The organism is Thiobacillus sp., from assembly GCF_030696885.1.
In the GTDB taxonomy this organism is placed as follows: Bacteria; Pseudomonadota; Gammaproteobacteria; order Burkholderiales; family Thiobacillaceae; genus Thiobacillus.
Genome location: NZ_JAUYRI010000017.1, coordinates 112,381 through 438,866, shown reverse-complemented (window position 1 = coordinate 438,866; position 326,486 = coordinate 112,381). Strand labels below are relative to the sequence as shown.

Here is a 326,486-nt window from a genome sequence, read left to right as displayed (position 1 = left end):
ACTTCTTGGCAGCACCGCCAAACTTCTTCGCCAGAATGGTGGTGATCGCCGCGGTCAAGGTGGTCTTGCCGTGGTCAACGTGTCCAATGGTGCCAACGTTTACGTGCGGTTTGGTCCGCTCGAATTTTTCCTTAGCCATTTCAAGTACCCCTCAATTTTGCACAAGTAACGATGCGACGACTTTGACAACTACTTAATCAAACCGGTGCGCCACCTTAATAAATAAACGGCGACACCTAAAACGGGTGCGCCAACCTTAATCGGCGGGCACCTAAAATCTGGTGCCCATGGGCAGGATTGAACTGCCGACCTCTCCCTTACCAAGGGAGTGCTCTGCCACTGAGCTACATGGGCCTTGGACTTACAACAACCAAATAAGCCCATTACAAAAACTGGAGCGGGTGAAGGGAATCGAACCCTCGTCTTAAGCTTGGAAGGCTTCAGCTCTACCATTGAGCTACACCCGCTTCGCCCTGCTCGACCTGCAAAATCTGGTGGTGGGGGAAGGATTCGAACCTTCGAAGGCAGAGCCGTCAGATTTACAGTCTGATCCCTTTGACCGCTCGGGAACCCCACCCAAACGAAGCGCGAGATTATAGGGGGCTTAGCGAGGTGGTGTCAAACACTGCCGGCGTAAATCCGCCGTTATACGTTGAACAGGAAATTCAGCACGTCACCGTCCTTGACGACGTATTCCTTGCCCTCGGCACGCATCTTGCCTGCCTCCTTGGCCCCCTGCTCGCCCTTGCAGGCAATGAAATCGTCAAATGCGATGGTCTGGGCGCGGATGAAACCGCGCTCGAAATCGGTGTGGATGACGCCGGCCGCCTGCGGCGCGGTGTCGCCCTTGTGGATGGTCCAGGCCCGTACTTCCTTGACCCCGGCGGTGAAATAGGTCTGCAGGCCGAGCAAATCATAGGCGGCGCGGATCAGGCGGTTGAGGCCGGGCTCGTCCCAGCCCAGCTCCTTCAGGTATTCCAGGCGGTCTTCCGGCGACAATTCCTGCAATTCGGCCTCCAGCGCCGCACATACCGGCACCACCGGCGCACCTTCCTTGTCCGCAAAGGCTTTCAGCGCATCCAGCATGGGGTTGTCGTGAAAACCGTCTTCGCTGACGTTGGCGACATACAGCGTGGGCTTGACCGTCATCAGGCACAGCGACCTGATCGCCTCCATGCCCTCGGCGTCGAGCCCGGCGGCGCGTGCAGGGCGGCCCTCGTTCAGCGCAGTCAGCACCGGCTTCAGGGCTTCGACGATGACTTTCGCCTCCTTGTCGCCGCCGCGCGCCGCTTTTTCGTAGCGGATCAGGGCTTTCTCGGCACTTGCCAGGTCGGCGAGCGCCAGCTCGGTAGCGATGGTTTCCACATCCGACAGCGGATCGACCTTGCCGGCAACGTGAATCACGTTTTCGTCATGAAAACAGCGCACAACGTGGCAGATCGCGTCCGTTTCGCGGATATTTGCCAGAAACTGGTTGCCCAGGCCCTCACCTTTGGAGGCACCCGCGACCAGGCCGGCAATGTCGACGAATTCGACGATCGCCGGCACGACGCGCTGGGGCGTGATGATCTCGGCCAGCTGCGCCAGGCGCGGATCCGGCACTTCGACCACGCCGGTATTCGGCTCGATGGTGCAGAAGGGATAATTCTCCGCCGCAATGCCCGCCTGGGTCAGCGCGTTGAACAGGGTGGATTTTCCGACGTTGGGCAGGCCAACGATGCCGCACTTGAGACTCATGGTTTTTCCTGGGATGGGGTGGGTTTGGTGTTGGCGCGCTGGGTGGCGGCGTTCCACTCGCCTTGTTCGATCAGCGGCATCAGGTCCACCGCGCGTTCGATCGCCGCATCGATGTCGGCCTGCTCCTCACGGCGCGGCGGCTTCAGCACATAGTTGACGACTTCGTTGCGGTCGCCCGGATGGCCGATGCCGATTCGCAACCGCCAGTAGTCCTGCGTGCCCAGATGCGCGGTGATGTCCTTGAGACCATTGTGTCCGCCCATGCCGCCGCCGAACTTGAGGCGCAACTGGCCTGGCGGAATGTCGAGCTCGTCGTGCACCACCAAGATTTCCGCCGGCTCGATGCGATGGAAGCGCGCGAGCGCGCCGACCGCCTGACCGGAGCGGTTCATGAAGGTCTGCGGCAGCAGCATCCAGAGCGGTCCGCGGCGGCCGACGATGCCGTGAAAGCGCGACTCGTGCGCCAGCGGCAGGCCCCACCCGTGCGCGAGGCGCGCGCAAAACCAAAACCCGGCATTGTGCCGGGTTTCTTCGTAGTCGCGCCCCGGGTTACCGAGGCCGACAATCAGGCGGGGAGCCGTCATGACGGCTCACCACGCAACCGTGGGCGGGTTGCGTTCAGACTCACGCTGCGGGTTCAGCAGGCGTCTCGGGTGCAATCTCGTCCGACTTCATGCCCTTGGGCAGCGTGATCGTCACCACCGCGGGGTTCTCATGCTGAATGTGCGCAACGAATTCCACGTCATCGGGCAACTTGAGATCGTTCGCATGGATGGAATGACCCAGTTCCAGCGCGCCGATGTCGACTTCGATGTACTCGGGCAGGTTGCCCGGCAGACAGGTCACGTCGAGCTCGGTCACCACGTGGCTGACCTTGCCGCCGCCGGTCTTGACGCCAGGCGCGGTCTCTTCGTTCAGGAAGTGCAGCGGGACCTTGACGTGGATCTTGTGCGTCTTGTCGACACGCTGGAAGTCGACGTGCAGCACCTGCTGCCTGTAGGGATGCCACTGGGTGTCGCGCAACAGCACGCTTTGTTTGTTGCCGTCCACGGTCAGCGACAGCACGGAGGCGTGGAACGCTTCCTTGCGCAGCGCGTGGTAGAGCGCATTGTGATCCAGTTCGATCTGCATCGGGGCGTCGGTGCCGCCGTAAACGATGCCGGGGACCTTGCCGGTGCTGCGCAGGCGGCGGCTCGCACTCGACCCTTGCGCTTCGCGTTTGAAGGCGATGACTTCGATTTCCATGAGACTTCTCCTAAATAACTGCTAATAAATGCATCACCCGAAATGGGCAACGCATGGTGCAGCCCCCGCGACCAGGGGCATTCCCGGTTCGCTATTCAATGCTGCTTACTCTATGAATAGCGAACTGACAGAATCCTCATTGCTGATGCGGCGGATGGTTTCCGCCAGCAGTTCAGCCACCGACAATTGCCGGATTTTTGCGCAGCCGCGCGCATCGTCGCGCAACGGAATGGTGTCGGTCACCACCAGCTCGTCGATCGCGGAATGCGTCACGCGCTCGACCGCACTGCCGGACAGCACCGCATGGGTACAGTAGGCCATGACCTTTTTCGCGCCATGCTCTTTCAGCGCATTGGCCGCCTCGCACAGCGTATTCGCGGTGTCGACCATGTCGTCCATGATGATGCAGGTGCGGTCCTTCACATCGCCGATGATGTGCATCACCTTCGCCACGTTCGGCTTCGGGCGGCGCTTGTCGATGATCGCCAGATCGCACTCCAGCCGCTTGGCAATCGCCCGCGCCCGCACCACGCCGCCGACGTCGGGCGACACCACCATCAGGTTCGGGTGGTTGCGCTTCCAGATGTCGCCCAGCAGGATCGGGCTGGAATAGATGTTGTCGACCGGTATGTCGAAAAAGCCCTGAATCTGGTCGGAGTGCAGGTCCATCGTCAGTACCCGGTCCAGGCCGGCGCCCTGCAGCATGTTGGCCACCACCTTGGCGGTGATTGCCACCCGTGCCGAGCGGGTGCGGCGGTCCTGGCGCGCGTAGCCGTAATACGGAATGGCGGCGGTGATGCGGCCGGCCGAGGCGCGCTTCAGCGCATCGACCATCACCATCACTTCCATCAGCGTGTCGTTGGTCGGCTGACAGGTCGACTGCAGGATGAACACGTCCTTGCCGCGCACGTTCTCGAGAATCTCGACCATCACCTCGCCATCGGAAAAGCGCGACACCGTGGCCCGTCCGAGATGGATGTTGAGATGGCGCGCCACATCGCCGGCGAGACGCGGGTTGGCATTCCCGGTAAACACCATCAGGTTGTCTATGGACACGCGAGCCTCCGAGGGCTAGGCAACATCACAACAAAAACAGCCGCCACCGGCGGCTGCTCGCTCAATCTGGCTGGGGAGGTAGGGATCGAACCTACGAATGTCGGAATCAAAATCCGATGCCTTACCACTTGGCGACTCCCCAATAAATGGGTCCTGCTCAGGCGCAAAAACCGAACAGCGGATGCCTGTCGAGCCCCTGCGCCACAAATCCCCGCATCGTTTCAGGCAGCTGACGCAGTACGTCCCGCGCTGCGTCTTCCGTCTCGAAGGATGCGAACACGCAGGCGCCTGAACCGGTCATGCGGGCCTCGCCAAACCGTCCCAGCCATTCGAGATGACGAGCCACTTCGGGGTAACGCCGAACGACCACCGGCTGCAGATCATTCCGGCCCGCGCCTGCGGAAAAGGGCGCTATTTTGAGGGCTGGCGTGTCGCGTGTCAATTCCGGCGCAGCAAATATCGCGGCAGTCGGCACCTGCACCGGCGGCGTCAAAACCACATACCAGGCCGGCGACACTGCGATCGGCTGCAGGATGTCCCCCACCCCCTCGGCAAACGCCGTCTGCCCAAACACGAACACCGGCACGTCGGCGCCCAGCTCGAGGGCCAGCGTTTGCAGGGTTTCGCGCGATAAATTGACCTGCCACAGATGGTTAAGCGCCAGCAGCACCGTCGCGGCATCTGAACTGCCGCCGCCCAGCCCGCCGCCCAGCGGCAGAATCTTGTCGAGCCGGATGTTCACGCCGGCGCCGGCCGGGGCATGTGCCTGCAGCAGGCGCGCCGCGCGCACGGTCAGGTCGCTGTCTTCCGGCACCCCCGGGAGGTCGCCCTCGCGCACCACGCGGCCGTCGTCGCGCAGTTCGAGGTGCACGGTGTCGGCACGGTCAATCAGGCGGAACACGCTTTGCAGCAGGTGATAGCCGTCGGCGCGACGGCCGATGACGTGCAGAAACAGGTTGAGCTTGGCGGGCGCGGGGTAGGCGTGGCTCATTGAATCAGCCAACTGTCCGCCACCAGGCGGATTTGCAGGCCCTCGCGCGCGACCACCATGCGGCGCGGACGCGCATCGGCGGCGTATTCCAGGTAATCGATCACCCAGCCATCCTGCTTCAACTGGGCAACCCGCCCGCTGGCGTCGGGGGTCGACTCGAACGGGCCGGTGGGGGCGGGCCGGCCCTGCACCCACCAGGCCAGCCCGGCTACCGGCAGCACATAGCCCAGCGCCTCGCGCGTCAGCGTCTCGGCATCGGCGGCGCGGCGCGCGGGCTGGTTCGGCACTTCGAGCATAACGCCGTCGGCATCGCGCACGATGCGGGCCACGCCCTGTCCCAGCGGCGAGGTCATCAGCACGTCATCGGAGTCCGCACGGTGCTGCCACTGGATCCGGCCCGACAGACTCTGCTCGCCGCTCTGCACGCCGATGCGGCCCTGCAGGGTCCAGTTGGGCGACAGGGCAGGAAGCGGTGTGTCGACGCGCGCAACCGGCGCCACCGAGGCACAGCCGCCCAGTACCAGCGCGCACAGCGCAATCGCGGCAAGGCGACGCATCAGTGCGCGTGGCGCCGCAGGGTTTCCAGCAGCAATTCGTTCTGCGGATGGACATGCAGGCTGGACTGCCACAGCTTGCCGGCCTCGTCGCGCTGGCCGCGCGCCCACAGCACTTCGCCCAGGTGCGCGGCGATTTCCGGATCGGGGCGCACCTTGTAGGCGCGCTCGAGGTACTCCTGCGCACGCGCCAGGTTGCCCGAGCGGTATTGCGCCCAGCCCACGCTGTCGAGTATGAACGGATCCTCCGGCGCCAGCGCCAGCGCCTTGTCCAGCAGGACGATCGCTTCGGCCAGCCGATCGGTGCGGTCGGCCAGGGTATAGCCCAGCGCGTTGTAGGCCTGGGCGTCATCGGGGCGCAGCACGATCACGCGGCGCAGGTCGGCCTCGAGCACGTCAAGCTTGTCCAGTTTTTCCGCTGCCATGGCGCGGTCGTAGAGCAGTTCCGCCGAATCGGGGTAGCGCTTCAGGCCTTCCGACAGCATTTCGTAGACCGCCTCGGATGCCTTGCTCTCGCGCAGCAATTCGGCCTGTGCCTGGATCAAACGCACGTTCTGCGCATCGTTTTCGCCACGCGTGGCCGCCAGCAGGGCGCGCGCCTCATCCGACCTGCCGACACGCGCCAAGAGCGCAGCCTGGCGCGCACGTGCCGGCACCAGATAATTGCCGGACTGGACTTCATCGTAGTGGGCGAGCGCCGCCTCGGGCTGCTTCATCTGCTCGGCCACCTGGCCCAGGTAGTACTGCACGATGTCGGCGTCGCGCGGGCTGAATTCCAGCGTCCGGGTCAGCAAATCGCGCGCCGCGGCGTGGTCGCCCATCTGGAACGACAACAGGCCAGCCGCCAGGCTGATCTCGGCATTCTGCGGAAAATCAGTGGTCAGACGGGTGAATTCGGTACGAGCATCGGCGAACTGGTTGGCATTGACCAGCGCGCGCGCATAGCCCAGCCGCACATCGCGGGCGTCCGGATGGCGCACCAGAAAATCGCGCATGAAATGGATGGCGTCGGCGTTCGAGGTTTTGCCGATCAGTTGCGCGCGGCGCAGCGCGGCAGGTTCCCAGCCGGGGCGCAACGCGTCGGCCCGCTCCAGCGCGGCAAGGGCGGTGTCGAAGCGCCCGGCCGCCGCCGCGGCCTGGGCAATCGCAAACTGCGCCTCCGGTAAGGTCGGATGGTCGGCCGCCAGGCGCTCAACCAGCGCCAGCGCGGCCTGGGTGTCGCGCAATTTGCCCATCAGGGCCGACAGATGCAAAAACCCGTTGGCCGTATTGCTCTGCAGCAGGGTCCGCAGGATTGGCTCGACTTCCTCCATCTGGCCTTCGCTCAGCAGCAAGGCCGCCAGGGTCTGGCGTGCGCGTTCGGAATCTGCATCGGATGCAGCCCAGAGTCGGGCGGCTTCCAGCGCGCCGGGCTGGTTGCGCGCAAACATCGACACCTCGACCGCCCGCCGCGCCACGCGCGGGTCCTGCGTCTGCCGCGCAAGATCGAGATAGGTCGACTGGGCGACGCCGATGGCGCCACGCTGGCCGGCGACTTCGGCCACCAGGAACTTGAACAGCAGATCCGGCGTGAGCGGCTGTTTGGGCAGCGCGGCCTGCGCCTTGGCCAGCGCCATCGCCTCATGTTGGGCCGCAAGTTCGGCCGCTGCTTCGGCGCTGCGTTCCGCCTGTGCGTCCACTGCCGCCTGTGTTTGCACGTCAGCCGGCTGCGACGCCCTGATTCCAGGCTGGCTGCACGCACTTGCAGTCAGCAAGGCTGCGCACAAGGAAAGGATTTTAAATTGAGCCATGTTGAAGCCTTAAAGAGGGAGTGCCTGGCACGATTCTAAGCGTTCGATGCCCGCCTGCAAGCAAGGTTCACTCGGCCGGCCCTGTCATTGTGTGCGCAGCGCCTCGATCGGATCGAGGCTGGCGGCGCGCCGCGCCGGATAAAAGCCGAAAAACACGCCAATCAGGAAGGACACTCCCACCGCCATCAGCACCGAGGCCGCGGTCACCTCGACCGGCAGGCCGGCGAACTGGGCGACCAGCCAGGCACCGCCGACGCCCAGCGCCAGTCCGATGGCACAGCCGAACAGCGACAGCGTCAGCGCTTCGATCAGGAACTGCCACAGCACGTCGCGGCGGCGCGCGCCGATCGCCATCCGGATGCCGATTTCGCGGGTGCGCTCGGTCACCGACACCAGCATGATGTTCATGATGCCGATGCCGCCCACGATTAGCGAAATCGCGGCGATCGCACCGAGCAGCAGGCTCATGATGCGGGTGGTCGACGCGGCCGCCTCGGCGATCGCGGTCAGGTTGCGCACGGTGAAGTCGTCCTCCTGCCCGACGCCGATGCGGTGGCGGTTGCGCAGCAGTTCGTTGATCGCCGACTCAGCGGCGTCCATGGTTTTTTCCGAGGTCGCCTGCGCCATGATGAAGCGGGCACGGTTGCGCAGGCTGCCGCTGAAGATCTTCTGCTGCGCGCTGGTGATCGGCACGATCACCAGGTCATCCTGGTCGCGCCCGTCCAGGCTCTGGCCCTTGGCAGCGAGTACGCCGATCACCTCGAACGGCGCCTGGCGGATGCGGATGACCTTGCCGATCGGGTCCTCGTCGCCGAACAGTTCGCGCGCCACCACCTGGCCGATCACCGTCACCCGCGCGCCGCTGCGCACGTCGGACTCGCTGAAGAAACCGCCCGAGTCCATCGGCCAGTCGCGCACCACGGCGTAGTCCGGCGAGGTGCCGAACACCGAGGAACTCCAGTTGACGCCGCCATAGATCAGTTGTGCGCTGCCGGGCGTCACCGGCGACGCTGCCAGCACGTCCGGCAGGTCGCGGATGGCGTCGGCGTCGTCGAAGGTGAGCGTGGGCGCGCTGCCCATCGCCACCCGCGCGCCGCCGGTGGTGGAGGCGCCAGACATGATGATCAGGAGATTACTGCCCATCGATTCGATCGCGCCGCGCACCATCGCCTGCGCACCCTGTCCGATCGCCAGCATCAGGATCACCGCCGCCACCCCGATCATCATGCCGAGCATGGTGAGGAAGCTGCGCATGCGGTGGGTGGTGAGCGCGTGCCATGCGGTCTCGAACAAGCTGGTGAAAATCATGCGGCCGCCGTGGCCGTGGCCACGTCCTCGATCACGCGGCCGTCCTGGAAGCGGATGCGGCGCCGCGCGTACGCAGCGATGTCGGCCTCATGGGTCACCAGCACCAGCGTGATGCCCTCCTCGCGGTTAAGCTGGCTGAAAAAGCCCATCACCTGGTGGCTGGTTTCGCTGTCGAGGTTGCCGGTCGGCTCGTCGGCAAAAATGATGCGCGGACGGCTCGCCAACGCGCGCGCGATCGCCACCCGTTGCTGTTGGCCGCCCGACAGCTGCAGCGGCGTGTGGTGCGAGCGATCGCCCAGGCCGACCCGCTCGAGCACCGCCTGCGCCTGCTGCCGTCGCGCCTGGCGGCCCATGCCGGCGTACATCAGCGGCAGGGCGACGTTGTCGAGTGAAGTCAGCTTGGGCAGCAGGTTGAAGCCCTGGAACACGAAGCCGATTTCGCGGTTGCGCAGCGCCGCCAACTGGTCCGACGACATGCTGCTGACGTCGATGCCGTCGAGGTGATAGCTGCCGCGGGTCGGGCGATCAAGGCAGCCGAGCAGGTTCATGAAGGTGCTCTTGCCCGAGCCCGACGCGCCCATGATGGCGACGAACTCGCCCGCGGCGATCTCCAGGCTCACCCCGCGCAGCGCCTGGAACACGCCGGCGCCGGTGGGGTAGTCCTTTTCTAGGTTCTCCACTTGAATCAGCGGCTTGCCCGGTACGGCCAATGAATCCGGTGCGGCCATTAAAAGAGGCGCCCGCGCGGCATGCTGCTGTTGGCGTCCTTTTGGGCTTTGAGATCAGCCACGATCACCGCATCACCCGGCTTCAGCTCGCCGGAGACGATCTCGGTCCAGGCCTTGTCGCTGATGCCGGTCTTGACCGCCACCCGCACCGGCTTGCCGTCTGCACCCAGCACGTGCACCGCCGCGCCGCGCGGCGTGCTGCCGCGCTCAGCGTTCGGGTCGGTCGGCGGGCGGAAACGCAGCGACGCGGTCGGCACCCGCAGCACATCGGGACGGGTTTCGACTTCCACGCGCAGGTTGGCGGTCATGCCCGGCATCAGCGCAAGGTCGGGGTTGGCGACGTTGACCACCACGTTGTAGGTGACGACGTTCTGCTCGGTGGTCGCGTTCAGCCGCACCTGCCGCACCGCGCCGCTGTATTCGGCATCGGGAAACGCATCGACGCGGAATTTCACCGGCTGTCCCACCTTGATCTGGCCGATATCGGCTTCCGACACGGTGGAATCGATCTGCATCTGCGTCAGATCCTTGCCGATCTGGTACAACGTCGGCGTCTGGAAGCTCGCCGCGACGGTCTGACCGACGTCGACCTGGCGGTTGATCACGGTGCCGTCGACCGGCGAACGGATCACCGTGAAGCCCAGATTGGTCTGGTCGCGCGTCACCTGCGCGCGCGCCACCCGCACCAGCGCCATCGCCTGCTCGCGCGCCGCCCGTGTCTGGTCGAGTTCCTGGCGCGACACGTATTCCTGCTCAAACAGCGTCTGCATGCGCGTGGCATTGGCCTCGGCCAGTCTCAATTGCGCCTGCGCGTTGGCCAGGTTGGCGCTGCTTTGCGCCAGCGCCGCCTGGAACAGCGCGGGATCGAGCTCGGCGAGAATCTGCCCGGCCTTCACCTGCTGGTTGAAATCCGCCTCGATGCGCCGCACCGTGCCCGACACCTGGGTGCCGACGTTGACCAGTGTCACCGGGTTGAGCGTGCCGTTGGCCGACACCTCGGCGCGGATGTCGCCGCGGTCCACGATCTCGGTGCGGTATTGCGGCTCGGCCGTCTTGTCGCGCGTGCTCCACCACCAACCGCCTGCCGCCACCGCAGCGACCAGCACGACCACCATCCCTGTTTTCTTCATTGCATGCCTTCCTGTGGAACCGGTTCCATCCAGTCCCAGCTCAATTCACCCATCGCCTGTGCCAGTTCGGCGCGCACCACCCGCAGCCCCAGCCGGGTCAGTAACTGGGACTGGCGTGCCTGCGCCAGATTCGCCTGCGCGCTCAGCACGTCGAGCAGGATGCCCAGCCCCGCCTTGTAGCGCCCGAGTGCCAGCCGTTCCGCCGCCGCCGCGCTTTCCACCAGATCGGCGCTGCGACGGTCCGCCTCGGTTTCGCTCTGCAGTCGGTAGTACGCACGCCACACCTCGAGCGCCACCTGGTTGACCACGCGGTCGCGCTCGACCCGCGCCAGCTCGGCCTGGGTTTGTGCGGCGGCAATCTCGTAGGTGTTGCGGTAGCCGGTAAACAGCGGAATCGTCAGGTTGACGCCCACGCTGGAACTGTTGGCGACCTGGATGCCGCCGTCCTGCCGGCCGCTGGAAAAGAACGTGGACAGCCGCGGCTTGCCGGCTGCCTCGGCGTTGCGCACCCCGGCTTCGCGCGCCAGCAGCGTGGCTTCGGCGGCACGGAATTCCGGGCGGCGGGCGCGCGCGGCGTCGATCAGCGCGTCGACCGCGCCGCCGGGTTCGAGCGCCTGGCCGAACGCGGCCTCGTCGTCGGCCAGCTGCCAGGCCGTCTGACCGACGTCGCCCATCAGCGCCGCCAGCTCGCCTCTAAGCCGCGCGGCTTCGCCTTCGGCACGTATCCGCTCGATTTCGCGCTGGGTGTAGACCGTTTTCGCCTGCAGGCGGTCGACCGGAATGCCGGTGCCCGCTTCCACCCGCGCTGTTGCGGCTTTCAGCGCTTCGAGCGCGGACGCCTCGGCCTCGCGCGCCGCCGCCACCGCACCCTGCGCGGTGGCCAAGCTGAAATAGGCGGTGACGGTTTGCAGGTAGAGTACGCGCACGCTGGCGTCGTGGCTGGCATGCGCGGCAGCCAGCAAGGCTTCGGCCGCGTCGCGGCGCGCGGCCCGGCCGCCAAAGTCGTACAGCAGATACTGCGCATCCAGCCCGAGCTGCCAGGCGCTGCGGTCGTTCGGCAGCAGATCGTCGCCCCCGCGTGCCAGCCGGGCACTCAGGGAAACCTCCGGCAGGTAGGCGCTTTGCGCCTGCCCCAGCTCGGCGGCCCGCAGCCGCGCCGTCAGCCAGGCGCTGCGGGTGGCGGGGTTGGCGCACAGCGCGCGCTCGACCGCGCGCGCCAGCGTGAGCGTGCCCACCACGGCGGTCGCCTCGCAGGCTTCCGCCGGACGCAGTTCGGCCGCCGGCGACGGCAGCGTGCGCGCCATGACGAGGAAGGGATCCGCAGCCGAGGCCGCACTGCTGACCAGCATCACCAGCAGCAAGGAGAGTCGAGTATTCAAATTGGAGACAACATGTCAGGAGCGAAATGCCCACGGTGAGAATGGCAGTGTATCGGTTCGGTTCCCCTGCGGGGCAAACCCGCATGCGGAACGCGTATCATCGACAGCCCGGTTCCTCAGTTGCCCCCCATGCCCGAACTGCCCGAAGTCGAAACCACCCGCCTCGGCCTGCTGCCCCGGCTGCAGGGCCGCACGCTCAAGCGCATCGTGGTGCGCAACCCGCGCCTGCGCTGGCCGGTGCCGGATGACCTCGAAGCCCGGCTGGCCGGTTTGCCGCTGCAGGCGCTCGACCGGCGCGGCAAATACCTGTTGTTCGGCTTCGGCACCGCCACGCAGATCGTGCACCTGGGCATGTCGGGCAGCCTGCGCTTTGCCGCGCCGGACGAGCCCGCCGCGCTGCACGACCACATCGACTGGCTGTTCGACGACGGCACCACGCTCAGGCTGCGCGACCCGCGCCGTTTCGGCGCGGTGCTGTGGACCGACGACGCCACACAACACCCGCTGCTGGCGCATCTGGGGCCGGAGCCGCTCACCGCCGCGTTCGACGCGGCCTATCTGCATGCACAGTGCCAACGCCGCAGCGCCGCCATCAAGCAGGTCATCATGGACGCGCAGGTGGTGGTCGGCGTCGGCAATATTTATGCGTCGGAATCGCTGTTTCATGCCGGCATCCGACCCGCCACCGCCGCCCGCCGGCTCAGCCGTCCGGCCTGCGAACGGCTGGCGGCGGCGATCAAGCGGGTGCTGGCCGCGGCGATTGCCGCGGGTGGCAGCTCCTTGCGCGACTATGTCGCCAGCGACGGCGAACTGGGGTATTTTCAGCTGCAGACACGGGTGTACGATCGTGAAAGCCAGCCTTGCAAGGTATGCAACACCCCGATTCGCCGCATCGTGCAGGGCCAGCGCGCAAGCTTCTACTGCCCGGCCTGCCAGCGCTGAGCCCCTTTCCTGGATCAAGTTTGTGATGAAATTTCCGTTAAATAATCGTTTCTTATCAGGCGGTTTGCCCGCATGAAGCTCATGACGCTGGTTGACGAGTTCGAGCACTACAGCGCCTGGCGCGACGCCGTGTACGTCCGCGTCGAGGCGCTGCGCGACTGGCTCAACGCGCAGGAACTGGGCGATGCGGAATCCGAACGCCAGTTGAACCAGTTGCTCGAACGCCTGCAGACGGACACGCTGAACGTGGCCTTCGTCGCCGAATTCTCGCGCGGCAAATCCGAGCTAATCAACGCGATTTTCTTTTCCGACTATCGGCAGCGGGTCCTGCCGTCGTCCGCCGGGCGCACCACGATGTGCCCCACCGAGCTGTATTACACGCCGACCCGACGCCCTGTACTGCGGCTGCTGCCGATCGAAACCAAGACCCGGGCGGGCAGCATTGCGGAATTTAAGCGCGACGACGACGCCTGGACCGAATTCCCGCTCAACCTCGACTCTGCCGATGAGATGAGCGCGACCCTGATGCGCCTGTCCGACACGATGTCGGTCGACGCCGCCACCGCCGAGGCCTATGGCCTGATCAACCAGGACGACGAGGAAACGGCGCGCAACCTGGCACGCGACGGCAGCATCGCGATACCGCGCTGGCGCCACGCGATGATCAATTTTCCGCATCCGCTGCTGAAACAGGGCCTGGTCATCCTCGACACGCCGGGACTCAACGCCATCGGCACCGAACCGGAACTGACGCTCAACATGCTGCCCAGTGCGCATGCGGTGCTGTTTTTGCTGTCGGCCGACACCGGCGTGACCAAATCCGACATCGAGATCTGGCGCCGCTATATCGCGCCGGTGCAGGGTGCCAGTCGCGCGCGGCTGGTGGTGCTGAACAAGATCGACGGTTTGTGGGACGACCTCCGGAGCGAAGACGAGATCAATGCCGAAATCGCCAAGCAGGTGACGGGCAGCGCGACGCTGCTCGACTTGCCGGCCGCCCAGGTCTACCCGGTGTCGGCGCAGAAGGCGCTGGTGGCCAAGGTGAAGAACGACCCCGCGCTGCTGGCGAGAAGCCGCCTGCCGCTGCTGGAGTCGGCGCTGTCGCAGGAACTGATCCCCTGCAAGCAGGCACTGGTCGGTGAATCGACCCAGGGCGGTGTGGAAGACGTGGTGGTGAAGACCACCGAACTGCTGGAAACCCGGATCGCCACGCTGCAGGACCAGATCGACGAACTGGAAGGGCTGCGCGGCAAGAACCGCGATGTCATCCAGCACATGATGGTCAAGGCCAATGCAGACCAGCAGCAGTTCGAACGCGGCCTGCTGCAGTTCAATGCGCTGCGCAGTGTGTTCGCCAAACAGGTCGAGGTGCTGCGCAGCCATCTCAGCATGCGGGTGGTGCGCGAGAACGTGCGCGAGACCCGTCTGGTCATGGAAAAAAGCCGCTTCAGCACCGGCCTGCGCGAGGCGATGGGCCATTTCTTTCGCCAGATGGATGCCGACCTGAAGACCTCGTCGGAATCGGTCCGGGAAATCCGCAACATGATGACGGCGATGTACCGGAAATTCAGCGACGAGCACGGTCTGGCTGCGGTGAGCCCGCCGAATTTCAGCCTGCGCAAGTACCGCAAGGAAATGGCGCGGCTGGAGGGCGTGTTCGACGAACGCTTCAACTCGATGTTCAGGATGCTGACCGTAGGACAGCAGCAGCTGACCGCGCGCTTCTTCGAAACGCTGGCGAGCGAAGTGGTGCGGGTGTTCGAACTGGCCAACCGCGAGACCGAGGCCTGGCTGAAGGCCCTGATCGCGCCGATGGAAACCCAGGTGCGCGAGCACAAGGTTCAGCTCAAGCGCCGGATCGAAAGCGTCAGCCGCATTCATGCCGCGACCGAAACGCTGGACGAGCGCATTGCCGAGCTTGAAGCCAATATGGCAATGGTGAGCGATCAGATGGACCAGCTGGCGCGCATCAACACCCACATCAGCCACGCCCTGTCCGATCAGCCGGGCGAGAGCCGCCTCTTCAAAATCGCCTGAGCAGCGACGTGCCTGGACTTACTTGGCGGCGGTCAGGCGCAGGAATTTCTCCTGAAGCGTCTCGCGGGTTTCCGGGTAATCCGGATTCAAAGGGATGCAGTCGACCGGGCACACTTCCACACATTGCGGCGTATCAAAGTGGCCGACGCATTCGGTGCACTTGTTGGGATCGATGATGTAGATTTCATCGCCCTGGGAAATGGCGTCGTTGGGGCATTCGGGCAGGCAGACGTCGCAATTGATGCATTCGTCCGTGATCATCATTGACATGGGGTTCTCCGAGTCATATCAGCTTTTGCTTATTTTCTCACTTAATCGCCGGGCCACCAATGGGTGGACGAAGGGCGTCACGTCGCCGCCCAGTTGCGCGATCTCGCGGATCATGCTGGCCGAAATGAACATGTACTGGTCCGACGGCGTCAGGAACAGGGTTTCGATGTCGGGCTTGAGGTTGCGGTTCATGCCCGCCAGCTGGAATTCGTATTCGAAGTCGGACGCCGCGCGCAGCCCCCGCAGCACGGCGACCGCGCCCTGCTCGGCGACAAAATCGATCAGCAGGCCGGAAAAGCCCTCGACCCGCACCTGCGTCACGTCGGCCAGCACCTCGCGTGTCATCGCCACGCGTTCATCCATGCTGAAGTAGGGCCGCTTGTTGCGCGCCTCGGCCACCGCGACAACGACATGATCGAACAGGCGGACCGCGCGCCGCACCAGGTCCTCGTGGCCGCGCGTGATGGGGTCGAAGGTGCCGGGATAGACGGCTGTCAGCATCGTGGACTCATTCCTTTATCAGCAGGGCGAAATGCGAGCGCCCCGCGCGCCCGCTGCGATGCATGATAAACCCCGGCGGCGCGATCACCGCCGTTCCCTGTTCGACATAGGCCTGGCCGCCGGATTTCAGATGACGGGCCAGGTCGGCCAGCACCGGTCCGGCAAGGTCGCTGTCGAACGGCGGATCGACGAAGATCAGGTCGAAGGCCTCGCGGCTGTTTGCCAGCCAGGCCAGCGCATCGGCGCGTAGGATGTCGACCTGCTTCGCACCCAGCACGACGCGGTTTTTTTCCAGCGCGTCGAGGGCGGCGCGATCGCGTTCGATCATGACCACGCGCCCCGCGCCGCGCGAGGCCGCCTCAAAGCCGAGCGCCCCGCTGCCGGCAAACAGGTCGAGGCAGGTCCAGCCCGGCAGGTCCTGTCCCAGCCAGTTGAACAGTGTTTCGCGCACGCGGTCGGGCGTGGGGCGCAGGCCGGCGCTGTCGGGAAAATCGAGCAGGCGACGGCGGTACTGGCCGCCGATGATGCGCACCCGGTTGGGCGCTCCGTGCGCCCGTTGCGGCGGCGCGCGCTTAGCGAGCACGCCCCGCCCCCACCACCACGGTCACCAGCGCGTCAGGGTTGATGGTGCGAGCGAACGCCTGTTTCACCGCGGCCACGTCGACCGCATTGACCTGGTCGACCCAGGTGTCCAGATAATCCAGCGGCAGGTTGTAAAAGCCGATCATCGCCAGGTAGTCGAGGATTTTCCGGTTGCTGTCGATGCGCAGCGGAAACCCGCCGCTGAGGTTGGATTTGGCCTGCGTGAGCTCGGCCTCGGTCGGGCCCTCGGCGATGAACTGCCGCAGCGTGTCCCGTGCCACGTTCAGCGCGTCATCGGTCTGCTCCAGCTTGGTCTGCAGGCCCAGCTGGAACGGACCGGCTTCCCGCATCGGCATGAAATAGCTGTAGGCGCTGTAGGCATAACCGCGCTTGTCGCGCACCTCGCGCATCAGCCGCGAATCGAAGCCGCCGCCGCCCAGTACGTAGTTGCCGACGAAGAGCGGAAAGAAATCGGGATCGTTGCGCGCGACGCCGACGACGCCGAACCGCACGTGGCTTTGCGTGGACGGATGGGCGATGCGCGCATCGGACACGGCGGCGGGCACCGGCTTCGGCAAGGCCGGCACCGGTGCGGCGCGCGGCAAGCCGGACGCCAGCCGGGTGGCGATGGCTTCGGCCTCGGCGCGGCTGATGTCGCCCATCAGCGAAATCACCGCATTGGACGCGCTGTAATGCCTGCGGTAAAACGCCTGCAGGTCGCCGCGCGCCAGCCGCGCCAGCGCAGCGGGATCGCCGGATTCGTCGTTTGCATAGGGATGGCTGCCATACAGCGCGCGATAAAACGCCTTGCCGGCCACCGCACCGGGATCGGCCTCGTCCTCGCGGATCGAGGCGATGAGACGCTGCGTCTCACGCTTCACCACCGCCTGCGGAAAATCGGGGCGCTGCAACACCAGGGCGAGCAAATCGAGCGCCTTGTCCTTTTCGGCCGCGGACGACAGCGTGCGCAAGGTCACGCCGGCGCGGTCGCGGTCCAGGCGCCCCGACAGCACGGCGCCCACATCGGCCAGCCGATGCGCGATGGCGGTGTCGGACAGGCCGCCCGCCCCCTGGTCGAGCAGGCCATGGGTCAGCCGGGCCAGCCCCGACTTGCCCGCCGGGTCACGCGCGCTGCCGGCGCGAAAATCCACGGCGACATCGAGCATCGGCAGCTCATGGCTTTCGACAAAATACACCCGCGCACCCTGCGGCGTCTGCCAGTGCTGGATCGCGAGTGCGGCCTGTGCCGCCAGCGGCAGGCCCAGCAGCAGGCATGCAAAAACCATCCGGATCATCATTCCGCGCATTTCCTTCGCCTCAATTCGCATGGCGCACTCCCGGCACGGCAGCGGCGCGCAGCTTCGCCTGCAGCGGCTGCGGGTCGAGTTCGGCCACACTCAGGCGTTCGTCCTGCAGCCATTTTTTGGCGGCAGCCTGCACTTCCGCCACGGTCACCGCGCGCAGCTTCTCGACCCGTCGCTCCAGCGCCTCGGGGGGCAGGCCGGCAATCACGTAATCGCCCAGCTGCATGGCCTGATAAAACAGCGAATCGCGCTGGTACACATCGGCGGCGATGACCTGCGCTTTGACCCGTGTGAGCTCCGCCTCGCTGATGCCTTCGCGCTGCACACGCGCGATTTCCGTGCGGATCGCCTTTTCAAGCTCAGCCACCGACTTGCCCTGCGCGGGCGTCGCGTCGATCATGAACATGCCGGGCCCGCGCGTGACGGCGTCATACCCCGCGCTCGCGTTGACCGCGATCTGCTGCGTCTTGACCAGCCGCTTTTGCAGGCGCGCCGAATCGTTGCCGGACAGCACGCCGGCCAGAATCTGCAGCGCATAGGGCTCGCTGTCGCGCGCCCAGTCGCGCAGCGTGGGCGCATGCCAGGCCATCAGCAGGTAGGGCAGCTGCGCCGGCGCTTTCACCACGATGCGCTTGGTGCCGATCTGCTCGGGCTCTGCCTGCGGCTTGCGCTCCGGCAAGGCTCGCGCGGGCAGCGCGCCAAAATACTGCTTCGCCAGCGCGACCACGGCGTCGGCCTGCACGTCGCCCGCCACCACCAGGGTGGCGTTGTTGGGCCCATACCAGCGCGCATACCAGTCGCGCGCGTCCTGCGCGGTCATGTTCTGCAAATCGTCCATCCAGCCGATGATGGGGCGGCGATAGGGGTGCGTCTGGTAGGCGGTCGCCATCAGGCGTTCGTACACCACCGATTGCGCCTGATCGTCGGTACGCAACCGACGCTCTTCCATCACCACCTGGATTTCCTTGGCGAACAGTTCATCGCTGATGACAAGATGGGCCATGCGATCCGCCTCCAGCTGCATCGACAGTTCGAGCCGGTCCTTCTGCATCTGCTGGAAATATGCCGTGTAGTCGCGGCTGGTGAAGGCGTTTTCGCGCCCACCCGCCGCGGCGATGCGCTTGGAGAACTCGCCCGGCGGCACCGCCTTGGTGCCCTTGAACATCATGTGCTCGAGCACGTGCGCAACGCCTGTGGTGCCGTTGAATTCGTCGATCGATCCGGCGCGGTACCACACCTGCGACACCATCACCGGCGCGCGCCGGTCTTCCTTCACGATGACCCGCATGCCGTTTTCCAGCGTCACGTCGGTCAAGGTCGCCTGCGCGCCACCTGTCAGCAGCACCGCCAGGCCGATTGCCCAAAGACTGCGCATGTTCGTCCCTCTGATTGATTAAGCCTGATTGATTAAGCCTGATTGATTGAGCCTGAATGATAAGCCGCATCCGAATGATAAGATTGGGCGTCCGTCGAACAGCTGTGCTGACCGCCCACCTCCGTGTTTAGTTTCTTCAAGCCCAAACCCACCGATCCCGCGCCCGCCGCCGACGCGCCGGCCGACGTCCCTGCCGTCGAATCGACCGCGCCCCGCCCGGGGTGGGCGCAGCGGCTGAAAGCCGGCCTCGCCAAGACCCGCGACCGTCTGGGCGGCCAGCTGTCCGGCCTGTTTGGCGTCGGACGCAAGATCGACGCCGCGCTGTTCGAGGAACTGGAAACCATCCTCATCACCGCCGACATCGGCGTCGACGCCACCCAGACGCTGCTCGACACGCTGCAGAAAAAAGTGCGGCGCGAAAACCTCACCGAAGCGTCCGACCTGCAGGCCGCGCTGAAAGACGCGCTGGTCGACTTGCTGACACCGCTGCAGGCGCCGCTCGACGTCACCACGCACAAGCCCTTCATCCTGATGCTGGCCGGTGTCAACGGCGCCGGCAAAACCACCACCATCGGCAAGCTTGCCAAGCTGTACCAGGCGCAGGGGCTGTCGGTGCTGCTGGCGGCGGGTGACACCTTCCGTGCCGCGGCGCGCGAGCAACTGCAGGTCTGGGGCGAGCGCAACAATGTCACCGTGGTGAGCCAGGAAAAAGGCGATTCCGCCGCGGTGATCTTCGACGCCATTCAGGCCGCGCAGGCGCGCAAGATTGATGTGGTGCTGGCCGACACCGCCGGTCGCCTGCCGACCCAGCTGCATTTGATGGAAGAGATCAAGAAGGTCAAGCGGGTGATCGAAAAGGCCGCGCTCGGCGCCCCGCACGAAGTGCTGCTGGTGCTCGACGCCAACACCGGGCAGAACGCGGTCACCCAGGTCAAGGCCTTCGACGACGCGCTCGGCGTGACCGGCCTGGTGCTGACCAAGCTCGACGGCACCGCCAAGGGCGGCGCGATCGCGGCCATCGCGAAAGCGAGACCGATCCCGGTGCGCTACATCGGCGTGGGCGAAACCGTCGACGACCTGCGGCCTTTCGTTGCACGCGAATTCGTCGAGGCAATTTTCACTCTATGAAGCGGCGCACGGCATGATCAATTTCAGTCAGGTCACCAAGCGCTACCCCGGCGGGCATGAGGCACTGTCGGGCGTCAACTTCACCGTCGAACAAGGCGAACTGGTGTTCCTGACCGGGCATTCCGGCGCCGGCAAAAGCACGCTGCTGAAGCTCATCGCCGCGATCGAACGGCCGACCAGCGGGGTGGTGTCGGTCAGCGGCCAGAACGTCGGACGTCTGCCGCGCCGTGCCATTCCCTACCTGCGCCGCAACATCGGCCTGGTGTTCCAGGACCACAAGCTCCTGTTCGACCGCAACGTGATCGAGAACGTGCTGCTGCCGCTCGACATCGCCGGACTCGAGCGGCGCGAGGCGCTGAAGCGCGCCCGCGCGGTCATCGACAAGGTCGGCCTGCTCGCGCGCGAAAAAGCCAACCCGGTCAGCCTGTCGGGCGGCGAGCAGCAGCGCCTGTGCATCGCCCGCGCGCTGGTCGGCCGCCCCGCACTGCTGCTGGCCGATGAGCCCACCGGCAACCTCGACGCCGGCTATGCCGCCGACATCATGTCGATGTTCCGCGACTTTCATCAAGTCGGCACTACACTGCTGATTGCCACCCACGACGACCGCGCCATCACCGCGCTGGGCGGTCGCATGCTCAGGCTCGATCACGGCCGGGTGGCGGAGACGACGTCATGGTAGGCTGGCTGCGCCACCAGAAGCACGCGCTCGGCTCGGCGCTGCGGCGCCTGCGCGCGCAGCCGGTCACCACGCTGCTCACCGCGCTGGCGATGGGGGTGGCGATCAGCCTGCCGAGCGGCCTTTATCTCGGTCTGGTCAACCTCAGCCGGCTGGCGGGCGACCTGCCGGCGCAGCCGGAAATCAGCGTGTTTCTCGACGCCCGCGTCGCGGCGGCCCAGCAATCTGCTATCGCCACCCGGCTCAAGCAGCCCGACATCGCCGCGGCCCGCTTCGTGTCGCGCGACGAGGCGCTGTCCGATCTGATCGCGGCGCAGGACCTCGGCGACGTCACTACCGGCCTGGCCAGCAATCCCCTGCCCGACGCCTGGGTGGTGCGCCCGCGCGACACCACGCGTGAGGCCATGATGCGGATTGCCACCGAACTGAGCGCCTTGCCCGGGGTGGCGGAAACCCACCTCGACAGCCAGTGGGCCGACCGCCTGCAGGCGGCGCTTGCGCTCGGCCGCGCCGGCGTCGCGCTGCTGGCGGCCCTGTTCGCGATTGCGCTGGTCGCCATTTCAGGCAATGCCATCCGCGCGTTGGTGCTGGCCCGGCGCGACGAAATCCAGGTCAGCCGGCTGATCGGCGCCACCGACCGCTACATCCGGCGCCCTTTCCTCTATCTGGGCGCGCTGCAGGGCCTGCTCGGCGGGCTCGCGGCCGGCACCGTACTGGCCGGCGCCGGCCTCTGGCTGCGCACGCCGGTCGAACACCTGTCCGGCCTGTACGGCTCGAGCTTCCACCTGCTGCCCCCCTCTGCGACCGAAATCGCCGTCGTGCTCGGACTCACCACGCTGTTCGGCTGGCTCGGCGCCTGGCTCTCGGTCACTCGGTCGCTGCGCCAGGTCGAAGCCGCGCCCTGATACTGGCCGGGGAACCCGGGCCGATTTTGGCACTCTTAATATCCGAGTGCTAAAATGAAATTTGAAGGGGGTATATCCGCATGACAGACACGATGACGTTACCGATCCCGGCGGCTTACAGCCTGGAAAGCTACATCCAGACCGTCAACCGCTACCCCATGCTGACGCTGGAAGACGAGCAGCGGCTGTCGCGCGCGTGGCATGACAAGCAGGACGTCGAGGCCGCCCGCCAGTTGGTGGTTTCGCACCTGCGCGTGGTGGTGAGCGTGGCGCGCCATTACTTGGGCTACGGCCTGCCGCACGCCGACCTCATCCAGGAAGGCAATGTCGGGCTGATGAAGGCCGTGAAGCGCTTCGACCCGGACCGCGGCGTGCGCCTGGTCTCGTTCGCGCTGCACTGGATTCGCGCCGAGATCCACGAATACGTGCTACGCAACTGGCGGCTGGTCAAGGTCGCCACCACCAAGGCGCAGCGCAAGCTGTTCTTCAACCTGCGCAGCCTGAAGCAGTCGCTCAACGCACTGACGCTGAAGGAAGCCGACGCCATGGCGAAGGAGCTCAACGTCAGCCGCAAGGACGTGCTGGAAATGGAGACCCGCATGTCGGGGCACGACATGTCGATCGACCCGATGCTCGACGACAGCGAGGACAGCTATTGCCCGCTGGCCTATCTGGCCAGCCCGGACGAGAACCCGGCCCAGCTGCTGGAGCGCGAGCAGACCGAACAGCTGCGCCATACGGGCCTCGCCACTGCGCTGGAGAACCTGGACGCGCGCAGCCGCCGCATCATCCAGGCCCGCTGGCTGGCCGAGGGCCAAGCGTCGACGCTGCACGAACTGGCGGCGGAGTACGGCGTCTCCGCCGAACGCATCCGACAGATCGAGGCACGCGCGCTGCAGAAAATGCGGGCAGCGATCCCGGCCTGACGGTCAGCCCTGACCCCTAAAAGCAGCCCCCATGCGGGGCTGCTTTTTTATTCGCAGCAAGCCCGCGCAGCTGCGTGACTGCGCAGATTTGCTAGCATTCAGATTCCGTGATGACAGGTTCGACATGCGCACGCCTCACCGCATCCTCCTCGGTTTTGCCTGCAGCATGTTCTGCGTCGCGCTGGCGATTGCCGACATTCCCGCAGCTGACACGCCCGCCGAATGGTCCGGCATGGCCGGGCACATGCCCACACCTCTAGCAGCGTCATTCAGCCACAGCCCTGACCCCAGTATCGCGCAGCGCGACGAGCCTGGCGGGAAATCGAATGGATATTCCTGGCGGGGGACATCGACCGAAACGCCGGATTGGCAGGGTGTTGGCCGCGATGTCGGCTATTTCCTCGGCTACCAGTTTGCGGCCATCGCCGTGCTGTATGTTGCACCCGAGAGCATCTCCGGATGGGACCGCGAGCAGAAGCGGAACTACAGCTTCGACAAGTGGCGCAACAATGTGAGCAAGCCGGTGTGGGACGAAGACCGCTGGTGGATCAACTACGTCCTGCATCCCTACTGGGGCGCAGCATATTACATTCAGGCACGGGAACGCGGCCTCGACCGGATGCAGGCTTTCTGGTATTCGGCCCTGTTGTCCACGCTCTTCGAATATGGCGCGGAAGCGCTGGCGGAGCCCGTCTCCGCGCAGGATCTGGTGATCACGCCCGTGGTGGGCGCGCTGGTCGGAGAATACCTGTTCGCGCCATTACGGAAACGCATCCGCGCCAAACCCGGCCCCTTCGACTGGTCAGACAAGACCCTGCTGTTCATCACCGACCCGCTGGGCGTGATGAGCGCGGAAACCGACCGTTTGCTGGGGGTCAAGACGTCGCTGCAGTGGCAACCGGTTGGCCTGCACACAAGCGGCAGGGACGGCCTGGCCGGCGCGATGACGCATGGGCGCACGCTTGCGCCAGTCTGGGGACTGCAGTTTCGCGCAGACTGGTAATGCGGCGGCGTCCAAGCCGGGCGTTCTTCCGTCAACAAACGACACCCCAAACAATTCAGCCCCGCATTGCGGGGCTGAATTGTTTGGGGTGCAGCGCGCTCAGAAGAACGAGGCGACCAGGACCGACAGAACGCTGATCCAGGCCCAGATGATCATGCCGACCACCACCACCATGGGGAAACTTTGGAAAGTCAAAAGCTGTTTCATCGTACAGGCTCCATTCAGATATAAACGAATTCTAATTTATTCATCCTTGTCGCTCAAGCGGCGATTCGGCAGCAGGGGGTCGTCGTCGTCCATCAGGATGCGCTCGGCCGGCCCTTCCAGGTCGTCGAACTGGCCGCTCTTGATCGACCAGAACACCCCGGCGATGATCAGCAACACGAAAATGCCGGACAACAGGAAGAGGAAACCCATGATGCCGCTCATGGCGCAGCCAGCTCCTGCGTCTGCTGGTACTGCAGCGCGCGGTCGCGCAGCAGGCGCACCTCGACCAGCCAGCGGCCGCCGGCCGGCAATGCCAGCATGCCGCCGTAGACGCCGGCGCCCAGCGTATCGAGGGCGACGGTGTGTGAGGCTTGCGTAGCACCTGGGCGCAGCAGGCGCACTTCGGCATCGAGGCGCTCGACCGGCAGGCCGGTGCGGTCGCGCACGCGCACCTCGATTGCGCGCGAGCTGTCGCTGCCGTGCAAGCCGCCGACCTCGACCTGCCAGCCGAGTTCGGACTCGCGATGGGTCTGGCTGAGTTCGGACGACACCGCCTTGGCCGCGCTCTGGCCATGTTCGACCACGCCGGAAAATCCGCTGTGGACCGCGCCGCCGTCGCTGCCCAGCCACCAGCGCCCCAGTTCCCCGGGCAGGCCGTTGCTGGCGATATACAACAGGCTGCCGTTGATCACGACCAGCCCCATGAAAAAAGCAATCAGCAGCTTGGGCGCCCAGTGCATGCGCCCTGCGCTGCGGCGCCGGAACTGGGTCACCGCAAACAGCACCAGGCCCGCGGCGAGAAAGACCGAAATATGCATGGCCACCACATCGAGCCCCGGCCAGCGCCCGACGATCAGCAGGAAATACGCGAGCAGCGGCAACAGTCCGGCCAGCAGCGCGCGCAGAATGGGCGGCAGCGTCGGGAAGCGTCCGCCGATCTGGTAGAGGACAAGGACAGCCAGCAGGCCGCCGGATAGCGTGGTCATCGTGTTCATGGTCGTTTCCCCGGGTGGTCGAAGCGGACGCGCTCCTTGCGCGCGTCCTCGGGCTTGCCCTTAGGCGTCAGGACCAAGTCGAAGCCCGGCGTTCTGGCCGCCACTGTGGGCGGCAGCCTGACGCTGGCCTGCACCAGCCCGCTGTGGCCCGACTTGATGGTGATTTCGCGGAAGTGGCCGACATCGAGCGCATCCGCCGGGATGCCCTGAGCAGAGATGACGTAGGTCTGCGCCTGCGCCGCCTTGTTGGTGATGCGGATCTGGTAACGGTTGCGGATATCGCCGTTGGACAGCACCACATACAGCGGCTGGCGGATCTGGGTAATCGCACGGTCGAAGCTGCCACGGCTGGCGATACTGTAGACCAGATAGGCACTCATCAGCACCAGCGCCACGCCGTAGCCGATGATTTTCAGCCGCTTCCAGTGCAGTTTAGGGGGAGCGGGCGCGGGGGACGCCAGGTTCTGTTCCGAATCGTAGCGGATCAGGCCGCGCGGAAAATTGAACGAATCCATGATGGTGTTGCAGGCGTCGATGCACAGGCCGCAGGAAATGCACTTGTACTGCAGGCCATCGCGGATATCGATGCCGGCGGGACAGACCTGCACGCACAGGCCGCAGTCGACGCAGTCGCCGAGGCCTTTTTCGTGACGCTCGGACAGCGTGCGCTGGCCGGCGCGCGCGGCGGCGCGACCGTGCGCCGCTTCGCCACGGCGGTCATCATAGTGGACGGCCAGCGTTTCCGGTTCGTACATCACGCTCTGGAAACGGCCGTAAGGACAGACGTAGGTGCAGATCTGCTCGCGCATCAGGCCGGCCGCGGCATAGGTCGACAGCGTCAGGATACTGGTCGTGATGTAGGCGGCTGAAGCGGCCTGGCCGGTGAAAAAGTCCACCACCAGTTGTGGCGCATAGGTGAAATAGGCGACGAAGGTGAGCCCGGTCCAGAACGACACCACCCCCCACAGCGCGTGGGTGCCGCCGATCTTGAAGATTTTCTCGCGGTCCCAAGGCTGGCGATAGAGGCGGACCCGGGCCGGCCGCTCGCCCTGGATCTTGTGCTCGATCCAGATGAAGAAGTCGGTCCATAGCGTCTGGAAGCAGAAGTAGCCGCAGAATGCGCGGCCGACCAGACCTGTCACGAAAAACAGCAGGATAGCGGCGATGAACAGGAGCAGCGCCAGCCAGATGACGTCCTGCGGATAGACCGTCAGGCCGAAAATCAGGAACCGGCGTCCCGGCAAATCGAACAGCACCGCCTGTGCCGGCGCATCCAGACGCGACCAGGGCAGCCAGGGCAGCAGGAAATAGATCGCATAGGCCAGCGCCAGCACCGTGGTTTTGAAACGGCGAAAGCGTCCCGTCACCGAGCGGGTGACGATGGGAATGCGTTTCTGATAAAGACCGAGCTGGTCTTCTAAGCCTGTCTGCATGACGCAACCGGTTGGATGGATGTGAAGCAAAAGCCCCCGAAAACGGGGGCTTTGCTCATCGCGTCACCGGCGGCCTTACTGCCCACCGCCCAGTTCATGTACGTAGACTGTCAACACCTTGATTTGTTCTGGCGTCAAGCGGCCTGCCCACGCCGGCATCACGCCCTTGTTGAGGCCGCCGGCGATGACGCTGCGGATCGCCGCAACCTTGCCCTCGCCCGTTTCCGCGCCCGGCACGTCGGCCCACAGCCAGACGTTGTCGGTGAGGTTGGGCGCGCCCATGTCCTGGCGCCCGGTGGCTTCGCTGGTATGGCAGTAAAAACAGGCGGCGGTTTCGCTGCGGAACAGCACGTCGCCCGCGGCAGCCTTGCCCGCATCGTGTCCGATGCCGGCGCGGCTGGCGACGTAATGGGCGAGCTGGTCGATCTGCTGGCCGTTGAGCACTTCGTTGAAGGCCGGCATGTAGCCGCGTCGTCCGTCCATCAGGGTTTCATGGACTTTCTCGAACGAACCGCCATACAGCCAGTCGTCGTCGGTCAGGTTGGGAAAGAAGCCGATCACGCCCTGTCCACCGGCCTGGTGGCAGGCGGCGCAGTTGTCGGCGAACAGCACCTTGCCTGCAGACAGGATGAAGCCGTTCATCTCGGGATCACGAGCGATCTGCTCGTACGACATGGCCTCGATCTTGTCGAAGTAGGGCTTTTGCGCGAGCGCAGCCTTGTTCATGTCGGCCATCAGCAACGCACGGGTATTCCAGCTGTGCGTCTTTGTTTCGCCTTCGCTGTTGACATAGGTGATTTCCGACACGCCGCCGATCCAGCCCTTGCCCAGCGGCCAGGACGGGTAGATGGTCCAGTACACCAGCGCGAACACCACCGTGGCATAGAAGGTGTATACCCACCACACCGGCAACGGGTTGTTGTATTCCTGCAGGTCGCCGTCCCACGCGTGGCCGGTGGTTTGAACCGTTTGAGATTGTAGTTTTTGCTCGCTCATTGCTTGTCCTTCGTGCCGTCTTGTTCGCCTGGCTGGTCGTCGAGAAAGGGAATATTGCGGTACGACTCGAGTTGCTTGCTCCGCTTCTTGCTACCGTAGACGTAGATCACGATGCCCATAAAGGTGACGAAAAAAATGATCAGGGCCAGCGGCTTGGTGTTCTCGGGTTTGGAAAACCACATCAGCCATTCCATGCCGTGCTCCCCGCTGCGATCAGCGGTCGCCGACGAAAGCGTCGTCGGCGTACTTGCTGAAATCGACCATGGTGCCGAGCACCTGCAGATAGGCCACCAGCGCGTCCATTTCGGAAATGCCGGAGCGGTCGCCGTCGTAGTTTCCGAAGTTGGCCTGTTCAACCAGATTCTTCTGCGCATCGGGGATGTGCAGCTGCTTGGCCACGGTCTCGCCGAACTTGGTGACGTTGGCGTCGTATTCAGCCTGCGACAGCGAATACGGCACGCCCACCTTGCGCAGCGCCTTCATGCGGCCGGCGACATCGGAAATATCCAGCGGCGTCGACAGCAGCCAAGGGTAGTTCGGCATCACCGACTCGGGCACCATCGAGCGCGGCGCCACCATGTGCTGCACGTGCCATTCGTTGGAATACTTTCCGCCGACGCGCGCGAGGTCCGGACCGGTGCGCTTGGAGCCCCACTGGAATGGGTGGTCGTACTGCGACTCCGCCGCCAGTGAGTAATGGCCGTAGCGCAGCTTCTCGTCGCGGAACGGACGAATCATCTGCGAGTGGCAGGTGTAGCAGCCTTCGCGGATGTAGATGTCGCGACCGCGCTGCTCCAGCGGCGTGTAGGGGCGCACGCCCTCGACCTTTTCGATGGTCTCGTCGATCAGGAACAGCGGCGCGATTTCCACCAGTCCGCCGACGCTGATCGCCAGCATGGTCAACACGGACATCAGGCCGATGTTGGTTTCAATCCATTCGTGTTTGAAGTTGAAGTTCATCTCTTATCGTCCCTGAATCATGCGTGCGCCATCTTGGCGGCCAGCTTGGCTTCCAGCGCAGCGCTCTCGCGCTTGCCCTGGCGGATGGTCATGAACATGTTGTACGTCATCAGCACGGTGCCGGTGAGGAAGAACATGCCGCCGATGGCGCGCATGGCGTAGAAGGGCATCATGGCCGCGACGGATTCGGCGAACGAGTACTGCAGGTTGCCGAACTCGTCGAAGGCGCGCCACATCAGGCCCTGGGTGATGCCGGAAATCCACATCGCGACGATGTACAGCACGATGCCGATGGTGGCGAGCCAGAAGTGCCACTCGATCAGTTTCGCGCTATAGATCTTGGTGTCCCACAGCTTGGGCATCATGTGATACAGCGAGCCGAACGAGATCATTGCCACCCAGCCCAGCGCGCCGGAGTGCACGTGGCCCACGGTCCAGTCGGTGTAGTGGCTCAAGGCGTTGACTTCCTTCAGCGACATCATCGGGCCTTCGAAGGTCGACATGCCGTAGAACGACAGCGCGACGATCATGAAACGCATCACCGGGTCGGTACGCAGTTTGTCCCAGGCACCTGACAGGGTCATGATGCCGTTGATCATGCCGCCCCACGAGGGCATCAGGAGCAGGATCGAGAATGCCGCGGCCAGCGACGAGGTCCAGTCGGGCAGCGCGGTCCAGTGCAGGTGGTGCGCGCCCACCCACATGTACATGAAGCTCAGCGCCCAGAAGTGGACGATGGACAGGCGATAGGAATAGATCGGACGGCCGGCCTGCTTCGGCACGAAGTAATACATCATGCCGAGGAAAGCGGCGGTCAGGAAGAAGCCCACCGCGTTGTGGCCGTACCACCACTGCGTCATCGCGTCCTGGGTGCCGGCGAACAGGCTGTAGGATTTCATCGAGAACAGGTCAACCGGCATCGCCAGGTTGTTGAAGGTGTGCAGCAGCGCGGTGGCCAGGATGAAGGCGAGATAGAACCAGTTGGCGACGTAGATGTGCGGCTGCTTGCGGCGCATGATGGTGCCGACGAACAGGATCAGGTAGGTGACCCACACCACCAGGATCAGCAGGTCGATCGGCCATTCCATCTCGGCGTACTCGCGGCCCTGCGAATAGCCCATCACGTACGACAGCGCAGCCAGCACGATCACGGTCTGCCAGCCCCAGAAAGTGAAGCTGGCCATGCCGTCTGAAATCAGGCGGGTCTGGCAGGTGCGCTGCACCACATAGTAAGAGGTGGCAAACAGCGCCGAGCCGCCGAAGCCGAAGATCACCGCGCTGGTATGAACCGGGCGGAAACGGCCGAAGGAGAAATAGGGGCTGTCGAAGTTGAGAAACGGCCAGGCCAGCTCGGACGCGATATAGACGCCGACAAACATGCCGACCACCGCCCACACCAGCGACATGACGGAAAATTTCTTAACGATATCAAAGTTGTATTGTTCCGCACCGGAATATGTGGTTACCGCCATCGACCGCTCCTGTTGTCCGCGAAAGGGCGCTGGGCCGCGCCTTATTACAGCATATGCTTATATTAAAAAACTGCGGGATTATAAGTCAGTCCGGTCGGCCTCTGCAACCCACCCCGCCCACCCGGGCAAGGTTCAGGATGTCGCCAGCAGGACTTTCAGATCATGGGCAATGGCGTCCGGGCTGCTGCCGTAAGACATCAATAGCCGCAGGTTCCCCTGTTTATCAAATACATAGGTGCCTGCGCTGTGGTCGATCAGGTAATCGTCCACGCCTTTTACCGATGTCTTTTGATAGACCACTTTGAATTCCTTCGCCAATTCGCGCAGCGCGGTTTCTTCGGCGTACATGCCGAGAAATCCGGGATTGAAGGCGGGCACGAAGGTTTTCAGCACCTCCGGGGTGTCGCGCTCGGGGTCGACCGTGACGAAAATGACCTGTACCTGCTCGGCTCCGACGCCCAGCTGCTCGAGTGCGCGCGCAAAGTCCGACAGCGTGGTGGGGCAGACATCCGGGCAATGCACGTAGCCGAAGAACACGGCCACAACCTTGCCTCTGAAATCCGCCAGTTCACGGACGCGACCGGTGTGGTCGGTGAGCTTGAAATCTCGCGCAAAAGCCGCGCCCGTGATGTCGGTCGCCTGGAACGCGGGAGCCTGCGGCGTGGGCTGGCAGGCCGCCAGCGTGAGCGCGGCCAGTGCGCCAAGCGCGGCAAGTCGCATCCTCATGGTCGGACCTGCTCAAACATCTGCCCCGGCATGTCGGCCAGGCGGTATTTGCCGGACTCGACCGCTTTCGCCAGCTTGTCGAGCGTGGTGTCTTGCAGCAGGTCGATGATTTTCTTCTTCACCGGCAGCCAGCGGAAATGCAGCGGGCAGGCGGTTTCATCGCTGCATTTCTTCAGGCCCAGCAGGCAACTCTGGGTAAACGCCGGCCCTTCGGTCAGCAGCAGGATCTGCATCAGCGTGATCTTGTCGCCCGTTTCGCGCAGGCAGAACCCGCCCAGGCGGCCACGGAACGAGAACAGCAGGTTGCCCTTGGCCAGGCCCTGCAGGATCTTAGCGAGGTAGGGCGCGGGCACGCCGAGCTGGGCTGCGATGTCCTTGTTGAGCACCGGCGTGGCGTTCGGCTGGGTGGCCATGTAAATCAGGGCTTGCACGGCATACTGACTGGTTCGGGAGAGGATCATTGCGCGCCTCTGGAGGATAAGTAGGCACAATATAAAACAATCTTGTCCGAATATCCAGATAGGGGCTTATTTCCCCATATAAATCAAATGGGTATTTTGAAATAATGGTCGACCAGCATCACCGCGAACAGCAGACTCAGATACCAGATGGAAAAGCGGAAGGTTTCCTTCGCCAGTTCGTCGCTGTAGGTGCGGTGCAGGCGCCAGCCATAGTGGATGAACCGACCGCCCAGCAGCACCGCGCCGGCCAGGTAGATCCAGCCGCTCATGCCGGTGGCGATCGGCAGCATGGTCACGGCAAACAGCAGCAGCGTATAGAGCAGCACATGCAACCGGGTATAGGCCTCGCCGTGGGTGACGGGCAGCATCGGCAGCCCGGCTTTGGCGTACTCCTCACGGCGATAAAGTGCCAGCGCCCAGAAATGCGGCGGCGTCCAGGCAAAGATGATGAGGAATAGCAGCAGCGCGTCGTGATGCAGTTCACCGGTGGCCGCGGCCCAGCCCAGCACCGGCGGCATCGCGCCGGAGGCGCCGCCGATGACGATGTTCTGCGGCGTGGCCGGCTTCAGGATGGCGGTGTAAATAATGGCGTAGCCGACAAAGGTGGCCAGCGTCAGCCACATGGTGAGCGGATTGACGAAGACGTGCAGCAGATACAAGCCGATGCCGCCGACCACGCCGGAAAACACCAGCGTCTGCGTATTGGTCAGTTCGCCGCGCGGCAGCGGACGCGCGCGGGTGCGCGCCATCATCGCATCGATTTTCTGCTCGACCAGGCAATTGAAAGCGGCCGCCGCAGAGGCCACCAGCGCGATGCCCAGCGTGCCGGCCCACAGCACGTTCCACGCTGGCCAGGCCGGCACGGCGAGAAACATGCCGATCACTGCGGTAAAGACGATCAGGCTGACCACCCTCAACTTGCACAAGGCCAGAAATTGCTGGCAGCGGCAGGCCGCGCCCTGCATCATCGCGGACTCCATCCTCATCTCCTGCTTACCCGGTAGTTCAGCCAGACCAGACTGGCCAGCAACAGCGCCGCCCCGGTGTTATGCGCCACCGCCAGACCCAGCGGCAGGCTCAGCAGCACATTGCTAATGCCCAGCGACACTTGCAGCACCAACAGCGCGCCCACGGCCACAGCCTGGCCGGCATAGGCCGGGGTACGCAGCAAGCGCACCACTAGCCAGCCGAGGTAGAGGGTCACGATCAGTGCCATCACCCGGTGCACCCAATGGATCGCCGTCAGAGACTGCATCGACAGCAACTCGCCACTTGCGGTTTCGCCCAGTTCACGGTGCAGGGTGAAGGCGTGCTCGAAATCCATCGGCGGCAGCCACATGTCCTGGCACATCGGGAAATCGGAACAGGCCAGCGCTGCGTAGTTGGTACTGACCCAGCCGCCCAGGGCGATCTGCACCCCCACCAGCACCAGCCCAAGCAGGGCGCCGGTGCGCAGATGTGTAGCGCGTGCGTAATAGGCTTGGGTCGAACGCCCTTTTTCACGCAGCCACAGCCACACCAGCAGCGACAGCGTCGCCATGCCGCCCAGCAGGTGCGCGGTGACGACCAGGGGTTTCAGCAGCTTGGTCACGGTCCACATGCCCAGCATCGACTGGAAGATGATCAGCGCCAGCAACAGCAGCGGCAGCCCGGCACCGCCCGCGCCATCGTTGCGCCGGCGCCAGCCTATCACCGCGATCGCCAGCACTATCAGCCCCAGCGCACCGGCGAAATAGCGGTGCACCATTTCCTTCCAGGCCTTGGCGTGCGACACCGGGCCGCCGGGGCGCTCTACGAGTTCGGCGTTGATGTGCTCGGCCGCATGCAGCGGGGTGATCTTGCCATAGCAGCCGGGCCAGTCCGGGCAACCCAGGCCGGCATCCGATAGGCGCACGTATGCGCCGAGGCTCACCACACCCAGCGTCAGGATCAGCGCGGCCAGAATGAGATTGCGATAGGAAATCATGACGGATACCGGTTAGCCGATCTGGGAGGCTTTGAGCAGCAGCTTGAGGTCTTTCATGATGCGCTTGGGCTCCGGCTCGGCGGGAAAGCGCAACATCAGGTTGCCCAGCGGATCGACCAGATAAATATGATGTGCGCGTTCAACCGTGGCCGGGAACTGCTCGATGAATGCCGCATCGGTCGGGCGCCACACATGCAGGCCGGGGTGGTCTGCCAACAGCGCCGGATCGGCCGCGCCGTCGCCGGTCAACACCCACAGCCGCTCGATACGGGACTGCGCCTTGCCCTGCGCGATGCGCGTCTGTCGCATCAGATACAGTTGCTGCGCGCAGTCTGCGTCGCAGGCGGCCGGGCCGACGTGCACCATCACCCACTTGCCTTGCAGCGCGTTCAGGTCGAACGGCGTGCTGTCATGCAGTGCGCCCGCTGTCTGCTGCAGCGGGGTCACCGTGATCAGCTCGCCGTAATTGGTGTGGCCGGCCGGACGCCAGCCGAAAAAGGCGAGATAGGCGGCGATCACCGGCACCACAAACACGGCGACCAACAACAGGAATTTGCTACGCGGGGTTAATTGCATGGGTCTATTCTATGTATTCAAGTCTTAGTGTTCGTCTCGCCGTCGCGGCGCCGCCCGACGTTCATTATCAGCCACAACACCGTCAGTGTCGCCGCCAAACTGTACCATTGGAAGGCATAACTGACATGCGTATCGACCCCGGTATCGGGCCGCGGCCAGCTTCGCTGCAGGCCATCCGGCAGCGCGCTGGTCTGCTGCAGCAGCACCGGTTGCAGGCTCAGGCCGGTGGTCGCGGCATAGCGCTCGAAATCGAGGTTCTGCCAGACCCGCCCCACCGGTTCGGTCGACCCCAGCTCAACGTAGCGCGTGTTCGGGTCGACCGCCATGCCTTCCAGCTTGACACGGCCCGCCGGCGTCGGCGGCTGCGGCACCTCCGCACGCGACCGCCCGGTCGCCACCCAGCCGCGGTTGACCAGCAGGGCGTGCGCGCCGCCGTTCACCCGCAGCGGCGTCAGCACGTGGTATCCCGCCACCCCGTCCAGCACCCGGTTGTCGATCAGGATGGTGTGGGCGTCGTCAAACACGCCTTCAACCTCGAGTTTGCGGTACAGCACGCTGTCCCGATCCAGCCGTTCGCTGCCGACATGGATCGGCGGCTCGGTCGCCGCCACATCGTAGCGCGCCTGCAGCGCACGCTTCTCGTCGGCGCGGCCGCTCTGCCAGTTGCCAAGCGAATACGTCAGCACAAAAAAGAACAGTGCCGCCAGCGTCGGCCACAGTGTCGGCGCGAACTGCCACCGGCCGAAGCGTATTTTCAGCAAGTGCATGGCGCGCTCAATCCGGTTAGACTGGAATTTTGCCGGGAGAGCCGTTTCATGCGCATTGTTGCCCTGCTGTTCATCGTCGTCATCCTGGCCAGCCTCGCCAGCGCACTCTACTATCTCATCAAGGACAAGGGGCAGTCCGACCGCGCCGTCAGGATGCTTACCGTGCGGGTCGGATTTTCCCTCGCGCTGTTCCTGCTGCTGATGGGCGGATATTACTTCGGCTTCATCCCGCAAACCGGTCTGCGCTGATCCCAGCGCGATTCCCCGACAGCAAAAAGCCGCGCTGAACGCGGCTTTTTGCTGTCGGCCGCGGCACTGCCGCGCGCCGATTTCTGACCTGGCTTTAGATCAGCCAGTAGACCACGATGAACAGAAGCACCCAGACCACGTCGACAAAGTGCCAGTACCACGACACCGCTTCGAACGCGAAGTGGTGGTCGGCAGTAAAATGGCCTGCGATCGAGCGCAACAACATCACGATCAGCATCGTCGTGCCGACCAGCACGTGGAAGCCGTGGAAACCCGTCAGCATGAAGAAGGTGGCGCCGTAGACGCCCGCACCCAGCGTCAGGCCCAGGTCTTGATACGCATGGATGTATTCATAGACCTGCAGTCCCATGAACACCAGACCCAGCGCCACCGTCATCGCCAGACCCAGGATCAGTTGCGTGCGGTTGTCTTTCTTGAGCCCCCAGTGCGCCCAGGTAATGGTCACACCCGAAGACAGCAGCAGCAGGGTGTTGATCGCCGGGATGCCCCATGCGCCCATCGGCGTGAAGTCGAATCCGTCCGCGGTCAGCCCGGGGCCCGCCGTCGGCCAGGTCGCCTGGTAGCCTTCCCACAGCAGGCTGCCGGTGTCGGCGTCCGCAAGCCAGGGCACCGACAGCACCCGGGTGTAGAACAGCGCACCGAAGAAAGCGGCAAAGAACATCACTTCGGAGAAAATGAACCAGCTCATCGACCAGCGGAACGAGGAATCGACCTGCCGGTTGTAGCGTCCGGCCTCGCTGTCGCGGATCACCTCAGCAAACCAGCCGAACATCATGTAGAACAGCACCGCCGTGCCGGCAAGCAGAATCCAGCCGCCGTTATCGATCTCCCTCATGGTCATGGTGCCGCCAATCGCCATCAGCAGCAGCGCCACCGAGCCGATGATCGGCCAAAGCGAAGGTTGCGGCAGATAGTATTTATCAGTTTGTGCCAGACTCATCTCATCCCCTCTTTCTTGTTTCGTAGATCGCTCAGTTCAAGAATTGCATTGCCAGATACACCAGCAGCAACATCGTCAACACAAAAACAGCCCCACCGATCAGCCCGGCAATGATGACCTGGGCCGGCGTCAGACTTTGCGCATCGGCGTCGTAGTCACGCCGCTTGCGCACGCCAAAAAAGCTCCAGAAAACCGCGAGCACAACCTGAAGATTGTTTTTCTTCTCAGCCATTCGGTACCGTTTTCCGCCCGTCTGACGCCTGCTTCTTCGCTTCAAGATCGAAGAAGGTGTAGGACAACGTCACGGTATGCACATCCCGATCCATGTCCGGATCCAGCACGAACATGACCGGCATGCGCCGGGACTCGCCTGCGGCGAGGGTTTGCGGCGTAAAGCAGAAGCACTCGATTTTCTTGAAAAACCCCGCCGCGCGCGCCGGCCCATAGCTCGGAACTGCCTGACCGACGATGGGATGGTCGCTGATGTTGCTGACTTCGTACTCCACCTGCACCAGCTGCCCCGGATGCACCTTGAGGCTGCGCTGCATGGGCTTGAACCGCCACGGCAGGGCTTCATTGGTATTGGCGTCGAATTCCAGCGTCACCAGCCGGCTTTCGTCGACCTGGGTATTTTTCGCCAGGCTCTGCTCGGCGCCGGAATTGATCCCGGTCACCTCGCAGATCTTGTAATAAAACGGCACCAGGGCAAACCCGAAGCCGAACATGCCCAGCGTCACGACGATGAGCTTGGTCAGCGTTTTGGCGTTGCCCAGGGCCATGGTCTAGTTCAGCCCGGTGTACAGCGTGAAGAGGAACAGGCCGAGCGCCAGCATCGCCAAAATGATGGCAGTGCGGTATTTCCCATTGCGCTTGTCGGCCATGTGCTCCGCCCCGCTCACTTGACCACCGGTGCGGTTTCAAAGGTGTGGTATGGCGCGGGCGATGGCAGCGTCCACTCCAGGCCCTCGGCGCCTTCCCACACACGGTCGGTTGCCTTTACGCCACCCTTGATCGTCTTCAGAATCACGGCCAGGAAGAGCAGCTGGCTGAAGCCGAAGATGAATGCACCGACGGTGGCGATCTGGTTGAACTCGGTGAACTGCAGCGCGTAGTCCGGAATCCGGCGCGGCATGCCGGCCAGACCCAGGAAGTGCATCGGGAAGAACACGATGTTCATGCCGATCACCGACAGCCAGAAATGCCACTTGCCCAGCGTCTCGCTGTACATGTGGCCGGTCCACTTCGGCAACCAGTAGTAGATGCCGGCGAAGATCGCAAACAGCGCGCCGGAAACCAGCACATAGTGGAAGTGTGCCACCACGTAGTAGGTGTCATGCAGCTGGATGTCGACCGGCGCGATCGCCAGCACCAGGCCGGAGAAGCCGCCGATGGTGAACAGGCAGACGAAAGCGATGGCGAACAGCATCGGCGTTTCGAAGGTCATCGAACCCTTCCACATCGTGGCCACCCAGTTGAACACCTTCACCCCGGTGGGCACCGCGATCAGCATGGTCGAGAACATGAAGAACAGCTGCGCGGCGGCGGGCATGCCGACCGTGAACATGTGGTGCGCCCACACGATAAACGACAGGATCGCGATTGAAGCCGTGGCATACACCATCGAGGCATAACCGAACAGCGGCTTGCGTGCAAAGGTCGGGATGATCTGCGACACGATTCCGAAGGCTGGCAGGATCAGGATGTAGACCTCGGGGTGGGCAAAGAACCAGAAGATGTGCTGGAACATCACCGGGTCGCCGCCGCCGGCCGCGTTGAAGAAGTGCGTGCCGAAGTTGCGATCGGTCAGCAGCATGGTCACCGCACCGGCCAGCACCGGCATGGTGGCGATCAGCAGGTAGGCGGTGATCAGCCAGGTCCATACGAACAGCGGCATCTTCATCAACGTGATCCCGGGGGCGCGCATGTTGAGGATGGTGGTGATGATGTTGATCGATCCCATGATCGACGACAGGCCCATGATGTGGACGGCCAGAATCGTCAGGTCGTAGGAAATGCCGCCCTGGATGAACAGGGGCGGATACATCGTCCAGCCGCCGGCAACCGCGCCGCCCGGCAGGAAGAAGGACGCCATCAGCATCAGGCCTGCCATCGGCAGCAGCCAGAATGCCCAGTTGTTCATGCGCGGGAACGCCATGTCGGGCGCGCCCAGCATCAGCGGCACCTGCCAGTTCGCGAAGCCCGAGAAGGCCGGCATGATCACGCCAAAGATCATGATCAGCCCGTGCATCGTGGTGAGCTGGTTAAAGAAATCCGGGTTGGTCAGTTGCAGGCCGGGCTGGAACAGTTCGGCGCGGATCAGCAGCGCCATCGAACCTGCCGCGAACAGCATGATGAGTGCGAACCACAGATACAGCGAACCGATATCCTTGTGGTTGGTGGTGGTCAACCAGCGCATGATCCCGGTCGGGTGACCGTGGCCATGATCGTCGTGGGCGTGTGCAGCATCAGACATCGTGTGCTCTCCTCTTGATTTTGTTTACTGCGCTGCGGGTGCGGCGGCTTCGCTGGCCCCACCCCGTGCTGCGGCGATATCGGCAGGCTGCACCTGATCACCCGTCTTGTTGTCCCACGCGTTGCGCTGGTAGGTCACCACCGCCGCGATGTCGGCATCGGACAGCTGGCCGGCGAACGCCGCCATCGTCGTGCCCGGCTTGCCGTTCATCACCACATCGATGTGCGCGGCGATCGGGCCGGTGGCAACCGGCGAACCGCTGATCGCCGGGAACACACCCGCCATCCCCATGCCGTTAGCCTGGTGGCAGGCGGCGCAGTTGGCTTGATAGACCTGCTCGCCGCGCGTCACCAGTTCCGACATCTCGAAGGTTCGGGTGTTGTCCGCCGCCGCGACTGCCGCTGTGCCCTTCTTCTTTGCCACCCAGGCAGCGTAGTCTTCTTCCGAGACCACTTCCACCACGATCGGCATGAAGCCATGGTCCTTGCCGCACAACTCGACGCACTGACCGCGGTAAGTGCCGATCCTGTCTGCGGTGAACCAGCTGTCGCGGATGAATCCCGGAATCGCGTCCTGCTTGGCGCCAAGCGCGGGCACCCACCAGGCATGCAGCACGTCGTTGGCGGTGATCAACAGGCGCACGCGCTTGCCGACCGGCACCACCATCGGCTCGTCGACTTCGAGCAGGTAGTGCTCACCCTTCTCGGCCTTGCCTTCGATCTGCTCGCGCGGCGTTGACAGGGTGCTGTAGAAGCTGACGCCATCGTTCAGGTAGTCGTAGCCCCACTTCCACTGGTAGCCGGTGATCTTGATCGTCATGTCAGGATTACTGGTGTCCTTCATGTCGATCACCACCTTGGCGGCGGGATAGGCCATGCCCATCAGGATCGCAAACGGGATCACCGTCCAGATCACTTCGACAGTGGTGTTCTCATGGAAATGTGCGGCCTTGTGGCCTACTGATTTGCGGTGTTTCAGCAGCGAATAGAACATTGCGCCGAACACCACGACGAAGATACCCAGACACACCAGCATGATCAGGTTGTGCAGATCGAACACATCCTGCGCCACCTTGCTTGCCGGCGTGGGCAGGTTGTATGCGTACTCTGCAAGTGCCGACTGGCTGAATGCCAGCGCTGCCCCGATCATCCCTACACGTTGCCACTTCTGTTTCATCGCGTCCCCCGTCCTCTCGTCCCCAAATTATTGGTGTCGTTGCGGCGTGTGTTGCGTTCCGGCCGGCAACCTGCGCGCTTCGTTATCCTTGCAACCTGCTGCGCAACGTGACGGCCAGCTGCAGCCGCGCCTCGTCACTCAGATACTGTCCCACTTCCGTCGCCCGGCCATGCGAACTCAGGCTGAGTCGGCAATTCCTGCCTGGCGACCTGCAATCACACACCACGCGTGCCCACTGCCGGTTCATTTCACGACGGCCGTCACGCGTGCCGCAATGCCATTCCAGCACCACCGCGTCGCCGTCGATCATCAGGGTTTCGTAGTCCCCCGCCCGCCTGCGCAACGCCTCGAAAGCCCAGGCCAGCAAGCCAATCTCCAGTCCGGCAAACGGCAGAATCAGCCAGTAACCCAGATACGCGAAGCTGATCGCCGTTGCAAAGCACACTACCGCCAGGCTCCAGAAAACGAGCCGTTCCTGAGTCCGGGTCAGCGAATGATTGGGGCGGGATTGAAAGACAAACGCGCCGGCAGACCCGCCCTCACAGTCGTCCAACTTCACCTGTTGCATGTCAGGAATCGCGGAAACCACGTGCGGCAATATGTCGCGGACAGTAACACGCCGCTCTACCCATGAACAAGCAGTACGATCGTATTAAGTTATTGATTTATTTATAAAATATCGTTATTACAGACTATTCTAATTATCTAACTCTCTAGGCAGCGTCAGCCATTGCGGCGTGCGCTCGGCAGAGAACCCCGCAGCCTGAAACCCCTGCACACCCAGGCATGGCGCCGGCAATCGCGCCTGCAGCGCCGCCACATTTTCGGCCTGGCATGTCATCGCCGGATCGATCTGATTGCTGACCCAGCCGGCCCACGGCAGCAATCGCTGCGCAATCGATTCGGCGGTCAGCAGCGCGTGATTGAGGCAGCCGAGACGCAGGCCCACCACCAGCACGACAGGCAGTCCGAGACGCTGCGCCAGGTCGGCCATGTCCGCCTCTTCGTTCAGCGGCACGCGCCAGCCGCCGGCGCCTTCGACCACCACGACATCGGCCGCAGCGGCCAGGCGTGCAAACGCCCCGGCGATGACGTCAAGCTCGATACGCACCTCTGCCTGCCGCGCCGCGATATGCGGCGCAATCGCCGGTTCGAAGGCATAGGGATTCACATCGCGGATAGCGGCGGTCACGTTGGCGGCCTGCAGCAGTGCCGTCACGTCCTCATTGAGTTCACCCGGCGCGTGGCCGGCCGCCACCGGCTTCATTGCCACCACGCGCAAGCCGCGCGCGCGCAGCGCGTGGATCAGCGCCACCGCCACCCGCGTTTTACCGACGCCGGTATCGGTACCGGTGACGAACAGGCCTTTCACGCGCGCCCCCGTTTTCTTTTGCGTTCGCCGATCGCGAACTGGATGACCTGGCGCCCGTCCTCCCGCTGCAGTTTGTCGCCGACCCACGCGTGGCCGTAGATCACCTCGAAGGTGGCCGGCAGGCGTCCTTCATACCGGTTTGATTCGTATGCCTGCTCCAGCCGCGCCCACGCCGATTTGCCAAGCAGGCCACGTCGCCGCGCCGCCGCCGCGTTGTGCGCGCCGATGCCCTTGAGGTCCCGCATCAGGGTTTTGAGATCGGCATAGGTCAGCGTCAGCATTTCCATTTCCATCACCGGGCTGGAAAATCCGGCGTGGATCAGCATGTCGCCGATGTCGTGCAGGTCGATGAAACGGTTGACGTGCGGTGCATCGTCGACGGCCGAAAAGGCGGCGCGCAATTCCTTCAGCGTATCGGGCCCGAAGGTGGCGAACATCACGAGCCCGCCCGGCGCCAGCACCTGGTGGACGCCCCTGAACGCGGCTTCCAGATCGTGCGCCCACTGCAATGCGAGACTCGACCAAACCAGGTTCACGCTGTTGGGTGCGAGCGGCAGCCGGTCCATGTCGGCACACACCAGGTGGGTGAAGGCTGAAGGGTATCCACAAGGGATACCGTCCCTGGCACGGGTAGTGCCAAGGACATAATGGGTGAGGCGTTGCAGGGCGCGCTGCGCCCAGGTCGGCTGCGGCAGGCGCGCACGTGTCGCTGCCAGCATGGCCGGCGCGATATCGAGCGCGCAGAGTTCGGCTTCCGCATAGCGCGAGCGCAGATGGGCCAGGCCGTAGCCGGTGCCGCAGCCAACATCGAGCACGCGGCCGGGCTGCAGACTCACGAAGTCGAGCCGTTCGAGCAGACGATCGCACACCTCGCGCTGCAGCACCGCATGCGCGTCGTAGCTGGCGGCGGCGTAATCGAACGCGCGTCGCACTTCGGCGAAATCGAGTTCGGATTCAGTCATGGGCAAAACGTCCGATCGCTGCGGCCACGTCTTCGCCATGTGACAGATGCGGCGCGTGCGCAGCGCGGGCCAACGCGCTGTACTGGACATTCGACAAGGTCTCGGCCAGCCAGGCGCCGGCCGCCAGCGGCGTCAGCGTATCGAGCGCGCCATGCAGCACCAGCGTCGGCTGCGTCAGCCGCGGCAATTCTGCACGCAGGTCGGTGTCGCGCAGGATCGCCAGACCAGCCGCCAGCGCCTCGCTGCGCGCGACGGGTGCGGCCAGCAGTGTCTGTCGCAATTGCTGCAGCAGGGCTTTCTGCCCGGACATGCCACGCGTCTGCAGGCTCAGGAAGCGCAACAGCGTCGCCTGCGGATCGGCCTTCAGCGCAGCGCCGAATTCCTCCAGGTCGGCAAGCGCCATGCCGCGCCCCCAGTCTTCGGTCGCCACGAATTTCGGCGTCGCCGCCAGCAGCACCAGGCGCGTGATCCGGTGCGGATAATCGAGCGCCGCGCGCATCGCTACCTGGCTGCCGAGCGACCAGCCAAGCAGCGTGGTGTTGTCCGGCAACTGCGCGGCGAGATCGTCGGCCCAGGCCTGCAGGCTATTGTCCGCCAGCGCGGCGCGCACGCCATGGCCCGGCAGGTCGAACGCGCGTACATCGAAATCGTTTGCCAGTCGATCCGCCAGCGCATCGAACACGCGGGCGTTCATGCCCCAGCCGTGCACTAGCGCGAGGACGGGTTTAGGCGAGCGCATGCAGGGCCTCGATCAGTCGCGCGACATCGTCGGTGCTGTGCGCGGCCGACAGGGTGATGCGCAGCCGCGCCGTACCGGCCGGAACCGTCGGCGTGCGGATCGCGGGCACCAGTAGACCACGCTCGAGCAGGGCCTGCGACAGCCTCACGGCTTCTTCATTGGCACCGATCAGCAGCGGCTGGATCGGTGTGTAGGACGGCATCAGCGTGCCCAGCTTCAGGTCAGACAAACCTGCGCGCATCTGCGTGATGTGGCTGCGCAGCCGCTCGCGCCGGACATCGCCCGCTTCGATCTGGCGCAGGCTTTCCAGCAGGCACGCGGCAAGCAATGGCGGCGAGGCGGTGGTGTAGATGTAGGGGCGCGCCTTCTGCATCAGCCAGTCGATCACGCTTTGATGCGCCACCACAGCCGCGCCGGACACGCCGGCCGCCTTGCCCAGCGTGGCGAGATAGATCACGCGGTCGCTCGCGCGGGCACGTTCGGTCATGCCGCCGCGGCCATCGCCCAGCACGCCGAAGCCGTGCGCGTCGTCGAGGTAGAGCCAGGCGTCGTAGCGCTCGGCCAGATCGAGCAGCGCATCCACCGGCGCGATGTCGCCGTCCATGCTGAACACCAGATCCGACACGATCAGCTTGTCCTGCGCCGTGCTGGCCACCAGTTGGCCTTCGAGTTGCGCGAGGTCGTTGTGGCGATAGCGGGTGAAGCTCGCGCCCGACAGCTGCGCGGCGTCCACCAGCGACGCATGGTTGAGCTTGTCGGCGAATACTTCGCCCTTTTTGCCTGCGAGCGCAGTCAGCACGCCGAGATTGGCCATGTAGCCGGTGGAAAACAGCAGCGCGGCCGGCTTGCCGACGAAGCGCGCGAAGGCCGCTTCGAAGTCGTCGTGGAAACGATGGTGGCCGGTGATGAGGTGCGCTGCCCCCGCGCCGACGCCGCATTGGTCGACGGCCGTGTGCGCGGCGGCTACCAGCGCAGGGTCGGCGGCCAGCCCGAGATAGTCGTTGCTGCAGAAGGAAATGACGCGCTGACCGTCGATCGTCGCGTGCGCGCCCTGCGCACCATCGAGGATGCGGCGGTGGCGCTCGAGATGATCGTCCTTCAGCGCCGCCAGCCCCTGCTGCAGGCGGGTCAGCGCAGCAAAGCTCACAGTGCAGTCAGGCCCAGGCTGTCGAACAGGCGCTGGTCGCGCTCCCATTCCGGGTTGCCGGTGGTCAAGAGCTTTTCGCCGTAGAAAATCGAGTTGGCGCCGGCAAGGAAACACAAGGCCTGCACCGCGTCGCTCATCTGCTGGCGGCCGGCCGACAGGCGCACGAAGCTCTTCGGCATGCAGATGCGCGCGACCGCGATGGTGCGCACGAACTCCAGCGGTTCGAGCGCCTCGGTACCGGCGAGCGGCGTGCCCTCGACCTGCACCAAGAGGTTGATCGGCACCGATTCGGGCTGCGGATCGAGGCTCGCCAGCTGCGCGATCAGGCCGGCGCGCTGGGTGCGCGACTCGCCCATGCCGACGATGCCGCCGCAGCACACGTGGAGGTCGGCGTGGCGGACTCTTTCAAGGGTATCGAGGCGGTCCTGGTATTCGCGGGTGGTGATGATGTCACCGTAGAACTCGGGTGCGGTGTCGAGGTTGTGATTGTAGTAGTCGAGCCCGGCGTCCTTCAGCTGTTCGGCCTGACCGTCCTTCAGCATGCCCAGCGTGGCGCAGGTTTCCAGTCCCAGCGCCTTGACCTCGCGCACCATGTCGAGCACCGGCTCGAGGTCGCGCTGTTTCGGTCCGCGCCATGCGGCGCCCATGCAGAAACGCGATGCGCCGGCGGCCTTGGCGGCCTTGGCGGCGGTCAGCACGTCATCCAGATTCAGCAGGCCCTGGTTTTCCACCCCGGCATCGTAGCGCGCTGACTGCGGGCAGTAGCCGCAGTCTTCCGAACAGCCACCGGTCTTGATCGACAGCAGGGTCGAAAGCTGCACCTTGTTGGGGTCGAACTGTGCGCGATGCACGGTCTGCGCCTGGAACATCAGGTCGGCAAACGGCAGCCCGAACAGCGCGTCGATGTCGTGAATCGTTTTGGGCGGGCGCTGCCCACGTTCGCCCCCTCTCCCCTCGAGGGAGAGGGTTGGGGAGAGGGGAGCATCCCCAATATTCGTTGTCAGGTCATTCATTGATTGCCACCTCGATGGTCATGTCGGCCCACGGCTCGCGCGCGGCCTTGAAAATGTCGTAAATCGCCCACGGCACGATGATCACTACCGCCGTCCCCAGCACCAACATCAAGCCCTGCCAGCCGTCGAGAAGGCCGTAGATCGCCGGTCCGATCACCATCAGGCTGCCCATCACGCCATAAAAGCGGTAGCCTGCCCACTTGTTGTAATGCGTGGTGCGCGGGTTGGGATGGTGGGCGATACCGGCGTAGACGAAGATCGACGCGCCCAGCCACAGCATCACCGGCGGCAACGACAGCACGAAGGGCAGAAAGCCGATCTTGTGACTGGCCAGCAGCTTGCCCAGCAGCAGCGCCGTCAACGAAATCAACAAGGCCACGACGGTGATGATGTTGAACAGTTGGGCGGCGAAGCGGGAGGACGAAGCGGAGATGACGCGTTTGGCTTTCATGGCCCGGATTTTCAGGGTCGACGACCCGGCTGTCAAATTCGGGGCGAGCCAGAATTGAACATCAGCTCGTTTTTTAATCGATTTTTTCCGCCCTCCTGCCTGCTATGCGGGGCCAGAGCGGCGCGAACGCTGTGCGCGGGCTGCCTGGCCGACCTGCCCTGGCACCGCCAGCCGCAGTGTCCGCAGTGCGCCACGCCGACGCCGGACGGCCAAGTGTGCGGCGCCTGTCTCAAGCACCCGCCCGCGTTTGACCACACCCATGCCGCGCTGGCCTATGCATTCCCGCTCGACCGGATGATTCCGCGCCTGAAATACCACGGCCAGCTTTCGATTGCGCCGGTGTTGGGCGCCTGCCTGGCCCAGGCCACCGCGCGGGCGACCCGTCCCGACCGCCTGATGCCCATGCCGCTGCATCCCACCCGCATCCGCGAACGCGGCTTCAATCACGCCACCGAAATCGCGCAGACGGTGGCCTCGCAGCTCGAGCTGCCGCTCGACCTCGACAGTTGTCGGCGTACCCGCGACACACCGCCGCAAATGGGGCTGAAGCACGACGCACGGCGACGCAACGTGCGCGGCGCGTTCACGTGTTCGGGCGAGGTTCAGGGACAACGCATCGCGCTGATCGACGACGTGATGACCACCGGCACCAGCCTCGACGAACTGGCTGCCACACTCAAGCGCGCCGGCGCCGCCGAGGTGAGCTGCTGGGTGGTGGCGCGCGCGCTGCCGCCGGGCGGGTGAATCAGCCGGGGAACGGGTGAAATGGCTCCGGCAGCCTCAGGGCTCGATGGCCGCCCGGCGTTCCGCACACCCCCGGCGGCTCAGGCTCAGCCGTAGATTTCTTCCACCGCAAAAATCCGCCGGTGTTCGCGCATGGCGTAGCGGTCGGTCATGCCGGCGATGTAGTCGGCCACCGCACGCGCGCCTTCGAGCGATTCGCGTTCCTGATGCTCGGGCGGCAAGAGCCGCGCGTCGCCGGTGAAGGCGGTGTAGAGGTCGCTGATGATGCGGCCGGCCTTGGAGCTCATGCGTGCCACCTTGTAATGGCGATACAGGTGACGATGCAGGAAACGCTTGAGCTCGCGGTGCTCGTCGAGCAGCGCGGGGCTGAAGGCCACCAGCGGCGGCGCAGCGCGCACCTCGCTCAGGGTCTGCACGCCGCTGTTTTCGACATTGATCCGCGTCGTGTCGACCAGGTCGATGATCAGCGTGTTGATCATGCGGCGCACGGTTTCGGTCACTTCGCGGCGGCCCTGCAGCGCGGGATATTTCGCACGCACCTCGGCGAGATGGCGCGCAAACAGCTGCACCTCCATCAGTTGCTCCAGCGTGATGAGCCCCGAGCGCAGACCGTCGTCGACGTCGTGGTTGTTGTAGGCGATCTCGTCGGCCAGGTTGGCGATCTGCGCCTCCAGAGAAGGCTGCTGCTTGTTGATGAAGCGCGCACCAATGTCGCCGAGCTTTTCGGCATTGCCGAGCGAGCAGTGCTTGAGGATGCCCTCGCGCGCCTCGAAGGTAAGGTTGAGGCCGTCGAATGCGGCGTAGCGTTCTTCCAGCAGATCCACCACGCGCAACGACTGCAGGTTGTGTTCGAAGCCGCCATGCTCGCGCATGCAGGCGTTCAACGCATCCTGCCCGGCGTGGCCGAAGGGCGTATGGCCGAGGTCGTGCGCCAGCGCCACCGCTTCCACCAGGTCCTCGTTCAGGCTCAACACTCGGGCGATGGTGCGGCCGATCTGCGCCACTTCCAGGCTGTGGGTGAGCCGGGTGCGGAACAGGTCGCCTTCGTGGTTGACGAACACCTGGGTCTTGTATTCCAGCCGGCGGAACGCGGTGGAATGGATGATGCGGTCGCGGTCGCGCTGGAATTCGGAGCGCGGCGCGGCGGACGGTTCGGCGTGTCGGCGCCCGCGGGTTTGACTGGAATGCGCGGCGTAGGAGACGAGCGTTTCCATAATTTTTCCTTTACTGCGGCGCGGTCAGCACGCCATTCAGCACATCGGCCGGCACGTCGCCGGTGATCACCGCCTCGCCCAGCTTCTTCAGCAGCACGAAGCGCATCTTGCCACCCTCGACCTTCTTGTCGTGGCCCATGTATTCCAGATACGTTTCGACGCCCAGGTCCGGCGCCACGTCCGGCAGCCCGGCGGCGCGAATCAAGGCACGGGTGCGCGCCACGTCGGCTTCGGAGATCCAGCCCAGCCGCTGCGAAGTCTGCGCCGCCATCACCATGCCGGCCGCCACCGCTTCGCCGTGCAGCCAGGTGCCGTAGCCCATGCCGGTTTCGATCGCGTGGCCGAAGGTGTGGCCCAGATTGAGAATCGCGCGGATGCCGCCTTCACGCTCGTCCTCGCCCACCACTTGTGCCTTGATTTCGCACGAGCGGTAAATCGCGTGCGTGATCGCCGTCGGGTCCAGCGCGCGCAATTTGTCCATGTTGACTTCGAGCCAGGCAAGGAATTCTGCGTCCCAGATCAAGCCGTACTTGATCACCTCGGCCAGCCCCGCCGACAGTTCGCGGGCGGGCAGCGTCTTCAGCGTGTCGGTATCGGCCAGCACCAGCTTCGGCTGATAGAACGCGCCGATCATGTTCTTGCCGAGCGGATGGTTGATGCCAGTCTTGCCGCCGACCGACGAGTCGACCTGTGACAACAGCGTGGTGGGAATCTGGATGAAGGGTATGCCGCGCTGGTAGCACGCCGCAGCAAAACCGGTCATGTCGCCGATCACGCCGCCGCCCAGCGCGATCAGCGTGGTCTTGCGCTCGGCGCGGTCGGTCAGGAGCGCATCGAAAATCAGGTTCAGCGTTTCCCAGTTCTTGTAAGCCTCGCCGTCCGGCAGCACCACCTGCGCCACCGTCACCCCGCCAGCCTGCAATGTCGTTGTCAGCTGCGCCAGGTACAGCGGTGCCACCGTGGTATTGGTCGCGATCATCACGCGCTTCTGCGCCAGATGCGACAGGATCAGGTCCGTTTGGCCCAGCAGGCCGGAACCGATGTGGATGGGGTAGGAGCGGTCGCCGAGGTCGACGGTGAGGGTTTGCATGAGGCCAATATTTCAATAAGTGCGATGTTTGATTGTAACCAATGGCGTAACCCACGGCGGTGGCGCCTTGCGATCGGCGCCACTTTGCATCCCGGCCGGCTCCGACCATAATCCGGTCATGACGCCCTTGGCCACCCAACCCGCAACGCACACTCAGGCACGTCCTGCCCGAGTGCCGCCCTGCACAGCGCTGGGACTTCTCACGCTTCGCGGTCGCCACGGTCATTTCATGGACACGCATCCAGGCACGCCGGAATAAGCCATGGACCACTTCGACCCCGCGCTGATCTCGGTCATCATGCCGTGTCACAACGCCGCGTCCTTCGTCGAGGAGGCAGTCAACAGTGTGCTGGGGCAAAGCTATCCGCGGGTGGAACTGGTCATCGTCGACGACGGCTCGACCGACGGCTCGTCGGAAATTCTGCAGCGGCTCGCCGCCGAGCGGCCCGACACCATCGTGCTGATCTACCAGACCCGCACCGGCCCCTGGGCTGCGCGCAACCGCGCGCTCGCACATGCCAGCGGCAATTTCATCGCCTTTCTCGATGCTGACGACGCCTGGCACCCCGATGCACTGACCCGGCTGCATGCCGCGCTTGAAAACGATCTGGCCGAAGTCGCCTGGTGCGGCTGGCAGGCCATCGGCGTTGCCGCGCTCGACCCGGAACCCAAGCTGCCGCCCGCGCTCGACGCCGACGCCGCCATCGCCCACAGTTTCGAGCACGGCGCTTGGCCGCTCAACGGCATGCTCACCCGCCGCCATCTCATCGATGCACTGCGCGGATTCTCGGAGCGCGCGCCCACCGCCATGGACTACGATCTGTGGCTGCGGCTGCTGGCGCGTCAGCCGCGCCTGGCGAACCTGCCCGAAGTGCTGGCCTACCGCCGCTACTACCCGCGCCGCGACGCCCGAATCCCGCACTGGCAGCAGGTGTTCGACGCCGTCGCCGTGCGCCGCGACTTCGCCCGCCACCACCCGGTCCTGGTCGCCCACTACACGCCCGGCCACCGCCACGAACTCATCTACGGCGCCCTGCTGCGCGAAGCCTATCGCTGCCACTGGCGCAACGACACCGAATCCGCCCGCCGCCTGTTTCGTCGCGCCTTCCGCAAAGCCGACTGGAAAGCCGCCGACCTCAAGCACCTCGTCGCCAGCCTGCTGCCTGCGCCGCTGTATCGCAACCTGGTGAATTTCGTCACACGCCGGCGCAGCAATCAAACAAGCTTCTAAGGAGACCCGGAACAAGCCGACGTCGTTGCGGCGCATGCCGGAATCCAGTCAAATCAACTATACCGACCCCGGCTGTCCTCGCTCCACCGCAGCTGGATCAATTCCGCCACATGGCGACCAAGCCCGCGGGATACCTCCAATACCCTGCAACAAACAATCGGCCATTCCCACTGACATACCCTGCGTCACTTTTGGCACATGGAATTATTCGCCATGCGCCCCAATGCTTTCTCCAGCCGCAAAGCACCACCTACCCACCACGGCTGGGCTGTGGCTCTCTGCCCGGGCAGTCCGGCAACCAGAGCCGGGGTATACAATCCCGTCACACTCGACAATTATTCGACAGCCCTGTGCACCGAAGCCGGCCGATGCTTGCCCCATGTTCACCGTCGCCCCAAAACCTCTACGACCAACGCGAACGCGCGGCCACGCTCGCGTGGAAGAACATCGAAATGGAACATTGGTGTCGAAGACCATCCCGCCGACCCCATTGCCCTGCCATTCCCCTTATGATCCTCCAGGGTATATGCCATGACTTTCTTTACGAGCCCCATCCCTAAAATGACAAAGTTTATTAATCGGGCATTGAACAAATATGGGGATGCATTCTTATTCGGCGCCGTGGGCAGAACACCCACGATAACAACCAACCCGGATGCTGAAACGGGCATACACACCGCCGTACCTCATCGTTACCTCAACGCCTACCTGACCGCCATCAAGTCTTTCCTTAGTTACCACGCCGATATCGCCGTGTATGTACACGATGACGGGTCATTGCGGGAAGAAGACAAAGTCCTGATTCGCAAACATTTATCTGGTGTCCGAATCATTGATCGCGCCACAGCGGACCGGACATTTGCCGAGAAAGTGAGTGACGAATTCCTCTCAAAGGTCAGGAAGAGCTACACAAGCTATCTGAAGCTATTTGACCCCACACTGGCCAGCACTAACAAACGCATTATCATCGTTGACACGGACGTCTTATTTCTCAATCGCCCCGAAACAATCATCGAATGGGCACAAAACGGCGGCTCGCCCTGGTTTCACAGATCCGAACCGTGGCGACAAGCGCAACCCAACCAGGCTCCCACCAGCAGCACCCAACCCACCGCCACACAGCCGAAACACATCCAGCAGATGGTCCTTGAGCGCCTCCCCGACATTAACCAGACGCTTGGTACGAAATATGCTTTTGAACAGGGCTTTAATTCCGGCTTTGTGGGCTACGACCATGGCACAGTGAATTACAGCGAACTCAAGGAACTCCTGGCACACCTTTACACGATGTTGGGAGACCGAATTTTTCGGTGGGGTTCCGAGCAAACGATGCACGGTCTGCTGCTAGGTGGAAAGGGAGCCATGCCGCTACCTACGGACGAATACATGGTTTACACAGACCTCAACAGTGATCGTGCAGCCCATGCAAAATTCGTCCACTTCATCGGCGAGTACCGTTATCACCGCATGCTCTATCCGCGGTTGGCCGCGCAGGTCATTCGCAGGTTGGGACACTGAACAATACTAATTGGCAAGTTGAGACATGAACCCACTATCGGCAACTCGAAAAATCCTGTGCATGACGGGCGAACTGGTGCAGCACCCCCGAGAATTGCCCTATGCGCCACGCTGGTTCCGTTCTCTGCTCCCGGGTCACAGTCCCTTGCAAGATGAGACGCCCTGGATCACTTTCCGTGCCATCGATTGGCTCGACGCCTTCCTCAAGCCCGACATGAACGTATTCGAGTACGGTGCCGGGGGCTCGACGCTCTATCTGGCAAAACGCGCACGCCGAGTCGTCTCGGTCGAGCATGACGAAGGTTTCCACGAATTGGTGAGTACCCTTCTCGCCAATCGCTCGGTCGCCAACTGCGAGTTGATGCTACATAAGGCGGAGCCCTGTAACGATTTGAATCGCCACTTCGCATCCCACCAAAAGAAATATCAAGGGCTTTGCTTCGAATCCTACGTAAAGGCCATCGACGCCTACCCGGACCAGAGCTTCGATCTTGTCCTTGTAGACGGCCGCGCGAGAATGGCTTGCGTGGAACGCGCCCGCAGCAAGCTCAAGCCCGGTGGTGCACTCGTGCTCGACAACTCGGATCGGCCAGGTTATGCGCACGCGAGAGAACTCATGAATGACATTGCGCCGCTGGACCTCGCCGGATTCACACCGTGGAATATTGAGCCATCGCAGACAACCGTATGGCGGATCCCTGCGTGACAACGCCCCCGCGGCTGATGCCTCTCAACAATGGGCCATCCTGCAAGACGCGCTTTCGTTTACCGCTTTCTATCGCGAGCCTCTCCCCTCGCCCTGCCTCCGCAGGTAATTCGGATTTTTGTCATTGACACGACTGATAATGAGAAACACCCCATACGTGACGCGTCAGCTGCCAGGCAGATCTGTTCGCAAAAAACACTCGACACACCAACTTTGATCCAAAAATAAAAATGAGTCTCGGACAGACAATCCGAAATGGTGCCGCGTGGGTTTTTGTTGGCAACACCGGGCGACAAATCATCACCTTCCTGACCGGCGTTGTCTTGGCACGCCTGTTGGTTCCGGATGACTTCGGCATGCTGCTAACCATTCAGGTCTTCACCGGCGTCGCAGGCTTTGTCGCAGGCGGCGGCATGGGTCAGGCGCTAATCCGGGCGAAAACAGCATCGGAAGACGACTACAACATTGTCTTTACCCTGCAACTCATCATCGGCACTGTGATTTACCTGGTTTTCTTCCTGCTCGCGCCGTGGTTCGCAAAATGGTACGACAATGAACTCTATTCAACGCTGATGCGCGTGTCTGCGCTCACCTTTGTCTTTCGTCCATTCGTCAACCTCCCGGGCAACATTCTTCACAGGCAGATGCGTTTCAAGGCGACGACAGGCGTGGCCATCACCTCGCTCCTCCTATCAAGTGCACTGAGCATGGGCCTGGCTTACTCGGGCTTCGGTGTATGGAGTCTGATCTGGGGAGGCATCGTGGGCTCGCTCATAAATGCGCTGCTATTAGGTCCCCTAGCAAAATGGCGCCCCAAGCTTTCGACCAATTTTCGAAGAGGGCGTGAAATCGCGCGTTACGGTATGTTCGTAACCATGAATGACATTGTTTACTATCTGCGCAGCCAGACAAGTATCTTCATTCTTTCGCGCACGCTCGGCCCCGCGAGTGTCGGTCTGTACAACAAGGGTGAAACGTTGGCCCGAATGCCGCACGGATTCGTCACGGGCTCGGTCTATCCTGCGCTATTCCGTGCCCTGGCCTCGGAGCAGGACAATACCGACAAGTCGCGCTACCTCTACTTCAGGAGTATCGCGCTCATCGCGATCTATGCGACGCCGTTTTATGTTGGCATGCTCTGGCTCGCCGAGCCGTTTATCAATGTGATCTATGGGCCCAAGTGGATCGAGGCGGCTGGCCCGCTCGCGATCCTGGCACTCGCGTGGCCCTTCTGGCTCATGGGCAATCTATCCGGGAACGTCCTGAACGCACGCAACTGGCTGAACCGTGAGCTACTGGTGCAAGTCACGACCTTGATCTTCACGATCGCAGCGGTCCTGGTGGGACTCAACTACGGCATCAATGGCGTTGCCTGGGCGATAGTCAGTTCGGCAGCCTTCAGCGGCCTCTGGCAGTATTGGCTGGCTGTGCGTTGCCTCGGTGCAAAGCTTTCCGGATACCCGCTCGCGCTCGTGCCCGCAGTGGTCTTAAATATTATCCTGGCCATCACGCTGTACATTCTTGAGAGTGCCCTGCCGCAATCAGTCAAGGCGAATGACCTGGCCTACCTGGCGTCAATGGGAATGTCAGGTGGATTTGTATACTTGTCCTGCTTCCTGTTCATGCCCTTTGCTTCGCTGCAGACTGAACAACAAAGATGGAAGATCAAACTACGAATAGCGGTAGGTAGCACATCGTAGAAAGCATGATCAGTGGCGCGGCACCAGGCTGCACGGGCATCAACAAACGTGGTGAATCAACAAGGGAAAAGCAAAATGCGATGCAATCGAGTCCCCCCCGAAAGGCGCGGTCATCCCATCCGCAACGCCATCCTTACATTTGGGGCGTTGCTGATGGCTGCGACGGCTTTTACCGGTTGTTCCAAACCCGAAATCTCCCTAACGGTATTCGAGGATGTAACCGCCGAATCCGGGATGAGTGACTATGTCGGGATGACCTACGGCGCCGCTTGGGGAGATTTCGACGGCGACGGGTTGCCCGATCTCTATGTCTCGAATCACTTGAGCGAAGCCCGGCTGTATCGCAACCTCGGGGGCGGACGGTTCGAAAATGTCACGAGCAGCTATTTCGCGCCCGAAGACATTGTCGCCGACAAACATGGCTTTGCCTGGGCCGATTACGACAATGACGGCAGACTCGATCTAGTGCAACTGACGGGGGCGATAAGAGGGGTTGGGGCAGAACCCAAAATCCTGTTCCACAACCAGGGCGATCGACTGGTTAATGTCGCTAAAGCCGCAGGCGTGCTGAACCCGGATGGTCGTACCCGCATGCCACTGTGGGTAGATATGGACGGCGACGGCCGACTTGATTTGTTCCATGGCGCCGAAGCCAGGCTGGACGACAAGAATCCGCCTTTCGTCTACGTTCAGGGCGAGAGCACATTTGCCGCCGCGGACATCCTGAAATTTGCATCGCGGTCGGTGCCCTTCTGCGCACTCGCGGAACTGACTGGCGACAATCGTCCTGACCTGCTCTGCCGTGTCATGGGTCCGAAGCGTGCAGCACAGGTCTTCGATCTTTCCGCTCGGCCGCCGCGCGCACTCGATCTGTTGCCGGCAACTGCATTCGAAGATATTGCCACTGCAGACTTCGACAATGACGGCCACCTGGACCTTTTCCTCGCACGCAAAAACCCGATAGGCCCTCTCGCGCTTGGACAGGAATCGCCCACAGGTATCGTGGCCGACCTTTCAATCGACCAAAGCAATGTCGGCATCCCCATAGGGTTTACGTTTCGTTCAGATAGCACATTGAAGGTCCAGGTAACCGCGGCCAACGCGAACGATGCGATCTCGGCGAACCACATTCACCTTGGCCAACAAGGCACCCACCCCGGAGCAACGACCTTTGAACTTACGCCGACCACCCCCGGCATCGTCGGCATGCCACCGCATGAAGCTGGCAGGGAACGGGGGATTTACGTGGGGTTTACTGCGCCGGACAAATGGGAAGTGCGAGTCACCGCCCCGCGCGCCGCACTGGAAGCCGGCAACCCGAAAACCCAACAGGTCCAGCTTCGCCTGGACTCCACCGCAGCCATTACTGAGTTGCAGGCAACGGGCACGGACATCATGCCGGAGGAGGCTCCCGCAAGACTATTCATGAATCGCGCCGGAAAACTGATCGAAGAAAGTGACAAGCGTAACGTCAATCGCCGGCTGGTGTCCGGGATGAATGTGGTAGCCGGTGATTTCGACAACGACATGGATGTTGATGTCTACATCCTCGCTTCCGGCAACATCGGTCAGCAAGAAAATCTACTGCTGCTGAACGATGGCACGGGCCATTTCCAGGTCGTCAAGGATGCTGGCGGTGCGGCAGGTAGCCTCGCAGGCGTAGGCGATTCGGTCACGACCGTCGATTTTGATGGGGACGGTTTTCTCGATCTCCTGGTTGCCAACGGCGAAAGCATGGGCCGCAGCCTGGGGCTGCCCTCCGACCGCGGTGGCTATCAACACTTCCGAAACGTCGGCAATGGCAACCACTGGATCATGATCGACCTAGAAGGCACCCAATCCAACCGCGACGGTATCGGCGCCATCGTGCGTGTAACCGCGGGAGGTGTGACTCAAACACGTCTGCAGGACGGCGGCGTACATCATCGCGGCCAAAATCACAGCCGCTTACACTTCGGGCTGGCAAAGCACACAAAAATCGACAAAATCACCGTACAGTGGCCAAGCGGGATAGCACAGGAAATGCAAGGGATCAAGGCCAACCAGGTTTTACGGATTACGGAACCCCAACGTGGCGCAGGAGTTGGGGACACACCATGATGAAGAAAGTCGCCCAGCAAGCCTCTCGTGATCAGATTGGATTTGTATATGTGGTGCTTGCTCACAGCAGACATAGGCAGTTACTCCGCCTACTGCAGACAATACGGGCAAGCAGTCCAAGCGCTGCAATTCTGTTGCATTACGATGCGAAGGCTACTTTGCCCGACAGGGCACTGTTGGATGCGGTAAATGTGAGATTGATAGAACCCCGTATTTCAGTCCAGTGGGGCGACGCCTCTCAGGTGGATGTATTGCTCGCATGCATCGCCTATGCGGTAAGCAATTTTGACTTTGAATGGCTCACAATTATTTCCGGCCAGGACTACCCAGTTCGCCCACTATCGATTGCTGAAGCAGAGCTTCGTAGCAGTCGTTTTGACGCATTCGTCAAGGCGGCACCAGCCGCACAATACCGGTCACGGTATTACTTGCGCTATTGGCCCCTGCCGCACTTTCCCTATACGTATCGCCTTCCTGGCTGGATGCGTTCTTCACTGCGTTGGATGCGGTTCCAATTGAATCAGCGACAGCCGCTTCTCCAAATAGAAGGCGGCCCCCGGGGCACCCCTCTACGGCTTGGAATATTTTCACCAAAGCACCCATTTGATCAGGATTTTATCTGCCACAAGGGCAGTGATTGGTTGACGCTGTCACACCGCGCCGCGACACGCTTGCTGGACTTCGGCCTGACAAACCCGGCCGTACTCAGGCACTACCGGCATACCTTCGTCCCCTCCGAGTCTTATTTCCAGACTGTGCTGTGGAACGCCAAAGATCTGAAAGTATGTGACGACCACCGACGGTTCATCCTGTGGGATGAAGCCAAACTCTCACATCCCATGACACTGATGATGAAGCACTTCGATGCGATGATCAGTTCAGGTAAAGACTTTGGTCGGAAATTTGATATGGACGTCGATGCCGTGGTGTTGGATCGCTTGGACAAAGTCGTGATCGGGTCACAACAAGCCACAATAAATTAGGGAGCAAATAATGTTCTTCCGGCTCAAGCCTAAAAAGCCCAGCTACGAGCGGGCCATGGACTGGTTCAAGGCCAACATGGTGTCCGGCCAGGGCATCATCGTGCACACCAAGCAACCGGTGCCCTATCCCGAGGTCACGGGCTATTTCATCCCCACACTTTATAACTGGAACGAGCCGGAACTGGCGCGCACCTGCACCCGCTGGCTGATGTCGATCCAGCTGCCGGACGGTGCCTTCCCAGCACCCGACGGCGTGCCCTACACCTTCGACACTGCGCAGATCATGCGCGGGCTATGCGCCGCGGTCGGGGACGTGGAGGGTGCCGAGGGTTCGCTGCGCCGGGCGAGCGACTGGATGCTGACGCAGGTGGATCCCAGCGGTCGTCTGCTCACCCCCTCGACCGAGTTGTGGACCGGCATCGCCAGCGATCTGATCCATACCTATGCGCTGCCGCCGCTGGCCCAGGCCGGGAAGCTGCTCGGGGTGAAGGAATACGAGGACGCGGCGAAGTTTGTGCTCGATCATTACAAGCAGCGGGACGATCTGGTGCCGTTCAACCGCCTCTCGCACTTCCATGCCTACGCGATGGAGGCGCTGTGCGAAATGGGCGAGCTGGACTTGGCACGCCATGGCATGGCGGACGTGGCGCGGGTGCAGCGCCGCGACGGCAGCATCCCTGCGTATCCGGACGTGGAATGGGTATGCTCGACCGGTATGGCGCAGTACGCGATCGTCTGGTACACGCTCGGCGACAAGGTACGCTCCAACCGCGCCATGGCCTACCTGGAAACGATCCAGAACAAATCCGGCGGCTTTTTCGGCAGCTACGGCAAAGGTGCCAAGTACATTTCGGGTGGTGAGATCAGCTGGGGCGTGAAGTACTTCCTCGATGCCTGGCTGTTGAAACAGCGCGCGGAGGGCCAGCATGCTTAGCCCGGAACGCACGACGCACGCCTGCCACATGCTCGATCGTCTGCCGACGTTGTCAATGCCTACGCGCTGCCATACCGGCGTTCGCCGGAATGGGAGGAACAGGGCGTGCCTACGTGAATTATCACCGTACACTCATGGCAGCATCGAGGGCTCGGAGGATACCTGCCATGCCGATTAAGGTACTGACTGTGTTCGGCACTCGCCCGGAAGCCATCAAGATGGCGCCACTGATCGCCGAGCTGGAGTGCCATACGGGCGTGATCGACAACCACAACTGCCTCACCGGCCAGCACAAGGACATGGTCGCGCCACTGATCGAGCTGTTCGGCATTCGTGCCGATTATGAGCTGAACCTGATGCGAGAGAACCAGACGCTGGAGCACATCACTGTCAGCGTACTGCAGGAAGTTGGGAAGATTTTGCGCGAAGAAAAGTTCGATCTGCTGCTGGTGCAGGGCGACACCACTACGTCGATGGCGGCCGCGCTGGCCGCCTTCTATGCCGGGGTGAAGATCGGCCACGTCGAGGCGGGCCTGCGCACCTTTGACAAAAACCACCCCTACCCCGAAGAATCCAACCGGAAAATGATCGACGCGGTGGCCGATCTGTTCTTTGCGCATAGCGGCAAGGCCAGGCAACATCTGCTGAACGAGGGCATTGCCGAATCGGCGATCGCGGTCACCGGTAACACTGTGATCGACGCGTTGCTCGACGTTTCTTCGCGGCCCTTTGACATGGCCGGCTCCCCGCTCGAAGCCATCCCCTTCGACACCCGGCGCATCGTGCTCGTTACCGCACACCGTCGCGAAAGCTTCGGCGGGCCGTTCGAGTCGATCTGCAAGGGGCTAGCCGAACTCGCCCGGAAATATGCCGACGATATCGAGCTGGTCTACCCGGTGCACCGCAACCCCAACGTGCGCGCAGTCGTCGGCAAATACCTCGCCGACATTCCCAATGTGCGCCTGCTCGACCCGCTCGACTATCTGCCGCTAGTGCAGCTGATGAAGCGCGCGTACCTGGTGCTGACCGATTCGGGCGGCCTGCAGGAAGAAGCGCCCAGCCTCGGCAAACCGGTGCTGGTGATGCGCAAGGTCACCGAACGCCAGGAAGGCGTTGAGGCTGGCACGCTCAAGCTCGTCGGCATGGACGCGGATGACATCGTGCGCGAGGCGAGCCGCCTGCTCGACGACCCCGCCGAGTACCAGGCGATGGCGACGCGCGCCAATCCCTATGGCGATGGTACGGCGAGCGTGAAGATCGTGCAGAAAATCCTGGCCGACCTGAGGCCCGCAGGGTGAGACAACCGCTCGTCAGTATCGTCCTGCCCACCTACAAGCGGGCGCATCTGCTCGCTCAGGCGATCCGCAGTGTGCTGGCGCAGACCTACAACAACCTGGAATTGATCATCGTCGACGACAACTCGCCCGACGATACCGCAGCCGTGGTACAGACCTTCGACGATTCGCGTATTCGTTACCTGAAGAACGACCCGAACTTGAAGCTGCCGCGTGCGCTCAACCGTGGGTTCGCGGAAACTAGTGGCGACTACCTGACCTGGACCTCAGACGACAACCTGCTTGCCCAGACCGCTATCGAAAAGATGGTCGTCCGGCTACAGGCAGGCGGCTGCGACTTCGTCTATGCCGATTACTGGATGTTCTCCGAGACTGACGCCGCAGGTCAGCCACTGGATATCCATCACGACAAGCTGCCCGGCAAACTCCAGCTTGAGCAGGGCAACCATATCGGCGCCTGCTTCATGTATACCCGTACGCTGTATGAGAAGATCGGCGAGTATGACCCCGATTTGTTTCTGGTCGAGGACTACGATTATTTTTTACGGGCTGCACAGCACTTTAGCTTTTGCCATATTGCCGAGCCGCTCTACTATTTTCGACGCGACGACGACACCCTCTACCTGTCGCGCTTTCCCGAGGTGAAGACCTCAGATGTGCTGGTGCGATACAAGAATGGGGTCATCGACGCCGGCACCGCGACCCACATCCTCGCGGGGCTGCTGCTGCAGCATCCGGCCAAGCTCAAGACTGCCGGTTTGCGCAATGCGTTCGCAGTTCGAGACCGGCTGTCCTACCGACTTGGCACCTGGCTCATACAGCGCGGAGAAGCGCGATTGAAGCAGGAGCTTGCCCAGGATATCCAGCCGCTGTTCGGACGCTACCATGAAAGCACGGCCAGTTTCGGCGACACACGTGCCGCCCTGCTCGACCGGGTACGGCAGTACGGCGAGCTCGCCTACGTCCCCCCCAGAAAAAACCGCTCATGATCCGTTCGATCCAGACTGCACTCAAAGGCCCGGCCCAGGCCCTCGCCCAGCACCGCCACCTAACGAAAGGCTACACGGGCATCGCCAGCGGATTGGCTGCTCTGGAGCGCGTTTATAAGCCGCCGACGGACGACACGGTTGCACCGATCTTTCTGCTCTCGGCCGGCTGGCGTTCCGGCTCGACGCTGTTACAGCGGCTGGTGATGTCGGACAAGCGCGTGCTGATCTGGGGCGAACCCTATGACGAATGCGGCCCGATCCAGGCAATGGCCGGCACGCTCAAGGCCTTTCGCCCCGATTGGCCACCGGCCGACTACTACTACGACGGCACCCCACCGGAACAGCTGACCGGCAGCTGGGTCGCCAATCTCTTCCCCGCGCCGGATGCGCTGTGGCGCGCGCATCGCGCCTACCACGATGCGCTGTTCGACGCCCCCGCGATCCAGGCCGGCGCCAGCCGCTGGGGAGTCAAGGAAGTGCGCCTAGGCATCGAGCATGCGCGCTACCTGCGCTGGCTCTATCCCAAGGCGCGCTTCGTGCTGCTGTACCGGAATCCGCTCGACGCTTATAGCTCGTATTGCCGCTACGGCCGCAGCTGGTACGACGTCTTTCCCGATCGCCCGGTGTTTACGCCGACTGCGTTTGGCGCGCACTGGCGCAAGCTGATGGAGGGCTACCTGGCAGGCGCGAAATCGATCGGCGCATTGCTGGTGCGCTACGAGGATCTGGTCGGCCCCAACCCGCCGCTTGCGGCGCTCGATACCTACCTCGGCATCCAGACCGACCACGGTGTGCTCACCAAGAAGGTCGGCAGTTCGGAGCGCGGCGGGGAGAAAGTCCAGGTCAACGCGCTGGAGCGCTGGCTGCTACGGCGCGCGGTCGGGCCGGTTGCCGCCCAACTGGGATATGCGTGGTAATCGCGATGGACGCCAGTATCATCGTTTGCACATACAATCGCGCCGAATCGCTGAAGGGCACGCTCGCCGCGCTGGCCCGCCTGGAATCGCCACCAACGCGGACATGGGAGGTGGTGGTGGTCGACAACAATTCGCGCGACCATACGCGCCAGGTGGTGGAAGCCGTGCAGAAAATCTGGCCACACCTGCGCTATGAGTTCGAGCCGGCACAGGGGCTCTCGCACGCGCGCAACCGCGGTATTGCCCAAGCGGCTGGCGAGGTCATCCTGTTTACCGACGACGACGTGCTACCCGAGCCGGACTGGCTAGAGACCACGCTGGCCGGACTCAAAAAATACGGTGCCGATGCCAGCGGCGGCTATATCGCCCCAATCTGGGATACGCCTCCGCCCAACTGGCTGACTGAGCGGTTCTACGGATTTCTGGCAGTGCGCACGGATCGTACCGACGATTACTTCATCACCGACACCGGCCAGACGCCATTCGGTGCCAACATGGCATTCCAGAAAAATATCTTCGACCAGGTTGGCATGTTTGACACCAGTCGTGGCCGCAAAGGTAAGGTGCTGGCCAGCGGCGAGGACAGTGAAATGTTCGAGCGAATTCTGGCTGCCGGACTCAAAGTTGCGTTCCTCGGCAGCTCACGCGTGCATCACAAGGTCGAAAATTTCCGCCTGACCAAACGCTATTTTCGCCGCTGGCGGATGCAGACGAGCAGAAACCTTGCGATAAGCCGAGGTGTTCCAGGCACCCGCCGTGTCTACAACATCCCCTTATTTTTGCTTCCGCAATTTTTGCGCGCCCTCGCTAGGGCGATTGCCGGAAGGGCTACCCAGCCACCGGATGAGGCATTTAACCGAGAGATGGTCGTTTGCCATTTCTTGGGGACGTTTGCTGGACTTTGGCAAGCCAGACGAACTCAAGGGAGGCCATAGAGCATGCATCTCCGGGTGCTTGTTGTCGCGCCGTTCACCCATCAGAACGGACACTTCGTGACGTTTCCCCGCGATCTTTGTTGCGGGCTGGCGGCAACGGGCGCTAACGTAACCTTGCTTCATACCCGACCGTTTCGAGCCGAGCTTGACTGGTTCGGCACCCAGGTCATGCGCGTGTGCCTTCGTGATCAGCTGGACGCTGCCCCCTGGCTATGGAAAGAGATTTGGGCACGGCTCGCAAACCAACCATCTAGCCTGTGCTTGTTGTGGATGATCTGGAAGCTTCGTAGCCGTGATTTCGATCTGGTGCTTTGGACGGACTTCCAATCTCAGGATAACGTATGGGCCTTGGCGATAGCGAAACGGCTGGGTTTATACCGATTCAGATCAGCCTTCTTCGAACATCACGCTCCTGAAGCAACGGGCCGCTTCGCGAGATGGCTCCCCGCTTCACTCACGCCCCCCCGCGTGCGCCTTCAGGGCCTCCCCATGCTCGTGTTATCAAGAGCGCTCCAGGAACAGTGGCGATCATTGCTCGGCAAGAATGCCGACGTGGAGTACCTCGCATACGGCCTATGGCCCCGCCCTCTGCCCCAGGAGCGGCGCACCGGGGCGCGGCGACGGCTCGGGATTCCAGAAGACGCGCGGGTTCTGCTGGTGTTTGGCGTACAAGCAGCACACCGAAAGCACCTGGATACGCTGCGTCAGTCAGTCATAGGATATGTTCCAAACAAGCCCCTTTGGCTTGTCTTCGTGGGTGCAACCCTGGGCAACGCCCCGCACCCGTTTGCCAACTGGTCCGACCCCGCTATCCAGGTTCGCTTAGTGAATGGCTTCGTGCCCGAAGCCGAGGTTGAAGACTATTTTGCCGCGGCGGACGCCGCATGGGCCAACTACAGGGCCTTTCCGGGGGCGTCGGGGGTACTGCTGCATGCGATGGGGTTCGGACGCCTGTCGCTCGCCTCGAGCGAGGGTGAAATCGGCGCCTTGTGCAGCGAACATAACCTGGGGTTGATAGTTTCCGCACCAAACATATCCGCCCTGCGCGAGGCGCTCGATGCGTTTGTCAAGCTTCCAAGCGTAGAGCAAGCGCAGTGGGAGCAGAAGGTTGTTTCGATTGCCGGACAGTATGCTTGGCCTAAGGCCGCGGAACGACTATTGGCGCAGTGCGGGCTCACTGCATTAACCCCACCGAGGATATGAACGCCATGCATAATGCGGACTCGACTTCGCCGCCTGCGACCAGCTTCACCGTCAACGTCTGCAACTCTGATGCCCCGTTTCTTGAGGCGACCTTGCGGCACATGATCCCTGCGCTGAATTACCCGTTCAGCGAGCGATTGGTGGCTTACGATCCCGGCAGGCAGGAAGGCAAATATGCCCAGCGCATCCAGGGCGACCAGGACACGATCGAGGCGATTCTGCAGCGGCTGCTCAATGACAAGGTCATCGATCGGGTCGATGTGATCCCATGGACTGACGACGAGCAGCAACACATTCTGCGCACCTATTTTGGCAGCGACGAGATCGACCTGAAGGACTTCTCCGGTGCGCCTATCTATCAGTATCTCTACGCGCTCGACCGCTGCCAGGGCGACTACGTATTCCATGCTGATTCGGACATGCTGTTCCATAGGTCGGGCACGGACGCATGGATTGCCGAGGGCATTGCGCTCATGCAGCATGAGCCTCGCGTCATCGTCACCTGCCCCCGCGCCGGGCCGCCGCAAGCGAGGAACTGGCTGGAAAAGTTGACGGGGCGATCGTTCGAGCCGACGCCAAGGGAGAAATGGCGACTTGTTGACTTCACCTCGACCCGCTATTTCCTGATGGACATGGCCAAGTTTCGGTCCTGCCTGCCGCTTGCCCAGGTAAAGGCTGGCGAACCGCTGGAAAACAGCCTCACGCACACGTTCAAGCTGAGAGGCTTCGAACAATGGAACCTGACCACGCTCGATCACTGGACGATCCACCCCTGGCGTCATGACGAAAACTATGTTGGCTATCTCGATGATCTGATCTGGGCAGTGGAAAACGGCGTCTACCCATTCAAACGCAGCGGCCACAGATGGGACATGCGTACCGAAGGGGAGCACATCAACGAATGGCTGGCCGTGCTGCGCAAGCATGGGCGCACGTTGGGATGAATTAAACCCATGCCAATAAGCAATCGACTCGCAGTCGTCATCTGCACCTACAATCGCAGCGCCTCGTTGATCGAGACGCTGACGTCACAATACACGTGCGGGTACAACGGCGAGGAATGCATCGATATCGTGGTGGTGGCCAACAACTGTAGCGACGATACGCTCGATCGCCTAGCCGACTTTTTCGCCAGTCATCCACGCGACAACCTCAGACTCACGTGGATCGAGGAACCGAAAGCTGGAAAGTCATATGCGCTGAATGCCGCGATCGCACATACGACCCACGACGTGCTGTGTTTCATCGACGACGACCAAACCGTCGAAGCCGGGTTTTTGCGCAATCTTATCGACGGCATGGATGCCTACCCTGATGAAGCAATCTACTGCGGCCGCATCTGGCCGGCCTGGGACGGGAGCGAACCATCCTGGGTACACGCGAGGGGCGACTATGCGATCCCGATCCGCCCCTTCCCGGAGTTCGATCTGGGCAGCGAGTCGATCGTAATCACGCCTAAGGATCGTTACCCGAGCGGGGGCAACATCGTGGTGCGGAGGCGCGTCTTCGACGCCGCAGGCCTGTTTTCGGTCGATCTCGGTCCAACAGGTCACAATCTTGCCGGAGGGGAGGATCACGATTTTCTGGTACGGGCGGTGAACAAGGGTTTCGCCATTCGCTATCTGCCCTGCGTTCGTCAACTGCATGCGATCGATGCCGAGCGCATGAGCACGACTTACACCCTGCGCAAAAGTTTTCTGCGCACGCGTGCCAATTTTCTGGTGCGGCAGGATGGGGCGCGGCCGCACCTCTATATGTTCAGAAAGATTCTCGAACACCTTGGGAGCGCGGTATTTACACTGAAGCCCGATCGCCGCTTTTTCTACCTCGTCCGGTTCGCCGCCAGCCTCGGCGAGCTCACCGGAGCTTTCGAGCGGTTGCGACACCGCGCACAGTTGCCGCAACACCCTCTCCCCCCCGACCCGGGCATGGTCGCCGTCAAGCTGCTGTCGCTGGTTACGGTCGCATGCGGCCTGATCGCCTGGTTCGCCAGCGGCGATGCCAAATGGGCCGGCCTGCTGCCCGCTGCCGGCGTGGCCTCGCTGGGCGCGGCCGCACTGCTCGCCAAATCGCTCGCCAATTTCTCGCAGACCGGCCCGCGCATCCGCGAGGAGGTGCTCACTCACTATCGCCGCTACACCCTGTATGCGCTGTCTCGGCTGACGGCCTGGGCCTTCGCTCTGATGCTCTTTACCGGCGGCATCGGTGTGCTGATCTACTTCATGCTCGCCACGGCACTGCAGGCGCAATGGTCTGGATGGCTGGCGGCGCTCGCCGCCGTTCTCGGCGTCGTCGGTGCCTTCGCCCTGCAGTTCGTCGCCAAGCTGCGTTTCAATCCCGGCCTGCTGGTGGCGTCAATGCACTACCGCGTGAGCCGGCTGTATGGGCTGTGGCAATGGATGACGCCAGCGCGCATCGCCGGCTTGCAGGTCCTGTGGCTCGGGCCGAGTGCGTTGCTGTTTGTGGCAGCCTCGTGGCAGCTGGCGGAGGAAGGCCGGGCGGGCGCACTAATCGCGCTGTGGGCGACAGTGCTGTTCGTCGCCGGCACCGTGGCTTGGACAACCTGGCAGCCGGAGGCGCGTTTGCCGCGCGCGCGGCCTATAAAGCGGGCCACCGCGCCACCCAATATCCTGATGATCGGCTCGGACACGCTGCGGGCCGACCGCCTTGGCGCGATGGGCTACCGGCGCGCGCTCACCCCGCACATCGACAAGTTGGCCGAACAGGGAGCACTGTTCGCCAACTGCTACGTGCCGTGCGCGCGGACCGCACCCAGTCTGATCTCGCTGCTCACCGGCACCTGGCCGCATACCCACGGCATCCGTGACAACTTCGTTCCCGACAAGGAAACGCGGCTGAAGGTCGATGCCCTGCCACAGCTCTTGAAGGCGCGCAGCTACCGCACCGCGGCGCTGTCGGACTGGTGCGGGGCAGACATGGGCAAGTTCAGTTTCGGCTTCGAGCACACCGACCTGCCGGAAGATCAGTGGAACCTGAAATACCTGATCCGCCAGGGCCCAAAGGACCTGCGGCTCTACCTCTCGCTGTTCCTGCACAACCGACTCGGCCGCCTGCTGCTGCCGGAGCTGTATTACCTTGGTGGCGTGCCGCTCACAGAGCCGCTCGGCAAGCGTGCGCGGCGCCTGGTATCGCGATTGGCATCGGGCGCAGAACCCTTCTTTCTCAACGTGTTCTACTCGACGACCCACCCGCCGTTTGCCTCCGAATGGCCGTACTACACCCGCTTTTCGGATCCAAACTACCGCGGCGAGTCGAAGTTCGCCATGGCACGGCTCACCGACCCCTTCGATATCCTGCGCCGCCAAGGGGCGCCCAAGGAAGAGTTCGACCTGGACCAGATCATCGATCTGTACGACGGCTGCGTGGCCAAGTTCGACGACGAAGTCGGCAAAATGCTGGCCCATCTGGAGGCCTGCGGGCTTGCTGAAAACACGATCGTCGTCGTCTATTCCGACCACGGCATGGAGTTTTTCGAGCACGACAGCTGGGGCCAGGGCAATTCGGCGGTCGGCGAGGCCAGTCCGCGCATTCCGTTGGTGATCCGCGACCCACGCAAGCCTAAGCGCGGCAAAATTGACAACGTGGTGCGGTCGATCGATCTTGCACCCACCTTGCTCGAACTGGTGGACGCCCCGCCCGCCGATGGTATGGACGGAGTGTCGCTCGTGGGATGCCTGACCGAAGGCGACGACTGCCCCGAGCGCGACGCCTTCAACGAAACCGGCATCTGGATTACCGATATCCCGGGCCTGCCCGAGCACCATTTGCGCTACCCCGATCTGCTGGAGTTGATCGACGTGCCCGACCGCGAGCGTGGCACCCTAGGCATCAAGCCCGAGTATTGCGAACGGATCATGGCCGCCAAGGACCGCATGATCCGGCGCGGCCGCTGGAAACTGGTGTACCAACCGCTGGAAGGTGGCTACGCGTTGAGGCTGTTCGATCTGGACAGCGACCCGACTTGCCAGCATGACGTGTCGGCAACGCACCCCGATATACGCGACGATTTGTGGCGCAGATCAAAGGCTTTCATGCCCGATCTGCAAGTGTGAAACCAAAGTCGGGGTTCAGTCGGGACAGAAGCGGCAATAGGGGTTTGTCGGCGATCCTATCTTGGGTTCGCTGGCTTGTTCAGTTCCCGTGGGCGCGTCTGCCCCGCTGGTCGGAGCACCTACGCTGGCTGGCGCAGGGTTTTCTGCATCCTTCGCCTGGGTGAGCTCAGGCTTCTCCGAATCAAGCGAAGCGGCTGGCGGCACATCGACTTTCGGGGTTTCTGGTATCGCAGCAAGATCCCCGCCCATTTCCTGATACGTTCTTCGCAGCCCCTTGTGCGATGGATTTTTATCCAGTGCCGCCCTGAGAACATCAAGGGCCAGATTTTTCTTGCCCAGCTTTTTGTGCAGCGTAGCAAGTTCAATACTGGCAAGCGGCATGCCCGGGCTCAGTTCCAGGGCTTTCACGAAATCAGACAAAGCTTCGCCGTTCCGCCCTGCGAGGTGCAAGGCCTTCCCGCGGTAGTAATGCATATCCGCGCGCAGATAGAAGTCTGGCTTCGAGTTAGCCAGCATGTAATTCATTTCCCAAATTACCTTGCGCAGGCTGTTGCTCCGACCTTTCGCATCCTGCCGATAGTATCGGGTCATTTCGTTGAGACCGCCGCAATAGTGATGCATGTGTATCCAATTATCGTGACCAAGCTGCGCCCGCCAATACTTGATGGCCTCTGGCGATTTCCCATTCATCTTGGCATCACAATACGGCGGAAGCATCGCGAATTCGGCTGGTGTCACATCCCATGCGTGACTGGATGAACCCAAGGTCATCAAAGACGGAAAAACCACGACACTCAAAAACCGGATAAGCCTTCTAGATTTCAACATTTTATAACTCCTCACCCACTACGCGGGTCTTCTCCACCACACGTTCCCAGGCAAACTCTCGTTCAACGCGTTGTAAGGCAAACCTCTCTAACCGTTTGCGATATACGGAATCAAGCAGCAGTCGTCGCATCCCATCGATCACACTTGATACCGCCTCACCATCCACCCTGATGCCGCTCTCATCATGCAAAACAGCCGAACCCGTACCGCCCGCCATCCCCGCCAAACTGGATTTACCGCAAGCCGCTGCCTCTATGAACACCATCCCGAAGCCCTCGTTGTCGCCGTTGATCTCTCGGTTGGGCATGGCAAAGACGTCGCAGGCATTCATCCAGCGCGGCAGGTCAGCTTCGCTCACCGCACCTATCCGATGGACGACACCCTGCACATTATGTTCCGTGATCAGGCTATCCAGGTAATCGGCGTCTTCGCCGATGCCGGCGATGACATAGCGCACCGGGATGCCCTCGGCATGCAGTTGCGCCACGGCGCGGATCATCTGGTCGAAGCCCTTGCGGCGAGACAGGCGGCCTACCGAAAACACCAGCTTTTCATCTGCGCGAATGCCGAGCCCTTCACGCAGGCCACTGACATCCAGCCCGGGCATGAACACCGATACGTCGACGCCTGGATAAATCACCGTGATGCGCATTGCATCGACGCCCATTTCGAGCAGCGTATCGCGCGTATGTTCGCTATTGGCGATCACGTGGTCGGCATGGCACAGGGCAAAGCGCATCGTCTTGTATTTGCCGCCGCGGCCCCAGGTGGTCAGTTCTTCGCCATGCGCGTAGATCACGACCGGGCGAAACGTCAGGCGCGCCACCGCCCATGCCACCAGTCCTTCGGGCAGGGCGCGAAAGGCATGTACCGCATCGAAACGGTGGATGAGCGCCAGCGCCAGCGACTTGAAGAAAAAACGCGCGTACATCGCCAGCGATTCGGGGCGCAGCCAGGGCACGCGCTTGAGGTTCAGGCGATGGATGGTGTTGGGATGCGCCACGTCGACCCCTTCCGCGCCCGGAACGTCGGACGTGACGATGTGGATTTCCTTGCCGCCCAGACGTTTGTACACCTCGGCCGCCCATACTGCGGTGCCGCCCTTGGTGGGCAGGAAGAGTTCGGTGAGAACAAGCAGGCGGTTCATGGGGTCGGGCTATTTTATTTGACTGGATTCCGGCCTTTGCCGGAATGACGGGCGGGGAAATGGCTTCATCGATTCAACCATACATCAACCCCTCAACATCGACAGCGCTTCGCGCACGCTTCGCCAGTCGGGGCGCTCGGTGAGGTTCGGCAGTACGGCGTTGAGTGCGGCAAAGCGCTGGCCACTTTTACTCAGCGCGCAACCTAGGTTGTAGCGTGCGCTGGCCATACGCTCGGCCACACCCTGCCGCACCGGCGCGGGGAAGTTGTTCGCCAGCCGTGCCAGATCGGTTAGCGTGCGCACGTTTTCGCGCTGCGCCGCCACCGGATCGCGCCGCGTCGCGCTGCCGCCATGGATGACATAGACGCCGAGGCTCTGGCACACCACGCCGATGCGGCGGCTGCCCGCCACCAGCCGGGTCAGGAAATGCACGTCCTCGCACACCTTGTAGCCGGTGGGATAGCCGCCCAATTCGACGAAGCGTGCGCGCGGCACCGACAGCGTATGGGTGTCGCCGAAATGGTCGGCGACGAAGGCGGCAATTTCGGCGGGGGTTTCGATCACCACCCGTGCCGCACCCGATGCTTTCGCACGCATCATGCGGCCCGATTCGTGCTGCGCCATCGAGGTGCCGAGCAATGTTCCGGCATCGTCGCGGTATTCGTAGTCGCCGGTCAGGCAGTCCAGCGGCGCGCCCTCGGCGATCCATTCGGCATGCAGCCGGATGCGGTCGGGCGCGTACCAGTCGTCGGCATCCAGAAACACCAGCCAGTCGCCGCTGGCCGCGGCCGCGCCGGCATTGCGCGCCACCGAGACGCCGCTGTTCTTTTGCTGGATCAGCCGCACCGTTTCGCCAAACTGGCGAGCGACGTTGGCGGTGGCATCAGTCGAGCCGTCGTCGACGACGAGGATTTCGTGCGCCGGCCAGCTTTGCACGCGCACCGACTCGATCGCACGCGCCAGCGTGGCGGCGGCGTTGAAGGCGGGAATGACAACCGAGAAGCGTGGCTTCATGCGCGCGCCCCCAGCAGCGCCAGCGGCAGCGCAAGGCCACTGAGCTGTGCGATCCGGCGAAAGCGCGGGATCTCGTCCAGCCGGGCGCGCCAGGCGGAAAGCCGCAGTTTGAGCCGGGTTTCGATCCAGTCCGGGTCGCCCTGCCGCATCGCGTGCGCAAGTTCGAGCGGCGTGACAAAGCGCAGGTCGGGACGGCTGGCGAGCGCATCGCGCAGGCCGGTTTCGAGCGTGGCCAGGCTGGCGTCCGCCGCCTGCAGGAAATTGAAGCGGTGGGTTTCGGCCAGACAGGCGCGGCCCTGCCGGGTGCGGGTGCTCAGCCCGTTGAGCAGGCGCTGCGGCACATGGCCCAGCGCCGGTTCGAAATAGACATCGCGCACCAGATAGGTTTGGCCGGCGAGTGAACGCTCACCCGCCAGCAGGGTGGCATCGACGCAGCCGGGTTGGCCGGCGGCCGTGCGGCAGGTGGCGCGGCGGCCGGGGGTGATGACGGTCTCGATCCCAACCTGCGCCCAGGCGGCTTCGACCGCATCGTTCCAGACGAAGGTGGTGGCGACGGCCACCTGCGGCGCGCTGCCGAACAGGGTTTGATAAGTCTGTGCTTCGGCGGCGACAGCCTGCCGGATCGCATCCGCCGGCAGCGTGCGCGACGGCAGGACGGACGCATCGACCCAGCGGCTTTGCAGCGGCGAGGGCAGGCCCTCGGTCGTGGCGGGTGTGGGCGCGGTGAGCCAGTCGCGCACGGCGCTGTCGCGCTGCGCCGCGCACATCAGCGCCGGCGGCCAGTAGTGGCATTGGCCATGCAACTGCGGCACAAACACGCCGGCGGCGATGCCCGACTGCATGGCGGCGCGCACATCGTCGAAGCGAGCATCGGTCAGCGGCAACGCATGGTATTCGCTGCAGCCGGAGGCGGCGATGCGTGGACCGTCGGGGACTTCCAGGATCACGCCCAGGGTCATGACCGCCGACCGCCCGCTGCGGTCGCGGATACCTTGCAGCACGGCAGACAGGCGGGGCAATGCCTCGGCCTGCGCCAAGGGACCTGCGCCCCAGTCGTCGCTTTCGATGACCAGCACCGGATGGCGCAGCACCGGCTCGCGCCAGCGGGCCGCGAGCGGAGCGAAGAAGGAGAGCAGAATAGTCGCCCATAGCAGAAGAATGGTGGCCACGGCGAAAACTAGCATCGTCACCGCGCAGCCTCCTTCATAACGTCATCCCGGCAGACGCCGGGAGCCCGTTCAATCAAGGCGCTGGATTCCGGCGAACGCCGGAATGACGAGATAGGGGGCTGTAATACACCCATCAATACCCCATCCGGGCGGCGACGTCCGCCACCTGCGGCAGCACGCGCTCGATCTTCTCGCGGTTACGGCCGTCCTTCCATTTGTCGAGGCGGATTTCGGAGAAGGCGTTGTAGGGAATGTCGAGCACGTCGGCGCAATGCGCCTGCAGGCGGGCGTCGAAGTCGAGCCCGCAGCCTTCGAATACCCGGCGGAAGGTGGCAACCGGGTCGCGCAGAAAATCCTCGTAGAACACCTCGACCCATTGCCCGGCGGGCATATACGCCTTTGCATCGAGGATGGCCTGGTTGATCGCCTTGTACTGGAAGGCAGCGACGTTTTCCACCGGCGCATTCAGATAATCGCGCCAGCCGTCGGCTAGGAAAAAGCACCACTGGGTCAGCGTGCCGTTTTCCACCGCCACCTGGGCCGGCAGGTCGTTCGACCAGGTGGCGAATTCATCAGGCTTACGCCAGCCCTCGATCAGCGAATTGAGGTTGTCGCCGGGACTGCGCTTGACGAAGACGAACACAGCGTCGGGAAACAGCGCCTGCAGGTAGGGCACGCACAGCCCGTTCTGGTTGTTCTTGTCGACCCAGCGATGCCGGCCGGTCCCGCTGTAGAAATACCGGCTGACCGTGTCACGGTCGGTCGGGCTGGCATCGCCCGCATCCAGCGCATGCGTGTCCCAATGCTTGTCGGACGGAGGATGCAACGTCGTCCAGTAATCGTGGGTTTCGCGCTGCAGGGTACCGAGTTCGCGCGACTCGGACAGGGTTTTGTAGACCAGCGTGGTGCCGGCGCGGGAGCAGCCGACGACGATGACGGGACGCTGCGCGGGCGGCCGCGAAAGCGACCAGCGCACGCTGCGCGCGCCGCGCTGCACGCGGCGTGCATGCCAGGCAAGGGTCTTGCCGACTTTGGTGAGGAATGCGTTCAACGGGCTGGGCTTTCTGACTTTATGTCGGTCCTGGCGAACATACAGGATTCGTGCCAAGGGGCTGGCTCGTTTATATTGGCGGACATTATCCCGCATCACACCGACACAACACACCATGGATGGCATTTTTGGCTGGCTGGGCGACCACGGCGCGCATCAGGATCTGATCCGGCATATGGGCGACGCAGCCCGGCTCTCGCAGGAAAGCACCCCGCACACGCACAGCACCCCGCAGCTGGGCATGGCGGCCGCTTCACGCTTCGGCAAGGCGGCCATTCATGTGGAAAACGGGCTGGCCGTCGCGCTGAACGGGCGCCCGCGCTTCCTGGACGAGGACCTGTCCGCACTCGCGCAGCAGCAGAATCCGGCCGCGGCGGCGGCGCAGGGCTGGCTGCGTCATGGCGAAAAGCTGCCGGCGCGGATGCACGGCACCTTCGCCCTCGTCGTGCTGGAGCCGCAGAAAAAAGCCGCTTTCCTGGCGCTCGACCGCGTCGGCGCCGAGCGCCTGTGCTTCGCCCGGCACGGCGGCCACCTGGCATTCGGCAGCAGCGCGCAAAGCGTGGCGTCCCACCCCGCCGTGGGCCATGTCATCGACCCGCAGGCGATTTACGACTACCTCTATTTCCACACCATTCCGGCGCCGCGCAGTCTCTATCAGGGCGTGAAGAAGCTGCTGCCGGGCCAGTATGCCGTGTTGCGCAACGGCCGCCTCGACACTGGCTTTTACTGGCAGGCCGACTACAGTCCGGTGGACGCCAGCTTCGCACGCCACCGCGCCGACTTCCGCGACACGCTGACCCAGGCGGTGCGCGACGCGGATGCGCCGGCCACCGCGGCGTTTCTTTCCGGCGGCACCGACAGCTCGACCGTGGTCGGCGCCCTCACCGCTGCGCGCGGCGCCCCGGTCGACACCTTTTCGATCGGCTTCGACGCCGCCGGCTTCGACGAGATGGAATACGCACGCTGCGCCGTCGAGCGCTACGGCTGCAACAGCCATGAGTACTACTTGAAGCCGGCCGACATCGTGACGGCGATCCCCCTCATCGCGCGCGAATACGACGAGCCGTTCGGCAATGCTTCGGCGGTACCGACCTATTTCTGCGCCAAAACCGCACGTGAAGCCGGATTCGAAAACATGTTTGCCGGTGACGGCGGCGACGAGATCTTCGGCGGCAACGTGCGTTACGCCAAGCAGGGCCTGTTCGAGATGTACGGCCGCCTGCCCGCCCCGCTGCGCCGCGGTCTGATCGAGCCGATCGCAAACATGCCAGGCCTTTCGGACAGGTTTCCGCTGTCCAAGCTGAAAAGCTATGTCGCCCAGGCCCGCGTCGGGCTGCCGCTGCGGCTGGAAAGCTACAACTTCCTGCACCGCACGCCGCTTGACCAGATTTTTTCTGCGGATTTCATCGGGGCCGTCGAGCCCGCGACGACCGATGCCGCGTTGACCGAGGTGTATCAGCGCACTGCGTCGGACCACTACATCAACCGCATGATGCACCTGGACCTGAAGTTCACACTGGCCGACAACGACCTGCGCAAGGTGGGCACCATGACCGAGGCAGCCGGCATTGAGGTGCATTACCCGCTGCTCGACGACCGCATGGTGGCCTTCGCCAACCGTCTGCCGGTTGACTACAAGGTGCGCGGCCAGAAGCTGCGCTGGTTCTTCAAGGAAGCGCTCACCGACCTGCTACCGGAAAAGATCATCAACAAGAGCAAGCACGGCTTCGGTTTGCCGTTCGGGGTGTGGAGCAACGAATATGCCCCGCTCGGCGACCTCGTCGGCGACAGCCTCTCGGACGTCAAAAAGCGCGGCTGGATCCAGCCCGCCTACCTCGACCACATGCTCGCCATGCAGCGCGGGCCGCACGCCAGCTACTATGGCGTGATGATCTGGGTGATGGTGATGCTGGAGCAATGGATGGCGGCAAACGAGCACTGAATTGAGGGCACGCGCACCCGGTGCTAGAAATCGAAGTAGATGAATTTCTGGCTGCTGCCGCCAAAGAAAATGATTGTGAGCACCAGTCCGGCGTACGCTGTTCCGCGCACAGTGAAGTGCAGTTGCCCCCAGCGCTGGATACCTGCTTTAAGTCCCTGCTCGATTCGAGGTTCCAGCAAGGTGAGCAACAGGCTTCCCCACACCAACAGCTGAACATAGCGCCGCACGACGACCGTTCCGGTTGCATCGCCCATTCCTAGCATCGCGGCGGTGATGATCCATGCATCTTGGAAGGTGGGTGCGCGAAAGAACACCCAGGTAACCCATACCAGCGCCAGCGTAACGGGCCATCCCAGCCAGGAGAGTATGCGCGCGGTCAATGATCCTGCGATCACGCCCAGCCAGGAATAGAGATCAAGCAGCAGCCGGTGCAGCACCAGATAGGCGCCATGCAAAAAGCCCCAAAACACAAAGGTCCATGCGGCACCGTGCCACAGCCCGCCAAGCAGCATCGTGATCATCAGGTTCGCCAGGTTTCGCGGCATGCCCCTTCGGTTGCCGCCCAGCGAAATATAGAGATAGTCGCGCAGCCAGCGTGACAGGGTGATATGCCAGCGCTGCCAGAATTCCCGTACGCTGCGACTGGTATAGGGATAGAGGAAGTTGCGCGGCAACACGACGCCGAACATCAGCGCCAGACCGATTGCCATTTCGCTGTAGCCTGAAAAATCAAAGTAGATTTGCAGGGCAAAGGCGGTGGCCGCAAGCCAGGCGGCATAGAAATCAAGCGCCTCGGGACGGCTGAAGAGTTCGTCAGCCAGTGGCGCCAGATTGTCCGCGAACAGCACTTTCTTGATGAGTCCCGCCGTGAAAATGAGCGCGCCCAGCTTGATGTCTTCCGCTTTGAGCGGTTTCAGATTCTCCAGTTGTTCAACTAGCTCGGATGCGCGGAGGATGGGGCCCGCAATCATGTGTGGGAAGAACGTTACATACAGCCACCAGGCGCGGAACGATATGCGGTGCGTCCACTCCCCGCGGTAGACATCGATCGTCACCGACAGCATGTGGAAAGTATAGAAGCTGATGCCGAGCGGGAGCGCCCAGTCCGCCCAATTGGGCGGCGCCGAAATCAAGGGCATGTCCAGCCACAGCCCAATGCCAAGAAGGCTCTCCAGAGCCATCCCCAAGTATTTGACCACCCCCAGAAATCCCAGATTCAGAACCAGGCCTGCCACCAGCAAGCCTCTGCTGCGCGTGGCGGCCAAGCCGGAATAAATCAGATAGTTGATGCTGACCGAGGCAACCAGCAGTATGAGATAAACCGGCTTCCACGATGCATAGAAAATCAGGCTGCCGACCAGAATGACGGCGGCACGCTCACGGTAATTGCGCGCCCCTGCGTAAAACAGCATCAGCACAGCAAAAAAAAGCAGGAAAGTCGGGGAACTGAATACCATGGCTATCGGCCACCACCGGAAGCAAGCTGGCGCCCCAGTTCGGCGCTGTATCGCTGCGCACCCCGGTCGTTCAGATGGCCTGCGTTGACAAAGTCGGACGGCACGAAAACCTCAGCCGTGGGCAGCACGATCACGCCTCGTCGTTCAAGGCGTGCAAGCAGCGCCCGATAAGGTGCGGCGGATGGACTTGCATCAACAAAAGCGGATGGACGGTCACGCAAAGGTGGAATCGTGACGAAGACGCGCACGTCCTGCGCCTGCAGGACATCGATCGAACGCCACAAAAACGCCACGACATCCGGCGATGGCGGTTGCTGAGCGGCGTTTTCCTGACGCATCACCTGTCCTTCATTTTGCGCGGCACCAAAGCCGGCCCGATAACCCAGATGAGCCGATGCCGCGCCGCCCACAGGATCAAGCTCGCGTACGCTTGCTTTCATGAAGCGGAGCAGTTTATCCGGCTCGCGCAGTTGACGAAGGTTTGCGCTATATGACCAGAGCCGCAAGTAACTCCCCAGCCAGTCCATGTAGCGGCCGGATTCCCACAGCGCTGCGCGGTCTGCCAGGAAACCGACATACCCAAGCGAGTTGTCTTCCTGCAAGGCGCTTTCATCGATACCAATTACCACCGTATGAATTGCCTCCCTGCCCAGCAAGCCGCGTTCATTCAAACGCATGATTTCGCCGTGATAGACAATCGCATTGGCCCCTGGCAAGCCCAGGTTGAAACTACGCACTGGCTGATCCGGCCAGGACTGGCTCACCGTTCCAGGATCGATCCCGTTGTCGGTTCGACTGTTTCCCACAAACAGGATTTGCGGCGGGTTTCGCTCGACGGAATGGAGCTTGTCGTAAGCGCGCCCCAATGCAAACACTGCACGATATTTGTGAACGACCGCCTCGCTGTGCAACGCAAGCTCGACCAGACCGATCAGCAGAAGTGCCAGCCAGAATGCACCCCCCAAGCCTGGTGGAAAACGAAGGCGAGGCCAATGCACGATCAGAAGCCTTGGTTGGCGCTTTCGTGGCCGAACTTACTGGACGGGTGGGGTATTGACCCAAGCTTTGCAGGACTCGACACAGGCACCCTGTTGTCCAGCACACCCGAAAACTTGGCGGTCAAGACGAGAATAATCATCAGGTGATAGGGCAGGTCAAAGTAGGCCATTCCAAGGAACGAACCGCCTGCGGCGTAGCCAATCAGGCTCACTTGGATCATCGACGCCAAATCGGATGCCCATTTTTTTTCAGGATCCTTTTTACATCGATTGATGACCTGCTGGGCGCGAATCCACGCCAGCAGACCGAGCAACATGAACAGGCCGAAGCCGATAAATCCCTGCTCGCCCATGATCTCGAAGTAAATACTGTGCACGTCACGCGTATTAAACGGGTCGGGCGCATATTGGCGGAAAACGGGTGGCCGCCACATCTCAAAGCCGCCCCCGGTAACGCGGTCCTTGGCCACATTGAACGCCGTATGCCAGGCGTTGATCCGGCCTTGTGCCGACTCGTCTTCCTCATAGGTTTGAATGGTATTCATGCGGTCGTACCACTCCTGGGGCATGACCGAGGCGATGATGCCGACCGCCATTGCCATATAGATGGCGGTAACGATTTTGTGGCGGCTTTTGAGCCACAGGAAGAGCCCCATCGCCACAATGGCCACGAGCCCCCCGCGCGACTGGCTGCCGACGATGGCGACGCCGGTCAACACCATGGCACCTGCAAGTCCGATCTTGACCCACTTTTTAACTTCCTGAAGGTGCAGATAGCGGATGAGCGGGATCGCCATCACCATCGCCAGTGCCAGTTCATTGTTGCCGCCAATAAAGGTTCCAGCCGGACCCTGCACCCGGTAGACCCCGCCATTGACGATGGTGAAAATTCCGCCCTTGACGCCATAAAACGCGAATGACACGGCAATCACCCAGATCAGCCAATGCAGCTTGTGACGGTCGTTGATTATCAGCGCGGTGAGGAAAATCATCAGCTGGATTTTCCATACCTTGTCCCACTGGAACCAGGCATCGGTGGGATAAAAGGCAAAGAACGTGGTGAACAGCATCCAGCCTATGAAGATCAGCAGCAGGACCGTCTCGCGCGACCAGACCATTTCCTTTTTCTCTCTCGAGAACATGAAAGCCGTGATGGTGACGAGGCCGACAACCATGGCGAAGGGGAAATCGTAGGCAAAGCCCCATGCCAGCCGGTGCGGATTCATGTAGCCCAGCCACGACCACAACAAAATGCCCAGCCAGGGACGTTTGAATACAAACGGCAGCAGGCTGAAAATGACGCCGGTGACGAAAAGATCTCTCATGGCTTCCGCTCCCCCGCCGTTTCAGGACTGAACCAGTGGACGCGTCGAGGCAAGGCCACGCCAGCCAGCATCCCGGATGCCAGGCGCGTAGCAAGCGCCTGTTCATGGCGCAAGCCACGGTCCCTGACCTGATACAACCGGCCCTTGCCAGGCTGCACCATGCCGAGTTGTTCGCCCTCAGCCAGCCGCGTGACGGCTTCTGCATAGACCTCCGAGCTATCCTGCACCGCACGCCAGAACAGCACCAGTTCACTGTCGCCCTCTCGCACTTCCGGGCTGACATGCGCGATGAGGCGGCCGGTGTCGATGCCCGCGTCGATGTAATGCAGGGTGCAGCCGATTTTTTCCGGCTCCCCATTGTAAAGCGCCCAGAAGGTACAGTCGGCACCGCGGTATTCGGGCGACAGGCCGCCGTGCAGATTGACGATGCCGAGACGGCCTTCGTTCAGCAACTCGCCACGGATCAGTGAGGTGCCGAACACGCAGATCAGATCGGGTTTCAAATCACGCGCCAGCTTGACCACGTCAGGATGGTTGATGTGCGGGACTTCGCGCACCAGTTCGGGATGGTCAAGCCGGGGTTCGCCATGCGGAAAGAAGAATTTCGCCTCGGGATTGCCGGTGTAGCGGCGGCGGTCGCGCAGCCAGCGCCAGACCTTGCGGAACAGGTTGTCGGGGCGCAGCTTCTTAAGGGTTTTTTTCAGCTTCCACTCGCCGCCGGTTTCCTGCACGATGGCGAGTGCTTCGCCAGCGCGGCACAGGGCATTGGCCACATGCAGGTGGCGGGCGCTGCGCCCGCACAGGATCATGATCCGCAACCTGCTCATCGCACCAGCCCCCGGGCCGCAGCCGGAATGGTGGGCACGGCGATATTGGCCATATCCATGATCAGCGCGTCTGCGAAGAACTTGGCTGCCCAGTTGGGGAATTCGAAGCGTGAATACGCGCCCCAGATCGGCGCCGACCCGGGAATCGCCCCGCGCACGATGGCGTCGTCCTCTTCCAGCCGCTGGGTGCGCTTGACGTAGGCAATCGCGCGCCCGGCCGCGTCGCGGTAACTTTTATCCCCGGTGATTTGCGCCAGGCGCAGCCAGCACAGCGCCATTTGCACGACACCGGTGACGCAGGCGTAGCTTGCCGTGGGCGACCAGCCGTTGCCGTAGGTTCCTGCAAGCCAGCCATCGCTGCGCTGTTTTTCCATCAGACCGCGGGCGGCAATTTCTGCCGCGTCGAGATAACGTGCCTCGCCCAGCAGCACCGCCACTTCGATGAAGCCGCGAATGGCGTAGGCGATGGTGTGGGTGAAGGGGTCCCTGTCCGGCACGAAGGCATTGGTGGCGAACCAGCCGCTCGGCGTCTGCTGAGTCAGGGCCCAATCGAGGTTGCGACGGGTCGCCGCAATGAATTCAGGTTCATTCGCCTCCAGACCCATGGCCGCTAGCGCCCAGATGGCGCGTGTGTTGTAGACGTGCGGTACGCCATTGTGTTCGAACTTGCGGTAGCAGCCGTCATCGTCCTGCTGCGCCACCAGCCAGTGGCCGGCGCGCACGCCGGCTTCCAGGCAATCCTGACGCTGGAGCGATGTGTAGCCAGCAACCAGACCGTGCATGATCTGGCCCTGGTTGAAAATGACCGGGTGGCTGCCGGCCTCGCCGAAATGCCCGGGAAATGCACCTTCTGCCGTTTGCAGCGAAAGCTCCCAGTCGATCATCTTGTGGGCGCGATCGATCAGTTCCGGGCGGTCGAGCGGTTCCGCTGCGGCGAGGAAGGTCTCGATGATGTAGCCCGTGGTTTCAGGATAACTGGGCAGCCAGCCATCTTCGAAGCTCCAGCCGGCAGCGACGCCGCCCTGGTCGGGTTTATTTATTCGCACATCCTGCGCGCGGCACAGCCAGTCGATGGCGCCGCGCAAATGGGTGCGGTGATCGTGCTCGGGCTGCCGGGCTGTCCCGGCGAAGTCCTGCATCACCAAGCGCAGGTGGCGCGCTTGCCAAGGCTTGTAGCGCAGGGGAAGTTGCAGGAGCGATAACGGTTTCATATTACGGTTCGAGTCATTTCAGTTAAGCCACAGCCTGCTTCAGGGCACCGGCCAGCGGCACGTGGCTCACCACATAGCGATGCTTGCCGGAGGCCTCGGGTGGGATTTCGTCCAGCATACGCACCTCCACTTGCAGCGCATCGCCGAGGCGGGCACGCAGTCCAGCCACCACGGCCGCGTGGGCGGCTTCGTTCCATCCTGAATTCGGCACGATCTGCACCTCCATGCGGTCGAGCGCATGCTGGGTGCATTTGAATTGTGCAATTCCCGGCACCGCACGCAGCACATAGATCACCGCCAACGCATGCATCACCCGGCCATCGGCGGCGACAACGAAGTCGGTCTGCCGCCCCGTCACCTCGGCGATCACGTGCAGTCCCTGTCCGCCCGCAGGCGGCTCTGCGGACACGCGTAGCACATCGCCTGTCCGATAACGGATGAAGGGCTGGGCCGCTGAAGTCAGGCCGGTGATCACGGCCTCGCCCGCCTCGCCCGGTGCCACCGGCTGGCCGGCCGCGTCAAGCACCTCGACGATATGGCTCTCGCTCATCAGCAGCATCTGCCCGCCCGGCGCCTCGTGGGCGGTGAAACCGATGTCGCGGCTGCCAAATTCGTTCGCCACGGGCGCGCCAAAGACGCGTCCAATGAGCTCACGCTGGTGCGGATACAGCGGCTCACCGGTGGTACATACCACACGCAACCCCGGCATGCGCAGCGTGCGCTGTCTGGCCTCAGCATGCGCCGCCAGCAGCGCCACACTCGATGCATAGCCGTACACACACCTGGGCTGCCAGGCCTGCAACGCGTCGAGATAAACATCCATGCGCTCGGGGGACATGGCGAAGGCGTTCAGCACCATCTGATTGACCAGCTGGTCACGCAGGGTCTTGATGCGGTCGGTCTTGTTCAGTTCGACCGGCGCGCCCCACAGATAGGCCTCGCGCTCGCCCGGCTGCACGCCCCACCAGCGGCGGGCACGCATGCGCCCGGCGGCATCCGAAGCTTGGCGCGTGCGGCCGAAGTAGAAAATCAGCGGCTCGCCGCTGGAGCCGCCCGTGGTGTACTTGAATACGCCACCCGGCGCTTCGCGCCAAACCAGTTGGTCGACGTTCTCGCGGGCGTCGCGCTTGTTCATCGTCGGCAAACGGGCCAAATCGCTCAGCGTCACCCCGCCAGCCTTGACGGCTTCATTCAGCCCGGCCGCACGCAGGCGATCGGCATGCCAGGGGCTGTGGGAGAGCGCACTGTGCAGCAAGTCGTTGAGGCGACGGGTTTGATAATCCTGCATCGCATCACGCGACAGCCATTGGGTGCGCTCGAGCTCGGCCAGCATCGCGAAGGTGGGGCGGCGCACCGCGGCTTCCTGCGCGCGATAAACACTGCGGGCGAACCAGGCCGGGACGCTCATTTGACTGCCAGCTCCGGTTGACGCGTGGAGGGCTGCATGATGCCGTCGAACGCCCGCAGCAGCTGCGCCACGCGCTTGTCCCACTGATTGTCGCGGGCGTAATCGAGGATTGCGGCGCGATCCCATTCCTTGTCGAGCGCGGCATCCAGCGCCTGTTGCAGCGCGGCGCCGTCGCCAAACGGCACGATGCTGCCGAATTCGTCACGGCAAACCACTTCGGCGTTGCCGCCGACATCGGTGCTCACAACCGGCAGACCGCAGGCCATGGCTTCGAGAAAGACGTTGGCCCAGCCTTCGTTGCGGGTGGCGAGCACGAAGACATCGGCTGCCGACAGCGGCCATTTGAGTTCGTCCGGCGGCAAGGCGCCGAGAAAATGCACGCGATCAGCCAGCCCGAGCCGCGCGACCTGGGCGGTGAGTTCGGTACGATTATCCCCTTCCGGGCTGGCACCGCCGACGATGAGGTAGTGCAACCCGGGATGGCGCTCAAGCAACGCCGGCATGAGATCGATGACGCGGTGCATGCCCTTGCGCTCGACCAGCGCCCCGACCGAGACCAGCACCACGGCATCCCGCGGCAGGCCGTATTTCTGCCGCGCGGCGTTACGGTCAACCGGCTGGAAGCGTGCGATGTCGATGCCATTGCCGACGACTTCGGTGTTGGCCTCGGGCGCGCCCAATTCGATCGCCAGCCGGCGCAGCGAATCGGACACGGAGAACACCCGGGCGGCCGCTTTCAGCGTGCGTGCCAAGCGCGGGCGCAGCACGGGATTGCGGCTGTGCGGCACTTCGGTGCCGCGCAGGGTGATCGTCACCGGCAGCTTGAACCAGCGCCCCAGTCGGGTGGCAGCCTCGCCGTCAGGGTAGGCAAAATGGGCGTCGATCAGGCGCGCGCCCTGCCGCTTGAGCGTGCGCATCAGGCCGACGCTTGCCAGCGCCATCGACCAGCCGTCGAGCCGGCGCAACAGGCCGGGCAGCGAAAGATAGCGCGGATGGTAGACGCGAATGCCCTGCTGGATTTCCAGCGCGGGCGCCTGCGGGCGGTAACCGGGGCGCAACAGGCGGATCAGTCCCTGGCCGAGAAACCACGGCTGCGGCGAAATCACCGCAAGCGGGCGATGGCGGGCGACGCGAAACATGCGCTCGCGGATGAACAGGCCGGCACCGGGGCGCACCGCGCTGGGAAACAGCGCGCTGAACACGACCAGGTCAATGCGGTCCGGATCGACCTGCACCTCAGCCAAGCGCGACCTCCCCGACCGGTTTCAGCAGGCCGCCGTACACGCCGCGGTAGCGCGCGACGCTGGCAGCCCAGTTGCGTTCTGTTTCGACGAACTGACGGCCGTTTTTCTTCATGCTGTCCCAGCCCTGCTCGTACTTCAGCAGCCCCACCACCTTGCTGGCGAGATCGCCCGCATTGCCTGCATGGAACAGCACACCGGTCTTGCCGTCCTGGATCAGCTCCTTGTGGCCGCCGACGTCGGACGCCACCATCAATCGGCCCTGCGCCATCGCCTCCAGCGGCTTCAGCGGAGTAACCAGCTCGGTCAGCCGCATCGGGTGGCGCGGATAGACCAGCACATCGACCAGGTCGTAATAGCGATTGACCTCGGCGTGCGGCACACGCCCGGTGAACACCACGCGGTCCATCAGGTCGAGCGTCATCACTTGCCGCTTCAGCGCGGCATCCTGCGGCCCGCCGCCGACCAACAGCAGCTTCACATCGGGCATCTGCTTGAGGATGGTCGGCAAGGCGGCGATCAAGAGATCGAGTCCTTCGTAGGCATAGAACGAGCCGATGAAGCCGAGCACGCGGCTGTTGCCCAAGCCGAGCTTCATTTTCAGTTCGGGGTCGGGCTTGCCGCCCATCTCGAATTTTTCGACATCGACGGCGTTGGGGATGACGGTGATCTTGTTTGCCGGGATGCCGCGCTCGGCGAGGTCGCGGCGCAGCCCTTCACAGATGACGGTGACGGCGTCGGCATTTTTCACCGCCCAGGTTTCCAGCGCACGCGTAAGTCGGTAGCGCAGGCTACCTTCCTTGGTGCTGCCGTGATCGACCGCGGCGTCTTCCCAGAAGGCGCGAATTTCATAGACCACCGGGATGCCGAGCGTGCGGCCGACGCGTATCGCCGGCACCGCGTCGAGCACCGGCGAATGGGCATGGATGACGTCCGGTTTGAGTTCTTTGGCCAGGCCCAACAGGCGCTTTTCGATTGCGCCCATCACTGCGAACGGGTCCCCACCGGGCAGCCTGGCGAGCAAGCCGGTCGGCGTGGGCGTGCGGTAGAAATGCAGGCCGTCGGCGTCCTCTTCCGCCACCGTGCAGTTGATCTGCTTGGGGCCGGACAGGTGATAGGTATCCCAGCCCATTTTCCTTTGATTGCGCAGGATCGCCGCGCTGCGGAAGGTGTAGCCGGAATGCAGCGGCAGGGTGTGGTCGAAGACGTGGAGGATTTTCATGCGGCCTGCTGTTCCGATTCGTCCATCCCCAGCACCTGCCCCAGGAAGGCGTCGAACATCAGCACCGTCCACAGGATCACCGAATAGTCGCGACGGCCGGACTGGTGCGCCTCGACCACGTCACGCAGGAAGGCCTGGTTGAACATGCCGGTGGACGCCAACCGCTCACCGAGCACGACGCTGCGGATGATGGCGGCGAGCGGCCCGCGGAACCACGCGGCAAGCGGCACCGAGAAGCCCATTTTCTTGCGGTACAGCACGTCGTTTGGCAGATAGGGTTCCATCGCTTTTTTCAGCAGGTACTTGCCTTCGCTGCCGCGCAGCTTGAAATCGACCGGCAGGCCGGACACCCAGCCCATCAGTTCGTGGTCGAGCAGCGGCTCGCGCACTTCGAGCGCGTGCGCCATGCTGGCGCGGTCGACCTTGGTGAGGATGTCACCGACCAGATAGGTTTTCATGTCCAGATACTGCACCAGCGACAGCGGGTCGTCGGTGGGCGCGACGGCGGCGTGGCGGCGCAGCACTTCCACCGCCTGGTAGCCCTGCAGTTCGCGCTTGAACGCCGGTGAAAACAGCAGCTTTCTCTGCGCGTCGGACAACAGCGAGACGCCATGGAAATAGCCCTCGACGGTGTCGCGCGCCAGCGCCTCGAAGGTGGTCTTGGCGCGGAATACTTTCGGCGCCCAGTCGGCCTTGGGGTAGAGCTTGCCGAGCACGCCGAACAGCGGACGGCGCAGCGCCAGCGGCATCACCGCTCGCATGCGCTCCTCGTAGCGGAACCAGCGGTAGCGCCGGTAGCCGGCAAAGTGCTCGTCGCCACCGTCGCCGGACAGCGCGACTTTGACATGCTTTCTCGCCAGTTCGCAGACGCGGTAGGTCGGCAGCGCCGACGAATCGGCATAGGGCTCGTCATACACCTGGGCGAGCTGGCCGACCAGGCTGAAGTCGTTGGCGGCGACGGTCTCGACGTGATGATCGGTCTTGTAACGGTCGGCCACCTGCTGCGCAAACTGGATTTCGTTAAAGGCGGGATCGTCGAAGCCGATCGAACAGGTATTGACCGGCGTGGCCGACTGCGTGGCCATCATCGCCACCACCGCACTGGAATCGACGCCGCCGGACAGGAAAGCGCCCAGCGGCACGTCGGCGATCATGCGCAGGCGCACCGATTCCTTCATGCGCTCGACCAGTTCGTCCAGCGCGGCCGCCTCGTCCGTCACCTTGACCGGGGTGAACGGCATGTCCCAGTACTGCTTGGGCAACGCGCGTGCGGCGCCACGCTTCAGCGTGAGGGTAAAGCCGGGCGGCAGCTTGCAGGCGTTCCTGAAAATGGTGCGCGGCTCAGGCACGTAGCCGTAGGCGAAGTATTCCTCGACCGCGAGCGGATCGATGTCGCGCGTCATGCAGGGATGCACCATCAGCGATTTCAGTTCGGAACCGAAAATGAACTCGCCGGTGTCGAGATACGCGTAATACAGCGGCTTGACGCCGAAGCGGTCGCGCGCGACGAAGAGCGTGCCCTGCGTGCGGTCCCACAGCGCGAAGGCAAACATGCCGCGAAAGCGCTGCACGCAGGCCTCGCCCCAGGCCTCCCAGGCATGCACGATGACTTCGGTGTCGGAATGGGTGCGGAAGGTGTGGCCGAGCGCCACCAGTTCGGGCACCAGTTCCTGAAAATTGTAGATTTCGCCGTTGAACACGACGACGACCGAGCCGTCCTCGTTGAACAGCGGTTGCTGGCCGGTGGACAGGTCGATGATGGACAGCCGCCGGTGGCCGAGGCCCACGCCCGGCTCCAGATGCAGGCCGCCTTCGTCGGGGCCGCGATGGAACTGGGTTTCGTTCATGCGATGCAGCAGTTCGCGCGAGATTTCGTTGTCGCCGCTGGTATCGAAAATGCCGGTGATGCCACACATGGTGTTGTCCTGTTCCCTGTCGATTTTTCGGGCAACCTGGCGGCGCCTCAGCGCCAGCGCTCCAGCGTCAGGTCGTACACCGTGGCATAGGCCTCGGCCATGGCCGGGATGCTGAAGCGCTGCTCGGCCCACTGGCGCGCATTCGCCCCGTGCTCGGCGATACGCGCCGGCGCATCCAGATAACCCAGCAAGGCCTGTGCCATGCCGGCCACGTCGCCCGGCGTCACCAGCATGCCGTTGACGCCGTCCTCCACCAGTTCGACGTTGCCGCCCACTGCGGTGGCAATCACCGGCAGGCCGCTGGCCAGCGCTTCCAGAATGGTATTGGAAATGCCCTCGTTTCTGGAGGGCAGTACGAAGACGTCGAGCGCCTGCATGATATCCGGGATGTCGTGGCGTTCGCCCGGCAGCCAGGCCAGGTGCGCCAGCCCCGCGCCCTGCAGCAGCGCCAGACAGGTGTCGCGTGCGGGGCCGTCGCCGACGATGGCGAGCCGGGCGCGCTCGGCCCGCTCGGGCTGCTGGCGGATGAGCTGGATGAAGGCGGCGGTGAGCGTGGGGTAGTCCTTGACCTCGACCATGCGCCCGACCGACCCGAACACGATGCTGTCGGGGTGCGCAAAGTCGGGGCGTGGTCCGGTGCGCGGATGGAACTTGACGCTGTCGACGCCGTTGTAGATCTGGTGGAGCTTGCGCGGCGGCACATGGATCACCAGGCGCAGCCAGGTTTCGAGGTCGCGGCTCACGCTGATGTAGTTCGACACGAACGGCCGCGCGGCGCGGCGCAGCAGGTTGTATTTCCAGTTGCGGCCGTAGAGGTCGAACACGTCGCGGCCGTGCTCGCCGTGGACGGTGTCGCGTATGCCGGCGGCGGCAGCAACGAACTGCGCCTCCAGCGCGGCGAGGTTGCGAGTGTGCACCAGATCGGGCTTGAGCCGGCGCAGCAGCTTCCACAGGCGCACCGCCCAGCCGAGGCCGTGTCCCGGCGCGCGCTGCAGCGCATGGAAATCGACCCGTTGCGCGGTGATGCGGTGACGGAAATCGCTAAAGTCCGTCAGCGCCACCACGGTATGCCGGTAACGCTCCGGCGGCAGGGTATTGAACAAGTTGACCATGCCGTTTTCCATGCCGCCGGTATCAAAACGGTGCACGACATGCACAATGTGTGCAGCAGTCACGGTCCATCCACCCGATCGAGCGCGCCCGCAATCGCGGGTTCCATGTCGGCGGCAAAGCGCGCCAATGCTGCGGCTGCAGCCTCGAGTTCGGTTTCTTCGTAGGGGGTGGCAATCAGCACCGAGAGGCCATCGTCGCGCTTCAATTGCACGCGATCGACCGCGAGGATCAGCTTGGCGACCGGGTCGTTGACGGTGGCACGCGGGCCAATCAGGTTCCACTGCCACACCAGCAGGCGCTGGCCGTTGCTGCCGCGCATTATGGCCTGCCGTACCTGTCGCGTGAGGCCGCCGATTTCAACGGTGGCGATGTGCTCGCCGACGTTCGACCAGTCGGGGTCCTTCTGCCGGATCAAGAAGTTCTGCGAATTGACGAGCTCGGCGCCTTGCCGCTGGGTGGCGTAGTAATTCAGTTCCAGCATCACGACGCGGCCGGCCTGGCTATAGGTCTGGCGCAGCTGGCGGTCGGCACCGACCCAGTGTGGCACCCAGCCAGTGAAGGCATCGGCGGGCTGCCAGCCACCCTGCGCCTCGACCTGCAGCTCGGGCATCGCCGGCAACGGCCGCGCAGTGAGCCAGGCCGAATAAGCTGGCCACAGGCCGGCGACCACCAGCACACCGAGCGCCACCGGCAGCAGCGGCCGTGCGGGGCCCGCCGGCGCTGCGGTCCGCGGGGCGGCCACGGGTTCGGGCTGGTCGTCCTCGCGCCAGAAGCTGCCGATCCAGAACAGCAGCAGCATGACCAGGCCGAAGAAGGCCCAGCCGTAAATGTAGTGATCGACGCCGAGCGCGAGCTTCATGTCGGACAGGTGGGCGATCATCACGATCATGTAAGCGCGTCCGCTGTTGGCGAAGATCGGCACGATGATGGCGGCGATCGAAAACAGCAGGCGGCGCTTCCACGAGCGGTAGGTCAGGTAGGCATACAGCACACCGAGGGTGACCGAGGCGATCAGGTAGCGCAGTCCGGAGCAACCCTCGACCACTGACCAGTCGCCGCTGGGGATGCTGAAGAAGAGACCCTCGCGGTAGACCGGGATGCCGGTGAACTGCAGCATCGTCACGGTGAAGTCGGCGGTCACCCGCATCAGCGGCTGGATCAGGAATTCGCCCACCGGCACCGCGAAGAACAGGAACATCAGCGGAAAAAATGCCGCCCAGACAAAGGCTCGGCCGAGCAGCGTCCACACCGCCGCGATCAGCATGACAATGAAGGCGTATTGCGCGACAACGTTGACGCTGCCGGCGTCGGCCAGCAGCCAGCCGGCGCCGGCGGCCGCCAGCAGGATCAGGCCGGCGAGGTCGGGGCGCGGCGCGATGCGCGCCAGTTCATGACGCTGGCGCCAGATCAGCCAGGCGCTGATGGGGAAGATCAGGTAGCCGTGGGTGAAGGTTTCCGAACGCTCCCAGATTTCGACCATCGAAAAAAAAGTCGGCCAGAACAGGGCGAACAAGGCCAGCAGCAATCCGGCCGTCAGCAGGCCCGGCACACGCCACGAGGGGTGGAGCGGCGTCGGCGTATCGGACAGGGTGCTCATGCGGGACAGGTCTCCAGGACGGGTTGGACGGCGGATGCCGCGTCGAACAGGGAATCGATTGCAGCCAGATTGCGAGCCCAGTCGTAATTCGCCAGGATGCAGTCGCGCGCCGGGGCGGCGCTGACCGGGACCTGCAGGCAGTTCACCACCGCGCGGGCGAAATCGGCTTCGCCCTGCGCCAGCAGATAGTCACGTCCGGCCTCGGCGCGGATGCCTTCGGCGGCTTGCGCGCTGGCGACAACCGGGCGCGCCATCGCCATCGCTTCGAGCACCTTGTTCTGCACCCCGCGCGCAATGCGCAGCGGCGCCACGGCACAGACGGCGTGGGCGATCCAGGGTCGAACGTCGGGCACGCCGCCAGTGACGACGACGCCGGGCTGGCGCGCCAGCGCGCTCACCGCCTCGCCGGGACGGCTGCCGACGATGGTGAACTGCGCCGCCGGCACCGCTTCGCGTATGGCCGGGAAAATGCGCTCGGCAAACCAGGTGACCGCGTCGATATTGGGCCAGTAGTCCATGGCGCCGGTGAACACCACGCCGCGGACATCCTCCGCATACGGGCTCGGATAATCGCGCGCCGGCGAGAAATAGTCGGCGTCGACGCCGTTTTCGAACGCGCTGATCTTGTGGCGCGCCTGCGGTGCGCGCTGCTGCAGCAGCGCCGCCTCGTCGTTCGACACCAGCAGAGTGGCGTCGAGATCCTGCGCCATCCGGGCTTCCCACGCGGCCAGCTTGCGGCCTTCGCGCGCATACACCCACGACAGTGGCCAGCGCTGGGTCGGCGCGTACTGCATCCATTTGTCGGAATCGACGTCGACCATGTCGAGCACGCGACGGTCGAGCGTGGCCGGCATGAACTGCGCCATCGCCGAGGAAAAAGCCAGTCCGCGCGTCACCGTGCCGGCGGCGGCCAGCCCAGCGGCCCAGCGCGCGAGTTCGCGGTTGCGGTAATACGGCAGCGTCAGCGCCTCGCCGGTCAAGAGGCCCACAAGACTCGCCAGCCGGGCGCGGCGCGGATGCAGCGGCAGCAGCGTGATCGACTTGCACCAGGGTTTCAGCGCGTCGCGGAACTGCCAGTCGTCAGTATCGTCGACGAAGGCGCCCAGGTGGATGTCATAACGCGCGGCGAGGTGCCGCAGCAGGTGAAATGAGCGAATCTTGTCGCCCTTATTGGGCGGAAACGGGATGCGGTGCGCGAGAAACAGCAGGCCTTCTTTCACGCCTTACCCCAGGTTCTTCACGATATGCGGCCCGATGACATTGGCGATCGCCAGCGGCATTTTCTTCCAGGCCTGAATGAACAGACGGTATTTGGGGTTGAGCGGATTGATGTCGGGCACCTCGCTGTCCGCCACCAGAAAATATTCGTAATACAGCGGCGTCGGCTCGAAGCCCCAGTTTTTCTTGAAATCGAACGAGCCGGTGCCGCGCTTGCTGCGGCCGAAGTCGAACACCTTGAGGCCACGCTCGCAGGCGCGCCGCATCAGGTCCCAGTACATGAAGTCGTTGCCGGCCACCGCGCGCGCGGCATCAACGCCGCCGCCGTAATACGGCAGCACTTCCTCGCGGAAATAGAAGGACATCACACTGGCGATCACCTTGCCGTCGAGCGTGATGGTCAGCACTTCGCAATCGTCGCCGAATTCATCCTTCAGCAGGCGGAAGAATTTGCGCGAGAACACCGGCGTGCCGAGCCGGTGCACGCTCGCCGAATAGGCCGCGAAGAAACGTGTGGTGTCGGCATCGATCTCGCCGGTGAGGCCGGCCTTGATGCCCTTGCGCACCATCGCGCGCTGCTTGCGCGGGATGGCATTCATGTTGGCTTCGACCTCGGGTTCGATGGCCTTCCTGAACGTGACGTAGAGGTCCTTGGTCGGCCAGTGCGCGTTTTGTGCGATCTGGTTGCGGTATTCGAGCGCGCCGACGCCCAGTTGGGTGGCGAGCGCCTGCGCCGCCGCGTCGAGCGCGCGATACGCGGCGTCGTGGTCGGCCAGAATGCCGCCGTAGGCGCAGAACGGCAGCGAACCCAGACTGTGGCCGAACAGGCGGCTTTTGATTTCGGCCAGCGGCAGCACGCCCACCACGTCGCCGCCGCGCTCGGCCAGCAGAAAATGCGTGCGGTGGCCGAACGCATCCTCGATCACCCGCTTCCAGCCGGCGCGGTGAAAGAAGCTGGCGTCCGGGTGCGCATTCACATAGACATCCCAGCGCGCGAGATCGGCTGCATCAAGAAGGCGGACCGTGACTTCAGCCGCGACGGCATCGGGCACGGCAAGAGATTCGGCCTGCATGTTCAATGTTCGGGAAGGAATACGCGGTCGACACGATCCCATTCAAAATCGTTCAGCAATTGCCGCATTCTGCCGGGCATGCGTTGCAGATTGACGTAATGGCGGAAGCGCGTCCTGGCGGAAATGCCGTGCTGGCGAGGCTGCTCCGCATCGAGCTCCCAGGGGTGGAAGTAGAACATGCACGGCGCCTGATCCTGCGCGTTGACACGCCGCAGCATCCAGCGCGACATCTGGTAGGGCAGCAGACGGAACCAGCCACCGCCCGCCGCAGGCAGATTACGGCCGAACAGCGGCAGCGTGGTCGGCGGCAGTTCAAGAATGCCGGCCTCGCCATTGGGGCGATGCGGGAAGCGCGGCGCGTCGGGCATGCCGTAGTGGTCGTGCTTGACCGGATAGATGCTGGAGCTGTACACGTAGCCCGCATTCTGCAGTTCTTCGACCGCCCACCAGTTGTCGCGGTTGATGGAGAAGCTCGGTGCGCGATAACCACGCACCGCGACGCCGCCAAGGTCTTCGAGCAGGGTCTTGGCACGGGTGATGTCGTCACGGAATTCGGCCGGCGTGAGGTCGCTCGCGCGCTGGTGGCCGTAGCCGTGGCTGGCAAGCTCATGGCCGTTGTCGACGATGCGGCGCACCACCTGCGGATAGCGCTCGGCGATCCAACCCAGCGTGAAGAACGTGGCCTTGGCATCGGCCTCGTCGAGCAGGTCCAGGATCACCTCGACGTTGCGCTCGACCCGGCACGGCAGGCTGTCCCAGTCCTCGCGCCGGATGTGCGGGGCAAACGCCGAGACCTGGAAGTAGTCCTCGACGTCGATCGACATCGCATTCTTCATCCGCGGCTTTTTCAGTGGGGCGTTTTCCATCACGCGGCACGCCTCCCCTTGTGTCCAGGCAACCAGCCCTTCAGCGTGTGCGCAATGCGCATGGCCGCGCGACCATCCCAGAATTCTGGAATACGCCCGGCCTTGCCGCCGCCCGCTATCACTTCGTTGAACGCCGCCCGGATGGCATCGGGGTCGGGGCCGACCAGGGTGTTGGTGCCTTCGGCGATGGTAATCGGACGTTCGGTGTTTTCGCGCAGCGTCAGGCAGGGCACGCCAAGCGCGGTGGTCTCTTCCTGGATGCCGCCCGAATCGGTGAGCACCAGCCTGGCGTCGCGCATCAGGCCGAGCATTTCCAGATAGCCGACCGGCGGCAGGATGTGCAGGCCGTCGAGCTTGGCGGTGAAGCCGAATTTTTCGATATTGCCGCGCGTGCGCGGATGCAACGGCATCGCCACCGGCAGGCGACGGTTGATTTCTGCGACCACGTCGAGCAACGCGGCCAGCGTCTCGCGGTCGTCGACGTTGGACGGCCGGTGCAGCGTCAGCACCGCGTACTGCGGCAGCGCGACGCCGAGGGTACGGCTCGCCGGCACCGCGCGCTCGAGGTTGCGGTACAGGGTGTCGATCATCACGTTGCCGACGAACTCGACACGCGCGGGATCGATGCCTTCGCGCACCAGGTTGGCGAGTGCGCTCTTTTCGGTGATGAACAGCAGATCGGAAATCTGGTCGGTCAGCACGCGGTTGATTTCCTCCGGCATGCCGCGGTCGTAGCTGCGCAACCCGGCTTCGACATGAATCACGCGCACGCCGCGCTTGGCCGCCACCAGTGCGCAGGCAATGGTGGAGTTGACGTCACCCACCACCAGCACGGCCTGCGGCTGCGCGCTTTCGAGCACCGGCTCGAAGCGCTTCATCACCTCGGCAGTCTGCACCGCATGGCTGCCGGAACCGACTTCAAGATGGTGGTCCGGCGGCGGGATGCCCAGGTCGGCAAAGAAGCTGTCGCTCATCGCTGCGTCGTAATGCTGGCCGGTATGCAGCAGCTGTGCAGCAATGCCGGTCTCGGCGAAGGCCGCCATCACCGGCGCGATTTTCATGAAATTGGGGCGGGCACCCGCCACGCACAGAACCTGGGTCATGACCTAGCGCGCTGCGTCCTGATTTTCCGGCGGCACGCCCTCGTCCGCGGACTGGCGCTCGCTGACCGTATACAGAATCTTGCGCACGATGGGCAGGATGCGGTTGACCGAGCGCTCCAGCTGATCGATGCGCTGCACCACGCGGATGCTGTCCTCGCTGTTCAGCGCGCCGCCTTCCGATGAACCGTTGGCGAGGCCCGCGGTAACGTGAAACTCCTGATGCGCCACCTCGTTCTTCAGGTCGGCGATCACCTCCTCGACTTCCGCCTCGCCGAAATGCGTCTTCTCCTCGAGAAAACCAAACAGCAGCAGGCGGTCGCAGGTGGTGTTGAGGCGACGCGGAATGCCGCCGGTAAAGCGATGCAGCGCATCGAACGCGGCCTCGTCAAAACCGGGCATGCCCTGCCAGCCAACGGTGCGCAGGCGGTGTTCGATGTAGCCGCGCGTCTCGTCCGCATCAAGCGGCCCCAGGTGATACGAAGCCACCACGCGCTGGCGCAGCTGCTGCATGTCGGGGCTTTGCAGGATGCCGCGGAATTCCGGCTGGCCGAGCAGAAAGGTCTGGATCAGCGAGCGCTCGTTATTCTGGTAGTTGGACAGCATGCGCAGCTCCTCGACCGCGCGCGACGTCAGGTTCTGCGCCTCGTCGACCACCAGCAGCACGCGCTTGCCCTGGCGGGTGGCGGCAATCAGGAACTCTTCCAGATTTTTCAGCAGCGCCGACTTGGTGAGGCCCTCGTGCTCCAGCCCGAACGACGCGGCCACGCTGCGCAGCGTGTCCTCGGCGTCGAGTTGGGTGGAGACCAGCTGCGCGGCGAGCAGGTTGTGCGACTCGAGCTGGCGGAACAGGTTGCGCACCAGCGTGGTCTTGCCCGCACCGACTTCGCCGGTGATGACAATAAAACCTTCGCCGAGCGACAGCCCGTAATCCAGATACGCCATCGCCCGCTTGTGGCCCTTGGAGCCGAAGAAAAATCGCGGGTCGGGGTTAAGCTGAAAAGGCTTGGCGCTAAAGCGGTAATAGTCTTCGTACATGAACGATCCGTTGTCTGAAGGGGCGTTGCGCGTGCACGCGAGATACGTAGCAACGGCTGTGCCATGCCGGGAAAACGATCAGAAGCCCATGTTGACCGTCGCCGTGATGCTGTTGACGTCGTAGTCCGAATTGGGCGCGTTCGAATCCCGTTGGGTGTGGCGTAATGTCAGCGCACCGTTGAGCTTATCGGCAAAGCGGTGGTGGAGACCGAGGCTCAGGGTGAACTGGTCCTCCTCACGCGCCACGCCGCCCTGTGTGAGCTGGCTATCAGTGCTGGTGCGCGTAAGGGACAGGCCGCCGCTGGCCGTGGTCTGGGGCGTCATGCGGTAGCTGACCGAACCCGTGATCCCCTGGATATGGTCCTCTGCGTCACTGAGCACCTGATAGAGTCGCCGGGTGTCCTGCGCCGACAGCCCAAATGCCAGGCGGCCGATGTCCCATGACACGCCTGCGGTCAGGCTCTTGATGATGTAAACGCCATTGGCGCTTGCGATGTTCAGCAAGCCTGCTGCAACCAGATCGGCAGTCGAGACGCCGTAGCTGGCGAAATAAAGTGCCATCTGGCCGGCTGTGTACGGACCGTCACAGCCGCCCGGGTTGGCCTGGGCTTCTTGGAGCGTTCCGTTGCACACCCAGAAAATACGGCTGGCTTGCTCCAGGAACTGCTGCGTGATATCGCTGACGTCTTCGTAATAGCGCACCGTCCAGCGCGTCATGCGGGTGCGATGGCTGCCGGACACGCTGAAGGTGTCGCCGAAATAACGTTTGCCCGCGGAAGCCTCGACGCTGGTTCGGCGCGTGGGCGACCAGCCGAAGCCCGCACTGTAGAACGAACCATCGGTTTCGGTCGTGCTCAGGTAGTCGTTCCAGTCCTGACCGACCGTGCCAAACACCCGAAACTGGCGCGTCAGCGCATAGCCGACGGTTGCGCTGGCGCTCTCGAAGGTGGTGTCCGAATTGGCCGCCGTGGTGGAGGCATTGCGGTTTTCCGCCTTGCGGATGGAGTAATTGAGCGCCCAGCTTAGGTCGTTGAACCGGGTACCGCTGCTCAGCCCGGCCGCGAGCGAATTGACGCTGGAATCGGCGGAGGTGTTGTTCTCGAAAATCGCGCCGCTGGCGGTGTAGCGCACCAGCGCGTTGGCAAAAGTGCCTAAACGCTGCTGGATGTAGGGGCTGATCGAATACGTACCGACGGTGGAACGGTTGCTGTCGTTGGTCTCGGCGTCGGCAGTCGGGCCGAGCAGTGAAATCAGTTCCTGCGAAATGTTGGCGCTGCCGTCGATGAACAGGAAATCCTCGACCAGTTCGGCGTTACCCACGGCACTGAGACGATGGTAGAGATCGTTGCTGCTGTCCTCGCCAAAACGCGAGACGGCGGTCAAGCCATATTGCAGGCTGGCCTGCACCCGACGCGAGCCCTCTGAACGCAGGCCGAAGCCCGGCGTTACGGTCAGGATCAGCGCATCTTCCGGATTGGTGGCGCTGCTGTTTGCATTGTCGGTGTAGGTGGCTGACGCTGCGACATTGGGCTCAAAGCGCCAGTCGAGCGCCTGCGCGGCCGGCGCAAACGCCAGCACCAGGAAAGGAAGCGCATGCGCCGTGCGGACGCCGCGCGGGCGATGCTTATTTGCCGTAACTGCCATAGTAGCCATAGTAATAATCTGCGCCCGGGGTTGGCGTGGTCTTGTTCAGCAGCATGCCCACCACCTCGCAGGACTGGATGTGGCTGAGCGCTTCGCGCACGGCATCCTGCGAGGTCTTTTCGGCTTCCACCACCATGACGATCTGCCCCATGTGGGTGGCCAGCACGCTCGATTCGCTGGTCGCCAGGAGCGGCGGGGAATCGAACAGGATGATGCGGTCCGGGTAGCGGTTGCCGATGTCCTCGACCAGACGCGTCATCGCGGCGCTCGCCAGCAGCTCGGTGGCACGCTTGTAGGTGCGGCCGGCGGGCAGCACGGTCAGCTTGGCGATATCGGTGCGGATCAGCACGTCGGACAGCTTGAGATCCTTGTCCTGCAGCACGTCGAGCAGGCCCTTGTCGGCATGGATGCCCAGGTATTCTGGCACGCGCGGCTTGGCGACGTCGGCGTCGATCAACAGGACGGTGCGGTCCATTTCCATCGCCATCGAAATGGCAAGGTTGATCGCACAGAAGCTCTTGCCTTCGCCCGGCAGTGAGCTGGTGACCATGATGAGGTTGCCGTTCTTCACCCGCGCGGTGCCCTGACCGAAGGCATTGGCGATCAGCGGGCGCTTGATGATACGGAATTCCTCGGCGATCTGGCTCTTCTCGGCGTCCGGCGACACCACGCCCATACGATGCAGACGCGCCAGGTTGATCGACTGGATCTGGCTATTGCCGTCCAGCACACCCTCGGCATCCTGTGGGCTGAACATCGGCTCGACCGGGGTGGCGACAAAAGGCGCGGCGTGGCCGGTATGGCGCTGTTTGTTGAGCGCGTTCTCGATCAGGCTGGCATCGTCGCGGCCGCTTTGGTTGTCGCGAGGCGCGCCCGGCGAGGCCGGCGACCCGGAGCCGATCTTGCCTGCTGCTTTTTCAATAATGCTCATGCTTCCTCCTAGCCTGCGCGCGAAACGACCATTTGCAGGATCATCACCGCGCCGTAGGCGGCAATCAGGCTGCCCAGCGTGGCCAGATAGGTCAACAGCCCCTTGCGCTTGCGCCGACGGGTTTCGTCAGTCTCAACCCGCGACACGGCGCCCAGCAGCGGCAGGCCGGTCAGTTCGCGCAGCACGCGGCGATCGGTGACGGTACGCCGCAGCTGGCTCAGCAGGAAGGCGACAGCGATGCCGGCGGCCAGCCCCCCCAATGCCACCAGCGACAGCAGCAGCGGACGGTTGGGGAACGCCGGCTCGCTCGGCACGAAGGGCGGATCGATCACGCGGAAGTCGACGGTGTCGGTCTTGCTTTCCACCTCGCCGGACATGGTGACCGACTCGCGCCGTTTCAGCAGGGCGTCGTAGTTCTGACGATAGACCTCGTAGTCGCGCATCAGCTGGGTGTATTCCTGCTCCACCTGGGGAATCATGTTGGACGCAGCGCGCAGTTCGCCAAAACGGCGCTGATACTCGGCCACCCGCGCGCCCAGCGAGGACACGGTGGCATCCGCCTCGGCAATGGCGATGGTGAGCTGCTGATAGACCGGATTCTGGATTTTAGAGCCGGCCGGATCGGCCTTGCTCTCGGCGAGATCGACCTTCTTCTGCGCCTCCAGCTTTTCGATCAGGCGTTTGGTCGACTGGATATCGGGGTGCCTGTCGGTGTATTGCAGGCGCAGCTGGTCCATCTGCTTTTCCAGCGCCTGGATGCGGCCGTCGATTTCGCTGTGGGTCGATACCGCTGCCGCAGCGGCATTGAGCTCGGGCTCCTCGTCGGCCAGCTGGCGCTTGAGCTGGTTGCGGCGGTTGACCGCTTCCTGCTGGTCGAGCTGGGCCTGGCGTAGCTGTGCTGTCGTCTCGGCCAGCTTGGCGTAATAGTCGCCGCCCTGCCCCGGCATCATGCCAATGTGCTTGCGCTTGAATTCGGTCAGCGCATTTTCGCCATCCACCAGTTTTTGCTGGTACTGCTGCAGCTGCTCCTCGATGAAGCGCGCCGAACTGGAAATGTCCTGGCGCGTCTTGCCCAGGCTGGTCTCGACAAAAATGGTCAGCAGCGACTGCACGACCTTCTTCGCCAGATCGGGGTTGGCGTCCTGGTAGCTGATGGTATAGAGGTTTTCGCGGCCGGCGTCGGCGATGGAGATCTTGCCGGCCAGACCGTTCAGCATGGCCTCGGTCTGCTCAGGCGTTTTGGCCTTGACGTCGAGATCGGTCATGCGCGCCACTTTTTCCAGCGTAGGCCGGCTGACCAGCTGTCGCGTCATCAGCTTGATCTGCTGGTCGACGTTGGGTGCGACCGTCAGGCCCGTCAGCAAGGGCTTCAGCAGGCTTTGCGTATCCACATAGACGCGCGCCGACGCCTCATAGCGATCGGGAATCGTCATCACCCAGGTCCAGCCGACGATGCAGACCAGCCAGGCCACGACCACGCCCCACCAGCGGCGTCGCCAGGAGGCCTTGGCATACCCCAGAAGTTGTTGAAGTACTTGATCCATGCGGACGGTCCATCAAAAAGCGCCGCGTTCCGCGGCGCACATACAGTTAGAACAGGCTTTCGGGTACCACCAGCACATCGCCCGGGCGCATGTCGACGTTGGCCGAGGTGTCGCCACCTCGCAACAGGTCTTCCAGGCGGACGCCGAGACGTTCCTGCTTGCCGTCGACGGTGCGCAGGATGTAGGCCTTGTTGCCGGCCGCGAAATCGGTGAGGCCGCCGACCGCAATCATCAGGTCGATCAGGCTCATTTTTTCGCGATAGTTCAGCGCCTGCGGCTTGGCCGCTTCGCCCACGACCCGGATCTGCTGGTCGAACGGACCGATACCGCCGGCGACGATGACGGTGACGATGGGTTCCTGAATGTATTTGGAGAGCGCTTTCTCGATGTCGCGCGCCAGCTGGGAGGGGGTCTTGCCGGATGCCTGCAGGTCTTCGACCAGATTCATGGTCATCTTGCCGTCGGGACGCACCGGGAAACTGCCCGATACTTCGGGATTGCGCCACACGAACACCTGGACCGAGTCGCCCGGGCCGACCAGATAGTTCCAGTCATAACTGCCCGTCTGCGCGGGCGCGGGTGGATACGTCGGCGTACCGGAACAGCCGGCCATTGCAGCCACGGCCAATACCAGACCGACGCGCGCGAGTTGTTTCTGGATCGTAAACATGTCCACCCTCCCTTAATATGCAGTTAATCCGTCCGCATTATGCCAGAGCGAATCGGAAACTGGCGCCAACAGACAAGCCTATAAGCAATCCCCGGACCAGGCGCTACGCGGCGATGCAGCCCCGGGCCGGCGTGAATGGAACCGGTCCGGCCAGGGCCCAAGCGTTGGCCGTCCGTCATGCCTGTCGTAAGCCCGCCGCCCGGCGCGGTATCATGCGCCCCATGAACCCGCACGCAATCGACAGTCTCGACACCCTGCGCCAGCATATTCGGGCATTCGCCGAAGCGCGCGCCTGGGAACGCTATCACACGCCGAAGAATCTGGTGATGGCGCTCTCGGTGGAGGCGGCAGAATTGCTGGAGCCCTTCCAATGGCTGACCCCTGAGCAGAGCCAGCAGTTGAGCGCCGAGCAGCACGAGGCAGTGCGCCAGGAAATCGCCGACGTGCTGATCTACCTGACCCGGCTGGCCGACCTGCTGGACATCGACCTGCTAGAAGCCGCCGCCGACAAGCTGGCGATCAATGCGCGCAAATACCCTGTCGACAAGGCACGCGGCAACGCCCTCAAATACACGGACCTTTCGCAATGACCGACCCCTATTACAAGCACCACGTCTTTTTCTGCACCAACCAGCGCGAGGATGGCGCCAAGTGCTGCGGCGCCTCGGGCGGCCAGCAGATGCGCGACTACCTGAAGAAGAAAGCCAAGACCGCCCACCTCAACGGCGAGGGAAAATGCCGCATCAACAGCGCCGGCTGCATGGACCGCTGCGACGAGGGCCCGCTGCTGGTGGTCTACCCCGAAGGCGTCTGGTACACCTATGTGGACGAGTCCGACATCGACGAGATTTTCGAATCCCACCTTAAAAAGGGGCAGATCGTCGAACGCCTTCAACTGAAGTGAAGCGGGCACAATGAAACGCTTCAAGCTGCGCATCCCGGTTTCCGTCGGCAAGCTGGAAACCGTGATCGACGACCCCGAGACCGAACGCCGCGGCCTGCTGCTGGTTGCCCACCCGCATCCGCTGCACGGCGGCAGCCTCGACAACAAGGTGGTAACTACACTGGCCAAGGCCGCCAACGAGGCCGGCTGGGTGAGTGTGCGGCCGAATTTTCGCGGCGTCGGCATGAGCGACGGCGCATTCGATGCCGGGGTGGGCGAGACCGACGACCTGCTCGCGGTTGCCCGTTTCGTCGAGGCGAGCTACCCCGGCCTGCCATGGGCGCTGGCCGGCTTTTCCTTCGGTGCCTTCGTGCAGCACCGTCTGCGGCAGGAGCTTCATGCCAAGCGCCTGATCCTGGTTGCGCCGGCCGTCACGATGTACGAATTCGACCCGGTGCCCGAGGACACGGTGGTGATCTACGGCGATGCCGACGAGCTGATTCCGCCCGCCGCGATCCGCCTGTGGGCCGAGCAGCAGCAACTGGCGGTGAAGGAAATTCCCGATGCCGGGCACTTTTTCCACGGCAAGCTGAAAGAGCTCAGGCAAGCCTTCCTGGAGGCCTGCCCGTGCTGAAGGTGCACGGTCTCATCAAGAAATACGGCGACACCGAAGTGGTGCGCGGCATCGACCTGCATGTGCGGCGCGGCGAATGTTTCGGCCTCCTGGGACCCAACGGTGCCGGCAAGACCACCACCTTGAGACTGCTGCTGGGGCTGATCGAGCCCGACGCCGGCACGATCGAGCTGGCCGGCATCGCAGTGCCGCAGCATGCGCGCGAGGCCCGGATGAAAGTCGGCGTGGTGCCGCAGATGGACAACCTCGACCCGGATTTTTCAGTGCGCGAGAACCTGCTCGCCTACGGCCGCTATTTCGGCATGGACAAGGCGGCAGTCGCCGCGCGCGTGCCCGCGCTGCTGGAATTCGCCGGGCTCGCCAGCAAGGCCGACGCGCAGATCGCACAGTTGTCGGGCGGCATGAAACGGCGGCTGACGCTGGCGCGCGCGCTGGTGCACGATCCCGACATCCTGTTTCTCGACGAACCCACCACCGGTCTCGACCCGCAAGCGCGCCACCTGATCTGGCAGGGCCTCAGGCGCTTGATCAATGCCGGCAAGACCATCGTGCTGACCACGCATTTCATGGATGAGGCCGAGCGACTGGTCGACCGGCTGGCCATTCTTGACCATGGCCGCGTGATGACCGAAGGCGCGCCGCGCGCGCTGATCGAATCGCACATTGAGCCGGCGGTGGTCGAAGTCTACGGCGAGGGGCTGGAGGACTGGACGCGCCTGCACGCCAGCCAGGTCTGCCAGCGCTTCGAGTCGGTCGGCGAGACGCTGTTCTGCTACACCGACGACGCCGATCGCGTGATCGACGCGCTGAAGCAGGCCCCCGCGCTGCGCTACGTGCACCGACCCTCCAGCCTCGAGGACGTGTTCCTCAAGCTCACCGGGAGGGATCTGCGTGATTAGGCATCTGCGTTTACCCCAGCTGTCCTGGCGTTTCATCCCGGTGTGGCAGCGCAACTACTTGGTGTGGAAGAAGCTCGCGATTCCGTCCATCCTCGGCAACCTGGCCGACCCGATGCTGTACATGCTGGGCCTGGGCTACGGCCTCGGCAGCCTCCTGCCCGATGTCGGCGGCATGCCCTATCTCACCTTCCTCGCCGCCGGCACTGTGGCCTACAGCACGATGAACGCAGCCACTTTCGAGGTGCTGTACTCGAGTTTTTCGCGCATGCACGTGCAGCGCACCTGGGATGCCATTCTCAACGCGCCGATGACGCTCGACGACGTGATGCTGGGCGAACTGACCTGGGCGGTGGCAAAGAGCCTGCTTTCGGGCGTGGCGATCTTGGCGGTGATCTGGGGGCTGGGGCTGTACGGAAACTTCTGGATGACGCTGTGGATCATCCCGGTGGTGGCGCTGGTCGGCTTCTGCTTTGGTGGCCTGGGGCTGGTGATGAACGCGGTGTCGCCCAGCTACGATTTCTTCCTCTATTACTTCACGCTGGTGATCACGCCGATGGTGCTCTTGTGCGGCGTGTTCTTCCCGGTGTCGCAGCTGCCGCTGCCGGTGCAGGCCGTGTCGGCCTGGCTGCCGCTCACCCACGCCATCGACCTGGCGCGCCCGCTGGTGGTCGGCAGCGTGCCCGACAACATCGCGCTGCATGTCGCCGGCCTGCTGATCTATGGCAGTGCGGGTTATGTCATCGCGCTGGCGCTGACGCGCAAGCGGCTGCTCAAATAAACCGGCGTTGAAGTGTCGCCGAAGGCGTCGGCCGCTGGACGCAGCGCACACCACAAATTGGGCGGCATGCAAGGCGGGGCGCGGCCTCCGTCTGCACAGCGGGGTGGAACGGGAATTGCGGCATTGCCTGCATTCCCCGCATCCGGACCGCTGCCATGCCACGCACCTCCTCCGCTTCACGCGCACGCCGCATCCGTCGCATCGGCCTGCTGGGCCTGCTGCTCACCACGCTGCTCACGCCTGCCGGCATCATCATCAGCACGGTCACCGCGGCTGCCCTGATCGGCGGCGCGTTCCACCTGAGCCGCGCCGAACCCGAGACCACCGTTACGCCTGTGTATCCCGTTACGGTTAAAACCGGCAACCCGCAACACCTCAACATCGGGCGCGATGGAAAAACCGTCGCGCTGGTCATCGCCGAGGAAACGCCCGGACAGGGCAGCGGCGCCGGCAGCTTCGATCCGGCCAATCCTCTGTTCGCCGGCCTTGCCGGAAATGGTCCGACCCAGCCCGGCACGCCCGCAGGCATGCCCTCCGGCAGATCGCCCGGCAAGTCCATGCCGGCCGGCGGCTTCGGTCCCGGCAGCGGCAGCCCGGCGAATCCGCCGTCCCTTGGTGGCCCGCCTGGCGACGGAGCGCCTAGCGGCTTGCCGCCGGGGGCCAAGCCTCCCGCGACCCCGTCGGTTCCGCCCGTCGCCGGCGGGCCTCACCCGCCCACGGGCAAGGACGACCCCGACGAAACATCCAACGAGGAAGGCGCACCGGATAAGCCGGATGAAACGCACTTTTTGCCGCCGCCCGAAATAAATTCCCAGCCGAATCCGGGCAATCAGCCGCCAGGAAACGGCCCGACGCAGGACACACTGCCCGGGCCCGATACGCTGCCCGGCCTACCGATCCCGCCGCTGGCCGACACGCAGACACAGCCGCCCGGCAAGGAGCTGGCGACGCAACCGAACGCCGTGCCGGAGCCGTCGATGCTGGGATTGATGCTACTGGGCGTGGCCGCGTTGGTGTGGAGCGGACGCCGCCGGCCGGATTTGCTCAGCCCGGCCTGAAGACTGTCAGGCTTCGACGCCCGCCGCCTGCTGGTCGGCGTGGTAGCTCGAGCGCACCATCGGCCCGCAGGCTGCGTGCTTGAACCCCATCGCCAGCGCTTCCTGCTCGAACTGCGCAAAACGTTCGGGGGTGACGAAGCGCAGCACCGGCAGGTGGTGCTGCGAGGGTTGCAGATACTGGCCGAGCGTCAGCATGTCGACGTCGTGCGCGCGCAAATCGCGCATCACCTGCAGGATTTCGTCGTCTTCCTCGCCCAGGCCCAACATCAGGCCGGACTTGGTCGGGATGTCGGGATGGCGCGCCTTGAAGTCCTTCAGCAGCTTCAGCGAATGCGCGTAGTCGGCGCCGGGACGCGCCGCCTTGTACAAGCGCGGCACGGTTTCCAGGTTGTGGTTCATTACATCGGGCGGCGCGGTGTCGAGTTTATCCAGCGCCTTGTCGAGGCGGCCGCGAAAGTCCGGGGTGAGGATTTCGATCCGGGTCGCGGGCGATTTTTCGCGTACCGCCGCGATGCACTGCGCGAAATGGTCAGCGCCGCCGTCGCGCAGGTCGTCGCGGTCGACACTGGTGATCACCACGTACTTCAGCGCCATCAGTGCGATCGTCTCGGCCAGGTGGCGCGGCTCGTCGACGTCCGGCGGCAACGGCGTGCCGTGGCCGACGTCGCAGAACGGGCAGCGCCGCGTGCACAGGTCGCCCAGGATCATGAAGGTGGCGGTGCCGTGGCCGAAGCATTCGCCGAGGTTGGGGCACGAGGCTTCCTCGCACACAGTGTGCAGCTTCGCTTCGCGCAGGATGCCTTTCAGCCGCGCGACGTTCGGCACGTTGGGCGATTTGGCGCGAATCCACGACGGCAGGCGCATGCGCGGCTGCGGCACGATCTTGATCGGGATGCGCGCAGTTTTCGCGGCGCCTTTGTGCTGAACGGGGTCTGCCATAATCATGCTCGGAACAACATTGAAAACGAATTTTAGCCTATGCGACGGATCACCCTGACCCTGCTGGCGGCATGGCCGCTGGCCGCCCTGTCCAGCGCTCCCAGCATCGACGCGGAAACCGGCCTCGCCACCTGGGAGACCCAAACCCAGGGCATCGAGGTGCGGCTGACCCAGATCAGCCCGGACCAGATCCGCGGCTTCTATCTGGCGCGCGGCTTTTCGCCCGAAGCGACGGAACGCTTCGCGCGCGAATGCGTCTTCATGACCGTGGTACGCAACGTCGGCGACGTCACGTTGCTGCATCGCCTGGCCAACTGGCGCTACGTGACGGTTGGCGAGCCGCCGCGCACGCTGCGCGGCAAGGCGGCGTGGGCCTACCAGTGGAAGCGCATGGGCGTGCCCGAATCCGCGCGCATCGCCTTCGAATGGGCGCAGCTGCCGACGGCGCAGACCTACGCGCCGGGCGACTGGAACCAGGGCATGACGAGCTACAGCGTGCCGCGCGGCGAAACCTTCGACCTGCATTTCGTCTGGCAGGCGGGTGGCAGGACTTTTTCCGGAAAACTCGAACAGGTGAGATGTGCCGATGACAATGCGTAAACCCCTCCTGGCCCTGATGCTCGCGGCCTGTTGTTCCCTGGGCACTGCCCATGCGGCCGATCTGCCGCCGCTCGCGCACAAGCTGACGATGCAGGCGCCAAAGCCCGCACCCGCCTTGAAGCTGAAGGACATCGAGGGCAAGTCCCACGACCTCGCAAAGCTCAAGGGCAAGGTCGTGCTGATCAACTTCTGGGCGACCTGGTGTCCGCCATGCCGCCGCGAAATGCCGTCGATGGAACGTCTGTCGCAGCGATTCAAGGGCCAGCCCTTCGTCGTGCTCGCGGTCGACGTCGGCGAAGACGTAGACACCATCGAGACCTTCACCAGCCAGCTCGACACCACGCTGACCTTCCCCATCCTGCTCGACACCCGCAGCCACGCCATGCGGGCATGGCGGGTGGCCGGCCTGCCAACGACCTTCCTGGTCGACAAACAGGGACGCATCGTCGCCAGCGCCATCGGCGGGCGCGAGTTCGATCATCCGGAGATTGTGAAGACGGTGGGAGACCTGGTGAGGAAATAGGATCTAGGATCTAGGGGATGAGCGGCCACAGGCCGCGCCTTCATGAATTGATGGAACGCGGCGCAGCCGCTCAAGGCACCCTAATCCCTAAATCCTAGCCCCTAGACCTTCACCCACACCTGCCCATCCTCGACCTTCACCGGATAGGTCCGGATCGGTTCGTCGGCGGGGTCGCAGGTCGGCTGGCCGGTGACGAGGTCGAAGTAGCTGCCGTGCAGCGAGCACTTGATCTTGCCGTCCTTGATGCAGCCGAGATACAGCGAATAGTCTTCGTGGCTACACATTTCGTCGACGACGTAGTGGGTGCCGCTCGAATTGCACAGCAGCAGCTTCCTGCCGTCGACGACGACGCGCTTCATCTGCGCCGGCTTGAGTTCGTCGGCGGCGGCGATGGCGATGTATTCGCTCATCACTGCACCCTTGCGACGGCCTTGCCGGAATCGAGCACGGCGCGGATTTGCGCAGCGGCGTCGGCGACGCTCGCGGCACGGCCGACGTGGTGCAGGATGATCGAGCCGGCCAGCACCAGCGAATCATAGGTGGCGCCCTTGTCGCCTTTGAGTGCCAGGATGCCGGCTTCTGCCGCGGCGTGCGCGGTGGCCTTGATGTCGATGGCGGCGACGATTTCGTCGGCGCCTTCCTCGGTCGCCACGCTACCCGGAAGCGGCACCGCGCGCACCGGCTGGTCGATGCCCAGGGCCACCGGATCGATGTTGGCTTCGACTTCGTTGCCGCGGTCGTGATAATGGAAGTACTTGCCGGTCTGGCGCAGCGAGGGGATCACGCCGCCCTCGACGCCGCGCACGATGCAGGCGGTGTCGAAGCCCGCCACGCGGGCAAGTTCAGCATAGATCGGCGGATACGGCTTGTGCACATAGCCGGTGACGAAGTGAGTCAGTTTCTTGCCGGCGATGGGCTTGGACAGCACTTCCACCGTGGTCAGCACCTGGCGTTTGATCATCTGCGTGCGTAGCGGGATCAGGTTGTGCATGCCGGGGTTGGAGTTCGCCTGGTCGACGTAGGTCCAGCCGATCGCCGGGTCGGCGAGGCGCGCGGCGGCCTCTGTGGGACTCAGGTTGACCGGGACGCCGGCGGCTTGCAGCACGTGGCGCACGGTGACGCCGTATTTGGGGCCGACCTTGTCGAGACCGTGGCTCACCACGTGCACCCCGAGTTCCGCCAGTAGCGGGCCGAGAAAGGGCGCGGCCGGCAGGCAGCGCGTGTAGCCATCGTAGGGATCGCCGATGTCGACCACTTCGTCGACGTCGGCGGTGACACGCCGGGTGGTTTCCAGCACCGCGTCGAGCACCCCGCGGTTTTCATCCATCGTCTCGCGCTTCATCCGCAACGCAATGAAGTAGATGCCCACCTGCACCGGGTCGATCAGGTTATCGATAATGGCCTTGGTGCCCAGGTGCGCCTCGGTGCGGCTGATGTCCTTGGACAGATCGGGCCCGGTGGCGATGCGCTGGATGATCGAGCGCATCAGGAGTTTGGGATCGGACGGCAGGGTGTCGGTGCTCATGGTTTACTCCATTAGAAGTCCGAAGAATACTAATACTCGACTAAATCAGTCAAGAATAGATCGCGGCCAGCAAGGCCTGAGTAAGCGCCTGCTCCGTCTGCGGCAGCGTCAGCTGCACGCCGTGGTCACGGCATTGGGTGACCGCCATGCCGGCGTAGCCGCAAGGGTTGATCGCGGCAAACGGCGCCAGATCCATGTCGACGTTAAGCGCCAGGCCATGATAGGTGCAACCGTGCTTCACCCGCAGGCCAAGCGCGGCGATTTTCGCCCCGCCGACATAGACGCCCGGCGCGCCGGGTTGGCGTGCGGCGACCACACCATGGTCCGTCAGTAGATCGATCACCGCCTGTTCCATGCGCGTCACCAGTTCGCGGATGCCATAGCCACGCCGCCGCAGGTCGACCAGCACATAGGCCACGAGTTGTCCCGGCCCGTGATAGGTGATCTGGCCGCCGCGATCGATCGGCACCACCGGAATGTCGGTGGCGGCGATCAGGTGCTCAGGCTTGCCGGCCTGCCCCTGGGTGTAGACCGGCGGATGCTCCAGCAACCAGATCTCGTCCGGCGTGTCGGTCGTGCGCTGCGCGGTGAAATCCTGCATCGCCCGCCAGGTCGGCACGTACGCGACCCGACCCAGGCCGCGCACGATCGCCTCGCCCCCCTGACCCCTGATCCCTGGCCCCTGACCCCTCACAACGCCATCTTCACCCACGGATGCGCGGTGATCTCGCGATACAGCGCATCGAGCTGGGCTTTCGAGGTGGCGCGCACCACACAGGTCACCGACAGGTAGTTGCCGCTGGAAGACGCCCGCATCTCGACCGTTTCGGCATTGAAGTCGGGCGCATGACGCTGCACCAGTTCGACCATGGCCTGCGCGAAATCGTCGCGTCGCTCGCCCATGATCTTGATCGGAAAATCGGTGGGGAATACGAGCAGCGTGTCTTCTTCGCTCATGCGCGCGCCCTCCGTTCGGTTCCCGGGTATACAAACCTATCGCGTCGGGCGTGGCGCGCATTCGCGAGCGCTCGCACGTGCCGAGGCTCGCTGCTCATGCGCGCATGACCGCCTGCTTGAAGGCCTGGTAGAGCGCGTCCATCTGCTGCGCCAGCGGGCCCGGCACGCCGGCGCCGACCTGCGCGCCATCCAGCCGGACAATCGGCATGATTTCCTTGGTCGACGAGGTCATCCACAGTTCGTCGGCAGCCCGCAGCTCGGATTCGGAGATCGCCCGCACCGCGTGCGGCATGCCGTTCGCCACCGCAAGCTCCCGCACCACGTCGTAGGTGATGCCGGTGAGCATCAGGTTGGACGGCGGCGGCGCCAGCAACACACCGTCCTTCACCACGAAGATGTTGCTCGCCGCACCCTCGGTCAGAAAGCCGTCGCGCAGCATCAGGGTCTCCGCGCAGTCGGCGTCCACCGCCTGCTGGCGCAGCAGGATGTTGGCCAGAAGCGAAATCGCCTTGATGTTGCAGCGCAACCAGCGGTTATCGATGGCGGTGACGGCGCACACGCCGGCCGCTTTCTGCGCGGGCGTCGCGGTCACCAGCGGCTGCGCGAACATGAAGACGGTCGGCGAGACCGTTTGGGGAAACGCATGGTCGCGCGGGGCGACCCCACGGGTCACCTGGATGTAGAGCGACTGGTCGGCGACGTCCTGCAGATCGATCAATTTCAGGATGCGCTCGCGCCATCCAGCCGCGTCATGCGGGTTGGCCAGACGGATGCCGTCGAGGCTGCCCTGCAGGCGGCGCAGGTGCTCGTCGAGCCGGAACGGCTTGTGTGAATACACCGGCACCAGCTCGTAGACGCCGTCGCCGAAGATGAAACCACGGTCGAGCACCGAGACTTTCGCGTCGGCCAGTGGCAGATAATCGCCGTTCAGGTAGGCGTTCATTGTGCGAAGAACAGCCGGATCGAATCCCAGCCGCGACCGAAGATGCCGGCCACGGCGACATCGTGCAGCGCGACCAGGGCATAGTCGCCGAGCGGCTTGCCGTCGAGCGTCAGCCGCAGCGTGCCCATGCGCTGGCCCTTGCGCACCGGCGCCACGATCGGCTGCTGGGTGATGATTTCGGCCTTGACGCGCGACGCACTGCCGCGCGGCACCAGCAGGTGAAAGTCCTGCGCAAATCCCATGCTGACCGACGCGCGCGCGCCGCGGTAGAGGGGAGCGATCTTGACCGGCTGCTGCGCGCGGTACAGCCGCATGCTGTCGAAATTCTCGAAGCCGTAGTTGAGCAGACGCAGCGCGTCCTGGGTGCGCTGGGCGTCGGAGCGCGCGCCCAGCACCACGGCAATGCGGCTCTGCTCGCCGCGTTGCGCCGAGGCGGCCATGCAGTAGCCGGCCTGCACGGTGCGCCCGACCTTGAGTCCATTCACGGTGTTGTCACGCCACAGCAGGCGGTTGGCGTTGTAGTAGGTGATGCCCTTCAGCGGCAGCTCCTTCTGCGCGAAATAGGCGCTGCGCTCGGGAAAGTCGCGCGCCAGCGCGCGCCCCAGCAGCGCGAGATCGCGCGCGCTCGACACGTGGCCCGGCTCGGTCAGCCCGGTGGCATTCATGAAACGCGTCTTGTTCATGCCGAGCCGCTTGGCTTCGCGGTTCATCCGCTCGACGAATACCGCTTCGTTGCCGTCGACCGCCGTCACCAGCGCCAGAATCGCATCGCCTGCCGACTGCACCAGCATCGCCTGGATCAGCGTATCGACGCTGATCTGGTCGCCCGCCTTGAGGAAAGCACGCGCGCCGTCGATCTCTGTGGCGACTTCCGGCACCGTCAGGGTCTCGCCCAAGTTGAGCCGGTTCTTGCGGATGTCGCCGAACAGCACATAGGCCGTCATCAACTGCGTCAGCGACGCCGGCGCCAGCGGCAGATCGGCCTGGTGCGCGGCCAGTTCGCGGCCACTGGCCTGATCGATCACCACCCAGGCGCGCCCGGAAATGCCGGCCGGTGCGGCCCATGCGTGTGCTGAAAACAGGAGCGCCAGCCCCAGCCAGAAAATCTTCATCTGCAATACCTTTTAATCGCCCTAATCGCGTCTGAGCAGGACCGCGTTCAAATCGAGACGTTCCCGCACCCGATCGCGGTCCGCGTGCGCGTCGACGTCGCTGGGATAGGGACCGAGCTGCACGCGATGCAGCTTGTCGTTGAGGACCACGCGGGTGCGGCCGGCGTGGAGCGCCAGTTCGCGCGTCAGCCGTTCGCGCAGCCGTTGCGCATTGTCGGCGCTGGAGAACGCGCCCACCTGCAGGAAAAGCCCTTCGCCGAGCGCTTCGCCCTGCGTGTCGTGGCTGGCGGGATCGATGCTTTCCACGCGCACCCGGGTACTGCCCTGCCGGATGTAGCCGAGCTTGTGGGCGGCGGTATACGACAGGTCGATGACGCGCTTGCTGTGGAACGGGCCACGGTCGTTGATGCGCACCACCACCGATTTGCCGCTGTTGAGCGCCGTCACCCGGACATAGCTCGGGATCGGGAGCGTGGGGTGGGCGGCCGTCATCGCATACATGTCGTAGACCTCGCCCGATGCGGTTTTCCTGCCGTGGAAACGACGTCCGTACCACGACGCCAGCCCCTCCTCGCTGAAGCCGCGGCGCGTCGTCCGCGGTGTGTAGGTGTTGCCCAGCGCCGTATAGGTGCGGTTGGCAAAGCGGTGCAGCGGCTCGTCGCGCGGCACCGCATCGGGCACAGTATCGAGATTCGCTGGCGGCGTCGCCTCGGGGCCATCGTCGAGGTAATAGCCGCCGCCCTGCGGTGCGTTGGGGGCGGGTGTGGGGGTCTTGGCCTGCCGGGTCGGGGTGCTGCCGCAGCCGGCCAGCGCCAGTGCCAGCACGGCCGCCATCAGTATCGGAATCACAGTCATGTTCGCATTTTAGCCTGTCAGGTTTTATTGAGCTGGCGATGCGTCGCCACGCTCATCAGAATCCCCATGCCCAGCAGCAGCGTGACGAGTGCGGTGCCGCCATAGCTCATCAGCGGCAGCGGCACGCCCACCACCGGCAGGATGCCCGACACCATGCCCATGTTGACGAAGGCATAGGTGAACAGATTGAGACTCAAGGTAGCCGCCATCAGCCGCCCGAACAGCGTCGGTGCGCGTGCCGCGATCACCAGCCCGCGCGCGACAATGGCCAGGTACAGCCCCACCAGCAGGATGGCGCCGAGGTAGCCGAATTCCTCGCCGAATACGGCAAACACGAAATCGGTTGTGCGCTCGGGAATGAAGTCGAGCTGGGTTTGCGTACCCTGCATCCAGCCTTTGCCGAAGAGGCCGCCCGAACCGATCGCGATTGTCGACTGGATGATGTGGTAGCCGGCGCCGAGCGGGTCGGAGCTGGGGTCGAGCAGGGTCAGCACGCGGCGCTGCTGGTAGTCGTGCATGAAATTCCACAGTACCGGCAGGCTCGCCCCGCCCAGTACGGCACCGCCGACCATCACTTTCCACGGCAGGCCGGCAAAAAACAGCAGGTAAAAGCCCGAGGCGCCGATCATCAGCGCGGTGCCCAGATCGGGCTGGCGCAGGATGAGGAAAAACGGCACCAGCAGCATGGCGCCGCCGACCAGGAAATGCTTGGCCCGCAGAACACCCTCGTTGCGCTGGAAATACCACGCCATCATCAGCGGCAACGCCAGTTTCAGCAGTTCCGACGGCTGGAATGCCACCACGCCCAGATCGAGCCAGCGCCGCGAACCGTTGCGGACCTCGCCGAACAGCGCCACTGCGATCAGCAGCACCACCCCCGCCACATACAAAGGCGGGCCCACCTTGGACAGGATATGCGGTGGCACGTTGGCCATCACCAGCATCACCGCTAGCGCCAGTCCCATGTTGATCAGGTGGCCGCTGATACGCGCCGGGCTCTGTCCCGACGCGCTGGCCACCACCGCCAGGCTGATGCCAAGCAGGACGAGCACCAGCACCAGCAGGATGCCGTCGAGGTGGCTCAGCCTGCGCACGATCCAGTGGCTACTCCGTGCCATTGCCTGCCTCCAGCTTGGGTACGACAGGACGCTTTCCCGTCAGGTAGTAATCGAATACGGCACGCGCGACCGGCGCCGCCGTGCCGCTGCCGGAACCGCCGTTTTCCACCATCACCGCCACCGCGATGGTGGGATTCTCGGCCGGCGCATAGGCGATGAACAGCGCATGGTCGCGATGCTCGCGCGCCAGTTTGCTGGCATCGTAGCGCGCGCCCTGGCGGATGCCGACCACCTGCGCGGTGCCGGTCTTGCCGGCAATCGTGTAGGGCGCCCCGGCCGCGGAGCGGGCAGCGGTGCCGCCCGGACTCATGACGTCGAGCATGCCCGCACGCACCACGTCGAGATGCGCGGGCGTGATCGCCACCTGGCCACGTGACATGCCCGGCAACTGCTGCCAGTCACGGTCGTGCGAATCGCGTACCGCATCGACCAGACGCGGCTCGACCTGTTTGCCGCCGTTGGCGAGCATCGCAGTCATCACGGCCAGTTGCAGCGGCGTGGTCAGGTGATAGCCCTGGCCAATGCCGGCGATCACGGTTTCACCGGGGTACCAGGGCTGTTTCCAGCGGCGCTGCTTCCAGTCCCGCGAAGGCAGCAGTCCGGACGATTCGCCCTCGAGGTCGATGCCGGTGCGCGCACCGAGACCAAATTTCGCCAGGTAGTCGTGCATGCGGTCGATGCCCATGTCGACGGCCAGCCGGTAGTAATAGGTATCGCAGGATTGCGAAATCGATCTGCGCAGATCGACCACGCCATGTCCCTCCACTTTCCAGTCGCGAAAGCGGTGCCGGCTGTTGGGCAGCGAATAGTAGCCGGGGTCGTTGATGCTGTCGGACGGCTTGCGCAGGCCCAGCTCCAGCCCGGCCAGCGCCATCAGCGGCTTGATCGTCGAACCAGGCGGGTAGATGCCGCGCAGCACGCGGTTGACCATCGGCCGCTCGGGCGATTCGTTGAGCGATTTCCAGGTTTCCGGATCGATGCCGTCGACGAACAGGTTGGGATCGAATCCCGGTTTCGATACCAGCGCCAGCACCCCGCCGGTGTTGGGATCGATCGCCACCAAGCCGCCCAGAAAATCGCCAAATGCCTGTTCGGCCACCGCCTGCAGTTCGACATCGAGATGCAGGCGCAGATCCTTGCCCGGCACCGGCGCAATGCGCGACAGCATGCGCACCGCGCGGCCGCTGGAATCGGTCTCCATCTGGTCAAAGCCGGTGCGTCCGTGCAGCAGGGTTTCGTAACTCTGCTCGAGCCCGGTCTTGCCGATGTGGGCGCTGCCCCGGTAGTTCTGCTCGCGGCCCTCTTCCCGCAGACGCTCGAGGTCGCGGTCGTTGATGCGGCCGATGAAGCCCAGCACATGCGCCATGCCCGGGCCGGCCCGGTAGTTTCGGAACAGCCGCGCCTTGATCTCCACCCCCGGCAGGCGATAGCGGTTGGCCGCCAGGATCGCCACCTCTTCATCGGTCAGCTTGCTTTTCAGCGGCACCGTTTCGAATTCGTGCGATTCAGAGAGCAGCCGGCGAAAACGCCGCAGTTGCCCCGGTGTGATGTCGACCAGTTCACCCACCTGGGCCAGCGTGGCGTCCAGGTCATCAATCCGCGTGCGCGTCAGCTCCAGCGTATAGGCCGAATAGTTTTCCGCCAGGATGCGGCCCTGGCGATCGAGAATCAGTCCGCGGTGGGGCGCCGCGGGCACCAGCGAAATGCGATTGCTTTCGGCGCGCTGCAGATAATGCTCCTGCTGCACAATCTGCAGGTAGTACGCGCGTCCCAGCAGCGCGGCCGCCAGCAGCACGACAAACGCGCCGCCGACCTTGAGCCGGCCCACGAAACGGGCCAGCTCCAGGTCGAGATTTTTCAGCGTTGTGGCCGGGTACATCCGAGATCAGGTCCGATCCTGCAGGCTTTTTCCGTGCCACAGACGCAGAAAGCCCGTCAGCAGATACCACAGCAGCGTGCTGCCCAGCACCGGCAACAGGATGGCCAGATTGTCCGGCGGGTTGATTGCCAGCCAGCCCGCCAGCAACACCACGAGCTGCACCGCGAGAAAAACCGGGAACATCTGCGCGGCCATGCGCAAGGGATCAAACTGCAGCAGCCGCAAGCGCAGGAACAGCACGATATAGACACCGAGCGCATAGGCGATGGCGTGCTGGCCGAACACCACGCCATCCTGAAAATCGGCCAGCAGCCCGAGAAAAAACGCCACCCCGAAACCGATGCGCGCCGGCTGGTAGAGCACCCAGAACAGAACGCCGACCAACACGAAATCAGGACGCAGCGCCAGCGCCCAGCCGGTCCAGGGAAACTGTTCCAGCAATACGGCCAATATCAGGCTGCCGAAGATATGGCGCCAGCTGCCGAAGGCCTGGGCGGGCGCGTTCATGGCTGCACCGCCTGCGCTTCTGGCGCCAGTGCTTCTGTCACCAGCACCAGGACCGCCTGCGAACGGTCGAGCCCGGCCAATGGCTGGCTCTCGATCCGCAGGTAGGGGCTCGATTGCGAGCGCGTCACCCGGGTGACGCGCGCCACCGGTATGCCGGCCGGATACACCCGGTCGATGCCCGAGGTCAGCAGGCGATCGCCCCGGCGGATGTCCGTCTGTGCCGGCATGTAGCGCAATTCCATCTGGTTGCGTCCGCTGCCGGCGGCCAGTCCGCGCTGGCCGGTGCGTTCGATGAAGACCGGCGTCAGCTGGTTGGCATCGCTCACCAGCGTGACCTCGCTCGATCCGGGATAGACCCGGCTCACCTGGCCCACCAGCCCGTTGGCATCGACCACCGGCAGGCCGCCGCGCAGCCCGGCCGCCGCGCCCTGATCGAGCGTGATGCGCTGGGCAAACCAGTTGTGTCCCTGATACAGCAGCGCGGCGCGCACCACCTGCTGGCCAGGACGGGCCGGCAATTGCAGCAGGCCGCGCAGCTCGGCGTTTTCGCGCGCCAGCGATTGGGTGTCATTGAGTTGGTTCTGCCAATGCGCGCGCTCGGCCAGCAGCGCGTCGCGTTCGTTCTGCAACAGTCGGTGGCGGGTGAAAAAGCCCTGCAGTTCGAGGGCGACGGCGGAGGGGGCACGCAACACTTCGCGCACCGGTTGCAGCGCCAGCGAGAATCCGCTGCGCAGGCCATCGAGCGTCTGATAGCGGGTGTCGAGCACCATGCTGCTCACGCCTACCAGCAGCCAGATCAGCAGGCGTGCGTTCGGCCCCAGCTGGCGGACGAACATGAGCTGGCCGGGCATTGCCATCAGCAGCCCCTAGCGACGAAACAGGGGACGAAACCGGGGTGGGCTGCGCTCACTCGTTGGTGAACACCGACGCCAGCTTGTCCATTTCTTCCAGTGCGCGCCCCGATCCGCGCACCACGCAGGTCAGGGGGTCGTCGGCGACGATGACCGGCAGGCCGGTTTCTTCCATCAGCAGGCGGTCGAGGTCACGCAACAACGCGCCACCGCCGGTCAGCACCATGCCCTTTTCGGCGATGTCGGCGCCGAGTTCGGGCGGCGTCTGTTCCAGCGCCTGCTTGACTGCACTGACAATGGCATTGAGCGGTTCGGTCAGGGCCTCGAGGATTTCGTTGGACGAAACGTTGAAGCTGCGCGGCACGCCTTCGGCCAGGCTGCGGCCCTTGACTTCCATTTCGCGCACCTCGGCACCGGGGAAGGCCGAGCCCATCTGTTTCTTGATCTGCTCGGCGGTGGCCTCGCCGATCAGCATGCCGTAGTTGCGGCGGATGTAGTTGATGATGGCCTCGTCCATGCGGTCGCCACCGACGCGCACCGAGTTGGCGTACACCACACCGCCGAGCGAGATCACGCCGACTTCGGTGGTGCCGCCGCCGATGTCGACCACCATCGAGCCGGTCGCTTCCGCCACCGGCAGGCCGGCGCCAATCGCCGCCGCCATCGGCTCCTCGATCAGATACACCTGGCGCGCGCCGGCGCCGATCGCCGATTCGCGGATCGCGCGGCGCTCGACCTGGGTCGAGCCGCAGGGCACGCAGATGATGATGCGCGGGCTGGGGCGGAACATCCGCGTGTCGTGCACTTTCTTGATGAAATACTTGAGCATCTGCTCGGTGACGGTGAAGTCGGCGATCACGCCATCCTTCATCGGCCGGATCGCCTGCAGGTTGCCGGGGGTGCGGCCCAGCATCTGCTTGGCCTCCACGCCCACCGCCTGCACGGTGCGCTTGCCGCCCGCCGCCATATCGGTGCGGATCGACACCACCGAGGGCTCGTCCAGCACGATGCCCCGATCGCGCACGTAAATCAGGGTGTTGGCGGTACCGAGGTCGATGGCGAGATCGGTCGAGAAATAGCTGGTCAGAAACTTGAACATGGTGGCCGCGGCGGCTGCGTAAAAGCAGCAAAATAGGGGAAAAAATAAGGGGCCATGATACCCTAACGCGCTTCATTCAAGTACCTCAGCAGGTGGTTTCATGTCCCTCAGCACGGACGACATCAAACGCATCGCCCGCCTCGCACGCATCGAGACCAGCGATGCCGAGGCCGCGGCCACGCAAGCCCAGCTCAACAACATTTTCGGTCTGATCGCCACCATGCAGGCGGTGGACACGGCCGGCATCGCGCCGATGGCGCATGCGCAGGAGGTCTATCAGCGCCTGCGCGACGACGCCGTGACCGAGTCCGACCGCCACACGACCTTCCAGGCGGTTGCCCCGGCGGTCGAGAACGGGCTCTACCTCGTGCCCAAAGTCATCGAGTAAGCATCATGTCTGACGCAAGCCTTTCCACACTGGCCGCCCAACTGGCCGCCAAGCAGGTGTCCAGCCGCGAACTGGCGCAGGTTTATCTCGACCGCATCGCTGCGCTCAACCCGGCGATCAATGCCTTCATCACGGTCGATCCCGACAAGACCCTGCTCGAGGCCGCCGGCGCCGACGTGCGCATCGCCGCAGGCAATGCCGGGCCGCTGACCGGGATTCCGGTGGCGCACAAGGACATCTTCTGCACCGATGGCTGGCTCACCACCTGCGGCTCGAAAATGCTGTCCAATTTCGTCGCGCCCTATGACGCCACGGTGATCGAGCGCTTCAAGGCCGCCGGCATGCCCTCGCTCGGCAAGACCAACATGGACGAGTTCGCGATGGGGTCGTCCAACGAAACCAGTTATTTCGGCGCGGTGAAAAATCCCTGGAACCTGGCCTATGTGCCGGGCGGCTCCTCGGGCGGCGCTGCGGCCTGCGTGGCGGCGCGGATGGCGCCCGCCGCCACCGGCACCGACACCGGCGGCTCGATCCGCCAGCCGGCCGCGCTTACCGGCATCACCGGCCTCAAGCCCACCTACGGGCTGGTGTCGCGCTACGGCATGATCGCGTTTGCCTCCAGCCTCGACCAGGCCGGGCCAATGGCGCTTTCGGCCGAGGACTGCGCGCTGCTGCTGAATGCGATGACCGGCTTCGACCCCCGGGACTCGACCAGCCTGGAACGCGAGAAAGAGGATTACACGCGCGATCTGGAGAAGCCGCTCGCCGGCCTGCGCGTCGGGCTGCCCAGGGAGTTCTTCGCCGAGGGGCTCAACAACGAAGTCGCCGCCGCCGTGGACGCCGCGGTCGCCGAACTGAAGAAGCTCGGCGCCACCCCGGTCGAGATCTCGCTCGCCAATTCGAAGCTCGCGATCCCGGTCTACTACGTGCTGGCCCCCGCCGAAGCCTCGTCCAACCTGTCGCGCTTCGACGGCGTGCGCTACGGCTACCGCGCGCCGGATTACGCCAATCTCGACGACATGTACTGCAAGACGCGTGCGCAGGGTTTCGGCGCGGAAGTGAAGCGGCGCATCCTGATCGGCGCCTATGTGCTCTCCCACGGTTACTACGACGCCTACTACCTGCAGGCGCAGAAAATCCGCCGCTTGATCGCCGACGATTTTTCCGAGGCGTTCAAGACCTGCGACGTCATCCTCGGCCCCACCGCGCCGGGCACCGCGTTCAAACTGGGCGAGAAATCCGACGATCCGGTCGAGATGTATCTGAACGACCTCTACACCATTCCCGCCAACCTCGCGGGCCTGCCCGGCATGAGCCTGCCGTGCGGCTTCGACACCAAGGGGCTGCCGATCGGTCTGCAGCTGGTCGGCAATTATTTCAGCGAAGCGAAAATGCTCAACGTCGCCCATCAATACCAGCGCGCCACCGACTGGCATGCGCACGCGCCGGAGGGCCTGAAATGAAGTGGGAGACCGTCATCGGGCTGGAAGTCCACACCCAGCTCGCCACGAAATCGAAAATCTTTTCGGGCAGCAGCACCGCGTTCGGTGCCGCGCCCAACACCCAGGCGAGCGCGGTCGACATCGCGCTGCCCGGCGTGCTGCCGGTGCTGAACCGCGGCGCGGTGGAATGCGCGATCAAGTTCGGCCTCGCAATCGGGGCGAACCTCAACCGTGTCAACGTGTTCGACCGCAAGAACTATTTCTACCCCGATCTTCCCAAGGGCTATCAGATCAGCCAGCTGGCGAAGCCCATCGTCGAGGGCGGCGCGCTGAAAATCGTGGTGGAGGGCGAAGAAAAGACGGTCAATCTGACCCGCGCACACATGGAAGAGGACGCCGGCAAGTCGCTGCACGAAGATTTCCACGGCATGACCGGGATCGATCTGAACCGCGCCGGCACGCCGCTGCTGGAAATCGTCTCCGAGCCGGAGATGCGTTCCAGCGCCGAGGCCGTCGCCTATGCGCGCGCGCTGCACACGCTGGTGACCTGGATCGGCATCTGCGACGGCAACATGCAGGAAGGCAGCTTCCGCGTCGACGCCAACGTTTCGGTGCGCCCGGTGGGGCAGGCTGAATTCGGCACCCGCCGCGAGATCAAGAACCTCAACTCCTTCAAGTTTCTGCAGCAGGCGATCGACTACGAGGTGCGCTGGCAGATCGAGACGCTGGAAGACGGCGGACGCATCGAGCAGGCCACGGTGCTGTTCGACCCCGACACTGGCGAGACGCGGATGATGCGCAGCAAGGAAGACGCGCACGACTACCGCTACTTCCCCGACCCCGACCTGCTGCCGGTGAAGCTCGACGAGGACTGGATCGAACGCGTGCGCGCCGCGCTTCCCGAACTGCCCGCTGCGATGCAGGCACGCTTCCAGGCCGAGTATGGCGTGTCGGCCTACGATGCGGCCGTGCTGACCGGATCGCGCGCGCTCGCCGATTATTTCGAAACCGCCGCACGCGCCTGCGGCCAGGGAAAACTCGCCGCCAACTGGGTGATGGGTGAACTCTCGGCCGCACTGAACAAGGCCGAGCTCGGCATCGCGGCGAGCCCCGTGTCCGCCGCGCAACTCGGTGCGCTGATCGCGCGTATCCAGGACGGCACGCTGTCCGGCAAGCTGGCCAAACAGGTGTTCGAAGGCCTGTGGGAAGGTGCCGGCGAAGTCGATGCGATCATCGAGGCGCGCGGCCTGAAGCAGATGTCCGATTCCGGCGAACTGGAAAAAATCGTCGACGAGGTGCTGGCCGCGAATCAAAAATCCGTCGAGGAATTCCGCGCGGGCAAGGACAAGGCCTTCAACGCGCTGGTCGGCCAGGTGATGAAAGCCAGCCGCGGCAAAGCCAACCCGGCGCAGGTCAACGACCTGTTGAAAGCCCGCTTGCAGTAAGCGAGAAAAAGGCCGCATGCTTGCGGCCTTTTGTGTGGCGGATATCCGCCCCGCGCTACTGCGGGTTGCCGGACAGCTGCCTGAAACGCGCCTTGTCGGCCGCATACTTCGCGCGCACCTTTTCCATCGCCTCCTGGTTGTTCTGAATCACGCGTTTCAGGTCCTGGTGTTCACGATTGGCCTGTTCCAGTTGATCGGTCAGACCGGCACCCACCGGGCGGCCCGCCTTTTCGATGTTGGCAATGCGCTGCTTCAGGTCGACCAGCGTGGCGTTCACCGCCGTACCGCGAATTTCCGCCCCCTTGATCGCCAGCTTGTGGTGTTCCAGCGCGCGGTCGCGCGCCAGGTCGATTTCTGCCTCGGTGGTGTAGGTGGCCATCAGCGCACGGTCGACCTGCGCCTGCCGGTTCTGTTCTTCCTGGATCCGCGCCTGTTCCGCCTGGCGCTCCACCTCCGCGCGGCGTTCCGCCTCGGACTGCGTGCGCTTGATCACCACGCCCTGCTTGCTCATCTCGGCGCCACCGCTCCTCTGGTAGGTCGTCGGCGGCGTGTCGCTGTAGTGCACGCGGCCGTTGCCGTCCACCCAGCGATACATCGCCGCCTGCGCCGTCCCCGCGCTCAGCAGCAATACCGCTGCCAGCAGGCTAAACGCCATACCGTGCACGGTAGTCAGCCACGGCCTGCAATTCAGTTTGTCGGTTCGCATCACGTTCCAGAAATTCCACCAGATTGTCCAGCGTGACCACAGCCACCACCGGAATGCCAAATTGCTCGCGTACTTCCTGCACCGCGGACTTCTCCCCGGTGCCGCGCTCCATACGGTCCAGCGCGATCACCACGCCGGCCGGTTCGGCGCCCGCGCCGCGGATCAGGTCCACCGACTCGCGCACCGAGGTGCCCGCCGAAATCACGTCGTCGACGATCAGCACGCGGCCTTTCAGGGCCGCGCCGACCACCGTGCCGCCCTCGCCATGGTCTTTGGCCTCCTTGCGGTTGAACGCAAACGGCACATTGCGGCCCATGCCCGACAGCGCGATCGCGATGCTCGCCGCCAGCGGGATGCCCTTGTACGCCGGGCCAAACAGCACGTCGAATGCGATCCCCGAGTCGACAATGGCTTTCGCGTAAAATTCGCCCAGCCGTTTCAACTTGTCGCCGTCGTTGAACAGCCCCGCATTAAAAAAGTAGGGGCTCAAGCGCCCCGCCTTGGTCTTGAACTCGCCAAAACACAGTACGTTTGAATCAATGGCGAATTCCACAAACTCGGCTTTGTAATCGGACATTTCTGGACTTTTCTTGAGTAATTAAAGCGTAATGCGAATTATATCGGCCAACCTCAATGGCATCCGTTCCGCCGCCAGCAAGGGCTTCTTCGACTGGCTGCCCGCCCAGGGCGCCGACGTCGTCTGCGTGCAGGAGCTGAAAGCGCAGGCTACCGACCTCAAACCCGAATTCATTCAATGCGATGGGCTCAGCGGCGCCTTCCATTACGCCGAGAAAAAAGGCTACAGCGGCGTCGGCGTCTACACCCGCACGCCTCCGCAGCAGATTATCGAAGGCCTCGGCGTACCCGAATTCGACCTGGAAGGCCGCTATATCGAGGCCGATTACGGAAACCTCGCCGTCATTTCGCTCTATCAGCCGTCTGGTTCCAGCAGCGACGAGCGCCAGCAAGCCAAATTCCGCTTTCTCGACGCCTTCTTCCCGCATCTGGAAAGACTGGTCAAATGCGGCCGCGAAATCGTCATCTGCGGCGACTGGAACATCGCCCACCAGGAAATCGACCTCAAAAACTGGAAATCCAACCAGAAGAACTCCGGCTTCCTGCCCGAGGAGCGCGCCTGGATGACGCGGCTCTTCGACGAGCTCGGCTGGGTCGACGTCTACCGCAGCCTGTATCCCGAACACACCGGCGAGGCCTACACCTGGTGGAGCAACCGCGGCCAGGCGTATGCCAAGAACGTCGGCTGGCGCATCGACTACCAGATCGCGACGCCCGGCATTGCGAAAACGGCAAAGTTCGCCAGCGTCTATAAGGACCAGCGCTTTTCTGACCATGCGCCGCTGATCGTCGATTACGATTACACCCCATGACCGTACGCAACCACCCTTGGCTTGCCGCCCTTGCGGTCTACACGCACCCGCGCGTGGTCGGCATGCTGTTTCTCGGCTTTTCCGCCGGCTTGCCACTGCTGCTGGTGCTGGGCACGTTGTCGTTCTGGCTGTCGGAAGCGGGCATCGCGCGGGCGACGATCGGGCATTTGAGCTGGGTGGGGCTGGCGTATGGCTTCAAGTTTTTGTGGTCGCCGCTGGTGGACCGCTTGCCGCTGCCTTTCCTGACCGCGCGGCTGGGCAAGCGGCGGGCGTGGCTGCTGCTGTCGCAGGTGTGCATCGCCGCGGCGCTGCTGGGGATGGCGAACACCGACCCGGCACAGAACCTGACCCATATGGTCTACCTCGCGCTGGCCGTCGCGTTTGCCTCGGCGACGCAGGACATCGCGCTCGACGCCTATCGTATCGAAGCGGTGGAAATCGAGAAGCAGGGGGCGATGGCGGCGACCTATCAGGCGGGCTATCGCATCGCGATGATCACCGCCGGCGCGGGCGCGCTGTGGATTGCGGCGGCGTTCGACCCCAGTGAGGCGACCTACGACTTCCGGCCCTGGCAGGTGGCGTACACGGTGATGGCAGCGTTGATGGCGGTGGGCATCCTCACCACGCTGACCATTCGCGAGCCGGAAAAGAAAATCTCCCGCACCACCACCGAGCGCGAAGCGCACACGCGGGAGCGCTTTGCTGCAGCGGGTCTCACGGGCTGGCTGCTGACCGCGACGGCGTGGTTCCACAGCGCGGTGCTGGCGCCTTTCATCGATTTCATCCAGCGCTACAAGTGGCAGGCGGTGCTGATGCTGGCGTTGATCGCGGTCTACCGCATCTCCGACGTGGTGATGGGGGTGATGAGCAACCCCTTCTATCAGGAAATGGGCTTCACCAAGGACGAGGTCGCCACCGTCTCCAAGGTCTACGGCGTGATCATGACCATCCTCGGCGCGGGACTTGGCGGCCTGCTGGTGATGCGCATGGGCGTGATGCGCACGCTGTTTCTCGGCGCGGTGCTGTCGGCTGCGACCAACCTGCTGTTCGTCTGGCTGGCCGGGCGCGGCCACGATGTGGGCGCGCTGGTGTTCACGATTTCGGCCGACAACCTTTCGGCCGGCATTGCATCCAGCGCCTTCGTCGCTTACCTCTCAAGCCTCGTCAACCAGGCGTATTCGGCCACGCAGTATGCGCTGTTCACCTCGGTGATGCTGCTGTTGCCCAAATTCATCGCGGGGTTTTCCGGCCAGTTCGTCGATGCCTGGGGCTGGGCGAATTTTTTCACTGGTACCGCGCTGATCGGGGTGCCGGTGCTGGTGCTGGTGTGGCTGGTGGGGCGACAGGCCGACCAGCTTGTTTCCAGCCAATCCGAGGACAAGCCGGTTTAGGGTGTGTTCCGCACACCTGCCCTCGCGTACCCATCCATGATCGAATTTTCCCTGCTCGCTGCCCTCCTCGCCGGTCTGCTCGGCGGCGTGCATTGCGTCGGCATGTGCGGCGGCATCGTCGCGGCGTTTTCCTTCCGCGCCGACGGCAGTGCGCCGCCGTTTCGCCTGCACCTGGCCTACAACCTGGGCCGCATCGCCTCCTACACACTGTTCGGCGCGCTTGCCGGTGCGCTCGGCGCTTCGCTCAAACTCACCGGTTTCATGCCGCTGCAGACACTGCTCTATGTGCTGGCGCAGGTCGTGATGATCCTGCTCGGCCTGTATCTGGCCGGCTTCAATCAATGGGTGCTGGTGTTCGAGCGTGCCGGCGGCGCGCTGTGGCGCCGGGTGAAGCCGCTGTTCCAGAAACTGCTGCCGGTGAAGACCCTGCCGCAGGCGTTGCTGGCCGGCCTGGCCTGGGGCTGGCTGCCCTGCGGCCTGGTGTATTCAGTGCTGGTTTCAGCCGTGGCGGCGGGCAGCGCCCCCTCGGGCGCGGCGCTGATGCTGGCGTTCGGCCTCGGCACGCTGCCGAACCTGCTCGGCATGGGCATGTTCGCGCGCCAGATCCAGCCTTTCATGCAGCTGGTGTGGGTGCGCCGCGCGGCCGGACTGACGGTGGCGGGTTTCGGCGTGTGGGGCCTGCTGGCGCTGGCCTACTCACACTTCGCACCAGCCTGACGCGCACCCGAAAAAAAGCCCCGGGACCAGGGCGGGTGTCTATTTATAGAACTTCTGATTGAAGACGATCTCACGCTTGGGCTCGCCTTCCATTTCCACCGTAGCAGTGAATTTCAGCGTATCAGGCGGCGCGACGCGGAATTCGCCCAGGTAATAGATTGCGGTGCCCTCCCGGACTTCGCGCATCGTCACATTGGCCAACTGCTGGTTGAGATTGGTGACGTAGACGGTGAGCTTTGCCGGCATCGGTGACAGCGCGCCGACGGTGTTCTGCTTCAGGATCGACATGGTGACCAGACCGCGCGTCTTGCTGCGCTCGATCTTGTAGGCGCGCGCGACTTCCGGCATCAGTTCATCAGTGGTCAGCGCGTTGTAGTGAATCTCGATCGGGCCGAATTTCTGGGCGATTTCGGCGTGTGCAAGGGTTGCGGCGGAACACAGGCAGAGGGCGGCTAGCAGGCGCTTCATGGATCTCTCCTCTTGATTGTTGTGGGGAATGCCTTACTGCTTGATTGTAGGCGCTAATTCAAGCGTGGCGAGCCAGGCCGTCAGCGCGTCGAGCACCCGGCCGGTCGCGAGATTCGACGCCTGTGCGGCGCCGGCGGCGTCGAAGCTCGTCAATGCCACCTGCTGTTCGAATACGCGGCGCCCAAGGAGCTTGCGCTGCTTGAGATCGACCAGATCGGCGCGCAGCACCAACCGCACCCGGCCCGGTTCGCTGGAGGCGTCGTGATAGAACTCCATCAGCCCGGTATCCAGCAACAGGTCGCCCCGCACGTAACCGCCAGGCGTGGCCACGTGGTATGCGCCCACGCGATCGAGCCGTGCGCGCATCAGATCGGCGAAGCGCTTGCCGGGCCGCTCGGTCCAGCGCGCGAACTGGTATTGGCCGCGGGTTTCTGCGCTGCGGCCGAACACAAGGTGATCGGCGTTGTAAAAACCGCTGGTGGTGGTGTCGAGCACCACCAGCGTCGGCACATACGATTTCTCACGGGCTTCAGCCCGTAGAGAATCGGAGTCCCCTTGTGGGACAGACGATTCTTCACGCGCATTAGCATTTTCAGCGTGCGGCGAGCTGGATTCGGCGGTAAGCGTGGAGTCGGTCAACACGTAATACACCACTGGCGGCGTATTGGATTTTTGGCCCAGGTTCAAACAGCCGGTCAGCAACAGACTCAGCGCGGCGAGGACAAGGGCGCGGTTCATGGCAATTTTTCTCCGGGGCCGAGCTGCGTCTGGCCGGGACCGAACAGAATGGCGCGCGGATTGGACAGACGCTGCCCGGCTGTGGTGAGGGCATCGGTGCTGGTGCGCACGTCGCGGCTGACGTTGGTGAGCTCCAGCGTGCTGGTTTCGGTGAGCTGCTGGATTTGTCCCGAAATCAGGCTGGCGTCGCGCTGCAGCGCCTCCAGCGCGACCGAGGCCTCCTTCAGCACGGCCTCGGCATCGTTGCCGACCCCGACGATGCTGCCTTCGGCCCGGGTGGCGGCCTGGCTGATGCTGGCGCCGGCAAAGCGGAATTCGTCGGAGGCGTCGCGTATGCCCTGTACCACTGCGTCGAGACTTTGCTTGTTGGCGGCGAGGTGAGTGGACAACTCATTGAGGTTGGCAAGCGTCTGGCTGATGGCGCGCTGGTTTTCATCGGACAGCAGCGTGTTCACGCGCTCCACCACCTGCGCGCCGTTTTCCGCCAGCCGCGACACCGCGGTGGCGACCTTGTCGATGTCGGAGCTGCCCTCGGCAATGACCGGATAGCGCTCACCCTTGGGCGCCTTGCCGAGCAGCGGGCTGTTGCTCAGGCCGTTGTTGATTTCGACCGAGGCGATACCGGTGACCAGATTGCGCTTGATGTAGGCCTCGGCGCCCGCATGCACCGGCACGCCTTCGTCAATGCGCGCGGTGACGCTGACGGCTTCGTCGCCGCCCTTGGCGAAACGATAACTCTCGACCACACCGACCTTGATGCCGCGCATTTTCACCGGGCTGCCGACCGCCAGCCCGTCGAGCGACTGCTGCTTGAAATAAATGGTGTAGGTCTGGTACGCGATGGTGTCTGCCACGCCCGCCAGCCACAGGATGGCAGCCGTCATCAGCGCGATCGCCGCCAGCACCAGGGTGCCCACGAGGGTATAGCGGCCTTCAGTTTCCATGCGGCATTGTCTCCTCCGATGACCGCGCGGCAAAGTAGTCCTTGAGCCACGGGTCGTCGATGTGTTTCAGTTCGGCCACGGTGCCGCTGCCGAGCACGCGGCCGTTCGACAGTACGATGACGCGGTCGATAATGGAAAACAGTGTATCCAAGTCGTGGGTGACGAGGAATATGGTGAGGCCGAGACTGTCGGCCAGCAGCCGGATCAACGAATCGAATGCGCGCGCCGAAATCGGGTCGAGGCCGGACGTCGGCTCGTCGAGAAACAGCAGTTCGGGGTCGAGCGCCAGCGCGCGCGCCAGCGCCACCCGCTTGCGCATGCCGCCGGAAAGCTCGCTGGGACGCTTGCCGGCGGCATCCGGCGGCAGCCCCGCCAGTGCGAGTTTCAGCCGCGCCAGCTGGCGGCAGGTGCCGTGCGGCAGGGCGGTATGCTCGAACAGCGGGGTGGCGACGTTGTCTTCCACGGACAGCGAAGAGAACAGCGCGCCGTCCTGGAACAGGACACCGAAGCGGCGGCGCAGCACGTTCATCTGTTCCGGCGTGCTGTCCAGCACCGATTGCCCGAACAGCTCGATATGGCCCGCCTGCGGCCTCAGCAAGCCGATGATCTCGCGCAGCAGCACCGACTTGCCGGTACCGCTGCCGCCGATCAGCGCAATCACTTCGCCGCGCGCCACGGTCAGGCTGAGGTCGCGATGGATGCTGTGCCCGCCGAGGGTGGTGGACACGTTGCGGACGTCGATGATGTATTCGGTCATCAGATTCCCAGCTTCACGAAGGTGACCGCAAAGATCGCGTTGAGGACGATGATGGCCACCAGGCTCTGCACCACGGTGGACGTCGTGTTGACGCCCACGCTGCGTGCGTCGCGGGTGACCGAAAGGCCCATCCTGCAGGCGATCAGCGCGATGAAGACGGCAAACACGGGCGCCTTGCCCAGTCCGACCAGCAGGGTTTTCAGCTCCAGCACGGCGACCATGCGATCCTTGAAGATGTAGTACGAGATATCCAGCTGCTCCTGCGCCACCAGCATGCCGCCAATGACCCCGGCGATATCACCGATGAATACCAGCAGCGGCATCGCGATCAGCAGCGCCAGCATGCGCGGAACCACCAGCACCGCCATCGGCGACAGGCCGAGTGTGGTGATGGCGTCGATCTCGTCGGTGACCTTCATGGTGCCGAGCTGCGCGGTGATTGCGGCGCCGGTGCGTCCCGCCACCAGCACCGCGACGATGACCGGCGAGACCTCGCGCATCACCGCCAGCAGGATGCCGTCGACGACGAAGATGTTGGCACCGAACTGCCGCGCCTGATCCCCGAGCAGGTAGGCGAACACCACGCCGAGCAGGAACAGCATGCCGGCCACGATCGGAATCGCGCCGACAAAGATTGCGCCGAGCTGGGCGCCGAATTCGCGCCAGCGCCAGTGGTGCGGGTGGCCCGCGAGTGAAACGAGTTCCAGCGTCAGCCGGCCGGTGAAGTTGAGCAGACCGGTCACGTGCCCGGCCATCACCATGGTGCCACGCCCGATCTCTTCGAGTACGCCTGGGTGGCGCGGCCCGCTCTGCGCAGCAGTGCTGGCCGCATGTTCCGCAACCAGCTGCAGCAGCGCCAGATGGTGCGGATCGAAGGCACGCAGTTCCGGCATCGGATCGCTGGCGTTCGGGCGGGCGGCATTGAGCAGCAGCCACGCGCCATTGGTGTCGAGCTGGGTGACGCCGGCGCCGTCGAGCACGCGTACGGTCTTGCCGGCGAGGTCCGGCAACGCGGCTGCGGCCTCGGCCTGCCAGACGCCGCTGGCGATCAGTGCGCCCTGCTCCTCGTCGTAGCGCGCGCGCGTATCAGCCATCAAAGGCCCAGCGGGTTGCCGGGGTCGATGCCGGGCATGAAAGGCAGGCCGCGCTCACGGTGGGTGACTTGATAGACACAGCCGATCCAGTTGCCGATCACCGCCTCGGCGGTGTCGTGCCAGGTGTTGTCGAGCTGCGGCAGCAGGTGCGCCTCGGGAAAAGTGAGTGTCTCGCCCGCCTGCATGCGGCTGCCGAATTCGGCCAGTAGCGCCTGTGCCTGGCGGTTGAAATAGCGCACCGGAAAAGGCGGAAATTCAGCCAGCTTGCCGGCGGCGGCCAGCATCAGGTCGCGCTTGTATTCCTTCAACAGTGACACCGTGTCGTATTCGGGATGGCCCTGGAAAAACACCGTGCGCAGGCCGTCGTGGCTCACCCCCAGGTGCACGCCGGCTTCCGCGCTTTCGACCAGTACCTTGAGGCCGGCCGCCTCGAACTGCGCTCGCGACACGTCGTTCCAGCGCGAATGCGGCACGTCGAAGCGCGTGTTGACGTCGGCCACCAGCGGGTGGCGCGCATCGGTGACGCGGTGCTCGAACACGCCCCAGATTTTGTGCGGCTGCTTCACCCGCGTCTGGCCGTGGCGGAACTGCAGCACCGCATGGGTAGCCAGGCACGAGCACAGGGTCGATGTCACGTTGTCCCAGGCCCAGTCGATCACCTCGATCAGCGGCTGCCAGAACGCCTCGTCGGCGAGATTGGGGTGGCTGACGTTGGCGCCGGTGATGATCAGCGCATCGAGACCTTGTTCGCGAATGGTGTCGAAGGATTCGTAGAACTGCGCAATATGCGCCTGCGCCGCCTCGCCGCGCGGCAACGTCGGCAGCGTGAAGGGATGCATGTAGAACTGCGCGATCGGGTTGGATTCGCCGACCAGACGGTAGAACTGGCGCTCGGTGGCTTCCAGTGCCGCGTCCGGCATCATGTTCAAGAGGCCGACATGCAGCTCGCGGATTTCCTGCTTGGCCGCGCGTTCAGTCGACAGCACCGTGATGCCGTCACCGCGCAGGCGGTCGAAGGTGGGCAGCGCGTTATGCGCGACCAGCGGCATGCTTGCCCCCTGAATCCTGGCCCCTGAATCCTGACCCCTTCCTGGCAATCGCGCTTTCCAGCAGCGCCAGGAAATCGCGCTCGTCGCGCACCTGCGCGATTTCCTGCGACGTCACCGTGTAGCCGTGCGGCTGCGCGATCGCCTCGTAGCGCGGAATGCGCGAATGGAACAGGCGCGGGAACACCCAGCGCGCAAAGTCGTCCGGCTCGATCTGGGCGACGAATTCGAGGCCCTTTTCCCGGAGATAGACCGGCAGTTGCTCGGTAAGAAACGCCGGGCGGAAATACAGCGGCTTGGGATCGGATTGGGCGCGCCGGATCAGCGTGTCCTCCTCCTCGCGCGTGGTGGTCTGGATATAGAGGATCAGCGTGTGCTCGGCCAGCAGTTCAACCACACCGGGCGCGTCGAGCTCGCACAGGCTGCCGCCCACGTCGTTGACGAAATGCGGGTAGCCATAGACGTCCTGCCCCTTGCGGATGAACGCCGGCACATCCTTCATGGCGGCAATTTCGGCGTCGCGGTAGGCGGCCTGGCGGCGCGAGAACTCGTCCAGCGGCAATCCACCCCACTCCGGTCCGCCGAGTTTGCCGACGAAGGTGAGCACCGGCCCGAGGTCGTGGATCTTGATATTGTTCTTGATGTCGATCCAGTCGCGCCGCAGCAGGTCGCGCAGGAACGGCACCTGCATCGCCTGATGCTTGATCAGGTCCAGGATCGGCTCGTCGAGATAACGCGTGCCGATGCGGTAGTCGCCGGAAAAATGAAACCAGTCGTGACCACGCAGCATGGACGAGATATGCGTCTTGCCGACACCGGACATGCCAAGTAGGGTAATCCGCTTGGTTGGCCAGGCGCGGAAGCTTTCAGGTGTGAAGTGCATGGGGTCGATTTTCGTATGATTAGCGCGAAGCCTACCGAAAAGCCATCCAATTAAAAAGGGCGCACCCCGCTTTGGTGCACGGCGGCACGCGCCCCGCACCAATTGTGCCCATCCGCCGCCGGTCTCCCCTTCTGCCCATACCGGAATCATGCGCCCTTCCCCCAGCACTGGCGCGCGGTGCCGGGATGCCGCCCCGCCGGCACGCGGCTGGCACAACGGTTGCTATCTCTCCTCTACCGGGAACAGCGGCGCAGCGCGTCCGCCAATACCGCGAAGGAGGGCTAGGGTTCCGGTCCCGCAAGGGATGCTGGTCTGAGAGCCGCCGGTTCCGCCGACAGGCGGGACTCCACGAAGGGACAAAAGCTCGGGGGCCACATGTCACTGTTCGTCGAACTGCCGAAGGGGCCGCCGCTGATCCTGTGCGGCGACGCCGCCGACCTCGCGGAAAATCTCGAGCAGGAAATCGCCCCCGGCCTGTGCTGGCAGGACGGCGAGGACGAGGCGCTGGCAAGCATCCGCAAACTCAAGACCCTGGCACGGCAGGCGCGCGCCGAGCTGTGGCCCAACCACGATATCGCCTTCTGGCGCACCCTGCGGCGCTTCCCCGACTTCCATGAATAGGTGGACGCCTCCCCCGCCTTTCGGAACGGTCGCGACGGACACCGCCGCGCCGCTCGACATCACTCGCCTGCTCACCACTATTACCGACAACCTCGTCGGCATGATCTACCGCTGCCGCATCGACGCGATCTGGACCATGGAATACGTCAGCGAGGGCTGCCACAAGCTCACCGGCTACCGCCCCGACGAACTGGTGTTCAACAATCGCGTGTCCTACGGCCAGATGACGCTGCCGGAAGACCGCGAGCGCGTCAGCCGTACCATCCACGACGCGCTCGAAGCCAACCAGACCTTCGACGTGGAATACCGCATCCTGCGTGCCGACGGCCGCGTGCGCTGGGTGCTGGAGCGCGGCGTCGGCCTGCGCAACGCGCACGGCCAGCTGGCCTGGATCGAGGGCTTCATCCAGGACATCTCCGAACGCATGGCCGCCAATGAGACGCTGCACGAAGCGGTGCGGCGCTACCGCAGCCTGTTCGAACATGCCACCGAAGGCATCTACCAGACCACGCCGGAAGGCCGTTACCTCAACGCCAACCCGGCGCTTGCGCGCATTTACGGCCATGCCTCGCCGAATGCGCTGATCGCGCATCTGCACGACATCCCGCGCCAGCTCTACGTGCTGCCGGAACGGCGCGTCGAATTCGTGCGCCTGATGCAGGAACAGGGCGTGGTGCGAAATTTCGAATCGCAGGTGTATCGGCACGACGGCCGCATCATCTGGATTACCGAGAACGCGCGCGCGGTGAAAAATGCCGACGGCAGCGTGCAGTTTTTCGAAGGCACCGTGGTCGACATCACCGAGCGCAAGCAGCACGATGCCGAACTCGAATACCAGGCCAGCCACGACAGTCTGACCGGCCTGCCCAACCGCTCGCTGCTGCGCGACCGCATCGAGCAGGCCATCGGCAAGGCGCGGCGTGACAATCATCTGGTCGCAGTGGCGTTCGTCGATCTCGACCACTTCAAGCTGATCAACGACAGCCTGGGCCACCACGTCGGCGACCGGCTGCTGCTGGAGGTTGCCGACCGGCTGATGGCCTGCGTCCGCGGCCACGACAGCGTGGCGCGCCAGGGCGGCGACGAGTTCGTCATCGTGCTCACCGAACAGCACGACAAGAACGAAATCATTTCCATCGTCGGCCGCCTGCTCGAGGCGATCTCACAGCCCTGGGTGGACGAAGGCCAGGAATACGGACTCAGCTGCAGCGTCGGCATCAGCTGCTTCCCGCAGGATGGTGACGACCCCGACGCCCTGCTGCGTTGCGCCGACGCCGCCATGTACAAGGCCAAGGCCTCCGGACGCAGCACCTACCATTTCTTCACGCCCGAACTGAACCAGGCGATCAGCGAACGCCTCGAACTCGAGAACAGCCTCCGCCACGCGCTTGAGCGCGATGAATTCATCGTCTACTACCAGCCGCGCATCGAGGTCGCCAGCGGCCGCATCGTCGGTACCGAAGCCCTGATCCGCTGGAACTGCCCGGGCAAGGGTCTGATCCCGCCGGACAGCTTCATCCCGATCGCCGAGGAAACCGGCCTCATCATTCCGATCGGACAATGGATCCTGCAGGAAGCCTGCCGCCAGAACAGTGCCTGGCAATCCGCCGGCCTGCTGCCGATCAGCATCTCGGTGAACCTGTCGCCGATCCAGTTCCGCCATGCAGGCCTGGTGGACTCGGTAGCGGAGGCACTCGCACAGGCCGGTCTCGATCCGGCCTATCTGGAGCTGGAACTGACCGAATCCTTCGTCATGCAGGACGCCGAACGCATCAATGTCGCCATGCAGGCCCTGAAAAAACTCGGCGTCGACATCGCCGTGGACGACTTCGGCACCGGCTATTCGAGCCTGAGCTATCTCAAGCGTTTTCCGGTCGATCGCCTCAAGATCGACAAGAGCTTCGTGCGCGACATCGACACCGACCCCGACGACGCCGCCATCGTGCGCGCCATCATCACCCTCGGCCACGCGCTCGGGCTCAAGGTGGTGGCCGAGGGCGTGGAAACGCCTGCTCACCTCGAATTTCTGCAGCGGCACGGCTGCGACGAACTGCAGGGCTATTACTTCAGCCGACCGGTTCCGGCCGCCGGGATGGAGGCCCTGATGCGAGGCCCGGAAAACGCCTGCTGCCATTGCCTGGCCACCCTCGACACGCACACCGCCAGCGCATGCGGCTGCGAAGAGCAGATTTTCGAATGACCGCACGCATCCCCGTGCCGCCCGCGGACATGATCGAGCCGCCCGCCCCGGTTCCCGCGCACTACCTCGGCGTCTGGCAGCGCAGCCTGCTGGAGACGCCCGCCGCGCGCGACATGACGAGCCGCGTGCTGTGGCTGCAGACGCCGCGCTGGCACGCCGACCTGCGCATTCCTGCCGACCGGCCGGATTTCGCCGGCGTGACGAGCCTCGCCGAATGCGACGACGCCCAACTCGCCTGGCTCGCCACCCAGCAGGGCTTCTGCGGCGTCACCCAGGTCGACGGCGAGCGCTGCACCTGGCATCGGCAAATGGACATTCAGCCCACCAACGGCGGACGCGACACCGGCCGCATGATCGTCGACGGCGAGCGCATGACCGAAACCGGCATCGAAGCGGACTATCTGGAAATCTGGGAACGCCTGCCGCACAGCCGTGGCGGCGTGGCGGCGCTCGAACTAGCGGCAGAATTAGGCCGCCAGCCAGCCCGCCCTACCCGGCTGCTGGTTGCCGGCGACTGCTTCATGTTCGTGCGCGGCCGCGCCGCACGCCTGCCGCGCGCGGCCGATCTGAACACGCTCATCGCCCATGCCCGCCCCGACCGCGAACAGCTGCTTGCATGGCTCGATATCGAAATCAGCTTCGGCCGCCGCTCCGGCCCCACGCCCTGGCGCATCGAACATTCCACCCTGCCTTTCCGCGAGGGGCATTGCGTCACGTCTCCCGGCGCGCTCCAGCGCCGCGGCCACCAGCGGGTCGTTGAAGGCCGGGGCGAACGCCGCTGGATGATTCTGGACTGGGCAGTGACAACGCTGTAACCCGCAGTGGGCGCCGGCAAACTTCCGGCAGGCAGGCAGTGCCCTAGAATGCGGGTTCCGTATTCCCCTGCCGAGGACGTTCATGAGTCTTGAGCAGATGCTCATCGTCGGCATCCTCTTCGCCACCGTCGGCATGTTTCTGTGGGGACGCTGGCGCCACGACATGGTGGCGGTGGGTGCGTTGCTGGCCTGCGTGTTTGCCGGCCTGGTGTCGTATGCCGACGCCTTTGCCGGCTTTGCCCATCCGGCCGTGATCACCGTGGCCTGCGTCCTGGTATTGAGCCACGGCCTGCAGACCTCGGGCGCGGTGGACGCCCTGACCCGCCGCGTGCTGCCCGCCAGGGCCGGGCCGACACTGGCCATTCTTTCGCTGACCACGCTGGGGGCGCTGCTGTCCGCCTTCATGAACAATGTCGGCGCACTGGCGCTGCTGATTCCGGTGGCGATGCAGCTGGCCACCCGCCTCGACCTGCCGCCCGGCAAGGTGCTGATGCCGCTTGCCTTCGGCTCGATTCTCGGCGGCACCACCACGCTGATCGGCACGCCGCCCAACCTGATCGTATCCGGCCTGCGCGAAGAAGCCGGCCTCGGCAGCTTCGGCATGTTCGACTTCAGCCCGGTGGGAGTCGTACTCACGCTGCTGGGCGTGGCTTTCATCGGTCTCGTCGGCTGGCGCCTGGTGCCGGCTCGCACCCGGACGGACGCCGAGGGCTTCGATACCGGCACCTACCTGACCGAAGCGCGGGTGACCGAGAACAGCAAGGCGGCCGGCATGAAGCTGCGCGAGATCGAGACGGCACTGGAGGACGCGGAAGCACAGATCATCGGCCTGGTGCGCAACGACGTGCGGGTGTCGGCCCCGAATGCCGGCCGTCACATCCTGGCCGGCGACATTCTGATCATCGAAGCCGAAGCGGAAACGCTGGCCAATGCCCTGTCCAGTCTCGGGCTGGTGCTGGAGGAATCCCAGTCCAACATGGACAAGGACGACACCGGCGATGCCGCTCCGCCGGACGAAAGCAAGAAGGCGCCGCCGTCGGATGAAATCGCGCTGGTGGAACTGGCGATCCTGCCGTCATCCGGCCTGCTTGAACGCACGCCGAGCGACATCCAGTTGCGCAGCCGTTACGGCATCAACCTGCTCGCGGTCTCAAGCCAGGGCAAGCGCAGCCGGGCCCGGCTGCGCACTTATCGTTTCAAGGCGGGCGACGTGCTGCTGATGCAGGGCACGCCGGAAGCCATCGCTGAATTCGCATCCGCCACCAATTGCGTGCCGCTGGCCGAACGCGCGCTCTACATTCCGGACAAGCGCAAGGCGATCACCGCGAGCCTCATCCTGGGTCTGGCGGTCGTCGTCGCGGCGCTGGGAGTGCTGCCGATCGCGGTCGCCTTCACCGCCGGCGTGCTCGCTTCGATGGTGCTGCGCACGGTGCCGCCGCGCGCAGTCTACGAGGCCATCGACTGGCCTGTCGTCATCCTGCTCGGGGCGCTGATCCCGGTGGCAACCGCCATGCAGAGCACCGGCACCGCCGACCTGATCGCCCGCTTCCTGCTGGACCACATTGCTCAAGGCGACGCCGTCATCGCGCTGGCGACGCTCCTCATCGTCACCATGATGCTGACCGACCTGATGAACAACGCGGCCACTGCGGCAGTGATGTGCCCGATCGCGCTGGGCGCCGCCAGCCAGCTGGGCGCAAATCCGGACACCTTCCTGATGGCGGTGGCGGTCGGCGCCTCGTGCGCGTTCCTGACGCCGATCGGCCATCAGAACAACACCCTGATTCTCGGGCCGGGCGGTTTCCGTTTCGGCGATTACTGGCGCATGGGCCTGCCGCTGGACGTGATCGTCATTGGCGTCAGCCTGCCGATGCTGATGTGGGTGTGGCCCTTGTGACCGTTGCCTGTTCAGGCCAGGGACGACTTACTGATGCAAGACCTGGCGGGGTTTTACTTGGAATGAAGCCGGTTTTTGGTAGGCCGACCGCCCCTTTAATTAATGTGCTTATTACATAATTTTTGCTATATTGTGCGTATATAACATTTTTACCCAGCAAGGAGCGGCCATGAATCTCGCACTCGCCCAGGATGCAGACAGGGTCAGCGTGCTGTCCGAGGCATTCGGCAATGCCGGCAAATTCCTCGGCATGAGTCAGGCCGACCTTGGGGAAATCATCGGCAAGGACCGCACGGTGGTCAGCCGGGGACGGATCGATCCCGACAGCAAGGCCGGCGAACTCGCGCTGCTGTTCATACGCTGCTACCGCGCGCTCTATGTATTGGTCGGCGGCGGCCAGAAGGAAATGCGTCACTGGATGAACACGGAAAACCGCCACACCGGCGGCGTTCCCGCAGAGCAGGTCAAGACCGTGCAAGGTCTTGTCAGCGTGCTCGAATATCTGGACGCCATGCGGGGCAAGCTGTAAGTGGTCGACTGGGATGCCTGCCTTGCAAAGGCAACCGCAGGCCTGATTTCCGGCCGTTTGCTCCGCCTGGTCGAGAGTCAGGAAGAAGTCGCCACCACTCAGCTGGTCAGCTCGCTAGAGCGCCAGGCCGTGCTGGAAGAACTGCTGGAAGCCACCAAGCCGCCCCGTCGTGTGGGGACGGAAAGGCTACATTACCTGCTCGCCACGCCCTTCCGCTACCCGCCCCTGAAACATGGCTCACGCTTCGGGTCGCGTATCGAGCCGAGCCTGTTCTACGGCTCGCTGGGCTTGAATACCGTGCTGGCCGAGGCGGCCTATTACCGCTTCGTCTTCTGGCAGGGCATGACGGTGCCGCCCGAGGACAAACTGGTCACCCAGCACACGATGCTGGAGGCAGAATACCGAACCGAGCGAGGCCTGCAGCTCCATGCGCCGCCCTTTGCAACACACAAGAAACAGCTCACCCACCCTTCCAACTATGCCGCCACTCAGGAACTGGGTTCGAAGATGCGACAGGCCGGCATCGAGGCATTCGAGTATCTCTCCGCGCGCGATTCCGAGGGCGGCGTGAATGTTGCCTTGTTCACCCCTGATGCCCTGCCGGACAACGAGCCGGTATCAAAAGAGTCATGGCTGTGCGAACTGACTGGCAGCCACGCCAAGTTCAGCGCCGGGCACAACCGGACGATCCATGGCTTCGAGGCGGATCTGTTTCTGGTCGGCGGCGAGCTTCCTCAACCTGCGTGAGTAGAGAAGAGTTCTGATCACGAACCGTCAATCGGGTGTTGAAACACGACACCACGCCCGCCATCCCCCGAACGCCGTGATGTCCTTCGCATCGGCCACGCCGATGCCTTCGCAGATAAACCCGCTCACCACCGATCCATCGGCGAGTTCCAGCTTGCCGATGCCGAGCGGCGCGGGAATGCCTGCGACGAAGGAACCGAACTGGCTGCTGGGCATTTCCCAGACTTCGCAGGCGATCGATGCGCCGCCCGCTTCCACCTTGATGAGGCCGGGGCGCTTGCCGTCCGGCAGGGCATAGAAGCGGTATGTTGGCGCGGTCTGTGCCGCACCCACCAAACGCGCGTTGCGCTCGGTGAGCTGGTGATTGAGCGGCAGGCCGGAGAGGTGGGCGCCGACGACGGCGACCCGGACCTGGCCGTCCGGCAACAGATTCAGTTTCTCGGCAAGCGGCAGCGCGTGATCGGCGGCGCCGAGCTTGCCGCCCAACGCCTGCTGCATTCTGGAGGCCAAATGCAGCAACGGACCGTCCTGGTGCGGCGGCGCGACGAGGGTAACGCCGAACGGCAGGCCGTCGTTCTGGAACCCGGCCGGCACGGCGGTGGCGGCCAGATCGAGCAGGTTCATGAAATTGGTGTAATAGCCCAGGTTGGCGTTGAGGCGGATGGGGTCGGCCTGCATTTCGTCCACACGATAGATCGTGCCGGCAGTGGGGGTGAGCATGACGTCGATGTCGTTCCACACCGCATCGCAAATCCGTTTGAGTGAACGCAGCGTGTAGAGGTGTGCGAAGGTGTCGGCGGCGCTGATATCGCGGCCGCCGGCGATGATCTCGCGCACCGGCGGGAAGACGTTCTCGGGTTGCGCGTCGAAGAAATCCCGGATGGCGAGATAGCGCTCGGCGACCCAGGGGCCGCCGTAGAGCAGGTGCGCGGTGTCGAGGAAGGGGGCGAGGTCGACTTCCACCGGCGTGCCGCCGAGCGATGTCATCCTGGCCACCGCTTCGCCGAACAGCTGCTCCGCCTCGGCATTGCCGAAGAATTCCAGATCTTTCTGCATCGGCACGCCGAAACGGAAGCCGGGCGCGCGGCCGAAGTCGAATCCGTGCGGCGCCAGCGGGCGCGAATATTCGTCCTCGGCGTCGAAGCCGGCAGCGACCGCCAGCACGCGCTCGGCGTCCTCGGCGGTGAGCGCGAAGATCGACACCGCATCGAGCGAGCGGCACGCGGGCACCACGCCGCGGGTGGAGAGCGCGCCGCAGCTCGGCTTGTGGCCGACCAGTTGGTTGAACGCGGCGGGCACGCGGCCGGAGCCGGCGGTATCGGTGCCGAGGCTGAAGCTGACGAGTCCCAGCGCCACGGCGACGGCCGAGCCGGAACTGGAACCGCCGGAAATGAAATCGGGATTGAAGGCGTTGCGGCAGGCGCCGTAGGGCGAACGGGTGCCGTTCAATCCGGTGGCGAACTGATCGAGATTGGTCTTGCCCAGCGGAATCGCGCCGGCATCGATCAGGCGCGCAACGACGGTCGCGTGTCGCTCAGGCGTATACGCATACTCCGGGCAGCCGGCGGTGGTGGGCAGGCCGGCGAGATCGATGTTGTCCTTGATGGCGAAGGGGATGCCGTAGAGCGGCAGGATCGCGATGTCCTGGCCTTCGAGCTTCCTTGCATAGGCCCGCAGGGTGTCGGCGTCGAGACGGCTGATCCAGATGGCGTGGCTGTCTTCGCTGCCCAGCCGGCCGAGCAGATCGTCCACCAGTGCAAGCGGCGTGAGTTCGCCCGACTGATAGCGCTGGCGCAGGGTGGCGATGTCGAGCGATGGTTTCATTGTCTATTCCTCACTCGCTCACCAGCACCAGCAGGTCCTGCCCGGCGGACACCTGCCCGCCCTCGCGGCAGAACACCTTGTGGATGCGGCCGTCGCACGGCGCCATCACGGCGAATTCCATCTTCATCGATTCGACGATGACGAGCGGGTCGCCCTGCTTCACCTTGGTGCCCTCCTCCACTTCCACCTTCCACACGTTGCCGGCGACATGGCTGGCGATGGCGCGGCCATTTTCCGGCAGGTCGAGTTCGCTGTCGGGCGCGGCTTCGGCCACCGTCAGGTCGCTGGCGTACTCGGCCTGGCCGCTTTCCCGCCAGCGCTCGCGCTCGGCGTCGAACGAGGCCTGTTGCTGCGTCTTGAAGGCGGTGATGGACGTGCTGTTGTCGGCGAGGAACTGGTTGTATTCGCGCAGGCTGAAGGTGGTTTCCTCGATCTTCAGCTGGTAGCGGCCGAGCGGGAAATCCTCGCGGATTTTCAGCAGCTCTTCTTCGCTCACCGGGAAGAAGCGCACCTGGTCGAAAAAGCGCAGCAACCACGGCTTGCCGTCGGTGAAGTCGGCGGTCTGCCGCCAGCGGTTCCACATCTGCAGCGTGCGGCCGACGAACTGGTAGCCGCCGGGGCCTTCCATGCCGTACACGCACATATAGGCGCCGCCGATGCCGACGGCGTTTTCCGGGGTCCAGGTGCGGGCGGGATTGTACTTGGTGGTGACCAGGCGATGGCGCGGGTCGACCGGGGTGGCCACCGGCGCACCGAGGTAGACGTCACCCAGGCCCATCACCAGGTAGCTGGCGTCGAAGACGATCCGCTTCACTTCTTCGATGGAGTCGAGGCCGTTGATGCGGCGGATGAACTCGATGTTGGAGGGGCACCAGGGCGCATCCTTGCGCACCGACTGCATGTACTTCTCGATGGCCAATTTGGTCGCAGCGTCGTCCCACGACAGCGGGATGTGAACGATGCGGGTCGGCACCTGCATGTCCTCGATCGCGGGCAGTGCCTTTTCCGCGGTCAGCAGCAGGTCCATCAATTTGCTCAGCGGCAGCACGCGCGAATCGTAGTGCACCTGCAGCGAGCGGATACCGGGGGTGAGGTCGAGGCTGCCCGGCACGGCCATCGCCTGGAGATGCGTCATCAGCGCATGCACGCGGAAGCGCAGGTTGAGGTCGAGCACCAGCGGGCCGTATTCGATGAGCAGGTACTTGTCGCCGGCGCGGCGGTAGACGACGGCGACGGGGTTATCGGTTTCGGGCGTGCGGTGCAGCACCGGCTCGGCGAGCGGCCCGTTATCTGCGATCAATACAGGCGCGGCCGGGGCAGCGAGGCTGGCGATGGCGGCATCCTGCGTCGCTTCCATCTGTTCGGCCTGCGTCTGCGAGAGGCGCTTGAAGCGCACCGTATCGCCGGGACGCAGCTGGCCCATCTTCCACAGCTCGGCCTGCACGATGGTCGCCGGGCAGACGAAGCCGCCGAGGCTGGGGCCGTCAGGCCCGAGGATCACCGGCATGTCGCCGGTGAAGTCGACCGCACCGATAGCGTAGGCGTTGTCGTGGATGTTGGACGGATGCAGACCGGCTTCACCGCCGTCCTTGCGCGCCCATTCTGGACGCGGACCGATCAGTCGAACGCCAGTGCGACTAGAGTTGTAATGGACCTCCCAGTCGGTGGCGAAGAACATCCCGATGTCGGCGTCGGTAAAAAAATCCGGCGCGCCGTGCGGGCCGTAGAGCACGCCGATTTCCCACGCGTGGGTGTAGGCGGGGATCAGCGCGGCGGGCAGCGTATTCTCGCTGACCGCGGATTCCGATGCTGAAACATGCAGCACATCGCCGACCCGCAGCGTGCGCCCGGCGTGGCCGCCGAACTGGCCGAGCGTGAAGGTCGATTTGCTGCCGAGATAATCCGGCACGTCAAAACCGCCGCGCACCGCGAGGTAGGCGCGGCAGCCGGTGTCCTTGATCGCGCCGAGTTTGAGGATCGAACCGGCCTTCACCGCATGCGCAGCCCAGTTGGCCAACGGCACCCCGTCGAGTTCGGCGCCCATCTCGGCGCCGGCGAGCGCGATCACTGCGTCGCAGTTGAAGCGAAGCGTGGGGCCGGCGACGGTCAACTCGAGCGCAGCCATTCCTTCGGCGTTGCCGGCCAGGCGATTGGCGAGCCGCAGCGCCAGCGCATCCATCGGCCCCGACGGCGGCACGCCGACGTCCCAGTAGCCGGTGCGGCCCGGCCAGTCCTGGATACTCGACTGCACCCCAGGTTCGATGACGTCGACAGTCGCGGGATGGTAGCGGAAGGCATTCAGATAACGCGTGGTCTGGCGCCCTTCCACGTACACCGCATCGCGCACGATCTGGCCAAGGTAACCGAGGTTGGTCTCGATTCCGGCGATGCGGGTATTCGCCAGCGCCTGCTGCATTTTTTCCAGCGCCTCGGTGCGGTCACGACCCTTGACGATGAGCTTCGCCACCATCGGGTCGTAGAACGGCGGCACCTCGGCGCCGCGCTCGACCCAGGTCTCGATCCGCGCACCCTGCGGGAACACCAGTTCGGTCAATACGCCGGCGGCGGGCTGGAAGTCCTTGCCCGGGTCTTCGGCGTAGAGTCGCACCTGCATCGACGCGCCTTGGGGTTCGGCCTTGAATCCAGATAGATTCAGTTCGCCGGCGGCCTCTTTCACCATCCACTCGACCAGATCGACGCCGGTGACTTCCTCGGTGACGCCGTGCTCGACCTGCAGCCGCGTGTTCACTTCCAGGAAGTAGAACTGACCGCTCAAGGTGTCGTAGACGAACTCGACCGTGCCGGCGGACCGATAGCCGACCACCTCGCCGAGGCGCACGGCGGTGGCGAGCAATTGTTTGCGTTGCAGATCGGTGAGGCCCGGCGCGGGGGTTTCCTCGATGACCTTCTGGTTGCGCCGCTGCACCGAACAGTCGCGCTCGCCCAGCGCGACCACGTGCCCCTTGCCGTCGCCGAAGATCTGCACTTCGATGTGGCGTGCGTGCTCAACGTATTTTTCCAGGAAGATGCCCGCCTCCTTGAAGTTGGCACGCGCCAGCCGCTCGACCGACTGGAAGGCTTCCACCAGCTCGTCGGCACTCCAGATCAGCCGCATGCCGATGCCGCCGCCGCCGGCGGTACTCTTCAGCATCACCGGGTAGCCGATGCGCGCGGCTTCGGCCTGGGCGTGGCCGGTGTCACTCAATAATCCCGAGCCCGGCAGCAGCGGCACCTGGTTGTGCTCGGCCAGATCGCGCGCAGTGTGCTTGAGTCCGAAGGCGCGCATCTGGTCTGGGCTGGGGCCGATGAAGGCGATGCCGGCCGCTGCACAGTCCTCGGCGAAGCCAGGGTTCTCGGAGAGGAAGCCGTAGCCGGGGTGAATCGCCTGGGCGCCGGTGGCCTGCGCAGCTTCGAGGATTTTCTCGGCGCGCAGGTAGCTCTGCGCCGCCGGGGCCGGGCCGATTTCCACTGCTTCGTCGGCGAGGCGTACGTGCAGGCTGTGGCGATCGGCCTCGGAATAGACAGCGACCGACTTCACCCCCAAGCGGCGCAGGGTGCGGATGATGCGGCAGGCGATGGCGCCGCGGTTGGCGATCAGGACTTTCTTGAACATCGTTTACCTGGTGCGGGGCGTCCCGCATCTATACACGGCCGGCCCGGGTCGTCCCGGGCCGGATTTATTGCGGGTTCCAGAGGAGGAACCGGGCCGGTGTCGGATTGTAGGCGTTGCAGGGATTGTTGAGCTGGGGACAGTTGGAGACCAGCATCCACAGGTTCATTTCGGCGCGCAGTTCGACGTACTTTCCGGGCGCCGAGACACCGTCTGCGAAGCTCAGGTCACCCGCTTCGGTCACCGGCACGTTCATGAAGAAGTTGATGTTGGGCACCAGGTCACGCTTGCCCAGGCCGATGTCGGCATGCTGCAGCGCCGTCAGGTAATTGTCGCGGCAGCTGTGCATGAACTTTTTCTGCAAGGCGTAGCGCACCGTGTTGCTCTCGGCCGCGCAGGCGCCGCCGAGGGTGTCGTGGCGACCGCAGGTGTCGGCGACGATGGTCAGCATGGGGTTGCCGTCGTCGCTGTACAGCACTGAGCCGGTGGTCAGGTAGATGCCGCCTTGGCGCAGGATGGTTTCGGTGGCGCTGTAGTGCTCGGCGCCGTCGTCGCGGTTGTAGAAGATGACGTCGACGGCCTGATTGCCTTCGAGGTCGACGATGCGCAGCGTCTGGCCCTTGTCGATCGCCAGCAGGTAGGGTTCACCGGCGGGCAGGGTGTGGTCGAGCACGGCAGCCTCGGGGGCGAGCGTGCTTTCCTGGATGCGAATGGCGGCAGTAGTCATGGCAGGTGCCTCAGGTCAGGTAGAGCATATCGGTGTTGTGCAGGGCGCGCGCGTTCTCTGGGCGAAAGCCGCGGCAGTAGTCGTCCCTGGGCGCAGGGCCGGAGCGCCACACGGCCAGACCGACCTTGCAGGCCGGATAAACCGGCGCCGGGTTGAGCGGATGCGGCGCGGCGGAAAACGCGACCAGCACGTCCATGTCCATGCGCAGGTCGACAAAGTCGCCGGCCTGGGCATGGTCGGGCACGAAGCGGAAGCGCCCTTCGTCGTCGACCGTGATCTTGCTGAAGACATTGACCGGCGCCACCAGATCGCGCTTGGCCAGGCCGTATTTTCCGATCTCGATCAGCAGGCCGTCGCGGCCGGAACGCGTCATGCCGTTGCGGTTGGCCTGGTAGGAATGCTCGCCGTATTTTTCATGCATCAGGCGGTTGTCGAGCAGCATGCCGAGCGGGTCGTGCCAGCCCAGGCTGTCGGCCGTGAACGAGGCCATGGCCCGGCCCATGTCGCTCATCAGCACGTGGCCGCGCGTGTAGTGCGCGGTGTGCTGGGCCTTGAGCGAATCGGGCATGTTGTAACGCTCGAGTTTTTCCTGCGCCGAATACAGCACCAGCGACAGGTTGGCCCCGGCGTCGAGCGCAGTGATCCGCAGCGTAGTGCCGCGCGGCAGGCGATAGGACCAATGGCCGCCGCCGGGCACCAGTTCGGAGAACAGCACCTTGTCCTCGGGCAGGTCGGGGGCGAAGCGGCGCCAATGCTCGGGCACGTCGACCGGTGCCGAAACAGGCGGGTTGTCGATGAGAAGTTCGGGATGATCCATGGCTATTCTTTCGTATCGCTTGCAGGGGCATGCAGGGGCGGGATGACCGCCGCCAGCAGTTTCAGGTGGCCGGTGATGACGCCGCGCAGGGCAATCATCTCATCGGCGATGGCCTGGAGCTGGGTGGCTGGGCCCTGAACCAGAAGCACCTCCAGCATCTGGTCTTCGGAGAGGTGCACGTGCAGCGAGCTGATGACTTCGGCGATGTGCTGGTACTGAATGTCCGCCAGCTTGCCCTGCAGGCCACGCGTGTCGCGATTGTAGAGCAGCGTCAGCGTACCGGCCATGACCTCGCTTCCGAGCGACCGCTTGTGCTCGGCGAGCTGGTAGTTGACCATCTCACCGATCGCCTGCGAGCGGCTGCCGTAGCCGCGGCTCTCGACCATATGGTCGAGTTCCGCAAGCAGGTCGGGCGGCAGCGAGACGCTGATCCGGCTGACCAGGGTGGCGGGCTTTTCCAGGCTCATCTTCATGATCGGCTCAGAACATGTAGCTGTAGCGTTCCACTTCCCACTTGGAGACGGAGAGGTGGTAGGCCTCCCACTCCTCGGTCTTGTAACGGATGAATTCGTCGCGCAGTTCGCGGCCCAGGGTGGCCTCGACCAGCGGGTCGGCAGCAAAAGCGGCGACCGCCTCCTGCAGGGTCTGCGGCAGAAACTCGATGCCGCGCGCGTTGCGTTCTTCCTCGCTGATCGCGTACAGATTGTCCTCGTTCGGGTTGCCCGGATTCAGCCCTTCGCGAACACCTTCCAGTCCGGCGGCCAGCACCAGGGTCGCGGCCAGATAGGGATTGACCGCACCGTCGGCGTTGCGCGATTCGCAGCGCCCGCCGCCGGCCGGGATCCGGACCGAGTTGGTGCGGTTGTTGGAGCCCCAGGAGTTGAACACCGGGGCCCAGGAAAAGTAGCTCATGGCGCCGCGCCGGACCAGGCGCTTGTAGCTGTTCACGGTCGGCGCGAACACGGCGCACAGGGCGCGGCCGTGCTTGAGGATGCCGGCGACAAAACTGTAGCCGAGCGGAGTCAGACCAATGCCGTGGGGGTCGTCCTCGGGGGCGCAGGCGAACAGGTTCTGGCCGCTCGCGAGATCATAGAGCGACATGTTGAAGTGGGCGCCGTTGCCGGTCTTGTCGGCGAAGGGCTTGGGCATCATGGTGGCGAGGAGCCCCTCTTCCTTGGCGTAGTGCTTGGCCATGAAGCGGAAGAAAGTCAGCCGGTCGCAGGTGGTCAGCGCATCGGCGTAGTTGAAGTCGAACTCGAACTGGCCGTTGGCGTCCTCGTGGTCGAAGGAATACAGGTCCCAGCCAAGATCGTTGATCGAGGTGGCCATCTTGTCGAGCCAGGAGAAGTTGTCGACGAAGCCGCGCACGTCGTAACAGGGCTTGGTCAGCTTGTCATCGGCGACCGGCACCGACAGGCTGCCGTCGGCATCCTGCCTGAGCAGAAACACCTCGCACTCGATGCCGAGGTTCATGCCGTAGCCCAGCTCGGCCGCCTCGGCGAGCTGGTTCTTCAGCGCGACCCGGGTGTTGAGCGCATAGGGCTTGCCCTGGAAATGGTTGTCGGCCGGAATCCAGGCGATCTTCGGCTCCCACGGCAACTGGATGGCGCGGTCGAGGTCCGGCACCGAGGTCAGTTCGTCGTCGTTCGGCGCCTGGCCGAGGCCGTCCAGCGCATAGCCGGTGTAGCGCTCGGAGCCCTTGGCCATCTGGCCGAGGTGGGCGATCGGCACGACCTTGGCCTTGGGCACACCGTGTATGTCGACGTAGGCGCCGATGCAGTATTTCACGCCCTTGTCGGTCAGCTCGCGCTGCAGTTGCGCGGTTGCCTCGGCCGGATGATGGGTACCGGTGTCCGGTTTTTCCAGCACGGCGGTGTCGTCGATCGTATTCATGATGCGTCCTTGTCTATCGGTTTGTAGCGGAGACAATGTCCCCGAAATAGGAATGGTCGAGCGGCGGCGTCTCCACACTGCCTGTGCGAACCAGTGCGGCGAGGTCTTCCACCAGCCAGTCGAACCACTGCTGACCTTTCTCCGCGCTGGCAAGGCTGGGCGTGCCGGTGACCCCGTTGAGGCTGGTGCGATTCACGGGATGCGCGAAGACGCAGCCGCAGGTGCGGTCCGGATCGTCGGCCTCAGCCAGCTTGTCCGGGCGCACGCCCGCCGGGGCGATGGACAGCATGATCGAGGCCTCGGCGTCGTTGGCGTGCCAGTCGGCGGCGTCGGCCGAGTGGAACTGGCGCACCCGCTCGCTAAGCGTCGCGGTATTGATCACCGCGACCATCAGGTCGTCGTGCTCGGCGCGCAGCATCTCCAGCGCGCAGCGCAGCGGCGCGGCATTGGTGACGTGCGCGTTGACGATGAACAGGCGACGGATGCCGCTGTGATAGGCCCAGTCGCCAGCCTGCTTGACGACTTCAATGAGGGTGATCGGCTGCAGCGCGATTGTGCCAGGCCAGCGCCGGCTGTGGCCGAGCGAACAGCCGTACGGCAGCGTCGGCAGCATGGGCACGCCGGTCTGTGCGGCGACGGCGGCGCACAGCTGCTCGGCGATCACGAAGTCGACGCCGCAGCCGAGATGCGGGCCGTGCTGCTCGGTGGCGCCCACCGGCAGGATGGCGGCCTGCCCGCAACGGGCCAGCACGTCTGGGATTTCGGACCAGGTGAGATCGGACCAGCGCATAGTGAGCCTCTTACTCGACGTTGTCGTGCACGTCGGTGAAGCGAATCATGTGCGGTTTCACCGCCTGCTCGTCTTCCGGCAGCGGTTCCGGTGCCGGATGGATCAGCTCCTCCAGGCGCGCCTTGGTGGCACGAAATTCCGACGAGTTGAACTGGCCCGGCGAGCGGGGCCGCGGCACCGACACCTCGATCACTTCCTGCACCTCGCCGGGATGGGCCTTCAGCACCAGGATGCGGTCGGCCAGGTAGATCGCCTCATCGAGATCGTGGGTGATGAACAGCACCGTGACGTCGATGTTTTTCCAGATGTCGATCAGGTGCGACTGCATCTTCGAGCGGGTCTGGGCGTCGAGCGCGCCGAAAGGCTCATCCATCAGCAGGATGCGAGGCTGGTTGACCAGCGCTCGGGCGATGGCGACGCGCTGGCGCATACCGCCGGACAGCTGATGCGGATAGGCGTCGGCGAACTTGTCCAGGCCAACCAGTTCCAGCCAGGTTCGGGCATCCCGCTCCGCCTCGTCGTGGCTGCGGCCATTCATCTGCGGCCCGAACATCACATTCTTTTTTACCGTCAGCCAGGGAAACAGCGAATAGCCCTGGAACACCATGCCTCGGTCCTGCCCCGGTCCGGTGACCGGCTTGCCGTCGAGCAGCACATCGCCGGAGGTGTGATCTTCCAGCCCGGCGAGAATGCGGATCAGGGTCGACTTGCCGCAGCCGGAGGGGCCGATGACGCAGACGAATTCGCGCCGGCGGACGCTGAAGTCAATCCCGCGCAGCGCCTCGGTCTCGCCTTGGGGCGAGCGGTAGCGCTTGCCGAGGCCGCGCACTTCGAGAATGGTCTCACGCTGGTTGATCCGGTCGAAGCGCGCCCTCACGGCCTCCGACTGATCCAGGTAGCTGGGCAGGTTCTGATCGTTCATGGCTTGCCCTCTCAGCGGCGATCCTGGCTGCGATCCCAGGGGAACAGGCGGCGACCGAAGCGGGCCAGGATCAGGTCGGTGCCGAAACCGATGATGCCGATGATCATGATCGCGGCGTAGACGTTGTCGAAGTTCTGGTAGCGCGCCTGCTGGGTGATGTAGAAGGTGATGCCCGAGCTGGTGCCGATGAGTTCGGCGACGATCAGGTAGGTCCACGCCCAGCCCAGCAAAATACGCTGATCGCGATAGAGGTCCGGGAGGATGCCGGGAACCACCACCTTGGTAAGCAGCTTGACGCCGCGGGTGCCCAGGGTGCGCGCCGCCTCGACGATGGTGACTTCGAGCTTGCGCGTGGTGTTGGCGACGATGAGCACCTGCTGGAACAGGGTGCCGATGACGATGATCGCGATCTTGGGACCGTCGTAGATGCCCAGCACGGCCACCGCCAGCGCGCCGAAAGCGGGTGCGGGCAGATAGCGGAAGAATTCGATGAAGGGCTCAGTCAGGCGTCCAAAACTGGCGTAGGTCCCGGCGAGGATGCCGAGCGGCACGCCAATGATGGACGAGATCAGAAAGCCCCAGAAAATGATCTGGATGCTGTGCCACAGGCTTTCGTGCAGCCACGGTGCATCTTTTTGCACAGGCATCTTGGTGAAGCCGGTGTAGAAAGCCTGCGCCACTTCGTGCGGCGCAGGCAGGTAAATGGGGTTGGCCGGCTTGCCGGCCGGAAGCGCCAGGTTCTGTTCGCGCGCGTAGGCCACCTCGTCGTCGAACTGCGGCTTGTCGACCAGCATGCCGACCTGAAAATAGTCGATGCCACCGGGAACGGTGACCTCGACCTTGGGGTGCCAGATGAACGGGACATAGCTCACCAAACACCAGACGAACAGGGGCAGCAGAAACGAACCGACCGCCAGCAGCACGCGCTTGCGCTCGTCGGTTCCGGTCAGCATGGCGATCAGGCTCATTTCCGCTTCGCGCCCCGGCTTACTTGGCGAAGGTAAAGGACGCGTCGAGATAGCTGTTCACGTCCTCGGCCTTCTTGTACACCTCGTTGGCGACGTTGAACTCATCCGCGATCTTGGTCGAGCCGTACAGCGTCTTGAAGCCATCGCCCTTGACGTAGATTTTCTTCGCCTCGTCGAGGGTCAGGAGCTTGGTGCCCTTGAGCAGCGGCAGATAGGCTTCGGGCGACACGCCGACACGGGCGGCCATGATCTTCACCGCATCGGGCTGGGTCTTGGGATCGTTGATGTATTTCACCACGCGGTCCCACACCTTCACGACCTTGACCCAGTCGGCGCGGCGTTGCTTGGCGCTCGCCGGATTGACAGCCAGCACGTCGTAGATCAGGCCGGGTTCGTCGGCAGACGTATAGATCGGACGCGCGCCCGGAACCGACTTGATCGCCTGGCCGGAAATCGGCTGCCAAGCACCCACGGCAGCGACGGCGCCGGATGCCAGCATTTGCGGCATCTCATTGGTCTTCGCGTTCACCAGCGTGACGTCGGACTCCTTCATGCCGGCTTTCTTCAGACCGTTGAGCAGCAGCAGGTGCTCGACGAATCCCATCTCCACCGCGACCTTCTTGCCCTTCAGGTCCTTGAGGGTACGGACACCCGGCTTGCCGATGATCATGTCGTTGCCGTTGGAGTAGTCGTTGATCAGGATCATGACGCTCTTGCCGCCTGCCGCACCCGTGACGAGCGCATCGCCGTTGGTCATGGTCACAGCGTCGATCTTGCCGGCAGCGAAGGCATCCATGGACGCCGTGTAGTCGAACCACTCGAACGTCACCGGCACGCCGGCTTCCTTGAACCAGCCCTTGTCGATGGCGACTTGCCAGGCAACCCAGCCGGGCCAGTCGCTGTAGCCGATTTTGAGGGGTTGGGCGGCGTGGGCCGTGAGGGTCATCACGGCAGCGAGCGGAATCAGCAGCCGGGTGAAAAGCGTCTTGAGGGTGCTTCGGATGTGCTTCAGGTTCATGGTGGGCTCCTAGGTGATGGGTATTACCAGAGTGAATATTCGTAATACTCAACAGCCAATAAGCAACCGCCGTGCCATAGCAGCACTCTCCGTTTATCTGCATGAATGTAAAGAAATAATTGAGCGCTCTTGCGTATCCGCGAGGTCTGATCCGAGCATTCTTTTGGTGCATGGCCGCACCGATTTGGCGTCAACGAATAAGAAAAGCCGTGCGGAAAGATTCACCAGGGGGCTCGCAATCCGAACGCGTGAAGGCACCCGATACATGCGGAAAGCATTGGCGAAAACCCCAATGCTTTTTTTCGGGCCATTGAGAAATAACGACAAGCGCGCCACGCTGCCGTCCGCAGGGTTCTAGGAAATCATCAGCACCCGGTTACGCCGGGAATCCACGCTGTCCCGGCCAGAGGCACACGCGCCATCGCGGCAGCCTCGATGGTCAGCGCGACCAGGTCCTCCGGCTCGAGGTGGTGGACATTCTGCTTGCCGCAGGCGCGCGCGATGGTCGTCAACTCCATGTTCAGCGTCTTCAGGTAGTTCTTCAGATGCCGCGCGCCGACCTCGGGGGTCAGCCGCTGCTCGAGCACCGCATCCTGGGTGGTGATGCCGACCGGGCACTTGCCGGTGTGGCAGTGGTGGCAGTAGCCGGGGGCGGTGCCGAGGGCAGCGTAATCCGTTGTGGCGTCATGATGTGCGCCGTCCTGCCAGTAGCTGTCATGGTTGCAGCCCAAGGCGATCAGCACGCCCTGGCCGATCGACACGGCGTCGGCACCCATCGCCAGTGCCTTGGCGACGTCGGGGCCGCTGCGGATGCCGCCGGAGACGATGAGCTGCACCTTGCCCTTCATGTTCAGGTCTTCCAGCGCATCCACCGCCTGGCGCAGCGCCGCCAGGGTGGGGATGCCGACGTGCTCGATGAAGCAGGTCTGGGTGGCGGCGGTGCCGCCCTGCATGCCGTCGACCACGACGACGTCGGCGCCGGAATGCACCGCAAGCTTGACGTCGTTGAAGGTGCGCGTGGCACCGACCTTGACGTAAATCGGCTTCTCCCAGTCGGTCAGTTCACGCATCTCGTGGATCTTGATCGCCAGATCGTCGGGGCCGGTCCAGTCGGGATGGCGGCAGGCCGAGCGCTGGTCGATGCCGGCCGGCAGCGTGCGCATGGCGGCGACGCGCGGCGACACTTTCTGCCCCAGCAGCATGCCGCCGCCGCCGGGCTTGGCACCCTGGCCGATCACCATCTCGATGGCGTCGGCGCGGCGCACGTCGTCCGGGTTGAAGCCATAGCGCGAAGGCAGGCACTGGTAGACCAGGGTCTTCGACGACTGTCGCTCTTCCTGCGTCATGCCGCCGTCGCCGGTCGTGGTCGAGGTGCCGACTTCGCTCGCGGCACGCCCCAGCGCTTCCTTCACGTTGGCCGACAGCGAGCCGAAGCTCATGCCGGCGATGGTGATGGGAATCTCGAGCTCGATCGGCTTGGTCGCAAAGCGGGTGCCGAGCACGGTTTTGGTCGAGCACTTCTCGCGATAGCCCTCGAGCGGGTAGCGCGACAGCGAGGCGCCGAGGAAGACCAGGTCGTCGAAATTCGGCAGTGCGCGCTTGGCACCCATGCCGCGGATTTCATACAGGCCGTGCGCCGCCGCGTTGCGGATGTAGTCGATGGTCTTGCGGTCGTAGCCGAAGGATTCTTCCTTGACGACAGGTTTGGCGGGGTGTTCGTTGCTGCTCATGTCAGTACTCCTGATCCGCGTCGGCGTTCCAGTGATAAAGGCTGCGGGCCGAGGCCACGCGCTTGAAGTCGTGCGGGTCGTGCTGCATGCCCGCCGCGTCGAGCAGTTCCTTGACGGTGGCGTAGTCGGCTTCGGTCATCGGCTCGATCTGCGCGTCGGCGCCAAGCGACTTGATGCTGCCACGCACGTAGAGCACGGCTTCATACAGCGAATCGCCGAGCGCATCACCGGCGTTGCCGCAGACCACCATGCGCCCGGCCTGCGCCATGAAGGCGGAAAAGCTGCCGACTGAGCCGCCGACGACGATGTCGCCGCCCTTCAAGGAGATGCCACAGCGCAGGCCGGCGTCGCCGTCGATCACCAGCAGGCCGCCGTGCATCGAGGCGCCGGCGCCGTTGGAGGCGAAGCCCTTGACGTGCACGCGCCCCGACATCATGTTCTCGGCCACGCCGGTACCGGCGCTTCCGAAGATCGTGACCGTGCCGGTCTTGTTCATGCCGCCGGCGTAGTAGCCGGCATGCCCGTGCACTTCAACGTCGACCGGACAGTCGAGGCCAACGGCGATGTTGTGCGCGCCGTCAGGGTTCGCCACCACGACCTGGTGCACACCTTTGGCCGGAGCTTCCTTATGCAGGAAGGAATTCAGCTCGCGCAGCGTCACCTGCGCAAGGTCGAAGCTCATGCGTTCCATACGTACATCTCCTCGGGTGCCGGCTCGAATACCGTGGCGTGCTTGATGTCGGGCAGATGCGCCAGCGAACGGAATTCGGAGGCGATCGCCACGTAGTCGTCGGTTTCCGCCACCACCGCCGGCTTGCAGGCGAAGGGGTCACGGATCAGCGCCAGCTTGTCGGCGGTGCCCATGAGGAAGGTGTAGAAACCGTCCAGTTCCTCGAAGCCTTTCTGCAACGCGGTTTCCAGGTCATCGCCTTCGCGCAGTCGCCATTCGAGGAAGCGGCAGGCGGCCTCGGTATCGTTGTCGGTTTCGAATCGGATACCGTGTGGCTCCAGCATGCGGCGCACGCCGTAGGGATTCGACAGCGAGCCGTTGTGCACCAGGCAGAAATCCTCGCCGGCGGTAAACGGGTGGGCGCGGTCCGGCGTTACCGCCGATTCGGTCGCCATCCGCGTGTGACCAACCAGATGGCTGCCAGCCAGGCCGCTGAAGGCATAGCGCGCAGCCACCTCGCCCGGCGTGCCAATGTCCTTGTAGAGGTCGATCGAGCGCCCGGTGGAGAGGATGTGCAGCTTCGGGTAACGCTCCCTGATCCAGCGCTTGACCGGTTCCGGCGCGATGGCGGCGGTTAGGATGGCGTGGTTACCCTGCGCCGCGATCGTCGCCTCAATTCCAAGATGCGCCTTCAGTTCATGGCCAAGGCCGAGCCAGTTGAAGTCCGCGCCTTCCTCGCTCATTCCGGAGTACAGGCTGATCTTGCGCATGGTTTCCGCCAGCGGTTCAGTGAACACGGCGAGCCCGGCCGAATCGGGGCCGCGCTCGGTCATGCCGATCAGCATCGGCACCATCAACTCGCCGAGGCGGGGTCTCAGTGCCGGCTTCTTCACCAGCAGTCCAACGATTCCACACATGGCTCAAGTCCTTTCAGAAAAATTCCAGATAACTTTCGATTTCCCACTCGGAGACGTGGCGCATGTACTCGACCCATTCCATGTGCTTGAGCCGGAGAAACTCGTCGGCAACCGGGCTCAGCGCGTCGCGGATCACCTTGTCCTTCTCCAGGGCGGTCAGTGCCTCGTGCAGGTTCTGCGGCAGGATGGAAATCTTTTCCTTTTTCAGTTCGGCGGCCGACAGTTCGTAGAGGTTGACGTTGTGCGGCTCGCCCGGATCGAGCTTGTGCTCGATGCCGTCGAGGCCGGCGGCGATCACCGCGGCGGTGGCGAGGTAGGGGTTGCAGGCGCCGTCGGGCAGGCGCAGTTCCAGCCGGCCGCCGGGGATGCGCACCATCGACGAGCGGTTGTTGTCGCCGTAGCTGATGTAGGCCGGCGCCCAGGTCGCGCCGGTCAGCGAGCGGCCGACGACCAGGCGCTTGTAGGAGTTCACCGTCGGCGCGCAAATTGCAGCCAGCGCCGGGCCGTGCTTGAGCAGGCCGGCGGCGAACTGGTAGGCCAGCGGCGAGAGGTCGAGGCCGCGCTTGTCCTTCTTGTCGAGGAACAGGTTCTGCTTGCCGTCCGACAGGCTCATGTGCATGTGCATGCCGTTGCCCGGGCGGTTCGCGAAGGGCTTGGGCATGAACGAGCAGATCAGGCCCATCTCGCTGGCGATCTCGGCGGCTGCCATCTTGAAGAAGATGTAGTGGTCGCACGAGGTCAGGCAATCCTCGTAGGTGTAGTTGATCTCGAACTGGCCGTTGGCGTCCTCGTGGTCGACCTGGTAGACGTCGATGCCGACCGCGACCAGGCTCTCCACCAATTTGTCGAGAAAGCCGCGCGAGCGCGACAGGCCCTTGTAGTCGTAGCAGGGCTTGGCGAGCGTGTCGCTGTCCTCGCACGGCACGATCTTGCCCGTCACGCTGCGTTTGAGCAGCGAGAACTCGGGTTCGAGGCCGGTCATCAGGCTCATGCCCAGTTTGTCCAGCCGGGCGATCTGCTTCTTCAGCGTGACGCGCGCATCAAAATCCCAGGGCTTGCCATGCACGTGGCCGTCGCAAACGATGCGCGCATAGCCGGGCTGCCAGGGCACCAGCGACAGCGTGGAAAGATCGCCGACCGCCATGTAGTCGGGGCCGTGCGGCTCGATGCCCAGCCCCCACACCGCAAAGCCGGCAAAACCGGCGCCGGCGTTGAGGATGTCCTCGAAGTGCGAGGCCGGCACCGACTTGGCCTTGGCCGTGCCGTGAATATCCACGAACTGGGCCAGCACGGATTTGACGTTGTTCTTGGCGAGGAATTTTTTGGCTTCTGCAAGATTCATGATGTGGCCCCCTGATGGCGTGGTTGGCTGGATTGCGTGAGTTCGCCGGCGACGTCGGTCAGCGTTTCGAAAAACCATTCGCCGTAGGTGCTGTCGCACCAGATGTGGCAACACGGCATGCCGCCTTCCTCACCCGGAATGACGGTGGCGCCGACGCCGACCATCGAGGTCAGCACCACCGGACGGGTGGACAGATCGAGCGCGCGGAAATCGACGCTACAGGTTTCCAGCAGCAGCTCGTTGAGGCGCGCGCCGTGCAGAACCAGCGCCGTGTCCTGACGCAGCACCGGATAAACACCGGGCGCGAGCGGTGCGGCGAGCTTCGCAGCCTCCGATCCCTCGACGAGGAATTCGGTGAGGCCGAGGCGGGCGATCAGCCCGCCGGGCAGCGGCAGCCAGCTGTTGGGCGCCCGCGGCACCGGGAGGTCGAGGGCAGCGAGCCAGGCGGCGGCGCCCGGGCCCTTCACGCCGGCACGCGGTGTGTGCGAGACGTTTTCAAAAGTGATCGCGCTCATGTCGTTTCTTTCTGGCGCAGATTGTCGGGGTCGTAGAAGGGCGTCTTCACCACCCCGGCGGTGACCAGCGATTTGTCCGACAGACGGATCGTGAAACTGCTGTCCACCGCATCCATTCCGGGACGGACGTAGGCCAGGCCGATGTGGCGGGCAAGGCTCGGCGACCAGGCGACACTGGTGACGCGGCCGGCGATCTCGCCGCCTTCGATCACCAGGTGGCATTCCTTCGGCGCGTCACCCTGATGACCGGCGGGCAGCATGAAGCCGACCAGCTGCTGGCGGCGCGGTTTACCGGCAATGGCCATGAGGCTGCGCTGGCCGACGAAGAAGGCTTTGTCCAGCTTCACCGCCCAGTCGAGCCCCGCCTCGCCCGGCGTGGTGAGACCGTCGGTGTCCTGGCCGATGATGATGTGGCCTTTTTCCAGCCGCAGCAGGCGCTGCGCCTCGACGCCGAAGGGGCGGATGCCGTGCGCTTTTCCTGCCTCCATCAGCGCATCCCATACCGCGGCGCCGTGCTCGGCGGGGACGTGGATTTCGACGCCCCACTCGCCGACGAAGCCGACCCGCATCAGCCGTGCCGGCACGCCGCACACCATTCCCTCGCGCACCGCGAGGAAGGGCAGCGACAGGTCGACATTGGTCAGGCCTTCGAGCACCGCCTTCGCCCTTGGCCCGGCGAGGTTCATCGCCGCCATCGCGCCGGTCAGGTTGACGATGCCGCAGTCCAGTTTCCACAGCGTATTCCAGCGCGACAGCTCGCGGTAGATCGCAGCCGCGCCCGATGTTGTGGTGGTGAAATAGAAATGCTCGTCGGCCAGGCGTGCCACCACGCCGTCGTCGAGTACCACGCCGGACTCGTCGCACATCACTGCGTAGCGCGTCATGCCGACCTTGAGACCGGCGTACTTCGAGATGTAGACGCGCTCGAGGAATTCGGCCGCCTGCGGGCCGCGAATTTCCAGCTTGCCGAGCGTGCCGACGTCGATCAGGCCGACGCCGTTGCGCACCGCCAACGCCTCGCCCTCGATGCAGGCCGCGCGCGACTGCCCCGCAACCGCGTAGTACTCGGGGCGCTGCCACACGCCGGCCGGCATCCACACCGCGCCAGCCGCGGCGTGCCGATGATGCATCGGGGTGCGGCGCTCGGGCGTAAAGCCGCGGCCGGCCAGATGCGACATCGGCACCGGATGGAAAAAGGGACGCGCGGTGGTGGTGCCGACCGCACCCGGTGTCGAACCGGTGGCACGCGCCAGCACGCGAAGCGCATTCATGTTCGAGTGCTTGCCCTGACTCGGCCCCATGCCGACGGTCGAGAAGCGCTTCATTAATTCGATATTGTCGAAGCCCTCTTGAATGGCGTTCTCGAGGTCAGCGAGCTGCAGGTCCTCGTCGAAGTCGATGAAGTTCTTGCCTTTGGCGTGGGATACGATGGGCCAGGGATGGGTCGGGGACTCCATCTCTGCCTTCACCGCGATGTCGCGCACCTCGCCAAAGCCGCAATAGGCCGCCGCCGCACTGCCCGCGCGTTCGCCGTCGAGAAGCCGGGATTCGGGGGTGTGAATGCCGTTGACGCGACCGCAGGCGAAGACGCCGTCGGGTAGCTGGCCAGGGACGAACTGATGGACGCCGTCGTCGTAGCGCATCTTCGTCCCGGCCTGGTACAGCAGCGCCGCCGCAGGCGCCCAGCCGACGCTCATGAAGACCCCGTCGCAGGCAAGCTCGGCAACGACTGCGGCTTCACCCAGCGCCGCCACGCGAACCTTGGCCACCCGCTTGTCATCGGCGGCAGGGAGCGCCTCGACGATGCAGTGCCCGCTGTAGAGCGGGATGCCCTGCGCCGCGACCCGCGCGGCCTGCTCGCCCGGCACCTTGTCGCGCAGGTCGATCACCGCGGTCACAGCGATACCGGCATCGGCAAAGTCCTGCAGCGCGCGATAGGCGTCGGCGTTGGCTGCGAGCACTACCACGCGCTGCGCCGGGCGGACCGCGTAGCGCCGGATCAGGCGCTGCGCAGCGGAGGCGAGCATGATGCCCGGCAGGTCGTTGCAGCGGAACACCGCCGGCTGCTCGAAAGCGCCGGCAGCGACGACGACCGCATGGGCGCGCATCTTGGTGATGCGGCCGCGCTCGACCAGCGGCACCCAGTGATCGGCGTAGTAGCCGGCAGCATAGGCGTCGGTGAAGACGCGGATGCGCGGATGGGCGATGACCTTGTCGACCAGTTCCGAGGCACCGTGGGTGCTGCCGCCCAACCGCGCGTTTTCGTCGACCAGCGCCACCTGCGCGCCCTGTTCCGCCGCCGCCAGCGCGGCGCTCAATCCCGAAGTCCCGCCGCCGACCACCAGCACGTCGCAGAAGCCGTAGCGCTTGGGGGTGTGCAGCCGCTTCGTGGCGAAATCGACCCGTCCGAGCCCGGTCATGGCGCGGAACATGCGTTCCCACAGCGGGAACAGGCGCTTGTTGTGGAAGGCCTTGTAGTAGAAGCCGACCGGTAGCAGGCGCGAGAACCAGCCGAGGGCGCTGCCGGGGTCGCGCGCCAGCGTGCCGAACGTGTTCACCGCCTTGAGATCCATGCCGGCGATCAATGGCGTCGCGTCGGCACGGACGTTGGGGGTGCCGCCCCACTGCATCAAGGCGTTGACGTCGTGGTTGGCGGCGGACAGCAGACCGCGCGGGCGGTGGTACTTGAACGAGCGGCCGAGCACGCTGGCACCGCTGGCGACGAGCGCGCTGGCGACCGTATCGCCGGCAAAGCCGCTGTAGTCGCGGCCCTCGAATCGAAAGCCCAGCGGCTGGCTGCGGTCTACCCATTCACAGGACTGGGGAGGCAGGCGCATTTCAGCTTTCCTCCGCATACAAATAGGTGCGCAGCACCACGTCGCGCGCAGTGTCGCGCTCGGCGACGAACCAGGTGTTGGACGGCGTATGGCACCACCACTCGCGCTTCACCCCCGGCGAGCCGTTGCGATTGAAGATGTAGTCGGCCCAGGCGTCGTCGCTGCAGGTCGTTGGATCAGGCATGGGCCGGATCTCGCCGCCGTAGGCGAATTCGGAAATGGCGCGCGGGCCGTTGACGGGGCAGGTCATGATCTTCATCTCAGTGGCCCACCGAGGCGGCGCCCTTCTCGCCGGTCAATTCGAAATTGCGGAAGCGGTCGAGCGTGAAGCCGGTGATGAGGTCGTGGTTGCGGTCGTTGGCCACCGTGTACGACATCGTTTTGCCGCAGACGGGGGTGGCCTTGAAGCCCCAGGTGCCCCAGCCGCCGTCGAGGTAGAAGCCTTCGACCGGCGTCCGGCCCATGATGGGCGCGAAATCCGGCGTCATGTCCGCCATGCCGGCCCACTGGCGCATCACCTTGACGTTCGACAGGAAGGGGAACATGTCGAGCATGTGCGCCGACAGGCCTTCGGGAAAATCGAAGGTCGAACGCGTACTTTGCACTTCATACGGATCGAGTGAGGCACCCATGATCAATTCGCCGCGCGCCGACTGACTGATGTAGACGTGCAGGCTGCCGGACACCAGGATGGGATCGAGCCATGGCTTGACCGGCTCGCTGACCATGGCCTGCAGCGGATGAACATAGATCGGTGAGCGGATGCCGACCATGTCGAGGACGCGCGGCGTCGAGCCGGCGACCGCGCATAGCACCTTGCCGGTGGAAATGTTGCCGCGATTGGTGCGCACCCCGGTGACCTTGCCTCCGACCACATCGATGCCGAGCACTTCGGTGCGCTGGTGGATTTCCACCCCGCGCATGTCGGCGCCGCGGCCGTAGCCCCAGGCCACGGCATCGTGGCGCGCGACCGCGCCGGGCGCGTGATACAGCGCACCGAGGATGGGCGCGTGGCCGCCGCACGAGAGGTCGATCATCGGCGCTGCCTTCTTCACCGCCTCGGGACCGACCACTTCGGATTCGATGCCGAAATGCTTGTTCACCTCGGCGCGCCAGCGGCTGGTGCGCAGCGCCGCGTCGGTGTGCGCCAGCGTGAAGTGGCCGCGGTTGGAATAGAACAGGTTGAGGTCGAAATCCTGCGCCAGGTCCTGCCACAGGCGCACCGATTCGTCGTAGAACTTCACGCCCTCGGGCGTCAGGTAGTTGGAACGGATGATGGTGGTGTTGCGGCCGGTGTTGCCGCCGCCGAGGTAGCCCTTTTCGAGCACGCAGACATTGGTGATGCCGTGGTCCCGCGCGAGGTAGTAGGCCGCCGCGAGGCCGTGGCCGCCGCCACCGATGATGACGACGTCGTACGCCGGCTTGAGCGAGTCGTGGCGCGTGAACATCCGCGGTTCAGGATGCTTGTTCGAGAGCGCGAAGCGGAGCAGTCTCCAGGGCATGCGATTCTCCTAGCGGAACACCACGGTCTTGTTGCCGTGGGTCAGCACGCGGTCTTCGAGGTGGTATCTGAGGCCGCGCGCAAGCACCGTCTTCTCGATGTCCTTGCCGTATCGCACCATGTCCTCGGGCGAATCCGAGTGGTCGATGCGAATCACGTCCTGCTCGATGATCGGACCCTGGTCGAGGTCCTCGGTGACATAGTGGCAGGTCGCGCCGATCAGTTTCACGCCGCGCGCATAGGCCTGGTGATAGGGCTTGGCGCCGACGAAACTGGGCAAAAAGCTGTGGTGGATGTTGATGATCCGCCCCGGATAGGCGCGGCACAGTTCGGGCGACAGGATCTGCATGTAGCGCGCCAGCACCATGGTATCGCCGCGCGCGTCCTCGAACAGGCGCTGCACCTCGGCGTAGGCGGCATCCTTGTTGTCGGGCATCACCGGCACATGATGGAAGGGAATACCGTGCCACTCGACGAGGCCGCGAAAGCTTGCGTGGTTGGAGATCACGCAGGGGATGTCGACATCCAGTTCCTTTGACTGCCAGCGCGCCAGCAGGTCATACAGGCAGTGCTCCTGCTTCGACACCAGCACCACCATCCGTTTCTTCTCCGCCGAATCGCTGATGCGCCAGTCCATTCCGTACTGATCTGCGATGGGCGCGAATTTTTCCTTCAGCGCGGCGAGGTCGAAAGGCAGCGAGTCGGCGCGGATTTCCTGGCGCATGAAAAAGCGCTGGGCCGGCTCGTCGGCGTGATGGCTGGCCTCGACGATCCAGCCCTGATGCTGCGCGATCAGCCCGCTGACGGCCGCAACGATGCCGACCCGGTCGGGGCAGGTCAGCGTCAGGGTGTAGCGGCGGGAGGCAGCCATCAGGTTTTCTCACAATGAAACATTTGTTCATATCATGCATCATGTGATTAACTTGGGTCAACTATTATTCTTTATATGAATCATTTTGCCGTGCCATAATTCGCCCATGGACACCCCACCCGATCTCCTCGACCCCGATGCACCGGACGCAGCAAGCGGCACACTGGAGCGCTACCTCGGCAATGCCATCCGCGACTTGCGCCAGCGCCACGGCCTCACCATTGCCGAAGTCGCCGACCGCGCCGGCATCAGCCGCGGCATGCTGTCGAAAATCGAAAACGCGCAGACCGCCACCAGCCTCGATGCCCTGCACCGCCTGGCGCAGGCGCTCGGCGTCTCGCTCTCCACCCTGTTCCGCAACTACGACGTTCCGGAAGGCAGCGCCCAGCTGGTGAAAAACGGCGAGGGCATGGAGGTTGTGCGGCGCGGAACCAAGCGTGGTCATACCTATCACCTGCTGGCACACGAGCAGGGGCCGACCAAGCTGTTCGAACCCTTCCTCATCACCATCGATTCGCCCGACGCGATCTTCCCGGTGTTCGAACACCCCGGCACCGAGTTTCTCTACATGCTCGAAGGCCGCATGGAATACCGCCACGGTCAGCACACCTATCTGCTGACGCCCGGCGACGCGCTGAGCTTCCGCGGCGAAGTGCCGCACGGCCCGGAAAATCTGATCAACCTGCCGATCCGCTTCCTCGCCACCATCGTCTATCCCACGCCGGTCGAGACATGAAATCGTTCGCGATTACCCCGGCCAGCGAAGCCGACATTCCCGAACTGATCGATTTGCTTGGCGTGCTGTTTTCCATCGAGCAGGATTTCACGCCCGACACCGACAAGCAGCGCCGCGGTCTCGCCGCCCTGGTCGCCTCGTCCGCCGGCCACATCGCGATCGCCCGTGACGAAGACGCACGGGCCGTCGGCATGGCCACGGCGCAATTGGTGATCTCCACTGCCGAAGGCGCGCCCTCAGCCTGGATCGAGGACGTGGTGGTGCGGGAAGACTGGCGCGGGCACGGACTCGGACGCGCCCTGCTCGATGCCGTGCTGGACTGGGCACGCAACCGGGGGGCCGTCCGCGCGCAACTGCTCGCCGACCTCGATAACGCGCCCGCGCTTGCCTTCTACGACAGGCTGGACTGGCAGACCACGCGGCTGGGTGCGCGGCGGCTCATGCTCGACAGGTAAAACCCGGCCAGCGGTTCCAAGCCCTCGAAGGATGCACTGCTGGGTGATGACACAAAGACAAAGAACTGCGCGTGGTGTCGCGCGAAAACCCTGCGCCGACCTTCCGCAGCATTCTGCATACCCTGCGCATCAGTCACGCATAAGGCGAGCGAAGCCCCTCCTCTGCACGACCTAGCACTGAAGGCGCAATCCCTGCGGGACAAGCCTATCGAGGGTTGACCCAAAGCCTTGCCCGGCAGAAGGAAAGGTCTTGCCGAAGGAAGCAAAAAAAGGGGCGCTCTGCAGAGCGCCCCCAGCTTCCTTCGGAGAAAGGATGATGACTTAAGCGTTATAGGCCCGCTCGCCGTGACTTGCGGTATCGAGACCTTCGCGTTCCTGCTCTTCGCTGACGCGCAGACCCATGGTCATGTCGATCAGCTTGAAGGCCACGAAGCTCACCACACCCGACCACAAGATGGTGATCAGCACGCCCTTGGCCTGGATGATGACCTGGCCAACCATCGCATAGTCATCCACACCGACGCCGCCGAGAGCCGGCGAGACGAAGATGCCGGTGCCGATGGCGCCGATAATGCCGCCGATGCCGTGGATGCCGAACACGTCGAGCGAGTCGTCATAACCCAGCGCCTTCTTCAGGCCGGTAACACCCCACAGGCAGACCACGCCGGCAATCGCGCCGAGGACGATCGCACCCATCGGACCGACCAGACCGGCCGCCGGGGTGACCGCCACCAGACCCGCCACCGCACCAGACGCCACGCCCAGCATGGAAGGCTTGCCGCGCAACATCCACTCGGTGAACATCCAGGCCAGACCCGCTGCGGCAGGCGCCATGATGGTGTTGATGAAGGCCAGCGTCGTGCCACCGTTGGCTTCCAGGTTGGAGCCGGCGTTGAAGCCGAACCAGCCCACCCACAGCAGCGAAGCACCGATCAGCGTCATCGGCAGGCTGTGCGGCGGCATCGCGTCGCGGCCGTAGCCGATGCGCTTGCCCAGCACCAGGGCGCCCACCAGTGCGGCGATACCGGAGTTGATGTGCACCACCGTGCCGCCCGCGAAGTCGAGATCGCCCGCTTCGAACAGGTAGCCACCGGTTGCCCACACCATGTGCGTGATCGGCAGGTAGGAGAAGGTGAACCACAGCACACCGAACACCAGCAGGGCGGAGAACTTCACCCGTTCGGCAAGGGCACCGGTGATCAGCGCCACGGTGATGGCGGCAAAGGTCAGCTGGAAGGCCACGAAGATGTATTCCGGAATCACCACGCCATCGGTAAAGGTCGCTGCCGTGCTGTCTGCGGTGATGCCCGCCAGGAACATCTTGGACAGGTCGCCGATCATCCAGTTGAGGCCACCGCCATCGCCGAATGCCAGCGAATAGCCGTACACCACCCACAGGATCGAGATCAGGCAGAAAATCGCCATGACCTGCGTCAATACCGACAGCATATTCTTGGCGCGTACCAAGCCGCCATAGAACAGTGCCAGACCGGGGATCGTCATCATGATGACGATAATGGTGGAAACCATCATCCAGGTGGTGTCGCCCTTGTCCGGAACGGGTGCAGCCGTTTCTTCCGCAGGCGCGGCTTCAGCCGGCGCAGCTTCCTCAGCCACGACCGGGGCTTCCACCGCAACAGCGTCCATCGTTTCGACCACGGCGGCTTCTTCCACCGGAGCGGTCGCGTCCTGCGCCATCGTCAAACCGGGAGACAACAGGGCAAGCATCAGCCCCAATGAAGCAAATAGCTTTTTCATGTTCATGCTCCTTAGAGGGCGTCGGGGCCGGATTCGCCCGTGCGGATACGCACGACCTGCTCCAGGCTGGTGACAAAAATCTTGCCGTCGCCGATCTTGCCGGTGTTAGCTGCCTTCTCGATGGCCTCGATCACGCGTTCCAGCAACTCGGCCTTGATGGCCACTTCAATTTTCACTTTGGGCAAAAAGTCGACCACGTATTCCGCGCCGCGATACAGCTCGGTATGGCCCTTCTGGCGCCCAAACCCCTTCACTTCCGTGACCGTCAGGCCGGTGACGCCGATGGCCGACAAGGCCTCGCGCACTTCATCCAGCTTGAACGGCTTGATGATTGCCGTTACGAATTTCATGTCGTCTCCCAAATTAAGACAGGGGAAAAACGGAGCGGGTACATGCACCGCTCCGGTCAGTCAACCGATTAGAACGCCTTGGAAATCCACACGGTGGTCGTGCTGTCGCCCAGGAATTCAGAGTTGGGGGCCGATTCAGTCCAGTTGGCAGGGTTGGCGTCGGTATCGGTGTACGCCACGCCAATCGTCACGCCATCCATCACAGGGGTCAGTTTGCCCATGTCATAGGCTGCGCTGATTTTCCAGTCGTCATAGTCCTGCGCACTGTTGTTGTCGAAGCTGAACGTACCCCAGCTCGCGCCCAGGGTCAGGCCGGTTTCGCCGACCGGGACACTGGCCGAAATGGCCAGGTAGTCGGAACCATCGGCGTTGGCGAAGCCAAATACTTCGTCGCTGATGTAGTAGGAATACTTGACCGTGAACCACTTCCAGCCCAGTGCGGCATAAAGCTCGCTGGTATCGGCGTCAGTAATATTTGCCGGGCGGTCACCGGGGTACATGTACTGGATCGCACCCAGGTCGAAGGTCAGGCCGGTACCGCCGATGTCGCCGCGGAAGCCGCCATAGACATCGATTTCCACGTTGCCTTTGTCGTAGCCCTGGAAGTCCTCGAGCCAGCCCACGTTGGATGCCCAGGTACCGAGGTAGAAACCGCTGCTGTGCGAATAATCCAGGCCACCCTGAATGGCGGGTTCGCCGCCGGTTTGCGAAATGCCACGGAAAACGTAGTCGCTATACAAGCCAACGTTGGCGCTCAGGCTGTGCGGGCTTTCTTCCGCGGCCATCGCAGCAGTGGGCATGCCTACCAAACCAGTCAGAACCAAAGCGTGTACAAGTTTTTTCATGAAAGTCTCCAGAAGAATGAAGGCGCGCAAAATTGCGATGGATAACCAGCACAAGCTGTGCCAGATTTTTTCTCCTTTTAATTCAATAACTTGTTGTTTATGCTCCGCAAAACCCAGCATAGACTGCACTTTCTTGGTGCGCTACCAAAACCGGATGCACCCAATTCGGGCTGGGCGCTGGGGCGGGGGGTCGGTTACGCGGCATGCGCGGCGCTTGCTACACTGGCTGCTAGACAGGAGGCCGCATGAGTCCAAATCCGAAATTCCCCAACCCGGCGTTCATCAATGATCTGGCTGCCAAGCTGGGTGAAATGCTGAAGCAGTCGCCGGCGAAAGACATCGAGCAGAATCTCAAGGCCGGCGTGACGTCGATGCTGGGCAAGCTCGACATGGTCACGCGCGAGGAATTCGACGTGCAGACCGAAGTGCTGGCGCGCACGCGCGAAAAGCTGGCGCAACTGGAAGCACGGCTGGCCGAACTGGAAAAGCAGCAGCGCGAAACAAAAGACTGAACACGTGGCCGTCGCCGTCGTCAAAAGCCGGGCCTTGAACGGCATGGAGGCGCCCGAGGTGGTGGTGGAGGCGCATCTGGCCAACGGCCTGCCCGCGTTCACGCTGGTGGGGCTGCCGGAAACCGAAGTGAAGGAAGCGCGCGACCGCGTGCGCGCGGCGATCCAGAACGCGCGCTTTGAATTTCCTGCGCGGCGCATCACGGTCAACCTCGCACCGGCCGATCTGCCCAAGGAATCCGGGCGCTTCGATCTGCCGATCGCGCTGGCGATCCTGGCTGCGTCCGGGCAGATTCCCGCCGACAAGTTCCAGCACACCGAATTCGCCGGCGAACTCGCGCTGACCGGCGAATTGCGGCCGGTGCGCGGCGCGCTGGCGATGGCGCTGGCCACCCGCAGCGCAGGGCGGCGGCTGGTGCTGCCCGTCGCGTCGGCCGGCGAAGCGGCGCTGGCGAGCGGCGTCGAGACGCTCGGCGCGACCAGTCTGCTGGAGGTGTGCGCCTGGCTCGCCGGCCAGGGCACGTTGCCCGAACCCGAATCCCGCCTCGCGGCGGCGGCGCCGGACTATCCCGACTTCAGTGACGTCAAGGGCCAGGCTTCCGCCCGGCGCGCGCTCGAAGTTGCCGCTGCCGGCAGCCACTCGGTGTTGATGGCGGGTCCGCCCGGCACCGGAAAATCGATGCTCGCCGCGCGCTTCCCCGGCATCCTGCCGGCGATGGACGAAATCGAATCGCTCGAGGCCGCTGCGGTGCAATCGCTCAACGGCGGCTTTCGCCTTGAACACTGGCAGCGCCGGCCCTTTCGCGCGCCGCACCACACCGCCTCGGCGGTGGCGCTGGTGGGCGGCGGCGGCAACCCGCGCCCCGGCGAAATTTCGCTGGCGCACCATGGCGTGCTGTTTCTCGACGAGCTGCCGGAGTTCTCGCGACAGGTGCTGGAAGTGCTGCGCGAGCCGCTGGAGTCGGGCCGCATCACGATTTCGCGCGCCGCACGACAGGCGGATTTCCCGGCGCGCTTCCAGCTCGTCGCCGCGATGAACCCCTGCCCCTGCGGTTATCTCGGCCACCCCACCCAGGCCTGCCGTGACACGCCAGACCAGATTGCGCGCTACCGCGGGCGCATTTCGGGGCCGCTGCTCGACCGCATCGATATCCAGATCAGCGTGCCGGCATTGAGCCAGGACGAGCTGATGCAGGCGGGCAGCGGCGAGCCCAGCGCGCAGATCCGCGCCCGGGTAGAGGCGGCGCGCGCACGGCAATTGACGCGCCAGGGCAAACCCAACAACGCGCTCGGCAACGCGGAAATCGATCTGCACTGCGTGCTCGACAGCGCCGGTGAAGCCTTGCTAAAGCAGGCCATCGCGCGCCTCAACCTGTCCGCGCGCGCCTATCACCGCGTGCTCAAGCTCGCCCGCACGGTGGCCGATCTCGCCGCCAGCCCCGCCATCGGCACCGCGCACCTCGCAGAAGCGATCCAGTACCGGAGACCCGCCGCATGAACACGACCGCCAACGCGCTCGAATCCTGGCGCGAGGAGCAGCGCTCCGCGTGGCTTTATCGCGTGGTGGCCGAATGCGAGGCCGGTACGCCGCGCGCGGCGCTGTTCAATGAACTGGCCGAAGCCGCCGAGGAGCAATCGCAAATTTGGCTCGATACACTGAAAGCCGAAGGCGGCGCCGCGCCCGCCCCCTTCCGCCCCGACCTGCGCACGCGCATGGTGGCACGGCTCACGCGCAGCCTGAAGCCGCGCGCCATGCGCGGCGTGCTGGCGGCGATGAAAGTGCGCGGCATGGTGCTCTACGATGCGGCCCTGCCCTCGCACGGCGTTCCCACCCGGCGCGAGGATGTCGGCCGGCGGCATCGCGGCGCCACCTCGGGCAACGCGCTGCGCGCCGGCGTGTTCGGCGTCAATGACGGCCTGGTCTCCAACGCCGCGCTGATCTACGGCGTGGCGGGCGCGGCGCAGGACCCGGCGATCATCGCGCTGACCGGCGTGGCCGGGCTGCTGGCAGGGGCATTCTCGATGGCGGCGGGCGAATACGTGTCGGTGCGTTCGCAGCGCGAAATGTTCGAATACCAGATCGGGCTGGAACGTGACGAACTGGAAAAATATCCGCAGGAAGAAGCCGCCGAACTGGCGCTGATCTACGCAGCCAAGGGCATGACGCCGGAGGAGGCGCGACGCGTGGCCGACACACTGATGCAGGATCCCGAGCGCGCACTGGACACGCTGGCACGCGAGGAACTCGGCCTCAACCCCGACGAGCTCGGCTCGCCCTGGGTCGCTGCACTCTCATCGTTCGCCGCCTTCACCGTCGGCGCGGCGCTGCCGCTCTTGCCGTTTCTGTTTGCGAGCGGCCGCGTCGCACTGCTGGAATCGATTGCGTTGACCGCCTTGGGCCTGTTCGCCGTCGGTGCCAGCATGAGTCTCTTCACCGGCCGCCACGCCATCCTCAGTGGCCTGCGCATGCTTGGCATCGGCGGCGCAGCGGGACTGGCGACCTATTTCATCGGTGCGTGGCTGGGCGTGGCACTGGGTTAGTTCCGCGAATCAGAAATAGGGTTTCGTCACCGCGCATCACGCATCACGCATCACTCTGGCCGCAATGGTCGGAAATCGTGGCGGCCCGAATCGCTGACCGCCTTATGTACGCTAGCGCACCGAGAAGCAGCGGAAAATCCGTGATGATCCAGACTCGATGAAGATCGACACTATTTTATGGCCAGGCGCATCGTCGGATGGCTGGCGCCACGTCAACCTCTCATATCTGGAGCAGACTCAATGTTACAAACCCTTGCAATTATCCTGATCGTTCTGTGGCTGCTTGGCCTGGTCACCTCATACACCATGGGCGGACTCATTCACATCCTGCTGGTTATCGCGGTCGTGGTGATCCTGCTACGTGTCATACAAGGCCGTCGCCTTTAATGCTTGAGTTCGACATGCCAGGCAAGGTCGCTCCCGGTGCGCTGCACTCGGCCTCCCTGTCATCCATGGCATGAATCACCTGTACCGCCTACCGGAGAAGATGAAATGAATGGAATGAAAATGTTGGGGATCGCACTGATCGTGGCCGGCGCCCTGGGCTTGATCTATGGCGGGTTTACCTACACCCAGAACACGCACGAAGCCAAGCTGGGGCCGATCGAATTGACGGTGAAGGACCAGAAGACCGTCAACATTCCCCTCTGGGCCGGACTGGGCGCAATTGCGGCCGGCGCATTTCTGCTGATTGCGCGCAAGTAGCCACGCAGCCGCCCGATCCGACGCATGCCGGGATCACCCAGTCAAAGCGGGGAGCATGACGCTTCACCCCGCTCACCCCCCATCTCAGGAAAACCAACATGAACATGACGCTAAGCCTTGCCCCCCTGATTTCGCTGATTGCAGGCATTCTGATCCTGGTGATGCCACGTCTGCTGAATTACATCGTCGCCATCTATCTGATTGTGATCGGTCTCATTGGGCTGTTCGGCGGTCGCTGAGTTTGCTTTCAGCAAGTGCGCGCCGGATTCCGGCCCACGGGGGGGTCTGATGGCACGCGCAGCGTATTCCCTCTCCAGCCCCGCTTCCCCAGGCTTCTGGCGCATGCATTGAAAACATCACCGACCCCCTTGTGCGTTTCAATGGCGCTCACGAAGCATGACTAACGCACAATGGTTTTTGCTCGTGGGCGGACTGTTGCTTGCCCGGGGACTGACGGCCCCGTTGCTGCAGCGCCTGCCGGTCACCCCGGCCATTGTCTATCTGGCCGTGGGGCTGCTGTTCGGGCCGACGGTACTCAATCTGTTTCACTTCAACCCGCTCCAGCAGTCGGCACTGCTGGAAGTGTTGACCGAAGTGGTGGTGCTGATTTCGCTGTTTTCCGCCGGTGTCAAAATGCCGGTGCCGTTCAGCTTCGTCCGCTGGCGAACGCCGATTCTGCTGGCATCGGTCTCCATGGCGATCAGCGTCGGGCTGGTCGCGGCCTTTGCGTATTATGTGCTCGGCCTGCCACTGGGGGCGGGCGTCTTGCTGGGCGCCATCCTGGCGCCGACCGATCCGGTGCTGGCGACCGATGTCCAGACCCGTCACCCCGCCGATCGCGATCAACTCCGCTTTACCCTGACCTGCGAAGCAGGCATGAACGACGGCAGCGCTTTTCCGTTTGTGATGCTGGGAATGGGACTCTTGGGCCTGCACGGGCTGGGTGATTTTGGCCTGCGCTGGGTACTGGTCGATGTGCTGTGGGCCACGACGGCGGCACTCGCCATCGGAGTGATGTCGGGCGCCGCACTGGCCTATCTGGCGCGCAAACTGCGCGGCCACCCGCCCCGTCACAAGCTGATGGACGACTTCCTCGGACTCGGCCTGATCGGCGTGGCGTACGGCCTGAGTGTCTGGGTCGATGCGTGGGGATTCCTGGCCGTGTTTTTCGCTGCCGTCGCCCTGCGCCAGACCGAACTCAAACTCGCCCGCACCGATCAGGACAGCGTCGACAGGGACAGCACGGATGAGGAAAACGCGGCTCCGCCGCAAGCCCACCGCATCGGGCCGGACGCGGAACTGGCCAGCCCGGAGGACGCGCCGGCGCCCACCGTCAGCGAGGGCGCGCTGGTGTTCAAGGAACATCTGGAGCGCCTCTCGGAATTGGTGCTCATCCTGTTGATCGGCGGAACGCTGTTTCTCGATTCCTGGAGCTGGCGCGCGGTGGGACTTGCCTTGTTTCTGTTCATGGTGGCGCGCCCGGTCAGCGTCCTCGCTGGGCTGGTGGGCACGCGCACGTCGTGGCCGATTCGCGGCATGGTGGGCTGGTTCGGGGTGCGCGGCATCGGTTCGCTGTACTACCTGATGTACGCCATCCAGCATGGTCTCCCCGAAGACCTGGCGCTGGACCTGACCCAGCTGACGCTCATCGCGGTCACGCTGTCGATTCTTGTCCACGGCACCAGCGTCAAGCCCCTGATGCGCCGCTTTATGCGTTATCGCAGGCATCTGCCCGCACCCTGAGTGTCCGCGGGCGGAAGCGTGTCCTGTGCACGCATCGTTCCAGACCAAAGCCCCTTCCTATACTTCGGCAAGTACCTCCTTCATAAACGAAAAGGAAACATCATGAATCTACTCAGCGCAATTATTCTGGCCGTACTGTTGCTGCTGGCCGTGTTCACCCTGGCCAACTGGGCGGTTCTCACTGCGCCGACCGTACTGTCATTCGTGGCGTTCAATGTCGAGGGGCCGCTGGGCGTGATCCTGCTTGGCGTCACACTGGCGCTGGTGGCGCTTTTTGTCCTCTATGCCCTGACACTGCGCACCAACATGTTGATGGAGTCGCACCGTCACAATCAGGAACTGCAGGCGCAACGAAAACTTGCAGAGAGCGCTGAATCCTCACGCATCGATGCACTGCGCACGCAGATCGAGCAGGAGTTTGCGCAATTGCGCGGTGTGATCGACGCGCGCATGGATACGGTGGCGCTGTCGACGAAACAATCCCTGGACGAAGCCACCAATAGCCTGGCCGCCCTGGTCGGCGAGATGGACGACAAGATCGACCGTGCGCTTGCGCGGAACGGCCCAATGGATTCGGTACGGTGAAAAATCTGGAGGGGGTGTAGATCGATACGCCACGCCCCATTGCGGAGCGCGTCAGGGCTACAGACGGACAATCCGGCATGAAGCATGCCGGGTTGTCCGAACAAGCCCTCCTCAGACTGCGGGTTCTGCCACGTAAATCTCGACGCGGCGGTTTTTTGCACGGCCATCATAGGTGTTGTTATCCGCGATCGGTTCGCGCGAACCGCGTCCATCAATGGCGATACGGCTCGGCGAGACGCCACGGGCAACCAGGTAATCGCGCGTCGCAGCGGCGCGATTGACCGAAAGCGGATTATTGATCGCATCCGTGCCGGTGCTGTCTGTGTGGCCGATGATCGTCACCTTCGTCACCGGATTCTGGTTCAGGGTGGTGGCGAAGCGGTCGAGGATGGGCCGCAGGTTCGATTTGATGTCATAACGGTTCGTGTCAAACGACACGTCGCTCGGGATGTCCAGCTTGAGCTGGTTGTCGGCGGTCTGGCTCACGCTGACGCCGGTTCCCGCGGTGGCCTGCTCCATCTCCGCTTTCTGTTTTTCCATGTGCTTCGACCACATATAACCGCCACCCGCGCCCACTGCTGCGCCGATCGCCGCGCCGGTCGCGGCGGTTTTGCGGTCGCCGGTCGCGGCGCCAATGACGCCACCTGCAACGGCGCCGATCGCCGCGCCCGTACCAGTGGTTTTTTGCGTTTCGGACATGTTGGCGCAACCGGCAAGGCCGCTGAGACCGATTGCGATGACGCTAAGAGAAACGATGGTTTTTTTCATGGGACAACTCCAATTCTATTCAGTGTGTTTCAAATATAGGCAAAAATGCAGTGTGCATCGCCCGCTTTACCAGGCCACAGTCAGCGTCTGCAACAGACGGACTGCGGGCCCCTTACTCACACAATCGAGTAATGCGGTTCCGACCAGAATCCGGCCGTCCGCACCTCTCCTGTTCGTTTCCGTTCGCGTCATTTCTGGCCGATCGTACCCGTTCATTTCCTTATCCATCAAGTCCACGCCCGCGCACGGAGCGCAGGGTTTTTTCATAGCCAGTACTCCCAGACCCGGGCGAACCATTCACTGAAGCGCTGATCGAGCGGGCGGCGGCGCCATTGCTCGAGCGTGATCGTGTCGGACATCGCCAGATCGCGGTCGAACATCGCCTGCACCTGCTCGCCAAAATCCGGCCCCAGCACCACGGCATTCAGTTCGTAGTTATGCAGAAAACTGCGCCAGTCGAGGTTGGTCGAGCCGACCGTGGCCCAGACGCCGTCGATCAGCGCCGTCTTGGAGTGCAGGATCACGCCGCGCCGCTCGTGGATTTTCACGCCCGCCTGCAGCAGCCGGTCGTAGTAATTGCGTCCGGCGTGGAACACCAGCCAGGAGTCGGTCTGACTCGGCAGAATCAGGTTCACATCGACGCCGCGCCCGGCGGCCGCTTCGAGCGCGTCGAGCAACTGCGGATCGGGGGCGAAGTACGCGTTGGTGATGTTCACGCTGGCTTCCGAGCTGGAAATGGCCGAGAGCAGGGTGACATAGATCAGGCTGAAGGCATCGTCGGGCGAACTGCCGATCGCACGCACCCGATGCGGACCCACGTTCTCGGGGGGCGGAAAGTAGTTTTTCCCGGTCAGCGGCTCGCCCTTCTGCTTTTCCCAGGCCGCGAGGAACAGTTTCTGAAACTCGGCCACCACCGGTCCCTGCAGTTGCAGGTCGGTGTCGCGCCAGGCCAGCGCCGGGTCCGACCCGGTGTTGGACTTCGCCCGCGAAGCCTTCCTGAACGAGCCACTGGAGTAGACACTGCTGATGTTGATGCCACCGAGAAATGCGGTGTGTCCGTCGATGATCAGCAGCTTGCGGTGGTCGCGCTGGTTCAGCGTCCATTCCTTGCGCGACATCAGGGGGTTGATGGGGTTGAATTCGAGCACCTGGATGCCGCTGTCGATCAGCTTCTGGAAGAATTCCGTCGGGGTGCCGAGGGTGCCCACGCTGTCACGGATCAGGTTGACCTGAACGCCCTCCGCCTGCCTGGCGATCAGGGCCTCGGCAAAGCGCTGGCCGACTTCGTCATCGTCCAGGATGTAGGTTTCCATGTTGATGTGATCGCGCGCCGCCATGATGGCGGCGTACATCGCCTGGTAGGTGGCCGGGCCGTCCTGCAGCAGGTGCACCCGGTTGCCCGCCGTCAGCGGGCTTCCAACGATGGCTTCTTCGCGCGCCAGATGGTGCTCGAAGATACCGGTGTCCTGGCTGCGGTATTGCAGCCCTTCGAGGATCGCCTCGCTGCGCACGGCCGGCAACTCGCCGTGCGCCACGTCCAGTTGCACCGGCGGGCCGGAGCGACGCTCCAGGTCCGGCACGATGGTCGGCAGACTGCTGCAACCGGCGACGAAAAAAAGGGCCACGATGGACCCATAGGGCAGGTGACGTCGCACCTGCCAGCTACCTAATATTCTCAGGATATTTGCAGCCATCCATCCTCCACCCGCCGGGCGGCGCGGGCTTGCATCAGCGCGCGCGCCAGGCGATGACTCTTTACAAGCGCCCCATCAGCAGCAGCACGATGACGATGATCAGCAGCAGGCCGATGCCGCCGCTGGGACCATAGCCCCAGTTTTTGCTGTGCGACCAGTTCGGAATAGCACCGAGCAACATCAGGATCAAGACGATCAGTAAAATGGTTCCCAACATGGGGGACTCCTTAGAATGGGTGAGTGGGCTCAGTTCGTCGGCGCAGCAGCCTCGGGGGGGACAACAATCACCGTTGTGCCATCACCGGTCTTGCCGGTTTCACCCTGGACGCCTTCGTTGCCCTGATAACCGGTCGCGCCCTGGCTGCCCGTCTCGCCCTGATAGCCGGTTGCGCCCTGGCTGCCGGTTTCGCCCTGCGGACCTGCAGGACCGGGAACCGCGACCGGCGTAGCGGGAACGTTGACCACGGTCGGCTGGTCACAGGCGGCCAGTGCCAGGGTAGCGAGCACGGCGGAAATCAAAAGTGTTTTGTTCATGGTCAATCCTTGGAAAGCGATACATAGTGGGGCGGAGGGTATCGAGCCTTCCGCGAGCAAGCCGGATCGACCTGAGAAGTCGTAACCGGAAGACTATCAGCGTAGGCGAAAAGCACGCACTGTTCAGTGCGCTAGCGAACATTGGCGGTGATCTTTCCTCGAAGAATGGCTGTGTGTGTTCCCGAACAGACGCGCGGCGCGCCGCGCCCCATATTGATCGCTCGGTGCATCGAGCGCAGGGCCGGATCTGCGGTTCTGCAAGGCTTTCGATGCACATCCTTTCGTCACAGGTCATCAATATGAAACGCGTGTTCTTTGCAGCGGCGCTGGCTGTCGCTGCCCTTCCTGCACTCTCGGCCGACGTCGGGGTGTCCATCAGCATCGGGCAACCCGGCTTCTACGGCCAGATCAACATCGGCGGCTATCCGCCCCCGCAATTGGTCTACAGTGCGCCGCGCGTCATGTATCGGTCCGCGCTGCAGCGCCCGCCGATCTACATGAACGTGCCGCCGGGCCATGCCAAAAACTGGCGCAAACACTGCCGCCATTACAACGCCTGCGGCGAACGGGTCTATTTCGTACAAAACAACTGGTATGAGCGCGAGTATGTTCCGCACTATCAGAAACGACAGGGCGATCGCCGGGACGACGATCGGGACGATCATCGCGACAAGCAGAAGGGCAACCCGGGCAAGGACCAAGGCAAAGGCCGTGGTCACTAGGGGAAATCCGTCGCCATGACTGCCACCCTGGATACGGCAATGGCGAGCGAAGACACGCCCGCGGACGATCAAGCCACGAACCCGAGTCCGACCACGGTTCTGCTGATCGAGGACGAGCCCGCCGATGCCAAACTGATTCAGGAGGCGCTGGCGGGTTCGGGCGGCAGCCTGTTTCATGTCGAATGGGTGACGCGACTCTCCGAGGCGGTGGAACGACTGGGCAAAGACACGTTCGAGGTGGTCCTGCTTGACCTGACGCTGCCCGACAGCCAAGGCCTCGAAGCATTCGACCAGGTGTTGCAGGCAGCGCCCGACGCCCTGATCCTGGTCCTCAGTGGATTGACCGATGAAGAAAACGTGCGCCAGGCCATGGCGCGCGGCGCACAAGATTATTTCTCCAAGGGCCACGTCGACGCCCACTGGTTGCCGCGCGCGTTACGCTACGTCATCGAGCGCAAGACGGATCGGGGCTCGCTGCAGAACAGCGAGGAACGCTTCCGCGCAATGAGCGACACCTCCCCGCTGGGCATTTTTGTTTCCGATATCGAAGGCAGCTGCGTCTATACCAACAAGGCGTATCAGACCTTATCCGGGCTGAGCCTGGAGCAGACGCTGGGCACGAACTGGTACGCGGCGATCCACCCCGAGGATCGCGAACGCGTCCTGGCCGAGTGGCACAACGCCGCAGTGGGCGAGGCGCCATTCCAGACGGAGTTCCGGTTTCTGCGGGGCGATAATGGCATTGTCTGGACGCGCGTCAGCAGCGCCGCCATGCTGAATGGGAAAAAATCTCTGGGGCTGGTGCAAATCGTCGAGGACATCACTGAACGCAAATCGGCTGAACTCGTTTTAACGGCAACGAAAGAATCCCTGTTTGCGGAGAAGGAACGCGCCCAGGTGACGCTCAATTCCATTGGCGACGGCGTGCTGACCACCGATCTGCTTGGCAAGGTGACGTATCTGAACCAGGTGGCGGAGAAGATGACTGGCTGGTCTCAGGAGGAGGCATTAGGCCGGCTGATTGCCGAGGTGTTCAATATCCTCGATGTCGAAACCCGCCTGCCCGCGGCGAATCCGATGCTGCGTGCCATCGAGGAGAACAGGGCGATCGTATTGGACACCGATAGTGTGCTGATCCACCGCGACGGATCCGAGTTCGCGGTCGAGGACTCCGCCGCGCCCATCCACGACCGGGAGGGGCAGGTCACCGGCGCGGTGATCGTGTTTCGCGACGTCACGAAATCGCGGGCCATGGCGCTGGAAATGGCGCATCTGGCCCAGCATGATTTTCTCACCAGTCTGCCCAACCGGCTTCTGCTGACCGAACGCTTTACCCACGCGATCAGCCTGGCCCAGCGACACGACAAGAAGATCGGCTTGCTGTTTCTCGACCTGGACAACTTCAAGCACATCAACGATTCGCTGGGGCATGCGATCGGCGACCGGCTGCTGCAATCGGTCGCAAACCGCCTGATGGAGTGTGTGCGCGCCACCGATACGGTCTGCCGCCAGGGCGGCGACGAATTCGTCATCCTGCTTGCCGAGATCGGCCAGCCGCGGGATGCGGCCCACGTTGCGGAAACCCTGCGCGCTGCACTCGCCCTGCCGCACATGATCGACGGGCACGAACTCCATGTCAGCCTGAGCATCGGCATCAGTGTATTTCCGGATGACGGCACCGACGTGGACGTCCTGATGCAGAACGCGGACGCCGCGATGTATCACGCCAAGGCAAGCGGGCGCAACAATTACCAGTTTTTCAAGCCCGACATGAACGTCCGCGCGGTACGCCGGCAGTTTGTCGAAAACAGTCTGCGCCGCGCCCTGAAACAGGACGAATTCCTGCTGCATTACCAGCCGAAGATCGACCTTGCTTCAGGCGCGATCACCGGTGTCGAGGCGCTGATCCGCTGGCAGGATCCGGCTCTCGGGCTCGTCTACCCGGCCCAGTTTGTGCCGATCGCGGAAGAGAACGGCCTCATCATTCCGGTCGGCCGCTGGGTGCTGCGCGAAGCCTGCAGGCAGGTTCAGGCCTGGCTCGATGCCGGCCTGCCCGCCGTGCCCGTTTCGGTCAACATTTCCGCGGTTGAGTTCAGGCACAAAAATTTTCTCGAAGGGCTTGCACAGATCCTGAAGGAGACCGGCATGGCGCCCCACTATCTCGAGCTGGAAATGACCGAAAGCATCCTCATGCACGACACCGAATCGTCGGCGACCTTGCTTCAGGCGCTCAAAGCCATGGGCGTGCAGCTTGCCATCGATGATTTCGGTACCGGCTATTCGAGCCTGAGCTATCTGAAGCGATTCCCGATCGACACCCTGAAGATCGACCAGTCCTTCGTGCGCGACATCGCCACCGATGCGGACGACGCGACCATCGTGGCCGCAGTCATCGGCATGGGAAGAAACCTCAAGCAGCGTGTCATTGCCGAAGGCGTGGAAACGCAGGCGCAGCTTGAATTCCTGCAGGCCCGGCATTGCGACGAGGGACAGGGCTTCCATTTCAGCCACCCCGTGTCCGCCGAGGACTTTGCCCACCTGCTCGACACCAACCATTAAGGTTTCGGGAGGGGGGTGGCTATCTGCATCCGAGCAGCGACGGGACACTACCGCTGGTCGCAATACCGCCAGCAAGGCGGGGGCCCGCCGATGCCCCCGGCAGAGAGTGTGCGACCTCAACGGATTCGCACCCCCTGGCGCGGTGTGCCGATAGCCTTCCAGCAGTATCTTCCATAACGAAAAAGCCACTCATCCGAGCGGCTTCTCCTTGCAATACCTTTTTCGCTAAGGTCTAGCGGGGAACGATATTGCCGTTGTCGTCGGAGAGGATGATTTCCACGCGCCGATTCAATTGACGACCGGCGGCCGTGTTGTTGCTGGCAACCGGATAGGTCTCGGCGTAACCGCGTGTTTCAATGCGGTCTCCGCTGATTCCCATGCCGGCCAAAGCCGACCGCACGGCATCGGCGCGTCGTTCTGAGAGCGGCTGATTGATACTGCGGCTGCCCGTGCTGTCCGTGTGGCCTTCAATCAACACCTTGCGCTGCGGGTATTGAGTGAGGAAATCGGCCAGCTTTTGCACGTTGCGCATGCCGCCCGCTGACAACTCCGCCCTGTTGACCGCGAACAGCACGTCGCCCAGCGTGATCACCATGCCGCGCTCCGTTTTCTTGGCGTCCAACTCCTTCAGTTTCTGTTCCTGCTCCGCGATGCGTGCCTGGTATGCGGCAGCTTGCTGCTCGGCAGATTGCCGTGCGAGCTCCGCCTGCCGTCTGGCCTCTTCGGCCTCTGCCTGTCGCGCCGCAATCAGTGCTTCGTCGCGTTGAGCCTGGGCATTGGCGGCCGCCAATGCGGCAGCTTGTCGATCGGCATTTTCCTGCGCGATCGCCGCCTGTCGTCTGGCTTCATCGACCTCAGCCTGCGTCTTCGCCACCTGCCGTTTGGCCGCATCGGCTTCGGCCGTTCTCGCCGCAAGGCGAACCTGGTCGCGTTGCGCGCTGGCGTTGACGACCGCCTGCTCAGCGGCTTTGCGCTTGGCGGTTTCCTGTGCAATGGCCACCTGCTGCTTGGTGAGATAGGCCAGTTGATTGACCGTGACATCACTGTCACCCTTGCTCAGTGCCGCATCCGCCTTGTTCAGCGACTCGCCGGCTTTCTGCAGCTCAAGCGGTGCCAGGCTGGTGACCTGGGGATTGGTGCGTGCGCTGCTGTAAACGCTGCGCGCCTCTTCGAGTGCTGTGTTTTGCGACGGCATGGTGCTGCAGCCCGCGAGCATCGCGGCAGCGATCAGGCTCAGGGGAAGATATCGATTTGTTTTCATGATGAGCTCCGTTGATGATTATTTGGACTGACGGTCGATTTCCTGGCGCAGCACGCGAATATCGTCCTGCAGGGCGTCCGCAGCGCGTTGGGCCTTGGTTGAGCGCGCCATCTCTGCGGCCAGCTTGGCGTCAACCTCCGCCTGTTCGGCCAGTCGCAAGGCAAGCTCATAGTCCTTGTCGGCCATGGCCCGCTCGGCAGCAGCCAGCTTGTCCGAAGCGGACTTGAACTGTACCGGTGCAAACTGATTGCCCCCGGCGGCCAATGCACTGCTCACCGCAGCCCTGGATACGGCCATCTGTTCTGTCGGCGCCGGATTGCTTGCGCAACCCGCCATCAGTACGACCGCCGACACCGCCATGCCGATCCTGAGCATCACTTGATTCGATTTGGGGGGGTATGTGTTTTTCATCATCGTTCCATCCATTGAGTTGAACATCGAACACAATCGTTGCAATAAAAAAGCCTGGTGCAATTGCAGCCCTTTTGTTTGTCGTCGAATAACGGCGCGGTGACTTTGCGCAATTCTGCATATGCGACATCGCACACAGACTTCGATGTTCTAACCGTAGGACGAAAACAGGGCGGCGTCTGTACGGCATCGTACATAGCCCTTCTTTGCGGCCCGCCAACATCCTGCCCGGCCAGTTCCGTTCTCCGTATGTGCGCCACCGTACAGACCCGTTCTGCTTTTCTGACTACATTGATGCCATGGTTTCAATACGGCCTGCAGATACGGCCCGTGCGGCGCGATTGCATTGCGTTGCGCGGCTTGTGTCGGCAAGAAGCCGGGGCCAGGCAATTTCTTAACTCACATCGGGAGAATCAAACATGAACAAATTCAACAAAGTGCTTTCAGCCGCCTTTCTGGCCGTCACACTGGTTTCTGTCGTCGGGTGCGCATCGACTTCGCAGAAGCAGGGCACCGGCGAGTATGTCGACGACGCCGTCATCACCACCAAGGTGAAAGCCGCGATTTTCAATGAACCCAGCCTGAAATCGCTCGAGATCAAGGTCGATACCTTCAAAGGTGCGGTTCAGCTGAGCGGCTTCGTCAACTCGCAGGCCGACATCAATAAGGCGGTCGAAGTTGCGCGCAGCGTCAAGGGCGTGACAACCGTCAAGAACGACATGCGTCTGAAGTAAGTCATCGCTTATCGCTAGTCGCTGCCGGAGGTTGAATCCGGCAGCGACTGTGCCGGTCTGTCGCCCCGCTCGAATCCGTGCGGGATTTTTTTCGTCCGGACCGAAGGAGCAGACTCTGACTACAGGGCGTAGCCGAACGCAGCGTCCCGGGACAATCCCCGCGACGGGGGCTACGTCGTGTGAACAAACAAGCTCAGGTCTGCTCCCATGGCAAGCCGTCAAACCGCCAGCCGTTCTTCGTACTGCGGTGATGCGACGCGTCCATATCACCCTCGAACCCGTGCTGAATGTTGTACACCTCGGGAAAGCCGTATTTTTCGAGGTAGCGGCCGGCGTCCGCCGAGCGCCGCCCGGAACGGCAGATCAGCACCACTGGGCGGTTGACCGAGGCCGCCTTGCGCGCGTGGCCGAGAAAGTCCGGATTGACATCCCAGTCCGGGCTGTCCTGCCAGGCAATATGGATCGCGCCGACGGGATGGCCGACGAACAGATATTCGATCTCGGAACGGCAATCAATGAATACGGCCTCGGGATGAGACTGCAGAAAAGCGTGCGCCTCGCGCGGGTTGAACTGCTTCATGCAGGCTCCTGGATCAGTAAGGCTTCAACATAGCAGCTCCGCAGCGCGTCGATATGCTGCCGGCGGCAGGCCGTGCCGAAAAAAAACCCCGCAAAAGCGGGGTTGGACTGCGCGCGCTGGATTCAAGCCGCCGTCTGGCGGCGCTTCATGCGCGTGAGGCCCAGCATGCCGATGCCGACCAGCAATAGCGTGCCGGGCTCCGGAATGCTGCCTCCGGGCGGCGGTGTGCGGCCGCATCCCTTGCCCCCTGGCGTGTCGGCGCACGTGGCGCCGGTCACGGACTTCAGCTTGAAGTAGTCCTTCTTGGTATCCATGCCCGATCCGGTGCCGTTGTAGGCGCCGATCAGCCAGTAGCTGGAGAAGATGTCGCTGTTGATCGACTTGCTGCCTGCGCTGCTGTTGCTGTTGTAGTGGCCGACCAGACTCCAGCCGTTGCTGGTGAGGTCCGCATAGGTCAGGCCTGCGACGCCGCCTGTGCCCGCACCGGTGTAGGCGTAGACGGAATAGTCGGAATCGTTGTCGACCCAGCCGAAATAGGTGGCGCTCAGATTGACCTTGTCGCCGGCAAAGCTGAACAGCACGGATTCGATGCGGCCGTCGTTGTCGATCGCATGCTGCGGCGAACTGGTGGACTCGCTGTCAGCATGCCGCGCACCCACACCGCTGGTGCCCTGCGGGGTGAGGTAGGCACTTGCCAGCACCGTGTTGGTGCCGCTGGGGCCGTTGGCCGTGTTCGCCCACGCCGTGGCGGTGGCCGTCACGCCGCCGGCCGTATCCGTCGCCGCGCCATACCCTGCGGGCTGTTCCAATGCACCGGTGAAGGTCCAGGTGGCAGCAAACGCGCTGCCTGCACCGCACAGTGCCGCAGCCGCAACCAGGCCGGCCAGATGGGTGGAAGTCCGCATGATTATCATTGTGTGCTCCAGAAGCTGAGGGGTTATGGTGTTGCCTGACTTAAAGCAAGTTCAATACCAAAAAATTAATTTACTTAACTATCAATTAGTTGGTTGATTTCTGCCTGTTGATCTCATCAAAAGTGTAAAAAAGGGCGACAAGGATACGGGCCGGGTCAATTCCGCCCCAGCCGCTTCAGTGTTGCATTCAGATGAGCCCGGATCTCGGGATTGTCGGGCGCGCGCAATGCCGCATCGCGGAGATAGCGCAGGCCTTTTTCGGCCTGCCCCTGTTGCACCAGCACCCAACCCAGGGTGTCGTTGACCTCGGGCACATTGGGCGCCAGTGCGTAGGCTTTTTCCGCATGGACGAGCGCGGCGGCGAGTTCGCGCTGCTGCAGCAGCACATGGGCAAGGTTGTTGTGGGCGCGCGCATCGCGATCGTCGCTGCGGACCAGTTCGTCGAATACGGCGCGCGCGCGCGGCCAATCCTTGAGCGCAAGCCAGGCCTCACCAAGGGCATGGCGCGCGCCGCGATCGCCCGGCTGACGCCGGCTCCAGTCCTGCATCAGCGCAGCGGCTTCGCGCGCCTGCTTCGACGCCAGCAACGCGCGGTACAGACCAAACAGGCTATCGCGGGAGTTGAGTCCGGTATGGGCAAGGCGGAAGGCCTGCAGTGCATCGGCCGGGCGTTGCTGCCGCATGCGCAGTTCGCCCAGCAGGCTTTGGGCTTCGGCGCGCGCATGGGGCTGCTCCAGCAGCGCGGTGATGCGGCGTTCGGCATCAGCAAGCTTGCCGGTTTGCAGGTCGAGTTGAATGTGCTGCATCAGGGCGGGCAGGTGGTTCGGTTCGGCCAGCAGGACCTTGCCAAGCGTGTAGCGGGCGCCTTCGGGATCGCCCGCGCGCATCTGCTGTGCCGCAACACGGACCAACCAGCCCGGATCGAACGAGGCCAGCTGGCTGATGCGCTTGAGCGAGACACGCGCAAGCTCGACGTTGCCGACAGCGATTTGCGCCAGCGCCAGCGCCATCAGCGTGTCGGGCTGTTCGGGCGCGATGGCCTGCGCGTCCTTGGCGATGTCGAGCGCCTTCTGGGCATTGCCCTGCCGCAGGTACAGGCTGCTCAGCGCCAGAATCGGACGCAGGTCGCGCGCCTGCAGGCTGCGGGCTTTTTCGAGCCAGCGCACCGCCTCGGCGGAACGGCCTGCGGCCTCTTCCAGTCGCGCCAGCTCGAGCATGGCGCTGACATGTTTGGGATCGGCCTTGAGCACGCCGAGGTAACGCTGGCGCGCGCGCGGCGCATGCCCTTCGGCCTCGTCGAGTCGTCCGAGATTCAACTGGGCTGCGTGAAATGACGGGCTGGCCTTGATGACGGCCTCGTAGGCCGCGCGTGCGCCCGCACGGTCGCCGGCCGCCAGCCGGGCGACGCCCAGCAGGTTGCGCGCCGACAGATTGCGCGGCTCGCGCTTGAGTACGGCCTCCATCACGGCCACCGCCTTGCCCGGCTCGCCGCGCTTGAGATGCGTAATCGCCAGCGGCGCTCCGGTCTGGGCCTGTCCCGGGTCCTGTCGGTAGGCGCGCTGCAGCGCAGCGAATCCGTCATCCTGCTGGCCGCGGCCGATCAGGCTGAGGCCGAGCCCCAACTGCACGTCCGGACTGTCCTTTGCCTGCGCCGCTTCCTGAAACAAGGACGAGGCCCTGACGTGATTGCCCTTGCCCATGTGCGCCGAGCCGAGCATGGAGAGGATGCGCGCATCATCCGGCTGCGCCTTCAACGCGGGTTCCAGCATGGCGAGGGCGCGGTCGTACTGTTTTTCCGACAGGTAGATCGCCCCCAGCACCTTGCGCGCGCCGACTTCGCGCGGACGCACATTGAGATACTGGGTCAGGTAGCCCTTGGCGCGTTCGAACTCGTTCAGCGCGAAATGCGCCAGTCCACCCAGCAACTGCAGCTGGTCGCGGCTCGCCACGAATTCGGCAGGCAGTTGCGACAGCGTGCGGGTGGCCTCGATCAGCGCCTCACGTGCCGGGGCTTCGTCGCCGCGGCGGCTGTGATAGAGGGCACGCAGGTATGCGCTACGCGGATCGGACGCGAATTTCTTCTGCAGGTGTTCGAGATCGGCCCAGGCCTCACGGTCGCGGTTCAGATCGAGCAGCAGGCCGGCGCGCGCAAGCCGCGCATCGAGGTGGTCTGGCTGGCTGGCGAGCGCGCGGCCATAGCTTTGCAGCGCCTGATCCAGATTGCCCGCGGCATGCGCGATCGAGGCCTGCATGTTCCATGCGTCGGCATCCTGTGGCGCCCGTTGCAGGGCACGCGCAACGCTGGCCTGCGCGTCCTGCGGCCGGCCCGCATTGAGATGAATGCGCGCCTGCAGCGCCAGCGCGCGCGCCGCCCCGCCCGCAACCGCTTCGGCTGCCTGGGCGGACCCCAGCGCCGAATCGAGCTGATTAAGCGCCATCTGCGACTGCGCGCGCAGCAGCAGAATTTCCAGGCGCGGCGCCGCGGGCAGGCCATCGACACCGAATTTTTCCAGCAAGGCCCTGTACTTCGCCTGGCCGAAGTAGGCCTCCGCCTGATGCACCACGATCTGGGCGCGCGCCACGCCCAGACGTTCCGCATCGGCCAGCACCCGTTCGGCGGCCGCGTATTCGCCACGCCGGCCATGCGCCTGGCCCAGCAGCACCAGCGCCGGCAACATGCGGCTGTCTTCCCTCAGCGCATTTTTCAGCTGGATGATCGCGCCGGCGTCATCGCGCCGTTCGTAGCGCACCAGCGCATCCTCGTAGTAACGCGAGGCGGCGGCGGCACGGTCGGCCTGCGCCGGCGACGCCGTGATCCCTCCGACCAGCAGGCAGGCCAGCAGGACATACGGGGCCACGCGCGTTTTGACACGTGGGGAATCGGTGTCCTTCAGTGAAGCGTTCGGCATTGGGTTACTCATCTCGTCCTTGTTGGTATCCGGTTGCGGCGCGGCATGTCCGCAGCATCCGACAGTCCCAACAGGGCAAATTTCGTACCCGGCATGATCGGGCGCGCAAGGCGCCAGCGCGCAAGCACGGCCACCTGCGCCCTACGTGCGCGCTGTCGAAAGCCGGACGGCAGCGACAGGAACTCGTTATCCGGGCAGGCCGGCCGGAGGGGCAGGCTGACCTTATATAATGCGACGTTCCCCTGCCCCAGTTGACCGCCATGTCCCGCACCGCCCTGCTGCATTCCCTGCTCGCCCAGCGCATCCTGGTTCTCGATGGCGCGATGGGGACGATGATCCAGTCGTACAAGCTTTCCGAGGCCGACTATCGCGGCGAGCGCTTCGCCGACTTCGCGCATGACCTCAAGGGCAACAACGACCTGCTGACGCTGACACAGCCGCAGATCATCAAGGAAATCCACGCCAAGTACCTGGCCGCCGGCGCCGATATCCTCGAGACCAACAGCTTCAACGCCACCGCGATTTCCATGGCGGACTACCACATGGAACATCTGGTGCCGGAGCTCAACTTCGCTGCCGCCAAACTGGCGCGTGAGGCCGCCGACGAGGCGACTGCGGCCAATCCTGCCAAGCCGCGCTTCGTCGCCGGCGTGCTGGGGCCGACCTCGCGCACCGCGACCATCTCGCCGGACGTCAACGACCCGGGCTTCCGCAACGTCACGTTCGACCAGTTGCGCGTGGCCTACCTGGAAGCAATCGACGGCCTGGTCAAGGGCGGCGTCGACATCCTGATCGTCGAGACGATTTTCGACACACTCAACGCCAAGGCGGCGCTGTTCGCGATCGAGGAATACTTCGACATCCACGACATGCGGCTACCGGTGATGATCTCCGGCACCATCACCGACGCCTCCGGCCGCACACTCTCCGGCCAGACCGGCGAGGCGTTCTGGAATTCGGTGCGCCACGCCCGGCCGTTGTCGATCGGCCTCAACTGCGCGCTCGGCCCCGATCTCTTGCGCCAGTACGTCGAGGAGCTCTCCAACAAGGCCGACGTGCTGATTTCGGCCCACCCCAACGCCGGCCTGCCCAACGCCTTCGGCGAATACGACATGGACGGCGCCGAAATGGCGGTGCACATCGGCGAATGGGCGCGCTCGGGCCTGTTGAACATCGTCGGCGGCTGCTGCGGCACCTCGCCGGCACACATCGCCGCGATTGCCAAGGCGGTCGAAGGCGTCGCGCCGCGCACCCCGCCGGTACTGGAACCGGCGATGCGCCTGTCGGGGCTGGAGCCGTTCAACGTCAGCAAGGACAGCCTCTTCGTCAACGTCGGCGAGCGCACCAACGTCACCGGCTCGAAAGCCTTCGCCCGGATGATCCTCGAAGGCCGCTACGACGACGCGCTGTCGGTCGCGCGCCAGCAGGTGGAAAACGGCGCCCAGATCATCGACATCAACATGGACGAGGGCATGCTCGACGCCGAGGCGGCGATGGTGCGCTTCCTGCTCCTGATCGCCTCGGAGCCCGACATCGCGCGGGTGCCGATCATGATCGACTCGTCGAAATGGAGCGTGATTGAAGCCGGCCTCAAGTGCATCCAAGGCAAGGGCATCGTCAACTCGATTTCCATGAAGGAAGGCGAAACCGAGTTCATCGAGCGCGCGACGCTGTGCCGGCGCTACGGCGCGGCGGTGATCGTGATGGCCTTCGACGAAACCGGCCAAGCCGACACTTACGCGCGCAAGACCGAGATCTGCGCGCGGGCGTACAAATTGCTGACCGAAACCGTCGGTTTCCCGCCCGAGGACATCATCTTCGACCCCAACATCTTCGCGGTCGCCACCGGCATCGAGGAACACGCCAACTACGCGGTCGACTTCATCGAGGCCACCCGCTGGATCCGCCAGAATCTCCCGCACGCGCACATCTCGGGTGGCGTCTCGAACGTGAGCTTCTCGTTCCGCGGCAACGACGCGGTGCGCGAGGCGATCCACACAGCCTTCCTGTATCACGCGATTCAGGCCGGGATGGACATGGGCATCGTCAACGCCGGCCAGCTCGGCGTGTATGCCAACCTCGACCCCGAGCTGAAGGAACGCGTCGAGGACGTGCTGCTGAACCGCCGAGACGATTCGACCGAGCGGCTGGTGAGCTTTGCCGAAAACGTGAAAGGCGGCGCCAAGGAACGCGTCGAGGACCTGTCGTGGCGCCAGCTTCCGGTGAACGAGCGGCTCAGTCATGCATTGGTCCAGGGCATCACGCAATACATCGTGGAGGACACCGAAGCCGCGCGTCTCAAATGCGAGCGGCCGCTGCACGTGATCGAAGGCCCGCTGATGGCCGGCATGAACGTGGTCGGCGACCTGTTCGGCGCCGGCAAGATGTTCCTGCCGCAGGTGGTGAAATCCGCCCGCGTGATGAAGCAGGCGGTGGCCCATTTGCTGCCCTACATCGAGGCCGACAAACAGGCCGGCGACGCGCAAAGCGCGGGCAAGATCATCATGGCCACGGTCAAGGGCGACGTCCACGACATTGGCAAGAATATCGTCGGCGTGGTGCTCGGCTGCAACGGCTATGACATCGTGGATTTAGGCGTCATGGTGCCGGCGCAGAAGATTCTCGATGCCGCGCGCGAGCACAAGGCCGACATCATCGGCCTGTCGGGCCTGATCACGCCTTCGCTGGAGGAAATGGCGCATGTGGCGAAGGAAATGCAGCGCCAGGGCTTCACCATTCCGCTCTTGATCGGTGGCGCCACCACCTCGATGGCGCACACCGCGGTGAAGATCGAGCCGAACTACGAACACCCGGTGGTGTACGTGAAGGACGCCTCGCGCGCGGTCGGCGTCTGCACCCAGCTGCTGTCGAAGGACATGCGCGACGCCTTCGCCGCCGAAATCAAGGCGGACTATGCGATTACGCGCGAACGGCATTTGAAGCACAAGTCCGACACCGTGCGGCTGAAGCTTGCCGAGGCACGCGCCAACAAGTTCAAGATTGACTGGGCTCGCTACACGCCGCCGGTGCCGAAACAGCCCGGCGTCCATGTGCTGAAGACCTACGATCTGGCCAAGCTGGTCGAGGTGATCGACTGGACGCCGTTCTTCGCCTCGTGGGAACTGCACGGCAAATACCCCAAGATCCTCAAGGACGAAGTGGTCGGCACCGAGGCGACCAAGCTCTACAACGACGCCCAGGCGATGCTGAAGCAAATGATCGCGGAAAACTGGATCGAGGCGCGCGCGGTGTTCGGCCTGTTCCCGGCCAACACGGTCAACGACGACGACATCGAGGTGTACACCGACGAGTCGCGCGAGAAGGTGCTGATGACCTGGCACAACCTGCGCCAGCAGATGAAGAAACCGGAAGGCCGCGCCAACCTGTGCATCGCCGACTTCGTCGCGCCGAAAGCCAGCGGCTTGAAGGACTATCTCGGCGCCTTCGTGGTGACCGCCGGCATCGGAGAAGACGAGCGCGCCAAGGCGTTCGAAGCCGCGCACGACGACTACTCGGCCATCCTGTTCAAGTCATTGTGCGACCGCCTCGCCGAAGCCTTTGCGGAGCATCTGCATTTGCGTGTGCGTAAGGAATACTGGGGCTACGCCGGCGAGGAAGCGCTCGCCAACGACGAGCTGATCGCGGAAAAATACCGGGGTATCCGACCCGCACCGGGCTACCCCGCCTGCCCCGAGCACAGCGAAAAAGCACCGCTGTTCAAGGTGCTCGACGCGACCGAGCAGATCGGCGTGGTACTGACTGAAAACTTCGCCATGTGGCCGGGCGCCGCGGTATCGGGCTTCTACCTGTCGCACCCCGACAGCCAGTACTTTGCCGTGGCGAAGATCGAACGCGACCAGGTCGAGGACTATGCCCGCCGCAAGGGCTGGACGCTGGCGGAAACTGAACGCTGGCTGGCGCCGAATCTGGCCTACACGCCAGGATGACACCGGATAACGGGGCTACCAACCCTGCTGCAGCATTTTTTCGAGCCAGAACAGCCCGATCACGGTCTTGGTCTCGCAGATGCGGCCGTCCTTGACCCACTGCATCGCCTCGGCGAACGGCAGGCGGAAAATTTCCAGGAATTCGTCGTGGTCGCGGCCGTGGGTGCCTTCGGTGAGCCCCTTCGCCAGGTAGAAGGCCAGCCGCTCGTCAGAATAGCCGATGCAGGGATAGATGGTGGTGACTTCGCGCCACTCGGCGGCGGTGTAGCCGGTTTCCTCTTCCAGTTCGCGTTTCGCGCAAGTCAGGTCGTCTTCGCCAGGGTCGATCTTGCCGGCCGGCAGTTCGATGAAGTCGCGGTGCAGCGGGTAGCGATGCTGGCGCTCCAGCAGCAGATCGCCGTTGTCGAACACCGGGATGACGACGACGGCGCCGGGGTGAACGATGTATTCGCGCGTCGATTCGCGGCCGTCGGGCAAGCGCACGCGGTCGCGCTTGACGTGCATCAGCCGCCCATGGAAGACGGTTTCGCTCTCAAGCTCGGTTTCGGTGAGGTCGGGAATGGCGTTTTTCATGTCCGCGATGATACCCAGTGCGGACAAAAAAATGCCGGGTTCTTGCGAACCCGGCGGAATAGAGAGGACAACCCCTCGTTGCGGAGAACTTCCAGCTTGCGGCCGAAACCACAAGCAAATTCATCGTACGGAGGGCTGCAGAATTTGGCTATACAACTTTAGTTGTAGGGACGACCCAAGTATTTGTTTATATTTGCTTTATTTTTTCGCGCAGGGTCGAATACTGACGCCGGCTGACCGGCAAACGCTCGTCGAGTCCGTGCAGGCGCAAAAAATGGCCGTCGTCGTCACCGGGCATTTTGCCCACTTCGCGGATGCGCGCCGTGGCGACCAGACAGTTGCGGTGGATGCGCAGGAAGGCCTCGTCGAACTCGCTTTCGAGCCGTGTCAGCGACTCCTCGATCAGGAATTCGCGCGCGGGGGTGCGCACGGTGACGTATTTGAGTTCGGCCTTGAGGAAGAGGATGTCGGCCACCGGAATCAGCACGATGCGGCCTTTTTCGTTGAGCGACAGGTGGCTGCGGGCCTTGGGATGGGCCTCGCGCAGGTGGTCGAGCGCGGTGGCGCTGAGCCGGTGCGCCCGCGACAGCGCGCGTACCAGGCGGTCGGCGCGCACCGGCTTCAGCAGGTAATCGACGGCATTGAGGTCGAAGGCCTGGCAGGCATAGATATCGTAGGCCGTGCTGAAGATAATCGCGGGCGGCGCGGCCAGCCGGTTGAGGTGGGCGGCGCATTCGAGCCCGTCCATGTCCGGCATGCGGATGTCGAGCAGCACCGCGTCGACCGGCTGGCGCTGTACCTGCTCCATCGCCTCCACGCCGCTGCCGGCTTCGCCGACGATATCGACCGCCAGCTGTTCGGCGCAGTCGGCCAGCACGTCGCGCAAACGCCGGCGCGCCGGCGCCTCGTCATCGACGATGAGGACGCGCAGGGGCAGGTTGGGTGCGTTCACGGGTATAGGGAATGACAATGTGCACCTGATAAACGGCCCCCAGCGGCTCCAACTTGAGCTGGGCGTCGAGATCGAAGTGCAGCAGCAGGCGCTCGCGGATGTTGGCCAGCGCGATGCGGTTGCCCTTGTGATGGCCAGCTTCGGCAGCGATCGGGTTGCGCACCACGATATGCACCTTGTCGGCGCTGCGATAAATATTGAGGCTGATCTCGCCGCCCTCCGACTGCGGCTCGATGCCGTGATAGACCGCGTTTTCGACCAGCGGCTGGATCACCAGCGGCGGAATCAGCGCATCGCCCGGCATTTTGTTGATATGCCAGACCACCTGCAGGCGGTCGCCCAGCCGCAGTTGCTCCAGTTCCAGGTAGGCACGGGTGAGCGCGACTTCGTCTTCCAGCGGGGCCAGCTGGCGGGCATCGCTCATCAACGCGCGGAACAGGTCGGCCATGTTTTCCAGCGCATGCTCGGCGCGGCGCGGGTCGCTGCGCACCAGCGATAGCACCGCGTTGAGGCTGTTGAACAGGAAGTGCGGGCGGATGCGCGCCTGCAGGGCCTGCAGCCGCGCCTCGGTGATCGCGGGCGACAGCGCACGGGCGCGCAGGTTGAAATAGGCCAGCAGGCCCGCGCCAATCACCAGCGCAAACAGCGCGACGCCTGCCGGCGGGACGGGATGCGGTCCGGCCAGCAGCGGATTCAGCCACAGCGTGGTGAGCACCGGGACCGCCACACCCAGGGCCAGCGTGCAGGCGACGCCCAGCCGGTAGGGGCGACTGCGCAGCCAGTTTCCGGCCGCGCACAGCGCCAACAGGGTCAGCAGCAGCGCCGGCTGCGCCAGCGCCGACAGCGCGATGAAGTCGGCCCAGAAGGCCGGCGCGTCGGGCACGCGTGCAATCACGCCGGCGACCAGCGCGGCTTCCACCGTCAGCGCGATGCGCAGGTTGACACCCATGTGACAGAAGTTCGGCAATTCAACCTGCCGGTTGTTATGATTCTTTCTTTTCATCCCCATACCTGCCCCATGAGCACGTCATCGACGCCGCCGACCGGCGCCTGGTCCGGTCGTTTTTCCGAGCCGGTTTCCGAAATCGTCAAACGCTATACCGCGTCGATACCCTTCGATTATCGGCTGGCCGAGTTCGATATTCAGGGTTCGCTGGCGCACGCCGCCATGTTGCACCACGTCGGCGTGCTGTCCAAGGACGATCTGGAGGCCATCCGGGGCGGTATGGCCGAACTGCTGGCCGAGATTCGCGCGGGGGGATTCAGCTGGTCACTCGACCGGGAGGACGTCCACCTCAACATCGAGGCCGCATTGACCGCCAAGATCGGCGATGCCGGCAAGCGCCTGCACACCGGCCGCAGCCGCAATGACCAGGTGGCGACCGATATCCGCCTCTACCTGCGCGACGCGATCGACCGCATTGTGGCCGGGCTCAAGGCTTGCCAGACTTCACTGGTCGACCTGGCCGAACAGCATGCCGACACGGTGATGCCGGGCTTCACCCACCTGCAGGTGGCGCAGCCGGTCACTTTCGGCCACCACTTGCTCGCCTATTTCGAGATGCTGGCGCGCGACGCCGAGCGCATGACCGACTGCCGCCGCCGGGTGAACCGGCTGCCGCTCGGTGCCGCCGCGCTGGCCGGCACCAGCTACCCGATCGACCGCCAGTTCGTCGCCGACCAGCTCGGCTTCGAGGCAGTGTGCGAGAACTCGCTCGACGCGGTGTCCGATCGCGACTTCGCGATCGAATTCGCCGCCGCAGCCGCCTTGGTGATGACCCACCTGTCACGGCTGTCGGAAGAGCTGATCCTGTGGATGAGCCCGCGCTTCGGCTTTATCGACCTGGCCGACCGCTTCTGCACGGGCTCATCCATCATGCCGCAGAAGAAAAACCCGGATGTGCCCGAGCTGGTGCGCGGCAAGACCGGGCGGGTCAATGGCAACCTGGTCGCCCTGCTGACGCTGATGAAAGGCCAGCCGCTGGCCTACAACAAGGACAACCAGGAAGACAAGGAACCGCTGTTCGACAGCGTCGACACGCTGACCGACACGCTGGCGATCTATGCCGACATGCTGCGCGGGGTGACGGTCAAGCCGGACGCGATGCGCGCCGCGGTGATGCAGGGCTTTGCCACGGCCACCGATCTGGCAGACTACCTGGTGAAGAAAGGGGTGCCGTTCCGCGATGCGCACGAAGTGGTGGCACGCGCGGTGCGCGCGGCGGAAGCGTCCGGGCGCGATCTGGCCGACCTGCCGCTGGCCGACCTGCAGGCCTTCAGCCCCCTGATCGCAGACGATATCTACGCCGTGTTGACGCTGGAAGGCTCGCTCGCCGCCCGCGATCACCTGGGCGGCACCGCGCCGACGCAGGTGCGCGCCGCCATCGCACGCGCCCGCCAGCGCATCTAGATCAGCAACCGGGCGTCAGCTTGCCGGTTCGGCTTGCTGCACCGGCGGCACGTGTTCGCGGCAGATCCGCCGCACCTCGGGGCTGGACAGCTTTTCCTGCATCAAGCCGCAAAAATAGCTGCGCGGCCCGATCCGCTGGTTGTAATGGCAGGTCGCGCACACGCCAAAGGTGCGCTTGCCGCTTTGCGCCTGCACCTGAGCCAGTACCTGGCGCAGCACCACCACCGCCGACGTCACCCGCGCCGCGCTGGCGGTCTGCACGATGTCCCGCCAGGCGGCGCCCGCGGAGAGCGTCTTCAACAGATTGGTGCCCCCCTCGGCCAGAATCAGCCGCACCACCCGACCGTCGCGGGGGTCGGCATAGCGCGAAATCAAGCGGCGGCGCGCCAGCACCAGCACGGTCTGCGACACCGTGCCCTTGGTCAGGCCGAGGTATTCGGTCAGCGCCTGCGGCGTGTTGCTGAAGCGATTGGCCTGGTTCAGATAAAACAGCACCTGCAGGTGCACCGGCTGCAGGTGCTGCTCGGTGCCCGCCTGTCTGAGGTCGGCCCGGGTCAGCAGCGACAGCCGCTCGACCAGGTCGAACAGGGTGAGCGCCTGGCTTTTCTTCAAGAGTTCAGAAGCGGACCATGACGCCGCCTTGCGCGGCGATCAGTGCAGCCAGCTTGTCGTAGAGCGGCTCGCCGCTCTTGGTGTCGACCCAGCTGGCGTCCTGCGGCTTGAAGTGGAAGCCGCCCGAACGCGCGGCGACCCAGAGCTCGCGCGCGACGCCGTGGCGGTTGATGATGATCTTGCTGCCGTCGTCGAATTCGACCTCGATGATGCCGTCGGCCGGCGTCTCGAAATCCAGGTCTGCGTCTTCCAGCACCTGCTCGATACGGGCAAGGGTGGTGGCGGCAGCCTGGTTGAACGCGGCCTCGCTGGATTCGATTTCTGTCATGGTGCCCCGTGCTAACATCTCGCGCATGAAACTGCGCACGTTATATATAGTGTCCCTGTTGCTGTGCGGGCTGGGTCTCGCGGCCTGCGGCTCCAAGGGTGACCTGTATCTTCCCGAAAATCCTCCTGCACCGCAACGGACTTCAAATTGAATACCCTGCATCGACTCGACGGCCGTCTTCATCTCGAGGACGTGGCGCTGGACACGCTTGCCGAACGCTATGGCACACCGCTGTATGTCTACTCCCGGCAGGCGCTCGAAAATGCCTACCAGGCCTACGCCGACGCCTTCGCCCAGACGCCTCACCTGATCTGTTATGCCGTCAAGGCCAACTCCAGCCTGGCGATCCTCAACCTGTTCGCCCGGCTCGGCGCCGGCTTCGACATTGTCTCCGGCGGCGAACTGGCCCGCGTGCTGGCTGCCGGCGGCGACCCCGGCAAGGTGGTGTTCTCCGGCGTCGGCAAGACCGCAGACGAGATGCGCGCCGCGCTGGACGCCGGCATTCTCTGCTTTAACGTCGAATCCGCCAGCGAACTGAAGCGCCTCGACCGCGTGGCCGGCGAACTCGGCAAGGTGGCGCCGGTGTCATTCCGCGTCAATCCGGACGTCGACCCGAAGACGCACCCCTACATTTCCACCGGGCTCAAGGAAAACAAGTTCGGCGTACCGATCGCCGACGCGCCCGCGCTCTACCGCCTGGCCGCCAGCCTGCCCAACCTGGGGGTCACCGGCATCGACTGCCACATCGGCTCGCAGCTGACCGACCTGTCGCCACTGGCCGATGCCGCCGACCGCGTGCTGGCACTGGTCGATGCGCTCGCGGCCGAGGGCATTGCGCTGCATCACATCGACCTTGGCGGGGGTGTCGGCATCCGCTACCGCGATGAAACACCGCCCGATCTGGCGGCTTACGGCCGCGTGCTGGCGGCCCGCTTTGCCGGTCGCCGCGAGAAGCTGCTGCTGGAGCCGGGGCGTTCGCTGGTCGGCAACGCCGGCCTGCTGCTGACCCGCGTCGAGTACCTGAAGCCGGGCGAAGACAGAAATTTCGCCATCGTCGACGCGGCGATGAACGACCTGATGCGACCCGCGCTGTACGAGGCGTATCACGAGATCGTCGCCGTCAACGAACGCAGCGACCCGCCGAAGCGCTACGACATCGTCGGCCCGATCTGCGAAACCGGCGATTTCCTTGGCTTTGCGCGCGATCTCGCGGTCGAGGAAGGCGACCTGCTGGCCCTGCTTTCGGCCGGTGCCTACGGCATGAGCATGGCTTCGAACTACAATTCGCGTCCTCGGGCAGCGGAAATTCTGGTCGACAAGAATGAAATTCACCTAATACGTGAACGCGAAAATCAAACCGACATGATGTCCGGAGAGCGGCGTATTTATTGACGATCTTTGACATGGCCCGGTATTGAATTTCCCGGGTTTTTAGTGTCGCATCGATACATTTTGCTTCACTGCGACATTCTCCCCATGGTCGATTCCACTGAATCTTGACTATTCATTGAACACCGTTCAAAAGCCACTAGAATGAAGCTCACCAAGCGGAGCCTCGGTATCGCCCGTTTCTAGCGGGTTCCGGGCAGAACGGTTGCCTGTTGATACCACGCTTTGGAAGTGCAAACTCTGACTGCACGTGGCTTCAAGCTGTAGTGATATGTGAATGTGTTCAACTTCTAAGGAGTGTTATATGGCAACAGTGAAAAAACCCGCCGCTAAACCGGCAGCCAAAAAGGCAGCACCCGCCAAAAAACCGGCGGCCAAGAAACCCGTAGCCAAGAAAGCGGCTCCGGCCAAAAAGCCCGCAGCTAAAAAGCCCGTCGCCAAGAAAGCGGCCCCGGCCAAAAAGCCCGCAGCTAAAAAGCCCGTCGCCAAGAAGGCAGCCCCGGCCAAAAAGCCCGCAGTTAAAAAAGCGGTCGCCAAGAAGCCTGTAGCTAAAAAGGCCGTCGCCAAAAAGCCTGTAGCTAAAAAAGCGGTCGCGAAGAAGCCTGTAGCCAAAAAGGCCGTCGCTAAGAAGCCCGTAGCTAAAAAAGCGGTCGCGAAGAAGCCTGTAGCCAAGAAGGCGGCCCCGGCCAGAAAGCCCGCAGCTAAAAAGCCCGTAGCCAAGAAGGCAGCTCCGGCCAAAAAGCCTGCAGCCAGAAAGCCCGCAGTCAAGGCAGCTCCGGCCAAAAAGCCTGCAGCTAAAAAGCCTGCAGCCAAGAAGGCAGCTCCGGCGAAGAAGCCTGTCGCGAAGAAGGCGGCTCCCGCCAAACCCGCGCCGGCACCTTCCGTCGCACCTGCACCCGCACCGGCGGTACCGGTCATCAAGCCGTTCGGGCTTTAAACAGGTCGGGCATTGCCCAATCTGAAACGGGGGCTTGTCCCCCGTTTTTTTATGGGCGCGGCCGGGGGCTTGTCCCCCTTTTTTTATCCGTAACAAGGGCTTGCCCGCCGGTTTTCTTATGATCGGCGGGGGCGTTGCCCCTCGTTTTTCATGAACGACCGGGCAGCCTCTTTGCTAGCCGGCCGGCTTCACCCCGTCCGGCTTGCGACCTGCGGCTTGCCGTCCCCACCGCGTGCTGGCTGCATTCAATGCCGCCACGCCCCACGGCAGACGCAGGACCAGCAGCAGCGCCAGTGCGCCGCCATAGAGCAGGGGCTCGGTCAGGTCTTTCTTCACCAGCCACAGGTAATGGATCACGCCCAGCAGCGCAATGGCATAGACCAGGCGATGCAGATGCTGCCAGCGCCGGCCCAGCCGGCGCATCATGGCGTGCGTCGAGGTCACGGCCAGTGGAATGAGCAGCACGAAGGCGCTGAAACCGACCGTGATGAAGGGGCGCTTGACGATGTCGCGGGCAATGGCCGCCGGGTCGAAGAACTGGTCCAGCCAGATGTAGGTGACGAAATGCAGGCTGGCGTAGAAGAAGGTGAACAGCCCCAGCATGCGCCGGTAACGAATGAGGTCAGCACGTCCGGTCAGCCGCCGCAGCGGGGTGACGGACAGCGTGACCAGCAGTCCGACCAGGGTCCAGGTGCCGGTCGAGCGCGTGATGAACTCGATGGGGTTTGCCCCCAGACCGCCGCCCAGCCCGAGCGCGATCAGCCGCCCCAGCGGCAGCAGGCACAGCAGCGCAATCCAGAGCTTCGGGTTGCGCAGGACTGCGCTCATCAAAAGAGCTTTTTCAGGTCCATGCCACGGTACAGCGACGCCACTTGGTCGCCGTAGCCGTTGAACATCAGCGTGTCGCGCTTGCGGAATTCACCGATGCGGCGCTCCTTCGCCTGGCTCCAGCGCGGGTGGTCGACCTGCGGATTGACGTTGGAATAGAAGCCATACTCGGCGGGCGCAGCCGCCGTCCAGGACGAGACTGGCTGCTTCTCGACGAAGCGGATTTTGACGATGGACTTGGCGCTCTTGAAGCCATATTTCCATGGCACCACCAGGCGGATCGGCGCGCCGTTCTGGTTCGGCAGCACTTCGCCATAGAGTCCGACCGCCAGCAGGGTCAGCGGATGCATCGCCTCGTCTAGCCGCAGGCCTTCGGTATACGGCCAGTCGAGCACACGCGAGCGCAGGCCCGGCATCTGCCTCGGATCGTTCAGCGTGACGAACTCGACGTATTTCGCATTTCCGGTGGGTTCGGCGCGGCGGATGAGTTCATTGAGGGGATAGCCGACCCAGGGGATCACCATCGACCAGCCTTCGACGCAGCGCATCCGATAGACACGCTCTTCGAGCGGGGCGAGCTTCAGCAGCGCATCGATGTCCCAGGCCTGCGGGCGGCGCACCTCGCCTTCGACCGCCACCGTCCACGGACGGGTTTTCAGGCTGCCCGCCTGTCTGGCCGGGTCGCTCTTGCCGGTGCCGAACTCATAGAAGTTGTTGTAGGTGGTCACGTCCTTGTACGGGGTGCTGGCCTCGGTCAGCCTGTAGGCGCTGTCGCGCACGCCGGCCAGCTTGGCCCCGGCGGCGCGTGCATCCGGCCCGATGCCGAACGCGGCACCGGCCGCCAGCGCGCCCATGCCCTGCATGAAGCGGCGACGGTCACGGTAGATTTCGGGCGGGGTGATTTCAGACGGGGCGATGTCGGTGGGCAGGCGGATCAGCATGGCGGTGTCCTGGTTGGGCGTACGTTGCAATCAGTCGGATCACGCACGCAATCCTTACATAGTCTGTCTCGGGTTGACTCCGACGCGCGGTTTTTGTTTCGGTGCGGAACTGCTAAGGTGCGCTCCTATCGTACGTCTTTGTTCTTTTTGCGGAATTCTCCATGCGCGCACTGCTCCTGCTGTTATTCGTTCCCTCCTTCGCCTTCGCCCAGGCAGGTGGCCCGCCCTTCATTCCGGTCAACATGATGAAAGCCACCGCCACGCCGATGACGAACACCGTCAACGCGGTGGGCGCGCTGATTGCCGAGGACAGCGTGGTGCTGCGGCCGGAAATCGACGGCCGCATCGACAGGCTGCAGTTCAAGGAAGGCCAGCCGGTGAAAAAGGGTGCAGTGCTGGTGGTGCTCGATTCCGCCGAGCAGCGTTCCCGCGTGGCCGCCGCCGAGGCCGAACTGAAGCTGGCACAAAGCCGCTACACCCGCAGCGAGGAACTGGTCGCGCAGAATTTCATTTCGCGCCAGGCGCTCGACGAGGCGCGCGCCAACCTCGACATCCTGCGCGCACGCCTGCGCCAGGAACAGGTGGCGCTCAGCAAGACCTCGATCCGCGCGCCCTTCGCCGGCGTGGCCGGTCTGCGTCAGGTCAGCCCCGGCGCCTATGTCGGCAAGGGCGACGACCTGGTGCGGCTGGACGCGCTCGGCACTCTGAAACTGGAAGTGCCGGTGCCCGAAACGGCGCTGCCGCTGGTGCGCATCGGCCAGCCGATCAAGCTGACCGTCGATGCGCTACCGGGACAAACCTTCAGCGGTACCGTGCACGCCATCGATCCGGTGGTCGACCCGGTCAGTCGTAACGTTCGCGTCCGCGCGCGCATCGCCAACCCCAAAGGCCAGCTCAAGCCCGGCATGTTTGCCCGCGCCACCGCCGACCTCGGCGGCAGGACCCACGCCATCCTGCTGCCCGAACAGGTCATCGTGCCGCGTGCGGATGGCAGCTATGTGTTCCTCGCGGTCGACGGCAAGGCCGAGCTGCGCAAGGTCGAGCTGGGCAAGCGCGATCCGGGCCGGGTCGAAATCGTTTCCGGCGTGGCCGAGGGCGACACCGTCATCCTCGACGGTCAGATCAAGCTGCGCCCAGGCGTGCCCGTGATCACGCTCGAGCAGGCGGCGCAGCGGATGAAACTCCAGTCGGGCAAACCGCCGGCACGCTGAGCACGCCCGCTACCCCATCGCTCTCGCTCAACGCTTTCACCCTGGATAAGCCATGATTCTGTCCGACCTCTCGATCCGCCGACCGGTGCTGGCCACCGTGATGAGCCTGATGATCATCCTGATCGGCCTCATCGCCTTCGACCGCCTGCCGGTGCGCGAATACCCCAACATCGACGCGCCGGTGGTGTCGGTGCGCACGGTCTACCCAGGCGCCTCGGCGGCGGTGATGGAAAGCCAGATCACCAAGCCGCTGGAGGATTCGCTGTCGGGTATCGAAGGCATCCGAACGATCAAGTCGGTCAGCCGCGAAGCGGTCAGCCAGATCACGGTGGAGTTCGTGCAGTCGCGCGACCCCGAAGCCGCCGCCAACGACACGCGCGACCGCGTGGCGCGCGTGCGCGGCCTGCTGCCCGGCGAAGCGGAAGACCCGGTGGTCGCCAAGATCGAAGCCGACGCCCAGGCCATCATCTGGCTGGCGTTTTCCAGCGACCGCCAGTCGCCACTGGAAATCACCGACTACGCCGACCGCGTGGTGGCCGATCAGCTGAAGACCCTGCCGGGCGTCGCCTCGGTGATCATCGGCGGGCAGCGCCGCTACGCCATGCGTCTGTGGCTCGACCCCAGCCGCATGGCCGCGCTGGGCGTGACGGTGCAGGACGTTGAAACCGCGCTCAGGAGCCAGAACACCGAGCTGCCCTCGGGCCGGATCGAAGGCCCGATGCGCGAATTCACCGTGCTGGCCGAAACCGACCTCAAGACACCGGAGGAATTCGAGCGCGTCATCATCCGCGAAAGCGACGGCGCGCTGGTGCGCCTGGGCGACCTGGGACGCGCCGAAATCGGCGCCGCGGACGAGCGCAACATCGTGCGCGTCAACGGCCGCGCTGCGGTGGGCCTGGGCATCGTCAAGCAGTCCACCGCCAATACGCTGGCGGTGGCGCAGGCGGTCAAGGCCGAACTGCCGCGGCTCGAAGCAGAACTGCCCGAGGGCATGCAGCTGCGGGTCGGCTTCGACAGCTCGATTTTCATCGAAAAATCGATCGACGCCGTCTACACCACCATGATCGAGGCGATGGTGCTGGTGGTCGCGGTGATCTTCCTGTTCCTGCGTAACTGGCGCGCCACGCTGATTCCCTTTGTCACCATCCCGGTGTCGCTGATCGGCGCCTTCATCTTTCTCTATGCGATGGGCTTCACCATCAACGTGCTGACCCTCTTGGGGCTGGTGCTGGCGATCGGCCTGGTGGTCGACGACGCCATCGTCATGCTGGAAAACATCTACCGCCACATCGAGGAAGGTATGCCGCCGTATGAGGCGGCGGTCAAGGGCGCCAAGGAGATCGGCTTTGCGGTCGTGGCGATGACGCTGACGCTGGTCGCCGTGTTCGCGCCGCTGGCCTTTGCCGAGGGCAATACCGGCAAGCTGTTCACCGAATTTGCGATGACGGTGGCGGCGGCGGTTCTGGTCTCGGGCTTTGTCGCGCTGACGCTGACGCCGATGATGGCGAGCAAGATGCTGCGCCACGAAACCCGCCACGGTGCCTTCTTCAACTTTGGCGAACGCATGCTGAACGGGCTCAACAGCGGCTATACCCGTGGCCTGACCCGGGTCATGCGCCACCCCGTGATCGTCGCGGTGGTGTTCGTGCTCGTCGCGGTCGCCGCCTTCGGCCTGCTGAAGTCGCTGAAATCGGAGCTGGCCCCGACCGAGGATCGCGGCTTCTTCATCGGCTTCATGCTGGCGCCCGAAGGTTCCACGCTGCAATACACCGACCAGTACGCGCGCCAGCTCGAGGGCATCTATCAGAACGTGCCGGAAGTCCGCACCGCCTTCGTCGTCGTCGCGCCCGGCCTGGAGCGCCCCAACCCGGTCAACACCGCGCTGTCGTTCGTGATGCTCGACCCGTGGGAGGAACGCAGCCGCAGCCAGATGGACATCACCGCCAGCCTCGGCCCGCAGATGTTCATGGGCATGCCGGGCGTGCTCGCCTTCCCGATCAACCCGCCCTCGCTCGGCCAGAGCTTCCGCAATCCGCCGCTGCAGTTCGTGGTGCAGGCGCCCAGCTACGACGAGCTGAACACGGCGGTCGAGGCGTTGATGGCCAAGGTGCGCGAATACCCGGGGCTGTCCAACCCCGACACCGACCTCAAGCTGACCAAGCCCCAGCTCAAGGTCGACATCAACCGCGACAAGGCCGCCCAGATGGGGGTCGGCATCGACACCATCGGCCGCACCCTGGAAACCCTGCTCGGCGGCCGCGAAGTCACACGTTTCAAGCGCGACAGCGAGCAATACGATGTCATCGTCCAGCTCGATCCCGCCGCCCGTGCCGTGCCGCAGGACCTGACCGCGCTCTATGTGCGCGGCCGCGACGGCGGGCTCACCCCGCTGTCCAACCTGGTCGCGCTGACCGAGACCGTGGCGCCCAAGGAGCTCAACCACTTCAACCGCCAGCGCGCCGCGATCATCTCGGCCAACATCGCGCCCGGCTACACCCTTGGCGAAGCGCTCGCCTTCATGGACCAGGCCGCGGCCGAAACGCTGCCGCCGAGCGCCCGCACCACGCTGGATGGACAGTCGCGCGAATTCCGCGAATCGGGACAAACGCTGCTGATCACCTTCGCGCTGGCGCTGGTCATCATCTATCTGGTGCTGGCGGCGCAGTTCGAAAGCTTCGTCTCGCCCTTCATCATCATGCTGACGGTGCCGCTCGCCGCCACCGGCGCGCTCTTGGCGCTGAAGCTCAGCGGCGGCACCCTCAACGTCTACAGCCAGATCGGTCTGGTGATGCTGGTCGGCCTGATCACCAAGCATGGCATTCTGATCGTCGAGTTCGCCAACCAGCTGCGTGCGCGCGGCAAGCGCAAGGTCGAGGCGGTGATCGAGGCGGCCAGCCTGCGCCTGCGCCCGATCCTGATGACCACCGCCGCAATGGTGCTGGGCGCGGTGCCGCTGGCGCTCGCCAGCGGCGCCGGCGCAGAATCGCGCTCGCCGATCGGCTGGGTCATCGTCGGCGGCCTGCTGCTCGGCACCCTCTTGACGCTGTTCGTCATCCCGGTGGCCTATACCCTGCTGACGCGCGAGCGCGCAGAGGCAGTCGACACCGTCCCGCCACAGGCCGAACCCGCTCCCAACTGACGAACTCGCCCGCGGTCCTGACGAAGCTTCGTCGGGACCGCGGGCGGCCCTCTCTTCATCAAGCCGTCAAACCCGCCTGATTTAATGCGGTTTTCCACGCCATGCGGCGCCCCCGGAGACTGGCATGAACCCTGCTCATATCCTTGCAAAGACAACGCAAGGAGAGACCGAAATGATCGAACTTGAACCCGGTAGCACCCTGGACATCAGCCTGAAGGAAGACAGCCAGGGCCGCGACCGTGTCGAAGTGTCGCTGGTTGCCCACGACTGCCGCCTGACCCTGACACCGCATCAAGCCCGGGTACTGGCAACCGAGCTGATCATGGCGGTCAACCGGGCCGAAGTGCGCAGCAACCTTAAGCACAGCCAGAACGTGGTGCGCAGTCCGCAGCCGGCCGATCAAAAGAAGCGCGGCCTGTTTCACCAGGCGTTCGCCAAATAGATTCCAGGCCAGTCGGCTTCGACTGGACCCCGGGGTCGCGGGCAGCCTTGCTGAAAACGACCCTATAAGAAGCCTCCGGTTTGTCGGAGGTCCGCCATCCATGATAGGGTGGCACGTAGGCGCGATGGATTCGTCCTCGCGCCTTTTTATTTCCTCATTTTTCCATTCCGGCCTTCTAGGCCATTCCACTTTTACGCAGGAACCCGTATGGCCGTCATCGAACTCACCCAGGAAAACTTCGAATCCACCATCAACGGCAACGACGTCGTCGTCGTCGACTTCTGGGCGCCCTGGTGCGGCCCCTGCCGCGGCTTTGCCCCGATTTTCGAGGCCGCCGCCGAGAAGCACGCCAATATCGTGTTCGCCAAGGTCAATACCGAAGTCGAGCAGGATCTGGCCGGCTACTTCCAGATCCGCTCGATTCCCACGCTGATGGTGTTCCGCGAACAGGTCATCCTCTACTCGGAGGCCGGCTCGCTGCCCGCCAATGCGCTGGACTCGCTGATCGAACAGGTCATGGGACTGGACATGGCGCAGGTCCACAAGGACATCGCCGACCAGCAGGGGCAGCAGGGCGCCGGGCCGGCCTGATTCAGGGCCGGTTGACGCTCAGCAGCTGCCGCAGCAACGGCAGCGTGATCGGGCGCCGCGTTTCCAGACTGAACCGGTCCAGCGCCTCCAGCACCCGCAGCAGGTTCTGCATGTCGCGCGCGGTGTGGTTCAGCAGATAGTCCGCCACCTGGGGATCCAGCCGGAAACCCAGGGTGTCGGCATGCTGGCTCAAGGCAGCACGTTTTTCGGCGTCGTCCAGCGCCTGCAGCTGGAACACCAGTCCCCAGCCCAGCCGGGTCCTGAGCTCCGGCATCAGCGGCAGCTCGGCCGGCGCCACGCTGCCCGCTGCCAGCCACAATCCGCCCGCCTCGCGCACCCGGTTGAACGCGGCAAACCCGGCGTGCTGCTGCTGCGCGTCCCAGTGTTCCACCTGTACCGCAATCACCGCCTGCGCCGCCTGCTGGCCGCTAAAATCAACCGTCATGCCGCGTGCCTCGCAGGCATGGGCCCAGGCCGTCAGCAAATAACGCTTGCCGCTTCCCGGCGCGCCCCAGACATAGACCATGCGCTCGGCTGCGCTGCCGTCGAGCATGGCCTGCAACTGCGCCATCAGCTCGACATTGCGCCCCGCCACAAAACGGGCGAGTTCGGGCCGGGCCGGCGGACGGACATCGAGTAGGAGCTGCTGCATGGGGCGCAAGGATAAGGCATAAGCCGCGCTGTGCTCCACAAAAACCCATCCGCCGCCGCGTGAAAGCGCCTGCTGCGCAGCGCTATACTTGAGTGCTTTCCACCCTGTGTCGAACGTCCCGATGAAGCTCGCTTTTCCCATTCCGGTCCGCCCCGTGATCCAGCCGCCCCCGATGGTGGAGGAAGTGCTGGCCGACGATGAGCGCGCCGAGCTGAAGGCGCGCATCAAGCGCCTGATGAAGGAACAGGATGCGGTGCTGGTCGCGCACTACTACACCTCAGCCGACCTGCAGGACCTGGCCGAGGAAACCGGCGGCTGCGTGTCGGATTCGCTGGAGATGGCGCGCTTCGGCCACGCGCATCCGGCCAGGACGCTGATCGTCGCCGGGGTCAAGTTCATGGGCGAAACGTCCAAGATTCTCAACCCCGAAAAGCGCGTGATCATGCCCGACCTCGCGGCCGACTGCTCGCTCGACCTCGCCTGTCCGGCCGATGAATTCGCCGCCTTTTGCGACGCGCACCCGGACCGGCTCTCGGTCGTCTACGCCAACACCAGCGCCGCGGTGAAGGCACGCGCCGACTGGGTCGTCACCTCCGGAATCGCGGTCAAGATCGTCACCTACCTGCACCGGCAGGGCCACGCGCTGCTGTGGGCGCCGGACCGTCATCTGGGCGACTACGTGCAGCGCATCAGCGGCGCCGACATGCTGCTGTGGCAGGGGTCGTGCGTGGTGCACGAGGCATTCAAGGCCGAGGCGCTCGCGAAACTGCGCGCCGAACACCCGGACGCCGCGGTGCTGGTGCACCCCGAGTCGCCCGCACCGGTAATCGCACTGGCCGACGTGGTCGGCTCGACCACGCAGCTGATCGAGGCGGTGCGAACCCTGCCGAATCCGGAATTCATAGTCGCCACCGACAACGGCATCTTCCACAAGATGCGCGCCGCGGCACCCGGCAAGCTGTTGCTGGAAGCGCCGACCGCAGGCGAAGGCGCGACCTGTCAATCGTGCGCGCACTGCCCGTGGATGGCGATGAACGGTTTGCGCAAGCTCGCCGCCGTACTGGAGCAGGGGGGCAACGAAATCCATATCGAGGAATCCATTCGCGCCAGGGCGGCGGTCTCGATCCAGCGCATGCTGGACTTCGCGGCGGCCGACAAGGCCGGCCGCATCCAGCTGGGCGACTGAGGGACGCACGCCATGGCGGGGAGCAGCCTGCTCGCGCTGATCGACGACATCGCCACCATCCTCGACGACGTGTCGGTGATGACCAAGGTCGCGGCGAAGAAAACCGCCGGCGTACTGGGCGATGACCTTGCACTGAACGCCCAGCAGGTCTCGGGGGTGAAGGCCGAGCGTGAACTGCCGGTGGTGTGGGCCGTTGCCAAAGGCTCGCTGATCAACAAGGCGATTCTGGTGCCGGCGGCGCTCGCGATCAGCGCATTCGCATCCTGGGCGATCACCCCGCTGCTGATGCTGGGCGGCGCCTTTCTCAGCTACGAAGGTTTCGAAAAGCTGGCGCACAAATTCCTTCATCGCGAGGAAGCCGCAGCCCATCGCAGCGAACTCGCCCAGGCGGCGGCCGACCCTGCTATCGATCTGGTTGCGCTGGAAAAAGACAAGATCAAGGGCGCGGTCCGCACCGACTTCATCCTGTCGGCCGAAATCATCGTCATCACCCTCGGCACCGTCGCGGCCGCGTCGTTCGGCAAGCAGGTCGCCGTGCTCACCGGCATTGCGCTGGTGATGACCGTGGGTGTCTACGGCCTGGTCGCCGGCATCGTCAAGCTCGACGACGCCGGGCTCTACCTCAGCCAGCGCCCGTCCCGCTGGACGCGCGCGCTGGGGCACCGCATCCTCGCCGCCGCGCCGGTTCTGATGAAAAGCCTGGCCGTCATCGGGACTGCAGCGATGTTCCTGGTCGGCGGCGGCATCCTGGTGCACGGCCTGCCCGGCACCCATGAGCTGGTCCAGGCCGTCGCCCATGCCGCTGAAACGCTGCCGGTGATTGGTGGCGCGCTGGCCATGCTCGTTCCGTTTCTAATTGATGCGCTGGCCGGCATCGTTGCGGGCGCCGTGGTTCTGGGCGGCGTGACAGCCGCACGGCGGGTGATTCGATAATCCGGCGGCCGGTTTATTTCTGGAACGGCTGGATCAGCTTGCGCACCGTGTCGTAGGCCGCGTCATCGACCACCACAAAACCGTCGTAGCCCTTGTCGAAGGCTTCCAGCGTGGCCGCCCGCTCGGGCGTGCTTTTGTTCAGGGCCAGCAGGGCATCGCGCAGCTTGGTGCGCACCGCTTCCGGCATGCCGGGGTGAACGGCGATGATGTAGGACGGCAGCGACGGCGTGCTGCCGATGACGACGATGCCTTTGCTCTTGAATTCCTCGGCGAGCGAGTCTTTCAGGATGCCGCCGTCAAAATCGCCCGCGATCACGGCCTTGGCAATGTTGTCGTAATGCTTGAGGTAGGCGAACGACGAAAAGTCGCCCGATTTCAGGCCCATCGACTCGACCGCGGCACGCTGCAGCAGGGCTTTTTCGTCGCCGAAGGCAAAGCGCTTGCCTTTGAGGTCGGTTGGGGTTTTGATCCCGGAGCCCGCCTTCACCCCGATCACCAGCGAAAAGTGCGGGCGTCCGTCGGCGGTGGGTGCGACCAGCGGAATCACGCCGTATTTCTTGTGCGCATCGATGTAGGCAACGGGCGTCAGGTAGGCGATCTGCGTCTGCCCCTTGCCGAGGTCGTCCACCGCCGAACCGAGATTGGGCGACGGCCGGAAGCGCACGTTGAGGTTGGTGGTGAGCGCCAGGTAATTGGTCAGCGCGCTCAGGCGCTTGATCATCTCGACCGGGATATCCATCGCTACCGACCCCATCGTGACTTCGGCGGCTGGCGCCGCCTGCGCCTGCGCCGCCGACGCGGCAGCAAGCGAAGCTCCGGCGAACAGCGCAGCCAGTACGGTGTTCAAGGTCCGAATCGGTTTCATGAAGTTATCCTTTCCTGCAATTGGGGGATGGCGTCGGCATACACCCTGTAACAGTTGCGGCCCGCGTTCTTGGCCTGGTAAAGCGCCTTGTCCGCCGCGTAATACAGTTCCTGCGGAGTCTTCATCGCTTCGGTGTACTGGGCGATGCCCACGCTGAGGCTGATGTTCATGCGGAATCCGTCGTAGTTGAACGGATGCGCGCGCACACTTTCGGTCAGGATGTCGACGAACATCGTCGCCTGTTCGATATTCGTGTGATACAGCACGATGCCGAACTCGTCGCCGCCCAACCGGGCCGGCAGGTCGGACTTGCGCACATGCAGGCGCAGCAGGGTGCCGATATCGCGCAGCACCTCGTCGCCGGCGCCGTGGCCATGGGTGTCGTTCACCTGCTTGAACAGGTCGATGTCGAACAGCACCAGCGTGATGTCCTCGGCAAAGCGCTCGGACTGATGGAACATGCGCGACAGGGTTTCATCGAACTTGCGGCGGTTCGGCAGTTCGGTCAGCCAGTCGGTCGTCGCCATCGCGCCGAGCAGGTCGAGCGCGTGTTCGAGTTCGCGCGTGCGCCCGCCGAGCTGGATATTCTTTTCGCGCAGCTCCTCGTTGGCAAAATCGATCTTGCCCTGCAACTGGCGGTGGTAATCGGCAAGCGACTTGTTGAGCGTGTTGAACACCGATACCAGCCGCCCGATCTCGTCCCGGCTCTTGACCTCGAGATCACGGACAATGAAGGAATCCCCCTGCTTGACCGCTTCTTCCATCGCAGTCGTCAGGTTGTGGATGGGCGACACGATGCCGAACGAGGTAAACAGGTAGACGATCAGGCCCAGCACGGTGCCGAAGGCAATCTGCTCGACCAGCACGCGCCAGTACAGCGCATTGAGCGCGCTTTCCATCGCGTCGGTCGAAATATCAACGGAAGTGGCGCCGATGGCCTGGCCGTCGAACAGGATGGGCGAATTGAAGCGTTTGTAATTTTTGTCGCTGCCCGCGTCCGTCTGGCCGGACTGTGCCATCGCCCGGCCACTCTGGTTGCGGATGACGACACGAATCACGTTATTTTGCTTCGCCACGTTCTGGGCGAGGATTTCCAGGTTGCCGTAGTCGTAGCCGGCCACCAGCGAAGCGGCGCCGGACGCCGTGGCATTGGCCACGCTCTGGCCGGCCTTGTCGATCATCTCGCCGAGCGGACCGCGCTCGTTCTGCACCCGGACCACACCGATCGCGGCCGACGTGATGAGCACGCCAGCCATGACATAACCGATGAGTTTGGTACTCAGGCCAAACTGCAAACTGATCTCCTGACAGGAAGCGGGCAGGCTGAATAGCCCGCCGTTTAGCAGTTATCGGCCGAATCGATCGGAACTGAAGATGGTCATCCCGTACCAGACCGGGCCAAGCCCTCCTGGCAGCGGGGCCCGAAACGAAGCCATTTCCCGTAAAATACCGGCTTTGAAGCAGATCGCACCGGTGCCGCGCCAGCGGCCGCCGGCGCCCACCCCGCATGACCGCACGCCTGCGCGAAATCCCCTACAACTACACCTCGTTTTCCGACCGCGAAATCGTCATCCGCCTGCTCGGCGCCGACGCCTGGCGCGTGCTCGACACGCTGCGTGGCGAACGCAAGACCGGACGCTCGGCGCGCATGCTGTTCGAAGTGCTGGGCGACATCTGGGTGGTGCGGCGCAACCCTTATCTGGAAGACGACCTGCTCGACAACCCCAAGCGCCGCCAGATGCTGATCGACGCGTTGCGGCATCGCCTGCACGAGATCGAAGTGCGGCGTCAGGGCAACGAACTGGTGGGCCAGTTGCTGGAGGCGGCCGGCCGTGCAGTCCGCGAATTCGAGGCCTGGTTCGACGACACCGCCAGCCTGCGCGCGCGCATCCTGCGCCGTCTGGCGGGCGTAACCCGCAAGGACAACATCGCGTTCGACGGCCTGGCGCGTGTCTCGCACGTCACTGACGCCACCGACTGGCGCGTCGAATACCCCTTCGTGGTGCTGACCCCGGATACCGAAGCCGAGATGGCCGCGCTGGTGGCCGGGCTGATCGAGCTGGGGCTGACGATCATCCCGCGCGGCGGCGGCACCGGCTATACCGGCGGCGCGGTGCCGCTCACCGACAAGGCCGCGGTCATCAACACCGAAAAGCTCGAATTCCTGAGCGCGGTCGAAATGCGCCACCTGCCGGGCGTCGAATTCGAAGTCCCCACCATTCACTGCGGCGCGGGCGTCGTCACCAAGCGGGTAATGGAGGCGGCCGATGCGGCCGGCCTGGTGTTCGCTGTCGATCCCACCTCGGCCGACGCCTCGACCATCGGCGGCAACGTGTCGATGAACGCCGGCGGCAAGAAAGCGGTGCTGTGGGGCACCGCGCTCGACAACCTGGTGTCGTGGCGCATGGTCACGCCGGATGCCGACTGGATCGAGGTCACCCGGCTCAACCACAACCGCGGCAAGATCCACGACACCACCGCCGCCAGTTTCGAAATCCGCCGCTTCGGCCCGGACGGCAAAACGGCCAAGGGTTCGCCGGACATTCTCACCATCCCCGGCAGCCGCTTCCGCAAGACGGGGCTCGGCAAGGACGTCACCGACAAGTTCCTCGCCGGTCTGCCCGGCATCCAGAAGGAAGGCTGCGACGGCCTGATCACCTCGGCGCGCTTCATCCTGCACCGGCTGCCGGCCCATGCCCGTACCGTCTGCCTGGAATTTTTTGGCAGCGCGCGCGAGGCCACGCCGGCCATCGTCGAAGTGAAGGATTACTGCGACGCCCACCCCGACATCCTGCTGGCTGGCCTGGAACACCTCGACACGCGCTACCTGAAGGCGGTCGGCTATGCCACCAAGGCACCGCGGGCGGCGCGCCCGAACATGGTGCTGTTGATCGACGTGGTGTCGGACAACGACGTTGCAGTGGGCGAAGCGGCCTCGAAAATCGTCCAGATCGCCAACGCGCGCGGCGGCGAAGGCTTCATCGCCGTGTCGGCGGAAACCCGCCGCATATTCTGGCTCGACCGCGCCCGCACCGCGGCCATCGCAGCGCACACCAATGCGTTCAAGATCAACGAAGACGTGGTGATTCCGCTGCCGCGCCTGGGCGACTACACCGACGGCATCGAGCGCATCAATATCGAGCTGTCGATCAGCAACAAGCTCAGGCTGCTCGATGCGCTGGGCGAATTTTTCGCCGGCAAACTGCCGCTGCTGGAAGACGAGGACACCGTCGCCGACCCCGCGCAGGTCGAGGAAAAGCGCCAGCATGCGAACGCCCTGATCGAATCGGTGCGCGCGCGCTGGGCCGGTTACCTGGCCAAGCTCGACGCGCCACTTGCCGCGGATGTAAGCGAAGCCCCCACCCCGCCCCCCTCGCCCCTGACCGCCTTCTCCGCGCTGCGCGACAAGCACATCCGCGTGTCGTGGAAGCGCGAGGTGCGACACGAGCTGCACCAGTTCTTCATCGGCCGCGAATTCGCCCCGGTGCTCGAAGCCTGCGACCGCATCCATAAAGAGGTGCTGAAGAGCCGTGTGTTCGTGGCGCTGCACATGCACGCCGGCGACGGCAACGTACACACCAACATCCCGGTCAACTCCGACGACTACGCCATGCTGCAGGCCGCCAACGCGGCGGTGGCGCGCATCATGGCGCTGGCAACCGAACTCGGCGGCGTGATTTCGGGCGAGCACGGCATCGGCCTGACCAAGCTGGAGTTCCTCGACGACGCCAGCATTGCGACCTTCGCCAGCTACAAGCAGAAGGTGGATCCGGGCGGCCGCTTCAACAAGGGCAAGCTTTTGCCCGGCGCCGATCTGCGCAATGCCTACACGCCGTCGTTCGGTCTACTGGAAGCCGAGTCGATCATTCTCGAAGCCTCCGAAACCGGCGCGATTGCCGATTCGATCAAGGACTGCCTGCGCTGCGGTAAGTGCAAGCCGGTGTGCAACACCCACATCCCGCGCGCCAACTTACTGTACAGCCCGCGCAACAAGATCCTCGCGACCTCGCTGCTGATCGAGGCTTTTTTGTACGAGGAACAGACGCGCCGCGGCGTGTCGCTCAAGCACTTCGAGGAATTCGGCGACGTCGCCGACCACTGCACCATCTGCCACAAGTGCAAGAACCCGTGCCCGGTCGATATCGATTTCGGCGACGTCTCGATCGCCATGCGCAACCTGCTGCGCAAGCAGGGCAAGAAGGCCTTCAACCCCGGCACCTGGGCGTCGATGGCCTTCCTGAACGCGACCGATCCCGCCACCATCAAAGCACTCAGGAAGCCGCTGATCGAGTGGGGCTACGCTGCGCAACGCATGGGTCATACCCTGTTCAAGCGCATGGGCCTGATCCAGGCGCAGACAAAAAACCCGCCCGCCTCGCTGGGGCGCCCCAAGGTCGTCGCGCAAGTCATCCATCTGGTCAACAAGCCGATGCCGGGCGGCCTGCCGAAGAAAACCTCGCGCGCACTGCTGGGGCTGGAAGATGCCTCCATCGTGCCGATCCTGCGCAACCCGGCCAAGCTGTCTGATGACGCCGACGCTGTGTTCTACTTCCCCGGTTGCGGCTCGGAGCGGCTGTTCTCCCAGGTGGGGCTCGCAACGCAGGCAATGTTGTTCGAGCTGGGCGTGCAAACCGTGCTGCCGCCCGGCTACCTGTGCTGCGGCTACCCACAGACCGCGGGCGGCCAGGCCGACAAGGGCGAGGCGATCACCGCGCAGAACCGCGTGCTGTTCCACCGCGTCGCCAATACGCTGAACTACCTCGACATCAAGACCGTGATCGTGTCGTGCGGCACCTGCATGGACCAGCTGCTAAAATACGAATTCGAGAAGATCTTCCCCGGCTGCCGCCTGCTCGACATCCACGAATACCTGATGGAAAAAGGCGTCAAGCTGGAAGATGTCAGCGGCGAGCGCTACCTCTACCACGACCCCTGCCACACGCCGATGAAGACCCACGCGCCGATGAAGGTCGCGAATGCCCTGCTGGGCGGCTCGCCTGAAAATAGCGTGGTGAAACTCTCCGACCGCTGCTGTGGCGAATCCGGCACGCTTGCGGTGAGCCGCCCCGACATCTCGACCCAGATCCGCTTCCGCAAGGAAGAGGAAATCCGCGCCGGCGTCGCCGCGCTCGGCCAGGAAGGCAAGGGGCCGGTCAAGCTGCTGACCAGCTGCCCGTCGTGCCTGCAGGGCCTGGCACGCTACAGCGACGACGCCGGCACCGAGCCGGACTACATCGTGATCGAGCTGGCAAAGAAACTGCTGGGGGAAAACTGGATGGCGAACTACCTCACCCGTGTAGGCAACGGGGGCATTGAGCGAGTGCTGCTGTAAACCACGCCCCAGGGTTTCAGGTACACACTAAAGATGTTTGCAGCCTAATCGCATCCTGCGCCGGGTCGGATGCTGATGCGGGGGGAAGTTTCGCCGGGATTCCAGGTTTTATATTGGATTAAGGGAAGCGTCCCGTTTGTTCTGTTCATATATTCTGTTCGGGTTTTCACTAGGGGATTCAGATGCACACTAAGTGGCGGTCCCCTTTTTATTTCGGCCCGTCAAGGAGTGTTCATCTTGCAATAAAACTATTGGGTGGATTCAAGACATTTTTCTGGAAGCGGTTGTTTCCATCCGCTGTAGCTAACCATTGCCCCACTTTGCGAAATAATGCAAACCTCACTGATGATCGGGTGAAAACGGACAACGGCAAGATAATGTTCCCCTGAAATGTTTTCAAGAAATGAAAACTTATACACTTTTTTTTGGGCATCAGAAAACAAAAGTTTAGGATCCGTCAAATTGAAATGTACAGGTGTGCGATAAGTTCCATCCAGCATTTTATGGGTTTGGGGGGCTGAGCTCTTACCCTTGTTATCAGAATCATTTAACTCATACATTTTCATTCTGTTTTGTAGTGCTGAATAGTTGTCTGCTTCAGCTTCTGCCATAATTTTGGCCGACTCCGGCCCAGCCGCTAAATATGAAGAAAACCAATAAACAACACCCACCAGAACAGCCAACAACAACAGAGAAACAATAACACCACCCGCAGCAAGAATCAGCTTTGCTTTATCAACAACAAATCCAAGAACCCGCCTAAAAAAACTAGCATTCACCTCAAATCCAACATGTTTCATGGAAGTGGTGTCGGTCCAACAAAATTAATTTTGAAGTCTGTTCCAATTTGACGCCCTAATGGGCTCAATACTTTAGAAGCGTTAGAAAAACCGACAAAAGTTTGTATATTACGTACGATAGTCGCCGGCCCATAGCCAGTATGGGGTAGAAAGTCATAACTATCTGGCAACAGCTGCACTTGGTTTCCACTAAAAGAACCGGCTGTTAGCCCCCCATACAAACGCCCGTCTCCAACACCCATCGCAACATTTAATTGGCTCATTAAGTCACTACCAATCCCACTTCCAGCTTTCATTCCAGGATCAAAACTCGCGTAACTTAAATCCACATAGGCACCATTCACATTAACCGTACGGCCACCGCCATTCCGCCAATGCTCATTCAGTTCTTCACGGGTTGGTTTATCCGCCCAACATTTTATTTTGTCGCATTGCAAATCATTAAACAACCGTGAAAACGCCCCCGTCATCGCCCCATTAGCGAACTTACCGCCGCCGATGACACTCGCCGTGCCCCCCACAATCGCAGCCCCAATCGCATTCGCCGCCCTGCCGTTCCAGGTTGACGGGTCGCCCAGCTTATTGAACAGTCCAAGCTGACTCGCTCCCTGCGTAAACCCCGCCGCCAGAAAGCCGCTCTTGAAACTGCCGCCCTGCATCTCGCTCATCATGCCACCGACCACACCGTGCGCAGCGATCTTGCCAATGCCGGGATTCATGCCGTGCAGCTGACTGAACATGCCGGCGCTGACTGCGCCCGCGAGCGCGCCTCGTCCGCCACCTGAGATCGCTCCCGAGACCGCTCCTGCCGCAATGATGCCGCTGGTGCCGGTTAACCCCATGCTGGTAAACAGACTGCTACCAGGCAGATAAATGCTCGCTGCGATGCTCAATACGGGTTTGAGGAAGCCATCCCGAAAATCCGTCCACGCGCTGAACCCCGTGGGGTCAGTGTAGTAGAGCGGGTTGTTCATGACGTAGCTGTAGCGGTTCAGGCTTTGCAAGTCATAAGGAGCCTGAACGATGGGGTCTGCGCTGACGAATCTGGCCAACACCGGGTCGTACAGCCGCCCGTTCATATGGGTCAGCCCACCATCGAGCATTTCATGACCGGTATGGCCTTGGCGAGTGGCGTCGATACCGGTGTTAGATCCGGAGACAAGAGTCTGTTTGCCCCAGGGGTCGTATTTGTAACGGGTAATGACTTGCCCATTCTGGTCAGTAACGGCAGTGATGCTGCCTTGGACGTCGCTGTGGAAGTAGCGCGTCTGGGCGGCCGGGGCGGTTCCGCCAGGTACGGTGAAGGTAAGGACTTCGCCGATGGGCTTGCCGCCGCCGTAGAGCGTGATGCGATGCTCGTAGGTGCCGTTGGCGTATAGCGTCTGTTCGTAGTGCCCGCCCTGATGAACGCTGGGGTTGAGGTACCAGGTGGTCCTGCCCGGGGTAGTCAGTTTATAGCGGTCACGCTCAGGGCCATAGAGCCAGCTGGTGGTGTTGCCACCTTGTGTAACGCTGGCAGGCATGTTCCAGGATGTCCAGGTAACGGAGCGACCACCGCCACCAGTAAGGTTGCCGTTGAGATCGTAAGTATAGGTGTTGGTACCGGCCTTGCAGACGGCGTGGGTGCCAGCATTGCTACCTGTTGCGCAGTTGGCATTGCCGCCATAGTAGTAGGCGCCGACGCCGGTTTTGTTCACGATATTTCCACGCGGGCCGTAGCCAATGGTTTGGCTATTGACTGCACCCATGACGCTGTCGATCTGGGTCAGACGATTGAGTGCGTCGTAGCTCATGACTTCACCAGCCTGGCTGCCGAGTACGTATCGGGTCTCGAGGTTGCCGAGGGTGTCGTGCTGATAGTAGTAGTACTCGATCCATGTCCCGTTGCGGTTGTCGATCCGGTAATTGGGTCGCCCGTTTTGCGGAAGGTAGGTCTGATAGGCAACGGTATTGTTGCCGTAGGTTTCCTGGGTGCTGTGGCCTTCGGCATCCACGGCGTTCTGCTGCCAGTAGAGGGTGTTGTCCTGGGCTTTGCGTACCTCAGACAGATACCCCGTGGCGTTGTAGACATTCTTGATGCCGAGTCCGCTGGGGTAATAGGTCTGTTGGACGCGGCCGGCGGCATCGTAGGCGACGCTGCTGAACAGCAAGGGATTACCCGCGCCCAGGTTGGACAAGGTCAACTGCGGCCGGCCCTTGTCGTCATAGTAGTGGGTGCGGATGTAGCCCGCATTGGTCTTGGCCTGATGCAGCTTGCCCTTGCCATAGCCGGCAGTATCGTAGATCCAGTCACTGGTGAGCCCGGGTTCGACACGTTGAGTCATGCGGCCCAGCTTGTCGTAGACCATGGTTGTCACCTGGCTCTTGGCATCGGTCTGTTTGACGAGCTCGCCCAGTGCGTTGTGCTCGTAAGCCCAGTTGCGCATGTCAGGCGTATAGCCATATATTTTGCGACCCCGGATATCGTAGGCGTTGATTGCCTCGAGCGCGCCGTTGCTTTGCACAAACTGCAGGTTGCCAAAGGGGTCGTGGCCGTAGGTGGTCACGCTGCCCAGGGCATCCGTAACACTGATTTTTTGTCCCTGGCTGTTGCTGACCTCAGCGGTGATGTGCCCTTTGCGATTTGTGCGGGAGACGCTGAGGCCGTTGTAATCGACAATCAAAGCGGCGTTATCGGGCTCGTCGGGCTCGTAGACGCGGACGACGCGACCGAGATCGTCATATTCACTTCGCGACCAATAAATGGCTTCACCCGCGAAGTAGGGACGCGAGACCTGAACTACTCGTCCCTGGCTATCGTATTGGGTGTCCTTGTAAATCCAGCGCGCGTCAAAGCCTTGGGTGGCAGAGCGGACCTCACGATTGATCCGGTCAAAGTAGGACACGCTAACCGGTGCACTCTGTACACCGCCGCCAAACACTTGGGTGACGATACGGTAAATGCCGTTAGCAGGACAGGCGGCATCGCAGCCCGCATACGTCCACTGGGTGAAAGTGCCGTCAGCGCGAGACTCACGCGTCTTGCGGCCGAAGCCGTCGTACTGCCAGCCGGTGGAGAGGGCATTGGGCCCGATGAGGCTGACAACAATGCCGAAACGAGGATCAAACACTTTCGATTCAGTATGGCCCAGCGCATTGGTAGTGGTGACTGGGAACTGGCCACGGGTACCGTAGGAGAAACTGCTGCTCCGCGGAACGATAGCGGCCACGCCGGTAGCGGGGGAACTGACGGTTACGCTCTGACGATTGCCGAAGGCGTCGTGCGCGTAGACGGTGTCGAGCCTGTACTGCGGTTGGTCGGGTTCAATGATTTCCTTGGTCAGCAGACCGGTCGTGGCGTGGTATTCAAAAGCGGATACACGGGTTTGCGACCAGCCGCCGTTATTAATGGTGCTGGTGACACTAGCTCTGGTGAGCCGCCCGAGGTGCCATTTTGCTACGTCGTTGCTGTAGATATTGTCGGTCTGCTTCTTGAAGCCGTCCGAGGTCTGGCTGATCGTTTTGGTAAGGTTGCCCCAGTCGTCGCCATAGGTGTTCCAGGTTTCGGTGCTGGGCAATAGTGCGCCATTCAGGTCTTTTCCCTGCTCCTTGCTGTAGGTGATATAGGGGAAAAATGTTTTCCCCGCATTGAGGGTTTTGCTGGCGGGAGTATTCTCTACACGCCTGAGTTCTACGCCGCCGGAGCTGCTTTTAGTCACGAGCAGCGGTGTGCCGATGTTGGGGAAGCTCTGACTGAATTCAGTGCGCGTTGTGATACCACTTTGCAGGTCAGTTTGCTTAAGCACTTTAAAGCCGAGGAAGCCACGCCCGCCGAGATGGGTGCGCGCGCCTTCGTAACGATAGGCATTGCGGAATTGCCCGCCGATACCGTTGTCTGCGGCGGTTTCGGAAACAACATAGGTTGCATCCTGAACATCGGTCAGCGGGAATACCGCGCCCGATCCTTTCGTGTAGACGGTGTTATCCGAAAGCGGTTTATAGCTGATTGCGCGCGTAGCGCCCAGGCCATCGGTAATTGAAACCAGTTGATCAGGCTGTGGGCCATTATGCAAGTGCAATTTCCATGAACCGCCATAAGCCAGCATCAAATCGAGCAATCCATCGCCGTTGAAGTCGCCGACGAGAGGGTTGGCGTTATAACCTTGTTGGGATATTCCACTGGCTAGCTGGGTCATGCCCATGCCATTGCTATTGGTTTGATAAACAGACCAGTTGCCTGCACCACCATTGGTCGCAACCAGCATGTCAGGCTTGCCGTCGCTGTTCCAGTCTGTCTGGATCATGACCTGCCCAACAGACGGCGCACCAAATGTGGTGTTCGAGCAATGCGCAAGATCGCCGCCCCAGTTTTGGCATAACCACCACGAAGCGCCACCCGCTCCATTAGGGCCCATACTCAGCAAGTCGGTATTGCCATCTCTGTTGATGTCAATGGCTTGCTGACTTTTTTGGACGTAAATCACGCCTGTACCCGCGATTCCGGAATACAAATTGGCAGTGATGTTAGTGGGTAGGCTGGTAAGCGGCCCGGTGCCCGGACGCGAAAGTACATCCCAGCGGATATCTTCGCAAATAGCAAACCCCCCACAGAGATAACGCTGATAAAGGCGCGGGATCAGCACATCAGCCAACCCATCCCCCTGAAAGTCAACGGGTCTCCCCCAATCAAAGGCGTAAAAACCGTAGCCATTCTGCACGTAAGGCATATTGCTTTTCGTGTCGGCACCAAAACCTACGCCATTGCCCAACGCGGAGTACCAGTAAGAATCATGGGCATGAACGATGTCCGGGTAGCCGTCTCCATTGATATCCAGTAACTGAGGATTCGCCGCCTTACCGCCATCCACGATCCCGGTATCGACAGGAACGTCAAATGGTGCCGCAGGATTGTCCGTTGCGCGCATGAGGTACCAGCGCCCATTAGCGTAGGGAACCAGCATATCGATGCGGCCATCGGCATTAAAGTCGACGGGGCGCGCGTATTGATAACCCGTGCTAGCGATTCCGGTATCGATTTCCGATGAGAAGGCGACCCCCTCGCTCAAGCGCACCTTCCATGTAGCCCCCGCGGGATACACGAGATCTGTCATGCCATCACCATTAACGTCAATCGCACGTGTATACAATGCATTGGCATCAGGGATCCCCGTGTTCTCCGCCGTTGCACTCAACCCCGCTTCACCCTCTTGCCAGGCAAAGGTCGTAGGATTCAGGCAATCGCCATTCCCCGCGCATTCTGTCACGCTGACCAAGCGTGATCTGCCAGTAGTGACTCCGGTTTCATAGTTCAAGCTGTAATCCTTGACTAGATTTTCGGCCTCATAGGTCAAAATTTTTGCCAGTCGCTGCCCTGTCTGAGACTTCGAGCCCCTCACATATCCAACCTCGACGTCTGGCCGCGTCTCATACTGAAACGTCACTGCGTTGTAGGGGGCAAGACTGCCTGCCGAATTCCCGGTGTAGTCAATACGAGCGATACGGTGTTCACCGTTGACATTGTCTTCAGTATAAGAAAACGCCATGTAGTTGCCGACGGTGTCGCTGATTTTGTTAATAGCCCAGGCGGCGGCGAGGCTCTTCCCCTGCGCCTCGGCGCGAGAATCAGCTGTGTTGCCAAACTCGATGACTTGACCGGCCTTGGTTTTGACAAGAAAAGATTGCGGGTCGCCCGCCCCGCCGCCGATTGAAACGACTTTCGAGAAGGATTCGATTTCGGTGCGATATTCAGCGCCAACTGCGCCATAACTTGCGCCCGCAGTCAGTATCAAACGCTGGCCATCGAGGCAGAAACGATCTCCGGCATCAAGCTGAACGCCGCGCGTTGCGCCATCATGGATGATAGTTTGGGGGCAGCGGGTGATAGCGGACTGCCCGCCAACCGACCAGCCAACACCTGCGATGCCGTTTCCGCTCTGGCTTGAATAGTTTAGCGAAAGCTTGGGTTCCAATCCGGCGGTGCCCGGCGGCACGACGACGAGAACGCTGTAAGTGGCGGCGCCGGATTCGCTGACGCCGAAGTTGCCGGGGGTGGCACCAGGGACTGTGGCGGAATGGGCTGGGAGCGCCGCAGCGAAGGCCAGCGGCAGGACAAGGAGCGGGGCTAGTTTATGCATGGTGTGCTCCCATGCATGCTGTAGGCGCGATTTCAATACCGGCCGACGGCCGACGGAAAAATGGTAGCTCATGCTTCTCCTCCCAGAGTGCATTTGTGTGTGACTACTTTATTTTTCCGCAACGTCGGCCTGCGTACTTTGCGCGGACCATATGTGGGCCGAACTCTACGGGAACTATTTTTGGTTTGTCAATATCTTCATCTTCATTTTTTATTTACGGTTTTGTTGCTTGTCAGACATGCTCACGCCCCGCAAGATGCTGGGCTTTCGTTTATTTGGGGCCGAAGATGTCATGTCCGTTGTGCGATTCGCCGAGCGGCGCCGTGTTGTGGCAGGACGATTTATGCCGCGTGGTGCTCGCTGACGAGCCGGATTACCCCGGCTTTCTGCGGGTGATTCTGAACGCCCATGTGAAGGAAATGACGGATTTGTCGGCGGCCGACCAGGCGGCGTTGATGCGGGCGGTGTTCGCCGCCGAAGCGGCGCTGCGCGAGGTGCTGGCGCCGGACAAGGTCAACCTCGCCTCGCTCGGCAATCTGGTGCCGCATCTGCACTGGCATGTGATCCCGCGCTTTGCGGACGATCCGCATTTTCCCAATCCGGTGTGGGGCGATCGGCTACGGGATACGCCGCACGGCGCACCTGCCGCGCTGGAATCGCAGCTTGCAGCGGCGCTTACCCTGCGGCTTGGCGTTCCGGAAACGGAATGACGGTCGCGCCTTCCGGCGCGGACTGCAGCCGGGTGGTGGGAAAGCAGGCGGAGAACGTGCTGCCCTTGCCGGGGATGGACTGGATGTCCAGCCGCGCATCGTGGCGCGTCAGCACATGCTTGACGATGGCGAGCCCCAGCCCGGTGCCGCCGGTTTCGCGCGAGCGGCTGCGATCGACGCGGTAGAAGCGCTCGGTCAGGCGCGGGATGTGTTCGGCGGCGATGCCTTCGCCGGTATCGGTCACGGAAAAGACACCCTCCCCGTTGCGCGCGCGCCAGGCCAGCGTGATTTCGCCGCCTTCTGGCGTGTAGCGCACCGCGTTCGATACCAGGTTGCCGAGCGCACTACGGATTTCCTGCAGGTTGCCCTTCAGCCAGGCGTCGCTGTCGATGTCCAGACGGATCCGGTGACGTCCGCGGCTCAGCGATTCGGCTTCGGCTTTCAGCGCCAGGGCCAGTTCGGGCACATTGATGGTTTCGTCCTTCAGCGCGTGCTCGGCGCTTTCCAGGCGTGACAGGGTCAGCAGATCGTCGAGCAGGCGCTGCATGCGCCGGGTATGGTCGAGCATCAGGTCGAAATACCGGCGGCTTTCGGCAGCCGGCAGCTCGGGCGCATCCGCCAGGGTTTCGACGAAACCGCCGACCACGGTCAGCGGCGTGCGCAGTTCGTGCGAGACGTTGGCAATGAAGTCGCGCCGCATCGCATCGACCCGCTCGAGGTCGGTGATGTCGCGCGCGACCAGCAGTTTCTTGCTTTCGCCAAACGGCACCAGCTGCATCGACAGCGTGATTTCGCGGTTGACCGGAGACTTGCAGACCAGCCGGCGCGAATAATCGGCGGCATCGAGAAACTCCAGGAAATGCGCCTGTCGCAGCAAATAGCGGACGAACTGGCCGCGGTCGCGGTCGCAGTCCATCCCCATGTATATGCGCGAGGCCGGATTGCACCACTCGATCTGATCGTTGCTGTTGAGGATGATCATGCCGTCGGGCACCGCCATCGCGGCGTGCTCGAACTGTTCGAGCGCATTGGTGAGTTCGCTGCGGCTGGCTTTCTGGCGGCGCTGCAGTTTTTGCAGCCGGTAGAAGATGTCGCCCCAGGTGCCATTGGCGTCGGGCGGTTCCACTTCGTCGGGGTTTTCCAGCCAGCGCGCGAGGCGGAATTCCTGCCACAGGCGGCGCACCATCACGAAGGCCTGGATGCCCGCCAGAAAGCCGAGAGCGGCGACCCAGCCCCAGCCTGCCCACAAGAACAGCGCCACCAGCATGACGCTGGCCAGCACACCGAGCGGACGCCACCAGAAACCCATATTGACCTGTCCGATGAAACCTGAGGTGCCCTGATTATCCCACTTCGGCCGAAAAGCGATAGCCCGACCCGCGCACCGTCTGGATCAGCCCGGCGTGGGCGGACGGCTCGAGCGCCAGCCGCAGACGGCGGATGTGGACATCCACGGTGCGCTCCTCGACGAACACGTCGTCGCCCCACACCTGGTCGAGCAGTTGGGTGCGCGAATACACGCGTTCGGGGTGGGTCATGAAGAAGTGCAGCAGGCGGAATTCGGTCGGCCCCAGTTCCAGCGCCTGGCCTTTGCCCTGCACCCGGTGACTGCTGGGGTCGAGCCTCAGGCCATTGATTTCCACCGGCTCGTCGGTCATCTGCGGCGCACGGCGGCGCAATACAGCCTTGATGCGCGACACCAGCTCGCGCGGGGAAAACGGCTTGGTGATGTAGTCGTCGGCGCCGGTGTCCAGCCCAAGCACCTTGTCGCGTTCCTCGCCACGCGCGGTCAGCATGATGATCGGGATCGGCTGGTAGCGCTCGTCGCTGCGCAGGCGCTTGCACAAATCGATGCCGGACATGCCGGGCAGCATCCAGTCGAGCAGGATGACGTCGGGCAGGGTGTTCTTGAGGAATTTCAGCGCATGCTCGGCGTCGCCGGCGGTGGTGACCTGATGGCCGGCCTGCGCCAGATTGAATTTCAGCAGTTCCTGGATCCCGGGTTCGTCTTCGACCAGCAGAATATTGGCAGCCATGGGGGTTCCGCGCGTATTGGGTGGGAGGCCATCCTATGACAGCAGTATGACTGATTTATGACACCGAGTTGGCTGCTGAAGCGCGCTCCGGGGTCGCGACGCGGCTATCCGGAAAGTGTTTCAGCAGACTGCTTGTCCGCGCGCGCCCCCGCCAGCCTGTGCGCTGATAGAATTCCCGGCTGATCCGCTCATCCCCACTGCCATGGATAAAACCACCCATTTCGGCTACAAGCAGGTCGCCGAGTCCGAAAAAGCCGCCAAGGTGGCCGAGGTCTTCCATTCGGTCGCGGCCCAGTACGACCTCATGAACGACCTCATGTCGGCCGGCCTGCACCGGCTGTGGAAGCGTTTTGCGGTGGCGCAGGCGGGGCTGCGGCCTGGGATGCGCGTGCTCGACGTCGCCGGCGGCACCGCCGACCTGACCCGTCTGTTTTTGAAAGAAGTCGGCGAAACCGGCACCGTGCTGCTCACCGACATCAACTTTTCCATGCTGCGCGAAGGCCGCGACCGCATGCTGAACGAGGGAAAAATGCCCCCCACGGTGCAGTGCGACGGCGAACGGCTGCCCTTCCCCGACAATTATTTCGACTGCGTGTCGGTCGCCTTCGGCCTCAGGAACATGACCCACAAGGATCAGGCGCTCGCCGAGATGAATCGCGTCCTGAAGCCCGGTGGCCGCTTGCTGGTGCTGGAGTTCTCCAAGGTCTGGAAGCCGCTGGAACCCGCCTACGACCTGTATTCCTTCAAATTATTGCCGCTGATGGGCAAGCTGGTCGCCCAGGACGCCGACAGTTACCAGTACCTGGCCGAGTCGATCCGCATGCACCCCGGCCAAGAGGAACTGAAAACCCTGATGGAAGCCGCCGGCTTCGCCAAGGTCAGCTACCACAACCTGACGGCCGGCGTGGTGGCCCTGCATAAGGGCTTCAAGGTTTGATTCCTGAAGCCCTCATCGAGCGCAGCCTGAATCATCTGCTGCAGCAAACGCCCGGTGCGGCCGAGATGCTCGTCCGCCATGCCGGCGCGAGCGTGCGCTTTGATCTCACGCTCGCACAGTTCGATTTCTGCATCGCCGACGACGGCTGCTTTTCCGAGGCGGTGGTCGATGTGCCTGACGCCATCATCCGTCCCACCCCGGCGCTCGTCGCCCGACTGCCGTTTTTCGGCCGCGAAGCATTGCGCCACGCCGACTACAGCGGCGACCCGGCACTGCTCGCCACGCTCGATCGCGTATTCAAACAGCTCGACTGGGGTGTCGAGGCCGACCTCGCGCCCGTCGTGGGCGATGTCGCTGCGCATCGTCTGCATGCGTTCGGCCGCGATGTCCTGGCGGGGCTCGCCCACGCCGCCGCCGCGCTCGGGCACAACGCCAGCGAATATGTGGTCGAGGAAGCCGAAATGATGGCGCGTGGTGTCGACGTGGCGCGCTTCAACCGCGAGGTCGATACGCTGGCCGACGATGCTGCACGACTCGACGCGCGGCTGCGTGTGCTGGAAGCCCGCCCCCCCGAACAGGACGCGCAACCGCGGCCCGCATGAAACTGCTGCGCCTCGCCCGTATCCTCACGGTCGGCCTGCGCTTCGGGCTGGAGGAATTCTTCCTCGGCCACGAGCGGGTACGTCCACTGCGTTGGCTGGTGCGCGCGACGCTCTTCTGGCGGCCGCTGACCGAACCACGCGGGGTGCGGCTGCGCCGCGCGCTGGAGGCGCTGGGACCGATCTTCGTCAAGTTCGGCCAGATGCTCTCGACCCGGCGCGACCTGGTGCCGCTCGACATCGCCGACGAACTCGCCCAGCTACAGGACCGGGTGCCGCCCTTCCCCTCGATCCAGGCCATCGCCACGCTGGAAACCGCCTACAAAAGGCCGCTCGCCGAGGTTTTCGCCGAATTCGACGCCACCCCGGTCGCCTCCGCCTCGGTGGCGCAGGTGCACTTCGCGCGCCTTCATGACGGCACCGCCGCCGCGGTGAAAGTGCTGCGCCCCGGCATCGCGCCGGTGATCGCGCACGACGTGTCGCTGCTGTATGCCGCCGCCGGGCTGCTTGAGAAGCTCTTCGCCGACGGCAAACGGCTGCGCCCGCGTGAAGTGGTGGCGGAATTCGAAAAGCATCTGGAAGACGAGCTCGACCTGATTCGCGAGGCTGCCAATTGCTCGCAGTTGCGGCGCAACTTCAAGGATTCGCCACTGCTGCTGGTGCCCGAGGTGTACTGGGACTACTGCGATCACGACGTCATGGTGATGGACCGCATGGACGGTATCCCGGTCAGCCAGATCGAGCGGCTGCGTGGATCCGGCGTCGACATTCCGAAACTGGCCGCCACCGGGGTGGAAATCTTCTTCACCCAGGTGTTCCGCGACGGCTTTTTCCACGCCGACATGCACCCCGGCAACATTCTGGTTCGCCCCGGTTCCGAGCAATACATTGCCCTGGACTTCGGCATCATGGGCACGCTCACCGAGGTCGACAAGCAGTACCTCGCGCGCAACTTCCTTGCCTTCTTCCGCCGCGACTACAAGGCGGTGGCGCTGGCGCACCTGGAGTCCGGCTGGGTGCCGGCGGACACCCGCATCGACGAACTCGAGGCGGCGGTGCGCGCGGTGTGCGAGCCGGTGTTCGACCGCCCGCTGAAGGAGATATCCTTCGGCCGCGTGCTGCTGCAGCTGTTCCAGGCCTCGCGCCGCTTCAACGTGGAAATCCAGCCGCAACTGGTGTTGTTGCAAAAAACCCTGCTCAACATCGAAGGCCTCGGTCGCCAGCTTGACCCGGAGCTCGACCTGTGGAAGACCGCCAAGCCCTTCCTCGAGCGCTGGATGAACGAGCAGATGGGCTGGCGCGCACTGGTTAAGAACATCCAGAACGAAGCGCCCAAGTGGGCGGCGCTGCTGCCGCAACTGCCGCGGCTGGCACACCAGGCGCTGAACGAAAACCGCCTGGGCCAGCTGGAAGCCGGCCTCACCCTGATGCTGCAACAACAGCACGCGCGCAACAAATGGCTCGGCGCGATCGCCGGCCTGCTCGCCGTGCTGGTGATCATGACTCTCTACTTCAACCTGCGATAAGGACTCGCCATGCTGATCGGTTTCGTCGTGCTCTACCTCGTCCTCTCCATCGGCATCGGCCTCTACGCCGCCACCAAGGTCCACAACGCCAGCGACTACATCACCGCCGGCCGTTCGCTGCCGATGATCGTCGTCGTCGCGATGGTGTTCGCCACCTGGTTCGGGGCGGAGACCGTGCTCGGCATCCCCGCCACCTTCCTCGACGAAAACCTCGGCGGCACGATTTCCGACCCCTTTGGCGCGGCGCTCGCGCTGATCCTGTTCGGCCTCTTGTTCGCGCGCCCGCTGTACCGCATGAAGCTTCTGACGCTGGGCGACTTCTTCCGCAAGCGCTACAACCGTCCGGTGGAAATCGTCATGTCGCTGGCGATCGCCGCGTCCTACCTGGGCTGGGTATCGGCGCAGGTGGTGGCGCTGGGGCTGGTGTTCAACGTGCTGTCGGACGGCACGATCACGACCTCGCAGGGCGTCATGATCGGCGCCGCCGTGGTCACGCTATACACCCTGTTCGGCGGCATGTGGTCGGTGGCGTTGACCACGCTGGTGCAAATGACCGTGATCGTTGCCGGCCTGCTGTGGATTTCCTGGCTGGTGGGCGGCATGGCCGAAGTGGGCGGCGTGGCACCGGTGGTCGAGCACGCCGCGGCCGCCGGCAAGTTCGAATTCTGGCCGGCGATGGAATGGGCGGCGATCATCACCTTCGTCGCGGGCCTCCTTACCATGGGCTTCGGATCGATCCCGCAGCAGGACGTGTTCCAACGCGCCAACGCATCGAAAACCGAGCGCATCGCCGTGTGGGGCACCGTCATCGGCGGCACGCTCTATCTGCTGTTTGCCGCGGTGCCGATCTACCTCACCTATTCGGCGACGCTGGTCGACCCCGTCATGACCACCGCGCTGCTCGCCGAAGACGCCCAGCTGGTGCTGCCCACCTTCGTCAAGACGCATCTGCCGCTGGCGGCGCAGATCATCTTCTACGGCGCGCTGCTGTCGGTCATCATGTCGACCGCGTCGGGCACCCTGCTGGCGCCGTCGGTCACGCTGTCCGAAAACGTCATCAAGGAATTTTTGCCGCATCACCGCATGAGCCAGCAGACGCTGCTGCGGGTCACCCGCGCCGTGGTCGTCGTGTTTGCGCTGCTGGTGGTGGCGTATTCGCTGTGGTCGCTGGAATCCGCAACCAGCATCCATTCGATGGTCGAGAACGCCTACAAGGTCACGCTCGCCACCGCCTTCGTCCCGCTGGTCGCCGGCATCTACTGGAAACGCGCCAGCAATCTGGGGGCCGGGTTGTCGATCGGGCTCGGCTTCGTCTGCTGGGTTGCGATGGAATTCATCGCGCCCGATGCCGCGCTGCCGCCACAATTTGTCGGGCTCATCGCCAGCCTGACCGGCATGCTGGCGGGCTCGCTGTACTCGCCTCCCAGGCCTGCGCACGCCTGAAGCCGCCCCGGGTTGCTTTTGATGACCCTTGCCTAACAAGGCGCCCTATTCTATGGCTTCCTATGGCTTCACCCCGCATGACGCAGATCAGCGTCGGAAAATTTTACGACCTGCCTGAAAATTAAAGCCAGGCATCCAAGAGCAGAATATAGCTTATTGATAATAAATAGGATTTTACATCGGCCGCATGCTGGTACAGATCATGCTTTAGGGTCTATCAGCACATGTGGGTTTGTCTTCGGGGAAGTTTGAAGTCACGGCTAACCCCTTATTGCGTTTATCCCTTTGCGGATTCGATAACTTCATAAGGAATCAACCATCATGAATAAAACCATACTGGCCAGCGCGCTTGCCGCCTCGGCCCTGTTTACAGCGGGAAGCGCGGTCGCCGCACCCTTCATCATCAACACGGCACTCAACGGCATTACCACCGGCTTTGACAACCTGATCACCGCTGCGGGGTCCACCGTCGTCACCGCTCAGGTCGTTCGCAATCAAAGCGTTTACAACTATATCGACAAGGATGGCAACCCGGCCACGGTTTCTGTGACCCGTCCCATCAGCGGCGCCGCCGCCAACCCGACCGTTTCGGGTTACGGTTCGGGTATCGGTGCCGTGTCGGGCGCGCTCTGGGACATCGGACCGTCGTCTGCCGCGCTGGGCGGAACCCCGGCCATCCCGGGTTTCAACAACTCCGGCCTGACGTTCACATTTTCCTCGCCGGTCAACGCGTTCGGCTTCGAAGTCGGCGACTGGGCGACCTGCTGCTACAGCGGCACCCGGCCTGCTGCCGTTCAGTCCGCCTACAGCGTGCCCGCAACTGGCTCTGGCCTGTGGATCGCATTCGACGGCGGCGCCGCCACCTTGCCCGCCAATGCGCTGAACCAAAATGACAACCCAGGGGTTGCTGCCTATGGTCAGTTCACCAACTTTATCGGTGCGATCGATTCGTCAAGCTTCTTCTCCAGCGTGACCTTCTTTGGCGACGGTTTTGGTGAAGTGCTTTATGCCGGCGGCACCCTGCGCTTCGCCTCGGTTCCGCAAGGTTCGATTGATGATGGCGGCGTCGCCGGTGTTCCCGAGCCTGCCTCGCTGGCGCTGCTCGGTATCGGCCTGATGGGCCTGGGCGCGATGCGCCGTCGTAAGTCGGCCTGATTCGGCTTAGCCTGAAACAAACAAAACGGCGACCTGTTGGTCGCCGTTTTGTTTTGGCCACCCCTCCGGGAATCAGCGCTGAAGCATGCTCCGTGCCCGGCCCTGAAAGCGCACGGCCAGGAGGCAGCCATAGCGCGCTCGGCAGGATAAGTGTCGGAAAATTTTACAGCAAGCCTCAAGCCCGCCGACCATAAAAAATCAACTTATTGTTTTTAATGGTTTTTTAATAACTGGCACATGTGTTGCTCACTTAACTTACGCGATCTGGCATCCAGCCGTGGTCAAGACTTCTTAAGGAGATAGCAATGTTCAACAAACATGTTCTCGCCACCGTCGCGGGTACTGCGCTGAGCCTCGGCATGCTGGCGTCCGCATCGGCCGCACCGGTCGTTTACAACCTTGCCCTCGGCAACATTTCCACGTTCGATGCCGTCATCACCGGCACCGGATCCACCGTGGGCACGGCACAAGTCGTGAATGGCGTAAACGCTTACAACTACTCGTACCTAGACAGCAACGGCGACCCCGCTAACGGCACCGTGACGGTCACCCGTCCCAACGGCTCGACCGCCACCCCCAGCGGCGGCTACAGTTCGGGCGGCCAATCGCTTTCGGGTTCGGTCTGGGGCATCAGCCCGAGCACGTCTAGCGGAGAAATTATTCCCGGCTTCAACTCCGGCCTGACATTCACCTTCTCCAACCCTGTGAACGCTTTCGGCTTCGAAATTGGCGATTGGGCGACCTGCTGTATGACCGGCACGCGTCCTGCGGCGATTCAGTCCACCTATGGCGTCCCGGCCACCGGTTCCGGCCTGTGGATCGCCTTCGACGGCGGCGCAGCGACCCTGCCGGCCAATGCCTTGAGTGCCAACGACAACCCTGGCTACGCTGCGGCAAACAGCTACACCAACTTCATCGGCGCGATCGACTCGTCGGGCTTTTTCAGCAGCGTGACCTTCTTCGGTGACGGCTTCGGCGAGTTCCTGGTTGCTGGCGGCACCCTGCGCTTTGCCTCCGTGCCGCAGGGGTCCGTGGGCGGCGTGCCCGAACCGGCCTCGCTGGCGCTGATGGGTCTGGGTCTGCTCGGCTTGGCGGCCGCGCGTCGCCGCAAGGCTGCCTGATAGCAAGGCAACGACCCCGTAAAAAAGCCGGCTTCACGCCGGCTTTTTTACGTTCACCAAACGCAATCAGCGCAGGTAACCCTCGTGCTCGAGTTTGAGCAGAAGTTGCTGCACGGCCTCGTCGATGCCCAGGTCGGTGGTGTCAATCGCAAGCTCCGGCTTTTCGGGTATTTCATAAGGATCGGATACGCCGGTGAATTCCGGGATCAGGCCGGCGCGCGCCTTGGCGTAGAGTCCCTTGCGATCGCGCGACTCACAGGTTTCGATCGGCGTGGCGACATGAATTTCGACAAAGCCGCCCACGGCTTCGATCATCGCGCGTACGTCACGACGCGTCTGCCGATACGGCGCGATCGGCGCGCAGATGGCAATGCCGCGATTCTTGGTGATTTCGGACGCGACAAAACCGATGCGCCGCACGTTGATGTCGCGATGCGCCTTGGAGAAGCCGAGCTCGGATGACAGGTGGCGGCGCACGATGTCACCGTCGAGCAGGGTGACGGAGCGACCGCCCATTTCCATCAAGCGCGCAGTCAGCGCGCGCGCCAGCGTCGACTTGCCCGAGCCCGACAGGCCGGTAAAAAACACGGTGAAGCCCTGGCGTTCGCGCGGCGGACTCTGCCGATGCAGCTCGGCGAGCACTTCGGGGAAACTGTACCAGTCGGGGATTTTCAGGCCGGCACGCATGCGGCGATGGAATTCCTCGCCGCTGAGTGTCAGCAGACGCGCGCCGGCAGGCGCATCGAATTCAGGCAGATGTTCGGCGCGATCCTCCACATACACCATGCGCGGGTAGGCAATCAGCTGCACGCCAATCCTGTCGGCCCACTCGGCAATGGGCAGCTCGGCATGGGTCTGGGTGAGATCTTCACCGCGGCGGCAGGTGCCGTCCGACAGATGTTCACCGCCCGCAATCAGCAGGCTGCAGCCATAATTGCGCGCGACGATGGCGCGCAGCAGCAGGGCAAGTGCGCTGGCTTCGCGCGGCGGCGACGGCAGCAGCGACAACTGGGTGCTGGCAGACGGAAAGCGGTCGCGGACTGCGAGGAAGCTGCGCACCAGCCCGAAATACGCAGGCGCATCGGTGATATCCCCGCCCACCTGCGGATGCAGCAGCAGGTTGGCCTCATTTTCGATCGCGCTTTTCAGGCAAAACTCGAACTGCGCGCGATGCATTGGCTGGCGGGCCTGCCAGGCCACCACGCGGCCCCAGCCACGGCGGGCGAACAGCGCGCGCAACTCGGCCGGCGTGGCGCGCAGGCTGGCGAAATCGGGATGGGGCGGCAGCGCGGCGCCTTCGATCGCGCCGCCGAGGTGCCAGCGCGCGCCGTCCTGCCAGACATCGCTGACGCTGAGCACGGCCAGCATGAAGCCCTCGCCGTCACGCAATGCAACGCGGTCACCGGGCTTCAGTTCGGCAGCGTTTTTTTGCGGGCTGGAAAGCGTAATCGGCAGGGGCCAGAACGTGCCGTCGTCGAGTTGCCGCTCGGCGTCAACGCGCGCGCACTGGGCTTGTGTCATGAAGCCGGTCAGCGGCGAATAGGCGCCGGACATCAGCATCTCGAGTTCGCACTGCTGCTGCCAGTCGAGGTCGAGCGAGGGCAAACTCAGGGCTTCCTGTCTGAGCGCATCACCGCGCGCGGGATCGATCAGGCTGACCAGGGTGCCGCCGTAGGGCGCGATGGGTTGATTCACATTCAGCTCCGGGAAAGACCGCAAGACTATTTATAAATGTCGTAGAAACTAGCAATAAATCGGCCAAGCCCGGATTCGGGCAGGTGATTGATGCCGGCGGCGGCCTTGCGCCCGCCGCCGGTGTCGAACTGGCTGCACAGCTCATCGGCGCCGGACTTGGCATTCAGCGGCGCACGCACGCTGACAACATAGCCGCCCTCCGGCTTTGCGGTGAGCACCGCATGGGCCTGTGCGGGCGATTCGACAGCCAGCTGATTGCCGAACACGCCGGAAATCCGCCGCGCCCACTTCTCGGCCGGGAGCATGAAGACGCGCCCGGAAGCACGCGCGTCCATCGCGCTGACGGCCTCCGCACGCGCCATGTCCGCCTGGTAGCCGGCATTCAGCGTTTGATAGGCCGGCGACTCGGCGATGAAGGCGAAGGGATCGGCAAATGGGCGCATCAGGCGATAGAGCTCGGCCGGATCGAAAAACAGATCATCGAGCGTGTCACCATAGCCATTGTAGTTGAGGCATTCGCCGAGCGATTGCAATTGCGCCAGCTGGTCAGCGGACAAATCAAGAGGCACCGCTGCGGCGCGCGCAGCATTGGCCAGGTTGTCGCCGAACGCGGCAGTGACCGCCCACGCCAGATGCCGGTCCTGTAGATGCCGGTTCACCAGCAGGCTGGTGCAGACGTTGGCATCGGTATCGATATGCGCTTCGAAATTCGGATGCGCCGGAATGTCGCCCGGCTGGTGATGGTCGAAGTAACGCACCTTCACGCCGGCAGCGAGCAGCCGGTCGAGCGCGTCGCGATTCTTTGACAGCGCGATATCCAGCACGGTGACACGGTCGCCCGGCTGGGCTTTGACCCGTTTCAGCAGGCTAATGTCGCGCTTGGGTCCGGTGACCAGTTCGGACTCGGCGGGGTCGGCCAGACGCAGCTGGTGCAGCGCGCAGAGACCGTCGGCGTCGCCGTTGAAAACATCAATGAGAGGCATGGGCAGAATGTCGTTGAGCGGCGCGGAAGTGCGGCCATTGTAGGGAGGCAAGTGCTGCAATGACAAGCCCATGCAGCACGGCGTAACGCAGCCAGATGGCGGGCAGCGATGCGTAATGCTGGCGATCGCTGCTCAGCAGGAACTGCAGGGCCGAAAACTGCTGGCCGTACTTGTCGATTTCGCCGGCCAGACCGAAGTGGAAACACACGGCCGTGAGCGGCAGCGACAGCGCCACGCCGGCCCATCGTGCAAGGCGCTGCGCCGTGCCGGCAGGCGAAGCCAGCAATGCGGCCGCAACGAATACCGCATACAAGCCGGCACACAGCAGCGCAAACGCCAGTGGTTGCGGCGTGGCGATGAGCTCGGTCAGGTTGTCGGTTGCAGCCTGCGCCACCACCCCCCAATACGCCAGCGCCAGCGGCGGCAGCACAGCCCAGAAATGCAAGGCACCGAGTCGCCGCCCGCGCCAGCGACGGACGGTTTGCGTGGCGAGGTACAGCAGCGTGCCGGGGATGGCAGCCAGCGCGATCCAGCGCAGCCCGAGTTCCAGCCAGCGCGGCCAGTCGAGGACCGGGCTGCCCACCAGATCGAACAGGCTTTCCTCCGGCACGGCGGCGCGCAGCAGCAGAAAAGCCAGCGCACCGTAGGCCAACAACCCCACCGGCAACTGAAGCAGCCGGATACGGCCGGAGACCCGGCGGCGCGCCAGCCACACTGGCCACACGGCCAGCCAGATGCACGCCAGCGCAAGCAGCAGCGCCGACAGCCAGGCCGCCTCCGGCCGGAACAGTTCACGCACGTTGTACGGCACGAACGCAGCCTGCGACGCCATCCAGAACAGCAGACTCAGGCCGCCCAGCATCAGCGGCAGGTGCCAGCGTGAAAGGGGTGCGGCGGATACAACGTCGGCTACCGGATTCTCATGCTTCTCCACTTTGGCCACGGAGCGTACCGGTGCATGGCGCGGTGCGCGCAGCAGATGCCGCGCCACCGCATAGCCCGCCAGGCCACCCAGCCAGGCCAGCAGCCAGTCGGTGAGGTCGACGATCTTGTGCGGCAGCATCAACTGCCCGCCTTCGATCACGGCGGGCAGTCCCGCCAGCACCAGCATCGCCAGCGCGAACAACGGGCCGCGCCAGCGCCACGGCTGGCGCGCCACGCCCCACGCCAGCAACCCGCCCAGTGGCGCGAAGAAGAGGGTTTTGCGAAGTACTTCGGTGATGGCACGAAATTCCGTGCCGAAGTAATACACCTCGAACGGCACACGCTGCACGAAGTCGAGCCGGCTTTTGATGAAGGCACCGTCCGTCTGAAAATCAAAAGGGAACCAGAACACCACGCCCAGCAGCAGCACCCAGGCTGCTGCCAGCGCAAACGGCAGCCAGGCCGACCACGCCGGCATCGTGCTGGTCGGGGCCACGCGCGCGGCCAGGCGGCCCCCCACCCACGTGCCCAGCGCTGCGCCGGCGGCGGCGGTGATCAGGTCGGTGACGTCGCTGACCCGCGAATAGACGAACAACTGCAGGAACTCCAGCAAGGCGGCCGCAGCGAATGTCATGCCCCACACGCGCCAGGCGCTGTGCGTTCCGTCGAGTCGCCACATCAAGGCCAGCGGCACCCAGATCAGCGCGTCGGTGGCGATTTCGTACAGCGCCTCGGCGGCATCGTCCGGCAGGCTGCCGAAAGGAATCAAATTGACCTTGCCGTCGCGCCACTGATGAAAAATCTCGACCAGGCTGATGGTGAGGTCGAGCGGTAGCACGTTGTAGACCAGCACGCCGGCGAGATATACCCAGGCCAGCCGCTCGGCAAGGGCGGCGCGGGCATGTGACTGCTGCCAGGAATGCAGCCATTCGAGAAACCGTCTGCCGGCCCCCCACCAGACCAGCACCCCGAGGATGCCGCCCAGGGTTTCGGCAAAGATGTCGTTTTGCGACACCGTGCGCTGCGGAAAGAACAGCTGGGTGAACTCGATGCCGACACTCAGTGCAGCGGCCGCGGGAATCAGCAGCAGGGTGATCAGCACGGTGCCCACACGGCCGGCACCGGCGCTCAGGACGCCCATCCACAGGAAGGTCAGCGGGATGAACAGCAGCAGGTTGGCCACCCAGTCGGCGCGCGAACCGATGCCCAGTCGCAGAAAGGGAATCGCACTGAAACGCGCCACCGCTTCATCCCAGGGGATGAAGCGGTATTCCAGCGGCACCAGGCTGCCGTACACGACGAACGCGGTATAAACCAGCGCAGCCGACCATAGCAGCCGGCGGGAGGCGGTATCGCTGGCACTCATCAGGGCGTTGCCGCGTTAGGCGCGGGCAGCAAGGCGGAAGTCATGTGTGCGCCGGGACGCGAGCTGCGTTGCCAATCGGGATAGGCTGCCAGTTCGTGCATCAGCGGCGCCGGGGCGTGCGGCCCTGCCTGGCCGCGCGCCAACAGGCGCTGCGTCAGCCTGGCCGGGGCGACAGGCAACAGATCGTGCTGATAAGCCAGGGAAAGGTTGTGGGCCGCCTCACCGCCCAGGATAGGCGTGGCCGCGGCAATCAGATTCATGACCACACGCTGTCGATACGCCGTGCCCTCGCGCTGCCGCACCTGGATGCCGGTGCCCGATGCCAGCACCGTATTGGAGAAAATCATCATCTCGCGCGGCACGTCGTTGTGCGGCTGGATGCGAATCGCATCGCCGCCGCCGTTGATGAACACATTGTCGTACACCGCCACTCGCCCCTCTGCCTGCAGCAGCGCTTCGCTCGGATTGTGCAGAAACAGGTTGCCGTAGACCAGATAGCGATCCTCGCTGCCCGGGCCCGAAACTGGGACATGGCCGAGCAGGACGTTGGGACGCGCGAGCGGGCCGGGCGTGGTGTCCTGCTTGGAAAATACGTTGTGGCGAATCAGCGTGTCGTGGCGGCCCGCGTATTCCGGTGTACGTCCGGTCTGGTGCTTGATCTGCAGGTTGTAGCCCAGCGTCGCGCTGACGTGATTGCCCTCGATGAGGCCGCCGACGAAGGGATCGCTGCCGTCCGAATCGCCGAAATACATGCCAGTGCCGACACGCTCGATGCGGTTGTTGCGGACCACCCAGCCGTACGCCGGGCATTTGGTGGAAATGCCCACATTCTGCTGCGACGCGGCATGGTCATGGATATGCAGATGTTCCAGCGTGATGAAGTCGGCATAGCGGCTGTGGCCTTCGGCCTTGACCGCATCGACCGGCAGGTTGCGGCCATCGAGCACCAGATGACGCACCACCAGATGACGCACATTGATCAGGCTGACGGTATTGGCGCGCGGCCGCGCGATGAAGCGGGGCGGCGCGGCAGGGTCAGCCGCTTCGATGACGATCGGCTCGCCGGCCTGCCCGGAAAGATGGTGCAGCGGCAAGCCCTGCAGATAATCGCCCGGCGCCAGCAGCAACCGATCTCCCGGCTGCAGGCGACGCAGGTGCTCACGATAATCGTCCGCCCCCGCCCGATATTCCGCCGCCGCGACGCCGTCGGCCAGCATGCACAGCATCCCTGCGCAGGCCAGACGCAGCATGCTCACTCCGTGCCAGTCACGGGCAGCCCGCTGCGCAACAGATCCAGCTTGCCGCACAGCACGCGCGTCATGCCGGACACGCTCTGCCGCCCGGTGTCGACCACAATGTCGGCAATCTCGCGATACAGCGGATCGCGCTGGCGATACAGCTCGCGCAAGGTGTCGAGCGGGTTGTCCGTTTGCAGCAAGGGACGGTTGCGGTCATGCCGCGTGCGCTCGTACAGGTGTTCGGGCGTACCGCGCAAATAAATGACCACGCCGCTTTGCTTCAGGCGTTCGCGGTTGGCCGCCGACAACACCACGCCCCCGCCGGTGGCCAGCACGATTCCGGACAACGCCGTCAACTCGGCAATCGCCGTCTCCTCGCGGCGGCGGAATCCCGCTTCACCCTCGATTTCGAAGATGACCGGAATCTTGACCCCGGTGCGTGCCTCGATCTCATGGTCCGAATCATGGAACGTGCACCCATAGTGCCGGGCCAGAAGCCGGCCCACCGTGGTCTTGCCGGCTCCCATCAGGCCGACGAGGTAAAGATTGTCGCGCTTGCTCATGGCGCCATTCTAATGGAGGGAAGCCGGCTGGGCGCGGCAAGCGGCAGACGAAAAAAAGCGCGGGACACGCCCGCGCTTTTTACGATCTGCCGCGATCAGCGCAGCGTCAGGCGCTCGTCGAGGATGCGCGGCGTAATGAACACGATCAGTTCAGTCTTCTGGTCCTGCTTCGATGTTTGCTTGAACAGGTTGCCGAGGAATGGCACATCGCCGAGGAATGGCACCTTATTGACGTTATTCAATTCGGTCTGGTCGAAGATGCCGCCCAACACCAGGGTTTCACCGTTGTTCACCCGAACCTGGGTTTTGATGCGGCGGGTCGCAATTGCGGGAACCGTGAAGCCGCCTGTCGTCACACTCCCGCCTGCATCCTGTGCGTCCTTCTGCACTTCCACAGTCATGATCAGCGAATCGTTATTCAGGATTTGCGGATCAACCAGCAGGCAAAGGAACACATCCTTGAAAGACACGGTAGCAGGTGCGTTGGCAGATCCGGGCGTCACAAAGGGGATCTGCGTACCGTTCAGTATCACTGCCGGCTTCTGATTCGTCGTCATCACACGCGGGTTCGACAAAATCTTGCCGCGGTTATCAGCCTCCATCGCAGTCAGTTCCAGGCTTAGCAAGTTGCCGTTATTGGGGTTCAGCAATGACAAGGCAATCTGTCCCACCGCATTTGCAACGCCCAGATTGACTTGAGGCGTGACCGTCGGTGACCCTCCCGCAGCAATACTGGCGGATTCGTTCAGTGTGCCGCCAACCCCAACTCTTTCCCGACCTATATCCTTGAACAGTCGGGTGCCAAGACGAACGCCCAGATCCCGACTCCAGTTGCTGTCTGCAATCACAACCCGTGCCTCGATCATGACTTGACGTGCAGGCACATCGAGACGCGCGAGGAGTTCACGAACGTCCTGAATCTTGCGTGCGGTATCGGTAACGATCAGCGTATTCGTTTTGAGTTCAAACGTCGCCCGCCCCCGTTTGGTCAGGACTTTCTGGTCTGCATCCCCTCCCGTCTGCTGCGAGGCCTGGGCTGCCGTCCCACTTAAACCCTGCGCCTGAGCCGAACAGTTCACTGCATCACCCGCAGCGTTCTGGGCCGTCCCGGCGGCGCCATACAACATGGATTTTGCTTCATCCGCCCGCATGTAATTGAGCTGAATATAGTCCGTCGTCAAAGGCTCCAGATCCGCCACGGCCGACCTGGCCTCGAACTCGAGTTTCTCTTTAGTCAGCAATTCGTCCTTGGGCGCAATCCAGACCACATTGCCGTTCTGGCGCTTGTCGAGCCCACGGGTTTGCATGATGAGATCGAGTGCCTGATCCCATGGCACGTCTTTCAGGCGCAGAGTCAGATTGCCGGTCACCGTGTCGCTTGCAACAATATTGAGGCCGGTGAAATCGGCGATGACCTGAAGCACCGAGCGCACCTCGACGTTCTGGAAATTGAGCGAGAGTTTCTCGCCCACATATTTCACCCGGCCGTCTGCGGTTTTCTTCTGCGCGTCATCGCTCTGCTTCACTTCGACAATAAAGCTGTTGTCCGCCTGATAGGCCGCGTATTCCCAGCCGCCCTTGGGCTGGATCACCATCCGGGTGTTGTTGCCGAGCGTGTAGGTCTCGATAAACTGCACCGGCGTACCGAAGTCAGCCACGTCGAGGCGACGCTGCAAGGCTCTGGGCAACTCGGTGCCGATGAAATCGACGACCACGCCATTGGCCTGCTGGCGAATATTGATGCCCGCCTGCGCGTCGGAAAGCGTCGTCACGATGCGACCCTCGCCGGTCGCGCCGCGCCGGAAGTCGACATCGCGAATGCTGTGGCGTGCGGCGCCGGGCGTTGCCTCGGCAAAGCGCGGGCTGGCATTGACTGGCGCGGTGCCTGCGCCGACATCGCCCAGTGCGATCAGCAATTGTTTGCCGTCAAGGGTGGTGTCGTACTCGACCGACTTGTTCAGGTTCAGCACCAGACGCGTGCGTGTGCCCGCCTGCACCACGTTGACGCTCGACAGCGGGCCCAGGTTGGATTCGACCGTATTGCGCCCCAGTGCATTGCCGGTGTTCGGCAGGTCCAGCGCGATGCGCGGCGGGTTGCCGACGCTGAAGCCGGCAGGGGTGGCGGTCAGCGCATTCTTGAGCGTGACGCGGACGACCACCTTGCCGCCCGGTAACGTCGTGGTCTCGACCTGCTGCACCGTGTTTGCGGTCGGCGGCAGGTCGGCGGCGCGCACTGAATAAGACAGCATCAGCCCGGTCAGGAGCGTGGCTCCAAACAGGTAACGGGTCATGTCCCGGGCAATGCTACGAACTGTGATTTTGGGCAATGCGTTCATGTCAGCCTCTTTAAAATTCAGTGCTACGAATCATTCCTGCAGAATCAGGGCGCTGGTGCGCTCGGACCAGTCCCCGGCGCTATCCTGGACAATCTCACGCAGACTCACCTCGCTGTCGGTGATCTGTGTGATGAGGCCAAAGTTCTGGCCTGCATAGTTGCCCTTTTTAACGTGGTAGATCGCGTTGTCCGGCGTTTTGATCACGGCATGAATCACGCCTTGTTTGGACAGCATGCCGACCATTTTCAAGGTCTCAAGGGAGAAAGACTCCAGCGGCTCCTTCGGACGATTGAAGTCGGGCTGCATACCGCCGCCGCCTCCGGTCGAGAGTTTTCTCGGCTTGAACGGGTCGGGCAGGTCAAAGGCGTTATAGCTGAATGGTTCGTACACCTTGACTTCCGGCAGCGGCTCGATCTTGCCTTGCATGTCCTTGCCGGTTTCGGCGACGAAGGTTTGCAGGTCCTGCATGTTGCCGCCGCCGCAACCTGCCAGCCCCAGCACGAGAACTAAAGTGGGCAGTCGCTTCATTTTGGCTGCTCCTTGGTTTGCTGCTTGCGGGCGATGACTTCTTCGTCGTCCAGGTAACGGTAGGTTTTGACGACCGCATCCATATTGAGCACACCCTCCTTGGCCGGTGCCAGGGAGATATTCTGCAAAGTCACGATACGCGACAGCTTGGAGACGTCGCTGACGAAGGCGGCGATGTCGTGATAACCGCCGGTAACCTTAACGGTGATGGGCGTCTCGGCATAGAACTCGGTCACGGCTTCGGCATCCGGCCTGAACAGGTCAAACTGCAGGCCGCGTCCCAGACCGGCCTGGTTGACATCGGTGATCAGCGCATCCATTTCCTGCTTGTTGGGCAGTTGCTTCAACAGCGCGCCGAAGGCCTGCTCGATGTCGGCCAGCTGCTTGGTATACGCTTCCAGATTGACGGCCTGATTCTTCTTGGTCGCAAATACGCTGCGCAACTCGGTTTCCTTCTGCTTGGATGCGTCCAGGGTCTCCATGCCGCCGCGCCAGTCAAACCACCAGCCTGCCGCCACGATCGCCACGAAAAGCACCACCAGCGCCACCAGCTTGGTCGGCAACGGCCAGTCGGCCAGCGTTTTCAGATCCAGCTTGTTGAGTTCGTCAAGGGTCATGCCTTGCCCCCTTCCTTGTTCGCGTCATCGGTTTGCTGCTGGATCTGCCTGACCGTCAGCACGAATTCGTTGGCACGCAGATTGTTCACCGTGACCGCCTTGATTTCGACCAATCCGGCCGATTCAAACCAGGGCGAACTCTCCAGATTGCGCATCAGTGTGGAGACGCGCGCGCTTGACTGGGTGTAGCCAGTGAGGGTGATCACCCGGCCGTCCTGCTTGAACGATTTGAGATACAGACCCTCGGGCAGCAGGCGGATCATCTGGTCGAACAGATGAACGACTTCGGTCCGGTTGGATTGCAGCGTCTCGACGACCTGCTTGCGTTCCAGCAGCGCCTGGGTCTGCTCGCGTATTTTCTTGATTTCGCCGATCTGGCTGTCGAGGCGGGCAATTTCCTGTTCGAGGAAGGCATTGCGTGCCTCCTGCGTGGACTGACGCGCCGCGATCAGGCTGTGCCCGATCACGACAGCAACCACGCCGGCGACGACAGCAATGCCGAGCAGAATATTGAACTGACGCCGGCGCGCGGCGCGTGCCAGTTCACGGTGGGGGAGCAGGTTAATGCGGATCATTGGGGGTCAAACCTCCGCATGGCAAGGCCGCAGGCGACAAACAGGGAAGGCGCGTCGGCGGTCAACGCCTGCGGCCGGATCTTGGAACCGACTGCCATGCTGGCAAACGGGTTGACGACCATGGCCGGCGTGCCGGTGCGCTGGGCGACGACCTCATCGATACCCGGAATCATGGCGCCCCCACCGGCCAGCAGGATCTGATCGACCTTGCGGTACTGGGTGGATGTGGTGAACAGTTGCAGGGCGCGGCCGATTTCCATCGCCAGCGTCTCGCTGTAGGGCTGCAGCACCTCGACGTCATAGCTTTCCGGCAGCGTGCCGCGGCGCTTGGCATTTTCGGCTTCTTCGCTGGTCATGCCGTAGCGGCGCGAAATTTCATTGTTGAGCTGGTTGCCGCCGAAGCCGTGTTCGCGCAGATACACCGACTCGTTGTTGTTGAGGATGTTGATGTGCATGTTTTGCGCGCCCACATCGATGATCGCCACGGTCTGGCCGTCGCCGCTGTTGGGCAATTGATGCGCGATCTGCTCGTAGGCGGTCTGGGTCGCAAAGGATTCGACATCCATCACCAGCGCCTTGAGACCGGCAGCCTCCACGGCGGCGACGCGGTCCTCGACCTTTTCCTTGCGTGCGGCGGCGAGCAGGATCTGCACATCGTCCGGGCTGGCAGGCGATTCGCCGAGCACCTGAAAATCCAGATTCACCTCGTCGAGCGAGAAGGGAATAACCTGATTGGCCTCGGCCTCCACCTGGTTTTCCAGGTCGAGACCGCTGAGGCTGGCCGGCGCCAGAATCTTTTTGGTGATGACCGCGGAGGACGGCAGCGCCAGCGCCACGTTCCGGGTCCGCGTGTTCATGTTCTTCCATGCGGTGCGCAAGGTGTCGGCGACCTGATCGAGATTGGCGATGTTGCCGTCCGTCACCGCATCCTTGGGCAAGGGCTCAATCACATAGCGCTCCACCCTCAGCATGCCCTTGCCGGCATCGGACAGCTCCACCAACTTGACCGCGGTCGTGCTGATATCGAGCCCCAGGATGGGCAGGCCTTTGGCAGAGAGCCAGTCCAGATTAATATTCAGGTGCAAGAGTTTTCCTTTACGCTTCTGTGAGTTGGCGCTTTTTGTTGTTATCTTTTTTAGATGCTAGCAACAACACACGGTTTTTAACAGTTTTTTTCTCACCACACCGCAAGAGTTGAACACATGTGTCCAATTTCCAACACCACTAACGCCTATAATCGTCGGAAACTTTAGGCACACTTTTGAATTAAGGAACGGGATGTTTTCAAAATGGTGGCACTACGCGCTGGCGCTGATCGTCAGCCTCGGCGTGGTCAGCACGGCGCTGGCCGGGCTGGCAGCCGCACTGATTTACCCCAACCTGCCGCCGCTTGAGTCACTCACCGATTACAAGCCCAAGCTGCCGTTGCGTGTTTACACCGCCGATGGGGCGCTGATTGGCGAGTTCGGCGAGGAGCGCCGCGCCTTCATCGCCATCGAGCAGGTGCCGGACTACATGAAACAGGCCATCATCGCCGCCGAGGACGAGCGCTTCTACACCCACGGCGGCGTCGATACCCTCGGCGTGCTGCGCGCGGCAGGCTCCAACCTGCTGTCCGGCGGCGCCAAGGAAGGCGCCTCCACCATCACCATGCAGGTGGCGCGCAATTTCTTCCTGTCGAACGAAAAGACCTTCACCCGCAAGCTGTCCGAAGCCATGCTGGCGATGAAAATCGAACACAACCTGTCGAAGGACAAAATCCTCGAACTCTATATCAACCAGATTTATCTCGGCCAGCGTGCCTACGGCTTCGAGGCGGCAGCGCGCACTTACTTCGGCAAGCCGATGAAAGCCTTGTCGCTGGCCGAGTTCGCCATGCTGGCGGGGCTGCCCAAGGCGCCCTCGCGCTACAACCCGGTGGTCAACTTCCCGCGCGCCAAGGCGCGGCAGGAATATGTGCTGGGCCGCATGCGCACGCTCAGATTCATCGACCAGCCGACCTGGTCCGCAGCGGTCAAACAGAAGCTCGTGATCCGCCAGACGCGCCCGCAAGCCGAGGTCGCAGCCGACCATGCCGCCGAAATGGTGCGCCAGACGCTGTTCGAGAAATATGGCGAAGCCATCTACAGCTCCGGCTTCAAGGCCGTCACCACGCTGCAGCGCAGCGCGCAGCTCGCCGCCAACCGCGCGGTCTGGCAGGGTATCGCCGACTACGACCGGCGCTATGGCTACCGCGGACCGGAAGCACAGATCACCCTGCCCGCGGACAAGACCCAGCGCGAGACGGCGATCGCCAGCGCGCTGGAAGACCTGCGCCCGGTCAGCGGCATGGAGCCAGCCGTCGTGACCAGCGTGTCACCCAAGCTGATCCAGGCCCGGCTGCAGGACGGCAAAACCGTGGACATTGCCGACGCCTCGCTGCGCTGGGTGGCGGGCTGGACCACCGGCAAGAAGGGGCGACAACTCGGGCCCGGCGCCGTGGTGCGCGTGCAGGCGGTGGGGGCCGCATGGCGCTTGACGCAGCTGCCCGAGGTGGAGGCCGCGCTGGTCGCGCTGAATTCAAAAGACGGCGCCATTACCGCGCTGGTCGGCGGATTTGACTTCAATCGCAACAAATTCAATCGGGTGACGCAGGCCTGGCGGCAGCCGGGATCGAGTTTCAAGCCCTTCATCTATTCCGCCGCGCTGGAAAAAGGCTATACCCCGGCCACATTGATCAACGACGCGCCGCTGTCGATCAGTGCGGAGGAAACCGGCGGCACCCTCTGGGAGCCCAAGAACTACGACGGCAGCACCAGCGGCCCGGTGCGCCTGCGCAGTGCGCTGACCAAATCGCTCAACCTGGTGTCGGTGCGCATCCTGCAGGGTATCGGCCCGTACTACGCACGCGACTATATCCGCCGCTTCGGCTTCGACCCGGCGCGCCATCCGCCCTACCTCACGATGGCGCTGGGCGCCGGCAGCGTCACCCCGCTCCAGATGGCTGCAGCCTACGGCGTGTTTTCCAATGGCGGCTACAGCGTCAACCCCTATCTGATCGACAAGGTCTACGACAAGGATGGCCGTCTGCTGATGCAGGCCAGCCCGCAGCAGGTGGGCAGCAACGCGCCGCGCGTGATCGACCCGCGCAACGCCTGGTTGATGACCAACATGATGCAGGACGTGACGCGCAGCGGTACCGCTGCCCAGGCTGGCCAGCTCGGCCGCAAGGACATCGCCGGCAAGACCGGCACCACCAACGACGCGCGCGACACCTGGTTTGCCGGCTACAACCCCGATCTGGTGGCGATCGCCTGGATGGGCTTCGACCAGCCGCGCTCGATGGGACGTCGCGAGACCGGATCGCAGTCGGCCCTGCCGATCTGGATGAATTTCATGGGCACCGCCCTCAAGGGCGCGCCGCAACGCGGTTGGGACATGCCGGCCGGCATTATTTCGGTCAAGATCGACCCGGCCACCGGCACCCGCAAGCCCGAGGGGGTGTTGGACACCTTCCTGAACAGCGTGCTGGGCGAAGGCGCGCCCGCCATGACGGAATACTTCTATCAGGAATTTCCGCCACCCGACGCCCCTGTCAACGACTGGGGAGAGCCGGACGCACCCGCCGCACCGGTCGAGCCCGCCGCCTCCGCATGGGACACCCAGCCATGAAGCACCAGGACATGCGCCGCCGCATTGCGCATGCGGCGGCGCGCATCCTGGCCGAGGACGGCAGCCTCGACTATGGCAGCGCCAAGCGCAAGGCGGCGCGCCAACTCGGCGCACCCGACAGCGGCAACCTGCCCGACAACCAGCAGATCGAAGAGGCGCTGCGCAGCTACCAGGCGCTTTACCAGGCCGACGAGACCCGCACGCAGCTGGCGCTGTTGCGACAGGTCGCGATCGAATACATGGAACGGCTGGCCGACTTCGACCCGCACCTGACCGGCTCGGTGCTCAACGGCACCGCCGGACGCCACACCGGCATCAGCCTGCAGCTTTTCACCGACCAGCAAAAAGAGGTCGATTTTCTGCTGATGCGGCTTGGCACCCCCTATCAGGCTGCCGAATACCGCGCCGCTGACGCGCCGGGCCGCGTCTATCCCCGTTTTCTCCTCGACGATCCGCGCGCGGCAGTCGAAATCATCGTTTACCCCGCCGCCGAACTGCGCAGCATGAAACGCCAGCAGCCCGACGGCCTGCCGCGGCGTGCGCGGCTGGCGCAGGTGAGGACGCTGGTTTGACCGCATCCCTGGCATGGAAGATGCAGGTCGGACTGACTGTGGTTCATAACGGTAGACGACCATGATCCGTTTTTTCCGGCACTACGTGCCCCTGAATCTGCTGCTGCTGGTGCTGATCGAGGCGCTGATCCTCGGTGGCGCCATCTACGCAGGCGTCAGCGCGCGCTTTCTCGAAAGCGGCGTGGTGCCGGAACTCCTCTCGCCACTGTTCCCCAAGGCGCTGACCTTCACCGTCGTCATGCTGAGCCTGATGACCGCGAGCGGCCTCTACGACCTCGAATGGCAGGGCGGCGTGCGCGCCCTGCTGCAGCGGCTCGGCCTGAGCTTCGGCCTCGGCCTGGTATCCATGAGCCTGCTGTTCTATTTCTTTCCCGATCTGCTGGTCGGTCGCGGCGCCTTCCTGCTGTCATTCGGCCTGGCCCTGCTCGGCATCCTGCTGAGCCGCGCCCTGTTCATCCGCTGGGTGCGGGCGGGCGCACTGAAAACACGCGCCCTGGTCGTCGGCACCGGCAGCCGCGCCGCCCACATCGAGGCGCTGCTGGCCAAGCGCGGCAACGCCACCAACGTCCAGGTCGTCGGCTACCTGCCGATGGGCGGCAGTCATCATTTCGTCGATCATGCCCGGATTCTCGACAGCGACGAGGCCCTGCCCGAGCTGGCGGCACGCCTGCAAATCAGCGAAATCGTGCTGGCCGTACGCGACCGCCGCAGCGGCGGCCTGCCGGTGCAGGACCTGCTCCGCTGCAAGCTGCGCGGCATCCGCGTGCTCGAACTGTCCAACTTTTTCGAGCGCGAAAACGGCCATCTTCAGATCGACTCGATGAACGCCAGCTGGATGATCCTGGCCGAGGGCTTCCATCAGGGCATCGTGCGCGACACCATCAAGCGCCTGTTCGACCTGCTGGTCAGTGCGGCCATGCTGCTCGTCACCCTGCCGATCATGGCGCTCGCCGCGCTGCTGATCAAGCTGGAAAGCCCTGGTCCCGTGCTCTACCGTCAGGAGCGCGTGGGGCAGGGCGGCAACAACTTCACCATTCTCAAGTTCCGCAGCATGGGCGTCGACGCCGAAAAAGACGGCAAGCCGCGCTGGGCCGGGCAGAACGACAGCCGGGTCACGCTCACCGGACGCTTCATCCGGCGCACCCGCATCGACGAACTGCCGCAGATTTTCAACGTGTTTTTCGGCGACATGAGCTTCGTCGGCCCGCGCCCCGAACGCCCCTATTTCGTGCAGGACCTGACCCAGAAAATCCCCTATTACGGCGTGCGCCACACCGTCAAACCCGGCATCACCGGCTGGGCACAGGTGCGCTATGCCTACGGCGCTACCGACGAGGACGCCATGCACAAGCTGCAGTACGACCTCTATTACGTCAAGAATCACAGCCTGTTCCTCGACCTGATGATCCTGTTCCAAACCGCGCAAGTCGTGTTGTGGGGGAAAGGCGTGCGCTGAGCGCGCCTGTTCGCAACCGACCATGACCGACACCCTGCTTCTCCTCGCTGCGATCGGTTATGGCCTGGCCATGCTGGCTTACCTCGGCTTGTCCGGACTCATCGTCGCCAGTTGGCAGCAGCGTCCGCAGGGCCGGCTGCTGGTGCTCGCCGCCGGACTGAGCGCCCTCTGGGGCGCGTTGGCGGCCGCAGCCACTTGGGGCATCTTGCCCGTTCGCCTGGAACTCGCTGCCGAAGTGGCGCGCAACGGCGCCTGGCTCGCGCTGCTGCTGTACATCCTGCGGCTGCGGCTGCCGCCCGGCAGCGCTCTGCCGGCGCCGTTGCGCCTGATCCGTGCGCTCGCCATCGTGCTCGTCGGCGGCCTGCTGCTCGCCGGCGTGGCGCCGCTCATCGCACCCGACCTGCCGGTGCTCGCGCAGTGGGCAAACCACTTGGGGCGGGTCCTGCTTACCGTGCTGGGGCTGGTGCTGATTGAACAGGTGTACCGCAGCACCCGCCTGGAAGACCGCTGGGCGATCAAGTTCCTATGCCTCGGGCTGGGGGGACTGTTCGTTTACGACTTTTATCTTTATGCCAACGCCGCGCTGTTCAATGCGCTCGACGCCCAGGTATGGGCGGCGCGTGGCTATGTCGCGGCGCTGGTGACACCGCTGATTGCGGTGTCCGCCGCGCGCAATCCGGAGTGGTCGGCGCCGGTCGGGCTGTCGCGCAGCATGGTCTTCCACACCGCCAGCCTGCTGGGCGCGGGCATCTACCTGCTGCTGATGGCGGGCGCCGGCTACTACCTGCGCCTGTTCGGCGGCGAGTGGGGCGACGTGGTGCAGACCGTGTTCATCTTTGCTGCAGCCATGCTGCTGGTGCTGCTGATGTTCTCCGGCACCCTGCGTGCACGGTTGCGGGTGTTTTTATCGAAGCATTTTTTCAGCTACCGCTACGACTACCGCGAAGAGTGGCTCAAGTTCACCCGCACCCTCACTGAAGGCCAGCCCGGCGAGCAACTGTGCGAACGCACGGTCGAGGCGCTCGCCCGACTGGTGGAAAGCCCCGGCGGCGCGCTGTGGATGCGCGAAGGCAACGCCGGCTTCCTGCGCGCCAGCCACTGGAACTGGGCCGACCTCAACGGCGCCGAGCCGGCCGATTCGCCTTTCGCCCGCTGGCTGGCGGACAAGCAGTGGGTGGTCGACCTCGACGAAATGAAGACCCGCCGCGACCTCTATGGTGACCTCGATACCCCGGCGTGGATCCAGCAGGCCGGCGACGCCTGGCTGGTGGTGCCGCTGATGCTGCACGACGAACTGCTCGGCTTCGTGGTGCTCAAGCATTCACTCGGCAAGGTCAGCTTCAACTGGGAAGTCAGCGACCTGCTCAAGGTCGCATCGCGTCAGGCCGCCGCCAACCTGGCGCAGATGCGCGCCGCCAACCAGCTCATCGTGGCGCGCCAGTTCGAGTCGTTCAACCGCACCACCACCTTCATCATCCACGACCTAAAAAACCTGGTCGCCCAGCTGTCCCTGCTGCTGGCCAACGCCGAAAAGCACAAGGACAACCCCGAGTTCCAGGCCGATATGCTGGGCACGGTGGAAAACGCCGTGGCCCGAATGAACAAGGTGCTCGCCCAGCTGCGGCGCGGCAGTGGTGAAGCGCAGGCACAATCGGTGGCGCTGGCGGACATCCTGGCCGACGCCGTCGCCAGCAAGCAGGCATTCAAGCTGCGCCCGATCGTGGAACTGCCGCCCGCCAGCCTGCGCGTGCGCGCCGAACGTGAACGGCTCACCCGCGCCATCGGTCATTTGCTGCAAAATGCGCTGGAGGCCACGCCGCCGAGCGGTCAGGTCACACTGCGCGGCTTCGAGGATAGCGCGCAGGCAATCATTGAAATCACTGACACCGGCAGCGGCATGGAGGATGAATTCATCCGCACCCGCCTGTTTCAGCCCTTCGATTCGACCAAGGGTGCCGGCATGGGCATCGGTGCCTATGAATGCCGCGAAACCGTCCGCGCGCTAGGCGGGCAGCTCGACGTCGACAGCGCGCCGGGGCGTGGCACCCGCTTCCGTATCAGCCTGCCGCTGGAAAATAATTTAGACGTTGGAGGAGACGCCGCATGAGCGACGCCAAACAAAAAATCCTGCTGGTGGAAGACGATCCCGGCCTGCAAAAGCAACTGAAATGGAGCCTCGGCGACTACGAGCTGGTGCTGGCCGCCGACCGCGACAGCGCGATCGCCCAGCTGCGCCGCCACGAACCCGCGGTGGTATTGCTCGACCTCGGCCTGCCGCCCGACGCCGACGGCGCCAGCGAAGGGCTGGCCGCACTGCAGCAGATCCTGTCGCTGGCGCCCGTCACCAAGGTCATCGTCGTCACCGGCAACCTCGATCGCAGCAATGCGGTCAAGGCCATTCAGCTCGGCGCCTACGATTTTTTCCAGAAACCCTTCGACCCCGATGTGCTCGCGCTGATGATCGCCCGCGCGCTGCACGTGCACACGCTCGAAGTTGAGAACCGCCTACTGCTCAACCAGAAGGGCGGTTCCGCCCTGTCCGGTCTGATCACCAGCAGCGAATCGATGCTGAAAGTCTGCCGCACCGTTGAAAAAGTCGCGCCCGCCAACGCCACCGTGCTGCTGCTCGGCGAGTCCGGCACCGGCAAGGAAGTACTGGCGCGCGGCGTGCACGAACTGTCGCCGCGCGTCGGCAAGCGATTTGTCGCCATCAACTGCGCGGCGATTCCCGACACCCTGCTGGAATCCGAACTGTTCGGTTACGAAAAGGGCGCCTTCACCGGCGCGGCCAAGCAAACCATCGGCAAGATCGAGTATGCCAACGAAGGCACGCTCTTCCTCGATGAAATCGGCGACCTGCCGATGCCGTTGCAGGCCAAGCTGCTGCGCTTTTTGCAGGAGCGCGTGATCGAGCGCCTCGGCGGCCGCGGCGAAATCCCGGTCGACGTGCGCGTAGTCTGCGCCACCCACCGCGACCTTGCCGGCATGATCCGCGAAGGCGGATTCCGCGAAGACCTGTACTACCGGCTGTCCGAAATCGCCATTCAGATTCCGCCGCTGCGCGAGCGTGCCGGCGACGCCGTGCTGCTGGCGCAGGCCTTTCTGGAACGCAACGCGCGCGAGATGGGGCGTGGAATCAAGGGTTTCACCGCCGACGCATTGGCAGCGCTCGAAGGCCATGGCTGGCCCGGCAACGTGCGCGAAATGGAAAACATGATCAAGCGCGCCACCATCATGGCGGACGGTACCCAGATCACCGCCGCCGACCTCGGACTCGATGACGGCCCGACCGAACTGCAGCCGTTCAACCTGCGCCAGGCACGCGAACACGCCGAACGTCTGGCCGTGAGCCGGGCGCTCGCCCACAGCGAGGGCAACATCGCCCAGGCCGCCGAATTGCTCGGGGTCACCCGGCCCACCCTGTACGACCTGATGGCAAAAATCGGAATGAAATAATTCAGGGCGCCCTGCGTTCTACACTCAGATCATCTTTCGGAGGCTTCATGATCCACCCCGTTTCCACGTCACGACTGCTGGTGTTTCTGTTCCTCGGCGCCGGGCTGCTGAGCGCCTGCGACCGCCAGGACAGTACCGCCCTGGTGAACGAAGCCCGGACGCTGGTGGCGTCGGGCGACCACAAGGCGGCGATCATCCAGCTCAAGAATGCCCTCGCGCAGGATGAAAACAATGCCGAGGCGCGTTTCGAGCTGGGCACGCTGTATTTCGAGCAGCTTGAGCTCGCCAGCGCCGAAAAGGAATTCCGCCGTGCCCGCCAGGCCGGCTACGCGGAAAATGCCGCCAACGCGATGATCGCCCGCACCCTGCTGGGGCAACGCGACTTCCAGCGCGTGCTCGACGAAGTGCCCGCATCCGCCGGCAGCGATGCCGATGCCGCCACCCTGAACGCGCTGCGCGCCACCGCCGAGCTCGGTCTGAACCGCAAGGACGACGCACGCAAGACCCTGCAGCACGCGCTCGACACCGCGCCCGGCAACGCCGATGTCCATCTGGCACTGGCGCACCTGGCGCTGGCCGACAATGACGTCGCCAAGGCACAGCAGGCCCTCGACGAGGCCTTGCGCATCGACGCCGGCCACCGCGACAGCCTGCATCTGAAAGGCTCGCTGCTGCGCGCCACCCAGCAGCCCAACGAGGCCGCTGCGGTCTATCAGGAAATCCTTCGCATCGATCCGCGCAATGTTGCCGCCCGCCTCGCGCTGGCAGACCTTGCCATCGCAGACGGCCGGCTCGAAGACGCCCGCAAGGAAGTCGACGCCGCACTCAAGACGCGGCCCGGCAACCTGCAGGCGCGCTATACCGAGGCCGTGATCGACTTTCAGGAAAAGAAAATTCCGCGCGCGCGCGACCACCTCGCGGCCGTGCTCAAGGCCGCACCTGACTACGGCCCCGCGCTGCTGCTGGCGGGCGCAGTCGAGTACGCGCTCGGCAACCTGCAAACCGCCGAAACCCACCTCAACAAGGTGTTGAAAGCCGCGCCGAACAACCTCTATGCCGTGCGCCTGCTGGCGGCCACGCAATTGCGCCTCGGCCGCACCGACGATGCGGCACGCACGCTGGCGCCCGCACTCAAGGGGGCCGGCGAAGACGTCGGCGTGCTCACCGTGGCCGGCGAAATCGCACTCGCGCGCAAGGACTATGCGCAGGCCGCGGCCTACTTCGAGGATGCCGCCCAGCGCAATCCGGACAGCGCCGCGCTGCGCACCGAACTTGCCATTTCCCGGCTCGCACAGGGCGACAGCCGCGCCATGGACGACCTCCAGGCGGCCGCCGCGATGGAAAACGAGGGCACTGGCAACCGCGCCGAGACGCTGCTCATTCTGAACCAGCTGAAGCAGAAGCAGTTTGACGCCGCGCTGACCAGCATCGCCGCACTGGAAAAAAAGCAGGGCGCCAACCCGCTCACCTGGAACTATCGCGGCGGCGCCTATATCGGCAAGCAGGATCCCGCCCGCGCCCGCGACAGCTTCGGTCAGGCGCTCAAGCTCGACCCGGCGTTTTACCCGGCCGCTGCCAATCTGGCCCAGCTTGATCTCAAGGACAATCGCCCGGATGCGGCCCGCCAGCGCTTCGAGGGCATACTCAAGGCCGATCCCAAGCATCTGAACGCCATGCTCGCGATGGCCGATTCCGCGATGCGCGAGCGGGACGAAAAAGCCTATGTCGGCTGGCTCGAAAAAGCCGCCGCCGCCCATCCGCAGGCGCTGCCGCCCCGGCTGGCGCTGGCGCGCCATTTGCTCGGCCAGGGCGAGCGCAACAAGGCTCTCGCGCTGGCGCGCGAAGCGCTCAACGCCAATCCCGATCATCCGGCTGCACTCGATCTGCTCGGCAGCGTCCAGCTGGCGCTGGGCGATACGGCCAATGCGCAGGGCAGCTATCGCTCCCTGGTCGAGCGTCTGCCCGGCCAGGCCATGCCGCTGATCAAGCTCGCCGCCGTGCAGGTCGCCGCCAAGGACCTGCCCGGCGCGCGCAAATCGCTGCTGGACGCCTTGCGCGTCCAGCCCGACTCACTCGACGCGCAGATGATGCTCGGCCATGTCGAAATCCAGTCCGGCCGTCACGACGAGGCCCAACGGATCGCGCGCCAGGTGCAGAAACAGCAGCCCGACGGCGCAGCCGGCTACATACTTGAGGGCGATGCAGCGCTGGCCCGCAAGGATCATCCCGCCGCGCTCGCCGCCTTCGAGCGCGCCCACAAACTAGCACCCTCCGGCGCGCTGTTGCTGCGCCAGATGCAGCCCCTGAACGCGCTTCAGCGCGCCGAAGAAGGCGAAAAGCGTCTCGCCGACTGGCTGCAGCGCAACCCGCAGGATGCCGGCACCCGCATCGCGCTGGCCGAACAATTGATCCTGCGCAAGCAGTATCCGGCCGCTGCCGCGCATTACCTCATTCTCGACCAGAGCAACCCGGGCAACCTGCTGGTGCTCAACAACCTGGCCTGGGCGCTCGCCGAGTCCGGCGACAAGCGCGCGCTGGGCTACGCCGAGAAGGCACTCAAGCTCCAGCCCGACAGCGCTGCCGTGCTCGACACCCTCGGCTGGATTCTGGTGCGACAGGGCCAGCACGAACGCGGCATCAAGTTGCTGCAGCAAGCCCTGAGCAAGACGCCCGATGCGGCCGATATCCAGTGGCATCTCGCCTCGGCCTACGCGCAGAGCGGCGACCGCGCCCGCGCACAACGCGAGCTCGAACGTTTGCTGGCGAGTGGCGTAGCATTCCCCCAGGAGCCAGAAGCGCGCGCCCTGCTCAAGCAGCTGCAGAGCAAAGCGCGGTAAGCTTGAAAAATCGCACAGGGCAAAATGGTAAATACGCGCGCGTATTGCGGGCACCGCACGGCAATCCGGACGCCCTGATCGCCGCCAGGCCGCTTGAGTCGCCCTGTTCAACGTCGAAGGCCGGCTGAAAACCGCCTCAATGAGTGGAGTATGTATAGATGACCCAACACCCCGTCGCCCTGGCCATCGCCCTGGCCTTCGCCGCATCCGTGACGCTTTCCGGATGCGACCGCACCGCCAGCCTCACCGAACAGGAGCACATCGAGCGGGCCAAGGACTTCGAGGACAAGGGCAATCCCCGGGGCAGCGTTCTCGAGCTGAAAAACGCCATCCAGAAAAACCCCGACAGCGCGCAGGCCAGACTGTTGCTGGGGCAGATTTATCTGAAGCTGGACATGGGCGCCGAAGCCGAAAAGGAGCTCACCCAGGCCGTCAAGCTCGGGGTCAACCGCGAATCCATCAAGCCCCATCTCGGCGAAGCCTTGCTGTTGATGGGCGAGTACGCACGCGTGCTGGATGAAATCCAGGCCGGAGACCAGACGTCCCAGCTCAATCTCGCACGCATTCTGCAGATTCGGGCCGATGCCATGCGCAGGCAGGGCAGCCTGAAAGATGCCTGCAACCTCTACCAGCAATCGCTCGGCATCAGCGCCGACAACCCGGCGACCTACTGGGGGCTGGCGCAATGCGCACTGGCCGAGCGCGATACGGCCAAAGCCCAGGAATGGCTCGATGCCGCGCTCAAGATCCAGGACAGGCAAGCCAGGACCTGGGTTTATGTGGGCGATCTCGCACAGATCAGGCAGGACGACGCAGGTGCCGTGGCCGCCTATTCCAGCGCACTGAAGCTCGAACCCCAGAATCTGGAAGCTCTGCAAAACCGGGCGACCACCCACATCAAAATGGACCGAATGGAACTCGCCGAGGCCGACATCCAGACCCTCCGCAAGCATTTCCCCCAATCGCTTGCCGTCCACTACCTGCAGGCCATGTACCACTACAAGGAGAAAAAATATCCCGAGGCCCGCAATGCCCTCCAGGAAGCCCTGAAAATCGCCCCCAACGCCCTGCCCGCCCTGTTGCTGGGCGGGCATATCGAATTTGCCCTGGGCAACTTGCAGACCGCCGAGCTGCACCTCAACAAGGTGGCCCGTGCAGCGCCGGAAAACAGCGCCGCGCTCAAAATGCTGGCGGCCACCCAATTGCGCCTGGGGCGGCCGGAGGATGCCGAGAAAACCCTGGCACCGATCGATTTCGCGAAGACCGCGGATGCCGGCTTCTACACTATCGCCGGAGAAATCGCCCTGGCGAGACAGGACTATGCCGGGGCCGCCCGTCTTTTTGAAACCGCCGTCAACCTCAACCCCGACAGTGCAGCGATACGCACGGAACTGGGCCTGGCCCGACTGGCCCAGGGCGACCAGCGCGCCATGGCCGACTTGCAGTCAGCCGCCGACATGGAAGACGCGGGCAGCCGGGCAGACACCCTGATCATCCTCAACCAGCTCAGCAAGCGACAATTTGACGCCGCGCTGTCCAGCATCGCCGCCCTGGAGAAGAAACAGCCGAAAAACCCGCTGGTGTGGAGTTATCGTGGCACCGCCTATCTCGGCAAGAACGACCATGCCAAGGCACGCGACAGCTTTGAACAGGCCCTGAAAATCGACCCGAAATTCTTCCCCGCCGCGGACAGTCTCGCCCGGCTGGACCTGGCGGCGGGACGGACGGCCAGCGCGCGCAAACGCTACGAAGGCATCCTCAAAGCCGAGCCCAATCACATGCAGGCCATGCTCTCCCTAGCGGACATCAGCCTGGGGGAAAAGGATGAAACAGCGCATGTGAGCTGGCTTGAAAAAGCCGCGAAAGCCCATCCGCAAGCCCTGCAGCCGTACGCCGGCCTGGCCCGCCATCGGCTCGCCAAGGGGGACGTCAACGGCGCGCTCGCCACGGCGCGCGAGGCCGTCAACGCCAATCCGGACAACCCCGAAGCGCTCAACCTGCTGGCAAGCACCCAACTGACGACCGGCGACATCGCCAACGCGATCACCACATACACCCTGTCAACCAAAAAGGCCAGCCGGTCCCCCGATGCGTTCATGCGTCTTGCCATGGCGCAGGTCGCAAACAGAGATCTGGCCGCCGCCCGCGTCTCGCTGCAGAAAGCCCTGCAACTCAAACCCGACCATCTGCAAAGCCAAGATGCCCTGCTGAGTCTTGAGCTGTCCGACAAAAACCCTGAAGTCGCCCTGAGAATCGCCCGCCAGATCCAGACACAATTCCCCGCCTTGCCGCTGGGCTACGATCGCGAAGGCGACGTTCATCTTGACCAGAAGCGCCTGCCGCAGGCCATTCAGTCCTATGAGACCTCGCTGGATAAAGGCGCCGGATCGGCGGGCCTGACCAAACTGCACCGCGCCCATATTCTGGCCGGCAACACCCAGGCCGCCGGGCAACGCCTGAACGACTGGCTCAAACAGCATCCCGACGACATGGCCGTGCGCAACCACGCCGCCGAGTACTACATGTTTGCGGGCCGGATCCAGGACGCCATTGCCCAATATGAGGCCATCCAGCGGCAACATCCTGACAACGCTCTGGTCCTCAACAACTTGGCCAGCCTCTATCAACGGCAGAAAGACCCCCGCGCCCTGGGCACCGCCGAACAGGCCCTGAAACTCGCGCCGGACAATCCGGCGATCCAGGACACCGTGGGCTGGCTGCTGGTTGAACAGGGGAAATCAGCGCGTGGCCTCGAGCTCCTGGGCAAGGCCGCCGCCGCCGCGCCCAAGGCGGGCATGATTCGCTACCACCATGCCGTCGCCCTGGCCCGCAGCGGCAATCGGGCCCAGGCACGCCAGGAGCTCGAATTCGTGCTCAGGGAATTCCCCCAACTCCCTGCAGCCGAGGCCGACGCCGCCAGGCAACTGCTCAAGCGGCTTTGACCCGGTCGCGCCCGCTCGCTAAAGCCCGGCTGGATGAAGCATGTGTAAAGAAATCCGACCCCTTCTGGCGGGCCTGTCAGAATCCGCCCGCCCGTGTCGGCAAGCCCCCATCGGTAATTGCAGCGCCCACGCCCCTTGCCAGAACGGGCACGCAGGGAGCTCGACCCGTGCATCGCAATGCAGAGTTTGATTCGTGTCGAAAAACTTTACACATGATGGATTGAAGGGCCTGCATAGCGCATGCCCGGACGGCAAAACAACGAAACAAGTCATTGAATTAATGGTTTTTTTATAGACACACCCTCGGTCTGGCACAGCTGTTGCTTAGTGTTAGGCAAGCCGGAAAGCCAAGGCTTTTGGAAATTTACTAACGAGGGCTCATACCATGAACAAAATCATCACCGCTGCAGTTGCCGCACTTGGAATCGCAGCTTCCGCACCCGCCGCCGCCGTCGTCGTTGGCGGCATCAACTTCGGCGCACTGGGCAGTACCGTCCACATTGAAACGGCAACGCTCGCCGAAACCTTCGTCAACGGTGTCGGCCAGTCGCTGCAGGGTTACGGCGTCATCTCCACCATCAACGGCTCGAACAATTACTGCGCAGTCGGCAGCTGCTCGCTGTATTACCACTTTTCCAATTACACCGTCTCCGCCTTCAACGGCGCAGGGGTTCAGTTCACCGGCGGCGTAATTGACATCTATTACAACGCGGGCCCCCAGTTGAACATGTTCGACCAGAACTCGCCGACCAACGTTGCGACCATCCAGGGCATGACGCCTTGGGTTCGCCTGCTCGGCCATACCTTTGCCGATCCGATCTTCAACGTGGTGAACCCGGTGGGCTTCAATGCCACCCAGACGCTGAACGGCAACGGCACCCTGACGGGCGCCACGCTGACCCAGAACGGCCAGGGCATGGTTGATGTCGACATTAGCGCTGTGTTCGGTCTGGCTTCGGTCGCAGCCTACCTGGATGGCAACTCCATCGCTGACAACCTCGGCGGTTTCGCCGACATCGTGCTGACCTCGTCGAGCAACAACTTCGTCCTGAACCCCGAAGACGTCGCCGACGGCTTCGCCGCAGGTTGCGCAACGGGTCAGGCTGCTCCCGGCGCATGGTGTCTGCAGGGCACGCTGAACACCCGCGGCGCGACGGTCGTCCCGGAACCCGCAGCCCTCGCCCTTCTGGGTATCGGCCTGCTCGGTCTGGGCATCGCTCGCCGCAACAAGAAGCGCGCTTAAGACTCGGCTACCCGACAGCCCCCGGGCTGATCGCACGCCAAGCCCCTCCAGTTGGAGGGGCTTTTTTATGGGCGCAACAGGGCACCCTGCGCAAGCCCTTACACCGCCGTGGCCCACGGGCTAGAATGGGCCAACTCGCCTGACCCGGACCCATACATGACCGCCACACCGCTCCCTGCAGGCCTGCTCGAAAAGCTCCAGGCGCACCTGGGGCCTGACAATGTGCTGAGCGAGCCCGGCCAGCTGGAGGTGGCCTCGCGCACCTGCATCCCCTACCGCGAGTTGCCCGCCGTCGTGGTGTATCCGGCCAATGCCGGGCAGGTGCAGGCGGTGATGCAGCTTGCCCGCGAATTCGACGTGCCTGTCTGGCCGGTGAGCACCGGCAAGAACTGGGGGTATGGAGAAAGAACGGCCTGCTACCCGGGTGGAATCACCCTGATCCTTTCACGCATGAACCGCATCCTGCAGGTGGATGAAGAACTGGGCTATGCGGTGATCGAGCCGGGGGTCACCTACAAGCAGTTGAACGATTACCTGAAAGAACACGGATCGGGCTTCTGGGCCGACACGGCGGGCACCACGCAATATGCCAGCGTGCTGGGCAATGCACTCGACAAGGGCCGGGGGCTCACGCCCTATGCCGACCACTTTGGCTGCCTGTGCGGCATGGACGTGGTGCTGCCGGACGGACAACTTCTGGAAACCGGCGGCGGCCCCGCCGGCAACAACCAGATCCGCCATACTTATAAATGGGGGGTGGGACCTTATCTGGATGGGCTGTTCGCCCAATCCAACCTCGGCATCGTGGTGCAGTCGGGCATCTGGCTGATGCCGGCGCCCGAGCGCTTCGACTTCGCCGCCTTCGAATACACCGCCACGGAAGCGCAGTTCGGACCGTTCATCGACGACCTGCGCAAGCTGGTATTCCAGGGCGCGCTACGTGCGCGGCCGCACTTGGCCAACGACTTTGCCATGATGTGCATTTTTTCCCAGTACCCGCATGACCTGCTGGAAGGCGCGCGCAATTTAAGCGAGGACGCTGCCGCCGCTTGGCGAAAAAAATATGGGGTGGCGCGCTGGACCTTCGGCTGCGGCCTGTACGGCAGTCCGGAGGAAATCCGCTTCCAGAAGCGCGCCATCAAGCAGACGCTGGGACGCTACGGCTTGATACGCTTCGTCGGCGCCTCGGTCCAGGACAAGTGGAAGGGCCGGGTTTTTCGTCTGGCAGCACGCTGGGGCAACCGGCTGCTGGGCAAGGCCGATTCGTTCTACGAGGCGATGGTTCCGGCGATCAATCTGTTTCGCGGCATCCCCACCGACCACTTCGTCCGCCAGGCGTATTTCAAGTCGCACCAGGAGAAGCCGTCCACCGATATCGACCCGGCGCGCGACCAGTGCGGGTTTGTCTGGATCGGCCCGGTGGTGCCGTTCACCTCCACCCACGTGACGCAAGCGCTTGAGCTGGCCAAGCCCATCTTCGCCCGCCACGAGTTCGATTTCTTCGTCGAGGTGATCGTCGAAAGCGCCCGCTCGGTGATCGTGCTGGCGGGGGTGTTCTACGAGCGCAAGGACGAAGCCGAAGCCGAACGCGCGCGGGCCTGGTACCAGGAAATGCACGATGCCTTCCTCGCGCAGGGCTATCCGACCTACCGCACGACGACCATGAGCATGACCGGGGCGCTGGACTCAAATCCAGTCGCAAAGGACATGCTGGCGACACTGAAGCAGGCGCTCGACCCGCAGAACCTGATCGCCCCCGGACGCTACGGCACGCCGCCGCGCGACTGAGCGTGCCGACACACCCCCTCCCGCCCTGGCGCGGAACGCTTTACGCCTCGGTGTCGGGCGGGTAGCGCTTGTCCAGGTAATAACCCAGCACCCGCGGCAAGTAGTCTGCGGCCAGCGGAAGACGCAGGCCGCGGCTGGCCAGCCAGCCGGTATACGCCGCGTTGTCGAAGCCCTGCCGGTCGGCCAGGTAATCGAGATAGATGGGCAGGGTGGACAAAGCCTTGCGCTGGGAAGGCGGCGCCAGACGGGCGGCCACCCGGGCAAGCGCGGCAAATACGCCGCGCGGCATGCGAATGCCGAGGGGTACGCGCATGCCGTGGGTGGTGAAGGCGGTGCGCACCAACGCCTTGAGTTCTTCCAGCCGCGGCGCCTGCTCCGGGCCGCTGCACAAATGAAAGATGCGCCCCGCTGTCTGCGGATCGCGGCTGGCGGCGACGATGGCTTCGGCCACCCAGTTGGCGGGAATGACGTCGAGCCTGACCTCGCCGAAATCCGGATACAGGCCCCGCGTCTTGCAGCCGGACAGGAATTCGCAGATGAAATAGAAAATCTGGAAATGGATGATGCGACCGTCGCGCGCATCACCGATCACCATGCTCGGGCGGTGCACGGTGACCGGCAGCCCTTCGTCGACGATGGCGCGGCGGATAATTTCCTCGGCTTCGGCCTTGGCCTGCTCATAGGTGTTGTGAAACGCGCGCGGCTCGTCCATCCAGATCTCGGGCAGGGCGCCGGGGCGTTTGCCGGCGACGCCGACAGTGCTGACATAGTCGAACTTGCGCAGTCGCCCTGCGGCAGCCAGCCGGCGGGCGAAATCAACGGTTGCCTGGGCGGACCCGACCGCGGAGCGACGCGCATCCTCGATCGACAAATTCATGCGGACCGTCCCGGCGCTGTGGATGAGATGCGTGCACGCCCCGACCAGCTCCGCGTACTGGTCATCCGGCAAATTGAAATTCGCTACGGCAGCATCGCCCCGGTAGGCCTTGACCCGTGCGCGCTGCTCAGACGATTCGGCCCAGCCCCAATAGCCGGCCAGAGATTGCATGCGCTCCGCCAGGGCAGCATCCGACTCGGCGCGCAATAACAACCTGACTTCGGTGTCGGGATCGGCCAGCAGCAGCGGCACGATCGAGCTGCCCACCGCACCGGTGCCGCCGGTTAGAAAATAAACGCTCATGCAATCTCCTGGATCAGGCAGCGGGAATGATCGGTTGAATCGGCGAGCTGTGCATACAGCGCGTCGATTTCGCGCTCGTTGAGGGTCTCGATGGCATTGCGCCTGAGCTTCAGATTGCTGGTCAGTTCGCCGGCGGCGATGCTGAAACCGCGCGGGCTCACCAGCGCGCCCGCAGGCCTTTGATAAGCAGGGAACGGGGCGCAGGCAGCGGCGATGTCATCACCGATGCGGCGCAGTGTCTCGCTGGACAAGGGTGCGGTGAAGCCGACCGGTTGCGGGGTCACGCTGAGCAGGACGACCGCAACCGGCCGGTTGCGCCCGAACACCACGGCATGTTCCACATAGGGCAATTGCCTCAGCGCCGACTCGATCGGCACCGGCGCGATGCGCCGCCCGGTCGAGGTCTTAAATACTTCGGACTTGCGCCCGGTGAGCCACAAAAACCCGTCTGCATCGAGGCGCGCAAGATCCCCGGTATGCAGGTAACCATCGGCGTCGAGCGGGGTGTCGGCGTCCGCCTGGCCGTAGTAGCCCGTGAAAACGCCCGGCCCGCGCACCAGCACTTCTCCGTCATCGGCCAGCTTGAGTACGTTGTCCGGCAGCGGCCGGCCGACGCTGCCGAAACGGTAGGCTTCGAGCGTGTTGTTGGCGATCGGCACGACGCACTCGCTGATGCCATAGGCTTCCAGCACCAGCCAGCCCAAACCATGCAATTTGTCCAGCAGCCAGGGCGGCATCGGCGCCGAGCCGCTGACCATGAACTTCAGGTCCGGTCCCATCAGGTGGCGCAGCTTCTGCAAGACAAGCCGGTCGGCGAGCGCATGCGCCGCAACGCTCCACCAGACGGGCGACCCGCCCGCTCGCCGCGTCCGCTGAAAACGCTCGCCGATGCGCCAGGCTACGCGAACTGCCTGCCTGGCCAGCCAGGATTGGCGCGCGATTTCGGCCTCGATGCCCGCATGCAGCTTTTCGTAAAAACGCGGCACGCCGATGAACAGTGCAGGACGGATTTCCGGCAGCCGCTTGACGATGTCGGCCGGCGAATCGACGAAGTAGCACTGGGTGCCGCGTTTGAGTGCACACAGGTTGATGATGCGCTGGAACAGGTTGGACAGCGGCAGCCAGCACGCCAGCCGGGCGTCGGCCTGAATGGACGGGAAACGGCTGAGGATGGCCTCAGCCGCCAGGCAGAGCTGTCCATGAGTATAGGCGATGCCTTTGGGCTGGCCGGTGCTGCCCGAAGTGAAAACGAGGGTCGCCGTCTGGTCTGGACTCACCTCCGGCAGAGGCTGCACCGGATCGCAGGCGGCCGTGAGCAGGCAGGGGAGCGATGTGATGCCGGGCGCGTTGTCCGCATCCAGCGTCACCACGATGTCCGGCGGCTCGGGCATCAGCGCTTTCAGCGATTCGAGCTGTTCGCCTGCTGCCAGGCAGAGCGCGCGCGGCCGAACGGTGTGCAGGATGTGGCGGGTATTTTCGGGCGCATCGTGGGCGTCGATGCCGACCACCACGCCGCCTGCAGCCAGCACGGCCAAGTGGCAGTATTCCCACTCGGGCACCGTCGGCATCATGATGGCGACGCGGTCGCCGGCACGCAGGCCCAAGCGCAGCAGGTGCGCGGCCAGCGTCTGGACGCGGTCCTGCACCTCGCCCCAGTTGACGCTTGTCCAGTCGCCTGCGGACGTGCGCTGCCAGTAGGCCGGTTGCTGCGGCGACTGTGCGGCGCGTGCCGCAAGCCAGTTGGGGACGCTGTCAGGCCCGGCCGGCATCGCGTGCCTGCCGGCGCAGGAGGGGCGGGTCATACGCCCCTTCGGGCAGGTTGATGCGCAGGTCGTCGTCGGTCAGGTCGAGCCATTGCTGGCTGCGGCTGACGTCGCGGCCAAGCAGGACCTTGCGCCGGATCATGAAGTCGACCAATGGCGCCATGATCCGCCAGTGGTTCAGGCTGGCCTTGCCTTCGCGTATCAGCGCGGCAAACTCCGGGGCATACGGGTTGTAGCCGAAATGCTTGAGGTCGGAATACATCATCAGCCAGTTGATCGGATAGTTGCTGACGATCGGGCTGGCATGGCGGCCGCGCTTGACGAGGCCGAGTTCGGCGACCTTGCGCATGACCTCGTCCTGGTCGTAATCCCACGCGTGGAATGGCGCAAGATAGCGTGGAAAGCGCGTATCTGCGGGCATTTCAAGCGGATTGTAGAAGCGCCTCAACTCATCGTCGGTGAACGCGCCGCAGGTCTTGAGTTGGGGTGGCGTCCAGTCTTCCGCGCGGATGAGCTCGGGAGAAAACTCGTACAGCATGCGCTCTGGTTCGGGCTGACCGGGCGAATAGCCGGCAAGAATCAGCGGAATGTCTTTCTCGATCGCCAGGCGAATGGCATCGCCCTCGAACAGCGGCGCATAGACATAGGACACCGTGTAGACGGCACCGCGCGCTTCCTGGTTTTGCAGCAGGTAGCGGAACAGTTTTCTGATGAACGCAGGCGCCGGGTTGAAGACTTCGTGGTCGATGTCGAGGCGGGCCAGCGCGGTGCGGATATTGCTCCAGGCCACCTCCGGCAGATCGATGTTGGTGGTGTACGCCAGCACGCGCAGGCCATACTCGACCTTCAGCTTGTGCAGCAGATAGATGCTGTCCTTGCCACCGCTGAGCGGAACCAGGCAATCATACTGGCCACGACCCGTCCCCCCGTGGGCGGCGCGCAGGGTCTGCTCCAGATCGTCACGATGGGCCGGGTTGGGCTGGACCGATGCCCGTTCGGCAGCGGGCGCGCGACAAAAACCGCACACGCCATCGGGACCGATCTGCGAGCCGGGCACGGCCGCCGGCAACAGGCATTGCTTACATTTTTTCATTGCATCCTGCTCTCAGGGGGCTGCGCCAACGTATGGATCGGCGCATGCGGACAAGGGCTTGCATTGTTTGCAGTCAAACTGGCCGCGCGTTGCACCAAGCCTCGGTGAAGCCAATTCCTAGCCGCCTTGAAGGCGTTGCGCGATACCCAGTTCATCCTCTTTTGAAAATCCGTAGGGATAGAGCGACTTTTCTCCGGGTGGCGGCGGCAACGCGCCCCCCAGCGTGGCGATTTTCTGCTCGATATAACTCAGGTCCAGATGCAGCAGGACGGCCGGTGCGTTGACCCGGGGGCACATCCGCTCATGCCCGAGCAGTTCGAATCCCAGCATCCGCTTGTAGAAGAACACATGGCGCGGGTTCACCTCGATCACAAAGTCTGTGTACTTGTGGATGTGGAAAGCATAGATGAAGGCAATATGAAACAGCGCAGCCAGGACCGATTTGGAGGCTGCACTTTCATCCACGGCCAGCTTGGTCAACTCGGCAATTCTTCGGCCTTGAGCCCGAAGCGTGTCGACCTCCTCCTTGTACAACTCGTCCACCACCAGCCCTTTATGGCTGTCCAGTCCCAGTGTCACCGTCCCGGCCACGATGTTCTCCTGGTAAGCCACCAGGGTGATCCGGTTGGGGTCGTGATTCAGGCTATCGCTTTCATACCCGCGCCAGCTGTACATCTTTTCAATCAGCAGGCTGGCGGACTTGCGCCGGTCGTCCGTCGTCGCCAGACGCACCTTGAATTCCTGACGGCTGACGCGGGTCATCTCCTCGTCCTGCGCCTTGCTCTGGTCGAGGCACAGGTCCTTCAGCCGGTAGGGCGACTGAAAGGCAACAATCGTCTTGTCCCATTCGTCTGGGTCCTGGCGACGGTTTTTGATGCCGAATGGAAGTTTTGGAATGGTGGGCATAGTCCTGCGGGGTGAGCACGGTCTGATCGCGCGGGGTCCGTTTACCTGCTGGAGATTGGCTGCTAACAATCAATATTTCGGCAGCCACCGTGCAAAACTTGACGCATGATGCAATTTACTTCTTTTACATTTTCATTTCAGGAAACGCGCCGCATCCCTAGCGAAATACGTCAGCACACCATCCGCGCCAGCACGCTTGAAAGCCAACAACGCTTCCATCACACACGCCTTCTCATCCAGCCAGCCGTTCTGCGCTGCAGCTTTCAACATAGCGTATTCCCCACTCACCTGATAGGCATAGGTGGGCGCACCGTAGGCATCCTTGACGCGGCGAATGACATCCAGATAGGGCATGCCCGGCTTGATCATGACCATGTCGGCGCCTTCCTGCAGGTCCATGCCAACCTCCCACAGGGCTTCATCGCTGTTGGCAGGGTCCATTTGATAGGTATATTTATTGCCCTTGCCGAGGTTGGCGGCGGAGCCGACCGCGTCGCGAAACGGGCCATAGAAACTGGAGGCGTACTTGGCCGCATAGGCCAGGATGCGGGTGTGAATGTGACCGCTGCCTTCCAGCGCAGCGCGCAGCGCGGCAACACGGCCATCCATCATGTCGGATGGGGCGACGATGTCGGCGCCAGCCTGGGCGTGCACCACCGCCTGCTGCGCCAGCACGGCGACGGTCTCGTCGTTCAGCACGTAGCCGGTGTCGTCGATCAGGCCATCCTGGCCGTGGCTGGTGTAGGGATCGAGCGCAATGTCGGTGATGATACCCAGCCCAGGAAAATGGTTTTTCAGCGCCGCCACGGTGCGCGGGACCAGGCCGTCCGGATTGAGTGCCTCTTCGGCGCCCAGGGTCTTCAGTGCCGTGTCGATCACCGGAAACAGCGCCAGCGCCGGAATCCCCAGTTGCACGCACTCCTCGGCCACCGGCAGCAGGAGGTCGATCGACAGCCGCTCGACCCCGGGCATTGATGCCACCGCCTCACGACGCTTCGATCCATCCAGCACAAACACCGGATAGATCAAATCATTTGACGTAAGTGTGTGCTCACGCATCAGGCGACGCGAAAAGTCGTCGCGGCGCATGCGGCGCATACGGGATGCGGGGAATGAAGCGAATGGCAGACTCACGAACTTCTCCAATTGAAAGCGTATGGAACTTTACCCAAGGGGGTCTACTCTACTAAGCAGACGATCTTTGCATCGTCTCCCGCTTCTCCTCCCTGAGCGGGATGCCTTAATCCCCTTAAGGCATTTTTAGCCCCGATCCCTCCCTTGGTCGGGGCTTTTTTATTCTGGCGGCCGGATTGTTCATCCGGCGCTCTGGGTATCGGGCTGCCGCGACTGCGCAAACCAGCCCTCGATCAGTGCAGCCGCCTCGTCGGCACCCTGGCGCGACAGGCTGGAAAACAGCTGCACGCTGACGCCGTCGCGCGCGGCGATTTCCTGCTTGACCTTGCGCAAGGTCAACGCTTTTTCGCTGTTGGAAAGCTTGTCGGCCTTCGACAGCAAAATGTGCACCGGCTTGCCGGTAGGGGTAAACCAGTCCAGCATCTGCCGGTCCAGCGGGGTGAGCGGGTGGCGCGCATCCATGATCAGCACCAGACCCCGCAACGCGTCACGCTCCTGCAGATAGCGCGACAGCAGGGTTTCCCACTTTGCTTTCACTGCGGGCGGCACTTTGGCATAACCGTAGCCCGGCAGATCAACCAGATAAATATCGGGGTCCAGCGCGAAAAAGTTGATAAGCTGCGTGCGTCCCGGCGTTTTGGACGTGTAGGCGAGGCGATTGATTCGCGTCAACAGATTGATTGCGCTCGACTTTCCGGCATTGGACCGGCCGGCGAACGCGATTTCCGCCTGGCTGTAGGGCAAATCGCGCAGCTGGGCGACCGATGTATGGAATTGGGCGCGATTAAGCACGGGCTTGGCAGTCATATTAGTTACCGCTAAACTACCCGTTTTCCCAAGTTTTGCAAGCTTCAGGAGCTTTTGATGAAACTCGTCGTCTCTCTGGTTGCACTCCTCGCAACCACCTCCGCCTACGCCAACCCCACTGCGGTCAAAGGCGACCCCAAGGCGGCCGAAAGCATCGTCACTCAAGTATGTGCGGCCTGCCACGCGGCAGACGGCAACAGCGCCGCGGCGGCCAATCCCAAGCTGGCCGGGCTCAATGCGGAATACATTCACAAGCAGCTCACCGATTACAAGTCTGGCGCGCGCAAGAACCCGGTGATGAGCGGCATTGTCAGCACCCTCAGCCCACAGGATATGCAGAATCTGGCCGCCTACTTTAGCGCCCAGCAGCCCAAGCCGGCGACCGCCAAGGACCAGGAGCTGGCGCTGATCGGCCAGAAAATCTACCGCGGCGGCGTGCAAGGCACCGGCGTGCCGGCTTGCGCTTCGTGCCACGGCGCTCAGGGCAAGGGCATCCCCGTCCAGTTCCCGCGCCTGGCCGGTCAGCATGCGGAATACACCTACACGCAGCTGAACGCCTTCCGCGTCGAGGCCCGTGCCAACGACGGCGCCCGGATGATGCGCAGCATCGCCGCCAAGATGACCGATGCTGAGATGAAGGCCGTGGCCGCCTATATCCAGGGCCTGCGCTGAACGGGGTGACCGCTCACGCTTTCTAGCCGGGCGCGCGCCCGTTGGGGAAGCAGGGTTCATTCGGACTAGCCGGCTTTGCAGTCACGATCGGCACCTTCGGGTAAACTTGTTGGCCATCCCTGAGTCGATAGAAGGGTGACAGGTGTCACCCTTTTTTATTGTTGCCCTCCATGACCACTGCTTCCCACTCCTTTGGCAAGTCCCTGTTCGAGCTGTTGAGCTCGATGCGCTTTGCGATCAGCCTGCTGTCCATCCTTGCGATCGCGTCCATCATCGGCACCGTGCTGAAGCAGTCCGAGCCCTACGCCAACTACCTCATCCAGCTCGGGCCGTTCTGGTTCCAGGTATTCGAGAAACTGGGGCTGTACGACGTCTACCATGCGCTGTGGTTTCTGGTCATCCTGACCTTCCTCGTCGCATCCGTCAGCGTCTGCATCTGGCGCAACGCGCCGAACTTCGCGCGCGAAATGAAAAGCTTCCGCGAGCACGTCAGCGACCAGTCGCTGAATGCGTTCAAGCACAAGCACGAAGCGCCCACCGAACAAACCCCAGAAGCACTTGCCGCCAGCGCGCAGCGCTACCTGGAAGGCCAGGGCTACAAGGTGAAAAACGTGCCGCGCGAGGGCGGCGTGCTGCTCGCCGCCAAGGCCGGGAGCTGGAACCGCCTCGGCTATTTCCTGGCGCACGCGGCCATCGTGATCATCTGCATCGGCGGTCTGATGGACGGCAACCTAATTTTCAAGGCGCAGCAGGTGCTGGGCTACAAGAAGATCGAAACGCGCGACATTCCGCAAAGCCAGGTGCCGGCGATTTCGCGCCTGACCCCGTCCAATCCGTCGTTCCGCGGCAGCGTGCAGATTCCCGAAGGCTCCAGCGCCGACGTGGCTTTCCTCAACGTGGCCGACGGCTATCTGGTGCAGGAACTGCCGTTCGTGGTGGCGCTGAAGGAATTCCGCATCGAGCACTACAGCACCGGACAACCGAAAAGCTTCGAGAGCGACGTCGAACTGTTCGACCACGCCGGCAACAAGATCCGCGAAGCGACGATCGAGGTCAATCACCCGCTGATCCACGACGGCGTCGCCATCTATCAGGCGAGCTTCGCCGACGGCGGTACCCGCCTGACGCTGCGCGGCTGGAACCTGTTCGCCCCGACGGCCTCAGAATTCCCCCTCGAAGGCACGGTTCACCAGAACAGCACCTTGACCAGCACGGCCGGCGATTACACGCTCGAGTTCAACGATTTCCGCCCTTTCAACATCGAAAACATGGGCGGCGAAATCGAGACGCCTCGCGACAGCATGAGCGTGCTCGGCGGCAGCCCGGTCAGCGACAACCGGCACCTGCGCAACGTCGGTCCGAGCTTTCAGTACAAGCTGCGCGATGCGCGTGGACAGGCACGCGAGTTTTCCAACTACATGCTGCCGCTCGAGCTGGAGGGCCGCTGGTTCCTGATGTCGGGCGTGCGCGAAACACCCACGGACGACTTCCGCTACCTGCGCATGCCGCTCGATGCCGACGGCAGCATCGACAGCTACATGCGCCTGCGCGGCGTGTTGCTGAACAAGGAACAGCACCCCGAGATCGCCGCCCGCTTCGCGCGCCAGGCGCTGCCACAGGAGGCCTGGGGCACCGAAATCGAGGACAAGCTGAAGTTCAGCGCGGCGCAGGTGCTGGCCATGTTCGCCGAGGGCGGCTTCCAGTCGCTGGGCCGCTTCATCGAGGAGCGGGTGCCCGAATCCGATGGTGAACGGGCTGCCGGCACCTATCTGCGCATTCTCGAGCTGGCCGCCTTCGAAGCGCTGCAGATTGCCAACCGCGAAGCCGGGTTGCCGCCGCGTGCGCCCGACGACGCCACCGGCTGGCTGGTGCGCGACACGCTCAACAGCGTGAGCGACCTGTTCGTCTATGGCGCACCGATCTATCTGCAACTAATGCAGTTCGACGAGGTCAAGGCCAGCGGCCTGCAGCTGACCCGCTCGCCCGGTCAGAACATCGTCTACCTGGGTTCGCTTTTGCTGACGCTCGGCGTATTCTTCATGCTTTATGTGCGCGAACGCCGGATCTGGCTGCGCATCAAGCCGGGCCACGCGCTGCTGGCGATGTCGTCGGCCAAACATACCATCGATTTCGAAAAAGAATTCGTCCAGCATTCGCAAGCGCTCGACACGCTTGTCAAGTAATCCGGAGGCTCTACAGACATGGAACTTGCACTCAATCAACCCGCCCCGCTGTTCAAACGCCTGTCCTGGTTCGACTGGCTGTTCGCCGCCATCGTCGTGGCCGGCGGCATCGCAGCCTTCGCCCGCTACGGCGACTTCATGGATGGCTACGAGAAGAGCATTCTGCTCGCCACCATCCCGTCGCTGGTGATGGGCGGCTGGTTCTGGAAACCGTTCCGGCCGCTCTTCCTGGTCGTCGGCGCGCTGAGCCTGTTCGCGCTCAGCCTCTACGACGGCAACCTCGCACGGATGGAAGAAACCTTCTTCCTCAAATACCTGATCTCCAGCCAGGCCGCGATCATGTGGATGTGTGCACTGTTCGCGTTCGCCACTGTCGCCTACTGGGCCGGGCTGCTGGCCCGCTCGGACTTTATGCTGAAGACCGGCACCGCGCTGACCTGGGCGGCCGTCACCTTCGGCTGGACCGGCCTGATGGTGCGCTGGTACGAGTCGCACCAGATCGGCCCGGACATCGGCCACATCCCGGTGTCGAACCTGTACGAGGTGTTCGTGCTGTTCTGCCTTGTCACCGCGATGATGTACCTCTATTACGAGGCGCGCTCGCAGGCACGCCAGATGGGCGCCTTCGTGCTGCTCGTCATCTCGGCCGCAGTTGCCTTCATTCTCTGGTACACCTTCGACCGCGGCGCGCATGAAATCCAGCCGCTGGTGCCGGCCTTGCAGTCGTGGTGGATGAAGATCCACGTGCCCGCCAACTTTGTTGGCTACGGCGGCTTCTCGATCGCCGCCATGCTGGGCGGCGCCTACCTGCTGGCCTCGCGCGGCATTCTCGCCAGTCGCCTGCCCAAGCTCGAGGTGCTCGACGACGTGATGTACAAGTCGATCGCGATCGGCTTCGCCTTCTTCACCATCGCCACCATCCTCGGCGCGATGTGGGCGGCCGAAGCCTGGGGTGGCTACTGGTCGTGGGACCCGAAGGAAACCTGGGCGCTGATCGTGTGGCTGAACTACGCCGCCTGGTTGCACATCCGTCTGGTCAAGGGCCTGCGCGGCCCGCTGCTGGCCTGGTGGGCGGTGGTCGGCCTGTTCATCACCACCTTCGCCTTCATCGGCGTCAACATGTTCCTGTCGGGCCTGCATTCCTACGGCGAACTGTAAGCCGTAGCCCGTCACGTTCGTGTCCAGAAACGCCTGAATTCGCCGCCCGCAGGGGCGGCGAATGCTTCCCGGCGAGAGCGCATGCTGAAAAAATGGTTTTACCTCTTCCCCCTCGCGCTGCTTGCGCTCGCTGCCGGTGCCTGGCTGGCACAGTCGCGCTACGCCCCGCAGCCAGCCGAGGCCAGCGCGGTCAGCGGGATGTGGCAACTCGCGTATCCGGATCTGCAGGGCCGCACCCAGCCGCTCTCGCAATGGCGCGGCCAGCCGCTGGTGCTGAATTTCTGGGCCAGCTGGTGCGCGCCGTGCCGGGAGGAAATGCCGGATTTTGACGCCTTGCGCACCGAACATCGCGCCAACGGCGTCGAATTTGTCGGCATCGCGATCGACAATGCGGCCAGCGTCGCGCAGTTTCTGCAGCAGATGCCGGTCAGTTACCCGATCCTGATCGGTGAGGGCGCCGCCCACAGCCTCGCACGCGCGCTGGGCAACCCGAGTGGGGCCCTGCCCTTCACGATCGTGCTCGATCGCGACGGCCAGGTCGTTCTGGCCCACCTTGGACGGCTGCCGCGCGCCACGCTCGACGCCACTTTGCGGAAATTCGGCGCATAGTTGTGATTTAGCGTCAATATCTAGACAATTAACCCCCATTTACGGCAAACTCGCCGCCATGACGACCAAGCGAACCGGCCGCTCCGCGACCAAATCGGTATCCAGTCTGCGCCCGCACGTGCTGGTGCTGCACGGCCCCAACCTCAATCTGCTGGGCAGCCGCGAACCCAAACACTACGGACTCGCCACGCTCGACGACGTCAACCGGGCGCTGAGTGCCCGCGGCGACGCGGCCGGCGTGCAGATCGACGTCTTCCAGAACAACCACGAAGGCGCACTGATCGACCGCATTCATCAGGCGGCACACGATCACGTCGACTTCATCCTCGTCAATCCGGCGGGTTACACCCACACCAGCGTCGCCCTGCGCGATGCGCTGGCCGCGGTGGCCATCCCGTTCATCGAAGTGCATCTTTCCAACATCCACGCGCGCGAAACCTTCCGCCATCATTCGTATTTTTCAGATCTCGCGGTCGGCGTGATCTCCGGGCTCGGCGCCCAGGGCTACGAACTGGCACTGGAATACGCGCTGCGACATCTCCACGACAGGACCCCCCATGGATCTCAGAAAACTGAAAAAGCTCATTGACCTGGTCGAAGCCTCCGGCATCGCCGAGCTGGAAATCACCGAAGGCGAAGAAAAGGTCCGCATCGCCAAGAGCATTGCCGGTGCGCAGATGATGATGCACCACGCCCCGCAGATGATGCATGCGCCCGCCCCGGCAGCTGCAGCACCGGTGGCTGCCCTTCCGGCGGAAGACGCCATGCCCGAAGGCCACGTCGTGCGTTCGCCGATGGTCGGCACCTTCTACCGCGCGCCGGCGCCAGGCTCGAAGAACTTTGCCGAAGTCGGCCAGAGCGTGAATGCCGGCGACACGATATGCATCATCGAAGCGATGAAGCTGCTGAACGAAATCGAATCGGATCAGGGCGGCGTCATCAAGGCCATCCTGGTTGAAAACGGCCAGCCGGTTGAGTACGGCGAGCCCTTGTTTGTGATTGCCTGAGGAAGGAGTCAGGGATCAGGGGCCAGGGATCAGGGGAGGTGCTTTGCGCCTTATTCAAATGACGTGGCAAAGCCGCTCATCCCCTGAATCCTGAATCCTGACCCCTGACCCCTCAAAAACCATGTTTGAAAAAATCCTGATCGCCAACCGCGGCGAAATCGCCTTGAGGATCCAGCGCGCCTGCCGCGAAATGGGCATCAAGACCGTCGCCGTCTATTCCGAGGCCGACCGCGACGCCAAGTACGTCAAGCTGGCCGACGAATCGGTGTGCATCGGCCCGGCGCCGTCGGCGCAAAGCTATCTGCATGTGCCGTCGATCATCGCCGCCGCCGAAGTCACCGACGCCGAAGCCATCCACCCCGGCTACGGCTTCCTGTCGGAAAACGCCGACTTTGCCGAGCGCGTGGAGTCGTCCGGCTTCACCTTCATCGGCCCGCGCCCCGACAACATCCGCCTGATGGGCGACAAGGTTGCCGCCAAGCACGCGATGCTCGAAGCCCGCGTGCCGTGCGTGCCCGGCTCCGAGGGTGCACTGTCGGACGACCCCGCGGAAATCATCAAAACCGCCAACCACGTCGGCTACCCGGTCATCATCAAGGCCGCCGGCGGCGGCGGCGGACGCGGCATGCGCGTGGTGCACACCGAGGCCGCACTGCTGAACGCGGTGACCATGACCAAGACCGAAGCCGGGGCAGCCTTCGGCAACCCGATGGTCTACATGGAAAAATTCCTGCAGACGCCCCGCCACATCGAAATCCAGATCCTCGCCGACGAGCACGGCAACGCGGTGCACCTGGGCGAGCGCGACTGCTCGATGCAACGCCGCCACCAGAAAGTGCTGGAAGAAGCGCCCGCACCCGGACTTGACCCCAAGCTGCGCGACAAGATCGGCGAACGCTGTGCCGAAGCCTGCCGCAAGATCGGCTACCGCGGCGCCGGCACCTTCGAGTTCCTGTATGAGAACGGCGAGTTCTATTTCATCGAGATGAACACCCGCGTGCAGGTCGAGCACCCGGTGACCGAACTCATCACCGGCATCGACATTGTGCAGACGCAAATCCGCGTTGCTGCCGGCGAAAAACTACCCTGGAAGCAAAAGGACATCCGCTTCCGCGGCCATGCCATCGAGTGCCGCATCAACGCAGAGCATCCGTCCACCTTCGTGCCCAGCCCCGGCAAGCTCACCAACTACCACGCTGCGGGCGGCCCCGGCATCCGCGTCGATTCGCACGTCTACCACGGCTATTACGTGCCACCCCATTACGATTCGATGATCGGCAAGGTGATCGCCTACGGCGACACCCGCGACCAGGCCATCGCCCGCATGCGCGGTGCACTGATGGAAATGGTGGTCGAAGGCATCCACAGCAACATCCCGCTGCACCAGGACCTGATGCACGACGCCGCTTTCATCGCCGGCGGCACCAGCATTCACTATCTGGAACACAAGCTGGCGGGGGAGAAGGTTGGCTAGGATTCAGGGGCCAGGATTCAGGAGTCAGGGAAAAACCATGACACACCTTGTCTTGTTCAAAGAAGCCGCGGCGCAGCCGCACAAAACCCCCTGACCCCTAGCCCCTGAATCCTGACCCCTGACATGCCCTGGCAATCCGTCCGCATCCTCGTCGATTCCAAGCAGGCTGAGCCGCTGTCCGACGCGCTGGTGGAAGCCGGTGCGCTGTCGGTGTCGCTGGAAGATGCCGACGCCGGTACGGCCGATGAAACGCCGTTGTTCGGCGAGCCCGACCACCCGACGGCCGAATTGTGGCCGCACAGCATCGCGATCGCGCTGCTCAGCGCAGAAGCCGACGTGGCAGCAACGCTGGCTGCCGCGGCAAACCTCGCCGGCATCCCCGTGCCCACCGACTACACGGTCGAAACCGTCGAAGAGCAGGACTGGGTGCGCCTGACCCAGTCGCAGTTCGACCCCATTCCGATCTCGCCGCGGTTGTGGATCGTGCCGACCTGGCACAACGCGCCCGACCCGCACGCAATCAACCTCAAGCTCGACCCCGGCCTCGCCTTCGGTACCGGCAGCCATCCCACCACGCGGCTGTGCCTGCGATGGCTCGACGCCCATCTGCAGGGCGGCGAAACCCTGCTCGACTACGGCTGCGGCTCCGGCATTCTCGCCATTGCCGCCGCCAAGCTCGGCGCAGCGCGGGTCGACGGCGTCGACATCGACAACCAAGCCGTGACCGCCTCGCACGACAACGCCACGCTGAATGAAGTGCCGGCGCACTTCTGCCTGCCGGGCGAACTGGCGCCCGGCCAGTACGACCTGGTCGTCGCCAACATCCTCACCAATCCGCTCAAGGGCATGGCGCCGTTGCTGACCGGCCGGGTACGGTGCGGCGGCCAGCTGGTGCTGTCCGGCATTCTGGCCGAGCAGGCCGACGATGTGATGGCGGTCTACCGTGACAGCATTGACTTCGACCCGCCCGAACTCGACGAGGGCTGGGTGCGCCTGGCGGGCGTCAAGCGATGAACTACCGCACCACCTGTCCACACTGCGTCAGCGTGTTCCGCCTCGGCGCGGACCAGCTCGACGCCGCGCAGGGCTGGGTGCAGTGCAGCGTGTGCGGCGCGGCGTTCGACGCCCGCCCCAGCCTATTGTATGCAGATGGCTCGCCGCTGCCGCCGCCCGAGCCCAGCCTGCCTGCACCGGTCGAGGCCGAAGCGGCCCTGCCCGAGCCGGTCGTCGACACCCCGCTCGCGCCCGTTGCCGAGGAAACAGCTGATGCCCTGCCCGCCGACGCGGTGCCGGAAACAGACACCGAAGCGGCGACGCCCGTCGGCATCACCCAGCGCGAGGCTGCGCCCGACCTGTCGTCGATCATCCTGATCGACCCCGACCAGCCACCGGCCGACGACGATCCCGGTCCGCTGCCGCAGATCCCGGGCCAATCCACGATGCCGCCGGTGTACCCGCCGCACCAGTGGTCGGGGCCGCTGGCCGAAACCACGCCGCCGGCCCGGCCGGTGATGGCGCAGGTCGAATACGCGCAACCGCAGATGCGCCCCGCCGTGCCGGGCAGCGCGTTCATTCCGACTACGTCGCGGCGGGCCCGCACCGGGCTGTGGGTCGCGGCCAGTCTGGTGCTCCTGCTGATGCTGGCCGCGCAGGCCACCTATTTCCTGCGCGACACCCTGGTCAGCCAGTGGCCACAGACCCGGCCCGCGCTGGAGCAGGCCTGCGCCGCACTGGGCTGCACGCTCTCGCTGCCGAAAAAGCTGGCGCAGCTGCAGATCATCGGTTCCGACCTGCAAATCGAGCCGAACGGCAACCTGGTGCTCTCGCTGACCCTCGGCAACCGCGCCGGCCAGGCCCAGGCCTGGCCGGTGCTGGTGCTCACGCTTACCGACCAGCGCAGCCGCGCGCTGGCACGCCGCAGCTTCGCCCCCAGCGAATACCTGGGCGATACGCCGCGCATCGCCGCCGGCATCCCTCCGCGCAGCGAGCAGCCCTTGAGCCTGCCGCTGACCGTGCAGGATCTGACGCCGATGGGCTTCGATTTGCAGCTGGTGTATTGAGTCCCCGCGGCCGGATGAACGGGGCTGGCTGGGCGCTCGCTTCTTCGGTATAGTTCCGGCTCCCGTTGCGGGAGAGCGCGTGCCAGACACGCCGCCGAAGGCGCAATTCACCCGGAATCGCTCAGGCAAAAGGACCGCAACCCCCAGGCAATCCCTGGAAAAAACTCTGGAGAGCGCGGTCTTCTCGATCGCCACCGAAGGGGCAGCGGCCCGCTGGTCAAACAGCCGGCTGTAATCTCTCAGGTACCAAGGACAGAGGGGTGAAGCGAATCCGCGCTTCACCCTTTTTTATTTTTGGTGCCCCATGTCCGACCTCAAGCACACTCCGCTCAATGCCACCCACCGCGAACTCGGCGCCAAGATGGTCGATTTCGGCGGCTGGGACATGCCGGTCAACTACGGCTCGCAGATCGAAGAGCACCACACGGTGCGTTCGGGCTGCGGCCTGTTCGACGTCTCCCACATGCTGCCGCTGGACATCAAGGGCGCCAACGTGCGGGCATTTTTGCGCCGCCTGGTGGCCAACAACGTCGACAAGCTGCAGGTGTCCGGCAAGGCGCTGTATTCCTGCATGCTGAACGAAGGCGGCGGCGTCATCGACGACCTCATCATCTATTTCATGGACGAGAACTGGTTCCGCCTGGTGGTCAACGCCGGCACCGCGGAAAAGGACCTGGCGTGGATGGAAAAAATGAACGCCGACTGGGGCATGGGCCTGACGCTCACCCCGCGCCGCGACCTCGCGATGATCGCGATCCAGGGCCCGAATGCCACGCAGGCACTGAACGAGGCGCTACCCGGCGTCGACAGCATCACCGTCAGTCTCAAGCCTTTCAACGCCGCGGCCATGGGCGAGATGTTCATTGCCCGCACCGGCTACACCGGCGAAGACGGCTACGAAGTGATGGTGCTGGCAAAGTCCGCGCCCTTCTTCTGGAAAGCGCTGATGGAAGCCGGCGGCAAGCCGATCGGCCTCGGCGCGCGCGACACCCTGCGCCTTGAAGCCGGTATGAACCTCTACGGCCAGGACATGGACGAAACGACCAGCCCGCTGGAATCCGGCCTCGCCTGGACGGTGGATATGAAGACCGAACGCGACTTCGTCGGCCGCGCCGCGCTGGAAAAAAGTGAAGTGACGAAACAGCTCGCCGGCCTGATCCTGCTGGACAAGGGCGTGCTGCGCAGTCACCAGACGGTCCACACCAAAAACGGCGACGGCGAAATCACCTCCGGCACGTTTTCGCCTACGATGCAGCAATCGATCGCGCTCGCCCGCATCCCGCTCGGCATCGCGCCGGGCGCGGAGGTTGAGGTCGAGATTCGCGACAAGAAACTGCGCGCGAAGGTAGTGAAGTATCCGTTTGTGCGTAACGGTAAAGTTTTGATTTAATTTTGGGGGGCTAGGATCTAGGGGCTAGGATCTAGGGAACGTGCGGCTTCGCCGCGCTCCTGATTCGGCACCCCTTCCCTAGCCTCTAGATCCTAATTCCTAGATCCTGGAGAAAGCATGAACATCCCCGCAGACCTCAAATACACCCCCAGCCACGAATGGGTGCGCGTCGAAGCAGACGGCACGTTGACCATCGGCATCACCCACCACGCGCAGGACCTGCTCGGCGACATGGTGTTCATCGAGAACCCCGCCGCCGGTCGCGCGCTCGCCAAGGGCGAGGAATGCGCGGTGGTCGAGTCGGTGAAAGCCGCGTCCGACGTCTACGCCCCCGTCGCCGGTGAAGTCGTCGCCGCCAACAACGACGTCGAAGCCAGCCCCGAATCGGTGAACAAGGACGCCTACAGCGCGTGGATGTTCAAGCTGAAGCCGGCCAACCCCGGCGACGTCGCCGGTCTGCTGGACGCGGCTGCGTACCAGAAGCTGGTCGAGTCGGAAGCACATTAAGGGGCCAGGATTCAGGGGCCAGGGATCAGGGACTGTGCGGCTGCGCCGCGCCATACCTGAAACCGGGCACTGAATCCTCCCCCTGAATCCTGATCCCTGAATCCTGACCCCTGCCCAAATGCCTTTCATTCCCCACACTGAAGCAGACGTCTCCGCCATGCTCGGCGCCATCGGCGCCGCCAGCATCGAGACGCTGTTCGACGAAATCCCGCCCGCGCTGAAGACGGGCAAACTCAAGGACGTGCCCGCTGGGCTTCCGGAAATGGCGGTCACGCGGCTGATGCAGGAACGCGCGTCGGCCGACGGCTTCTGGTCCAACTTCATCGGCGCCGGCGTCTACGAGCACCACATCCCGGCGGCGATCTGGCAGATCACCACGCGCGGCGAGTTCTATTCCGCCTACACGCCGTATCAGGCCGAGGCCTCGCAAGGCACGCTGCAGCTGATCTACGAATACCAGACCATGATGACGCGGCTGACCGGGCTCGACGTGTCGAATGCGTCGCTCTACGACGGCGCCTCCGCGCTGGCCGAGGCGGTGCTGATGGCGGTGCGTTCGCACAAGACCTCGCGCCGCGTGCTGGTGCCGAAGAGCGTGCACCCGATCTACCGCCGCGTGGTCAACACGACCGTGAAGAACCAGGGCATCGAACTGGTCGAGCTCGACTATGACGCTGCGACGGGTCAAACGGTGCTGCCGGCCGACCCCGGCAGCTTCGCCGGCCTGGTGATTCCGCAGCCCAACTTCTTCGGCGTGCTGGAAGACGTGCATGGGATGACCGACTGGGCGCATGACAAAGGCGCGCTGGCGATCGCACTGGTGAACCCGACCACGCTCGCGGTGCTGGAAGCGCCCGGCAAGTGGGGGCAGACCGGTGCCGACATCGCGGTGGGCGAAGGCCAGCCGCTCGGTGCGCCGATGGCCTCCGGTGGTCCCTATTTCGGCTTCATGTGCTGCCGCCAGGACTTCGTGCGGCAGATGCCGGGCCGCATCGTCGGGCGGACGGTTGATCTGGATGGCAAGCCCGGCTTCGCGTTGACGCTGCAGGCGCGCGAGCAGCACATCCGCCGCTCCAAGGCCACCTCGAACATCTGCACCAACCAGGGCCTGGTCGTCACCGCGGCGACGCAATACATGGCGCTGCTGGGTCCGCAGGGTTTGGCGAAGGTGGCCTCCGCCAGCCATGGCGGCACCGTGGCCCTGGCTGACAAGCTGGCCGCGATTCCGGGCGTGACGCGCGCGTTTGCCAGCCCCTTCTTCCACGAAGTCGTGCTGAAACTCAACGACAACGCGAAAGACGTGCTGCGCGCGCTGCGTGCGCAAGGCATCCTCGGCGGGCTGGACATTTCCGGCTGGTATCCCGAGCTCGGCCAGGCCATCCTCGTCTGCGTCACCGAAACCAAAACCGCGGCGGACCTTGACCTCTACGCGCAACAATTGGAACGTATCCTGTCCAAACGCCGTGAAGCGCCGCCGTGCGCGTACAAGAGTTAAGGAACCCAAATGAGCGACGTACAGCGCGACAAACCGTTCTATGACATGGCCGATGCGTATATCGCACTGGCCAACACCCAGCTGAACGCGGAGAAACCCAGTCGGGTGAGTGCAGCTGCGCTGTTTGCGGCAGCGCGTTTCAACGCCTTCGTGATCGCGGCGGCCGCTGAGAACAAGGCGCAGCTGATTGTGGAGAAGGAAGCCGCAATCACCTATTTCATGGACCAGTACGAAAAAATGTTGCGCGAGAATATCGACGAGCACCTGACTCGCTATGATCAGCAAGACAGTTAGCAGGTATGCAATGCAGCGGGCGCGATCGTTCGCGTCCGGCATTTGACCGATTCATTCAAGGAGAGCAAACATGGCAGTGACTCTGGCAGGCAACCCGATCGACGTGTCCGGCACCTTCCCCAAGGTCGGCGACACCGCCCCCGACTTCAAGCTGGTCAACAAGGACCTGGCCGACGTCTCGCTGGCCGATTTCGCCGGCAAGAAGAAAATCCTCAACATCGTGCCCAGCCTGGATACCCCGGTGTGCGCGACCTCGACCAAGAAATTCAACGACGCCGCAGTCGGCAACACGGTGGTGCTGATCATCGCCGCCGACCTGCCGTTCGCGATGAGCCGCTTCTGCGGCGCCGAAGGCACCAACAACGTGGTGACACTGTCGACCATGCGCGGCGGCGCCGAGTTCATGAAGAACTACGGCGTCGCCATCACCAGCGGCCCGCTCGCCGGCATCACCGCGCGCGCCGTGGTCGTGCTCGATGAGAACAACAAGGTGCTGCACGCGGAACTCGTTCCCGAGATCAAGCAGGAGCCGAATTACGACGCCGCGCTGGCAGCGCTTTGAGGAGCTAGGAATTAGGGGCTAGGAGCTAGGGGATGAGCGGCTACGCCGCGCCCCCCGATCTCCTCCGCCCCCACAACCCTAGTCCCTAGATCCTAACTCCTAGCCCCTACGAACCATGCTGATATTCGACCATTCCCGTCCCGGCCGCACCGCTGCCGCCCAGTTGCCCGCTGCCGGCGGCAACCTCGATGACTTGCCTGCCGCGCTGTGCCGCAAGGACGCACCAGGCTTGCCGGAAGTTTCCGAGCTCGATGTGGTGCGCCACTACACGCGATTGAGCCAAAAGAACTTCTCGATCGACACGCAGTTCTACCCGCTCGGTTCGTGCACGATGAAGTACAACCCGCGCGCATGCAATTCGCTGGCGATGTTGCCGCAGTTTCTGGCGCGCCATCCGGCGAGCCCGGACGAGACCGGACAGGGTTTCCTCGCCAGCATGTTCGAGCTGCAGGAAATGCTGAAGGACGTGACCGGCATGGCCGGCGTGTCGATGGCGCCGATGGCGGGCGCGCACGGCGAGTTTGCCGGGGTGGCGATGATCCGTGCCTATCACGACGCGCGCGGCGACACCGCGCGGCGCGAGATCATCGTGCCGGACGCGGCGCACGGCACCAACCCGGCGACCGCGACCATGTGCGGCTACACGGTCAAGGAAATCCCGACCGACGCCACCGGCGCGGTCAACCTCGACGCGCTGAAGGCCGCAGTCGGTCCGCAGACTGCCGGGTTGATGCTGACCAACCCGTCGACGCTCGGCGTGTTCGAGAAGACGATTTCCGAAATCCAGAAGATCGTCCACGACGCCGGCGGCCTGTCGTATTACGACGGCGCCAACCTCAACGCCATTCTCGGCAAGGTGCGCCCCGGCGACATGGGGTTCGACGTCATCCACATGAACCTGCACAAGACCTTTTCCACCCCGCACGGCGGCGGCGGACCGGGCGCGGGTCCGGTGGGGGTGTCGACGCGGCTGCTGCCTTTCATGCCAATTCCGCTGGTGCTGAATGAAAACGGCGCCTACCGGCTGGCGACCGAGACCGACCTGCCGCAGTCGATCGGCCGCATGAGCGCCAACATGGGCAACGCCGGCGTGCTGATGCGCGCCTACATCTACGCCCGCCTGCTGGGTGGCGAGGGCATGCTGCGCGTCGCCGAATACGCCACGCTCAACGCCAACTACCTGATGGCAAAACTGCGCGACGCCGGCTTCGACCTCGCCTACCCGACGCGCCGCGCCAGCCACGAATTCATCGTCACGCTGAAGAAGCTGAAGGACGCCACCGGCGTCTCCGCGATGGACTTCGCCAAGCGCCTCCTCGACTACGGCTACCACGCGCCGACCACCTATTTTCCGTTGCTGGTGCCGGAGTGCCTGCTGATCGAGCCGACCGAAACCGAGAGCCGCGAGACGCTCGACGGCTTCATCGACGCGATGATCAGAATCAAGCACGAAGCCGAAACCAATCCCGAGCTGGTCAAGGGCGCACCTTACAGCCTGCCGGTGCGGCGCCTCGACGACGTCAAGGCCGCGCGCGAACTCGACCTCGCGTACAAGCCCGCCGCATGACTGATCCCAAGGCTGCGCTCCCTCTCCCCAATTCGCCTGATGCGCCAGCGGGGCAGGGGGCAAACGCCGCGCCCACCCCGACTGAAAGCCCGTACAAGGGCAAAACCGGTCTGCAGCGTGTGCTGAATGCCGCCGGCTATTCATGGGCCGGGCTGACCGCGGCGTTCCGTTTTGAGGATGCCTTCCGCCAGGAAGTCTTCCTCGCGCTGTTGCTGATTCCACTCGCGCTGTTTCTCGGCGAAACCGGTATCGAGCGGGCGCTGATGATCGGTGCGGTGCTGGGGGTATTGATCGTCGAACTGCTGAATTCCGCGGTCGAGGCGGCAGTCGATCGCATTTCGCTTGAGCACCATCTGCTCATTAAGCGCGCCAAGGACATGGGCAGCGCAGCGGTGATGATCGCGCTCGTCAACGTCGTGGTGATATGGGGATTGGTGGTGCTGGGCTGACACAGCCCGGGAACCGTGCCAATATGGTGCGATTCTTCAACACTGATATTAAAGTTCCGGCGCAAATAGCCGGAACACAAGATATTTCCTCTGATTCATGATCGCGTGAACGTCAAAACCGTCTGCCTCCTGCTGGGTCTTTGCCATGCCGGTGCTGCCGCAGCCCTCGGGCTGGGCGAGCTGAACGTGCGTTCCTTCCTCGGGCAGCCGCTGCACGCCACCGTGGTGGTGCTCGATGCTGGCGCCGATCTCCCCGCAGACTGCTTCAAGCTCGAGGCCGGCACCGGCGCCATCGCGCCGCCGCCGCGCACGGAACTGAGCCTGCAGCGCAGCGGCGATCAGGCCGTGCTGCATATCCGCACCCGCCAGTCCATCCACGACCCCATCGCGCAGTTCGTGCTGGTGGCCGACTGCGAAACGCGCCTGCAACGCGAATACGTGATCCTGCTCGACCCGCCGGACCCGGCCCGCCTCGCGCAGACCGGCGCGGCAGCGCCGGCCCCCGCGCCGGTGCAAGCCACCGCGCCGCCCGCCCCACGCGCCGCCCCGGCCATGCAGGCACCCGCGCGACCGGCTCCGCCTGCACGCGCCAGCACCCCGCGCCCGCCGCCCGCGCCGCGCGCGCAGCAGGCCCCACGCGACGAACCCGCACCGCGCCTGGTGCTGTCGGGCCGGCGCAGCCCGCAGTCCACCGCCGAACGGCCCTTTGCCCTGCGTTTGGACAGCAACCTGCCAGATCCCGCGCGCCCGATTGCCGAGCGGCCGCTGACCGAGACCGAGCTTTCCGACGAAACCACCGCACTTTCGCGCCGGCTCGCGCATCTGGAATCGCAGTTGCTCGCCCTGCAGCGACGCAATGCCGAGCTCGAGGCTCGTAGTACCCCCGCAGCAGTGGCCGCACCGCCGCCCGCCACCGGGCCCGCGCGCTGGCCGCTGGCGCTGCTGCTCGTCGGCCTGCTCGTCGGCAGCCTCTTCCTGGTCGCCTGGTTGCGTCGTCGCAGCCGCACGCCCGCCCGCGACACCCAGCTGGACCTCAATCCCTGGACGCAGCCTGATGACACGCCGCCGCCGACCCTGTCGGACATGAACACGCTGCCGGAAAACGACGCCCATGCGCCCGCGCGCATGGCGGAGATTGCGGCACCGCCGCGGGTCGAGGATACCGAGGTCAAGGAAGACATCCTCGACCAGGCCGAGGTGTACATGGCGCACGGCCACAGCGACCTCGCCATCCACCTGCTGCAGGAACACCTGCGCGAGGCGCCGACCGAATCCCCGGTGCCCTGGCTGCTGCTGCTCGACCTGCTGCACCGCAACGGCAATGCCGAGGCCTACACGGCCGCGAGCGCGGAATGCCGTCGCTACTTCAACGTCAATTTGTCCGCGCATCCGGCGTCGCAGGACGGCGAATCGAGCCAGGGACTGGAAGCCTATCCGCATCTGCTGGAAAAGCTGGTGGAGGTGTGGAACACCCCCGAGCTCGACGCCTTCCTGCACGACCTGATCTACGACGATCGCGGCGGCACCCGGATCGGTTTCGAGCCGCATGCCTACCGCGACATCCTGATGCTGCGCGCCGTCGCACACGACGCCCTGCCGTTCGCCGCCTGATCGGCGGCTTTCACCAAAGCGTCACCCCGGCTTCATTTTTCTGTCGCATGGCGGGCGCATGCTGCGCCCATGGATGCAGCCGTGCTCACTTGCCAGACCCTGCCCTCGATCCGCCCGCAGCTGCGCATTGCGGTGGTGACCGAGACCTACCCGCCCGAAGTCAACGGCGTGGCGATGACGCTCGGCCGCCTGGTCAACGGCCTGCAGGTGCGCAACCACCAGGTGCAGCTGATCCGCCCGCGCCAGAACGCCGGCGACCAGCCGCAACCCACCGCCACCCTCAGCGAACACCTGCAGCAGGGCATTGCGCTGCCGCGCTACGAAGGGCTGAAAATGGGCCTGCCGGCCAAGGCCGCGCTAACCCGGCTGTGGACCCGCCAGCGGCCCGACGTGGTACAGATCGCCACCGAAGGCCCGCTCGGCTGGTCGGCGCTGGCCGCGGCCAACAAGCTGCGGCTGCCGGTGGCGAGCGATTTCCACACCAATTTTCACAGCTACAGCAGCCACTACGGCTTTGGCCTGCTGCGCCGTGCCATCGTTGCCTACCTGCGCAAGTTTCACAACAAAGCCGCCGTCACGCTGGTGCCGACCGAAGGCATCCGCCGCGAACTGCTCGGTTATGGCTACGACAACATCGAGATCATCGGGCGCGGGGTCGACACCCAGCTGTTTAATCCCGGCCGCCGCGACGCCGCCCTGCGTGCACAGTGGGGCGTGCGCGAAGACGAAACCGTGGTGCTGTACGTGGGCCGCCTGGCCGCCGAAAAAAATCTGGCGCTGGTGTTTCGCGCCTTCGACGCCATGCGCGAAGCAAATCCCGCCTGCCGCATGGTGCTGGTGGGCGACGGCCCCGAGCGCGCCAGCTGGCAGGCCAAACGCCAAGACGCAATCTTCTGCGGCACCCGCATCGGCGAGTCGCTGGCCGCGCATTACGCATCCGGTGATGTCTTCCTGTTTCCCAGCCTGACCGAAACCTGGGGCAACGTAACCATCGAGGCCATGGCCTCGGGCCTCGCGGTCGTGGCCTACGACTGCGCCGCCGCCGAGGAGGTCATCCGCCACGGCGAAAACGGCCTCAAGGCGCCGCCCGAGGACGAATCCGGCTTCATCGTCCAGGCCGTCTCGCTGGCCCCGCACCCCGACCTGCAGCGCCGCCTCGGCACCGCGGCGGCGGCGCGCGCGGCACACTTGTCGTGGGACGCCATTATCGACAGCTTCGAGCGGGTGCTGCTGCGGCTCGCCCAGACCCAGTCGGCAACCGACGATGCGGCTGACTGGCCCACCGTCGCCCGCACCGGATAACGGCTGTCCAGCATGCAACGCGACCGCCTCAGTCTTGCTGCCCACCACGGCCTCAATCGGCTGGCCGCATGCGAACACGCGTGGCTGGCGCGCATGAACGGCGTGCGCCTGCCCGACTGGGAGGTCGGCCTGCTGCGGCTTGCCAGCCGGCTCGGCGACGGTGTGTTCTGGTATGCATTGATGGGCGCACTGATCGCCTGGCACGGCCTGGACGCGCTGCCGGCGGTGCTGCACATGATCGTGGCGGGACTCACCGGCACGCTGATCTACAAGTGGCTGAAAGGCGCCACCGAACGGCCGCGGCCCTATCAAGTGTGCCCCACCATCTGCTGCCTGAGCGCACCGCTCGACCGCTTCAGCTTCCCCTCCGGCCACACCCTGCACGCCGTGGTGTTCAGCCTCGTCGTCACCGCCTACTACCCCCCGCTCGGCTGGCTGGTGTGGCCGTTCACCGCGCTGGTCGCGGCCTCGCGCCTGGTGCTGGGGCTGCACTATGTCAGCGATGTCGCCGTGGGCGCGTTGCTGGGCGGAACGATCGCTGCGCTGACGCTGGCACTTCTGTAGAAACCCGATTTCTCTGTTGGTGCGGTTTTGGCATTTAGTGGCAGCAACCGGCCAGAAGCGGAAGTTCACTTCCAAGCCGTAAAGCTGCCGTGGCACCTCTCGGCTATGCTGCGATATTGTCAGTGTGAGCCCATTTCAGGACGAAGCATGAATTTCAGGATTCTCGATAACAACAGCAAGGAAGAACTGACAAGCCTGTTCACTGCAGTATTTTCGTCATCTGAAGGGGATCAAGAAGGGAGACTGATTGGCAGCCTTGCCTCTGCGCTGGCTGCACGCATCGACAATCAGGAAATTATCTGTATTGGTGCCTTTGCAGACGGGGCAATGATTGGGGCAATCTTCTTTACTCGACTTCGATTCGATGAGCCCATCGAAGCCTTCATGCTCGCTCCAGTTGCAGTCAGCACCGCCCATCAGGGAAGGGGTATTGGGCAGGCATTGATCAGATTTGGACTGGACGAGTTGAAAAATCGCTCCACAACGCTGGTTGTCACGTATGGCGATCCTGCCTTCTACTCCAAGGTTGGGTTTCGGGCATTATCGGAGGATGTGATCCGGGCTCCGCTGCCACTATCAACGCCAGAAGGTTGGCTTGGCCAGCCCTTATCGGGAGAGACTATCCCAATCCTGAAAAGCCGTCCTGCGTGCGTACAGGAATTCGACGATCCTGCTTACTGGTAATGCCAACGCATCACACCGACGCGGACTATCTCGATCGCTGACCGTCTGCTTTCGCCTTCTTGCTATATCCGCTTTGGGTCGAGAGCGTCCATCAATATCCGTGTTCAGATTCCCTCAGGGCTGAACCCTTTCAACCGCTCACCCCGCGGTCTCGCAAGCAGGCATCAAGCCGCCCGCCGCAAAATCGGCGGCACTTCACTCTCAAACAAATCCCCCGGCAGCGGCAAGCGGCACGCCACCAGCTCCGGGGCATGCGCGGCGATGCGGTCGCGGGCCACGGCCACCGGCGGGCAATCCGGCAGCCAGGCCGGGGCTTCGCCGGCGAGCACGCGGTTGATCTGCGGCAGGCGTGCCGTCACTTCCTGCAGGTAGTAATCGAAGCGCGAGGCCAGCCTGCGGTCGAACAGGCGCCCCATGCCGTGCAGCATGTTGGGCAGGCGGCTGTGCCGCAGCAGGGCCTCGGCGCCGGCCAACTGGCGCATGGCGCGGCGGCTGGCTGCAGGCGTGCAGCCGAAGTTGCGCGACACATAGTCGACTAGCCAGTCGTCGGCCTGCAGCAACCGGGCGGGCGGGCGGAACAGGTGCTGCGCGATATGGCGGTCCATTGCCCATTCCGATGCGGCGTGCGTCAGCAGCGGGATGTTCCACCACAGGTGTTCGTGGGCGGGAACGAAATGGTTGTGCGCGATGATGTCGACCCACAGGTGGCTGATTGCGCCGACGGCGCAGGCGCGCGATTCGTCGTCGTGCGCCGCGTCGAGCAGCGTATGGGCGGTGATCCAGCGATGGCTGTCGTCGAACGCGTGGGTGCGCGCGGTGGCGCCGACCAGCGCCAGGTCGGGCAGGCAGGCGCCCGCCATCAGGCGGTGCGGAAAGCGCCGCACCGCGCGGTGCAGGGCGGGGTCCAGCAGCGGCACCGCCCACACCAGGAGCTGGGCGAAATACACATGGGTGTAGAGCCCCCATGCCAGCGCGTCGCCGGCAAACAGGACCGCAGGAACCGCCCAGTAATATGCAGTGCGTCCAGCTTTCATGCGCGCAGCATGGCCGCGCAGCATGACCGGATGCGGTCAAACGCGTGAATCTTGCGTGAATCGCGGACAGGGCGGCCTGCGTATAATTCGCGCTGTCGTTTTCAATCCACACTGTCACCCAGGCCTACGCTCATGCGCACCCTTATCTGCGGTTCCCTCGCCTTCGACTCCATCATGGTGTTCCAGGATCATTTCAAGCATCACATCCTGCCGGACAAGATCCACATGCTGAACGTGTCCTTCCTGGTGCCGGAGATGCGGCGCGAGTACGGCGGCTGCGCCGGCAACATCGCGTACAACCTCAAGCTGCTGGGCGGCGAGCCGCTGATCATGGCAACGGTCGGCGACGACTTCGGCGCCTACGCCGAACGCCTCGACGCCCATGCGATTTCGCGCGACTACATCCGCCATGTCGCCGGCACCTACACCGCGCAGGCGTTCATCACCACGGATCTTGCCGACAACCAGATCACCGCCTTTCACCCCGGCGCAATGAACTTCTCGCACGAGAACGACGTGCGCCAGGTGCCCGACGTCCAGCTGGGCATCGTCGCACCGGACGGCCGCGACGGCATGCTGCGCCACGTGCGCGGCTTTCACGACGCCGGCGTGCCGTGCGTGTTCGACCCCGGCCAGGGCATGCCGCTGTTCTCCGGCGAGGAGTTGCTGGAATGCGTGCACAAGTCGCGCTATGTGATCCTCAATGACTACGAGGCCGAGCTGCTGCAAAGCCGCACCGGCGAAAACCTCGCCACGCTGGCACGCCACGTCGAGGCGCTGATCGTGACGCGCGGGGCCGAAGGCTCGGTGATCCACACGGCCGGCCGCGAGATCGCCATCGCGGCGGCGCGCCCGGCCGCAATCCTCGACCCCACCGGATGCGGCGACGCCTACCGCAGCGGCATCCTGTACGGCATCACCCGCGGACTCGACTGGGAAACCGCCGGCCAGCTGGCAAGCGTGATGGGCGCGATCAAGATCGAACACCGCGGCGGCCAGAACCATGCGCCGACGCGGGAAGACATCGCCGACCGGATGAAGGACGCGTTCGGCAAGACTTTCTGAACCCTTGGGCGATGGCGTTGCCTATAGTGAGTGAACCCAACCGCAGGAATGCCATCATGAAAAAATCCATTGAAATCGTAAGTGTCACGCTGTTCGCTGCGGCTTTGGTTGCGCTCGGCGGCTGCGCTGCCGGCACCGGCAGCAAGGACTACAGCCGCGCTCAGACCCGCGGCGTGCAGGAGGTGCAAATGGGCGTGGTGGAGTCGGTGCGCGAGGTGCGGATCGAAGGCACCAAGACGCCGATTGGCGCCGGTGCCGGCGCCGTGGCTGGTGGCGTGGCCGGCAGCACCGTCGGCGGTGGCAGTGGCCGCGTGGTGGGCGCCACCGTCGGCGCCGTGCTCGGCGGGCTGGGCGGCGCGGCTGCGGAAGAGGCGGTGACCCGCCAAAAGGGCGTGGAAATCACGGTCAAGCTCGATTCGGGACGGATGATCGCCGTCACCCAGGCGGCCGATCAGGAATTCCGGGTGGGCGATCGCGTGCGCATCCTGTCGGGCGGCGGCGTCACCCGGGTGACGCAATAATTCCGCCGCGCCGCAAGCCGGCGTCACCGTTTCGCAATCCGGCCGTCACTGGGCATTAACACCCCGTCCCTAAGCTGGGCGCATTCCATCAATGGGAGTGCCCCATGCTTGAACTCCGCAGCCCTGTTCGATCTGCCCCTGCCGCCCGCTATCACGTCTCGCTGGCGGTGGACGACTGCGAAATCCGCGAAGCGCAGCGCCTGCGTTACACCGTATTTGCCGAGGAACTGGGCGCCCGCCTGTCGACCGTTGTGCCGGGCCACGACATCGATCTGTACGACCCCTTCTGCGATCACCTGCTGGTGCGCGATCTCGCCAGCGGCGAAGTCGTCGGCACCTATCGCATTCTGCCGCCCGAAGCCGCGCAGCGCGTCGGCAGCTACTATGCCGAGCAGGAATTCGACCTCACCCGGCTCAATTTCCTGCGCCCGCGCATGGCCGAACTGGGCCGCTCCTGCGTGCATCCGGCACACCGCAGCGGTGCCGTCATCGCGCGCCTGTGGATCGGTCTGGCCGACTACATGACGCGCTACGGCTATGAAACCATCGTCGGCTGCGCCAGCATCGGCATGGCCGACGGCGGCCACATTGCCGCCAGCGTGCATCGCCAGCTCATCCAGAGCCATCTGGCCCCGATCGAATGGCATGTCACACCGCGTACCCGCCTGCCGGTCGAGTCGCTCGACGACGGCCAGGCGGCCGCGCTGCCGCCGCTGATCAAGGGCTATACCCGGCTGGGCGCGATGGTGTGCGGCGAGCCGGCCTGGGATCCCGACTTCAACACGGCCGACCTGCTGATGCTGCTGCCGATGGCGCAGCTCAACCGCAGCTATGCCCGCCGCTTCATCGCTTGAGCTTTACAATGGGCGGGTGAGCCTTGCCCATTTTCCCGTTTCGCTACGCCGCAACTTTCGCATCGGTATGCTGATGCTGCACCTCGCATGGGGTGTGGCGGCGGCCGGGCTGGCGTTTCCGCTGCTGAAGACCGCGCAGCGCGACCGTTTCATCATGGCGTGGGCACGGCGCCTGCTGCGGGTGCTTGGCGTGCGCGCCCAGCTGGCGCCCGCGCCGCGCCTGCCGAGCGGCGCGCTGCTGGTGTGCAACCACGTGTCGTGGCTGGACATTTATTTGATCTACGCCGCCCAGCGGGTGCATTTCGTGTCCAAGGCCGAGGTGCGCAACTGGCCGGTGGCGGGCTGGCTGGCGAAGAAAACCGGCACGCTGTTCATCGAGCGCGGCCGCCGCGCCGACACCGCGCGCATCAACACCGAAATGCGCGACCTGATGCAGGACGGCGCCTGGGTCGCGGTGTTTCCCGAAGGCACCACCAGCGACGGACGCGCGCTGCGTCGCTTCATGCCGTCGCTGCTGCAGCCGGCGGTGCAACTGAACTGCCCGGTGGTGCCGGCGGCGCTGCGCTACCGCACGCTGGACGGAAACCACACCGCGGCGTCCGCCTACATCGACGAGATCAGCATGTGGCAGAGCCTGAAGAATATCGTCAGCGAACCCGGACTCATCGCCGAACTGCAGTTTGGCGAACCGATCCTGCCGAACGGCCACCGGCGCGAACTGGCGGCACAGGCCGAAGCGGCGACCGCCCGTCTGCTGGGCTTCAGGATTTCGGACGCGACTGCTGCGGACACGGCACCGCGAACACCTGCCGATCCTCCAGGCTGACCGCAGTCAGGCGGCCGCCCCACAGGCAGCCGGTATCCAGCGCAATCAGATCGGGGCGGTTGATCAACCCCAACGTCGACCAGTGGCCGATGACGACGGTTGCGTCGGCGCTGCGGCGTCCCGGCACCGCGAACCACGGCAGCCAGCCGGCTGGCTGCGTGCCGGGCGCGCCCTTGTGGTGGAACTCCATCTCGCCGTCGGCCGAACAGTAGCGCAGCCGGGTGAAGGCGTTGACGATGACCCGCAGGCGCTCGACACCCTGCAAATCGTCATTCCAGGCCACCGGCGCGTTGCCATACATCTGCGCGAAAAAATCCCGATAGTGCGGCCCCTGCAGCGCGGCTTCGGCCTCGGCCGCGCGCTGCAGCGTGTCGTCCGCCGTCCAGTCCGGCAGCACGCCCGCATGCACCATCAGCACCGCGCCCTCTCGCCAGGCCAGCTTGCGATGGCGCAGCCAGGTCAGCAGCGCATCGCGGTCGGGCGCCGCCAGAATGGCATCGAGCGTGTCGCCCTTGTGCACCCGGCCAAAGCCTTCGGCCAGCGCCAGCAGATGCAGGTCGTGATTGCCGAGCACGCAAATGGCGGCATCGCCCAGGTTTTTGATGAAACGCAGCACGTCGAGCGATTCCGGCCCGCGGTTGACCAGATCGCCGACAAACCACAGCCGGTCGGCCGCCGGGTCGAATTTCAGGGTGTCCAGCAGGCGCAGCAGGGGAGTCTGGCAGCCCTGAAGATCGCCAATGGCATAGGTAGGCATATAAAATACGGATTCGTTTGTGCGCTGCCCGAATCATAGCGCCCCCGCCTGACCTCCACGTGACACCCTCGCCTGAATCCCCGCCATGAAAGTCGTTGTCCGCCTGTTTTTCAGAACCCTGCGCGCCGTGCTCGGGCCTTTCCTGCTGCTGGGCAACTGGCTCACCCGTCCCAAGGGCGTAGTGCGACCGCCCGCCGAGCAGGAAGCGGTCGACGCCCGCACGCGCAGCCTCGCGCTCTACCATTTCCCCACCTGCCCCTTCTGCATCAAGGTCCGGCGCGCGATGCGGCGGCTGTCATTGAATATCGAACTGCGCAACGCCCGCAGCGACGAAACCCACCGCGCCGCGCTGCTCGCCGGCGGCGGCAAGCCGCAGGTGCCCTGCCTGCTGATCACCGACGCCGACGGCAAGCAGACCTGGCTGTATGAATCCGACGCCATCGATGCCTACCTGAACCGCGAATTCGGCGCGGCATGAGCCTGCTCTCCGCGCTCAACCCGCCGCAGCGCGAGGCGGCGAAGTACCTCGACGGCCCCTTGCTGGTGCTGGCCGGCGCCGGTTCAGGCAAGACGCGCGTGATCACCCACAAGATCGCCTATTTAATTGGGGAGTGCGGCTACAAGCCCAGCTCGATCGCCGCGATCACCTTCACCAACAAGGCTGCGCGCGAAATGCAGGAGCGCGCCGCCAAGCTGACCCAGAACGTCAACACCAAGGGCCTGATCGTCACCACTTTCCACTCGATGGGCTTGAGGATGCTGCGCGAGGATGCGAAGTTCGCCGAGCTGAAGCCGGCCTTTTCCATCCTCGATTCGGCCGACGCCGCCGGCATCGTCTCCGAAATCCTGAAGACCACCGACAAGCAGGAAATCCGCCGCGCGGTGTCGCGCATCTCGCTGTGGAAGAACGAGCTGAAGTCGCCCGCCATCGCATTGCAAACGGCGGAGGATGACAACGCGCGTGCCTACGCCAAGATCTACGACCGCTACGACGCGACGCTGCGCGCCTACCAGGCAGTCGATTTCGACGACCTGATCCGCCTTCCGGCCGAGCTGCTTGATACCCATGCCGAGCTGCGCGAAAAGTGGCAGAACCGCCTGCGCCACATCCTGATCGACGAATACCAGGACACCAACGTAGCGCAGTACCGGCTGCTGCAAAAGCTCACCGGCGTGCGCGCGGCCTTCACCGCGGTCGGCGACGACGACCAGGCGATCTACGGCTGGCGCGGCGCGTCAGCCGACAACCTGCGGCAGTTGAACGAGGATTACCCGCACCTGCATGTGGTGAAGCTGGAGCAGAACTACCGTTCGACCATCCGCATCCTGAAGGCCGCCAACAGCCTGATTTCCAACAATCCCAAGCTGTTTGAAAAGCGCCTGTGGAGCGACCTAGGCCACGGCGACGCGATCCAGGTGATGCCGACGAAGGACGACGCGCACGAGGCCGAATCGGTGGTGATGCGCCTGTTGTCGCACAAGTTTCAGCACCGCACCGAGTGGCGCGACTACGCGATCCTGTATCGCGGCAACTACCAGGCGCGGGTGTTCGAGCAGGCGCTGAGGAACGAGAAAGTGCCGTACCAGTTGTCCGGCGGACAGTCCTTTTTCGACCGCAGCGAAATCAAGGACGTGATCGCCTACCTGCGCCTGATCGCCAACAGCGACGACGACCCGGCCTTCATCCGCGCGGGGACCACACCCAAGCGCGGCATCGGTGCGGCAACGCTGGAAAAGCTCGGCCAGGTCGCCGCCACGCTGCACGTCAGCCTGTTCGAGGCGGTGTTTTCCGCCGCCGCCTCGTCGCAGATCGGCGAGCGCCATCTGGCGCCGCTGGTCGAGTTCTGTCAGTTCATCAACCGTTTCGAGGAACGGGTGGTCCGTGAACCGGCGGGCGATGTGTTGAACGATCTGCTGAAGTCGATCGACTACGAGGTCTACCTGTTCGACCAGGACGACCAGCGCGCGGCGCAGTCGAAGTGGGACAACGTGCTGGAGTTCGCCGCCTGGATCGCGAAGAAAGGCGAAGAGGACGAGAAGAACCTGCTGCAGCTGACCCAGACCATTGCGCTGATCACGCTGCTGGAAGGGCGCGACGAAACCGAGCCCGACGCGGTGCGGCTATCGACGCTGCACGCCGCGAAGGGGCTGGAGTTCGGTCATGTGTTCCTGGTCGGCATCGAAGAAAACATCCTGCCGCACCGCGACGCGGTCGACGAAGGACGGCTGGAGGAAGAGCGCCGCCTGATGTATGTCGGCGTCACCCGCGCCAAAAAATCGCTCACGCTGTCGTATTGCGCGCGCCGCAAGCGCGCCCGCGAGACGGTGGGCTGTGAGCCGTCGCGCTTCATCGACGAACTGGGCGACGACGTGCGCATGCCCGACCGCCCGGCGGACGCTGACACCAAGTCCAGCGGCAGCGACCGCCTGGCCGCGTTGAAGGCGATGCTCGGCTAGCGATTTGCCTGACGCCTTACAGCGTCAGGATCCAGCGCGTCAGCTTCTGTGCATCCACCGGCGCAATTTTCTGCGGCGGCATCGGGATTTTTCCCCACTTGCCCTTGGCGCCTTTCAGCATGCTGTCGACCAGCGTGGCCTCGGCAGTGCTGTTGCCCTTGTATTTGGCGGCAATGTCCTTGAACGAGGGACCCAGTGCCTTTTTATCGACCTGGTGGCAGGCCATGCACTTGCTCTTGGCCGCCAGTTCGGGGCTGGCATGGGCCGGTGCCCCAAGCAGGGGCATGGCGAGCGCAATCAAAACAGCCGTGTATTTCATGTGAGTTCTCCATTAACGGATATTGTCGTCCGGTTAAAATTATATTCGCTCCCGTGTTGTCCGCAACTCCCCGCGGGTGCATTAAAAAAGGGGCGCCACAGCGCCCCTTCTTCGTAAAGCCCGGGTGATCAGTTGACCTTGGGATCCAGTTCGCCCTTGTCATAGCGCTTCTGCATTTCTTCCAGGTTGAAGACCTTCTTGATCTTGCTGGCCTGGCCGGCGGCGCCAAAGGCTTCGTAGCGATTCCGGCAAATGTCGCTCATGCCCTTGGTGGCTTCCTTGAGGAATTTGCGCGGGTCGAAGTTGGACTTGTTCTCGGCAAGGTGCTTGCGGATGGCACCGGTGGACGCCATGCGCAGGTCGGTGTCGATGTTGACCTTGCGCACGCCATGCTTGATGCCTTCGACGATTTCCGCCACCGGCACGCCATAGGTCTCGCCCATGTCGCCGCCGAAGCTGTTGATGATGGCCAGCCATTCCTGCGGCACCGCCGACGAGCCGTGCATCACCAGGTGGGTATTGGGAATGCGCGCATGGATCGCCTTGACACGGTCGATCGCGAGGATGTCGCCGGTGGGCGGACGGGTGAACTTGTAGGCGCCGTGCGAGGTGCCGATGGCGATGGCAAGCGCGTCGACATGGGTCTTTTTCACGAAGTCGGCAGCCTCGTCGGGATCGGTCAGCAGCATCGAGTGATCCAGTGCACCTTCGGCACCGTGACCGTCTTCCTCACCGGCCATGCCGGTTTCCAGCGAGCCGAGGCAGCCGAGTTCGCCTTCGACCGACACGCCACAGGCGTGCGCCAGTTCGGATACCTTGCGCGTGGTCTCCACGTTGTATTCGTAGGAAGCGGGCGTCTTGCCGTCTTCCTTCAGCGAGCCGTCCATCATCACCGACGAAAAGCCGGACTGGATAGAGCGGAAGCAGATGCTCGGCGATGCGCCGTGGTCCTGGTGCATGCAGACGGGGATCTGCGGATACATTTCGATCGCCGCCAGGATGAGGTGGCGCAGGAAGGGCTCGCCCGCGTAGGAACGCGCACCGGCGGAACCCTGCAGGATCACCGGCGAATCGACGGCAGCGGCGGCCTGCATGATGGCATGCACCTGCTCCATGTTGTTGACGTTGAACGCGGGCAGGCCATAGCCGTTTTCGGCGGCATGGTCGAGCAGTTGACGAAGGGAAATCAGGGCCATTTACACTCTCCTAGGTTAAGAATATTCAGCGTGTTGCTATTTCAGAATCAGGTTTTTTTCGCATCGCCTACGCGAACGATTTTCATGGTGTTGGTACCGCCCGACTGGCCGATCGGTTCGCCGATGGTCAGCAGAATCAGGTCGCCGTCGCGCACCGCGCCGCGCCGCCGCAACTCTTCTTCGGCTTCCGCCAGCAGGGCATCGCGCTCCTTGGTGCCCGTTTTCAGGTTGATCGGGTAGACGCCGCGGAAAAGAGTGACTTTTCTACGGGTTTGCACCTCGGGTGTCAAGGCGTAGATCGGCACGCGGGTGGACAGCCGGCTCATCCACAGACAGGTGTTGCCGGACTCGGTGAGTGCTGCGATCGCCTTAATGTTGAGGTGCACCGAGGTGAACACGGCCGACATCGCGATCGCTTCGTCGGCGCGCAGGAAGCTGTGGTCGAGCCGCTGTTTGGCAAATCCCGGCTCGGCTTCCTTCTCCGCTTCCAGGCAGACGCGGTCCATCGCCTGTACCGCCTCGACCGGGAACTGGCCGGCCGCGGTTTCGGCCGACAGCATCACCGCGTCGGTGCCGTCGAGCACCGCGTTGGCGACGTCGGAGACTTCGGCGCGGGTCGGAATCGGGCTGGAAATCATCGATTCCATCATCTGGGTCGCGGTGATGACGACCTTGTTGCGTTCCAGCGCCATGCGGATCATGCGCTTCTGCAGCGCAGGCACTGCGGCATCGCCAACTTCCACACCGAGGTCGCCGCGCGCCACCATGATGGCGTCGGACGCTTCGAGGATTTCTTCCAGGTGTTCGATCGCTTCGGTACGCTCGATCTTCGCGATCAGCTGGCTCTTGCCGCCGGCCGCGCGGAGCAGTTCACGCGCCTGCCGCATGTCGGCGCCGCAGCGCGGGAACGACACTGCCAGATAGTCCGCGTTCAGCGCAGCGGCGGTCTTGATGTCCTCGATGTCCTTTTCGGTCAGCGCGGACGCCGACAGGCCGCCGCCCTTGCGGTTGATGCCCTTGTTATTGGACAGCACGCCGCCCTGCACCACCTGACAGATGATTTCCGTGCCCTTGACTTCCTCGACCCAGAATTCGATGCGGCCGTCGTCCAGCAACAGCGTCACGCCGCGGCTGACGTCGTTCGGCAGCTCCTTGTAGTCGAGGCCGACGCGGGTCTGGTCGCCCAGCGCGCACGCTGCATCGAGCACGAAGCGGTCGCCCTTGGCCAGCGTGATCTTGCCGTCCTTGAACTTGCCGATGCGGATTTTCGGACCCTGCAGGTCGACCAGCACGCCGACTGCGCGACCGCGTGTGCGGGCGAGCGAACGCACCAGCTCGGCACGGTCGATGTGATCCTGTGCGGTGCCATGGGAAAAGTTGAGGCGCACCACGTCGATGCCCGCCTCCATCATCCGGTCCAGGGTTTTGGCATCGGAACAGGCGGGGCCGAGTGTGGCGACGATTTTGGTTCTGCGGATCATTGTGTGGGTGGTGGGCGTAGGTGTTGATGGAGGGACTAGGATCTAGGATTTAGGGGCTAGGGGTGGAGCGGGCTGCGCCCGCGCTTTTCCCTGAATCCTGGCCCCTGGTTCCTGATCCCTTACTGCGCCCGCTCCTCCAGAATCGCCACGGCGGGCAGGACCTTGCCTTCGAGGTATTCGAGGAAGGCGCCGCCAGCGGTGGAGATGTAGCTCACCTTGTCGTAGATGTCGTATTTCTGGATCGCGGCGATCGTGTCGCCGCCGCCGGCCAGGGTGAAGGCATTGGTGTTGGCGATTGCCATCGCGATGGTCTTGGTGCCTTCGCCGAACTGGTCGAACTCGAATACGCCGACCGGGCCGTTCCACACCACGGTGCCGGCCTTCATGATGATGTCGGCAAGTTCCTGCGCGCTCTTCGGGCCGATGTCGAAAATCATGTCGTCGTCGGCAACGTCACCGGCATCCTTCAGCACGGCGGGTTCGTTGGCGTCGAACTGCTTGCCGCACACCACGTCGACGGCGATCGGGATGGTCGCCCCGCGCGCGGTCATCTTCTCGATCAGCGCCTGCGCGGTCGGCACCAGGTCGTCCTCGCACAGCGACTTGCCGACGTTGTGGCCGGTGGCCTTGAGGAAGGTGTTGGCGATGCCGCCGCCGACCACCAGCTGTTCGCATTTTTCGGACAGCGCTTCCAGCACGGTCAGCTTGGTGGAAACCTTGGAGCCGCCGACGATGGCGACCATCGGGCGCGCGGGGTTGGCCAGCGCCTTCTCCAGCGCTTCGAGCTCTTCGGTCAAGAGGATTCCGGCCGCAGCGGTCGGCGCGAATTTGGCGACGCCGTGGGTCGAGGCTTCGGCGCGGTGCGCGGTGCCGAAGGCGTCCATCACGAACACGTCGCACAGCGCGGCGTATTTTTTCGCGGTCTCGTCGACGTTCTTCTTTTCGCCCTTGTTGACGCGGCAGTTTTCCAGCACCACCAGTTCGCCGTCGGCGACGTCGAAGCCGCCGTCGGTCCACTCACGGATCAGGCGGATGTTCCTGCCGAGCTTCTGCGCGATCACGTCGACCACGGGCTTCAGCGAATCCTCTTCCCTGAATTCGCCTTCGGTCGGGCGGCCCAGGTGGGAGGTGACCATCACCTTGGCACCGGCCTTGAGGCAGTGCTCGATGGTGCGCATCGACGCGGTGATGCGGGCGTCGGAGGTGACCTTGCCGTCCTTGACCGGAACGTTCATGTCGGCGCGGATGAAGACGCGTTTGCCTGCCAGATCGAGATCGGTGACGCGGATAAATGCCATTGTTGATTCTCCTGAAAGTAAGGTTTAAGGGTTGGCGCGGGGTTTAGCCGCGCCAGACCTTAAGGCTCACCGTGGTGAAGGAGCCAGGATTTAGGAAATAGGATCTAGGGGCGGTGCGGGCTGCGCCCGCGCTTTTCCCTAAATCCTAACTCCTAGCCCCTAGATCCTCACTTGGCTACGTGCTCGACCAGACGCAGCATGTTGCAGGTGTAGCCGTACTCGTTGTCGTACCAGGACACGACTTTGACGAAGGTGTCGTCCAGCGCGATGCCGGCGTCGACGTCGAAGGTGGAGGGTGCGCTGTTGCCGACGAAGTCGGTGGAGACCACTTTCTCTTCGGTGTAACCCAGCACGCCCTTCATGGCGCCGGTGGAAGCGGCCTTCATGGCTGCACAGATCTCGGCGTAGGTGGCGGGCTTGTTCAGCTCAACGGTCAGGTCAACGACCGACACGTCGGAAGTCGGCACGCGGAACGCCATGCCGGTCAGCTTGCCTTTCAGTGCGGGCAGAACCACGCCGACGGCCTTGGCAGCGCCAGTCGAGGACGGGATGATGTTTTCCAGGATGCCGCGGCCGCCGCGCCAGTCTTTGGCAGACGGGCCGTCGACGGTTTTCTGGGTGGCGGTGGCAGCGTGGACGGTGGTCATCAGGCCGCGCTTGATGCCCCAGTTGTCGTTCAGCACCTTGGCCACGGGGGCCAGGCAGTTGGTGGTGCAGGAAGCCGCCGAAACGATGGCCTCGCCGGCATACGTGGTGTGGTTCACGCCGTAGACGAACATCGGGGTGGAATCCTTGGCAGGCGCCGATTGAACCACTTTCTTCGCGCCGGCCTTGATATGGGCTTCGCAGGACTCGGTGGTCAGGAAGAAGCCGGTGCAGTCGATCACGAGGTCGGCACCGACTTCGTTCCACTTCAGGTTGGAAGGATCGCGCTCGGCGGTCAGGCGGATTTTCTTGCCATTGACGACCATGTTGCCGCCATCGACGGAAATGTCGCCATTGAAACGACCATGCACCGAGTCGTACTTCAGCATGTAAGCCAGATAGTCGGGGTCGAGCAGGTCGTTGATCGCCACAATCTCGATACCGGGGAAGTCCTTCGCCACAGCGCGGAACACCATGCGGCCGATGCGGCCAAAACCGTTAATACCAACTTTGATTGCCATTTGCAGTCTCCAGTGAGGTGAAAAATCTTATTAGGGGTCAGGATTCAGGGATCAGGATTCAGGGGATGAGCGGGCTACGCCCGCGGTGCAAGAAGGCGCGGCCCTTGGCCACTCGCTCCCTGACCCCTGAATCCCGACCCCTGGCCCCTGAATTACAGAACGCCCTTGACCGCAGCCACAACGGCTTCGGTGGTGATGCCGAAATGCTTGAACAGCGCCGGTGCCGGGGCGGATTCGCCGAAGGTGTCGATGCCGATCACGGCGCCTTCCAGACCCACGTACTTGCGCCAGAAGTCGGTGACACCGGCTTCGACGGCGACGCGCGGCAGGCCCTTGGTCAGCACGCTCGCCTTGTAGGCGGCATCCTGGCGATCGAAGGTGTTGGTCGACGGCATCGACACCACGCGCACGGCGATGCCTTCTGCCGCCAGCGCTTCCTGCGCCTTCACCGCCAGCTCGACTTCGGAGCCGGTGGCGATGATGATGGCGCGGGCTGAGGCCGCGTCCTTGAGCACGTAGCCGCCCTTGGCGATATTGGCCATCGTGGCCGCGTCACGCTGCATGAACGGCAGGTTCTGGCGCGACAGGATATGGCAGGTGGGGCCGTCGGTGCGCTCGACCGAGTGCGCCCAGCCGACCAGCGTTTCGACGGTGTCGCACGGACGCCAGACGTCGATGTTGGGGATCATGCGCAGCGTGGCGGTCTGTTCCACCGGCTGGTGGGTCGGGCCGTCTTCGCCGAGGCCGATGGAGTCGTGCGTGAACACGTGGATCACGCGCTGCTTCATCAGCGCAGCCATGCGGATGGCGTTGCGCGAGTACTCGGAGAACATCAGGAAGGTGCCGCCGAACGGCAGCAGGCCGCCGTGCAGCGCCATGCCGTTCATGATCGCGGCCATGCCGAATTCACGCACGCCGTAGCTGATGTAGTTGCCGGGCTTGCCGTGACGCACCGGATGGCAGCCTTCCCAGTTGGTCAGGTTGGAACCCGTCAGGTCGGCCGAGCCGCCGAGGAACTCGGGCAGCGCCGGCGCCAGCGCGTTGATCGCGATCTGGCTCGCCTTGCGGGTGGCCACGGTCTCGGCCTTGGTGTTGATCGCGGCCAGTTTCTCGGCCACGTGTGCCTTCCAGTTGGCGGGCAGTTCGCCCTTCATGCGGCGCTCGAACTCGGCGCCCTCGGCCGGGTAGGCCTTCTTGTACTCAGCGAACTTGTTGTTCCACAGCGTTTCCAGGCCCTGGCCCTTGGTCTTGGCATCCCAGCCGGCGTAGATGTCGGCAGGGACTTCAAATGCGGCGTGGTCCCAGCCCATGTTCTTGCGGGTCGCCAGGACTTCGTCGTGGCCCAGCGCCGCGCCGTGCACGTCGTGGGTGCCGGCCTTGTTGGGCGAGCCCTTGCCGATGATGGTCTTGCAGCAGATCAGGGTGGGCTTGTCGGTGCTGGCCTTGGCCTTCTGGATCGCGGCTTCGAGCGCAACGACGTCATGACCGTCGACGTTGGGGATCACCTGCCAGCCGTAGGCTTCGAAGCGCTTGGCGGTGTCGTCGGTGTACCAGTGTTCGATGTGGCCGTCGATCGAGATGCCGTTGTCGTCCCAGAACGCGACCAGCTTGTTCAGCTTCCAGGTGCCGGCCAGCGCACAGGCTTCGTGCGAAATGCCTTCCCTCATGCAGCCGTCGCCGAGGAACACATAGGTGTGGTGGTCGACGATGGTGTGGTCGGGCTTGTTGAATTCGTTGGCGAGCACCTTTTCCGCCATCGCCATGCCGACGGCATTGGTGATGCCCTGGCCGAGCGGGCCGGTGGTGGTTTCGATGCCGGGCGCGTAGCCGTATTCGGGGTGGCCGGGGGTCTTGGAATGCAACTGGCGGAACTGCTTCAGGTCATCCATCGACAGGTCGTAACCGGTCAGGTGCAGCAGTGCGTAGATCAGCATCGAGCCATGGCCGTTCGACAGCACGAAGCGATCGCGGTCCGCCCACTTGGGGTTGGTCGGGTTGTGGCGCATGTGGTGATTCCACAGCGTTTCGGCGATTTCCGCCATGCCCATGGGGGCGCCAGGGTGGCCGGATTTGGCTTTCTCAACCGCATCCATCGCGAGCGCGCGGATGGCATTGGCCAGGTCGTTACGGGTAGGCATTGCGTTCCCTTCAGCTAAGTAAAAAACGGTCGCAGGTCCGCCCCAGGAAAGCCGTGCAGCGGCAGCTTGGGCAGAATATGCAAAAACCCTGATTATCCGTCAGCAGGGTAGGCTTCCGCAAGCCGTGCCCAAAGCAGGGAAAAGAGACGCTGCGACAAGGGTTTAAACCGACAAGCTCAAGCGTCGGCTCACGATAGATGCGCTAAATTCTTTTTATTTGCCTGTTGCGACAGCTTATGCGCCTGCCGCTTTCAGCCAGTCGCGCCACAACTTGAACAGTTCAGGGCTGGCCGAGGCCACCACCGAGCGTTCCCAGATGTTGGCGATGTCGAAGTTGCCCGACAGGCTGGACAATTGCCCGCCCGCTTCTTCCAGAATCAGTGCACCGGCGGCGTAATCCCAAAGTTTTTGCCCGCCGTGGACATAAATATCGAAGCGCCCGGCCGCGGTGTAGCACCAGTCGAGCGTGGAAGCCCCGAAGTTGCGCTGCGAGGCGTACGGCGGCCACGACGCCAGGCGGCCGGCCAGTTCGCGGTCGATGCGCTTCATTTCCACCCCGGCCAGCGCACGCCGCAGCTCGGTGGCCGGCGCGCGCAAGGGCAGCGGCGTGCCGTTCAGATGCGCGCCGCCGCCGCGCACGGCGCTAAACATCTCGTCGGCGATCGGATCGTAGACCACGCCGAGCTGGCGTTCGCCCTTGTACAGATAGGCCACCGACACCGCGAAGTACGGCACGCCGGCGACGAAATTGGAGGTGCCGTCGATCGGGTCGACGCACCACAGTCCGTCGCGACCGGCGGCCCAGGCGTCGTGCTGCTGTTGTTCGGTCATTTCCTCGCCCAGCACCGGCACGTCGGCGATCCGCGGCAGCGCGGCCTCCAGCGCCGCCTGGGTTTCGGAATCCGCCTCGGTGAATAGGCTGCCGTCCACCTTGTGGCTGTGTGCCACCTTCAGAAAGCGCGGCGTGACCTCGCGCTGGGCAACTTCGCGAACCAGTGCCTTGACGTCCTCAAGCATGATCAGGTTCGCACGCAAGCACAGTAGACAAATTCCTGCCGATGCCCGGCCGGCGTCAGGTGGATTTCGGTTTCATGCCGCAGCAGACGGAAAGGCGTGCCGAATTCGGCATGCAGCGCATCGGGCGCGTAGCGCACGACATCGAGGCCGGAGCACTGGAGCGGTCCGCCGGGACCGAAGGTGGCGACGATGACGTGGCCGCCGGGTTTGACGCTTTTCAGCACCTGCGCGACATAGCGCGCGCGGTCGGCCGGGTCGGTCAGGAAATGGAACACCGCGCGGTCGTGCCAGACGTCGTACTGCGCGGCCGGCAGTTCGGCCCGGGTGATGTCGGCGGCGATCCACTGCACCGACGCGGCGCGCGCGCCCAGCCGCGCGCGGCTGGCGGCCAGCGCCGGTTCGGCGAGGTCGAGCACGGTCAGATTGCGGTAGCCGGCATCGAGCAGATCGTCCACCAGCACCGAGGCGCCGCCGCCGACATCGATGATCGACGCCTCTGTGCCCGCGCTGTCCTCGATCAGGCGCAGCGACGACACCGCATGCGGCTGGAACCAGCCGACCTGGTCGGCCGTCCGGCTGCGGTAGACGCGTTCCCAGTGCTGCTGGCGGTCGACCATATCAGGCATCCTTCCATTTGATCGAGCAGCCCATGCTGGGAATCTGTTCGGCCGGGCCGCGCTGGGTCTGGGCGATGTGCTTCATCGCCACGTAGAGATCGCGGCGCACGCCCTCCGGTGCGGTTTCCTTGCGCGATTCGTCGAAGCGACCACGGTACTGCAGTTCGAACTTTCGGTTGAAGCCGAAGAAGTCCGGCGTGCACACCGCGCCATAGGCTTTCGCCACGGCCTGCGTTTCGTCGATCACGTAGGGGAAGGGAAAGCCGAATTCCGCCGCCACCTTTTTCATGTTGTCGAATGAATCCTCCGTGTAGTCGGTCGGGTCGTTCGACATGATTGCGATGGCGTGGATGCCGTGCTGTTTGAGTTCGGCCAGATCGCGCACCAGCCGAGGGCGGATCGCCTTCACATAGGGGCAGTGGTTGCAGATGAACATCACCAGCAGGCCGTTCGGGCCCATTGGATCCTTGAGCGTCCAGACCTTGCCGTCGACGCCGGGCAGGCTGAAGTCGGGGGCTTTCCAGCCAAAATCGCACACCGGGGTAGTAAGGGACACCATGACGCACTCCGCAGAATTTCTGTTCAACACCTGCATAATAGCAACGATGCCTTCGCCACGTTTTTATCTCAATGAGCCGCTCGCGCCGGGCGCCCGCTTCAGTCTGCCGCCCGGTCCCGCCCGTCACGCCGCGCGCGCGCTGCGACTGGGGGTGGACGATGCGATCACGCTGTTCAATGGCCGCGGCGGCGAATACGCGGCGCGCATCGAGCGCATCCACAAGGACGAGGTGGCGGTCGCCATCACCGGCTTTGCCGACGTCGAGCGCGAATCGACTTTGCGCGTGATGCTGGCGCAGGGCATCTCCAGCGGCGAGCGCATGGACTACACGCTGCAGAAGGCAGTGGAGCTGGGAGTGATCGCCATCCAGCCGATTTCCGCCCGGCGCAGTGTGGTCAAGCTGACCGGCGAACGCGCCGACCGCCGCACCGCGCATTGGCAGGGCGTGGTGGCCAGCGCCTGCGAGCAATGCGGACGCAACCAGGTGCCGGTGGTGGCGCCGCCGCTGGCGCTGGCGAACTGGCTGGGCCAGCACACGGGCGGACGCTTGCTGTTCCTGTCGCCGCTGGCCGAGGCCCGGCTGGCCGACCTGCCGCCGCCGGAAGGACCGGACTGGCTGGTGGCCGGTCCCGAAGGCGGATTCGAGGACGACGAAATGGCTGCGCTGCATGCCGCACGCGCCATCCCCGTCCGGCTGGGGCCGCGCGTGCTGCGCACCGAGACCGCGGCGCTGGCCGCGCTGGCCGCGATGCAGACGCTGTGGGGCGATTTCTAGACATGTGCCACGTATCCGTTTGAATCCTATTGACTATTGACAGTGCCCTGCATGAAGCGGGGCATTTTTCTGTATCCTTCGCGTAGTTCAATCCCGATCAGGCCATCCCGTTGAAAGACACTGCCGATTTCGTCCACTGGTTCCGCTCTGCTGCGCCGTATATCCACGGCTTTCGCGGCAAGACCTTCGTCATCGCCTTTGGCGGCGAACTGGTGGCGGACGGTGGCTTCGTGCAGTTGGCGCACGACGTCAACCTGCTGAACAGCCTGGGCGTGCGCCTGGTGCTGATCCACGGCGTACGGCCGCAGGTGGAGGCGCGACTGAATGAAAGCGGCACCGCGATCCGCTATGTGGGCGGCCTGCGCGTCACCGACGACACGGCGCTCGCCTGCGTCAAGGAAGCGGCCGGCACGGTGCGGGTGGAAATCGAGGCGCTGCTGTCGCTGGGGCTGGCCAACACGCCGATGGCCGGCGCCGACATCCGGGTCGCTTCGGGCAACTTCGTCACCGCGATGCCACTGGGCGTGCGCGACGGCACCGACCTGTTGCATACCGGTGAAGTGCGCAAGATCGACGCCGCGGCGATCAGGAGAAGGCTCGACCAGCACGACATCGTGCTGCTGTCGCCGATCGGCTATTCGCCGACCGGCGAGATCTTCAATCTCAGCCTGGAGGATGTCGCCACGCAGGCGGCGGTCGAGCTCGCGGCCGACAAGCTGATTTTCCTGATGGACACCGAAGGTGTACCCGACACAGGCCGCGCGATCCATAACACGCTCACTGTCAACGAGGCGCGCCAGGTGCTGGAAAAGTCGACGCGCAGCAAGGCAAAAAAGCTGCCCGAGGACGTCGCCTACTACCTGCCGTGCGCGATCACCGCCTGCACCGGCGGCGTCAAGCGCGCGCACCTCATCAGCCGCCACCGGGACGGCGCGCTGCTGTCCGAGCTGTTCACCCGCGACGGCGTCGGCACGCTGATCACGCCGGCGCCGCTGGAGACCCTGCGCACCGCCACCATCGACGACGTCGGCGGCATTCTCGGCCTGATCGAGCCACTGGAGCGCGAAGGCATCCTGGTGCGGCGCTCGCGGGAGCTGCTGGAAATGGAAGTCGAACGTTTTCTGGTGCTCGAATCCGACGGCATCATCGCCGGCTGCGTCGCGCTGTATCCGTTTCCCGAGGAAAAGGCCGCCGAACTCGCCTGCCTCGCCGTCTCGAAGGAATTCCGCGGCCGCGGCTTTGGCGACATGCTGCTGACCGAGGCCGAGAAACGGGGCCGGAAGGCCGGCTTCAAACAGCTGTTCGTGCTGACCACCCGCACCGAGCAGTGGTTCGAGGAGCGCGGCTTCGTCGACAGCAGCCCCGACCACCTGCCGAAGAGCAAGCAGGCGCTCTACAACTACAAGCGGAAATCCAAAGTGCTGCAGAAGTCGCTGTAATGCTGTAGACAAGGACACCCAGTGCGCCCTTCTCTTTTCTGGCCAGGCCTTCCCGGCTCCCTTGCACGTTGGCTCACGCCGTCCGCCGGCGTGCTGCTGCTCGCACTGTGCGGACTGTGCGCATTGCAATCCGCACATGCGGCTGACAAGCCGCTGGTGCTGGGGGTGTTTCCCAACATGACGGCCAAGCAGATCGTCGAGGCCTACCGCCCCCTCGCCGACAGTCTGGAAAAACACCTGCAGCGTCGCGTCGTCATCTACAGCGCGCGCGATTTCAAGACTTTCGCCGACCGCACCTACCGCGGCGAATACGACATTGTGCTGACCGCGCCGCATCTGGCCTTCCTGGCGCGCCAGGAAGCCGGCTACCGACCGCTGCTCAAATATGCCCAGCCGGTGCGCGGCCTGCTGGTGGTGCGGCACGACGCGTCGATACGCGACCTGGGCGATCTGCGCGGCCGCACCCTTGCCACGGCCGACCCACTCGCCCTGGTGGGGCTGGCCATCCACGCCCAACTGGGCGAGCACGGACTGCGGCGCGATCACGATTATCGGACGCTGGATTTCAGCACCCACCTCAACGCCGCGATGCAGGTCATCAACGGGCGCGCCGATGCCGCGGTGCTGGGGCTGCACCCCTACAACCTGATGCAGCCCGAACTGCGCCGGCAGCTGCGCGTGCTCGCCGAGACGCCGCCGCTGTCGAGCCTGATGTTCCTCACCCACCCGCGCCTGCGCGACGCCGAGGCGCAGGCCATCCATAAGGGCTTGCTGCGCTTTGCCGCCACGCCCAAGGGGCAGGCCTTCATGCAGCGCGGCGGCTACGGCGGTTTCGCCGAGGCAACCGGGCGCGAACTGGAATCCTTCCGCCCCTATGCATTGGAGGCGCAAACGCTGTTGCGCGCAGCCGACCAATGAAGGCGTGGCTGGGCCGCCTGTCGCTGCGCTACAAGCTCACCCTTAGCGCGCTCGGCGTGGAAGCGGTGATGCTCAGCCTGCTGATCGTGCATGGCGTACAGCTCACCACGCAGACCTTGCAGAGCCAGGCCGAGCGACGCATGCAGGAAATTGCGCGCACCCTCGAGGCGGCCCTGCTGGCGCCGCTGGCGCAGCAGGACGACGCCAGCGTGCGCGACCTCATCGAGACCCTGCTGCAGGCTGACGGCCTGAAAATGATCGCGGTACGCGACAGCAACAACCAGATCGTTCACCAGACCGGCGTCAGCGGCGACGCACACGATTTTCATCGGCTGCACCCCGTCGAGGCGGGCGGCCAGCGCTACGGCGAAGTGGCCCTGGTGCTGTCGGGCAGTTTCATCCAGGAAGCGCGCGCCCACTATCTGCGCAACAGTTTCATCGTCGCCGCCGCCGCGCTGTTGCTGACCGGCGTCCTGTTGGCGCTGTCGACCGGCGGCGTGGTGCGCCGCTTCGTCGCACTGACACGCGCCAGCAAGCGGATGGAACAGGGCGACCTCGACGTCAAACTGGCGGGCGAGGGCGAGGACGAGATCGGCCAGCTGATCGGCACCTTCAACCGGATGGCCGAGTCGGTCCGCTTCAACGTCGAACGCGCGCGCGAGAACGAGGCGCGCTTTCACGCCATAGCCGACTACACCCATGACCTCGAATTCTGGATGTCGCCCGAGGGCCGGCTGCTGTGGGTGAACCCGTCGGTCGAGCGCATGATCGGCCACACCGTCGGCGAGTGCATGGGAAAAATGAACTTCCCCGCCGACATCATCCATCCGGACGACCGCACCGCGGCCGAATTCCAGTTGCGCCAGGCCCTGCGCGGCACCTCCGGCCAGGGCTATGCGCTGCGGGTGTGCCGCAAGGATGGCGGACACTTCTGGGCGGCCGTGAACTGGCAGCCGATTCATGACTACAGCGGGGTCTACCAGGGCATCCGCGCCAGCATCCACAGCATCGACGATCTCAAGGCGACTGAGGCCAACCTGCGCCAGGCCATCGCCGAGCTGCGCACGGCCGAAGGCCTGCAGGGCAAATATCTGGAGGAAACCGAGCAGGAACGCGCCCGCCTGGTCTCGCTGCTGTCGGCGATGAACCTCGGCATCCTGTTCGTCGCCGCCGACAACCGCGTGGTCTATCACAACCCGGCCTTCAGCCGCATGTGGATGATCGACGCGGAGGCTACGCTGATCGGCCTGCCGGTCAACGAAGTGCTGGCCCAGTCTGCCTCCAAGCTGTCGCACCCCGACCATTTCTCACGGCACATGCTGTCGGTTCTGGAAACGCACGAGCTGTCGGACAGCTTTGAAATCCAGATGACCGACGGCCGCATCATCACCGAACTTGATTATCCGGTACGCGATCGCGAAGGCCGTTTTATCGGCCACCTGTGGATTTACGAGGACGTCACCCGCGAGCGCCAGACCGCCGAACAGCTGGTGTACCTGGCCGAGCGCGACGCGCTCACCGGGCTCTACAACCGCCACCGTTTCCAGCAGGAACTGGGGCGCGCGATGCTGGAAAGCGACCGTCACCAGACACCGTGCGCGGTGATGTTCTTCGACCTCGACGAATTCAAGGGCATCAACGACACCTACGGCCACCGCGCCGGCGATGCGCTGCTGATCCGGGTGGCCGGCGAAATCAGTGCGCTGGTGCGGCGCAACGAAGTGTTCGCCCGCCTGGGCGGCGATGAATTCGCCATCCTGGTCCCGAACCTGACCGGCAACGAGGCCGAAGTGCTGGCCGAACGGGTGGTGCGTGCAATCGCGCAGATTCCGTTCCGCTTCGAGGGGCAGAACCTGCGCGTCACCACCAGCCTCGGCATTGCCTACTTTCCGGCCCACGCCACCGACGCCGACGACCTGGTGGCACGCGCCGACATCGCCATGTACCAGGCCAAGGATGCTGGCAAGAACACCTGGCGCGTGTTCCGCGCCGACAGCGCGGCCGACAGCGAAATGCGCCACCGCCTGTCCTGGAGCGAGCGCATCAGCAACGCGCTCGACAACGACCTGCTGCTGCTGCACTTCCAGGGCATCTACCGCGCCGACGACGGCGCGCTCTCGCATCTGGAAGCGCTGGTGCGGATGCGTGACGAGCACGACCCCGAGCAGCTCATCATGCCCGCCCACTTCATCCAGCTGGCGGAAAAAAACGGCCGCATTCTCGACATCGACCACTGGGTCCTGCGTGAGGCCTTGCGCAGGCTGGCGGACAACCCGGCGATCCCGCCGGTGGCGGTCAACCTGTCGGGGCGCTCGCTGTCCGAACCCAGCCTGCCGCAGTTCATCGGCGAGGCCCTGCGCGAATCCGGGGTTGCGCCCGATCGCCTGATCATCGAAATCACCGAAACCGCCGCGGTGTCGGACCTGCACGACGCCCAGCGAATGATCGATGCCCTGCGCCAGCTTGGCTGCGGCGTCTGTCTCGACGATTTCGGCGTCGGCTTCGCCTCGTTCGCCTACCTCAAGCATCTGGCCGTCGACACCATCAAGATCGACGGCATTTTCATCCGCGATCTGCCCAACGACCCCGACAACCAGGTGTTCGTGCAGGCCATGGTCAGCGTCGCGCTCGGCCTCGGCAAATCGGTGGTCGCGGAATACGTCGAGGACGGCCCGACGCTCGCCCTGCTGCGCCGGATCGGCGTCGATCTGGTGCAGGGCTACCACCTCGATCATCCGGTCGCCGACCACCCCGCACTGCGCCCGTAGGCCGGGGCAGGCCTGCCGGGCAGTGGTAAAATGCGCCGCTTTTGACGCATCCCAGGATTTCCCGTGCTTACCGCTTCCAGCATCACCCTGCAATTCGCCGCCAAGCCGCTGTTCGAGAACGTCAACGTCAAGTTCGGCGACGGCAACCGCTATGGCCTGATCGGGGCTAACGGCTGCGGCAAGTCGACGTTCATGAAAATCCTCGCCGGCGAGCTGGAACCCTCCGCCGGCAACGTCTCGCTCGATCCCGGCGAGCGCATGGCCTGGCTGCGCCAGGACCAGTTCGGCTACGAGGACCAGCGCGTACTCGACGTGGTGCTGCAGGGCCATGCCGAAATGTGGCGCGTGATGCAGGAAAAGGACGCCATCTACATGAACCCGGAGGCGAGCGAGGAAGACTACCTGCACGCCGCCGAGCTGGAAGCCAAGTTCGGCGAGATGGGCGGCTACGACGCCGAGGCGCGCGCCGGTCAATTGTTGCTGGGCGTCGGCATCCCGACCGAGCAGCACAACGGCCCGATGAGTCAGATCGCACCCGGCTTCAAGCTGCGCGTGCTGTTGACGCAGGCGCTGTTCTCCAACCCCGACATCCTGCTGCTCGACGAGCCGACCAACAACCTCGACATCAACACCATCCGCTGGCTGGAGAACGTGTTGAACGAGAGCAATGCCACCATCATCGTCATCTCGCACGACCGCCACTTTCTGAACCAGGTCTGTACCCACATGGCCGACCTCGACTTCGGCACCATCAAGGTCTACCCGGGCAACTACGACGACTACATGCTGGCCTCGACCCAGGCCAAGGAACGCCAGGCATCGGCGAATGCCAAGGCCAAGGACAAGGTCGCCGAACTGCAGGAATTCGTGCGCCGCTTCTCGGCCAACAAGTCGAAGGCGCGCCAGGCCACCAGCCGCATGAAGATGATCGACAAGATCAAGATCGAGGACTTCAAGCCGAGTTCGCGGCAGAACCCCTACATCCGCTTCGAGCCCGAGAAGGCGCTGCACCGCCGCGCGCTCGAGGTCGAGGCGCTCAAGTTCGGTTACGACGGCGCACCGCTGTTTTCCAACCTCGGTTTTTCACTCGAAGCCGGCGAGAAAATGGCCGTCATTGGCGGCAATGGCGTCGGCAAATCGACGCTGATGAAACTCTTGATGGGCGAACTGACGCCACAATTCGGCGAAGTGCGCTGGAGCGAGAACGCCAACGCCGGCTACTTCTCGCAGGACCACGTCAGCGACTTCGACAGCGACCTCAACCTCACCGACTGGATGCACCAGTGGACGCAACCGGGCGATGACGAGCAGGTGCTGCGCGGCATCCTCGGGCGGCTCCTGTTCTCCGGCGACGACGTCAAGAAATCGGTGCGCGTGCTGTCCGGCGGCGAAAAGGGCCGCATGCTCTACGGCAAGCTGATGCTCGGCCGGCATAATGTGCTGGTGATGGACGAGCCGACCAACCACATGGACATGGAATCGATCGAGTCGCTCAACCTCGCGCTCGACCTGTTCAAGGGCACGCTGATTTTCGTCTCGCACGACCGCCAGTTCGTCTCCAGCCTCGCCACCCGCATCCTCGAAATCACGCCCGAAGGCGTCGAGTTCTACATGGGCGGCTACGACGAGTACCTGCATTCGAAGGGTCTTGAGTAAGGAGACACGGCATGAGCGAAGTCGTCGTCATCGGCTTGGGGCAATTGGGTCGCGTATTCGCCGGCGGCCTGCTGCGCAGCGGCCACACGGTGGTGCCGGTCAACCGCGGCGACGACCTGTTCACCGTCGCGCACGCGCATCCCGATCCCGCGCTGGTGCTGGTGGCGGTCGCCGAGAACGATTTGCACGTGGTGCTGGCGGCCATGCCCGGCGCCTGGCGGCCGCATGTCGCGCTGATCCAGAACGAATTGCTACCGCGCGACTGGGCGCAGTACCGCTACGCCGACCCCACGGTCATTTCCGTCTGGTTTGAAAAGAAAAAGGGCACCGACGCCAAGCCCCTGATCGCCTCCCCCGTGGCCGGCCCCGGTGCCGGGCTGCTGTGTCGCGCGCTCACCGCGATCGACCTGCCGTGCCGCGAAGTGGCGCCGGGAGACGAACTGCTGTTCGAACTGGTGCGGAAGAACGTCTACATCCTCACCACCAACATCGCCGGCCTGAAAACCGGCGGCACGGTGTCGCAGCTGTGGGCGCAGCACGAAGCGTTCGCGCGCCAGGTGGCATACGAGGTGATGGACATCCAGGATGCATTGACCGGCGTTGCGCACGATCGAGACAAACTCATCGCCGGCATGCTCGAAGCCTTTGACGGTGATCCCGACCACGGCTGCACCGGCCGTTCGGCACCGGCACGGCTGGCGCGCGCGCTCACGCATGCCGACGCCTTCGGTCTTGCGGTGCCGACGCTGCGCGCGCTGGCCGGCTAAACCGTTTGCCCCGTGGGCGGCTTCGTGTCGCCGCCATATACCCCCGAGTGATCGAACGGCAGCCAGCGTGAGAACTGGTCGGTCTTGATGCGGCCCCGAATCCGGTAGGCCACACCCTGCTTCAGCGTGTCGGGGGTCAGCGTGCGGAGCTGCTCGATCAGGTTTTTCGATTGCATGATCGCGTCGATCTGCAGCACTGCGCTGGATGCCGCCGGGATTTTTGTGGCGGCGCGTGACAGGCTTTTGGCAAACGCGCGTCCGTTCACTTCCAGGTCGAACTCCAGCGCTTCGATGGTCAGATCGAAATCGTTCGGGTTGGCCACCCGCAAGCCCACGTCGAAGTGCTGCTCGAGCACGCCGAATTGCCGGAGGTCGACCGTGGCGACGCTGACCCGCGGCGCCAGCATATTCAGCGGCAGGCCGGAACAGGCGGCAAGGCTGAACATCACCAGCAGTACCCACAAACGACGCATGACGGCCCTATCGAAATTCGGCCAGCAGCTGCAGGATCATGCGATGCGCCTGCGCTGCGTAGCTGCCGCCAAACAAATTGGCGTGGTTGAGAATGTGATACAGATTGTAGAGCGTCCGGCGCGTGGCATAGCCCGCGTCGAGCGGCCAGGCCTCACGGTAGGCGGCGTAGAAAGCGGGCGCAAAACCGCCGAACAGCTCGCTCATCGCGAGGTCGCATTCGCGGTCACCGTAATACGTCGCGGGATCGAAGATCACCGGCGTTCCATCCGCCAGAAAGCCGTGGTTGCCGCCCCACAGATCGCCGTGCAACAGCGCGGGCTGCGGCCGGTAGCCCATGAAAAAATCGCCCAGCCGCGCCATCAGCGTTTCACCATCGCGCTGCAGGGCGCCGCCGTACCCGTTCCGCGCGGCCCGTTCCAGCTGAAAGCCCAGCCGGCGCGCGCGCCAGAATTCGACCCAGTCGTCCATCCAGGCATTCGGCTGCGGCGTGGTGCCGATCCAGTTGTCGTGCGGCCCGCCGAATTGCGTGGCACTGACACGGTGCTGCTGCGCCAACTGCCGGCCGAGCAGCGCCGCATCGCCGCGTCCGTCGAGCGGCAGGTATTCGAGCACAAGGTAGGCGCTGCCCTCCGCGATGCCCTGACAGATCACCTGCGGGACCCGCACCGCGTGGGCCGCCGCTAGCTCGGCAAGCCCGGCGGCTTCCGCCTCGAACATGGCGAGCGGTGCAGCAGCACCCGCAAGGGGTACGCCGCCAGACACTCGCCCTGCGGGCGGTCTTGGCGCAGGTTGGGTTTTGACGAAAAACGTGCGCGTGCCATCGTTGAGGGTGAACGCTTCGCTGATGTCGCCGCCGTGCATCGCGCGCGTGGTCTGAGGCACAAACGCCTCGCCGGTGGCGCGGCCGATGGCAGCAGCGAGTTTCTGTTCAAGCATATTCATGCGTCGACCAGAGGCTGGATGTGCACGGCGAGCGCGGCGTGGGCACTGCGCAGCGCAGCCTCGGCTTGCGCGGGGGTTGCGGCGCGGCTGAAGAGGAAGCCGAGGTAACCCGCGCCTTCCGGCGGCGGCGCAACCAGCTGGCCCGTCGGCGCCGTGATCTCGATGCCGCTGATATGCGGCACCGCACGCGCGGCAGCGAGGCCGTCGACACCGCGCAGGATTCCGCTGGCCGGAATCGGAATCATCATCACGCCGGCAGCAATGCCGTTCGCCTGCATCGGCAGCGGCAGACCAATGGCGTGACGCAGCACGATCTCCGCGGAGTCCATGCCAAGCGTGGCATCCAGCACCCGGCCGCACAGGCCGCCGATGCCGCGCGGCGCGATTTCGAGCAGCCAGACGCCGGCGTCATTGATGCGTGCTTCGGCATGCACCGCGCCTTCCGTCACCCCCGCCGCCACGCAGGCACGCGCGACCGCGTCGGCGAATTCGCGCTGCGTCGCCTGCGGCAGGCGGGAAGGCGTGATGAACAGCGTTTCCTCGAAATAGGGTCCGTCGAGCGGGTCGGGCTTGTCGAATACGGCGAGCACCTGCAAAGCACCGCCGTACAGCACGCCGTCGAGCGCGATCTCGACGCCGGGGATGAAGGCCTCGACCAACAGCCCCTCCCGCTCGCGCTGGGCGCGGTCCCGGATGCGCTGCACCTGCTTCAGCGCACGCGCGAGCTGGTCGGCATCGTCGGCGCGGACCACGCCGCGGCTGGCATTCAGGCGGCGGGCTTTCACCACCAACGGAAAATCCGGCACCGCAGCCGTGTTCACCCCGGCGTCGCGGATTTCGGCAAAGGCCGGGTGCGGCAAGCCGATCGCCTGCTGCAACTGGCGGAAGCGCAGCTTGTCGGTCAGCGTCGCCACCGCCTCGGGAGGATTGCCCGGCAAGTTGAGTGCCACGCGCAGCTGTGCCGCCAGCGCCTGCCCGTGGTCATCCACCGCCAGCACCGCATCGACCGGCTGCGTGAGCGCGGCCAGCACCTGGGGCAAGGCGGCCGCAGGCTGGTCGAACGGCACGCTCATCAAGGGCGGCAGGCCCCAGCCGGGTGCCAGCCGGTGACAGTAGTCGGCGCAGGCGACGAGTTCAATGCCGAGCCGCGCAGCGGCGGCAATGAAATCCGGGTTGGCGTAGCCCGCGGCAGGAAGCAGCAATAGCAGGCGTGGCATGGCGTTTAAAAACTGGCGAGCTGGGTTTCGGTGGGCTCGGCGCAGCAGTACCACGGCTCCGAGTGATGCGGGATGGCGGCGCCAAACTGTGCCGGATCGAGCGGCGGCGCCGTCTCACCCAGCGCGGCATGGGTGCGCGCCCAGATCCCGGCGAACACGTCGGCGCGCGGCAATGCAGCTTTTTCCCCATCCATCACCCAGGCCATGATCTCGCATTGCAGCGCATCGATGCACGGGTCATCGGCCTGCCACGGATAGCCCAGCAGGGCCTCGTCGAAGGCGCCGACGCGTGCAGCAAATTCCGGCAACCGCATCAGGTACGAACCCTGCGGCACCAGCAGGCGGATCGCCAGCTGCACCGGCGGCACCGCCTCGACCAGCCTGAGCTTCAGCAGCGTGGCGAGCAAATCCCGATAGCCCGTCAGCGTGGTCCACGGGGTGAACGGCACGAAGGTGGGCGCTAGCGCAATGCCGAGCGCGCGGCACTGTGCCAGCGCCGCTTCGAAGTCGGCGTGGGTGTGGCCCTTGGCGAGGATGCCAAGAATGGCATCGTCGACCGACTCGACCGCGGTGACGATGAACAGCAGGCCGCATTGCTTGAATCGCGGCAACAGCTCAGCATGATTCAGCAGGTGTTCGACCTTGATCGTCGCATCCCAGGTCAGCTCGGGAAAACGCGCGTGCAGCGCCTCGGCGATTTTCAGCGCGTGGGTCGGGCCGTTGAGAAAATCGGGGTCGCCGAAGCTGATGTGCGCAGCGCCCACAGCCACTTGCTGTGCGATGTCGGCGATCACCGTCTCAACCGGGACGACGCGGAATTTTCCCTCGTACACCGGCACCACCGGACAGTGGCGGCACAGGTGCTTGCAGCCGCGGCTGGCTTCAGCAAAGCCGGTGGTTTTCTCCGTGCCGTCGGCAAGGATCAGCCTGGCATAGCGCGTCAGTTCGGGCAGGGCGCTGCGGTCGGGCAGCAGGAAGTCGATTTTTTCACGGCGCACCACAGTGTCGGCCGGCGCGACCCCGGTCTGCACCCAGGCCAGCAGGTCGGGTTCGGATTCGCCGCCGAAGATCGCTTCCACGCCCAGTGTTCTCAGCCAGTCCGAGTTGACCGGCGCATACAGGCCGAACGCGGCGATGCGCGCGTGCGGTGCCAGCGCACGGATTTTCGGCAACGCTGCAGCGGCGATTCGCGTGGCGGTGTGCATGCCCAGGTAGATCGCGACGTAGCCGGCGTCGACGAACGTGGCCGGGTCGAGTTTTTGCTGCGACAGGTCGACGCACGCGACGCTAATATCGGCCCGCCCGAACCACGCGGCCGGCTGCGCCAGATTGAACGGTTGGCGGCCGAGCTCGTAGGGGCTCACCAAAACAATACGCGCCCCGGAGGGCGCGCATGTGTGTGCCGTGCAGGCCGTCATGGCAAGGCGCTCACTTGGCTTTCGGGCGGTGCTCGAACATCTTGGCGATACCGGGATCGCGCGAGGCGCCGGCCGCTTCCATGCGCTTCAGGTATTCGTCCCACAGCGCGGTCTGGTTGACGCCGAGGTCGTAGAGGTATTCCCAGGAATAGATGCCGGTGTCGTGGCCGTCGGAGAAAAAGAAATTGATGCCATACAGGCCGACCGGCTCGGCGGCATTGATCAGCACATCGCGCTTGCCGACCTGCAGCACTTCCTGCCCGGGACCATGGCCGCGCACTTCGGCGGACGGCGAATAAACGCGCAGGAACTCGAACGGCATCTCGAAGCGCGCACCGTCGGAAAACGCGATTTCCAGCTTATGCGAAGCCTGATGCAGCTTGATGTCGGTGGGGGTGGGTATCGCCATGATTGAAACACTCGAATTGAACGCCAGCGCACAGTTTAAACCCGCGATGCGGGGATTAAACCCCTGCGGGACCAGGGCTGGCACAGGACAGGAACGATGAAATTTGGCGCGCCCGGCGCGATTCGAACGCACGACCCCTGCCTTCGGAGGGCAGTACTCTATCCAGCTGAGCTACGGGCGCCTGGAGCTCGGTGCTCCCGGGACCGCGAAGCATAGCCGGTTTGCTCGGGGGCGTCCATCCACCCGGCCGCCCCGCCGCCCTTTCCTGCGGGGGCGGCTTTCCTTATAATTCCGGCTTTTGACGCAACTCCCCTAAGGATATTTTCCATGGCCGATTCGCACGCCAAGATGACCCAAGCCACTCCGCAGGAAGTCATCATTTCCGTTATTGCCGGACTGCTCGCGCCGCTGCTGGCCATTTTCCTGATCGTCATGTTGGTGCTCGGTATTCAGGAAGGCCACCAGCCCGACACCACCAGCGAAGCCGCCGAGAAGGCCACGCTCAAACGCATTCAGCCGGTCGCCAAGCTGGCCGCGCTCGACGCCAACGCGCCACGCGTCGAAAAATCCGGCCAGGAAGTCTATGTCGCCGTGTGCGCCTCGTGCCATGACTCGGGTGCGCTGGGCGCGCCCAAGTTCGATGCCCGCGGCGACTGGGCCGGCCGCCTCGGCCAGGGCTACGATACGCTGGTGAAGCATGCGATCGAAGGCTTGCGCCAGATGCCCGCGCGCGGCGGCGACAGCGATTTGTCGGATATCGAAATGGCGCGTGCGGTGGCCTACCTGGCCAACTCGGCGGGTGCCAACTACAAGGCGCCGGAACCGCCTGCAGCCCCTGCGGCGGCGGCAGCAGCGCCTGTTGCGCCGGCGGCGCCTGCTGCAGCGGCTGCCGACCCGAAGCCGTAAGCTGCGCGCACGACACACCCCAACCACTACGCAAGGGAAGACACATGAACCACGCCACCACGCTACTGATTGTCGTCTCAGCTGTATCGCTGCTTGCCTGTGGACCGTCCGACACAGCCGCGCCGCCTGCAGCAGAAACGACCGTGGCTGATGGCGCGAAAACCACGCCGGAACTGGCGCCGCCGGTGATCGAAGCACCCGCCGTCGAGCCGTTCACCGCCGAACCGAGCGTGACCGCCGACGCCAGCGAAGCCGAAGCCGCACCGCAAACACCGCCTGCGTCCGTTGCCGCGGCGCCCAGCACACCCGCTCCGGCCCAACCCAAGCCGGCCGCGCCCGCATCTGAATCTGAAGCCAAGGCGGCCAGCGCGCCTGCGGCCGATCTGGTGCATGGCCAACAGATCTACCGTCAGGCCTGCGCGTTCTGTCATGACAAAGGGGTGGCGGGTGCGCCGAAGACCGGCGATGTCGCCAGCTGGGGGCCGCGCCTGGCGCAAGGCATGGACGCGCTCTATACCGCCAGCCTGCGCGGCAAGGGCGCCATGCCAGCCAAGGGCGGCAACCCCGCGTTGTCGGATGGCGACGTCAAGGCCGCAGTCGACTATATGGTCGCGCAGTCGCGTTAAGGTCCGCCATGTCGCTCGTCTGCCCACAATGCGGGAGCGACAAGATTCGCAGCGGCACATTGCATGCCCACAACGGCGTGCGCCGCATCCTGCTTCAGACACCCTTGCGCTGTCGTTCCTGCAACCACCGCTTCTGGGTGTTCAATCCGATCAAGCCGCTACTGCTGCTGACGAGCGTCGCGGCGCTGGTCGGCTTCACCGCCTGGCTGGCCAGCGACCGCCACGCCTCCCAGCCGACCGCAACCCTGCCTGATCATCTGCCGCACACCCGTGCCGAACAGGGCGATCCGGAAGCACAATTGCAGATGGGCATGCGCTACGCCGAAGGCGACGGGGTGGTCCAGAACGAGACGGAAGCCGCCCGCTGGCTTGCGATGGCGGCCAAACAGGGGCTGGCCGAAGCGGAATACCAGTATGGGCTCGCACTCCTGCAGGGGCGCGGCGTGGTGCAGGACTACAAGGCCGCGTTCAGCTGGATCGAAAAGCCTGCGTTGCGCGGCTATGCGCGCGCGCAATACAGCCTGGGCGAACTCTATCGCTATGGCACCGGCACGGCGATGGACAAGGCGCGTGCCTACCTGTGGTACAACCTCGCCGCCGCCCAGGGCGTGGACGCCGCCGCCAAGGCGCGCGACAGCCTGGTGTGGCAGCTGAAGCCCGAACAGATTGCGGCGATGCAGGAAGAGGCGCAGAAAATGAGCCTTGGCGCCGCGTCTACGCCCACCGCGCCGGCGGCCGCCCCCGCCACGCCCTGATTTTGCCCTTTCAAGGGTGCGCGTGCGTGTCGTCCGCATGCACGTCCAGCGGCCACAGTTCGTGCGCATCCAGTTTCAGCCGGGCGTCAGCTGCCAGCGCGGCAACCTGCGCCTGTTGTGCCTGGACGCGTCCATCAAGTGCCAGCCGGCGCGTGAGCAACACCTGATCAAGGCCGCCTTCTCCCAGGCTGTAGGCCCGGGCAGCGAGGCGCGCAGCTTCCTCCAGCATCTGCGCGGCACGGTCAGCCTGACCCCAGTTTCCAGCCTGCGTCGCCGCCGTTTCAAAATCGGTGCGCGCTTCCTGACGCAGCCGCTGTTCCAGCCGCATCGCGGAATCCTGCGCAGTGGCGCTCAACTGTTGGGCCGCCTGCTGGCTATAACGCCGCGCTGCGCCCGGCAGGGTCAGGCCGACGTTGAGGCCCAGCACATGCTCGTCGCCACCTACCTCGTTCTTGTAGAACACGCCCACACTGGGGTCGGCGCTGCGCCGCTTCGCCAGCTGCCACGCTTCGGCCTGCAGCACGTCGGCCTGACGGCGCGCGCGTGCCAGTTCGTGGTTGTGTTCCAGTACGGCGTCGACATACGCATCCGCCGATCCGGCGGGCGGCACCGGCTGCGGCAGCTCTCGATCCGGCGGCAAAGGCAGGGCAGGAAACTGCGCCAGCAGGCGGCTGTGCGCCTGCTGCATGCGCAGGCCGGCCTGTTGCTGCTGCAGGCGGATTTGGGCCAGCGCGGCTTCGGCATTGACGCGTTCGGCACGCGGCGCCTCGCCGAGCCTGATCCGCGAATTCACGGCATCAAGCTGCCGCTCTGCCAACTGAAATTGCGCCTGCCACAGCTGCGCCTGACTGGCTTCGTTCAGCCAGTCGAACCACAGCGCCAGCAGTTGTCGCCCGCTTTCGTGCAAGGCTTCGCCGAGATTCGCCTCGGCATGCGCCGTCAGCGCGCCGGCAAGCGTGCGGTCGGCTGCGGCAACTGCCGGCAGCCGCAGCGGGCGCGACAGCGCCACGCCCCATTCGGCTTGGGATTCGCGCAGGGGGCTCTGGATCCGGCGCTGCGCGACATCCGCGCTCACCGCCCATTCCGCATGCCCGCGCTGCAGACCCTGGCTTTTCAGCGTTTGTGCAGCGAACTCACCGCGCGCCTGGGCCACCATGGGCGACGCCCATAGGGCGGCTTCGGCGGCGGCGGGATCGGGTAAATAATCGGCGTGCACTGGAGCGGCAAACGCCAGCGCCAGTGCGAAGGCCAGTTTGTGAACGGCATTCATGCACGTTCTCCTTTCAGAATGAATTGGCGATACAGCAGCGGCAGCACCACCAGCGTGAGCAGGGTGGCGCTGACCAGACCGCCGATGACGACGATGGCGAGCGGACGCTGGATTTCGGAACCGGGGCCGCTGGCGAACAAGAGCGGCACCAGGCCGAAGGCGGCGATGCTGGCCGTCATCAGTACCGGGCGCAGACGGCGCAGCGAGCCTTCCCGCACCACGGCGTCGCCTCTCAGGCCCTGATTGCGCAGCTGGTTGAAATGGCTGACCAGTACCACGCCGTTCAGCACCGCGATGCCCAGGAGCGCGATGAAGCCGACCGACGCCGGCACCGACAGGTACTCGCCCGACGCCGCCAGCGCGAAGATGCCGCCGATCAGCGCCAGCGGCACGTTCATCATCACCAACAGCGCCTGGCGCGCATCGCCGAAGGTGACGTAAAGCAGGAAGCCGATCAGCAGCAGCGCCACCGGCACCACGATCATCAGGCGTTGCGCGGCACGCTGCTGGTTTTCGAACTGGCCGCCCCAGGCGACGCTGTAGCCGGGCGGCAGCTTGACCTGCGCGGCCACCGCGGCCTGTGCGTCGGTGACGAAGCTCACCAGATCGCGCCCGGCGACGTTGCTCTGCACCACGGTGAAGCGCGCGGCGTTCTCGCGCTTCACCGCGACCGGGCCGTTGGTACGCTTGAGCTGCGCCACCTGGTCGAGGCTGATTTCGCGGCCGTCCGCCAGCGTCAGGCGGATCGCCTGCAGCGCGTCCGGCGACTCGCGCAAACCTTGCGGTCCGCGCAACTGCAGCGGAACCCGCCGCCCCTGCTGCTGGATCGTGCCGATGATTTCACCCTCCAGTTGCGTGCGCAGCAGCAGGGCGATGTCGTCGGCACTGAGGCCAAAGCGGCCGGCCGCATCGCGATCGATTTCCGCTTGCAGATACTGCGCGCCCTCGTTCTGCTGGGTGTAGACGTCGGACGCGCCGGGTATCGTCTCGACCACGGCGAAAATCTCACCGGCCAGCCGGTTGAGCGTGGCGAGATCGGGGCCGAAAATCTTGATCGCGACGTCGCCGCGCGAACCGGTGAGCATTTCCGACACCCGCATGTCGATCGGCTGGGTGAAGTTGTAGGCGATGCCCGGGAAGCCATCGACCACGCTGCGGATTTCCCCGGTCAGCCATTCCTTGTCCGGTTTGCGCCATTCGTCCATCGGTTTGAGCACCAGGAAGGAGTCGGTGTCGTTGAGGCTCATCGGATCGAGCCCCAGTTCGTCGGCGCCGGCGCGCGCGACGATGCGGCGGATTTCCGGCACGTTCTTCAGCAGCGCCTGCTGCACCCGCAGGTCCTGCGCGACCGATTCTTCCAGGCTGATCGACGGCAGCTTCTCCAGCTGCACCAGGATGTCGCCCTCGTCCATCACCGGCATGAAGGTCTTGCCGATCAGAGGGTAGACCCCAATCGCCCCCAGCATCAGCACGCCAGCGGTGGCGTACACGAGTTTCGGACGTGCCAGGGCGCGCCCGAGCAGCGGTGTGTAGAGGCCTTGTGCCTTGCGCAGCAGCCACGGGTCGGTATGCGCGCCCTGCTTCAGCAACATCGAGGCCAGCACCGGAATCACGGTGAGCGCGAGCAGCAGCGAGGCGGCCAGGGCGAACACGATGGTGAGCGCAACCGGCGCGAACAGTTTTCCTTCCAGCCCTTCCAGCGTCAGCAGCGGCAGGAACACGATGGCGATGATGGCGATGCCCGAGGTCACCGGGCTGGCGACTTCCTGCGTCGCCCACAGCACGCGTTGCAGCGGTGTTTCGCTGGTGTTCTCCGGATCGTGCGCCAGATGCGCGACGACGTTTTCCACCACCACCACCGCGGCGTCGACCAGCAAGCCGATCGCGATCGCCAGCCCGCCCAGGCTCATCAGATTGGCCGACAGCCCGAATTGGCGCATCAGCACGAAAGTCGCCAGCACCGACAGCGGCAGAATCAACGCCACCACGAGGGCCGCGCGCAGGTTGCCGAGGAATAGCAGCAGCAGGATCACCACCAGCACCGCCGCTTCCAGCAGCGCCTTGCTGACCGTGCCGACGGCGCGGTCGACCAGTTGCGCGCGGTCGTAGAACGGCGAGATCGTCACGCCCTGGGGCAGGGTGGCCTGAATCTCGGCGAGTTTGGACTTGACGTTCTCGATCAGAACGCCGGCGTTGACGCCCTTGAGTCCGATCACCAGACCTTCCACCGCCTCGCCTTTGCCGTCCTGCGTCACCGCGCCGTAGCGGGTCATCTCGCCCAGTTCGACGCGTGCGACGTCGCCCACCGTGACGACCACGCCGGCCACGCTCTTGATGCCGATGTGGCGCAGGTCATCGAGCGACGCGACGCCGCCGTTGACGCGCACCACCCAGGTTTCCTCGCCTTCGTTGACGCGTCCGGCACCATCGTTGCGAGTGTTGCTTTCCAGCGCCATGCGCAATTCGCCGTAGCTCACGCCGCGCGCGGCCAGCGCAGCCGGATCGGGAACCACAGCAAAGGTCGCCACGCGGCCGCCGAGCGTGTTGACGTCGGCCACGCCGGGCAGTGCGCGCAGCTGCGGCCGTATCGTCCAGTCGAGCAGGGTGCGTTTTTCCGCCAGCGACAGCGGACCCTCGACGGTGAACATGAAGAGTTCGGACAGCGGAGTGGAAATCGGCGCCAGCCCGCCCGACACGTTGCCGGGCAAGTCGCCTTTCACATTGGCGAAGCGTTCCGCCACCTGCTGGCGCGCCCAGTAGATGTCGGTGCCTTCCTCGAAGTCGACGGTGATGTCGACCAGCGCGTTCTTCGACAGGCTGCGCAGGATGGTCTGGTTCGGGATGCCCAGCAGTTCGGTTTCCACCGGCTGGGTGATGCGCGCTTCCACCTCCTCCGGCGTCATGCCGGGCGCCTTCAGGATCAGCTTGACCTGGGTGGTCGAGACGTCGGGAAAGGCGTCGATGGGAATTTGCTGGAACGCGCGCACACCCAGCCCGGCCAATATCAGCGCGAGCACCAGCATCAGCCAGCGTCGCGCCAGCGCGAATTCGATCAGGATGTTCAGCATGTCATTCCCCGAGCCACTGGGCCTTGAGCGCGGCCACGCCCTTGATGGCGACGCGGCTGCCGGCGGCAAGGCCGGTGATTTCGGCCTGGCTGGCGTTCTGGCGGACGAGCTGCACCGGCGTCGCCGTGAAGCCCTGTGCGGTCTCGACAAACACATGGGGCACAGCGGCCTTCCACACCAGCGCGGCAGCCGGCACGATCAGGCTGCCGGCCGACTGCGCACCGGCGATGGCGGCCTGCACCGACTGGCCGGGACGCAGCAATTTCTGCGGATCGACGAGGCTGGCGCGCACCAGCACGCTTTGCGCGGCGTTGAGTTGCGGCAGCAGGGCCGTGATGCGCCCGCTGGCCGAACTGTCTGCCACCGTGACGGATTGCCCGACGGCAACCTGGCGCGCCTGCGCCGGGCTCAGCGGAATCTCCAGCGCCAGTTTCGACAGGTCCGCGACTTTCACCAGCGCCATGCCGGCATCCACCCGCTGGCCGGGCTCGGCAACACTTTCTGTCACCACGCCGGCGATCGGGGCGGTGAGCGTGATCGCGCTGCCGGACACCTTGCCGGTGCCGAGCAGGGAAAAGGCCGCCTGCGCCGCCGCCAGACTGGCGAGCGCAGACTGGGTTTCAGACTGCGTCGCGCGCAGCCGTGATTCGGCGATCAGGCCTTCGCCGAACAGTTTTTGGTCGCGCGCAGCATTGCTGGCCGCCAGCTTCGATTTCAGCCGAGCCTGCGTCAGGGCATTCTGTGCATCCGCCAGGCCAGGCATCGACAGGGTGACGAGCGAGGCGCCGCGTTTGACCGTGTCGCCCGCCTGCACGTGGAGTTGCGTCACCAGCCCGGCGCCTGCCGCAGCGATCACGCGCACGCTGGCCGGCGGCAGCGTCACCCGCGCCGGATAGGTGAGCGCAGGGCCGGCGGTTTGCGCGGCAGCGGCCGCGGTGGCAATACCCAGATTCTTTTTCTGGGCAGCGGACAGGGGCAGGACGTCCGCCGCGACAGCGGGAACGGCGAACAACGTCGGCACAAGAATCGTGACAACAAGAATACGAGCGGCAAGAAAACCAGCGGCCATGTTTGATCTCCAGATGCAAATAAACAGCAGGCAGGCGCGTCGGGCGACGCGCCGCGATGGATGATCAGGCCAGGGGCGGCGCTAAAGCGTGGGGAAGGGTGTGGTCTGGCAGCGCCAGGTGTAGCGGAGGAGGCGCCGGCAAGCCTGCGCCGGGGCATGCTGCAGCAGCAGCGTGTGGCAACGGCAGGCTTGCGGCAAGCGGTGCGGGTGCTGCAGTCATTGCCGGGGTATCGCTGCGCACAGGCATGCCCTGCGCCACCTCGACCTCCGCGCCGCGTTCATCCCCTGCCACCACGTGCCAGGCGGCATCGCCGTGCACGCCCTGGTGCCCATGCAGAAAACCCGCGTGATTCAGCTGCACCGCCCCTGCATGCGCATGGATGAACGGGGCCATCGTCTGCAGCGCGACGAAGAACCAGAGCATCAGGAAGCGGAAATTTGAATGCGACACTGTCAGGTGAGTTAAACGATATTGTGAAAAATGACGCGATTGATACGTTGCAGGATGCAGCGCGGCCCTGCCATCGTGGCAGGCGACGGGTGCATCCTGCCCATCGATCCTTAAGCCTGCCTTAAGTTCTGGATGCGATGCTGTCCTCCATTCAATGAGGACAGCCATGTATCCCACGACCGCTACGCGCCTTCGATCCCTTGCCGCGCTGTATCCGCTGACGACCTGGCTGGCAGTGGGCTTCCTGTTGCTGCACACGGGCCTGCGCGGAGTCCTGATGGCGCAGACCTGGCACGCTGCACAGATGACGCTTGCCTCGGCTATCAGCGTTTTCGGCACCGGGCTGGCGTTCGATCTGGTGTCGCTCGCGCTGCTGTTGCCTGCCGTGTTGTTGCTGGAAAGCGCGCTCGGCACGCGCAGGCAGCCCGGGCGCATGCGGCACGGACTGGTGCTGGCCCTTGCGGCGCTGACCTTCTTTGCGCTGGGTTTCGGCGTGCTGGCCGAATGGTTCTTCTGGGACGAGTTCGGCGTGCGCTTCAACTTCATCGCGGTCGACTATCTGGTCTATACGCAGGAAGTGGTTGGCAACATCCGTGAAAGCTTTCCGGTCGGCACGCTGCTCGGCGGACTGGCCGTTGCCGTGCTGGCGCTGGTGTGGATGAGCCGCGGCTGGCTGCTGCGTGCTGCGGCACCGGGTGCGCAACGGCGTACGCGGGTCGGGGTGTGGCTGGCGAGCGTGGCCGTGGCAGGCATGCTGGGATCGGCCTGGTCGATGGATGCACGCCACGGCGCCAATGAATACCAGAAGGAACTCTCCGCCAACGGCCTCTACAGCTTCGCCTATGCGTTCGGCAACAACGAGATCGACTATTTCGATTTTTACGCGACGCGCTCGCAGATCTCTGCCACACCCGCTTCCACACTGCCGCGCATCGTGTCTGCCACGCCGCCGAAGAACGTCGTCATCGTCACGATGGAAAGCCTGTCGTCCAGCTACACGGCACACGGCGGCAACACACAGGGCCTCACGCCCAACCTCGATCGCCTGGCCGAAGAGGGCCTTTTCCTCGCCAACCTGCGCGCCACCGGCAACCGCACCGTGCGGGGGCTGGAGGCGCTGTCGCTCGCGATCCCGCCGCTGCCCGGGCATTCGATCATCTGGCGCAAGCACAACCAGAACCTGGAAACCCTGGGCGCGGTGCTGGCCGACCACGGTTACGTCAACCGCTTCATGTACGGTGGCTACGCGCGCTTCGACAACATGGACGCCTATTTCGCCGGCAACCATTACCAGCCGATCGACCGCGGCCAGTTCCCCGAACGCCATCGCGGCTTCGGCAACATCTGGGGGGTGGCCGACGAGCACCTGTACGACTACGCGCTGGAGCAGATGGACCGCGACGCCGCCAGCGGCAAGCCCTTCCTGATGCACCTGATGACGACGTCGAACCACACGCCGTTTACCTTTCCCGAAGGCCGCATCGATCTGCCGCGCGGCCGCCAGGGTGCGGTGAAATATTCCGACTACGCGGTGGGCCGCTTCATCGAACAGGCGCGCACCAAGCCCTGGTTCAAGGACACGGTGTTCGTGCTGGTGGCCGACCATTGCGCGTCGAGCAAGGGCCGAACCAGCCTGCCGCCGGAGAACTATCACATCCCCGCCATCGTGTATTCGCCCGCGCACCTGGCCCCGCACACCGACACCCGACTCGCCAGCCAGATCGACATCGTGCCCACCGTGCTCGATTTGCTCGGCCTGCCTGAGCACACGCGCTTCATGGGCCGCAGCATGCTGCACGCCTATCCGGATGCCGGACGCGCCTTCATCGCCACCTATCAAAAACTGGGTTACCTGACGCCCGATCAACTGGTGGTATTGAGCCCCGGCCGCCAGATCGAGGACTGGCAGCTGAATGCGCAACAGGAACTCGCCGCACCCGCACCCCAGCCCGACACGCTGGTGGCACGCGCGATCGGAATTTATCAAGACACCGCACGCCGCGCGCGCGACGACCTGCTGCAGCACGTCGATCTTTCGCGTGACTTAAGGATGCGGTAAGGATGCGCCTTTAGAGTGAGCACATCGCATCCCACAAGGAGCTCACCATGTCGCATTCGAACATTCAATCCCGCCGTGTATACGACCCGCTGCTGCGGGTCCTGCACTGGGCCATCGCGCTGTCCGTCGTCGCGCTGATCATCAGCAGCCAGCTGGCCGAAGCGTTCGAGGACGGCCCCTGGGAAAGCGCGATCTGGAACCTGCACATCCTCGCCGGCTACGGCCTGACCGTGGCCTTGCTGACGCGCCTGCTGTGGGGTCTGGTCGGCCCGGCCAGCGCACGCTGGCGCGACCTGTGGCATCCCGCGACGTGGAAGGCCAGCCTGAAAAGCCTGCGCCTGCCGAGCGCGCATCGCGTCGGCCACGACCCCATCGCCAGCCTCGCCTACCTGTTTGCCTACGGCGTGATGGCGCTGATGGTCGTCACCGGCCTGGGGCTTGCCGCCAGCGAATTCAACACCGGTCCGCTCGCCGCTTGGCTGGGCAACGCCGGCTGGGTCGAAGACCTGACGGAAGACCCGCACGAATTCGGCTTTGTCCTGATGCTGGGCTTTGTCGGCCTGCACATGGCGGCGCTGGTGTTCCATCAGCTGCGCGGCGAACGCGTGGCGCAGAGCATGGTCACCGGCAAGCAATACCTCGATGCCAAGCCGGAGGTGCAGCATGATTAAGCGGATTGCAGGGGCAGGGCTGATGCTGCTATCGGCCCACGCTTTGGCCGACAGCCCCGCAAACTTCATGGCGCGCTATGCGCAAGCGGCCGGCGTGGCAGTGACCGCGCTGTCACCCGCGCGCGGCGAAGCGCTCTACCGCGGCGAGCATCCCGGCAAGAACGGCGCCAAGCAGAGCTGCGCCAGCTGCCACACCGCAAGTCCAAAGCAGGCGGGGCAGACCCGCGTCGGCAAGCGTATCGAGCCGCTGGCGCCGGCCGCCAACCCACAACGATTCACCGACGCGGCCAAGGTCGAGAAATGGTTCCGCCGCAACTGCACCGACGTGCTCGCGCGCGAATGCAGCGCGCAGGAAAAGGGCGATTTCATCGCATGGCTGAATCAGTTGAAATGAGGAGAACAGCATGAACTACGTATTGCGCGGAATCGGCGTGCTGGCGACCGTCGGCACCCTCAGCCTGCTGGCGTTTTCGCTGCCCTCGGGCGGCGAGGCGCGCGGCGACGGCGGTGGCGACGACCTGATGCCCCGCCTCACCCACAAAAACTGGCAGCAGGAATGCGCCAGTTGCCATCTGGCCTATTCGCCCGCGCTGCTGCCCAAATCCTCATGGCGACGCGTGATGGGTGGCCTCGAGCAGCACTTTGGTGAGAACGCCAGCCTTGATCCGGCAACCCAGGCTGATATCCTGCGCTTTCTCGAAGCCAACGCCGCCGACAGCGGCCGCAGCCGGATCGGCGACAAGGTGATGCAACGCATGGACACGAAGGCAGCGCCGCTACGCATCACCGAAACCCGCTGGTTCGTGAAGAAGCACGACGAGGTGCCGCGCGCTACCTGGGCTCGCACGTCGGTGGGCTCCGCCGCCAACTGCGCGGCCTGCCACCGGCAGGCGGAAAAAGGTGTATTCGACGAGGACACGGTCAGGATTCCCAAATGAAACGACGCGATGCGCATCCTGCTGGTTGAAGACGATCGCCTGCTCGGCGACGGCGTCAAGGCCGGGCTGACGCAGGCCGGCTACGCGGTCGACTGGCTGCGCGACGGCGAGGCGGCGGTCGCCGCCCTGTCCACCGAAACCTTTGCCGCCGTCGTGCTCGACCTCGGGCTGCCGAAGCGCGACGGGCTGTCGGTGCTGCAATGGCTGCGCGGCCGCCACGACGCGACGCCGGTGCTGATCCTCACCGCGCGCGACCAGCTGGAAGACAAGGTGCGCGGCCTCGACCTCGGTGCCGACGACTATGTGCTGAAGCCCTTCGACCTCGACGAAATCGCCGCGCGCCTGCGCGCGCTGGTGCGCCGTGCCCACGGCCGCCCGGAGCCGCTGCTGACGCTGGGCGAGATCGAACTCAACCCGGCGGCGCGCACGGTGACGCGTGCTGGCGAAGCGGTCGAATTGACCCCACGCGAATTCGACCTGCTGCATCTGCTGCTGCAAAACGCCGACCGCGTGCTGACCCGGCGCACGCTGGAAGAACAGCTCTACACCTGGAACGACGCGGTCGACAGCAACGCGCTCGAAGTCCACATCCATCATCTGCGCAGGAAGCTCGGCAACGCGCTGATCCGCACCGTACGCGGCGTCGGCTACATGGCATCGTCTTCGCCCTCCCCATGAGTTCAGCCACCGCCTACTCGCTGCGCCGCCGACTGGTGTGGCTGCTGACCAGCGCCGTGGCCGTGATCTGGCTGCTCTCCACGCTGGTGGTCTACCAGCGCGCCCACCACGAGGCCGACGAACTGCTCGACAACCAGCTGACGCAGGTGGGCGAAACCTTGCTGGCAATCGTGGCCGGGGGCGAAGTTGAGCATTTCGTGAAAGAACTGCACGAGCACGCCCGGCACTACCCGGTGCCGATTGCATTCGAAGTCTGGCTCGACAAGGATGACCGGACACGGCTTTTGGTGACATCTCCCGGACACACCGGATTCGAAACGGCAACGGCGAACGGCTTCAGCGAGCATCAGGTCAAGGGAGAGCGCTGGCGTTTTTATGCGGTGCAGGATGACGATGCGGAATACCGCGTGGTGGTCGGCCAGTCCCATGTCGCACGCGAACGGATGGCGCGCGAAATCGGCCTGTCGCTACTGCTGCCGGCGATGCTGGCGCTGCCGCTGATGGCGCTCGCCGTATGGTGGGTCGTCGGACGCGCGCTGCGGCCGGTGGACGCGGTGGCGCGGCAGGTCGGCACGCTCGATGCGCAGGCACTTGCGCCGCTCGACGAAACGGCCCGGCTCCCGAACGAGATCGCGCCGCTGCGCAGCGCGCTCAATGCGCTGATCCGGCGCGTCAGGGACGCCTTCGACAACGAACGCCGCTTCACCGCTGATGCCGCGCACGAGCTGCGCACCCCGCTGGCAGCCCTGAAAGTGCAGGCGCAGGTGGCGCTGCGTGCGCAGGCGGACGACAGCCGGCAGCACGCGCTGAGCCAGGTGATCGCCGGCGTCGACCGCATGACGCACCTGGTCGAACAGCTGCTTACGCTCGCGCGCGTCGATCCGGCCAGCCAGGGTACGGCACCGCCTCCGATGGACCCGGCAGGCACGGTGGCCCAGGTCTGTGCCGAGCTGTTGCCGCTCGCGCATCAGCGCAAGCAGAACCTGACAGTCGATGTGGCAGAAGGATGTACGGTTGCGGTCAGTGCAGCCTGGCTGCAGATCGCGCTACGCAATCTGCTCGACAATGCGCTGCGTTATGCCGGTGAAGGTGCACAGATCGAGGTGCGGCTGACCCGCACGCCGTCGGGCTGCACGCTCAGCGTGGCCGACGACGGATCGGGTGTCGCACCGGACCTGCGCTCACGTTTGAGTGCACGCTTCGTGCGCGGCGAGGTCGAGGGTGAGGGCTGCGGGCTCGGGCTCTCCATCGTCGCCCGAATTGCCGCGCTGTCACATGCCCGGCTGGAACTGGGTGACGGGCTGCCACGCACGGTGGGCGGCCATGGATTCAGGGCCACCCTCCACTTCGACGCCACCCCGGCAGCCTGAACCCGGTCTCACTTGCCGGGTCCGGGACCCATTCCACCGCCGGGTCCCATACCCGGGCCCATGCCGGGCCCGCGACCTGCAGGGGGCATCTCGGGCAGGGTCTTGCCCTGCGCCTTGGCGCGTTCCTGCATTTTCTTGTGGTGTTCCAGCCGCAGGGTTTCGCGCTCCTGCTCGGTCTTGGCTGCGCGCATGCGCTCCTGATACTCGGTCCGCTCCTGCGAACTCATCAACTCGTATCCGTAGGCCCGCTCCTGCGTCATGTGGTGGTCGGCCTGCGCCGGGAGGGCGAGCGCCGCGCAAAGGGAAAATGCCAGCAAGGACAGCTGTTTCATCATGGTCTCCTGAGTGAAAGTACCCTCCGGCACGGCACCCTGCCGCGTCGGGGGAGCCTTCTGTTTAGTACAAAAATGCCATCTGTCCAGACCCTTCCTGCCGGGCTTCCCAGTGCGTGGCCGTGCCTGCGCAGAAACCGCTACGGCGCCGGCTGGATCGCCGTCACCGTGTAGGCGCCGTCGATTTCTTCGGCACGGAATTTAACCTTGTCGCCCACCTTGAGTCCCTGCAACAGCTCAGGCGTTTTCGCCTTGAACACCATGGTCATGCCGGGCATGTCGAGGTTGGCGATGGGGCCATGCCTGAGGGTGAGCTTGACGTTGGCCGTATCGATCTTGCGCACCTCGCCGTCGCTCATCACGGCGGTCTGGGCGACAGGCGGCGTTGCCGGTTCGGCGTGAAGCGTAGGGGCGAACGCCAGCGCGGCCAGCAGGGGGATCCATTTTTTCATTGTGCAGCTCCTTGTTTCGGGGTGACAGTAAGGGTGCCGCGCATGCCGGCTTCGTAATGGCCGGCGATCAGGCAGGCGAATTCGAAGCTGCCGGCTCGGTTGAAATGCCAGACGATTTCACCGGTCTTGCCGGGATCCACATGGACCATGTAGGGCGCGTCGTGTTCCATGTTGGGAAACTTAGCCATCATGGCGGCATGCTTCGCCAGTTCATCGGGCGTGCCGATCACCATCTCGTGCAGCATGCGGCCGCGGTTTTTGACGACGAAGCGCACGGTCTCGCCTTGTTTCACGGTGATCGTGTCGGGGGTGAAGCGCATGGTATCGGTCATGTCTACGGTGATCGTGCGCTTGGCGTCGGCGGGCTTGCCGGCGATGCCCCAGGCGGTCTGTTCAAATACAACAGGCGCGGCAGCGTGCTTCTTGTCGCCGTGCGCATGTGCCGGCAAGGTGGTCAATGCGGCCGTCATCAACGCGGCCAGTAGCAGGGTGGTTTTCATCGGATGTCCTTTCATGCTGTTCAATGGTTGTGGCCGTCATGACTGCTGGGTTTCCGCACCTTGACCTCGACGTCACCGGGCGAGCCCTGCGGCGAAGCGGCTTGCGGCGCGCGCACCGGCGCGGGGGGCGCCTCCTTCAACTCGTAGGCCACGGTGCCGGGCGGATGCTTGTACCAGCCGGGATCGGAGTAGTCGCCGCGCTTCTGCTCACGGCGCACCTTCATCACGGTGAACATGCCGCCCATTTCCAGCGGGCCGAACTGTCCCTGCCCCATCATCATCGGCAGCGTGTTGTCGGGCAGCGGCATTTCCATTTCGGCCATGTCGGCCATGCCGCGCTCGCCCATCACCATGTAGTCGGGAATGAGCTTGGTGATCTTGCCGGCGAGCCCCGTGTGATCGACCCCGATCATGGTCGGCACATCGTGCCCCATCGCGTTCATCACGTGATGGCTCTTGTGGCAGTGGAAGGCCCAGTCGCCCTCCTCGTCGGCGAGGAACTCGATCTGCCGCATCTGGCCGACGGCGATGTCGGCAGTGACTTCCATCCAGCGCGAGCCCTTCGGCGTCGGCCCGCCATCGGTGCCGGTCACCTCGAACTCCACTCCGTGCAGGTGGATCGGATGGTTGGTCATGGTGAGGTTGCCGATGCGGATGCGCACCCGGTCATTGAGCCGAACATTGAGGCTGTCGATACCGGGAAAGGCGCGGCTGTTCCAGGTCCACAGGTTGAAGTCGAGCATGGTGTTGACCTGCGGCGTGGCACTGCCGGGCTCGATGTCGTAGGCGTTCAGGAGAAAGCAAAAGTCGCG

Annotated in this window: 302 protein-coding genes, 5 tRNA genes and 2 riboswitches (1 of these 309 running past the window's edge); of the genes, 126 read left to right on the top strand and 181 right to left on the bottom strand. The window is 64.0% G+C overall.

Annotated elements, in window-relative coordinates; translation table 11 throughout:
* The 16 genes from Q8R61_RS09900 to Q8R61_RS09825 form a co-directional block, all read right to left on the bottom strand.
* On the bottom strand, window positions 1–139 hold a 139-nt coding region (locus Q8R61_RS09900), incomplete at its 3' end, for a GTP-binding protein (RefSeq protein ID WP_305536730.1).
* A gap of 140 nt (window positions 140–279) precedes the next feature.
* Window positions 280–354 (bottom strand) — tRNA-Thr (locus Q8R61_RS09895).
* Between the two features lie 39 nt (window positions 355–393).
* Window positions 394–467 (bottom strand) — tRNA-Gly (locus tag Q8R61_RS09890).
* A 25-nt stretch (window positions 468–492) separates the two neighbouring features.
* A tRNA-Tyr gene (locus Q8R61_RS09885) sits at window positions 493–577 on the bottom strand.
* Window positions 578–645: 68 nt separating this feature from the next.
* Window positions 646–1,737: a redox-regulated ATPase YchF gene (ychF, locus tag Q8R61_RS09880; protein WP_305536715.1), complete on the bottom strand. Its 1,092-nt coding sequence runs from the start codon at window positions 1,735–1,737 to the stop codon at window positions 646–648.
* Entirely contained in the window at window positions 1,734–2,321 is a 588-nt protein-coding gene (gene pth, locus Q8R61_RS09875) for an aminoacyl-tRNA hydrolase (protein ID WP_305536713.1), read from the bottom strand. Before pth ends, ychF begins: the two co-directional genes overlap by 4 nt.
* Before the next feature lie 40 nt (window positions 2,322–2,361).
* A complete protein-coding gene (locus tag Q8R61_RS09870; protein WP_305536711.1) occupies window positions 2,362–2,982 on the bottom strand; it encodes a 50S ribosomal protein L25/general stress protein Ctc in 621 nt (206 codons plus the stop codon).
* 105 nt (window positions 2,983–3,087) lie between these two features.
* Window positions 3,088–4,038 carry a ribose-phosphate pyrophosphokinase gene (locus Q8R61_RS09865; RefSeq protein ID WP_305536709.1) on the bottom strand — a complete coding sequence of 317 codons (951 nt, stop codon included), beginning with the start codon at window positions 4,036–4,038 and terminating at the stop codon, window positions 3,088–3,090.
* Window positions 4,039–4,105: 67 nt separating this feature from the next.
* A tRNA-Gln gene (locus Q8R61_RS09860) sits at window positions 4,106–4,180 on the bottom strand.
* 15 nt (window positions 4,181–4,195) lie between these two features.
* On the bottom strand, window positions 4,196–5,029 hold the full coding sequence (gene ispE, locus Q8R61_RS09855; protein WP_305536707.1) for a 4-(cytidine 5'-diphospho)-2-C-methyl-D-erythritol kinase: 834 nt from the start codon (window positions 5,027–5,029) through the stop codon (window positions 4,196–4,198).
* Window positions 5,026–5,586 carry a lipoprotein insertase outer membrane protein LolB gene (gene lolB, locus Q8R61_RS09850; protein WP_305536705.1) on the bottom strand — a complete coding sequence of 187 codons (561 nt, stop codon included), beginning with the start codon at window positions 5,584–5,586 and terminating at the stop codon, window positions 5,026–5,028. Before lolB ends, ispE begins: the two co-directional genes overlap by 4 nt.
* A complete protein-coding gene (locus Q8R61_RS09845; RefSeq protein ID WP_305536703.1) occupies window positions 5,586–7,280 on the bottom strand; it encodes a tetratricopeptide repeat protein in 1,695 nt (564 codons plus the stop codon). Before Q8R61_RS09845 ends, lolB begins: the two co-directional genes overlap by 1 nt.
* Before the next feature lie 177 nt (window positions 7,281–7,457).
* Window positions 7,458–8,681, bottom strand: a complete 1,224-nt coding sequence (locus Q8R61_RS09840) for an ABC transporter permease (RefSeq protein WP_305536701.1) — start codon at window positions 8,679–8,681, stop codon at window positions 7,458–7,460.
* The gene (locus tag Q8R61_RS09835) at window positions 8,678–9,409 is read right to left on the bottom strand and encodes an ABC transporter ATP-binding protein (RefSeq protein ID WP_305536700.1); all 732 of its coding nucleotides are present in this window, start codon (window positions 9,407–9,409) and stop codon (window positions 8,678–8,680) included. The genes Q8R61_RS09840 and Q8R61_RS09835 overlap by 4 nt, the downstream gene beginning before the upstream one ends.
* Window positions 9,409–10,539, bottom strand: a complete 1,131-nt coding sequence (locus Q8R61_RS09830) for an efflux RND transporter periplasmic adaptor subunit (protein WP_305536699.1) — start codon at window positions 10,537–10,539, stop codon at window positions 9,409–9,411. The genes Q8R61_RS09835 and Q8R61_RS09830 overlap by 1 nt, the downstream gene beginning before the upstream one ends.
* Window positions 10,536–11,918: a TolC family protein gene (locus Q8R61_RS09825; RefSeq protein WP_305536698.1), complete on the bottom strand. Its 1,383-nt coding sequence runs from the start codon at window positions 11,916–11,918 to the stop codon at window positions 10,536–10,538. Before Q8R61_RS09825 ends, Q8R61_RS09830 begins: the two co-directional genes overlap by 4 nt.
* A gap of 129 nt (window positions 11,919–12,047) precedes the next feature.
* Between Q8R61_RS09825 and mutM the strand changes: the two genes are divergently transcribed.
* Together mutM and Q8R61_RS09815 are read left to right on the top strand one after the other, a co-directional pair.
* Complete coding sequence (gene mutM / locus Q8R61_RS09820) at window positions 12,048–12,860, top strand: bifunctional DNA-formamidopyrimidine glycosylase/DNA-(apurinic or apyrimidinic site) lyase (protein ID WP_305536696.1); 813 nt, start codon at window positions 12,048–12,050, stop codon at window positions 12,858–12,860.
* 72 nt (window positions 12,861–12,932) lie between these two features.
* Window positions 12,933–14,897: a dynamin family protein gene (locus Q8R61_RS09815; RefSeq protein ID WP_305536694.1), complete on the top strand. Its 1,965-nt coding sequence runs from the start codon at window positions 12,933–12,935 to the stop codon at window positions 14,895–14,897.
* Window positions 14,898–14,915: 18 nt separating this feature from the next.
* On the opposite strand, the gene Q8R61_RS09810 is transcribed toward Q8R61_RS09815, so the two are convergent.
* From Q8R61_RS09810 to Q8R61_RS09790, 5 genes are read right to left on the bottom strand one after another with little or no spacing between them, the layout of a single operon-like run.
* On the bottom strand, window positions 14,916–15,167 hold the full coding sequence (locus Q8R61_RS09810; RefSeq protein ID WP_305536692.1) for a YfhL family 4Fe-4S dicluster ferredoxin: 252 nt from the start codon (window positions 15,165–15,167) through the stop codon (window positions 14,916–14,918).
* An 18-nt stretch (window positions 15,168–15,185) separates the two neighbouring features.
* Complete coding sequence (coaD, locus tag Q8R61_RS09805) at window positions 15,186–15,668, bottom strand: pantetheine-phosphate adenylyltransferase (RefSeq protein WP_305536690.1); 483 nt, start codon at window positions 15,666–15,668, stop codon at window positions 15,186–15,188.
* Between the two features lie 7 nt (window positions 15,669–15,675).
* On the bottom strand, window positions 15,676–16,251 hold the full coding sequence (gene rsmD, locus Q8R61_RS09800; RefSeq protein ID WP_305536688.1) for a 16S rRNA (guanine(966)-N(2))-methyltransferase RsmD: 576 nt from the start codon (window positions 16,249–16,251) through the stop codon (window positions 15,676–15,678).
* Window positions 16,241–17,548: a pitrilysin family protein gene (locus Q8R61_RS09795; protein WP_305536728.1), complete on the bottom strand. Its 1,308-nt coding sequence runs from the start codon at window positions 17,546–17,548 to the stop codon at window positions 16,241–16,243. The genes rsmD and Q8R61_RS09795 overlap by 11 nt, the downstream gene beginning before the upstream one ends.
* A 19-nt stretch (window positions 17,549–17,567) precedes the next feature.
* A complete protein-coding gene (locus Q8R61_RS09790) occupies window positions 17,568–18,929 on the bottom strand; it encodes a pitrilysin family protein (RefSeq protein WP_305536686.1) in 1,362 nt (453 codons plus the stop codon).
* Between the two features lie 123 nt (window positions 18,930–19,052).
* On the opposite strand from Q8R61_RS09790, the gene ftsY reads away from it, so the two are divergent.
* From ftsY to Q8R61_RS09765, 5 genes are all read left to right on the top strand, one after another.
* Entirely contained in the window at window positions 19,053–20,057 is a 1,005-nt protein-coding gene (gene ftsY, locus Q8R61_RS09785; protein WP_305536684.1) for a signal recognition particle-docking protein FtsY, read from the top strand.
* A 13-nt stretch (window positions 20,058–20,070) separates the two neighbouring features.
* Entirely contained in the window at window positions 20,071–20,736 is a 666-nt protein-coding gene (ftsE, locus tag Q8R61_RS09780; protein WP_305536682.1) for a cell division ATP-binding protein FtsE, read from the top strand.
* Window positions 20,730–21,638, top strand: coding sequence for a permease-like cell division protein FtsX (ftsX, locus tag Q8R61_RS09775; protein WP_305536680.1), 909 nt, complete (start codon window positions 20,730–20,732; stop codon window positions 21,636–21,638). The genes ftsE and ftsX overlap by 7 nt, the downstream gene beginning before the upstream one ends.
* Window positions 21,639–21,718: 80 nt before the next feature.
* Entirely contained in the window at window positions 21,719–22,564 is an 846-nt protein-coding gene (gene rpoH, locus Q8R61_RS09770; RefSeq protein ID WP_305536678.1) for an RNA polymerase sigma factor RpoH, read from the top strand.
* Window positions 22,565–22,595: 31 nt separating this feature from the next.
* On the top strand, window positions 22,596–23,567 hold the full coding sequence (locus tag Q8R61_RS09765; protein ID WP_305536676.1) for a DUF3943 domain-containing protein: 972 nt from the start codon (window positions 22,596–22,598) through the stop codon (window positions 23,565–23,567).
* A 243-nt stretch (window positions 23,568–23,810) separates the two neighbouring features.
* On the opposite strand, the gene ccoS is transcribed toward Q8R61_RS09765, so the two are convergent.
* The 13 genes from ccoS to Q8R61_RS09700 form a co-directional block, all read right to left on the bottom strand.
* The gene (ccoS, locus tag Q8R61_RS09760; RefSeq protein WP_305536674.1) at window positions 23,811–23,996 is read right to left on the bottom strand and encodes a cbb3-type cytochrome oxidase assembly protein CcoS; all 186 of its coding nucleotides are present in this window, start codon (window positions 23,994–23,996) and stop codon (window positions 23,811–23,813) included.
* A complete protein-coding gene (locus tag Q8R61_RS09755; protein WP_305536673.1) occupies window positions 23,993–24,769 on the bottom strand; it encodes a FixH family protein in 777 nt (258 codons plus the stop codon). The genes ccoS and Q8R61_RS09755 overlap by 4 nt, the downstream gene beginning before the upstream one ends.
* Window positions 24,766–26,202, bottom strand: coding sequence for a cytochrome c oxidase accessory protein CcoG (gene ccoG / locus Q8R61_RS09750; RefSeq protein WP_305536671.1), 1,437 nt, complete (start codon window positions 26,200–26,202; stop codon window positions 24,766–24,768). Before ccoG ends, Q8R61_RS09755 begins: the two co-directional genes overlap by 4 nt.
* Before the next feature lie 75 nt (window positions 26,203–26,277).
* Window positions 26,278–27,198 carry a cytochrome-c oxidase, cbb3-type subunit III gene (ccoP, locus tag Q8R61_RS09745; protein WP_305536669.1) on the bottom strand — a complete coding sequence of 307 codons (921 nt, stop codon included), beginning with the start codon at window positions 27,196–27,198 and terminating at the stop codon, window positions 26,278–26,280.
* Window positions 27,195–27,392 carry a cbb3-type cytochrome c oxidase subunit 3 gene (locus Q8R61_RS09740; protein ID WP_305536667.1) on the bottom strand — a complete coding sequence of 66 codons (198 nt, stop codon included), beginning with the start codon at window positions 27,390–27,392 and terminating at the stop codon, window positions 27,195–27,197. The genes ccoP and Q8R61_RS09740 overlap by 4 nt, the downstream gene beginning before the upstream one ends.
* A gap of 19 nt (window positions 27,393–27,411) precedes the next feature.
* Window positions 27,412–28,158 carry a cytochrome-c oxidase, cbb3-type subunit II gene (gene ccoO / locus Q8R61_RS09735; protein ID WP_305536665.1) on the bottom strand — a complete coding sequence of 249 codons (747 nt, stop codon included), beginning with the start codon at window positions 28,156–28,158 and terminating at the stop codon, window positions 27,412–27,414.
* Between the two features lie 17 nt (window positions 28,159–28,175).
* On the bottom strand, window positions 28,176–29,630 hold the full coding sequence (gene ccoN / locus Q8R61_RS09730) for a cytochrome-c oxidase, cbb3-type subunit I (RefSeq protein ID WP_305536663.1): 1,455 nt from the start codon (window positions 29,628–29,630) through the stop codon (window positions 28,176–28,178).
* Window positions 29,631–29,762: 132 nt separating this feature from the next.
* Window positions 29,763–30,350, bottom strand: a complete 588-nt coding sequence (locus tag Q8R61_RS09725; protein ID WP_371133595.1) for an SCO family protein — start codon at window positions 30,348–30,350, stop codon at window positions 29,763–29,765.
* A 2-nt stretch (window positions 30,351–30,352) separates the two neighbouring features.
* Window positions 30,353–30,817 (bottom strand): Rrf2 family transcriptional regulator, encoded by a 465-nt coding sequence (locus Q8R61_RS09720; RefSeq protein WP_305536659.1) that lies wholly within the window; start codon window positions 30,815–30,817, stop codon window positions 30,353–30,355.
* A gap of 83 nt (window positions 30,818–30,900) precedes the next feature.
* The gene (gene cyoE / locus Q8R61_RS09715; protein ID WP_305536657.1) at window positions 30,901–31,797 is read right to left on the bottom strand and encodes a heme o synthase; all 897 of its coding nucleotides are present in this window, start codon (window positions 31,795–31,797) and stop codon (window positions 30,901–30,903) included.
* Window positions 31,798–31,799: 2 nt separating this feature from the next.
* Window positions 31,800–32,783 (bottom strand): heme A synthase, encoded by a 984-nt coding sequence (locus tag Q8R61_RS09710; protein ID WP_305536654.1) that lies wholly within the window; start codon window positions 32,781–32,783, stop codon window positions 31,800–31,802.
* Between the two features lie 12 nt (window positions 32,784–32,795).
* Window positions 32,796–33,359 (bottom strand): hypothetical protein, encoded by a 564-nt coding sequence (locus Q8R61_RS09705; RefSeq protein ID WP_305536652.1) that lies wholly within the window; start codon window positions 33,357–33,359, stop codon window positions 32,796–32,798.
* Window positions 33,360–33,376: 17 nt separating this feature from the next.
* Window positions 33,377–34,126, bottom strand: a complete 750-nt coding sequence (locus Q8R61_RS09700) for an SURF1 family protein (RefSeq protein ID WP_305536650.1) — start codon at window positions 34,124–34,126, stop codon at window positions 33,377–33,379.
* A gap of 48 nt (window positions 34,127–34,174) precedes the next feature.
* On the opposite strand from Q8R61_RS09700, the gene Q8R61_RS09695 reads away from it, so the two are divergent.
* Window positions 34,175–34,375, top strand: coding sequence for a twin transmembrane helix small protein (locus Q8R61_RS09695; RefSeq protein WP_305536648.1), 201 nt, complete (start codon window positions 34,175–34,177; stop codon window positions 34,373–34,375).
* 94 nt (window positions 34,376–34,469) lie between these two features.
* Here the strand turns inward: Q8R61_RS09695 and Q8R61_RS09690 are convergent, their stop codons facing one another.
* The 12 genes from Q8R61_RS09690 to Q8R61_RS09635 all read right to left on the bottom strand — a co-directional run bounded on the left by Q8R61_RS09690 (window position 34,470) and on the right by Q8R61_RS09635 (window position 44,669).
* The gene (locus tag Q8R61_RS09690; RefSeq protein WP_305536646.1) at window positions 34,470–35,336 is read right to left on the bottom strand and encodes a cytochrome c oxidase subunit 3; all 867 of its coding nucleotides are present in this window, start codon (window positions 35,334–35,336) and stop codon (window positions 34,470–34,472) included.
* Window positions 35,337–35,367: 31 nt separating this feature from the next.
* The gene (locus tag Q8R61_RS09685) at window positions 35,368–35,568 is read right to left on the bottom strand and encodes a DUF2970 domain-containing protein (RefSeq protein WP_305536644.1); all 201 of its coding nucleotides are present in this window, start codon (window positions 35,566–35,568) and stop codon (window positions 35,368–35,370) included.
* Complete coding sequence (locus Q8R61_RS09680; protein WP_305536642.1) at window positions 35,561–36,115, bottom strand: cytochrome c oxidase assembly protein; 555 nt, start codon at window positions 36,113–36,115, stop codon at window positions 35,561–35,563. Before Q8R61_RS09680 ends, Q8R61_RS09685 begins: the two co-directional genes overlap by 8 nt.
* A gap of 116 nt (window positions 36,116–36,231) precedes the next feature.
* Window positions 36,232–37,809 (bottom strand): cytochrome c oxidase subunit I, encoded by a 1,578-nt coding sequence (gene ctaD, locus Q8R61_RS09675; RefSeq protein ID WP_305536640.1) that lies wholly within the window; start codon window positions 37,807–37,809, stop codon window positions 36,232–36,234.
* Between the two features lie 24 nt (window positions 37,810–37,833).
* A complete protein-coding gene (coxB, locus tag Q8R61_RS09670) occupies window positions 37,834–38,985 on the bottom strand; it encodes a cytochrome c oxidase subunit II (RefSeq protein ID WP_371133588.1) in 1,152 nt (383 codons plus the stop codon).
* Between the two features lie 82 nt (window positions 38,986–39,067).
* The gene (locus Q8R61_RS09665; protein WP_305536638.1) at window positions 39,068–39,553 is read right to left on the bottom strand and encodes a DUF2244 domain-containing protein; all 486 of its coding nucleotides are present in this window, start codon (window positions 39,551–39,553) and stop codon (window positions 39,068–39,070) included.
* Window positions 39,554–39,682: 129 nt separating this feature from the next.
* Window positions 39,683–40,357, bottom strand: a complete 675-nt coding sequence (bioD, locus tag Q8R61_RS09660; RefSeq protein ID WP_305536636.1) for a dethiobiotin synthase — start codon at window positions 40,355–40,357, stop codon at window positions 39,683–39,685.
* Complete coding sequence (bioC, locus tag Q8R61_RS09655) at window positions 40,354–41,319, bottom strand: malonyl-ACP O-methyltransferase BioC (RefSeq protein WP_305536634.1); 966 nt, start codon at window positions 41,317–41,319, stop codon at window positions 40,354–40,356. The genes bioD and bioC overlap by 4 nt, the downstream gene beginning before the upstream one ends.
* The gene (gene bioH / locus Q8R61_RS09650; protein ID WP_305536632.1) at window positions 41,312–42,058 is read right to left on the bottom strand and encodes a pimeloyl-ACP methyl ester esterase BioH; all 747 of its coding nucleotides are present in this window, start codon (window positions 42,056–42,058) and stop codon (window positions 41,312–41,314) included. Before bioH ends, bioC begins: the two co-directional genes overlap by 8 nt.
* Complete coding sequence (gene bioF / locus Q8R61_RS09645; protein WP_305536630.1) at window positions 42,045–43,205, bottom strand: 8-amino-7-oxononanoate synthase; 1,161 nt, start codon at window positions 43,203–43,205, stop codon at window positions 42,045–42,047. The genes bioH and bioF overlap by 14 nt, the downstream gene beginning before the upstream one ends.
* Complete coding sequence (gene bioB, locus Q8R61_RS09640) at window positions 43,202–44,218, bottom strand: biotin synthase BioB (RefSeq protein WP_305536628.1); 1,017 nt, start codon at window positions 44,216–44,218, stop codon at window positions 43,202–43,204. Before bioB ends, bioF begins: the two co-directional genes overlap by 4 nt.
* The gene (locus Q8R61_RS09635) at window positions 44,211–44,669 is read right to left on the bottom strand and encodes a hypothetical protein (RefSeq protein WP_305536626.1); all 459 of its coding nucleotides are present in this window, start codon (window positions 44,667–44,669) and stop codon (window positions 44,211–44,213) included. The genes bioB and Q8R61_RS09635 overlap by 8 nt, the downstream gene beginning before the upstream one ends.
* On the opposite strand from Q8R61_RS09635, the gene Q8R61_RS09630 reads away from it, so the two are divergent.
* Window positions 44,619–45,413 carry a ComF family protein gene (locus tag Q8R61_RS09630; RefSeq protein WP_305536624.1) on the top strand — a complete coding sequence of 265 codons (795 nt, stop codon included), beginning with the start codon at window positions 44,619–44,621 and terminating at the stop codon, window positions 45,411–45,413. The genes Q8R61_RS09635 and Q8R61_RS09630 overlap by 51 nt on opposite strands.
* An 86-nt stretch (window positions 45,414–45,499) precedes the next feature.
* Here Q8R61_RS09630 and Q8R61_RS09625 read toward each other — a convergent pair whose 3' ends face one another.
* Complete coding sequence (locus tag Q8R61_RS09625) at window positions 45,500–46,627, bottom strand: deoxyguanosinetriphosphate triphosphohydrolase (RefSeq protein WP_305536622.1); 1,128 nt, start codon at window positions 46,625–46,627, stop codon at window positions 45,500–45,502.
* A gap of 10 nt (window positions 46,628–46,637) precedes the next feature.
* The gene (gene aroB, locus Q8R61_RS09620; RefSeq protein ID WP_305536620.1) at window positions 46,638–47,717 is read right to left on the bottom strand and encodes a 3-dehydroquinate synthase; all 1,080 of its coding nucleotides are present in this window, start codon (window positions 47,715–47,717) and stop codon (window positions 46,638–46,640) included.
* A 262-nt stretch (window positions 47,718–47,979) separates the two neighbouring features.
* Here aroB and Q8R61_RS09615 point away from each other — a divergent pair, with 262 nt between their 5' ends.
* The 14 genes from Q8R61_RS09615 (at window position 47,980) to Q8R61_RS09550 (ending at window position 66,301) form a co-directional block, all read left to right on the top strand.
* Window positions 47,980–48,948 (top strand): glycosyltransferase family A protein, encoded by a 969-nt coding sequence (locus Q8R61_RS09615; protein ID WP_305536618.1) that lies wholly within the window; start codon window positions 47,980–47,982, stop codon window positions 48,946–48,948.
* A gap of 561 nt (window positions 48,949–49,509) precedes the next feature.
* Complete coding sequence (locus Q8R61_RS09610; protein WP_305536616.1) at window positions 49,510–50,466, top strand: hypothetical protein; 957 nt, start codon at window positions 49,510–49,512, stop codon at window positions 50,464–50,466.
* A 25-nt stretch (window positions 50,467–50,491) separates the two neighbouring features.
* The gene (locus tag Q8R61_RS09605) at window positions 50,492–51,172 is read left to right on the top strand and encodes a class I SAM-dependent methyltransferase (RefSeq protein ID WP_305536614.1); all 681 of its coding nucleotides are present in this window, start codon (window positions 50,492–50,494) and stop codon (window positions 51,170–51,172) included.
* Window positions 51,173–51,402: 230 nt separating this feature from the next.
* Window positions 51,403–52,872, top strand: coding sequence for a lipopolysaccharide biosynthesis protein (locus Q8R61_RS09600; RefSeq protein ID WP_305536612.1), 1,470 nt, complete (start codon window positions 51,403–51,405; stop codon window positions 52,870–52,872).
* A 153-nt stretch (window positions 52,873–53,025) separates the two neighbouring features.
* Window positions 53,026–54,972: a CRTAC1 family protein gene (locus Q8R61_RS09595; protein WP_305536610.1), complete on the top strand. Its 1,947-nt coding sequence runs from the start codon at window positions 53,026–53,028 to the stop codon at window positions 54,970–54,972.
* On the top strand, window positions 54,969–55,955 hold the full coding sequence (locus Q8R61_RS09590; protein WP_305536608.1) for a beta-1,6-N-acetylglucosaminyltransferase: 987 nt from the start codon (window positions 54,969–54,971) through the stop codon (window positions 55,953–55,955). The genes Q8R61_RS09595 and Q8R61_RS09590 overlap by 4 nt, the downstream gene beginning before the upstream one ends.
* 55 nt (window positions 55,956–56,010) lie before the next feature.
* Window positions 56,011–56,889 carry a prenyltransferase/squalene oxidase repeat-containing protein gene (locus tag Q8R61_RS09585; protein WP_305536606.1) on the top strand — a complete coding sequence of 293 codons (879 nt, stop codon included), beginning with the start codon at window positions 56,011–56,013 and terminating at the stop codon, window positions 56,887–56,889.
* 167 nt (window positions 56,890–57,056) lie between these two features.
* On the top strand, window positions 57,057–58,187 hold the full coding sequence (gene wecB / locus Q8R61_RS09580) for a non-hydrolyzing UDP-N-acetylglucosamine 2-epimerase (protein WP_305536604.1): 1,131 nt from the start codon (window positions 57,057–57,059) through the stop codon (window positions 58,185–58,187).
* The gene (locus Q8R61_RS09575) at window positions 58,184–59,173 is read left to right on the top strand and encodes a glycosyltransferase (protein WP_305536602.1); all 990 of its coding nucleotides are present in this window, start codon (window positions 58,184–58,186) and stop codon (window positions 59,171–59,173) included. Before wecB (Q8R61_RS09580) ends, Q8R61_RS09575 begins: the two co-directional genes overlap by 4 nt.
* Window positions 59,170–60,090: a sulfotransferase gene (locus Q8R61_RS09570; RefSeq protein ID WP_305536600.1), complete on the top strand. Its 921-nt coding sequence runs from the start codon at window positions 59,170–59,172 to the stop codon at window positions 60,088–60,090. Before Q8R61_RS09575 ends, Q8R61_RS09570 begins: the two co-directional genes overlap by 4 nt.
* A 5-nt stretch (window positions 60,091–60,095) precedes the next feature.
* On the top strand, window positions 60,096–61,025 hold the full coding sequence (locus tag Q8R61_RS09565) for a glycosyltransferase (protein ID WP_305536598.1): 930 nt from the start codon (window positions 60,096–60,098) through the stop codon (window positions 61,023–61,025).
* 3 nt (window positions 61,026–61,028) lie between these two features.
* Window positions 61,029–62,228, top strand: a complete 1,200-nt coding sequence (locus Q8R61_RS09560; protein ID WP_305536596.1) for a hypothetical protein — start codon at window positions 61,029–61,031, stop codon at window positions 62,226–62,228.
* A 5-nt stretch (window positions 62,229–62,233) separates the two neighbouring features.
* Window positions 62,234–63,172: a glycosyltransferase family 2 protein gene (locus Q8R61_RS09555; protein ID WP_305536594.1), complete on the top strand. Its 939-nt coding sequence runs from the start codon at window positions 62,234–62,236 to the stop codon at window positions 63,170–63,172.
* 9 nt (window positions 63,173–63,181) lie between these two features.
* On the top strand, window positions 63,182–66,301 hold the full coding sequence (locus Q8R61_RS09550; protein WP_305536592.1) for a sulfatase-like hydrolase/transferase: 3,120 nt from the start codon (window positions 63,182–63,184) through the stop codon (window positions 66,299–66,301).
* Window positions 66,302–66,316: 15 nt separating this feature from the next.
* Here Q8R61_RS09550 and Q8R61_RS09545 read toward each other — a convergent pair whose 3' ends face one another.
* From Q8R61_RS09545 to Q8R61_RS09525, 5 genes are all read right to left on the bottom strand, one after another.
* Window positions 66,317–67,129: a tetratricopeptide repeat protein gene (locus Q8R61_RS09545; RefSeq protein WP_305536590.1), complete on the bottom strand. Its 813-nt coding sequence runs from the start codon at window positions 67,127–67,129 to the stop codon at window positions 66,317–66,319.
* A gap of 1 nt (window position 67,130) precedes the next feature.
* Window positions 67,131–68,276, bottom strand: coding sequence for a glycosyltransferase family 4 protein (locus Q8R61_RS09540; RefSeq protein ID WP_305536588.1), 1,146 nt, complete (start codon window positions 68,274–68,276; stop codon window positions 67,131–67,133).
* 84 nt (window positions 68,277–68,360) lie between these two features.
* Window positions 68,361–69,290: a glycosyltransferase family A protein gene (locus tag Q8R61_RS09535; protein ID WP_305536586.1), complete on the bottom strand. Its 930-nt coding sequence runs from the start codon at window positions 69,288–69,290 to the stop codon at window positions 68,361–68,363.
* Entirely contained in the window at window positions 69,287–70,474 is a 1,188-nt protein-coding gene (locus Q8R61_RS09530) for a hypothetical protein (protein WP_305536724.1), read from the bottom strand. The genes Q8R61_RS09535 and Q8R61_RS09530 overlap by 4 nt, the downstream gene beginning before the upstream one ends.
* 118 nt (window positions 70,475–70,592) lie before the next feature.
* Window positions 70,593–71,510, bottom strand: a complete 918-nt coding sequence (locus Q8R61_RS09525) for a sulfotransferase (RefSeq protein ID WP_305536584.1) — start codon at window positions 71,508–71,510, stop codon at window positions 70,593–70,595.
* A gap of 115 nt (window positions 71,511–71,625) precedes the next feature.
* Here Q8R61_RS09525 and Q8R61_RS09520 point away from each other — a divergent pair, with 115 nt between their 5' ends.
* Complete coding sequence (locus tag Q8R61_RS09520; protein ID WP_305536582.1) at window positions 71,626–73,452, top strand: asparagine synthetase B; 1,827 nt, start codon at window positions 71,626–71,628, stop codon at window positions 73,450–73,452.
* Window positions 73,453–73,475: 23 nt separating this feature from the next.
* Here the strand turns inward: Q8R61_RS09520 and Q8R61_RS09515 are convergent, their stop codons facing one another.
* The 20 genes from Q8R61_RS09515 to Q8R61_RS09420 form a co-directional block, all read right to left on the bottom strand.
* Entirely contained in the window at window positions 73,476–74,909 is a 1,434-nt protein-coding gene (locus Q8R61_RS09515) for an MBOAT family protein (protein WP_305536580.1), read from the bottom strand.
* Between the two features lie 2 nt (window positions 74,910–74,911).
* A complete protein-coding gene (locus tag Q8R61_RS09510; protein WP_305536578.1) occupies window positions 74,912–75,907 on the bottom strand; it encodes a hypothetical protein in 996 nt (331 codons plus the stop codon).
* Between the two features lie 2 nt (window positions 75,908–75,909).
* Window positions 75,910–77,232 (bottom strand): putative O-glycosylation ligase, exosortase A system-associated, encoded by a 1,323-nt coding sequence (locus Q8R61_RS09505; RefSeq protein ID WP_305536576.1) that lies wholly within the window; start codon window positions 77,230–77,232, stop codon window positions 75,910–75,912.
* Window positions 77,229–78,059, bottom strand: a complete 831-nt coding sequence (locus Q8R61_RS09500; RefSeq protein WP_305536574.1) for a formyl transferase — start codon at window positions 78,057–78,059, stop codon at window positions 77,229–77,231. The genes Q8R61_RS09505 and Q8R61_RS09500 overlap by 4 nt, the downstream gene beginning before the upstream one ends.
* The gene (locus Q8R61_RS09495) at window positions 78,056–79,270 is read right to left on the bottom strand and encodes a prenyltransferase/squalene oxidase repeat-containing protein (RefSeq protein ID WP_305536572.1); all 1,215 of its coding nucleotides are present in this window, start codon (window positions 79,268–79,270) and stop codon (window positions 78,056–78,058) included. The genes Q8R61_RS09500 and Q8R61_RS09495 overlap by 4 nt, the downstream gene beginning before the upstream one ends.
* Before the next feature lie 22 nt (window positions 79,271–79,292).
* Window positions 79,293–80,678 carry a phenylacetate--CoA ligase family protein gene (locus Q8R61_RS09490; RefSeq protein WP_305536570.1) on the bottom strand — a complete coding sequence of 462 codons (1,386 nt, stop codon included), beginning with the start codon at window positions 80,676–80,678 and terminating at the stop codon, window positions 79,293–79,295.
* The gene (locus Q8R61_RS09485; RefSeq protein WP_305536568.1) at window positions 80,675–81,922 is read right to left on the bottom strand and encodes a glycosyltransferase; all 1,248 of its coding nucleotides are present in this window, start codon (window positions 81,920–81,922) and stop codon (window positions 80,675–80,677) included. The genes Q8R61_RS09490 and Q8R61_RS09485 overlap by 4 nt, the downstream gene beginning before the upstream one ends.
* A complete protein-coding gene (locus tag Q8R61_RS09480; RefSeq protein WP_305536566.1) occupies window positions 81,915–83,141 on the bottom strand; it encodes a TIGR04063 family PEP-CTERM/XrtA system glycosyltransferase in 1,227 nt (408 codons plus the stop codon). The genes Q8R61_RS09485 and Q8R61_RS09480 overlap by 8 nt, the downstream gene beginning before the upstream one ends.
* Window positions 83,138–85,057, bottom strand: a complete 1,920-nt coding sequence (locus Q8R61_RS09475) for an XrtA/PEP-CTERM system amidotransferase (RefSeq protein WP_305536564.1) — start codon at window positions 85,055–85,057, stop codon at window positions 83,138–83,140. The genes Q8R61_RS09480 and Q8R61_RS09475 overlap by 4 nt, the downstream gene beginning before the upstream one ends.
* 47 nt (window positions 85,058–85,104) lie before the next feature.
* A complete protein-coding gene (locus Q8R61_RS09470) occupies window positions 85,105–86,232 on the bottom strand; it encodes a TIGR03088 family PEP-CTERM/XrtA system glycosyltransferase (RefSeq protein WP_305536562.1) in 1,128 nt (375 codons plus the stop codon).
* Window positions 86,229–87,767 carry an exosortase A gene (gene xrtA, locus Q8R61_RS09465; protein WP_305536560.1) on the bottom strand — a complete coding sequence of 513 codons (1,539 nt, stop codon included), beginning with the start codon at window positions 87,765–87,767 and terminating at the stop codon, window positions 86,229–86,231. Before xrtA ends, Q8R61_RS09470 begins: the two co-directional genes overlap by 4 nt.
* Window positions 87,764–88,987 (bottom strand): TIGR03087 family PEP-CTERM/XrtA system glycosyltransferase, encoded by a 1,224-nt coding sequence (locus tag Q8R61_RS09460; protein ID WP_305536558.1) that lies wholly within the window; start codon window positions 88,985–88,987, stop codon window positions 87,764–87,766. Before Q8R61_RS09460 ends, xrtA begins: the two co-directional genes overlap by 4 nt.
* Before the next feature lie 3 nt (window positions 88,988–88,990).
* The gene (locus Q8R61_RS09455; RefSeq protein WP_305536556.1) at window positions 88,991–90,058 is read right to left on the bottom strand and encodes a FemAB family XrtA/PEP-CTERM system-associated protein; all 1,068 of its coding nucleotides are present in this window, start codon (window positions 90,056–90,058) and stop codon (window positions 88,991–88,993) included.
* A gap of 2 nt (window positions 90,059–90,060) precedes the next feature.
* Window positions 90,061–90,894, bottom strand: a complete 834-nt coding sequence (locus tag Q8R61_RS09450; protein ID WP_305536722.1) for an XrtA system polysaccharide deacetylase — start codon at window positions 90,892–90,894, stop codon at window positions 90,061–90,063.
* Window positions 90,895–90,923: 29 nt separating this feature from the next.
* The gene (wecB, locus tag Q8R61_RS09445) at window positions 90,924–92,027 is read right to left on the bottom strand and encodes a non-hydrolyzing UDP-N-acetylglucosamine 2-epimerase (protein ID WP_305536554.1); all 1,104 of its coding nucleotides are present in this window, start codon (window positions 92,025–92,027) and stop codon (window positions 90,924–90,926) included.
* 3 nt (window positions 92,028–92,030) lie between these two features.
* A complete protein-coding gene (locus Q8R61_RS09440; protein ID WP_305536552.1) occupies window positions 92,031–93,062 on the bottom strand; it encodes an XrtA/PEP-CTERM system-associated ATPase in 1,032 nt (343 codons plus the stop codon).
* A gap of 78 nt (window positions 93,063–93,140) precedes the next feature.
* Window positions 93,141–94,706 carry a TIGR03016 family PEP-CTERM system-associated outer membrane protein gene (locus Q8R61_RS09435; protein ID WP_305536550.1) on the bottom strand — a complete coding sequence of 522 codons (1,566 nt, stop codon included), beginning with the start codon at window positions 94,704–94,706 and terminating at the stop codon, window positions 93,141–93,143.
* Complete coding sequence (locus tag Q8R61_RS09430) at window positions 94,687–95,637, bottom strand: XrtA-associated tyrosine autokinase (protein ID WP_305536548.1); 951 nt, start codon at window positions 95,635–95,637, stop codon at window positions 94,687–94,689. The genes Q8R61_RS09435 and Q8R61_RS09430 overlap by 20 nt, the downstream gene beginning before the upstream one ends.
* Before the next feature lie 8 nt (window positions 95,638–95,645).
* Window positions 95,646–97,181 (bottom strand): XrtA system polysaccharide chain length determinant, encoded by a 1,536-nt coding sequence (locus tag Q8R61_RS09425; protein WP_305536546.1) that lies wholly within the window; start codon window positions 97,179–97,181, stop codon window positions 95,646–95,648.
* Between the two features lie 46 nt (window positions 97,182–97,227).
* Window positions 97,228–97,851 carry an XrtA/PEP-CTERM system exopolysaccharide export protein gene (locus tag Q8R61_RS09420; RefSeq protein ID WP_305536544.1) on the bottom strand — a complete coding sequence of 208 codons (624 nt, stop codon included), beginning with the start codon at window positions 97,849–97,851 and terminating at the stop codon, window positions 97,228–97,230.
* Window positions 97,852–98,063: 212 nt separating this feature from the next.
* Between Q8R61_RS09420 and Q8R61_RS09415 the strand changes: the two genes are divergently transcribed.
* The 6 genes from Q8R61_RS09415 to Q8R61_RS09390 all read left to right on the top strand — a co-directional run bounded on the left by Q8R61_RS09415 (window position 98,064) and on the right by Q8R61_RS09390 (window position 102,103).
* Entirely contained in the window at window positions 98,064–98,441 is a 378-nt protein-coding gene (locus Q8R61_RS09415; RefSeq protein WP_305536542.1) for a nucleotide pyrophosphohydrolase, read from the top strand.
* Entirely contained in the window at window positions 98,438–98,755 is a 318-nt protein-coding gene (locus Q8R61_RS09410; RefSeq protein ID WP_305536541.1) for a ferredoxin, read from the top strand. The genes Q8R61_RS09415 and Q8R61_RS09410 overlap by 4 nt, the downstream gene beginning before the upstream one ends.
* A gap of 10 nt (window positions 98,756–98,765) precedes the next feature.
* Window positions 98,766–99,368 carry an alpha/beta hydrolase gene (locus tag Q8R61_RS09405; protein ID WP_305536539.1) on the top strand — a complete coding sequence of 201 codons (603 nt, stop codon included), beginning with the start codon at window positions 98,766–98,768 and terminating at the stop codon, window positions 99,366–99,368.
* The gene (locus tag Q8R61_RS09400) at window positions 99,362–100,267 is read left to right on the top strand and encodes an ATP-binding cassette domain-containing protein (protein WP_305536537.1); all 906 of its coding nucleotides are present in this window, start codon (window positions 99,362–99,364) and stop codon (window positions 100,265–100,267) included. The genes Q8R61_RS09405 and Q8R61_RS09400 overlap by 7 nt, the downstream gene beginning before the upstream one ends.
* Window positions 100,260–101,045, top strand: a complete 786-nt coding sequence (locus Q8R61_RS09395) for an ABC transporter permease (protein WP_305536535.1) — start codon at window positions 100,260–100,262, stop codon at window positions 101,043–101,045. Before Q8R61_RS09400 ends, Q8R61_RS09395 begins: the two co-directional genes overlap by 8 nt.
* Window positions 101,046–101,200: 155 nt before the next feature.
* Window positions 101,201–102,103, top strand: a complete 903-nt coding sequence (locus tag Q8R61_RS09390; RefSeq protein ID WP_305536533.1) for a PEP-CTERM sorting domain-containing protein — start codon at window positions 101,201–101,203, stop codon at window positions 102,101–102,103.
* Between the two features lie 6 nt (window positions 102,104–102,109).
* Here Q8R61_RS09390 and lipA read toward each other — a convergent pair whose 3' ends face one another.
* Entirely contained in the window at window positions 102,110–103,042 is a 933-nt protein-coding gene (gene lipA / locus Q8R61_RS09385) for a lipoyl synthase (RefSeq protein ID WP_305536531.1), read from the bottom strand.
* A 39-nt stretch (window positions 103,043–103,081) separates the two neighbouring features.
* On the opposite strand from lipA, the gene Q8R61_RS09380 reads away from it, so the two are divergent.
* Together Q8R61_RS09380 and Q8R61_RS09375 are read left to right on the top strand one after the other, a co-directional pair.
* Window positions 103,082–103,642 (top strand): hypothetical protein, encoded by a 561-nt coding sequence (locus Q8R61_RS09380; RefSeq protein WP_305536529.1) that lies wholly within the window; start codon window positions 103,082–103,084, stop codon window positions 103,640–103,642.
* Window positions 103,635–104,165 (top strand): TlpA disulfide reductase family protein, encoded by a 531-nt coding sequence (locus Q8R61_RS09375; protein ID WP_305536527.1) that lies wholly within the window; start codon window positions 103,635–103,637, stop codon window positions 104,163–104,165. The genes Q8R61_RS09380 and Q8R61_RS09375 overlap by 8 nt, the downstream gene beginning before the upstream one ends.
* 101 nt (window positions 104,166–104,266) lie before the next feature.
* On the opposite strand, the gene Q8R61_RS09370 is transcribed toward Q8R61_RS09375, so the two are convergent.
* From Q8R61_RS09370 to Q8R61_RS09315, 12 genes are all read right to left on the bottom strand, one after another.
* Window positions 104,267–104,575 (bottom strand): non-heme iron oxygenase ferredoxin subunit, encoded by a 309-nt coding sequence (locus Q8R61_RS09370; protein ID WP_305536525.1) that lies wholly within the window; start codon window positions 104,573–104,575, stop codon window positions 104,267–104,269.
* On the bottom strand, window positions 104,575–105,690 hold the full coding sequence (locus tag Q8R61_RS09365; RefSeq protein ID WP_305536523.1) for an anthranilate phosphoribosyltransferase: 1,116 nt from the start codon (window positions 105,688–105,690) through the stop codon (window positions 104,575–104,577). The genes Q8R61_RS09370 and Q8R61_RS09365 overlap by 1 nt, the downstream gene beginning before the upstream one ends.
* Window positions 105,691–105,739: 49 nt before the next feature.
* Complete coding sequence (lipB, locus tag Q8R61_RS09360) at window positions 105,740–106,336, bottom strand: lipoyl(octanoyl) transferase LipB (protein ID WP_305536521.1); 597 nt, start codon at window positions 106,334–106,336, stop codon at window positions 105,740–105,742.
* A 44-nt stretch (window positions 106,337–106,380) separates the two neighbouring features.
* Window positions 106,381–106,647, bottom strand: a complete 267-nt coding sequence (locus tag Q8R61_RS09355; protein ID WP_305536519.1) for a YbeD family protein — start codon at window positions 106,645–106,647, stop codon at window positions 106,381–106,383.
* Window positions 106,648–106,741: 94 nt separating this feature from the next.
* A complete protein-coding gene (locus tag Q8R61_RS09350; protein ID WP_305536517.1) occupies window positions 106,742–107,590 on the bottom strand; it encodes a D-amino acid aminotransferase in 849 nt (282 codons plus the stop codon).
* Window positions 107,587–108,702, bottom strand: coding sequence for a D-alanyl-D-alanine carboxypeptidase family protein (locus Q8R61_RS09345; protein ID WP_305536515.1), 1,116 nt, complete (start codon window positions 108,700–108,702; stop codon window positions 107,587–107,589). The genes Q8R61_RS09350 and Q8R61_RS09345 overlap by 4 nt, the downstream gene beginning before the upstream one ends.
* 21 nt (window positions 108,703–108,723) lie before the next feature.
* Window positions 108,724–109,557 carry a septal ring lytic transglycosylase RlpA family protein gene (locus Q8R61_RS09340; RefSeq protein ID WP_305536513.1) on the bottom strand — a complete coding sequence of 278 codons (834 nt, stop codon included), beginning with the start codon at window positions 109,555–109,557 and terminating at the stop codon, window positions 108,724–108,726.
* Window positions 109,558–109,574: 17 nt separating this feature from the next.
* Entirely contained in the window at window positions 109,575–110,675 is a 1,101-nt protein-coding gene (gene rodA / locus Q8R61_RS09335; protein ID WP_305536511.1) for a rod shape-determining protein RodA, read from the bottom strand.
* Window positions 110,662–112,554: a penicillin-binding protein 2 gene (gene mrdA / locus Q8R61_RS09330; RefSeq protein WP_305536509.1), complete on the bottom strand. Its 1,893-nt coding sequence runs from the start codon at window positions 112,552–112,554 to the stop codon at window positions 110,662–110,664. The genes rodA and mrdA overlap by 14 nt, the downstream gene beginning before the upstream one ends.
* A 6-nt stretch (window positions 112,555–112,560) precedes the next feature.
* Complete coding sequence (gene mreD, locus Q8R61_RS09325) at window positions 112,561–113,061, bottom strand: rod shape-determining protein MreD (RefSeq protein ID WP_305536507.1); 501 nt, start codon at window positions 113,059–113,061, stop codon at window positions 112,561–112,563.
* Complete coding sequence (gene mreC / locus Q8R61_RS09320; RefSeq protein WP_305536505.1) at window positions 113,058–113,918, bottom strand: rod shape-determining protein MreC; 861 nt, start codon at window positions 113,916–113,918, stop codon at window positions 113,058–113,060. The genes mreD and mreC overlap by 4 nt, the downstream gene beginning before the upstream one ends.
* A 49-nt stretch (window positions 113,919–113,967) precedes the next feature.
* Window positions 113,968–115,011 (bottom strand): rod shape-determining protein, encoded by a 1,044-nt coding sequence (locus Q8R61_RS09315; RefSeq protein ID WP_305536503.1) that lies wholly within the window; start codon window positions 115,009–115,011, stop codon window positions 113,968–113,970.
* A 100-nt stretch (window positions 115,012–115,111) separates the two neighbouring features.
* Between Q8R61_RS09315 and gatC the strand changes: the two genes are divergently transcribed.
* Genes gatC through gatB form a run of 3 tightly spaced genes read left to right on the top strand, consistent with a single transcriptional unit; the run spans window position 115,112 to window position 118,286 of the window.
* Complete coding sequence (gatC, locus tag Q8R61_RS09310) at window positions 115,112–115,399, top strand: Asp-tRNA(Asn)/Glu-tRNA(Gln) amidotransferase subunit GatC (protein ID WP_305536501.1); 288 nt, start codon at window positions 115,112–115,114, stop codon at window positions 115,397–115,399.
* A 5-nt stretch (window positions 115,400–115,404) separates the two neighbouring features.
* Window positions 115,405–116,862, top strand: a complete 1,458-nt coding sequence (gene gatA / locus Q8R61_RS09305) for an Asp-tRNA(Asn)/Glu-tRNA(Gln) amidotransferase subunit GatA (RefSeq protein WP_305536499.1) — start codon at window positions 115,405–115,407, stop codon at window positions 116,860–116,862.
* Entirely contained in the window at window positions 116,859–118,286 is a 1,428-nt protein-coding gene (gene gatB, locus Q8R61_RS09300) for an Asp-tRNA(Asn)/Glu-tRNA(Gln) amidotransferase subunit GatB (RefSeq protein WP_305536497.1), read from the top strand. The genes gatA and gatB overlap by 4 nt, the downstream gene beginning before the upstream one ends.
* Window positions 118,287–118,341: 55 nt before the next feature.
* Here gatB and Q8R61_RS09295 read toward each other — a convergent pair whose 3' ends face one another.
* Window positions 118,342–118,941 (bottom strand): DUF4124 domain-containing protein, encoded by a 600-nt coding sequence (locus Q8R61_RS09295; RefSeq protein ID WP_305536495.1) that lies wholly within the window; start codon window positions 118,939–118,941, stop codon window positions 118,342–118,344.
* Window positions 118,931–119,569, bottom strand: coding sequence for an orotate phosphoribosyltransferase (gene pyrE / locus Q8R61_RS09290; RefSeq protein WP_305536493.1), 639 nt, complete (start codon window positions 119,567–119,569; stop codon window positions 118,931–118,933). The genes Q8R61_RS09295 and pyrE overlap by 11 nt, the downstream gene beginning before the upstream one ends.
* A gap of 31 nt (window positions 119,570–119,600) precedes the next feature.
* Between pyrE and Q8R61_RS09285 the strand changes: the two genes are divergently transcribed.
* Genes Q8R61_RS09285 through Q8R61_RS09275 form a run of 3 tightly spaced genes read left to right on the top strand, consistent with a single transcriptional unit; the run spans window position 119,601 to window position 122,488 of the window.
* A complete protein-coding gene (locus Q8R61_RS09285) occupies window positions 119,601–120,380 on the top strand; it encodes an exodeoxyribonuclease III (RefSeq protein ID WP_305536492.1) in 780 nt (259 codons plus the stop codon).
* Window positions 120,377–121,771: an MFS transporter gene (locus tag Q8R61_RS09280; protein WP_305536490.1), complete on the top strand. Its 1,395-nt coding sequence runs from the start codon at window positions 120,377–120,379 to the stop codon at window positions 121,769–121,771. The genes Q8R61_RS09285 and Q8R61_RS09280 overlap by 4 nt, the downstream gene beginning before the upstream one ends.
* Before the next feature lie 36 nt (window positions 121,772–121,807).
* Complete coding sequence (locus Q8R61_RS09275) at window positions 121,808–122,488, top strand: sulfite exporter TauE/SafE family protein (RefSeq protein WP_305536488.1); 681 nt, start codon at window positions 121,808–121,810, stop codon at window positions 122,486–122,488.
* A gap of 39 nt (window positions 122,489–122,527) precedes the next feature.
* Here Q8R61_RS09275 and Q8R61_RS09270 read toward each other — a convergent pair whose 3' ends face one another.
* From Q8R61_RS09270 to Q8R61_RS09240, 7 genes are read right to left on the bottom strand one after another with little or no spacing between them, the layout of a single operon-like run.
* Complete coding sequence (locus Q8R61_RS09270; protein WP_305536486.1) at window positions 122,528–122,956, bottom strand: DUF4426 domain-containing protein; 429 nt, start codon at window positions 122,954–122,956, stop codon at window positions 122,528–122,530.
* A gap of 33 nt (window positions 122,957–122,989) precedes the next feature.
* Window positions 122,990–123,694, bottom strand: coding sequence for an ABC-type transport auxiliary lipoprotein family protein (locus Q8R61_RS09265; RefSeq protein ID WP_305536484.1), 705 nt, complete (start codon window positions 123,692–123,694; stop codon window positions 122,990–122,992).
* Window positions 123,691–124,638, bottom strand: a complete 948-nt coding sequence (locus Q8R61_RS09260; RefSeq protein WP_305536482.1) for an MlaD family protein — start codon at window positions 124,636–124,638, stop codon at window positions 123,691–123,693. Before Q8R61_RS09260 ends, Q8R61_RS09265 begins: the two co-directional genes overlap by 4 nt.
* The gene (locus Q8R61_RS09255; protein ID WP_305536480.1) at window positions 124,628–125,395 is read right to left on the bottom strand and encodes an ABC transporter ATP-binding protein; all 768 of its coding nucleotides are present in this window, start codon (window positions 125,393–125,395) and stop codon (window positions 124,628–124,630) included. The genes Q8R61_RS09260 and Q8R61_RS09255 overlap by 11 nt, the downstream gene beginning before the upstream one ends.
* A complete protein-coding gene (locus Q8R61_RS09250; protein ID WP_305536478.1) occupies window positions 125,395–126,489 on the bottom strand; it encodes an ABC transporter permease in 1,095 nt (364 codons plus the stop codon). Before Q8R61_RS09250 ends, Q8R61_RS09255 begins: the two co-directional genes overlap by 1 nt.
* Window positions 126,489–127,538, bottom strand: coding sequence for a homoserine O-succinyltransferase (locus Q8R61_RS09245; RefSeq protein WP_305536476.1), 1,050 nt, complete (start codon window positions 127,536–127,538; stop codon window positions 126,489–126,491). The genes Q8R61_RS09250 and Q8R61_RS09245 overlap by 1 nt, the downstream gene beginning before the upstream one ends.
* Entirely contained in the window at window positions 127,519–128,418 is a 900-nt protein-coding gene (locus tag Q8R61_RS09240; protein ID WP_305536475.1) for an ATPase, read from the bottom strand. Before Q8R61_RS09240 ends, Q8R61_RS09245 begins: the two co-directional genes overlap by 20 nt.
* A gap of 375 nt (window positions 128,419–128,793) precedes the next feature.
* On the opposite strand from Q8R61_RS09240, the gene Q8R61_RS09235 reads away from it, so the two are divergent.
* From Q8R61_RS09235 to Q8R61_RS09210, 6 genes are all read left to right on the top strand, one after another.
* The gene (locus Q8R61_RS09235; protein WP_305536472.1) at window positions 128,794–129,039 is read left to right on the top strand and encodes a hypothetical protein; all 246 of its coding nucleotides are present in this window, start codon (window positions 128,794–128,796) and stop codon (window positions 129,037–129,039) included.
* The gene (locus Q8R61_RS09230) at window positions 129,032–131,239 is read left to right on the top strand and encodes a bifunctional diguanylate cyclase/phosphodiesterase (RefSeq protein ID WP_305536470.1); all 2,208 of its coding nucleotides are present in this window, start codon (window positions 129,032–129,034) and stop codon (window positions 131,237–131,239) included. Before Q8R61_RS09235 ends, Q8R61_RS09230 begins: the two co-directional genes overlap by 8 nt.
* Window positions 131,236–132,054, top strand: coding sequence for a hypothetical protein (locus Q8R61_RS09225; protein WP_305536468.1), 819 nt, complete (start codon window positions 131,236–131,238; stop codon window positions 132,052–132,054). Before Q8R61_RS09230 ends, Q8R61_RS09225 begins: the two co-directional genes overlap by 4 nt.
* A gap of 82 nt (window positions 132,055–132,136) precedes the next feature.
* Window positions 132,137–133,951 (top strand): SLC13 family permease, encoded by a 1,815-nt coding sequence (locus tag Q8R61_RS09220; protein WP_305536466.1) that lies wholly within the window; start codon window positions 132,137–132,139, stop codon window positions 133,949–133,951.
* 169 nt (window positions 133,952–134,120) lie between these two features.
* A complete protein-coding gene (locus tag Q8R61_RS09215; protein ID WP_305536464.1) occupies window positions 134,121–134,480 on the top strand; it encodes an MbcA/ParS/Xre antitoxin family protein in 360 nt (119 codons plus the stop codon).
* Window positions 134,481–135,227 (top strand): RES family NAD+ phosphorylase, encoded by a 747-nt coding sequence (locus Q8R61_RS09210; RefSeq protein WP_305536462.1) that lies wholly within the window; start codon window positions 134,481–134,483, stop codon window positions 135,225–135,227.
* 27 nt (window positions 135,228–135,254) lie between these two features.
* On the opposite strand, the gene atzF is transcribed toward Q8R61_RS09210, so the two are convergent.
* From atzF to purU, 19 genes are all read right to left on the bottom strand, one after another.
* Window positions 135,255–137,051: an allophanate hydrolase gene (gene atzF, locus Q8R61_RS09205; RefSeq protein ID WP_305536460.1), complete on the bottom strand. Its 1,797-nt coding sequence runs from the start codon at window positions 137,049–137,051 to the stop codon at window positions 135,255–135,257.
* Between the two features lie 10 nt (window positions 137,052–137,061).
* On the bottom strand, window positions 137,062–140,664 hold the full coding sequence (gene uca / locus Q8R61_RS09200; protein ID WP_305536458.1) for an urea carboxylase: 3,603 nt from the start codon (window positions 140,662–140,664) through the stop codon (window positions 137,062–137,064).
* A gap of 64 nt (window positions 140,665–140,728) precedes the next feature.
* On the bottom strand, window positions 140,729–141,388 hold the full coding sequence (locus Q8R61_RS09195) for an urea amidolyase associated protein UAAP2 (protein WP_305536456.1): 660 nt from the start codon (window positions 141,386–141,388) through the stop codon (window positions 140,729–140,731).
* 10 nt (window positions 141,389–141,398) lie between these two features.
* Window positions 141,399–142,205 carry an urea amidolyase associated protein UAAP1 gene (locus Q8R61_RS09190; protein WP_305536454.1) on the bottom strand — a complete coding sequence of 269 codons (807 nt, stop codon included), beginning with the start codon at window positions 142,203–142,205 and terminating at the stop codon, window positions 141,399–141,401.
* Window positions 142,206–142,207: 2 nt separating this feature from the next.
* Window positions 142,208–142,678, bottom strand: a complete 471-nt coding sequence (gene nikR / locus Q8R61_RS09185; protein ID WP_305536452.1) for a nickel-responsive transcriptional regulator NikR — start codon at window positions 142,676–142,678, stop codon at window positions 142,208–142,210.
* A 7-nt stretch (window positions 142,679–142,685) separates the two neighbouring features.
* On the bottom strand, window positions 142,686–144,098 hold the full coding sequence (gene glnT, locus Q8R61_RS09180; RefSeq protein ID WP_305536450.1) for a type III glutamate--ammonia ligase: 1,413 nt from the start codon (window positions 144,096–144,098) through the stop codon (window positions 142,686–142,688).
* Between the two features lie 13 nt (window positions 144,099–144,111).
* Window positions 144,112–144,888: a creatininase family protein gene (locus tag Q8R61_RS09175; RefSeq protein ID WP_305536448.1), complete on the bottom strand. Its 777-nt coding sequence runs from the start codon at window positions 144,886–144,888 to the stop codon at window positions 144,112–144,114.
* A gap of 10 nt (window positions 144,889–144,898) precedes the next feature.
* Window positions 144,899–145,810, bottom strand: coding sequence for an ABC transporter ATP-binding protein (locus tag Q8R61_RS09170; RefSeq protein ID WP_305536446.1), 912 nt, complete (start codon window positions 145,808–145,810; stop codon window positions 144,899–144,901).
* A gap of 11 nt (window positions 145,811–145,821) precedes the next feature.
* Window positions 145,822–146,778 carry an ABC transporter permease gene (locus tag Q8R61_RS09165; RefSeq protein WP_305536444.1) on the bottom strand — a complete coding sequence of 319 codons (957 nt, stop codon included), beginning with the start codon at window positions 146,776–146,778 and terminating at the stop codon, window positions 145,822–145,824.
* 19 nt (window positions 146,779–146,797) lie between these two features.
* A complete protein-coding gene (locus Q8R61_RS09160) occupies window positions 146,798–147,796 on the bottom strand; it encodes an ABC transporter substrate-binding protein (protein ID WP_305536442.1) in 999 nt (332 codons plus the stop codon).
* 365 nt (window positions 147,797–148,161) lie between these two features.
* Window positions 148,162–149,526 (bottom strand): FMN-binding glutamate synthase family protein, encoded by a 1,365-nt coding sequence (locus tag Q8R61_RS09155; RefSeq protein WP_305536440.1) that lies wholly within the window; start codon window positions 149,524–149,526, stop codon window positions 148,162–148,164.
* A gap of 1 nt (window position 149,527) precedes the next feature.
* The gene (locus tag Q8R61_RS09150; protein ID WP_305536438.1) at window positions 149,528–150,217 is read right to left on the bottom strand and encodes a protein glxC; all 690 of its coding nucleotides are present in this window, start codon (window positions 150,215–150,217) and stop codon (window positions 149,528–149,530) included.
* A complete protein-coding gene (locus Q8R61_RS09145) occupies window positions 150,205–151,113 on the bottom strand; it encodes an amidophosphoribosyltransferase (RefSeq protein ID WP_305536436.1) in 909 nt (302 codons plus the stop codon). Before Q8R61_RS09145 ends, Q8R61_RS09150 begins: the two co-directional genes overlap by 13 nt.
* Before the next feature lie 13 nt (window positions 151,114–151,126).
* Window positions 151,127–152,455, bottom strand: coding sequence for a type III glutamate--ammonia ligase (gene glnT, locus Q8R61_RS09140; protein WP_305536434.1), 1,329 nt, complete (start codon window positions 152,453–152,455; stop codon window positions 151,127–151,129).
* On the bottom strand, window positions 152,452–152,970 hold the full coding sequence (locus Q8R61_RS09135) for a hypothetical protein (protein WP_305536433.1): 519 nt from the start codon (window positions 152,968–152,970) through the stop codon (window positions 152,452–152,454). The genes glnT (Q8R61_RS09140) and Q8R61_RS09135 overlap by 4 nt, the downstream gene beginning before the upstream one ends.
* Window positions 152,967–155,807: an FAD-dependent oxidoreductase gene (locus tag Q8R61_RS09130; RefSeq protein ID WP_305536431.1), complete on the bottom strand. Its 2,841-nt coding sequence runs from the start codon at window positions 155,805–155,807 to the stop codon at window positions 152,967–152,969. The genes Q8R61_RS09135 and Q8R61_RS09130 overlap by 4 nt, the downstream gene beginning before the upstream one ends.
* 1 nt (window position 155,808) lies before the next feature.
* Window positions 155,809–156,066, bottom strand: coding sequence for a sarcosine oxidase subunit delta (locus Q8R61_RS09125; RefSeq protein WP_305536429.1), 258 nt, complete (start codon window positions 156,064–156,066; stop codon window positions 155,809–155,811).
* A 1-nt stretch (window position 156,067) separates the two neighbouring features.
* Complete coding sequence (locus Q8R61_RS09120) at window positions 156,068–157,309, bottom strand: FAD-dependent oxidoreductase (RefSeq protein WP_305536428.1); 1,242 nt, start codon at window positions 157,307–157,309, stop codon at window positions 156,068–156,070.
* A gap of 9 nt (window positions 157,310–157,318) precedes the next feature.
* Window positions 157,319–158,179 carry a formyltetrahydrofolate deformylase gene (purU, locus tag Q8R61_RS09115; RefSeq protein ID WP_305536426.1) on the bottom strand — a complete coding sequence of 287 codons (861 nt, stop codon included), beginning with the start codon at window positions 158,177–158,179 and terminating at the stop codon, window positions 157,319–157,321.
* Between the two features lie 106 nt (window positions 158,180–158,285).
* Between purU and Q8R61_RS09110 the strand changes: the two genes are divergently transcribed.
* Window positions 158,286–158,915, top strand: a complete 630-nt coding sequence (locus tag Q8R61_RS09110; protein WP_305536424.1) for an XRE family transcriptional regulator — start codon at window positions 158,286–158,288, stop codon at window positions 158,913–158,915.
* A complete protein-coding gene (locus Q8R61_RS09105; protein WP_305536422.1) occupies window positions 158,912–159,370 on the top strand; it encodes a GNAT family N-acetyltransferase in 459 nt (152 codons plus the stop codon). Before Q8R61_RS09110 ends, Q8R61_RS09105 begins: the two co-directional genes overlap by 4 nt.
* 321 nt (window positions 159,371–159,691) lie before the next feature.
* Here the strand turns inward: Q8R61_RS09105 and Q8R61_RS09100 are convergent, their stop codons facing one another.
* From Q8R61_RS09100 to Q8R61_RS09090, 3 genes are all read right to left on the bottom strand, one after another.
* Entirely contained in the window at window positions 159,692–161,128 is a 1,437-nt protein-coding gene (locus tag Q8R61_RS09100) for an ammonium transporter (RefSeq protein WP_305536420.1), read from the bottom strand.
* An 11-nt stretch (window positions 161,129–161,139) separates the two neighbouring features.
* Window positions 161,140–161,478: a P-II family nitrogen regulator gene (glnK, locus tag Q8R61_RS09095; RefSeq protein ID WP_059753103.1), complete on the bottom strand. Its 339-nt coding sequence runs from the start codon at window positions 161,476–161,478 to the stop codon at window positions 161,140–161,142.
* Between the two features lie 68 nt (window positions 161,479–161,546).
* Entirely contained in the window at window positions 161,547–162,443 is an 897-nt protein-coding gene (locus Q8R61_RS09090; RefSeq protein WP_305536414.1) for a TorF family putative porin, read from the bottom strand.
* Window positions 162,444–162,568: 125 nt separating this feature from the next.
* Here Q8R61_RS09090 and Q8R61_RS09085 point away from each other — a divergent pair, with 125 nt between their 5' ends.
* The 8 genes from Q8R61_RS09085 (at window position 162,569) to Q8R61_RS09050 (ending at window position 168,406) form a co-directional block, all read left to right on the top strand.
* Window positions 162,569–162,835: an accessory factor UbiK family protein gene (locus Q8R61_RS09085; RefSeq protein ID WP_305536412.1), complete on the top strand. Its 267-nt coding sequence runs from the start codon at window positions 162,569–162,571 to the stop codon at window positions 162,833–162,835.
* Window positions 162,836–162,839: 4 nt separating this feature from the next.
* Window positions 162,840–164,330, top strand: a complete 1,491-nt coding sequence (locus Q8R61_RS09080; protein WP_305536410.1) for a YifB family Mg chelatase-like AAA ATPase — start codon at window positions 162,840–162,842, stop codon at window positions 164,328–164,330.
* Window positions 164,327–165,373: a VIT1/CCC1 transporter family protein gene (locus Q8R61_RS09075; RefSeq protein ID WP_305536408.1), complete on the top strand. Its 1,047-nt coding sequence runs from the start codon at window positions 164,327–164,329 to the stop codon at window positions 165,371–165,373. The genes Q8R61_RS09080 and Q8R61_RS09075 overlap by 4 nt, the downstream gene beginning before the upstream one ends.
* Window positions 165,374–165,613: 240 nt before the next feature.
* Window positions 165,614–165,760 (top strand): lmo0937 family membrane protein, encoded by a 147-nt coding sequence (locus Q8R61_RS09070; RefSeq protein ID WP_305536406.1) that lies wholly within the window; start codon window positions 165,614–165,616, stop codon window positions 165,758–165,760.
* 105 nt (window positions 165,761–165,865) lie between these two features.
* Complete coding sequence (locus Q8R61_RS09065; protein ID WP_305536404.1) at window positions 165,866–166,078, top strand: hypothetical protein; 213 nt, start codon at window positions 165,866–165,868, stop codon at window positions 166,076–166,078.
* A 98-nt stretch (window positions 166,079–166,176) separates the two neighbouring features.
* Window positions 166,177–166,317: a DUF3096 domain-containing protein gene (locus tag Q8R61_RS09060; protein ID WP_305536402.1), complete on the top strand. Its 141-nt coding sequence runs from the start codon at window positions 166,177–166,179 to the stop codon at window positions 166,315–166,317.
* Window positions 166,318–166,474: 157 nt separating this feature from the next.
* Entirely contained in the window at window positions 166,475–167,821 is a 1,347-nt protein-coding gene (locus tag Q8R61_RS09055; protein WP_305536400.1) for a sodium:proton antiporter, read from the top strand.
* A 102-nt stretch (window positions 167,822–167,923) separates the two neighbouring features.
* A complete protein-coding gene (locus Q8R61_RS09050) occupies window positions 167,924–168,406 on the top strand; it encodes a hypothetical protein (protein ID WP_305536398.1) in 483 nt (160 codons plus the stop codon).
* Between the two features lie 111 nt (window positions 168,407–168,517).
* On the opposite strand, the gene Q8R61_RS09045 is transcribed toward Q8R61_RS09050, so the two are convergent.
* The 4 genes from Q8R61_RS09045 to Q8R61_RS09030 all read right to left on the bottom strand — a co-directional run bounded on the left by Q8R61_RS09045 (window position 168,518) and on the right by Q8R61_RS09030 (window position 171,402).
* Window positions 168,518–169,174, bottom strand: coding sequence for an OmpA family protein (locus Q8R61_RS09045; protein ID WP_305536396.1), 657 nt, complete (start codon window positions 169,172–169,174; stop codon window positions 168,518–168,520).
* 263 nt (window positions 169,175–169,437) lie between these two features.
* The gene (locus Q8R61_RS09040) at window positions 169,438–170,868 is read right to left on the bottom strand and encodes a phosphatidylserine/phosphatidylglycerophosphate/cardiolipin synthase family protein (protein ID WP_305536394.1); all 1,431 of its coding nucleotides are present in this window, start codon (window positions 170,866–170,868) and stop codon (window positions 169,438–169,440) included.
* Between the two features lie 61 nt (window positions 170,869–170,929).
* Window positions 170,930–171,085, bottom strand: a complete 156-nt coding sequence (locus tag Q8R61_RS09035) for a DUF3309 family protein (protein ID WP_305536392.1) — start codon at window positions 171,083–171,085, stop codon at window positions 170,930–170,932.
* Window positions 171,086–171,114: 29 nt separating this feature from the next.
* Window positions 171,115–171,402 carry a hypothetical protein gene (locus Q8R61_RS09030; protein WP_305536390.1) on the bottom strand — a complete coding sequence of 96 codons (288 nt, stop codon included), beginning with the start codon at window positions 171,400–171,402 and terminating at the stop codon, window positions 171,115–171,117.
* Between the two features lie 299 nt (window positions 171,403–171,701).
* On the opposite strand from Q8R61_RS09030, the gene Q8R61_RS09025 reads away from it, so the two are divergent.
* The gene (locus Q8R61_RS09025) at window positions 171,702–172,124 is read left to right on the top strand and encodes a hypothetical protein (protein WP_305536388.1); all 423 of its coding nucleotides are present in this window, start codon (window positions 171,702–171,704) and stop codon (window positions 172,122–172,124) included.
* Between the two features lie 15 nt (window positions 172,125–172,139).
* The gene (locus tag Q8R61_RS09020; protein WP_305536386.1) at window positions 172,140–174,683 is read left to right on the top strand and encodes an EAL domain-containing protein; all 2,544 of its coding nucleotides are present in this window, start codon (window positions 172,140–172,142) and stop codon (window positions 174,681–174,683) included.
* Between the two features lie 232 nt (window positions 174,684–174,915).
* On the opposite strand, the gene Q8R61_RS09015 is transcribed toward Q8R61_RS09020, so the two are convergent.
* Both Q8R61_RS09015 and Q8R61_RS09010 read right to left on the bottom strand, forming a co-directional pair.
* Window positions 174,916–175,944, bottom strand: coding sequence for an OmpA family protein (locus tag Q8R61_RS09015; RefSeq protein WP_305536384.1), 1,029 nt, complete (start codon window positions 175,942–175,944; stop codon window positions 174,916–174,918).
* Window positions 175,945–175,962: 18 nt separating this feature from the next.
* Window positions 175,963–176,382, bottom strand: a complete 420-nt coding sequence (locus tag Q8R61_RS09010) for a DUF4398 domain-containing protein (RefSeq protein WP_305536382.1) — start codon at window positions 176,380–176,382, stop codon at window positions 175,963–175,965.
* A 392-nt stretch (window positions 176,383–176,774) separates the two neighbouring features.
* Here Q8R61_RS09010 and Q8R61_RS09005 point away from each other — a divergent pair, with 392 nt between their 5' ends.
* Entirely contained in the window at window positions 176,775–177,089 is a 315-nt protein-coding gene (locus tag Q8R61_RS09005; protein WP_305536380.1) for a BON domain-containing protein, read from the top strand.
* A gap of 193 nt (window positions 177,090–177,282) precedes the next feature.
* Here Q8R61_RS09005 and Q8R61_RS09000 read toward each other — a convergent pair whose 3' ends face one another.
* The 3 genes from Q8R61_RS09000 to prsT (Q8R61_RS08990) all read right to left on the bottom strand — a co-directional run bounded on the left by Q8R61_RS09000 (window position 177,283) and on the right by prsT (Q8R61_RS08990) (window position 181,492).
* Window positions 177,283–177,669: a rhodanese-like domain-containing protein gene (locus Q8R61_RS09000; protein WP_305536378.1), complete on the bottom strand. Its 387-nt coding sequence runs from the start codon at window positions 177,667–177,669 to the stop codon at window positions 177,283–177,285.
* Between the two features lie 122 nt (window positions 177,670–177,791).
* Window positions 177,792–178,574: an exosortase-dependent surface protein XDP1 gene (gene xdp1, locus Q8R61_RS08995; RefSeq protein ID WP_305536376.1), complete on the bottom strand. Its 783-nt coding sequence runs from the start codon at window positions 178,572–178,574 to the stop codon at window positions 177,792–177,794.
* Between the two features lie 164 nt (window positions 178,575–178,738).
* The gene (gene prsT, locus Q8R61_RS08990) at window positions 178,739–181,492 is read right to left on the bottom strand and encodes an XrtA/PEP-CTERM system TPR-repeat protein PrsT (protein ID WP_305536374.1); all 2,754 of its coding nucleotides are present in this window, start codon (window positions 181,490–181,492) and stop codon (window positions 178,739–178,741) included.
* Between the two features lie 260 nt (window positions 181,493–181,752).
* Between prsT (Q8R61_RS08990) and metH the strand changes: the two genes are divergently transcribed.
* Window positions 181,753–185,439, top strand: a complete 3,687-nt coding sequence (gene metH / locus Q8R61_RS08985; protein WP_305536372.1) for a methionine synthase — start codon at window positions 181,753–181,755, stop codon at window positions 185,437–185,439.
* Between the two features lie 15 nt (window positions 185,440–185,454).
* Here the strand turns inward: metH and Q8R61_RS08980 are convergent, their stop codons facing one another.
* The 3 genes from Q8R61_RS08980 to Q8R61_RS08970 form a co-directional block, all read right to left on the bottom strand.
* A complete protein-coding gene (locus Q8R61_RS08980; protein WP_305536370.1) occupies window positions 185,455–186,012 on the bottom strand; it encodes an NUDIX domain-containing protein in 558 nt (185 codons plus the stop codon).
* A 187-nt stretch (window positions 186,013–186,199) separates the two neighbouring features.
* Window positions 186,200–186,964 carry a LytTR family DNA-binding domain-containing protein gene (locus Q8R61_RS08975; RefSeq protein ID WP_305536368.1) on the bottom strand — a complete coding sequence of 255 codons (765 nt, stop codon included), beginning with the start codon at window positions 186,962–186,964 and terminating at the stop codon, window positions 186,200–186,202.
* Window positions 186,921–187,967 (bottom strand): histidine kinase, encoded by a 1,047-nt coding sequence (locus Q8R61_RS08970; protein WP_305536366.1) that lies wholly within the window; start codon window positions 187,965–187,967, stop codon window positions 186,921–186,923. The genes Q8R61_RS08975 and Q8R61_RS08970 overlap by 44 nt, the downstream gene beginning before the upstream one ends.
* 15 nt (window positions 187,968–187,982) lie before the next feature.
* Between Q8R61_RS08970 and argH the strand changes: the two genes are divergently transcribed.
* Window positions 187,983–189,374, top strand: coding sequence for an argininosuccinate lyase (gene argH / locus Q8R61_RS08965; protein ID WP_305536364.1), 1,392 nt, complete (start codon window positions 187,983–187,985; stop codon window positions 189,372–189,374).
* Between the two features lie 15 nt (window positions 189,375–189,389).
* Here the strand turns inward: argH and Q8R61_RS08960 are convergent, their stop codons facing one another.
* Window positions 189,390–189,986: a MarR family winged helix-turn-helix transcriptional regulator gene (locus tag Q8R61_RS08960; protein WP_305536362.1), complete on the bottom strand. Its 597-nt coding sequence runs from the start codon at window positions 189,984–189,986 to the stop codon at window positions 189,390–189,392.
* A gap of 4 nt (window positions 189,987–189,990) precedes the next feature.
* On the bottom strand, window positions 189,991–190,314 hold the full coding sequence (gene cyaY, locus Q8R61_RS08955; RefSeq protein WP_305536360.1) for an iron donor protein CyaY: 324 nt from the start codon (window positions 190,312–190,314) through the stop codon (window positions 189,991–189,993).
* Here cyaY and Q8R61_RS14945 point away from each other — a divergent pair.
* From Q8R61_RS14945 to Q8R61_RS08945, 3 genes are all read left to right on the top strand, one after another.
* A complete protein-coding gene (locus Q8R61_RS14945) occupies window positions 190,196–190,465 on the top strand; it encodes a lipoprotein (RefSeq protein WP_371133581.1) in 270 nt (89 codons plus the stop codon). The two genes, cyaY and Q8R61_RS14945, sit on opposite strands and share 119 nt — an antisense overlap.
* Window positions 190,462–191,706 carry a diaminopimelate decarboxylase gene (lysA, locus tag Q8R61_RS08950; RefSeq protein ID WP_305536359.1) on the top strand — a complete coding sequence of 415 codons (1,245 nt, stop codon included), beginning with the start codon at window positions 190,462–190,464 and terminating at the stop codon, window positions 191,704–191,706. The genes Q8R61_RS14945 and lysA overlap by 4 nt, the downstream gene beginning before the upstream one ends.
* A gap of 301 nt (window positions 191,707–192,007) precedes the next feature.
* On the top strand, window positions 192,008–192,640 hold the full coding sequence (locus Q8R61_RS08945) for a histone H1-like repetitive region-containing protein (protein WP_305536357.1): 633 nt from the start codon (window positions 192,008–192,010) through the stop codon (window positions 192,638–192,640).
* A gap of 174 nt (window positions 192,641–192,814) precedes the next feature.
* Here Q8R61_RS08945 and Q8R61_RS08940 read toward each other — a convergent pair whose 3' ends face one another.
* Window positions 192,815–193,468, bottom strand: a complete 654-nt coding sequence (locus Q8R61_RS08940; RefSeq protein ID WP_305536355.1) for a sulfite oxidase heme-binding subunit YedZ — start codon at window positions 193,466–193,468, stop codon at window positions 192,815–192,817.
* A complete protein-coding gene (msrP, locus tag Q8R61_RS08935) occupies window positions 193,468–194,409 on the bottom strand; it encodes a protein-methionine-sulfoxide reductase catalytic subunit MsrP (RefSeq protein WP_305536353.1) in 942 nt (313 codons plus the stop codon). The genes Q8R61_RS08940 and msrP overlap by 1 nt, the downstream gene beginning before the upstream one ends.
* Window positions 194,410–194,570: 161 nt before the next feature.
* On the opposite strand from msrP, the gene Q8R61_RS08930 reads away from it, so the two are divergent.
* From Q8R61_RS08930 to trxA, 4 genes are all read left to right on the top strand, one after another.
* Window positions 194,571–195,620, top strand: coding sequence for an efflux RND transporter periplasmic adaptor subunit (locus Q8R61_RS08930; protein ID WP_305536351.1), 1,050 nt, complete (start codon window positions 194,571–194,573; stop codon window positions 195,618–195,620).
* Between the two features lie 52 nt (window positions 195,621–195,672).
* On the top strand, window positions 195,673–198,759 hold the full coding sequence (locus Q8R61_RS08925) for an efflux RND transporter permease subunit (RefSeq protein WP_305536349.1): 3,087 nt from the start codon (window positions 195,673–195,675) through the stop codon (window positions 198,757–198,759).
* A gap of 172 nt (window positions 198,760–198,931) precedes the next feature.
* Window positions 198,932–199,201, top strand: a complete 270-nt coding sequence (locus Q8R61_RS08920) for a hypothetical protein (protein ID WP_305536347.1) — start codon at window positions 198,932–198,934, stop codon at window positions 199,199–199,201.
* A 207-nt stretch (window positions 199,202–199,408) separates the two neighbouring features.
* A complete protein-coding gene (trxA, locus tag Q8R61_RS08915; protein WP_305536345.1) occupies window positions 199,409–199,792 on the top strand; it encodes a thioredoxin in 384 nt (127 codons plus the stop codon).
* A 1-nt stretch (window position 199,793) separates the two neighbouring features.
* Here the strand turns inward: trxA and hda are convergent, their stop codons facing one another.
* Entirely contained in the window at window positions 199,794–200,444 is a 651-nt protein-coding gene (hda, locus tag Q8R61_RS08910; RefSeq protein WP_305536343.1) for a DnaA regulatory inactivator Hda, read from the bottom strand.
* A gap of 121 nt (window positions 200,445–200,565) precedes the next feature.
* Between hda and nadA the strand changes: the two genes are divergently transcribed.
* Complete coding sequence (nadA, locus tag Q8R61_RS08905; RefSeq protein WP_305536341.1) at window positions 200,566–201,630, top strand: quinolinate synthase NadA; 1,065 nt, start codon at window positions 200,566–200,568, stop codon at window positions 201,628–201,630.
* A gap of 12 nt (window positions 201,631–201,642) precedes the next feature.
* On the top strand, window positions 201,643–202,563 hold the full coding sequence (locus Q8R61_RS08900; RefSeq protein WP_305536339.1) for a DUF808 domain-containing protein: 921 nt from the start codon (window positions 201,643–201,645) through the stop codon (window positions 202,561–202,563).
* 13 nt (window positions 202,564–202,576) lie between these two features.
* Here Q8R61_RS08900 and Q8R61_RS08895 read toward each other — a convergent pair whose 3' ends face one another.
* Both Q8R61_RS08895 and Q8R61_RS08890 read right to left on the bottom strand, forming a co-directional pair.
* Window positions 202,577–203,428, bottom strand: coding sequence for a PhnD/SsuA/transferrin family substrate-binding protein (locus Q8R61_RS08895; protein WP_305536337.1), 852 nt, complete (start codon window positions 203,426–203,428; stop codon window positions 202,577–202,579).
* Window positions 203,425–204,684 (bottom strand): diguanylate cyclase, encoded by a 1,260-nt coding sequence (locus Q8R61_RS08890; RefSeq protein WP_305536335.1) that lies wholly within the window; start codon window positions 204,682–204,684, stop codon window positions 203,425–203,427. The genes Q8R61_RS08895 and Q8R61_RS08890 overlap by 4 nt, the downstream gene beginning before the upstream one ends.
* Window positions 204,685–204,935: 251 nt before the next feature.
* Between Q8R61_RS08890 and Q8R61_RS08885 the strand changes: the two genes are divergently transcribed.
* Window positions 204,936–208,760 (top strand): FAD/FMN-binding oxidoreductase, encoded by a 3,825-nt coding sequence (locus Q8R61_RS08885; protein WP_305536333.1) that lies wholly within the window; start codon window positions 204,936–204,938, stop codon window positions 208,758–208,760.
* A gap of 248 nt (window positions 208,761–209,008) precedes the next feature.
* Here the strand turns inward: Q8R61_RS08885 and Q8R61_RS08880 are convergent, their stop codons facing one another.
* Together Q8R61_RS08880 and Q8R61_RS08875 are read right to left on the bottom strand one after the other, a co-directional pair.
* The gene (locus tag Q8R61_RS08880) at window positions 209,009–209,560 is read right to left on the bottom strand and encodes a hypothetical protein (RefSeq protein ID WP_305536331.1); all 552 of its coding nucleotides are present in this window, start codon (window positions 209,558–209,560) and stop codon (window positions 209,009–209,011) included.
* The gene (locus tag Q8R61_RS08875; protein WP_305536330.1) at window positions 209,557–215,745 is read right to left on the bottom strand and encodes an FG-GAP-like repeat-containing protein; all 6,189 of its coding nucleotides are present in this window, start codon (window positions 215,743–215,745) and stop codon (window positions 209,557–209,559) included. The genes Q8R61_RS08880 and Q8R61_RS08875 overlap by 4 nt, the downstream gene beginning before the upstream one ends.
* 215 nt (window positions 215,746–215,960) lie before the next feature.
* Here Q8R61_RS08875 and Q8R61_RS08870 point away from each other — a divergent pair, with 215 nt between their 5' ends.
* Window positions 215,961–216,383 carry an HIT family protein gene (locus tag Q8R61_RS08870; protein ID WP_305536328.1) on the top strand — a complete coding sequence of 141 codons (423 nt, stop codon included), beginning with the start codon at window positions 215,961–215,963 and terminating at the stop codon, window positions 216,381–216,383.
* On the opposite strand, the gene phoR is transcribed toward Q8R61_RS08870, so the two are convergent.
* Both phoR and phoB read right to left on the bottom strand, forming a co-directional pair.
* A complete protein-coding gene (gene phoR, locus Q8R61_RS08865) occupies window positions 216,349–217,692 on the bottom strand; it encodes a phosphate regulon sensor histidine kinase PhoR (protein WP_305536326.1) in 1,344 nt (447 codons plus the stop codon). The genes Q8R61_RS08870 and phoR overlap by 35 nt on opposite strands.
* A 34-nt stretch (window positions 217,693–217,726) precedes the next feature.
* Window positions 217,727–218,419, bottom strand: a complete 693-nt coding sequence (gene phoB / locus Q8R61_RS08860) for a phosphate regulon transcriptional regulator PhoB (protein ID WP_305536324.1) — start codon at window positions 218,417–218,419, stop codon at window positions 217,727–217,729.
* A 202-nt stretch (window positions 218,420–218,621) separates the two neighbouring features.
* On the opposite strand from phoB, the gene ubiE reads away from it, so the two are divergent.
* The 6 genes from ubiE to Q8R61_RS08830 all read left to right on the top strand — a co-directional run bounded on the left by ubiE (window position 218,622) and on the right by Q8R61_RS08830 (window position 225,200).
* The gene (ubiE, locus tag Q8R61_RS08855) at window positions 218,622–219,356 is read left to right on the top strand and encodes a bifunctional demethylmenaquinone methyltransferase/2-methoxy-6-polyprenyl-1,4-benzoquinol methylase UbiE (RefSeq protein WP_305536322.1); all 735 of its coding nucleotides are present in this window, start codon (window positions 218,622–218,624) and stop codon (window positions 219,354–219,356) included.
* On the top strand, window positions 219,353–219,958 hold the full coding sequence (locus tag Q8R61_RS08850) for an SCP2 domain-containing protein (RefSeq protein WP_305536320.1): 606 nt from the start codon (window positions 219,353–219,355) through the stop codon (window positions 219,956–219,958). Before ubiE ends, Q8R61_RS08850 begins: the two co-directional genes overlap by 4 nt.
* Entirely contained in the window at window positions 219,955–221,481 is a 1,527-nt protein-coding gene (gene ubiB, locus Q8R61_RS08845; RefSeq protein ID WP_305536318.1) for a ubiquinone biosynthesis regulatory protein kinase UbiB, read from the top strand. The genes Q8R61_RS08850 and ubiB overlap by 4 nt, the downstream gene beginning before the upstream one ends.
* Before the next feature lie 9 nt (window positions 221,482–221,490).
* Complete coding sequence (locus Q8R61_RS08840) at window positions 221,491–222,924, top strand: sodium:solute symporter family protein (protein ID WP_305536316.1); 1,434 nt, start codon at window positions 221,491–221,493, stop codon at window positions 222,922–222,924.
* Between the two features lie 321 nt (window positions 222,925–223,245).
* A complete protein-coding gene (locus Q8R61_RS08835; protein ID WP_305536314.1) occupies window positions 223,246–224,079 on the top strand; it encodes a PEP-CTERM sorting domain-containing protein in 834 nt (277 codons plus the stop codon).
* A gap of 305 nt (window positions 224,080–224,384) precedes the next feature.
* Window positions 224,385–225,200 carry a PEP-CTERM sorting domain-containing protein gene (locus tag Q8R61_RS08830; protein WP_305536312.1) on the top strand — a complete coding sequence of 272 codons (816 nt, stop codon included), beginning with the start codon at window positions 224,385–224,387 and terminating at the stop codon, window positions 225,198–225,200.
* Window positions 225,201–225,266: 66 nt separating this feature from the next.
* On the opposite strand, the gene cysC is transcribed toward Q8R61_RS08830, so the two are convergent.
* The 10 genes from cysC to Q8R61_RS08780 all read right to left on the bottom strand — a co-directional run bounded on the left by cysC (window position 225,267) and on the right by Q8R61_RS08780 (window position 237,110).
* On the bottom strand, window positions 225,267–226,895 hold the full coding sequence (cysC, locus tag Q8R61_RS08825) for an adenylyl-sulfate kinase (RefSeq protein ID WP_305536310.1): 1,629 nt from the start codon (window positions 226,893–226,895) through the stop codon (window positions 225,267–225,269).
* Window positions 226,896–226,921: 26 nt separating this feature from the next.
* On the bottom strand, window positions 226,922–227,878 hold the full coding sequence (locus Q8R61_RS08820; protein WP_305536308.1) for an acetyltransferase: 957 nt from the start codon (window positions 227,876–227,878) through the stop codon (window positions 226,922–226,924).
* Window positions 227,865–230,168, bottom strand: a complete 2,304-nt coding sequence (locus Q8R61_RS08815) for a VanZ family protein (RefSeq protein WP_305536306.1) — start codon at window positions 230,166–230,168, stop codon at window positions 227,865–227,867. Before Q8R61_RS08815 ends, Q8R61_RS08820 begins: the two co-directional genes overlap by 14 nt.
* On the bottom strand, window positions 230,168–231,418 hold the full coding sequence (locus Q8R61_RS08810; RefSeq protein ID WP_305536304.1) for a hypothetical protein: 1,251 nt from the start codon (window positions 231,416–231,418) through the stop codon (window positions 230,168–230,170). The genes Q8R61_RS08815 and Q8R61_RS08810 overlap by 1 nt, the downstream gene beginning before the upstream one ends.
* 2 nt (window positions 231,419–231,420) lie before the next feature.
* On the bottom strand, window positions 231,421–231,969 hold the full coding sequence (locus Q8R61_RS08805) for a shikimate kinase (protein ID WP_305536302.1): 549 nt from the start codon (window positions 231,967–231,969) through the stop codon (window positions 231,421–231,423).
* A 95-nt stretch (window positions 231,970–232,064) separates the two neighbouring features.
* Window positions 232,065–234,305, bottom strand: coding sequence for a type IV pilus secretin family protein (gene pilQ / locus Q8R61_RS08800; RefSeq protein ID WP_305536300.1), 2,241 nt, complete (start codon window positions 234,303–234,305; stop codon window positions 232,065–232,067).
* Window positions 234,306–234,335: 30 nt separating this feature from the next.
* Window positions 234,336–234,833, bottom strand: a complete 498-nt coding sequence (locus Q8R61_RS08795) for a pilus assembly protein PilP (protein ID WP_305536298.1) — start codon at window positions 234,831–234,833, stop codon at window positions 234,336–234,338.
* Window positions 234,830–235,450, bottom strand: a complete 621-nt coding sequence (locus tag Q8R61_RS08790) for a type 4a pilus biogenesis protein PilO (protein WP_305536296.1) — start codon at window positions 235,448–235,450, stop codon at window positions 234,830–234,832. The genes Q8R61_RS08795 and Q8R61_RS08790 overlap by 4 nt, the downstream gene beginning before the upstream one ends.
* Window positions 235,447–236,025: a PilN domain-containing protein gene (locus Q8R61_RS08785; RefSeq protein WP_305536294.1), complete on the bottom strand. Its 579-nt coding sequence runs from the start codon at window positions 236,023–236,025 to the stop codon at window positions 235,447–235,449. Before Q8R61_RS08785 ends, Q8R61_RS08790 begins: the two co-directional genes overlap by 4 nt.
* Window positions 236,022–237,110 carry a pilus assembly protein PilM gene (locus Q8R61_RS08780; RefSeq protein ID WP_305536292.1) on the bottom strand — a complete coding sequence of 363 codons (1,089 nt, stop codon included), beginning with the start codon at window positions 237,108–237,110 and terminating at the stop codon, window positions 236,022–236,024. Before Q8R61_RS08780 ends, Q8R61_RS08785 begins: the two co-directional genes overlap by 4 nt.
* A 193-nt stretch (window positions 237,111–237,303) precedes the next feature.
* Between Q8R61_RS08780 and Q8R61_RS08775 the strand changes: the two genes are divergently transcribed.
* From Q8R61_RS08775 to Q8R61_RS08735, 9 genes are all read left to right on the top strand, one after another.
* Entirely contained in the window at window positions 237,304–239,676 is a 2,373-nt protein-coding gene (locus Q8R61_RS08775) for a penicillin-binding protein 1A (protein WP_305536290.1), read from the top strand.
* Entirely contained in the window at window positions 239,673–240,248 is a 576-nt protein-coding gene (locus Q8R61_RS08770) for a hypothetical protein (RefSeq protein WP_305536288.1), read from the top strand. Before Q8R61_RS08775 ends, Q8R61_RS08770 begins: the two co-directional genes overlap by 4 nt.
* Window positions 240,249–240,309: 61 nt before the next feature.
* Entirely contained in the window at window positions 240,310–241,704 is a 1,395-nt protein-coding gene (locus tag Q8R61_RS08765) for a TIGR03013 family XrtA/PEP-CTERM system glycosyltransferase (protein ID WP_305536286.1), read from the top strand.
* A gap of 22 nt (window positions 241,705–241,726) precedes the next feature.
* A complete protein-coding gene (gene prsK, locus Q8R61_RS08760) occupies window positions 241,727–243,811 on the top strand; it encodes an XrtA/PEP-CTERM system histidine kinase PrsK (RefSeq protein ID WP_305536284.1) in 2,085 nt (694 codons plus the stop codon).
* Window positions 243,808–245,160: a PEP-CTERM-box response regulator transcription factor gene (gene prsR, locus Q8R61_RS08755; protein WP_305536283.1), complete on the top strand. Its 1,353-nt coding sequence runs from the start codon at window positions 243,808–243,810 to the stop codon at window positions 245,158–245,160. Before prsK ends, prsR begins: the two co-directional genes overlap by 4 nt.
* A gap of 47 nt (window positions 245,161–245,207) precedes the next feature.
* Entirely contained in the window at window positions 245,208–247,997 is a 2,790-nt protein-coding gene (prsT, locus tag Q8R61_RS08750; protein ID WP_305536282.1) for an XrtA/PEP-CTERM system TPR-repeat protein PrsT, read from the top strand.
* A gap of 158 nt (window positions 247,998–248,155) precedes the next feature.
* Window positions 248,156–250,939: an XrtA/PEP-CTERM system TPR-repeat protein PrsT gene (prsT, locus tag Q8R61_RS08745; protein WP_305536281.1), complete on the top strand. Its 2,784-nt coding sequence runs from the start codon at window positions 248,156–248,158 to the stop codon at window positions 250,937–250,939.
* Between the two features lie 385 nt (window positions 250,940–251,324).
* A complete protein-coding gene (locus Q8R61_RS08740) occupies window positions 251,325–252,182 on the top strand; it encodes a PEP-CTERM sorting domain-containing protein (RefSeq protein ID WP_305536279.1) in 858 nt (285 codons plus the stop codon).
* A gap of 156 nt (window positions 252,183–252,338) precedes the next feature.
* Window positions 252,339–253,970: an FAD-binding oxidoreductase gene (locus tag Q8R61_RS08735; RefSeq protein WP_305536277.1), complete on the top strand. Its 1,632-nt coding sequence runs from the start codon at window positions 252,339–252,341 to the stop codon at window positions 253,968–253,970.
* Window positions 253,971–254,010: 40 nt separating this feature from the next.
* On the opposite strand, the gene Q8R61_RS08730 is transcribed toward Q8R61_RS08735, so the two are convergent.
* The 6 genes from Q8R61_RS08730 to yihA all read right to left on the bottom strand — a co-directional run bounded on the left by Q8R61_RS08730 (window position 254,011) and on the right by yihA (window position 260,853).
* Window positions 254,011–255,150: an SDR family oxidoreductase gene (locus Q8R61_RS08730; RefSeq protein WP_305536275.1), complete on the bottom strand. Its 1,140-nt coding sequence runs from the start codon at window positions 255,148–255,150 to the stop codon at window positions 254,011–254,013.
* Window positions 255,147–256,952: a long-chain fatty acid--CoA ligase gene (locus Q8R61_RS08725; protein WP_305536273.1), complete on the bottom strand. Its 1,806-nt coding sequence runs from the start codon at window positions 256,950–256,952 to the stop codon at window positions 255,147–255,149. Before Q8R61_RS08725 ends, Q8R61_RS08730 begins: the two co-directional genes overlap by 4 nt.
* Complete coding sequence (locus tag Q8R61_RS08720) at window positions 256,903–258,006, bottom strand: hypothetical protein (protein ID WP_305536271.1); 1,104 nt, start codon at window positions 258,004–258,006, stop codon at window positions 256,903–256,905. Before Q8R61_RS08720 ends, Q8R61_RS08725 begins: the two co-directional genes overlap by 50 nt.
* A 117-nt stretch (window positions 258,007–258,123) precedes the next feature.
* Window positions 258,124–258,912, bottom strand: a complete 789-nt coding sequence (locus Q8R61_RS08715; protein WP_305536269.1) for a hypothetical protein — start codon at window positions 258,910–258,912, stop codon at window positions 258,124–258,126.
* Between the two features lie 132 nt (window positions 258,913–259,044).
* Window positions 259,045–260,040: a porphobilinogen synthase gene (gene hemB, locus Q8R61_RS08710; protein WP_305536721.1), complete on the bottom strand. Its 996-nt coding sequence runs from the start codon at window positions 260,038–260,040 to the stop codon at window positions 259,045–259,047.
* A gap of 186 nt (window positions 260,041–260,226) precedes the next feature.
* Window positions 260,227–260,853, bottom strand: coding sequence for a ribosome biogenesis GTP-binding protein YihA/YsxC (yihA, locus tag Q8R61_RS08705; protein ID WP_305536267.1), 627 nt, complete (start codon window positions 260,851–260,853; stop codon window positions 260,227–260,229).
* A 57-nt stretch (window positions 260,854–260,910) separates the two neighbouring features.
* On the opposite strand from yihA, the gene Q8R61_RS08700 reads away from it, so the two are divergent.
* The 20 genes from Q8R61_RS08700 (at window position 260,911) to Q8R61_RS08605 (ending at window position 280,441) form a co-directional block, all read left to right on the top strand.
* Window positions 260,911–261,525, top strand: a complete 615-nt coding sequence (locus tag Q8R61_RS08700) for a cytochrome c (protein ID WP_305536265.1) — start codon at window positions 260,911–260,913, stop codon at window positions 261,523–261,525.
* 170 nt (window positions 261,526–261,695) lie between these two features.
* Entirely contained in the window at window positions 261,696–263,708 is a 2,013-nt protein-coding gene (locus Q8R61_RS08695; protein ID WP_305536263.1) for a cytochrome c biogenesis protein ResB, read from the top strand.
* Window positions 263,709–263,726: 18 nt separating this feature from the next.
* Window positions 263,727–264,866 carry a c-type cytochrome biogenesis protein CcsB gene (ccsB, locus tag Q8R61_RS08690; protein ID WP_305536261.1) on the top strand — a complete coding sequence of 380 codons (1,140 nt, stop codon included), beginning with the start codon at window positions 263,727–263,729 and terminating at the stop codon, window positions 264,864–264,866.
* Between the two features lie 81 nt (window positions 264,867–264,947).
* Window positions 264,948–265,475 carry a TlpA disulfide reductase family protein gene (locus tag Q8R61_RS08685; protein WP_305536259.1) on the top strand — a complete coding sequence of 176 codons (528 nt, stop codon included), beginning with the start codon at window positions 264,948–264,950 and terminating at the stop codon, window positions 265,473–265,475.
* A 58-nt stretch (window positions 265,476–265,533) separates the two neighbouring features.
* Window positions 265,534–266,064, top strand: coding sequence for a type II 3-dehydroquinate dehydratase (gene aroQ, locus Q8R61_RS08680; protein ID WP_305536257.1), 531 nt, complete (start codon window positions 265,534–265,536; stop codon window positions 266,062–266,064).
* Entirely contained in the window at window positions 266,033–266,482 is a 450-nt protein-coding gene (gene accB, locus Q8R61_RS08675) for an acetyl-CoA carboxylase biotin carboxyl carrier protein (RefSeq protein ID WP_305536255.1), read from the top strand. Before aroQ ends, accB begins: the two co-directional genes overlap by 32 nt.
* A 121-nt stretch (window positions 266,483–266,603) precedes the next feature.
* Complete coding sequence (gene accC / locus Q8R61_RS08670) at window positions 266,604–267,956, top strand: acetyl-CoA carboxylase biotin carboxylase subunit (protein ID WP_305536253.1); 1,353 nt, start codon at window positions 266,604–266,606, stop codon at window positions 267,954–267,956.
* A gap of 123 nt (window positions 267,957–268,079) precedes the next feature.
* Complete coding sequence (prmA, locus tag Q8R61_RS08665) at window positions 268,080–268,970, top strand: 50S ribosomal protein L11 methyltransferase (RefSeq protein WP_305536250.1); 891 nt, start codon at window positions 268,080–268,082, stop codon at window positions 268,968–268,970.
* On the top strand, window positions 268,967–270,016 hold the full coding sequence (locus Q8R61_RS08660; RefSeq protein ID WP_305536248.1) for a zinc-ribbon and DUF3426 domain-containing protein: 1,050 nt from the start codon (window positions 268,967–268,969) through the stop codon (window positions 270,014–270,016). The genes prmA and Q8R61_RS08660 overlap by 4 nt, the downstream gene beginning before the upstream one ends.
* A 58-nt stretch (window positions 270,017–270,074) precedes the next feature.
* Window positions 270,075–270,163: riboswitch (glycine riboswitch) on the top strand.
* A 9-nt stretch (window positions 270,164–270,172) separates the two neighbouring features.
* Window positions 270,173–270,282, top strand: a riboswitch (glycine riboswitch).
* 38 nt (window positions 270,283–270,320) lie between these two features.
* Window positions 270,321–271,406 (top strand): glycine cleavage system aminomethyltransferase GcvT, encoded by a 1,086-nt coding sequence (gcvT, locus tag Q8R61_RS08655; RefSeq protein WP_305536246.1) that lies wholly within the window; start codon window positions 270,321–270,323, stop codon window positions 271,404–271,406.
* A 117-nt stretch (window positions 271,407–271,523) separates the two neighbouring features.
* Window positions 271,524–271,913: a glycine cleavage system protein GcvH gene (gene gcvH / locus Q8R61_RS08650; protein WP_305536244.1), complete on the top strand. Its 390-nt coding sequence runs from the start codon at window positions 271,524–271,526 to the stop codon at window positions 271,911–271,913.
* Between the two features lie 118 nt (window positions 271,914–272,031).
* A complete protein-coding gene (gene gcvPA, locus Q8R61_RS08645; RefSeq protein ID WP_305536242.1) occupies window positions 272,032–273,408 on the top strand; it encodes an aminomethyl-transferring glycine dehydrogenase subunit GcvPA in 1,377 nt (458 codons plus the stop codon).
* A gap of 9 nt (window positions 273,409–273,417) precedes the next feature.
* Complete coding sequence (locus Q8R61_RS08640) at window positions 273,418–273,702, top strand: DUF3144 domain-containing protein (protein WP_305536240.1); 285 nt, start codon at window positions 273,418–273,420, stop codon at window positions 273,700–273,702.
* A 70-nt stretch (window positions 273,703–273,772) separates the two neighbouring features.
* On the top strand, window positions 273,773–274,264 hold the full coding sequence (gene tpx / locus Q8R61_RS08635) for a thiol peroxidase (protein WP_305536238.1): 492 nt from the start codon (window positions 273,773–273,775) through the stop codon (window positions 274,262–274,264).
* Between the two features lie 115 nt (window positions 274,265–274,379).
* Window positions 274,380–275,831, top strand: a complete 1,452-nt coding sequence (gcvPB, locus tag Q8R61_RS08630) for an aminomethyl-transferring glycine dehydrogenase subunit GcvPB (protein ID WP_305536236.1) — start codon at window positions 274,380–274,382, stop codon at window positions 275,829–275,831.
* Window positions 275,828–276,280 carry a diacylglycerol kinase gene (locus Q8R61_RS08625; RefSeq protein ID WP_305536234.1) on the top strand — a complete coding sequence of 151 codons (453 nt, stop codon included), beginning with the start codon at window positions 275,828–275,830 and terminating at the stop codon, window positions 276,278–276,280. The genes gcvPB and Q8R61_RS08625 overlap by 4 nt, the downstream gene beginning before the upstream one ends.
* Window positions 276,281–276,385: 105 nt before the next feature.
* Complete coding sequence (locus Q8R61_RS08620) at window positions 276,386–277,891, top strand: FimV family protein (protein ID WP_305536233.1); 1,506 nt, start codon at window positions 276,386–276,388, stop codon at window positions 277,889–277,891.
* 69 nt (window positions 277,892–277,960) lie between these two features.
* Complete coding sequence (locus Q8R61_RS08615; protein ID WP_305536231.1) at window positions 277,961–279,193, top strand: glycosyltransferase family 1 protein; 1,233 nt, start codon at window positions 277,961–277,963, stop codon at window positions 279,191–279,193.
* Between the two features lie 12 nt (window positions 279,194–279,205).
* Complete coding sequence (locus Q8R61_RS08610) at window positions 279,206–279,757, top strand: phosphatase PAP2 family protein (RefSeq protein ID WP_305536229.1); 552 nt, start codon at window positions 279,206–279,208, stop codon at window positions 279,755–279,757.
* Between the two features lie 147 nt (window positions 279,758–279,904).
* Window positions 279,905–280,441: a GNAT family N-acetyltransferase gene (locus tag Q8R61_RS08605; RefSeq protein ID WP_305536227.1), complete on the top strand. Its 537-nt coding sequence runs from the start codon at window positions 279,905–279,907 to the stop codon at window positions 280,439–280,441.
* A 164-nt stretch (window positions 280,442–280,605) separates the two neighbouring features.
* Here the strand turns inward: Q8R61_RS08605 and Q8R61_RS08600 are convergent, their stop codons facing one another.
* Window positions 280,606–281,475, bottom strand: coding sequence for a zinc dependent phospholipase C family protein (locus tag Q8R61_RS08600; RefSeq protein ID WP_305536225.1), 870 nt, complete (start codon window positions 281,473–281,475; stop codon window positions 280,606–280,608).
* A gap of 132 nt (window positions 281,476–281,607) precedes the next feature.
* Here Q8R61_RS08600 and Q8R61_RS08595 point away from each other — a divergent pair, with 132 nt between their 5' ends.
* The 4 genes from Q8R61_RS08595 (at window position 281,608) to Q8R61_RS08580 (ending at window position 284,741) form a co-directional block, all read left to right on the top strand.
* Window positions 281,608–282,540, top strand: coding sequence for a carbohydrate kinase family protein (locus Q8R61_RS08595; protein ID WP_305536223.1), 933 nt, complete (start codon window positions 281,608–281,610; stop codon window positions 282,538–282,540).
* Window positions 282,541–282,596: 56 nt separating this feature from the next.
* The gene (locus Q8R61_RS08590; RefSeq protein WP_305536221.1) at window positions 282,597–283,061 is read left to right on the top strand and encodes a glycine zipper domain-containing protein; all 465 of its coding nucleotides are present in this window, start codon (window positions 282,597–282,599) and stop codon (window positions 283,059–283,061) included.
* A 104-nt stretch (window positions 283,062–283,165) separates the two neighbouring features.
* The gene (locus tag Q8R61_RS08585; RefSeq protein WP_305536219.1) at window positions 283,166–283,915 is read left to right on the top strand and encodes a GNAT family N-acetyltransferase; all 750 of its coding nucleotides are present in this window, start codon (window positions 283,166–283,168) and stop codon (window positions 283,913–283,915) included.
* Between the two features lie 73 nt (window positions 283,916–283,988).
* Window positions 283,989–284,741, top strand: coding sequence for a 1-acyl-sn-glycerol-3-phosphate acyltransferase (locus Q8R61_RS08580; RefSeq protein ID WP_305536217.1), 753 nt, complete (start codon window positions 283,989–283,991; stop codon window positions 284,739–284,741).
* Here Q8R61_RS08580 and Q8R61_RS08575 read toward each other — a convergent pair.
* Window positions 284,677–285,498, bottom strand: coding sequence for a symmetrical bis(5'-nucleosyl)-tetraphosphatase (locus Q8R61_RS08575; protein WP_305536215.1), 822 nt, complete (start codon window positions 285,496–285,498; stop codon window positions 284,677–284,679). The genes Q8R61_RS08580 and Q8R61_RS08575 overlap by 65 nt on opposite strands.
* Before the next feature lie 85 nt (window positions 285,499–285,583).
* Between Q8R61_RS08575 and Q8R61_RS08570 the strand changes: the two genes are divergently transcribed.
* Together Q8R61_RS08570 and Q8R61_RS08565 are read left to right on the top strand one after the other, a co-directional pair.
* Complete coding sequence (locus Q8R61_RS08570; protein ID WP_305536213.1) at window positions 285,584–285,976, top strand: glutaredoxin; 393 nt, start codon at window positions 285,584–285,586, stop codon at window positions 285,974–285,976.
* The gene (locus Q8R61_RS08565) at window positions 285,973–287,955 is read left to right on the top strand and encodes a UvrD-helicase domain-containing protein (RefSeq protein ID WP_305536211.1); all 1,983 of its coding nucleotides are present in this window, start codon (window positions 285,973–285,975) and stop codon (window positions 287,953–287,955) included. The genes Q8R61_RS08570 and Q8R61_RS08565 overlap by 4 nt, the downstream gene beginning before the upstream one ends.
* Before the next feature lie 16 nt (window positions 287,956–287,971).
* On the opposite strand, the gene Q8R61_RS08560 is transcribed toward Q8R61_RS08565, so the two are convergent.
* The 9 genes from Q8R61_RS08560 to Q8R61_RS08520 all read right to left on the bottom strand — a co-directional run bounded on the left by Q8R61_RS08560 (window position 287,972) and on the right by Q8R61_RS08520 (window position 297,746).
* Entirely contained in the window at window positions 287,972–288,274 is a 303-nt protein-coding gene (locus Q8R61_RS08560) for a c-type cytochrome (RefSeq protein WP_305536209.1), read from the bottom strand.
* Window positions 288,275–288,402: 128 nt separating this feature from the next.
* Entirely contained in the window at window positions 288,403–289,470 is a 1,068-nt protein-coding gene (fba, locus tag Q8R61_RS08555; RefSeq protein WP_305536207.1) for a class II fructose-bisphosphate aldolase, read from the bottom strand.
* A 47-nt stretch (window positions 289,471–289,517) separates the two neighbouring features.
* Complete coding sequence (gene pyk, locus Q8R61_RS08550; RefSeq protein WP_305536205.1) at window positions 289,518–290,951, bottom strand: pyruvate kinase; 1,434 nt, start codon at window positions 290,949–290,951, stop codon at window positions 289,518–289,520.
* Between the two features lie 119 nt (window positions 290,952–291,070).
* On the bottom strand, window positions 291,071–292,249 hold the full coding sequence (locus Q8R61_RS08545; RefSeq protein ID WP_305536203.1) for a phosphoglycerate kinase: 1,179 nt from the start codon (window positions 292,247–292,249) through the stop codon (window positions 291,071–291,073).
* 167 nt (window positions 292,250–292,416) lie between these two features.
* Window positions 292,417–293,415 (bottom strand): type I glyceraldehyde-3-phosphate dehydrogenase, encoded by a 999-nt coding sequence (gene gap / locus Q8R61_RS08540; protein WP_305536201.1) that lies wholly within the window; start codon window positions 293,413–293,415, stop codon window positions 292,417–292,419.
* A 152-nt stretch (window positions 293,416–293,567) separates the two neighbouring features.
* Window positions 293,568–295,553, bottom strand: coding sequence for a transketolase (gene tkt, locus Q8R61_RS08535; RefSeq protein WP_305536199.1), 1,986 nt, complete (start codon window positions 295,551–295,553; stop codon window positions 293,568–293,570).
* A gap of 234 nt (window positions 295,554–295,787) precedes the next feature.
* A complete protein-coding gene (locus tag Q8R61_RS08530; protein WP_305536197.1) occupies window positions 295,788–296,570 on the bottom strand; it encodes an inositol monophosphatase family protein in 783 nt (260 codons plus the stop codon).
* A gap of 2 nt (window positions 296,571–296,572) precedes the next feature.
* Window positions 296,573–297,187 carry a class I SAM-dependent methyltransferase gene (locus Q8R61_RS08525; RefSeq protein ID WP_305536195.1) on the bottom strand — a complete coding sequence of 205 codons (615 nt, stop codon included), beginning with the start codon at window positions 297,185–297,187 and terminating at the stop codon, window positions 296,573–296,575.
* Between the two features lies 1 nt (window position 297,188).
* Window positions 297,189–297,746 (bottom strand): thioredoxin family protein, encoded by a 558-nt coding sequence (locus Q8R61_RS08520; RefSeq protein WP_305536193.1) that lies wholly within the window; start codon window positions 297,744–297,746, stop codon window positions 297,189–297,191.
* A gap of 46 nt (window positions 297,747–297,792) precedes the next feature.
* Between Q8R61_RS08520 and Q8R61_RS08515 the strand changes: the two genes are divergently transcribed.
* From Q8R61_RS08515 to Q8R61_RS08490, 6 genes are all read left to right on the top strand, one after another.
* On the top strand, window positions 297,793–298,521 hold the full coding sequence (locus tag Q8R61_RS08515) for a 16S rRNA (uracil(1498)-N(3))-methyltransferase (protein ID WP_305536719.1): 729 nt from the start codon (window positions 297,793–297,795) through the stop codon (window positions 298,519–298,521).
* A gap of 110 nt (window positions 298,522–298,631) precedes the next feature.
* Window positions 298,632–299,960, top strand: a complete 1,329-nt coding sequence (argA, locus tag Q8R61_RS08510; protein ID WP_305536191.1) for an amino-acid N-acetyltransferase — start codon at window positions 298,632–298,634, stop codon at window positions 299,958–299,960.
* A gap of 123 nt (window positions 299,961–300,083) precedes the next feature.
* A complete protein-coding gene (locus tag Q8R61_RS08505; RefSeq protein WP_305536189.1) occupies window positions 300,084–300,878 on the top strand; it encodes a phosphate/phosphite/phosphonate ABC transporter substrate-binding protein in 795 nt (264 codons plus the stop codon).
* On the top strand, window positions 300,875–303,646 hold the full coding sequence (locus Q8R61_RS08500; protein WP_305536187.1) for an EAL domain-containing protein: 2,772 nt from the start codon (window positions 300,875–300,877) through the stop codon (window positions 303,644–303,646). The genes Q8R61_RS08505 and Q8R61_RS08500 overlap by 4 nt, the downstream gene beginning before the upstream one ends.
* Before the next feature lie 63 nt (window positions 303,647–303,709).
* Window positions 303,710–305,302 carry an ABC-F family ATPase gene (locus Q8R61_RS08495; RefSeq protein WP_305536185.1) on the top strand — a complete coding sequence of 531 codons (1,593 nt, stop codon included), beginning with the start codon at window positions 303,710–303,712 and terminating at the stop codon, window positions 305,300–305,302.
* A gap of 11 nt (window positions 305,303–305,313) precedes the next feature.
* Window positions 305,314–306,069, top strand: a complete 756-nt coding sequence (locus tag Q8R61_RS08490; protein ID WP_305536183.1) for a hypothetical protein — start codon at window positions 305,314–305,316, stop codon at window positions 306,067–306,069.
* Here Q8R61_RS08490 and Q8R61_RS08485 read toward each other — a convergent pair.
* From Q8R61_RS08485 to Q8R61_RS08460, 6 genes are all read right to left on the bottom strand, one after another.
* A complete protein-coding gene (locus Q8R61_RS08485) occupies window positions 306,066–306,542 on the bottom strand; it encodes an LEA type 2 family protein (protein ID WP_305536181.1) in 477 nt (158 codons plus the stop codon). The two genes, Q8R61_RS08490 and Q8R61_RS08485, sit on opposite strands and share 4 nt — an antisense overlap.
* Window positions 306,543–306,549: 7 nt before the next feature.
* The gene (locus Q8R61_RS08480; protein ID WP_305536179.1) at window positions 306,550–307,485 is read right to left on the bottom strand and encodes a fructosamine kinase family protein; all 936 of its coding nucleotides are present in this window, start codon (window positions 307,483–307,485) and stop codon (window positions 306,550–306,552) included.
* A complete protein-coding gene (locus Q8R61_RS08475) occupies window positions 307,482–308,702 on the bottom strand; it encodes an ATP-grasp domain-containing protein (protein WP_305536178.1) in 1,221 nt (406 codons plus the stop codon). Before Q8R61_RS08475 ends, Q8R61_RS08480 begins: the two co-directional genes overlap by 4 nt.
* Before the next feature lie 5 nt (window positions 308,703–308,707).
* Complete coding sequence (locus Q8R61_RS08470) at window positions 308,708–310,120, bottom strand: CUAEP/CCAEP-tail radical SAM (seleno)protein (protein WP_371133578.1); 1,413 nt, start codon at window positions 310,118–310,120, stop codon at window positions 308,708–308,710.
* Window positions 310,121–310,130: 10 nt separating this feature from the next.
* On the bottom strand, window positions 310,131–310,529 hold the full coding sequence (locus Q8R61_RS08465) for a DUF971 domain-containing protein (protein ID WP_305536174.1): 399 nt from the start codon (window positions 310,527–310,529) through the stop codon (window positions 310,131–310,133).
* Window positions 310,530–310,633: 104 nt separating this feature from the next.
* Window positions 310,634–310,710 (bottom strand) — tRNA-Arg (locus Q8R61_RS08460).
* 146 nt (window positions 310,711–310,856) lie between these two features.
* Here Q8R61_RS08460 and Q8R61_RS08455 point away from each other — a divergent pair.
* The 3 genes from Q8R61_RS08455 to Q8R61_RS08445 are packed head-to-tail and all read left to right on the top strand — an operon-like array spanning window position 310,857 to window position 312,816.
* Complete coding sequence (locus Q8R61_RS08455; protein ID WP_305536172.1) at window positions 310,857–311,435, top strand: cytochrome c5 family protein; 579 nt, start codon at window positions 310,857–310,859, stop codon at window positions 311,433–311,435.
* Between the two features lie 44 nt (window positions 311,436–311,479).
* On the top strand, window positions 311,480–312,061 hold the full coding sequence (locus tag Q8R61_RS08450; protein ID WP_305536170.1) for a c-type cytochrome: 582 nt from the start codon (window positions 311,480–311,482) through the stop codon (window positions 312,059–312,061).
* A gap of 8 nt (window positions 312,062–312,069) precedes the next feature.
* Window positions 312,070–312,816, top strand: a complete 747-nt coding sequence (locus Q8R61_RS08445) for a tetratricopeptide repeat protein (RefSeq protein ID WP_305536168.1) — start codon at window positions 312,070–312,072, stop codon at window positions 312,814–312,816.
* Between the two features lie 10 nt (window positions 312,817–312,826).
* Here Q8R61_RS08445 and Q8R61_RS08440 read toward each other — a convergent pair whose 3' ends face one another.
* From Q8R61_RS08440 to Q8R61_RS08425, 4 genes are all read right to left on the bottom strand, one after another.
* Window positions 312,827–314,086 carry a TolC family protein gene (locus Q8R61_RS08440; RefSeq protein WP_305536166.1) on the bottom strand — a complete coding sequence of 420 codons (1,260 nt, stop codon included), beginning with the start codon at window positions 314,084–314,086 and terminating at the stop codon, window positions 312,827–312,829.
* The gene (locus Q8R61_RS08435) at window positions 314,083–317,154 is read right to left on the bottom strand and encodes an efflux RND transporter permease subunit (RefSeq protein WP_305536164.1); all 3,072 of its coding nucleotides are present in this window, start codon (window positions 317,152–317,154) and stop codon (window positions 314,083–314,085) included. The genes Q8R61_RS08440 and Q8R61_RS08435 overlap by 4 nt, the downstream gene beginning before the upstream one ends.
* 1 nt (window position 317,155) lies before the next feature.
* Window positions 317,156–318,223, bottom strand: a complete 1,068-nt coding sequence (locus Q8R61_RS08430; protein ID WP_305536162.1) for an efflux RND transporter periplasmic adaptor subunit — start codon at window positions 318,221–318,223, stop codon at window positions 317,156–317,158.
* Window positions 318,224–318,287: 64 nt separating this feature from the next.
* Entirely contained in the window at window positions 318,288–318,842 is a 555-nt protein-coding gene (locus tag Q8R61_RS08425) for a hypothetical protein (RefSeq protein ID WP_305536160.1), read from the bottom strand.
* On the opposite strand from Q8R61_RS08425, the gene Q8R61_RS08420 reads away from it, so the two are divergent.
* Genes Q8R61_RS08420 through Q8R61_RS08395 form a run of 6 tightly spaced genes read left to right on the top strand, consistent with a single transcriptional unit; the run spans window position 318,841 to window position 324,390 of the window.
* Window positions 318,841–320,733 carry an LTA synthase family protein gene (locus tag Q8R61_RS08420; protein ID WP_305536158.1) on the top strand — a complete coding sequence of 631 codons (1,893 nt, stop codon included), beginning with the start codon at window positions 318,841–318,843 and terminating at the stop codon, window positions 320,731–320,733. The genes Q8R61_RS08425 and Q8R61_RS08420 overlap by 2 nt on opposite strands.
* A gap of 47 nt (window positions 320,734–320,780) precedes the next feature.
* Window positions 320,781–321,404, top strand: coding sequence for a cytochrome b/b6 domain-containing protein (locus tag Q8R61_RS08415; protein WP_305536156.1), 624 nt, complete (start codon window positions 320,781–320,783; stop codon window positions 321,402–321,404).
* Window positions 321,397–321,798: a DUF1924 domain-containing protein gene (locus Q8R61_RS08410; protein ID WP_305536154.1), complete on the top strand. Its 402-nt coding sequence runs from the start codon at window positions 321,397–321,399 to the stop codon at window positions 321,796–321,798. The genes Q8R61_RS08415 and Q8R61_RS08410 overlap by 8 nt, the downstream gene beginning before the upstream one ends.
* A gap of 10 nt (window positions 321,799–321,808) precedes the next feature.
* The gene (locus Q8R61_RS08405) at window positions 321,809–322,342 is read left to right on the top strand and encodes a diheme cytochrome c (protein ID WP_305536152.1); all 534 of its coding nucleotides are present in this window, start codon (window positions 321,809–321,811) and stop codon (window positions 322,340–322,342) included.
* Window positions 322,343–322,351: 9 nt separating this feature from the next.
* Entirely contained in the window at window positions 322,352–323,020 is a 669-nt protein-coding gene (locus Q8R61_RS08400; RefSeq protein ID WP_305536150.1) for a response regulator, read from the top strand.
* Window positions 323,017–324,390: an ATP-binding protein gene (locus tag Q8R61_RS08395; protein WP_305536148.1), complete on the top strand. Its 1,374-nt coding sequence runs from the start codon at window positions 323,017–323,019 to the stop codon at window positions 324,388–324,390. Before Q8R61_RS08400 ends, Q8R61_RS08395 begins: the two co-directional genes overlap by 4 nt.
* An 8-nt stretch (window positions 324,391–324,398) precedes the next feature.
* On the opposite strand, the gene Q8R61_RS08390 is transcribed toward Q8R61_RS08395, so the two are convergent.
* From Q8R61_RS08390 to Q8R61_RS08375, 4 genes are all read right to left on the bottom strand, one after another.
* The gene (locus Q8R61_RS08390; RefSeq protein ID WP_305536146.1) at window positions 324,399–324,722 is read right to left on the bottom strand and encodes a hypothetical protein; all 324 of its coding nucleotides are present in this window, start codon (window positions 324,720–324,722) and stop codon (window positions 324,399–324,401) included.
* A gap of 140 nt (window positions 324,723–324,862) precedes the next feature.
* The gene (locus tag Q8R61_RS08385) at window positions 324,863–325,174 is read right to left on the bottom strand and encodes a copper-binding protein (protein ID WP_305536145.1); all 312 of its coding nucleotides are present in this window, start codon (window positions 325,172–325,174) and stop codon (window positions 324,863–324,865) included.
* Window positions 325,171–325,674 carry a cupredoxin family protein gene (locus Q8R61_RS08380; protein WP_305536144.1) on the bottom strand — a complete coding sequence of 168 codons (504 nt, stop codon included), beginning with the start codon at window positions 325,672–325,674 and terminating at the stop codon, window positions 325,171–325,173. The genes Q8R61_RS08385 and Q8R61_RS08380 overlap by 4 nt, the downstream gene beginning before the upstream one ends.
* Window positions 325,675–325,694: 20 nt before the next feature.
* Window positions 325,695–326,486 carry the 3' portion of a multicopper oxidase family protein gene (locus Q8R61_RS08375; RefSeq protein WP_305536142.1) on the bottom strand. Its footprint extends 600 nt past the window's final position, so only the last 792 of its 1,392 coding nucleotides appear in the window; its start codon lies off the right edge, out of view; its stop codon occupies window positions 325,695–325,697.

Coding starts and splice junctions, on each gene's coding strand:
- ychF (WP_305536715.1), bottom strand. CDS start 1,737: ATGAGTCTCAAGTGCGGCATCGTTGGCCTGCCCAACGTCGGAAAATCC.
- pth (WP_305536713.1), bottom strand. CDS start 2,321: ATGACGGCTCCCCGCCTGATTGTCGGCCTCGGTAACCCGGGGCGCGAC.
- Q8R61_RS09870 (WP_305536711.1), bottom strand. CDS start 2,982: ATGGAAATCGAAGTCATCGCCTTCAAACGCGAAGCGCAAGGGTCGAGT.
- ispE (WP_305536707.1), bottom strand. CDS start 5,029: ATGAGCCACGCCTACCCCGCGCCCGCCAAGCTCAACCTGTTTCTGCAC.
- lolB (WP_305536705.1), bottom strand. CDS start 5,586: ATGCGTCGCCTTGCCGCGATTGCGCTGTGCGCGCTGGTACTGGGCGGC.
- Q8R61_RS09840 (WP_305536701.1), bottom strand. CDS start 8,681: ATGATTTTCACCAGCTTGTTCGAGACCGCATGGCACGCGCTCACCACC.
- Q8R61_RS09835 (WP_305536700.1), bottom strand. CDS start 9,409: ATGGCCGCACCGGATTCATTGGCCGTACCGGGCAAGCCGCTGATTCAA.
- Q8R61_RS09830 (WP_305536699.1), bottom strand. CDS start 10,539: ATGAAGAAAACAGGGATGGTGGTCGTGCTGGTCGCTGCGGTGGCGGCA.
- mutM (WP_305536696.1), top strand. CDS start 12,048: ATGCCCGAACTGCCCGAAGTCGAAACCACCCGCCTCGGCCTGCTGCCC.
- Q8R61_RS09815 (WP_305536694.1), top strand. CDS start 12,933: ATGAAGCTCATGACGCTGGTTGACGAGTTCGAGCACTACAGCGCCTGG.
- Q8R61_RS09810 (WP_305536692.1), bottom strand. CDS start 15,167: ATGTCAATGATGATCACGGACGAATGCATCAATTGCGACGTCTGCCTG.
- coaD (WP_305536690.1), bottom strand. CDS start 15,668: ATGCTGACAGCCGTCTATCCCGGCACCTTCGACCCCATCACGCGCGGC.
- Q8R61_RS09795 (WP_305536728.1), bottom strand. CDS start 17,548: ATGATGATCCGGATGGTTTTTGCATGCCTGCTGCTGGGCCTGCCGCTG.
- Q8R61_RS09790 (WP_305536686.1), bottom strand. CDS start 18,929: ATGCGCAGTCTTTGGGCAATCGGCCTGGCGGTGCTGCTGACAGGTGGC.
- ftsE (WP_305536682.1), top strand. CDS start 20,071: ATGATCAATTTCAGTCAGGTCACCAAGCGCTACCCCGGCGGGCATGAG.
- ftsX (WP_305536680.1), top strand. CDS start 20,730: ATGGTAGGCTGGCTGCGCCACCAGAAGCACGCGCTCGGCTCGGCGCTG.
- rpoH (WP_305536678.1), top strand. CDS start 21,719: ATGACAGACACGATGACGTTACCGATCCCGGCGGCTTACAGCCTGGAA.
- Q8R61_RS09765 (WP_305536676.1), top strand. CDS start 22,596: ATGCGGGGCTGCTTTTTTATTCGCAGCAAGCCCGCGCAGCTGCGTGAC.
- ccoS (WP_305536674.1), bottom strand. CDS start 23,996: ATGAGCGGCATCATGGGTTTCCTCTTCCTGTTGTCCGGCATTTTCGTG.
- Q8R61_RS09755 (WP_305536673.1), bottom strand. CDS start 24,769: ATGAACACGATGACCACGCTATCCGGCGGCCTGCTGGCTGTCCTTGTC.
- ccoG (WP_305536671.1), bottom strand. CDS start 26,202: ATGCAGACAGGCTTAGAAGACCAGCTCGGTCTTTATCAGAAACGCATT.
- ccoP (WP_305536669.1), bottom strand. CDS start 27,198: ATGAGCGAGCAAAAACTACAATCTCAAACGGTTCAAACCACCGGCCAC.
- Q8R61_RS09740 (WP_305536667.1), bottom strand. CDS start 27,392: ATGGAATGGCTGATGTGGTTTTCCAAACCCGAGAACACCAAGCCGCTG.
- ccoO (WP_305536665.1), bottom strand. CDS start 28,158: ATGAACTTCAACTTCAAACACGAATGGATTGAAACCAACATCGGCCTG.
- ccoN (WP_305536663.1), bottom strand. CDS start 29,630: ATGGCGGTAACCACATATTCCGGTGCGGAACAATACAACTTTGATATC.
- Q8R61_RS09725 (WP_371133595.1), bottom strand. CDS start 30,350: ATGCGACTTGCCGCGCTTGGCGCACTGGCCGCGCTCACGCTGGCGGCC.
- Q8R61_RS09720 (WP_305536659.1), bottom strand. CDS start 30,817: ATGATCCTCTCCCGAACCAGTCAGTATGCCGTGCAAGCCCTGATTTAC.
- cyoE (WP_305536657.1), bottom strand. CDS start 31,797: ATGGAGTCCGCGATGATGCAGGGCGCGGCCTGCCGCTGCCAGCAATTT.
- Q8R61_RS09710 (WP_305536654.1), bottom strand. CDS start 32,783: ATGATTTCCTATCGCAATCTCATTCTGGCCGCGCTGATCCTGACGCTG.
- Q8R61_RS09705 (WP_305536652.1), bottom strand. CDS start 33,359: ATGCAATTAACCCCGCGTAGCAAATTCCTGTTGTTGGTCGCCGTGTTT.
- Q8R61_RS09700 (WP_305536650.1), bottom strand. CDS start 34,126: ATGCACTTGCTGAAAATACGCTTCGGCCGGTGGCAGTTCGCGCCGACA.
- Q8R61_RS09695 (WP_305536648.1), top strand. CDS start 34,175: ATGCGCATTGTTGCCCTGCTGTTCATCGTCGTCATCCTGGCCAGCCTC.
- Q8R61_RS09690 (WP_305536646.1), bottom strand. CDS start 35,336: ATGAGTCTGGCACAAACTGATAAATACTATCTGCCGCAACCTTCGCTT.
- Q8R61_RS09685 (WP_305536644.1), bottom strand. CDS start 35,568: ATGGCTGAGAAGAAAAACAATCTTCAGGTTGTGCTCGCGGTTTTCTGG.
- Q8R61_RS09680 (WP_305536642.1), bottom strand. CDS start 36,115: ATGGCCCTGGGCAACGCCAAAACGCTGACCAAGCTCATCGTCGTGACG.
- ctaD (WP_305536640.1), bottom strand. CDS start 37,809: ATGTCTGATGCTGCACACGCCCACGACGATCATGGCCACGGTCACCCG.
- coxB (WP_371133588.1), bottom strand. CDS start 38,985: ATGAAACAGAAGTGGCAACGTGTAGGGATGATCGGGGCAGCGCTGGCA.
- Q8R61_RS09665 (WP_305536638.1), bottom strand. CDS start 39,553: ATGCAACAGGTGAAGTTGGACGACTGTGAGGGCGGGTCTGCCGGCGCG.
- bioC (WP_305536634.1), bottom strand. CDS start 41,319: ATGACTGAATCCGAACTCGATTTCGCCGAAGTGCGACGCGCGTTCGAT.
- bioH (WP_305536632.1), bottom strand. CDS start 42,058: ATGCGCTCGCCTAAACCCGTCCTCGCGCTAGTGCACGGCTGGGGCATG.
- bioB (WP_305536628.1), bottom strand. CDS start 44,218: ATGAATGACCTGACAACGAATATTGGGGATGCTCCCCTCTCCCCAACC.
- Q8R61_RS09635 (WP_305536626.1), bottom strand. CDS start 44,669: ATGAAAGCCAAACGCGTCATCTCCGCTTCGTCCTCCCGCTTCGCCGCC.
- Q8R61_RS09625 (WP_305536622.1), bottom strand. CDS start 46,627: ATGGAAACGCTCGTCTCCTACGCCGCGCATTCCAGTCAAACCCGCGGG.
- aroB (WP_305536620.1), bottom strand. CDS start 47,717: ATGCAAACCCTCACCGTCGACCTCGGCGACCGCTCCTACCCCATCCAC.
- Q8R61_RS09615 (WP_305536618.1), top strand. CDS start 47,980: ATGGACCACTTCGACCCCGCGCTGATCTCGGTCATCATGCCGTGTCAC.
- Q8R61_RS09610 (WP_305536616.1), top strand. CDS start 49,510: ATGACAAAGTTTATTAATCGGGCATTGAACAAATATGGGGATGCATTC.
- Q8R61_RS09605 (WP_305536614.1), top strand. CDS start 50,492: ATGAACCCACTATCGGCAACTCGAAAAATCCTGTGCATGACGGGCGAA.
- Q8R61_RS09600 (WP_305536612.1), top strand. CDS start 51,403: ATGAGTCTCGGACAGACAATCCGAAATGGTGCCGCGTGGGTTTTTGTT.
- Q8R61_RS09595 (WP_305536610.1), top strand. CDS start 53,026: ATGGCTGCGACGGCTTTTACCGGTTGTTCCAAACCCGAAATCTCCCTA.
- Q8R61_RS09590 (WP_305536608.1), top strand. CDS start 54,969: ATGATGAAGAAAGTCGCCCAGCAAGCCTCTCGTGATCAGATTGGATTT.
- Q8R61_RS09585 (WP_305536606.1), top strand. CDS start 56,011: ATGGACTGGTTCAAGGCCAACATGGTGTCCGGCCAGGGCATCATCGTG.
- wecB (WP_305536604.1), top strand. CDS start 57,057: ATGCCGATTAAGGTACTGACTGTGTTCGGCACTCGCCCGGAAGCCATC.
- Q8R61_RS09570 (WP_305536600.1), top strand. CDS start 59,170: ATGATCCGTTCGATCCAGACTGCACTCAAAGGCCCGGCCCAGGCCCTC.
- Q8R61_RS09565 (WP_305536598.1), top strand. CDS start 60,096: ATGGACGCCAGTATCATCGTTTGCACATACAATCGCGCCGAATCGCTG.
- Q8R61_RS09560 (WP_305536596.1), top strand. CDS start 61,029: ATGCATCTCCGGGTGCTTGTTGTCGCGCCGTTCACCCATCAGAACGGA.
- Q8R61_RS09555 (WP_305536594.1), top strand. CDS start 62,234: ATGCATAATGCGGACTCGACTTCGCCGCCTGCGACCAGCTTCACCGTC.
- Q8R61_RS09550 (WP_305536592.1), top strand. CDS start 63,182: ATGCCAATAAGCAATCGACTCGCAGTCGTCATCTGCACCTACAATCGC.
- Q8R61_RS09545 (WP_305536590.1), bottom strand. CDS start 67,129: ATGTTGAAATCTAGAAGGCTTATCCGGTTTTTGAGTGTCGTGGTTTTT.
- Q8R61_RS09540 (WP_305536588.1), bottom strand. CDS start 68,276: ATGAACCGCCTGCTTGTTCTCACCGAACTCTTCCTGCCCACCAAGGGC.
- Q8R61_RS09535 (WP_305536586.1), bottom strand. CDS start 69,290: ATGAAGCCACGCTTCTCGGTTGTCATTCCCGCCTTCAACGCCGCCGCC.
- Q8R61_RS09530 (WP_305536724.1), bottom strand. CDS start 70,474: ATGCTAGTTTTCGCCGTGGCCACCATTCTTCTGCTATGGGCGACTATT.
- Q8R61_RS09520 (WP_305536582.1), top strand. CDS start 71,626: ATGGATGGCATTTTTGGCTGGCTGGGCGACCACGGCGCGCATCAGGAT.
- Q8R61_RS09515 (WP_305536580.1), bottom strand. CDS start 74,909: ATGGTATTCAGTTCCCCGACTTTCCTGCTTTTTTTTGCTGTGCTGATG.
- Q8R61_RS09505 (WP_305536576.1), bottom strand. CDS start 77,232: ATGAGAGATCTTTTCGTCACCGGCGTCATTTTCAGCCTGCTGCCGTTT.
- Q8R61_RS09500 (WP_305536574.1), bottom strand. CDS start 78,059: ATGAGCAGGTTGCGGATCATGATCCTGTGCGGGCGCAGCGCCCGCCAC.
- Q8R61_RS09495 (WP_305536572.1), bottom strand. CDS start 79,270: ATGAAACCGTTATCGCTCCTGCAACTTCCCCTGCGCTACAAGCCTTGG.
- Q8R61_RS09490 (WP_305536570.1), bottom strand. CDS start 80,678: ATGAGCGTCCCGGCCTGGTTCGCCCGCAGTGTTTATCGCGCGCAGGAA.
- Q8R61_RS09480 (WP_305536566.1), bottom strand. CDS start 83,141: ATGAAAATCCTCCACGTCTTCGACCACACCCTGCCGCTGCATTCCGGC.
- Q8R61_RS09475 (WP_305536564.1), bottom strand. CDS start 85,057: ATGTGTGGCATCACCGGCATTTTCGATACCAGCGGCGACAACGAAATC.
- xrtA (WP_305536560.1), bottom strand. CDS start 87,767: ATGAGCACCCTGTCCGATACGCCGACGCCGCTCCACCCCTCGTGGCGT.
- Q8R61_RS09455 (WP_305536556.1), bottom strand. CDS start 90,058: ATGCAGGCCGAATCTCTTGCCGTGCCCGATGCCGTCGCGGCTGAAGTC.
- Q8R61_RS09450 (WP_305536722.1), bottom strand. CDS start 90,894: ATGAAGAATGCGATGTCGATCGACGTCGAGGACTACTTCCAGGTCTCG.
- wecB (WP_305536554.1), bottom strand. CDS start 92,027: ATGACCCAGGTTCTGTGCGTGGCGGGTGCCCGCCCCAATTTCATGAAA.
- Q8R61_RS09440 (WP_305536552.1), bottom strand. CDS start 93,062: ATGTACGAAGACTATTACCGCTTTAGCGCCAAGCCTTTTCAGCTTAAC.
- Q8R61_RS09435 (WP_305536550.1), bottom strand. CDS start 94,706: ATGGCAGTTACGGCAAATAAGCATCGCCCGCGCGGCGTCCGCACGGCG.
- Q8R61_RS09430 (WP_305536548.1), bottom strand. CDS start 95,637: ATGAGCATTATTGAAAAAGCAGCAGGCAAGATCGGCTCCGGGTCGCCG.
- Q8R61_RS09425 (WP_305536546.1), bottom strand. CDS start 97,181: ATGGATCAAGTACTTCAACAACTTCTGGGGTATGCCAAGGCCTCCTGG.
- Q8R61_RS09420 (WP_305536544.1), bottom strand. CDS start 97,851: ATGTTTACGATCCAGAAACAACTCGCGCGCGTCGGTCTGGTATTGGCC.
- Q8R61_RS09415 (WP_305536542.1), top strand. CDS start 98,064: ATGCGCCCCATGAACCCGCACGCAATCGACAGTCTCGACACCCTGCGC.
- Q8R61_RS09410 (WP_305536541.1), top strand. CDS start 98,438: ATGACCGACCCCTATTACAAGCACCACGTCTTTTTCTGCACCAACCAG.
- Q8R61_RS09405 (WP_305536539.1), top strand. CDS start 98,766: ATGAAACGCTTCAAGCTGCGCATCCCGGTTTCCGTCGGCAAGCTGGAA.
- Q8R61_RS09390 (WP_305536533.1), top strand. CDS start 101,201: ATGCCACGCACCTCCTCCGCTTCACGCGCACGCCGCATCCGTCGCATC.
- lipA (WP_305536531.1), bottom strand. CDS start 103,042: ATGGCAGACCCCGTTCAGCACAAAGGCGCCGCGAAAACTGCGCGCATC.
- Q8R61_RS09380 (WP_305536529.1), top strand. CDS start 103,082: ATGCGACGGATCACCCTGACCCTGCTGGCGGCATGGCCGCTGGCCGCC.
- Q8R61_RS09375 (WP_305536527.1), top strand. CDS start 103,635: ATGCGTAAACCCCTCCTGGCCCTGATGCTCGCGGCCTGTTGTTCCCTG.
- Q8R61_RS09370 (WP_305536525.1), bottom strand. CDS start 104,575: ATGAGCGAATACATCGCCATCGCCGCCGCCGACGAACTCAAGCCGGCG.
- Q8R61_RS09365 (WP_305536523.1), bottom strand. CDS start 105,690: ATGAGCACCGACACCCTGCCGTCCGATCCCAAACTCCTGATGCGCTCG.
- Q8R61_RS09355 (WP_305536519.1), bottom strand. CDS start 106,647: ATGAGCGAAGAAGACACGCTGCTCGTATTCCCCACCGATTTTCCGATC.
- Q8R61_RS09350 (WP_305536517.1), bottom strand. CDS start 107,590: ATGAACGCCTACCTGAACGGCGATTATCTGCCACTGGCCGACGCGAAA.
- Q8R61_RS09345 (WP_305536515.1), bottom strand. CDS start 108,702: ATGAAGATTTTCTGGCTGGGGCTGGCGCTCCTGTTTTCAGCACACGCA.
- Q8R61_RS09340 (WP_305536513.1), bottom strand. CDS start 109,557: ATGACTGTGATTCCGATACTGATGGCGGCCGTGCTGGCACTGGCGCTG.
- rodA (WP_305536511.1), bottom strand. CDS start 110,675: ATGGCACGGAGTAGCCACTGGATCGTGCGCAGGCTGAGCCACCTCGAC.
- mrdA (WP_305536509.1), bottom strand. CDS start 112,554: ATGTACCCGGCCACAACGCTGAAAAATCTCGACCTGGAGCTGGCCCGT.
- mreD (WP_305536507.1), bottom strand. CDS start 113,061: ATGAACGCGCCCGCCCAGGCCTTCGGCAGCTGGCGCCATATCTTCGGC.
- mreC (WP_305536505.1), bottom strand. CDS start 113,918: ATGGCAATGCCCGGCCAGCTCATGTTCGTCCGCCAGCTGGGGCCGAAC.
- Q8R61_RS09315 (WP_305536503.1), bottom strand. CDS start 115,011: ATGTTCAAGTTTCTGACCAGCTATTTCTCGACCGATCTCGCCATCGAC.
- gatC (WP_305536501.1), top strand. CDS start 115,112: ATGTCCCTCAGCACGGACGACATCAAACGCATCGCCCGCCTCGCACGC.
- gatA (WP_305536499.1), top strand. CDS start 115,405: ATGTCTGACGCAAGCCTTTCCACACTGGCCGCCCAACTGGCCGCCAAG.
- gatB (WP_305536497.1), top strand. CDS start 116,859: ATGAAGTGGGAGACCGTCATCGGGCTGGAAGTCCACACCCAGCTCGCC.
- Q8R61_RS09295 (WP_305536495.1), bottom strand. CDS start 118,941: ATGGCGTTTAGCCTGCTGGCAGCGGTATTGCTGCTGAGCGCGGGGACG.
- pyrE (WP_305536493.1), bottom strand. CDS start 119,569: ATGTCCGATTACAAAGCCGAGTTTGTGGAATTCGCCATTGATTCAAAC.
- Q8R61_RS09285 (WP_305536492.1), top strand. CDS start 119,601: ATGCGAATTATATCGGCCAACCTCAATGGCATCCGTTCCGCCGCCAGC.
- Q8R61_RS09280 (WP_305536490.1), top strand. CDS start 120,377: ATGACCGTACGCAACCACCCTTGGCTTGCCGCCCTTGCGGTCTACACG.
- Q8R61_RS09275 (WP_305536488.1), top strand. CDS start 121,808: ATGATCGAATTTTCCCTGCTCGCTGCCCTCCTCGCCGGTCTGCTCGGC.
- Q8R61_RS09270 (WP_305536486.1), bottom strand. CDS start 122,956: ATGAAGCGCCTGCTAGCCGCCCTCTGCCTGTGTTCCGCCGCAACCCTT.
- Q8R61_RS09265 (WP_305536484.1), bottom strand. CDS start 123,694: ATGAACCGCGCCCTTGTCCTCGCCGCGCTGAGTCTGTTGCTGACCGGC.
- Q8R61_RS09260 (WP_305536482.1), bottom strand. CDS start 124,638: ATGGAAACTGAAGGCCGCTATACCCTCGTGGGCACCCTGGTGCTGGCG.
- Q8R61_RS09255 (WP_305536480.1), bottom strand. CDS start 125,395: ATGACCGAATACATCATCGACGTCCGCAACGTGTCCACCACCCTCGGC.
- Q8R61_RS09250 (WP_305536478.1), bottom strand. CDS start 126,489: ATGGCTGATACGCGCGCGCGCTACGACGAGGAGCAGGGCGCACTGATC.
- Q8R61_RS09245 (WP_305536476.1), bottom strand. CDS start 127,538: ATGCCGCTGGTCGCGCATAACGCGCTGCCCACCTTCGACCGCCTGCGC.
- Q8R61_RS09240 (WP_305536475.1), bottom strand. CDS start 128,418: ATGCACTTCACACCTGAAAGCTTCCGCGCCTGGCCAACCAAGCGGATT.
- Q8R61_RS09235 (WP_305536472.1), top strand. CDS start 128,794: ATGTCACTGTTCGTCGAACTGCCGAAGGGGCCGCCGCTGATCCTGTGC.
- Q8R61_RS09230 (WP_305536470.1), top strand. CDS start 129,032: ATGAATAGGTGGACGCCTCCCCCGCCTTTCGGAACGGTCGCGACGGAC.
- Q8R61_RS09225 (WP_305536468.1), top strand. CDS start 131,236: ATGACCGCACGCATCCCCGTGCCGCCCGCGGACATGATCGAGCCGCCC.
- Q8R61_RS09220 (WP_305536466.1), top strand. CDS start 132,137: ATGAGTCTTGAGCAGATGCTCATCGTCGGCATCCTCTTCGCCACCGTC.
- Q8R61_RS09215 (WP_305536464.1), top strand. CDS start 134,121: ATGAATCTCGCACTCGCCCAGGATGCAGACAGGGTCAGCGTGCTGTCC.
- atzF (WP_305536460.1), bottom strand. CDS start 137,051: ATGAAACCATCGCTCGACATCGCCACCCTGCGCCAGCGCTATCAGTCG.
- uca (WP_305536458.1), bottom strand. CDS start 140,664: ATGTTCAAGAAAGTCCTGATCGCCAACCGCGGCGCCATCGCCTGCCGC.
- Q8R61_RS09195 (WP_305536456.1), bottom strand. CDS start 141,388: ATGACTACTGCCGCCATTCGCATCCAGGAAAGCACGCTCGCCCCCGAG.
- Q8R61_RS09190 (WP_305536454.1), bottom strand. CDS start 142,205: ATGGATCATCCCGAACTTCTCATCGACAACCCGCCTGTTTCGGCACCG.
- nikR (WP_305536452.1), bottom strand. CDS start 142,678: ATGAAGATGAGCCTGGAAAAGCCCGCCACCCTGGTCAGCCGGATCAGC.
- glnT (WP_305536450.1), bottom strand. CDS start 144,098: ATGAATACGATCGACGACACCGCCGTGCTGGAAAAACCGGACACCGGT.
- Q8R61_RS09175 (WP_305536448.1), bottom strand. CDS start 144,888: ATGCGCTGGTCCGATCTCACCTGGTCCGAAATCCCAGACGTGCTGGCC.
- Q8R61_RS09170 (WP_305536446.1), bottom strand. CDS start 145,810: ATGAACGATCAGAACCTGCCCAGCTACCTGGATCAGTCGGAGGCCGTG.
- Q8R61_RS09165 (WP_305536444.1), bottom strand. CDS start 146,778: ATGAGCCTGATCGCCATGCTGACCGGAACCGACGAGCGCAAGCGCGTG.
- Q8R61_RS09160 (WP_305536442.1), bottom strand. CDS start 147,796: ATGAACCTGAAGCACATCCGAAGCACCCTCAAGACGCTTTTCACCCGG.
- Q8R61_RS09155 (WP_305536440.1), bottom strand. CDS start 149,526: ATGAGCAGCAACGAACACCCCGCCAAACCTGTCGTCAAGGAAGAATCC.
- Q8R61_RS09150 (WP_305536438.1), bottom strand. CDS start 150,217: ATGGAACGCATGAGCTTCGACCTTGCGCAGGTGACGCTGCGCGAGCTG.
- Q8R61_RS09145 (WP_305536436.1), bottom strand. CDS start 151,113: ATGTGTGGAATCGTTGGACTGCTGGTGAAGAAGCCGGCACTGAGACCC.
- glnT (WP_305536434.1), bottom strand. CDS start 152,455: ATGAATCTTGCAGAAGCCAAAAAATTCCTCGCCAAGAACAACGTCAAA.
- Q8R61_RS09135 (WP_305536433.1), bottom strand. CDS start 152,970: ATGAGCGCGATCACTTTTGAAAACGTCTCGCACACACCGCGTGCCGGC.
- Q8R61_RS09130 (WP_305536431.1), bottom strand. CDS start 155,807: ATGCGCCTGCCTCCCCAGTCCTGTGAATGGGTAGACCGCAGCCAGCCG.
- Q8R61_RS09125 (WP_305536429.1), bottom strand. CDS start 156,066: ATGAAGATCATGACCTGCCCCGTCAACGGCCCGCGCGCCATTTCCGAA.
- Q8R61_RS09120 (WP_305536428.1), bottom strand. CDS start 157,309: ATGCCCTGGAGACTGCTCCGCTTCGCGCTCTCGAACAAGCATCCTGAA.
- purU (WP_305536426.1), bottom strand. CDS start 158,179: ATGGCTGCCTCCCGCCGCTACACCCTGACGCTGACCTGCCCCGACCGG.
- Q8R61_RS09110 (WP_305536424.1), top strand. CDS start 158,286: ATGGACACCCCACCCGATCTCCTCGACCCCGATGCACCGGACGCAGCA.
- Q8R61_RS09105 (WP_305536422.1), top strand. CDS start 158,912: ATGAAATCGTTCGCGATTACCCCGGCCAGCGAAGCCGACATTCCCGAA.
- Q8R61_RS09100 (WP_305536420.1), bottom strand. CDS start 161,128: ATGAAAAAGCTATTTGCTTCATTGGGGCTGATGCTTGCCCTGTTGTCT.
- glnK (WP_059753103.1), bottom strand. CDS start 161,478: ATGAAATTCGTAACGGCAATCATCAAGCCGTTCAAGCTGGATGAAGTG.
- Q8R61_RS09090 (WP_305536414.1), bottom strand. CDS start 162,443: ATGCTGGGTTTTGCGGAGCATAAACAACAAGTTATTGAATTAAAAGGA.
- Q8R61_RS09085 (WP_305536412.1), top strand. CDS start 162,569: ATGAGTCCAAATCCGAAATTCCCCAACCCGGCGTTCATCAATGATCTG.
- Q8R61_RS09075 (WP_305536408.1), top strand. CDS start 164,327: ATGAACACGACCGCCAACGCGCTCGAATCCTGGCGCGAGGAGCAGCGC.
- Q8R61_RS09070 (WP_305536406.1), top strand. CDS start 165,614: ATGTTACAAACCCTTGCAATTATCCTGATCGTTCTGTGGCTGCTTGGC.
- Q8R61_RS09065 (WP_305536404.1), top strand. CDS start 165,866: ATGAATGGAATGAAAATGTTGGGGATCGCACTGATCGTGGCCGGCGCC.
- Q8R61_RS09060 (WP_305536402.1), top strand. CDS start 166,177: ATGAACATGACGCTAAGCCTTGCCCCCCTGATTTCGCTGATTGCAGGC.
- Q8R61_RS09055 (WP_305536400.1), top strand. CDS start 166,475: ATGACTAACGCACAATGGTTTTTGCTCGTGGGCGGACTGTTGCTTGCC.
- Q8R61_RS09050 (WP_305536398.1), top strand. CDS start 167,924: ATGAATCTACTCAGCGCAATTATTCTGGCCGTACTGTTGCTGCTGGCC.
- Q8R61_RS09045 (WP_305536396.1), bottom strand. CDS start 169,174: ATGAAAAAAACCATCGTTTCTCTTAGCGTCATCGCAATCGGTCTCAGC.
- Q8R61_RS09040 (WP_305536394.1), bottom strand. CDS start 170,868: ATGGCTGCAAATATCCTGAGAATATTAGGTAGCTGGCAGGTGCGACGT.
- Q8R61_RS09035 (WP_305536392.1), bottom strand. CDS start 171,085: ATGTTGGGAACCATTTTACTGATCGTCTTGATCCTGATGTTGCTCGGT.
- Q8R61_RS09030 (WP_305536390.1), bottom strand. CDS start 171,402: ATGAACAAAACACTTTTGATTTCCGCCGTGCTCGCTACCCTGGCACTG.
- Q8R61_RS09025 (WP_305536388.1), top strand. CDS start 171,702: ATGAAACGCGTGTTCTTTGCAGCGGCGCTGGCTGTCGCTGCCCTTCCT.
- Q8R61_RS09020 (WP_305536386.1), top strand. CDS start 172,140: ATGACTGCCACCCTGGATACGGCAATGGCGAGCGAAGACACGCCCGCG.
- Q8R61_RS09015 (WP_305536384.1), bottom strand. CDS start 175,944: ATGAAAACAAATCGATATCTTCCCCTGAGCCTGATCGCTGCCGCGATG.
- Q8R61_RS09010 (WP_305536382.1), bottom strand. CDS start 176,382: ATGTTCAACTCAATGGATGGAACGATGATGAAAAACACATACCCCCCC.
- Q8R61_RS09005 (WP_305536380.1), top strand. CDS start 176,775: ATGAACAAATTCAACAAAGTGCTTTCAGCCGCCTTTCTGGCCGTCACA.
- Q8R61_RS09000 (WP_305536378.1), bottom strand. CDS start 177,669: ATGAAGCAGTTCAACCCGCGCGAGGCGCACGCTTTTCTGCAGTCTCAT.
- xdp1 (WP_305536376.1), bottom strand. CDS start 178,574: ATGCGGACTTCCACCCATCTGGCCGGCCTGGTTGCGGCTGCGGCACTG.
- prsT (WP_305536374.1), bottom strand. CDS start 181,492: ATGCCGAACGCTTCACTGAAGGACACCGATTCCCCACGTGTCAAAACG.
- metH (WP_305536372.1), top strand. CDS start 181,753: ATGTCCCGCACCGCCCTGCTGCATTCCCTGCTCGCCCAGCGCATCCTG.
- Q8R61_RS08980 (WP_305536370.1), bottom strand. CDS start 186,012: ATGAAAAACGCCATTCCCGACCTCACCGAAACCGAGCTTGAGAGCGAA.
- Q8R61_RS08970 (WP_305536366.1), bottom strand. CDS start 187,967: ATGAAAAGAAAGAATCATAACAACCGGCAGGTTGAATTGCCGAACTTC.
- argH (WP_305536364.1), top strand. CDS start 187,983: ATGAGCACGTCATCGACGCCGCCGACCGGCGCCTGGTCCGGTCGTTTT.
- Q8R61_RS14945 (WP_371133581.1), top strand. CDS start 190,196: ATGCCGTCGGCCGGCGTCTCGAAATCCAGGTCTGCGTCTTCCAGCACC.
- cyaY (WP_305536360.1), bottom strand. CDS start 190,314: ATGACAGAAATCGAATCCAGCGAGGCCGCGTTCAACCAGGCTGCCGCC.
- Q8R61_RS08945 (WP_305536357.1), top strand. CDS start 192,008: ATGGCAACAGTGAAAAAACCCGCCGCTAAACCGGCAGCCAAAAAGGCA.
- Q8R61_RS08940 (WP_305536355.1), bottom strand. CDS start 193,468: ATGAGCGCAGTCCTGCGCAACCCGAAGCTCTGGATTGCGCTGCTGTGC.
- msrP (WP_305536353.1), bottom strand. CDS start 194,409: ATGCTGATCCGCCTGCCCACCGACATCGCCCCGTCTGAAATCACCCCG.
- Q8R61_RS08930 (WP_305536351.1), top strand. CDS start 194,571: ATGCGCGCACTGCTCCTGCTGTTATTCGTTCCCTCCTTCGCCTTCGCC.
- Q8R61_RS08925 (WP_305536349.1), top strand. CDS start 195,673: ATGATTCTGTCCGACCTCTCGATCCGCCGACCGGTGCTGGCCACCGTG.
- Q8R61_RS08920 (WP_305536347.1), top strand. CDS start 198,932: ATGATCGAACTTGAACCCGGTAGCACCCTGGACATCAGCCTGAAGGAA.
- trxA (WP_305536345.1), top strand. CDS start 199,409: ATGGCCGTCATCGAACTCACCCAGGAAAACTTCGAATCCACCATCAAC.
- hda (WP_305536343.1), bottom strand. CDS start 200,444: ATGCAGCAGCTCCTACTCGATGTCCGTCCGCCGGCCCGGCCCGAACTC.
- nadA (WP_305536341.1), top strand. CDS start 200,566: ATGAAGCTCGCTTTTCCCATTCCGGTCCGCCCCGTGATCCAGCCGCCC.
- Q8R61_RS08900 (WP_305536339.1), top strand. CDS start 201,643: ATGGCGGGGAGCAGCCTGCTCGCGCTGATCGACGACATCGCCACCATC.
- Q8R61_RS08895 (WP_305536337.1), bottom strand. CDS start 203,428: ATGAAACCGATTCGGACCTTGAACACCGTACTGGCTGCGCTGTTCGCC.
- Q8R61_RS08890 (WP_305536335.1), bottom strand. CDS start 204,684: ATGGCTGGCGTGCTCATCACGTCGGCCGCGATCGGTGTGGTCCGGGTG.
- Q8R61_RS08885 (WP_305536333.1), top strand. CDS start 204,936: ATGACCGCACGCCTGCGCGAAATCCCCTACAACTACACCTCGTTTTCC.
- Q8R61_RS08880 (WP_305536331.1), bottom strand. CDS start 209,560: ATGAAACATGTTGGATTTGAGGTGAATGCTAGTTTTTTTAGGCGGGTT.
- Q8R61_RS08875 (WP_305536330.1), bottom strand. CDS start 215,745: ATGAGCTACCATTTTTCCGTCGGCCGTCGGCCGGTATTGAAATCGCGC.
- Q8R61_RS08870 (WP_305536328.1), top strand. CDS start 215,961: ATGTCATGTCCGTTGTGCGATTCGCCGAGCGGCGCCGTGTTGTGGCAG.
- phoR (WP_305536326.1), bottom strand. CDS start 217,692: ATGGGTTTCTGGTGGCGTCCGCTCGGTGTGCTGGCCAGCGTCATGCTG.
- phoB (WP_305536324.1), bottom strand. CDS start 218,419: ATGGCTGCCAATATTCTGCTGGTCGAAGACGAACCCGGGATCCAGGAA.
- ubiE (WP_305536322.1), top strand. CDS start 218,622: ATGGATAAAACCACCCATTTCGGCTACAAGCAGGTCGCCGAGTCCGAA.
- ubiB (WP_305536318.1), top strand. CDS start 219,955: ATGAAACTGCTGCGCCTCGCCCGTATCCTCACGGTCGGCCTGCGCTTC.
- Q8R61_RS08840 (WP_305536316.1), top strand. CDS start 221,491: ATGCTGATCGGTTTCGTCGTGCTCTACCTCGTCCTCTCCATCGGCATC.
- Q8R61_RS08835 (WP_305536314.1), top strand. CDS start 223,246: ATGAATAAAACCATACTGGCCAGCGCGCTTGCCGCCTCGGCCCTGTTT.
- Q8R61_RS08830 (WP_305536312.1), top strand. CDS start 224,385: ATGTTCAACAAACATGTTCTCGCCACCGTCGCGGGTACTGCGCTGAGC.
- Q8R61_RS08820 (WP_305536308.1), bottom strand. CDS start 227,878: ATGCCTCTCATTGATGTTTTCAACGGCGACGCCGACGGTCTCTGCGCG.
- Q8R61_RS08815 (WP_305536306.1), bottom strand. CDS start 230,168: ATGAGTGCCAGCGATACCGCCTCCCGCCGGCTGCTATGGTCGGCTGCG.
- Q8R61_RS08810 (WP_305536304.1), bottom strand. CDS start 231,418: ATGCTGCGTCTGGCCTGCGCAGGGATGCTGTGCATGCTGGCCGACGGC.
- Q8R61_RS08805 (WP_305536302.1), bottom strand. CDS start 231,969: ATGAGCAAGCGCGACAATCTTTACCTCGTCGGCCTGATGGGAGCCGGC.
- pilQ (WP_305536300.1), bottom strand. CDS start 234,305: ATGAACGCATTGCCCAAAATCACAGTTCGTAGCATTGCCCGGGACATG.
- Q8R61_RS08795 (WP_305536298.1), bottom strand. CDS start 234,833: ATGAAGCGACTGCCCACTTTAGTTCTCGTGCTGGGGCTGGCAGGTTGC.
- Q8R61_RS08790 (WP_305536296.1), bottom strand. CDS start 235,450: ATGACCCTTGACGAACTCAACAAGCTGGATCTGAAAACGCTGGCCGAC.
- Q8R61_RS08785 (WP_305536294.1), bottom strand. CDS start 236,025: ATGATCCGCATTAACCTGCTCCCCCACCGTGAACTGGCACGCGCCGCG.
- Q8R61_RS08775 (WP_305536290.1), top strand. CDS start 237,304: ATGTTTTCAAAATGGTGGCACTACGCGCTGGCGCTGATCGTCAGCCTC.
- Q8R61_RS08770 (WP_305536288.1), top strand. CDS start 239,673: ATGAAGCACCAGGACATGCGCCGCCGCATTGCGCATGCGGCGGCGCGC.
- Q8R61_RS08765 (WP_305536286.1), top strand. CDS start 240,310: ATGATCCGTTTTTTCCGGCACTACGTGCCCCTGAATCTGCTGCTGCTG.
- prsK (WP_305536284.1), top strand. CDS start 241,727: ATGACCGACACCCTGCTTCTCCTCGCTGCGATCGGTTATGGCCTGGCC.
- prsR (WP_305536283.1), top strand. CDS start 243,808: ATGAGCGACGCCAAACAAAAAATCCTGCTGGTGGAAGACGATCCCGGC.
- prsT (WP_305536282.1), top strand. CDS start 245,208: ATGATCCACCCCGTTTCCACGTCACGACTGCTGGTGTTTCTGTTCCTC.
- prsT (WP_305536281.1), top strand. CDS start 248,156: ATGACCCAACACCCCGTCGCCCTGGCCATCGCCCTGGCCTTCGCCGCA.
- Q8R61_RS08740 (WP_305536279.1), top strand. CDS start 251,325: ATGAACAAAATCATCACCGCTGCAGTTGCCGCACTTGGAATCGCAGCT.
- Q8R61_RS08735 (WP_305536277.1), top strand. CDS start 252,339: ATGACCGCCACACCGCTCCCTGCAGGCCTGCTCGAAAAGCTCCAGGCG.
- Q8R61_RS08730 (WP_305536275.1), bottom strand. CDS start 255,150: ATGAGCGTTTATTTTCTAACCGGCGGCACCGGTGCGGTGGGCAGCTCG.
- Q8R61_RS08725 (WP_305536273.1), bottom strand. CDS start 256,952: ATGACCCGCCCCTCCTGCGCCGGCAGGCACGCGATGCCGGCCGGGCCT.
- Q8R61_RS08720 (WP_305536271.1), bottom strand. CDS start 258,006: ATGAAAAAATGTAAGCAATGCCTGTTGCCGGCGGCCGTGCCCGGCTCG.
- Q8R61_RS08715 (WP_305536269.1), bottom strand. CDS start 258,912: ATGCCCACCATTCCAAAACTTCCATTCGGCATCAAAAACCGTCGCCAG.
- yihA (WP_305536267.1), bottom strand. CDS start 260,853: ATGACTGCCAAGCCCGTGCTTAATCGCGCCCAATTCCATACATCGGTC.
- Q8R61_RS08700 (WP_305536265.1), top strand. CDS start 260,911: ATGAAACTCGTCGTCTCTCTGGTTGCACTCCTCGCAACCACCTCCGCC.
- Q8R61_RS08695 (WP_305536263.1), top strand. CDS start 261,696: ATGACCACTGCTTCCCACTCCTTTGGCAAGTCCCTGTTCGAGCTGTTG.
- ccsB (WP_305536261.1), top strand. CDS start 263,727: ATGGAACTTGCACTCAATCAACCCGCCCCGCTGTTCAAACGCCTGTCC.
- Q8R61_RS08685 (WP_305536259.1), top strand. CDS start 264,948: ATGCTGAAAAAATGGTTTTACCTCTTCCCCCTCGCGCTGCTTGCGCTC.
- aroQ (WP_305536257.1), top strand. CDS start 265,534: ATGACGACCAAGCGAACCGGCCGCTCCGCGACCAAATCGGTATCCAGT.
- accB (WP_305536255.1), top strand. CDS start 266,033: ATGGATCTCAGAAAACTGAAAAAGCTCATTGACCTGGTCGAAGCCTCC.
- accC (WP_305536253.1), top strand. CDS start 266,604: ATGTTTGAAAAAATCCTGATCGCCAACCGCGGCGAAATCGCCTTGAGG.
- prmA (WP_305536250.1), top strand. CDS start 268,080: ATGCCCTGGCAATCCGTCCGCATCCTCGTCGATTCCAAGCAGGCTGAG.
- Q8R61_RS08660 (WP_305536248.1), top strand. CDS start 268,967: ATGAACTACCGCACCACCTGTCCACACTGCGTCAGCGTGTTCCGCCTC.
- gcvT (WP_305536246.1), top strand. CDS start 270,321: ATGTCCGACCTCAAGCACACTCCGCTCAATGCCACCCACCGCGAACTC.
- gcvH (WP_305536244.1), top strand. CDS start 271,524: ATGAACATCCCCGCAGACCTCAAATACACCCCCAGCCACGAATGGGTG.
- gcvPA (WP_305536242.1), top strand. CDS start 272,032: ATGCCTTTCATTCCCCACACTGAAGCAGACGTCTCCGCCATGCTCGGC.
- Q8R61_RS08640 (WP_305536240.1), top strand. CDS start 273,418: ATGAGCGACGTACAGCGCGACAAACCGTTCTATGACATGGCCGATGCG.
- tpx (WP_305536238.1), top strand. CDS start 273,773: ATGGCAGTGACTCTGGCAGGCAACCCGATCGACGTGTCCGGCACCTTC.
- gcvPB (WP_305536236.1), top strand. CDS start 274,380: ATGCTGATATTCGACCATTCCCGTCCCGGCCGCACCGCTGCCGCCCAG.
- Q8R61_RS08625 (WP_305536234.1), top strand. CDS start 275,828: ATGACTGATCCCAAGGCTGCGCTCCCTCTCCCCAATTCGCCTGATGCG.
- Q8R61_RS08615 (WP_305536231.1), top strand. CDS start 277,961: ATGGATGCAGCCGTGCTCACTTGCCAGACCCTGCCCTCGATCCGCCCG.
- Q8R61_RS08610 (WP_305536229.1), top strand. CDS start 279,206: ATGCAACGCGACCGCCTCAGTCTTGCTGCCCACCACGGCCTCAATCGG.
- Q8R61_RS08605 (WP_305536227.1), top strand. CDS start 279,905: ATGAATTTCAGGATTCTCGATAACAACAGCAAGGAAGAACTGACAAGC.
- Q8R61_RS08600 (WP_305536225.1), bottom strand. CDS start 281,475: ATGAAAGCTGGACGCACTGCATATTACTGGGCGGTTCCTGCGGTCCTG.
- Q8R61_RS08595 (WP_305536223.1), top strand. CDS start 281,608: ATGCGCACCCTTATCTGCGGTTCCCTCGCCTTCGACTCCATCATGGTG.
- Q8R61_RS08590 (WP_305536221.1), top strand. CDS start 282,597: ATGAAAAAATCCATTGAAATCGTAAGTGTCACGCTGTTCGCTGCGGCT.
- Q8R61_RS08585 (WP_305536219.1), top strand. CDS start 283,166: ATGCTTGAACTCCGCAGCCCTGTTCGATCTGCCCCTGCCGCCCGCTAT.
- Q8R61_RS08580 (WP_305536217.1), top strand. CDS start 283,989: ATGCTGCACCTCGCATGGGGTGTGGCGGCGGCCGGGCTGGCGTTTCCG.
- Q8R61_RS08575 (WP_305536215.1), bottom strand. CDS start 285,498: ATGCCTACCTATGCCATTGGCGATCTTCAGGGCTGCCAGACTCCCCTG.
- Q8R61_RS08570 (WP_305536213.1), top strand. CDS start 285,584: ATGAAAGTCGTTGTCCGCCTGTTTTTCAGAACCCTGCGCGCCGTGCTC.
- Q8R61_RS08565 (WP_305536211.1), top strand. CDS start 285,973: ATGAGCCTGCTCTCCGCGCTCAACCCGCCGCAGCGCGAGGCGGCGAAG.
- Q8R61_RS08560 (WP_305536209.1), bottom strand. CDS start 288,274: ATGAAATACACGGCTGTTTTGATTGCGCTCGCCATGCCCCTGCTTGGG.
- fba (WP_305536207.1), bottom strand. CDS start 289,470: ATGGCCCTGATTTCCCTTCGTCAACTGCTCGACCATGCCGCCGAAAAC.
- pyk (WP_305536205.1), bottom strand. CDS start 290,951: ATGATCCGCAGAACCAAAATCGTCGCCACACTCGGCCCCGCCTGTTCC.
- Q8R61_RS08545 (WP_305536203.1), bottom strand. CDS start 292,249: ATGGCATTTATCCGCGTCACCGATCTCGATCTGGCAGGCAAACGCGTC.
- gap (WP_305536201.1), bottom strand. CDS start 293,415: ATGGCAATCAAAGTTGGTATTAACGGTTTTGGCCGCATCGGCCGCATG.
- tkt (WP_305536199.1), bottom strand. CDS start 295,553: ATGCCTACCCGTAACGACCTGGCCAATGCCATCCGCGCGCTCGCGATG.
- Q8R61_RS08530 (WP_305536197.1), bottom strand. CDS start 296,570: ATGCTTGAGGACGTCAAGGCACTGGTTCGCGAAGTTGCCCAGCGCGAG.
- Q8R61_RS08525 (WP_305536195.1), bottom strand. CDS start 297,187: ATGGTCGACCGCCAGCAGCACTGGGAACGCGTCTACCGCAGCCGGACG.
- Q8R61_RS08520 (WP_305536193.1), bottom strand. CDS start 297,746: ATGGTGTCCCTTACTACCCCGGTGTGCGATTTTGGCTGGAAAGCCCCC.
- Q8R61_RS08515 (WP_305536719.1), top strand. CDS start 297,793: ATGCCTTCGCCACGTTTTTATCTCAATGAGCCGCTCGCGCCGGGCGCC.
- Q8R61_RS08500 (WP_305536187.1), top strand. CDS start 300,875: ATGAAGGCGTGGCTGGGCCGCCTGTCGCTGCGCTACAAGCTCACCCTT.
- Q8R61_RS08490 (WP_305536183.1), top strand. CDS start 305,314: ATGAGCGAAGTCGTCGTCATCGGCTTGGGGCAATTGGGTCGCGTATTC.
- Q8R61_RS08485 (WP_305536181.1), bottom strand. CDS start 306,542: ATGCGTCGTTTGTGGGTACTGCTGGTGATGTTCAGCCTTGCCGCCTGT.
- Q8R61_RS08480 (WP_305536179.1), bottom strand. CDS start 307,485: ATGAATATGCTTGAACAGAAACTCGCTGCTGCCATCGGCCGCGCCACC.
- Q8R61_RS08475 (WP_305536178.1), bottom strand. CDS start 308,702: ATGCCACGCCTGCTATTGCTGCTTCCTGCCGCGGGCTACGCCAACCCG.
- Q8R61_RS08470 (WP_371133578.1), bottom strand. CDS start 310,120: ATGACGGCCTGCACGGCACACACATGCGCGCCCTCCGGGGCGCGTATT.
- Q8R61_RS08465 (WP_305536174.1), bottom strand. CDS start 310,529: ATGGCGATACCCACCCCCACCGACATCAAGCTGCATCAGGCTTCGCAT.
- Q8R61_RS08455 (WP_305536172.1), top strand. CDS start 310,857: ATGGCCGATTCGCACGCCAAGATGACCCAAGCCACTCCGCAGGAAGTC.
- Q8R61_RS08450 (WP_305536170.1), top strand. CDS start 311,480: ATGAACCACGCCACCACGCTACTGATTGTCGTCTCAGCTGTATCGCTG.
- Q8R61_RS08445 (WP_305536168.1), top strand. CDS start 312,070: ATGTCGCTCGTCTGCCCACAATGCGGGAGCGACAAGATTCGCAGCGGC.
- Q8R61_RS08440 (WP_305536166.1), bottom strand. CDS start 314,086: ATGAATGCCGTTCACAAACTGGCCTTCGCACTGGCGCTGGCGTTTGCC.
- Q8R61_RS08435 (WP_305536164.1), bottom strand. CDS start 317,154: ATGCTGAACATCCTGATCGAATTCGCGCTGGCGCGACGCTGGCTGATG.
- Q8R61_RS08430 (WP_305536162.1), bottom strand. CDS start 318,223: ATGGCCGCTGGTTTTCTTGCCGCTCGTATTCTTGTTGTCACGATTCTT.
- Q8R61_RS08420 (WP_305536158.1), top strand. CDS start 318,841: ATGTATCCCACGACCGCTACGCGCCTTCGATCCCTTGCCGCGCTGTAT.
- Q8R61_RS08425 (WP_305536160.1), bottom strand. CDS start 318,842: ATGGCTGTCCTCATTGAATGGAGGACAGCATCGCATCCAGAACTTAAG.
- Q8R61_RS08415 (WP_305536156.1), top strand. CDS start 320,781: ATGTCGCATTCGAACATTCAATCCCGCCGTGTATACGACCCGCTGCTG.
- Q8R61_RS08410 (WP_305536154.1), top strand. CDS start 321,397: ATGATTAAGCGGATTGCAGGGGCAGGGCTGATGCTGCTATCGGCCCAC.
- Q8R61_RS08405 (WP_305536152.1), top strand. CDS start 321,809: ATGAACTACGTATTGCGCGGAATCGGCGTGCTGGCGACCGTCGGCACC.
- Q8R61_RS08400 (WP_305536150.1), top strand. CDS start 322,352: ATGCGCATCCTGCTGGTTGAAGACGATCGCCTGCTCGGCGACGGCGTC.
- Q8R61_RS08395 (WP_305536148.1), top strand. CDS start 323,017: ATGAGTTCAGCCACCGCCTACTCGCTGCGCCGCCGACTGGTGTGGCTG.
- Q8R61_RS08390 (WP_305536146.1), bottom strand. CDS start 324,722: ATGAAACAGCTGTCCTTGCTGGCATTTTCCCTTTGCGCGGCGCTCGCC.
- Q8R61_RS08385 (WP_305536145.1), bottom strand. CDS start 325,174: ATGAAAAAATGGATCCCCCTGCTGGCCGCGCTGGCGTTCGCCCCTACG.
- Q8R61_RS08380 (WP_305536144.1), bottom strand. CDS start 325,674: ATGAAAACCACCCTGCTACTGGCCGCGTTGATGACGGCCGCATTGACC.